The sequence below is a fragment of the Pseudomonas sp. WS 5410 genome, assembly GCF_012985645.1.
GTDB classification, from domain to species: domain Bacteria; phylum Pseudomonadota; class Gammaproteobacteria; order Pseudomonadales; family Pseudomonadaceae; genus Aquipseudomonas; species Aquipseudomonas shahriarae.
Genome location: NZ_JAAQWS010000002.1, coordinates 111,258 through 529,517 on the forward strand (window position 1 = coordinate 111,258; position 418,260 = coordinate 529,517).

Annotated in this window: 381 protein-coding genes, 5 tRNA genes, 1 other RNA gene, 2 pseudogenes and 1 riboswitch (1 of these 390 cut by a window edge); of the genes and pseudogenes, 217 read left to right on the forward strand and 172 right to left on the reverse strand. The window is 61.1% G+C overall.

The window, feature by feature from the left end; genetic code table 11:
- The 4 genes from HBO24_RS03940 to HBO24_RS03955 all read left to right on the forward strand — a co-directional run.
- A protein-coding gene (locus HBO24_RS03940) for a CidA/LrgA family protein (protein WP_057438999.1) crosses the window boundary here: on the forward strand, positions 1-105 show its 3' portion. 258 nt of this gene lie to the left of the window's left edge; only the last 105 of its 363 coding nucleotides appear in the window; the start codon falls outside the window, past its left edge; the stop codon is at positions 103-105.
- Positions 102-818, forward strand: coding sequence for an LrgB family protein (locus tag HBO24_RS03945; RefSeq protein WP_169959814.1), 717 nt, complete (start codon positions 102-104; stop codon positions 816-818). Before HBO24_RS03940 ends, HBO24_RS03945 begins: the two co-directional genes overlap by 4 nt.
- Before the next feature lie 21 nt (positions 819-839).
- Entirely contained in the window at positions 840-1,430 is a 591-nt protein-coding gene (locus HBO24_RS03950) for an LON peptidase substrate-binding domain-containing protein (RefSeq protein WP_170059332.1), read from the forward strand.
- Positions 1,431-1,537: 107 nt separating this feature from the next.
- Positions 1,538-1,744, forward strand: coding sequence for a hypothetical protein (locus tag HBO24_RS03955; protein ID WP_057439037.1), 207 nt, complete (start codon positions 1,538-1,540; stop codon positions 1,742-1,744).
- A gap of 1 nt (position 1,745) precedes the next feature.
- Here the strand turns inward: HBO24_RS03955 and HBO24_RS03960 are convergent, their stop codons facing one another.
- Together HBO24_RS03960 and HBO24_RS03965 are read right to left on the reverse strand one after the other, a co-directional pair.
- Entirely contained in the window at positions 1,746-3,062 is a 1,317-nt protein-coding gene (locus tag HBO24_RS03960) for a bifunctional DedA family/phosphatase PAP2 family protein (RefSeq protein ID WP_057960708.1), read from the reverse strand.
- A gap of 159 nt (positions 3,063-3,221) precedes the next feature.
- Positions 3,222-3,905, reverse strand: coding sequence for a DNA-3-methyladenine glycosylase (locus HBO24_RS03965; RefSeq protein WP_057444875.1), 684 nt, complete (start codon positions 3,903-3,905; stop codon positions 3,222-3,224).
- 177 nt (positions 3,906-4,082) lie between these two features.
- Here HBO24_RS03965 and HBO24_RS03970 point away from each other — a divergent pair, with 177 nt between their 5' ends.
- From HBO24_RS03970 to HBO24_RS04030, 13 genes are all read left to right on the forward strand, one after another.
- Positions 4,083-5,348, forward strand: a complete 1,266-nt coding sequence (locus HBO24_RS03970; protein WP_057960706.1) for a glutamate-5-semialdehyde dehydrogenase — start codon at positions 4,083-4,085, stop codon at positions 5,346-5,348.
- Positions 5,348-5,992 carry a nicotinate-nucleotide adenylyltransferase gene (gene nadD, locus HBO24_RS03975; protein ID WP_057439003.1) on the forward strand — a complete coding sequence of 215 codons (645 nt, stop codon included), beginning with the start codon at positions 5,348-5,350 and terminating at the stop codon, positions 5,990-5,992. Before HBO24_RS03970 ends, nadD begins: the two co-directional genes overlap by 1 nt.
- Before the next feature lie 70 nt (positions 5,993-6,062).
- Entirely contained in the window at positions 6,063-6,557 is a 495-nt protein-coding gene (gene rsfS, locus HBO24_RS03980) for a ribosome silencing factor (RefSeq protein ID WP_032861691.1), read from the forward strand.
- 9 nt (positions 6,558-6,566) lie between these two features.
- Positions 6,567-7,034 (forward strand): 23S rRNA (pseudouridine(1915)-N(3))-methyltransferase RlmH, encoded by a 468-nt coding sequence (rlmH, locus tag HBO24_RS03985; protein WP_029292262.1) that lies wholly within the window; start codon positions 6,567-6,569, stop codon positions 7,032-7,034.
- A gap of 15 nt (positions 7,035-7,049) precedes the next feature.
- Positions 7,050-8,945: a penicillin-binding protein 2 gene (mrdA, locus tag HBO24_RS03990; RefSeq protein WP_115129078.1), complete on the forward strand. Its 1,896-nt coding sequence runs from the start codon at positions 7,050-7,052 to the stop codon at positions 8,943-8,945.
- A 31-nt stretch (positions 8,946-8,976) separates the two neighbouring features.
- A complete protein-coding gene (rodA, locus tag HBO24_RS03995) occupies positions 8,977-10,080 on the forward strand; it encodes a rod shape-determining protein RodA (RefSeq protein ID WP_050492738.1) in 1,104 nt (367 codons plus the stop codon).
- Positions 10,081-10,097: 17 nt separating this feature from the next.
- Positions 10,098-11,108, forward strand: a complete 1,011-nt coding sequence (mltB, locus tag HBO24_RS04000; RefSeq protein WP_115129077.1) for a lytic murein transglycosylase B — start codon at positions 10,098-10,100, stop codon at positions 11,106-11,108.
- Positions 11,108-12,103 (forward strand): septal ring lytic transglycosylase RlpA family protein, encoded by a 996-nt coding sequence (locus HBO24_RS04005; RefSeq protein ID WP_115129076.1) that lies wholly within the window; start codon positions 11,108-11,110, stop codon positions 12,101-12,103. The genes mltB and HBO24_RS04005 overlap by 1 nt, the downstream gene beginning before the upstream one ends.
- A gap of 182 nt (positions 12,104-12,285) precedes the next feature.
- Entirely contained in the window at positions 12,286-13,443 is a 1,158-nt protein-coding gene (locus HBO24_RS04010) for a D-alanyl-D-alanine carboxypeptidase family protein (RefSeq protein WP_029292257.1), read from the forward strand.
- 85 nt (positions 13,444-13,528) lie between these two features.
- A complete protein-coding gene (locus HBO24_RS04015) occupies positions 13,529-13,804 on the forward strand; it encodes a DUF493 domain-containing protein (RefSeq protein ID WP_029292256.1) in 276 nt (91 codons plus the stop codon).
- Positions 13,804-14,451 (forward strand): lipoyl(octanoyl) transferase LipB, encoded by a 648-nt coding sequence (gene lipB, locus HBO24_RS04020; protein WP_115129075.1) that lies wholly within the window; start codon positions 13,804-13,806, stop codon positions 14,449-14,451. Before HBO24_RS04015 ends, lipB begins: the two co-directional genes overlap by 1 nt.
- Positions 14,452-14,476: 25 nt before the next feature.
- Positions 14,477-15,478, forward strand: coding sequence for a lipoyl synthase (gene lipA / locus HBO24_RS04025; protein ID WP_057444888.1), 1,002 nt, complete (start codon positions 14,477-14,479; stop codon positions 15,476-15,478).
- Positions 15,479-15,651: 173 nt separating this feature from the next.
- Positions 15,652-16,584: an LD-carboxypeptidase gene (locus HBO24_RS04030; protein WP_170059333.1), complete on the forward strand. Its 933-nt coding sequence runs from the start codon at positions 15,652-15,654 to the stop codon at positions 16,582-16,584.
- 95 nt (positions 16,585-16,679) lie between these two features.
- On the opposite strand, the gene HBO24_RS04035 is transcribed toward HBO24_RS04030, so the two are convergent.
- The 5 genes from HBO24_RS04035 to leuS form a co-directional block, all read right to left on the reverse strand.
- On the reverse strand, positions 16,680-18,005 hold the full coding sequence (locus HBO24_RS04035) for a lytic murein transglycosylase (protein WP_170059334.1): 1,326 nt from the start codon (positions 18,003-18,005) through the stop codon (positions 16,680-16,682).
- A gap of 61 nt (positions 18,006-18,066) precedes the next feature.
- Positions 18,067-18,231 (reverse strand): alternative ribosome rescue factor ArfA, encoded by a 165-nt coding sequence (gene arfA / locus HBO24_RS04040; RefSeq protein WP_003176285.1) that lies wholly within the window; start codon positions 18,229-18,231, stop codon positions 18,067-18,069.
- A 235-nt stretch (positions 18,232-18,466) separates the two neighbouring features.
- Positions 18,467-19,504 carry a DNA polymerase III subunit delta gene (gene holA, locus HBO24_RS04045; RefSeq protein WP_057960696.1) on the reverse strand — a complete coding sequence of 346 codons (1,038 nt, stop codon included), beginning with the start codon at positions 19,502-19,504 and terminating at the stop codon, positions 18,467-18,469.
- A 39-nt stretch (positions 19,505-19,543) separates the two neighbouring features.
- A complete protein-coding gene (lptE, locus tag HBO24_RS04050) occupies positions 19,544-20,149 on the reverse strand; it encodes an LPS assembly lipoprotein LptE (protein WP_057439009.1) in 606 nt (201 codons plus the stop codon).
- Positions 20,150-20,239: 90 nt separating this feature from the next.
- Complete coding sequence (leuS, locus tag HBO24_RS04055; protein ID WP_170059335.1) at positions 20,240-22,846, reverse strand: leucine--tRNA ligase; 2,607 nt, start codon at positions 22,844-22,846, stop codon at positions 20,240-20,242.
- A gap of 262 nt (positions 22,847-23,108) precedes the next feature.
- Between leuS and HBO24_RS04060 the strand changes: the two genes are divergently transcribed.
- Together HBO24_RS04060 and HBO24_RS04065 are read left to right on the forward strand one after the other, a co-directional pair.
- Positions 23,109-23,426 carry a hypothetical protein gene (locus HBO24_RS04060; RefSeq protein WP_057439011.1) on the forward strand — a complete coding sequence of 106 codons (318 nt, stop codon included), beginning with the start codon at positions 23,109-23,111 and terminating at the stop codon, positions 23,424-23,426.
- Positions 23,427-23,510: 84 nt separating this feature from the next.
- Positions 23,511-24,272 carry a YdcF family protein gene (locus HBO24_RS04065; RefSeq protein ID WP_057439012.1) on the forward strand — a complete coding sequence of 254 codons (762 nt, stop codon included), beginning with the start codon at positions 23,511-23,513 and terminating at the stop codon, positions 24,270-24,272.
- 151 nt (positions 24,273-24,423) lie between these two features.
- On the opposite strand, the gene lnt is transcribed toward HBO24_RS04065, so the two are convergent.
- The 5 genes from lnt to miaB form a co-directional block, all read right to left on the reverse strand.
- The gene (gene lnt, locus HBO24_RS04070) at positions 24,424-25,947 is read right to left on the reverse strand and encodes an apolipoprotein N-acyltransferase (protein WP_057960692.1); all 1,524 of its coding nucleotides are present in this window, start codon (positions 25,945-25,947) and stop codon (positions 24,424-24,426) included.
- A gap of 8 nt (positions 25,948-25,955) precedes the next feature.
- Complete coding sequence (locus HBO24_RS04075; protein WP_005791724.1) at positions 25,956-26,795, reverse strand: HlyC/CorC family transporter; 840 nt, start codon at positions 26,793-26,795, stop codon at positions 25,956-25,958.
- Positions 26,796-26,837: 42 nt separating this feature from the next.
- The gene (gene ybeY / locus HBO24_RS04080) at positions 26,838-27,296 is read right to left on the reverse strand and encodes an rRNA maturation RNase YbeY (protein ID WP_057960691.1); all 459 of its coding nucleotides are present in this window, start codon (positions 27,294-27,296) and stop codon (positions 26,838-26,840) included.
- Positions 27,289-28,293 carry a PhoH family protein gene (locus HBO24_RS04085; RefSeq protein ID WP_029292238.1) on the reverse strand — a complete coding sequence of 335 codons (1,005 nt, stop codon included), beginning with the start codon at positions 28,291-28,293 and terminating at the stop codon, positions 27,289-27,291. Before HBO24_RS04085 ends, ybeY begins: the two co-directional genes overlap by 8 nt.
- A 225-nt stretch (positions 28,294-28,518) precedes the next feature.
- Positions 28,519-29,847 (reverse strand): tRNA (N6-isopentenyl adenosine(37)-C2)-methylthiotransferase MiaB, encoded by a 1,329-nt coding sequence (miaB, locus tag HBO24_RS04090; RefSeq protein WP_057439015.1) that lies wholly within the window; start codon positions 29,845-29,847, stop codon positions 28,519-28,521.
- 132 nt (positions 29,848-29,979) lie between these two features.
- Between miaB and HBO24_RS04095 the strand changes: the two genes are divergently transcribed.
- Positions 29,980-30,306: a DUF1820 family protein gene (locus tag HBO24_RS04095; protein WP_003236992.1), complete on the forward strand. Its 327-nt coding sequence runs from the start codon at positions 29,980-29,982 to the stop codon at positions 30,304-30,306.
- 118 nt (positions 30,307-30,424) lie between these two features.
- Here the strand turns inward: HBO24_RS04095 and HBO24_RS04100 are convergent, their stop codons facing one another.
- The 4 genes from HBO24_RS04100 to HBO24_RS04115 form a co-directional block, all read right to left on the reverse strand.
- The gene (locus tag HBO24_RS04100; protein ID WP_057439017.1) at positions 30,425-30,979 is read right to left on the reverse strand and encodes a tetratricopeptide repeat protein; all 555 of its coding nucleotides are present in this window, start codon (positions 30,977-30,979) and stop codon (positions 30,425-30,427) included.
- 225 nt (positions 30,980-31,204) lie between these two features.
- The gene (gene hemL, locus HBO24_RS04105) at positions 31,205-32,488 is read right to left on the reverse strand and encodes a glutamate-1-semialdehyde 2,1-aminomutase (RefSeq protein ID WP_170059336.1); all 1,284 of its coding nucleotides are present in this window, start codon (positions 32,486-32,488) and stop codon (positions 31,205-31,207) included.
- Between the two features lie 17 nt (positions 32,489-32,505).
- Positions 32,506-33,129 (reverse strand): thiamine phosphate synthase, encoded by a 624-nt coding sequence (gene thiE, locus HBO24_RS04110; RefSeq protein WP_057439019.1) that lies wholly within the window; start codon positions 33,127-33,129, stop codon positions 32,506-32,508.
- 18 nt (positions 33,130-33,147) lie between these two features.
- A complete protein-coding gene (locus HBO24_RS04115) occupies positions 33,148-33,945 on the reverse strand; it encodes a hydroxymethylpyrimidine/phosphomethylpyrimidine kinase (protein WP_120734190.1) in 798 nt (265 codons plus the stop codon).
- Between the two features lie 287 nt (positions 33,946-34,232).
- On the opposite strand from HBO24_RS04115, the gene HBO24_RS04120 reads away from it, so the two are divergent.
- The 4 genes from HBO24_RS04120 to HBO24_RS04135 all read left to right on the forward strand — a co-directional run bounded on the left by HBO24_RS04120 (position 34,233) and on the right by HBO24_RS04135 (position 40,718).
- Positions 34,233-36,602, forward strand: coding sequence for a 7TM diverse intracellular signaling domain-containing protein (locus HBO24_RS04120; RefSeq protein ID WP_120734189.1), 2,370 nt, complete (start codon positions 34,233-34,235; stop codon positions 36,600-36,602).
- Positions 36,603-36,690: 88 nt separating this feature from the next.
- Complete coding sequence (locus HBO24_RS04125) at positions 36,691-38,340, forward strand: acyl-CoA dehydrogenase family protein (protein WP_169959807.1); 1,650 nt, start codon at positions 36,691-36,693, stop codon at positions 38,338-38,340.
- Positions 38,341-38,548: 208 nt separating this feature from the next.
- The gene (gene amn / locus HBO24_RS04130) at positions 38,549-40,012 is read left to right on the forward strand and encodes an AMP nucleosidase (protein ID WP_057960680.1); all 1,464 of its coding nucleotides are present in this window, start codon (positions 38,549-38,551) and stop codon (positions 40,010-40,012) included.
- 70 nt (positions 40,013-40,082) lie between these two features.
- Positions 40,083-40,718 carry a pseudouridine synthase gene (locus HBO24_RS04135; RefSeq protein WP_233092011.1) on the forward strand — a complete coding sequence of 212 codons (636 nt, stop codon included), beginning with the start codon at positions 40,083-40,085 and terminating at the stop codon, positions 40,716-40,718.
- Here HBO24_RS04135 and HBO24_RS04140 read toward each other — a convergent pair.
- Positions 40,713-40,922: a DUF2788 domain-containing protein gene (locus HBO24_RS04140; RefSeq protein ID WP_057439039.1), complete on the reverse strand. Its 210-nt coding sequence runs from the start codon at positions 40,920-40,922 to the stop codon at positions 40,713-40,715. The two genes, HBO24_RS04135 and HBO24_RS04140, sit on opposite strands and share 6 nt — an antisense overlap.
- 209 nt (positions 40,923-41,131) lie before the next feature.
- Positions 41,132-41,611 carry an Lrp/AsnC family transcriptional regulator gene (locus tag HBO24_RS04145; RefSeq protein WP_003176264.1) on the reverse strand — a complete coding sequence of 160 codons (480 nt, stop codon included), beginning with the start codon at positions 41,609-41,611 and terminating at the stop codon, positions 41,132-41,134.
- A 417-nt stretch (positions 41,612-42,028) separates the two neighbouring features.
- On the opposite strand from HBO24_RS04145, the gene HBO24_RS04150 reads away from it, so the two are divergent.
- Positions 42,029-43,012, forward strand: coding sequence for a DUF6515 family protein (locus HBO24_RS04150; RefSeq protein WP_169959806.1), 984 nt, complete (start codon positions 42,029-42,031; stop codon positions 43,010-43,012).
- Here the strand turns inward: HBO24_RS04150 and HBO24_RS04155 are convergent.
- Positions 43,009-43,902, reverse strand: coding sequence for a cation diffusion facilitator family transporter (locus HBO24_RS04155; protein ID WP_170059337.1), 894 nt, complete (start codon positions 43,900-43,902; stop codon positions 43,009-43,011). The genes HBO24_RS04150 and HBO24_RS04155 overlap by 4 nt on opposite strands.
- Positions 43,903-43,917: 15 nt before the next feature.
- Entirely contained in the window at positions 43,918-44,337 is a 420-nt protein-coding gene (locus HBO24_RS04160; protein ID WP_057439025.1) for a hypothetical protein, read from the reverse strand.
- Between the two features lie 160 nt (positions 44,338-44,497).
- Here HBO24_RS04160 and hrpB point away from each other — a divergent pair, with 160 nt between their 5' ends.
- Positions 44,498-47,005: an ATP-dependent helicase HrpB gene (gene hrpB, locus HBO24_RS04165; RefSeq protein ID WP_170059338.1), complete on the forward strand. Its 2,508-nt coding sequence runs from the start codon at positions 44,498-44,500 to the stop codon at positions 47,003-47,005.
- Between the two features lie 81 nt (positions 47,006-47,086).
- Here the strand turns inward: hrpB and HBO24_RS04170 are convergent, their stop codons facing one another.
- Complete coding sequence (locus HBO24_RS04170; RefSeq protein ID WP_115129061.1) at positions 47,087-48,175, reverse strand: endonuclease/exonuclease/phosphatase family protein; 1,089 nt, start codon at positions 48,173-48,175, stop codon at positions 47,087-47,089.
- Positions 48,176-48,247: 72 nt separating this feature from the next.
- A complete protein-coding gene (locus HBO24_RS04175) occupies positions 48,248-48,910 on the reverse strand; it encodes a YciC family protein (RefSeq protein ID WP_057441178.1) in 663 nt (220 codons plus the stop codon).
- Positions 48,911-49,079: 169 nt separating this feature from the next.
- Between HBO24_RS04175 and HBO24_RS04180 the strand changes: the two genes are divergently transcribed.
- The 3 genes from HBO24_RS04180 (at position 49,080) to HBO24_RS04190 (ending at position 51,036) form a co-directional block, all read left to right on the forward strand.
- Positions 49,080-49,802, forward strand: a complete 723-nt coding sequence (locus HBO24_RS04180) for a DUF2076 domain-containing protein (RefSeq protein WP_128592781.1) — start codon at positions 49,080-49,082, stop codon at positions 49,800-49,802.
- A gap of 120 nt (positions 49,803-49,922) precedes the next feature.
- Positions 49,923-50,399 (forward strand): NYN domain-containing protein, encoded by a 477-nt coding sequence (locus HBO24_RS04185; RefSeq protein ID WP_032861784.1) that lies wholly within the window; start codon positions 49,923-49,925, stop codon positions 50,397-50,399.
- A 25-nt stretch (positions 50,400-50,424) separates the two neighbouring features.
- Positions 50,425-51,036, forward strand: coding sequence for a 3'-5' exonuclease (locus HBO24_RS04190; RefSeq protein WP_057441176.1), 612 nt, complete (start codon positions 50,425-50,427; stop codon positions 51,034-51,036).
- 547 nt (positions 51,037-51,583) lie between these two features.
- On the opposite strand, the gene HBO24_RS04195 is transcribed toward HBO24_RS04190, so the two are convergent.
- Positions 51,584-52,042, reverse strand: a complete 459-nt coding sequence (locus HBO24_RS04195) for an Lrp/AsnC family transcriptional regulator (protein WP_057958359.1) — start codon at positions 52,040-52,042, stop codon at positions 51,584-51,586.
- 160 nt (positions 52,043-52,202) lie between these two features.
- On the opposite strand from HBO24_RS04195, the gene yedA reads away from it, so the two are divergent.
- Complete coding sequence (yedA, locus tag HBO24_RS04200) at positions 52,203-53,099, forward strand: drug/metabolite exporter YedA (RefSeq protein ID WP_057958360.1); 897 nt, start codon at positions 52,203-52,205, stop codon at positions 53,097-53,099.
- A 48-nt stretch (positions 53,100-53,147) separates the two neighbouring features.
- On the forward strand, positions 53,148-54,479 hold the full coding sequence (locus HBO24_RS04205) for a DEAD/DEAH box helicase (protein WP_115129057.1): 1,332 nt from the start codon (positions 53,148-53,150) through the stop codon (positions 54,477-54,479).
- A 118-nt stretch (positions 54,480-54,597) separates the two neighbouring features.
- Here the strand turns inward: HBO24_RS04205 and HBO24_RS04210 are convergent, their stop codons facing one another.
- Positions 54,598-55,833, reverse strand: coding sequence for a TIGR03862 family flavoprotein (locus HBO24_RS04210; protein WP_170059339.1), 1,236 nt, complete (start codon positions 55,831-55,833; stop codon positions 54,598-54,600).
- Positions 55,834-56,005: 172 nt separating this feature from the next.
- Complete coding sequence (locus HBO24_RS04215) at positions 56,006-56,926, reverse strand: histone deacetylase (RefSeq protein ID WP_170059340.1); 921 nt, start codon at positions 56,924-56,926, stop codon at positions 56,006-56,008.
- A gap of 75 nt (positions 56,927-57,001) precedes the next feature.
- Here HBO24_RS04215 and HBO24_RS04220 point away from each other — a divergent pair, with 75 nt between their 5' ends.
- The 3 genes from HBO24_RS04220 (at position 57,002) to HBO24_RS04230 (ending at position 59,096) form a co-directional block, all read left to right on the forward strand.
- Positions 57,002-57,571: a GNAT family N-acetyltransferase gene (locus HBO24_RS04220; protein ID WP_169959803.1), complete on the forward strand. Its 570-nt coding sequence runs from the start codon at positions 57,002-57,004 to the stop codon at positions 57,569-57,571.
- Positions 57,572-57,642: 71 nt separating this feature from the next.
- On the forward strand, positions 57,643-58,512 hold the full coding sequence (tesB, locus tag HBO24_RS04225; RefSeq protein ID WP_057441166.1) for an acyl-CoA thioesterase II: 870 nt from the start codon (positions 57,643-57,645) through the stop codon (positions 58,510-58,512).
- On the forward strand, positions 58,509-59,096 hold the full coding sequence (locus HBO24_RS04230) for an HAD family hydrolase (RefSeq protein WP_057958364.1): 588 nt from the start codon (positions 58,509-58,511) through the stop codon (positions 59,094-59,096). The genes tesB and HBO24_RS04230 overlap by 4 nt, the downstream gene beginning before the upstream one ends.
- 52 nt (positions 59,097-59,148) lie before the next feature.
- Here HBO24_RS04230 and HBO24_RS04235 read toward each other — a convergent pair whose 3' ends face one another.
- From HBO24_RS04235 to HBO24_RS04245, 3 genes are read right to left on the reverse strand one after another with little or no spacing between them, the layout of a single operon-like run.
- On the reverse strand, positions 59,149-60,126 hold the full coding sequence (locus HBO24_RS04235; RefSeq protein ID WP_170059341.1) for an alpha/beta hydrolase: 978 nt from the start codon (positions 60,124-60,126) through the stop codon (positions 59,149-59,151).
- Positions 60,127-61,014 (reverse strand): neutral zinc metallopeptidase, encoded by an 888-nt coding sequence (locus tag HBO24_RS04240; protein ID WP_170059342.1) that lies wholly within the window; start codon positions 61,012-61,014, stop codon positions 60,127-60,129.
- A gap of 52 nt (positions 61,015-61,066) precedes the next feature.
- On the reverse strand, positions 61,067-61,480 hold the full coding sequence (locus tag HBO24_RS04245; protein ID WP_057441161.1) for a hypothetical protein: 414 nt from the start codon (positions 61,478-61,480) through the stop codon (positions 61,067-61,069).
- Between the two features lie 195 nt (positions 61,481-61,675).
- Between HBO24_RS04245 and HBO24_RS04250 the strand changes: the two genes are divergently transcribed.
- A complete protein-coding gene (locus HBO24_RS04250) occupies positions 61,676-62,554 on the forward strand; it encodes a DMT family transporter (protein WP_170059343.1) in 879 nt (292 codons plus the stop codon).
- Position 62,555: 1 nt separating this feature from the next.
- Here the strand turns inward: HBO24_RS04250 and HBO24_RS04255 are convergent, their stop codons facing one another.
- The gene (locus tag HBO24_RS04255) at positions 62,556-63,890 is read right to left on the reverse strand and encodes an MFS transporter (RefSeq protein ID WP_057441156.1); all 1,335 of its coding nucleotides are present in this window, start codon (positions 63,888-63,890) and stop codon (positions 62,556-62,558) included.
- 255 nt (positions 63,891-64,145) lie between these two features.
- Between HBO24_RS04255 and quiC the strand changes: the two genes are divergently transcribed.
- Both quiC and HBO24_RS04265 read left to right on the forward strand, forming a co-directional pair.
- A complete protein-coding gene (gene quiC, locus HBO24_RS04260) occupies positions 64,146-66,041 on the forward strand; it encodes a 3-dehydroshikimate dehydratase QuiC (protein WP_170059344.1) in 1,896 nt (631 codons plus the stop codon).
- A gap of 71 nt (positions 66,042-66,112) precedes the next feature.
- A complete protein-coding gene (locus HBO24_RS04265; RefSeq protein ID WP_057444392.1) occupies positions 66,113-66,778 on the forward strand; it encodes a TetR/AcrR family transcriptional regulator in 666 nt (221 codons plus the stop codon).
- Positions 66,779-66,840: 62 nt separating this feature from the next.
- On the opposite strand, the gene HBO24_RS04270 is transcribed toward HBO24_RS04265, so the two are convergent.
- Together HBO24_RS04270 and aroQ are read right to left on the reverse strand one after the other, a co-directional pair.
- Positions 66,841-67,695 carry a shikimate dehydrogenase gene (locus HBO24_RS04270; protein WP_057441152.1) on the reverse strand — a complete coding sequence of 285 codons (855 nt, stop codon included), beginning with the start codon at positions 67,693-67,695 and terminating at the stop codon, positions 66,841-66,843.
- Positions 67,692-68,129, reverse strand: coding sequence for a type II 3-dehydroquinate dehydratase (aroQ, locus tag HBO24_RS04275; RefSeq protein ID WP_032861827.1), 438 nt, complete (start codon positions 68,127-68,129; stop codon positions 67,692-67,694). The genes HBO24_RS04270 and aroQ overlap by 4 nt, the downstream gene beginning before the upstream one ends.
- A gap of 279 nt (positions 68,130-68,408) precedes the next feature.
- Between aroQ and HBO24_RS04280 the strand changes: the two genes are divergently transcribed.
- The 3 genes from HBO24_RS04280 (at position 68,409) to HBO24_RS04290 (ending at position 69,516) form a co-directional block, all read left to right on the forward strand.
- Positions 68,409-68,564 carry a hypothetical protein gene (locus HBO24_RS04280; protein WP_169959800.1) on the forward strand — a complete coding sequence of 52 codons (156 nt, stop codon included), beginning with the start codon at positions 68,409-68,411 and terminating at the stop codon, positions 68,562-68,564.
- An 89-nt stretch (positions 68,565-68,653) separates the two neighbouring features.
- Positions 68,654-69,082 carry a DUF4160 domain-containing protein gene (locus HBO24_RS04285; protein WP_170059345.1) on the forward strand — a complete coding sequence of 143 codons (429 nt, stop codon included), beginning with the start codon at positions 68,654-68,656 and terminating at the stop codon, positions 69,080-69,082.
- Positions 69,079-69,516, forward strand: a complete 438-nt coding sequence (locus HBO24_RS04290; RefSeq protein WP_115129050.1) for a DUF2442 domain-containing protein — start codon at positions 69,079-69,081, stop codon at positions 69,514-69,516. Before HBO24_RS04285 ends, HBO24_RS04290 begins: the two co-directional genes overlap by 4 nt.
- Positions 69,517-69,595: 79 nt before the next feature.
- Here HBO24_RS04290 and trmA read toward each other — a convergent pair whose 3' ends face one another.
- Together trmA and HBO24_RS04300 are read right to left on the reverse strand one after the other, a co-directional pair.
- The gene (trmA, locus tag HBO24_RS04295; protein ID WP_128592783.1) at positions 69,596-70,675 is read right to left on the reverse strand and encodes a tRNA (uridine(54)-C5)-methyltransferase TrmA; all 1,080 of its coding nucleotides are present in this window, start codon (positions 70,673-70,675) and stop codon (positions 69,596-69,598) included.
- Positions 70,672-71,967, reverse strand: coding sequence for an NCS2 family permease (locus HBO24_RS04300; RefSeq protein ID WP_032861840.1), 1,296 nt, complete (start codon positions 71,965-71,967; stop codon positions 70,672-70,674). Before HBO24_RS04300 ends, trmA begins: the two co-directional genes overlap by 4 nt.
- Before the next feature lie 211 nt (positions 71,968-72,178).
- On the opposite strand from HBO24_RS04300, the gene HBO24_RS04305 reads away from it, so the two are divergent.
- On the forward strand, positions 72,179-72,625 hold the full coding sequence (locus HBO24_RS04305) for a DUF4879 domain-containing protein (RefSeq protein ID WP_057441146.1): 447 nt from the start codon (positions 72,179-72,181) through the stop codon (positions 72,623-72,625).
- A 14-nt stretch (positions 72,626-72,639) separates the two neighbouring features.
- On the opposite strand, the gene HBO24_RS04310 is transcribed toward HBO24_RS04305, so the two are convergent.
- The gene (locus HBO24_RS04310; protein WP_170044028.1) at positions 72,640-73,872 is read right to left on the reverse strand and encodes an MFS transporter; all 1,233 of its coding nucleotides are present in this window, start codon (positions 73,870-73,872) and stop codon (positions 72,640-72,642) included.
- Between the two features lie 342 nt (positions 73,873-74,214).
- On the opposite strand from HBO24_RS04310, the gene HBO24_RS04315 reads away from it, so the two are divergent.
- Genes HBO24_RS04315 through HBO24_RS04325 form a run of 3 tightly spaced genes read left to right on the forward strand, consistent with a single transcriptional unit; the run spans position 74,215 to position 76,845 of the window.
- Positions 74,215-75,654, forward strand: a complete 1,440-nt coding sequence (locus HBO24_RS04315; RefSeq protein ID WP_057444394.1) for a cytochrome ubiquinol oxidase subunit I — start codon at positions 74,215-74,217, stop codon at positions 75,652-75,654.
- A 3-nt stretch (positions 75,655-75,657) separates the two neighbouring features.
- A complete protein-coding gene (gene cydB, locus HBO24_RS04320; protein ID WP_170059346.1) occupies positions 75,658-76,665 on the forward strand; it encodes a cytochrome d ubiquinol oxidase subunit II in 1,008 nt (335 codons plus the stop codon).
- Between the two features lie 12 nt (positions 76,666-76,677).
- Complete coding sequence (locus HBO24_RS04325) at positions 76,678-76,845, forward strand: DUF2474 domain-containing protein (protein WP_081044180.1); 168 nt, start codon at positions 76,678-76,680, stop codon at positions 76,843-76,845.
- 50 nt (positions 76,846-76,895) lie between these two features.
- Here the strand turns inward: HBO24_RS04325 and HBO24_RS04330 are convergent, their stop codons facing one another.
- Positions 76,896-78,020 (reverse strand): class I SAM-dependent methyltransferase, encoded by a 1,125-nt coding sequence (locus HBO24_RS04330; protein WP_057958377.1) that lies wholly within the window; start codon positions 78,018-78,020, stop codon positions 76,896-76,898.
- Positions 78,021-78,196: 176 nt separating this feature from the next.
- A pseudogene (locus tag HBO24_RS04335) lies at positions 78,197-78,885 on the reverse strand (autoinducer binding domain-containing protein).
- Between the two features lie 456 nt (positions 78,886-79,341).
- Here HBO24_RS04335 and HBO24_RS04340 point away from each other — a divergent pair.
- A complete protein-coding gene (locus HBO24_RS04340; RefSeq protein ID WP_057441142.1) occupies positions 79,342-80,118 on the forward strand; it encodes a ferredoxin--NADP reductase in 777 nt (258 codons plus the stop codon).
- Between the two features lie 56 nt (positions 80,119-80,174).
- Here HBO24_RS04340 and mscL read toward each other — a convergent pair whose 3' ends face one another.
- The gene (gene mscL / locus HBO24_RS04345) at positions 80,175-80,591 is read right to left on the reverse strand and encodes a large-conductance mechanosensitive channel protein MscL (protein WP_057441140.1); all 417 of its coding nucleotides are present in this window, start codon (positions 80,589-80,591) and stop codon (positions 80,175-80,177) included.
- 287 nt (positions 80,592-80,878) lie between these two features.
- Between mscL and HBO24_RS04350 the strand changes: the two genes are divergently transcribed.
- The 3 genes from HBO24_RS04350 (at position 80,879) to radA (ending at position 84,431) form a co-directional block, all read left to right on the forward strand.
- Complete coding sequence (locus tag HBO24_RS04350) at positions 80,879-82,420, forward strand: catalase (protein WP_170059347.1); 1,542 nt, start codon at positions 80,879-80,881, stop codon at positions 82,418-82,420.
- Positions 82,421-82,497: 77 nt separating this feature from the next.
- Positions 82,498-83,028: an ankyrin repeat domain-containing protein gene (locus HBO24_RS04355; RefSeq protein ID WP_169959797.1), complete on the forward strand. Its 531-nt coding sequence runs from the start codon at positions 82,498-82,500 to the stop codon at positions 83,026-83,028.
- A gap of 35 nt (positions 83,029-83,063) precedes the next feature.
- The gene (gene radA / locus HBO24_RS04360) at positions 83,064-84,431 is read left to right on the forward strand and encodes a DNA repair protein RadA (protein ID WP_057441136.1); all 1,368 of its coding nucleotides are present in this window, start codon (positions 83,064-83,066) and stop codon (positions 84,429-84,431) included.
- 126 nt (positions 84,432-84,557) lie between these two features.
- Here the strand turns inward: radA and HBO24_RS04365 are convergent, their stop codons facing one another.
- A complete protein-coding gene (locus HBO24_RS04365) occupies positions 84,558-84,926 on the reverse strand; it encodes a PilZ domain-containing protein (RefSeq protein WP_057441134.1) in 369 nt (122 codons plus the stop codon).
- 173 nt (positions 84,927-85,099) lie between these two features.
- Here HBO24_RS04365 and HBO24_RS04370 point away from each other — a divergent pair, with 173 nt between their 5' ends.
- From HBO24_RS04370 to yjiA, 3 genes are all read left to right on the forward strand, one after another.
- A complete protein-coding gene (locus HBO24_RS04370; protein WP_115129043.1) occupies positions 85,100-87,166 on the forward strand; it encodes a carbon starvation CstA family protein in 2,067 nt (688 codons plus the stop codon).
- A gap of 15 nt (positions 87,167-87,181) precedes the next feature.
- Positions 87,182-87,379 carry a YbdD/YjiX family protein gene (locus HBO24_RS04375; protein WP_057441132.1) on the forward strand — a complete coding sequence of 66 codons (198 nt, stop codon included), beginning with the start codon at positions 87,182-87,184 and terminating at the stop codon, positions 87,377-87,379.
- Between the two features lie 178 nt (positions 87,380-87,557).
- Complete coding sequence (yjiA, locus tag HBO24_RS04380) at positions 87,558-88,517, forward strand: GTPase (RefSeq protein WP_170059348.1); 960 nt, start codon at positions 87,558-87,560, stop codon at positions 88,515-88,517.
- Between the two features lie 70 nt (positions 88,518-88,587).
- Here the strand turns inward: yjiA and glyA are convergent, their stop codons facing one another.
- The 3 genes from glyA to HBO24_RS04395 form a co-directional block, all read right to left on the reverse strand.
- On the reverse strand, positions 88,588-89,841 hold the full coding sequence (glyA, locus tag HBO24_RS04385; RefSeq protein WP_057441128.1) for a serine hydroxymethyltransferase: 1,254 nt from the start codon (positions 89,839-89,841) through the stop codon (positions 88,588-88,590).
- Positions 89,842-90,053: 212 nt separating this feature from the next.
- A complete protein-coding gene (locus HBO24_RS04390; protein WP_115129041.1) occupies positions 90,054-93,905 on the reverse strand; it encodes a bifunctional diguanylate cyclase/phosphodiesterase in 3,852 nt (1,283 codons plus the stop codon).
- Between the two features lie 115 nt (positions 93,906-94,020).
- Positions 94,021-94,632 carry a LysE family transporter gene (locus HBO24_RS04395; protein ID WP_169959794.1) on the reverse strand — a complete coding sequence of 204 codons (612 nt, stop codon included), beginning with the start codon at positions 94,630-94,632 and terminating at the stop codon, positions 94,021-94,023.
- 253 nt (positions 94,633-94,885) lie between these two features.
- On the opposite strand from HBO24_RS04395, the gene ettA reads away from it, so the two are divergent.
- Positions 94,886-96,550 (forward strand): energy-dependent translational throttle protein EttA, encoded by a 1,665-nt coding sequence (ettA, locus tag HBO24_RS04400; RefSeq protein ID WP_029292090.1) that lies wholly within the window; start codon positions 94,886-94,888, stop codon positions 96,548-96,550.
- A gap of 268 nt (positions 96,551-96,818) precedes the next feature.
- Positions 96,819-98,156, forward strand: coding sequence for an NADP-specific glutamate dehydrogenase (gdhA, locus tag HBO24_RS04405; protein WP_170044032.1), 1,338 nt, complete (start codon positions 96,819-96,821; stop codon positions 98,154-98,156).
- Positions 98,157-98,225: 69 nt separating this feature from the next.
- On the opposite strand, the gene HBO24_RS04410 is transcribed toward gdhA, so the two are convergent.
- The 4 genes from HBO24_RS04410 to HBO24_RS04425 all read right to left on the reverse strand — a co-directional run bounded on the left by HBO24_RS04410 (position 98,226) and on the right by HBO24_RS04425 (position 101,595).
- The gene (locus HBO24_RS04410) at positions 98,226-98,582 is read right to left on the reverse strand and encodes a hypothetical protein (RefSeq protein ID WP_057441124.1); all 357 of its coding nucleotides are present in this window, start codon (positions 98,580-98,582) and stop codon (positions 98,226-98,228) included.
- Between the two features lie 114 nt (positions 98,583-98,696).
- Positions 98,697-98,999, reverse strand: coding sequence for a chorismate mutase (locus tag HBO24_RS04415; RefSeq protein WP_057441122.1), 303 nt, complete (start codon positions 98,997-98,999; stop codon positions 98,697-98,699).
- 159 nt (positions 99,000-99,158) lie between these two features.
- Positions 99,159-101,012 (reverse strand): DUF4105 domain-containing protein, encoded by a 1,854-nt coding sequence (locus HBO24_RS04420; RefSeq protein WP_170059349.1) that lies wholly within the window; start codon positions 101,010-101,012, stop codon positions 99,159-99,161.
- Positions 101,013-101,106: 94 nt separating this feature from the next.
- Positions 101,107-101,595: a DUF3015 domain-containing protein gene (locus HBO24_RS04425; protein ID WP_057441118.1), complete on the reverse strand. Its 489-nt coding sequence runs from the start codon at positions 101,593-101,595 to the stop codon at positions 101,107-101,109.
- 265 nt (positions 101,596-101,860) lie between these two features.
- On the opposite strand from HBO24_RS04425, the gene HBO24_RS04430 reads away from it, so the two are divergent.
- Positions 101,861-104,299 (forward strand): ATP-binding protein, encoded by a 2,439-nt coding sequence (locus HBO24_RS04430; protein ID WP_115129040.1) that lies wholly within the window; start codon positions 101,861-101,863, stop codon positions 104,297-104,299.
- A 215-nt stretch (positions 104,300-104,514) separates the two neighbouring features.
- On the forward strand, positions 104,515-104,835 hold the full coding sequence (locus tag HBO24_RS04435; protein ID WP_057441113.1) for a hypothetical protein: 321 nt from the start codon (positions 104,515-104,517) through the stop codon (positions 104,833-104,835).
- 8 nt (positions 104,836-104,843) lie between these two features.
- Here the strand turns inward: HBO24_RS04435 and HBO24_RS04440 are convergent, their stop codons facing one another.
- Entirely contained in the window at positions 104,844-106,664 is a 1,821-nt protein-coding gene (locus HBO24_RS04440) for a hypothetical protein (RefSeq protein WP_170059350.1), read from the reverse strand.
- A gap of 164 nt (positions 106,665-106,828) precedes the next feature.
- Between HBO24_RS04440 and HBO24_RS04445 the strand changes: the two genes are divergently transcribed.
- Complete coding sequence (locus HBO24_RS04445; RefSeq protein WP_057441112.1) at positions 106,829-107,317, forward strand: TIGR00645 family protein; 489 nt, start codon at positions 106,829-106,831, stop codon at positions 107,315-107,317.
- 147 nt (positions 107,318-107,464) lie between these two features.
- On the forward strand, positions 107,465-108,082 hold the full coding sequence (locus HBO24_RS04450) for an FKBP-type peptidyl-prolyl cis-trans isomerase (protein ID WP_038443496.1): 618 nt from the start codon (positions 107,465-107,467) through the stop codon (positions 108,080-108,082).
- 105 nt (positions 108,083-108,187) lie between these two features.
- On the opposite strand, the gene HBO24_RS04455 is transcribed toward HBO24_RS04450, so the two are convergent.
- The 3 genes from HBO24_RS04455 to HBO24_RS04465 form a co-directional block, all read right to left on the reverse strand.
- A complete protein-coding gene (locus HBO24_RS04455; RefSeq protein WP_038443494.1) occupies positions 108,188-108,445 on the reverse strand; it encodes a hypothetical protein in 258 nt (85 codons plus the stop codon).
- A 194-nt stretch (positions 108,446-108,639) separates the two neighbouring features.
- Entirely contained in the window at positions 108,640-108,981 is a 342-nt protein-coding gene (locus HBO24_RS04460) for a zinc ribbon domain-containing protein YjdM (RefSeq protein WP_115129038.1), read from the reverse strand.
- Positions 108,982-109,154: 173 nt separating this feature from the next.
- Positions 109,155-110,123: a polyprenyl synthetase family protein gene (locus HBO24_RS04465; protein ID WP_032861875.1), complete on the reverse strand. Its 969-nt coding sequence runs from the start codon at positions 110,121-110,123 to the stop codon at positions 109,155-109,157.
- A gap of 239 nt (positions 110,124-110,362) precedes the next feature.
- Here HBO24_RS04465 and rplU point away from each other — a divergent pair, with 239 nt between their 5' ends.
- From rplU to HBO24_RS04490, 5 genes are all read left to right on the forward strand, one after another.
- Complete coding sequence (rplU, locus tag HBO24_RS04470; RefSeq protein ID WP_003176051.1) at positions 110,363-110,677, forward strand: 50S ribosomal protein L21; 315 nt, start codon at positions 110,363-110,365, stop codon at positions 110,675-110,677.
- A 34-nt stretch (positions 110,678-110,711) separates the two neighbouring features.
- Complete coding sequence (gene rpmA / locus HBO24_RS04475) at positions 110,712-110,969, forward strand: 50S ribosomal protein L27 (RefSeq protein ID WP_029292052.1); 258 nt, start codon at positions 110,712-110,714, stop codon at positions 110,967-110,969.
- A 194-nt stretch (positions 110,970-111,163) separates the two neighbouring features.
- The gene (gene cgtA, locus HBO24_RS04480; protein WP_170059351.1) at positions 111,164-112,387 is read left to right on the forward strand and encodes an Obg family GTPase CgtA; all 1,224 of its coding nucleotides are present in this window, start codon (positions 111,164-111,166) and stop codon (positions 112,385-112,387) included.
- A 123-nt stretch (positions 112,388-112,510) separates the two neighbouring features.
- A complete protein-coding gene (proB, locus tag HBO24_RS04485; RefSeq protein ID WP_057441105.1) occupies positions 112,511-113,629 on the forward strand; it encodes a glutamate 5-kinase in 1,119 nt (372 codons plus the stop codon).
- Positions 113,630-113,642: 13 nt separating this feature from the next.
- On the forward strand, positions 113,643-114,107 hold the full coding sequence (locus HBO24_RS04490; RefSeq protein ID WP_038443485.1) for a CreA family protein: 465 nt from the start codon (positions 113,643-113,645) through the stop codon (positions 114,105-114,107).
- Between the two features lie 190 nt (positions 114,108-114,297).
- On the opposite strand, the gene rpsT is transcribed toward HBO24_RS04490, so the two are convergent.
- The gene (gene rpsT / locus HBO24_RS04495) at positions 114,298-114,576 is read right to left on the reverse strand and encodes a 30S ribosomal protein S20 (protein ID WP_003215870.1); all 279 of its coding nucleotides are present in this window, start codon (positions 114,574-114,576) and stop codon (positions 114,298-114,300) included.
- Between the two features lie 253 nt (positions 114,577-114,829).
- Between rpsT and murJ the strand changes: the two genes are divergently transcribed.
- The 6 genes from murJ to ispH all read left to right on the forward strand — a co-directional run bounded on the left by murJ (position 114,830) and on the right by ispH (position 122,286).
- Positions 114,830-116,368, forward strand: coding sequence for a murein biosynthesis integral membrane protein MurJ (murJ, locus tag HBO24_RS04500; protein WP_115129037.1), 1,539 nt, complete (start codon positions 114,830-114,832; stop codon positions 116,366-116,368).
- A 118-nt stretch (positions 116,369-116,486) separates the two neighbouring features.
- Positions 116,487-117,425: a bifunctional riboflavin kinase/FAD synthetase gene (ribF, locus tag HBO24_RS04505; RefSeq protein WP_057441100.1), complete on the forward strand. Its 939-nt coding sequence runs from the start codon at positions 116,487-116,489 to the stop codon at positions 117,423-117,425.
- Between the two features lie 13 nt (positions 117,426-117,438).
- A complete protein-coding gene (gene ileS, locus HBO24_RS04510) occupies positions 117,439-120,270 on the forward strand; it encodes an isoleucine--tRNA ligase (RefSeq protein WP_115129035.1) in 2,832 nt (943 codons plus the stop codon).
- Positions 120,263-120,772: a signal peptidase II gene (lspA, locus tag HBO24_RS04515; RefSeq protein WP_057958393.1), complete on the forward strand. Its 510-nt coding sequence runs from the start codon at positions 120,263-120,265 to the stop codon at positions 120,770-120,772. The genes ileS and lspA overlap by 8 nt, the downstream gene beginning before the upstream one ends.
- Before the next feature lie 7 nt (positions 120,773-120,779).
- Positions 120,780-121,217 (forward strand): FKBP-type peptidyl-prolyl cis-trans isomerase, encoded by a 438-nt coding sequence (gene fkpB / locus HBO24_RS04520; protein WP_169959852.1) that lies wholly within the window; start codon positions 120,780-120,782, stop codon positions 121,215-121,217.
- 121 nt (positions 121,218-121,338) lie between these two features.
- Positions 121,339-122,286, forward strand: a complete 948-nt coding sequence (gene ispH / locus HBO24_RS04525; RefSeq protein WP_057441092.1) for a 4-hydroxy-3-methylbut-2-enyl diphosphate reductase — start codon at positions 121,339-121,341, stop codon at positions 122,284-122,286.
- Here ispH and HBO24_RS04530 read toward each other — a convergent pair.
- Positions 122,240-122,818 carry a GspH/FimT family pseudopilin gene (locus HBO24_RS04530; protein ID WP_057444403.1) on the reverse strand — a complete coding sequence of 193 codons (579 nt, stop codon included), beginning with the start codon at positions 122,816-122,818 and terminating at the stop codon, positions 122,240-122,242. The two genes, ispH and HBO24_RS04530, sit on opposite strands and share 47 nt — an antisense overlap.
- 187 nt (positions 122,819-123,005) lie before the next feature.
- Here HBO24_RS04530 and pilV point away from each other — a divergent pair, with 187 nt between their 5' ends.
- From pilV to thiO, 5 genes are read left to right on the forward strand one after another with little or no spacing between them, the layout of a single operon-like run.
- Positions 123,006-123,497, forward strand: a complete 492-nt coding sequence (pilV, locus tag HBO24_RS04535) for a type IV pilus modification protein PilV (protein ID WP_170059352.1) — start codon at positions 123,006-123,008, stop codon at positions 123,495-123,497.
- The gene (locus HBO24_RS04540) at positions 123,494-124,201 is read left to right on the forward strand and encodes a hypothetical protein (protein WP_057441088.1); all 708 of its coding nucleotides are present in this window, start codon (positions 123,494-123,496) and stop codon (positions 124,199-124,201) included. The genes pilV and HBO24_RS04540 overlap by 4 nt, the downstream gene beginning before the upstream one ends.
- 34 nt (positions 124,202-124,235) lie before the next feature.
- The gene (locus HBO24_RS04545) at positions 124,236-124,733 is read left to right on the forward strand and encodes a PilX N-terminal domain-containing pilus assembly protein (protein WP_169959851.1); all 498 of its coding nucleotides are present in this window, start codon (positions 124,236-124,238) and stop codon (positions 124,731-124,733) included.
- Positions 124,734-124,745: 12 nt separating this feature from the next.
- Positions 124,746-125,144, forward strand: a complete 399-nt coding sequence (locus tag HBO24_RS04550; RefSeq protein WP_170059353.1) for a type IV pilin protein — start codon at positions 124,746-124,748, stop codon at positions 125,142-125,144.
- A gap of 59 nt (positions 125,145-125,203) precedes the next feature.
- Positions 125,204-126,304 carry a glycine oxidase ThiO gene (thiO, locus tag HBO24_RS04555; RefSeq protein ID WP_115129029.1) on the forward strand — a complete coding sequence of 367 codons (1,101 nt, stop codon included), beginning with the start codon at positions 125,204-125,206 and terminating at the stop codon, positions 126,302-126,304.
- A gap of 27 nt (positions 126,305-126,331) precedes the next feature.
- Here thiO and HBO24_RS04560 read toward each other — a convergent pair whose 3' ends face one another.
- Both HBO24_RS04560 and HBO24_RS04565 read right to left on the reverse strand, forming a co-directional pair.
- Positions 126,332-126,565 carry a PP0621 family protein gene (locus HBO24_RS04560; protein ID WP_057441079.1) on the reverse strand — a complete coding sequence of 78 codons (234 nt, stop codon included), beginning with the start codon at positions 126,563-126,565 and terminating at the stop codon, positions 126,332-126,334.
- 127 nt (positions 126,566-126,692) lie between these two features.
- Positions 126,693-127,718, reverse strand: coding sequence for an outer membrane protein assembly factor BamD (locus tag HBO24_RS04565; RefSeq protein WP_057441077.1), 1,026 nt, complete (start codon positions 127,716-127,718; stop codon positions 126,693-126,695).
- 149 nt (positions 127,719-127,867) lie between these two features.
- On the opposite strand from HBO24_RS04565, the gene rluD reads away from it, so the two are divergent.
- The 7 genes from rluD to HBO24_RS04600 all read left to right on the forward strand — a co-directional run bounded on the left by rluD (position 127,868) and on the right by HBO24_RS04600 (position 132,987).
- Complete coding sequence (rluD, locus tag HBO24_RS04570; protein ID WP_029292014.1) at positions 127,868-128,830, forward strand: 23S rRNA pseudouridine(1911/1915/1917) synthase RluD; 963 nt, start codon at positions 127,868-127,870, stop codon at positions 128,828-128,830.
- Positions 128,827-129,552, forward strand: a complete 726-nt coding sequence (pgeF, locus tag HBO24_RS04575; protein WP_170059354.1) for a peptidoglycan editing factor PgeF — start codon at positions 128,827-128,829, stop codon at positions 129,550-129,552. The genes rluD and pgeF overlap by 4 nt, the downstream gene beginning before the upstream one ends.
- A gap of 154 nt (positions 129,553-129,706) precedes the next feature.
- The gene (clpB, locus tag HBO24_RS04580; RefSeq protein WP_057441075.1) at positions 129,707-132,271 is read left to right on the forward strand and encodes an ATP-dependent chaperone ClpB; all 2,565 of its coding nucleotides are present in this window, start codon (positions 129,707-129,709) and stop codon (positions 132,269-132,271) included.
- 300 nt (positions 132,272-132,571) lie between these two features.
- Positions 132,572-132,647: transfer RNA gene (locus HBO24_RS04585), tRNA-Asn, on the forward strand.
- 9 nt (positions 132,648-132,656) lie between these two features.
- Positions 132,657-132,733: transfer RNA gene (locus HBO24_RS04590), tRNA-Pro, on the forward strand.
- 5 nt (positions 132,734-132,738) lie between these two features.
- Positions 132,739-132,814: transfer RNA gene (locus HBO24_RS04595), tRNA-Lys, on the forward strand.
- 96 nt (positions 132,815-132,910) lie between these two features.
- A tRNA-Pro gene (locus HBO24_RS04600) sits at positions 132,911-132,987 on the forward strand.
- Between the two features lie 239 nt (positions 132,988-133,226).
- On the opposite strand, the gene HBO24_RS04605 is transcribed toward HBO24_RS04600, so the two are convergent.
- From HBO24_RS04605 to HBO24_RS04615, 3 genes are read right to left on the reverse strand one after another with little or no spacing between them, the layout of a single operon-like run.
- Positions 133,227-134,525, reverse strand: coding sequence for an NAD(P)/FAD-dependent oxidoreductase (locus HBO24_RS04605; RefSeq protein ID WP_057441073.1), 1,299 nt, complete (start codon positions 134,523-134,525; stop codon positions 133,227-133,229).
- 60 nt (positions 134,526-134,585) lie between these two features.
- Positions 134,586-134,759, reverse strand: coding sequence for a DUF3094 family protein (locus HBO24_RS04610; protein ID WP_057441071.1), 174 nt, complete (start codon positions 134,757-134,759; stop codon positions 134,586-134,588).
- 39 nt (positions 134,760-134,798) lie between these two features.
- On the reverse strand, positions 134,799-135,428 hold the full coding sequence (locus HBO24_RS04615; RefSeq protein ID WP_057441069.1) for a DUF1780 domain-containing protein: 630 nt from the start codon (positions 135,426-135,428) through the stop codon (positions 134,799-134,801).
- A 102-nt stretch (positions 135,429-135,530) separates the two neighbouring features.
- Between HBO24_RS04615 and HBO24_RS04620 the strand changes: the two genes are divergently transcribed.
- From HBO24_RS04620 to HBO24_RS04630, 3 genes are all read left to right on the forward strand, one after another.
- Complete coding sequence (locus HBO24_RS04620) at positions 135,531-135,998, forward strand: hypothetical protein (protein ID WP_057441067.1); 468 nt, start codon at positions 135,531-135,533, stop codon at positions 135,996-135,998.
- Positions 135,995-136,684 (forward strand): energy-coupling factor ABC transporter permease, encoded by a 690-nt coding sequence (locus HBO24_RS04625; RefSeq protein ID WP_057441064.1) that lies wholly within the window; start codon positions 135,995-135,997, stop codon positions 136,682-136,684. The genes HBO24_RS04620 and HBO24_RS04625 overlap by 4 nt, the downstream gene beginning before the upstream one ends.
- A gap of 63 nt (positions 136,685-136,747) precedes the next feature.
- The gene (locus tag HBO24_RS04630; protein WP_057441062.1) at positions 136,748-136,963 is read left to right on the forward strand and encodes a hypothetical protein; all 216 of its coding nucleotides are present in this window, start codon (positions 136,748-136,750) and stop codon (positions 136,961-136,963) included.
- Here the strand turns inward: HBO24_RS04630 and yacG are convergent.
- Genes yacG through HBO24_RS04650 form a run of 4 tightly spaced genes read right to left on the reverse strand, consistent with a single transcriptional unit; the run spans position 136,960 to position 139,881 of the window.
- Positions 136,960-137,163 (reverse strand): DNA gyrase inhibitor YacG, encoded by a 204-nt coding sequence (gene yacG, locus HBO24_RS04635; RefSeq protein ID WP_032861907.1) that lies wholly within the window; start codon positions 137,161-137,163, stop codon positions 136,960-136,962. The two genes, HBO24_RS04630 and yacG, sit on opposite strands and share 4 nt — an antisense overlap.
- Complete coding sequence (gene coaE / locus HBO24_RS04640; protein WP_057441061.1) at positions 137,160-137,783, reverse strand: dephospho-CoA kinase; 624 nt, start codon at positions 137,781-137,783, stop codon at positions 137,160-137,162. Before coaE ends, yacG begins: the two co-directional genes overlap by 4 nt.
- Positions 137,780-138,646: an A24 family peptidase gene (locus tag HBO24_RS04645; RefSeq protein WP_057441189.1), complete on the reverse strand. Its 867-nt coding sequence runs from the start codon at positions 138,644-138,646 to the stop codon at positions 137,780-137,782. The genes coaE and HBO24_RS04645 overlap by 4 nt, the downstream gene beginning before the upstream one ends.
- Before the next feature lie 8 nt (positions 138,647-138,654).
- Positions 138,655-139,881 (reverse strand): type II secretion system F family protein, encoded by a 1,227-nt coding sequence (locus HBO24_RS04650; protein WP_170044037.1) that lies wholly within the window; start codon positions 139,879-139,881, stop codon positions 138,655-138,657.
- A gap of 202 nt (positions 139,882-140,083) precedes the next feature.
- Between HBO24_RS04650 and HBO24_RS04655 the strand changes: the two genes are divergently transcribed.
- The 4 genes from HBO24_RS04655 to HBO24_RS04670 all read left to right on the forward strand — a co-directional run bounded on the left by HBO24_RS04655 (position 140,084) and on the right by HBO24_RS04670 (position 142,534).
- Positions 140,084-140,494, forward strand: a complete 411-nt coding sequence (locus HBO24_RS04655) for a pilin (RefSeq protein WP_170044120.1) — start codon at positions 140,084-140,086, stop codon at positions 140,492-140,494.
- Positions 140,495-140,572: 78 nt separating this feature from the next.
- Positions 140,573-141,979, forward strand: coding sequence for an O-antigen ligase family protein (locus HBO24_RS04660; protein ID WP_170044038.1), 1,407 nt, complete (start codon positions 140,573-140,575; stop codon positions 141,977-141,979).
- 39 nt (positions 141,980-142,018) lie between these two features.
- Positions 142,019-142,091 (forward strand) — tRNA-Thr (locus HBO24_RS04665).
- Between the two features lie 137 nt (positions 142,092-142,228).
- Complete coding sequence (locus HBO24_RS04670; RefSeq protein ID WP_057444407.1) at positions 142,229-142,534, forward strand: DUF6388 family protein; 306 nt, start codon at positions 142,229-142,231, stop codon at positions 142,532-142,534.
- 66 nt (positions 142,535-142,600) lie between these two features.
- On the opposite strand, the gene nadC is transcribed toward HBO24_RS04670, so the two are convergent.
- Positions 142,601-143,449 (reverse strand): carboxylating nicotinate-nucleotide diphosphorylase, encoded by an 849-nt coding sequence (nadC, locus tag HBO24_RS04675; RefSeq protein WP_057958406.1) that lies wholly within the window; start codon positions 143,447-143,449, stop codon positions 142,601-142,603.
- A 268-nt stretch (positions 143,450-143,717) separates the two neighbouring features.
- Between nadC and HBO24_RS04680 the strand changes: the two genes are divergently transcribed.
- The 5 genes from HBO24_RS04680 (at position 143,718) to HBO24_RS04700 (ending at position 150,220) form a co-directional block, all read left to right on the forward strand.
- Positions 143,718-145,877: a DUF1631 domain-containing protein gene (locus tag HBO24_RS04680; RefSeq protein ID WP_169989531.1), complete on the forward strand. Its 2,160-nt coding sequence runs from the start codon at positions 143,718-143,720 to the stop codon at positions 145,875-145,877.
- A 62-nt stretch (positions 145,878-145,939) separates the two neighbouring features.
- Positions 145,940-146,503 carry a 1,6-anhydro-N-acetylmuramyl-L-alanine amidase AmpD gene (ampD, locus tag HBO24_RS04685; RefSeq protein WP_128592790.1) on the forward strand — a complete coding sequence of 188 codons (564 nt, stop codon included), beginning with the start codon at positions 145,940-145,942 and terminating at the stop codon, positions 146,501-146,503.
- Positions 146,500-147,336, forward strand: a complete 837-nt coding sequence (gene ampE, locus HBO24_RS04690) for a regulatory signaling modulator protein AmpE (protein ID WP_057441051.1) — start codon at positions 146,500-146,502, stop codon at positions 147,334-147,336. The genes ampD and ampE overlap by 4 nt, the downstream gene beginning before the upstream one ends.
- Before the next feature lie 285 nt (positions 147,337-147,621).
- On the forward strand, positions 147,622-149,652 hold the full coding sequence (locus HBO24_RS04695) for a methyl-accepting chemotaxis protein (protein ID WP_057441048.1): 2,031 nt from the start codon (positions 147,622-147,624) through the stop codon (positions 149,650-149,652).
- A gap of 127 nt (positions 149,653-149,779) precedes the next feature.
- Complete coding sequence (locus HBO24_RS04700) at positions 149,780-150,220, forward strand: hypothetical protein (RefSeq protein ID WP_057958408.1); 441 nt, start codon at positions 149,780-149,782, stop codon at positions 150,218-150,220.
- On the opposite strand, the gene HBO24_RS04705 is transcribed toward HBO24_RS04700, so the two are convergent.
- The gene (locus tag HBO24_RS04705; protein ID WP_170044040.1) at positions 150,140-150,943 is read right to left on the reverse strand and encodes a TatD family hydrolase; all 804 of its coding nucleotides are present in this window, start codon (positions 150,941-150,943) and stop codon (positions 150,140-150,142) included. The two genes, HBO24_RS04700 and HBO24_RS04705, sit on opposite strands and share 81 nt — an antisense overlap.
- Positions 150,944-150,945: 2 nt before the next feature.
- A complete protein-coding gene (cra, locus tag HBO24_RS04710; RefSeq protein ID WP_057444409.1) occupies positions 150,946-151,941 on the reverse strand; it encodes a catabolite repressor/activator in 996 nt (331 codons plus the stop codon).
- A gap of 283 nt (positions 151,942-152,224) precedes the next feature.
- On the opposite strand from cra, the gene ptsP reads away from it, so the two are divergent.
- The 4 genes from ptsP (at position 152,225) to HBO24_RS04730 (ending at position 159,351) form a co-directional block, all read left to right on the forward strand.
- Positions 152,225-155,083: a phosphoenolpyruvate--protein phosphotransferase gene (gene ptsP, locus HBO24_RS04715; protein WP_170044041.1), complete on the forward strand. Its 2,859-nt coding sequence runs from the start codon at positions 152,225-152,227 to the stop codon at positions 155,081-155,083.
- Complete coding sequence (pfkB, locus tag HBO24_RS04720; protein WP_057958412.1) at positions 155,084-156,025, forward strand: 1-phosphofructokinase; 942 nt, start codon at positions 155,084-155,086, stop codon at positions 156,023-156,025.
- Positions 156,026-156,036: 11 nt separating this feature from the next.
- Positions 156,037-157,737 (forward strand): PTS fructose-like transporter subunit IIB, encoded by a 1,701-nt coding sequence (locus tag HBO24_RS04725; RefSeq protein WP_170044042.1) that lies wholly within the window; start codon positions 156,037-156,039, stop codon positions 157,735-157,737.
- A 72-nt stretch (positions 157,738-157,809) separates the two neighbouring features.
- On the forward strand, positions 157,810-159,351 hold the full coding sequence (locus tag HBO24_RS04730) for an alkaline phosphatase D family protein (protein WP_170044043.1): 1,542 nt from the start codon (positions 157,810-157,812) through the stop codon (positions 159,349-159,351).
- 124 nt (positions 159,352-159,475) lie between these two features.
- Here HBO24_RS04730 and HBO24_RS04735 read toward each other — a convergent pair whose 3' ends face one another.
- Together HBO24_RS04735 and HBO24_RS04740 are read right to left on the reverse strand one after the other, a co-directional pair.
- On the reverse strand, positions 159,476-161,998 hold the full coding sequence (locus HBO24_RS04735) for a sulfite reductase flavoprotein subunit alpha (RefSeq protein ID WP_170059355.1): 2,523 nt from the start codon (positions 161,996-161,998) through the stop codon (positions 159,476-159,478).
- 136 nt (positions 161,999-162,134) lie between these two features.
- Positions 162,135-164,420 (reverse strand): TonB-dependent siderophore receptor, encoded by a 2,286-nt coding sequence (locus HBO24_RS04740; protein ID WP_057441035.1) that lies wholly within the window; start codon positions 164,418-164,420, stop codon positions 162,135-162,137.
- Between the two features lie 216 nt (positions 164,421-164,636).
- On the opposite strand from HBO24_RS04740, the gene HBO24_RS04745 reads away from it, so the two are divergent.
- On the forward strand, positions 164,637-165,317 hold the full coding sequence (locus HBO24_RS04745; protein WP_057441033.1) for a Fe2+-dependent dioxygenase: 681 nt from the start codon (positions 164,637-164,639) through the stop codon (positions 165,315-165,317).
- A gap of 2 nt (positions 165,318-165,319) precedes the next feature.
- Entirely contained in the window at positions 165,320-166,102 is a 783-nt protein-coding gene (locus tag HBO24_RS04750) for a tetratricopeptide repeat protein (protein WP_170044045.1), read from the forward strand.
- Here HBO24_RS04750 and HBO24_RS04755 read toward each other — a convergent pair.
- The 5 genes from HBO24_RS04755 to HBO24_RS04775 all read right to left on the reverse strand — a co-directional run bounded on the left by HBO24_RS04755 (position 166,093) and on the right by HBO24_RS04775 (position 171,175).
- Positions 166,093-167,256 carry a type III PLP-dependent enzyme gene (locus HBO24_RS04755; RefSeq protein ID WP_032861941.1) on the reverse strand — a complete coding sequence of 388 codons (1,164 nt, stop codon included), beginning with the start codon at positions 167,254-167,256 and terminating at the stop codon, positions 166,093-166,095. The genes HBO24_RS04750 and HBO24_RS04755 overlap by 10 nt on opposite strands.
- Positions 167,257-167,723: 467 nt before the next feature.
- Entirely contained in the window at positions 167,724-168,881 is a 1,158-nt protein-coding gene (locus tag HBO24_RS04760; RefSeq protein ID WP_104910916.1) for an ABC transporter ATP-binding protein, read from the reverse strand.
- Positions 168,878-169,531 (reverse strand): ABC transporter permease, encoded by a 654-nt coding sequence (locus tag HBO24_RS04765; protein WP_027604864.1) that lies wholly within the window; start codon positions 169,529-169,531, stop codon positions 168,878-168,880. The genes HBO24_RS04760 and HBO24_RS04765 overlap by 4 nt, the downstream gene beginning before the upstream one ends.
- 13 nt (positions 169,532-169,544) lie before the next feature.
- Complete coding sequence (locus tag HBO24_RS04770) at positions 169,545-170,438, reverse strand: glycine betaine ABC transporter substrate-binding protein (RefSeq protein ID WP_170059356.1); 894 nt, start codon at positions 170,436-170,438, stop codon at positions 169,545-169,547.
- 20 nt (positions 170,439-170,458) lie between these two features.
- The gene (locus tag HBO24_RS04775) at positions 170,459-171,175 is read right to left on the reverse strand and encodes an ABC transporter permease (protein WP_003215977.1); all 717 of its coding nucleotides are present in this window, start codon (positions 171,173-171,175) and stop codon (positions 170,459-170,461) included.
- A gap of 331 nt (positions 171,176-171,506) precedes the next feature.
- On the opposite strand from HBO24_RS04775, the gene HBO24_RS04780 reads away from it, so the two are divergent.
- The gene (locus tag HBO24_RS04780; RefSeq protein ID WP_057438046.1) at positions 171,507-173,090 is read left to right on the forward strand and encodes a peptide chain release factor 3; all 1,584 of its coding nucleotides are present in this window, start codon (positions 171,507-171,509) and stop codon (positions 173,088-173,090) included.
- A gap of 58 nt (positions 173,091-173,148) precedes the next feature.
- Here the strand turns inward: HBO24_RS04780 and HBO24_RS04785 are convergent, their stop codons facing one another.
- From HBO24_RS04785 to HBO24_RS04840, 12 genes are all read right to left on the reverse strand, one after another.
- The gene (locus tag HBO24_RS04785) at positions 173,149-173,490 is read right to left on the reverse strand and encodes a hypothetical protein (protein WP_057958422.1); all 342 of its coding nucleotides are present in this window, start codon (positions 173,488-173,490) and stop codon (positions 173,149-173,151) included.
- Between the two features lie 288 nt (positions 173,491-173,778).
- Positions 173,779-176,037 (reverse strand): TonB-dependent siderophore receptor, encoded by a 2,259-nt coding sequence (locus tag HBO24_RS04790; protein ID WP_170059357.1) that lies wholly within the window; start codon positions 176,035-176,037, stop codon positions 173,779-173,781.
- 322 nt (positions 176,038-176,359) lie between these two features.
- Entirely contained in the window at positions 176,360-177,331 is a 972-nt protein-coding gene (locus HBO24_RS04795; protein ID WP_057958423.1) for a peptide ABC transporter ATP-binding protein, read from the reverse strand.
- On the reverse strand, positions 177,331-178,299 hold the full coding sequence (locus HBO24_RS04800; RefSeq protein ID WP_057438051.1) for an ABC transporter ATP-binding protein: 969 nt from the start codon (positions 178,297-178,299) through the stop codon (positions 177,331-177,333). The genes HBO24_RS04795 and HBO24_RS04800 overlap by 1 nt, the downstream gene beginning before the upstream one ends.
- Positions 178,300-178,309: 10 nt before the next feature.
- Complete coding sequence (locus HBO24_RS04805) at positions 178,310-179,221, reverse strand: ABC transporter permease subunit (RefSeq protein WP_029291943.1); 912 nt, start codon at positions 179,219-179,221, stop codon at positions 178,310-178,312.
- Between the two features lie 10 nt (positions 179,222-179,231).
- On the reverse strand, positions 179,232-180,242 hold the full coding sequence (locus tag HBO24_RS04810) for an ABC transporter permease subunit (protein ID WP_032860135.1): 1,011 nt from the start codon (positions 180,240-180,242) through the stop codon (positions 179,232-179,234).
- A gap of 73 nt (positions 180,243-180,315) precedes the next feature.
- The gene (locus HBO24_RS04815) at positions 180,316-181,911 is read right to left on the reverse strand and encodes an ABC transporter substrate-binding protein (RefSeq protein ID WP_115129010.1); all 1,596 of its coding nucleotides are present in this window, start codon (positions 181,909-181,911) and stop codon (positions 180,316-180,318) included.
- An 81-nt stretch (positions 181,912-181,992) separates the two neighbouring features.
- Complete coding sequence (locus HBO24_RS04820) at positions 181,993-183,396, reverse strand: OprD family porin (protein WP_057438053.1); 1,404 nt, start codon at positions 183,394-183,396, stop codon at positions 181,993-181,995.
- A 170-nt stretch (positions 183,397-183,566) separates the two neighbouring features.
- Positions 183,567-185,171: an ABC transporter substrate-binding protein gene (locus HBO24_RS04825; protein ID WP_115129008.1), complete on the reverse strand. Its 1,605-nt coding sequence runs from the start codon at positions 185,169-185,171 to the stop codon at positions 183,567-183,569.
- 305 nt (positions 185,172-185,476) lie between these two features.
- Positions 185,477-187,102: an ABC transporter substrate-binding protein gene (locus tag HBO24_RS04830; protein WP_170044046.1), complete on the reverse strand. Its 1,626-nt coding sequence runs from the start codon at positions 187,100-187,102 to the stop codon at positions 185,477-185,479.
- A gap of 258 nt (positions 187,103-187,360) precedes the next feature.
- A complete protein-coding gene (locus HBO24_RS04835; protein ID WP_170059358.1) occupies positions 187,361-188,962 on the reverse strand; it encodes an ABC transporter substrate-binding protein in 1,602 nt (533 codons plus the stop codon).
- Between the two features lie 85 nt (positions 188,963-189,047).
- Positions 189,048-189,764 carry an SIMPL domain-containing protein gene (locus HBO24_RS04840; RefSeq protein ID WP_169959770.1) on the reverse strand — a complete coding sequence of 239 codons (717 nt, stop codon included), beginning with the start codon at positions 189,762-189,764 and terminating at the stop codon, positions 189,048-189,050.
- Positions 189,765-189,971: 207 nt separating this feature from the next.
- On the opposite strand from HBO24_RS04840, the gene HBO24_RS04845 reads away from it, so the two are divergent.
- Both HBO24_RS04845 and HBO24_RS04850 read left to right on the forward strand, forming a co-directional pair.
- Positions 189,972-191,234 carry an ATP-binding protein gene (locus tag HBO24_RS04845; RefSeq protein ID WP_170059359.1) on the forward strand — a complete coding sequence of 421 codons (1,263 nt, stop codon included), beginning with the start codon at positions 189,972-189,974 and terminating at the stop codon, positions 191,232-191,234.
- Entirely contained in the window at positions 191,227-191,787 is a 561-nt protein-coding gene (locus HBO24_RS04850; RefSeq protein ID WP_057958431.1) for a response regulator transcription factor, read from the forward strand. Before HBO24_RS04845 ends, HBO24_RS04850 begins: the two co-directional genes overlap by 8 nt.
- 133 nt (positions 191,788-191,920) lie before the next feature.
- Here the strand turns inward: HBO24_RS04850 and HBO24_RS04855 are convergent, their stop codons facing one another.
- The gene (locus HBO24_RS04855) at positions 191,921-192,358 is read right to left on the reverse strand and encodes a DUF1043 family protein (protein WP_029291922.1); all 438 of its coding nucleotides are present in this window, start codon (positions 192,356-192,358) and stop codon (positions 191,921-191,923) included.
- A gap of 147 nt (positions 192,359-192,505) precedes the next feature.
- Between HBO24_RS04855 and HBO24_RS04860 the strand changes: the two genes are divergently transcribed.
- The 3 genes from HBO24_RS04860 (at position 192,506) to zapE (ending at position 195,689) form a co-directional block, all read left to right on the forward strand.
- Entirely contained in the window at positions 192,506-193,135 is a 630-nt protein-coding gene (locus tag HBO24_RS04860; protein WP_057438061.1) for an alpha/beta fold hydrolase, read from the forward strand.
- Positions 193,136-193,159: 24 nt separating this feature from the next.
- Positions 193,160-194,515, forward strand: a complete 1,356-nt coding sequence (locus HBO24_RS04865) for a tryptophan--tRNA ligase (RefSeq protein WP_170044048.1) — start codon at positions 193,160-193,162, stop codon at positions 194,513-194,515.
- A 79-nt stretch (positions 194,516-194,594) separates the two neighbouring features.
- Positions 194,595-195,689, forward strand: coding sequence for a cell division protein ZapE (gene zapE, locus HBO24_RS04870; protein ID WP_057438065.1), 1,095 nt, complete (start codon positions 194,595-194,597; stop codon positions 195,687-195,689).
- 129 nt (positions 195,690-195,818) lie between these two features.
- Here zapE and HBO24_RS04875 read toward each other — a convergent pair whose 3' ends face one another.
- Positions 195,819-196,739 carry a GlxA family transcriptional regulator gene (locus HBO24_RS04875; RefSeq protein WP_169866093.1) on the reverse strand — a complete coding sequence of 307 codons (921 nt, stop codon included), beginning with the start codon at positions 196,737-196,739 and terminating at the stop codon, positions 195,819-195,821.
- Positions 196,740-196,959: 220 nt separating this feature from the next.
- Here HBO24_RS04875 and HBO24_RS04880 point away from each other — a divergent pair, with 220 nt between their 5' ends.
- Positions 196,960-198,096 carry an acyl-CoA dehydrogenase family protein gene (locus HBO24_RS04880; RefSeq protein ID WP_057958436.1) on the forward strand — a complete coding sequence of 379 codons (1,137 nt, stop codon included), beginning with the start codon at positions 196,960-196,962 and terminating at the stop codon, positions 198,094-198,096.
- A gap of 101 nt (positions 198,097-198,197) precedes the next feature.
- Here HBO24_RS04880 and HBO24_RS04885 read toward each other — a convergent pair whose 3' ends face one another.
- Positions 198,198-199,238, reverse strand: a complete 1,041-nt coding sequence (locus tag HBO24_RS04885) for an NADP(H)-dependent aldo-keto reductase (protein ID WP_170059360.1) — start codon at positions 199,236-199,238, stop codon at positions 198,198-198,200.
- 248 nt (positions 199,239-199,486) lie between these two features.
- Between HBO24_RS04885 and rplM the strand changes: the two genes are divergently transcribed.
- From rplM to HBO24_RS04925, 8 genes are all read left to right on the forward strand, one after another.
- Positions 199,487-199,915: a 50S ribosomal protein L13 gene (gene rplM / locus HBO24_RS04890; RefSeq protein ID WP_029291908.1), complete on the forward strand. Its 429-nt coding sequence runs from the start codon at positions 199,487-199,489 to the stop codon at positions 199,913-199,915.
- Between the two features lie 14 nt (positions 199,916-199,929).
- On the forward strand, positions 199,930-200,322 hold the full coding sequence (gene rpsI / locus HBO24_RS04895) for a 30S ribosomal protein S9 (RefSeq protein WP_003171743.1): 393 nt from the start codon (positions 199,930-199,932) through the stop codon (positions 200,320-200,322).
- Between the two features lie 267 nt (positions 200,323-200,589).
- Positions 200,590-201,183, forward strand: coding sequence for a ubiquinol-cytochrome c reductase iron-sulfur subunit (petA, locus tag HBO24_RS04900; RefSeq protein WP_032860120.1), 594 nt, complete (start codon positions 200,590-200,592; stop codon positions 201,181-201,183).
- Positions 201,183-202,394 (forward strand): cytochrome bc complex cytochrome b subunit, encoded by a 1,212-nt coding sequence (locus HBO24_RS04905; RefSeq protein WP_003188526.1) that lies wholly within the window; start codon positions 201,183-201,185, stop codon positions 202,392-202,394. The genes petA and HBO24_RS04905 overlap by 1 nt, the downstream gene beginning before the upstream one ends.
- Positions 202,394-203,173: a cytochrome c1 gene (locus HBO24_RS04910; protein WP_057438069.1), complete on the forward strand. Its 780-nt coding sequence runs from the start codon at positions 202,394-202,396 to the stop codon at positions 203,171-203,173. Before HBO24_RS04905 ends, HBO24_RS04910 begins: the two co-directional genes overlap by 1 nt.
- A 150-nt stretch (positions 203,174-203,323) precedes the next feature.
- Positions 203,324-203,941 (forward strand): glutathione S-transferase N-terminal domain-containing protein, encoded by a 618-nt coding sequence (locus tag HBO24_RS04915; RefSeq protein WP_027604841.1) that lies wholly within the window; start codon positions 203,324-203,326, stop codon positions 203,939-203,941.
- A 17-nt stretch (positions 203,942-203,958) separates the two neighbouring features.
- Positions 203,959-204,372 (forward strand): ClpXP protease specificity-enhancing factor, encoded by a 414-nt coding sequence (locus tag HBO24_RS04920; protein ID WP_057438071.1) that lies wholly within the window; start codon positions 203,959-203,961, stop codon positions 204,370-204,372.
- A gap of 158 nt (positions 204,373-204,530) precedes the next feature.
- The gene (locus HBO24_RS04925; RefSeq protein WP_057958438.1) at positions 204,531-205,280 is read left to right on the forward strand and encodes a FadR/GntR family transcriptional regulator; all 750 of its coding nucleotides are present in this window, start codon (positions 204,531-204,533) and stop codon (positions 205,278-205,280) included.
- Between the two features lie 23 nt (positions 205,281-205,303).
- Here HBO24_RS04925 and HBO24_RS04930 read toward each other — a convergent pair whose 3' ends face one another.
- Together HBO24_RS04930 and HBO24_RS04935 are read right to left on the reverse strand one after the other, a co-directional pair.
- Positions 205,304-205,498: a hypothetical protein gene (locus tag HBO24_RS04930; RefSeq protein ID WP_170044049.1), complete on the reverse strand. Its 195-nt coding sequence runs from the start codon at positions 205,496-205,498 to the stop codon at positions 205,304-205,306.
- A 189-nt stretch (positions 205,499-205,687) separates the two neighbouring features.
- Positions 205,688-206,845 carry a hypothetical protein gene (locus HBO24_RS04935; protein WP_057958439.1) on the reverse strand — a complete coding sequence of 386 codons (1,158 nt, stop codon included), beginning with the start codon at positions 206,843-206,845 and terminating at the stop codon, positions 205,688-205,690.
- Between the two features lie 227 nt (positions 206,846-207,072).
- Here HBO24_RS04935 and kdgD point away from each other — a divergent pair, with 227 nt between their 5' ends.
- The 5 genes from kdgD to HBO24_RS04960 all read left to right on the forward strand — a co-directional run bounded on the left by kdgD (position 207,073) and on the right by HBO24_RS04960 (position 213,571).
- Positions 207,073-207,984, forward strand: a complete 912-nt coding sequence (kdgD, locus tag HBO24_RS04940; RefSeq protein WP_057438078.1) for a 5-dehydro-4-deoxyglucarate dehydratase — start codon at positions 207,073-207,075, stop codon at positions 207,982-207,984.
- A 54-nt stretch (positions 207,985-208,038) separates the two neighbouring features.
- Entirely contained in the window at positions 208,039-209,484 is a 1,446-nt protein-coding gene (locus tag HBO24_RS04945) for an aldehyde dehydrogenase family protein (RefSeq protein ID WP_170059361.1), read from the forward strand.
- Between the two features lie 103 nt (positions 209,485-209,587).
- Positions 209,588-210,952: an MFS transporter gene (locus tag HBO24_RS04950; RefSeq protein ID WP_029291889.1), complete on the forward strand. Its 1,365-nt coding sequence runs from the start codon at positions 209,588-209,590 to the stop codon at positions 210,950-210,952.
- A 12-nt stretch (positions 210,953-210,964) separates the two neighbouring features.
- Positions 210,965-212,518 (forward strand): galactarate dehydratase, encoded by a 1,554-nt coding sequence (gene garD / locus HBO24_RS04955; protein WP_170059362.1) that lies wholly within the window; start codon positions 210,965-210,967, stop codon positions 212,516-212,518.
- 111 nt (positions 212,519-212,629) lie between these two features.
- Positions 212,630-213,571, forward strand: a complete 942-nt coding sequence (locus HBO24_RS04960; protein WP_057438376.1) for an AEC family transporter — start codon at positions 212,630-212,632, stop codon at positions 213,569-213,571.
- Between the two features lie 69 nt (positions 213,572-213,640).
- Here HBO24_RS04960 and HBO24_RS04965 read toward each other — a convergent pair whose 3' ends face one another.
- The 6 genes from HBO24_RS04965 to gatC form a co-directional block, all read right to left on the reverse strand.
- Positions 213,641-214,024 (reverse strand): carboxymuconolactone decarboxylase family protein, encoded by a 384-nt coding sequence (locus tag HBO24_RS04965; protein WP_057438084.1) that lies wholly within the window; start codon positions 214,022-214,024, stop codon positions 213,641-213,643.
- Entirely contained in the window at positions 214,021-215,079 is a 1,059-nt protein-coding gene (locus HBO24_RS04970; RefSeq protein ID WP_115128998.1) for a calcium/sodium antiporter, read from the reverse strand. The genes HBO24_RS04965 and HBO24_RS04970 overlap by 4 nt, the downstream gene beginning before the upstream one ends.
- A gap of 50 nt (positions 215,080-215,129) precedes the next feature.
- Positions 215,130-215,501 (reverse strand): septal ring lytic transglycosylase RlpA family protein, encoded by a 372-nt coding sequence (locus tag HBO24_RS04975; protein ID WP_057958448.1) that lies wholly within the window; start codon positions 215,499-215,501, stop codon positions 215,130-215,132.
- A gap of 120 nt (positions 215,502-215,621) precedes the next feature.
- On the reverse strand, positions 215,622-217,067 hold the full coding sequence (gatB, locus tag HBO24_RS04980) for an Asp-tRNA(Asn)/Glu-tRNA(Gln) amidotransferase subunit GatB (RefSeq protein WP_057438093.1): 1,446 nt from the start codon (positions 217,065-217,067) through the stop codon (positions 215,622-215,624).
- A 10-nt stretch (positions 217,068-217,077) separates the two neighbouring features.
- On the reverse strand, positions 217,078-218,529 hold the full coding sequence (gene gatA / locus HBO24_RS04985; RefSeq protein ID WP_057438095.1) for an Asp-tRNA(Asn)/Glu-tRNA(Gln) amidotransferase subunit GatA: 1,452 nt from the start codon (positions 218,527-218,529) through the stop codon (positions 217,078-217,080).
- A 16-nt stretch (positions 218,530-218,545) separates the two neighbouring features.
- Complete coding sequence (gene gatC, locus HBO24_RS04990; RefSeq protein ID WP_003216077.1) at positions 218,546-218,833, reverse strand: Asp-tRNA(Asn)/Glu-tRNA(Gln) amidotransferase subunit GatC; 288 nt, start codon at positions 218,831-218,833, stop codon at positions 218,546-218,548.
- A gap of 210 nt (positions 218,834-219,043) precedes the next feature.
- Between gatC and mreB the strand changes: the two genes are divergently transcribed.
- From mreB to tldD, 8 genes are all read left to right on the forward strand, one after another.
- On the forward strand, positions 219,044-220,081 hold the full coding sequence (gene mreB, locus HBO24_RS04995; protein WP_002555108.1) for a rod shape-determining protein MreB: 1,038 nt from the start codon (positions 219,044-219,046) through the stop codon (positions 220,079-220,081).
- A 138-nt stretch (positions 220,082-220,219) separates the two neighbouring features.
- On the forward strand, positions 220,220-221,287 hold the full coding sequence (gene mreC, locus HBO24_RS05000) for a rod shape-determining protein MreC (protein ID WP_170059401.1): 1,068 nt from the start codon (positions 220,220-220,222) through the stop codon (positions 221,285-221,287).
- A complete protein-coding gene (mreD, locus tag HBO24_RS05005; RefSeq protein ID WP_057438103.1) occupies positions 221,287-221,775 on the forward strand; it encodes a rod shape-determining protein MreD in 489 nt (162 codons plus the stop codon). The genes mreC and mreD overlap by 1 nt, the downstream gene beginning before the upstream one ends.
- A 50-nt stretch (positions 221,776-221,825) precedes the next feature.
- A complete protein-coding gene (locus HBO24_RS05010; RefSeq protein WP_115128996.1) occupies positions 221,826-222,422 on the forward strand; it encodes a nucleoside triphosphate pyrophosphatase in 597 nt (198 codons plus the stop codon).
- A gap of 69 nt (positions 222,423-222,491) precedes the next feature.
- On the forward strand, positions 222,492-223,949 hold the full coding sequence (gene rng, locus HBO24_RS05015) for a ribonuclease G (RefSeq protein ID WP_115128995.1): 1,458 nt from the start codon (positions 222,492-222,494) through the stop codon (positions 223,947-223,949).
- 75 nt (positions 223,950-224,024) lie between these two features.
- A complete protein-coding gene (locus tag HBO24_RS05020) occupies positions 224,025-227,840 on the forward strand; it encodes a YhdP family protein (RefSeq protein WP_170059363.1) in 3,816 nt (1,271 codons plus the stop codon).
- A 48-nt stretch (positions 227,841-227,888) separates the two neighbouring features.
- Entirely contained in the window at positions 227,889-228,737 is an 849-nt protein-coding gene (locus HBO24_RS05025; protein ID WP_057958455.1) for a carbon-nitrogen hydrolase family protein, read from the forward strand.
- Between the two features lie 16 nt (positions 228,738-228,753).
- Positions 228,754-230,196 (forward strand): metalloprotease TldD, encoded by a 1,443-nt coding sequence (gene tldD / locus HBO24_RS05030; RefSeq protein WP_057438378.1) that lies wholly within the window; start codon positions 228,754-228,756, stop codon positions 230,194-230,196.
- Between the two features lie 45 nt (positions 230,197-230,241).
- Here tldD and yjgA read toward each other — a convergent pair whose 3' ends face one another.
- Complete coding sequence (yjgA, locus tag HBO24_RS05035) at positions 230,242-230,763, reverse strand: ribosome biogenesis factor YjgA (RefSeq protein ID WP_029291815.1); 522 nt, start codon at positions 230,761-230,763, stop codon at positions 230,242-230,244.
- Positions 230,764-230,871: 108 nt separating this feature from the next.
- Between yjgA and pmbA the strand changes: the two genes are divergently transcribed.
- The 6 genes from pmbA to HBO24_RS05065 all read left to right on the forward strand — a co-directional run bounded on the left by pmbA (position 230,872) and on the right by HBO24_RS05065 (position 236,143).
- The gene (pmbA, locus tag HBO24_RS05040) at positions 230,872-232,218 is read left to right on the forward strand and encodes a metalloprotease PmbA (RefSeq protein ID WP_057958457.1); all 1,347 of its coding nucleotides are present in this window, start codon (positions 230,872-230,874) and stop codon (positions 232,216-232,218) included.
- A 151-nt stretch (positions 232,219-232,369) separates the two neighbouring features.
- Positions 232,370-232,765: a hypothetical protein gene (locus HBO24_RS05045; RefSeq protein WP_057438105.1), complete on the forward strand. Its 396-nt coding sequence runs from the start codon at positions 232,370-232,372 to the stop codon at positions 232,763-232,765.
- Positions 232,758-234,134 (forward strand): class II fumarate hydratase, encoded by a 1,377-nt coding sequence (locus HBO24_RS05050; protein WP_120734140.1) that lies wholly within the window; start codon positions 232,758-232,760, stop codon positions 234,132-234,134. Before HBO24_RS05045 ends, HBO24_RS05050 begins: the two co-directional genes overlap by 8 nt.
- 27 nt (positions 234,135-234,161) lie before the next feature.
- On the forward strand, positions 234,162-234,605 hold the full coding sequence (locus HBO24_RS05055; protein WP_057958459.1) for a hypothetical protein: 444 nt from the start codon (positions 234,162-234,164) through the stop codon (positions 234,603-234,605).
- A gap of 1 nt (position 234,606) precedes the next feature.
- A complete protein-coding gene (locus HBO24_RS05060) occupies positions 234,607-235,218 on the forward strand; it encodes a superoxide dismutase (RefSeq protein WP_057958460.1) in 612 nt (203 codons plus the stop codon).
- A 31-nt stretch (positions 235,219-235,249) separates the two neighbouring features.
- Entirely contained in the window at positions 235,250-236,143 is an 894-nt protein-coding gene (locus tag HBO24_RS05065) for a ZIP family metal transporter (protein ID WP_115128989.1), read from the forward strand.
- 200 nt (positions 236,144-236,343) lie between these two features.
- Here the strand turns inward: HBO24_RS05065 and HBO24_RS05070 are convergent, their stop codons facing one another.
- The 10 genes from HBO24_RS05070 to HBO24_RS05115 all read right to left on the reverse strand — a co-directional run bounded on the left by HBO24_RS05070 (position 236,344) and on the right by HBO24_RS05115 (position 243,354).
- On the reverse strand, positions 236,344-236,616 hold the full coding sequence (locus HBO24_RS05070) for an HPr family phosphocarrier protein (RefSeq protein ID WP_057438107.1): 273 nt from the start codon (positions 236,614-236,616) through the stop codon (positions 236,344-236,346).
- Positions 236,617-236,632: 16 nt separating this feature from the next.
- Positions 236,633-237,490 carry an RNase adapter RapZ gene (gene rapZ / locus HBO24_RS05075; protein ID WP_057438109.1) on the reverse strand — a complete coding sequence of 286 codons (858 nt, stop codon included), beginning with the start codon at positions 237,488-237,490 and terminating at the stop codon, positions 236,633-236,635.
- A 2-nt stretch (positions 237,491-237,492) separates the two neighbouring features.
- Entirely contained in the window at positions 237,493-237,957 is a 465-nt protein-coding gene (gene ptsN / locus HBO24_RS05080; protein ID WP_029291796.1) for a PTS IIA-like nitrogen regulatory protein PtsN, read from the reverse strand.
- 12 nt (positions 237,958-237,969) lie between these two features.
- On the reverse strand, positions 237,970-238,275 hold the full coding sequence (gene raiA / locus HBO24_RS05085) for a ribosome-associated translation inhibitor RaiA (RefSeq protein WP_032860085.1): 306 nt from the start codon (positions 238,273-238,275) through the stop codon (positions 237,970-237,972).
- 75 nt (positions 238,276-238,350) lie between these two features.
- The gene (locus HBO24_RS05090; RefSeq protein ID WP_057445159.1) at positions 238,351-239,844 is read right to left on the reverse strand and encodes an RNA polymerase factor sigma-54; all 1,494 of its coding nucleotides are present in this window, start codon (positions 239,842-239,844) and stop codon (positions 238,351-238,353) included.
- Positions 239,845-240,028: 184 nt separating this feature from the next.
- Entirely contained in the window at positions 240,029-240,754 is a 726-nt protein-coding gene (lptB, locus tag HBO24_RS05095; protein WP_029291791.1) for an LPS export ABC transporter ATP-binding protein, read from the reverse strand.
- On the reverse strand, positions 240,754-241,287 hold the full coding sequence (gene lptA / locus HBO24_RS05100) for a lipopolysaccharide transport periplasmic protein LptA (RefSeq protein WP_057438111.1): 534 nt from the start codon (positions 241,285-241,287) through the stop codon (positions 240,754-240,756). The genes lptB and lptA overlap by 1 nt, the downstream gene beginning before the upstream one ends.
- The gene (gene lptC, locus HBO24_RS05105; RefSeq protein ID WP_057438113.1) at positions 241,274-241,846 is read right to left on the reverse strand and encodes an LPS export ABC transporter periplasmic protein LptC; all 573 of its coding nucleotides are present in this window, start codon (positions 241,844-241,846) and stop codon (positions 241,274-241,276) included. The genes lptA and lptC overlap by 14 nt, the downstream gene beginning before the upstream one ends.
- A gap of 8 nt (positions 241,847-241,854) precedes the next feature.
- Positions 241,855-242,379, reverse strand: coding sequence for an HAD family hydrolase (locus HBO24_RS05110; protein WP_029291786.1), 525 nt, complete (start codon positions 242,377-242,379; stop codon positions 241,855-241,857).
- Entirely contained in the window at positions 242,380-243,354 is a 975-nt protein-coding gene (locus HBO24_RS05115) for a KpsF/GutQ family sugar-phosphate isomerase (protein ID WP_115128986.1), read from the reverse strand.
- Between the two features lie 287 nt (positions 243,355-243,641).
- Here HBO24_RS05115 and HBO24_RS05120 point away from each other — a divergent pair, with 287 nt between their 5' ends.
- The 10 genes from HBO24_RS05120 (at position 243,642) to hisC (ending at position 251,617) form a co-directional block, all read left to right on the forward strand.
- Entirely contained in the window at positions 243,642-244,451 is an 810-nt protein-coding gene (locus HBO24_RS05120) for an ATP-binding cassette domain-containing protein (RefSeq protein WP_038443322.1), read from the forward strand.
- Positions 244,451-245,248, forward strand: coding sequence for a lipid asymmetry maintenance ABC transporter permease subunit MlaE (gene mlaE / locus HBO24_RS05125; RefSeq protein ID WP_029291779.1), 798 nt, complete (start codon positions 244,451-244,453; stop codon positions 245,246-245,248). The genes HBO24_RS05120 and mlaE overlap by 1 nt, the downstream gene beginning before the upstream one ends.
- Positions 245,248-245,715, forward strand: coding sequence for an outer membrane lipid asymmetry maintenance protein MlaD (gene mlaD / locus HBO24_RS05130; RefSeq protein WP_057438115.1), 468 nt, complete (start codon positions 245,248-245,250; stop codon positions 245,713-245,715). The genes mlaE and mlaD overlap by 1 nt, the downstream gene beginning before the upstream one ends.
- Positions 245,716-245,726: 11 nt before the next feature.
- Positions 245,727-246,380, forward strand: coding sequence for an ABC transporter substrate-binding protein (locus tag HBO24_RS05135; protein ID WP_057438117.1), 654 nt, complete (start codon positions 245,727-245,729; stop codon positions 246,378-246,380).
- Entirely contained in the window at positions 246,377-246,682 is a 306-nt protein-coding gene (locus HBO24_RS05140) for an STAS domain-containing protein (protein WP_057958465.1), read from the forward strand. Before HBO24_RS05135 ends, HBO24_RS05140 begins: the two co-directional genes overlap by 4 nt.
- 114 nt (positions 246,683-246,796) lie before the next feature.
- Entirely contained in the window at positions 246,797-247,036 is a 240-nt protein-coding gene (locus HBO24_RS05145) for a BolA family protein (RefSeq protein ID WP_170059364.1), read from the forward strand.
- A 23-nt stretch (positions 247,037-247,059) separates the two neighbouring features.
- A complete protein-coding gene (murA, locus tag HBO24_RS05150) occupies positions 247,060-248,325 on the forward strand; it encodes a UDP-N-acetylglucosamine 1-carboxyvinyltransferase (protein ID WP_057438121.1) in 1,266 nt (421 codons plus the stop codon).
- Between the two features lie 156 nt (positions 248,326-248,481).
- Positions 248,482-249,117, forward strand: coding sequence for an ATP phosphoribosyltransferase (gene hisG / locus HBO24_RS05155; RefSeq protein WP_003188599.1), 636 nt, complete (start codon positions 248,482-248,484; stop codon positions 249,115-249,117).
- Positions 249,118-249,244: 127 nt separating this feature from the next.
- Complete coding sequence (hisD, locus tag HBO24_RS05160; RefSeq protein ID WP_003188601.1) at positions 249,245-250,561, forward strand: histidinol dehydrogenase; 1,317 nt, start codon at positions 249,245-249,247, stop codon at positions 250,559-250,561.
- A gap of 3 nt (positions 250,562-250,564) precedes the next feature.
- Positions 250,565-251,617 carry a histidinol-phosphate transaminase gene (gene hisC / locus HBO24_RS05165; RefSeq protein WP_057438123.1) on the forward strand — a complete coding sequence of 351 codons (1,053 nt, stop codon included), beginning with the start codon at positions 250,565-250,567 and terminating at the stop codon, positions 251,615-251,617.
- A 130-nt stretch (positions 251,618-251,747) separates the two neighbouring features.
- Here hisC and HBO24_RS05170 read toward each other — a convergent pair whose 3' ends face one another.
- A complete protein-coding gene (locus tag HBO24_RS05170) occupies positions 251,748-253,022 on the reverse strand; it encodes a uracil-xanthine permease family protein (protein WP_057958466.1) in 1,275 nt (424 codons plus the stop codon).
- 2 nt (positions 253,023-253,024) lie between these two features.
- Complete coding sequence (upp, locus tag HBO24_RS05175; protein WP_029291751.1) at positions 253,025-253,663, reverse strand: uracil phosphoribosyltransferase; 639 nt, start codon at positions 253,661-253,663, stop codon at positions 253,025-253,027.
- A 163-nt stretch (positions 253,664-253,826) separates the two neighbouring features.
- On the opposite strand from upp, the gene HBO24_RS05180 reads away from it, so the two are divergent.
- From HBO24_RS05180 to HBO24_RS05190, 3 genes are all read left to right on the forward strand, one after another.
- Positions 253,827-254,384: a hypoxanthine-guanine phosphoribosyltransferase gene (locus tag HBO24_RS05180; protein ID WP_057438125.1), complete on the forward strand. Its 558-nt coding sequence runs from the start codon at positions 253,827-253,829 to the stop codon at positions 254,382-254,384.
- A 3-nt stretch (positions 254,385-254,387) separates the two neighbouring features.
- Entirely contained in the window at positions 254,388-254,855 is a 468-nt protein-coding gene (locus HBO24_RS05185; protein WP_057438127.1) for a WbuC family cupin fold metalloprotein, read from the forward strand.
- A 204-nt stretch (positions 254,856-255,059) separates the two neighbouring features.
- Positions 255,060-255,347, forward strand: a complete 288-nt coding sequence (locus HBO24_RS05190; protein WP_057438129.1) for a PA4642 family protein — start codon at positions 255,060-255,062, stop codon at positions 255,345-255,347.
- 103 nt (positions 255,348-255,450) lie between these two features.
- Here the strand turns inward: HBO24_RS05190 and mqo are convergent, their stop codons facing one another.
- Positions 255,451-256,959 (reverse strand): malate dehydrogenase (quinone), encoded by a 1,509-nt coding sequence (gene mqo / locus HBO24_RS05195; protein ID WP_170044057.1) that lies wholly within the window; start codon positions 256,957-256,959, stop codon positions 255,451-255,453.
- A 733-nt stretch (positions 256,960-257,692) separates the two neighbouring features.
- Complete coding sequence (locus tag HBO24_RS05200; RefSeq protein WP_057438133.1) at positions 257,693-257,929, reverse strand: hypothetical protein; 237 nt, start codon at positions 257,927-257,929, stop codon at positions 257,693-257,695.
- A 170-nt stretch (positions 257,930-258,099) separates the two neighbouring features.
- On the opposite strand from HBO24_RS05200, the gene HBO24_RS05205 reads away from it, so the two are divergent.
- The gene (locus HBO24_RS05205; protein WP_029291738.1) at positions 258,100-258,687 is read left to right on the forward strand and encodes a YajG family lipoprotein; all 588 of its coding nucleotides are present in this window, start codon (positions 258,100-258,102) and stop codon (positions 258,685-258,687) included.
- Positions 258,688-258,744: 57 nt separating this feature from the next.
- Here HBO24_RS05205 and HBO24_RS05210 read toward each other — a convergent pair whose 3' ends face one another.
- On the reverse strand, positions 258,745-258,954 hold the full coding sequence (locus HBO24_RS05210; RefSeq protein ID WP_170044058.1) for a hypothetical protein: 210 nt from the start codon (positions 258,952-258,954) through the stop codon (positions 258,745-258,747).
- Between the two features lie 183 nt (positions 258,955-259,137).
- On the opposite strand from HBO24_RS05210, the gene HBO24_RS05215 reads away from it, so the two are divergent.
- Positions 259,138-259,395: a hypothetical protein gene (locus HBO24_RS05215; protein ID WP_170059365.1), complete on the forward strand. Its 258-nt coding sequence runs from the start codon at positions 259,138-259,140 to the stop codon at positions 259,393-259,395.
- Positions 259,396-259,523: 128 nt separating this feature from the next.
- Here the strand turns inward: HBO24_RS05215 and HBO24_RS05220 are convergent, their stop codons facing one another.
- Positions 259,524-260,687: a 1-acyl-sn-glycerol-3-phosphate acyltransferase gene (locus HBO24_RS05220; RefSeq protein WP_170059366.1), complete on the reverse strand. Its 1,164-nt coding sequence runs from the start codon at positions 260,685-260,687 to the stop codon at positions 259,524-259,526.
- A gap of 144 nt (positions 260,688-260,831) precedes the next feature.
- Between HBO24_RS05220 and HBO24_RS05225 the strand changes: the two genes are divergently transcribed.
- Genes HBO24_RS05225 through HBO24_RS05235 form a run of 3 tightly spaced genes read left to right on the forward strand, consistent with a single transcriptional unit; the run spans position 260,832 to position 261,945 of the window.
- The gene (locus HBO24_RS05225; RefSeq protein ID WP_057438139.1) at positions 260,832-261,014 is read left to right on the forward strand and encodes a CPXCG motif-containing cysteine-rich protein; all 183 of its coding nucleotides are present in this window, start codon (positions 260,832-260,834) and stop codon (positions 261,012-261,014) included.
- Positions 261,015-261,027: 13 nt separating this feature from the next.
- Positions 261,028-261,288, forward strand: a complete 261-nt coding sequence (locus HBO24_RS05230) for a DUF2007 domain-containing protein (RefSeq protein ID WP_057444473.1) — start codon at positions 261,028-261,030, stop codon at positions 261,286-261,288.
- A gap of 36 nt (positions 261,289-261,324) precedes the next feature.
- Positions 261,325-261,945 (forward strand): SOS response-associated peptidase, encoded by a 621-nt coding sequence (locus HBO24_RS05235; RefSeq protein WP_057438144.1) that lies wholly within the window; start codon positions 261,325-261,327, stop codon positions 261,943-261,945.
- Between the two features lie 130 nt (positions 261,946-262,075).
- On the opposite strand, the gene HBO24_RS05240 is transcribed toward HBO24_RS05235, so the two are convergent.
- Positions 262,076-264,217 carry a methyl-accepting chemotaxis protein gene (locus HBO24_RS05240; protein WP_170059367.1) on the reverse strand — a complete coding sequence of 714 codons (2,142 nt, stop codon included), beginning with the start codon at positions 264,215-264,217 and terminating at the stop codon, positions 262,076-262,078.
- Between the two features lie 217 nt (positions 264,218-264,434).
- Between HBO24_RS05240 and HBO24_RS05245 the strand changes: the two genes are divergently transcribed.
- Positions 264,435-265,253 carry a M48 family metallopeptidase gene (locus HBO24_RS05245; RefSeq protein WP_057438149.1) on the forward strand — a complete coding sequence of 273 codons (819 nt, stop codon included), beginning with the start codon at positions 264,435-264,437 and terminating at the stop codon, positions 265,251-265,253.
- Positions 265,254-265,379: 126 nt separating this feature from the next.
- Here the strand turns inward: HBO24_RS05245 and HBO24_RS05250 are convergent, their stop codons facing one another.
- The 3 genes from HBO24_RS05250 to HBO24_RS05260 all read right to left on the reverse strand — a co-directional run bounded on the left by HBO24_RS05250 (position 265,380) and on the right by HBO24_RS05260 (position 268,220).
- The gene (locus tag HBO24_RS05250; protein WP_057438151.1) at positions 265,380-265,964 is read right to left on the reverse strand and encodes a TMEM165/GDT1 family protein; all 585 of its coding nucleotides are present in this window, start codon (positions 265,962-265,964) and stop codon (positions 265,380-265,382) included.
- Positions 265,965-266,053: 89 nt separating this feature from the next.
- Positions 266,054-266,173: riboswitch (yybP-ykoY riboswitch) on the reverse strand.
- 51 nt (positions 266,174-266,224) lie between these two features.
- Positions 266,225-267,223 carry a class I SAM-dependent methyltransferase gene (locus HBO24_RS05255; RefSeq protein WP_115128982.1) on the reverse strand — a complete coding sequence of 333 codons (999 nt, stop codon included), beginning with the start codon at positions 267,221-267,223 and terminating at the stop codon, positions 266,225-266,227.
- Between the two features lie 31 nt (positions 267,224-267,254).
- Positions 267,255-268,220 (reverse strand): 2-hydroxyacid dehydrogenase, encoded by a 966-nt coding sequence (locus HBO24_RS05260; RefSeq protein WP_169959753.1) that lies wholly within the window; start codon positions 268,218-268,220, stop codon positions 267,255-267,257.
- A gap of 84 nt (positions 268,221-268,304) precedes the next feature.
- Here HBO24_RS05260 and HBO24_RS05265 point away from each other — a divergent pair, with 84 nt between their 5' ends.
- The 8 genes from HBO24_RS05265 (at position 268,305) to HBO24_RS05300 (ending at position 281,184) form a co-directional block, all read left to right on the forward strand.
- Entirely contained in the window at positions 268,305-268,934 is a 630-nt protein-coding gene (locus tag HBO24_RS05265; protein WP_170059368.1) for a LysE family transporter, read from the forward strand.
- Positions 268,935-269,081: 147 nt separating this feature from the next.
- The gene (locus HBO24_RS05270; protein ID WP_170059369.1) at positions 269,082-270,764 is read left to right on the forward strand and encodes a fatty acid--CoA ligase; all 1,683 of its coding nucleotides are present in this window, start codon (positions 269,082-269,084) and stop codon (positions 270,762-270,764) included.
- Positions 270,765-271,099: 335 nt separating this feature from the next.
- Positions 271,100-272,974 (forward strand): DUF1302 domain-containing protein, encoded by a 1,875-nt coding sequence (locus HBO24_RS05275; protein WP_169959752.1) that lies wholly within the window; start codon positions 271,100-271,102, stop codon positions 272,972-272,974.
- A gap of 28 nt (positions 272,975-273,002) precedes the next feature.
- Positions 273,003-274,367, forward strand: a complete 1,365-nt coding sequence (locus tag HBO24_RS05280; protein WP_170059370.1) for a DUF1329 domain-containing protein — start codon at positions 273,003-273,005, stop codon at positions 274,365-274,367.
- 231 nt (positions 274,368-274,598) lie between these two features.
- Positions 274,599-277,337 carry a LuxR C-terminal-related transcriptional regulator gene (locus tag HBO24_RS05285; protein ID WP_170059371.1) on the forward strand — a complete coding sequence of 913 codons (2,739 nt, stop codon included), beginning with the start codon at positions 274,599-274,601 and terminating at the stop codon, positions 277,335-277,337.
- A gap of 72 nt (positions 277,338-277,409) precedes the next feature.
- Positions 277,410-279,599 (forward strand): OsmC domain/YcaO domain-containing protein, encoded by a 2,190-nt coding sequence (locus tag HBO24_RS05290; protein WP_170059372.1) that lies wholly within the window; start codon positions 277,410-277,412, stop codon positions 279,597-279,599.
- Positions 279,600-279,611: 12 nt separating this feature from the next.
- Positions 279,612-280,256, forward strand: a complete 645-nt coding sequence (locus tag HBO24_RS05295; protein WP_115128977.1) for an MBL fold metallo-hydrolase — start codon at positions 279,612-279,614, stop codon at positions 280,254-280,256.
- Positions 280,257-280,422: 166 nt separating this feature from the next.
- A complete protein-coding gene (locus tag HBO24_RS05300; protein ID WP_029297808.1) occupies positions 280,423-281,184 on the forward strand; it encodes an OmpA family protein in 762 nt (253 codons plus the stop codon).
- Positions 281,185-281,252: 68 nt separating this feature from the next.
- On the opposite strand, the gene HBO24_RS05305 is transcribed toward HBO24_RS05300, so the two are convergent.
- The 4 genes from HBO24_RS05305 to HBO24_RS05320 form a co-directional block, all read right to left on the reverse strand.
- On the reverse strand, positions 281,253-281,834 hold the full coding sequence (locus HBO24_RS05305) for a BON domain-containing protein (protein ID WP_057958495.1): 582 nt from the start codon (positions 281,832-281,834) through the stop codon (positions 281,253-281,255).
- The gene (locus HBO24_RS05310) at positions 281,831-282,424 is read right to left on the reverse strand and encodes a phosphoheptose isomerase (RefSeq protein ID WP_057438165.1); all 594 of its coding nucleotides are present in this window, start codon (positions 282,422-282,424) and stop codon (positions 281,831-281,833) included. Before HBO24_RS05310 ends, HBO24_RS05305 begins: the two co-directional genes overlap by 4 nt.
- Positions 282,425-282,528: 104 nt before the next feature.
- The gene (locus HBO24_RS05315) at positions 282,529-282,900 is read right to left on the reverse strand and encodes a YraN family protein (RefSeq protein WP_057438167.1); all 372 of its coding nucleotides are present in this window, start codon (positions 282,898-282,900) and stop codon (positions 282,529-282,531) included.
- Entirely contained in the window at positions 282,900-284,711 is a 1,812-nt protein-coding gene (locus HBO24_RS05320; RefSeq protein WP_169959749.1) for a penicillin-binding protein activator, read from the reverse strand. Before HBO24_RS05320 ends, HBO24_RS05315 begins: the two co-directional genes overlap by 1 nt.
- A gap of 219 nt (positions 284,712-284,930) precedes the next feature.
- Between HBO24_RS05320 and rsmI the strand changes: the two genes are divergently transcribed.
- The 18 genes from rsmI (at position 284,931) to lpxC (ending at position 304,430) form a co-directional block, all read left to right on the forward strand.
- On the forward strand, positions 284,931-285,803 hold the full coding sequence (rsmI, locus tag HBO24_RS05325) for a 16S rRNA (cytidine(1402)-2'-O)-methyltransferase (RefSeq protein WP_115128973.1): 873 nt from the start codon (positions 284,931-284,933) through the stop codon (positions 285,801-285,803).
- Positions 285,804-285,898: 95 nt separating this feature from the next.
- Positions 285,899-286,252, forward strand: an RNA gene (gene rnpB, locus HBO24_RS05330) — RNase P RNA component class A.
- A gap of 354 nt (positions 286,253-286,606) precedes the next feature.
- Entirely contained in the window at positions 286,607-287,062 is a 456-nt protein-coding gene (gene mraZ / locus HBO24_RS05335) for a division/cell wall cluster transcriptional repressor MraZ (RefSeq protein ID WP_003171868.1), read from the forward strand.
- A 2-nt stretch (positions 287,063-287,064) separates the two neighbouring features.
- Positions 287,065-288,006, forward strand: a complete 942-nt coding sequence (gene rsmH, locus HBO24_RS05340; RefSeq protein ID WP_092238453.1) for a 16S rRNA (cytosine(1402)-N(4))-methyltransferase RsmH — start codon at positions 287,065-287,067, stop codon at positions 288,004-288,006.
- Complete coding sequence (gene ftsL / locus HBO24_RS05345) at positions 288,003-288,296, forward strand: cell division protein FtsL (protein WP_057438173.1); 294 nt, start codon at positions 288,003-288,005, stop codon at positions 288,294-288,296. Before rsmH ends, ftsL begins: the two co-directional genes overlap by 4 nt.
- Positions 288,296-290,038 (forward strand): penicillin-binding protein 2, encoded by a 1,743-nt coding sequence (locus tag HBO24_RS05350; protein ID WP_169959848.1) that lies wholly within the window; start codon positions 288,296-288,298, stop codon positions 290,036-290,038. The genes ftsL and HBO24_RS05350 overlap by 1 nt, the downstream gene beginning before the upstream one ends.
- Complete coding sequence (locus HBO24_RS05355) at positions 290,038-291,501, forward strand: UDP-N-acetylmuramoyl-L-alanyl-D-glutamate--2,6-diaminopimelate ligase (RefSeq protein ID WP_170059373.1); 1,464 nt, start codon at positions 290,038-290,040, stop codon at positions 291,499-291,501. The genes HBO24_RS05350 and HBO24_RS05355 overlap by 1 nt, the downstream gene beginning before the upstream one ends.
- Positions 291,494-292,864, forward strand: coding sequence for a UDP-N-acetylmuramoyl-tripeptide--D-alanyl-D-alanine ligase (murF, locus tag HBO24_RS05360; protein ID WP_170059374.1), 1,371 nt, complete (start codon positions 291,494-291,496; stop codon positions 292,862-292,864). The genes HBO24_RS05355 and murF overlap by 8 nt, the downstream gene beginning before the upstream one ends.
- Positions 292,864-293,946, forward strand: a complete 1,083-nt coding sequence (mraY, locus tag HBO24_RS05365) for a phospho-N-acetylmuramoyl-pentapeptide-transferase (RefSeq protein WP_029297824.1) — start codon at positions 292,864-292,866, stop codon at positions 293,944-293,946. The genes murF and mraY overlap by 1 nt, the downstream gene beginning before the upstream one ends.
- Positions 293,947-293,952: 6 nt before the next feature.
- Positions 293,953-295,299 (forward strand): UDP-N-acetylmuramoyl-L-alanine--D-glutamate ligase, encoded by a 1,347-nt coding sequence (murD, locus tag HBO24_RS05370; RefSeq protein WP_076963501.1) that lies wholly within the window; start codon positions 293,953-293,955, stop codon positions 295,297-295,299.
- Between the two features lie 8 nt (positions 295,300-295,307).
- Positions 295,308-296,519 carry a putative lipid II flippase FtsW gene (ftsW, locus tag HBO24_RS05375; RefSeq protein WP_162493911.1) on the forward strand — a complete coding sequence of 404 codons (1,212 nt, stop codon included), beginning with the start codon at positions 295,308-295,310 and terminating at the stop codon, positions 296,517-296,519.
- Complete coding sequence (murG, locus tag HBO24_RS05380) at positions 296,509-297,579, forward strand: undecaprenyldiphospho-muramoylpentapeptide beta-N-acetylglucosaminyltransferase (RefSeq protein WP_169959745.1); 1,071 nt, start codon at positions 296,509-296,511, stop codon at positions 297,577-297,579. Before ftsW ends, murG begins: the two co-directional genes overlap by 11 nt.
- On the forward strand, positions 297,572-299,023 hold the full coding sequence (gene murC, locus HBO24_RS05385) for a UDP-N-acetylmuramate--L-alanine ligase (RefSeq protein ID WP_115128968.1): 1,452 nt from the start codon (positions 297,572-297,574) through the stop codon (positions 299,021-299,023). Before murG ends, murC begins: the two co-directional genes overlap by 8 nt.
- A complete protein-coding gene (locus tag HBO24_RS05390) occupies positions 299,020-300,003 on the forward strand; it encodes a D-alanine--D-alanine ligase (protein ID WP_057958506.1) in 984 nt (327 codons plus the stop codon). Before murC ends, HBO24_RS05390 begins: the two co-directional genes overlap by 4 nt.
- A gap of 4 nt (positions 300,004-300,007) precedes the next feature.
- Positions 300,008-300,874, forward strand: a complete 867-nt coding sequence (locus tag HBO24_RS05395) for a cell division protein FtsQ/DivIB (protein ID WP_115128967.1) — start codon at positions 300,008-300,010, stop codon at positions 300,872-300,874.
- A gap of 15 nt (positions 300,875-300,889) precedes the next feature.
- Positions 300,890-302,149 (forward strand): cell division protein FtsA, encoded by a 1,260-nt coding sequence (gene ftsA / locus HBO24_RS05400; protein ID WP_029297837.1) that lies wholly within the window; start codon positions 300,890-300,892, stop codon positions 302,147-302,149.
- A 66-nt stretch (positions 302,150-302,215) separates the two neighbouring features.
- Positions 302,216-303,406 (forward strand): cell division protein FtsZ, encoded by a 1,191-nt coding sequence (ftsZ, locus tag HBO24_RS05405; protein WP_057444456.1) that lies wholly within the window; start codon positions 302,216-302,218, stop codon positions 303,404-303,406.
- Between the two features lie 112 nt (positions 303,407-303,518).
- Positions 303,519-304,430: a UDP-3-O-acyl-N-acetylglucosamine deacetylase gene (lpxC, locus tag HBO24_RS05410; protein ID WP_029297841.1), complete on the forward strand. Its 912-nt coding sequence runs from the start codon at positions 303,519-303,521 to the stop codon at positions 304,428-304,430.
- Positions 304,431-304,576: 146 nt separating this feature from the next.
- Here lpxC and HBO24_RS05415 read toward each other — a convergent pair whose 3' ends face one another.
- The 6 genes from HBO24_RS05415 to HBO24_RS05440 form a co-directional block, all read right to left on the reverse strand.
- Positions 304,577-306,070: a sensor domain-containing diguanylate cyclase gene (locus tag HBO24_RS05415; protein WP_170059375.1), complete on the reverse strand. Its 1,494-nt coding sequence runs from the start codon at positions 306,068-306,070 to the stop codon at positions 304,577-304,579.
- An 84-nt stretch (positions 306,071-306,154) separates the two neighbouring features.
- Positions 306,155-307,477 carry an OprD family porin gene (locus HBO24_RS05420; RefSeq protein WP_170059376.1) on the reverse strand — a complete coding sequence of 441 codons (1,323 nt, stop codon included), beginning with the start codon at positions 307,475-307,477 and terminating at the stop codon, positions 306,155-306,157.
- Between the two features lie 313 nt (positions 307,478-307,790).
- Complete coding sequence (locus tag HBO24_RS05425) at positions 307,791-309,155, reverse strand: heavy metal sensor histidine kinase (protein ID WP_170059377.1); 1,365 nt, start codon at positions 309,153-309,155, stop codon at positions 307,791-307,793.
- A complete protein-coding gene (locus HBO24_RS05430) occupies positions 309,145-309,822 on the reverse strand; it encodes a heavy metal response regulator transcription factor (RefSeq protein ID WP_057958510.1) in 678 nt (225 codons plus the stop codon). The genes HBO24_RS05425 and HBO24_RS05430 overlap by 11 nt, the downstream gene beginning before the upstream one ends.
- A 9-nt stretch (positions 309,823-309,831) precedes the next feature.
- The gene (locus HBO24_RS05435) at positions 309,832-312,927 is read right to left on the reverse strand and encodes a multidrug efflux RND transporter permease subunit (RefSeq protein ID WP_170059378.1); all 3,096 of its coding nucleotides are present in this window, start codon (positions 312,925-312,927) and stop codon (positions 309,832-309,834) included.
- Positions 312,924-314,090: an efflux RND transporter periplasmic adaptor subunit gene (locus tag HBO24_RS05440; RefSeq protein WP_170059379.1), complete on the reverse strand. Its 1,167-nt coding sequence runs from the start codon at positions 314,088-314,090 to the stop codon at positions 312,924-312,926. The genes HBO24_RS05435 and HBO24_RS05440 overlap by 4 nt, the downstream gene beginning before the upstream one ends.
- A gap of 215 nt (positions 314,091-314,305) precedes the next feature.
- On the opposite strand from HBO24_RS05440, the gene HBO24_RS05445 reads away from it, so the two are divergent.
- From HBO24_RS05445 to HBO24_RS05455, 3 genes are all read left to right on the forward strand, one after another.
- Positions 314,306-314,539, forward strand: a complete 234-nt coding sequence (locus HBO24_RS05445; RefSeq protein WP_170059380.1) for a hypothetical protein — start codon at positions 314,306-314,308, stop codon at positions 314,537-314,539.
- Between the two features lie 135 nt (positions 314,540-314,674).
- The gene (locus HBO24_RS05450; protein ID WP_170044070.1) at positions 314,675-315,886 is read left to right on the forward strand and encodes a transporter substrate-binding domain-containing protein; all 1,212 of its coding nucleotides are present in this window, start codon (positions 314,675-314,677) and stop codon (positions 315,884-315,886) included.
- A gap of 97 nt (positions 315,887-315,983) precedes the next feature.
- Entirely contained in the window at positions 315,984-317,558 is a 1,575-nt protein-coding gene (locus HBO24_RS05455; RefSeq protein ID WP_170059381.1) for a PAS domain-containing methyl-accepting chemotaxis protein, read from the forward strand.
- 181 nt (positions 317,559-317,739) lie between these two features.
- Here HBO24_RS05455 and HBO24_RS05460 read toward each other — a convergent pair whose 3' ends face one another.
- The 5 genes from HBO24_RS05460 to HBO24_RS05480 form a co-directional block, all read right to left on the reverse strand.
- Positions 317,740-318,483 (reverse strand): YkgJ family cysteine cluster protein, encoded by a 744-nt coding sequence (locus tag HBO24_RS05460; protein ID WP_057958515.1) that lies wholly within the window; start codon positions 318,481-318,483, stop codon positions 317,740-317,742.
- A gap of 108 nt (positions 318,484-318,591) precedes the next feature.
- On the reverse strand, positions 318,592-319,074 hold the full coding sequence (locus HBO24_RS05465; RefSeq protein ID WP_170044072.1) for a GNAT family N-acetyltransferase: 483 nt from the start codon (positions 319,072-319,074) through the stop codon (positions 318,592-318,594).
- Positions 319,075-319,077: 3 nt separating this feature from the next.
- Positions 319,078-319,980 (reverse strand): chemotaxis protein, encoded by a 903-nt coding sequence (locus tag HBO24_RS05470; protein WP_057438202.1) that lies wholly within the window; start codon positions 319,978-319,980, stop codon positions 319,078-319,080.
- Between the two features lie 98 nt (positions 319,981-320,078).
- Positions 320,079-321,053, reverse strand: a complete 975-nt coding sequence (locus HBO24_RS05475; RefSeq protein ID WP_170059382.1) for a D-glycerate dehydrogenase — start codon at positions 321,051-321,053, stop codon at positions 320,079-320,081.
- A 133-nt stretch (positions 321,054-321,186) separates the two neighbouring features.
- Positions 321,187-322,155 carry a LysR family transcriptional regulator gene (locus tag HBO24_RS05480; protein ID WP_057958518.1) on the reverse strand — a complete coding sequence of 323 codons (969 nt, stop codon included), beginning with the start codon at positions 322,153-322,155 and terminating at the stop codon, positions 321,187-321,189.
- A gap of 181 nt (positions 322,156-322,336) precedes the next feature.
- Here HBO24_RS05480 and HBO24_RS05485 point away from each other — a divergent pair, with 181 nt between their 5' ends.
- From HBO24_RS05485 to HBO24_RS05500, 4 genes are read left to right on the forward strand one after another with little or no spacing between them, the layout of a single operon-like run.
- Positions 322,337-323,848 carry an efflux transporter outer membrane subunit gene (locus tag HBO24_RS05485; RefSeq protein WP_170044074.1) on the forward strand — a complete coding sequence of 504 codons (1,512 nt, stop codon included), beginning with the start codon at positions 322,337-322,339 and terminating at the stop codon, positions 323,846-323,848.
- A gap of 11 nt (positions 323,849-323,859) precedes the next feature.
- Positions 323,860-326,043 carry an FUSC family protein gene (locus HBO24_RS05490; RefSeq protein WP_057958520.1) on the forward strand — a complete coding sequence of 728 codons (2,184 nt, stop codon included), beginning with the start codon at positions 323,860-323,862 and terminating at the stop codon, positions 326,041-326,043.
- Positions 326,033-326,233 carry a DUF1656 domain-containing protein gene (locus tag HBO24_RS05495; protein WP_057438206.1) on the forward strand — a complete coding sequence of 67 codons (201 nt, stop codon included), beginning with the start codon at positions 326,033-326,035 and terminating at the stop codon, positions 326,231-326,233. Before HBO24_RS05490 ends, HBO24_RS05495 begins: the two co-directional genes overlap by 11 nt.
- A gap of 10 nt (positions 326,234-326,243) precedes the next feature.
- Positions 326,244-327,104: an HlyD family secretion protein gene (locus HBO24_RS05500; RefSeq protein ID WP_057438208.1), complete on the forward strand. Its 861-nt coding sequence runs from the start codon at positions 326,244-326,246 to the stop codon at positions 327,102-327,104.
- Between the two features lie 46 nt (positions 327,105-327,150).
- On the opposite strand, the gene HBO24_RS05505 is transcribed toward HBO24_RS05500, so the two are convergent.
- Positions 327,151-327,555, reverse strand: coding sequence for a hypothetical protein (locus HBO24_RS05505; RefSeq protein ID WP_057438390.1), 405 nt, complete (start codon positions 327,553-327,555; stop codon positions 327,151-327,153).
- Positions 327,555-328,742 (reverse strand): MFS transporter, encoded by a 1,188-nt coding sequence (locus HBO24_RS05510; RefSeq protein ID WP_170059383.1) that lies wholly within the window; start codon positions 328,740-328,742, stop codon positions 327,555-327,557. The genes HBO24_RS05505 and HBO24_RS05510 overlap by 1 nt, the downstream gene beginning before the upstream one ends.
- Positions 328,743-328,853: 111 nt before the next feature.
- Here HBO24_RS05510 and HBO24_RS05515 point away from each other — a divergent pair, with 111 nt between their 5' ends.
- Positions 328,854-329,708, forward strand: coding sequence for a LysR family transcriptional regulator (locus HBO24_RS05515; RefSeq protein WP_170059384.1), 855 nt, complete (start codon positions 328,854-328,856; stop codon positions 329,706-329,708).
- Between the two features lie 41 nt (positions 329,709-329,749).
- On the opposite strand, the gene HBO24_RS05520 is transcribed toward HBO24_RS05515, so the two are convergent.
- Both HBO24_RS05520 and HBO24_RS05525 read right to left on the reverse strand, forming a co-directional pair.
- Positions 329,750-330,562 (reverse strand): SDR family oxidoreductase, encoded by an 813-nt coding sequence (locus HBO24_RS05520; RefSeq protein WP_057438210.1) that lies wholly within the window; start codon positions 330,560-330,562, stop codon positions 329,750-329,752.
- A gap of 20 nt (positions 330,563-330,582) precedes the next feature.
- Complete coding sequence (locus HBO24_RS05525) at positions 330,583-331,047, reverse strand: hypothetical protein (RefSeq protein ID WP_057438212.1); 465 nt, start codon at positions 331,045-331,047, stop codon at positions 330,583-330,585.
- Positions 331,048-331,250: 203 nt separating this feature from the next.
- Here HBO24_RS05525 and HBO24_RS05530 point away from each other — a divergent pair, with 203 nt between their 5' ends.
- Positions 331,251-334,031, forward strand: a complete 2,781-nt coding sequence (locus tag HBO24_RS05530; RefSeq protein ID WP_170059385.1) for a DUF6543 domain-containing protein — start codon at positions 331,251-331,253, stop codon at positions 334,029-334,031.
- Positions 334,032-334,157: 126 nt separating this feature from the next.
- Here HBO24_RS05530 and HBO24_RS05535 read toward each other — a convergent pair whose 3' ends face one another.
- From HBO24_RS05535 to yaaA, 13 genes are all read right to left on the reverse strand, one after another.
- A complete protein-coding gene (locus HBO24_RS05535; RefSeq protein ID WP_057438216.1) occupies positions 334,158-335,609 on the reverse strand; it encodes a mannose-1-phosphate guanylyltransferase/mannose-6-phosphate isomerase in 1,452 nt (483 codons plus the stop codon).
- A 147-nt stretch (positions 335,610-335,756) separates the two neighbouring features.
- Positions 335,757-336,410: an alginate O-acetyltransferase AlgF gene (locus HBO24_RS05540; RefSeq protein WP_057438217.1), complete on the reverse strand. Its 654-nt coding sequence runs from the start codon at positions 336,408-336,410 to the stop codon at positions 335,757-335,759.
- A 16-nt stretch (positions 336,411-336,426) separates the two neighbouring features.
- Complete coding sequence (locus HBO24_RS05545; RefSeq protein WP_057958524.1) at positions 336,427-337,617, reverse strand: alginate O-acetyltransferase; 1,191 nt, start codon at positions 337,615-337,617, stop codon at positions 336,427-336,429.
- An 11-nt stretch (positions 337,618-337,628) separates the two neighbouring features.
- On the reverse strand, positions 337,629-339,161 hold the full coding sequence (locus HBO24_RS05550; protein ID WP_170059386.1) for an MBOAT family protein: 1,533 nt from the start codon (positions 339,159-339,161) through the stop codon (positions 337,629-337,631).
- A gap of 214 nt (positions 339,162-339,375) precedes the next feature.
- Positions 339,376-340,485, reverse strand: a complete 1,110-nt coding sequence (locus HBO24_RS05555; protein ID WP_170059387.1) for a mannuronate-specific alginate lyase — start codon at positions 340,483-340,485, stop codon at positions 339,376-339,378.
- Between the two features lie 8 nt (positions 340,486-340,493).
- Positions 340,494-341,942 carry an alginate O-acetyltransferase gene (locus tag HBO24_RS05560; protein WP_170059388.1) on the reverse strand — a complete coding sequence of 483 codons (1,449 nt, stop codon included), beginning with the start codon at positions 341,940-341,942 and terminating at the stop codon, positions 340,494-340,496.
- An 11-nt stretch (positions 341,943-341,953) separates the two neighbouring features.
- Positions 341,954-343,543 (reverse strand): mannuronan 5-epimerase AlgG, encoded by a 1,590-nt coding sequence (gene algG, locus HBO24_RS05565; protein ID WP_115128949.1) that lies wholly within the window; start codon positions 343,541-343,543, stop codon positions 341,954-341,956.
- Positions 343,543-345,030, reverse strand: a complete 1,488-nt coding sequence (locus HBO24_RS05570; RefSeq protein WP_057438224.1) for an alginate export family protein — start codon at positions 345,028-345,030, stop codon at positions 343,543-343,545. Before HBO24_RS05570 ends, algG begins: the two co-directional genes overlap by 1 nt.
- Positions 345,027-346,463 carry an alginate biosynthesis TPR repeat lipoprotein AlgK gene (algK, locus tag HBO24_RS05575; RefSeq protein WP_170059402.1) on the reverse strand — a complete coding sequence of 479 codons (1,437 nt, stop codon included), beginning with the start codon at positions 346,461-346,463 and terminating at the stop codon, positions 345,027-345,029. The genes HBO24_RS05570 and algK overlap by 4 nt, the downstream gene beginning before the upstream one ends.
- Before the next feature lie 107 nt (positions 346,464-346,570).
- Positions 346,571-347,740 carry an alginate biosynthesis protein Alg44 gene (locus HBO24_RS05580; RefSeq protein WP_170059389.1) on the reverse strand — a complete coding sequence of 390 codons (1,170 nt, stop codon included), beginning with the start codon at positions 347,738-347,740 and terminating at the stop codon, positions 346,571-346,573.
- A gap of 37 nt (positions 347,741-347,777) precedes the next feature.
- Complete coding sequence (gene alg8, locus HBO24_RS05585) at positions 347,778-349,259, reverse strand: mannuronan synthase (protein ID WP_162947770.1); 1,482 nt, start codon at positions 349,257-349,259, stop codon at positions 347,778-347,780.
- 83 nt (positions 349,260-349,342) lie between these two features.
- The gene (locus HBO24_RS05590) at positions 349,343-350,659 is read right to left on the reverse strand and encodes a nucleotide sugar dehydrogenase (protein ID WP_057438225.1); all 1,317 of its coding nucleotides are present in this window, start codon (positions 350,657-350,659) and stop codon (positions 349,343-349,345) included.
- An 812-nt stretch (positions 350,660-351,471) separates the two neighbouring features.
- Complete coding sequence (gene yaaA / locus HBO24_RS05595) at positions 351,472-352,251, reverse strand: peroxide stress protein YaaA (RefSeq protein WP_057438227.1); 780 nt, start codon at positions 352,249-352,251, stop codon at positions 351,472-351,474.
- 147 nt (positions 352,252-352,398) lie between these two features.
- Between yaaA and HBO24_RS05600 the strand changes: the two genes are divergently transcribed.
- From HBO24_RS05600 to HBO24_RS05630, 7 genes are all read left to right on the forward strand, one after another.
- Positions 352,399-353,523 (forward strand): polysaccharide deacetylase family protein, encoded by a 1,125-nt coding sequence (locus tag HBO24_RS05600; protein ID WP_170059390.1) that lies wholly within the window; start codon positions 352,399-352,401, stop codon positions 353,521-353,523.
- Between the two features lie 323 nt (positions 353,524-353,846).
- Entirely contained in the window at positions 353,847-355,241 is a 1,395-nt protein-coding gene (locus HBO24_RS05605; RefSeq protein WP_057438231.1) for a PhoH family protein, read from the forward strand.
- A 169-nt stretch (positions 355,242-355,410) separates the two neighbouring features.
- Entirely contained in the window at positions 355,411-355,884 is a 474-nt protein-coding gene (gene moaC / locus HBO24_RS05610) for a cyclic pyranopterin monophosphate synthase MoaC (protein ID WP_057438233.1), read from the forward strand.
- Complete coding sequence (gene moaD, locus HBO24_RS05615) at positions 355,881-356,123, forward strand: molybdopterin converting factor subunit 1 (RefSeq protein WP_057438235.1); 243 nt, start codon at positions 355,881-355,883, stop codon at positions 356,121-356,123. Before moaC ends, moaD begins: the two co-directional genes overlap by 4 nt.
- 2 nt (positions 356,124-356,125) lie before the next feature.
- Complete coding sequence (gene moaE, locus HBO24_RS05620; protein WP_057958531.1) at positions 356,126-356,578, forward strand: molybdopterin synthase catalytic subunit MoaE; 453 nt, start codon at positions 356,126-356,128, stop codon at positions 356,576-356,578.
- A gap of 242 nt (positions 356,579-356,820) precedes the next feature.
- Positions 356,821-358,794 (forward strand): hypothetical protein, encoded by a 1,974-nt coding sequence (locus tag HBO24_RS05625; RefSeq protein WP_170059391.1) that lies wholly within the window; start codon positions 356,821-356,823, stop codon positions 358,792-358,794.
- A 39-nt stretch (positions 358,795-358,833) separates the two neighbouring features.
- The gene (locus HBO24_RS05630; RefSeq protein WP_170059392.1) at positions 358,834-363,636 is read left to right on the forward strand and encodes an RHS repeat-associated core domain-containing protein; all 4,803 of its coding nucleotides are present in this window, start codon (positions 358,834-358,836) and stop codon (positions 363,634-363,636) included.
- 24 nt (positions 363,637-363,660) lie between these two features.
- Here the strand turns inward: HBO24_RS05630 and HBO24_RS05635 are convergent, their stop codons facing one another.
- The 3 genes from HBO24_RS05635 to HBO24_RS05645 all read right to left on the reverse strand — a co-directional run bounded on the left by HBO24_RS05635 (position 363,661) and on the right by HBO24_RS05645 (position 367,159).
- Positions 363,661-364,788, reverse strand: coding sequence for an FAD-binding oxidoreductase (locus HBO24_RS05635; protein ID WP_057958534.1), 1,128 nt, complete (start codon positions 364,786-364,788; stop codon positions 363,661-363,663).
- Positions 364,789-364,933: 145 nt separating this feature from the next.
- Positions 364,934-366,406, reverse strand: a complete 1,473-nt coding sequence (rhlB, locus tag HBO24_RS05640; RefSeq protein ID WP_057958535.1) for an ATP-dependent RNA helicase RhlB — start codon at positions 366,404-366,406, stop codon at positions 364,934-364,936.
- 96 nt (positions 366,407-366,502) lie between these two features.
- Complete coding sequence (locus HBO24_RS05645) at positions 366,503-367,159, reverse strand: alpha/beta hydrolase (RefSeq protein ID WP_170059393.1); 657 nt, start codon at positions 367,157-367,159, stop codon at positions 366,503-366,505.
- A 345-nt stretch (positions 367,160-367,504) separates the two neighbouring features.
- Between HBO24_RS05645 and HBO24_RS05650 the strand changes: the two genes are divergently transcribed.
- The 5 genes from HBO24_RS05650 (at position 367,505) to HBO24_RS29470 (ending at position 371,930) form a co-directional block, all read left to right on the forward strand.
- Positions 367,505-368,536, forward strand: a complete 1,032-nt coding sequence (locus HBO24_RS05650) for an amino acid ABC transporter substrate-binding protein (protein ID WP_057438245.1) — start codon at positions 367,505-367,507, stop codon at positions 368,534-368,536.
- A gap of 72 nt (positions 368,537-368,608) precedes the next feature.
- Positions 368,609-369,790: an amino acid ABC transporter permease gene (locus HBO24_RS05655; RefSeq protein WP_115128941.1), complete on the forward strand. Its 1,182-nt coding sequence runs from the start codon at positions 368,609-368,611 to the stop codon at positions 369,788-369,790.
- A gap of 10 nt (positions 369,791-369,800) precedes the next feature.
- Positions 369,801-370,898, forward strand: a complete 1,098-nt coding sequence (locus HBO24_RS05660) for an amino acid ABC transporter permease (protein ID WP_115128940.1) — start codon at positions 369,801-369,803, stop codon at positions 370,896-370,898.
- Between the two features lie 10 nt (positions 370,899-370,908).
- Positions 370,909-371,673 (forward strand): amino acid ABC transporter ATP-binding protein, encoded by a 765-nt coding sequence (locus tag HBO24_RS05665; protein WP_045062117.1) that lies wholly within the window; start codon positions 370,909-370,911, stop codon positions 371,671-371,673.
- Positions 371,674-371,741: 68 nt separating this feature from the next.
- Entirely contained in the window at positions 371,742-371,930 is a 189-nt protein-coding gene (locus tag HBO24_RS29470; protein ID WP_057444441.1) for a hypothetical protein, read from the forward strand.
- A gap of 44 nt (positions 371,931-371,974) precedes the next feature.
- On the opposite strand, the pseudogene HBO24_RS29475 reads toward HBO24_RS29470, so the two are convergent.
- Positions 371,975-372,046: pseudogene (locus tag HBO24_RS29475) on the reverse strand (type II toxin-antitoxin system MqsR family toxin); the annotation flags it as partial.
- 159 nt (positions 372,047-372,205) lie between these two features.
- On the opposite strand from HBO24_RS29475, the gene HBO24_RS05675 reads away from it, so the two are divergent.
- Both HBO24_RS05675 and HBO24_RS05680 read left to right on the forward strand, forming a co-directional pair.
- On the forward strand, positions 372,206-372,865 hold the full coding sequence (locus tag HBO24_RS05675; protein ID WP_057438247.1) for a FadR/GntR family transcriptional regulator: 660 nt from the start codon (positions 372,206-372,208) through the stop codon (positions 372,863-372,865).
- A complete protein-coding gene (locus tag HBO24_RS05680) occupies positions 372,855-374,135 on the forward strand; it encodes a CynX/NimT family MFS transporter (RefSeq protein ID WP_057438249.1) in 1,281 nt (426 codons plus the stop codon). The genes HBO24_RS05675 and HBO24_RS05680 overlap by 11 nt, the downstream gene beginning before the upstream one ends.
- Here the strand turns inward: HBO24_RS05680 and HBO24_RS05685 are convergent.
- From HBO24_RS05685 to HBO24_RS05720, 8 genes are all read right to left on the reverse strand, one after another.
- Positions 374,132-374,782 (reverse strand): DUF1120 domain-containing protein, encoded by a 651-nt coding sequence (locus HBO24_RS05685; protein ID WP_169959725.1) that lies wholly within the window; start codon positions 374,780-374,782, stop codon positions 374,132-374,134. The two genes, HBO24_RS05680 and HBO24_RS05685, sit on opposite strands and share 4 nt — an antisense overlap.
- A 17-nt stretch (positions 374,783-374,799) precedes the next feature.
- Positions 374,800-375,942: a DUF1120 domain-containing protein gene (locus HBO24_RS05690; RefSeq protein ID WP_170059394.1), complete on the reverse strand. Its 1,143-nt coding sequence runs from the start codon at positions 375,940-375,942 to the stop codon at positions 374,800-374,802.
- Positions 375,943-375,953: 11 nt separating this feature from the next.
- On the reverse strand, positions 375,954-378,386 hold the full coding sequence (locus tag HBO24_RS05695) for a fimbria/pilus outer membrane usher protein (RefSeq protein WP_262152916.1): 2,433 nt from the start codon (positions 378,384-378,386) through the stop codon (positions 375,954-375,956).
- A gap of 55 nt (positions 378,387-378,441) precedes the next feature.
- Positions 378,442-379,143 (reverse strand): fimbria/pilus chaperone family protein, encoded by a 702-nt coding sequence (locus HBO24_RS05700; protein ID WP_057958542.1) that lies wholly within the window; start codon positions 379,141-379,143, stop codon positions 378,442-378,444.
- A gap of 33 nt (positions 379,144-379,176) precedes the next feature.
- Complete coding sequence (locus tag HBO24_RS05705) at positions 379,177-379,803, reverse strand: DUF1120 domain-containing protein (protein WP_057438253.1); 627 nt, start codon at positions 379,801-379,803, stop codon at positions 379,177-379,179.
- Between the two features lie 89 nt (positions 379,804-379,892).
- Positions 379,893-380,513: a DUF1120 domain-containing protein gene (locus HBO24_RS05710; RefSeq protein ID WP_170044086.1), complete on the reverse strand. Its 621-nt coding sequence runs from the start codon at positions 380,511-380,513 to the stop codon at positions 379,893-379,895.
- A 37-nt stretch (positions 380,514-380,550) separates the two neighbouring features.
- Complete coding sequence (locus HBO24_RS05715; RefSeq protein WP_115128931.1) at positions 380,551-381,165, reverse strand: DUF1120 domain-containing protein; 615 nt, start codon at positions 381,163-381,165, stop codon at positions 380,551-380,553.
- A 47-nt stretch (positions 381,166-381,212) separates the two neighbouring features.
- Positions 381,213-381,839 (reverse strand): DUF1120 domain-containing protein, encoded by a 627-nt coding sequence (locus tag HBO24_RS05720; protein WP_170059395.1) that lies wholly within the window; start codon positions 381,837-381,839, stop codon positions 381,213-381,215.
- A 428-nt stretch (positions 381,840-382,267) separates the two neighbouring features.
- Here HBO24_RS05720 and HBO24_RS05725 point away from each other — a divergent pair, with 428 nt between their 5' ends.
- The 5 genes from HBO24_RS05725 (at position 382,268) to HBO24_RS05745 (ending at position 385,800) form a co-directional block, all read left to right on the forward strand.
- The gene (locus HBO24_RS05725) at positions 382,268-383,077 is read left to right on the forward strand and encodes a response regulator (RefSeq protein WP_057958546.1); all 810 of its coding nucleotides are present in this window, start codon (positions 382,268-382,270) and stop codon (positions 383,075-383,077) included.
- A 200-nt stretch (positions 383,078-383,277) separates the two neighbouring features.
- Positions 383,278-383,913, forward strand: a complete 636-nt coding sequence (locus HBO24_RS05730) for a response regulator transcription factor (RefSeq protein ID WP_057438263.1) — start codon at positions 383,278-383,280, stop codon at positions 383,911-383,913.
- A gap of 84 nt (positions 383,914-383,997) precedes the next feature.
- A complete protein-coding gene (locus tag HBO24_RS05735) occupies positions 383,998-384,468 on the forward strand; it encodes a nuclear transport factor 2 family protein (protein WP_120734108.1) in 471 nt (156 codons plus the stop codon).
- Between the two features lie 36 nt (positions 384,469-384,504).
- Positions 384,505-384,789 carry a GIY-YIG nuclease family protein gene (locus tag HBO24_RS05740; RefSeq protein WP_057444436.1) on the forward strand — a complete coding sequence of 95 codons (285 nt, stop codon included), beginning with the start codon at positions 384,505-384,507 and terminating at the stop codon, positions 384,787-384,789.
- Positions 384,790-384,870: 81 nt separating this feature from the next.
- A complete protein-coding gene (locus HBO24_RS05745; RefSeq protein WP_170059396.1) occupies positions 384,871-385,800 on the forward strand; it encodes a glutathione S-transferase family protein in 930 nt (309 codons plus the stop codon).
- A 198-nt stretch (positions 385,801-385,998) separates the two neighbouring features.
- Here HBO24_RS05745 and HBO24_RS05750 read toward each other — a convergent pair whose 3' ends face one another.
- Both HBO24_RS05750 and yejK read right to left on the reverse strand, forming a co-directional pair.
- The gene (locus HBO24_RS05750) at positions 385,999-386,352 is read right to left on the reverse strand and encodes a glutaredoxin family protein (RefSeq protein WP_057438267.1); all 354 of its coding nucleotides are present in this window, start codon (positions 386,350-386,352) and stop codon (positions 385,999-386,001) included.
- The gene (yejK, locus tag HBO24_RS05755; RefSeq protein WP_038443112.1) at positions 386,352-387,356 is read right to left on the reverse strand and encodes a nucleoid-associated protein YejK; all 1,005 of its coding nucleotides are present in this window, start codon (positions 387,354-387,356) and stop codon (positions 386,352-386,354) included. The genes HBO24_RS05750 and yejK overlap by 1 nt, the downstream gene beginning before the upstream one ends.
- Positions 387,357-387,752: 396 nt before the next feature.
- On the opposite strand from yejK, the gene HBO24_RS05760 reads away from it, so the two are divergent.
- The gene (locus HBO24_RS05760) at positions 387,753-388,034 is read left to right on the forward strand and encodes an HU family DNA-binding protein (protein WP_038443110.1); all 282 of its coding nucleotides are present in this window, start codon (positions 387,753-387,755) and stop codon (positions 388,032-388,034) included.
- Between the two features lie 67 nt (positions 388,035-388,101).
- Here HBO24_RS05760 and rlmF read toward each other — a convergent pair whose 3' ends face one another.
- The 5 genes from rlmF to HBO24_RS05785 form a co-directional block, all read right to left on the reverse strand.
- Complete coding sequence (gene rlmF, locus HBO24_RS05765) at positions 388,102-389,118, reverse strand: 23S rRNA (adenine(1618)-N(6))-methyltransferase RlmF (RefSeq protein WP_057958549.1); 1,017 nt, start codon at positions 389,116-389,118, stop codon at positions 388,102-388,104.
- Positions 389,119-389,256: 138 nt separating this feature from the next.
- Positions 389,257-392,103, reverse strand: coding sequence for a valine--tRNA ligase (locus HBO24_RS05770; protein ID WP_170044089.1), 2,847 nt, complete (start codon positions 392,101-392,103; stop codon positions 389,257-389,259).
- 213 nt (positions 392,104-392,316) lie between these two features.
- A complete protein-coding gene (locus HBO24_RS05775; RefSeq protein ID WP_170044090.1) occupies positions 392,317-392,700 on the reverse strand; it encodes a DNA polymerase III subunit chi in 384 nt (127 codons plus the stop codon).
- A 7-nt stretch (positions 392,701-392,707) separates the two neighbouring features.
- Positions 392,708-393,136, reverse strand: a complete 429-nt coding sequence (locus tag HBO24_RS05780; RefSeq protein WP_057438270.1) for a DNA polymerase III subunit chi — start codon at positions 393,134-393,136, stop codon at positions 392,708-392,710.
- 65 nt (positions 393,137-393,201) lie between these two features.
- Positions 393,202-394,692: a leucyl aminopeptidase gene (locus HBO24_RS05785; protein WP_057438272.1), complete on the reverse strand. Its 1,491-nt coding sequence runs from the start codon at positions 394,690-394,692 to the stop codon at positions 393,202-393,204.
- 282 nt (positions 394,693-394,974) lie between these two features.
- On the opposite strand from HBO24_RS05785, the gene lptF reads away from it, so the two are divergent.
- The 10 genes from lptF (at position 394,975) to tadA (ending at position 405,468) form a co-directional block, all read left to right on the forward strand.
- Positions 394,975-396,093, forward strand: a complete 1,119-nt coding sequence (gene lptF, locus HBO24_RS05790; RefSeq protein WP_057438274.1) for an LPS export ABC transporter permease LptF — start codon at positions 394,975-394,977, stop codon at positions 396,091-396,093.
- Positions 396,086-397,165, forward strand: a complete 1,080-nt coding sequence (gene lptG / locus HBO24_RS05795; protein WP_115128928.1) for an LPS export ABC transporter permease LptG — start codon at positions 396,086-396,088, stop codon at positions 397,163-397,165. The genes lptF and lptG overlap by 8 nt, the downstream gene beginning before the upstream one ends.
- 152 nt (positions 397,166-397,317) lie before the next feature.
- Positions 397,318-399,117, forward strand: coding sequence for a translation elongation factor 4 (gene lepA, locus HBO24_RS05800; RefSeq protein WP_003210439.1), 1,800 nt, complete (start codon positions 397,318-397,320; stop codon positions 399,115-399,117).
- Positions 399,118-399,122: 5 nt separating this feature from the next.
- Positions 399,123-399,977: a signal peptidase I gene (gene lepB, locus HBO24_RS05805; RefSeq protein WP_057438278.1), complete on the forward strand. Its 855-nt coding sequence runs from the start codon at positions 399,123-399,125 to the stop codon at positions 399,975-399,977.
- A 154-nt stretch (positions 399,978-400,131) separates the two neighbouring features.
- The gene (rnc, locus tag HBO24_RS05810; protein ID WP_029297476.1) at positions 400,132-400,821 is read left to right on the forward strand and encodes a ribonuclease III; all 690 of its coding nucleotides are present in this window, start codon (positions 400,132-400,134) and stop codon (positions 400,819-400,821) included.
- Positions 400,814-401,716 carry a GTPase Era gene (era, locus tag HBO24_RS05815; protein WP_029297473.1) on the forward strand — a complete coding sequence of 301 codons (903 nt, stop codon included), beginning with the start codon at positions 400,814-400,816 and terminating at the stop codon, positions 401,714-401,716. Before rnc ends, era begins: the two co-directional genes overlap by 8 nt.
- A gap of 166 nt (positions 401,717-401,882) precedes the next feature.
- The gene (gene recO, locus HBO24_RS05820) at positions 401,883-402,572 is read left to right on the forward strand and encodes a DNA repair protein RecO (RefSeq protein ID WP_170059397.1); all 690 of its coding nucleotides are present in this window, start codon (positions 401,883-401,885) and stop codon (positions 402,570-402,572) included.
- Between the two features lie 51 nt (positions 402,573-402,623).
- Positions 402,624-403,367 (forward strand): pyridoxine 5'-phosphate synthase, encoded by a 744-nt coding sequence (gene pdxJ / locus HBO24_RS05825; protein WP_057438282.1) that lies wholly within the window; start codon positions 402,624-402,626, stop codon positions 403,365-403,367.
- Positions 403,368-403,597: 230 nt separating this feature from the next.
- Entirely contained in the window at positions 403,598-404,977 is a 1,380-nt protein-coding gene (locus tag HBO24_RS05830; protein WP_057438284.1) for a multicopper oxidase family protein, read from the forward strand.
- Positions 404,977-405,468: a tRNA adenosine(34) deaminase TadA gene (gene tadA / locus HBO24_RS05835; RefSeq protein ID WP_057958555.1), complete on the forward strand. Its 492-nt coding sequence runs from the start codon at positions 404,977-404,979 to the stop codon at positions 405,466-405,468. Before HBO24_RS05830 ends, tadA begins: the two co-directional genes overlap by 1 nt.
- Positions 405,469-405,553: 85 nt before the next feature.
- Here tadA and cmoB read toward each other — a convergent pair whose 3' ends face one another.
- The 5 genes from cmoB to lon form a co-directional block, all read right to left on the reverse strand.
- Positions 405,554-406,510: a tRNA 5-methoxyuridine(34)/uridine 5-oxyacetic acid(34) synthase CmoB gene (gene cmoB / locus HBO24_RS05840; protein WP_057438288.1), complete on the reverse strand. Its 957-nt coding sequence runs from the start codon at positions 406,508-406,510 to the stop codon at positions 405,554-405,556.
- Positions 406,507-407,250 (reverse strand): carboxy-S-adenosyl-L-methionine synthase CmoA, encoded by a 744-nt coding sequence (gene cmoA, locus HBO24_RS05845; protein ID WP_170044094.1) that lies wholly within the window; start codon positions 407,248-407,250, stop codon positions 406,507-406,509. Before cmoA ends, cmoB begins: the two co-directional genes overlap by 4 nt.
- Positions 407,251-407,442: 192 nt before the next feature.
- Positions 407,443-408,090 (reverse strand): lysoplasmalogenase, encoded by a 648-nt coding sequence (locus HBO24_RS05850; RefSeq protein WP_057958557.1) that lies wholly within the window; start codon positions 408,088-408,090, stop codon positions 407,443-407,445.
- A 1-nt stretch (position 408,091) separates the two neighbouring features.
- Positions 408,092-408,484 carry a protease inhibitor I42 family protein gene (locus tag HBO24_RS05855; protein ID WP_057438294.1) on the reverse strand — a complete coding sequence of 131 codons (393 nt, stop codon included), beginning with the start codon at positions 408,482-408,484 and terminating at the stop codon, positions 408,092-408,094.
- Positions 408,485-408,674: 190 nt separating this feature from the next.
- Entirely contained in the window at positions 408,675-411,095 is a 2,421-nt protein-coding gene (gene lon / locus HBO24_RS05860) for an endopeptidase La (protein WP_057438296.1), read from the reverse strand.
- Positions 411,096-411,482: 387 nt separating this feature from the next.
- Between lon and HBO24_RS05865 the strand changes: the two genes are divergently transcribed.
- Positions 411,483-413,819: a bifunctional diguanylate cyclase/phosphodiesterase gene (locus tag HBO24_RS05865; protein WP_170059398.1), complete on the forward strand. Its 2,337-nt coding sequence runs from the start codon at positions 411,483-411,485 to the stop codon at positions 413,817-413,819.
- A gap of 187 nt (positions 413,820-414,006) precedes the next feature.
- Here the strand turns inward: HBO24_RS05865 and HBO24_RS05870 are convergent, their stop codons facing one another.
- Together HBO24_RS05870 and HBO24_RS05875 are read right to left on the reverse strand one after the other, a co-directional pair.
- Positions 414,007-416,418, reverse strand: coding sequence for a glucose/quinate/shikimate family membrane-bound PQQ-dependent dehydrogenase (locus HBO24_RS05870; RefSeq protein WP_169959719.1), 2,412 nt, complete (start codon positions 416,416-416,418; stop codon positions 414,007-414,009).
- A 100-nt stretch (positions 416,419-416,518) separates the two neighbouring features.
- Complete coding sequence (locus tag HBO24_RS05875; RefSeq protein ID WP_170059399.1) at positions 416,519-417,856, reverse strand: carbohydrate porin; 1,338 nt, start codon at positions 417,854-417,856, stop codon at positions 416,519-416,521.
- Between the last annotated feature and the right edge of the window lie 404 nt (positions 417,857-418,260).

Sequence of the window (418,260 nt, forward strand, 5' to 3'; positions counted from 1 at the left end):
ATCGTCGGGGCGCTGGTGTTGTCGCTGGTGATTGCCATGGCCTTTGTCGGCGTGCTCATGCAAAAGCTGGTCAAGCGCCAGGCACAGCGGGAGGAGGGGCAATGACCTTCGATTGGCAGGGCGCGTGGGCTGCGGTGATCCACCATCCCTTGTTTGGCATCGGCATTACCCTGGGCGCCTATCAACTGGTGCTGGCGGGGTTCGAGAAAACTCGCTGGATCTTCCTGCAACCGGTGCTGGTCTCGATGTTGCTGGTGATCGGCGTGCTCCTGGGGTGCGGCCTGACCTATGTCGAATACCGCAAAAGTACCGAGATCATGAGCATCCTGCTGGGCCCGGCCACCGTGGCACTGGCGGTGCCGCTGTACCTGAACCTGCGACGGATTCGCCAGTTGTTCTGGCCGATTTTTACTACGCTGGTGGTGGGGGGCGTGTTTGCCACTGGCCTGTGCGTGTGGCTGGGTTGGTGGTTTGGCGCCGAACACATGGTGCTGATGACCATGGCGCCCAAGTCGGTGACCTCGCCCATCGCCATGCTGGTGGCCGAGCAGATCGGCGGCGTCGCGGCACTGGCCGCGGTGTTCGTGCTGATCACCGGGGTCATCGGGGCGATGATCGGGCCGGCCTTTCTGTCGTACCTGGGCGTGCACACCCCGGAGGCGCGGGGCATGGCCCTGGGCATGACCGCCCACGCGGTCGGCACCTCGGTGGCCTTGCAGGAAAGCGAGGAGTGCGGCGCCTTTGCGGCATTGGCGATGAGTTTGATGGGCGTGGCCACGGCAGTATTCCTGCCATTGGCCGTGTCTTTGGCGATTTAAGTCGGGTTTAAGGAACGCTTTATGAGTCTGGCGCTGTTCCCTCTCAATACTGTGCTGTTTCCAGGCTGCACCCTCGACCTGCAGCTGTTCGAGGCGCGCTACCTGGACATGATCAGTCGCTGTATGAAAAAGGGCGAAGGCTTTGGTGTGGTGTGCATCCTCGATGGCCAGGAAGTCGGCCTCGCGCCGGACGGCTATGCATTGATGGGGTGCGAAGCGCTGATTCGGGATTTCAAGCAGCAGGACAATGGCCTGCTGGGGATCCGTGTCGAGGGTGGGCGCAGGTTTCTGGTGCGGGAGGCGCAGGTCCAGCGCGATCAACTACTGGTCGCCGATGTCGAGTGGCTGCAAGAGCAGCCCGAGCGCCCGTTGGATGAGGAAGACGCCGACCTGTTGGCCCTGCTGCAGGCATTGGCCGAGCATCCGATGGTCGCCTCACTGGATATGGGGGCCGACGTGCACGGGCAGCAGGAACTGGGCAACCGCCTGGCCTACCTGTTGCCGTTTACCGACGCCGACAAGATCGAGCTGTTGCAGCTCGACGATCCGGTGCTGCGCCTGGATGCGATTCAGGTGCTGCTAGATGAATTGCAGGGCGAGCTGTTCGCTTGAGTGTCGTTATCTCGGAATAATCCATGACCGCTTCGGATTTTTCATCGTTGCCGCGTGCCCATCGCCTGAAATAGTGGAGGCTCCGCCACCACTATCAGGGAATGAACATGATTCGATTATCGCCATCGGAGCAACTGGTCTGGGACGCATTTTTTGTCAGCGTAACCGCGCAAGTGATTCAGCAGGCCCGCGATCGCGGCCCCGAATACATTGCCGAGCGGGCTGCCGAAATTGCCGATGAAATGTTGCTGGAGCGCCGGGAGCGCTGCGCCGAACGGCGTCACGCTCCCGTGGACTGGGTCGGCCCGGCCTAGCTCAGTAAGCGTAGCGCAGCAGGGCATGGGAGGTGCCGGTCAGGGCAAAGAACCCCAGGACCGCCACGCAACCCGGCACGATCAACCACCACACCTTCGGCGCCATGGGCGGCAGCAGGCTGTGGCGCTGGCTCAAGGTCAGGCTGAAGGCGCAGACCGTCATGGCCAGCAAGGTGCCGGCGAGGATATCGCTCGGCCAGTGGGCCCCCAGATACACCCGTGACAACGCAATGGCAGCGGCCGGAATGGCGCCCAGCAGCAGCCACGCCAGGCGCATGCGGGTCGGTTGGCCGCGCCCGGCCAGCACCGCCAGCGCGAGGAAGAACGCAAACGAGCCAGAGGCGTGACCGCTGGGCATGCTGAAGCTGGTCAGCGGGTCGACGAGGATTTCTGGCCGGCCGCGGGCAAAGAACAGCTTGCTCCCGGTGTTGATCAGCGCGGCCCCGAGCAGGGTGGCACCGACGAAAATCGCCTGGCGCCATTGTCGCGCCAGCAGCAGCAGGCCGGTCAGCACCGCGCTGGCGACGAACATCTTCTTGAACTCGCCCAACTGGGTGGTCATCACCATGATCCGGTCCATCGCCGGGCCTCGGTGTTCCTGGACCAGGGCCATCAAACCCTGGTCAAAATGGTTCAGGTACGGATAACCGATAAACATCGCGATCAACAACGCCAGGCTGGCGCAGCCCATCCACAACGTGGCCCGGCGATGGCCGCGCAGGGTGCTGTTGAGGGCGATGCCGAACAACACGGCCAGGCACGCGGCAACCACCCCGGCCTCGGGCCAGAACCCTTCGGGCAGCGGCAACCGAAACGCCGCGCCGGCGGCCCAGCCCGGCAACAGATAGGCGATTGACCAGCCGGTGGCGGCCAGCACGCTGACGGCGGCAAAGCGCGGGAACGGCATATCACACATCCCGGCGACCATGGGCAGCATGGGGCGCAATGGGCCGATGAAGCGTCCTACCAGCAGGCTGACGATGCCGTACTTCTGGAAGTAGGCCTCGGCCCCGTCCATCCACTCGGGATGATGGCGCAAGCCGGGCAGGCGCCGGATGTTCTGGTGGAAATGCCGGCCCAGGTAGTAGGAAATCCCGTCGCCCAAAAGCCCGCCGAGTAAGCCCAGCAGCAGGGTTTCACTCAGGGACAGCGCGCCGCTGCCGGCCAGTGCGGCAATCGCAAACAGCAGCACCGTGCCTGGCACGATAATCCCGGCGATGGCCAGGCATTCCACAAAGGCGACGATAAACACCGCCGCGGCCAGCCATTGCGGGTTAAGGGTCAGCCAGCCAGTAATGCCATCGAGCCATGGGCCCATACAATCCTCTCCATCAGTGGTGATGTCCCTCTATAGGGGCGAGCTTGTGTGGGAGCGGGCTTGCTCGCGATGCAGGCGACTCGGTATGACTGACAGACCGAGGTGATGCTATCGCGAGCAAGCCCGCTCCCCCATAAGCCCATTCCTGCAGGGCATATTTCAAATCAAAACGTAATCGCGGCCTTCGACCTGGCCGCGTCGCAACGGGTTCCGTGTGCAATAGGGCGCATAGCCGCCATCGACAAAGCGATACATCAGGTGTTCATCGCGCCCGCCGGGAATGCCCAGGCGGGTGGTCTGGATAATCTGCGTGGGGGCCAGGCCCACATCCTCGACGTACAGCCGCTCCTGGTCGAAGCGCTTGGCGTCCCACATTGGCACCTTTAAACCCAGGGCCTTGCACAGCAGGGTTTGCCCGGCGCAAAGCTTCTGGGCCGGGCGTGGACGGCCGCTGGCGTCGGGGTTGTTGAGGAGCATTTGCGCCAGGCTGGCAGGCCCTGATACCTCATCCACCCAGGGGTAGGCCGACTTGATCAGCACGGCATTGCCTGGCCCCTGGGCACTGAAGTTCAGGGAGTCACCGCCACGGGCGTAGTACATATAGATGTGGCCGCCATCCAGAAACAAAGCCTTACGCTTTTCTGTGTAGCCGAGGGACGCATGGCTGCCTTTTTCGGCCAAATAATAGGCTTCGGTTTCAATAATTCGCGCCGACAGCCACAACTCGCCGACCCGATGGCGGATGACTTTGCCCAGCAAATCTTTCGCGAGCGTTTGCGCGTCGCGGTCGAAAAAGCCATCAGGCAGGGGGTTGGCGGGGAGCTTTGGGTGAGAACTGGACATGACGATGGACGGTTGCGCAGGCCAAATGTGACAGGATGATATCAACTTCAGCCTTAATCACCGCTGAACGTCGAGTTTTTACAGTTCATTTCGACCATCCGCCCCTCACCGCTGTCCGTAGGACGGCGCGACAGCTATAATCTGCCGCTTTCCTCTTTGCCAAGATCCCACCAGACCATGACTGAGTCCGTTCTTGACTACATGACCCGCCTGGGTCGCGCTGCCCGTCAGGCCTCGCGGTTGATCGCCCGTGCGAGCACCGCGCAGAAGAACCGTGCCCTGCTGGCAGCCGCCGATGCTCTGGATGCCTCGCGCTCCGAGTTGACCGCTGCCAACGAGCTGGACCTGGCCAACGGCCGGGCCAATGGTCTGGAGCCGGCATTGCTGGATCGCCTGGCGCTGACGCCGGCCCGTATCGACGACATGATCGAAGGCTTGCGCCAGGTGGCCAAGCTGCCGGACCCCATCGGTGAGATCCGCGACATGCGCTACCTGCCGTCAGGTATCCAGGTCGGCAAGATGCGCGTGCCCCTGGGCGTGATCGGCATCATCTATGAGTCGCGGCCCAACGTGACCATCGACGCCGCGAGCCTGTGCCTGAAGTCCGGCAACGCCACCATCCTGCGCGGCGGCTCCGAAGCGATCCATTCCAACCGCGCCATCGCCGCCTGCATCCAGCAAGGCCTGGCCGTGGCCGAGTTGCCGGCTGAAGTGGTGCAAGTGGTGGAAACCACCGACCGCGCCGCCGTCGGGGCGCTGATCACCATGCCGGAGTTTGTCGACGTAATTGTTCCACGCGGCGGCAAGGGCCTGATCGAACGTGTCAGCCGCGATGCCAAGGTGCCAGTTATCAAACACCTGGATGGCGTCTGCCATGTGTTTATCGACGTGGCGGCCGATCTCGACAAGGCGATCCGCATTGCCGATAACGCCAAGACCCACCGCTACGCGCCGTGCAACACCATGGAAACCCTGTTGGTCCACGCCGGCATTGCCGAGCGCGTGTTGCCGCCGCTGGCTGCAATCTACCGTGACAAAGGCGTGGAGTTGCGGGGTTGCGAGCGTACCCGGGCATTGCTGGGCAGCGACGTGATCGAAGCCACCGAGCAGGACTGGTACACCGAATACACGGCGCCGATCCTGTCGATTCGTATCGTCGATGACCTGGACCAGGCCATCGAGCACATCAATACCTACGGCTCCAAGCATACCGACGCCATTGTTTCCGAGCATTTCAGCGATGCCCGGCGTTTCCTCACCGAAGTAGACTCTGCTTCGGTGATGATCAACGCCTCGACGCGTTTTGCCGACGGCTTCGAGTACGGCCTGGGGGCGGAGATCGGGATTTCCACGGACAAGCTGCATGCCCGTGGCCCGGTGGGCCTGGAAGGCCTGACCAGCGAGAAGTACGTGGTCTTTGGCGATGGTCATGTGCGCACTTGATGGGTAAACGCATCGGGCTGCTCGGCGGTACCTTCGACCCCGTGCACATCGGCCATTTGCGCAGTGCCCTGGAAGTGGCGGATACCCTCGGGCTGCAAGAGCTGCGGCTGATCCCCAATGCCAGGCCGCCGCACCGGGACACACCGCAGGTCAGCGCGCAGGAGCGCCTGGCGATGGTGCAGTGTGCGGTGGCCGGGATTGCCCCGTTGGTGGTGGACGACCGCGAGCTCAAACGCGATAAACCGTCCTACACTATCGACACCCTGGAACAGACGCGGGCCGAGTTGGCCGCCGATGACCAGTTGTTTCTGCTTTTGGGCTGGGACGCATTTTGCGGACTGCCCACTTGGCATCGCTGGGAAGAGTTGCTCCAGCATTGCCACATCCTGGTTTTGCAACGCCCGGATGCCGACAGCGAACCGCCGGATGCCTTGCGCAACCTGCTGGCAGCGCGGTCGGTAAGTGACCCACAGGCCCTGACCGGGCCGAGCGGGAATATTGCATTCGTCTGGCAGACCCCGCTTGCGGTGTCCGCCACCCAGATCCGTCAACTGCTGGCCAGCGGTAAGTCGGTACGTTTCCTGGTGCCTGACGCGGTCCTGGCCTACATCGATGCGCACGGGCTTTACCGTGCGTCGAACTGAAAAGGCGCGCTTGAAGGCACGAATAGTCGTGTATTGAAGCGCCCGAACTAATGAGCAAAACGAGTTTTATATGACGAACAAAGACGTAAGCAAAGTTAAGCGCAAAGGCACGTTCAAGAGCGCACCGTTGCCAGTGGAAGCCCTGCTGGTCCCGGCCCCTGAAGGCGAAGCGCTGGTCGCGCTGGCCGTAGCCGCCCTGGAAGACGTGAAGGCCCAGGACATCCAGGTCCTGGACGTGCGCGACAAGCAAAGCATCACCGACTTCATGATCATCGCCACCGGTACCTCCAACCGCCAGATCGGCGCGATGCTGGACAAGGTTCGCGAAGCCGTCAAAGCCCAGGGCGTCAAGCCACTGGGTGAAGAAGGCAAGGGCGATAGCGACTGGGTGCTGGCTGACCTGGACACCGTGATCGTACACATGATGACCAGCAACGCTCGCCAGTTCTACGACCTGGAGCGTCTGTGGAAAGGCGCCGAGCAGAGCCGTGCTGCCGATGGCAAGCACCACAGCCCTGAAGTCGGTCACGCGCACTTCGACAAGCTCAACAAAGACCAGGAATAAGGAACGGCTGTGCGCCTGCGTCTGATCGCTGTCGGTTCACGCATGCCCAAGTGGGTGGAAGAAGGCTGGCATGAATATGCCAAGCGTCTGCCATCCGAATTGGCGCTGGAACTGGTGGAAATACCCCTCAACACCCGGGGCAAGAACGCCGATGTGGCGCGCTTTATCCGTCAGGAAGGCGAGGCGATGCTGGCCAAGGTCGGTGCCAACGAGCGCATCGTCACCCTTGAGGTGCACGGCAAACCCTGGAGCACCGAGCAGTTGGCGGTGGAACTGGATCGCTGGCGCCTGGATTCGCGCACGGTCAACTTCATGGTCGGCGGCCCCGAGGGGCTGGCGCCGGAAGTCTGTGCACGGGCCGATCAGCGCTGGTCGCTGTCGCCCCTGACGTTGCCCCATCCGCTGGTGCGGATTCTGATTGGTGAACAGCTGTATCGCGCCTGGACAGTCCTGTCCGGGCACCCTTACCACAAATAGTCTGCGCCCTGCCTGATGACCCAGCCGATCCGCATCAAGGACCACGAGAAAGACGCACGTCTTGTACGCGCGCGCGTGATCTTTGGCGCGATCGCGGTGGTGGCGTTGATGTGCGTGTTGATCGCCCGCCTGTATTACCTGCAGGTGATCCAGTACGAGTATCACTCCACGTTGTCGGAAAACAACCGGGTGCATGTGCAGCCGATCCCGCCAACCCGTGGCCTGATTTTCGACCGCAATGGCGTGGTGATTGCCGATAACCGGCCCAGTTTCAGCCTGAGCATGACCCGCGAACGGTCCGGTGACTGGCAGCAGATCCTTGATGTGATTGTCGAGGTGCTGCAACTGACGCCGGAAGACCGGGCGATCTTCGAGAAGCGCATGAAGCAGGGGCGGCGCCCGTTTGAACCGGTGCCGATCCTGTTTGAGCTGACTGAAGAGCAGATCGCCAGGATCGCCGTGAACCAGTTCCGCCTGCCGGGGGTGGAGGTGGTGGCGCAACTGGTGCGGCATTACCCGCAGGGGGCGCACTTTGCCCACTCGGTCGGTTATATGGGGCGGATCAACGAAAAAGAGCTGAAAACCCTCGATCCGGTCAATTACAGCGGCACCCACCATATCGGCAAGACCGGTATCGAGCGCTTCTACGAGCCGGAGCTGCACGGCCAGGTGGGTTACGAGGAAGTCGAGACCAACGCACGTGGCCGGGTGCTGCGGGTGCTCAAGCGCACCGACCCGATTCCCGGCAAGGACATTGTCCTGAGCCTGGATATCAAGCTGCAGGAGGCCGCGGAAATGGCCCTCGGCGGGCGTCGTGGTGCGGTGGTCGCGCTGGACCCGAACACCGGCGAGGTCCTGGCCATGGTCAGCCAGCCGAGTTTCGACCCCAACCTGTTTGTCACCGGGATCAGCTTCAAGGCCTATGCCGAGTTGCGTGATTCCATCGACCGGCCGTTGTTCAACCGGGTGCTGCGCGGTCTGTATCCACCGGGTTCGACCATCAAGCCGGCGGTGGCGATTGCCGGCCTGGATGCCGGTGTCGTGACTGCTTCCAGCCGGGTCTACGATCCGGGTTACTACATGTTGCCCAACTACGATCACAAATACCGTAACTGGAACCGTACCGGCGACGGCTATGTGGACCTGGATACGGCGATCATGCGTTCCAACGACACCTACTTCTATGACCTGGCCCACAAGCTGGGGATTGATCGTTTATCGACCTACATGGGCAAGTTCGGCCTCGGTCAGAAAGTGTCCCTGGATATGTTTGAAGAATCCCCAGGCCTGATGCCGTCCCGCGAGTGGAAGCGCGCCACCCGGCGCCAGGCCTGGTTCCCCGGTGAGACGCTGATCCTGGGGATCGGCCAGGGCTATATGCAGGCCACGCCCTTGCAACTGGCCCAGGCCACGGCGCTGGTGGCCAGCAAAGGCAAGTGGATTCGTCCGCACCTGGCCAAGACCATCGAGGGTGAACAGCCGGTGGATGAAAACCCGATCCCGGACATCGTCCTGCGCGACCCGTCCGACTGGGCCAAGGTCAACCACGGCATGCAACAAGTGATGCACGGCGCGCGAGGCACGGCGCGCAAGGCGGCCATTGGCGCGCAGTATCGGATTGCCGGCAAGAGCGGGACCGCCCAGGTGGTCGCAATCAAGCAGGGCGAGAAATACGACCGCTCCAAAGTCCAGGAACGCCATCGCGACCACGCCTTGTTCGTCGGTTTCGCCCCGGCCGACAACCCGAAAATCACCGTGGCGGTGATGGTCGAGAACGGCGAGTCCGGTTCCGGCGTGGCCGCCCCGGTGGTGCGCCAGATCATGGACGCCTGGTTGCTGGACCAGGACGGCAAGCTCAAGCCTGAGTTTGCCAACCCTTCAAGCGCGGAGGCTACGGCCCGTGAAGAGTAATTTCGACCGCATTCTCTCCAGTGAGGATGTGATGCGCCGCCGCGCCACCTTGTTGCAGCGCATGCACATTGATGGCCCGTTGCTGATCCTGCTGCTGACCCTGGCAGCCGGTAGCCTGTTCGTGCTGTATTCGGCCAGTGGCAAGAACTGGGACCTGCTGATCAAGCAGGCGTCCTCGTTTGGCCTGGGCCTGTTGTCGATGGTGGTTATCGCCCAGCTGGAGCCGCGCTTCATGGCGCGCTGGGTGCCGCTGGGGTATGTCGCCGGGGTGCTGCTGCTGGTGGTGGTGGACGTCATGGGTCACAACGCCATGGGCGCCACCCGTTGGATCAATATCCCGGGGGTGATTCGCTTCCAACCGTCGGAATTCATGAAGATCCTCATGCCGGCCACCATCGCCTGGTACCTGGCCAAGCGCACCTTGCCGCCGCAGCTCAAGCATGTGGGGATCAGCCTGATCCTGATCGGCATTCCATTCATTCTGATCGTGCGCCAGCCGGACCTCGGCACCGGCCTGCTGATTCTTGCTGGCGGTGCATTCGTGTTGTTCATGGGCGGTCTGCGCTGGCGCTGGATCGTCAGTGTGCTGGTGGCGGCTGTGCCGGTGGCTGTCGCCATGTGGTTCTTCTTCATGCACGATTATCAGAAGCAGCGAGTCCTGACCTTCCTCGACCCCGAGAGCGATCCGCTGGGCACCGGCTGGAACATCATCCAGTCCAAGGCGGCCATCGGTTCCGGCGGCGTGTTTGGCAAGGGTTGGTTGCTGGGCACCCAGTCGCACCTGGACTTCCTGCCGGAAAGCCACACTGACTTTATTATCGCGGTGATGGGCGAGGAGTTCGGCCTGGTGGGCATCTGCGCACTGTTGCTGATCTACTTGCTGTTGATCGGGCGTGGCCTGGTGATTACCGCGCAAGCGCAGACGTTGTTCGGCAAATTGCTTGCCGGCGCGCTGACAATGACTTTTTTTGTTTACGTTTTCGTCAACATCGGTATGGTCAGTGGCCTGCTGCCGGTGGTTGGGGTGCCGTTGCCGTTCATTAGCTACGGCGGAACTTCGTTGGTGACATTACTGTCAGCGTTTGGGGTCTTGATGTCGATCCATACCCATCGCAAGTGGATCGCACAGGTTTGAATAAGGTGAAGATGTCAATGCAAGCAATGCGCGGCTGGGCTGCTCGGTATGCGTCCTGTCTGGGCTTGGTGGGCGCCTTTGGCGCTGCACAGCCAGCCCTGGCCGGCGATTACGACGGCTCGCCCCAGGTCGCCGAGTTTGTCGGTGAGATGACGCGTGACTATGGTTTCGCCGGCGAACAACTGATGGGCGTGTTCCGCGAGGCCCAGCGCAAGCAGTCGATCCTCGATGCGATCTCTCGCCCCGCCGAGCGCGTCAAACAGTGGAAGGACTATCGCCCGATGTTCCTCACCGACGCCCGGGTGGCGCGGGGTGTGGACTTCTGGCGCCAGCACGAGGCCGTACTGGCCCGTGCCGAGCAGGAATATGGCGTGCCGGCCCAGGTGATCGTGTCGATTATCGGCGTTGAAACCTTTTACGGGCGCAATACCGGCAGCTACCGGGTGATCGACGCCTTGTCGACCCTGGGCTTCGATTACCCGCCCCGTGCCGAATTCTTCCGCAAGGAACTGCGCGAGTTCCTGCTGCTGGCCCGTGAAGAGCAGGTCGACCCATTGACCCTCAAAGGCTCCTACGCCGGGGCCATGGGCCTGCCACAGTTCATGCCGAGCAGCTTTCGCGCCTACGCCGTGGATTTTGACGGTGATGGCCATATCAACATCTGGAGCAACCCCGATGATGCCATCGGCAGCGTTGCCAGCTACTTCAAGCGTCACGGCTGGGTGGCTGGCGAGCCGGTGGTGATTCGCGCCGATGTCACGGGCGATCGCGCCGATGAAGGCCTGACCCAGGGCATCGAACCGGTGAAAACCGTCGGGGAGTTGCGGGCGCTGGGCTGGTCAAGTCATGATGCGCTGCGCGATGATATGCCGGTTACCGCCTTCCGCCTGGAGGGCGCAGACGGCCCGGAATACTGGATGGGCCTGAAGAATTTTTACGCAATCACGCGTTATAACCGCAGTGTGATGTACGCCATGGCCGTACATCAGCTGTCAGACATGCTGGTTCAAGCACGGGGCGTCAAGTAATGCGGGTATCGCCGATCAATAAACCGCTCAAGCTGGTGGCGCTTGCCGCATTGTCCTTGCTGGTTGTCAGTTGCTCCACCAGCCGTGCGCCGGTGCAGAAGGCCGGTGGCCCGGTAGTTCGCGCGCAGCCGGGGCTGGATATCAACCGGGCTCACAAGGACGGCGCGCCGTGGTGGGACGTCGACGTCTCGCGCATCCCGGATGCCACGCCGACCCTGCATACCGGCAACTATAAAGCCAACCCCTACACGGTACTGGGCAAGACCTACTTCCCGCTGCAGGAATCCAAGAACTATGTGCAGTCGGGCACCGCGTCCTGGTACGGCACCAAGTTCCACGGGCAGAACACCGCCAACGGCGAAGTGTATGACCTGTACGGCATGAGCGCGGCCCACAAGACCTTGCCGCTGCCGGCCTATGTACGGGTGACCAACCTGGACAACAACCGCGTGGTAATCCTGCGGGTCAACGACCGTGGGCCGTTCTACTCCGACCGAATCATCGACTTGTCCTACGCAGCCGCGAAAAAACTCGGCTATGCCGAATCCGGCACGGCGCGGGTCAAGGTCGAAGGCATCGATCCGGCCCAGTACTGGGCCCAGCGCGGCAAGCCAGCGCCATTGATGCTCAATGAACCACAAAGCGCCCAACCGCAGATCACCGCTTCGGCGGGCAAGGTCGAGCAGTGGACGCCGCCGCCCCAGCAGCACGCCGCGCCAGTCGTGGCGGTGCCACAGGCGGCGCCGGGCAATGCAGCGGGCGGGCAGTACCTGCAAGTCGGCGCTTTCGCCAACCCGGATGCGGCAGAACTGTTAAGGTCCAAGCTCAGCGGGATGGTCAGCGCGCCAGTCTTTATCAGCTCCATTGTGCGTAACCAGCAGACCCTGCACCGGGTACGCCTGGGCCCCATCGGCTCGGCGGGCGAGATTGCCCAGGTACAGAACAGCGTGCGATTGGCCAACCTGGGTCAGCCCAGCGTGGTCGGCGCCGAATAAGCAGTAGCGGATCGAGGGTGCTGGCACGCTTGCGCGCCGGGGCCCTGGTTGCAGGCTCTTCGAATAATAAAAACCCGAAGGCAAGGGTTGAGCTGGCAACTGAATACGCGACAGCCTGGTGACGGGCTGTCTGAATGTTTTGCCCGCGAGGGCAAGTTTCCATAAGCAATTTCGAGAGACGGATGAACATCACCACCTTAGCCAAACGCCTGTGCCTGCTTGTCCCGCTGATCATTGCGCCCGCTGCCTGGGCCGTCGAAATGATGCCAGCGCCACCGCAACTGGCTGCCAAGTCCTACGTGCTCATGGATGCCGCCAGCGGCAACGTGCTGGTCGAAAACAACGGTGACCAGCGCCTGCCGCCGGCCAGCCTGACCAAGCTGATGACCGCCTATATCGCGACCCTGGAAATCCGTCGCGGCCAGATCGGTGAAAACGATCCGGTGACCGTCAGCGAAAACGCCTGGCGCACCGGCGGTTCGCGGATGTTCATCAAGGTTGGCTCCCAGGTCACTGTCAGCGACCTGCTGCACGGCATCATCATCCAGTCCGGTAACGACGCCAGCGTCGCCCTGGCCGAACACATTGCCGGCAGCGAAGATGCATTTGCCGACATGATGAACAAAACCGTGACTGACCTGGGCATGACCAACAGTCACTTCATGAACCCGACCGGCCTGCCAAACCCAGACCACTACTCGTCGGCCCATGACATGGCGATCCTGGCGCGCGCGATCATTCGTGTCGACCCGGTGCACTACGCCATCTACTCCCAGAAAGAATTCTTCTGGAACAACATCAAGCAGCCTAACCGCAACCTGTTGCTGTGGCGCGACAAGACCGTCGACGGCCTGAAAACCGGGCATACCGACGAAGCCGGCTACTGCATGGTGTCCTCGGCTGTGCGTGACGGCCAACGTCTGATCGCCGTGGTGTTCGGCACCAACAGCGAACAGGCCCGTGCGGCGGAAACCCAGAAGCTGCTGACCTATGGCTTCCGTTTCTTCGAAACCCAGACCTTCTACCAGAAGGGTGCCGAACTGGCCCAGGCTCCTGTGTGGAAAGGCACCGAGCGTCAAGTCAAGGCCGGCCTGGCTGACGACCTGACCCTGACCATGCCTAAAGGCCAGCTGAAGAAGCTGGCTGCCAGCATGACCATGAACCCACAACTGACCGCGCCAATCGCCAAGGGCGATGTGATCGGTAAAGTCGAAGTGAAGCTGGACGACAAAGTCGTACACAGCGCCGATCTGATCGCACTCGACGCCGTTGAGGAAGGTGGTATCTTCCGCCGCGTGTGGGATAGCATCCGTCTATTCTTCTACGGCTTGTTCAACTGATTGTGTGCACCCGCAAGGCCCCGCGTTGATCCGACGCGGGGCTTTGCCCGTCGCCACGGCTTACCGCTTACGAGGCCGTTTCGCCATGACCGATAAAGAAGTAAAGGCGCCAAAGATCGAATTCCCGGTGACGGACTATCCCGTCAAGGTGATCAGCGATACCGGTGTGGGCAACAAAGACAAGATCCTCGAGATCATGCGTAAACACGCAACGATCAACGACAACCGTGTGGATGAGCGCTTGAGCACCAACGGTAAGTACACCACGATTCAGTTGCACATCGTTGCGACCGGTCAAGACCAGCTTTACGACATCAACAGCGAACTGCGAGCCACCGGTTTCGTACATATGGTGTTGTGATGTCGCAGGTCCTGGGCTTTCGCGAGCTCGGCCAGATGGCGTACGAGCCGGTCTGGCACGCCATGCAGCGCTTTACCAATGAGCGCGGCAGCTCGGCTCCCGACGAAATATGGCTGGTGGAACACCCGCCGGTATTCACCCAGGGCCAGGCTGGCAAGGCTGAGCATCTACTACTTCCGGGTGATATTCCGGTGGTGCAGGTCGACCGAGGTGGTCAAGTGACTTACCATGGGCCCGGACAACTGGTGGCTTATTTGCTGCTGGATGTGCGCAAGCTGGGTTACGGCGTGCGTGAGCTGGTCAGTCGCATGGAAAACTGCCTGATCGAGCTGCTGGCCAGTTATGGTGTGACTGCCGCGGCCAAGCCCGATGCTCCAGGTGTGTATGTCGACGGCGCGAAAATCGCCTCCCTGGGCCTGCGCATCCGCCATGGCTGTTCCTTTCATGGCCTGGCCCTGAACGTGGACATGGACCTGGCGCCGTTTCGCCGGATCAATCCCTGTGGTTACGCCGGTTTGGCCATGACCCAGTTGAGCGATCACGCAACACCCCTAGAATTTGCCGAGGTAAGTGCCCGGCTGCGCGCGCAGCTCGTCAAACACCTCGACTATGCTGAGCAGACGACCCTGACGGGCGGAATCGACTGATATGACTACTGATGTTGTGCAAACCATGATCCCGACGCTGGACATTACCGAGCGTCCGGCCCCGGCTCCGCGTGCCAAGGTGGAAGCCGGCGTCAAGCTGCGCGGCGCCGAGAAGGTTGCACGCATCCCGGTGAAGATCATTCCGACCACCGAGCTGCCGAAAAAGCCCGACTGGATCCGCGTGCGCATCCCGGTCTCGCCGGAAGTCGACCGTATCAAGGCGCTGCTGCGTAAGCACAAGCTGCACAGTGTGTGCGAAGAGGCCTCGTGCCCGAACCTGGGCGAGTGCTTCTCCGGCGGCACCGCGACCTTCATGATCATGGGTGACATCTGCACCCGTCGTTGCCCGTTCTGCGACGTTGGCCATGGCCGGCCGAAGCCACTGGACGTCAACGAGCCGGAAAGCCTGGCCATCGCCATCGCCGACTTGAAACTCAAGTACGTGGTGATCACCTCGGTAGACCGCGATGACCTGCGCGACGGCGGTGCTCAGCACTTTGCCGACTGCATCCGCGAAATCCGCAAACTGTCGCCGAACGTGATGCTCGAGACCCTGGTCCCGGACTACCGTGGCCGTATGGACGTCGCCCTGGAAATTACCGCCGCCGAGCCGCCAGATGTGTTCAACCACAACCTGGAAACCGTTCCGCGCCTGTACAAGGCTGCGCGTCCGGGTTCGGACTACCAGTGGTCGCTGACCCTGCTGCAGAAATTCAAGCAGATGATGCCGCACATCCCGACCAAGTCCGGGCTGATGCTGGGCCTGGGCGAAACCGACGAAGAAGTCATCGAAGTCATGAAGCGCATGCGCGAACACGACATCGACATGCTGACCCTCGGCCAGTACCTGCAACCGTCGCGCAGCCACTTGCCGGTGCAGCGTTTCGTGCACCCGGACACCTTTGCCTGGTTTGCCGAAGAAGGCTACAAGATGGGCTTCAAGAACGTCGCGTCGGGCCCGCTGGTACGTTCGTCGTACCACGCCGACGAACAGGCCAAGCTGGTCAAGGCTAGCCTGGTTTCCTAAACCTTGGCGCCGATCCATTTGTGTGGATGGGCGTGTAGGGGGGCTGGTTTGTGTGGGAGCGGGCTTGCCCGCGATAGCATCGCCTCGGTGCAACTGATACACCGAGGCGTGTGCATCGCGGGCAAGCCCGCTCCCACAGTTCGTTGCGCTGCACAGAATAGGGAGAACCAAGGATGACTAACCCGCTTGCCACCGTCGTACCCGCCCTGCGCGCCGAAGGTGTGATCGGCCTCATTGCCCCCGCTGGCCCCGCCGCGCTGGATGTTGAAAAGGCCGGGCAATGGATGCGCGCCCGTGGCTACGAGCTGCGGATTTTCTCGGGGGTGTATGAGCGCGATGGCTATCTGGCCGGCAGCGATAAAGTACGCCTGCGCGACCTGCACGCGGCCTTCGCCGACCCCGAGATCGACGCCATCTTCTGTCTGCGCGGTGGCTACGGCACCCCACGCTTGCTCGATAGCGTGGATTTCGAGCTGCTGGCAGCCAATCCCAAGCCCTTCGTCGGCTACAGCGATATCACCGCGCTGCACTTGGCGATCAGCCGCTACGCCGGCTTCGTGACCTTCCACGGCCCGATGCTCAATGCCGACCTGCTCGGTGACAAGCAACAGCCCACTGAGTCATCACTGTTCAGCCTGCTGCGCGGCCAGCTGGGCGCTGGCAGTGTGCTGGCGCACCCAGTGGCGTACCCGCTGACCACCATTGAGCCTGGCATCGCCTGTGGGCGCTTGCTGGGGGGCAACCTGTCGATGATCGCGGCGGTGATGGGCACGCCCTTCGAGCTTGATGCCGAGGGCATCATCCTGTTTATCGAGGACGTCAACGAGCCAATCTATCGCATCGACCGCCTGCTGACGCACTTGCGCCTGGCGGGCAAGCTGGCGCAGGTGCGCGGTGTGCTGGTGGGGGATGTGGCGGGAGTGGATAACGTCGCGCTGGAGCGGCTGCTGAAACAGACCTTCCAACCGTTCTGCGTTCCGGTCCTGTCCGGCTGGCGCAGCGGCCATTGCGACCCCAATCTGACCTTGCCGATGGGCGCCTTGGTGCGCCTGGATGCGGGGGAACAGCGGCTGGTGCTGGAGCAGGATGTGGTGTCTAGGCTCTGAGTGTTTTGCCGCCTGTCGGCACGCTATCGCGAGCAAGCTGGCTCCCACAGGGAATTGCATTCCAAATGTGGGAGCGGCAGTCGCCCTACACCGATCTAGCGGCTACGCAACGACTCCAACAATTTCACCGTCGGATATCCATCCGCCGGCCAGCCCAACGACTGCTGCGCCGCACGAATCGCCTTGCGCGTATTGGCGCCGATAATCCCGTCCGGGTTGCCGGCCTCATAGCCATTGGCGCTCAACACCGTCTGCAACTCGATGCGCTGGGAGCGGGTCAGTGGCAGTTCATCCGTTGGCCAATCGCCGCGAATCACCCCACCGCCGCCAAAACGCTCGGACAACAGGCCGACCGCCAGGGCGTAGGACGACGAGTTGTTGTACTTGAGGATTGCGCGGAAGTTATCCAGCACCAGGAACGCCGGGCCACGATGGCCGGCCGGCAGCAGCAGGGCGGCCGACAGCGTTTCTACGTTGGGCGGCACGCTGGCACCGGCCGGCACCCGCAGGCCCAGCTTCAACCATTCGCCGACCGGCTTGCGCACCACGCCATCAGCCAGGGCGTAATCGAAGTTTGTCGGCAATTGCTGCACCTCAAAGCCCCACGGCTGGCCTTTCTGCCAGCCCGAGCTTTGCAGGTAGTGCGCAGTGGAGGCGAGGGCGTCGGCCGAGCTGTTCCAGATGTCGCGGCGACCGTCGCCGTCGAAGTCCACGGCGTGGGTGTTGTAGGTGGTCGGTATGAACTGGGTCTGGCCCATGGCGCCGGCCCACGAACCGCGCATCTGTTCGGCTGGAATGTCACCGTGCTGGATGATTTGCAGCGCGGCCAGCAACTGCGCCTGGGCGAATGCCGGCCGGCGGCCTTCATAGGCCAGGGTCGCCAGGGAGCGGATCACCGAGTTATTGCCCTGGAACGAACCGAAGTTACTTTCCATGCCCCACACCGAGACCAGCACCTGGCGATCAACGCCGTAGCGCTGTTCGATGCTTTGCAGGATATCGGCGTGCTTGATCAGCAAGGCCTGGCCATTGCGTACGCGCAGCGCCGACAAGGCACCGTTGAGGTATTCCCACACCGGGCGGGAAAACTCCGGCTGGCTGCGGTCGGCGCGGATGACCGCCATGTCGGGGGTGACGTTGGCGAAGGCGGTGTCGAATACCGTCGGGGTGATACCGGCCTTCAGGGCCTCGACGCGAAAACCTGCCTGCCATTCGGCAAAGGTCTGGGTCGGTTGGATATCGAGATTGGTCACCGCCAGGGGCGCAACTACGGCGGGGGCGGCAACCGGTGCGGTCTGGAGCGTGGGCAGGGGCTGAGCGTCGGCGGCGGTGGGTTTTTCGGCGCAGGCGACTAACAGGATCAGGCTGGAGGCAGCAATCAATTGGCGAAGGTGCCAACGACGGGAAAGACTAGAGGGCATGCACAGGTCCAGGAAATACGAATCAGGTGCAGACCTTATCATGCCAGAGGGGCGCTTGCCTTCAGGCAGCCAGAAAGTAAGAAGCCTCCCAGCTATTAGACTGGAAGGCTTCGCGGCGGTAGCTGCCTTTGCCTTTGCCGGCGCGTTCCTGGCGACTGCGGAACAACGGCTGGGCGATGATGGATTTGGCCTTGTTGGGGCCATGCTTGGATGGCTTTTTGCTCATGATCGGGACTCTCCGATGGGGTGGGTGATGCGGTGCAAATCATCTGCCGAAGTCTGCCGGCTGTCCAGCCCGGCGCGATGTAGGAAATATCAAAAACCTGAATACGGCGACGATCAAAACTGTAGGAGCTGGCTTGCCTGCGATGGCATCACCACCGCATGACTGACACACCGAGGCGCCTGCATCGCAGGCAAGCCAGCTCCTACATTGGTTTTGTGGTGGTTGGGCGAGCGTGCTATTCGGCGGGCAGTGCCAGGCGCTGGCCGGACATCAGCAGCGACAAACGGCTCAAGCTCATCCACGGCGACCCTGCGGCCTGGCCCTTGATCTGCGCGTCGATGCGTTGGGCTTCGAGCAACAATTGCGCCCAGCGTTGCGCCGAGTGCCGTTGCAGGGCCTTGCTCATCAGGGGCTTGCGCTTGTCCCACACCGGCGGGCGGGCCTGGCTGAAGGCCTTGTCCAGAGGGGTGCCCTGGCTGTACTGCAGGGCGATATTGGCCAGCAAGCGCAGTTCCCGGGCCAGCGCCCAGAGAATCACCGGCGGCTCGACCCCTTCACCGCGCAGCCCTTCGAGCATGCGCAAGGCGTGGGCCGCATCACCGTTGAGGATTGCGTCCACCAGCCCGAATACGTCAAAGCGTGCGCTGTCGGCCACCGCGCCCTGCACGGTCTCGACGGTGATCTGGCCACCTTCGGCCATCAGCTTGAGCTTTTCGATTTCCTGGGCCGCCGCCAGTAGGTTGCCTTCAACCCGGGCCGCGATCAGTTCGACTGCGTCCTGGCTGGCAGACAATCCGGCTTGCGACAGGCGTTGGCGAATCCATTGCGGCAACTGACTGCTGTCCACCGGCCAGATCTGGATGAACTGGGTCTGTGCCCCTTCCACCAGCGCCTTGCCCCATTTGGTTTTCTGCGCGCTGCCATCGAGCTTGGGCAGGCTGATCAGCAACAGCGTGTCCTCGGCGGGGCGGGCGCAGTACTCCATCAGGGCTGCCGCGCCTTTGTCGCCGGGCTTGCCCGAGGGCAGGCGCAGTTCCAGCAGGCGTTTTTCGGCAAACAGCGACATGCTGGCCCCGGCCTGGAGCAGGGTGCCCCAGTCAAAGCTGGCGTCGGCGCTGAACACCTGGCGTTCATCAAAGCCTTGCTGGCGCGCAGCCTGGCGAATGGTGTCGGCGGCTTCCTGGCACAACAGCGGATCATCGCCACTGACGATGTACACGGGCGCGAGGTTGCCTTGCAGGTGTTTGGCGAGTTGGGCGGGGGCGAGTTTCATAGGCTGGATGGACGGGGCGCATGACGCGCCCCGTCTGGTTTACTCGGCAGGGACTTCAACAGGCGATTGCTTGGGAATGCTGTTTTCATAGTCCTGCGCGGCTTTCAGCGCCTCGGCATCCGCCTTGGCCTTGGCGTCGGCAGTCTGCTGCAGGGCATCGAGCTGGGCCGGGCTGATCATCTGCAGGCGCAGGACCATACGCTGGACCAGGTCACGGCGCATTTCATTGCGCACCTGATTGACCTCAGTGTCGGAACCGACCAGGTTGTTGCCGTCGTGCGTCACGACTTTCTGCACTTGCAGTTTGTCGCTGATCAGCGGCAACTGGTCGTGGCCCTGGATCTGGAACATGAGCACGCTGCTCAACTCGATGTCCGAAGACCGGCCGGCACTGGCGTAGCTGAGGTTACGCTGGGTCTCTTTCTCGTCGATCAGCACCAGCTTGTAAGCTGCGCCGTTATAGACTTTGACGCCGCTGTTTTCCAGAGTTTGGCGCAGCTGGGTCACGGTTTCACCATAGGAGTTGCGCGCGCTGACATCCAATTCCTTGATCGCCAGTTCCGTGGTGCCGGTGCCGCGCAGCTGGAAGCCGCATGCGCTCAGCAGTACGGCAAGGCCCATAACCAGCAAGTTGCGTTTGATCATTTTATTGCTCCCCTTGAAACCATGTGGGCCTTATCGAGGCCCTGGAGGTTTTGTTCGGCGCCAGGGCTCTTGCCCTGGCGCCCGATCCGATTAGCTAGCGACGATATTGACCAGTTTACCGGGCACTACGATCACTTTGCGGATCGTCAGGCCTTCGGTGAAGCGCAGCACGTTCTCATTGCAGCGCGCAGCGGCTTCGACTTCTTCGCGGCTGGCGCTGGCAGGCATGTCGATCTGGCCGCGCAGTTTACCGTTGACCTGAATCACCAGTTGCAGCGTGTCCTGGACCAGGGCGCTGTCATCCGCGACCGGCCATGCAGCATCGATCACCGCGCCGCTGTGGCCCAACTGGCTCCACAGGTCGTGGCTGATGTGCGGGGTGATCGGCGCCAGCAGCAGGACGACTGCTTCCAGGCCTTCCTGCACCAGTGCACGGTCTTGTTCGGTAGCCTGCGGGGCTTTTTCCAGCACGTTCATCAGCGTCATCACCTGGGCGATGGCGGTGTTGAATTTATGGTGCTGGCCCACGTCCTGGCTGGCTTGCTTGATGGCCAGGTGGGTGCTGCGGCGAATGAGTTTCTGCTCGTCGCTCAACGACGCCACGTCCAGTTTGCCCGGCAAGCCCTGGCTGATATGGCCATGGGCCAGGCGCCAGACGCGCTTGAGGAAGCGGTGCGAACCTTCGACGCCAGAGTCCGACCATTCGGCGCTCATATCGGGCGGCGAGGCGAACATCATGAACAGGCGGCAGGTGTCGGCGCCGAACTGGTCGATCATCGACTGCGGGTCGACGCCGTTGTTCTTCGACTTGGCCATCTTCTCGGTACCGCCGATTTCCACCGGCAGGCCGTCGGATTTCAACTTGGCACTGATCACCTTGGCTTTGCTGTCACGCTCCAACTCGACGTCCGCCGGGTTGAACCAGGTGTAGGCGCCATTGGCTTCGCGGCGATAGTAAGTCTCGGCGATCACCATGCCCTGGGTCAGCAGGTTCTTGAACGGCTCGTCGGAGCTGACCAGGCCTTCGTCACGCATCAGCTTGTGGAAGAAGCGCGCGTACAGCAGGTGCAGGATCGCGTGTTCGATACCACCGATGTACTGATCCACCGGCAACCAGTGGTCGGCTGCGGATTTTTCCACCAGGCCGCCTTCATAGTGCGGCGAGGCGTAGCGGGCGTAGTACCACGAGGACTCGACGAAGGTGTCCATGGTGTCGGTTTCACGCTTGGCAGGCTGGCCGCATTTCGGGCAGCTGCACTCGTAGAACTCGGGCATGCGCGCCAGTGGCGAACCGGCGCCGTCCGGCACCACGTCTTCGGGCAGGACGACCGGCAGTTGGTCTTCCGGTACCGGCACGTCACCGCAGGTTTCGCAGTGGATGATCGGGATCGGGCAGCCCCAGTAGCGCTGGCGGCTGATGCCCCAGTCGCGCAGGCGGAACTGGGTACGCGAGGCGCCGAGTTTTTTCTTGATCAGGGCGACTTCAATGGCGTCGAAAGCGCCTACGAAGTCCCGGCCGTCGAACTCGCCGGAGTTGATCAGGGTACCGTGTTCGCCGTAGGCGTCTTGCCATGGGGCCGGGTTGGTATCACCGGAACTGGTACGCACCACAGACTTGATCGGCAGGTTGTACTTGGTGGCGAATTCGAAATCGCGCTCGTCGTGAGCGGGCACTGCCATTACTGCACCATCGCCGTAGTGCATCAGCACATAGTTGGCGACCCAAACCGGCAGTTTTTCACCGGTCAGTGGGTGCTCGACGAACAGCCCGGTCGGCAGGCCTTTTTTCTCCTGGGTGGCGACGTCGGCTTCAGCCACGCTGCCGCCTTTGCATTCGGCGATAAAGGCCTGCAGCTCAGGGTTGTTCTGTGCGGCTTGGGTGGCCAGCGGGTGTTCGGCGGCCACGGCGACGTAGGTCGCGCCCATCAGGGTGTCCGGACGGGTGGTGAAAACTTTCAGAGCGCCCGTTTCACCGATGGAATCGACGTTGTACGGGAACTGCACTTCCATGCCCTTGGACTTGCCGATCCAGTTGCGCTGCATGGTCTTGACCTGTTCAGGCCAGCCCGGCAGGTCGTCGAGGCTCGACAAGAGTTCATCGGCGTAGGCGGTGATCTTGAAGTAGTACATCGGGATTTCGCGCTTTTCGATCAGCGCGCCGGAACGCCAGCCACGGCCGTCGATCACTTGCTCGTTGGCGAGGACGGTCTGGTCGATCGGGTCCCAGTTCACGGTGCCGCTTTTTTTGTAGATCACGCCTTTTTCGAACAGGCGGGTGAACAGCCATTGTTCCCAGCGGTAGTAGTCCGGCTTGCAGGTGGTCACTTCGCGGGACCAGTCCACGGCCAGGCCCAGGCTGCGCAGCTGGGTCTTCATGTAGGCGATGTTCTCGTAGGTCCACTTGGCGGGCGCTACGTTGTTTTTCATCGCGGCGTTTTCCGCAGGCATGCCGAAGGCGTCCCAACCCATAGGTTGCAGGACGTTTTTGCCGAGCATGCGCTGGTAGCGGGAAATCACGTCGCCGATGGTGTAGTTACGCACGTGCCCCATGTGTAGTTTGCCGCTGGGGTAAGGGAACATGGATAGGCAGTAGTAAGTCTCCTTGCCTGGCTGTTCACTGACTTCAAAGGACTTTTGCTCGTCCCAGAAAGTTTGGGCGGCATTTTCTATTTCACGGGGCTGATATTGTTCGTGCATGGCTACTTTTGAACTGAATAGGGGTGGCCTAATCCTCTTCGGTGCATTGTCCGGGTTGAGCGACACCAAAAAGCGGCGCGTCCGTGCCCAAACCCTGCGGGAAGTGGAGTTACAGGAAGCGCCGTAGCATACATGACCCCACTCTATCGAGGGAAACCCTGATTGCGCCGCGCAGGCCGTTGGTCGCGGCGCGCGGTTGGTTGCGTCAGCGCAGCTACGCTGTTTATTGGGGAGTGAGACTTATCTTTAATGAGGTGAGGGGATGGTTGATTCGCAGCGAATGAGAACGAAACCGGAAGTGTATGAAGGACTGATCGACCGCTTGGGTCGAGCACTGGACGCAGCAAGAACCGCAGGCCGATTGCGTGACGAACGGCCTGATGAGCTGGAACTGCGAGGCTTGAGCCCTGCAGAGTTTGAAGTGATCAAGGCCTACCTGGACTTGAACGCGCGCCCGATCCCGCAATGGGTGGCTCCTGTGCCAGCCAGGGAAGCGGTGCGATCGTCCAAGGTGGTATGGCTCAAGGACTTGTCCGCCGGCCGCAGCCCGGAAAAGCTGCGGTCAGTGCGATTCAAGTAACCTGATCAGCGTTATCCACCGCTGGTAAAGATTGTCGCTAAACCCCGTTACACCTTAGGCTTCGGGCATCTTTGGAGATGCTCGATGCCTATTCGTTATTTCATCAAACAATTATTGCTGCCGCCCGGCATTCTCTTGCTGCTGCTGGCCCTTGCCTGGTGGTTTCGCCGCACCCGTCCACGCTTGGCCGGCGTGTGCTTTGCCCTGGGGTTTGGCGGGATGTGGCTGATCAGCTTGCCGGTGATGGTGGAGTGGGGCGCACGCGCCTTGGAAACCGAGCCGCCATTGGCCGTGGAAGACTGGGCCAGCCTGGCAGAACGGGCCGATGCCATTGTGGTGCTGGGCTCGGGCCGCGAGCGCGGTGATCCGGCCTGGGGCGCCGATCAGCCGACCGGTATCGGCCTGGAGCGCCAGCGCTACGCGGCGCGATTGGCCAAGGCGTCCGGGCTGCCGGTGCTGACCAGCGGCGGCCTGCACTACGGCACGCCGCCCAGCGAGGCGCAGTTGATGGCAGTGTCGATGCAGCAAGACTTTGGCGTGGCCGTGCGCTGGAAGGAAGAGCGCAGCCGCACCACCTGGGAAAATGCGCAAATGAGTGCCGAGATCCTGTTGCCCCAGGGCGTCAAGCGCGTGGTAGTCGTGACCCAGGCCTGGCATATGCCGCGTTCAGTGTGGAGCTTCGAGAAGGCCGGCTTTACCGTGGTGCCGGCACCGGTCGGCTTCCTGGGGGTGGACAATGCCCGGCCACTGGGTGGCTGGATGCCGGAATTCAAGTCGATCTGGCAGAGCGGGCAGTTGATCAATGAGGCGGTGGGGCAGGTAGGTTACCGCCTGTTCTATCGTTAACGCCGCAAATCAACATGTGGGGCTTGTGTGGGAGCGGGCTTGCCCGCGATGGCGGTGGGTCAGTCACTAAAAATGCTGACTGATACACCTCCATCGCGGGCAAGCCCGCTCCCACAAAAAGCCCGCTGCCACATTGGGGCTTGGGTGTCTGTCAGACGGTCTTGGCCATGCGCCCGGCCAGCAGGGCCCAGCCAAACAGCCCCAGGCACAGGATGATCAGCGGCCACGAACGCCATTGCAGGTACGGCGTCAGGTTGTGCATCGGTACGACCTCGCCGTAGAGAATGCCGCGCTCGAACTGCGGGATCTGCTCGGTAATCTGCCCGAATGGGTTGATCAGGCCGGTCACGCCGTTGTTGGTGGCACGGATCATCCAGCGGCCGGCTTCCAGGGCGCGCATCTGGGCCATTTGCAGGTGCTGCAAGGGGCCGATGGAGGTGCCGAACCAGGTGTCATTGCTGATGGTCAGCAGTAAGTCGCTGCGGGCGGCGAGGCCGGCGGCGAACTCCGGATAGACCACTTCGTAGCAGATATACGGCGCGATCTGATAACCCTTGGCTTGCAGCATGGCCTGGTCCTCAGGCCCGCGGGCGAAGTCCGACATCGGCAGGTCGAAGAACGCGATCAGCCCGCGCAATACATCCTGCAGCGGTACGTACTCGCCAAAGGGCACCAGCTTCTGCTTCAAATAGGTGCCATCGCCTTGACCGACCACGGTGATGCCATTGAAGTAGCGCTTCTCATGGCGTACTTCCTGGCGGATCGGCACGCCGGTGATCATCGCCGCGTTCCGGTCGGCAGCGAATTTGCCCATCATCCCCAGGTAGCCCTCGACGGACTCCTTGAGCACCGGCACGGCGGTTTCCGGCCAGATCAGCAGGTCCACGCGCTTGGAGGCAAAACTCATGTCGCGGTACAGCGCCAGTTGCGCGTTGAGCTGGGCCGGGTCCCACTTCATGCTCTGCTCGACATTGCCCTGGATCGCCGCGACGGTCAGCGGTTCACCGGCGGGGCTGGTCCAGGCGTAGTGCTTGAGCCCCAGGCCAATGGCCCAGGGCGCAACCAGCAGCACCAGGCCTGCGCCGATAAACGCGTTGCGCCTGGCTGCCAGCAAACGCGGCAGGTTGACGAGCAGTGCCGCGCTCAAGGCCAGGGCAAACGAAATCAGCCACACCCCGCCCAGCGGCGCGAGCCCGGCCAGCGGGCCGTCGAGTTGACTGTAACCGGAGTACAACCAAGGGAAACCGGTGAGGAACCAGCCGCGAAACGCTTCCTGGCCCACCCATAGCGCGGCAAACGCCAGGGCATCGGCCAGCGGCGCTTCGTTACGGCGCAGCCAGCGCGCCCAGAGCCAGGCGGGCAGGGCAAAGAACAGCGCAATCGCGGCGGTGAACGCGAGCATCAACAGCCCGGCCAGCAACACCGACGCGCCGCCAAAGTGATGGATGCTGTAGTAGATCCAACTGGTGCCCGCGCCAAACAGGCCAAAGCCGAAACACCAGCCACGCCCGAAGGCCTGGCGGGGTGTCAGTTGGCGCATCCCGGCATAGAACACCCCGACCGCCACCAGCGCCAGCGGCCATATATCGAACGGCGCCAGCGCCAGGGTGGTGATAGCACCGGCCACCACGGCCAGCAGGTTACCGGGCCAGCCGGGTGCGGTGAGACGGCGCATATCAGTCCTTAGCGGGCAATAGGTGTCAGGCGGATCAGGTGGATGCGACGGCTATCGGCATTCAGGATGCGGAAGCGATAGGCGCCGATCTCGGTGGTTTCGTTACGCTTGGGCAAGTGACCAAACGCACTCATCACCAGGCCACCGACAGTGTCGAACTCATCGTCGGAGAATTCGCTGTCGAAGAACTCGTTGAAGTTCTCGATCGGCGTCAGCGCCTTGACCAGGAAGTCACCGCTGGGCAGCGGCTTGATGTAGCTGTCTTCTTCAACGTCGTGTTCGTCTTCGATATCGCCGACGATCTGTTCCAGCACGTCTTCGATGGTCACCAGGCCGGCGACACCGCCGTATTCGTCAATGACGATGGCCATGTGATTGTGGTTGGCGCGGAACTCGCGCAGCAGCACATTCAGGCGCTTGGATTCAGGCACGAAGGTCGCAGGACGCAGCAGGTCCTTGATGTTGAAGCTGTCGCCGTTCTCCTTGAGGATCAGCGGCAGCAGGTCCTTGGCCAGCAGGACACCCATGACGTCGTCATGGCTTTCGCCGATCACCGGGTAGCGCGAGTGCGCCGAGTCGATCACGGCCGGGAGGAATTCCCGTGGGGTCTGAGTCGCCTTGATGCTGATCATCTGCGAGCGCGGGACCATGATGTCCCGAACCTGCAGGTCAGCCACCTGGATGGCGCCTTCGACGATGGCCAGCGCTTCGCTGTCCAGCAACTTGTTCTGATGGGCCTCGCGCAGCAGCTCCAGCAGCTCCTGGCGGTTTTTCGGCTCGTGGGCAAAAGCCTGGGTCAGTTTACCCAGCCATGACTTTTGCCCGTTGCTCGATCGGTCTTCGCTCATAGCGATTACTCTAAATCCTTGATTGTTTCAGTTGAGTGTCGATTAGTGTTCGTCGTCTGCATAGGGGTCAGGATGACCCAACTCTGCAAGCAACGTTCGTTCCAGTGCTTCCATTTCTTCGGCTTCTTCATCATCTATATGGTCGTAACCCAACAGATGCAAGCAGCCGTGCATGACCAAGTGGGCCCAGTGGGCCTCCAGGGCCTTGCCTTGCTCCTTTGCCTCGCGCTCCACCACCGCGACGCAGATCACCAGGTCACCCAGCAGCGGGATATCCAGCAGTTCATCCGGCACATCGGCGGGGAACGACAGCACATTGGTCGCGTAGTCTTTCTGGCGCCAGGTGTGATTCAGCTCGCGGCCTTCAGGTTCGTCCACCAGACGGATGGTCAGTTCCGAGTCGGCGCTGCGCTGGCGCAGGGCCAGTGTGCACCATTGGCGGAACTGTTCTTCGCTGGGGGCTGGCGCTTCAGTGGCCAGTTGCAGATCAAGCTCAAGCATCGCGGCGGTTGTCCTTCGACAGCCCGTCGTCGCGGTGTTCGAAGCGCTCGTAGGCCTCGACAATGCGCTGCACCAGCGGGTGACGCACCACATCCTTGGGCATGAAGTGGGTAAAGCTGATCCCCGGCACGTCCTTGAGCACCTCGATCACCTGGCCCAGGCCCGACTTGGTGCCCTTGGGCAGGTCGACCTGGGTGATATCGCCAGTGATCACGGCGGTGGAGCCGAAACCGATACGGGTCAGGAACATCTTCATCTGCTCGACCGTGGTGTTCTGGCTTTCGTCGAGGATGATGAAGCTGTTGTTCAACGTGCGACCGCGCATATAAGCCAGCGGGGCGATCTCGATCACCTGGCGCTCGATCAGCTTGGCCACGTATTCGAAGCCAAGCATTTCATACAGTGCGTCGTACAGCGGGCGCAGGTACGGGTCGATCTTCTGGGCCAGGTCGCCGGGCAGAAAGCCCAGTTTCTCGCCAGCTTCCACCGCCGGGCGCACCAACAGGATGCGTCGCACCTGTTCGCGCTCCAGGGCGTCTACCGCACAGGCCACGGCCAGGTAGGTCTTGCCGGTACCGGCCGGGCCGATGCCGAAGTTGATGTCGTTGCCGAGGATTTCTTTGACATAGCGCTGCTGATTCAAGCCGCGCGGGCGAATCATGCCTTTTTTGGTACGCAGCGCCACGCTGGCTTCGGCCACCGGGTTATTGGCCAGGTCTTCCACGGCGGATTCCTGCAGGTACAGGTGCACGGTTTCCGGCGACAGCTCGCTACCCTTGGTTTCGCGGTAGAGGCGACGCAGCAGGTTTTCTGCAGACGTGGTGTGCTGGGGTTCGCCAATCAGCTCGAATTGATTGCCGCGGTTGCGGATCTCGATGCTCAGGCGTTGTTCGATCAGGCGCAGGTGCTCGTCGAACTGTCCGCACAGATTGGCGAAACGACGAGCCTCAAACGGCTCGAGGAGGAAACGATGGGGTTCTGCTATGGGTGCGTTCAAGGTTGCTTTTAGCCGCCCTTTGGCTGTTTAGGTGAAATAGAGGATAACGCCAGCCGCCGGTGTGCGAAAGCACTTAAGTTATCGGAATGCTGCGCGGTTCCCATGTGGGGGCGGGCTTGCTCGCGAAGGCGGTGTGTCAGTCAATGCATCTGTCACTGATCCACTGCCATCGCGAGCAAGCCCGCTCCCACATTTTGATCTCCACCAGTCAGGAGTATTGATGGGTTACTGGATCAGTGAGCCGCGCAGCGAGTGCGGTTGCGCCGCGTCGATGTGCACGTCGGCGAACTGGCCGATCAGCGTCGGGTTGTCGCAACGGAAATTGACGATCCGGTTGTTCTCGGTACGTCCCTGCAACTCGCCCGGGTCTTTCTTCGAGTAATCGGTGACCAGGATGCGCTGGGTCGAGCCGACCATTTGTCGGCTGATCTCGAAACCTTGCTGGTTGAGGCGATGCTGCAAGGCGTTGAGGCGCTCCTTTTTCAGCTCCTCCGGGGTTTCGTCGACCAGGTCGGCAGCCGGTGTGCCGGGGCGCTGGCTGTAGACGAAGGAGTAGGAGAAGTCGAAACCGACGTCTTCAATCAGCTTCATGGTCTGCTGGAAGTCCTTCTCGGTCTCGCCAGGGAAACCAACGATAAAGTCCGAACTGATGCAGATGCCCGGCACGGCGGCGCGCAGTTTGCGCAGCTTGGACTTGTACTCCAGGGCCGTGTGGTTGCGCTTCATCGCCGAGAGGATGCGGTCCGAGCCCGATTGCACCGGCAAATGCAGGTGCTTGACCAGCTCCGGCACTTCGGCGTGGGCCTGGATCAGGCTGTCGGAGAACTCCAGCGGGTGCGAGGTGGTGTAGCGAATCCGCTCGATACCGTCTACCGCCGCGACCACGCGAATCAGCTCGGCCAGGTCCGCCAGGCGCCCATCGTGGGTCTGGCCGCGATAGCCGTTGACGTTCTGCCCCAGCAGGGTCACTTCACGCACGCCGTTTTCGGCCAGGTGGATGATTTCCGCCAGCACATCGTCGAACGGTCGGCTGACTTCTTCGCCCCGGGTATAAGGCACCACGCAGAAGGTGCAGTACTTGCTGCAACCTTCCATCACTGACACATAGGCGCTCGGGCCGTCGATGCGTGGCTCGGGCAGGTGGTCGAACTTTTCGATTTCCGGAAACGAGACGTCCACCTGCGGCAACTTGGTGATACGCGCAGCGTCGATCATTTCCGGCAGGCGGTGCAGGGTCTGCGGGCCGAAGACCACGTCGACATAGGGCGCGCGGTCGCGAATGGCCGCGCCTTCCTGGCTGGCCACGCAACCACCGACGGCGATCACCATGTCCGGGTTGGCCAGTTTCAGTTCACGCCAGCGGCCCAGCTGCGAGTAGACCCGATCCTGGGCCCGTTCGCGGATCGAGCAGGTATTGAGCAGGATCACGTCGGCATCTTCGGCGCGAGCCGTGACTTCCAGGGCCTGATGTTCACCCAGCAGATCGACCATGCGCGAGCTGTCGTACTCGTTCATCTGGCAACCGTGGGTTTCGATGTAAAGCTTCTTGGCCATGGGAATCGTCAACTGGTGGTAAAGAACCGCGCATTATAGGGGGCATGCCCATTGGTTCCTAGCACTGTGCATCGGGTGCCATGCTATAGTTCGCGCCCTCATTTATATCCGCCGATGTGCTGCCCGCCCCCCATGACCAAACGTGAAGCTCCAATCTACAAGGTGATTTTCCTTAACCAGGGCCAGGTGTTCGAAATGTACGCCAAACAGATCTATCAAAGTGATCTGTGGGGCTTCCTGGAAGTGGAAGAGTTCGTCTTTGGCGAGCGCACGCAGCTGGTCGTCGATCCGGGCGAGGAAAAGCTCAAGGCCCAGTTCGAAGGCGTGGTGCGCAGTTTTGTGCCGATGCATTCGATTGTGCGCATCGACGAAGTCGAGCGCCTGGGCACGCCCAAGATCAGCGAGGCGCGGGGTGTGAGCAATGTCATGCCGTTTCCGATGCCGATGCCTGAGAAGTAGGCTTTTAGACCGCGTCACGCCCATCGCAGGCAAGCCAGCTCCCACATTTGAATGTGTTCACAAATCAAAATGTGGGAGCTGGCTTGCCTGCGATGACGTCAGAAGGGTTTAGATAACCTCAAGGCAGCGGCGAAAAGGGCGAGCGCCCATCCGCACTCTGCAATTCCTGCAGGTAATTGCGGAAAATCTGCCCCAGCACCTGGGTCGCCACTTCCAGCTCGTCGCGCTGCATGTGCTCGGCCACTTCGTCAGCGGTGTCGAGCGCATCTTCGGCGCCGTTGACCGCCGCCATCTTCAGCACGATATATGCCTGCACGTTGTTGGCCGGCACGCCTTCGCCATGGAAGAACATGCTGCCCAGCTTGAATTGCGCCTGGGCATGGCCTTGCAGAGAGGCTTTTTCGAAGAAGCTCAAGGCTTTGTTCAGGTCGCGGGCAGGGTTTTTGTCGTCGTAGAAGAATTCGCCCAACTCGTATTGCGCCTGCGCATCCCCGCCATCGGCCAGGGTTTGGCAGGCGCTCAGCGCCTCGGCCTGGCTGTCGGACTGAGTATTGAGGGTGCAACGACCCATCGCTGGGATCAACAACGAGTTGCCGCCCGCTTGTGCATGTGCAAGCAGCGGTTGAAGGAGCAACAGGCAGCCCAGAACCAGGGTGCGGCCGGTGCGTTTCATGGGAATCGACTTACCTCTGACGGGGCGCGTGGAGCCACGTGGGGATCCAATAAGCGCGCATTATGAAATAAGCAGGCCTCTGCTTACAAAGTCTTTACTCGTTTTTCTGCTGCGTGGGCAAGTTATCTGCCGGATTGCAGGTGTTTTCTCGAAAAAACGAGGAAATTTCTGTAAGCAAGGTAACAAATCTGACGCCGCCAGGGGCGACGTCAGGTTATGGCTGTCTTATTTCAGTGCGGCGAAGGCGCGCTCGGCAGCATCCAGGGTCAGTTTCAGCTCGGCGTCGCCATGGGCGATGGAGGTGAAGCCGGCTTCAAAGGCACTTGGTGCCAGGTACACGCCACCTTCGAGCATCAGGTGGAAGAAACGCTTGAATAGGTTGGCATTGCTGCCCATCACATCGTCAAAGGTCACGATGTCGTCGGCACCGCTGAAATACAGGCCGAACATGCCACCGGCCTGGGTCGTGACGAACGGGATACCCGCTGCATCGGCGCGTTGTTGCAGGCCGTCCAGCAAACGCGTGGTGTAGTCGCTCAGCTCGGCATGGAAGCCAGGGCGGCTGATCAGGCGCAGGGTGGTCAGGCCGGCGGCCATGGCCAGCGGGTTACCGGACAGGGTGCCGGCCTGGTAGACCGGGCCCAGCGGCGCGATGTGCTGCATGATCTCGCGCTTGCCGCCGAAGCAGCCTACCGGCATGCCGCCGCCGATGATTTTGCCGAAGGTGCTCAGGTCCGGCGTTACGCCGTAGTGAGCCTGGGCGCCGCCGAGGGCAACGCGAAAGCCGGTCATCACTTCGTCGAAGATCAATACCACACCGTGTTTATCGCACTGCTCACGCAAGCCTTCGAGGAACCCCGGGGCCGGCGGTACACAGTTCATGTTGCCCGCCACCGGCTCGACGATGATGCACGCCACCTCCTGACCGACTTCGCTGAGCATTTGCTCGACGGCGCCGATGTCGTTGAACGGCAAGGTCAGGGTGTGCTTGGCAAACGCAGCTGGCACACCAGCCGAACTCGGAACGCCCTGGGTCAGCAGGCCGGAGCCGGCCTTGACCAGCAGGCTGTCGGAGTGGCCGTGGTAGCAGCCTTCGAACTTGATGATGCTGTCGCGGCCGGTGAACCCACGGGCCAGGCGAATCGCGCTCATGGTCGCTTCGGTGCCGGAGCTGACCATGCGCACCATCTCCATCGACGGCACGATCGAGCACACCAGGTCGGCCATTTCGGTTTCCATGGCAGTGGGCGCGCCGTAGGACAGGCCGTGTTCCAACTGCTTGCGTACTGCGTCCAGCACGTCGGGGTGGCTGTGGCCGAGGATCATCGGGCCCCAGGAACCCACGTAGTCCACATAGCGCTTGTCATCTTCGTCGGTGACGTAGGCGCCTTCGGCGTGCTTGAAGAACAACGGCGTGCCGCCGACGCTCTTGAACGCACGCACGGGGGAGTTCACACCGCCGGGGATGTGTTTCTGGGCATTGGCAAACAACGTTTCGGAACGAGACATGGGCAGGCTCTCTGAATTCAGGATTTGAGGAGTTCGTTGAAGGCGCGGGCGCGGCGCGTCACGTCCTGGGGGCTGTCGGCACCGAACAGGCCGTGGACCACTGCCAGCAGGTCGGCACCGTGCTCCACCAGGGGCGCGGCGTTTTCCAGGGTGATGCCGCCGATCACGCAGATCGGCACCTGCAGGCGCGCGCGGGCCTGGGCCAGCATTTCAACGGTGGCTGCGGGTGCACCGGGTTTGGTCGTGGAGTTGAAGAAGCGGCCAAAGGCAACATAGCTGGCACCTTCGCGCGCAGCCTGTTCGGCCAGTTCGATCTGACTGTGGCAGGTGGAGCCGATAATGGCATTGCGCCCGAGTAACGCCCGGGCCGGGGTCAGCGGGCCGTCGGTCTGCCCCAGGTGAACGCCGACGCCCAGGCGCGCGGCCAGTTCGGCATCGTCATTGATGATCAGGTGGGTCTTGTAGCGCGAGCACAGTTCACGCAGAGCCTCGGCTTCGCGCAGGCGACGGGCCTCGTCGCTGCTCTTGTCGCGGTATTGCAGCAAGGTCACGCCGCCTTCCAGCGCGGCCTCGACGTAGGACAGGAACTTACCGGCCAATAGTTGGCTGTCGGTAATGGCGTACAGGCCACGTAGTTTCATCGAGCAGGCCCCTTGATATTACGAACAGAAATCCAATGGCAGGCGACGCGGCACAAATTGCCCCTGGCCCAGTTGTTCGGCGTCCCGCAGGGTGCGCCAGGTGTAATTGAGTGCCGACTCCACGGCGCTGGCCAGGCTTTGACCCTGGGCCAGGCGGCCGGCCAGGGCGCTGGCCAGAGTGCAACCGGAGCCGTGATAGCTGCCGGGCAGGCGCTGGCAGGTAAACGTGTGGCGTGTGCCGTCGCGGCTGTAGAGGCGATTGTGCACCTCATGCTCGTCGCCATGGCCGCCGGTGATCAACAGGTGCTTGATAAACGGCAGCAGTTTCTCGGCGCATTCATCCGCCGTGCCGTTGGGCAGTTCGGCGAGGATGCGCGCCTCAGGCAGGTTGGGCGTGGCAATCAGCGACAAGGGCAACAGCCGCTCGCGCATCGCATAGCCGACCTCGTCCTTGCCCAGGCTACCGCCGCCGCCGGCGCGCAGCACCGGGTCGCAGACCACCGGCAGGTGCGGGTGCTGCTGGAGCAGTTCGACCACGGTATCGACCATCACCGTGGACCCGAGCATGCCCAGCTTGACCGCCGCGACTTCGGAGTCACCGAGCACGGCGTTGGCCTGGGCCAATACCCACTCGCGGTCGAGCACGCGGAAATCGCTGACATTCACGGTGTTCTGCACGGTCAGCGCGGTCACGGCCGGGGCCGCATGACAGCCTTGGGCGAGCAGGGCTTCGATATCTGCCTGCAAGCCGGCGCCACCACTGGGATCATGGCCGGAGAGACAGAGGACAACGGGGCGAGAGCTGTAGATATTCATGGTGCGCGAGCTTACCACCAAACGCTTTTTGCGTGGCTGTCGGGCAGTGCTGGTATTTGACGCCGAAACACACTGGTAAATGGCTATAAGCCATCATTCATTTCCAGCAATTAGTGCGCTGAAAGGCCCGGTCTAGAGCCTTTCAAAAAATTATTTCAATGGTGTCTTTTGGCCTTTACCGGCTATGCTAGAGTGGATCCAAACAACTTAAATGTATCGCCGGTGTACGTCATCTCAAAAGGAATGGGGGGCTTTTGACATAACCGGACAGGCCACGCTGGGGCTCTATGCGCTATTTGCTGATGTTTCTCTTGTGCGGGCTGCCGATGCTGGCCGGCGCCGTCGAGTTCAATGAAACCACCCGAAGTCTTCCCCTGGGCCGGGTCATGCAAGTACTCGAAGATCCAAGCGGCAATCTCACCATCGCCGAGGCCCGTTCAGCGGCACTCGCCAGTCGCTACACCCCGCACGATAAAGACACCCTGAATGCCGGCTACTCGCGCTCCGCGTTCTGGCTCAAGGTCGACCTGCATTACCTGCCCAAGGATCCCGACGCCCTGCGCACCTGGCTGCTGGAGCTGGCCTATCCGCCCCTTGATCATCTTGAGTTGTACCTGCCCGAGGGTGACGGCGACTATCGCCTGGCCGGGCGCACCGGGGATGCATTGCCCTTTGCCAGCCGTGAGATTCGCCAGAACAATTACCTGTTCACCGTCGACTTCAGTGCGGGCGAGCAGAAAACCCTCTATCTGCGCCTGCAAAGCGAGGGTTCGATCCAGGCGCCGCTGACCCTGTGGTCGAGCACCGCCTACCTGGAAGATCAGCCGCTGCGCCTGTATGTGCTGGGCCTGATCTACGGTGTGCTGCTGGGCATGCTGGTGTACAACCTGTTTATCTACCTCAGCGTGCGCGATACCAGCTACCTCTATTACATCCTCTATATCGCCTCGTTCGGCATGTACCAGCTCTCGGTGAATGGCGCGGCCGTGGAGTATTTCTGGCCCGACAACCCCTGGTGGGCGAATGCGGCGACGCCGTTCCTGATCGGCGCCTCCGCGTTGTTCGGCAGCCTGTTTGCCCGCAGCTTCCTGCACACTGCCCTCTACAGCCGCTGGCTGGACCGGGTGCTGCTGGTGCTGGTGGGGACGGGGGCGGTGGTGATGGTGTTGTCGCTGATGACCAGCTACGCCCTGGCCCTGCGCCTGGCGACCGCGCTGGCCCTGGTTTTCACCGTGACCATCTTTGTCGCCGGGATCAAGGCCTGGTGCTGTGGCCAGCGTGTGGCGCGGTATTTCATCATCGCCTGGTCGGCGTTCCTGATCGGCGGGGTGATCAACACGCTGATGGTGCTGGGCTACCTGCCCAATGTGTTTCTCACCATGTACTCCAGTCAGATTGGCTCGGCCATTGAAGTCGCCTTGTTGTCCCTGGCCCTGGCCGACCGGATCAACGCGATGCGCGAACAGCAGGCGCAAATCCTGTTTGATGCCAGCCAGAAACTGGAAGTGCTCAACCAGCAACTGGCCCACAGCAATCAGTTGAAAGACGAATTCCTCGCGACCCTGACCCATGAACTGCGCACCCCGATGAACGGGGTGATTGGGTCGTTGGAACTGATGCAGACCGAGCCTCTGGCCGGCGACCTGGCGCAGTACCAGCAAACCGCCGCCGGCTCTGCGCGGGACATGATGCGCATGGTCAATGGCATCCTCACCCTCACCGAGCTGCAAGCCGGTCGCCTCAGTGTGCAACCGCAGGTGTTCAGCCTGCGCGGGGTACTTGATACCTTGCGTCAGCAGTTCCTGGGCAATGCCCAGAGCAAGGGGTTGGCGTTCTCCATCGACGTGGCGAGTGAGTTGCCGGATCGCCTGGACGGCGATGCAGGCAAACTGATGCAGTGCCTGGAATGCCTGCTGGATAACGCCTTCAAGTTCACCCACGACGGTGCGGTGCGCGTGCGCGTAGTGGGCCTGCCCCAGGCGGATGGCCATTTGCATCTGACGTTTATTGTTAGCGACTCCGGGATTGGCTTTGCGCAACTGGATGAGGCGACCCTGTATCAGCGCTTCTTCCAGGTGGACGGCTCGACCACCCGCGAATATGGCGGCCTGGGCATTGGCCTGGCGATCTGCCGGCAGTTGATCGAGTTGCTCGGCGGGCGCCTGACCCATCATTCCGAACCGCGCAAGGGCAGCCGATTCCAGCTGGAGGTGGCCGTTATCGCGGTGCCGCCGGAGCCGGCCCGGGCCGTGGACCTGCACCGCGCGCCACAAGACTGCACGGTATTGCTGGTGGAGGACAACTGCGTCACCCAGTTGGTCTTGCGTGGCATGTTGCTCAAGCTCGGTTACCGGGTGAAAGTCGCGGACAGTGGCCCCACGGCCCTGGCGATGCTGCAGGAGGGGGCGTTTGATGCGGTGTTGCTGGATGTGCCCGAAGATGGCTTCTCCCTGTGCTGCCAGATCCGGGCCTTGCCAGGGTGCGGCGAGCTGCCGGTGATCGCCCTGAGCGACGCCCTGCAAGGCAGCGCCCGCCAGCATTGTCACGGCGTCGGCCCGACCGAGCAGTTGCTCAAGCCGGTGCGTTTCGAGCTGTTGCAAGCCGTGTTGCAGCGCCGCCTGCTGTGCCCGCTAGAGGGTGAAAGCGCCGGCAGTTAGGCGCTTATGCCACTTTTTTAAGCGCAGTGACGATGCTTAACTGAATTCAAGGCCTCAATCAACGCGGCCTTTTATCAGGAGGCCCGTCATGAATCTGCACCAGTTCGCCGAAACCCACGACGTTACCAACCAGCCACCGTCACTCGATGGCGCCAATTTGTATCGCCTCGACCTGCCCTTGCAGGAGTGGTCGCGGCGCTTTGGGGCAGGCTGGGCAGAGGCTCGCATCGACGCCTACGGCGCCTTGGCGGGTGGACCGCTGATGGCGGCGGGGTTCCTGGCGAATCAGAACAAGCCGGTGTTCAACAGCCATGATCGCTATGGTCACCGCATTGATCTGGTGGAGTTTCATCCGGCCTATCACGAACTGATGCGCACCGCCGTCGAGCATGGCCTGCCTTCGCTGCCCTGGGCCCATCCCCAGGCGGGTGCCCATGTCGCCCGCGCGGCCATGACCTACCTGCATAGCCAGGCCGAAGCTGGCACGGGGTGCCCGCTGACCATGACCTTCGCCTGCGTGCCGGCCCTGCGCCTGCAGCCGGATCTGGCTGACACCTGGCTGCCGAAAATCCTCAACACTGAATACGACCCGCGCAATGTCGGCATCGCCCATAAAACCGGCGCAACCATCGGCATGGCCATGACCGAGAAACAGGGCGGCACCGATGTCCGGGCCAATACCACCCGCGCCTGCCCCTTGGGCGCCGGCGGCCCAGGCCAACCCTATGAGCTGGTGGGCCATAAGTGGTTCTGTTCGGCGCCGATGTGCGACGCCTTCCTGACCCTGGCCCAGACTGACAAGGGTTTGACCTGTTTCCTACTGCCCCGGCAGCGCCCGGACGATACGCGTAACCAGTTCTATATCCAGCGCCTGAAAAACAAGCTCGGCAACTGCTCCAACGCCTCCAGCGAAGTCGAATTCCGCGGCGCCCTGGCGTGGATGGTCGGCGAAGAAGGCCGTGGCGTACCGACCATTATCGAGATGGTGGCCATGACCCGTTTCGACTGCATGGTTGGCTCCAGTTCCTTGATGCGTCAGGCGCTGACCCAGGCCAGCCATCATTGCGCCCATCGTTTGGTTGGTGGCCGCGTGCTCAGTGAACAGCCGTTGATGCAGAACGTGCTGGCGGACCTGGCCCTGGAAAGCGAAGCGGCCCTGGCCTTGAGCCTGCGCATGGGCCGGGCGCTGGACCATCTGGCCGATGAGCAGGAAGCCAAGTTCGCGCGGCTGGTGACGGCGGTGGGCAAGTATTGGATCTGCAAGCGTGCGCCGGCGATGATCAACGAAGCCGCCGAATGCATGGGCGGCGCCGGCTATGTCGAGGACAGCATCCTGCCGCGCCTGTACCGTGAGGCGCCGGTCAATTCGACGTGGGAAGGTTCCGGCAACGTGCAATGCCTGGACGTGCTGCGGGCCTTGTCGAAAGAGCCCGGTGTGCTGGAGACATTGTTTGTCGAACTGGGCGATGGGCATGGCGATAAACGCCTGGCCCGACATATCGAGCAATTGAAGTCGGCGTTTATGGACACCCAGGATATCCAGTACCGGGCGCGGCAGTTGACCGAGGATATTGCTGTGGCCCTGCAGGCAAAATTGCTGCTGGAGGCGGGCAATGCCAGTGTCAGCGATGGGTTTATAGCCAGCCGCTTGGGCGAATCGTCGGGGCGGGTATATGGCACCTTGCCACGAGGTGTGGATGTGCAGGCCATCGTCGCCCGCTCAACTCCGTCTCTCTGAATAAACCCGGTAAAAAATGTGGGAGCTGGCTTGCCTGCGATAGCGGTGGGTCAGCTACCTCTATATTGGCTGATCCGCCGCCATCGCAGGCAAGTCAGCTCCCACAGCGGTTGCATTGATCTTCAGTGGGCATTCCAATTCAGAGTTTGCGTCTGGCAGCGATGCAGGCAAGATGACCTCCTGCATGTAAGAAAACAGGAAGCCTACCGTGACCGAAGCTTTTGTTGTCGTTCAAACCGCCGAAGAGGCCGTGGACCGGCTGGCGGCTCTGCATGAGCGTGCTACCGGAGCGCTCAACCAGGCCCTCAAGCAATACCTCAAGGATCGCGTCGAGCCCGACGCCGCACAGCGTGCTTTGTTTCGCTATCCGGAACTGCGCCTGACCTACCACTGCCACGGCGAAGTCCCACAGACCACCCGCGCGTATGCCAAGGTGCAGTTGCCGGGCACTTACAGCGTCACCGTCACCCATCCGTCAGCGTTTCGCAAATACCTGCTGGAACAACTGGTGCCGCTGATGCACGACTTCACCGTGACGGTGGAAGTGGGCGTCAGCCAGCAGAACATCCCTTATCCGTACGTGGTCGAGCAGGGTGATGAACTGGCCGGCTCCGGTGTAACGGCCGCGACCCTGGCACGGGTGTTCCCCAGCACCGACCTGTCTGCCGCCACCGATGGCATCGCCGATGGCCTGTATGACTGGGAAAACACCGACCCACTGCCCCTGGCACTGTTCGATGCGGCCCGCGTGGACTTTTCCCTGCGCCGCCTGGTGCACTACACCGGCAGCGACTGGCGCCATGTGCAGCCGTGGATTCTGCTGACCAACTACCACCGCTATGTCGACCAGTTCATCGTCCATGGCCTGGAACAGTTGCGCAGCGACCCACGCTTTATCCGCATGGTGTTGCCGGGCAATGTGATCATCGAAAAAGGCATGGACCATGGCGAAGCGTCTGCCATTGCCGCAGGCGTGGTCTGGCACCGTTATCAGATGCCGGCCTACCACTTGCAGGCCAGTGACGGCCACGGCGTGACCCTGGTCAACATCGGTGTCGGCCCGTCCAACGCCAAGAACATCACCGACCACCTGGCGGTGCTGCGTCCCCATTGCTGGCTGATGATTGGCCACTGTGGTGGCCTGCGCCAATCCCAGACCATCGGCGACTACGTGCTGGCCCACGCTTATATGCGGCGCGACGGCATTCTCGACCGCGTGGTGCCGCCGAACATTCCGATCCCGGCCCTGGCCGAAGTGCAGATGGCATTGCAACAAGCGGCGGCTAACGTCACGGGCGAGAAGGGCGAGCAACTGAAAAAGCGCCTGCGCACCGGTACCGTGTTGACCTACGACGATCGCAACTGGGAACTGCGCTGGGCCCAGGAGCGACCGCTGATCAACCTGTCCCGCGCCGTGGCCGTGGATATGGAGAGCGGCACCATCGCCGCGCAAGGCTACCGTTTGCGGGTGCCTTACGGCACATTGCTGTGCGTGTCGGATAAGCCGTTGCACAGTGAAATCAAGTTGCCAGGTTCGGCCAACGCGTTCTATGAACGGGCTGTGAGCCAGCACTTGAAGATCGGTATCGAGGCGGTGGACTTGTTGCGCACCGAGCTCAACTCGTTGCACTCGCGCAAACTGCGCAGCTTTGACGAGCCGCCGTTCCGCTAAATAGCGGGGTGGTTATTTAACGGTCAGGCCACTAGCATGGTCGGTCCTGACCGTTAGATGTTCCATTGCCATGTCCCGTCCTGCCCGCCCTGACTCGCGCCGCCCTGGCGTGAAACCTCCCCATGCCGCTGCTCGCCGTGTCGCCAAGGCACCGCCGGCCGAGCCGAAGCTGATCCTGTTCAATAAACCTTTTGATGTGCTGACCCAGTTCAGTGACGAAGGCGGTCGCGCCACGCTCAAGGATTTTATTGATATCCCGGGCATCTACCCGGCTGGGCGCCTGGACCGGGACAGTGAAGGCCTGCTGCTGCTGACCAACGATGGCCAGTTACAGGCGCGGATTGCCGACCCCAAGCACAAACTGGCGAAAACCTATTGGGTGCAGGTAGAGGGCGAGCCCACCGAGGAGCATCTGCAACGTCTGCGCACCGGTGTGGAGTTGAACGATGGCATGACCTTGCCGGCTGAAGCCCGGCGACTGGACGAGCCGGCACTCTGGCCCCGCAACCCGCCGGTACGTTTTCGTAAAAACATCCCGACCTATTGGCTGGAGCTGGTGATTCGCGAGGGGCGCAACCGTCAGGTACGGCGCATGACCGCCGCCGTAGGCTTGCCGACCTTGCGTCTGGTGCGGGTGAAAATCGGCGACTGGTCGATTGAAGGCCTGGGCCAAGGCCAGTACCGCGAAGTGCCGGCGCGCTTATAAAGCCCCGGACTCGATCAGGCCGATCACCACGCTCTTGATGATAAACGCGGCCACGCCCAGGCCCAGCACGAAGAACAGAATCAGCGAGCCAAAGCGCCCGGCCTTGGATTTCTTCGCCAGGTCCCAGACGATAAAGCCCATGAAAATGATCAGGATGGTGACCAGGCCGGTCATCATCCATTCTTCAAACAGCACGGGGTCAATCGAATTCATTGGGCAGTTTCCGACAAAGGCAGGCGCGGAGTATAAGGCAAGGGGGCAGGTTCAAAGTTGACCTGCGTCGGTGCGTCGCACCCTGATGTCATTGCCTGAACATGGGCAAAAAGTGGCAGCTGGCTTGCCTGCGATAGCGGTGTGCCTGCAAGACCGCTATCGCGGGCAAGCCCGCTCCCACATGGGATGGGTGGGGCGTCTTAGGTCCGCAGGTGAGTCAACGGCAACTCCGTGCTGTTGAGCACCTGGTTCAGCACAAAGCTGGAGCGCACGCTGGTCACGCCCTCAATCCGGGTCAGGTGCCCCAGCAGCAGTTTTTGATAGTGATCCATATCCGGCACCACCACCTTCAGCTGATAGTCGGCATCCATCCCGGTGACCAGGCTGCATTCCAGCACTTGCGGCAAGGTGCGGATCGCCGCTTCAAAGTTCTCGAAACGTTCGGGCGTGTGTCGGTCCATGCCGATCAACACGTAGGCCGTGAGGCTCAGGCCAAGCATCTTGCGGTCGAGCAGGGCGACCTGGCGTGAGATGTAGCCGTCGTCCTCCAATTGCTTGACCCGGCGTGAGCAGGGTGACGGTGACAGGCCGATCCGCTCGGCCAGCTCCTGGTTGGAGATCCTCGCGTCGCGCTGTAATTCCGCCAAAATACTCAGGTCGTATCGGTCAAGTTTGCTCATGGGGCTGGCCTTTGTCGTAACTATTGCTGCGAATTATCTATCCAGGGTTAAAAATTGCGCAAGCACTGTTTATTGACGCAATCTTCGCAATCATCTGTCGGGCCCTCACGCCTATGATTACCAACAGAATCACTGCCCGGACATAGAGTCCACAGCAGCCCGCCCAATCAGGCCGGCTGCGGCCCGCCAACCCCACCGGGTTGTGCCGGCCCCCGGGCTGCACACTGTCCACAAGACGGCGTGAGGTGAGCCAACGTCATAAGCGTTGAGCCAGGACGAAGTTCTCAAGGGGCGACCGACGGGTCGCCCCTTTTCTTTTGCCGGCGAAAATTGTGCTGGTGACTGATAACCTGTCGCAGAACCGGGCCCGGCTTTTCCAGTCTCATGCACAGGCCCTAATCCGCAGTGAGGAATAGCATGAAGCGCATCTGGCGTTTGGCAGGTGTAGGTGTGTTGATGGTCACCTTGGGCACGCAGGTGATGGCCGACGAACGAGACAACGCACCCCGCCAGGGGCAAGGCCCGCAGGGCGGTGGTGGACCGCGTGAGCGGGGGCCGGAACACAGCCAGCCGCGCCCGCAAAACCAACCGGTAGAGCGCGCCGGCCAGAACGGCCAGTGGCAGGCTCGCCCTCAAGGTAATGAAGCGCCGCGCCCGGCACCGCAGGCGGGGAGCAATCTGCCGATCCAGGGCCGGCCCGATTCCGTGGGCCAGACCCAGGAGCCGCGCCAGGGCAACTACCGTGACATTCCCCGGCGCAATGATGGCAACCAGCATTGGCAAACCGGTGGCCCTGGCTCGCGGCCTGGCTACAACGGCCACCCCAATGATAACCGCTGGCCAGGCCGCCCCGACGGCCATGGCAACGGCTGGGGCCCCGGCCCGCAGTATCGGCCCGGCTACACGGTGGACCGCTTCCCCGACCGCAATTACCGTGTGCCCTATCGCGGCCAGGATTACTTTTTCTCGGGCGGCTATTGGTACCGGCCCCAGGGCCCGCGCTATGTTGTGGTCACGCCGCCCTATGGGATCCGCGTGCATTACCTGCCGGACTATGCGCGTGAAGTGTGGGTCGGCAGTGCGCTGTTTTTTCTCGCCGCTGGCGCCTATTACAGCTACGAGACCAGCACCCAGCAGTACGTGGTGGTGCAACCGCCGGTGGCCATGCCGCCGCAGCCGACGCCCCAGGGCAACGGGTATGACGTAGTGGCCTATCCCGCCAATGGCCAATCTCCCGCCCAGGTGCAGCAGGACGGTTACGATTGCTATCGCTGGGCGGTGCAGCAAAGTGGCTTCGACCCCCAGACCGTCACCTACGCGCCTGCGCCGGCGGTGGTGCAAACCTACCGCCAGGCCCAGGGCAACTGCCTGAGCAGTCGCGGGTACCAGGTGACCTACTAGGCCTTGCTGCCCGTGACCACTTCCTGCGGGTCGGCGTGCACCAGCACCTCGGCCCGTGGGTAGGCCTGATGGATGGCATCGGCGGCCTGGTCGCTGATGCCATGGGCTACCGACAAGCTCAACTCCCCCGGCAACTCCAGATGCAACTGCACAAACCAGTGGTTGCCGGAAATCCGCGTGCGCAAATCATGGGCACCCAGTACGCCGGGCACGCTACAGGCCAGTTCCAGCATGTGCTGGCTGACGTCTGCCGGCAGTTCTTCGTCCATCAGCACGGCAAAGCTTTCCCGGGCGATCTGGATCGCGCTCCACAAGATGTACAGGGCGATCGCCAGGCCAAACCAGGCATCGACATGATGCCAGCCGAAGGCCGCCAGCACCAGCGCCAATAGAATGCTGCCATTGAGCAGCAAGTCGGAACGGTAGTGCAGCGAGTCGGCGCGCACCGCGTTCGAGCCGGTTTCGCGGATCACCCGGTGTTGCACGGCCAGCAGCGCCACGGTCAGCACCAGCGACATCACAATCACTGCAATACTCAGCCAGGGCGCGCCCACGGGTTCCGGGTGCAGCAGGCGTTGGTACGCCTGGAAGGCGATCAATACCGCGCTGCCGGCGATAAACAGCGCCTGGGCCATGCCCGCCAGGGATTCCGCCTTGCCATGGCCGTAGCGGTGATCATCATCCGCCGGGCGCAGCGCGTAGTGCACCGCCAGCAGGTTGAGCAGTGACGTCACGCCGTCGAGCAGCGAATCGGTCAGCCCGGCCAACATGCTCACCGAACCACTGAACCACCAGGCGATGGCTTTGCCGATAATCAGAATGCTGGCCACGCCGACCGAGGCGCGGGTGGCCAGGCGCAATAGCCGGGCGTGTTCGGTGCTGGTGTTCATGGGGCAATCAGGTCCTTACGCAGCAGGTTGCAGGCCGAGGGACGCGAGTTGTTGCACGCTGCCCTTGAACTGGATCAGGCGCGGGTCGTCCAGCGGCAGGTTGCGGCCGGTTTCGTGCTCGATGATGGTTTGCAGCTTGGTGTTATCCACCTTGCCGTCGGCGCCGATGGCTTCTTGCAGTTTTTCGGGGGCCACTTGTGCGGTTTTGCCGGGCTCGAAGTAAATCGCGCCGGTGGCGAAGTCCACGCCAAAGGCGATCAGGCCGGGGATCACATAAAACAGCAGGCCGACCGCGTCGAGCACGGCAATTGCCGGGTCGATCTTGCCGTCGATCTGGCCACGGCGATCAGGATAGAAAATCGAACCGCAGGCCGTCAGTTGGCTCAACAGGGTGACGGCCAGAACACCGCCGATGACACGGGAAGCAATACGCATGAGACTCTCCTGAACACTTGTAGGGTGTGACTATAAAGCAGATCTACCAGGTGCCACCCCTCTAATGTGGGAGCCTTTCCAAAGGGACATGGCCGCGCCTGAGAGAGCACCGATATCCAGCCGTTCGCCGTTATACTCGCCGCTCTGCTTTGGAGCCAGTATGAATTCGTTGCCAATCGATGATGTTTTACCCGCCTTGCGTGAAGCCTTGGCGACGCGCCATGAAGCCGTGCTCGAAGCACCGCCCGGCGCCGGTAAGACCACGCGGGTGCCGTTGGCGCTGTTGCACGAAACCTGGCTGGCCGGGCAAACCATCCTGATGCTTGAACCCCGCCGGCTCGCCGCCCGCGCCGCAGCCGAACGCCTGGCCAGTGAGTTGGGGGAAAAGGTCGGGGAAACCGTCGGCTACCGGATCCGCCTGGACAGCAAGGTCGGCCCCAACACCCGTATTGAAGTGGTCACCGAAGGCATCCTCACCCGGCGCCTGCAGGATGACCCGGCGCTGGATGGCGTGGGCCTGCTGATCTTCGACGAATTCCACGAGCGTAGCCTCGACGCCGACCTGGCGCTGGCCCTGAGCCTCAACGGCCGCGAGCTGTTTCGCGATGAACAACCGCTGAAAATTCTGCTGATGTCCGCCACCCTTGAAGGCGAACGCCTGTCAGGGCTGCTCGACGACGCGCCGATTCTGCGCAGTGAAGGGCGCATGTACCCGGTGCAGATGCGCTGGGGGCGGCCGTTCCAGCCCGGGGAATTTATCGAGCCGCGGTTGGTGCAGACCATTCTTGAAGCCCTGCACGACGAAACCGGCAGCGTGCTGGTGTTTCTGCCGGGGCAGGCGGAGATTCGCCGGGTTCATCAACAGTTGGCGGATGCCCTCGGTGAGCGCGGCGATGTGCTGCTGTGCCCGCTGCATGGCGAGCTTGACCTGGCAGCGCAGCGAGCGGCCATCGACCCGGCGCCGGCGGGCAAGCGCAAGGTGGTACTGGCCACTAACATTGCCGAGACCAGCCTGACCATTAATGGCGTGCGGGTGGTGATCGACGCCGGGCTGGCGCGGGTTCCGCGTTTCGACCCCGGCAGCGGCATGAGCCGTCTCGACACCCAGCGCATCTCCCGCGCCAGCGCCACCCAGCGTGCCGGCCGGGCCGGGCGGCTGGAGCCGGGCGTGTGCTATCGGTTGTGGTCCGAGGACCAGCATGAAGGGCTGGCGGCCTATGGCAGCGCGGAAATTCTCTCGGTAGACCTGGCCGGCCTGGCCCTGCAACTGGCGCGCTGGGGCGTGACGCCAACACAATTGGTGTGGCTCGATGTGCCACCCACTGCCGCTTATGCCCAGGCCCAGGACTTGCTCGAACGCCTGGGGGCGCTCAAGGACGCGACCTTGACCCCCCACGGACAGAAAATGGCCAGCCTGCCGGCGCACCCGCGTATAGCCCATTTGTTGTTGCGCGGCCAGGACCTGGGGCTGGCGAACATGGCGTGTGATGTCGCCGCGCTGCTGGGCGAGCGCGACATCTTGCGCGGTGCCGGTGCGGATGTGCACAGTCGCCTGGCCTTGTTGTCCGGAGAGGAACGCGCCCGTGGCACTCAAGGCGGCGTACAGCGGGCCCGGCAATTGGCCCGGCAATATCGCGGCTATCTAAGAGGCAAGGCCGAACAGCCGGTGGCTGATCCCGATCACCCGCGTTGGCTGGGGGCGCTGCTGGCGCTGGCCTACCCGGACCGGGTGGCCCAACAACGCCGTGCGGGCGGTGCCGAATATCGTCTGGCCAACGGGCGCGCCGCGCTGTTTGCCGAAGCCGACAGCCTGATGAAGCAGCCGTGGCTGGTCATCGCCGACCTGGGCAGCCGCCAGGGCCAGCGTGAAGAGCGGATTTACCTGGCTGCAGACTTCGACCCGACGCTGTTCGACTCGGTATTGGCCGAACAGGTGCGCTGTTTCGACCAGCTGGATTGGGACGAGCGCGAAGGCGTGTTGCGTGCCGAACGCCAGCGCAAGGTCGGTGAACTGGTACTCAGTCGCGAGCCGCTGACCGGCCTGGACGAGTCCGCCCGCAGCCAGGCGCTGGTCAACCTGGTGCGGCGCAAAGGCCTGGAACTGCTGCCCTGGACCCCGGAGCTGCGCCAGTGGCAGGCCCGTGTCATGCTGCTGCGCCAACTGGACTCCGGCAAGCCCGGCGAATGGCCCGACGTCAGCGACAGCGCGTTGCTCGCCAGCCTGGAACATTGGTTGATGCCGTACCTGGGCAAGGTCTCGCGCTTGAGCCATTTCGCCAACCTGGATCTTTTCAGCTTCCTGCATAACCTGCTGCCCTGGCCGCTGCCCCAGCGCCTGGATGAACTGGCGCCCCATCATTTGAAGGTGCCTTCGGGCTCATCGGTACGCCTGGACTATAGCGAGCATCCGCCGATTCTCGCGGTGCGCCTGCAGGAACTGTTTGGCCTGGCCGATACCCCGCGCATCGCCGGTGGACGGCAGGTGGTGAAGTTGCACTTGTTATCGCCAGCGCGGCGTCCGGTGCAGGTGACCCAGGATCTGGCGAACTTCTGGCGCAGTACCTACGCCGAGGTGAAGAAGGATCTGAAGGGGCGGTATCCCAAGCATTACTGGCCCGATGACCCGTTGGTGGCAGAAGCGACCGCGCGGATCAAGCCGCGCAAGTAATCATGCTTAATATCTGAATGTGGGAGCTGGCTTGCCAGCTCCTACACCAACCCTATTCCACATCGGGTTGTGTCCTGTGGGCTATTGCGCGGCGGGCAGCAGGAACCGTGCAATCACCGGCAAATGATTGGAAATACGCAATGTATCGTCCTGCCGCACCCGCGCTTCAACCTTCTTCAGCCTCGGGCTATAGAATAGATAATCCACCGTACGGTCCGGCCCATCGAGGCCCGGGTCATTGGGGAAGTGGGTCAGCCACTGGGCGCGGTCGATCCCGCTGGATTGACTGTTGCTGGGGACCATCGGGTATTTATCCCACAACAGATGCAGCTCACTGTCCGGCGAATACTGCCCGCGTCTGTCGGCGTCCAGGCGCAGGAACTGCCCCAGGGGCAACAGATTGAAATCCCCGCCAATCAGCCACGGCGTGCCCCGGCTTTCGAATTTATCCAGCAGCTTGATGGTCGCCTCGACCTGCTCGCGCACCGCGCTGTGGCCGGGTGCGGCGTTGTCCAGGCGGGTGTTGAGCACCGCCAGTTGGCCGCCGTCGCTCAACGGCAGGTAACTGAGCAGCAGCGCGGGCTTGGGTTGGAACTGACGGCTGATCAGGTTGGCCGGGGCCACCGGCAGTTGCAGGCGTTCGGCATGTTCGATCTGGTAGCGGCTGAGGGTCACCAGCTTGCGGCCGACACTGCCGAAGATATGCCGGTCGGGCACAAAGTCGGCTTTCCAGTCGAAGGCCTCGACGCTGCACGGGTAGAGGTCCACCAGCCGCTCCTGAAGCAGCGCCAGTTGGTCCTGGTAGTGGGATGGCTTGGCGCCTTCGTCCAGTTCCTGCAGCAACAGCACGTCCGGTTGTTCGTCACGGATCACCCGCGCCACTTCGTCCAGGCTGGAGGCCATGTCTTCAGGGGTGGGGCGCTCGTCCGGGCCACTGCCGTCGGGGGTGTCGTACCAGAACACATAGTTCTTGCCCGCCAGGTATTGCACGTTCCAGGTCATCACCTTGAGTGCCTGGCCGGGCAGCAGCGTCGGCGCACGCGGGGCCACGCAGCTGACGGGTAGGGTCTGTTTGTCGGCGGGGCGCCAGGTCAGGCTGTAGATCAGGGCCGTCAGCAAGCCTGCGAGGATCAGCAGGCCTACCAGGGTTTTACGCAGTAAACGGGTCATCGGCTCGCCTTATGGCGCTGCGGGACAGGCCCCGAGCATACCCGACCGGTGGCCGGGAGCCCAGGGAGCACGTTAGCGAGCGTCGGCATCACCGGCGATCAGCATGAACAGGCGGAACAGCACTACGCTGGTAAACAGCTGCAAGAAGCTATGGGCACTGTCGATCAGCACCGCCAGCAGCGGGTTCTGCGGGTCGGGCCAGGCTGCGACGCTGGCACCCTTGAGCAGCCACAGTGGGGTCATCACGCACAACAGGCAGACCAGGATGCGCAGAAAATGCCCACGGGTCAGACGGAAACTTTCCTTCATCGCCGCCAGCGCGGGCATCCCGCGCAGCACCAGCAAGTACTCGGCGAAGGCCAGGGTGACCATCAGCCACAGCCCCGGCAGGAAATACAACGACAGCCCCAGCAGAATCAGCAGGGTGCTCATGGCCGTCAGCAACGCGTAGCGTGGCCACAAGGTCAGCGCCATGGCCAGCACGGCGGCGGTGCGCGGCGACTCGCCACGGCTGCGGGCGTCGAGAAACAGGATCAGGGCGGCGGTGTACAGCGGATACACCAGCAAACCCACGATCATGCTGTAGCCGGTAAACGCCTCCGGGCCCAGGGTGCGATCGAGCACTTGTTGCAGCACGGCCTCCAGGATCACCAAGGGCAGGCACAACTGCACGATGGCGCCCAGGTTGCGCTGGAAAAAGTAGAAAGAGTCGCGCAGAACGGTCAACGGATTCATCAAAGTCATCACAGGCGGAAAAAGCAGCGGACACTTTAACCGATCACCGACAAACGTAAACCTTGGGTAAAGATCATTGAAACGCCGCAGGCCAGCCCCATTACTGGTGGCGTACCTTGCCCATTGCGGGCGGGACGCAGATTTTTACCGGCAATCTAACGAGGTCGCCATGAACAGCGAAGAGCAAACCCTGATCGACGGACTGTTTTCACGGTTGCAGCAAGCCGAAACGGACTCAGCCCCCCGCGACGCCCAGGCAGAAGCGCGGATCAAGGAGCACATCACTCGCCAACCGGCCGCCGGGTATTTCATGACCCAGGCGATTCTGGTGCAGGAAGCCGCGATCAAAAGCCTGGATGCGCAGAACAAGCAGCAGGCGCAACAGATCCAGCAATTGCAGGATGAACTGCAACGGGCCAAGACAACGCAGCCGGCCACCAGCGGTGGTGGGTTCCTGTCGAGCATCTTTGGCGGCAGCTCCCGCGAGCCGCAGCCTGCGCCGAGCGCGCCGGCCTCTGGCGCGGGTGGTTGGCGCGAGCCGACTCGGCCCGGCTTCAGCGCGCCGACGCCGCAACAGAGCTTTGGCACCCCACAACAGAACTATCAGCAACCCCAGCAGGCGGCGCCCGCAGGTGGTGGTTTTCTTGGTGGCGCCCTGAAAACCGCCGCCGGGGTGGCCGGGGGTGTGATGCTGGCCCAAGGTATCAGCAGCCTGTTCAGCCACAACCAGCAGCCGCAGGTGGTGGAAGAGATCGTTCGCGAAGAGCCGGCGCCTGCCAGTGACAACGGCGGCTGGGGCAATGACGAGCAGCGTTTCGCTGACAATGACAGCGCCGACAGCGGTTATGCCGACGATTCTTCCTTCTTTGGCGACGACGACTCCTTCGTCTGACACCCACTGAACCGGGGCGCGCTGTCGCCCCGGTCTGATTTTTCTCGGAAACCTCCTCTTGGCTGGCATACTGGCGACCTTTGCGGGCCATCACGTCCGCCAGTGCGATGAGGATATACGGTGAAAAAAATTGCAGTGTTCGCCGATGTGCAGAACCTCTATTACACCGTGCGCCAGGCCTATGGCTGCCACTTCAACTACGCCGCCCTGTGGGCCGATATCAGCCAGCGCGGGCAGATCGTCGAGGCGTACGCCTATGCCATCGACCGTGGCGACAGCAAGCAGCAGCAATTCCAGCAGATCCTGCGCAACCTGGGCTTTACCGTGAAGCTCAAGCCGTACATCCAGCGCAGCGATGGCTCGGCCAAGGGCGACTGGGACGTGGGCATCACCATCGACATCATGGACGCCGCCGCCCATGTCGACGAAGTGGTGCTGGCCTCGGGTGATGGAGATTTCGATATGTTGCTCGACCGCATCATCCATAAACATGGCGTCGAAGCCGTGGCCTACGGCGTGCCGGGGCTGACGGCCAATTCGTTGATCCGCGCGGCCAGTCGCTACGTGCCTATCGAAGGCGCGTTGTTGCTCAAATAGATTTTCAGATGGGGTTGGAACAGGTTTGGAACGTATAGCGGTCATCGACTTTGAAACCACCGGCATCTCGCCGAGCAGCAGTTGCCGGGCCACGGAAATCGCCGTGGTCATCCTGGAGCAGGGCCAGATCGTGGACCGCTACCAGAGCCTGATGAACGCCGGTGTGCGCGTGCCGGGGTTTATCGAGCAACTGACCGGCATCAGCAATGCCATGCTGCGCAGCGCGCCGCCGGCCGAGCGGGTGATGAACGAGGTCAATGAATTTGTCGGCACCACGCCGCTACTGGCGCACAACGCCGCGTTCGACCAGAAGTTCTGGGACTTCGAACTGGGCCTGATCCGCCGCACCCGCCTGCAAAAATTCGCCTGCTCGCTGCTCCTGGCCCGCCGGCTGATGCCCACTGCGCCCAACCACAAACTCGGCACCCTGACGTCTTATGCGCAATTGCCCCACACCGGCAAGGCTCACCGGGCGATGGCGGATGCGGAAATGGCGGCCAACCTCACCGCCCACCTGGCCCAGGAACTGCGCCGCACCCACGGCTTGCGCGAGTTGACCCATGATCTGCTGTGCAGCCTGCAAAAAGTGCCGGCAGCGAAGATCAATGACCATCTGAAGAAACATCGCGGGTTCTGATCCCGATTCTCAGAACGATAAAGAGCAAAATGTGGGCGTCGGGTGTGGGTAGGCCAGTTGGTGCATTCGTGGCTGATACACCGCTATCGCAGGCAAGCCAGCTCCCACATGGGATCGCATCCAGCCCAAGCAATCGGGTTAGCTGTGGGGCCGGGTGTGCTTGCGATGGTGGTATGTCAGTTGAGATATTTTGGCCTGATACACCGCTATCGCAGGCAAGCCAGCTCCCACATGGGATCGCATCCAGTCCGGGCAATCGGGTCAACTGTGGGGGCCGGGTGTGCTCGCGATGGTGGTGTGTCAGTTGAGATATTTTGGCCTGATACACCGCTATCGCAGGCAAGCCAGCTCCCACATGGGATCGCATCCAGCCCGGGCAATCGGGTTAGCTGTGGGGCCGGGTGTGCTCGCGATGGTGGTGTGTCAGTTGAGATGTTTTGGCCTGATACACCGCTATCGCAGGCAAGCCAGCTCCCACATGGGATCGCATCCAGTCCGGGCAATCGGGTCAACTGTGGGAGCCGGGCTTGCCCGCGATAGCGCTCGCTCAGGCGCCGCCATTCTTTCCCTCCAAATACCCCAACGGCAACCGCCGCTCTACGGCGCTCGACAAGATGATCGAGGTTTTGCTGAACCCGAATTTCGCCACCCGGTTGATCAGGCTTTCCAGTTCCGGCATTGAACCCACCGCCGCCTGCATGATCACGCAGGGGTCGCCGGTGACCCGGTGGCATTCGGTCAGTTCGGGGATTTCTGCCAGCGCGTCGTAGACTTTCTGGCTGCCGTTTTTGGTCAAGCGCAGTTCAATCGTGCACTGGATCGGCAGGCCGATCTTGGACAGGTCGACCTTGGCCTGGTAACCGGTGATCACTCCGCTGGCCTCCAGCTTGGCCACGCGTTCAGCCACGGCGGGGGCGGAGAGGTTTACGGTGCGGGCCAGTTGCGCGTAAGTGGCGCGCCCATCCTTGAGCAGGGCGCTGAGGAGCATGCGATCGTATTTGTCCATGAATAAGGCTCTGGCAATGGCGGGCTTTCGAATACAAGGCTTATAGCCCTGATAACCATGATTTGAAAAGTGTATGGGCGCTTTAAACAGGTTTTGTAACTTATGTTTACTGGTGTGGATTTCTAAAATAACGATTCCTTGTCCTGCTGCAGAGCTGCCCATGCCTGGCCCACGTCGTTTTCCCTTACCGTTGATCGCAGCTTTTTTTGCGCTGTATGTGATTTGGGGGTCTACCTACCTGGTGATCCGTATTGGCGTGGAGTACTGGCCGCCGCTGATGTTGGCGGGGATTCGCTTCTGTACTGCGGGGGCGCTGATGTATGGCTACCTGCGCTGGCGCGGGGTGCCGGCACCGACCTGGGCGCAGTGGAAAGCCGCGGGCATGATCGGCATCTTGCTGCTGACCTTCGGTAATGGCGCAGTGAGTGTGGCTGAACACAGCGGCGTGACTTCAGGTGTCGCTGCGCTGGCCGTGGCGACGGTGCCGTTGTTTACCTTGCTCTGTGGATATTTTTGGGGCGCGCGTAATACCCGTCTGGAGTGGGCCGGGGTGATTCTGGGGATGATCGGCATTGCCATGCTCAATATGGGCTCCAACCTGCAATCGAGCCCGTTGGGCGCTGGGCTGCTGTTGTTTGCCGCCGCTTCCTGGGCTTTTGGTTCGGTATGGAGCCGGCACTTGCCGTTGCCCCAGGGCGCCATGGCCAGCGCCGCCGAAATGCTGATCGCCGGGGTGGTGCTGTTGATCGGCAGTGCACTCAAGGGCGAGCACCTGCAAGCGATGCCCCCGGTGGAAGGCTGGCTGGCCCTGGCTTACCTGACCGTCTTTGGCTCGATCATCGCCTTCAACGCTTATATGTACCTGCTCAAACACGTGCGTCCGGCAGCGGCCACCAGCTATGCCTACGTCAACCCGGCGGTGGCGGTGCTGCTGGGCATCGTGTTTGTCGGCGAGACCATTGGCCTGGAAGAAGCCCTGGCGATGTTGGTGATTATCAGCGCCGTGCTGTTGATCAGCCTGCCCCAGTGGCGCAAGCCGAAGCCGGAAATAAGGTAAACTGCCGCGCATTACGCCCTTGCGCTGAATTTTTCCTACGGTAAACACATGACTTTCGCCACACTTGGCCTGATCGAACCCTTGCTGCGCGCCCTTGAGGCGCTTGGCTACCAGACCCCAACGCCGGTGCAGGCGCAAGCCATTCCGGCGGTGCTGGCCGGTCGCGACCTGATGGCTGCGGCCCAGACCGGCACCGGCAAGACCGCCGGCTTCGCCGTGCCGCTCCTGCAACTGTTGACCATGGAAGGGCCAAAAGTCACCGCCAACTCGGTGCGTGCGCTGATCCTGTGCCCGACCCGCGAGCTGGCCGAGCAGGTTCACGCCAGCGTCGCCCAGTACGCCGAGCACCTGCCGTTGACCACCTACGCGGTGTATGGCGGCGTCAGCATCAACCCGCAAATGATGAAGCTGCGCAAGGGGGTCGACGTGCTGGTGGCCACCCCTGGCCGCCTGATCGACCTGTTCCGCCAGAACGCGCTGAAGCTCAATCAGCTGCAAACCCTGGTGCTGGATGAAGCCGACCGCATGCTCGACCTGGGTTTTTCCGAAGAGCTGGCGAACATTTACCGCATGCTGCCGAAAAAGCGTCAGACCCTGCTGTTTTCCGCGACCTTCTCCGATGACATCCGCCTGCTGGCCGGGCAGATGCTTATTGACCCGCTGAGCATCGAAGTCAGCCCGCGCAACGTCGCTGCCAACACCGTCAAGCAATGGGTGGTGCCGGTGGACAAGAAGCGCAAGGCGGAGCTGTTTGTGCATCTGATGCGCAAGGGCAAGTGGAAGCAGGTGCTGGTGTTCGCCAAGACCCGCAACGGTGTGGATGCATTGGTAGACAAGCTACAAGGCCTGGGGATCAATGCCGACGGCATCCACGGCGACAAGCCACAAGCCACGCGCCAGCGGGCACTGGACCGTTTCAAGGCCAGCGAGGTGCAGATCCTGGTGGCCACTGATGTGGCGGCCCGTGGCCTGGATATCGAAGATTTGCCGATGGTGGTCAACTTTGACCTGCCCATCGTTGCCGAGGACTACATCCACCGTATCGGCCGTACCGGCCGGGCCGGCAACACCGGCGAGGCGATTTCCCTGGTCTGTGCCGACGAAGTGAACATGCTCTCGGCCATCGAGATGCTGACCCGCCAGACCCTGACCCGCAAAATGGAACAGGACTTCGAACCGGAGCACCGCGTGCCCGACACCGATGCCAGCGGGCAGGTGGTGAAGAAGCCGAAGAAACCGAAGAAGCCTAAGACGTCTGGTGGTGGCGGTAAGCGCAACCTGGGCAAGTGGGTGGAAAGCGGGGAAGTGGCGGCGGAGCCGTCGATCAAGCCGGTGCGCAAAGTGCCTGTGTTTAATACCGGGCCGCGTAAGAAGAAGTAACTTCTTTGGCGTCTGTCAGGGCCTCATCGCAGGCAAGCCAGCTCCCACATTTGAATGTGTTCACAGATCAAAATGTGGGAGCTGGCTTGCCTGCGATGAGGCCCTGAGCTGCCCGCAACTATTGGTGCTGGAGCCACTCCAGCATGCCACGCCCCGCCATCCGCCCACTGGCAAAACACCCCGTCAGTAAATACCCACCCGTCGGTGCTTCCCAGTCCAGCATCTCCCCGGCACAAAATACCCCCGGTAGCTGCGTGAGCATCAAGCGCTCATCCAGCGCTTCAAACGGTACGCCGCCGGCGGTACTGATGGCTTCATCCATCGGCCGGGTTTTTACCAGCGTCAGTGGCAGTGCCTTGATATCCACAGCCAACTGCGCCGGATCATTGAAGTGACCTGTGGGCGCCAACTCGCGTAACAGCGCAGCCTTTACCCCATCCAGGCCCAACTGACTGTGCAAATGCTTGCTCATCGAGCGTGAGCCACGGGGCTTGGCCAATGCGGCCTGCACCTTGTCCAGCGGCTTGCCCGGCAGCAGGTCGATGTGCACGGTGGCTGAACCGTCGCGGTTGATCGCTTCGCGAATCGGCGCCGACAGCGCGTAGATCAGACTGCCCTCGATACCGGTTGCGGTGATCACGCATTCGCCCAGGCGGGGTTTGTCATCCGCCAACCCTATGGCGACGTTTTTCAGCGGCGCGCCGGCGAATTTGCTCACCATTAATTCGCTCCAGGCTGACACCTCGAAGCCGCAGTTGCTGGGCTGCAGCGGGGTGCAGGGCACGCCTTGGTCTTCCAGCAACTTGAGCCAGGCGCCGTCCGAGCCCAGGCGCGACCAACTGCCACCACCGAGGGCCAGCAGTACGGCATCGCTGTGGACAGTCTTCTCGCCCTCCGGGCTGTGGATAATTAAGCCGCCGTCGGCATTCCAGCCCTGCCAGCGATGCCGGGTGTGGATAACTACCCCCTGGTCGCGCAGGCGCTTGAGCCAGGCGCGCAGCAGGGGGGCGGCTTTCATGTCGGTAGGAAACACACGGCCGGAGCTGCCGACAAAGGTTTCGATGCCCAGGCCATGAATCCATTCGCACAACGCCTCGGCACCAAACTGGCGCAGCAAGGGGGCAATGTCCGACGCGCGTTCGGCGTAGCGTGAAAGAAATGCCGGGTAGGCTTCGGAGTGGGTGATATTCATGCCGCCCACGCCCGCCAGCAGGAACTTGCGCCCCACCGATGGCATGCCGTCATACAGGTCCACCCGGACCCCGGCCTGGCTCAGGACTTCGGCAGCCATCAGCCCGGTGGGGCCGCCGCCGATGATCGTGACGTGAAAAGGCTGGGCTGGGATCTGAGGCATGGGGGTGACTGCGGTTCGGCGAAGTAGGGCGAGCATTCTACCCGAGGACCGCGAAACTGCCTGATCAAAAAACGTACACCTTCCTACATGCTATGTGGTGCCTGCCTTACAGGCGGTTACGCTCAAGTTATCCACAGGCCGTTCCACAGGCATTGTGGGTAACGCCCAGGTTTCAATGACAACCTGATGACGTCCACACCCGCTGCGCACTGTGGTGCAGGATGCCGTGGCGCCGGGCCAGGGCGTGGCGGTCCTTGCTGTAGCCGCCACCGATCACGCCCACCACCGGGATATCGCGGCCCAGGCAATGGCGCATCACGCTTTCGTCACGGGCGGCGACGCCTGCATCTGTCAGCTTGAGATAGCCGAGGGCGTCGTCCTTATGCACATCGACGCCCGCGTCATACAGCACCAGGTCGGGCTGATACAGCGGCAGCAGGTAGTTGAGGGCATCGTCCACCACCGTGAGGTAGTCGGCGTCGCCCATGCCCATGGGCAGCGGGATATCCCAGTCGCTGGCGGCCTTGCGCGCCGGGAAGTTCTTTTCGCAGTGCAGGGACACGGTAATGGCGTCCGGTGTGTCATGGAGGATGCGCGCGGTACCGTCGCCTTGGTGCACGTCACAGTCGAAGATCAGCACCCGATTGACTCGCCCACTGGCCAGTAGGAAATGGCTGATCACCGCCAGGTCATTGAAGATGCAAAAGCCCGCCGGGTAATCGTAATGGGCGTGGTGGGTGCCACCCGCCAGGTGGCAGGCCAGGCCATGTTCCAGGGCCTGCTCGGCCGCCAGCAACGAGCCACCGACCGCGCGCACGGTGCGTCGGGCCAGGGCTTCGCTCCAGGGCAGGCCCAGGCGCCGCTGGTCTTCGCGGGACAACTCACCGCTCATATAGCGTTCGATATAGTCAGGGTCATGGGCCAGGGCGAGCACTTGGGCCGGGCACAATTCGGGGCGCAGCAGTTGGCTGTCCTGGGTCAGGCCGCTGTCGACCAGGTGATCGCGCAGCAGCCGGAATTTATCCATGGGGAAGCGATGATCCGCCGGGAACTCGGGGCTGTAGTCGTCGTGGTAGATCAATGGCAAAGGCATGGCAATTTCTGACAGGAACCAGCGACGGATCTTAACAGCGCTGTACACTCACGCACATGGCAAGGGAGGGGAACGATGGAGCCGATACTGCAGTTGGAAAGCGCGCGCCTGGTGTTGCGCCAATGGCGCGACAGCGATTTGCCGGAGTTTGCCCGGATGTGCGCCGACCCGCAGGTGATGCGCTATTTCCCGGCACCCCTGGACCGCTTGGAAAGCGCGGCATTGATCGGGCGAATACGTGGGCATTTTGCCGAGTATGGGTTTGGTGCGTGGGCCCTGGAGCGTAAGGACAGCGGCGAATTTATCGGCCTGACGGGGTTGATGAATGTCGGCTTTGAAGCCGACTTCACCCCGGCGGTGGAGATTGGCTGGCGCCTGGCCCGCGAGCACTGGGGCCTGGGTTTTGCCAGTGAAGCGGCCTGGACTGCATTGCGTTGTGGTTTTGACCGTTTGCAGTTGGAAGAGATAGTGGCCTTCACCACCGAGGCCAACCTGCCGTCGCAGAAAGTCATGCAGGCCATCGGTATGCATTACGATCCGGCGGCAGATTTTCAGCACCCCAGGCTCGCGGCGGACGATCCGCTGCGCCATCATGTGTTGTACCGCATCACCCGCGCCCAATGGTTGGATACGCTGCACGGATAGGCAGGCCGCCCGATGTTTTTACCCGCCGCAGCCAAGACTGCGCGGTTTTGCTTTGTGTGAGGAGAGTTTGAATGAGCCAAGTGTTGGAAGATCTGGTCGACTTGCTGACCCTGGAACCGATTGAAGAAAACCTCTTCCGCGGCCGCAGCCAGGACTTGGGTTTTCGCCAACTGTTCGGCGGCCAGGTCTTGGGCCAGTCGCTGTCGGCAGCCAGCCAGACCGTCGAAGAAGCGCGGCATGTGCATTCGTTGCACGGCTATTTCCTGCGCCCTGGCGACGCTGGGCTGCCAGTGGTCTATCAAGTGGACCGGGTGCGCGATGGCGGCAGCTTCAGCACGCGCCGGGTGACGGCGATCCAGAAGGGCAACCCGATCTTCACCTGCAGCGCCTCGTTCCAGTACGACGAAGAAGGCTTCGAGCACCAGACCACCATGCCGGTGGTGGTGGGCCCGGAGAACCTGCCGTCGGAGCTGGAACTGACCCGGCAGCGTGCGCACCTGATCCCCGAGACCATGCGCGAAAAACTGCTGTGCCCCAAGCCGATTGAAGTGCGCCCGGTGACCGAAAAAGATCCGTACAACCCGCAGCCGTCCGACCCGGTCAAGTATGTGTGGTTTCGCGCCGATGGCGCCCTGGCCGATTTGCCGGCGCTGCATAAATATCTGCTGGCCTACGCCTCGGACTTCGGCCTGCTGACCACCTCGTTGCTGCCCCATGGCAAGACCGTGTGGCAGAAGGACATGCAAGTGGCCAGTCTTGACCATGCGCTGTGGTTCCACGCTGACCTGCGGGCCGATGACTGGTTGCTGTACGCCATGGACAGCCCATGGGCCGGCAATTCCCGCGGGTTCTCCCGTGGCAGCGTGTATAACCGCGCGGGCCAACTGGTGGCCTCGGTGACCCAGGAAGGCCTGATTCGCCATCGCAAGGATTGGGCATGAGCCTCACGGACGTAAAACACTGGGTGTTCGACATGGACGGCACCCTCACGGTGGCCGTGCATGATTTTGCGGCGATCCGCGTGGCCCTGGATATTCCACCTGCCGATGACATCCTCACCCACCTGGCTGCGTTGCCAGCAGCGGAGGCGGCGGCCAAGCATGCCTGGTTGCTGGAGCATGAGCGCGAACTGGCGCTGGGCTCGGTAGCGGCCACGGGCGCGGTGGAGTTGGTGCGCGACCTGGCAGCACGGGGCTGTCGCCTGGGGATCCTGACGCGCAACGCCCAGGAGCTGGCGCACATCACCTTGAAAGCCATCGGCCTGGCGGACTGTTTTGCCGTGGAAGATGTGCTGGGCCGCGACGACGCCCCGCCCAAGCCTGATCCCGGTGGCCTGTTGAAACTGGCCCAGGCCTGGGATGTGGCGCCGGCCGAGATGGTCATGGTGGGCGACTATCGCTTCGACCTGGATTGCGGCCGGGCGGCGGGGACGCGGACGGTGCTGGTCAACCTGCCCGAAAACCCATGGCCGGAACTGGCAGATTGGCATGCGCAAGACTGCGCGGCATTGCGCCAGATGATCTAGCCCCGACACCACACATCACCGGTAGGAGCTGGCTTGGGTTTTCCCTGGGGGATTAGTGGAACAAGGCCTTCTGCCCCAGCGGCGAGGTAAACATCTTGTCGCCGTCATGCCCAACCCCAGGCACTTCAACCAACCTCTGGCTCAACTGCGGATGCCGCTGCTTGAGGTAGTCAAAGTAGTTGTGCCCGCGAATCAGCCGATATGCGCCCTGGGTCTCGGCCGCGCAGCTCTTGTCCAGGGCCGGGTGGTTGGGGTCGGTGTCCTGCTGGCCCAGCAGGTAGGTGATATCCCGCGCGGCGTAGGCCTTTTCCAGTTGCTGGGGGCTTTGGCCGTTGGCGTAGGCCGGCAGTTTTTGCATGCCGTACTTCCAGTCATTGAACTGCGGGCAACTGCCCGGCGCTAACTGCACCGGGCGCTGCGGGCTGAAGTAGGCGTAGGACGATGGGTTGGCGATCACATAGCGCAGGCTGATGCCGGCGGCTTGCAGGGCCGGGTGATCATGGCCGGTCAGGGCAAAGCGCTGTACCACCTGGCCGCCACCGGAATGCCCGGCGACCACTATTTCCTTGAGGGCCGGGAACAGTTGGCGGTTGCCCAGGTGCTTGATGATCTGGTCCAGGGCGCCGTAGGAACTGATCTGGCCATGACCGATTGACGAATCGCCCGCCATCCATCCATTGCCGTGCCAGCGCAGTACGCTGTCACCCAGGTGATGGCGCTGGATATCGGCATCGTTGAGAAACTGCGGTGCGATCACCAGGGTGTTGGCGCCTTGCCCTGCGTGGGCGGCGGCATCTTCGGCGCTTTTGAGGTAGGTCTGGGCGTTGCGCAGGCGCCCATGCACGATGATCAGCGCCCGAGTGATCTGCGGCAGCGGCTGGCGCCAGTCCTGGCTAAGGCCCAGGCTCAGGTCGCCGGCTTGCAGGGAGAAACGCTCGGGGCTGACGACCTTGACCGCCTGCCCGGCGGCGAAGGGGGTGGTGGCGCAACCGATCATCAACCCCAGCAGCCATCCGGCTCGTTTACTCATTTACAGACTCTTGGCCGAGAAGGTGTCGCATTGGCTGATCTGGCCCTGGGCAAACCCGGTCTTGAACCAGCGAACCCGCTGTTGCGACGTGCCGTGGGTGAACGAGTCGGGAACCACACGGCCCTGGCCCTGTTGCTGCAATCGGTCGTCGCCGATGGCGTTGGCGGCGTTCAGCGCTTCTTCGATATCGCCCGGTTCCAGCCAGTTCAGGCGCTTTTGCGCGCGGTTGGCCCAGACCCCGGCGAAACAGTCGGCTTGCAGTTCCTGGCGGACCAGCAGGCCACCATCGCCCTGCATCTGCCGGCCTTGCTGGCGTGCGACCTGGATTTTCGAGGAAATGCCCAGCAGGGTTTGCACGTGGTGGCCGACTTCGTGGGCGATCACATAGGCCTGGGCAAAGTCGCCGGCCGCCTGGAAGCGCTGGGACATTTCGCGGAAGAAATCCAGGTCCAGGTAGACCTGCTGGTCGGCCGGGCAATAGAACGGGCCGCTGGCGGAGGTCGCGCCGCCGCAGGCGGAATTCACCCGGCCACGGAACAGGATCAGCTTGGGGTTCTTGTAAGTCAGGCCGTTTTCCTGGAACACCTGGCCAAAGGTGTCTTCGGTGTCGCCCAGCACGGCGCGCACGAAATCCGCCTGCTCATCATTGGCGGGCGGCGCCTGGCGCGTTTGCGGGCTGACCGAAGGGGCCTGTTCGGTCATCTGGCCGCTCAGTTGCCCGAGGATCTGCATCGGGTCCTGGCCGGTGAGCAGGCCGATGCCGACGATCAGCACAATGGCGGTCAGGCTCAGGCCCTTGCCACCCCCAAAACGCATGCCGCCGCCACCGCCGCCGTCATTGCGCGCGTCGACCACGTTGTCGCTGCGTCGACCCTTTTTCCATAGCATGGGGCAATCCTCTTGATGATCGTGTTGTTAGCGCCGTGATTGAGTATGGCCGTTATTCGCGGCAATACCCTTCGCCCGTATTGACCACCAGGCAATCTTTTTTATCAGCCAGCCATTTCAAACCGGTGGCGGCGCCGTCGCCGGCACGCAGCATTTGCGGGCCGTCCGGGCGGTTGAAGGTGATGCCGTCTTCGCTGGCCTGGCCCTTGAAGGTGCCGGAGGCGTCGGCATCGAGGCCGTACTGCATGCTCAGCAGGTAATGCCCGCGGCCGATGCTGTCGTCCTTGCTGACGGTCAGGTGCAGGCCTTCGACGCCGATCCACTTGCCGACCCATTTGTCGGTGGGCAGGGTCTCCGGGACCAGGGTCGCTTGTACGGAAGGCGGCGCCGGCTTGGGCGGCTCGGGCGTTTTATCGCAGGCACTGAGCAGGGCAAGGGTCGAGAGAATAAACAGTGTTTTTTTCATAATGGATTGGCCTTGATTAAAAAAAGCGCAATGGCTGGCTGGCGTGCAGCGTTGGACTGGGTTTAGGCGATTTAGTGCGCTGATCGCCCGCTGTTTGGTTATGCTCTTGAGACCGATGCACCACCCGCTCTAGATTAGCGCGTTGAGTGCCACTGCTTGCGGCGGTCATTTCAGCCTGTCACGCACGAGAATTCAATGACCCTCAGCACTCCTCTTTCCGGCGTCAACCATCCCTTCAAGGGCATCGTGCTGATTGTGCTGGCGACGTTTCTGTTTTCCAGCCATGTCGCGTTGTCCAAGTACCTCGCCGGCTTTTACCCCATCGTGATGGTGGTATGGGCCCGGTACATGGTGCATACGCTGCTGATGGCGGGGATTTTCCTGCCGCAATCGGGCTTGCGTGTACTGCGCAGCAAGCGCCCGTTGTTGCAGGTGGCCAGGGCGTTGTGCCTGCTGGGCACCAGCCTGTTCTTTACCGCTGCCCTGCATTACATCCCGCTGGCCGAAGCCACCGCAGTGAACTTCCTCGCGCCGATTCTGGTGACGGCCCTGTCGGTGCCGCTGCTGGGCGAGCATGTGACGCGGGGCCAGTGGCTGGCGGTGATCTGCGGGTTTGTCGGGGTGATCATTATTGTGCACCCGGGCGGTGAGTTGTTCACCCCGGCGGTGTTGTTGCCATTGGTCTCGGCGTTGTTCTTCTGTTTCTACCAACTGCTGACCCGCATCCTCAGCCAGTACGACAGCCCGACCACCAGCAACTTCTTCGCCGGCCTGTGCAACACCCTGGTGATGAGCGCGCTGGTGCCGTTCTTCTGGCAGGTACCGACCCTGGGCCATGGCCTGTTGATGCTGGCACTGGGCACCTGTGGGATGACCGCGCACTTGATGCTGACCCAGGCCTTCCGCTTCGCCGCGCCGGCGTTACTCGCACCGTTCGGCTATTGCCAGATCGTGTTTGCGGGGCTGTTGGGCTGGCTGGTGTTCAATCACACCCCGGACCTGACCACGGTGGTCGGGATCGGGGTGATCTGCCTGAGTGGCTTGGCCGCTGCCTGGCAGCAGCGGCGGCGTTGAGTCACACCGCGACGGTGGGGATCTTGCGCGGCGCCATGAAGTACATCCAGGTCAGGGCGATGAAGTACATCGCCGGGATCAGGGTGAACAGCACGGTGTAGTTGTTATTGGTCACGGTCAGGATATGGCCGACGATCTGCGTCATAAACATCCCGCCGATCGCCGCGCACATCCCGCCAAAGCCAAATACCGTGCTCATCATGTGCTTGGGGGTGTAGTCCATCACCAGGCTCCAGATATTGGCGGTCCAGGCCTGGTGCGCGCCGATGGCCAGGGAGATGGCAAACACTGCGACCCACAGTTGGCTGGAGCCGGCGGCCATGATCACGCCGACGATGCAGCAGGCAAACAGCAGCATCGACAGCAGGCGCGCCTTGATCGGCTGCATGCCGCGTCCGATCAGGAACGAGGACAGAATCCCGCCGCCCACACTGCCGAAGTCTGCCGTCAGGTAAATGATGATCAGCGGGATGCCCATCTGGGTCACGTTGATCCCCAGGCTGTATTGCTGGTTGAGAAACGGCGGCAGCCAGTAGAGGTAGAACCAGAACACCGGGGCGGTCAGGGCGTAGGCAATGGCGAAGGCCCAGGTGCCACGCATGCGCAGGATACGGCTGAAGGGCACGCGGGGTTGTTCGGGCTCGACTTCCTGTTGCACGTAGTCCAGTTCCGACTGTTTTACGCTCGGATGGTCTTCGGGGTTGTAGTACTTCAGGCCCCAGAACACCAGCCAGATCCCACCCAGGGCAGCCATGCATAAAAATGCAGCCTGCCAGCCCCACACATGCAGCACCAGTGGCAACAGCATTGGCGTGAGCATGGCGCCGACGTTGGTGCCGGCGTTGAAGATCCCGGTAGCCACCGCGCGCTCGCCGGCGGGGAACCACAGGCGGGTGGTCTTGACGCAGGCGGGGTAGTTGGCCGCTTCGGTGAGGCCGAGGATAAAGCGGCAGACCATAAAGCCCACCGCCGAAGTCGCCAGGCCGTGGGCGCCGGTGGCGATGCTCCACAGCAGCACCGCGCAGAAGAACACACGCTTGACGCCGACGCGGTCGATCAGCCGGCCTTGCAGCACAAAACCAATGGCATAACCGACCTGGAACCAGAAGTTGATGTTGGCGTAGTCCATCGCCGTCCAGCTCATCTCTTTGGCCAGGATCGGTTGCATCACGCCCAGAGCGGCGCGGTCGATGTAGTTCAAGGTGGTGGCGAAAAACACCAGGGCCAACATGCCCCAGCGGGTTTTGCCGACGGCGAGGGCGCCGCGAATCTTGTCGCCAATGGCCGCTTGCGGGTTGCCGGGGCGCGGGGCCACGGCGGAATTTTGCGAAGGCATGAGAGGTACCCGTTTTTTGAAATTTTTATGGTGTGTTCTGGGTCTTGATCACAGGTTTGCGCCTTAAAAAAAGCGGCCCTGGATGCGCATTCGATGGTGCGCAGTGGCTAAAAAATCGTCAATTCGCCAATCGCCATTGTGTTCGATAATCGCCCGAAAAACTAACTGATTGGTACATTTTGAATTGCTGCTTTATCGCGCGCGGCCAATAATTTGCCGCAAACAAGACCACCCTTCATTGCCGGGAGTCACCCCATGCAACGTTCCATCGCCACTGTTTCCCTGAGCGGCACCCTGCCGGAAAAGCTCGAAGCCATTGCTGCGGCCGGGTTCGATGGGGTGGAAATCTTCGAGAACGACTTGCTGTATTACGACGGCAGCCCGCGTGAAGTGCGGCAGATGTGTGCCGATCTGGGCATTGCCATCACGTTGTTCCAGCCGTTTCGTGATTTTGAAGGATGTCGCCGCGACCGCCTGGCGCGCAACCTGGAACGGGCCGAACGCAAATTCGACCTGATGCAGGAACTGGGCACCGACCTGGTGCTGGTGTGCAGCAATGCTTCTGCCGACTCCACGGGCGAACATTCGATCCTGCGCGATGACCTCAGCCTGTTGGCCGAACACGCCGGGCGCCGTGGCTTGCGCATTGGTTATGAAGCCCTGGCCTGGGGCCGGCACGTCAACACCTGGCAACAGGTCTGGCAACTGGTGCGCGAGATTGACCACCCCAGCCTCGGGGTGTTGCTAGACAGTTTTCATACATTGTCGCTCAAGGGCGATCCGACGGCTATCGCCCAGATCCCTGGCGACAAGATCTTCTTTGTGCAAATGGCCGACGCGCCGCTGCTGGCCATGGACGTGCTGGAGTGGAGCCGGCACTTTCGCTGCTTCCCCGGCCAGGGCGAGTTCGACCTGCCGGGTTTTCTCGCGCCGATCATCCAGAGTGGCTACACCGGGCCGCTGTCCCTGGAGATTTTCAACGATGGCTTTCGCGCCGCGCCCACCCGGGCCAACGCGGCGGATGGTTTGCGCTCGTTGCTGTACCTGGAAGAGAAGACCCGCCAACGCCTGCAGCAACAGGCCACGCCGCTGGATATCCTGTTTGAGACCCCGGCTGCCAGCGAGTACGACGGCATCGAATTCCTCGAGTTTGCGGTGGATGAAAACCTCGGCGCCCGCCTGACCCAATGGCTGCAACGCCTGGGCTTCGTCAAGGCCGGGCAGCACCGTTCCAAGAGCGTGAGCCTGCTGCGCCAGGGCGATATCAACCTGATCCTCAACTGCGAGCCGTACTCCTTTGCCCACAACTTTTTCGAGGCCCATGGCCCGTCGTTGTGCGCCACGGCGATTCGCGTCAAGGACAGTGCCAAGGCCCTGGAACGGGCGGTGGCCTACAAGGGCCAACCCTATCGCGGGCTGGTCGGGCCCAATGAGCTGGAGCTGGCGGCTGTACGCGCGCCGGATGGCAGCCTGATCTACCTGGTGGACCAGCACGCCGGCGGGATCTACCACACTGATTTCAACCTGCAGGCCGCCAGCACCGGCGGCGGCGGGCTGCTGCGCATCGACCATATGGCCATGGCCCTGCCGGCCGACAGCCTCGACAGTTGGGTGCTGTTCTACAAGAGCCTGCTGGATTTCGAGGCCGACGATGAGGTGGTGTTGCCGGACCCCTACGGCCTGGTCAAGAGCCGGGCGCTGCGCAGCCGTTGCAGTTCGATCCGCTTGCCGCTGAATATTTCCGAGAACCGCAACACGGCGATTTCCCACGCGTTATCCAGCTACCGTGGCTCCGGCGTGCATCACATTGCCTTTGATTGCGCGGATATTTTCGCCGAGGTCAGCCGGGCCAAGGAGGCGGGCGTGCCGCTGCTGGATATCCCACTCAATTACTACGATGACCTGGCGGCGCGTTTTGATTTCGACGATCAGTTCCTCAGCGAGCTGGCGTACTACAACGTGTTGTACGACCGTGATGCCCAGGGCGGTGAGCTGTTTCACGTGTACACCGAACCCTTTGAAGGGCGGTTTTTCTTCGAGATTATCCAGCGCAAGAACGGTTACGCCGGCTATGGCGCCGCGAATGTGGCGGTACGCCTGGCGGCGATGGCCAAGTCGCGCAGTGGGGCAGTGCGCCAGGCCAGGCTGTAGGGCGTTGACGCTTCCTTCGTACGGCGTGGCAGCCCATAATCACGGCCTGCATAAATGGCCGTGAGCGCACCATGACCCCGACCTCCGAACTGCCCGACGTCTCCCTGGCGCCGCGCAAGAGCCGCAAGAACAACCCGGAAAAGACCCGCGAGAACATTCTGCAAGAAGCCATTGTCGAGTTCGTGCAGCAGGGGCTTTCGGGGGCGCGGGTGGATGCCATCGCTGAGCGCATCCACACCTCCAAGCGCATGATCTATTACTACTTCGGCAGTAAGGAACAGCTGTACGTCGAGGTCCTGGAAAAGCTCTACGGGGATATCCGCAACACCGAAACCCGGATGAACCTCACTGAACTGGAACCCCGTGAAGCAATCCGGCGCCTGGTGGAATTCACCTTCGATCACCACGACCAGAATGTGGATTTTGTGCGGATTGTCAGCATCGAGAACATTCACAACGCCGAGTATGTGAAACAGTCGGACGCGATCAAGGCGATGAACAGCAATATCCTTGAAGCACTGGGCGCGACCTTGCGCCGGGGCGCGGAGCTGGGGGTGTTCCGCGCTGGGCTGGAGCCGCTGGATGTGCATTTGCTGATCAACTCGTTCAGCTTTTACCGGGTATCCAACCGGCATACCTTCAGTGAGATTTTTCAGATCGAATTGTCGGATGAAGCAATCAAGCAGCGGCATCGGGCGATGATCTGCGAGTCGGTGCTGCGTTACCTGCAGGCCTGATCCACCGCCGAATTCAATTGTGTGGGAGCAGGCAAGCCAGCTCCCACATTAGGATCCGGTTTCTACAGTGAAGTATTCATGCTCTGGAAATGAGCGAGCATCCTTTGTGCATCTGCTTTCTCACCACTGAACAACTCGAACGCCTTCACCGCCTGGAACACCGCCATATTCCCCCCATCCAGGGTGCGGCAACCCAGCGCCCGGGCGTTGCGTAGCAGCTCGGTTTCCAGCGGGAAATAGACGATTTCCGCGACCCACAAATCCGCGCGCAACAATGCTGCTGGCACGGGCATGCCCGGTAGCTTGGCCATGCCCATGGGCGTGGTGTTGACCAGGCCATCAGCCGCCGCCATCGCGTGACCCAGGTCGCTGCCGGCACACGCCCGGTCGGGGCCAAAGTGTTGGTTGAGGTTGGCGGCCAGGCTTTGGGCGCGGTCGTGATCCACATCGAAAATACTCAACTGGCCGACACCTTCGGCCAACAGCGCGTGGGCCACCGCCGCGCCTGCGCCACCGGCGCCCATCTGCACCACGCGCTGGCGCGCAGCGTCATGCAGGCCACGGCGAAACCCTTCGGCAAAACCCAGGCAGTCAGTGTTGTGACCGATGCGCTTGCCATCGCGCCAGACCACAGTGTTGACCGCGCCGATGCCCCGGGCTTCGGGCGACAGCTCATCGAGCAACGGCAGGATCGCTTGCTTGCATGGGTAGGTGATGTTCAATCCGGTGAAGTTCATCTGTTCGGCGGCCTTGAGCAGATCGGGCAGGGCGCTGCTGTCCAGTTGCAGCGGGTCCAGGTCGATCAGGCGATACAAGTAGCGCAGACCCTGGGCATCGCCTTCCTGCTCATGCAGGGCTGGCGTGCGGGACGCCTGGATGCCGGCGCCGATCAGCCCGGCAAGAATGCGCGGCTTCATTTGAGCTCCCGGCTGAAATGCTCGAGGGCCAGGTGATAACCGTGGCTGCCAAACCCGGCGAGCACGGCCTTGGCAATGGGCGAGACGAAAGAGTGATGACGGAACGGTTCGCGGGCATGCACGTTGGACAAATGCACTTCGATCACCGGCAACTCACTGGCCACCAGGGCGTCGCGAATGGCCACCGAGGTGTGGGTCCAGGCCGCCGGGTTGATCACAATGCCCGCACAACGAGCGCGGGCGCCATGGATCCAGTCCAGCAACTCGCCTTCGTGGTTGGTCTGGCGAAATTCCAGTTTCAGCCCGAACTGTTCGGCGCTACGCCCGCATAGGGCGGCGACGTCAGCCAGGGTCTCGTGGCCATAGGTGGCCGGTTCGCGGGTGCCGAGCAGGTTCAGGTTGGGGCCGTTGAGGACCAGCACAATAGGCGGCATGGGGGTGTCTCCACTGTTGTTTTTATGGATGGAGACAAAATGTACTGAATGGTTAATTTGGTCAATTGGCCAAGCGCTGTGCTGCAGATAACCGTTCGATTATCGAACGGTGAATGCAGTCTGTCGGGACTGTCCAAGAGTTGATGTCAATTGGAAACCATTCTCGACAAAACTTAAGATGCCCGCCTGTTTGCTTTACATCCCCCGGGATCCGCAGCACCGCGCTCAAGGGCCAGGTCACTGACCGGTCGCCCCCATGGCGGCAACTCGGCAGAGCGGGTGTTTCCCAGCCCGTATCCCAAGGCTGAAGAGTCGCGGGATTGGGAGATGGGCGTCAATGTGTTCAAGGAGGGGCTGTTTTTCAACGACGACCGCCTGGGCATCTGCGGTTACAACCCGGCATTTGAAGCGGTGCCAGTCGTTACTAGCCTGTGAGGCAGCTCTGGCAATTTGAAGAGGCCGGCTGTCGGCTGGGGCTGGATAAAGCGTTGGTCGGCGACAAATAACCTAACGGATGGGTTACGATGAAAGTAGGCACTTACAAGGGATATGTGATTGCAGTGTTGCTCAGGGATGAGCATTGCCCGCCGCACGTACATGTCATGGGCAAGGACTGGGATGCGCGTTTTCGCTTCAGTTTCCTGGATGGGGACGTGGCGTTGTGGGATGTGGATCCCGAGCGGCGGCGACCACCCACTCGCATTCTGGAAGGCATTCGCCAGACCTTGATGCAGCCGCATTATCTGGCGCGGGCACAAAGGATCTGGTGGGAGAAGCTGCAAACGGTCTGCCTGGAGAACCGTTCCTGGGATTGGGAGGCCGACGAGGTCGTGCCGGGGTTGGTCATCCGGCGAGGTGTCTACGTGATCGCCAGGGCCCGGCACGATGTGGCGGGGCGGCGAACCATCTTGAACCTGGTGAGGGCGCCAGGATCCGTGGAGATTGAGTTATGAAAACTGTAAAAGCCAAAGTCCGGCCTGATGCACCGATCACTGAGGCCGATGTTGATAAGGCCGTGGCCCGTGGGCGCAAGCTCAAGCGGGTGTACGCCAATGCCAGCTCCGTGCACTACCAGGACGACTGCATTTCCATCGGCTTCGGCGACGGCAGCCGCATCCTGTTGCCGGTGGCCGGTCTCTCTGAATTCGAAGGTTTTTCTGCGCAGGACTTCCAGGCGCTGGAGGTCGGTTTTGGCGGCAAGGCACTGTGCTGTGAAGCTCGTGATCTGCATGTTTCCATCACTGGCCTGGTCGCTACGAGTCAGCCCCTGATGGACCTGGCGGCGAGCATGGTGGCATCGCGCAACGGCCGTAAAACCAGCGCCGCCAAGTCCGCAGCCGCCCGTGCCAATGGCAAGAAGGGCGGGCGGCCACGCAAGGAGGAATGATGCACAGCCGGGGGAGTGGGCTTATGTGGGAGCGGGCAAGCCCACTCCCACATTTTTCTAGGTGTGCCGGGGCCGAGGGTTAGCGCCGGGTCAGCAGCACGCCTGATTCCATATGGTGGGTCCACGGGAACTGGTCAAACATTGCACACTGGGTAATGCGGTGCGTGTCGTGCAGTTGCGCGATGTTCGCCGCCAGCGTCTCCGGGTTGCAGGAGATGTACAGGATGTTCTCGAAGCGCCGGGTCAATTCGCAGGTGTCCGGGTCCATGCCTGCGCGGGGCGGGTCGACGAAGACGCTGCCGAACGCGTAGCTCTTGAGGTCGATACCGTGCAGGCGTCGGAACGGCCGCACTTCGTTCAGGGCTTGGGTCAGTTCTTCAGCGGACAGGCGCACCAGGGTGACGTTATCCACCGCGTTTTCATCGAGGTTGCTCAGGGCGGCGTTGACCGAGGTCTTGCTGATCTCGGTGGCCAGCACTTTGCGCACGCGGGTGGCCAGGGGCAGGGTGAAGTTGCCGTTGCCGCAATACAGCTCCAGCAGGTCATCGCTGCGATCGCCGAGGGCCCCATAGGCCCAGTTGAGCATCTTCTGGTTCACCGTGCCGTTGGGCTGGGTGAAGGCACCTTCGGGCTGGCGATAGCTGAAGGTGCGACCGCCGACATCGAGTTTCTCGACCACGTAGTCGTGGCCGATCACATCGCGCTTGCCCTTGGAGCGGCCGATGATGCTGACGTTCAGGTCGGCAGCCAGTTTGTTGGCCGCCGTGTGCCAATGCTCGTCCAGCGGGCGGTGATAGCACAGCGTGATCATCGCGTCGCCGGCCAGGGTGGTGAGGAACTCCACCTGGAACAGTTTGTGGCTCAGGGCAGCGCTGGCTTGCCAGGCGGCCTTGAGTTGCGGCATCAACTGGTTGATGCGCAGGCTGGCGATGGGGAATTCTTCGATCAGGATCGGCGTGCGCTTGTCATCCTGGGAGAACATCGCGTAATGGCGCTGACCCCCTTCGCGCCACAGGCGAAACTCGGCGCGCAGGCGGAAGTTCTGCAGGGGCGAATCGAACACCTGCGGCTCGGGCGCGTCGAACGGCGCGAGCAGGTCACGCAAGCGCGTGACCTTTTCTTGCAGTTGCAGGGCGTAACTTGCTGCGTCAAAAGTCATGCGGGGAACCAGCCTAGCTTGATCACGAACAGAATCGACAGGATCACCAGCGCTGGGTTGAGTTCACGGTAGCGGCCCGTAAGCAGCTTGATACCGGTCCAGGCGATGAAGCCGAAGGCGATGCCGTTGGCGATGGAGTAAGTGAAGGGCATCGCCAGGGCGGTGATTACCACGGGCGCTGCAACGGTGATGTCGTCCCAGTCGATTTCCGCCAGGCCCGAGGTCATCAGCACCGCGACAAACAGCAGCGCGGGGGCGGTGGCAAACGCCGGGACGCTGGCCGCCAGCGGCGAGAAGAACAGTGCCAGCAGGAACAGGATTGCCACGACGATGGCGGTCAGCCCGGTGCGGCCACCTGCACTCACGCCAGCAGCCGACTCGATGTAGCTGGTGGTGGTCGAGGTACCCAGCAGCGAGCCGGCCATGGCCGCGGTACTGTCGGCGATCAGGGCGCGGCCCATTTTCGGCATGTGACCGTCCTTGCCCATCAGGCCGGCGCGCTTGGCAACGCCGATCAGGGTGCCGGAGTTGTCGAACAGGTCCACGAACAGGAAGGCGAAGATCACGCTGATCAAGCCCACGTCCAGGGCGCCGGCGATATCCAGTTGCAGGAAGGTCGGGGCCAGGGAAGGTGGCATTGATACCACGCCGCCAAAGGGGGTGACGCCCAGCGCGATGGCGGCGATGGTCACCGCGAGGATGCCGATCAGCACTGCACCGCGCACTTTTAGCGCTTCCAGGGCCACGATCAGGAAGAAACCCAGGGTGGCGAGGATCGGTGCGGGCTTCGCCAGGTCGCCCATGCCCAGCATGGTCGCTGGGTTGCTGACCACGATCCCGGCGTTATGCAGGGCGATCAGCGCCAGGAACAGGCCGATACCGGCAGCAATCGCCGAACGCAGGGGCAGGGGGATGGCATTGATGATCCATTCGCGGATGCGGAAGATCGACAGCAGGAAAAACAGCACGGCAGAGATAAATACCGCACCCAGCGCCACTTGCCAGGTATGGCCCAGGTGCAGGACCACGGTGTAGGTAAAGAAGGCGTTCAGGCCCATGCCCGGTGCCAGGGCAATCGGGTAGTTGGCGATCAGACCCATGATCGTCGAGCCGATGGCCGCTGCCAGACAGGTGGCGACAAACAGCGCGCCCTTGTCCATGCCGGTCTCGCCGAGAATGCTCGGGTTGACGAACAGGATGTAGGCCATGGCCAGGAATGTCGTGATACCGGCCAGAATCTCGGTACGCACGTTAGTGTTGTGTGCCTTGAGTTGAAACAGCTTTTCCAGCATGCCTGCTCCCTGTGGCGCATTCGGCGCCGTGATTTGTTGACCTCAAAGTCAAAGCACAAACTGCGCCAAGCGCCGCGTGTTTTCTACAGAGGATCGGAAAAAGCGGCGCATCATACCAGCAGGTCGACGACCTGTGGCGCCCGGCCTCGGTTTTGTTGAGTGTGGCCTTGAGGCATACTCCGTCGACGTTCAGTCCAGGGTCATCCAGAGCATGAAAAAAGCCATCGCGTGGAGTCTAGCTCCGTTCGCCTGTCTCGGCCTGTGGCTGGCGGCGGCACCGGCGTGGGGCGCGCCTGCACCGGCCTTGAGCGAAGTGCGGGTGTTCCAGGTGCAGTCCCAGGGCTGCAGCGAGTCCATCGCCGAGGGCGCCGACCGTACCCGGCAGTGCCAGCACCGGGGGGCGACGCGGGTCTCGGTGATGGAAGTGGGGCTGGGCAATAATTCCATCGCGACCTTTGATGGGGCGCGGCTTGCGGGACAAAAGACGGCGATTTGCCAGGTCGGCTCCGTCAGCCAGGCCTGCAATGGCGCTGGTACATTGATGGGCTACATCTATGTATTTGACGTGGATATCCGCGCCGCAGGCTGGTTCGAGTACAGCAACACGTCGATCAACGCGCCCCGCAATACCCTGGTGACTCAGTTACGCATCCAGTGATGGCTCCTGCAGGTTCAGGGCGCTTCGGCCGGCACATGCATGCGGTCCCGATTGGCCAGGGTCGGGAACAGCTTGATCCACACCCCGGTCACCACCAGCGTCCCGACCCCGCCCAGCACCACGGCGGGTACCGTGCCCAGCCAGTGGGCCGTGACGCCGGACTCAAATTCGCCCAACTGATTGGACGCGCCAATAAACAGCCCATTGACCGCGCTGACCCGCCCGCGCATTTCATCGGGGGTTTCCAGCTGTACGAATGAGGCACGGATCACCATGCTGATCATGTCCGCCGCCCCCAGCACCACCAGCACCGCCAGGGAGAACCAGAACGAGGTGGACAGGCCAAAGGCAATGGTCGCCACGCCAAACACGCCGACCGCGGTAAACATCACCCGGCCCACACGCCGGTCCACGGCAAACCGTGCCAGCCACAATGACATCAACAGCGCGCCGACTGCCGGAGCCGAGCGCAGCAGCCCCAGGCCCCAGGGGCCGGTCAACAGGATGTCCTTGGCAAACACCGGCAGCAACGCCGTGGCGCCGCCCAACAACACGGCAAACAGGTCCAGGGAAATTGCCCCGAGGATGTCCGGCCGGCTGCGGATAAAACGAATCCCGGCGAGCAGCGAGTCGAGGGTGGCCTTGCCCTTGTTCAGCGGGGTCTGCCGCGCGGGGAGGTTGAGGGTCAGCATGCAGGCAATCAGGTACAGCAGCACCGTCGGGCCATACACCCAGGCGCTGCCGAAGGCATAAAGCAGGCCGCCCAGGGCCGGCGCGACGATGGTTGCCGATTGCTGGGCCGACTGCGCCGCCGCCACTGCCCGAGGGAACAGGGCGCTGGGCACGATGCTCGGCAGCAGGGCCTGGGTAGTGGGCATTTCGAAGGAGCGGGCTGAGCCCAGCAGGAAGGCGAGGATAAAAATCATCTCGCGGGTGACATTGTCCGTCAGGCTGCCAATCACCAGCGCCAGAGCAATCAATGCTTGCAACGTCTGGCAAATGGCAGCGACTTTGCGCCGTTCATAACGGTCCGCCACATGCCCGGTGTGCAGCATAAACAGCACCCGCGGCACAAATTCCACCAGACCCACCAGCCCCAGGTCCAGCACATTGCCAGTCAGTTGGTAGAGGTTCCAGCCGATGGCCACGGTGAGCATCTGGAAGCCGCTGGCGGTAAAAATCCGCGCCAGCCAGAACGCGATGAAAGGGCGGTGATGACGTAACAGCAGCGGGGTTTCACTGGGCATCGGCAAGGACTGGACTGAACCTGGGAAGCGCCGAGATTAGCATCAAGCTGTAACAAATAGTTGCTGGAAAAGAAATATCCTTAGCAAGACATCTATTTCGCTGAGTCAACCTGTCACGCGGCAAAAGACCACACAGTCCAACCTGGAAAATGGGACTACTCTTTCATCGATGCTTGATCCAGATCAATGCTGATTGCAGCGCTGGTGTGGCGGCCAACAGGCCAGAATCCCTACGTGGTTGGTAAAAAAGAACGAATTGCAATTCGCCACACTCCATATCCGTGGGGGCAGTGGGTGCAGGCCCCCAGCCAGCAGCCGGTATTACCTGACAGAGGAAGACTTATGTTCGGTTTGGAGGCGCTAGATCTCGCCCGAATTCAATTCGCATTCACCATCTCGTTCCATATCCTGTTCCCGGCCATCACCATTGGCCTGGCCAGTTACCTTGCGGTGCTGGAAGGTCTGTGGCTCAAGACCCACAACGATACCTACCGTGACCTCTACCATTTCTGGTCGAAGATCTTTGCCGTCAACTTCGGCATGGGGGTGGTCTCGGGCCTGGTCATGGCCTATCAGTTCGGTACCAACTGGAGTCGTTTCTCGGACTTCGCCGGCTCCGTCACGGGGCCCTTGCTGACCTATGAAGTACTCACCGCGTTCTTCCTCGAAGCCGGCTTTCTTGGGGTGATGCTGTTCGGCTGGAATAAGGTCGGGCGCAAGCTGCACTTCTTTGCCACGGTGATGGTGGCCGTCGGTACGTTGATCTCGACCTTCTGGATCCTGGCCTCCAACAGTTGGATGCAGACCCCCCAAGGTTTTGAAATCGTCAATGGTCAGGTGATTCCAACCGACTGGATGGCGGTGATTTTCAACCCTTCGTTCCCCTATCGCCTGGCCCACATGGCCACGGCAGCGTTTGTCGCCACCGCGTTCTTCGTCGGCTCCTCGGCGGCCTGGCACCTGCTGCGGGGCAAGGACAACCCGGCGATCCGCACCATGTTGTCGATGGCGATGTGGATGGCCTTGATCGTTGCGCCGATCCAGGCGGTGATCGGTGATTTCCACGGCCTCAACACCCTCAAGCACCAGCCGGCGAAAATTGCGGCGATTGAAGGGCACTGGGAAAACGTCGGTAACGAGCCGACCCCGCTGATCCTGTTCGGCTGGCCGGACATGAAGGAAGAGCGCACCAAGTACAAAGTGGAAATCCCCTACCTGGGCAGCCTGATCCTTACCCACTCCCTGGACAAGCAAGTGCCGGCCCTCAAGGAGTTCCCGCCTGAGGATCGCGCCAACTCGACCATCGTGTTCTGGTCGTTCCGCATCATGGTCGGCCTGGGCCTGTTGATGATCTTCACCGGCCTGTTCAGCCTCTGGCTGCGCAAGGGCGATAGGCTGTACACCAACAAACCGTTCCTGTACCTGGCGCTGTGGATGGGCCCGTCGGGGTTGATTGCGATCCTGGCCGGCTGGTTCACCACCGAAATCGGGCGCCAGCCCTGGGTGGTCTACGGCTTGATGCGCACGGCGGACGCCTCTTCCAACCACAGCTTTGTGCAGATGAGCATCACCCTGGCCCTGTTTGTGGTGGTGTATTTCGCTCTGTTCGGTGCCGGCCTGGGCTACATGATGCGCCTGGTGCGCAAAGGCCCGGTCACCCACGAAAGCACCGAACCTGCCCACGGCGGCCCCGGGCAGCAACGCACCCCGGCGCGCCCATTGTCGGCGGCCGATGACAGCGGCGACGCCGATCACGGCGACACTCTGAACAAGGGGAATTGAGTCATGGGTATTGATCTTCCGCTGATCTGGGCCGTGATCATCATCTTCGGCATCATGATGTACGTGGTCATGGACGGTTTTGACCTGGGGATCGGCATTCTCTTCCCGTTTATCCCGGGCAAGACCGACCGTGACGTAATGATGAACACCGTCGCCCCGGTGTGGGACGGCAACGAGACCTGGCTGGTGCTGGGGGGCGCGGCGTTGTTCGGCGCGTTCCCGCTGGCCTACTCGGTGGTGCTCTCGGCGCTGTACCTGCCGCTGATCCTGATGCTGATCGGGCTGATCTTCCGTGGTGTGGCTTTTGAGTTCCGTTTCAAGGCCAAGGATGACAAACGCCACCTATGGGACAAGGCGTTTATCGGCGGCTCGCTGGCGGCGACTTTCTTTCAGGGCGTGGCGCTGGGGGCATTCATTGAAGGCATTCCGGTGGTTGACCGCCAGTTCGCCGGCGGCTCATTGGACTGGCTCTCGCCGTTTGCCCTGTTCTGCGGCGTGGCCCTGATCGTGGCGTATGCGCTGCTGGGCTGCACTTGGCTGATCATGAAGACCGAAGGCATGTTGCAGGAGCAGATGCACAACCTGGCGCGGCCCCTGGCGTTCGTGGTGTTGGCGGTGATTGGCATTGTCAGCATCTGGACGCCCCTGGCCCACCCGGACATCGCCTCGCGCTGGTTCACCCTGCCGAACCTGTTCTGGTTCCTGCCGGTGCCGATCCTGGTGTTGGTGACCATGTATGCGCTGGTGCGTGCCGTGGCCCGCAACGCCCATTACGCGCCGTTCCTGTTGACGCTGGTGTTGATCTTCCTGGGCTACAGCGGCCTGGGCATCAGCCTGTGGCCGAACATCATCCCGCCGTCGGTCTCGATCTGGGAGGCTGCCGCGCCGCCACAGAGCCAGGGCTTTATGCTGGTGGGCACGCTGTTCATCATCCCGTTCATCCTGGGTTACACCTTCTGGAGCTACTACGTGTTCCGCGGCAAGGTGACCCATGAAGACGGCTATCACTAGGAGGCTTGGACCATGACCGGTAAACCTTCACTGGACGAGATCGAACAGGCCGAGAAAAAGCCGCTGTGGCAGCGCCTGGGCTGGCTGGCGATGATCTGGACCGGCAGCGTCCTGGCCCTGTTCGTGGTGGCCAGCCTGATGCGCATGTTCATGAACGCCGCGGGCCTGAGCACCCACTGACATCCCGCACCTTTATGACCCTCCTCACGGAGGGTTTTTTTTGCCTGGGTTTACTTGCGTGCCTTGAGGATCACGAACTTGGGCGTCGCCGCGACCTGCTCCACACCACGGAACAGCCGCGCCAGCTTGCTGTGATAACCCAGGTGACGGTTGCCGACGATATACAAGGCGCCGCCCACCACCAGTGCCTCGCGGGCCTGCTGGAACATGCGCCAGGCGAGGAAGTCCCCCACCACCTGTTGCTGGTGGAACGGTGGGTTGCACAGCACCACGTCCAACGATTGCGGCTCCTGGTCCGCCAGGCCGTCGCCGGGGCGAATCGTCACTGGCCGCTCACCCAGAGCCGCGCGCCAGTTCTCGGCGGCCGATTGCACAGCCATATAGGATTCGTCCACCAAGGTGTACTGCGCCTCGGGGTTTTGCAGGGCACTGGCGATGGCCAGGACCCCATTGCCGCAACCCAGGTCCGCCACGCGGGCGCTGCCCAGGTTGGAGGGCAGGTGCGGCAGAAAGGCGCGGGTGCCGATGTCCAGGCCTTCACGGCAGAACACATTGGCGTGGTTGAGCAGCTCGATGGCCGGCGCGTCCAGGCGATAACGCGTGGGGTAGGGCGAGACCACCCGGGGCCGATCAGCCAGGGTGGCAATCAGCAACCGGGCCTTTTTCACTGCCAGCGACGCGTGCATCGGCCCGATGTAGCGCTCCAGCAGTTCACCGGCGGCGCGGGGCAGATGCTTGACCATGGCGCCTGCGATCACTTCGGCACCGGGCGCCAGTTGGCCTTGCAGGCGGATCAGTTGTTCTTCCAGCAGCGCCAGGGTTTTCGGCACCCGGATCAGCACGCGGTCGAAGGGCCCGCTCGGCACTTGGCTGGCAGGCACGAACGACACGGCATCGAAGGTCTTGTGGTTGCGCACCAGGTTTTTTTGCAACGCCTGGGTGCCTAGAAACGAATCACCACTGGTGGTGACACGCATCTGCCCTTCAAGGCTGGCCGCCAGCGCGCCAAAGCTGTCATTGAGCACCAGCACGCGCGTGCTGCTGGCCGGTTGCTGCTCGGCCAGGTAGGCGAGCAGATACTCGTCAGCCGCATCGAAGGCTTGCAGCGGTTCGTTTGGCTGCTCGGGCTGGCGGATCAGGTCGAGTTGGGCGAAGGGGCTATCGAGCAGGGGCATGGCGGGGGAAACTCTGGATAATCGACGGGTGTTCCAGGCTATGCGAGGAACCTTCTGAGTGGACTGCGACGCGGGCTTTGACGAGCGGCGTCATCACTCAGAACTGGCCGTAAATGTTACGTTTTTTTCTCCGGGATTACATTCGGTGTTTTCAAGAGGATTTGAGCCGGTTGCGCTTAAAAAAGACCGTTTCTCACGGCGCTGATCACGGCGGCGATTTTATTGCTGACCCCCAGCTTCCTCATCGCACTGCTGATGTGAAAACCGACGGTACGTTCCGATAGGCAGAGAATTGTGGCGATATCAGCCGCAGTTTTGCCCAGTGCCGACCATTGCAGGATCTCTGTCTCGCGGCTGGTGAGTTTGGTGGGGCACTGGAAAGTCGGCCCCAGGCTGTAGGTTTGCGCCGCCACGGCAGAACCTGGCCCGCTTTTTCATAGAGCTCATGGGCCTGCACCGGCCCCTTGCGTCGTCCCAGGTTGATCATACTGAAGAAGCCCCGGAAATCGTGCACCGACTGGGCCCAGCCGAAATTCAGGCCTTGGGCTTGTACGTGAGCCCACATGTCAGGTACTGCGGAAAAGGTTTTCTCTTCCCATACAAGCGGCAGCACATCGCGCTTACAGTGAACAACCAAAGGGTCGATTTCAAAGTAGTTTTCTGTTTTGTAGATTTTGTTCCATTCATCCGGATAGTTGTTGAGATGGATACTTCTGTTAGGGCGGTAGAGAGCATTGGAGCCCATGATAAAACCGCAATATTCAAAACCTAGCTCATAGGTAATGTTCAGAGCGGCTTCAAACATCGTCGTTACCTCATCTTCACCTTCAAGTTTGGGTAATCGTGTGTTTCGCCAGTTGACCATCGGTAACACTCCCTGAGTTTCACGCTGATTGTTTGCGACGCACGTCCTCATAGCGTCACCGAATCGAGTGTAGGACAGCATGCAAAACTGGGGTGGGAATTTTCGCACTTAGCAGGGCGTTTCTTATTGTTAATAATCTTCCTCGCGCCTTGTAAGACGTGGCGGGTGGTGGCCGTGATTCAGATTTAATACTTATTTTTCATTGGCTTGCCGAAAAGCCTGGTGGCGTGGCACCGATGATTGTTAGTGGGAAGCAGCGCCTGTGGGGAGAAGGTAATAGCTAAATGTTTTTAGTTGAAATCATATTGCTATTGCTCTGTTTTTTCATATTCAAGCGTAGGGCGTTCGGCTTTTCTGCGCGGATAAATCACCTGGATGGATGTCACTACAAACCAGCGGTGTTTCCAGGCTCCGCTTTGGGCCACACTAGGGGTTACCTGTAGACCGGAGCCCCCCATGACGGCCAGTGCGGAAAAATTCACACGCCAGACCTTGCTTGATGTGCAGTCGTTGACCCCCAGCCTGTTTACCCTGCGGACCACTCGCGACGCGGGTTTTCGCTTTGTCGCCGGGCAGTTTGTGCGCCTGGGTGTGACCAAGCCCGATGGAAGCCTGGTGTGGCGTGCGTATTCGGTGGTGTCGTCGCCCTTCGACGAGTTCCTCGAGTTTTTCTCGATTGTGGTGCCGGGCGGTGAGTTCACCAGTGAGTTGAGCCGCCTGCGGGTGGGTGATGAGCTGCTGGTGGAGCGACAGGCCACGGGTTTCTTGACCCTGAACCGCTTTGTCGATGGCCGCGACTTGTGGCTGCTGGGCACGGGCACCGGGATTGCGCCGTTTCTGTCGATCCTGCAGGACTTTGAAGTCTGGGAAAAATTCGAGCGCATTATCCTGGTCTATAGCGCCAGGGAAGCCAGGGAGCTGGCTTACCAGACCCTTATCAAGGAACTGGCTGAGCGTGAGTACCTGAGCGAACACGCCCATAAACTCACCTACCTGCCCATCGTCACCCGGGAGCAGCACCCAGGGGCATTGAATGGGCGTATCACCACCCTGATCGAAAATGGCGAATTGGAACGCGCGGCGGGCGTGGCGCTGACACCGGAACATTCGCGGGTGATGATTTGCGGCAACCCGCAGATGATTGATGACACCCGGCAATTGCTCAAGCAACGCGATATGCAGTTAAGCCTGACGCGTCGGCCAGGGCAGGTGGCGGTAGAAAACTACTGGTAAAAAAAGGCGCCCGGTGAGAGGCGCCTTTTTAGTAGCTGACAGGTATTGCGGATCGGCTACAGCGGCTTGTTGTTCTGGGCCTTGAGCAGATCGCGGATCTCCCCCAGCAATTCCTCTTCCTTGGTGGGCACCGGTGGCAGGCTTGGCGCAGCCGCTTCTTCACGCTTGAGGCGGTTGATGGCCTTGACGCCCATGAAGATCGCGAACGCGACGATCACGAAGTCGATGATGCTCTGGATGAATTTGCCGTAGGCCAGGACCACCGCCGGAATATCGCCCTGGGCCGCCTTGAGCGTTACTGCCAGATCACCGAAGTCCACACCGCCGATCAGCAGACCGATAGGCGGCATCACCACGTCGCCTACAAAGGACGAAACAATTTTGCCGAAGGCGGCGCCGATGATAATACCGACCGCCATGTCGACCACATTACCTTTGACCGCGAAGGCCTTGAACTCACTGATCACGCCCATAGGTTATTCCTTGTTACAGTTGAGAGGAGAGGAACTCAGTGTAAATCAGTCTGCAAGAGCTTGCTCGACACAACGGTTAACACTGTTCGTTGTAATCGACACATTAAAACGCAAATAGTTTGCAAAGTGCCATCAGTCGCGCGCGAAATACCCGTTATTTCAGGGCCTTACCACACTATTTTTTTAATCGTGATGGTGTGGGTTTTCTATTTATCTTCTGGCGTCAGCATCACTAGCCTCTGGCAAGCACCCATAAAAGTGCATTAAAAAAACCAGAGGATTGCATGATGAAAAACCTTATTAGTCGCAGGTCTATTGCTGCGCGCAATGTGCTTTTGATTGCCAGTACCAGCCTGTTGTCGTTAGCCGTCAGTGCAGCCAACCTGACCCGCGATAATGGTGCAGCGGTGGGCGATAACCAGAACTCGCAGACCGCCGGCGCAAACGGCCCGGTCTTGCTGCAGGATGTGCAACTGATCCAGAAACTGCAGCGTTTTGATCGTGAGCGTATCCCCGAGCGCGTGGTGCATGCCCGTGGCACCGGCGCCCACGGCACCTTCACCGTCACCGACAACCTCAGCGACCTGACCAAGGCCAAAGTGTTTGCCGCCGGTGAGGCCACGCCGGTGTTTGTGCGTTTCTCTGCCGTCGTCCACGGCAACCACTCCCCGGAAACCCTGCGCGACCCGCGCGGCTTCGCCACCAAGTTCTATACCGCCGAAGGTAACTGGGACCTGGTCGGCAACAACTTCCCGACGTTCTTTATCCGCGATGCCATCAAGTTCCCGGACATGGTGCATGCCTTCAAGCCCGACCCGCGCACTAACCTGGATGACGACTCCCGTCGTTTCGACTTCTTCTCCCATGTTCCAGAGTCCACCCGCACGCTCACCGAGTTGTACTCGGACTCCGGTACACCGGCCAGTTACCGGGAGATGGACGGCAATGGCGTACATGCCTACAAGTTGATCAATGCCAAGGGTGAAGTGCACTACGTCAAGTTTCACTGGAAGAGCCTGCAAGGCATCAAGAACCTGGACCCCAAGGAGGTCGTGCAAGTGCAAGGGCGTGATTACAGCCATATGACCAACGACTTGGTTACTCACATCAACAAGGGCGACTTCCCCAAGTGGGACTTGTATGTGCAAGTGCTCAAGCCTGAAGAACTGGCCAAGTTTGATTTCGATCCCCTGGATGCCACCAAGATCTGGCCCGATGTTCCCGAGCGCAAAGTCGGGCAAATGGTGCTGAACCGCAATCCGGCCAATGTCTTCCAGGAAACCGAGCAAGTGGCCATGGCCCCGGCCAACCTGGTACCAGGTATCGAACCGTCGGAGGACCGCTTGTTACAAGGTCGGGTGTTCTCCTATGCCGATACGCAAATGTACCGTCTGGGCGCCAATGCCCTGCAACTGCCGATCAACGCTCCACGGGTCAGCGTCAATAACGGCAACCAGGATGGTGCGATGAACTCTGGCAAGACCAGCACGGGCGTGAACTACCAGCCAAGCCGCCTGATGCCGCGGGAAGAGCCGCAAAGTGCGCGTTACAGCCAGATGCCCCTGGCCGGCAGCACCCAGCAGGTGAAAATCCAGCGCGAGCAGAACTTCAAGCAGGCGGGCGACTTGTATCGTTCCTACAGCAAGAAAGAGCGCCAGGACTTGATCGAAAACTTCGGTGGCTCCCTGGCAACCACGGATGACGTCAGCAAGCACATCATCCTGTCATTCCTCTACAAGGCCGACCCGGAGTACGGCACGGGCGTGGCCAAAGTGGCCAAGGGCGATCTGGCGCGGGTCAAGGCACTGGCTGAAAAGCTGACTGACTAATCCACCCCTCCTGTAGGAACGAGCTTGTCGCCGCCAGTTCAAGCTCGCTCCTACGGGACCTGCAGAGGATGTTGATGATGCGTAGCTTTATAGGGGCACTACTGGCCTGCTGGTCCTTGAGTGTGTTCGCCGACCCGCTGGCCCTCAAGGCGCAGTTACAGGATTACTACTTCGACGCTGCCCGACGTGGCGACGTGGAAATGCTCAAGACTTTTATCGAATCCGGCTATTCCCTGAATACCGTCGATGACAAGGGCTACACCGCGCTGATCCTCAGCGCCTATCACGGGCACGAACCGGCCGTGGAGCAACTGCTGGCAGCCGGTGCCGATGCCTGTGTGCAGGATAAACGCGGCAATACGGCGCTGATGGGCGCGATCTTCAAGGGCGAGTTGCGCATTGCCCGGCGTTTGCTGGGCACCGCCTGCAACCCCGACCAACGCAACGGCGCCGGACAGACGGCGGCCATGTATGCCGGGCTGTTCAAGCGCGTCGAACTGCTCGATGCGCTCAAGGCCCAGGGCGCCGACCTGAATGCCGAAGACCCGCTGGGCAACAGCGCTACACGATTGGCCAACGGTGAAATCCGTACCGCAGCGCCACGCTGAGCTATCATCGCGGTTTTTCGGTTGGAGGTTCTCAGATGGCAAAGGCCAAGCGCATGTACGGCTGCACAGAGTGCGGCGCGACCTTTCCCAAATGGGCGGGCCAGTGTGGCGAGTGTGGGGCGTGGAACACCCTCACGGAAACCATGATTGAAAGCGGTGGCGCCGCAGCTCCCAGCGGGCGCTCCGGCTGGACCGGGCAACAAGCCCAGATCAAGACCCTGGCGGAAGTCAGCGTCGAGGAAATCCCGCGCTTTTCCACGGCGTCCGGCGAGCTCGACCGGGTACTCGGTGGTGGCCTGGTGGACGGCTCGGTGGTGCTGATCGGCGGCGATCCGGGCATCGGCAAGTCGACCATCCTCTTGCAGACCCTGTGCAGCATCGCCAGCCGCATGCCAGCCCTGTACGTCACCGGCGAAGAATCCCAGCAACAGGTGGCCATGCGCGCCCGCCGCCTGGGCTTGCCCCAGGACCAATTGCGGGTCATGACCGAGACCTGTATCGAAAGCATTATCGCCACCGCCCGCGTGGAAAAACCCAAGGTGATGGTGATCGACTCGATCCAGACGATCTTCACCGAGCAACTGCAATCGGCGCCGGGAGGGGTGTCCCAGGTGCGGGAAAGTGCGGCGTTGCTGGTGCGCTACGCGAAACAGAGCGGCACGGCGATTTTCCTGGTGGGCCATGTCACCAAGGAAGGCGCACTGGCCGGCCCGCGCGTGCTGGAGCATATGGTGGATACGGTGCTGTATTTCGAGGGCGAGTCCGATGGGCGCCTGCGCCTGTTGCGGGCGGTGAAAAACCGTTTTGGCGCGGTCAACGAGCTGGGGGTGTTTGCCATGACGGACCGGGGGCTGAAAGAAGTCTCCAACCCTTCGGCGATCTTTCTGACCCGCGCCCAGGAAGAAGTACCGGGCAGCGTGGTAATGGCAACGTGGGAAGGTACCCGGCCGATGCTGGTGGAAGTCCAGGCCCTGGTGGACGACAGCCACCTGGCCAACCCGCGCCGCGTGACCCTGGGCCTGGATCAGAACCGCCTGGCGATGTTGCTGGCGGTATTGCATCGCCATGGCGGGATTCCGACCCATGACCAGGACGTGTTCCTCAACGTGGTCGGCGGCGTCAAGGTGCTGGAAACCGCGTCGGACCTGGCCTTGATGGCGGCGGTCATGTCGAGCCTGCGCAATCGGCCGTTGCCCCATGACCTGTTGGTATTTGGTGAAGTAGGCCTGTCGGGCGAGGTACGCCCGGTGCCCAGCGGCCAGGAGCGCCTCAAGGAAGCCGCCAAGCATGGTTTCAAGCGTGCCATCGTGCCCAAGGGCAACGCGCCGAAGGAGGCGCCGCCCGGGTTGCAGGTGATTGCGGTGACGCGGCTGGAACAGGCACTGGATGCCTTGTTCGAATAACCCGATATACCACAGAACCCTGTAGGAGATGGCTTGCTTGCAATGGTGTCGAATCAGTCGCTGCGTCCCTGACTGACACGCCGCCATCGCAGGCAAGCCAGCTCCTACATTGATGTGTGCACATCGTCAGATGTTCAGCAGCTCGCCCAGCTCCCGATGCAGCTCCTCTTCATCCCCCAGGTTCAGCTCGATCAGCCTGCGCAAATGGCTGATCGAGTCCAGGTCGATATATTCGCAGACGAACCCCAGTTGCCCCTTTTCGTCATGGCTCAGCCGCACTTGCATGCTCACGTCGGTGTCGGCGTCCAGGTGAATGTCCACATCAAAGGGCTCGTCACCCTTGCCCAGCCATGGCGCAGGCTTTTGCACCAGCAACCCTTTGAGCGATAAATCCACCAGTTGCACCGGCCATTGCTGGCCGTTTTGCTTAAGTTCGGTCTTGGCATTGAAGGCAATCCGCCGAAAACGGCGTCGATCTGACGGCTGGTCGCTCATGGTGAAACCCTCTGTTAGTCCAGGGATTGTAGCCTTGCGCCATTATCGGGCGTTTATTTCTGTTTTTTTCGCCCCGGCAAGGCTCTAGACCAACGTAGGGGGCTGGTCTTTAGGGCACAGCGCGCTAAACTCGGACTGGCTGTCTTTCTGTCCACCCTGGCTGGAATATAAAAATGAAAAATAATAATAGCCTGCTCCGCCATCTACCCTGGCTGTTGCTGGCAATCGTAGGAGCGTGCGCCCTGGGCGTAGTGGCTTTGCGGCGCGGCGAGGCAATCAACGCCTTGTGGATTGTAGTCGCGGCAGTCGCCATTTATCTGGTGGCTTATCGTTACTACAGCCTGTTCATCGCAAATAACGTGATGCAACTCGATCCACGGCGGGCCACCCCCGCAGTGATCAACAACGACGGTCTGGACTATGTGCCGACCAACAAACATATTCTCTTCGGTCACCACTTTGCCGCCATTGCCGGCGCGGGGCCTCTGGTCGGCCCGGTACTGGCTGCACAGATGGGCTACCTGCCCGGTACCCTGTGGCTGATTGCCGGCGTGGTGCTGGCGGGTGCGGTGCAGGACTTCATGATTCTGTTCCTGTCCACCCGTCGCAACGGCCGCTCCCTGGGGGACATGGTTCGCGAAGAAATGGGCCGCATTCCCGGGACTATCGCGCTGTTTGGCTGCTTCCTGATCATGATCATCATCCTCGCGGTGCTGTCGCTGATCGTGGTCAAGGCCCTGGCCGAAAGCCCGTGGGGCATCTTCACGGTGATGGCGACCATCCCGATCGCGATGTTCATGGGCGTGTACATGCGCTACATCCGTCCGGGCCGCATCGGCGAAATTTCGATCATTGGCGTGCTGTTGCTGCTGGGTTCGATCTGGCTCGGCGGGCAGATTGCCGCTGATCCGGTATGGGCCAAGGCCTTCACCTTCACCGGGATCCAGATCACCTGGATGCTGGTTGGCTACGGATTCGTGGCCGCGGTACTGCCGGTGTGGCTGATCCTGGCCCCGCGCGACTACCTGTCTACCTTCCTGAAAATCGGCACCATTATCGCCCTGGCGATTGGCATCCTGGTCACCATGCCTGACCTGAAAATGCCGGCGCTGACCCAGTTTATCGACGGCACTGGCCCGGTGTGGAAGGGCGGCCTGTTCCCGTTCCTGTTCATCACCATCGCCTGTGGCGCGGTATCGGGTTTCCACGCGCTGATTTCCTCGGGCACCACGCCCAAGCTGTTGGCCAATGAAGCCCACTCGCGCTACATCGGTTATGGCGGCATGTTGATGGAGTCGTTCGTCGCCATCATGGCCATGGTTGCCGCTTCGGTGATCGAGCCAGGCGTGTACTTCGCCATGAACAGCCCTGCGGCGATTGTCGGCACTGATGTGGTGACAGTTGCGCAAACCGTCAGCAGCTGGGGCTTTGCGATTACCCCGGAAGCGCTGCAAGCGGTGGCCAATGACATCGGTGAAACCACCATCCTGGCCCGTGCCGGCGGTGCGCCGACCCTGGCGGTCGGTATCGCGCAAATCCTGCACAGTGTGTTGCCGGGTGAAAACACCATGGCGTTCTGGTACCACTTTGCAATCCTGTTCGAAGCGCTGTTCATCCTGACTGCTGTGGACGCCGGTACCCGTGCCGGGCGCTTCATGCTCCAGGATCTGCTCGGTTCCTTCGTGCCGGCGCTCAAGCGTACCGAGTCCTGGACGGCCAACCTGATCGCCACTGCAGGCTGTGTGGCGATGTGGGGCTACTTGCTGTACCAGGGCGTGATCGACCCGCTGGGTGGTATCAACACCTTGTGGCCGCTGTTCGGCATCTCCAACCAGATGCTGGCCGGTATCGCGCTGATGCTCGCCACCGTTGTGCTGATCAAAATGAAGCGCCAGCGCTACATCTGGGTGACCCTGCTGCCGGCTGTCTGGCTGCTGATCTGCACCACCACCGCAGGCTTCATCAAGCTGTTCGACGCCAACCCGGCGATCGGCTTCCTGTCGCTGGCCAAGAAGTACAGCGATGCGCTGGCCAATGGGCAGATCCTGGCCCCGGCCAAGAGTATCGACCAGATGCAGCACGTGATCTGGAACGCCTACACCAACGCGACGTTGACGGTGTTGTTCCTGTTCGTGGTCTTCAGCATCCTGTTCTATGCCATCAAGGTCGGCGTTGCCGCCTGGGGCACCAAGGAACGTACGGATAAAGAAGCACCATTCCAAGCCATGCCGGACGCGTGATAGAGGGTTGCAGACATGTTCAATGACATCGGTCGCCTCGGTAAATACCTCGGTCAGGCTGCACGCCTGATGGTCGGCATGCCCGACTACGACACCTACGTCGAGCATATGCAAACCAAGCACCCGGACAAGCCGTTGATGGACTACAAGGCGTTCTTCCGGGAGCGCCAGGAAGCCCGTTACGGCGGCAAGGGCGGGCCCAAGTGCTGTTGATCCAATAGGGTTGGGCCTATGTGATCCCCTGTGGGAGCGGGCTTGTGTGGGAGCGGGCTTGCTCGCGATAGCATCACCTCGGTATACCAGATAGACCGAGTTGCCTGCATCGCGAGCAAGCCCGTTCCCACACAAGCCCGCTCCCACATTTGTTTTGTGTTTCCTCAAGGAGAATATTTTGTCCTCTCCCATCCCCGTCACCGTCCTCAGCGGCTTCCTCGGCGCTGGCAAGACCACCTTGTTGCGCCATCTGCTCAAGGCCGAGCACGGCTTGAAAATCGCCGTGATCGAAAACGAATTCAGTGACGCCGGCATCGACACCCAGCTACTGGGCGATGAGCCGGTCCAGGTCATGACCCTGTCCAACGGTTGCGTGTGCTGCACCATCCACACCGACCTGACCAAAGCCCTGTACCTGCTGCTCGAACGCCTGGACAGCGGCGAGATCGCCTTCGACCGCCTGGTGATCGAGTGCACCGGTCTGGCTGACCCGGCGCCGGTGGCCCAGACCTTTTTTATCGACGAGGAATTGCGCGAGCGCTATCTCCTCGACGGCATCATCACCCTGGTGGACGCGGCCCACGCCGAGCACCACCTGACCCAGACCATCGCCCAGGCGCAGATCGGCTTTGCCGACCGCCTGCTGGTAAGCAAGCGCGACCTGGTGGACGACGCCAGCTTCGAGGCGCTCAGTCAGCGCCTGACCCGCATCAACCGTCGTGCGCCGATTCGTGTGGTGGAACATGGCAAGATCGACCTGGCTGAACTGCTGGACGTGCGCGGCTTTAACCTCAACGCCGGCATGACCCTGCGCCCGGTCAGCCAGGCGCCGTCCATCGACCGTATCTCCAGCCTGGTGCTGCGCACCGACCAGCCGCTGGATATCGACCGGCTCAGTGAGTTCATGAACGAACTGTTGGAAGGGCACGGCAAACAACTGCTGCGCTACAAGGGCGTGCTGAACATCGCCGGGGAAGATCGGCGCATGGTGTTCCAGGGCGTGCTCAAGCTCTACGGGTTCGATTGGGACGCCGAATGGGCCGAGGGTGAGGCGCGGGAGAGTGTGATTGTGTTTATTGCCGATGAGTTGCCGGAAGACAAGATCCGCCAAGGCTTCCAGCGGGTCTACCAACCCTGACTTGAAACGCGGTCAACAGGCATAAAAAAGCCCGGCTCAAGAGCCGGGCTTCTTATTCAAGCAACTGCAATCAAGCGCCGTATACCGGCAGCTTCTTGCAGATGGCCTTGACCTTCTCACGTACCGCGTCAATCACGGCTTCGTTGGAAAGGTCAGCCAGGATGTCGCAGATCCAGCCAGCCAGTTCCTTGCACTCTGCTTCCTTGAAGCCACGAGTGGTCACGGCCGGGGTGCCGAAGCGCAGGCCCGAGGTGACGAACGGCGAACGTGGGTCGTTCGGTACCGAGTTCTTGTTCACGGTGATGAAGGCTTTGCCCAGGGCAGCGTCAGCATCTTTACCGGAGATGTCCTGCTTGATCAGCGACAGCAGGAACAGGTGGTTTTCAGTACCGCCGGACACCACGTCAAAACCGCGCTCGATGAACACAGTGGCCATGGCCTGGGCGTTTTTCACCACTTGTTGCTGGTAAGTCTTGAACTCAGGCTGCAAGGCTTCCTTGAAGCAGATCGCTTTAGCGGCGATCACGTGCTCCAGCGGGCCACCTTGGGCGCCTGGGAATACGGCGGAGTTCAGCTTTTTCTCGATATCGGCGTTGGCGCGCGCCAGGATCAGGCCGCCACGTGGACCGCGCAGGGTCTTGTGGGTCGTGGTGGTCACGACGTCAGCGTAAGGCACCGGGTTCGGGTAGACGCCAGCGGCGACCAGACCGGCCACGTGGGCCATGTCGACGAACAGGTAGGCGCCCACTTTGTCAGCGATTTCACGGAAGCGTGGGAAGTCGAGGATCTGCGAGTAGGCAGAGAAACCGGCCACGATCATTTTTGGCTTGTGCTCGACGGCCAGGCGCTCGACTTCGTCGTAGTCGATCAGACCGTTGCCGTCGATGCCGTACTGGACAGCGTTGTACAGCTTGCCGGAGGAGGAAACGCTGGCGCCGTGGGTCAGGTGACCGCCGTGGGCCAGGCTCATGCCCAGGATGGTGTCGCCGCCTTGCAGCAGGGCCAGGTACACGGCCGCGTTGGCTTGGGAGCCGGCGTGTGGCTGGACGTTGGCGTAATCGGCGCCGAACAGTTCCTTGGCGCGGTCGATAGCCAGTTGCTCGACGATATCGACGAATTCGCAACCGCCGTAGTAACGCTTGCCCGGATAACCTTCGGCGTACTTGTTGGTCAGAACCGAACCTTGAGCCTCCATCACGGCAGGGCTGGTGTAGTTTTCCGAAGCGATCAGCTCAATGTGCTCTTCCTGGCGCTGAGCTTCTTGCTCCATGGCGGCAAAGAGATCGGCGTCGTACTTGGCAATAGTCAAATCACGGCTGAACATGGCGGTCCTCAAGGATCGGGGGCAGAAAAGAGGGGCATTCTAACCCAATGGGTTTTAGATGGCATATGAAAGGACATCATGTCGCGGACAAGTGGCGTTCATCCAGAGATGGATGGCGTATTTGATGGCCCCTTCGCGAGCAAGCCCGCTCCCACATTCAACTGTGGGAGCGGGCTTGCCCGCGATGAGGCCATCAGCCCCACCGCAAAACCTCAGTCAAACATGAAAAGGGCGTCGTTACTGAACTGCGCCTCAAACCGATTGGCCGGCATCGGCCGCCCGAACAGGTAGCCCTGCACCTCGTCGCAGCCATGCTCGCGCAGGAAGTCCAGTTGCTCATGGGTTTCCACGCCTTCGGCGATCACCGCCAGGTTCAGGCTGTGGGCCATGGCGATGATTGCCCGGGCGATCTGCGCATCCTGTTCGCCGGACGGCAGGCCGTCGACGAAAGTGCGGTCGATCTTCAGCACGTCGATGGGGAATTGCTTGAGGTAATTGAGCGATGAGTAGCCGGTGCCGAAGTCGTCCACAGCGATGCTCAGGCCGAGGTTTTTCAGGCTGGCAAGGATCTGCAGGGCCTCGTTGACCTCGCGCATCAGGATGCTTTCGGTCAATTCCAGCTCCAGGCACGCCGGCGGCAGGCCGGTTTCCTTGAGGATGGTGGCGATCCGCGTGCCCAACTGCCCGTCGGAGAACTGCCGCGCCGAAATATTCACCGAGACCTTGGGCACTCGCACCTTGTTCTGGTGCCAGGTCTTGAGTTGACGGCACGCCTCGTCGATCACCCAGTCGCCCACGTCCACCACCAGGCCCAGCTCTTCCAGGACAGGGATGAAATCCCCCGGCGGCACCAGGCCACGGCGTGGGTGACGCCAGCGCAGCAGGGCTTCGGCGCCAGTCAAACGTTTGCCATCGCCACTGAACTGCGGCTGGTAATAGAGCACGAATTCGTTCTGGTCCAAGGCATGGCGCAGGTCGCTTTCCAGTTCCAGGCGCTCCAGGGCGCTGGCGTTCATGTCGGCCTGGTAGAACTGGAAGTTGTTCTTGCCGCGTTCCTTGGCGTGGTACATCGCCGTGTCGGCGTTTTTCATCAACTGGCTCAGTTCGTTGCCGTCCTGAGGGCTCAGGGCGATACCGATACTGGCGGTGACAAAAAACTCGCGGCCTTCCAGCACAAATGGCTTCACCAGGCTGGCGAGGATCTGTTCGGCCACATGAATCGCCCGGTTCAGCGCCATTTCGCGGCTGACCCGGGGTTGCAGGAGCAAGGTGAACTCGTCACCGCCCATACGCGCCACCGTGTCGTCCTCGGCCACACAGCCAAGCAGGCGGGTCGCCATTTCCTTGAGCATGCGATCGCCGGCGGCGTGGCCCAGGGAGTCATTGATCGGTTTGAAGCGGTCGAGGTCGAGGAACATCAGCACCACCCACGACTTTTGTCGTTCGGCCGACTGCAACGCGGTGTGCAGGCGGTCCTGGAACAGCGTGCGGTTGGGCAGGTGGGTCAGGGCGTCGTAGTAGGCCAGGCGGTGGATGCGTTGTTCGCTCGCCTTGCGCTCGCTGATGTCGCTGAAGAAGCACACATAGCTGGCCAGGTCGCCCTCGTCATCGAGCACAGCGGTAATGCCGACCCAGGCCGGGTAGTGCTCGCCGCTGCGGCGCTTGAGCCACACTTCGCCTTCCCAGGTGCTGTGCTGGTGCAGTTGCTTGAGCACATAGCGCAGGTGGGCTTCCTGCTGTTCGTCGACGGTGAGCATGTTCGGCAGTTGGTCGAGCACATCGGCCACGGCATAACCGCTGACCCGACTGAAGGCTTCGTTGGCCTGCACGATATAACCGGCCGGGTCGGTGATCAGGATCGCCGAGGTGGAGTGCTCGAATACCGTGGCCGCCATGCGCAGGTCTTTCTCGGCGCGGCGTTGCTGGCTGATATCGCGGCCCACGCCGAGAATGCCTTCGAACGCACCGTGCTCGTCCCACACCAGTACCAGGCGCAGTTCGATCGGCACCTTGCGCCCGTCGGCCCGCAGGCAATCGAACAGGAACAGTTGGGTCTGCACATCGTCGCGCAACAGGGCCAGGGCTTCGGGCTGGTCGAGGGCGCGGCTGACCCGCTCCACCAGGGTGTAGATGCCGGTCAGTTGCTGCGGGTTGGCGATGGTCGATTGCCAGCCGTTCTTGAAGATCCAGTCGACTTCATAGCCCAGCACCGCATTTACCGACGGGCTGACGTAGTTGAGGGCCAGCTTGCTGTCGGTGGAGAAAATCACGTCGCTGATGCTTTCGGCCAGCATGCGGTAGCGCTGCTCGCTGTCGCGCAGGGATTCGCTGGCCTCGATCTGGTCGGTAATGTCTTTGGCCACCCCGATAATCCGCGTGACCTGGTCGGTCTTGTCCCGTGCCAGGGCCTGTTCGCGGATCTCGAAGCGCCGCCATTGGTTGTTGCGGTGGCGAAAGCGCAACTGGCATTGCAACTGCGCCAGGTACCCGGCGGCGCGTTGTTGCTGGCGCAGGTCGTGATAGCTCTCGGCGTCTTCGGGGTGCAGCAGGATCTCCCAGAAGTACTCGCCCATCTGCTGCAGTTCGTGTTTGTTGTAGCCCAGGGTGTGGCCCAGGTGGTGGTTGCTGAAGATCATGCGCTGGCTGATCACATCCTGCACATACAGGTGGTCCGGCACGGTACGCACCACGTCCGACCAGAACGCTTCGCGCTCCACCAGCGACAGTTCCACCAGTTTGCGGCTGGTGATATCACTGATGCTGAGGATCACCGCCTTATAGTCGTGCTGTTCTTCCGGCAGGCGCATGACCAGCCACAGGTACTGGTCGTTGCCCTCGATGTCGCTAAGTTGAATCTCCAGCTCCAGCTGTTTGTGCTGGATCAGCACCGCTTCAAGCACTGCGTAGCCGATGGCGCTGGTGTTCAGCGGGCAACCGTCGATCAAGCGTTCCCAGGCCTGTTCGCAGGACGCCACGTTCAGCAGGCGCACGGCGACCTGGTTGACCTCGGTGATGCGCAGTTCCTTGAGCAGTTGCTGGCGTTGCTCGGGGCTGTTGTGCAGCCACTCCTGCAATTGCTCGCGGGTGTGCAACTGGGCTTTGTCGAAGAAACCGCGCAGGCCCGACAGGTCGAGCACGCACAAGGCCACACCGGTGCCGTCGAAAATATCCTGATAGCGGCGCCGGCCTTCATTGACCTGGCGCTGGCGCCGCCGCATGTTCAGCAGCACCAGCACCGGGATCAGCGAAAAGGCCAGGCCCAGCAGGCACTTGCCGATAAACGCCGGCAGCAGTTGCTCCAGCACAGCGGCGCGATCAAACAGCCCGCGCAGTTGCCAGTCGCTTTTGCTCAAAGGGGTGACCAGTACGGTTTTATTCAGCTCTTCGGGGGTCAGCCCGGCCGACCACTGGCTGGGCATGCCGCTGTCACGGCTGACAACCCGGTGGTTCACCTGGTTTTCAATCGCCCACATCGGGCGTGAGCCCTGGCCGTCCTGGCGCGTCAGGTTGGCCAGGTAATTGGGAGCCAGGCGCAACACCCAGTACATCTTGGCGCCGCCGCTGGGCTGGTGCAGCAGCAGGTAGATGATGGAGCCGTCGCCGTTATTGCTCAAATAATAGGACTGCGCATGGCTGCGCTTGACCAGTTCTTCGAGCCAGGCACTGTCCTGGCTGTTATCGGCGGAGTCACTGAGGATCGCGCCGCTGGGGGCGAGCAGGGCAACGCTGCGCAGTTCCGGCAACGAGCGTTGCAAGCTGCGCATCAGGGCCTGGTGTTGTTCTTCATTGCGTGGCGGTTCGACGATCGGCAGCAGGTTGAGGGCGATTTGCGCGCTCAGGGCCATGTTTAGGCTGATCTGTTCGGCCAGGTCGGCGCTGTAGTTGATGGTGTATTGCTGTTGGTCCTTCTGGTTCTGCTGCAATTGATCCAGCAGTTGCCAGAACAATAGTGCGAGCAGCAACAGGACCAGCGTCGCCAATGCGCCCTTGAGGGGGCCGTGCAGGGGGGCGCCCGGCGCAATATGGGCTGCGCGCAACGGGCTCGGCTTTGTTACGTTGGTCAAGCTGTGATCCTGCGGTTTGGCTGGATTGGCGCGCGACGTGCACTATAAGCCGGACGCCCGAAGGGCGGCTAGCATGCCTTGAGTTGTGGCAAAGTGCCAGCCCCGCCTGGCAGGACTACAGCGCCGGGCCAGTACTGATCAAGCCATCCGCCAGTTTGAATAGAATGGCCAGTGCAAAGCAACTAATAACCACAGAAGCGGTGCGGTTTATGTTCTGCGGCGTCAGCCAGGCATGCCCGCTGCGTTTGATGCGTGCGCCGAACAGCACCCAGGCGCAGCCCACTGGGATCACCACTGCGGTGAATTGCATGACGAACTGCCCATATAAGGCCAGATCGGCAAAGGTCTGCACCGGCACGATGAACGAAACCACCAGCAAACCCTTGGGGTTGATCAGCGTCAGTAAAAAGAAGTGCCACCTCGACACCCGCGCTCCGGGCAGCAGGGACAGGTCGACGGCGGGCTCGCGCCACAGGTCGTACGAGGTCTTGACCAGGTAACAAATAGAGACGAACTGCATCACCTTCAGGCACCAGGGCGCATTGGCGCCAATATGGCTGAGGGCGTAGCCCCAAAAAGAGATCTGCAGCAGGTAGGCCAGGCACTCCAGCAGGCTCAGGGTCCAGGCCCGCCTGAAACCCGAGAGCACGCCCGAGCGCAATAGCAGGGTATTGGTCGGCCCCGGCATCAAGAGCAATAGCCCAAGTGCAGACATGACGTTAAGCATCGAAGCTGTCTCCCGGGACAGTCAGGGGGTAAGGCGTGGTCCAGAATGCAGGTGGCATGTGTCTTCTTCATTAGGGGGATGTTGCCGGGTATTGTGTTCCATCTGGCCCACAGCAGGAAAAAGCGCGGCTCAAAAGCGCCTGTCAATCTGCCCGCCGTCGCTGACTTAGGTTAACCTTGATCATTCGATGTGCTACGTACAGCGCCATGACGCTACGCAGGCCCTGTTCTCATCTTTTTACGAGGTCCACATTTTGGCTCAATACGTTTTCACCATGCATCGGTTGGGCAAAGTTGTTCCACCGAAGCGGGAAATCCTGAAAAACATTTCGCTGTCCTTCTTCCCGGGCGCCAAGATCGGCGTACTCGGCCTTAACGGTTCGGGTAAGTCCACGCTGCTGAAAATCATGGCCGGCGTCGACACCGAGTTCGAAGGCGAAGCCCGCCCAATGCCCGAACTGAACATCGGTTACCTGCCGCAAGAGCCGATCCTGGACCCGTCCAAGACCGTGCGTGAAGTGGTCGAGGAAGCCGTCAGCGTGATCAAGGACGCCCAGGCCCGCCTGGACGAAGTCTACGCGGCCTACGCCGAGCCGGATGCCGACTTCGACAAACTGGCCGCCGAACAGGCCAAGCTCGAAGCCATCCTGCAGGCTGGCGACGGTCACAACCTGGAGCGCCAACTGGAAGTCGCCGCCGATGCGCTGCGCCTGCCGGCCTGGGACGCCAAGGTCGAGCACCTGTCCGGTGGTGAAAAGCGCCGCGTGGCCCTGTGCCGCCTGCTGCTGTCGGCCCCCGACATGCTGCTGCTCGACGAACCAACCAACCACCTGGACGCTGACTCCGTGGCCTGGCTGGAACACTTCCTCCATGACTTCCCGGGCACCGTGGTCGCGATCACGCACGACCGGTACTTCCTGGACAACGTCGCGGGCTGGATCCTGGAGCTCGACCGTGGCGCCGGTATCCCTTACGAGGGTAACTACTCTGGCTGGCTGGAAGCCAAGTCCGACCGTCTGGCGGCCGAATCCAAGCAGCAGTCGGCCCATGAAAAGGCCATGAAGGACGAACTGGAGTGGGTGCGCAAAGGCGCCAAGGCTCGTCAGTCGAAATCCAAGGCCCGTCTGCAACGCTTCGAGGAAATGCAGTCCCAGGAGTTCCAGAAGCGCAGCGAGACCAACGAAATCTACATCCCGGCCGGTCCGCGCCTGGGTGACAAGGTCATCGAATTCAAGAACGTCTGCAAAGGCTATGGCGATCGCGTGCTGATCGACAACCTGTCGTTCTCCATGCCTAAAGGCGCCATTGTCGGCGTGATCGGGGGTAACGGTGCGGGTAAATCCACGCTGTTCCGCATGCTGATGGGCAAGGAACAACCGGATTCGGGCACCATCGAAGTCGGCGAAACCGTGCAGTTGGCCTGCGTGGACCAGAGCCGTGAAGACCTCGACGGCAGCAAAACGGTGTTCCAGCAGATTTCCGACGGTTCCGACCAGATCCGTATCGGCAACTATGAAATCCCGTCGCGCACCTACGTTGGCCGTTTCAACTTCAAGGGTGGCGACCAGCAGAAGTTCGTCAAGGACCTGTCCGGTGGTGAGCGCGGGCGCTTGCACCTGGCCCTGACCCTGAAGGAGGGCGGCAACGTCCTGCTGCTCGACGAACCGTCCAACGACCTCGACGTTGAAACCCTGCGTTCCCTGGAAGAAGCCCTGCTGGACTTCCCGGGCGCCGCGATTGTGATCTCTCACGATCGGTGGTTCCTGGACCGCGTGGCAACACACATCCTGGCGTACGAAGACGACTCGCAAGCGGTGTTCTTCGAAGGCAACTACACCGAGTACGAAGCCGATCGCAAGAAGCGCCTGGGCGAAGCGGCTGCCCAGCCGCATCGTGTACGGCACAAAAAACTGGCCTGATTCGGGTTGGTTTGAACAAAACGGAGCCTTCGGGCTCCGTTTTTTTTTGCACAATTGAGGTGGCCCGAGGTGCCTGCATTAGCGGTTTAACTATTGGTGCATAGCTCGCGTTGAAATCCCTGTTAAGGGGCAGAAAATCAGGGTTATTTATATCCATTGCACCATTTAAATTCACAAAGGCGACATTTTGCCCTGTCACGGTGCGGCGTGAATTGATAAAGTCCTGGGCAAATCGCCATTAATGACAATAAATCTGCCGAGACTTTTCATGATCGAATCCGTCGAATCCTTCCTTGCCCGCCTCAAAAAACGCGACCCGGACCAGCCGGAATTCCACCAGGCTGTGGAAGAAGTCCTACGCAGCCTGTGGCCGTTTCTTGAGGCCAATCCCCACTACCTGACTTCGGGCATCCTGGAGCGCATCTGCGAGCCGGAACGCGCGATTACCTTCCGGGTCTCGTGGGTTGATGACCAGGGCAAGGTCCAGGTCAATCGCGGCTTCCGTATCCAGATGAACAGCGCCATCGGCCCTTACAAAGGTGGCCTGCGCTTCCACCCCTCGGTCAACCTGGGGGTGCTGAAATTCCTCGCCTTCGAGCAGACCTTCAAGAACTCCCTGACCTCGCTGCCCATGGGCGGCGGCAAGGGCGGCTCGGACTTTGACCCCAAGGGCAAGAGCGACGCCGAAGTCATGCGGTTCTGCCAGTCGTTCATGAGTGAGCTGTACCGTCATATCGGTGCAGACGTGGACGTCCCGGCCGGCGATATCGGCGTGGGCGCTCGGGAAATCGGTTTTCTGTTTGGCCAGTACAAGCGCCTGAGCAACCAATTCACCTCGGTATTCACCGGCAAGGGCATGAGCTACGGCGGCAGCCTGATCCGCCCGGAAGCCACCGGCTTTGGTTGCGTGTACTTCGCCGAAGAGATGCTCAAGCGCCAGGGCCAGCGGGTTGAAGGCAAGCGCGTGGCAGTCTCTGGCTCCGGCAACGTGGCACAATACGCGGCACGCAAAGTCATGGACCTGGGCGGCAAGGTGATCTCCCTGTCCGACTCCGAAGGCACCCTGTACTGCGAGACTGGTTTGACCGAGGAACAATGGTCGGCGCTGCTGGAGCTGAAAAACGTGCAGCGCGGGCGCATCAGCGAGTTGGCCCCGCGTTTTGGCCTGGAATTCCGCGCCGGCAAGACCCCATGGGAACTGGCATGCGACATCGCCCTGCCCTGTGCGACCCAGAACGAACTGGACGCCGAAGCCGCCAGCGCTCTGCTGCGCAACGGCTGCATCTGCGTGGCCGAAGGCGCCAATATGCCGACGACCCTGGAGGCTGTGGATATCTTTATCGACGCCGGTATCCTGTTCGCGCCGGGCAAGGCATCGAATGCCGGCGGCGTGGCAGTGAGTGGCCTGGAAATGTCCCAAAATGCCATGCGTCTGCTGTGGACCGCCGGTGAAGTGGACAGCAAGCTGCATAACATCATGCAGTCGATCCACCATGCCTGTGTGCACTACGGCGAAGAAAACGGCCGGATCAACTACGTGAAAGGCGCGAACATCGCCGGTTTTGTGAAAGTGGCGGATGCAATGCTGGCGCAGGGCATCGTCTAGGCTGCGACCTGAGCGCCACCGAGAATCAATTGTGGGGGCTTGCAGCTCCCACATTCGTTCTGGGTGGTGTTACTGGCTGCGATACGCCCGTGCGGCGTCGCGGTCCTTCTCCTGCTGCCAGGCGCGCTCGCGCTCGTCCCAATGGCGTTCCCTATACTCATCGCGGTCTTCGCTCTCACGCATGGCCTTGCACTGGCGAAAGCCATCTTCCCAACCTTCGGCGTAGGCGCGGTCTTTCAAATAACGCGGGACGTCCTTGCGAAACGTCCCGGTGATCACCCCGGCCGCCTGGCGCCCACTGCTACAGCCATCGTCAAACCCGTCGGCGAAGGGCGGTGGATAACCCTTGGCCAGCAACTCATCGCGGGTGGACTGGCAGCCTGAAAGCGCCATCACCACCCCCAGCATTACGGCGAACCGCCACATCTCATACTCCCAGGCCGTTAAGCGGCTGATAAGGGAAGTCTAGAAGGGGATTCGTCGGGGAGATGTGAAAAGCGGGTGAGTAATGTGTTTGGGCGGCTTACTCGCCACAGGGGCTTATGTGGTGGGTTGCGAGAGAGCGGCGTGTTCGGCCAGTTCCTGCTGGATGAATGCGCCAATCATCGCGCGGTACACCTGCTCCGTGACGTCGGGGTTGGCGCCCAGGGTCTGCGCTAAATCGCGAACCTTGCTGATGACCTGTTCGACGCGCTGAGGGGCCTTGACCCCATCGCTGTCTTTTTTGAAACCGGCGGCCTGGGACACGAAGCTGCCGCGTTCGGCCAGCAGGGCGACGATCTGTCGATCAAGACGGTCGATGTTTTCCCGGACTTGTTCAAGGGTGGTGCAGGTAACGGCCATGTCGTAAAAACTCCTTAAGGTGCGGGATAAACGCGGGCCCAATGTGGGAGCGGGCTTGCCCGCGATGGCGGTGGATCAGTCATATCCACAGCGACTGACACACCCCTATCGCGGGCAAGCCCGCTCCCACATTGGATCTTCAATAGGCGTTGGGGCCGGTCAGTAGTGATACCACTTCACTTCAAGCATCACTTCGTTCACCGGCGTTGCCAAGTGGCTGAACTCCCGTTGTGCACTCAGGCGCACACCCAGGTTGCGTGATACTTCCCACTGCTGATTCAGGCTGATACTACGCCTTACCTCGCCATTGGTGAAAAAGTCGCCCTTGGCCTCCAGGCTCAGGTTGCCCAGTGGGTTTTTCCACAGCAGGCCGGTATTAAAGCCGGCCGCAGGGGAGATGAATTCGCTGAAGTCGTTGTTATGTTCCACACGTACGGTGCCGAGGGCGAAGCCGAGCATGTCGTCGTGCAGTTGCCAGGTGCCGCCGGCGCCGCCGTTGACATGGCTGACCAGGGTTTCGTCGTCATGTTTGCCCGGTACCCGTTCCAGGCCGCCGGTGACCTGCCAGGACAACGGCTGCAGCAGCTCATTGCGCGGAGTCAGGGAGCGGATGGTCGCCAGGTCCAATTGCTGCAATTGCCAGTTGTTGCCTTCGTACTGGCGCAGTTTCATTTGCAGGATCTCGATCTGCGCGCCCAGGGGGAAGCCTTCGGCGTTGTCGTTGAGGTCGTGGTAGGCCATGCGCAGGCCGTACTCAGCAAAGGCCTTGTCGCCACGGGTGCCGATACCGGCCTGCCAGGTACGTGACTCATGGCCGTTCTCCGGCAGGCCGGGGCGCTCGATCTGCAGGTCGGGCGCCGGGTTCTGGTTGATCGCCCGCAACAACTCGAAGCTGCGCTGGGAGCGTTCGCTGTCGCGCTCCAGGCCGTTGGCGCGGTAGCGGCCCAGGCGGTAGGCGGCGTCGATGATCAGGGCCTGGCGGTCTTTGCCGAGGGCTTTGAATGTCGGGTCTTGCAGCTGCTTCTGGTCATCGCTGATCTTTAGCACCCATTGCTGCTCGTCACTGTCCAGGGGCTTGGCGCGCTCCAGCAATTCGCGTTCGCGGGACGGACGGTAGTCGATCTTTTCCACCAGGCCCGCGTCCTTCACCGCTTTCACGGTGTCGGTGGGGATGGCGGTCAGCGGGAACTGTTCGGTCAGGCGCAGGCCGGGGCGGGCCACTTGCAGCAATTCCAGCAGGCGGTACGAGCAGTTTTCATCGAAGAAGAAGTAGTCGAACTGGATCTGCTTGAGTTCCCACACATGCTCGACCATGCGCTCGGTCTCGACCTGGGTCAGGTTCAGGCGGTATTCCCACAGGTCGCGGTTCTCCAGGCTACGGTATTCCGAGAGTTTTTCCTGGTAGGGCACCAGGGCGAACAGGCCGGGATAACCACCCATCAGGCCTTTCCAGGCGTAGAGGATGCTGTTGTCCGAACCTTCAATGTAGGCGCCGAAGTTGATCGCGTAGCTGAGCAATGCGGTCTTGTTGCTTTGCACGTCAGACTGGTCGATACGCAGCAAGGTATGGCCGAACATCGACGACGGGCTGTTGAGGTAGGCCGCGGGGAAGATCATCACCGCGCTGTGGGGCGCGACATCCTTGAACCATTGCTTGAATTCGACGCAGTCCACGGCGGGCAGGTCGGTCAGGTGCAACTGGTCCTTGAGCCAGCGGGTGCGGGCCGGGTACACGCATTGAGCATGTTTTTCGCCGAGGCTGGCCGGTGCGTAGAGCGCGTCGACGGTGGCCTTGAGTTCGGCGTCCGGGTGGTGCGCGCCGTCTTTGGCGAGGAAGAATTTCGCGTCGCTGACATAGCTGCGCCAGCCTTTGAGCTTGCCGGCTTCGTAGTGCCCCAGCGAGAGCCAGAACGGATCATTGGCCAGGTGCTGCAAACGTTGATCATCAAGGTGCGGCGCCGCATATAGCGGGGCGCAGGCGAAGAGTGCCAGGCTGGCAAGGCGTTTGAGCATAGGGGCAACTTAAGTCGGAATAAATAAAGACCCAAGAAAGGGGCAGGTCCAAAAAATAAAACCCGCGCCGGGTAAGGGCGCGGGCAGGTCGAGCTTAAGCCTGGGTGGCGTATTTCGCCAGGCGGGCATCGCCTTTGAGGATTGCCAGGGTGTTGGAATGCACGTCTTCTGCGGTCACGTCAGCCTTGCTGAAGATCTGCTGGAAGTGCTCGTGAGTCACAGCGGCGAAGTGATCACGATCTTCTGGAGCAACGCCCAGGACCACGGCATAGGTGGTCAGAGCTTCGCCATTGCCTTTGGCCATGTCTTCGGACAGCTCGTTCATCATGCCATTCATGGCAATCCACGATTTGCCGCCGTAAGTCAGCGCGCTGTTGGTGCTGCAACCGTTGGTGCCCGAGGTCATGCCGAAGGTGGCGTTACCGGAGGTGCCGTTGGTGGTGGAAGCGAGGAAGTGAGCCGGCGTGCCGCGCTGGCCTTCGAACAACATGTTGCCCCAACCACAGTTCGGGCCACCTGGCGCTTCGGCCATTGCATTGAGGGAGACAACGGTGAAGAGAGTACCGAGAAGGATCCGTTTCATAGCTTTGTTCTCTTAGTGTGCAAACCAATGGACAAGGGTTCAGGCGCCGCAAAGCACCCTAGGGGCCAGTTATTAGTCCAACCCGCGCAGTTTGGAGTTTAGGCATGTTCCAAGGGTTCCGTGGTTTTTTGTAAAACAATCAATGCAGACTGGTTTTTTTGCAGGCGGCATCCCGTGTCTATGCTTTACCTCAGTCGTGCCTTGCCAGCCGGCTACGCACGGCGCCAGAATGCCGCCATTGCCCCGCCTGATGTAAGGAAGCCCGATGCCTGATCCTGTTGCTGCCAGCTTGCGTCTAGCGCCCGAAGCGCTGACCCGTCCTTTCTCCGCTGAACAGTTCAGCTTCTCGACCACCAATGATTTGGAGCCCTTTCGCGGTGTGCTTGGCCAGGAACGCGCGGTTGAAGCCTTGCAGTTCGGTGTGGCCATGCCGCGCCCCGGTTACAACGTATTTGTCATGGGCGAGCCCGGTACCGGCCGTTTCTCGTTCGTCAAACGCTACCTCAAGGCCGAAGGCAAGCGCCTGCAGACCCCGGCAGACTGGGTCTACGTCAATAACTTCGACGAGCCTCGCGAGCCCCGCGCCCTGGAGTTGCCTGCGGGCGGTGCGGCGCCCTTTATCGCCGATATCAGTGGCCTGATCGACAACCTCGTCGCCACCTTTCCGGCAGTGTTCGAGCACCCAACGTATCAACAGCGCAAAAGTGCTATCGACCGTGCCTTCAACCAGCGCTACGACCGTGCCCTGGATGTGATCGAGCGCCTGGCCCTGGAAAAGGACGTGGCGCTGTACCGTGACAGCACCAACATCGCGTTTACCCCGATGCTCGATGGCAAGGCCCTGGACGAGGCCGAGTTCTCGCAGTTGCCGGAAGCCGACCGCGAGCGTTTCCACACGGATATTTCCGCGTTGGAAGAGCGCCTCAACGAAGAACTCGCCAGCTTGCCGCAGTGGAAGCGCGAGTCCAACAACCAGATGCGCCATTTCAACGAAGAGACCATCACCCTGGCCTTGCAGCCGTTGCTGGCGCCGTTGTCGGAAAAGTACGCCGAGAACGCCGGGGTGTGCGGCTACCTGCAAGCCATGCAGGTCTATCTGCTCAAGACCGTGGTCGAGCTGCTGGTGGATGACGCGAAAACCGACGCCCAGGCGCGCAAGTTGCTCGAAGAGCAGTACTGCCCGAGCCTGGTGGTAGGCCATCCGCTCAATGGTGGGGCGCCGGTGGTGTTCGAGCCGCACCCGACCTACGACAACCTGTTTGGCCGTATCGAATACAGCACTGACCAGGGCGCGCTTTACACCACCTATCGCCAGCTGCGCCCGGGGGCGTTGCACCGCGCCAACGGTGGTTTCCTGATCCTCGAAGCCGAGAAGATGCTCAGCGAGCCATTTGTCTGGGATGCGCTCAAGCGAGCCCTGCAATCGCGCAAGCTGAAGATGGAGTCGCCCCTGGGCGAGTTGGGCCGCCTGGCCACTGTGACCCTCAACCCGCAAGTGATCCCGTTGCAGGTCAAGGTCATCATCATCGGCGCCCGTTCGCTGTACTACACCCTGCAAGACCTGGATCCGGACTTCCAGGAGATGTTCCGGGTGCTGGTGGATTTCGATGAAGATATCCCGATGGTCGATGAGAGCCTGGAGCAATTCGCCCAGTTGCTCAAAACCCGCACCTCGGAAGAAGGCATGGCGCCGCTGACCTCGGATGCCGTGGCGCGGCTGGCGACCTACAGCGCCCGCCTGGCGGAGCACCAGGCGCGCCTGTCGGCGCGGATCGGCGACCTGTTCCAACTGGTCAGCGAGGCGGACTTCATCCGTCATCTGGCGGGCGACGAACGCACCGACGCCGGGCATATCGAGCGTGCACTGAAAGCCAAGGCCACGCGCACCGGGCGGGTCTCGGCGCGGATTCTCGACGACATGCTCGCCGGGGTAATCCTCATCGACACGGCGGGTGCCGCAGTGGGCAAATGCAACGGGCTGACCGTGCTGGAGGTCGGTGATTCGGCGTTCGGTGTGCCTGCGCGGATTTCCGCCACGGTGTACCCCGGCGGCAGCGGCATCGTCGATATCGAGCGCGAGGTCAACCTCGGCCAGCCGATCCACTCCAAGGGCGTGATGATCCTCACCGGTTACCTGGGCAGCCGTTATGCCCAGGAATTCCCCCTGGCGATCTCCGCAAGTATCGCCCTGGAGCAATCCTATGGTTATGTCGATGGCGACAGCGCCTCGTTGGGCGAGGCCTGCACGCTGATTTCGGCACTGTCGAAGACGCCGCTCAAGCAGTGCTTTGCCATCACCGGGTCGATCAACCAGTTCGGCGAAGTGCAGGCGGTGGGTGGGGTCAACGAGAAGATCGAAGGTTTCTTCCGCCTGTGCGAGGCCCGTGGTTTGACCGGGGAGCAGGGTGCGATCATTCCCCAGGCCAACGTCGCGACGTTGATGCTCGACGAGAAGGTCTTGCAGGCGGTAAGGCAAGGGCAGTTCCACGTGTATGCCGTGCGCCAGGCCGACGAAGCCTTGAGCCTGTTGGTGGGCGAGCCTGCCGGTGAGCCGGATGCCGAAGGGCAATTCCCCGAGGGCAGCGTCAATGCCCGCGTGGTTGAGCGTCTGCGGGCCATTGCCGAGATGATCAGCGAAGAAGACCTCAAGGAGGCGGAAAAGGAGCTGGCGCAGCAGGCGTTGGCCGCAGCCAAGCCAAGCTGAGGTTTCCACTGTAGGTGCGCGAGCTTGCTCGCCCCTACAGACAGCGTGTCATGATTTTGACTGGGTTTTGCGGGACCAACCGCCGTTGGTCCCTACGGCCTTGGTTTGTACCGGTTTTCTTCTATTCTCAGCTCTAGGGATAGCTACAGGGGTCATGGGATAGAGACAGCCTTGTGTCTGGAGGCTGAACACCGGATCTACCGAGGGTCGCCGCCATGCCGCGCAGCCTTTGCCTCACTCGCCAGTGCCTGGGCCTGGTCACCCGAATTGAATGTTCCATTCGCCCTCTTGCGGGGGATACCGGGATGTGGACGTTGCTGTTTGCCGCCGGAATGACCGGCGAGCAGCCCTCGACCATCAAGTCCCAGGGGCCCTTCCCGGGGCCGTTCGTCGCAGAAAATATGCTGGATTCCATCGTGCAAAGCCTGACCCTGCACGGCTATGAACTGGCCGACGATCCGCAGATATGGTGCCTGCACCTGCAGGCACACCTGCGCCAGCTCAATGGCGGGCGGGTTCATGCGGTTCACCTCTAGCCCACGGCTTATTTGGTCTCGGGCTTGTCCAGCTTGACCTCAAAGCCGTATTGCAGCGTGTTCAGCGCAGTGCGCTGGTAGGTTTCAAGCACGGTCGGCTGGCCATAAAAGTAATGCACGTCAAACAGTGCGGTGCCGTATTCCTCGGCGCGGTGGCTGACGCCTAGGATTTCCTTCAGGTAGTTGCCGCTGGCATCCTTGGCAAAGAACCGCCAGCTATCGGAAGGGAACAGCGCCTGGTCGACGATCAGGGCGTTATCTTTCAGCAACAGGCCCTTGGGCAAGTGCGTGGTGTCGAGGGTGTTTTTTTCGATCGTGGCCAGGAACAGCGGGATGGATCCCACCGCATAGGCCGGGGTTTCCGGGAATAAATTGAGATCGTAGGTGATGGCGCCGCGCCATGGGTCGACTTCAAAGGCTTCGGTGGGCAACTCGATGGGTTCCCCGCGGTTGCCTTCATCATCTGCGGTAAAGAACGTCAGCGGGGCGTCGCTGCTGGTGCGTGTCGAGCCGACCAGGTCGTCATTGAAGGTGAAAGGATGGTCGAAGGTGATGTGGGCGGCGCTGGCGTCCTCTACTGACTGGCTGATGGTGATGCTGCTTTTGAGCTGGTCTTCGGAGAGCGTGGCACTTTTGAGCCAGTCCGCAGCTTGGTCGTCATACACGGTGACCGGCATGGGCAGGCCCTGGACGGTCTTTTCCAGGCTGTTCTTGTCGAAGCGCCGTACAGGCAGCTCCAGATCCTTATGGGTGACTGTCGCGTCGGAGAAATCCAGCACGTTGACCTGCAGCGTATCGATCACCCCATTGAAGTAGACCTTGGCGTAGTGGCTGGCCTGCTTTTGTTCAAAGGCTTTTTGCGCGTCCTCCAACTGTTTCTCAAAGGCCTCGGACCAGGTGTTCTGCTTGCGCATCTGTGCCAGTTGCTGCTCGTAGAAGGCGACCTGGGCGGCACTTTCGTTGATCGAGCCGGAGCGGGAAAGAAACTGCCCCGTGGTGTCCCGGGCCTGGACCAGCAGCGGGTTGGGTGATTCATCTGCCACTTGTGGCGCCAGGGGGCTGGTGTTGCTCAGCTCGATCTCTGCGTAGTTGTTTTCCAGGGCCAGCAGGGTCAGCGTGATGTTTTCCTGAGTGCGTTTCTGGCCCACGTCCTGGCGGGTCAGGTCGAAGGCCAGGACTTTACTCGGGGCAATCACCTCGACCTGGCCTTTGAGCATGACAGGCTGCGGCTGGCTCTTGTTGTCCGTCTCGATACCTTCGATGAACGGATAGGTCACGGTCAGGTCGTCCGGATTGGTCAGGTTGGAGCTGCTGGGGCTCAACTGAATGCCGGGGTCGGTTTCCGACCATTCCGGCTGGAACGGGATGACCTTGTTGTTGCTCAGGGTCACCGACTGCCATTCCAGGCCATGGGGGAAGGGGAATTGGTCCGGCATATTGAAACTGAACGGGAACACCGGTTGCAGATCGGTCAGGTAGTCCGAGTGCGAGTTCTTGCGCAGGACAAACAGCCCATTGATGTAGGTATCTACCAGGGCTTGCGGGGTAGGGTAGTGGGCAAGCACGGCCAGGGCGTTTTCCCCGTACTCGGTCTCGACAGGCTTGGTGTCGAGCTTGATGCGCGCCCGCTCCAGTAGCAGCAGCGAGCCGCCCAGTTCGCCTACGGCCTCTTTGAGGCGGGGATCCTGGATGGTGTCCAGGGACTGTTCGAACTGGGCGGTTTTTTCTTCGAGAGTGGCTTGCTTGTGCTCGTCGCTGGGGGAGCAGCCGCTGGCCGCCAGCAATGCCACACACAGGCCAAGACTGGCCAAGGGAGATCGCACATCCATTATTTGAGATTCCTGTCCGGCAGCATCGAGCCACGTTGATGGGGCCGACACTAGCAGAAAAATTGTCTTACAGAAGCGCTACAGGTCAGTTTCCGGGTGGTTATGGCGCGATGTGCGCGGCTGATATACTCGCCGCCATTTCTAGCCAAGCTGTGTGAGATTCCATGGAACGCTTTATCGAAAATGCAATGTACGCCTCCCGCTGGCTGCTGGCGCCGATCTATTTCGGCTTGTCCCTCGGGCTGCTGGCGTTGGCGCTGAAATTCTTCCAGGAAGTGATCCATCTGCTGCCCAATGTCTTTGCGATGGCCGAGTCGGAGCTGATCCTGGTGCTGCTGTCGTTGATCGACATGGCCCTGGTGGGTGGCTTGCTGGTGATGGTGATGATCTCCGGCTACGAGAATTTCGTCTCGCAACTGGATATCGACGACAACAAGGAAAAGCTCAACTGGCTGGGCACCATGGACTCTTCGTCGCTGAAGATGAAAGTGGCGGCCTCCATCGTGGCGATTTCCTCGATCCACCTGCTGCGTATCTTCATGGATGCCAAGAATGTCGATCCACAGCACCTGATGTGGTACGTGATCATTCACATGACCTTCGTGATCTCGGCGTTTGCCATGGGCTACCTGGATAAACTCACCAAGCATTGATCCGCGCCGGGCGCCTGTTTGCCTGGGATTTTGGGCTGATCAAGCGTAGGGCGAGTGTGCTAGTCTGCTCGCCCTTTTAGTTTGGATGACACGCAAGAAACTGCGCTTTTGCAGGATCTTGGGGTTGTCCTACAGCGGAGCCTTTCCATGTCCGAAGTCAATCTGTCCACCGACGAAACCCGCGTCAGCTACGGCATTGGCCGTCAGTTGGGTGACCAACTGCGCGACAACCCGCCACCGGGCGTCAGCCTGGACGCGATCCTGGCCGGCCTGACCGACGCGTTCGGCGGTAAGCCAAGCCGTGTTGACCAGGAACAAATGGCTGCCAGCTTCAAAGTGATCCGCGACATCATGCAAGCCGAAGCAGCCGCCAAGGCTGAAGCGGCCGCGGGTGCTGGCCTGGCTTTCCTGGCTGAAAACGCCAAGCGTGACGGCATCACCACCCTGGCTTCCGGCCTGCAATTTGAAGTGCTGACTGCTGGTGACGGCGCCAAGCCGACCCGTGAAGACCAGGTACGTACCCACTACCATGGCACCCTGATCGACGGCACTGTGTTCGACAGTTCCTACGAGCGTGGTCAGCCGGCAGAATTCCCGGTCGGCGGCGTGATCGCTGGCTGGACCGAAGCCCTGCAACTGATGAATGCCGGCAGCAAATGGCGCCTGTACGTGCCGAGCGAACTGGCTTACGGCGCACAAGGCGTTGGCAGCATCCCGCCGCACAGCGTTCTGGTATTTGACGTCGAGCTGCTCGACGTTCTGTAAGACCCGCTGCAGGTTACGCCTGGCTCTCTATAGGGCCGGGCTTGTGTGGGGGCTGGCTTGCCTGCATCGCGAGCAAGCCAGTTCCCACATAAAGCGGGTGGTGGCTCATGGGTGAAACTTGCCATTGAGCTCCGTCACCGGGCGCAACGCTCGGGCATAGCAGAACAGAAACAGATTCCTCACCACCTCCTTCAGCACTCCAGGCTCACTGGAACTCAGGCCGTTGACGTCCAGGTCGCCCTGGTCCTGCAGTTCATTCAGCGCTTCTTCTTCCAGCACCGCACACACTTCGCCGGTTTCCCGATGAAGGATCCGCAGGTAAGGGTGCGGACGGTCCAGCCAGGCATCAATCAAATAAGTCATGGGTCGCATCTCCTTGAAGGATTTCAATGAGAATAATTCTTATTCGTAGAATAGCAAGTGCCTATTGGCAATTTCCTGGTTTTTCGGAGTGGACATTGTGCAAGGTCAACAGGGCTGGCCTTTTGCTACTGGGGAGGTCTGGGGGGAGGGCGAAACGCCATCCCGCGTCAGGCGCGGGATGGGGGGCAGGCCGGTCAGACCTTGCGGACGAACTCGGACTTGAGCTTCATCGGGCCGATACCGTCGATCTTGCAGTCGATATCGTGGTCGCCATCGCACAGGCGGATGTTCTTGACCTTGGTGCCGACCTTGACCACCAGCGAGGTGCCCTTGACCTTGAGGTCCTTGATCACGGTGATGGTGTCGCCGTCTTGCAGGACGTTACCAACAGAGTCTTTTTTTACGGTTTCATCGCTGGTTGTTTCGGCTTCACCACCGGCGGACCACTCATGGGCGCATTCCGGGCAGATCAGCTGGGCGCCGTCTTCGTAGGTGTATTCGGAATTGCATTTTGGGCAGGGTGGCAACGTGCTCACTAAAGCTCCTTGAAAGTCAGGATGGCTAAAAGTCGCACATTATATAGGGTTTTGTCGGGGGGAGGGGCGATGCGGTCTAAATGTGGAAGCTGGCTTGCCTGCGATGCAGACACCTCGGTCTATCAGCTGTAGCGAGGTGATGCTATCGCAGGCAAGCCAGCTCCCACAGAGCGTTAGTGAGTACGGGCTACCGCAAACTCACTCAGCTCCACCAGGGCATCCCGGTATTCGCTGGCTGGAAGGGCTTCCAGGCATTTGATGGCGCGGGCCACGTAGTCACGGGCCAGTTGTGCGGTGTAGTCGAGCGAGCCCGAGGCTTCCACGGCGGCGCGGATGCTTTCCAGGTCTTCGATGCCGCCTTTCTGGATCGCCTTGCGCACCAGTGCCGCTTGTTCCGGGGTGCCTTCGCGCATGGTGTAGATCAGCGGCAGGGTCGGCTTGCCTTCGGCCAGGTCGTCACCGACGTTCTTGCCCAGGGTTTCGGCGTCGCCGCGATAATCGAGCAGGTCATCCACCAACTGGAAGGCCACGCCCAGGTGATCGCCAAAGGTGCGCAGGGCTTCGGCCTGTTCGGCGGTCGCCTCGCACAGGGCGGCGGCGCTGTGGGTCGAGGCTTCGAAGAGCATCGCGGTCTTGCCGCGAATCACTTCCATGTAGGTTTCTTCGGTGGTGCTGGCGTCGCGTACCTTGGACAGTTGCAGCACTTCGCCTTCGGCGATGATGCGCGTGGCCTGGGACAGGATCTTCATCACCGGCATCGAGCCCAGCTCGACCATCATTTCGAACGAGCGCGAATACAGGAAGTCACCCACCAGCACGCTGGGCGCGTTGCCCCACATGGCATTGGCGGTCTCGCGACCCCGGCGCATGCCAGACATGTCGACCACGTCGTCGTGCAGCAGGGTGGCGGTGTGCAGGAACTCGATAGTGGCGGCCAGCAGGCGCAGGTCATCGCCTTCGCGGCCCAGGGCCTTGCCACACAGCAGCACTAATAAAGGACGCAGGCGTTTACCGCCGGCCGAAGTAATGTAGTCGCCAATTTTGGAGACCAGCGGCACTTTAGAAGTCAGCTGCTTCTTGATGATGCCGTCGACGGCGCTAAAATCGTCCGCCACCGCGCGGTAGAAAGCTTGGGGTTGCATCAGCGACAGTCGCTCCAGAAGGGTTGCGCGGCATGCTAGGACCCGCGCCCCTGGGTGTCAAGGCGCGATAGACGGCTACTTGCAAGCCTTCCACAGCTTGCGTACAATCGCGCACCCTGAACTTCCTGGGCAGCACCTGCCTTACGCAATTGCATTCGGGACGTCCATCCCATGCAGCCATGCCAGCCAATACCTCTTCTTATAAAGCGCTGGGTGAGCAGGATTATCGGAGAAATACCATGTCGTACGCAGTAATTGTTACTGGTGGCAAGCAATACAAGGTCGCCCCAGGTGAATACCTGAAGATCGAAAAACTGGAAATCGCTACCGGCGAATCCGTTACTTTTGATCGCGTTCTGTTGGTCGCCAATGGCGATGACGTGAACATCGGCGCTCCAGTTGTTGCTGGCGCTACCGTTGTGGCTGAAGTGATCTCCCAAGGTCGTCACGATAAAGTCCGCATCATCAAGTTCCGTCGTCGTAAGCACCACATGAAGCGTATGGGCCACCGCCAGTGGTACACCGAGATCAAAATCACCGGTATTCAGGCTTAATTTCAGCCTAATTCCTCACTAGGAGAATTGACTCATGGCACACAAAAAAGCTGGTGGTAGTACCCGTAACGGTCGCGACTCAGAAGCCAAACGCCTTGGCGTTAAGATGTATGGCGGCCAGAAAATCATTCCGGGCAACATCATCGTGCGTCAGCGCGGCACCCAATTCCACGCCGGTTACGGTGTAGGCATGGGTAAAGATCACACCCTCTTCGCGAAAATCGAAGGCGTGATCAAGTTTGAAGTAAAAGGCGCGTTCAACCGCCGTTACGTGAGCGTTGTCTCGGCTTAATTGCGAGCTCGCTGGAAAAGCCCTGTCTTGCGACGGGGCTTTTTCGTTTGTGGGGTGAGTCTCTTGCAAAGCTGTTTGTGGTGGGCGAAGGCAGCGGGATTTGCGGTCGCTGATTGAGGTTGCTGCGCTCATTTTTGCAAGAGTCTTATGTCTTGGTTTCTTAAGCTCGTCCGTGCGGCGAGAGGCGTTTTGTTATGAAGTTCGTTGATGAAGTTTCGATCCGAGTAAAAGCTGGCGACGGCGGCAATGGTTGCATGAGTTTCCGTCGCGAAAAGTTCATCGAAAACGGTGGCCCGAACGGCGGCGACGGTGGTGATGGCGGTTCCATCTACATGATGGCCGACGAAAACCTCAATACCCTGGTGGACTACCGTTACACCCGGCACTTCGATGCCGAACGCGGCTCCAACGGCGGCAGCACTGACTGCACCGGTAAAAAGGGTGAGGATCTGGTGCTGCGTGTACCGGTCGGCACCACGATCATCGACTCTGCCACCCAGGAAGTGATTGGCGACCTGACCAAGGCCGGCCAGAAACTGATGGTTGTGCAGGGTGGCTGGCACGGTCTGGGTAACACCCGATTCAAGTCCAGTACCAACCGTGCGCCGCGCCAGACCACGCCGGGCAAGCCGGGCGAGCAGCGTGACCTGAAGCTGGAAATGAAAGTGCTGGCGGATGTGGGCCTGCTGGGTCTGCCAAACGCGGGCAAAAGTACTTTCATTCGCTCGGTGTCGGCCGCTAAGCCGAAAGTTGCGGATTACCCGTTCACCACCCTGGTGCCAAACCTGGGTGTGGTCAGCGTCGATCGCTGGAAGAGCTTCGTGGTCGCGGACATTCCGGGCCTGATCGAAGGTGCTTCCGATGGCGCGGGCCTGGGGATTCGCTTCCTCAAGCACTTGTCCCGTACCCGTCTGTTGCTGCACCTCGTCGACATGGCGCCGCTGGATGAAACCAGTGCGCCGGACGCGGCTGAAGTGATCGTCAACGAATTGACCAAGTTCAGTCCGTCCCTGGCTGAGCGTGATCGTTGGCTGGTGCTGAACAAGTGCGACCAGATCCTCGAGGAAGAGCACGAAGAGCGGGTCAAGGAAATTGTTGACCGCCTGCAGTGGGAAGGTCCGGTCTACGTGATCTCCGCCATTGCCAAAGAAGGCACTGAGCGTTTGACTCGCGACATCATGCGTTACCTGGAAGATCGTGCTGATCGCCTGGCTGCCGACCCGGCCTACAAGGCTGAATTGGCTGACCTCGACCAGCGTATCGAAGACGAGGCGCGTGCCCAGTTGCAGGCGCTGGATGACCAGCGTGCCCTGCGTCGCAGTGGCGTCAAGTCGGTCCATGACATCGGTGACGATGATTGGGACGAGGAAGATGTGGATGATGAAGATGGTCCAGAAATCATTTACGTGCGTGACTGATCTGTTGCGATAAACTTAAGCGCCGCTCAATCGAGCGGCGTTTTAGTATCTGGAAATCGGTAGTCACGAATAACGTTATGGGCGGCGCTGGGTCGCGTGGCCCTCAATCTAAGGTTGAAGATGATGCGGAGCAAAGTGACGGGTGCGCAACGCTGGGTCGTAAAGATCGGGAGTGCGCTGCTGACGGCGGATGGCAAGGGGCTGGATCGTGCAGCCATGAGCGTCTGGGTTGAACAGATGGTGGCCTTGCATGAGGCGGGTGTCGAGTTGGTGTTGGTGTCGTCCGGGGCGGTTGCCGCCGGGATGAGCCGCCTTGGCTGGACCGCGCGACCCAGCGCGATGCATGAGTTGCAGGCCGCTGCTGCGATTGGTCAGATGGGGTTGGTGCAGGCCTGGGAATCCAGTTTTGCCGAGCACGGCCGCCATACCGCGCAGATTCTGCTGACCCATGACGATCTGTCCGACCGCAAGCGCTACCTCAATGCCCGTAGCACCTTGCGTGCCCTGGTCGAGCTCAAGGTGATCCCGGTGATCAACGAGAACGACACCGTGGTGACCGACGAAATCCGCTTTGGCGATAACGACACCCTGGCGGCCCTGGTGGCCAACCTGGTGGAGGCTGACCTGCTGGTGATCCTCACGGATCGCGATGGCATGTTTGACGCCGATCCGCGCAACAATCCTGACGCTCAGCTGATTTACGAAGCGCGGGCCGATGATCCGGCGCTCGATGCGGTAGCGGGCAGTGTCGGTGGTGCGTTGGGGCGTGGTGGCATGCAGACCAAGCTGCGCGCGGCGCGCCTGGCGGCCCGTTCAGGTGCCCATACCATCATCGTCGGCGGGCGCCTGGAGCGCGTGCTGGATCGCCTCAAGGCAGGCGAGCGCATCGGCACATTGCTGTCGCCCGAGCGTGGCATGCTGGCGGCGCGTAAGCAGTGGCTGGCTGGCCATCTGCAGACCCGTGGCACCCTGGTGCTGGATGCGGGTGCGGTGTCGGCGCTGTCCCAGGGCAACAAGAGCTTGTTGCCGGTAGGCGTCAAGCTGGTCCAGGGTAGCTTCCGTCGCGGTGAAATGGTGGTGTGTGTCGCGCCGGACGGTCGTGAGATTGCCCGTGGGCTGGCCAACTACAGTGCCCTTGAGGCGCAGAAAATCATTGGGCAGTCGTCTGAGTCGATTGTCGGTCTGTTGGGTTACATGGCTGAGCCGGAACTGGTTCACCGCGATAACCTGATTCTGGTCTAAAGGGAAAATTGCGATGCGCGTAATGAAGGGGTTGCTGGGGCTGCTGATGGCGATGCCGCTGCTGGCTTCGGCCGAAGAGATTGGCCAGGTGTCGACCGTGTTCAAGTTTGTCGGCCCCAATGATCGGATCGTGGTTGAGGCTTTTGATGATCCCAAGGTAGATGGCGTGACTTGCTACCTGTCTCGCGCCAAGACGGGTGGGGTGAAGGGTGGTCTGGGCTTGGCCGAGGATCGCGCCGAGGCATCCATTGCCTGTCGTCAGGTGGGGCCGATTCGCTTCAAGGGCGAGCTCAAGGATGGTGATGAGGTGTTCAAGGAGCGCACCTCGCTGGTGTTCAAGACCATGCAGGTGGTGCGTTTCCTCGACAAGAAGCGCAATACCCTGGTGTACCTGGTCTACAGCGACCGTCTGATCGAAGGCAGCCCGCAAAATGCGGTGACGGCGATTCCGATCCTGCCGTGGCCTGGCGCGCAATAAGCCTGGCAGCTCCGCTCTGCTTTATGTGGGGGCTGGTTTGCCTGCGATAGCGGTTTAACAGTCGACTTCAATGTTGGATGTTATGTAACTGTCGCAGGCAAGCCAGCTCCCACATTTGTTTTGGGAGAGGGCATAAATCGTAGGCAATAAAAAACCGACCCTGGGGTCGGTTTTTTAACAAGCTTATCGCTTAGGCTGCAGCAGCAAGGTTCAGAGCCTTGATGTGGCCATTCAGACGACCTTTATGGCGAGCAGCTTTGTTCTTGTGGATGATGCCTTTATCGGCCATACGGTCGATAACTGGCACGGCCAGAACGTAAGCAGCTTGAGCTTTTTCAGCGTCTTTTGCGTCAATGGCCTTAACTACATTCTTGATGTAGGTACGAACCATGGAACGCAGGCTGGCGTTGTGGCTGCGACGCTTCTCAGCCTGTTTTGCACGTTTTTTGGCGGAAGGTGTGTTGGCCACCGTCGAGCTCCTCGAAAGACTTTTTAGGAAATAGCAAACAAAATAGGCCGCGAATCATGCCGATGAGTTGAAGTCTTGTCAAGGGCGGCTGATGCGAACTGCTGAGTGGTCGATCTGAAGAGGCGGGTGATTTATTTCCGGCGCTTGACCTGTAAACTCGCGAGCTTTGGCTCTGTGCTGTTGCAGGCGCGCAGTATCGCATAAGTAGGCGCTTTGTTCGCCTGCTCTTTATCTATAGGCAAAAACTCTTTCAATGAATCTGCTCAAGTCGTTGGCCGCCGTCAGCTCGATCACCATGATTTCCCGGGTTCTGGGGTTTGTGCGTGACACCCTCATCGCACGTATTTTTGGCGCGAGCATGGCCACGGATGCCTTCTTTATCGCGTTCAAACTGCCCAACCTGCTGCGGCGGATCTTCGCCGAGGGCGCGTTTTCCCAGGCGTTCGTGCCGATCCTGGCGGAATACAAGACCCAGCAGGGCGAGGAGGCCACCCGCACCTTTATCGCCTATGTCTCGGGCCTGCTGACCCTGGTGCTGATGCTGGTGACCGTCGCCGGGATGCTCGCTGCGCCCTGGATTATCTGGGCCACGGCGCCCGGGTTTGCCAACACTCCGGAAAAATTCGCCCTGACCAGTGATCTGTTGCGGGTGACCTTTCCTTATATATTGCTGATTTCCCTGTCTTCCCTGGCGGGCGCGATCCTCAATACCTGGAACCGGTTCTCGGTGCCGGCGTTTGTGCCGACCCTGCTTAACGTCAGCATGATCATCTTTGCCCTGTTCCTCACGCCGTACTTCGATCCGCCGGTGATGGCGCTCGGCTGGGCGGTGCTGGCCGGTGGCCTGGCGCAACTGTTGTATCAACTGCCGCACCTGAAAAAGATTGGCATGCTTGTGCTGCCGCGCCTGAACCTCAAGGACACGGGCGTGTGGCGGGTGATGAAAAACATGCTGCCGGCGATTCTCGGGGTATCGGTCAGCCAGATTTCCCTGATTATCAACACCGCATTCGCTTCGCTGCTGGTATCCGGTTCCGTGTCGTGGATGTATTACGCCGATCGCCTGATGGAATTGCCCTCCGGTGTGCTGGGCGTGGCGCTGGGCACCATTTTGCTGCCGACCCTGGCCCGCACCTATGCCAGCAAGGACCGCCACGAATACTCGCGTATTCTCGATTGGGGCCTGCGCCTGTGCTTTGTGCTGGTGCTGCCATGCTCCCTGGCCCTGGGGATCCTGGCCGAACCGCTGACCGTTTCGCTGTTCCAGTACGGCCAGTTCAGCGCGTTCGACGCCTTGATGACCCAGCGTGCATTGGTCGCCTATTCGGTGGGGTTGCTGGGGATTATCGTGATCAAGGTCCTCGCGCCGGGCTTTTACGCCCAGCAAAACATCCGGACCCCGGTGAAAATTGCGATTTTCACCCTGGTGGTCACCCAACTGTTCAACCTGATCTTCATCGGGCCGCTGGCTCACGCGGGCCTGGCCCTGGCGATCAGTGCCGGGGCGTGCATCAATGCCGGCCTGTTGTTCTATCAATTGCGCAAACAAAAAATGTACCAGCCGCAGCCAGGCTGGGGCATGTTCGCCCTCAAATTGCTGGTAGCGGTGGCGGTGATGTCAGCGGTATTGCTGGGGTTGATGCACTGGATGCCGGCGTGGGGCGAGGGGCAGATGCTTGAGCGATTCCTGCGCCTGGGCCTGCTGGTGGTGGCCGGGGTGATCGCCTACTTTGGCATGTTGCTGCTGCTGGGCTTCCGCCTGCGGGATTTCAATCGCAAGGCGCTGAATTGATCGCAATCAACAATAAGCCGGCTGTTTTTTCGATTCGGATCATTTGGCCTGTGCTGTTGCCTGTCGTCCGGGGCCGGGTGTGGTTATAATCGACCACTTTATGAGCAAGAAGCGCGTTATGCAGCTGGTTCGAGGTCTCCACAACCTGCGCCCCGAGCATCGGGGCTGCGTCGCCACTATTGGCAACTTTGACGGTGTTCACCGTGGCCACCAGGCGATCCTGGCGCGGCTGCGCGAGCGCGCAGTCGAGTTGGGCGTGCCCAGCTGCGTGGTGATTTTCGAGCCGCAGCCCCGTGAGTTCTTCACTCCCGAGACGGCTCCAGCCCGTTTGGCCCGCCTGCGGGACAAACTGCAACTGCTGGCCGAAGAGGGCGTGGACCGGGTTCTGTGCCTGGCCTTCAACCAGCGTTTGCGCAGTCTCAGCGCCACCGAGTTCGTCGACCGTATCCTCGTCGATGGCTTGGGCGTGCAGCATCTGGAGGTCGGCGACGACTTCCGCTTCGGTTGCGACCGGGTAGGGGATTTCGATTTCCTGCAGCAGGCCGGCGTGACCCAGGGGTTTACCGTCGAAGCCGCGCAAACCGTCGAACTGGACGGCCTGCGCGTGAGCAGCACCCAGGTGCGAAATGCCTTGGCCGCTGCCGACTTCGCCTTGGCCGAGCGTTTGCTCGGTCGCCCGTTCCGGATTGCCGGGCGGGTCCTGCACGGCCAGAAGCTGGCGCGCCAACTGGGCACGCCAACCGCCAACGTGCAACTCAAGCGCCGTCGCGTGCCACTGACCGGGGTGTACCTGGTGAGTGTCGATATTGACGGTCAACCCTGGCCCGGAGTCGCCAATATAGGCGTCAGGCCAACGGTTGCAGGTGATGGCAAGGCCCACCTGGAAGTTCACCTTTTGGATTTTGCCGGGGATTTGTATGACCGGCGTTTGACGGTGGTTTTCCACCAAAAGCTGCGTGAAGAGCAGCGATTCGCCTCCCTGGAGGCGCTGAAAACGGCGATCAATGCGGATGTCGCCGCCGCCCGTGCACTAGCCGCACCTAGCGCCCATCGCTAATGAAGAGCCTTAAATGACCGACTATAAAGCCACGCTAAACCTTCCGGACACCGCCTTCCCAATGAAGGCCGGCCTGCCACAGCGCGAACCGCAGATCCTGCAGCGCTGGGACAGTATTGGCCTGTACGGAAAGTTGCGCGAGATTGGCAAGGATCGTCCGAAATTCGTCCTGCACGACGGCCCTCCTTATGCCAACGGCACGATTCACATCGGTCATGCGCTGAACAAGATTCTCAAGGACATGATCATCCGCTCGAAAACCCTTTCGGGCTTCGACGCGCCTTATGTCCCGGGTTGGGACTGCCACGGCCTGCCGATTGAACACAAAGTCGAAGTGACCCACGGCAAGAACCTGGGCGCCGACAAGACCCGCGAGCTGTGCCGCGCCTACGCCACCGAGCAGATCGAAGGGCAGAAGTCCGAATTCATCCGCCTGGGTGTGCTGGGTGACTGGGACAACCCGTACAAGACCATGAACTTCAAGAACGAGGCCGGGGAAATCCGTGCCTTGGCCGAGATCGTCAAGGGCGGCTTCGTGTTCAAGGGCCTCAAGCCCGTGAACTGGTGCTTTGACTGCGGCTCGGCCCTGGCCGAAGCGGAAGTCGAGTACGAAGACAAGAAGTCCTCGACCATCGACGTCGCGTTCCCGATCGCTGACGACGCCAAGCTGGCCGAGGCCTTTGGCCTGGCAAGCCTGGCCAAGCCCGCCGCCATCGTGATCTGGACCACCACCCCGTGGACCATCCCGGCCAACCAGGCGCTGAACGTGCACCCGGAATTCACCTACGCCCTGGTGGACGTCGGTGACCGCCTGCTGGTGCTGGCCGAGGAAATGGTCGAGGCCTGCCTGACTCGCTACGAGTTGCAAGGCTCGGTGATCGCCACGACCACGGGCTCCGCGCTGGAGCTGATCAACTTCCGTCACCCGTTCTACGACCGTCTGTCGCCGGTGTACCTGGCTGACTACGTCGAACTGGGCTCGGGTACCGGGGTGGTTCACTCCGCGCCGGCCTACGGTGTGGACGACTTCGTGACCTGCAAAGCCTATGGCATGGTCAACGATGACATCCTCAACCCTGTGCAGAGCAATGGCGTATACGTGCCGTCGCTGGAGTTCTTCGGTGGCCAGTTCATCTTCAAGGCCAACCAGCCGATCATCGACAAATTGTCGGAAGTCGGTGCGCTGCTGCACACCGAAACCATCAAGCACAGTTACATGCACTGCTGGCGCCACAAGACCCCGCTGATCTACCGCGCCACCGCGCAGTGGTTCATCGGCATGGACAAAGAGCCTGTCGCCGGCGAAACCCTGCGCAAGCGTGCGATCAAAGCCATCGAAGACACCAAGTTCGTCCCGGCCTGGGGCCAGGCGCGCCTGCACTCGATGATCGCCAACCGTCCCGACTGGTGCATCTCCCGCCAGCGTAACTGGGGCGTGCCGATCCCGTTCTTCCTCAACAAGGAAAGCGGCGAACTGCACCCACGCACCGTCGAACTGATGGAAGTGGTCGCCCAGCGTGTGGAGCAGGAAGGCATCGAAGCCTGGTTCAAGCTGGACGCTGCCGAGTTGCTCGGTGACGAAGCGCCGCTGTACGACAAGATCAGCGACACCCTCGACGTGTGGTTCGATTCGGGTACCACCCACTGGCACGTGCTGCGCGGCTCGCACCTGATGGGTCACGAGACCGGCCCGCGCGCCGACCTGTACCTGGAAGGCTCGGACCAACACCGTGGCTGGTTCCACTCGTCCCTGCTGACCGGTTGCGCCATCGACGATCACGCCCCGTACCGCGAGCTGCTGACCCACGGGTTCACCGTCGACGAGAACGGTCGCAAGATGTCCAAGTCCCTGGGCAACGTGATTGCGCCGCAGAAGGTCAACGACACCCTGGGCGCCGACATCATGCGTCTGTGGGTGGCTTCCACCGACTATTCCGGTGAAATGGCCGTTTCGGAGCAGATCCTGCAACGCAGCGCCGATGCCTACCGCCGTATCCGCAATACCGCACGCTTCATGCTGTCGAACCTGACCGGCTTCAACCCGGCCACCGACATCCTGCCGGCCGAGGAAATGCTCGCCCTGGACCGTTGGGCTGTGGACCGTACCCTGTTGCTGCAACGCGAGCTGCAGGAACACTACGGCGAATACCGCTTCTGGAACGTCTACTCGAAGATCCACAACTTCTGCGTGCAGGAGCTGGGTGGTTTCTACCTCGACATCATCAAGGACCGCCAGTACACCACCGGCGCCAACAGCAAGGCCCGCCGCTCGGCGCAGACCGCGCTGTACCACATCTCCGAAGCGCTGGTGCGCTGGATCGCGCCGATCCTGGCCTTCACTGCCGACGAGCTGTGGGAATACCTGCCGGGCGAGCGTAACGAGTCCGTAATGCTCAACACCTGGTACGAAGGCCTGACCGAATTGCCGGCTGACTTCGAACTGGGCCGCGAGTATTGGGAAGGTGTGATGGCCGTCAAGGTTGCGGTGAACAAGGAACTGGAAGTCCAGCGTGCGGCCAAGGCCGTCGGTGGCAACCTGCAGGCCGAAGTCACCCTGTTTGCCGAGGAAGGCCTGACCGCCGACCTGGACAAGCTGAGCAACGAGCTGCGCTTCGTACTGATCACCTCGACAGCCAGCCTGGCACCCTTCGCCCAGGCCCCGGCTGATGCGGTCGCGACCGAAGTCCCGGGCCTCAAGCTCAAGGTCGTCAAGTCCGCCTTCGCCAAGTGCGCCCGTTGCTGGCACTGCCGTGAAGACGTTGGCGTGAACCCGGAGCATCCGGAAATCTGCGGTCGTTGCGTCGACAACATCAGCGGTGCCGGTGAGGTTCGCCACTATGCCTAAATCCAGCCGTTTCGGACGTCTGGGTTGGCTCGTACTGAGCTTGCTGGTCCTGGTCATCGACCAGGTCAGCAAGGCTCACTTCGAGGGCACCCTGGAAATGTTCCAGCAGATCGTGGTGATTCCTGACTACTTCAGCTGGACCCTGGCCTATAACACCGGTGCCGCTTTCAGCTTCCTCGCTGACGGTGGTGGCTGGCAGCGTTGGCTGTTCGCCCTGATCGCTGTGGTGGTCAGTGCGGTGCTGGTGGTCTGGCTCAAGCGCCTGGGCCGCAATGACACCTGGCTGGCTATCGCCTTGGCACTGGTGCTGGGCGGTGCGCTGGGCAATCTGTACGACCGCATCGCCTTGGGCCATGTGATCGACTTCATTCTGGTGCATTGGCAGAACCGCCATTACTTCCCGGCGTTCAACTTTGCCGACAGCGCCATCTGCGTTGGCGCAATCATGCTGGCGCTGGATATGTTCAAGGGCAACAAGCCCGGAGAAGCCGTAAATGACTGAACAAGTATTGGCCGAACAACGCATTGGCCAGAACACGGAAGTCACCTTGCATTTCGCACTGCGCCTGGAGAATGGCGACACGGTCGACAGCACGTTCGATAAAGCCCCGGCGACCTTCAAGGTCGGCGATGGCAACCTGCTGCCGGGTTTTGAGACGGCACTGTTCGGCTTCAAGGCCGGTGACAAGCGCAATCTGCAGATCCCGCCGGAAAACGCCTTTGGCCAGCCCAACCCGCAGAACGTACAAATCATCCCGCGTTCGCAGTTCCAGGACATGGAGCTGTCGGAAGGCTTGCTGGTGATCTTCAACGATGCGGCGAATACCGAACTGCCCGGTGTGGTCAAAACCTTCGATGACACTCAGGTGACCATCGACTTCAATCACCCGTTGGCCGGCAAGACCTTGACCTTTGATGTTGAAATCATCGACGTTAAAGCGCTCTAACTGACGAAACCGGTTCCTGTAGGCGCTGGCTGGCCTGCGATAGCAACGCCTCGGTGTACCAGTTGCACCGAGGCGTTGCTATCGCAGGCAGACCAGCTCCCACAAAGACACGAGGCCCAGCATGCAAATCAAACTCGCCAACCCCCGTGGCTTCTGCGCCGGGGTGGACCGGGCGATCGAAATCGTCAATCGCGCCCTGGAAGTCTTCGGCCCGCCGATCTACGTGCGCCATGAAGTGGTCCATAACAAGTTCGTGGTCGAAGACCTGCGCGCCCGTGGCGCCATTTTTGTCGAAGAACTGGATCAGGTGCCGGACGACGTCATCGTTATCTTCAGTGCCCATGGCGTTTCCCAGGCAGTGCGCACCGAAGCCGCAGGCCGTGGCCTGAAAGTCTTCGATGCGACCTGCCCGCTGGTGACCAAGGTGCATATCGAAGTGGCGCGCTATAGCCGCGACGGCCGTGAGTGCATCCTGATCGGCCACGCCGGTCACCCCGAAGTCGAAGGCACCATGGGTCAGTACGACGCCCGCAATGGCGGCGCGATCTACCTGGTGGAAGACGAAAAAGACGTCGCCGAGTTGCAAGTGCATAACCCTGAGAAGTTGGCATTCGTGACCCAGACCACCTTGTCGATGGATGACACCAGCCGGGTCATCGACGCCCTGCGTACCCGTTTCCCTGCCATCGGTGGGCCGCGCAAGGACGACATCTGCTATGCCACGCAAAACCGCCAGGACGCCGTCAAGCAACTGGCCGACGAGTGTGACGTGGTGCTGGTCGTCGGTAGCCCTAACAGCTCCAACTCCAATCGTCTGCGTGAACTGGCCGAACGCATGGCTACCCCGGCGTACCTGATTGACGGTGCCGAAGACCTGCAGCGCAGTTGGTTCGACGGTGTCGAGCGCATTGGCATCACTGCGGGCGCCTCGGCGCCGGAAGTCCTGGTACGTGGCGTGATCCAGCAGTTGCAGGCGTGGGGCGCGACAGGTGCCGACGAGTTGTCAGGGCGCGAAGAGAACATCACTTTCTCCATGCCCAAGGAGCTGCGGGTTCGTTCGCTGCTCTGAGCCCCAGATCATCGTAGCCCCGGCACAAGGCCTGCTCGGCCTTGTCGCTGCGCAGGCTGATGCGGCCGGTGGGCGCCAGCACCACTTGATGCAGGCTCAGCGGCTGGTCCGTTGAGCACACATGCACGGTGCCGGCGCGAAACCCACCCGCAGACAGCAGGGGTTCGCCCAAACCGCTGAAGCGAATCTGCGTGCGCACCGGGGTATTGCCCACAATGGGGATCCGCCCATTGTCCTGGCGTTCCAGCAGTACGGGGTTGTCGTCGTCCAGATGACCGCGGCCATTCATGTCCACCACCACCCTCCAGCCCCGACTCCAGTCATCATCCAGCGCGTGGATGATCACCGTTCGATTGCGCGCAATGGCCTGGGTGCGGGCATAGCGCAAGCCAGACGCCAGTGTCTGCGCGGCGCTCAGTCGCGTTTGTGAGTCCAGCAGGCTCTTGAAGCCGGGTACCGCCAATTGCGCCAGGATGCCGCTGACGATCAAGCCGAGCAGCAATTCGATCAATGTGAAACCGCGTTGTTTCATACCTCGTCCCTCCGTGGACCGTGTGCCTGAACTAGTTATAGCGGCACTGCGTGGGGGGGCAGTGATGGCCTTCCTGTCCAAAGTATTTCCCTTTATTCCGAGGGGCAGCGCGACGACAACAGCGGCGCTAGTCTTGGGCAACGCACGGCTATCTCGGCCGTCTGGATGACCCTCGACAAGGATGACGATGGCTATGCGAGCTTGCCTGGTAACGTCTTGTACACCCCCGACCGACGCGCAACAGATCGGTATGAGCCTGATCGAAGTGCTGGTTTCGCTATTGATTCTCGGCGTTGGCCTGCTGGGGGCCGGGCTGATCCAGCTGAATGCGCTCAAGTACACCGACAGTTCCAGGATGATCAGCCAGGCAAGCTTTGTTGCCTACGACATGCTCGACCGGATTCGCGCCAATGCCGCCGCCGACTATTCCTGGGGAGGCGACGATATCTCGCTCGCCAACACCTTGGCCGCGAGTGTCCGGGACCTGGACTTGCACGACTTCGAGGCCAATATCCGCCACTTGGCCGGCGATACCGGCAAAGGTTCGATTGCGATCAGCCAGCGCGAAGTCACCATCAGCATCAGTTGGGACGACTCACGCGCAGCCCATGCCGGCGGCGCCCGGGAAACATTCACCCTGACGAGTCGCGTCGCGGTCGATCCGAGGCCTGCGCGATGAGGCGCTCCAATACGGGTTTTGGCCTGGTCGAGGTATTGCTGGCGGCGACCCTGGGGTTGGTGGTGGTCCTGGCGGCCGTCCAGGTAGCGCTGGCCGCCCGAAGCACCGCAGCCAGCCAGCATGCCTCGGCGTTGTTGCAGGATGATGGGCGATTTGTCCTGGGCAAGATGATTCAGGAGATTCGCCTGGCGGGGATGTTCGGTTGCCTGTCCCTTCCCGCGATTGTTCAGGCGCCGGCTGACTTTTCCACGCCGATCAGTGTGGCGGTCAGCGGTGCCTCAACCAGCCTGACCCTGGTCACTGGCGATGTCGGCGGTCAGGGCAGTCGGCCCGACTGGACCGTGCTCAGTAATTGTGTCGACAGCGCCCAGGCCTACTCGGGGGTACCGCCCAAGCCTGGTCCTGGGCAGATTGCTTTCCCGGTTCGCAAACTGACCTACACCTTTGAGTCAGGGCAGTTGAAGCTCAGCACTCCGACAACGCCGGCCAAGGCGGTGCTGGTGGATAACGTGGGGGCGTTTGAGTTGAGTTTCGGGGTGGCCAGCCGGCCAGGGTCCAGTGTCGTGAGCCGCTATGACAGCCATCCCGGCGACGAGTCGCTGATCCGCAGTGTGCGGGTGATGTTGACGCTGCGCGATCCGCTTGGTCGCGTGCGGGACCAGGTCTACAGCGTCGTCGCTGCCGTGCGTAATCGTCTTGAATAGCGAGTGCCGGGTACCGGCCCCTGGGCAGCGCGGCATGGTGCTGTTGATCAGCCTGGTATTGCTGCTGTTGTTGACGGTTATCGGCCTGGCTTCGATGCAGGGCGCGACGTCGCAGGAACAGCTCGCCGGCAGCCTCAGGCATCGCAACCAATCGTTCCAGGCGGCCGAAAGCGGGCTCAGGCGCGGTGAGTCGGCTGTACAGGCGCGCGGGTTCGGTTTGCCGGCCTGTCAGTCGCTGGTGACCTGTGCCCCGCCGAACGAGGCGTATGCCATCAGCCAGCCAGGCGTCGATCCAGTCTCGGCTATCACCTGGGTCGGCATGAAAGCGGGTGTGTACGGTATTCAGAACCTTGGCCCCGCTAGCGGGTTGGCACATTTGCCGCCCGACACCCCGGCGACGTTGTATCGGGTTACGGCAGTGGGGATCAGTGGCCAATCGCGCACCGTTCTGGAAAGCGTCTATGCGCGGGTAGCCGCGGATGCTGATGCCAGTGAGCGATTCCGGCGAATTCTATGGCGACAACTCCAGTAGGTAATCATGACGATGAGCGGCAATTGCAAGGGGTTCACTTTGATCGAGTTATTGATCGCGCTGGCGATCATTGCCACCTTGGCGGCGGTGATTTATCCGGGGTACGCCGCCCACGTGAAAAAGGCTTACCGCACAGAAATCGTCGGGCTGCTCACGGAGCAAGCCCAGCATCTGGAGCGCTATTACGTGAGAAATGGCACTTTTATTGATGCTAGCGGCGTCAGCACCGGCAATGATCGCTATAGAATCACGGTGATGCTGAACCCCCAGGATTTCACCCTGACTGCGACGCCTTTTGCTGACGCGATGCGGGGTGATCCTTGTGGTGAGTTCAGTTTGACCAGCACTGGCACGCGGGCCAATCCCGGCGCCGCACCCGGCACCACGCGTCAGGAGTGCTGGGGGCGATGACGCTGGTGGGCGACGGGGTGCCTGGAGCACTCCTTTCTTTTTATGAGCTGGATCGAACAATGACCAAGCAACAGCAAGTCGTGGTTGTGGGTGGTGGTGTTATCGGGCTGTTGACGGCGTTCAACCTGGCAACCCAGGGGCTGACGGTGGTGGTGCTTGACCGTTCGTCGGTTGGGCAGGAGTCTTCCTGGGCCGGTGGCGGGATTGTTTCGCCGTTATATCCCTGGCGCTACAGCCCGGCCGTCACGGCGCTGGCCCATTGGTCCCAGGATTTTTACCCGCAATTGGCCCAGCGCCTGTTTGCGGCCACCGGCGTGGATCCCGAGGTTCATACCACGGGCCTGTATTGGCTGGACCTCGATGACGAGGCCGACGCCCTGGCCTGGGCTGCGCGGGAAGGTCGGCCCTTGAGCAAGGTGGATGTGTCGGCCGCCCGTGACGCGGTGCCGGTATTGGGCGCGGGGTTCGCCGAGGCTATCTATATGGCGAACGTGGCCAATGTACGCAATCCACGCTTGATCAAGTCCCTGAAGGCGGCGTTGCTGGCATTGCCGGGTGTGACCCTGCATGAGCAGTGCGCGGTACAGGGCTTTATCCAGGAGGGCGGCAGCATTGTCGGGGTCAATACTGCGCAGGGCGAGGTGCGAGGCGACCAGGTAGTGCTCGCGGCCGGTGCCTGGAGTGGTGAGCTGCTCGCCAGCCTGGGGCTGACGCTGCCGGTGGAGCCGGTCAAGGGCCAGATGATTTTGTACAAGTGTGCTTCGGACTTTCTGTCCTGCATGGTCCTGGCGAAGGGGCGCTATGCGATTCCCCGCCGGGACGGACATATCCTGATTGGCAGCACGCTGGAGCATGAAGGTTTCGACAAGACACCGACCGAATCGGCTCTGGACAGCCTCAAAGCCTCGGCTGTGGAACTGATTCCGGCCCTGGCGGATGCCAAGGTGGTGGGGCATTGGGCCGGTTTGCGGCCTGGTTCGCCGGAGGGCATTCCCTATATCGGCAAGGTGCCAGGGTTTGAAGGGCTGTGGCTCAACTGCGGGCATTACCGCAATGGCCTGGTATTGGCGCCTGCGTCTTGCCAGTTGTTTGCTGACTTGCTGCTGGGGCATAAGCCGGTGATCGACCCGGCCCCTTACGCGCCCACTGGTCGGATATAAACCGGGGCGCCTACCGTTCCAGAGGACTCAGCGCTCGATAGACTTCGGACCCTGCTCCAGATGCGCCTGGGTGCAATACCAGTCCTGGCGCTGGCTCAGTGCCCGGTCCTGCGGCAGATGCACGCCACAGTGTGCACAGCGAACCATCGGCGCGGCGCCTTGTTCGCCGGGCTGTTGCTGCGTCGAAGCGGGGCGCTTGAACTTGCGCCAGAACCATACCGCAGCAGCAATCAGGGCAATCCAGAACAGTAAACGAACCATGGCAGGCAGCTTCTCAACAGGGAATCCGGCAGTTTAGCCAAGGATGTTAGCGGCGCACAGGGTAATAAAGTCGCGCCATGAAAAAAGGAGCCCCGAGGGGCTCCTTCTTGCGCTGCCAAGACGGGTTTCAGTCAAAGACACCGAACGTCATGTAGCTGAACCACGAGCGATCCTGGTTGTTGCCCAGGGCTTCTGGTGCTTCTTCCTCGATCACGTCGCCGTTCTCGTCATGGGGCTTGAGCTCCGACGGAATGGCGTCCTTGGCATCCTGGTACTGCTTGAGGATGTCCTGGTTGGCGCGGGTTTCGCCCGGCGGCAGCGGTGGACGGGACTCGATCATGCCCAGGGTGTACTTGCTCAACCACGAGCGGTTGTCCGCTTCGGCAACCTGCGGCACAAACTGGCCGTCTTGCAGGCTAGGGTGGTCCGGGTAGTTGAGTTTCAGGGTCTCCAGGCTGGTAGCGGCCAGGGTATCGAGGTGCAGGCGCTGGTAAGCCTCGGTCATCACTGCCAGGCCGTCACCCACGGAAGGGGTTTCCTGGAAGTTCTCCACCACATAGCGACCACGGTTGGCGGCGGCGACATAGGCCTGGCGCGTCAAGTAGTAGTGGGCTACGTGGATTTCGTAGGAAGCCAGCAGGTTGCGCAGGTAGATCATGCGCTGCTTGGCGTCCGGCGCGTAGCGGCTGTTGGGGAAGCGGCTGGTCAGCTGGGCGAACTCGTTATAGGAGTCGCGCGCGGCACCTGGGTCACGCTTGGTCATGTCCAGCGGCAGGAAGCGCGCCAGCAGGCCAACGTCCTGGTCAAACGAGGTCAGGCCCTTGAGGTAGTAGGCGTAGTCCACGTTCGGATGCTGCGGGTGCAGGCGGATAAAACGCTCGGCAGCGGACTTGGCAGCTTCCGGCTCGGCGTTCTTGTAGTTCGCATAGATCAGTTCGAGCTGGGCCTGGTCGGCATAGCGTCCAAACGGATAACGCGACTCCAGGGCCTTGAGTTTGGCCGTGGCGCTTGTGTAGCTATTGTTGTCCAGGTCGGCCTGAGCCTGCTGGTACAGCTCGACTTCACTGAGGTTTTCGTCGACGACGTCCTTTGTTGACGAGCAAGCAGCAGTCATGGCGAGGATGGCGATCAGCAGCAGGTGTTTCACTTGCATGGCGGCTTGCGTCCCTATGACGGCCGCTGTCTTGGGCGGGGCCGTCCTGTTATGATGAGCGCCCCGATGAAAGCCTCGGGGCAAAAGACGCCGTATTTAACCACAAGCGCGCAGCCGAAACCAAAGGCTGTGCCACGCCTAGTCTGAGCATGTCCGATAAAATTGAACTTCGCGCAGAGGTGCCGTCCGAATTGGGCGGCCAACGCCTCGATCAAGTCGCCGCACAACTATTCGCTGAGCACTCGCGCTCGCGCCTTTCCGCCTGGATCAAAGACGGCCGCCTGACTGTGGATGGAGCGGTTATCCGCCCGCGAGACATAGTGCATGGCGGTTCGGTTCTTGAGCTGACTGCCGAGCAGGAAGCCCAGGGAGAATGGATCGCCCAGGACATCGAGCTGGATATCGTCTATGAAGACGACGACATCCTGGTGATCAACAAACCCGCAGGCCTGGTGGTTCACCCGGCGGCCGGGCACGCTGATGGCACCTTGCTCAATGCCTTGTTGCACCATGTGCCGGACATCATCAACGTCCCGCGCTGCGGCATCGTCCACCGCCTGGACAAGGACACCACTGGTCTGATGGTCGTGGCCAAGACCATTCAGGCGCAGACGCAGTTGGTCACACAATTGCAGAGCCGCAGTGTCAGTCGCATCTATGAGTGCATCGTGATTGGTGTGGTCGTAGCCGGTGGCAAGATCAACGCGCCTATCGGTCGTCACGGCCAGCAGCGCCAGCGCATGGCGGTGATGGAGGGCGGCAAGCAGGCCGTCAGCCACTACCGCGTGCTGGAGCGTTTCCGTTCCCACACCCATGTGCGGGTCAAGCTGGAAACCGGCCGTACCCACCAGATTCGGGTACATATGGCGCATATCAACTTCCCGTTGGTCGGCGATCCGGCCTACGGTGGTCGCTTCCGTATTCCGCCGGCCGCCAGTGTGACCATGGTCGAGTCGCTGAAGTCGTTCCCGCGCCAGGCGCTGCATGCACGCTTCCTGGAACTGGATCATCCGACGAGCGGTGAGCGGATGAGCTGGGAATCGCCTCTGCCCGACGATTTTGTCTGGTTGCTGTCGTTGCTCAAGCAGGACCGCGAGGCCTTTGTCGGATGAATGACTGGCTGATTCCTGACTGGCCTGCGCCGGCCGGGGTCAAAGCCTGCGTCACCACCCGTACGGGCGGCGTCAGTCTGGCGCCGTTCGACAGCCTCAACTTAGGCGATCATGTCGAGGACAGCCCCGAAGCTGTGCTTGAGAATCGCCGTCGTCTCACCGCCGCATTTGCTATCCAGCCCGCCTGGTTGCGCCAGGTTCATGGTGTGGTCGTGGTCGAGGCCGATCCGGGACGGATTGCCGAGGCCGACGGCAGTTGGACCGGTACGCCCGGCATCGCCTGCACGGCGATGACCGCCGATTGCCTGCCGGCCTTGTTTTGCAATAAGTCCGGAACTCGTGTTGCTGCCGCCCATGCCGGTTGGCGTGGCCTGGCGGCGGGTGTGCTGGAAGCGGCCGCCGACAGCCTGGATGCTGCGCCTGCCGACGTACTGGTGTGGTTGGGCCCGGCGATTGGCCCAAAGGTCTTTGAAGTCGGCCCGGAAGTGCGTGAAGCCTTTATGCAGCAACACCCGCAAACCGCGCAGGCTTTCGTTCCCAGCCACAACCCTGGCAAGTTCCTGGCTGATATCTACCAGCTGGCGCGCCTGCGCCTGGCTGCGCGTGGTATCACCGCTGTCTACGGTGGCGGTTTGTGCACTGTGACCGACCCGCGCTTCTTTTCTTACCGGCGCAGCCCGCGTACCGGTCGATTTGCCTCCCTGATCTGGCTCGAACGCTAGACTCTCCTGATCCATATCAAGCATTGCCGGCTTGAATGTTCCAGAATCCCCCCCATCTATAGGGGTATCTGGCAGGTTTCTTCATTCAGGATGCGTTTCTCGCGAGCAAGCTCGCTCGCACATAGCTCCGGCCTGCTCAAAAGGAAGGTGACTAATGCGTATTGATCGTTTAACCAGCAAATTACAATTGGCGTTATCGGATTCCCAATCCCTGGCCGTTGGCCTCGACCATCCGGCCATCGAGCCCGCGCACTTGATGCAGGCACTCCTCGAACAGCAGGGTGGTTCTATCAAGCCCCTGTTGATGCAGGTGGGCTTCGACGTCAACAGCCTGCGCAAGGAGTTGAGCAAAGAGCTCGACCAACTGCCGAAAATCCAGAATCCGACGGGTGACGTGAATATGTCCCAGGATCTGGCGCGCCTGCTTAACCAGGCCGATCGCCTGGCCCAGCAGAAAGGCGACCAGTTCATCTCCAGCGAACTGGTGCTGCTCGCCGCCATGGATGAAAACAGCAAGCTCGGCAAGTTGTTGCTGGGCCAGGGCGTGAGCAAAAAGGCCCTGGAAAATGCCATCAACAACCTGCGCGGCGGCGACGCGGTGAATGACCCCAATCATGAGGAGTCGCGCCAGGCCCTGGACAAATACACCGTCGACCTGACCAAGCGCGCCGAAGACGGGAAGCTGGACCCGGTAATCGGGCGTGACGACGAGATTCGTCGCACCATCCAGGTCCTGCAGCGCCGCACCAAGAACAACCCGGTGCTGATCGGTGAGCCTGGGGTGGGTAAAACCGCCATCGCCGAGGGCCTGGCCCAGCGCATCATTAATGGTGAAGTGCCGGACGGCCTCAAGGGCAAGCGTTTGCTGTCCCTGGACATGGGGGCTTTGATTGCCGGTGCCAAGTTCCGTGGTGAGTTTGAAGAGCGCCTGAAATCCCTGCTTAACGAGCTGTCGAAGCAGGAAGGGCAGATCATTCTGTTTATCGACGAACTGCACACCATGGTCGGCGCCGGTAAAGGTGAAGGCTCGATGGACGCAGGCAACATGCTCAAGCCTGCACTGGCTCGGGGTGAGTTGCATTGCGTGGGTGCTACCACGCTCAACGAGTATCGCCAGTACATTGAAAAGGATGCGGCCCTTGAGCGTCGTTTCCAGAAAGTCCTGGTGGAAGAACCGAGCGAAGAAGACACCATCGCGATCCTGCGTGGCCTGAAAGAGCGTTATGAGGTCCACCACCGCGTGGCAATCACTGATGGCGCGATCATTGCGGCGGCCAAGTTGAGCCATCGCTATATCACTGATCGTCAGTTGCCGGACAAGGCCATCGACTTGATCGACGAAGCGGCCAGCCGGATTCGCATGGAGATCGACTCCAAGCCTGAAGTGCTGGATCGCCTGGAGCGCCGCCTGATTCAACTGAAAGTCGAATCCCAGGCGCTGAAAAAAGAAGACGATGACGCGGCGAAGAAACGCCTGGAAAAACTCCAGGAGGAAATCGGCCGTCTGGAGCGTGAGTATTCGGACCTGGAAGAAATCTGGACCTCGGAAAAAGCCGAAGTGCAGGGTTCCGCACAGATCCAGCAGAAGATCGAGCAATCGCGCCAGGAACTGGAAGCTGCCCGCCGTAAAGGCGACCTGAACCGCATGGCCGAGTTGCAGTACGGGGTGATCCCGGACCTAGAACGCAGCCTGCAAATGGTCGACCAGCATGGCCACAGCGAAAACCAGTTGCTGCGCAGCAAGGTGACCGAGGAAGAAATTGCCGAGGTTGTGTCCAAGTGGACCGGCATTCCTGTGTCGAAAATGCTGGAAGGCGAGCGTGACAAACTGTTGCGTATGGAAAGCCTGTTGCACCAGCGCGTGATTGGCCAGGAAGAGGCCGTGGTGGCAGTGTCCAACGCGGTGCGGCGTTCCCGCGCCGGCTTGTCCGACCCGAACCGTCCGAGCGGCTCGTTCATGTTCCTCGGCCCGACCGGTGTGGGTAAGACCGAGCTGTGCAAAGCCCTGGCCGAGTTCCTCTTTGATACAGAAGAGGCGATGGTGCGCATTGATATGTCCGAGTTCATGGAGAAACATTCCGTGGCTCGTTTGATCGGGGCGCCACCAGGCTATGTGGGCTACGAGGAAGGCGGCTACCTGACCGAAGCGGTACGGCGCAAGCCTTACTCGGTAATCCTCCTGGATGAGGTCGAGAAGGCCCACCCGGATGTGTTCAACGTGTTGCTGCAGGTGTTGGAAGATGGCCGGCTGACGGACAGTCACGGACGTACCGTGGACTTCCGTAATACGGTGATCGTGATGACCTCCAACCTGGGCTCGGTACAGATCCAGGAGATGGTCGGTGATCGTGAAGGCCAGCGTGCTGCGGTAATGGATGCGCTGACCAGCCACTTCCGCCCGGAATTTATCAATCGGGTCGATGAGGTAGTGATCTTCGAGCCTTTGGCGCGGGATCAGATCGCCGGTATCACCGAGATCCAACTGGGCCGCCTGCGCAGCCGTCTGGCAGAGCGCGAGCTGATGCTGGAACTGAGCAGCGAGGCTTTGGACAAGTTGATCGCCGTCGGTTACGACCCGGTGTATGGCGCGCGGCCGTTGAAGCGTGCGATCCAGCGCTGGATCGAGAACCCGTTGGCCCAACTGATCCTGTCGGGCAGCTTTATCCCGGGGACCAGCGTCAAGGCCACCGTGGAAAACGACGAAATCGTCTTCCACTAAGCCCGAATTGGGTGGTTATGAGCAAAGGCCCCGCATTGCGGGGCCTTTTTTTTCGATAGGGCGTTGAACTGTAAGGCAAAGGCTTGTAAAGTGCGCCCCGCAGCAACGTCAGCCCACGGGTTTCTTCTCCCCAAGGAGAAATCAGAAAGAAGCGCAAATCATTGTCTTAAAAGCAATTTAAAGGGTTGACAGGGGTTTTTAAGATTGTAGAATAGCGCGCCTCAGAGACACGAACGTAGCGATACGGACAAGTCGAAGAGAAGGTAACAAGCAGCACCGTAGTACTTTGAAATATGTAGTTCCGTGATAGCTCAGTCGGTAGAGCAAATGACTGTTAATCATTGGGTCCCAGGTTCGAGTCCTGGTCACGGAGCCAATTTCAAACCGGGGTATAGCGCAGTCCGGTAGCGCGCCTGCTTTGGGAGCAGGATGTCAGGAGTTCGAATCCCCTTACCCCGACCATATTTGGGTCGTTAGCTCAGTTGGTAGAGCAGTTGGCTTTTAACCAATTGGTCGTAGGTTCGAATCCCACACGACCCACCATTTTTGAGACCAGTTAACGCTGGAATCGAATCTTAAGATCAGAGGCCAAAAGTCCTGATCGAAGAAGGCGACTTGAAAAGGTCGCCTTTTTTTTACCGGGGTATAGCGCAGTCCGGTAGCGCGCCTGCTTTGGGAGCAGGATGTCAGGAGTTCGAATCCCCTTACCCCGACCATATTAAAAATCCTCGTATCGAAAGATACGGGGATTTTTTTTGTCTGCGCAAAACCTGAAGGTGCATGGTGATCAAAGGTGGGAGCTGTCTCGCCCTGCGAGGGCGGCGTCACTGCCAGCCTTTATGTCGCCTGGCACACCGCTATCGCAGCCTCGCAGGGCGAGACAGCTCCCACAGAGGGGGCAGGGCGCGCATGCTTACAAAATCGCCTCGCTTGCGCCCCGTCCGGAACCGTATTGTCAGTGAAGTTTGAGCCGCGGCTCGGTGCCCCGTCCGATTTTGCTGCCCAGCATCAACATCATCGTGCGGAAGAACCCGTACAACGCCATCTGGTGCATGCGGTACAGCGACACATAGAACATCCGCGCCAGCCAGCCTTCGAGCATCACACTGCCGGTCAGGTTGCCCATCAAGTTACCCACAGCCGAAAAACGCGACAGCGAGATCAGGGAGCCGTAATCGGTGTACTTGTAGCTGGGCAGCGCCTTGCCGTCGATGCGCAACTTCAGCGATTTAGCCAGCAGCGACGCCTGCTGGTGCGCCGCTTGCGCCCGTGGCGGAACGTTGCGGTCGGTGCCCGGTTGCGGGCAGGCCGCGCAGTCACCGAAGGCGAAGATATTCTCGTCACGGGTAGTCTGCAGGGTTGGCAGCACCTGCAGTTGGTTGATGCGGTTGGTCTCCAGGCCGTCGATGTCCTTGAGGAAACCTGGCGCGCGAATCCCCGCCGCCCAGACCTTGAGGCTGGCAGGGATCACCTGGCCACTGCTGGTAATCAGGCTGTCGGCGGTGACTTCACTCACGGCCGAGTTAGTCATGACCGTCACCCCAAGCTTTTCCAGGGTTTTATGCACAGGCCCGCTGATTCGCTCTGGCAGGGCCGGCAATACCCGGGGCCCGGCTTCGATCAGGGTGATGTACATGTTTTCCGGCTTGATCCGGTCCAGGCCATAGGCCGCCAGTTCGTGGGCCGCATTGTGCAGCTCGGCGGCCAGTTCGACGCCGGTGGCGCCAGCGCCAACGATTGCCACGCTGATCTGTTCCACCACATCGGTTTGCCCGGCATGGGCGCGCAGGTAGTGGTTGAGCAATTGCTGGTGGAAACGTTCGGCCTGCTTGCGGGTATCGAGGAACAGGCAGTGCTGCGCCGCGCCTTCGGTACCGAAGTCATTGGTGGTGCTGCCGACGGCAATCACCAGGGTGTCGTAACCCAGCACGCGCGCAGGCACCAGTTCCCGGCCTTCTTCATCGAGGGTCGCGGCCAGCTGGATTTTCTTCTGTTCACGATCGAGCCCGCTCATGCGCCCCAGCTGGAACTCGAAGTGGTTCCATTTTGCCTGGGCAACATAATTGAGTTCGTCTTCAGAGGAGTTCAGCGAGCCGGCGGCCACCTCGTGCAGCAGGGGCTTCCAGATATGGGTCAGGTTGGTATCCACCAGCGTGACACTGGCGGTACCGCGCTTGCCCAGAGTCTTACCCAGGCGGGTAGCCAACTCCAGGCCGCCGGCGCCGCCGCCGACGATAATAATACGATGGGTCATGGGGGTATCTCGCAAGGCTAAAAGAAATCGGTGCAGTTACCCGAGCGAGCGCCAGGCAGCTCATAGCGTCAGGTAACTCAAAAGGCGGCTCAGGACGCCCAGGCCAATCACCACAACCAGTACCACCCCAAGGAGCAGCCACGGCCGGAAAGGCTTGCGCTCAACCTGGTGCTGGGACAGTTGCAGGTACTCTTCGACATGTTGTTGGTCGTCAGGGTTCAGGCGGCTGGTCATAAAGGCCTCGTCAGGGAGACGTTGCAAAAGGGCATCACGTTACAGGCTGATACCCACATCGAACACTATGCTGCGCCCCAGGTTGTTGCGCAAGAAATCCGGTGCGTCGGGATGGGCGAACAGCACCCGCGCAAAGGTCGGGCCGACCAACGACAGCGAGCGCCAGCCCTGGCGCAGGTATTCGGTGGGCGGCGGGAAATGGCTGTTGAGGTCCAGTACTTCGCGCTTGAGGCTGGCGAAGGCGATGATATCCAGCTCCCCGAGGTCCATGCCGCGTTCTTTGTAGTTATGGGCTTTCTTGCGCAGGGTCGGGGCCAGGCGCAGCAGGAATTCATGAGCGGGAATGCGCCTGGGCTTGGCCTCGCGCCGCACCAGTTGGCTCAGGGAAAAAGCGCTGCGCCGACGCACCAGTTCGTCGCGCCACTCGTCATTCAGGCGCCGGCCTTCATCGAGGACAAAAAACACTTCGAAGCTGGCATCGCGAAACAGTACGTCCGGCGGCTCCTGACCGGCGGCATGAAACTCTTCGGCGCGGTAGGGCACATTCAGGCCTTGTAGCAGGCGCTGGCAGACCCAACGCTCACGCTCCCATTTGCGGGCATTGGACAGGAACGCGTTGGCTTGTTCGGCCGCTATGGTGAGCAGGCGCAAATAATCTGAGTCATCCATGCTTGCAGCTTAGCGTTCAAATGATGACTGCAGGAAGTCCCGTGTGAAAAGGCTCGGTGTAGACTGGCGGTTCTGTCGACGGTTTTGCACAAGGAGTTCGCGGTGAAGTTTTTGCTTACGGTGTTGCTCAGCCTTTTGCCCCTGTGGGCCCAGGCGGTTGAACTCGGGGAGCGGCTGGCGCCGTGGACCCTGCTCGATCAATTCGACCAGGCCTATACCCTGGATAACCAGGCGCAGGTCTTGCTGGTGGCGCGCAGCATGGATGCCGCCAAGTTGGTGGATGCGGCCTTGCAGGGCCAGCCCAAGGGGTATCTGGAGGCGCGCCATGTGGTGTTTGTCGCCGATATCCAGCGTATGCCGAGGCTGATCGCCAAGCTCTTTGCCGTCCCGGCGATGCAAGCCTACAACTACCGGGTGATGCTTGACCGTGATGCGCGGATCGCTCCGCGTTATCCGGCGCCTGTGGATAAAGTGCTGTGGTTGCAACTCGAAGACGGCAAGCTGGTTGCGCGCCATGAATACGCGACTGCCGCCGAGCTGCGCCAGGCCCTGGAGCAGGTGCAGCCGTGATCAGTGCCGCCGTGCTGGCGCCGCAAACCCTGTGGCTGGGCTGGCTGCTGTATGCGCCGGTAATTGTCTGGGCGATCCTGCGCTCGTCCTGGGTCGAACTGTTTGCCGACCGGCGCCGCCAGCACCTGTTGTTTGGCACGGTGTTCGCGCTGTTCATGCTGTGGCTGGTGCGTCGGGACTTCGATACCGGGGTGTCCTACCACTTTATCGGCATGACCGCCGTGACCCTGCTGCTCGACTGGCCCTTGGCGATTGTCGGTGGGCTGGCGGCACAGTTGGGCCTGGTGCTGCTCGGGCGCCAGGACTTGGCGGCGGTCGGGGTCAATGGCGCGCTGCTGGTCCTGCTACCGGTGTTGGTGACAGAGACGTGCGCGCTGCTGGTGGAGCGGGCGCAGCCGCGCAATCCTTTTGTGTATATCTTTTGTTCGGGTTTTTTTGCCGCTGCTCTGTCGGCGTTGTTGTGCCTATTGGCGGGCCTGGGCCTGCTGTGGCTGGACGGCCGCTTCGCCATGCCGGAGTGGATCGAGGATTTTATCGGTTACCTGTGGCTGATCATCTTTCCCGAAGCCTTTATCAACGGCACCGTGATCAGTGCGCTGGTGGTGTTTTGCCCGGAGTGGCTTGAGACGTTCAACCGCACGCGCTACCTCTCGGCGCCCTGGAAAGACGACAATTCGCGCCCTTGATCCAAATCAAGGGTGCCACGCAAAAGTGGTCGCATGCTCTGCGAAACTTCCAGGAGCACGATCATGAGTGTGTACGAGTGGGCACGGCAGGAGTTGCGCAGAAGCCAGGACGCAGCACAGGAAATCGGTTTTGACCCGGGTCTGAGCCTGCGCGCCTTGCTCAGCGCGGTGGTGCAGCAGAGCAAAGGCGTGCGCAGTGCCGAAGACCTGGCCGACGAGTTGCAATTTCTCGCGGAAAACCTCGACGACCAGCAGGATTACGGCTTTATGCGGCCTTAGTGGGCGCGCGGTGGCAGGTCTTCGGAGAACAATTCGTCTTCGGCGTCCGGGCTGACCGGAATCTTGTGTTCTTCCGCAGCCCAGGCGCCCAGGTCGATCAGTTTGCAGCGATCCGAGCAGAATGGCCGGTTGAGGTTGGTCGCTTTCCATTCCACGGGGGCGCCGCAGGTTGGGCATTCGACGGTCAAGGGTTGGCTCATGTTCGGCCTCCACGCAAAGTAAGGTAAAAGTGGTGCAGTCGCTCGACCTCGGCCTTTAGCCAGGCCAGGTCCTGATCATTGACCAGTACATCGTCGGCTTGGCGCAAACGGTCTTCCCGTGAGGCCTGGGCCTTGAGAATCGCCTGCACCTGTTCTTCGCTGATGCCATCGCGCAGCAGGGTACGCTGAATCTGCGTTGCTTGCGGCACATCGATCACCAGGATGCGCTGGGTCATGGTGTGCTGGCCCGACTCGATCAACAACGGCGACACCAGGATCGCATAGGGTGAGCGGGCGCGGGCCAGATGGCTACGGATCTCGTCGGCAATCAACGGATGCAGCAGGGCCTCAAGCCACAGGCGTTCTTGCGGCGCCTCGAAAATGCGCTTGCGCAAGGCCGCGCGATCCAGTTGGCCATCGGGCAGCAGGATCTCGCCGCCGAAGTGCTCGGCAATCCTCGCCAGCGCCGGGCGGCCGGGTTCCACCACCCAGCGCGAGGCATGGTCGGCGTCGATAAGGTCCACGCCAAGGTCGATAAAGTGCTGGGCCGCAGCGCTTTTACCGCTGCCGATGCCGCCCGTCAGGCCAAGAATCCAGGGTGTTGCGACAGAAGTGGTCATCTGAAACCGACAGACTGCAAATAGAAGTCGGTTATTTGACCACCCCAGAGCAATGCAATCCAGCCGGCAATCGCCAGATAGGGACCAAAAGGCAAGGGCACTGACGTCTGCGCGTTGCGTATGCGCAAGACAATCACCCCTGCGATCGCACCCACCAGCGATGCCAGCAACAGCGTCAGCGGCAGGATCTGCCAACCGCCCCAGGCACCGAGCAGGGCCAGCAGCTTGAAGTCGCCATAGCCCATGCCGTCCTTGCCGGTGCACAACTTGAACAGCCAGAACACCGACCACAGGCTCAGGTAACCGGCAACCGCGCCCAGCAGGGCATCGGGCAGGGTCGTGTACAACTCGAAATAATTGAGGATCAACCCCAGCCACAGCAGTGGCAGCACCAGCACATCCGGCAGCAGTTGGTGATCGGCGTCGATCAGGCTCATGGCCAGCAAGCCCCAGCTCAAGAACAGCACGCCAGCGGCTGGCCAGCCGAAGCCGTAATGCCAGGCAATAAATGCCGAAAGCAGCCCGCACGCCAGTTCGGTCAGCGGGTAGCGTGGGCTGATGGAACCGTGGCACTGCGCGCAGCGCCCCCTCAGCAGCAAGTAGCTGAGCACCGGGATGTTTTGCCACGGGCGAATCGGCTGTGAGCAGTGCGGGCAGCAGGAGTTGGGGTGCAACAGGTTATAGGTCGGGCCGCCGGATTCCGGGGGCAGGCCGAGTATTTCATGGGCCTGGGCGCGCCAGTCGCGCTCGAGCATTTTTGGCAGGCGCCAGACCAGCACGTTGAGGAAGCTGCCGACGATCAGCCCCAGCACCAGTGAAGCCCAGACGAACAGCCAGGGATGGAGGGTCAGGAGGAGGTCCAGGGTCATGTTCAAAACGCCGTGCCGAGCTGGAAGATCGGCAGGTACATGGCGATCACCAGCGCCCCGACAATGCTGCCGAGCACCACCATGATCAGCGGTTCCATCAGGCTGGTCAGGTTGTCCACCAGGTTGTCGACGTCCGTTTCATAATGGTCGGCGACCTTCTCCAGCATGCTGTCCAGTGCGCCCGATTCTTCGCCGATGGCTGTCATCTGGATCGCCATGCCAGGGAACAGGCCGCTGGCGGTCATAGTTCGATTCAATTGCATTCCTATTGCTACGTCCTGGCGCATACGCGTGACTGCTTGTTTGAAGCGTTCGTTGCCGGCGGCTCCCGCCACTGAATCCAACGCCTGTGCCAGCGGTACGCCGGCGGCAAAGGTGGTGGCGAGGGTGCGAGCGTAGCGGGCGACAGCGGTTTTTTTCAGCAGTGTGCCTGCCAATGGCACTTTCAACAAACCAGCGTCCAGCCACAGACGAAAACCACTGTGTCGACGATAGCTGCGACGTATGCCCCAAGTAGTCGCCACCACGGCCAGCAACAGCATCCACCACGCGCTTTGCATGAATTCGGACAGCACAATAACCAGCAGGGTAAAGCGCGGCAGCGGCGTGTCGATGCCGGCGAACAGGCTTTCGAACTGGGGCACGACGTGGATCAGCAAGATACTGCTGACCAAGGTGGCCACGAGCAGGACCACCAGTGGATAGGTCATGGCTTTCTTGATCCGGGCCTTGAGGCGTTGGCTTTTTTCCAGGTGGGTGGCGACCCGCTCCAGCAGGGTTTCCAGGGTGCCGGCCTGTTCGCCGGCCGCGATCAGGCTGCAATACAGGGCGTTGAAGCACTGCGGTTGTTTCAATAACGCGCCGGTCAGGCTGTTGCCGGCGGCAATCTCCTGCTTCAATCCCTGGACCATTGTGCGCATGGCCCGGTTTTCAAAGCCTTCGCCGATCATGTCGAAGGCTTGCAGCAGGGGGATTCCCGCCTTCAGCAGGGTCGCCAGTTGGCGGGTGAACAGCGCAACATCGGCTGGGGTGATGGGGTTGCGCAGGCCAGACAGGAGGCTGGAGCGCATCTGGACCCGAACCGGGTTGATCCCTTGCCGGCGCAATTGGGCCTTGATCACGGCCGGGCTATGCCCGCGGGTTTCGCCGGACACCTTGCGGCCATTGCGCAGGGTGCCTTCCCAGGCGTAGGTGGCGGTGGGGGCCGGGTTTACGGTGACATCATTCATGGGGTGCTACGGCTCATCGACAGGTGACGATTTACAGCTTAGTCAGGGCTGTGTGTCCGTCAGGCGATTGGGCAAGGGAAAAATGTCAGATTGTGCGTCTTGTGAGGGCCTGGCCCGGCGCGGATGAGTACACTGGCGCGGTTGTTGAGGGCAGGGCGCAGGAGGTGCCTTGCGATGGGTTTTATTCTGGAGAGTGAATGTGATGCGTCAGAACGGCTTTACTTTGATCGAGTTGTTGATCGTCGTGGCGATCATCGGCATCTTGGCCACGATTGGCCTGCCCATGTATACCAAGCACCAGGCCAAGGCCAAGTTCACTGCGGGGTTGGCGGAAGTCTCGGCGTTGAAGGCGGGCTTCGAAGACACCTTCAACCAGGGCACGGCACCCACGCTGGCGCTGATCGGCGGCACCAGCCCGACCGCCAATTGCGTGATCAGCGTGGCGGGCGATGTGGTTGCGGGGACGGGTTCGATTGCCTGTGAGATCCTCGATGCGCCTGCGCCTGTCCAGGGCAAGCTCATTACCCTGGCGCGCAGTGCCAGTGACGGTTGGAAGTGCACCACCAACGCTGACGAGCAGTACGTTGCAAAGGGTTGCACGGCTGGCAACTGAGCCCGGGCCACCTAAATCAGTGATGGGGGCCTGGCGTGACGGGCTCCCAGGCACTTCACAGGGAAGTAAGGGGTGCCCATGACGTTATCCGTGCAACAGCGAGGAAGCGTGTTTTTGGTGATGGCGCTGAGCCTTTTGCTGTTGGGCATCACCCTGTCCTTCAGTGGTCATGACTGGCAGCGTGTGCTGCAGGTCGGCGTGGCTGTGTGTGCGTTGCTCTATGGCCTGGCGACTCCCGCCGGGCGCCTGGTCGATAGACCCACCGCTATCGGCCTGGGGCTGGTGTTCGGCCTGGGCCTGATCTCTTCGTTGTTGGCCCACCAGCCTCTCTGGGCGTTGACCGAATGGGCGCTGATGATCACCTGCGGGGTGATTGCCGCAGCTTTTGCCCGCTTGCGACGCAATGGCGATCAAACCCTGGATCAGGTGCTGATCCTGTTTGTGTTGCTGCTGTGCCTGATCAAGAGCCTGCAATATGGGTACGCGGGCGTCCTGGCGTTTACCAGTGGCGAACCGACACTGGACACCGACCTGCTGCTTTCCGGGTTCTCCAACAAGCGCTTCTACGGCCAGTTCCAGACGTTTACCTTGCCCTTGCTGGCGTTGCCGCTGCTGCTCACGGGCACCTCGCGGTTGGCGCGTGGGCTGGTGTTCGCCCTGTTGTGTGCATGGTGGTTGATTGCAATCAGTGGCGGCACCCGTGGCACCTGGCTGGGCTTCGGCGTTGCGGCACTGGTCCTGGCTTTTCTGGGGGCGGCGGGGCGTCGCTGGTTGACCTGGCAGCTGGCTGCGCTGTGTGGCGGGCTGGTTTTATACGGGTTGTTGTTCACGGTGTTGGCGCCTTACCTGGGGCTGGAAATTGCCAGTCTTTCCAAGGACCGCCTTACCACCAGCCTTTCGGGTCGTGAAGTGATCTGGTGGCAAGCCTGGGACATGATCCGCGAACGGCCGTGGCTCGGTTTCGGGCCGATGCACTTTGCCGATATCCCCAACCCGATTGCTGCCCATCCGCACCAGGCAATCCTGCAGTGGGCCAGTGAATGGGGTGTGCCCTCGGCCCTGTGCGTCGCGTTGCTGGCGCTGCGCGGCGGCTGGGCCACACTGAGGGTCATTCATCGGCAAGGGCCGTCAGGGGCACCGCAAGACCTGCTGCGCCTGTGTCTATTCGCCGCGCTGCTGGGCGCGACGGTGCAGGCGATGGTCGACGGGATTATCGTGATGCCCTATTCGCAACTGTGGTTGGCGCTGGTGGTGGGTTGGTTGATGGCATTGCATCCGTGGCGCACGCCGGTTGTCGAGCCGATGCCGCTGTTGCGCGGGGCGTGGCAGGTGTCGGCTGTGCTGTCGGTGGCGTTGCTGGTATTTGTCGTGTACCGCGACCTGCCAGGCGCCACCGAGCGTAGCCAGCACTATATCGACATTGCCAAAAGCCATCTGCAGCCGCGCTTCTGGGTCCAGGGAGTCATTGCGCCGCACATTCGGTAAGTTGCCGGGCGCCCATTGCAGTGCTAGCTTTAGCCCACAGCCCGTGTAGCTCAGTTGGTAGAGCAGCGCACTCGTAACGCGAAGGTCGCAGGTTCGATTCCTGTCTCGGGCAAAAAGGCACCACAGTTTTCAGATGATCCCAGAATGGTTCTGAAGGCCAGACGAACCGGTATTCGTGCCCGTTCTTTTGTATCTGCGCAACCTTGATGACCCAGATGCATCCCCATTCCTTCGATCTAAGAGAACGACATGACCACGACAGAAATGACCCAGGAAGTGCGGCACGCAGAAGCCCTCAAGAAATACCTCGAGGAGTCGGCGCAGCTTAAGGAAGAGATCAAGGACCTGAGCGCTGATGATCAGCGCGACCAGATCCAGTGGGCATTCGAGGACGAGGCCGAGAGCCAGGGCTTCCAGCCTTGGGAACTGACCCTCAAGTACACCTGCACAGCGGAAGAATTCGAAGCTGCGCGCCTGGCCCTGCACAAAGAGGCGGCCGAGGTGCTGGGTGTCGAGTGGGAAGAGTATTGCGAGATGAACAATCTGGTGGTTTAGAAGCTACGGCAGGTTTCAAGCTGCAAGTGTCGCCAGGCGCCCTTGCAGCTTGAAGTTTGCAGCGACTCAGATACTGAGCCGCATCGACAGATCCACCGCCTTCACATCCTTGGTCATCGCGCCGATAGAGATGTAGTCCACGCCGGTCTCGGCAATGGGCAGCAAAGTGCTTTCGTTGATCCCGCCACTGGCTTCCAGCTTGGCCTTGCCGCCGTTCAAGCGCACGGCTTCGCGCATGTCGTCCAGGCTCAACTCATCCAGCATGATGATGTCGGCACCTGCCGCCAGGGCCTCGCGTAACTCCTCCAGGCTTTCCACTTCGACTTCCACCGGCTTGCCCGGGGCGATCTTGTGGGCGGCAGTAATGGCCTGTGCAATCCCCCCGCAGGCGGCGATATGGTTTTCCTTGATCAGGAACGCGTCATACAGACCGATGCGGTGATTGTGGCAACCGCCGCAGGTCACCGCGTACTTTTGCGCCAGGCGCAGCCCCGGCAGAGTCTTGCGGGTGTCCAGCAGCTTGACCTGGGTGGTGGCGACAAAGTCCGCCAGGTACTGCGCGCGGGTGGCCACGCCTGACAACAGTTGCAGGAAATTCAGCGCGCTGCGTTCGCCGGTCAGCAATGAGCGGGCAGGGCCTTCGAGGTGGAACAGCGCCTGGTTGGGGCTGACGCGTTCACCGTCGCGTACCTGCCAATGCACGGCAACCCGTGGGTCCAACTGGCGGAACACGGCATCGACCCAGGCGGTGCCACTGATAACCGCAGCATCACGGGTGATGATCGTGGCCTTGGCCAGGCGTTCGGCCGGGATCAGTTGCGCGGTGATATCGCCGCTGCCGATATCTTCCAGCAGTGCGCGGCGCACGTTGGCTTCGATTTCGGCGGTGAGGTCGGCGAGGCGTAGATTCGGCATAGCGGGCTCCACATACAAAGTGCCTCGATTATAGGGGCATGGCAGCGCCGAACCCAAGGTATGCCGGCATAACCTGGCTGATTACAAAGCCCGTACAGAGTTTGCTGGCGCTACAGGGTCTATTTGCAAGATAATCTCGCGCCTTGCAATTGGCGTCATAGCTTTGACGTCTCGGTGATCTACAAATAATCGTGGTAGCCCCCGGTATTCCATCGGTGGTTGTGGCGATCGTTCACAAAACCGAACCCCGTCGCTCCAGGAGGCCAGCATGCACAATGACGCAAAGGTGGTGCCGATCAACAGGATCGCCGCACAAGCGATGCCGTCGCCGCTCGCCCGCCTGCCTGTGATTGTGCTGCAGGTGCGTGACAAGGCCACGCAGCAACTCGACCGGGGGCTGCAGGAGTTGTTCGATAACGCCGACGACACTCTGTTCGAGATGGCCGACAAAGCCCGCAGCAGCGCCGACCACAATATTTTTTTTGAAGCCATGCGCGACCTGCGCCTCAAGCGCAAGAACTTCGAGCGCATGTTCATGGAACAGCTCTTCGACGCATTTGCCAACCTGGGGCAGGCCGGGCAAGGCGAGTTGCTGCTGCCGACGGTCTCCTACGAAGCAGCGCCCGGCGCGTGCGCCGATGACCTGGAAAAAGCCGTGGCCCTGGAGGCCATGCTCGACAAGGTCATGCACCGTGACGGCCTGGCCCTGGGGCAACTGACCGCCCGCCTCGGTGCGCTGCTGGGCAAGCACCTCGACGATCGGGAAAACCCCCTGGGCCCGGCGATGCTCTGCGAGTACTTCCTGCGGGCCGGGCGCAGCCTGGGGGTGGAGATCCGGGTCAAGCTGATCATTTTGAAACTGTTTGAAAAATACGTGCTCAGCGATGCCGACCTGCTGTACGGCGAGGCCAATCAGTTACTGGTGGCCACGGGTGTGCTGCCCGAGCTCAAGGCCGTACCCTCACGACGTCCCGGCGAACGTGCCAGCCGGGTCCGCCCGCCGGCGGAGGTAGCTCCGGCTGCCGACGCCCAGGCCGACGAGGGTGAGCAGCAAGTGTTCGCGGCCCTGCAGGAACTGTTGCTGACAGTGCGCGGCAGCGTCGCCCCGACCCTGGAGGCCAGCGCCCAGGCCCAGCCTATTTCCACCCGCGACCTGCTGCGTCTGCTCTCCCACTTACAGCAATATGTGCCAGACCCTGCGGTCGAGGACGATTTTGACCTGCGCCGCCAGTTGGAAGAACTGCTGACCCGGGTCAGCGTCAAGAGTGGCAAGTCGCGGGTGGTGGAGGATGCCGACGAGGACGTGATCAACCTGATCGCCATGTTGTTCGAGTTCATTCTCGACGACCGTACCTTGCCCGACTCCCTCAAGGCGTTGATTGCGCGCCTGCAGATTCCCATGTTGAAAGTGGCCGTGCTGGACAAAAGTTTTTTCAGCCGTGGCAGCCACCCGGCGCGGCGCCTGCTCAATGAAATCGGCACGGCCGCCTTGGGCTGGGGCAAGCGTGATGACTATCAGCGTGACAGTCTTTATGTGCGCATCGAGCAGGTGGTGCAGCGCCTGTTGAACGACTTTGTCGATGACCCGGCGATTTTCGCCGTACTTCTGCAGGAGTTCACCGCGTTTACCCAGGACGAGCGCCGCCGCAGTGAGCTGCTCGAACAGCGTACCCGCGACGCCGAAGAAGGGCGCGCCCGCACCGAACAGGCGCGGCAGCGGGTCGCCGATGCGGTGAATCAACGGTTGCGGGGCAAGGTCTTGCCGCACTTCGTGGTGCAGTTCCTGCAGCAGGCCTGGAGCCAGGTGTTGTTGCTCGAATGCCTCAAGCACGAGCAACCCTCGCCGCAGTGGCAGGCGCGGCTGCGGGTCATGGACGAATTGATCTGGAGTGTCGGCCTGAGTGAAGACACCGAAGCCGGCCGCCGCCTGCTGGAACAATTGCCCGCGTTGCTCAAGGCCCTGCGTGAGGGGCTGAGCGAGGCGGCGTTTGATTCCTTTGTGACCCGTGAGTTTTTTATCCAGTTGCAGGCCCTGCATACCCAGGCGTTCCAGGGGGCGGCGCTTCCCAATGTGACGCTGATCGAAGTGCGCGAAAACTCAGGCGCTGCGCCGCCGGTGGAGGCGGTCAGGCTGGCAGAGGACGATCCCGATCTGCTCAAGGTCCGGCAATTGCGCATCGGCAGTTGGGTCGAGTTCCGTGAAGATGAGGAAAACACCCTGCGCTGCAAGCTGACGGCGATCATTGCCCCGGCCAACAGCTATATATTTGTCAATCGCACTGGCCTCAAGGTCCTGGAAAAAACCTGCACGGAGCTGGCCCTGGAGTTCAAGCGTGGCGGGGTCCGCACCCTGGATGATGCACTGCTGTTCGACCGCGCGCTGGCGTCGGTGATTGGCAGCTTGCGCCAACTCAATCGCGCCAAGTGATCGCAACCACCCTGCGGATCACGGCATACTGAGCGCTCCCAAGTCGTGCGCAAGGAACCTGTATGCAGTTGGACCCCGCCAGCGGTTGGTGCCAGGGCATTGCCCATTGCCCGTCGCCCAACTTCAATGAACGCCCAGGCGGCGAGATTTCCCTGTTGGTGGTGCACAACATCAGCTTGCCACCGGCCCAGTTCGCCACGGGCAAAGTGCAGGCGTTTTTCCAGAATCGTCTGGATGTCACGGAACATCCCTACTTTGCAGGCATCGCTGACCTACGGGTATCCGCGCATTTTCTGATTGAGCGTGATGGTACGGTGACGCAATTTGTCTCCTGCCGGGACCGTGCCTGGCATGCTGGCGTCTCCTGTTTCGAGGGGCGCGAGACCTGCAATGACTTTTCCCTGGGGATCGAGCTTGAAGGGACCGACGACCAACCCTTTACCGACGCCCAGTACCATTCCCTGATCGAACTGAGTCGCCAATTGCTGGCCGCCTACCCGGGCATCACGCACCAGCGCATTTGCGGTCATAGTGACATCGCCCCAGGACGCAAGACCGATCCTGGACCGGCTTTTGATTGGGCGCGTTTTCGCGGCGCCTTGCAGGATGGAGGACATGCACAATGAGTTTCCTGGTGTTGGTGCTGGCAGTGTGGATCGAGAAGTTCTCGGCCTTGCGTCAGCGGGTACAGCGTGATGGCCGTTGGCTGCGCCAACTGGCGCGGCTTGAGTCGAGCGCGCGGCTGGGCAAACAACCCTGGCTGATCCTGGCGCTGCTGGTGTTGCTGCCGGTGGCATTGCTTGGGCTGTTACTGCTGGTCCTGGAGCCGCTGGCCTATGGTTTGCTAGCGCTGCCGGTGCACCTGTTGGTGGTGATCTACAGCCTGGGCCGCGGCGATTTGCTGGGCCAGTTGGGGCCGTTTCGCGATGCCTGGCGCCGGGGTGACTTGCAAGCCGCTGAACACGTTGCCGAACGTGACCTGGGCATTGGCGCCGACAGCGGCGAGCAACTGCTGGAGCGGGTCCAGGGCCATTTGCTGTGGCAGGCCTATCAGAGTTTTTTTGCGGTGATTTTCTGGTACTTCCTCCTCGGCCCGGTGGTGGCCCTGGCCTACCGCCTGTTGGCCCTGGCCAGTGAACACGGGCAGAACCCGCTGGTGGTCGAGCGCGCCGGGCAATTGCGCCATGCGTTCGACTGGTTGCCGGTGCGGTTGCTGGCGGCGAGCTTTGCCTTGGTCGGCAATTTTGTCGCGGTCAGCCGGGTAATGCTGCATGAACTGTTGAACTGGGATATCAGTGCGGCGCAGTTGGTGGAAAAGGTTGGCCTGGTGGCCGGCGAAATTCCTGCGCCGGTGGTCGGTGCCGAAGGGATCAACAGCCTGGATCGGTTGTGGGAACTGCTGCTGCGAGCGGCCGTGTTGTGGTACGCCGGGTTTGCGATCTGGACCGTCCTGCCCTGAAAAACACCTCTTGTGGGAGCGGGCTTGTGTGGGAGCGGGCTTGCCCGCGATGCGGTGTAGCAGTCAAAAAATCCGGTACTGACACACCGCTCCCACACAAGCCCGCTCCCACAAAGAGCCCGTAATGGCTTCAAAAATCGGTCGGCCGCCAGGCCCCGCCGATCGCGTTAACCTTAAGTTACAAAACTTCCCGCCGATTTAAGCTATACAGACAGCGCGCCCAATAGTGGCTTTCTGCCGCTGCCCTGCGCCTTCAATAAAAATAAAAGAAAAGGGAGTTCATCTGTGAAGAGCTTGCTCTATCCCGCCATCGCGCTGATGAATCGCCTGAGCTTCGGCATGAAGTTCAGCCTGATCAGTGTGTTGTTTTTCCTGCCCATGCTGGTGACCAACTATTACCTGGTCCGCGATTCCTGGCGTGAGTTCCAGGGCACGCAGGTTGAGTTGCAGAGCCTGGACCTGTTGGGCAGCAGCCTGATCCTGCGGCGCGACCTGGAAACCCTGAACAATCAGGTGCAGATCAACGCCACCCTTGGGCAGGCGGGCAAGGCGGGGGATATCGAAAGTCAAATCAGCGCTTTGGAGCAGCGCGTACTGGAGCGTCTGCAAGGTTTCCAGGCGATGACGACCGATCCCGAGCAGGTCGCGGTGTTCGAGGGCAAGCGCGATGAGATGATTGCGGCCTTCAAGGCCCAGCAAAGCGAGTCTTCACTGCTGAGCAAAAGTGCCTTGATCGGCAAGTTGCTGAACAAGGCGCAGATGTTCAGCCAGATCATTGCCAGCCAGTCGGGGTTGAGTCGTGATGTCCAGGGCGACGTGCGCCAACTCAGCGAACTGATTACCAGCGTCACTCCGCAAGTCACCCAGACCCTGGGCGAAGGCCGGGCCATGGGCGCATATTCCCTGGGCCAGGGTTTTCTCAACTCATCGTCCAGCACGCGTTTTGACGAACTGCTGCAGCAACTGGAAAAACTCCAGGCGGAATACGGTTTGAAAGTGCAGGACGCCCTGGGCTCCAGCAAGGCCGCCCATGGTTCACTGGATGCCTTGGCCCAAGCCAGCCAGGCCAGCCTCAAGCAGGGCAGCGAGCTGTTTGAAGAGCAGGTGGTGATGGCCGAAACCCTGGAGGCGCCGTGGCAGACCTTCTATGACGAAGTGACGGCCTTGATGGCCAAGACCTATCAACTGGACGACGCGACCCTGTCCTTCCTCGACCAGCAACTGCAGCAGCGCCTGGCCCAGAACCGTACGCACATGGTGCTGCTGGTCACAGCGCTGGCGGCGGTGTTCTTGTTGATTTTCTATCTGTACGGCGGCTTCTACGCCTCGACCCGCACCACCCTGCGCCACCTGGGGGCAATGATGGATAAGGTCGCTGCCGGGGACATGACTGTCAGCTTCAAGTCCCAGAGTCGCGATGAGCTGGGTGAATTGGGCGAAGTGTTCAATGGCACCGTGGCGAAAATCCACGACCTGATCGAGCGGGTAGGGCAGACCGTCCAGGAGGTCGAGCATCAGGCCGGACAAGTGGAGTCGGTGTCGGCGCGCAGCAATCAGGCGGTGTCGGGCCAGCGCAGCCAGATCGAGCAGGTGGCGACGGCCATGAACCAGATGTCGGCGACTGCCCATGAAGTGGCGCGCAGTGCCGCGGCGGCTGTCAGCAGTGCCCATAGCGTCAACGATGAAACCCTTAACGGGCGTGGCCTGGTGCAATCCCAGCAGGGCAGCATCGCGCTACTGGCATCGGAGATCGACCAGTCAGTGCTGGTGATCAACCAACTGGCCATCGACAGTCAATCCATCAGCAGCGTGCTGGAAGTGATCAAGAGCATCGCCGAACAAACCAACCTGCTGGCCCTGAACGCGGCCATCGAGGCGGCGCGGGCGGGGGAGCAGGGGCGTGGGTTTGCCGTGGTGGCCGATGAGGTGCGCACCCTGGCCCGGCGCACCCAGCACTCCACCGAAGAAATCGAGCAGATGATCGCCAAGTTGCACCAAGGCGTCGGCGCGGCCGTGAAGGCCATGGGCAGCAGCCATAAAATGGCCAGCGGCACGGTCGGGCAGTCGGAACAGGTCCAGTTGGCCCTGGAAAATATCCTCGGTGCGGTGGGCATGATCGTCGATCAGAACCAGCAAATCGCGGCGGCGGTGGAGCAGCAGACGGCGGTGGCCCACGACATCGACCAGAATATCGTCGAGATCAATCGGGCTGGCGAGCACGCGGCCCAGGGCGCGCACCAGACCGAAGAGGCCAGCCGGCAATTGTCTTTGCAGGTGATTGAGTTGAAAAAGCTGATCGGTGCCTTCCGCGTGTAAGACTTGGTTGTAGGCTTTATCCCTTTGCTATGTGGTGCATGTCCTGTTTTCCCGCGTGAGCTTTTTTTGCGCTGGGATTGGGTGAGAATTTGTTTCACCCCATCCAGCGCTTCCGGGAGGCAGGGCCATGACCGCGACAACTCCAGGCGTGAAAGGGCATTGCGCCCATTGCGATATCACCTTTGTGCTCAAGCCCTGGCAGCTCAATGCCATTGCACTCAACGAGCCCTTTGATTGCCCGTATTGCCACAAAGTCCTGCTGCTCAATTGCCCCAGGCAACTGCGTCAGTTGAAGTCCCTGGACAACCTGGCCCTGCTGCGCCCGAGCATGCTGGTGCTGACCTGCGTGGCCTTGTTGGTGGCCCTGGTGGTCGAGTGGGTCGGCTTGATCAGCAAGATCGGGCAATTGAATGTGTCGCTGGTGGCGATCCTGATTCACTTCCTGACCCTGCGCCACGCCCGCCACCGGCATCGCATGACCCTGACGCTAGAGGCGGTCAACCCCGTTATCGACGGGCCAGTGGAACACTTCGCAGGCGTTGCGGGTGCTCGCTTCGGCCAGCGCTGAAGGGCTGATGCCCATCAGTTCGGCCAGGGCGCTGCAGATGGCCGGCAGGTGTTGCGGGCTATTGCGTTGGCCGGGGTACATGGCGGGCGCCATGTCCGGCGAGTCGGTTTCCAGCACCACTGATTCCAGCGGCAGTTGGGCGATGACCTTGTGCATGCGCAGGGCCTGAGGCCAGGTTGGCGCGCCGCCCAGGCCCAGCTTGAACCCCAGCTTGATGTATTCGCGGGCTTCTTCGCGGCTGCCGGCGAAGGCATGGATGATCCCGCCCCGGGGCAGGCGAATGCGCTTGAGGGTGGCGATAACGGCCGCATGGCTGCGCCGCACATGCAGCAGCGCCGGCAACTGGAAGTCCACGGCCAACTGCAACTGGGCTTCAAACAGGGATTGCTGGCGTTCGCGGTCCAGGTGCGCCAGGAAGTAGTCCAGGCCGATTTCACCCACGGCGCAGAGCTGGCGATGGCCCTTGAGGCGGGTCAGCCAGTCGCCCAACTCGATCAGGTCTGCGGGGCGATGCTCATCCAGGTACACCGGGTGCAGGCCGAAGGCCCCGTGCAGGTCCGGGTCCTGTTGTGCCAGGTCCCATAGCCGCTGCCAATTGCGCTGGTACACCCCCAGCACCACCATGCGTCGTACGCCGAGCTGGCGACTGTGCCTGAGCACCTCGTCGCGATCAGCGTCGAAGTCCTCGAAGTCGAGGTGGGTGTGGCTGTCGATCAGCTCCACGCCTACGCCTCGTGAATCCGCTGCTTGAAGGTCCGGCCAATGGCATGCACACCCGGCTGGTAGTGTTGCTCTTCAATCGCCGCGAGTGCCAGGCGCAGGGCCGTCTCGGCGATCAGCGCGTGCTGCTGGGCCATGGCGTTGACCGGCAGCGGCAGGAAGTCCAGCAACTGGGTGTCACCAAAAGTGCCCAGGCGCAGCGGCCGGGATTTGAGCGGGAAGTCATGCAGCGCGTCAAACACCCCTTGCAGCAGGACGTAGGAAGTCGTCACCAATGCATCGGGTAAATGCCCCAGGCGTTGCAGGAGTTCTTCCATCAACTGGCGACCGCAGTCGCGGCTGAAGGCTTCGCCGTGCTCGACCAGCACATCACCTTTGAAGTCTTCAAGTGCTTGCTGGAAACCCGCCGCGCGCTCCTGGCTGATGCTCAGCTCGGGGCGGGCACCGATCAGGACGATCTGCCGGGGCAGGGGTTGCAGCAGGCTGCTGGTCAATTGCTGGCAGGCCTGGCGGTCATCGCTGACCACCGAGCAGAACTGCTCGGCGTCCATCACCCGGTCGATGGCAATCACCGGCAGGCCCTTGGCTTGCAGCTCGCGATAGCTGTCATCGCTGGCGGGCAGGCAACTGGCGACGAACAGTGCATCGCAACGCCGCGCGCGGAACAGTTGCAGCAACTGGCGCTCGCTGTTGGCATCGTCGTCGGAACTGGCGATCAGCAACTGATAGCCACGGGCCCGTGCGCCTTGTTCCAACAGCTTGGCGATCCGTGCATAACTGGGGTTTTCCAGGTCCGGCAGGATAAAGCCCAAGGTACGCGTGTGCCGGCTGCGCAATCCGGCGGCCTGGGGGTTGGGGGTAAAGCCGTGCTCCTCGACCACCGCCCGCACCCGTTCCACGGTGGCGCTGCTGATCCGTTGCTGTGCGGCCTTGCCATTGATGACGTAGCTGGCGGTGGTCACGGACACACCGGCTAAGCGTGCAATATCACTGAGTTTCAAACCGGGATTTCCTTGTTTTTTAGAGCTTGCCCCGACATTTTGTCCAATCGTAACCGATTCCTGCACGCGACCATTGTCGCAACTCAAGCGCCGAGCGGTGCTTCAAGGATGCAGAATTACCCAGTAATCTGCCATAAATTCTAGATTAAACGTTTCAGCAGGCGTATTTTTACGATGATCGCTGCTGAGTGCCTACTGCCAATTGACCACTCAGTCAGTTATTTTTGCACGGTTTAATCAAAACAATACCTAGTGCGCACCCCGCACTAACTAGGAGAAAGGCATGCTTGAGCTCACCGTAGAGCAGATATCCATGGGCCAGATGGCTGTGGATAAGTCTGCTGCCTTGCAACTGCTCGCCGAAAAACTGGTGGCCGATGGCCTGGTCGCCGAGGGTTACCTGAGCGGCCTGCAAGCCCGTGAAGCGCAAGGCTCGACCTTCCTTGGCCAAGGTATTGCGATCCCCCACGGCACTCCCGAAACCCGCGACCAGGTATTCGCCACCGGCGTGCGCCTGCTGCAATTTCCCCAAGGCGTGGATTGGGGCGATGGCCAGATCGTCTACCTGGCGATTGGCATCGCGGCCAAATCCGATGAACACCTGCGCCTGCTGCAACTGCTGACCCGCGCCCTCGGTGAAACCGACCTGGGCCAGGCGCTGTGCCGCGCCACCTCGGCCGACGCCTTGCTCAAACTGCTGCAGGGTGCGCCCCAGGAGCTGGCGCTGGATGCACAGATGATCGGCCTGGGCGTGTCCGCCGACGATTTTGAAGAACTGGTGTGGCGCGGCGCGCGCCTGTTGCGCCAGGCCGATTGCGTGAGCAATGGCTTTGCTGCCGTGTTGCAGCAAGTCGATGCATTACCCCTGGGTGATGGCCTGTGGTGGCTGCACAGTGAACAAACGGTCAAGCGCCCGGGCCTGGCCTTTGTCACCCCGGACAAACCCATGCGCTACTTGGGCCAGCCATTGAGCGGCCTGTTCTGCCTGGCCAGCCTCGGTGAGGCCCACCAGGCCCTGCTTGAGCGCCTGTGCGCCTTGCTGATTGAAGGGCGCGGCCAGGAACTGGGGCGTGCCACCAGCAGCCGGGCGGTCCTCGAAGTACTGGGTGGCGAACTGCCCGCCGATTGGCCCAGCGCACGCATTGCCCTGGCCAATGCCCACGGCCTGCATGCGCGGCCGGCCAAGGCACTGGCGCAACTGGCGAAGGGCTTCGACGGCGAGATCCGCGTGCGAATCGTCGACGGGCAGGGCGGCGCAGTGTCGGTCAAGAGCTTGAGTAAGCTGCTCAGCCTCGGCGCCCGCCGTGGTCAGGTGCTGGAGTTTGTCGCCGAGCCGGCGATTGCCGACGATGCGCTGCCGGCGTTGTTGGCGGCTGTGCAAGCGGGGCTTGGTGAAGACGTCGAGCCGCTGCCGGCCGTCAGCGCACGGGTTGAAGTCATCGAGGCCGAACCACCGCTCAGTGCGCCACTCTCCGGCAGCCTGATTCAGGCAATCCCTGCGGCACCGGGGATCGCCATCGGTCCGGCCCATATCCAAGTGTTGCAGCCTTTCGATTATCCACTGCGGGGCGAGTCGGCCAGCGCCGAGCGCGAGCGCCTATCCGCTGCGCTGCGTGATGTGCGCCACGATATCCAGGGCTTGATCGAGCGCAGCACGTCCAAGGCGATCCGCGAGATTTTCATCACCCACCAGGAAATGCTCGACGACCCGGAACTGACCGACGAAGTCGACACCCGCCTCAAGCAAGGCGAAAGCGCCGAAGCGGCGTGGATGAGCGTGATCGAAGCGGCCGCCAAACAGCAGGAGTCCTTGCAGGACGCGTTGCTCGCCGAACGCGCCGCCGACCTTCGGGATATCGGCCGGCGGGTGCTGGCGCAACTATGTGGCATCGACACCCCGCAGGAGCCCGACGAACCTTACATTCTGGTGATGGATGAGGTCGGCCCGTCGGATGTGGCGCGCCTCGACCCGACGCGCGTGGCGGGGATCCTCACCGCACGCGGGGGGGCCACCGCCCACAGTGCCATCGTCGCCCGCGCCCTGGGGATTCCCGCATTGGTTGGCGCGGGGCCGGCGGTCTTGCTGCTGGCCTCGGGCACGCCACTGTTGCTCGACGGCCAGCGTGGGCGCCTGCATGTGGATGCCGATGCCGGCACCTTGCAGCGCGCCACGCAGGAGCGCGACACCCGCGAACAACGCCTGCAGGCCGCCGCCGCCCAGCGCCATGAACCGGCCATAACCCGTGATGGGCATGCCGTGGAAGTGTTCGCCAATATCGGCGAAAGCGCAGGAGTGGCCGCGGCGGTCGAGCAGGGCGCCGAAGGCATTGGCCTGCTGCGTACCGAACTGATTTTCATGGCCCATTCCCAGGCCCCCGACGAAGCCACCCAGGAAGCCGAATACCGCCGGGTGCTCGACGGCCTGGCTGGGCGACCGCTGGTGGTGCGCACCCTGGATGTGGGCGGTGATAAACCCCTGCCTTACTGGCCGATTGCCAAAGAAGAAAACCCGTTCCTGGGTGTGCGCGGCATCCGCCTGACCCTGCAACGCCCGCAGATCATGGAAACCCAACTGCGTGCGCTGTTGCGTTCGGCGGACGGTCGCCCGCTGCGCATCATGTTTCCCATGGTCGGCAGCGTCGATGAGTGGCGCCAGGCCCGGGACATGACCGAGCGCCTGCGCGAGCAGATCCCGGTAGCGGACCTGCAACTGGGGATCATGATCGAAGTGCCTTCGGCGGCCTTGCTGGCGCCAGTACTGGCCAAGGAAGTGGACTTCTTCAGCATTGGCACCAATGACCTGACCCAGTACACCCTGGCCATCGACCGTGGGCATCCCACCCTGTCGGCCCAGGCTGACGGGCTGCACCCGGCGGTGCTGCAACTGATCGACATCACCGTGCGCGCCGCCCATGCCCATGGCAAATGGGTCGGGGTGTGCGGTGAACTGGCGGCCGACCCGCTGGCCGTGCCGGTGTTGGTCGGCCTTGGCGTCGACGAGTTGAGCGTGTCGGCCCGCAGCATTCCCGAGGTCAAGGCCCGGGTCCGTGAATTCACCCTGAGCGAGGCCCAGACCCTCGCACAAAACGCCTTGGCCGTGGGCTCTCCCGCGCAAGTGCGCGCCCTTGTGGAGGCTGTGTAAATGGCAAGGATTCTAAGCCTGACGCTGAACCCGGCGTTGGACCTGACCGTACAACTGGCGCGCCTGGAGCCCGGGGCGGTCAATCGTAGCCAGGCCATGCTGACCCATGCGGCGGGCAAGGGCGTGAATGTCGCCCAGGTGTTGGCGGACCTTGGCCATCAAGTGACGGTTGGCGGATTCCTGGGGGCAGACAATCCCCAGGCGTTCGACGCGTTGATTGCCCGTCGGGGTTTTGTCGATGCGTTTATTCGTGTGCCGGGGGAAACCCGCAGCAATATCAAAATCGCTGAGCACGACGGCCGGGTGACCGATATCAACGCCCCGGGGCCACAGGTCAGCGCGCAGGCGCAAGAGGCGATGCTTGAGCAGTTGACGCGGATTGCCCCCGGCCATGATGTGGTGGTGGTCGCTGGCAGTCTGCCCCGTGGGGTCAGCCCGCAGTGGCTGTACGCCTTGTTGCAGCACCTGAAAACCCTGGGTCTCAAAGTCGCCCTGGACACCAGCGGCGAGGCTTTGCGTGCCGGGTTGCAGGCCGCTCCCTGGTTGATCAAGCCCAACACCGAAGAACTGGCCGATGCGCTGGATTGCCCAGCCGACACGCCTGCGCAACAGGCCCAGGCGGCCAAGCGCCTGCATGCGCAAGGTGTGGAGCATGTGGTGGTGTCCCAGGGTGCCGAGGGGGTCAATTGGTTCACTGCAAACGGCGCGTTCCATGCCACGCCGCCCCGCGTCACCGTCGCCAGTACGGTGGGCGCGGGTGACTCGTTGCTGGCCGGCATGCTCCACGGTCTGCTGGTACAGGACAGCGCACATACGACCCTGGCGCGGGCCACGGCCATCGCCGCCATGGCCGTCACACAGATCGGTTTCGGCATCAGCGATGACGCGCACCTGGCGCGCCTCGAAAGCGGCGTGCAAGTACGCCCGCTGACAGAACAATAAGAGGGTTTGTCATGAAGTTAGCCATTGTTACCGCCTGCCCCAACGGCATGGTCACCAGTGTGCTGTGCGCCCGCTTGCTGGACGCCGCCGCACAACGCCAGGGCTGGAGCACCAGCGTGGAAGTGGTGGACGTGAACCACCCCGAGCGCGCCCTTTCCCAGGCCACCCTCGACGCGGCCGAATGGGTGTTGCTGGTCGCCAGCACGCCCGTGGACATGCAGCGCTTTGTCGGCAAGCGCGTGTACCAGAGCACTCCGGCCCAGGCGTTACAGGACGTTGAAGCGGTGCTGCAACGGGGCGCGCAAGAGGCCCAGTTGTACGTTGCCAGCACCACAGTGCCGACGGTAAAAAACGTGCCGCGCATTGTCGCCATCACCGCCTGCCCCACCGGCGTGGCCCACACTTTTATGGCCGCCGAAGCGTTGCAGCAGGCCGCCAAGGCCAAGGGTTACGACCTGCAGGTGGAAACCCAGGGCTCGGTAGGCGCACGTACGCCCCTGACCGAGCAAGCCATTCGCGATGCCGACGTGGTGCTGCTGGCCGCCGATATCGAAGTGGCCACCGAGCGCTTTGCCGGCAAGAAAATCTACCGCTGTGGCACTGGCATTGCGCTCAAGCAGTCCGCCGCGATCCTCGATAAAGCCCTGGCCGAAGGCCAGCAGGAAAGCGCCGCCAGCGGTACGGCGGCCAAACCAGAGAAAACCGGGGTCTACAAACACCTGCTGACCGGCGTGTCATTCATGTTGCCGATGGTCGTGGCCGGGGGCTTGTTGATTGCCCTGTCCTTCGTCTTCGGTATTCACGCCTACGAAGAGCCCGGCACCCTGGCGGCGGCCCTCAAAGCGGTCGGCGACCATGCCTTCACCCTGATGGTGCCGCTGCTCGCCGGCTACATCGCCTATTCGATTGCCGACCGTCCGGGCCTCGCGCCGGGGATGATCGGCGGCCTGTTGGCCAGCACCCTGGGCGCAGGTTTTATCGGCGGGATCTTTGCCGGTTTCCTCGCCGGCTACAGCGTCAAGCTGATTACCCGCGCGGTGCCATTGCCGCAGAGCCTGGAGTCGCTCAAGCCGATCCTGATCATCCCGTTGCTGGCGAGCCTGATCACCGGCCTGGCGATGATCTACCTGATCGGCCCGCCGGTGGCGCAGATGCTAGTGGGCCTGACGGACTTCCTCAGCACCATGGGCACCACCAATGCGGTGCTGCTGGGCATCCTGCTGGGCGGGATGATGTGCGCCGACCTTGGCGGGCCGATCAACAAGGCGGCCTACGCGTTCTCCGTCGGCCTGCTGGCCTCCCAGAGCGGCGCACCGATGGCCGCCACCATGGCCGCGGGCATGGTGCCGCCGATTGGCATGGCAATCGCCACGTTCCTGGCCCGGCGCAAGTTCGCCCAGACCGAGCGCGAGGCCGGCAAGGCTGCGTTGATCCTGGGCATGTGCTTTATCTCCGAAGGCGCCATCCCGTTTGCCGCCAAGGACCCGCTACGGGTGATCCCGGCTAGCATCGCCGGCGGCGCATTGACCGGTGCCTTGTCGATGTACTTCGGCTGCAAGCTGATGGCCCCCCACGGCGGGCTGTTTGTGATGCTGATCCCGAACACCATCAACCATGCGCTGTTGTACCTGTTGGCGATCGTCGCTGGCAGCGTGCTCACCGGCTTGGTGTATGCCGTGATCAAGCGCCCCGAGGCCGTCGCCTCAATGTAGGTGTCGGCGCCTGTCATCTGTGCTTCATCCGCCCATGCTTTAGTTTTCCTTTTGCTGTGCAGAGGGAAAGCCATGAGCCACTTCAACCCCGGCCGTCGCCGGGTGATTCAGGGTGTCGGCGCCGGCCTGCTGTTGCCGGGGCTGGCACCGGCGGTGATCGCGTCGGTCAAGGACCGGCCGCAGTTGACCGATGGCGTGCAGTCCGGCGACTTGCTGGGCGACCGCGCCATGATCTGGAGTCGCTGCGACCGCCCGGCACGGATGGTGGTCGAGTGGGATACCCGCAGCCTGTTCAGCAACCCGCGCCGATTCATCTCGTCTTTGGCCGACAGCCGCAGCGACTTCACCGCCCGCGTCGAGTTGACCGGGCTGCCCGCCGACCAGGCGATTTTCTACCGTGTGCAATTTGAGGACGCGCAGACCGGCGTGGCTAGCGAGCCCTGGTTCGGCCACTTGCGCAGCGTGCCGCAACAGCGCCGCGATATCCGCTTTGTGTGGAGCGGCGACACCGTCGGCCAGGGCTTCGGCATCAACCCGGACATCGGCGGCATGCGCATCTACGAAGCCATGCGTCTGCGCCTGCCGGATTTTTTTATCCACAGCGGCGACACCATCTACGCCGACGGCCCGGTGCCGGCGCAACTGACCACCGAAAGCGGGCGTATCTGGCGCAACCTCACCACCGAGGCCAAGAGCAAAGTCGCCGAAACCCTGGATGAATACCGTGGTAACTATCGCTACAACCTGATGGACGAGAACGTGCGCCGCTTCAATGCCCAGGTGCCGCAGATCTGGCAATGGGACGATCACGAAGTGGTCAACAACTGGTCGCCTGGCAAGCAACTGGACGAGCGTTACCAGACCAAGGACATCACCACCCTGGTGGGCCGCGCACGCCAGGCCTGGCTGGAATATGCGCCGATGCGCTTGCAGAGCGCCGATCAGGGCGGGCGCATCTACCGCAAGCTCAGCTACGGGCCGTTGCTCGATGTGTTTGTACTGGACATGCGCAGCTATCGTGAGGCCAACGATGGCAACCTGGGCGCTGCCAAACCGTTTCTGGGGCGGGCGCAATTGGACTGGCTCAAGGGCGGACTCAAGGCATCGAAGGCGCAGTGGAAGGTGATTGCCGCCGACATGCCTATCGGCCTCGGCGTGCCCGACGGCGAAGTCAGCCCCGGTGTGCCGCGCTGGGAAGCGGTGGCCAACGGCGACCCTGGCGCGGCCCAGGGCCGTGAGCTGGAAATTGCCGAGTTACTCGGTTTTCTGCGCGCGCAACAGGTGCGCAACCATGTGTGGCTGACCGCCGATGTGCACTACTGCGCGGCGCACCACTACCACCCGGACCGGGCGGCGTTCCAGGATTTCGAGCCGTTCTGGGAGTTTGTCGCGGGGCCCTTGAATGCAGGGAGCTTCGGGCCCAATCCGCTGGATAAAACCTTTGGCCCGCAGGTGGTGTTTGAAAAAGCCCCACCGGCGCAAAACACGTCGCCGTTTGCCGGGTTCCAGTTTTTTGGCGAGGTGCAGATTGATGGGCAAACGGCGGAGCTGACGGTCACGTTGCGCGACCTGGATGGCGTGTCGGTATTCGAACAAAAACTCCAACCCACCTGACCTGAAATGCGCCCAAACCTGTGGGAGCAGGCTTGCCCGCGATTGCGATAGATCAGCCAGCCAATCGGTTACTGACAGACCGCCATCGCGGGCAAGCCCGCTCCCACATTTTGATAGGTGTAGGTCAGTAGACATCCCGGCGGTAGCGGCCCTGTTCGATAAGGCGTTGCACCGCCTCGCTTCCCAGAACATCCACCAACACCTGATCCACCCCGGCCGCCATGCCCTGCAAACTCCCGCAGACATAAATCGCTGCGCCCTCGGCGAGCCATTTACGCAGTACATCGGCGGATTCGCGCAGGCGGTCCTGGACGTAGATTTTCTCGTCTTGATCCCGCGAAAACGCCAGGTCCAGCAACGCCAGGTCGCCACTGGCCAACCAGCCTTGCAGCTCCTCCTGGCAGTGGTAGTCATGGGCGATGTTGCGTTCGCCGAACAGCAACCAGTTGCGCTGCTGGCCATCGGCGATGCGCGCCTTGAGCAGGCTGCGCAAGCCGGCCAGGCCAGTGCCGTTGCCCAGCAGAATCATTGGCACAGGCTCCGTTGGCAGATGGAAGCCGCTGTTGCGCCGCAACCGCAGGCTGATCGCGGCACCCAGCGGCGCGTGCTCGGTCAGCCAGCCCGACCCCAGGCCCAGGCTGCCGTCAGGGTGGCGTTCCTGGCGCACGATCAGCTCCAGCACGCCGTCGCTGGCAATCGAGGCGATGGAGTATTCGCGCACGCCCACTGGCACCAGTGCCTCCACCAGCGCCTGGGCGTGCAGGCCGACCAGATGGGAGCGGTTGTCCGGCAATTGGCGGCTGGCCAGCACCTGTTCCAGGGGCCGCGCCAGGCCATCGACAAGCACTTCGTCCGTGCCGGCGATGCCCAGGCCATCGAGGAAATGCTCGACGGCCCACGGGCAATGGCGTGGCAGAATTTCCACCAGGTCGCCGGCCAGCCAGTCGCGCGGGGCGGGCGGGTTGAGGCCCAGCAGGTAGACACCCGTGCCGCTGCTGTCTGGGTTGAGCAAGGTACGCCGGCTCAGGGTCCAGCTTTCATAGTGGGCGCTGGCCCAGGCGGCCGGTGCATGGCCGGTGATCTGCCCCAGTTGGTGTTGCCAGTGCAGCAGGGCCTCCTGGTCGCCGCTGTCGACTTCGACCGGGGCGAACAATGCGTTGCCGCCCTGGTGGGTCAGCCAGAAGTGCAGGCGCCGGGCAAAGCCGCAGAAGTGCTGGTATTGGCGATCGCCCAGGGCCAGCACCGAGTAGTTCAGGCCCTGGAGGGAAAGGTCGCGCCCCAGCACGCTGCGTTCGAAGCCGCGCGCGCTGTCCGGTGCTTCGCCATCGCCGAAGGTACTGACCACAAACAGTGCGTGTTCCGACTGGCGCAAGTCCTCTTCGCTGACGCTGCCCAGGGGCTTGACCTTCACCGGCAACCCGTCGGCCTGCAACTGGCCGGCGGTCTGCCAGGCCAGTTGCTCGGCAAACCCGCTCTGGCTGGCGAAACCGATCAGCCAGGCCGGTGCATCGCTGTGGTTCTCGCCCAGGCCTTTACGGGCATCGCGCACCTGGCGTTTTTTGCGGCGGCGGTCCAGGTACAGCAACCAGCCGGTAATAAAGAACAGCGGCATGCACAGCGCGGTGACGGTAAGAATGATCCGCCCCACCAGGCCGAAATAACTGCCCACATGCAGGGCATAGATGCTGGTCAGCAACTGCGCCTTGAGGCTTTTGTCGCCATAGCGCTCGACGCTTTTGACGACGCCTGTGGCCGGGTCGAGGTTGATCTGGTTCAGCGCGCGGTCATGGGGCGAGCTCTGCAACAGGTAGTAGACCGTGGCCGGTTGCCCGGCGACAGGTGGCATACGGATGTTGTAGGCGCTCAAGCCCGGGCCGGCAGAGCTGTAGATGCTGCTCCAGATCGCCTCGTAATTGGCGATGGGCGCCGGGCCCGCAGGCGCCGGGCCGCGATTGCGCACCCGCTCGTTCTGCGGTGCATCGGACAGCAGCCGGGTCAGGCCTTTGTTGTACCACTCGTAGGACCAGGACAGCCCGGTAAGCGCGGCCAACAGATAGAACAGCAGGCACCAGGTGCCGAACACCGAGTGCAGGTCCCAGTTGAAGCTGCGGCCTTTCTTGCGCCAGTCCAGGGTCAGCCAGGCACGCCAGCTCGCCACCTGGCGCGGCCAGCGCAGGTACAGGCCGGAAAGGCAGAAGAAAATCAGAATCAGCGTACAGGCGCCGGTGATTTGCCGGCCGGTGTCACCCATGGCGAGGAAGCGGTGCAGTTGCAGCATCAGGCCGAAAAAGTCCTGGCCGACGGCGTCGCCCAGGTAGTCGCCGGTGTACGGGTCGAAGTAGCGCATCTGCCCCCGGCGCTCGCCCGGTGGCGGGGTGAAGAACACGCGGGCAGCGTTGCCGCTTTCGCTTTCTACCCACAGCATGGACACGGCCTTGCCTTCGGTGGCTTCGAGCTTGCGTACCAGTTCAGTGGGCGGCAGCACCCCGGCGGGTTGTTTTTGCACGGTCAGTACCGTGGGGTTGAGCGCCCGCAGGATTTCATCCTGGAACGAGTACGCGGCCCCGGTAATCCCCATCAATGCCAACACCAGCCCGGCGGTAATGCCGAAAAACCAGTGCAACTGGAACAGGGTTTTCTTCAACACGTCGGACGGCCTCGCTGAGCTGGATATGATTTTTACGGCGCGCATTATGCCGTGGGTGGTCGAGAAACTTTCTTTTTTACAGACGAAAGCCCCGGGCAGCCAATGCGCGGGGCTTTTGCATGAAACGTCTAGCGCCTTAGAAGTGGAAGCTGGTGGTCAACAGCGCGGTACGACCGGCTGCCTGGTTGGCGAAGTGCGCGCCATAGGCCTTGTCGTAGTAGGTCTTGTCGGTCAGGTTTTGCACGTTCAATTGCAGGTCGACGTTTTTGGTCAGCTTGTAACTGGCCATGGCGTCGTAGCGGGTGTAGGACGGCACGTAGACGGTGTTGGCCGGGTCGCCGTAGACGTCGTCCACATAGAACGCGCCGCCACCGACGGTCAGTTTCGAGGTGATGTCATAGGTGGTCCACAGGCTGAAGGAGTGCTTCGGCGTGTTGGGCATTTCGTTGCCTTTGTTGGAGCCCGCAGTCACCACGCCTTGGCGGTTGCCGTTTTTGCCTGGGTCCACCAGCTCGCTTTTCAGGTAGCTGTAGCCGGCGAATACCTGCCACTGCTCGGTGAGTTTGCCGCTGGCGGAAAGCTCCAGGCCATCGACCCGGGATTCGCCGGCATTTTCATAGGTGTTGGAGTTCACCAGGATGCGCGCGTTTTTCTTCTCGGTGCGGAACACGGCAGCGGTCAGGGACAGGCGGTCGTGGAACAGATCCCACTTGGTGCCCAGCTCGTAGTTGACGGTTTCTTCCGGCTTCATGTCGCTGGTGTTGATGCCGGTTGGGATGGCGTTGGAGTCGACACCTTCACCCACCAGGCCGCCAGCGGGCGAGGCCGAAGTGGCATAGGAGGTGTAGATGCTGCCGTTTTCCATCGGCTTCCAGACCAGGCCGGCCTGCCAGTTGAAGAACTGGCTGTCGTCTTTGAGCTTGGTACGGCCGGTGGCTGCGTTGGTGTTGGCGACGGTGTCGAAGGTGTCATAACGCAGGCCAACGTTCAGCAGCCACTGTGGATCGAGCTCGATGGTGTCGAACACGTACGCGGCGCGGCTGGTGGCCTTGGTGTTGGTGCCCATGTAGTTGCGGGCGACGCTGCCGGTCCAGGCATCGTTTGGGTTCGGGTCGCTCAATGACGTGCACTGACCACCCTTGCCACCCCCGGCCACAGTGCAGACAGGGTTAGTGTTTGGGCTGACGGTGTAACCGCTGACACGGGTTTCTTCCCCGGTAAATTCCAGGCCGGTGGAGTAGCTGTGCTTGAAGCCCAGGGCCTGGAAGCTGCCAAACAGATCGGTCTGGTTGGTGGTGGTCGTGGTGGTCGACACACGGCTATTGGCCCGGCGCCAGACGGTGCCGAACTGGTTGACGTTGAGTTTGCTGTCGTCCGGCTGAGTGAGGACGTAATCCTGACCCGTACTGCCATGACGCAGGGTGTTCTTGATCGTCATGTTGTCGTTCAGATCGTGCTCGATGGAGAACGTACTGATATCGGCGCGGGTCTTGCGGAAGTCGCGATCCTTGAGGCCGTAGAAGTTGCTGCTGTCGCCGCCGTCGGTAGGCTTGTCGTGACCATGGTTGGTGGCTGCGGCGGAGCTATAGCCATAAGGAATGCCCGAATCCGGCAGGTCGTTGCTTTCCATATGGTAGTAGCTGAGGTTGACGCGGGTCGGGGTGCCCAGGCCAAAGGTCAGCGACGGTGCCACGCCCCAACGGTCGTAGTTGACTGCGTCGCGGCCGGCCACGTTCTGTTCGTGGCTCATCAGGTTCAGGCGAAACGCGGCACTGTCGAGGAACTGGCGGTTGACGTCGAGGGCATAGCGACGGGTCTGGTCGGAGCCGTAGGTAAAACCGCCGTTGAGGAAGTCCCGTGCTTGTGGGGTTTTGCTCACCAGGTTAAGGCTGCCACCGGCCGAGCCACGGCCCCCAAACGAGGAGTTGGGGCCCTTGCTGACTTCGATGGACTCGATATCGAAAATTTCCCGGCTCTGGCCGCCGGTGTCACGCACGCCGTCCAGGTAGGTGTCGCCCTGGGCATCGAAGCCGCGGATGAACGGGCGGTCGCCCTGGGGGTTGCCGCCTTCGCCAGCACCAAAGGTAATGCCCGGCACGGTACGCAGAGCGTCCTGCAGCGAGGTGGCGGCAGTGTCCTTGAGTACCTGCGCCGGTACCACGGTGACGGAGCGCGGGGTGTCGACCAGCGGCGCGGTGTATTTCTGCGAAGAGGCGTTTTCGGTCTGGTAGGAGGTCGCGTCCTGTTCCTGGCCGGTGATGCTGGTGGCTCCCAGGGAAATGCTGTTGCGCTCGCCTTTTTGTTCGGTCTCTTCGGCCGCTTGCGCCATGTGGGCCACGGAGCTGGCGCTGATGGCCACGCCAATGGCCGAGGCCAGCAAGCGCGGTGAACTGTTTGGTGTTTTTGTAATGTGGCGCGACATGAAATTCCCTACCCCAAGGATGTTAGGGCGCGAAATATATTGTAAACAATTATGCATAGCAATTGAGAGGCATTGCTATTTGCATCCTATTTACAAAATTTACACTTCGGGAGTTACGGTTTTTGCGGGCTCATACGTCTGCCCGTCGGATCAGGGTTTTACAGCGCCAATAGTAATCAATACCATTGGCGCCCCTCTGCTCTCAGGTAACGCCCCATGCTGCTGCATATTCCCGGCCTGTTCTCCCGCGACGAGGTATTGCGCATCCGCGAAGCCCTGGAGCAGGCGGACTGGGCTGACGGCAAGATCACCGCCGGTCATCAGTCGGCCAAGGCCAAGCACAATCTGCAATTGCCGGAGGGCCATCCACTGGCCAAGGAAATCGGCGCGGCCATGCTCGAGCGCCTGTGGCAAAACCCGCAGTTCATGTCGGCGGCGCTGCCGCATAAAGTCTTCCCGCCCCTGCTCAATTGCTACACCGCCGGCGGCAGCTTCGACTTCCATATTGATAACGCCGTACGCCAGCCCAAGGGCAGCCACGAGCGGGTACGCACTGACCTGTCCTCTACGCTGTTTTTCAGCGACCCGGATGAATACGACGGCGGCGAACTGGAGATCCAGGACACCTTCGGCCTGCAGCGGGTCAAGTTGCCGGCCGGTGACATGGTGTTGTACCCAGGCTCCAGCCTGCACAAGGTCAATGCCGTGACCCGGGGTGCGCGCTATGCCGCGTTTTTCTGGACCCAAAGCCTGGTGCGCGAAGACAGCCAGCGTACGTTGCTGTTCGAAATGGACGGTGCGATCCAGCAACTGAGCCGTGACGTACCGGACCACCCGGCGCTGATCCAGCTCACCGGCACCTATCACAACCTGTTGCGTCGCTGGGTCGAGGTCTGAGCATGGCTTTTCACTTGCGCCGCGAAGAACGCCTCGACGGCGAACAACTGCGGGCCATGCTCGACGAATCACCGGCCCGCGCGGCCCAGGCGATCCTGATGGCGGCGAAGGAGGGCGTGCTCGATGCCCAGGCGCTGCTGGGGCAAATCCTCCTGGAAGGGCGCGGGATCGAGCGCGATGAAGCGCTGGCCCTGCGCTGGTTCCGGATTGCCGCCCAGGGCGGCCACTTGATGGCCCGCAATATGGTGGGGCGCTGCCTGGAGCATGGTTGGGGTTGCGCCGCCAATGAGCGGGCGGCTGCCGGGGAGTACCGCCAGGCGGCAGAAGCCGGGTTGGATTGGGGGCTGTACAACTACGCCAACCTGCTGGCCACCGGGCGCGGGGTGACGCAAGACCAGCAGCAGGCACTGGCCTGTTATCGCCAGGCTGCCGAACGGGGGCATGCCAAGTCGATGAACCTGTTGGGGCGTTACCTGGAAGAAGGGCAGTTCTGTGCGCAAGACGTGCCCGCAGCGCTTGAGTGGTATCGCCGCTCGGCGCAAGGTGGGGATTTTCGCGGGCAGTTCAGTTATGCGGCCATGCTGGCTGAGCACGAGCAGATCGAAGCGGCGCTTGAGTGGTTGCACAAGGCGCTGGAGGGCGGGAATCTGAAGTTCTTGCGGGTGGCCCATAAAGCGCTGGCAGCGGCCAATGATCCGCAGATTCGCGCCATGGCCGATGCCTACCAACAACGCGCAGAGGAATTGCAGGAGCCGGCAAGCCGGCTCCTACGGGATCAGACGTAGAAGGATTTCAGCGGCGGGAAACCGTTGAATTCAACTGCGCTATAGCTGGTGGTGTACGCACCCGTGGACAGCCAGTACAGGCGGTCACCAATGGCCAGGTTCAGCGGCAGGCCGTACTTGTAGTTTTCGTACATGATATCGGCGCTGTCGCAGGTAGGACCGGCGATCACCACTTCTTCCATCTCGCCCTTTTTCTCGGTCCAGATCGGGAACTTGATGGCTTCGTCCATGGTTTCGATCAGGCCGGAGAACTTGCCCACATCCGTGTACACCCAACGCTCGACGGCGGTGCGGGATTTACGGGCGACCAACACCACTTCACTGACCAGGATCCCGGCGTTGGCGATCAACGAACGGCCTGGTTCCAGGATGATTTCCGGCAGCTCGTCACCGAAGTCTTCCTTGAGGAAGCGGATGATTTCCTCGGCGTAGGTTTCCAGGCTGTTGGTGCGGGTGATGTAGTTGGCCGGGAAGCCACCGCCCATGTTGATCAGCTTGAGGTGGATGCCGTCTTCTTCTTTCAAACGCTCGAAGATCACCTTGACCTTGGCAATGGCGGCGTCCCACACGCTGATATCACGCTGCTGCGAACCCACGTGGAACGAGATGCCGTAAGGCACCAGGCCCAAATCGCGGGCGAGGATCAGCAGGTCCATGGCCATGTCGGTCTGGCAGCCGAATTTGCGCGACAGAGGCCAGTCAGCCGTGGTCGAGCCTTCGGTGAGGATGCGCACATAGACTTTCGAGCCCGGCGCGGCCTTGGCGATGTTGCGCAGGTCGGCTTCGGAGTCGGTGGAGAACAGGCGCACGCCCTTCTCGTAGAAGTAGCGGATGTCCTTGGATTTCTTGATGGTGTTGCCGTAGCTGATACGGTCGGCGCTGACGCCGCGGTCCATGACCTTGTCCAGCTCGTAGATCGAGGCGATGTCGAAGCTCGAACCCTTGTCTTTCAACAGGTCGATGATCTCGACAGCCGGGTTGGCCTTGACGGCGTAGTACACCTTGGCGAATTCGAAACCGGCGCGCAGGTCATCGTAGGCCTGGCTGATCATCGCGGTGTCGATCACCACGAACGGGGTTTCTTGCTTGTCGGCGAACGCCTTCATTTTGTCAAAAGTGGCGCGCGCGAAATAATCTTCGACGTTGATCGACATGCTGGGAACTCCTAAGGGCAAACTGAAATTAACAATGGGTGCAAATGAACGTCCTCCGTATCCCCACTTTGGTTCGCCTACTTCCCAAGGCATGTCGCCGAAAGCAAAAAGGCCACGGGATAAGCTTCCCTTGGCCTTGCTGTCTCGTCGTCAGTACTTGAGCCGGATGGATCGTTTCCAGCATGGACGTTCGGCGCGAACTTTAGGGCGTGAGGGGCTTGAGATCAACTAAAAATGTCGCGTTTTTGCACGCGTTCGTCGCGTGACCCAGTTCAGCTACTTATGTAACCGACCGGTGTGACGGATTGATGTTCCCCAATGAGGAGGAATCAGGCTATTTCCTGACACCCAGCAGAACTAAATGCGGGAGCGGGCTTGCTCGCGAAGGCGGTGGGTCAGCACCCATTCAGTGACTGACACACCGCTTTCGCGAGCAAGCCCGCTCCCACAATTTTGACCGAGTGGTGTCAGGCCAGTGCAGTCTCGGCAGGCGACACAATACTGGTCTTGCCCCCACGGGACTTACCAGAGCTCAGGTACTCGGCAATCGACTCCTGGGTCACCTCACCCAAAAACACCCGCTCGGCATCCATCACCGGCAGCCACGAGCGGTTGAACTCGTACATGCGCGACAACAGGATGCGCAAGTGCTCGTCAAACGCCGCCGTGGCGTTGAACTCGCGCAGGTATTGGGCGCAGGTACCCGTCTGACGATGCAGGTCGCGACGTCGTACATAACCCAGCGCCTTGTTCTCGGCGCAGGTGACCACCACATAGCGGCGGTCATGCTCGTCCATCAGCTCCAGGGCATCGGCCACCGGGGTTTCCGGGCTGACCGACGGGGCGTTGTCCGCCGCGTCTTCGGCCTTGACCAGCAGCAGGCGCTTGAGGGTGCTGTCCTGGCCGACAAAGTTGCTGACAAACTCGTCGGCAGGATGGGCCAGCAGAGTGTCCGGGTGGTCGATCTGCAACAGTTTGCCGGCGCGGAAGATGGCGATTTTGTCGCCCAGTTTGATTGCCTCGTCGATGTCATGGCTGACCATGATTACTGTCTTGTTCAGCGCGCGTTGCATCTCGAAGAACTCGTTCTGGATCATCTCGCGGTTGATCGGGTCGACCGCGCCGAACGGCTCATCCATCAGCAGCAACGGCGCGTCGGCCGCCAGGGCGCGGATCACGCCGATGCGCTGTTGCTGGCCACCGGACAGCTCGCGCGGGTAGCGGTGCAGATACTGCTTGGGTTCGAGCTTGATCATGCTCATCAACTCGCGGGCGCGGTCGTGGCATTTCTGCTTGTCCCAGCCCAGCAGCTTGGGCACGACCACGATGTTTTCCTCGATGGTCATGTTGGGAAACAGGCCGATCTGCTGGATCACGTAGCCGATATTGCGGCGCAGGGTCACTTCATCGAGGTCGGTGGTGTCTTCGCCGTTGATCAGGATCTTGCCCGAGGAGGGCTTGATCAGGCGGTTGATCATCTTCAGCGTGGTGCTCTTGCCGCAGCCCGAGGGACCGAGGAACACGCAAATCTCGCCTTCATTGACAGTCAGGCTCACGTCGTTAACGGCGGTGACAGTTTTGCCGTTGCTTTGGAAGGTCTTGGACAGGTTTTGAAGTTCGATCATTTGAGCAATCCTTTTGGAGTCAGCGAGCGTTGCAGCCATTGCAGAAGCAGGTCGGCGAAGATGGCCAGGAGACTGACCAGCACGGCGCCAACGATCAGCATCGACATGTCGCTGCGGCTGATGGAAGCCAGAATAAGTACACCCAGGCCACCGGCGCCGATGGTGGCGGCAATGGTCATTACACCGATGTTCATCACCACGGCGGTGCGCACCCCGGCGAGGATCACCGGCACTGCAATCGGCAGCTCGACCATGCGCAGGCGCTGGCCGAAGGTCATGCCGATGCCTTTGGCGGCTTCGCGGATGCCCGGCTCGACGCCGGTCAGGGCCAGGTAGGTGTTACGCATGATCGGCAGCAGGGAGTAGAGGAATACGGCGGTGATCGCCGGCATCGGCCCCAGGCCCTGGCCAAACTTGGAGTAGAACGGCAGCAGCAGGCCGAACAGGGCAATCGATGGCACCGTCAGCAGCACCGTGGCACTGGCTTGCAACGGGCCGGCCAGGGTCGGGAAGCGGGTCATCAGTACGCCCAGGGGCACGCCTACGACGATCGCGAGGATCACGGCGATCCCGACCAGGGTGATGTGCTGCCAGGTCAGGTGCAGGACTTGGGCCCAATCAAGATGGGAAAAGGCGTTCAGAAATTCCATGTCTTCTCCTCTTTTAGTTGAGTGGGTGCTGGCGCAGGAAATCAGCGGCTACAGCCGATGGGCTTTCATGGTCGACGTCGACCCGCGCGTTCAGCTGGCGCATGGTTTCATCGTCGAACAGCGCTGCCAGTGGCTTGAGGTCGGCGGCCAATTGCGGGTGGGCATCCAGATAAACCTGACGCACCACGGGGGCTGCGGTGTAGTCCGGGAAGTAGTGCAGGTCATCTTCCAGCAGCTTCAATTTGAAGGCATTGAGGCGACCGTCGGTGGTGTACACCAGGCCGGCAAATACCTGGCCATTGCGCAAGGCGGTGTAGACCAGACCGGCGTCCATCTGCCGGGTGTTCTTGCGGGTGAGGTTCATGCCGTACAGCTTGACCATGCCGGCCATGCCGTCGGAACGGTTGGCGAACTCGGTGTCCAGGGCCACCAGGCGGTTTTCACGGGTTGTCTCGGCCAGCGCCTGGGTCAGGTCGCTGATGGTGTTGATCTGCGGATACTCCTTGGCCACGTTTTCCGGCAGGGACAGGGCGTAGGTATTGCTGAATTTCGACGGCGACAGCCAGACCAGGCCTTTTTTTGCGTCGAGTTCTTTAACCCGTGCGTAGGACTGTTCGCTGTCGAGCTTCTCGTCCACATGGTTGTAGGCCACCAGGGACACGCCGGTGTATTCCCAGATCAGGTCCAGTTGCCCGCTTTCCTGGGCACTGCGCGCCAGGTTGCTGCCCAGGCCGCCGGTCACGCGGGTGTCGTACCCCTTGGTGCGCAGGTACTGGGAGGTGATTTCGGCGAGCAGGGTCTGTTCGGTGAAGACCCGGGCGCCGATGCGGATCACCGGTTTTTCAGCAGCTTGCGCAATGCCTGCAAACAGCAGGACGCAGCTCAGTATCAAAGTCAGTTTTTTCATGTGAATTCCTTTGCCAAGCCTTAAGACGGACGCAACCCGCGTTCCAGCCAGAGGCGGCTGGCCATGGTCACCAGACCGTCAAGCAGCAATGCCAGCAGCGCGGTGCACGCGGCGCCGAGCAGCAATTGCGGCTGGTTGTTCAGGGCGATGCCGGGGAAGATCAGGCTGCCCAGGCTATTGGCGCCAATCAGGAACGCCAGCGGTGCGGTGCCGACGTTGATTGCCAGGGCCACACGTACGCCACCGATAATGATCGGCACGGCGTTGGGCAATTCGACGCGAAACAGCACCTGGCGTGGGGTCATGCCGATGCCGACGGCGGCTTCCTTCAAGGAACCCTGCACGTTTTTCAGGCCTTCGTAGGTATTGCGCACGATGGGCAGCAAGGAGGCGAGGAACAGGGCGAAGATGGCCGGGCCACTGCCGATGCCGAGGACGCCGAGGGCGATGGCCAGTACGGCCAGGGGAGGGACGGTGTTGCCGATGTTGAAGATCTGCATGAAGCGTTCTGCGCGCCCGACCATATTCGGTCGGCTGAGCAGGATGCCGGCGGGGATCCCTACGATCAGGGCAGCCAGCATGGAGACAAGTACAAGAATCAGGTGAGCTTGCAGGTAAAACAACAAATCGTCGCGGTACAGTTCGATCGTGTTGATGCCGATCCAGTGGACCAGCAGGGCCAGGAGAGCGACGACAACCGCTCCTCCTATCAGCCCTTTGCCATAGCGAATAGCCACAGGCGGACTCCTTTTTTCTTTTGTCGGCGAACACATTTCCGAGCGGCAATGCCATTCCTGGCTGTCGGCGAATATGTTCGCGAAAAGCAGCTCGCCGATACCGGCAACGCGGTATGCGATCAAGCCATGAGCGCAGCCTCGTCAGGCTAACTTGCTGATTTTTCAGCCCCTGTTACGAGTGCGGTAGCAGGGGAGTGGACGTCTCTACCTTTTAAAAGGTTCCATACTTGGCAGCATTTAGCCACCCCCAATCGGGTGAACGGTGGTCTGGCTCCCCGGGTTTGCGCTATACTCGCCGCCCTTTTTTGACTCACCTGCCAGGCGATTTCCCATGACCCACCAGGCCGCCGAAGTCGCGAAACGCCGCACTTTCGCCATTATTTCCCACCCCGATGCCGGTAAAACCACCATCACCGAAAAGCTCCTGCTGATGGGCAAGGCGATCGCAGTGGCCGGCACGGTGAAATCCCGCAAATCCGATCGCCATGCCACCTCTGACTGGATGGAGATGGAGAAACAACGGGGTATTTCCATTACCACGTCGGTCATGCAGTTCCCCTATCGCGACCACATGGTCAACCTGCTCGACACCCCGGGCCACGAAGACTTCTCCGAAGATACCTACCGCACCCTGACTGCGGTGGACTCGGCCTTGATGGTCCTCGACGGCGGTAAGGGCGTCGAGCCACGCACCATCGCGCTGATGGACGTGTGCCGCCTGCGTGATACGCCGATCGTCAGCTTTATCAACAAACTCGACCGTGACATCCGCGACCCGATCGAACTGCTGGATGAAATCGAAGCCGTCCTGAAGATCAAGGCCGCGCCGATCACCTGGCCGATTGGCTGCTACCGCGACTTCAAGGGCGTGTACCACCTGGCCGACGACTACATCATTGTCTACACCGCCGGCCACGGTCACGAACGCACCGATGTGAAGATCATCGAGAAACTCGACTCCGATGAGGCCCGCGCCCACCTGGGTGACGAGTACGACCGCTTCGTCGACCAACTGGAACTGGTGCAGGGCGCCTGCCATGAGTTCAACCAGCAGGAATTCCTCGACGGGCAACTGACCCCGGTGTTCTTCGGTACCGCCCTGGGCAACTTCGGCGTCGACCACGTACTGGATGCGGTGGTCAATTGGGCACCGAAACCACTGGCGCGGGTTGCCAACGAGCGTACCGTGGAGCCGGTTGAAGAGAAATTCAGCGGCTTCGTGTTCAAGATCCAGGCGAACATGGACCCCAAGCACCGCGACCGTATCGCCTTTATGCGTATCTGCTCCGGCAAGTACGAAAAAGGCATGAAGATGCGCCACGTACGCACCGGCAAGGATGTACGCATCGGCGACGCCCTGACGTTCTTCTCCTCGGAGCGTGAGCAACTGGAAGAAGCGTTTGCCGGCGATATCATCGGTTTGCACAACCACGGCACCATCCAGATCGGCGACACCTTCACCGAAGGCGAAGCCCTGAGCTTCACCGGTATCCCGCACTTCGCCCCGGAACTGTTCCGCCGCGTACGCCTGCGCGACCCGCTGAAATCCAAGCAGCTGCGCCAAGGTCTGCAGCAATTGGCGGAAGAGGGCGCCACCCAGGTGTTCTTCCCCGAGCGCAGCAACGACATCATCCTCGGCGCCGTGGGTGTGCTGCAGTTCGATGTGGTGGCCAGCCGCTTGAAAGAGGAATACAAGGTCGAATGCTCCTACGAGCCGATCACCGTGTACTCGGCACGCTGGATTGATTGCAGTGACAAGAAGAAGTTGGAGGAGTTCTCCAACAAGGCCGTGGAAAACCTCGCCATCGACGGCGGTGGCCACCTGACCTACCTGGCGCCTACCCGGGTGAACCTGGCGTTGATGGAAGAGCGCTGGCCGGATGTGAAATTCCGTGCGACCCGCGAACACCACTAAGGGTTAGCGGTATAAAAAAAGGCGAAGCTGTGATGGCTTCGCCTTTTTTTGCGGTAGATTACCGGGTGTTGGGGCCAACTTTAAGTTGTTTAAGGGACAGTTCAGCACCGGCCATTAGCGTTTCAACTTGTGCGGCTATTGCATCCTTGACAATGGCTTCGCCCACATCAGTGATTTCCTGGTCCTTTATGTAGTTCAGGCTCAAAAACAATAAGTGCATGGCAACATCCATCGAACTTTGAAATGCCAGCAATGTATTGTTTTTCCCCAGTTCATCGACCACCCTTCCCCAACGCAGGTCGGATTCAACCTGCAAGGCCTTGAACTCCATCAGCGACACGTCGCCGTCCTCGTAGATATCAGACAGCAGCTTTTTCAGAGATTTTGAAATTTCTCTCATGACAGTTCTCGCAAAGAATATAGGAAGTTGTAGCTGGCGGACTTTATTCTTCTGAGATTGCGTTGCGCAATTGCGGAAACATGGTAGTTACAAGTTGCAGAAAGTTTGCCTTGGTGGTGGGCGGCAGTACTGTTTTTAATGTCGGACTTGTCGTTGGTTTGCTCGCGAATAAACGGTAATTGCTAGTACTTAATTAAAGGTAACACCCACTGGTGGCGAGGGGATTTGTCCCCTCGCCAAAGTGTCCAGACACAGCTGACTATTCAAAAACCTTCAACGGCATGGCCCTTAGAACGAAGCCGTCACCGACGCAAAGTAAGCCCGACCCGGTTCGTTATACGTCTGGGCACCGGCATCGTCAGCATTGCCTTTGCGATACAGGCGCTTGTCCAGCAGGTTCTCGATACCTACGCGCACACTCAGGTTCTTGGTGAACTCGTAGCCGCTGCTCAACCCCATCAAACCGTACGGGTCCACATCCTGTTGGGCGCTGCGATCATAGCGGTTGGCGCTGCGGGAGTTGAGGGTCGGCGCCTCCTGCTTGCCGTAGTAGGTGCCGCTGACCTGGAACGACAGCTTGTCGGTGGCCTGCCAGTCCAGGGTGGTGTTGACCGTGTACTTGGGAATGACACTCAGCGGTTCGCCGGTGTCCTTGTCCTTGGAGTCGATCATGTAGGTCAGGTTGGTGTTCCAGTCCAGGTCGTCGCGCAGGGTCATGAACAGGTTGCCCTCGACCCCCTGCACCAGTGCCGCCCCGCTGTTTTCCCACTCCAGCACGCGGCGCCCGCCGTCCAGGCGGTAGGCGGCGGTGTTGCTGGCGTTGATTTTGTTCTTGTAGTCATTACGGAAGTAGGTCGCGCTGGTGCGCCAAGTGCCTTTGTCATAGGCCAGGCCGATTTCCTTGTTGACGCTGATTTCCGGTTTCAGGTCCGGGTTACCCACCAGGTAGCAGCCGCCGGAGTTGGCTTCGCTGGCGTTGCAACCGTTGCCACGGCTGTACAGCAAGTAGTTGGGGTTGGACTGGTACAGGTTGGGCGTCTTGTAGGCGCGGGCAATACCGCCCTTGAGGCTTAGCTCATCGGTCAGTTGGTGCGAGGCGTTGAGGCTCGGGCTCCAGTTGCCGCCGTACTCTTCATGATCGTCGTAGCGCAGGCCGGGGGTGATGATGGTCTTGCTGCCGACTTCGATGTTGTCCTCGGCGAACAGCGCATAGCTGGAGGCCGTGGTCTTGGTGCTGCTGCGGCTCATCCCCGGAATGCTCGGTACGCCACCTGTGCCAGGGTCGTAGCTTTGTGGGCGCAGCGACCCCGGATCGTTCATCGACTCGTAGAGGTATTCGCTGCCCAGGGTCAGCACCTGCTCGGTGCCGAAACTCAGGGGCAGGTTGACCTCGGCCGTGGCCCGGGTGTTGCGCAGCCGCGATTCGAAACGGCCAGCGGTGGCGGAGGGCGCGCCCTCGCCGGAACCCGCCAGGCCTTCGTTGAGGCGTGCGTTGCGGGTCAGGTCGTGGCTCAGCGATGCCATGGTCGAGCCCCAGTCGAACTCGCCACGGTGGGTGGCGGAGAAACTGCTGCGCTGGATCACGCTGGTTTCCTTGCCGACCAGGCTGTTCACGAATACACCGCCGCCGTTGAGCATGGTGTCGCCGGCGAAGATATTGCCCTGACGGCTGTAGCTGGCTTCCACGTCCAGGGTCTGCTCGGGGGTGAATTGCCAACTGAGCAAACCGTTGACGTCCTTGTTGCGCACACCCTCGCGGCCGGCGACAAGCGAGTCTGCGCTAGCCTGCTCGGCCTGGTTGATGGTGGAGTCATCGGCATCGGTCTTGTTCAGGCCGCCATACACCCGGAACGCCAAGGTGTCGCTCAACGGGCCGCTGAGGTTGAAGTTGGTGCGTTTGCTCATGCCTTCGGCATCGTCTTCGGGCAGTGACACGTAGGTGGTCAGCGAGCCGTGCAACTGGTCGGTGGGGCGCTTGGTGATGATGTTGATCACCCCGCCCATGGCCCCGGAGCCGTAGCGAGCAGCCGCCGGGCCACGCAGGATTTCAATGCGTTCGACTTCTTCGGCCGGCACCCAGTTGGTTTCGCCACGGGTATCACGGTCGCCGCTCCAGCCGTAGCGCACGGCGTTGCGCGAGGTCGAGGGCTTGCCATCGATCAGGATCAGGGTGTTTTCCGGGCCCATGCCGCGCAGGTCGATCTGGCGGTTGTTGCCTCGGCTGCCGCTGGAGCTGTTGCCACTGAGGTTGACGCCCGGTTCACGGCGGATGATGTCCGACAGGTCGTTGGTCGGCGGGCGTTTCTTGATGTCTTCGGCGGTGATGATCGACACGCCGGGGGCTTGTTTGAGTTCTTCGGCAGCGGTGCCCAGGATTCGTGTTTCGCTCAACTCCAGGGCTTGGGAGGTGCCGTCGACGGGCAGGTCGGTAGCGGCTACCGGCACTTTGCCGTGTTCTCTTTCCAAGGTATCCGCCAGCAGTGCGGGAGACGAAAGGGCGGCGATAAACGCCAGGGAGAAATGGCTGAGCCTGAATCGAGGTGACATGTCCGCAGAATCCTTTAGGGAAGGTGGCAACTGAGCGAGATGCACCAGAACTGCCTTCCAGCAGGATTCGGCGCCCTCTGTGCGCCGGAATGCTAGTCATTATCAAATACAAGTAAATGTCATTTACAACTTTTACACTTTGCTAAAAACAAAAAAGCCCCTCCCGCCAGACTGATGCGCAATCTGGCGGGAGAGGCTGTACAACGCTGTATCGCCCTGTGGGAGAGGGCTTGTGTGGGATAGGGCTTCGCACTGTCAGTTAAACCGCGCTGATGCTATCGCGGGCAAGCCCGCTCCCACACAAGCCCACCCCTACAGGGGGTTAGGCCACGAACTGCTCCGCGTGATGGCAAGCCACTTGGCGGTTGTCCAGTTCGCGCAGCAGCGGCTCTTCACTGCTGCAGCGCTCGGTGGCATACGGGCAGCGCTTATGGAACGCGCAGCCGGAGGGCGGGTTAAGCGGGTTGGGCAGCTCGCCGACGATCTTGATCTTCGGCTTGTTCGGGTCCGGGTGAATGGTCGGAGTGGCCGACAGCAGCGCCTGGGTGTAAGGGTGCAGCGGGCGCTCGTAGATGTCGTTCTTCGCGCCCATTTCCACCGGGCGACCGAGGTACATCACCATCACGTGGTCGGCAACGTGTTGCACCACCGCCAGGTTGTGGGAAATGAACACGTAGGCCGTGTTGTACTGCTGCTGCAGGTCCATAAACAGGTTGAGCACCTGGGCCTGGATCGACACGTCGAGGGCCGAGGTCGGTTCATCCGCCACCAGCACCTTGGGTTGCAGCATCATGGCGCGGGCCAGGGCAATGCGCTGGCGCTGGCCACCGGAGAACATGTGCGGGTAACGCTGATAATGCTCAGGGCGCAGGCCCACTTGCTTCATCATCGCCTGCACTTTTTCGCGGCGTTCGGCGGCGGACAGGTTGGTGTTGATCAACAGCGGCTCGCCCAGTTGATCACCGACTTTCTGCCGCGGATTCAACGAGGCATAGGGGCTCTGGAACACCATCTGCACGTCTTTGCGCAGTTGTTTGCGCTGGGCCTTGTCGGCGCCAGCGACTTCCTGGCCGGCGATTTTCAACGAGCCGGACGACGGCTCTTCAATCAGCGTCAGCGCGCGGGCCAGGGTGGATTTGCCACACCCCGACTCACCCACGACGGCGAGGGTCTTGCCGGCTTCCAGCTCGAACGACACGCCATTGAGGGCGCGCACGGTGGCGTGGCCCTTGAACAGGCCACGGGACACTTCGTAGTGACGGGTCAGGTCGCGGGCGGTAAGAACGACGGCCATTACGCCACCTCCTGGTTCAAGGGGTAGAAGCAGCGCACAAGGCTGTGGGCTTGCGGGTCCAGGGTCGGACGGGTCTGGCGGCAGCTGTCCTGCACATACGGGCAGCGTGGCGACAACAGGCAGCCTTGCGGGCGGTCATACCGACCGGGGACGATGCCCGGCAAGGTCGACAGACGGGCGGCGCCCATGCTGTGTTCCGGGATCGCCGCCAGCAACGCTTCGCTGTACGGGTGCGCCGGCACGTCGAACAAGCCGGGCACCTGGCCGACTTCCACCGCTTGGCCGGCGTACATCACGCACACGCGCTGGGCAGTTTCCGCGACGACTGCGAGGTCGTGGGTGATCAGCACCAGGCCCATGTTCTGTTCTTTTTGCAGAGCCAGCAGCAGTTCCATGATCTGCGCCTGGATGGTCACGTCCAGGGCGGTGGTGGGTTCGTCGGCGATCAGCAGCTTTGGTTCGCCGGCAATCGCCATGGCAATTGCCACACGCTGGCTCATGCCGCCGGACAGTTGGTGCGGGTAGGCATCCATACGGCTGGAGGCGCCAGGGATTTCGACCTTTTCCAGCAGTTCAATGGCCCGCTTGCGCGCTTGCTTGCCGGACATTTTCAGGTGCAGGCGCAGTACTTCTTCAATCTGGAAGCCCACGGTGTAGCTGGGGTTCAGCGCGGTCATCGGGTCCTGGAACACCATCGCCAGGTCTTTGCCGACGATCTGCCGGCGCTGGCGATTGCTCAGCTTGAGCATGTCCTTGCCGTCGAAGGTCAGCGAGTCGGCGGTGACGATGCCGGGATGCTCGATCAGGCCCATCAGCGCCATCATGGTCACGGACTTACCCGAACCCGACTCGCCAACGATGGCCAACACTTCGCCTTTGTCCACGGACAGGTCGAGGCCATCGACCACCGGCACAGCGGTTTTGTCGCCGAAGCGCACATTGAGATTCTTGATTTCTAGCAGTGACATGGGAATCTCCTCACGCGGCATTCTTGAGTTTCGGGTCCAGCGCATCGCGCAGGCCGTCGCCCATCAGGTTGATTGCCAGCACGCTGAGCAAAATGGTCAAACCAGGCAGGCTCACGACCCACCAGGCACGTTCGATGTAGTCACGGGCCGAAGCCAGCATGGTGCCCCACTCAGGTGTCGGCGGTTGCACGCCAAGGCCGAGGAAGCCCAGGGCGGCGGCATCGAGAATCGCCGAGGAGAAGCTCAAGGTGGCCTGCACGATCAACGGCGCCATGCAGTTGGGCAGTACGGTCACGAACATCAGGCGCGGCAGGCCGGCACCGGCCAGGCGTGCGGCGGTCACGTAGTCACGGTTGAGCTCGCCCATCACCGCCGCGCGGGTCAGGCGCACATAGGACGGCAGCGACACAATGGCAATCGCGATCACGGTGTTGATCAGGCCAGGGCCGAGGATGGCGACAATCGCCACGGCCAGCAGCAGCGACGGCAGGGCCAGCATGATGTCCATCAAACGCATGATGGTTGGGCCGAGCAAGCGCGGGAAGAACCCGGCGAACAGGCCTAGCAGGATCCCCGGGATCAGCGACATCACCACCGACGACAAACCGATCAGCAACGATAGGCGTGAGCCCTGGATCAGGCGCGACAGCAGGTCGCGGCCCAGTTCGTCGGTGCCCAGCAAAAACTGGATCTGCCCACCTTCCAGCCACGACGGCGGGGTCAGCAGGAAGTCGCGGTATTGCTCGCTCGGGTTATGGGGCGCCACCCAGGGGGCGAAGATCGCGCAGAACACGATCAGCAACATAAACAGCAGGCCGGCAACCGCGCCCTTGTTCTTGGAGAAGGCTTGCCAGAATTCTTTGTAAGGCGACGGGTACAGCAGGCTTTGATCGACTGCTGACACTTGAGTAGGTGTGGTCATGGTCATGATCTCAGCGCTGGTGACGGATGCGTGGGTTGGCGAAGCCGTAGAGGATATCCACCACGAAGTTCACCAGGATCACCAGACAGGCGATCAGCAGGATGCCGTTTTGCACCACCGGGTAGTCCCGCGCGCCAATGGCTTCGATCAGCCATTTGCCGATGCCGGGCCAGGAGAAGATGGTTTCGGTCAAAACCGCACCGGCCAGCAGTGTGCCGACTTGCAGGCCCACCACTGTCAGCACCGGGATCAGCGCGTTACGCAGGCCGTGCACGAACACCACGCGCGCCGGCGACAGGCCCTTGGCCTTGGCGGTACGGATGTAGTCTTCGCGCAGCACTTCAAGCATCGAGGAACGGGTCATCCGCGCAATCACTGCCAGCGGGATGGTGCCCAGTACGATGGCCGGCAGGATCAGGTGGTGCAGGGCATCCCAGAATGCGTCCGGCTCGTCGGCCAGCAGGGTGTCGATCAGCATGAAACCGGTGCGCGGCTCGATGTCGTAGAGCAGGTCGATACGCCCGGAAACCGGGGTCCAGCCCAGGCTCACCGAGAAGAACATGATCAGGATCAGGCCCCACCAGAAGATCGGCATCGAATATCCCGCCAGGGAGATGCCCATCACCCCATGGTCGAACAGGGATCCTCGCTTGAGTGCCGCGATCACCCCGGCCAATAGCCCGAGGATGCCGGCGAACAACAGGGCGGCCATGGACAGTTCCAGGGTCGCGGGGAACAGGGCGCTGAACTCGGTCCAGACGCTGGTGCGGGTGCGCAGGGATTCGCCGAGGTCGCCCTGGGCGAGCTTGCCGACGTAGTCCAGGTATTGCGCATACAAGGGTTTGTTCAAGCCAAGGCGTTCCATTGCCTGGGCGTGCATCTCGGGGTCAACCCGCCTTTCGCCCATCATGACTTCTACGGGGTCGCCAGGGATCATGCGAATCAACGCAAAAGTCAGCAACGTGATGCCGAAGAACGTGGGGATCAATAACCCCAATCGGCGGGCAATAAAACTAAACATCGTGTTGTCTACCTCAATCAGCCGGTTAGGCAGGTCCGGCTCCGTCAACGTCGACGGAACCGGGCGTCTCTTATTACTTCACCTGGGTGGTGGCGAAGTTATTGTTGGTCAGGGGGCTTTGGGTATAACCCTCGACGTTCTTGCGCATGGCGGTGAACATTTTCGGGTAGGCCATGGGGATCCATGGTTGGTCCTTGTCGAAAACGACCAGCGCTTGTTCATAGAGTGCGGCGCGTTCGGCGGGTTCAGCCACGGCGCGGGCCTTGTCGATCAAGCCCTGAAACTCTTGGTTACACCAGCGGGCGTAGTTTTCGCCGTTTTTAGCGGCATCGCAACTCAGGTTGGGCGTGAGGAAGTTGTCTGGGTCGCCGTTGTCTCCGGCCCAGCCGGCGGAAACCATGTCGTGTTCGCCGGCTTTGGCGCGCTTGAGCATTTCGCCCCACTCCATGACCCTGATATTGACCTTCAGGCCAATCTTCGCCAGATCCGCCTGCATGCGCTGGGCGCCGAGCATCGGGTTGGGGTTGGTCGGGCCGCCGCCGTTGCGGGTGAACAGGGTGAATTCGGTGCCTTCCGGCACGCCGGCTTCCTTGAGCAGGGCACGGGCCTTGTCCAGGTCACGGGGCGGGTTTTTCAGCTGGTCGTTGAAGCCCAGCAGGGTCGGCGGGTACGGGCCGGTGGCGTCGATGGCATTGCCTTTGCCGTACAGGGATTCGTTATAGCCCTGTTTGTCGAACGCGATGTTGATCGCGTGGCGCACCCGCGCGTCGCTCATGTACTTGTGGGTGGTGTTCATGGCGGTGTAGGCGGTGGTCATCGCCGCCAGTTCCGCGACCTTCAGGTTTGGATCGGCCTTGATACTCGGCAGGTCGTCAGGCTTTGGATACAGCGCGATCTGGCACTCATTGGCCTTGAGCTTTTGCAGGCGCACGTTGTTATCCACCGCGATGGCCAGGATCAGCGGGTCGGCGGGCGGCTTGCCACGGAAGTATTCCGGGTTGGCCTTGAAGCGCACCTGGGCATCTTTCTGGTAGCGGGTAAAAATAAACGGGCCGGTGCCGATCGGCTTGCTGTTGAGCTCGCCGGTCTTGTTGGCGGCCAGCAGTTTGTCGGCGTATTCGGCGGAGTGGATGGCGGTGAAGGGCATCGCGACATCGGCCAGGAACGGGGCTTCGGGGCGGGTCAGGGTGAAGACCACGGTGTGGTCATCGGTCTTCTCGACGCTTTTGAGCAGTTCCTTGAAACCCATGCTTTCGAAATAGGGGAAACCGGTGGTGGACTTGTTGTGCCACGGATGTTTCGGGTCCAGTTGACGCTGGAAGCTCCAGAGCACGTCGTCGGCATTCAGGTTGCGCGTGGGCTTGAAGTAGTCGGTGGTGTGGAACTTGATGTCATCACGCAGGTGGAAGGTATAGGTCAGGCCGTCTTCACTGATGTCCCACGATTTGGCGAGTGCGGGCCTGATTTCAGTAGTGCCGGGCTTGAAGTCCACCAGGCGGTTGAACATGGTTTCGGCCGCAGCATCGGCGGTGACGGCCGTGGTGTACAGGACCGGGTCGAAGCCTTCCGGACTGGCTTCGGTGCAGACCACCAGCGGCTTGGCCGAAATGCCCAGGGCCACACTCAGCAGTGCAGCGGTCATGGCGGCTTGTAACGGGAGCATTTTCATTGAAGAGCCCTCTGCAAACGATTCAACCACACAAATGTAGACGGCAGGCTCGTCCTGAGCCTGCCGCTTACCTGGCGCTAATTAAAGGATGTTGAATGGGATGGTGGTGACCAGGCGGAATTCCTTGACGCTGCCGTCAGATTGGAACTCGCTGCCACGGTGTTCGACGTAGGTCGCACGGATAGCAGTGGCCTTGAGCGGGCCGCTCTGGATCGCATAACCGGCGCCTACACCGTATTCCTGGTGTTTCTCGCCGTCTTGAGTCTCGATACCGGTGTAGGCGTAAGCACCATTGCGGTTACCCGTGTAATGGGTACCGTCGATGCCCCAGCCACGTGCCGAGTAGATGTTGAACTTCAGGCCCGGCACGCCGTATTCGGCCATGTTGATACCGTAGGCAATCTGGAAAGACTTCTCGTTCGGACCGTTGAAGTCCGAGGTGAGGGAGTTGGCCAGGTAGATGCCGTTGGTTTCGTGCAGGTAGTCGAAGTACTCGTTACCGTTAACTTCCTGGTAGGAGAAGGTCAGGCTGTGAGCCTGGTGCGCCAGGCCCAACGACAGCGAGTAAGTATCGTTGTCGATTTCGCCCATCAGCTTCTTGCCTTCGTCCACGGTCTTGTAATAGTTCAGGCCGGTGGTCAGGGACAGTACCTGGCTATCGCCCAGCTCGTGGGTCGCGCCGAAGTAGTACTGGTTCCAGAAGTCCTTGACGTTGGCGCCGAAGAAGCTGGTTTTCAGGCTTTTGAACGGCTGGTAGTTGGCACCCAGGGTGTAGACCTTGTCGGTGGTCGCGCTGCGGGCGCCTTGTTGGCTGTACTCGCTACGGAACTTCGACAGGCTCTGTTCGGTACGTGGGGAAACGCGGTCGAACACGCCACCCTGGAACGACAGGTTGCTGAATTCTTCGCTGTTGAAACTCACACCTTGAAAGCTCGACGGCAGTGCGCGGTTGCCGATGGTGTCGACAATCGGCGTGCTGAAGTTCTGACGGCCAGCGGTCAGGGTCGTGTTGGATACACGAAATTGCACGTTGGCCAGGCCCAGCTTGCTCCACTGATCAACAGGGTCACCGTTGGAGTGGCCCAGGGTCCGGTTGGAACTCCCCTTTACATCGCGTCGGCTGCGATCGAGGGCCACGACGTTGTAGAGCGCGACTTCGGCCTTGACGCCCACGGTACCTTCGGTGAAGCCCGAGCTGGCGTTGAGGATAGTGCCCTGTACCCAGTTGGTACGGTTACGGTCGGTCAGGGTTTTGCCATGCTTCTGGTATTTCCATGAGCCGCCCCGGTACAGGCTTTCGTGGGAGTACCAGTTACGCGTCTGACCACCCAGGCTGAAGTCTTCGATAAAGCCCTTGGCTTCGCTTTGGGCGCTGGCGCCGGCCAGTGTGGTCGGCACGAATTCCTGGCTTGCAGGTTCGGCGTAAGCGGTCGCGGTGATGCTGCTGATGGCCATGGCCAGTAGCACTTTGCTGCTTAGTTTCATGGGTGGAGCTCCTTTGGTTCTCTTTTTTTTATGCCGGCCTTATTAGGTGAACCGGCTATTGGGTGTGTAACTCTTCAAGCATCTGCAAACGTTTGCTGTAGGACATTTCGCGAATTACAGCTGCACGTTTGCGGCAGAGCCAACTTCGCTCTGCGCATCCGGTTATTTTCTTATGGGGTGATACTGACGCCCGAGAACACGTTGCGGCCGAAGGGGCTGACTTTGAAACCTTCGACCTTGGTGCTTAACGGCTGGTTGACCGTCGAGTGGGCGACAGGCGTGATCGGCACCTGTGTTTTAAGCAGTTGCTGCGCCTGTTTGTACAGAACAGTCCGTTGTTCACGGTCGGTGACGACCTTGGCTTGCTTGATCAGCTTGTCGTACGCCGGGTCACACCACATTGAGTAGTTGTTCCCGCCGATGGCGTCGCAGCTGTAGAGGGTGCCCAGCCAGTTGTCCGGGTCACCGTTGTCGCCGGTCCAACCAATCAGGCTGACATCGTGCTCGCCGTTTTTGGTGCGCTTGATGTACTCGCCCCACTCATAGCTGACGATCTTGACCTTGAGGCCAATCTTGGCCCAGTCGCTTTGCAGCATCTCGGCCATCAGCTTGGCGTTGGGGTTGTACGGGCGCTGGACCGGCATGGCCCACAGGGTGATCTCGGTGCCCTCCTTGACGCCGGCCGCCTTGAGCAATTCCTTGGCTTTTTCCGGGTTGTAGGCGGCGTCCTTGATGCTGTCGTCATAGGACCACTGGGTCGGCGGCATGGCGTTGACCGCCAGTTGCCCCGCGCCCTGGTACACGGCATTGAGGATGCTCTGCTTGTTCACCGCCATGTCCAGGGCCTGGCGCACTTCGAGCTGATCGAAGGGTTTGTGCCGCACGTTATAGGCGATGTAGCCGAGGTTGAAGCCGGGTTTGGTCAGCAGTTGCAGGTTCGGGTCGGCCTTGAGCGCGTCGACATCGGCGGGGCGGGGATGCAGGGTGACCTGGCATTCATTGGCCTTGAGCTTCTGCACGCGTACCGAGGCGTCGGTGTTGATGGCGAAAATCAGTTGGTCGAGCTTGACCTTGCTCGGGTCCCAGTAGTTTTTATTGCCGGCGAAACGGATCTGCGAATCCTTCTGGTAACGCTGGAACACGAACGGCCCGGTGCCGATCGGCTTCTGGTTGATATCGCTGGGTTTGCCGGTCTTGAGCAGTTGCTCGGCGTATTCGGCCGAGAGGATCGCGGCGAAGCTCATGGCGATGTTCTGGATAAACGCGGCATCCACCGTGTTCAGGGTCATTACCACGGTATGCGGGTCGGTTTTCTCGACCTTGGCGATGTTCTTGTTCAGGCTCATCCCGTTGAAGTACGGAAACTCGGTGGGGTAGGCCTTGCGAAACGGGTGGTTGGCGTCAAGCATGCGGTTGAAGGTGAACAGCACGTCATCGGCGTTGAAATCCCGTGTCGGCTTGAATTCCTTGTTGCTGTGGAACTTCACCCCTTCGCGCAAGTGGAAGGTGTAGGTCAGGCCGTCTGGCGAGATATCCCACTTGGTAGCCAGCCCTGGTACGACGCCGGTTTCACCCTTTTCGAACTCAACCAGGCGGTTGTAGATCGGCTCGGCCGCATCGTTGTCGGTGGCGGTGGTGTACTGCGCAGTATCGAACCCGGCCGGGCTGCCTTCGGAGCAGAACACCAGGCTTTTCTTTTCGGCAGCCTGGCCCATCGAAGCGACGGCCAACAGGCTGGTACCCAATATCGCGGATAGAACGGTGGTATGGCGCATGACGGTCCCCAATCCATGTTTATCGTTTTCGTCAGTGAACAATCACCACGCCTTACCTGGCATGGAGAAAGCACTGCTCCCATCCACAGCAAATGCCGTATCGGAACTGCGCGTTTGCCTACCTCGACGTTAGGGAACGAGGGCAGGGCGGTAAATGCGCCGAACCGGACAGACCTTGTAGGTATCGGACGTAACCTGCGCAGTTAGCTGCTGTAGGACGGCAGCCCATGCGGGGGTAGTTCGATTCCTAGGATCTGGGCGGATGCAATAACGGCGACGTTATGAAACGTCGCCGCTAGAGATCACTACTTGCTGACGCTCACCCCGTAGAAGGAATTCAAGCCAAATGGGCTGATCTTGAAGTCCTGCACGTTGTTGCGCATGGGTTGATACACCGTCGAGTGCGCGATAGGTGTCATGGGCACTGCATCTTTGAGGACGTGTTGCGCCTGTTTGTACAGTTCGGTGCGCTTGGCGACGTCCGATGTGGCCTTGGCTTCTTTCACGATGCCGTCGAATTTCTTGTCACACCATTTGGAGAAGTTGTTGCCGGCCAGGGAGTCGCAGCCAAACAGCACGTTCAGCCAGTTGTCCGGGTCACCATTGTCACCGCTCCAGCCGATGATCATGGCCTGGTTCTCGCCGCCCTTGGAACGCTTGATGTACTCGCCCCACTCGTAGCTGACGATGTTGACCTTCAAGCCGATCTGCTTCCAGTCGTTCTGCAGCATCTCGGCCATCAGCTTGGCGTTGGGGTTGTACGGACGCTGGACCGGCATGGCCCACAAGGTGATCTCGGTGCCTTCCTTGACGCCGGCCTCCTTGAGCAGTTCCTTGGCCTTGGCCACATCGTGCGGGACGTCCTTGATGGTGTCGTCATAGGACCATTGGGTCGGCGGCATGGCGTTGACCGCCAGTTGGCCTGCGCCCTGGTACACCGAGTCGATGATCTGCTGCTTGTTGACCGACATGTCCAGCGCCTGGCGTACGCGCAGGTCGGCCAGGGGGTTGGCGGCCGTCTGGCCCTTGAGCACTGGCATGACGTTGTAGGCGATATAACCCAGGTTGAAACCGGCCTGGTGCGGCAGTTTAAGGGTTTTGTCCTCGCCCAGGGCCTTGAGGTCGGCCGGACGCGGGAAGAGGGTGACCTGGCATTCATTCTTCTTGAGTTTCTGCACACGCACCGACGGGTCGGTGGTGATGGCGAAGATCAGGTTGTCGATCTTCACGTCTTCAGGCTTCCAGTAATCCTTGTTGCCGGTGAAGCGGATGTTGGAGTCTTTCTGGTAGCTCTTGAACACGAACGGACCAGTGCCGACCGGCTTCTGGTTGATGTCCTGGGGCTTGCCGTCCTTCAACAGTTGGGCGGCGTATTCGGCCGACTGTACCGAGGCGAAGCTCATGGCCAGGTTCTGGATAAACGCGGCGTCCACGGTGCCAAGGGTGAACTTGACGGTGTGGTCGTCGATTTTCTCGATGTTCTTGATGTTGGTGTCCATCCCCATGTCCGTGAAGTACGGGAACTCGGTGGGGTAGGCCTTACGGAATGGATCGTCTTTATTGATCATCCGGTTGAAGGTGAAGAGCACGTCGTCGGCGTTGAATTCACGAGTCGGCTTGAAATACGGCGTGGTGTGGAACTTGACCCCTTCGCGCAGGTGGAAGGTGTAGGTCAGGCCGTCTTCGGATACATCCCACTTGGTGGCCAGGCCAGGAATCACGGCGGTGCCGCCGCGCTCGAACTGGCTGAGCCGGTTGAACATGGTTTCGGCCGAAGCATCGAAGTCTGTTCCGGTAGTGTACTGGCCTGGGTCGAAACCGGCCGGGCTCCCTTCGGAGCAGAACACCAGATTAGTCGCCGCCTGGGCGAAAGGTGCAGCGGCCATTAAACTGGCGCTGACTAAAAACGGAATGACTGCGTGTTTAAGCATGTTGGCCTCATGATTTGTTGTCATTTTTGGAATTGAGGGCGACCTCGTGAGTCGGCCTGCGGATACTTATGCAGGCCCCATACCCAATGCAAGACGTTGAGAGGCAACAAGCGGCAAAGAGTGGTACGAACGTACAGGAATGTCGCATTCATATAATTTTCGACACGAAACTGTACTTTTGAGGGCTTTTTTCGGTGCGTGGAGTGCACCGAATAAGTCCAACCGAGGTGTCTGGCGCACCCGGTTGGGGCATAGTTGTTACTTATTCAGACTTACGCCGTAGAACGGTGTCAGGCCAAACGGGCTGATCTTGAAGTCCTGGACCTCCTTGCGCAGTGGCTGGAAAACCGTCGAGTTCGCAATAGGCGTTATAGGTACTTGATCCTTAAGTATTTTTTGCGCCTGTTGATACCACTTTATGCGTTCGTCACGGTCACTGCTGAGCTTGGCCTTCTGCACCAGTTGGTCGTACTGCGGGTTACACCATTTTGCATAGTTGCTGCCCTTGACCGCGGCACAACTGTAGAGCACGCCCAGCCAGTTATCCGGGTCGCCGTTGTCGCCGGTCCAGCCGTAGATCATCACATCGTGCTCGCCGTTTTTTGCGCGCTTGATGTATTCGCCCCACTCATAGCTGACGATATTGGCGGTGATCCCGACTTTGGCCCAATCCTGCTGGATCATCTGCGCCGACATTCGCGCGTTGGGATTGGAGGCGCGCTGCACGGTCATCGCCCACAAATTGATGGTGGTACCTGGTGCAACCCCTGCTTCTTTTAGTAGCGCCCGGGCCTTGGCAGGGTCGTGCGGTGCGTCCTTGATGCTGGGGTCATAAGACCACTGGGCAGGCGGCAGTGCGTTCTGCGCCAATTGCCCGGCACTTTGGTACACCGCCTGGATAATCGCCGGCTTATCGATGGCCATGTCCAGGGCCTGGCGCACCTTGAGCTGGTCCAGCGGCGGATGGGTCACGTTATAGGCCAGAAAGCCCAGGTTGAAGCCCGCCTGCTGCTGCACGCGCAGGTTTGGATCCTGCTTCATCACCTCGATATCCGAGGGGCGCGGATAGCCGCTGACCTGGCATTCGCCGGCCTTGAGCTTTTGTAGGCGCGACGCGGCGTCCGGGGTGATCGCAAACACCAGGCTGTCGAGTTTCACATCCTCAGGCTTCCAATAGTTTTTATTGGCGACGTAGCGAATCTGCGAGTCCTTCTGGTAGCGCTTGAACACAAACGGCCCGGTGCCGATCGGTTTCTGGTTGAGATCGGCGGCCTTGCCGTCTTTAAGCAACTGCGCCGCGTACTCGGCCGATTGCACGGACGCAAAGCTCATGGCCAGGTTCTGCACGAAAGCGGCATCGACGTTATTGAGGTTGAAGCGCACGCTGTGCTCGTCGAGCTTTTCCACACTTTTGATCGTGGTATTCAGGCCCATATCGGTGAAGTACGGCGACTCGGACGGGTAGGCCTGACGGAATGGATGGTTGGCGTCCAGCAGGCGCTGGAAAGTGAACAGCACATCGTCGGCATTGAAGTCGCGGCTCGGGGTGAAGTACTCGGTGCTGTGGAACTTGACCCCGTCGCGCAGGTGAAAGGTGTAGGCCAGGCCGTCCTTGGACACCTCCCAACGGGTCGCCAGGCCCGGCTCGACTTCGGTCCCGCCGCGCTTGAACTGGGTCAGGCGGTTGAACACGGTTTCGGCCGAGGCATCAAAATCGGTGCCGCTGGTGTACTGGCTCGGATCGAACCCGGCGGGGCTGGCTTCGGAGCAGTAGACCAGGGTGCTTGCCGCCTGGGCCGTGGGCATGCACGCCAGCAGGCTGGCAACGAGGAGGAGCGGCTTGAAGACAGTTCTATCCATGGTGACCCCTGAAATGGCAGGTAAACAACGGCCAAAAAAACGGCGGTCACCGAGGTTACCGCCGTTGTGGGTCATCAGGTAAGGCTTATGGCATCTGTACTTCAATCACCCCGTCGGCGCTCATGCTGACCTGGCTGGTGCCGGCCTCGACCTCAGGTGTCGGCGCCGAATCCATTGCTGCTGCCTTCATCATCATCCCGCCATTTCGCGCGTACGGCATTGGGTAGCCGTTGGTATTGAAGTTCAGGTTGACGATCTTGTAGCCCTTGCCGCCGAGTGCATCGGTGGCCAGTTGGGCGCGGGCCTTGAACGCGGCGACCGCATCCTTGAGCAACGCGTCTTCGCTGGACTTGCGCGTGGCGTCGGCGATGGCGAAGTCCATATTGTCCATTTTCAGGGTGTTGAGCAGCTCGCCGGTGAGCTTGGACAGCGCCGGGAAGTCCGCGCTTTCCAGACGCAGTTCGGCGCGCTCGCGCCAGCCGGTGATCTTCTGGTTCTTGTTGTCGTAGATCGGATAGCTGTTGCGGCTGCCCTGGCGCAGGGTCACGCCTTTTACTTCGCGAGCTTCGCCCAGCGCCTTGTTCATGATGGTTGTGACTTCGGCGGCGAGCTTGGCCGGGTCAGTATTTTGCGACTCGGTGTAGAGGGTGACGATCATCTTGTCACGGGCCACTTCCTGGCTGACTTCGGCCCGCAGGGAAATCTGGTTGTAGTGCAGTTGATCGGCGGCCAGCGCGGGCAGGCTGGCAATGCTGCCAACGCTGAGGGCAATAAGGGCGGCACTGCGAGTGAAACGTGACATGGAAGCTCCTTGAGGGTGATCGTGTTCGGTAAGACTGTAGACGGGGGATTCGGGTTCGGCGGGTTACAAAATCTCTACATCTGGCGACGATGCCGACGAACGGTCATAAAGCCATGACCTGCGTCAAAGGGCCACAGACTCGCAGACTGTACCGTCGCTTCGTTTATACTTGCTGCGATCCGCCTGGAGCGCTCATCAGGAGAGCTCATGCTCGCCCCCGTAAAACTGACTTCCGCCACTCGCCAGAACCTCTGGCGCCTGACGTTTATCCGCACCCTGGTGCTGGCCGCCCAGGCCGGTTCCGTGGGGCTCGCCTATTGGTTTGAACTGCTGCCGCTGCCTTGGCTGCAACTGTGGGTGACCCTGGCCTTTTCCACGGTGCTGTGTGTGTTCACGGCCATCCGCCTGCGCACCACCTGGCCGGTGACGGAGCTGGAGTACGCGCTGCAACTGGCCTGCGACCTGTTTATCCACAGCGTGTTGCTGTATTTCTCCGGTGGCTCTACCAACCCCTTCGTTTCCTATTACCTGGTACCGCTGACCATCGCTGCCGTGACCTTGCCGTGGCGCTATTCGGTGATCCTGTCGGGGATCGCCCTGGCGCTTTACACCTTGTTGCTGGCGCAGTTCTATCCCCTGGAAACCTTCCCGATTGCCCGGGAAAACCTGCAGATCTACGGCATGTGGCTGAGCTTCGCGCTGTCGGCGGCGGTGATCACCTTTTTTGCCGCGCGCATGGCCGAAGAGCTGCGGCGCCAGGAAGAACTGCGCGCAATCCGCCGTGAAGAGGGCTTGCGTGACCAGCAACTGCTGGCCGTGGCGACCCAGGCCGCCGGTGCGGCCCATGAACTGGGCACGCCGCTGGCAACCATGAGCGTGCTGATCAAGGAAATGCGCCAGGACCATCACGACCCGGCCTTGCAAGACGACTTCGGCGTGTTGCAGGAGCAGGTCAAGCAATGCAAGCAGACCTTGCAGCAACTGGTGCGTGCCGCTGAAGCCAACCGGCGCCTGGCGGTGGATATGCAAGACGTCACCCAGTGGCTGGACGAAGCCCTGAACCGCTGGCACTTGATGCGTCCCGAAGCCAGTTACCGTTTCCACCTGCTGGGGCAGGGCGCAGTGCCGCGTATGGCACCACCGCCGGACCTGACCCAGGCGTTGCTGAACCTGTTGAACAATGCAGCCGACGCCTGCCCGGAAGGGTTGGAAGTGCAGTTGGACTGGGATTGGGAAAACCTCACCATCAGTATTCGCGACCACGGCGCTGGCGTGCCGCTGGCGATTGCCGAGCAGATCGGCAAGCCATTCTTTACCACCAAGGGCAAAGGCTTCGGCCTGGGCCTGTTCTTGAGCAAGGCCAGCGTGACCCGCGCTGGCGGCTCGGTGAAACTTTACCCCCATGAGGAAGGCGGCACGCTCACCGAGCTGCGCCTGCCCCGTGCTGCACGAGGAGACATCGATGAGTGACGAGATCCAAGTCGAAGGCGAAGAACTGCCGCACCTGTTGCTGGTAGATGACGATGCCACCTTTACCCGCGTAATGGCGCGAGCCATGAGCCGTCGCGGGTTTCGCGTCAGCACTGCAGGTTCCGCCGAAGAAGGCCTGGCCATCGCCCAGGCCGACCTGCCGGACTACGCGGCACTGGACCTGAAAATGGACGGTGACTCGGGCCTGGTGCTGCTGCCCAAGCTGCTGGAGCTGGACCCGGAAATGCGCGTGCTGATCCTCACCGGGTATTCGAGCATTGCCACCGCTGTCGAGGCGATCAAGCGCGGTGCCTGCAACTACCTGTGCAAGCCGGCGGACGCCGATGATGTGCTGGCCGCCTTGCTCTCCGAGCATGCCGACCTCGACACCCTGGTGCCGGAAAACCCGATGTCGGTGGACCGCCTACAGTGGGAGCACATCCAGCGCGTGTTGACCGAGCACGAAGGCAATATCTCAGCCACGGCCCGTGCCCTGGGCATGCACCGCCGGACCTTGCAGCGCAAGCTGCAGAAGCGCCCGGTACGGCGCTGAACTACGGTGAGTGGGCTTGTGTGGGAGCGAGCCCGCTCCCACATTGGATCTCCATTGTTCTGCCGATCCAGTTCCAACAAAAAGCCCGGCTGATCATGGATCAGCCGGGCTTTTTGTATTGCTTGAAAACGACTTACTTTTTCAAGCCGTAATGCTCATCCAGCATGCCGGGGGCGTTCGGCGTCTTTGGCGCGTAGTCCCGCGGCGGCTCCTGGTTTTCCCGTGGCGGGGTCAGGCGCTCCCGTGGGGCTTGCGTGGCATCGGAATGCAGCGCGGCCAGCAGACGCTGACGGGTAATATCGTCCAGAGCCAGGCGGTTGGCGCCATCGGCGAGGTGATCCTGTACTTCCTGGTAGCTCTGGGTGAGCTTCTTGACCAGGGTCGCGGTGCTGTTGAAGTGGGTAACAACCTCGTTCTGATAACTGTCAAAACGTTCCTGGATGTCATCCAACTGACGCTGCGTGCGGTTAGGCGCGGCATTCGGCAGGAGGCGAGCAACCAGGAATCCAATGGCGACACCGGCAACCAGGGCAAGAGTCGGCAACAACCAAACTAAGAGCGAGTGTTCCACGAGTCCTTCCTCTATAAACGGCTTTGCTTTACGTTAACGGCTCGGACCTGCGCTGTATACCGCGATTAAGCTCGCAATGATGCCATGCACAGACTTTTAGCTAGACGAGTCGACCCCTTGAGAGGTCACGGAGTTCATTCCTTGCTCATGCGTGAAACCCCTGTTTTGATTGATGGCCCGGTAGGCCAATTGGAAGCCTTGTACCTCGATCACCCCGAGCCACGTGGCCTGGCGCTGATCTGCCACCCCAACCCGGTGCAGGGTGGGACCATGCTCAATAAAGTCGTCTCGACCCTGCAACGTACCGCCCGCGATGCCGGTTTGATTACTTTGCGTTTCAATTACCGTGGCGTCGGTGCCAGCGCGGGTAGCCATGATATGGCCACAGGTGAAGTGGACGATGCCGAAGCCGCCGTAAGCTGGCTGCGTGAAAAACACCCGGACCTGCCCATCACCTTGCTGGGTTTCTCGTTCGGTGGATTTGTTGCCGCCAGTCTCGGCGGGCGCCTGGAAGCCAAGGGCGAAAAACTCGCGCACCTGTTTATGGTGGCTGCGGCCGTCATGCGTTTGCGTGACGAGGACCCGCTTCCACAGGGCTGCCCGCTGACCGTGATCCAGCCGGAAACCGACGAAGTGGTCGACCCGCAGCAGGTCTACGACTGGTCTGCCGCCCTCAAACGCCCCCATGAGCTGCTGAAAGTGGCAGAATGCGGGCACTTTTTTCATGGCAAGCTCACCGATCTCAAGGATCTGGTGCTGCCGCGCCTTTCGAATTGATAGCAGTCTGATAAGCGATTACCCATGACGACTCGTACCCGTATCCTCACCGGCATCACCACCACCGGCACCCCGCACCTGGGCAACTACGCCGGTGCCATCCGCCCGGCGATCCTCGCCAGCCAGGATGCCAATGCCGATTCGTTCTACTTCCTGGCTGACTACCACGCGCTGATCAAGTGCGATGACCCGCAGCGCATCCAGCGCTCGCGTATGGAAATCGCCGCGACCTGGCTGGCCGGTGGCCTGGATGTGAACCGGGTGACCTTCTACCGTCAGTCCGATATCCCGGAAATTCCCGAGCTGACCTGGCTGCTGACTTGCGTCGCGGCCAAGGGCCTGCTCAACCGCGCCCACGCCTACAAGGCCTCGGTGGACAAGAACCTGGAAAACGGCGAAGACCCGGATGCCGGGATCAGCATGGGCCTGTACAGCTATCCGGTGCTGATGGCGGCGGACATCCTGATGTTCAATGCCCATAAGGTGCCGGTCGGCCGCGACCAGATCCAGCACGTGGAAATGGCCCGTGATATCGGCCAGCGCTTCAACCACCTGTTCGGCAAGGGCAAAGAGTTCTTCACCATGCCCGAGGCAGTGATCGAAGAAGGTGTCGCCACCTTGCCGGGCCTGGATGGGCGCAAGATGTCGAAGAGCTACGACAACACCATTCCGTTGTTCACCACCGCCAAGGACATGAAGGACGCGATCTCGCGAATCGTCACCGACTCCCGCGCGCCGGGTGAGGCCAAGGATCCGGATAACTCGCACCTGTTCACCTTGTACCAGGCGTTCGCCACCCCTGAACAGGAACAGCAACTGCGCAGCGAACTGCTCGACGGCCTGGGCTGGGGCGAGGCGAAAAACCGCCTGTTCCAACTGCTGGACGGCCAGTTGGGCGAAGCCCGCGAGCGCTACCATCAATTGATGGCGCGCCCTTCGGACATGGAAGATCTGCTGCTGGTCGGCGCCAAGAAGGCCCGTGCCGTCGCCGGTCCATTCCTGCAGGAGCTGCGGGAAGCCGTGGGCCTGCGCTCGTTCGTCAACCAGGCCACCGAGGCTGCCAGCACCAAGAAGAAGGCAGTCAAGGCCGCGCGGTTTGTCAGCTTCCGTGAAGACGACGGCAGCTTCCGCTTCCGCCTGCTGGCGGCTGACGGCGAGCAACTGTTGTTGTCGCGCAACTTTGCCGATGGCAAGGCGGCGGGCGCTGTCACCAAGCAGTTGCAGTCCGGCCAGGCGCTGGATGTGCGCAGTGAGGCCTTGGGCTTTACGGTGTGGCTCGACGGCGCGTGTATCGCCGACAGCCCGGCCTTCGCCGACAGCGCTGCGCGGGATGCCGCCATCGAAGCCGTGCGCGTAGCATTGACGCCAATCGAAGACTGACCCGACCAAGGGTTGATTGCCATTATCCGGGGCCGTCGTTACAGTGACGGCCCGTTTTTGTTGCCTTGCTAACGAAATTATGACGCCCCTAGAACGATATCAAGCTGATCTGAAGCGCCCCGACTTCTTCCATGATGCTGCCCAGGAAACGGCGGTGCGTCACTTGCAGCGCCTGTACGAAGACCTGGTCGCCTCTTCCCAGAGCAAGCCGGGGATGCTCAGCAAGCTGTTTGGCAAGAAAGACCAGACGCCGGTCAAGGGCTTGTACTTCTGGGGCGGTGTGGGTCGCGGCAAGACGTACCTGGTCGACACCTTCTTCGAAGCGCTGCCGTTCAAGGAGAAGTCGCGCACTCACTTCCACCGCTTCATGAAGCGTGTGCACGAAGAGATGAAGACCCTGCACGGCGAGAAAAACCCGCTGACCATCATCGCCAAGCGTTTCTCCCAGGAAGCGCGGGTGATCTGTTTCGATGAGTTCTTCGTGTCCGATATCACCGATGCGATGATTCTCGGCACCCTGATGGAAGAGTTGTTCAAGAACGGCGTGACCCTGGTCGCCACCTCGAACATCGTGCCTGACGGTCTGTACAAGGACGGCCTGCAGCGTGCGCGTTTCCTGCCGGCCATCGCTCTGATCAAGCAGCACACCGATATCGTCAACGTCGACAGCGGCGTCGATTACCGCCTGCGGCACCTCGAGCAAGCCGAGTTGTTCCACTTCCCCCTCGACGAAGCGGCCCACGAAAGCCTGCGCAAGAGCTTCCGTGCGTTGACGCCGGAATGCACCCAGGCGGTGGAAAACGATAAGTTGATGATCGAGAATCGCCAGATCATTGCCCTGCGCACCTGTGACGACGTGGCCTGGTTCGACTTCCGCGAGCTGTGCGACGGCCCCCGCAGCCAGAACGACTACATCGAACTGGGCAAGATTTTCCATGCGGTGATCTTGAGCGGTGTCGAGCAAATGAGCGTCACTACCGACGACATCGCCCGGCGCTTTATCAACATGGTCGATGAATTCTACGACCGTAACGTCAAGCTGATCATCTCGGCTGAAGTCGAACTCAAGGACCTCTACACCGGCGGTCGCTTGAACTTCGAATTCCAACGGACCCTGAGCCGCTTGCTGGAAATGCAGTCCCACGAGTTCCTGGCGCGGGCGCACAAGCCTTAGGCAAACACCGAACCAAAATGTGGGAGCGGGCTTGCTCGCGAATGCGGTGTATCAGTCGACTTATTCGTTAACTGACACACCGCATTCGCGAGCAAGCCCGCTCCCACATTTGATTGTGCCCGCCTTTAGTTAGGCGGCCTGCTGGAACTGCTGGCGATACTGGTTCGGCGACAGTTCCGTGTGCTGCCTGAACAGTCGCGCAAAAAAGCTCGCATCGTCGTAGCCCACCTCATAGCTGATGGTCTTGATGCTCTTGCGGCTGCCCGACAACAACCCCTTGGCTGTCTCGATGCGCAGGCGTTGCAGGTAGTGCAGCGGCTTGTCGCCGGTAGCGGTCTGGAAGCGCCGCATAAAGTTGCGGATGCTCATGCCGTGTTCACGGGCCACGTCTTCAAAGCGGAACTTGTCGGCGAAGTGCTCTTCGAGCCAATGCTGGATCTGCAGGATGATCACATCCTGGTGCAGCTTCTGCCCACCAAAACCGATGCGTCCCGGCGCGTAGCTGCGCTGCACTTCGTAAAGGATGTCGCGGGCCACGGCCTGGGCGATGTTGGCGCCGCAGAAGCGCTCGATCAGATAAATGTAGAGATCGCAGGCTGACGTGGTGCCCCCGGCGCAGTACAGGTTATCGGCGTCGGTCAGGTGCTTGTCCTGATTGAGCTGGACCTTGGGGAAGCGTTCGCTGAAGGCGTTGAAGAAGCGCCAGTAGGTGGTCGCTTCCTTGCCATCGAGCAGGCCGGCTTCGGCGAGCCAGAACACTCCGGTGGCCTCACCGCATAACACCGCCCCGCGCGCATGTTGCTCGCGCAGCCAGGGCAGGATCTGTGGGTAGCGTTTGCTCAGGGCGTCGAAGTCATCCCAGAAGGCCGGCAGCACAATGATATCGGCGTTTTCCAGGCCGCCGTCGACCGGCATGATCACATCGCTGAAGCTGCACACCGATTGCCCATCGGGGCTTACCAGGCGGGTTTCAAAGGCCGGCGTGAGGCCCAGGCCCTGCTGTTTGCCGTAACGCAGGCTGGCGAGGTGGAAGAAATCCTTGGCTTGCATGAGGGTGGAAGCAAACACCCGGTCAATGGCCAAAATGCTGACGCGCCGCAAGGGCGTGGAGACGAGGTTAGACATAATTTCGATTATTCTTATAGGGGAAAGTGGTCAACTAACGGCTGGATCGTCTTATTTTTTGTCGCATGTGTCCAGTGTCCTGTGACGTCCGTGCAGCTTAGGCTCTGTGATCTTGTTTTTGTCCGACAATCGACGCAGGTGACTCATGATTCCCAGAACCTTGTTCAGCTCCGAGCACGAACTCTTCCGCCAGAGCGTGCGCACCTTCCTCGAAAAAGACGCGGTGCCGTACCATGCGCAATGGGAAAAGCAGGGCCATATTGATCGCGCCCTGTGGAGCAAGGCGGGGGAGGCGGGGATGCTGTGCTCGCACCTGCCGGAAGAATATGGCGGCCTGGGCGCGGACTTTCTCTACAGCACCGTGGTGATCGAAGAGATCGGCCGCCTGGGGCTGACCGGGATTGGCTTCTCCCTGCATTCGGACATTGTTGCGCCGTATATCCTGCATTACGGCAGCGAGGCGCTGAAGCACAAGTACCTGCCCAAGCTCGTTTCCGGGGAGATGGTCACGGCCATTGCCATGACCGAGCCGGGTGCCGGGTCGGACCTGCAGGGGGTCAAGACCACTGCCGTGCTGGACGGCGATGAGTATGTAATCAACGGCTCCAAGACGTTTATTACCAATGGCTTCCTGGCGGACCTGGTGATTGTGGTGGCCAAGACCGATCCCAAGGCCGGCGCCAAGGGCACCAGTCTGTTTCTGGTCGAGGCCAATACGCCGGGCTTCGACAAGGGCAAGCGCCTGGAAAAGGTCGGGATGAAGGCTCAGGACACCTCCGAGCTGTTCTTCCAGGACGTGCGGGTGCCCAAGGAGAACCTGCTGGGCCAGGCGGGGATGGGCTTTGCCTACCTGATGCAGGAGCTGCCCCAGGAGCGCCTGACCGTGGCGATCGGCGCCCTGGCGTCGGCCGAGGCGGCGCTGCAATGGACCCTGGACTACACCCGCGAGCGCAAGGCGTTCGGCAAGGCGATTGCCGACTTCCAGAACACCCGCTTCAAGCTGGCGGAGATTGCGACCGAGGTGCAGATTGGTCGGGTGTTTGTCGACAAGTGCCTGGAACAGCACCTGCAAGGCAAGCTGGATGTGCCGACGGCGGCGATGGCCAAATACTGGACCACTGACCTGCAATGCAAGGTGCTCGATGAGTGTGTGCAGTTGCACGGCGGCTACGGTTACATGTGGGAATACCCGATAGCCCGGGCCTGGGCGGATGCGCGGGTACAGCGCATTTATGCGGGGACCAATGAGATCATGAAGGAGATTATTGCGCGGGCGCTTTGAATCTCTGGTGCTGTTGAGGGCCCCATCGCAGGCAAGCCAGCGCCCACATTACCGATCAAATGTGGGCGCTGGCTTGCCTGCGATGGCGGCCTGAAGGTCAATCAAGGCGCAGGATTTGGGTGATCCTTCTGAATCGCCTCGATCCCGTCCAACACCTCTTTCGACAGTTTCAGATCAGCACTGGCGATATTGCTGTCCAACTGCGCAAGCGTCGTCGCGCCAATGATATTGCTGGTCACAAACGGCTGCTGCGTGACAAACGCCAGGGCCATCTGCGCCGGGTCCAGGCCGTGCTCGCGGGCCAGGGCCACATAGCGGCTGCACGCGGCTTCCGATTGCGGGTTGAAGTAGCGGCTAAAGCGGCTGTAGAGGCTCAAACGACCCTTGGCCGGCCGTGCGCCGCCTTCGTACTTGCCGCTGAGCATGCCGAATGCCAGTGGCGAATATGCCAGCAAGCCACATTGCTCACGGATGGCGACTTCTGCCAGGCCCACTTCAAAGCTGCGGTTGAGCAGGTTGTAGGGGTTCTGAATCGACACCGCGCGGGTCCAGCCACGGGCCTCGGCCAGGGCCAGGAACTTCATGGTGCCCCACGGCGTTTCATTGGACAGGCCGATATGGCGGATCTTGCCGGCCTTGACCTGCTCGTCGAGGGCTTCGAGGGTTTCTTCCAGCGGTGTGAGGTCGGGCTCTTCCTGATGCTTGTAGCTCAGTTGGCCGAAGAAGTTGGTGCTGCGTTCCGGCCAGTGCAGTTGGTACAGGTCGATCCAGTCGGTCTGCAGGCGCTTGAGGCTGGCGTCCAGGGCGTCGACGATGTGCTTGCGGTTGTGCTTGAGCTGGCCGTCGCGGATGTAGTCGATGGTGTTGCCGGGGCCGGCGATCTTGCTGGCGAGGATCCAGTCGGCGCGGTCGCCCCGACTCTTGAAGTAGTTGCCGATGTAGCGTTCGGTGGTGGCGTAGGTGTCAGCCTTGGGGGGGACCGGGTACATTTCTGCGGTATCGAGGAAGTTGATCCCCGCACCTTTGGCTCTTTCAATCTGGGCGAAGGCCTCTGCCTCGGTGTTTTGCTCGCCCCAGGTCATGGTCCCGAGGCAGATCGCGCTCACGTTCAGATCGGTCCGGCCCAGCTGTCGATAATCCATCGGGTGCTCCTTCGGGGAAAACAATCATAAAAGCAGGTTGAATTTTTTTTCGCAATCTGCATAATTGCCCACCTCTTTCTGCAGTGGAAGTGATGCGCCGCCTGCCGAAGAATCTTGCCGTTGAACGGACGCGCTGACCCGAGCCCCCGATAGCGTCTGTATCCGGCTGCCTTTGACTTGTCAAAGTACGCACTATTCAGTAAGATCCGCCGTCTAATTTACAGGGCGGCCCCTGAGGCTATTAAAGAATGACAACTTTTACTGCAAAACCGGAAACAGTTCAGCGCGACTGGTTTGTCGTCGACGCCGCTGGTCAGACCCTGGGTCGTCTGGCCACTGAAGTCGCCAGCCGTCTGCGTGGCAAGCACAAGCCTGAGTACACCCCTCACGTTGATACCGGTGACTACATCGTAATCATCAACGCTGAGCAGGTTCGTGTAACCGGCAACAAAGCAAGCGACAAAATGTACTACCGTCACTCCGGTTTCCCAGGCGGTATCAAGTCTTCGAACTTCGAAGGCCTGATTGCCAAGAAGCCTGAAGCCCCGATCGAGATCGCGGTTAAAGGTATGCTGCCGAAGGGCCCACTGGGTCGCGACATGTATCGCAAGCTGAAAGTCTATGCGGGCGCTGCTCACCCTCATGCTGCTCAGCAGCCCCAAGAACTGAAGTTTTAACGGAATAGTTCATTATGTCGGCGACTCAAAATTACGGCACTGGCCGTCGCAAAACCGCAACCGCACGCGTTTTCCTGCGTCCGGGCACTGGTAACATCTCGATCAACAACCGCACTCTGGACAACTTCTTCGGCCGCGAAACTGCCCGCATGGTAGTTCGTCAGCCGCTGGAACTGACCGAGACCGTTGAAAAGTTCGACATCTACGTCACCGTTATCGGTGGCGGTGTAAGTGGTCAAGCTGGCGCAATCCGCCACGGTATCACTCGCGCTCTGATGCAGTACGACGAAACCCTGCGCGGCGCTCTGCGCAAAGCTGGCTTCGTGACTCGCGATGCCCGTGAAGTTGAACGTAAGAAAGTCGGTCTGCGTAAAGCGCGTAAGCGTCCGCAGTACTCGAAGCGTTAATTCGCTTTACGTTCCACAAAAACGCCCAGCCTCCTCGCGGAGCTGGGCGTTTTTTATTGCCCGCTTTTTATGCAGGTTTTTTCTGTGTGACAACTTGCCACATCCGTAGACCCCCTATACTACAAGGCTTGGGGCTTAGGCTCCGGGTAATTACCTTGTCAGAGGTGGGGCTTTTCATTACCATTCGGCAAAATTTTTATAAGTTCAGATTTAATACTTAGTAGACGCCTGATTTAACAGGCCAAAAAGCTGATGGGAGAGGACTGAATGAGCAATGACGGCGTGAATGCAGGCCGGCGTCGCTTCTTGGTAGCAGCCACATCCGTTGTGGGTGCTGCAGGAGCGGTGGGGGCTGCGGTCCCGTTCGTGGGGTCATGGTTTCCCAGTGCCAAGGCGAAAGCCGCAGGTGCACCGGTGAAGGTGAATGTCAGCAAGATCGAGCCAGGCCAGCAGATGATTGCTGAGTGGCGCGGCCAGCCAGTATTCATCGTTCGTCGTACCGAGGAAATCCTGGGGAATCTGAAGAAAATCGAGGGCCAGTTGTCTGACCCCGAATCCAAGAATTCCGAACAACCCGCCTACGCCCAAAACGAAGCGCGTTCGATCAAGCCAGAGATTCTGCTGCTGGTTGGTCTTTGCACGCACCTGGGCTGCTCGCCGACCTTCCGCCCGGAAGTCGCGCCTGTGGATCTGGGCAAGGACTGGGTTGGCGGCTATTTCTGCCCTTGCCACGGTTCCCACTACGACCTGGCCGGTCGCGTCTACAAATCCCAGCCTGCTCCGTTGAACCTGCCGGTTCCGCCGCACAACTACGAATCTGACGACGTTATTGTCATTGGTGTCGATAAGGAGAGCGCGTAATGAGCAAGTTCATGGATTGGGTGGATGCGCGCTTCCCCGCCACCAAAATGTGGGAAGACCATCTCAGCAAGTATTACGCGCCGAAGAACTTCAACTTCTTCTATTTCTTTGGCTCCCTGGCATTGCTGGTACTGGTCAATCAGATCGTGACCGGTGTCTGGCTGACCATGAGCTACACCCCGTCGGCGGAAGAAGCGTTTGCCTCCGTCGAATACATCATGCGCGACGTCGAGTACGGCTCGATCCTGCGTCTGTTGCACTCCACTGGCGCTTCGGCGTTCTTCATCGTGGTCTATCTGCACATGTTCCGTGGCTTGCTCTACGGCTCGTACCAGAAGCCGCGTGAGCTGGTGTGGGTGTTTGGCATGCTGATCTACCTGGCACTGATGGCAGAGGCCTTCATGGGCTACCTGCTGCCTTGGGGCCAGATGTCCTACTGGGGTGCCCAGGTGATCATCTCGCTGTTTGGCGCGATCCCGGTCATCGGCAACGACCTGACCCAGTGGATCCGTGGTGACTACCTGATTTCGGGCATCACCCTGAACCGCTTCTTTGCCTTGCATGTGGTGGCCTTGCCGATCGTGATTCTCGGTCTGGTGGTGCTGCACATCCTGGCGCTGCACGAAGTGGGTTCGAACAACCCGGACGGCGTGGACATCAAGAAGCACAAGGACGAGAACGGCATTCCGCTGGACGGCATTCCTTTCCACCCTTACTACACCGTGAAAGATATCGTCGGCGTGGTGGTGTTCCTGTTCGTCTTCTGCTCGATTGTGTTCTTCTTCCCGGAAATGGGCGGCTATTTCCTCGAAAAGCCTAACTTCGAACAGGCGAACGCATTCAAGACCCCGGAACACATTGCCCCGGTCTGGTACTTCACGCCGTTCTACGCCATTTTGCGGGCGATCCCCGACAAGCTCATGGGCGTTATCGCCATGGGTGCGGCCATTGCGGTGCTGTTCGTGTTGCCTTGGCTCGACCGTAGCCCGGTCAAGTCCATGCGCTACAAGGGCTGGCTGAGCAAAATCTGGCTGTGGGTGTTCTGCATCTCGTTCGTGATCCTGGGCGTGCTGGGCGTACTGGCGCCGACCCCTGAGCGGACGTTGTTGTCGCAGGTCTGCACCTTCCTGTACTTCGCCTACTTCATTCTGATGCCGTTCTACACCCGGCTCGAGAAGACAAAACCGGTTCCGGAAAGGGTGACTGGCTGATGAAAAAATTATTCGCTGCATTGATTCTTGCTGCCCTGCCGGCACTGTCCTTCGCGGCCGGGTCTGGCGTGGCACTGGAAAAAGTCGACATTGACGTTTCTGACAAGGCTGCCATGCAAGACGGCGCCCGTACGTTCGCCAACTACTGCATGGGCTGCCACAGCGCCAAGTTCCAGCGTTACGAGCGCGTGGCCGATGACCTGGGCATCCCTCATGAGCTGATGCTCAAGAACCTGGTGTTCACCGGTGCCAAGATTGGCGACCACATGAACATCGGCATGCAACCGGCCGACGCCAAGGCCTGGTTCGGGGCTGCACCGCCCGACCTGACCCTGGTAGCACGCGTACGTGGCACCGACTGGCTGTATGGCTACCTGAAATCGTTCTACGAAGACCCTACGCGCCCATGGGGCGTGAACAACAAGGTCTTCCCGAACGTGGGTATGCCTAACGTGCTGGTCGGCCTGCAAGGCCGTCAGGTGGTCGGATGCAAGCAGGTTCAAGTCGTGGAAAACGGCAAGAAGCAATATGACCCGCTGACCGGCACGCCGTTGACCCACGAAGCCTGTGACCAACTGACCATCGTGCCCAAGAGCGGCGCGCTGAACGAGGAGCAGTTCGACGAGAAGGTCAAGAACCTGGTGACCTTCCTGGCTTACTCCGCCAACCCGGTCAAACTGGAGCATCAACGCATCGGTACCTATGTGTTGCTGTACCTGGCTTTCTTCTTCGTATTCGCTTATTTGCTCAAGCGTGAATACTGGAAGGATGTGCATTGATCCAACCTTAGGCAATTGCTGTTAATCTTGCGCGCCCAGCGACGTCTCTGAACGGGTAACGCTCTGGTTGATCCAGGTGTTACAGGAGATGCTTTCTGGGCGCGCTCGTTTTTGAGCTTTCGATAATTTCAACAAGCGAGGAGGACCGCCATGGGCGTGACCAACCGGTTGGCCTGTTACTCCGACCCCGCCGACCACTATTCCCACCGAGTACGCATCGTGCTCGCAGAGAAGGGTGTCAGCGCCGAGATCATCAGTGTGGAGGTGGGACGTCACCCGCCGAAACTGATCGAAGTGAACCCTTACGGCAGCTTGCCCACCCTGGTCGATCGTGACCTGGCGTTGTGGGAGTCAACCGTGGTGATGGAATATCTGGATGAGCGTTACCCCCATCCACCTTTGCTGCCGGTGTATCCGGTGGCGCGTGCCAACAGCCGCCTGCTGATCCATCGGATCCAGCGTGACTGGTGTGGGCTGGTGGATCTGATTCTGGATACACGCAGCAAAGAAGCGGCCCGTGTGCAGGCGCGTAAGGAATTGCGCGAGAGCCTGACCGGCGTTTCTCCATTGTTCGCCGACAAACCTTTTTTCCTCAGTGAGGAACAAAGCCTGGTGGATTGCTGCCTATTACCCATACTCTGGCGTTTGCCGATTCTGGGCATTGAACTGCCGCGGCCTGCCAAGCCGCTGCTTGATTACATGGAGCGCCAGTTTGCGCGTGAGGCTTTCCAGGCAAGTCTGTCTGGCGTCGAACGTGATATGCGCTAAGGCTTAAGGAGCCGTTGATGAACTCCAGTCGACCTTACCTGGTCCGCGCGCTCTACGAGTGGATTGTGGACAACGATTGCACCCCGCATATGCTGGTCAATTCCGAGTTTCCTGCGGTGCAGGTGCCACAAGGTTTTGCCAGTGACGGACAGATTGTCCTGAACGTTTCACCCAGTGCCGTGCGTCAACTGCACATGGACAATGAAGCGGTCAGCTTTGAAGGGCGTTTTGGTGGGGTACCCCATACGCTCTATGTGCCCATCGGCGCGATCCTGGGCATTTATGCCCGGGAGAATGGCCAGGGCATGGTGTTTGATCTGGAGTCGTCCCTTGAAGACGACGAAGCGATTGAAATTGAAGATGATCTGCCGCCACCTGATTCCGAGCCACCGCGCCCTAGCGGCCGGCCGAGCTTGAAAGTGGTGAAGTGACAAAACATGCGCCTTCGGGCATGTGTTGAAAATGCCCCGGCTTAGGCTGGGGCATTTTTTTGCGCGCGATAAACCTTGGGCAAATCATGCAGGGCGGTGATCGTACAACTCGCTTGGGCTATGATGCCCTTTTGAATCATCGAGATAGTTGCCTGCCCATGGAAAACCTCAGCACAGCCCCGCGTCTTCCCCGCAAGCGCCGTAGCCTTGCCCAGGAACTGGTCACGGTGTTGTCCGAACAGATCCGCGATGGCCAGCTCAAGCGTGGCGACAAACTGCCCACCGAGTCAGCCATCATGGAAGCCCATGGGGTCAGCCGCACGGTGGTGCGCGAGGCAATCTCGCGGCTGCAGGCAGCCGGGCAGGTGGAAACCCGGCATGGCATCGGCACCTTTGTGCTGGATACGCCGAGCCCCAGCGGGTTCCGCATTGATCCGGCGACCGTGGTCACGCTGCGTGATGTACTGGCGATCCTCGAATTGCGCATCAGCCTGGAAGTGGAGTCTGCTGGTCTCGCGGCCCAGCGTCGCAGTGACGAGCAGTTGGCAGCGATGCGCGCGGCCCTCGATGCCCTGAATGAAAGTGCAGCGCACGCCAGTGATGCGGTAGCGTCGGACTTCCAGTTCCACTTGCAGATTGCCCTTTCCACCGGCAACCGTTACTTCACCGATATCATGACCCACCTGGGCACCAGCATTATTCCACGGACCCGCCTGAATTCTGCGCGCCTGGCCCATGACGACCAGCAGCACTACATGAGCCGCCTGAGCCGTGAGCACGAAGAGATTTATGAGGCGATTGCCCGTCAGGATTCAGATGCGGCGCGGGCGGCGATGAGATTGCATTTGACCAATAGTCGAGAGCGGCTGCGCCAGGCTCATGAAGAAGCGCAGGCGCAGCGGGGGTAATTCGGTGATTGCTAGGGAGGCATTTACGCCAGGAAAAAGTCGATTTGCTTAACGTCGCCATCTTTGATTTGGAAGTTTTTGCCTATGATCAATTCAGGCGGATCACCATCAAGTTGAACGGTATCTCCGATATTGGGTAGCTGCACAGCATCGATATTCTGCGTCGCTGCTTTGAATTTATTGGATTTGGATGTAAATGTGCATTTTCTAGTAGCCATGGCATGCCTCACTATTTCTCGATTACTGAAGGGCCTCCAGGGTGACTGCACCTCTTGCGGCTGAGGTCGCCCGGTGGTGGCGTTCAATCTAGGGGCGACGGGTACATCGCTGATACTGTCAGAATTCACAGTGACGACGAACGGTCCCCTGTATACGAGTCATCCGTACACAGGGGCGCTGTGGCTACATCAAGGCAGCGGGTTATTTGGCTTGTAGTCCTTAAGCAACAGATACGTACTCCACCCCCACCAATCATTGGTCCACTGCTTGTCATTCAAGTTGTTGACGTCCTTGCGCCGCAACACCTTGTCGCCCTCGGCCTTGAACAGCGGCGAAAAGTTATTCGCTGGATTGTTCGCCGCGTTCAAGTCCGGCACATGCAGTGGTGCCTTGAATGTGGCCGGGGAGGGCGCGATACCGCTGATGTACGCGTCGAAGATCTCATCGGCCGAAGCCTGTACCGCACGCTTCACCTGAGTGCGGTTGGCGGCGTCATTGCTATCGAAGTAGCGTTTGTCGCCATAGGCATGCCACTCATCGCCCAGGGCATTGCGCACATTGAGCCCGAACTTGCTGTCTTCATCGTGCATAAAGCGGCTGATCAACGACCCCAGTTCACCCGGTGTCACCACGGCCGCCAGTTGTTTGCGTGGGACGCGCAGGTGCCCTGCGGAAAACAGGTCGGTCAAGAAGTGATCAGCAAAGCTGTTCATGGCGTAAGCCAGTTCCAATTGCTGGCCACTGCCGCTTTGGTGAGCCACCACCGCTTGTTGCAGGGCGGCAGAATGCCCGGCCAGGTAGGCAGACAGCGCCCACTCGCCGAAATGGTCGGCATTATCGGCCGCCAGCTTCAAGTAGCGCCCCAGGGGAACCATGGCTGAAACCACGCTGCCGCCGCCGGTGATACGGTTCCACTCTTCAGACAACGTATCTCCTAGTGCGTCGTAGGCCTCATGGGGTTGCTTGCCATCCTGAATGGCCTGCTTCACTGCGTTGATCTCTTTTTGCATGACCGCGAGGATTTTGCCCGCTTCCTCCCGTGACGCCGGCAAAGTCGCCAGCGAGTTAAACGCGGCGGTGAAGCGCTGCACACGCTCGGTGGGTGACGCACCGTCACTGATGGGCTGGCCGGGAATTCCGTAGAAGTCACCGCCCAGGGAGATGATCTGACCATAGGTCAGGGCCAGGCCGTTGGGTAGGTGAAGCTTGACTTGCGCGCCCGGAATAGAGGGCGCGCCCTGCACGAAGCGCAGCTGGGTGTCATCGCCAATTGCGGTGTGCTCGCCGCCTTCAAAGCGCAGGGAGGGGAGGGTTTTGCGGGTAATGACCGATTCAAGTTCTGACATGTTAGCTCCTTGCTATGTCGTAGGAATCTTCCTTGATAACTGTATGTATATACAGTCATTGCGAGAATAGAGGAATAATTCCCTACGTCAAGGCGCTCGCTACTAATGACCTCGAAATACCGGCAAGCCGACAAAAGAAGGTTGACGAACATTTTTATAGTTGTGCGATGACGTACCACATAAATAATAACGTTCCAGTCTTCGTCTTTGCCCAGGGTGTTCAAATAATGAATCCACAAGAACTGAAGTCCATCCTCTCCCACGGTCTGCTGTCTTTCCCGGTCACCGATTTCAATGCCCAGGGTGAGTTCCACCCGGCGGGCTATATCAAGCGCTTGGAGTGGCTGGCCCCGTATGGCGCCTCTGCGTTGTTTGCGGCGGGCGGCACCGGTGAGTTTTTCTCCCTGGCAGCCAGTGAATACGCCCAAGTGGTGAAAACCGCAGTCGATACCTGCGCTACCAGCGTGCCGATCCTCGCCGGTGTCGGCGGCTCCACCCGCCAGGCCATCGAGTACGCCCAGGAAGCCGAGCGCCTGGGGGCCAAAGGCCTGCTGCTGTTGCCGCACTACCTGACCGAAGCCAGCCAGGATGGCGTCGCCGCCCATGTCGAGGCGGTGTGCAAGTCGGTAAAAATCGGTGTGGTGGTCTACAACCGCAACGTCTGCCGCCTGACCGCGCCGCTGCTGGAGCGCCTGGCCGAACGTTGCCCGAACCTGATCGGCTACAAGGATGGCCTGGGTGATATCGAGCTGATGGTGTCGATCCGCCGTCGTCTCGGTGATCGTTTCAGCTACCTGGGCGGCTTGCCGACTGCAGAGGTTTACGCCGCTGCCTACAAGGCCCTGGGCGTGCCGGTGTACTCCTCGGCAGTCTTCAACTTTATTCCCAAGACCGCGATGGACTTCTACCACGCGATTGCCCGGGAAGATCACGCCACCGTCAACAAGATCATCGACGACTTCTTCCTGCCTTACCTGGACCTGCGTAACCGCAAGGCCGGCTATGCCGTGAGCATCGTCAAGGCGGGCGCAAAAATCGCCGGCTATGACGCAGGCCCGGTACGTACCCCGCTGACCGATCTGCTGCCAGAAGAATACGAAGCCCTGGCCGCGCTGATCGACAAGCAAGGTGCGCAGTAACCCATTAATAAAGCCGCTGAGTGATCAGCGGCTTTTTGCGTAAGGAGAAGAGGCGTGTCCCAAGCCAAGCGTTTTGACAACTACATCGGCGGCCAATGGGTGGCCGGTGCGGACTACTCAAGCAATATCAACCCGTCGGATCTGTCGGATGTCATCGGCGATTTCGCCACGGCCGACCTGGCCCAGGTCAACGCCGCCATCGACGCGGCCCGCGCAGCGTTCCCGGCGTGGTCGACCTCCGGCATCCAGGCCCGGCATGACGCCCTGGATAAAGTCGGCAGCGAGATCCTCGCCCGCCGTGAAGAACTCGGTACGCTGCTGGCCCGCGAAGAGGGCAAGACCCTGCCGGAAGCCATCGGCGAAGTGACCCGTGCCGGTAATATCTTCAAGTTTTTTGCCGGCGAGTGCCTGCGCCTGTCCGGTGATTACCTGCCGTCGGTGCGCCCTGGGGTCAATGTCGAAGTCACCCGCGAAGCCTTGGGCGTGGTGGGCCTGATTACCCCGTGGAACTTCCCGATTGCCATCCCCGCCTGGAAAATCGCCCCGGCCCTGGCCTACGGCAACTGCGTGGTGCTCAAACCGGCAGACCTGGTGCCCGGCTGTGCCTGGGCCCTGGCCGAAATCATCTCCCGCGCCGGCTTCCCCAGTGGCGTGTTCAACCTGGTGATGGGCAGCGGCCGCGTCGTCGGCGATGCGCTGGTCAACAGCCGGCAGGTCGATGGCATCAGCTTTACCGGCTCCGTGGGCGTGGGCCGACAGATCGCAGTCAGTTGCGTGTCGCGCCAGGCCAAGGTGCAGTTGGAAATGGGCGGCAAAAACCCGCAGATCATTCTCGACGATGCCGACCTCAAGCAGGCCGTCGAGTTGTCGGTGCAGAGCGCGTTCTACTCCACCGGCCAGCGTTGCACGGCGTCCAGTCGCTTTATCGTCACGGCGGGGATCCACGAGCGATTCGTCGCGGCCATGGCCGAGCGCATGCAGTCGATCAAGGTCGGCCATGCCCTGCACGCTGGCACCGATATCGGTCCGGTGGTGTCCCAGGCCCAACTGGACCAGGACCTGAAATACATCGACATCGGCCAGGGCGAGGGTGCGCGGCTGGTCAGCGGTGGTGGCTTGGTGACGTGTGACACCGAAGGTTACTTCCTGGCGCCGACTCTGTTCGCCGACAGCCAGGCCGCCATGCGCATCAGCCGTGAAGAAATCTTCGGCCCGGTGGCCAATGTAGTGCGCGTGGCGGACTACGAAGCGGCACTGGCCATGGCCAACGACACCGAGTTCGGTTTGTCGGCAGGCATTGCCACCACCTCGCTCAAGTATGCCAACCACTTCAAGCGCCACTCCCAGGCAGGGATGGTGATGGTCAACCTGCCGACGGCGGGTGTGGATTATCACGTTCCCTTTGGTGGGCGTAAGGGCTCATCCTACGGTTCGCGTGAGCAAGGTCGCTATGCGCAAGAGTTCTACACCGTGGTGAAAACCAGCTACATCGGCTCGTAAACGCAATACGTGTGGGAGCCGGCGAGCCAGCTCCCACAAAAAAGCAGTGCGCAGCACCAAAACCATTACCCGCAAAAAAAATAATTAGTGGGAGTACATCTACATGCAAGCGACCAAGCCGACGCACGTCCGTTATTTGATCTTGCTCATGCTGTTCCTGGTGACCACGATCAACTATGCCGACCGCGCCACCATCGCCATCGCAGGTTCCAGCCTGCAAAAAGACCTCGGCATCGACGCGGTCACCCTCGGTTATATCTTCTCTGCGTTCGGTTGGGCCTATGTGGCCGGGCAAATCCCCGGCGGCTGGCTGCTCGACCGTTTCGGCTCGAAAAAAGTCTATGCCCTGAGCATCTTCACCTGGTCGCTATTCACCGTGCTGCAAGGCTATGTCGGTGAGTTCGGGGTTTCCACCGCCGTGGTGGCGCTGTTTATGCTGCGATTTTTGGTGGGCCTGGCAGAGGCGCCATCCTTCCCCGGTAACGCACGGATCGTCGCGGCCTGGTTCCCCACTGCCGAACGCGGTACGGCTTCGGCGATCTTCAACTCGGCGCAGTACTTCGCCACCGTGTTGTTTGCACCGCTGATGGGCTGGATCGTCTACAGCTTCGGCTGGCAGCACGTGTTTATCGTGATGGGGGTGATCGGCATCGTGTTTTCGCTGATCTGGCTGAAAGTAATCTACAGCCCGCGCCAGCACCCGCTGATCAACGAAGCCGAGTTCAACCACATCGCTGCCAACGGGGCGATGGTCGATATGGATCAGGACAAGGCCAAGGGTAAGAAAACCGACGGGCCGAAGTGGGATTACATCCGCCAGTTGCTGACCAACCGCATGATGCTCGGGGTCTACCTGGGCCAGTACTGCATCAACGGTATTACCTACTTCTTTCTCACCTGGTTCCCCGTGTACCTGGTGCAGGACCGTGGCATGACCATCCTCAAGGCCGGTTTTATCGCCTCGTTGCCGGCGATCTGCGGTTTTATCGGCGGCGTGCTGGGCGGGGTGATTTCCGATTACCTGCTGCGCAAGGGCCACTCCCTGACCTTCGCTCGCAAGGCGCCGATCATTGCCGGTTTGTTGGTCTCCAGCAGCATCATTGCCTGCAATTACGTGGATGTGGAATGGATGGTGGTCGGCTTTATGGCCCTGGCCTTCTTCGGTAAAGGCGTTGGCGCACTGGGTTGGGCGGTGGTGTCTGACACCTCGCCGAAACAAATCGCCGGCCTCAGCGGCGGCTTATTCAACACCTTCGGCAACCTGGCTTCCATCACCACGCCCATCGTGATTGGCTACATCATCAGCACCACCGGTTCGTTCAAGTGGGCCCTGGTATTTGTCGGCGCCAATGCGCTGGTGGCGGTATTCAGCTACCTGGTGATCGTCGGCCCGATCAAGCGCGTGGTGCTCAACGAGCCACCGAGCAAAGGCCCCGAGTTGACTAACCTTTCCCAAGCGCAATCCTGAAGGGGCCGTGTGATGCAGTTGATTGAACATGCCGACTCGCCGCGCTCCATTCGTCTGCACGAGCGCGACAACGTAGTAATCGTGGTCAATGACCAGGGCGTGCCGGCGGGCACCGAGTTCCCGGACGGCCTGGTGACCGTGGAGTTCATCCCCCAGAGCCACAAGGTGACCCTGGAAGATATCCCGCAAGGTGGTCAGATCATTCGCTATGGCCAAACCATCGGTTACGCCTTGCAGCCGATACCGCGCGGCAGTTGGGTCCAGGAAGATCAACTGCGCATGCCTACCGCACCGCCGCTGGACAGCCTGCCGCTGTCCACCGAGGTCCCCGAGGCCCAGGCGCCATTGGAAGGCTTTACTTTCGAAGGCTATCGCAATGCCGACGGCACCGTCGGTACGCGCAATATCCTTGGCATCACCACCACTGTGCAGTGCGTGACCGGCGTGCTGGACCATGCGGTCAAGCGCATCAAGGACGAGTTGTTGCCCAAGTACCCGAATGTCGATGACGTAGTGGCACTGACCCACAGCTACGGCTGTGGCGTGGCCATTACCGCCACCGATGCCTATATCCCGATCCGCACTGTGCGCAACCTGGCACGCAACCCGAACCTGGGGGGCGAAGCGCTGGTGATCAGCCTGGGCTGCGAGAAATTGCAGGCCGGGCAAGTGATGCACGACAACGACAGCTCGGTGGACCTCAGCGAGCCGTGGCTGTACCGCCTGCAGGACGCCAGCCACGGCTTCAGTGAAATGATCGAGCAGATCATGGCGCTGGCCGAAGTCCGCCTGAAGAAACTCGACCTGCGCCGGCGGGAAACCGTACCGGTCTCGGAGCTGATCCTCGGCATGCAATGCGGCGGCAGCGACGCGTTTTCCGGGATCACCGCCAACCCGGCGCTGGGTTACGCCTCGGACTTATTGCTGCGGGCCGGGGCGACGGTGATGTTTTCCGAAGTCACTGAAGTGCGCGATGCCATTTACCTGCTGACCTCCCGTGCCGAGAACCAAGACGTTGCCCGGGAACTGGTACGGGAAATGGACTGGTACGACCGCTATCTGGCCAAGGGCGAGGCCGACCGCAGCGCCAACACCACGCCGGGCAACAAGAAGGGCGGGTTGTCGAACATCGTCGAGAAGTCCCTGGGCTCCATCGTCAAATCCGGCAGCAGCGCGATCAACGGCGTACTGGGGCCGGGCGAGCGCTTCAAGGGCAAAGGCCTGATCTTTTGCGCGACACCGGCCAGCGATTTTGTCTGCGGCACCTTGCAACTGGCGGCGGGGATGAACCTGCACGTCTTCACCACCGGTCGCGGCACGCCTTACGGGCTGGCGATGGCGCCGGTGGTGAAGGTCTCGACCCGCACGGAACTGGCCCAGCGCTGGCCAGACCTGATCGATATCGACGCCGGACGCATCGCCACCGGCCGTGCGACCATCGAGGAGCTGGGCTGGGAGTTGTTCCACTTCTACCTGGATGTAGCCAGTGGCAAGAAGCAGACCTGGGCCGAGCGGCATAAATTGCACAATGACATTACGTTGTTCAATCCGGCGCCGATCACCTGAGACCGTGTCGCATCATCGCGGGCTTGCTCGCGATGGCGACCTGCCGGGCGCAATGGTGCTGGATGTTTTATGATTAGCCACCTACTGACCCTCACCAAGGTTCTCCCTGGCATGCTGGCTATCTTCCTGCAAACCCTGACCATCACCGCGCCGGTGTTTGCCATGCTGTTCCTGGGCGTCCTGCTCAAGCGCATCAACTGGATCAACGACGACTTTATCCACACTGCGTCGGCCTTGGTGTTTAACGTCACCATGCCGGCGTTGCTGTTTCTGGGGATTCTGCATGCCGACCTGCATTCGGCGCTCAAGCCAGAACTGCTGATCTATTTCTCGGTTGCGACGTTGGTCGGCTTCGCCCTGGCCTGGGGTTGGGCGATTTTCCGTTGCCCGCGTGAGGACCGGGGTATTTATGCCCAAGGTGCATTTCGTGGTAACAACGGGGTGATTGGCCTGGCACTGGCGGCCAGTATGTACGGCGACTACGGGATTTCCCTTGGCGCGATCCTCGCCGCCCTGGTGATCCTGTTCTACAACACCCTGTCGACCATCGTGCTGGCGGTCTACAGTCCGGTGATCAAGTCCGATCCGTGGAGCATCTGCAAAAGCGTGTTGGCCAATCCATTGATTATCAGCGTGATTGCGGCCACACCCTTCGCGTATTTCCAGATTGGCTTGCCCGGCTGGCTGGAAAAGTCCGGGCAATACCTGGCAGATACCACATTGCCATTGGCGTTGATCTGTATCGGCGGCACGTTGTCCATGGCGGCCCTGCGGAAAAGCGGCAGCATTGCTCTGAGCGCCAGCCTGATGAAGATGATCTGGCTGCCCCTGGTGGCGACTGCCGGCGCGTGGCTGTACGGGTTCCGCGGGCCGGAACTGGGGATCCTGTTCTTGTATTTCGGCGCGCCGACGGCCGCCGCCAGTTTTGTCATGGCTCGCGCGGCCCAGGGCAACCATGAGTTGGCGGCAGCGATCATTGTGATCACCACCTTGATGGCGGCGGTGACCACTAATATCGGGATCTTCGTGTTGCAGGCGGGTGGCTGGATCTGAAATGTTCTGGTGAAGGTGTGCACAATCAAAATTGTGGGAGCGGGCTTGCCCGCGATAGCGATCTAACAGTCACTGCGGGTCTGACTGATACGCCTCAATCACTTCCTGCGCCGCCCGAAACGCATCAATCGCCGCCGGCACGCCGGCATACACCGCGCAATGCAGCAGCGCCTCGCGAATTTCTTCAACAGTACAGCCATTATTCAGTGCGCCGCGCACATGGCCCTTGAGTTCCTGCGGGCACTTCAAGGCGGTCAATGCCGCGAGTGTAATCAGGCTGCGGGTCTTCAGTGGCAGGCCTTCACGGTTCCACACCCCGCCCCAGGCATGTTCGTTGACGAAGTCCTGCAGTGGCTGGGTGAATTCGGTGGCATTGCCCAGCGCGCGGTCGACAAACACATCACCCATGACCTGGCGACGCATTTGCTCGCCGGATTTCGGTTGATCGGTCATTGCGATTCCCTCTTGTGGTGTTGGCGGCGCCAGGCTCGCAGCGAGGTGAACAACAGGAAAGCCACCAGCGCTGGCAGGACGTAGTACAGCATCAGTTGTTCGAGTTTATTGGCCAGCGGCATGCCGGTGGTGAACGACAGCACATGCAGCCCATACGCCAGATACAACCCCAGCAGCAGCAAGCCTTCGGCGCGGGTAATGCGGTAGCCGGTGTAAAACACCGGCAAGCACAACACCACGACGCCGAGCATTACCGGCAGGTCGAAATCCAGGGCATTGGGCGATACCGACAAGGGCGACGGCGCCACCAGCGCGGTAAAGCCCAGTACCCCCAGCAGGTTGAACAGGTTGCTGCCGATCACGTTGCCTACCGCAATCTCCCGCTCGCCGCGTACGGCGGCGATCAGGGATGTGGCGAGGCACGGCAGGGAGGTACTGACGGCAACAATGGTCAGGCCGATTACCCGCTCGGACAGGCCCAGGTCGCCGGCCACTTCCACAGCCGCCCCCAGCACCAGATGCCCGGCGAACACCAGCAGCACGAGCCCACCGATCATCCACAGCAAACTGCTCAACCACGGCGCCTGCACCACGGTGTCGCGGGTCCGTGGGCGGCGCGAATGGCGGGTCTGGTACAGCAACAGGGCGAGGTAGGCGAGTAGGGCGACCAGCAAGGTCAGGCCGTCAAGCGGGGTCAGGGCTTCATCGCTGGCGAGAATAAACAGCAGCAGGCTGGCGCCGATCATCACCGGGATATCCAGGCGCACCAGTTGGCGCGACACGCGCAAGGGAATGATCAGCGCCGACAGGCCCAGGGTGACGAGGATATTGAAGATGCTGCTGCCGATCACACTGCCCACGGCAATATCGGTATTACCGGCCAGGGTGGCCTGCAAACTGACGGCGATTTGCGGCGCGCTGCTGCCAAAGGCCACGATGCTCAAGCCAATGATCAGCGGCCTGACCTTGAGGCTGGCGGCCAGGCGCACGGCGGCGCGTACCAGCATTTCGGCGCCGGCAATCAGCAGCAGCAGGCCGCTGATCAGTTCAATCAGGCTGATGGGCGAGAGGGCGCTTAATCCGAAAATGGTCAGGGCTCCGACAGTCAGTTGCTCAGGGCTTGTACGCGCACGCGCGCGGTTCCGCTGCGCAGCATACCCAACTGTTCGGCGGCCTGGCGTGAAAGATCAATCAGTCGGCCACGGGTGTGTGGGCCGCGATCATTGATGCGTACCACCACGGATCTATCGTTGGACAGGTTGGTGACCTGCACCCGCGTGCCGAATGGCAGGCGTCGGTGGGCGGCGGTCATTGCGTGTTGGTTGAAGGGTTCACCGCTGGCGGTTTTCTTGCCGTGGTGCTTGGCGCCGTAGTAGGACGCGGTGCCGGTTTCGTCGTAACCGTTGGGGTCGATCAGGCCACTGGCGCAGCCGGTGAGCAGGGAGAACAGGGCGCAGAGGCCGAGTAGACGCTTCATTATCAAAATATCCCCATCACAAATGTGGGAGCGGCGGTGCGACGATTCGAATCGTCGCACCGCCGCTCCCACATGGGGTCCGAGTCGCAAGTAAAATCCCGCTCGGACCATTCATTGCTATCAGCCTTCGAGCTTGCTCTTGAGCAATTCGTTCACCTGTTGCGGGTTGGCCTTGCCTTTGGAGGCTTTCATCGCCTGGCCCACAAAGAAGCCGAACATCTTGCCGCGCTTGGCTTCATCCGCCGCACGGTATTGCTCGACCTGCTCGGCGTTGGCCGCCAGCATTTCATCCAGCACGGCCGAGATGGCGCCGCTGTCGGTGACTTGCTTGAGGCCGCGCTTCTCGATGATCTCGTCGGCGTTTCCTTCACCGCTGGCCATGGCCTCGAATACGGTCTTGGCGATTTTGCCGGAGATGGTGTTGTCCTTGATGCGCAGCAACATGCCGCCCAGTTGTTCGGCCGAGACCGGGGCTTCGTCGATTTCCAGGCCCTGTTTGTTCAACAGGCTGCCCAGTTCGACCATGACCCAGTTAGCGGCCAGCTTGGCGTCACCGGCAATGCTCACGACTTTTTCGAAGTAGTCGGCTTGCTCGCGGCTCGAAGCCAGCACGCTGGCGTCATACACCGACAGACCGAACTGCGCCTGGAAACGCTCGCGTTTTTGCGGTGGCAATTCCGGCAGGGTGGCGCGCACGTCATTGAGGAACGAATCCTCGAGCACCACTGGCAACAGGTCCGGATCGGGGAAGTAACGGTAGTCGTTGGCTTCCTCTTTGCTGCGCATGGCACGGGTTTCGTCTTTGTTCGGGTCGTACAGGCGGGTCTGCTGGATCACTTTGCCGCCGTCTTCGATCAGCTCGATCTGGCGACGGACTTCGGTGTTGATCGCCTTCTCGATGAAACGGAACGAGTTGACGTTCTTGATCTCGCAGCGGGTGCCATACTCGACCTGGCCTTTTGGCCGCACCGACACGTTGCAGTCGCAACGCAGGGAGCCTTCGGCCATGTTGCCGTCGCAGATGCCCAGGTAGCGCACCAGCGCGTGGATGGTCTTGACGTAGGCCACGGCTTCCTTGGCACTGCGCATGTCCGGCTCGGACACGATCTCCAGCAGCGGCGTGCCGGCGCGGTTCAGGTCGATGCCGGTGGCGCCATTGAATTCTTCATGCAGGCTCTTGCCGGCATCTTCTTCCAGGTGCGCACGGGTCACGCCGACGCGTTTGATCGTGCCGTCTTCCAGGGGGATATCCAGGTAGCCCTTGCCGACGATCGGCAATTCCATCTGGCTGATCTGGTAGCCCTTGGGCAGGTCCGGGTAGAAGTAGTTCTTGCGCGCAAACACGTTGTGCTGGCCGATCTCGGCGTCAATCGCCAGGCCGAACATCACCGCCATGCGCACCGCTTCCTGGTTCAGTACTGGCAGTACGCCAGGCATGCCCAGGTCTACCAGGCTGGCCTGGGTGTTGGGCTCGGAGCCGAACGTAGTGGCACTACCGGAGAAAATCTTCGATTGGGTGGCGAGCTGGGTATGAATCTCCAGCCCGATCACAACTTCCCATTGCATAGTGTTCTCCTCAGAAGCCGGTTGGGGTGCGAGTGTGCCAGTCAGTGTGCAACTGGTACTGGTGCGCCACATTGAGCAAGCGGCTTTCCTGGAAATACGGGGCGAGTAGTTGCACGCCCACTGGCAAACCGTCGACAAAACCAGCAGGCATGGACAAGCCCGGCAGGCCGGCGAGGTTGGCGGTGATGGTGTACAGGTCTTCCAGGTATTCGGCGATCGGGTCGCCGGTCTTGGCGCCGATCTTCCAGGCCGGGTTTGGCGTGGTTGGGCCGAGGATCACGTCGACTTCATTAAAGGCTGCCATGAAGTCGTTCTTGATCAGGCGACGGATCTTTTGCGCCTTGAGGTAGTACGCGTCGTAGTAACCCGCCGACAGGGCGTAGGCACCGACCATGATCCGGCGTTGTACTTCCACGCCGAAACCTTCGCCACGGGAGCGCTTGTACAGGTCGGTAAGGTCTTTCGGGTCTTCACAGCGGTAGCCGAAACGCACGCCGTCGAAGCGCGACAGGTTCGACGAGGCCTCTGCCGGGGCGATCACGTAGTACGCCGGAATCGCGTGCTGGTTGTTCGGCAGGCTGATTTCCTTGATCACCGCGCCGAGCTTTTCCAGCTCCTTGACGCTGTTGTGCACCAGCTCGGCGATACGCGGGTCGAGACCGGCGCTGAAATACTCTTTCGGCACGCCGATGCGCAGGCCTTGGATCGAGGTATTGAGGCTGGCGCTGTAGTCCGGCACCGGCTCATCAATGCTGGTGGAGTCCTTCGCATCGAACCCGGCCATGCCTTGTAACAATATTGCGCAGTCTTCTGCAGTGCGAGCCAAAGGGCCGCCCTGGTCGAGGCTGGACGCGTAGGCAATCATGCCCCAGCGGGAAACACGACCGTAGGTCGGTTTCAGGCCGGTGAGGTTGGTGAACGCGGCAGGCTGGCGGATCGAGCCGCCGGTATCGGTGGCTGTGGCGGCCGGAAGCAGGCGGGCGGCCACGGCTGCAGCCGAACCACCGGACGAACCTCCGGGCACGTGCTCCAGGTTCCACGGGTTTTTCACCGCGCCGTAGTAGCTCGATTCGTTGGCCGAGCCCATGGCGAATTCGTCCATGTTGGTCTTGCCCAGGGTCACGGCCCCGGCTTCGGCCAGCTTGGCGACCACGGTCGCATCGTAGGGCGCCTTGAAGTTGTCGAGCATCTTCGAGCCGCAGCTGGTGCGGATGCCCTGGGTGCAGAACAGGTCCTTGTGACCGATTGGCGCACCCAGCAGCGCGCCGCCTTCACCGTTGGCGCGACGGGCGTCAGCGGCCTTGGCCTGGCTAAGGGCCAGCTCTTCGGTGAGGCTGATGAAGCTGTTGACCTTCGGGTCCAGCGCGGTGATACGCGCCAGCAGGGCCTTGGTCAGCTCTTCGGAAGAAAACTTTTTGTCGGCGAGACCGCGGGCGATCTCGGCCAGAGTCAATTGATGCATTGCAGGCTCTTTCCCTTTAGTCGATGACTTTCGGAACCAGGTACAGGCCGTTTTCGACCGCTGGTGCGATGGACTGGTAGGCCTCGCGATTATTGCGTTCGGTCACGACGTCTGCGCGCAGGCGCTGGCTGGCTTCCAGTGGGTGGGCCAGGGGTTCGATGCCATCGGTATTCACCGCTTGCATCTGGTCGACCAGCCCGAGAATGCTGTTCAGGGCTGCGGTGGTCTGTGGAAGATCGGCTTCATTGAGGCCCAGGCAGGCCAAATGAGCGATTTTTTCCACGTCGGAGCGTTCAAGCGCCATGGGATTCTCCAGTGGAAAACAGAACGGAAGCTATCCGTGTGTTAGATTGTCGGAACACTACCGCATTTCTACGGTCATAAGGCCGCGATTGTGGGGTTAGGTGCACAGAAAGTCGGCCAATTTAGCACATTGGCGCCTTGCCCAAAATCCCTGTCGTTGTTAGAGTTTGCCGCACTTTTTTACCCACGCGTTGCCTAGGGTCCCTTTCCCATGTTCAAGAAACTGCGTGGCATGTTTTCCAGCGATCTTTCCATCGACCTGGGCACTGCCAACACCCTTATTTACGTGCGCGAGCGCGGTATCGTCCTGAATGAGCCATCGGTTGTGGCCATTCGGACCCATGGTAATCAGAAAAGTGTCGTTGCCGTGGGCACCGAGGCCAAGCGCATGCTCGGCCGTACACCTGGCAACATTGCCGCCATTCGTCCGATGAAAGACGGCGTGATCGCCGACTTCAGTGTCTGCGAGAAGATGCTGCAGTACTTCATCAACAAGGTTCATGAAAACAGTTTCCTGCAGCCCAGCCCTCGTGTGCTGATCTGCGTACCATGCAAATCCACCCAGGTGGAGCGTCGTGCCATCCGTGAATCGGCCCTTGGTGCCGGTGCCCGCGAAGTGTTCCTGATCGAAGAGCCAATGGCCGCTGCCATCGGTGCCGGCCTGCCGGTTGAAGAAGCGCGCGGTTCGATGGTGGTGGATATCGGTGGCGGTACCACTGAAATCGCCCTGATCTCCCTCAATGGCGTGGTGTATGCCGAATCCGTACGGGTTGGCGGCGACCGCTTCGACGAAGCGATCATCACGTATGTGCGTCGTAACTACGGCAGCCTGATCGGCGAATCCACCGCCGAGCGCATCAAGCAGGAAATCGGTACCGCCTACCCGGGTGGCGAAGTGCGCGAAGTCGATGTTCGCGGTCGCAACCTGGCCGAGGGCGTGCCACGTGCCTTTACCCTGAACTCCAATGAAGTGCTGGAAGCTCTGCAAGAGTCCCTGGCCACCATCGTTCAGGCGGTCAAGAGCGCGCTAGAGCAGTCGCCACCGGAACTGGCTTCCGATATCGCCGAGCGTGGCCTGGTGCTGACCGGTGGTGGCGCCTTGCTGCGTGACCTCGACAAGCTGCTGGCCCAGGAAACCGGCCTGCCGGTGATCGTCGCCGAAGACCCGCTGACCTGCGTTGCCCGTGGCGGTGGTCGTGCACTGGAAATGATGGATAAACACACCATGGACCTGCTCTCCAGCGAATAAGATCGTTGGTTGCGCCATGTTTCACTAACAGGCAGCACTTTGCAGTGCTGCCTGTTGGCGTTTATCTTCTTCAATCTGCATCCAGGCCGGTTTGATGCCGTATGAATAAAGAGAATATCTGCCCGGGAGTAGCGGCCTATTAAACCGCTCTTCACTAAAGGCCCCTCATTGGGCGTGCGCTTGTTGGTGCTGGTCGTGCTATCGGTCGCGCTGATGGTGGTCGATGCCCGCTTCACACTGCTCAAGCCAGTGCGTAGCCAGATGTCGCTGGTATTGATGCAGTCCTACTGGATCACCGACCTGCCGCAACGGCTATGGCAAGGTGTGGCCAGCCAGTTTGGCAGCCGCACAGAACTGGTGGCCGAGAACGAAAAGCTCAAGACCGAAAACCTGCTGCTGCAGGGGCGCATGCAAAAGCTGGCGGCCCTGACCGAGCAGAACGTCCGGCTGCGCGAGTTGCTCAATTCTTCCGCGTTGGTCAACGAAAAGGTCGAAGTGGCCGAGTTGATCGGCATGGACCCCAACCCCTTCACCCATCGCATCATCATCAACAAGGGCGAGCGCGATGGCGTGGTCCTTGGCCAGCCGGTGCTCGATGCCCGTGGCCTGATGGGCCAGGTGGTGGAGTTGATGCCCTATACCTCCCGCGTGCTGCTGCTCACCGACACCACCCACAGCATTCCGGTGCAGGTCAATCGCAATGGCCTGCGGGCGATTGCCAGCGGTACCGGCAACCCGGAACGCCTGGAATTGCGGCATGTGGCCGACACCGCTGACATCAAGGAAGGCGACCTGCTGGTCAGCTCCGGCCTCGGCCAGCGATTCCCGGCGGGCTATCCGGTGGCGACGGTCAAGGAAGTGATCCACGATTCCGGCCAGCCATTCGCGATTGTCCGTGCCGTGCCGACGGCCGCGCTGAACCGTAGCCGCTACCTGTTGCTGGTGTTCAGTGACACGCGCACGCCGGAAGAGCGCGCCAACGAGGCTGCCCAGGCCCAGGAAGCGCAGGACCGGCAGGACGGCACCACCACGCCGATCATCCCGGCCACCGTAGTACCCAAGCCTGCGACACCGGCAGCGCCAGTGGCGACACCGGCTGCACCCGCGGCGCCCGCTTCGGCAACACCTGCCCGGCCGGTCAGGCCTGCGGCGTCCACGCCTGCTGCTGCACCTGCGCCGGCAACCACTCGACAGGGGGCGCAATAATGGCCGGTACACATTCACGCAATGGCTGGATGGTCTGGTTGACCTTCGCCATCGGTATGTTGCTCAGCGTTTCGCCGATGCCGCAATTCATGGAAATCCTGCGCCCGCTGTGGCTGGCCTTGCTGCTGGCCTTCTGGGCCCTGGCCTTGCCGCACAAGGTCGGCATGGTCACCGCGATGTGCCTGGGGCTGGCTGAAGACGTGATGTATGGCACCTTGCTCGGCCAGAACGCCTTGATTCTCACGCTGATCACCTTCCTGGTGCTGTCGCTGCAGCAACGCCTGCGCATGTTTCCGATGTGGCAGCAATGCCTGGTGATCCTGGTGATCTTCGGTCTGGCCCAGTTGGTGCAACTGTGGCTTAGCGCCTTGACCGGTAACCGCCAGCCGACCCTCGCGCTGGTCTTGCCGGCGCTGGTCAGCGCGTTGTTGTGGCCATGGGTCAGCTTCGGTCTGCGTGGTTTGTGTCGCCGCTATAAAATCAATTGAGTGGGGCGCGAAGCTCTGCCTGGTTATCGAACCCGCAGGGAGAGTTTGCAATGCAATCGCTTTATCTGGCCTCCGGCTCTCCTCGGCGGCGTGAACTGCTGACCCAGATTGGCGTGCCGTTCACCGTGGTCAACGCCGCTATTGATGAAACACCCCTGGGCGACGAGTCGCCTGCGTCCTACGTCGAGCGCCTGGCCCGTGGCAAAGCCGCTGCAGGCCTGGCGACATTAGCCGATACCGCAAATGCCTGCGTGCTAGGGGCCGATACTGCCGTCATCCTGGATGGCCGGATCCTCGGCAAGCCGGTGGACCAGGCCGATGCCCTGGCCATGCTGCTGGCCCTTTCTGATCGTGAGCACGAAGTCCTCACCGCCATTGCGCTGCTTGATGGCCAGCGTTGCGAAACGCGCCTGGTCAGCAGTCGCGTGCGTTTTCGCCAGGTTTCCACACAAGAAGCAACGACTTACTGGCACAGCGGTGAACCCCAGGACAAGGCGGGCGGCTATGCTATCCAAGGGTTGGCGGCGGTATTTGTCGCCGGGCTCAATGGCAGCTACTCGGCAGTCGTTGGCCTGCCGGTCTGCGAAACAGCAGAACTGCTGGGCCATTTCGGCATACCCTGTTGGCAACACCTTTCCGTGCGCTGAACGCTCTACTCCAGCGCCACCTTTAAGCGATCGGCCACTATTGTGAAAACGCCTGAACGAGACCCAGCCATGAGTGAAGAGATTCTGATCAATATCACGCCGATGGAATCGCGCGTGGCGGTGGTAGAAAACGGTGTTTTGCAGGAAGTGCACGTCGAGCGCACCCAGAAGCGCGGGATCGTTGGCAATATCTATAAAGGTAAGGTTGTGCGGGTGTTGCCGGGCATGCAGGCAGCCTTTGTCGATATCGGCCTGGACCGTGCCGCATTTATCCATGCCTCGGAAATCTCCCTGCGCGAAGGCCCAGCGGTCGAGAGCATCAGCGCCCTGGTGCACGAAGGGCAGAGCCTGGTGGTGCAAGTCACCAAAGACCCGATTGGTTCCAAGGGCGCGCGCCTGACCACGCAATTGTCGATTCCTTCGCGTTACCTGGTGTACATGCCGCGCACCGCCCACGTCGGTATTTCCCTGAAAATCGAAGACGAAGGTGAGCGTGAGCGCCTGAAAAAGGTGGTCAGCGATTGCGTGGCGGCCGAAGGTATCAAAGAGGCGGGCGGCTTTATCCTGCGCACCGCCGCCGAAGGTGCCGGTGCCGATGAAATTCTCATGGACATCCGCTACCTGCGGCGCCTGTGGGACCAGATCGCGGCCCAGATCAAGACCGTCGGCGCGCCGAGTGTCATCTACGAAGACCTGGGCCTAGCCCTGCGAACCCTGCGTGATCTGGTCAGCCCGAAGATCGAGAAAATCCGCATCGACTCGCGGGAAACCTTCCAGCGCACCACGCAATTTGTCGCCGAACTGATGCCGGAAATCGCCGATCGCCTGGAACACTACCCCGGCGAACGGCCGATTTTCGACCTGTATGGCGTCGAGGACGAAATCCAGAAGGCCCTGGAGCGCAAGGTGCCGCTCAAGTCCGGTGGCTACCTGGTGGTCGACCCGGCCGAAGCCATGAGCACCATTGACGTCAACACCGGCGCCTTCGTCGGCCATCGCAACCTTGAAGAAACCATCTTCAAGACCAACCTCGAAGCCGCCACCGCCATTGCCCGTCAACTGCGCCTGCGCAACCTGGGCGGGATCATCATCATCGACTTCATCGACATGGAAGATGAAGAACACCAGCGCCAGGTGTTGCGCACCCTTGAAAAGCAGCTGGAGCGCGATCACGCCAAGACCAACATCATCGGGATCACCGAGTTGGGCCTGGTACAGATGACCCGCAAGCGTACCCGTGAAAGCCTTGAGCAAGTGCTGTGCGAACCGTGCAGCAGTTGCCAGGGCCGCGGCAAGTTGAAGACCCCGGAAACGGTTTGCTACGAGATTTTCCGGGAAATTCTACGAGAGGCACGCGCTTACCAGGCCGAGGGTTATAGAGTCCTGGCCAATCAGAAGGTGGTTGATCGCTTGCTCGACGAAGAGTCGGGCAACGTTGCGGAACTGGAGGGCTTTATTGGCCGTACCATCCGTTTCCAGGTCGAAACCATGTATTCACAGGAACAATACGACGTGGTGCTGCTCTGATTCGCATCCGTCCTGTTCAACGAGACCGCCAGACCTTGATCTGCCGTCCGACTATTACCTTGAGGGTCGCCTGACATGGAGCGTCTACAACGCTTTTTTGCCGCACTGACCCGTTGGGGCCTTGGCCTGTGTGCATTGCTGTTGGTACTGGCGGCGGTCTACGTCAGCCTGGGCCGTGAATTGACGCCATTGGTGGCGGAGTACCGTGCCGAAGTCGAGGCCAAGGCGCAGGCGGCGGTCGACATGCCCCTGAGCATTGGCAGCCTGGAAGGGCGCTGGAGCGGCTTTGCCCCGGTCTTGCTCGCCCATGACGTGATGGTCGGCGAGGGCAGCAGTGCCTTGCGCCTGGACCAGGTGCAAGTGGTGCCCGATCTCTGGGCCAGCCTGCTGGCGTGGGATGTGCGCATTGCCCACTTGGAAGTCAGCGGGTTGCAGCTCAGTGTCAAGGAGGACCAGGACGGTCGTTGGGCGCTGCAAGGCCTGCCGGTGCAGGACGACCAGCCCCTGGACCCGGAACAACTGCTCACGCGCATGCAAGCGGTGGCGAAGATCTCGCTGCTCGACAGCCAGGTCACTTTGCAACCGTTTGAACAAGCGCCGCTGACCCTGACCTATGTGGGCCTGAGCCTGCAAACCGGCGCCACCCGCCAGCGCCTGGATGCACGCCTGACCTTGCCCGATGGGCAGCCGCTGGCCCTCAGCCTGCGCACGCGGATCCGCGCTAGCCAGTGGCGCGATGGTGAAGTCCAGGCCTACCTGAGCCTGCCCCAGAGCAATTGGGCGCAATGGATTCCGGCGAAGTTGACCCAGGACTGGAAACTCAATGAGCTGAAAGCCGGCGGCGAACTCTGGCTGACCTGGGCCGGCGGAACGCTGCAAAGCGCCGCCGCGCGGCTCAATGCGCCGCAAGTGAAGGTGCGGTATGCCCAGCGCAAACCTGTGAGCATCCACAACCTGGGCCTGACGGCCTACCTGCAACGCAGTGACCGCGGCCTTAAGGTGGTCTTCGACTCGCTGGCCATGAACCTGGGCGACACCCGTTGGGAGTCGCACCTGCAATTGCAGCAAACCCTGGCCACCGACAAGGCCCAGGAGACCTGGAACCTGCAGGCCGACCGCCTGGACCTGACGCCGATCACCCCCTTGCTCAACGCCCTGGCGCCATTGCCCGAGGGTTTTGCCAAGACCGTCGAAGCGTTGAAAGCCACGGGCGTGCTGCGCAATGTCCTGGTGGATTATCGTCCCCAGGAGACGGGCGATCAGCGCGTCAGCTTTGCCGCCAACCTCGAGCGGGTGGGCTTTGATGCGTATTTCGGCGCACCGGCGGCCCGCAATGTCTCCGGCAGCATCAGCGGCGACCTGGGCCAGGGCGAGCTGCGCATGGACAGCAAGGACTTTGCCTTGCACCTGTACCCGATTTTCGCCAAGCCCTGGCAGTACATCCAGGCCAACGCGCGCCTGACGTGGAAGCTGGATAAACAAGGTTTCACGCTGATCGCTCCGTATATCAAGGTGCTGGGGGAAGAGGGCAAGGTCGCGGCGGACTTCCTGATTCGTCTGCATTTCGATCATAGCCAGGAAGACTACATGGACCTGCGGGTCGGCATGGTCGAGGGCGATGGACGCTTTACCCCCAAATACCTGCCGGCGGTGTTGAGCCCGGCCCTGGATGAATGGCTGCGTACGGCCATTCTCAAGGGCGCGGTCGATGAAGGCTTCTTCCAGTATCAAGGTTCGTTGAACCACGATGCGGTGACGGCGGCGCGCAATATCAGCCTGTTCTTCAAGGTGCATGACGCCGAGCTGGCGTTCCAGCCTGGCTGGCCCCATGTGAGCAAGGTGACCGGTGAAGTGTTTGTCGAAGAAACCGGTGTGCGCATCCTGGCCAGCAAGGGGCAATTGCTCGACACCAAGGTCAAGGATATCTACGTCAACATTCCCCATGCGCTTCCTGGCCATGACAGTCATCTGTTGCTGACGGGCGGGTTTGCCGGTGGGCTGGGTGACGGCCTGAAGATCCTGCAGGAAGCCCCCATCGGCACGGCGTCGACGTTTGCCGGCTGGAAAGGCGAGGGCGACCTGCAAGGTTCACTCGACCTGGACATCCCCCTGGCCAAAGGCACCGAGCCGAAAATCGTGGTGGACTTCAAGACTGACAAGGCGCACCTGCAACTGGCCGAGCCGACCCTGGACCTGAATCAGCTCAAGGGCGAATTCCGCTTCGACAGCACCAAGGGTCTGAGTGGCCAGAACATCAGTGCCCAGGCCTTTGACCGGCCGATCACGGCGCAGATTGCTGCTGGTGGCAAGCCGGGCAATCTCAGCACGCGGGTCACCGCCAAGGGCCAGGTGACGGTCAAGCGCCTCACCGACTGGCTGAAAGTCGGCCAGCCACTGCCGGTGTCCGGGGATATCCCGTATCAACTGCAACTGGACCTGGACGGTGCCGACAGCCAGTTGCGGGTCAGTTCCAACCTCAAGGGCGTGGCGGTGGATTTGCCTGCGCCGTTTGGCATGTCCGCCAGTCAGGGCCGCGACAGTGTGTTCCGCATGACCCTGCAGGGCGCAGAGCGACGCTACTGGTTTGATTACGGCGAGCTGGCGAACTTTACTTTTGCAGCCCCGGCGAACAACTTTGCCCAGGGCCGTGGCGAACTGTTCCTCGGGGATGGCGATGCCTTGCTGCCCGGTGGCAAGGGCCTGCGGATTCGCGGGGTTCTGTCGGAGCTGGATATAGATCCGTGGAAGAAACTGGTGGACCGCTACGCCGGCAATGATCCGGGTGGCAATGCCAAGCAGCTGTTGAGCAGTGCCGATTTCAAGATCGGCAAGCTGACAGGCTTTGGTACTCAATTCGACCAGGTCAGCCTGCAACTGGAGCGCAAGCCCGCCGCCTGGGGCCTGCAGCTCGACAGCCAGCAAGCCAAGGGGACTGTTGGCCTGCCGGATGCCAAGGGCGCGCCTATCGCCATCAATCTGCAATACGTGAAGCTGCCGGCGGTTGACCCTACGGTACAGGCTGACGAGAACGCACCTGATCCCCTGGCGAACATTGATCCCAAGGACATTCCGGCGCTGGACATTTCCATTGGCCAGTTGTTGCAGGGGCCCGACTTGATCGGCGCCTGGTCCTTGAAGGTGCGCCCGACGGCCAAGGGCATGGCCTTCAACAACCTCGACCTGGGCCTCAAGGGCATGCGGCTCAAGGGGGCCGGTGGCTGGGAAGGGGCGCCGGGCGCCAGCAGCAGTTGGTACAAGGGGCGCCTGGACGGCAAGAATATCGCCGATGTGCTCAAAGGCTGGGGCTTCGCGCCCACCGTGACCAGCCAGGACTTCCATCTGGACGTTGACGGGCGCTGGCCGGGTTCGCCTGCGTGGGTTGGGCCCAAGCGGTTTTCCGGGAGCCTGGATGCATCGTTCCGCAAGGGCCAGTTTGTCGAGGTCGAGGGCGGTGCCCAGGCGTTGCGGGTGTTTGGCCTGCTGAACTTCAACTCGATTGGCCGGCGTTTGCGCCTGGACTTCTCGGACTTGCTCGGCAAGGGCCTGAGCTACGACCGGGTCAAGGGCCTGCTGGCCGCCAGCAATGGTGTGTTTGTGACCCGTGAGCCGATTGTTCTCACCGGGCCGTCGAGCAACCTGGAGCTTAACGGTACCCTGGACCTGGTGGCTGACCGTGTCGATGCCAAGTTGCTGGTGACCCTGCCGGTGACCAACAACCTGCCGATTGCCGCGTTGATCGTGGGGGCGCCGGCCATTGGCGGCGCACTGTTCCTGATCGACAAACTGATTGGCGATCGGGTCTCGCGTTTCGCCAGCGTCCAGTACAAGGTGGAAGGGCCATGGAAAGATCCAAAAATCACCTTCGACAAGCCATTTGAAAAACCGCAGTAAGCCCCTGTGGAGTAGCATGGCCCCATGCTTTTTATGGAGTGTCGGCCCATGTCCTTTGCGGTAATCCAGATGGTCAGCCAGAGCGATGTTCTGGCTAACCTGGCCCAGGCCCGGCGGTTGCTGGAGCAGGCGGCGGCAGGGGGCGCGCAACTGGCAGTGCTGCCGGAAAACTTCGCCGCCATGGGCCGCCGCGACGTGGCCGCTATCGGCCACGCCGAAGCTGTGGGCGAGGGGCCGATCCTGCCGTGGTTGAAACTGGCCGCCCGTGACCTCAACTTATGGATAGTGGCCGGTACCTTGCCGTTGCCCCCGCTCGGGCAGCCCGACGCCAAGTCCAACGCGTGCTCGCTGTTGATCGACGCGCAGGGGCAGATTGTGGCGCGCTACGACAAGCTGCATCTGTTCGACGTGGACGTGGCGGATGCGCGCGGTCGTTATCGCGAATCTGACGACTATGCTTACGGTAACCAGGTAGTGGTGGCCGATACGCCGGTTGGACGCCTGGGGCTGACGGTCTGTTATGACCTGCGCTTCCCCGAGCTGTACAGCGAATTGCGTGCGGCGGGCGCCGAGTTGATTACTGCGCCTTCGGCCTTTACGGCGGTAACGGGGGCTGCGCACTGGGATGTGCTGATCCGGGCCCGAGCCATAGAAACCCAGTGCTATCTGCTGGCGGCCGCCCAGGGCGGGGTGCATCCGGGGCCACGGGAAACATTCGGCCATGGGGCAATTATCGACCCATGGGGGCGCGTACTGGCGCAACAAGATCAAGGCGAAGCGGTGTTGTTGGCCGAACGCGATAGCAGCGAACAAGCGTCGATACGGGCGCGCATGCCGGTGGCAGGCCACCGGCGCTTTTTCTCGCAGGGCGCACAGCGACCTGCTTCAGAACGATGAATTTAAGGCCGAACCTATGAGCGAGTTGTTGTCCTCAGTCAGTGAACACCTCCTGGCGCCCGGTGGCGTGACCATCGAAAGTCTGCAAACCGTACTGGGTGACCTGGCCGGGCCGGGTATTGATGCTGCAGACCTGTATTTCCAGGGGCAGATTTCCGAGTCATGGTCCCTGGAAGACGGGATCGTCAAGGACGGCAGCTTCAACCTTGACCAAGGGGTTGGGGTGCGCGCGCAGTCCGGTGAGAAGACCGGCTTTGCCTATAGCAATGCCATCACCCTCGAAGCCTTGGGCCTGGCGGCCCGCGCGGCGCGTTCGATTTCCCGCGCTGGGCAGAACGGCACCGTGCAGGCGTTCAGTACCCAGGACGTGGCCCAGTTGTACGGCCCGGATAATCCACTGGAAGTAATGACCCGTGCCGAAAAGGTCGAGTTGCTCAAGCGTGTGGATGCTGCAACCCGGGCCCTCGACCCGCGTATCCAGCAAGTGAGCGTGAGCATGGCCGGGGTCTGGGAGCGCATCCTGGTGGCGTCCACCGATGGCAGCCTGGCGGCGGATGTGCGCCCGCTGGTGCGCTTTAATGTCAGTGTGATCGTCGAGCAGAACGGGCGTCGCGAGCGCGGCGGCCACGGTGGCGGTGGGCGTACGGATTATCGCTATTTCCTAACCGACGACCGCGCCATGGGCTACGCCCGCGAGGCGTTGCGCCAGGCGCTGGTCAACCTGGAAGCCATTCCGGCGCCAGCGGGTACGCTGCCGGTGGTCCTGGGTTCGGGCTGGTCCGGGGTTTTGCTGCATGAAGCGGTGGGGCATGGCCTGGAAGGTGACTTCAACCGCAAGGGCAGTTCCGCCTACAGCGGGCGCATGGGCGAAATGGTCGCCTCCAAGCTCTGCACCATTGTCGACGACGGCACATTGGCCGGTCGCCGTGGTTCCCTGAGCGTCGACGACGAAGGTACGCCGACCGAGTGCACCACGTTGATCGAAAATGGCGTGCTCAAGGGCTATATGCAAGACAAGCTCAACGCGCGCCTGATGGGCGTGGCGCGTACCGGCAACGGCCGTCGCGAGTCCTACGCGCATTTGCCGATGCCGCGCATGACCAACACCTACATGCTCGCGGGCGAAAGCGACCCGGCAGAGATCATTGCCTCGGTGAAGCGTGGGATCTATTGCGCCAATCTTGGTGGCGGCCAGGTGGATATCACCAGCGGCAAGTTCGTGTTCTCTACCAGCGAAGCCTATCTGATCGAAGACGGCAAGATCACCGCGCCGGTCAAGGGTGCAACCCTGATTGGCAACGGCCCGGAAGCCATGAGCAAGGTGTCGATGGTCGGTAACGACCTGGCGCTGGACAGCGGTGTGGGGATGTGTGGCAAGGATGGGCAGTCGGTGCCGGTGGGTGTCGGCCAGCCAACCCTGAAAATTGACGCGATCACCGTGGGTGGCACGGGGTCGTAAGGCGTGGAGCTTCGGGTGGCGAAGATCGCCACCCGGGGAAGAGGATCAGCGCAGGCCGCGTTGAGTCTCGTCCAGCTCACGGATGTACTTGAAGATTTTACGGCTGGTGGCCGGCGCCTTGTTCTGTGCCAGTTCGTGCTGGGCCTGACGGATCAGGGAGCGCAGTTGCTGGCGGTCGGCGTCCGGATAGTCCAGGACGAACTTCTCCAATACAGCGTCGTCACCGCCGATCAGGCGGTCACGCCAACGTTCCAGGTTATGGAAACGTTCGTTGTATTGGCGGGTGGAAGCATCGAGTTGATCGAGCAAAGTCAGAATGGCGTCAGTGTCCTGGTCGCGCATCAGCTTGCCGATAAACATGATGTGCCGTTTACGCGCGATATTCGCGGTGTGCTTGGGTGCATCCGCCAAGGCCCGGCGCATTTCGTCGGTCAGTGGCAGTTTGGCAATCAAGTCCGGCTTGAGTGTTGTAAGGCGCTCGCCGAGATCAACCAGAGCATGCAGCTCGCGTTTGACCTGGGTTTTGCTTTTCTCCCCATCGAGGGAGTCGTCGTAAGAATCAACCATGGTGGCAGTCCGCAAAGAAACGCCGCCATGATAACCAGTCGGGGGCCGCTTGTCCGGCCCGGTCGCTCGATGGCCTTAACCGAAAGCAGAATTTGAGTGGAGAGAACCATGAGTGCAGCCCAAAGCGTCGGTCCACAAGCGTTACCGGCACTGCAGGAACAAGTTGAGCAGATCATCGCCGAGGCCAAGCGCCAGGGCGCCAGTGCCTGTGAAGTGGCGGTGTCGCTGGAGCAGGGCCTGTCGACTTCGGTACGCCAGCGGGAAGTGGAAACCGTTGAGTTCAACCGCGACCAGGGTTTTGGCATCACCTTGTATGTGGGGCAGCGCAAAGGCTCGGCCAGCACTTCGGCCAGCGGCCCGGAAGCGATTCGCGAAACGGTTGCCGCCGCACTGGCGATTGCCAAGCACACCTCCGAAGACGAGGCCTCGGGTTTGGCGGATGCGGCCTTGATGGCGCGGGATCTCAAGGATTTCGACCTGTTTCACGCCTGGGATATCACTCCCGAGCAGGCCATCGAAAAGGCCCTGGCCTGCGAAGCCGCGGCGTTTGATGCCGACAGCCGGATCAAGAATGCCGATGGCACCACCCTGAGCACCCACCAGGGTTGCCGGGTGTATGGCAACAGCCACGGGTTTATCGGCGGCTATGCGTCGACGCGCCATAGCTTGAGCTGCGTGATGATCGCCGAGGCCGACGGCCAGATGCAGCGTGACTACTGGTATGACGTGAGTCGCCAGGGTGAGCTGTTGGCGGACCCGGTGAGCATCGGCCAGCGCGCCGCGCAACGGGCGGCGAGCCGCCTGGGTGCGCGCCCGGTGCCGACGTGCGAAGTGCCGGTGTTGTTTTCGGCGGAACTGGCGGGTGGTCTGTTCGGCAGCTTTCTCGGGGCGATTTCCGGGGGCAATCTGTACCGCAAATCGTCGTTCCTTGAAGGCGCGCTGGGGCAGAAGCTGTTTCCTGAGTGGCTGACCCTGGACGAACGCCCGCACCTGATGCGCGCCATGGGCAGCTCGGCCTTTGATGGCGACGGCCTGGCAACCTACGCCAAGCCGTTTGTCGAGAATGGTGAGCTGGTGTCCTACGTGCTTGGCACCTACGCCGGGCGCAAGCTCGGTCTGCCGAGTACCGCCAACTCCGGTGGGGTTCACAACCTGTTCGTGACCCATGGTGACGAAGACCAGGCGGCTCTCTTGCGGCGCATGGGCCGTGGTTTACTGGTGACCGAGCTGATGGGGCATGGCTTGAACATGGTGACGGGCGATTATTCCCGAGGCGCGGCGGGGTTCTGGGTGGAGAATGGCGAAATCCAGTTCGCGGTCCAGGAAGTGACCATCGCCGGCAATATGCGCGACATGTTCAAGCAGATCGTCGCTGTGGGTAACGATCTGGAATTGCGCAGCAATATCCGCACCGGCTCGGTGCTGATCGAACGCATGACCGTCGCCGGCAGCTAAGCCGCAACCCGTTACACAATAGCGCCACCCCCAGGGTGGCGCTTTTTTTTGCCTGGAATATCACAAGGCCGACAAAGGTATCGGTTCAATAGCTTGTTTTGATTCTCAATATCATTTAATAATAAATATCATTATCGAGTGAGCATGGGTCATGAGTTCTGTCCTGCACGAAGATCCTTACCTGGAAAGCTGGCGCTGGATGAGTCGTCAGATTCGCTGCGGGCTCAACCCTGACGAGCCGCGCCTGATCGAACACTACCTCAGCGAAGGCCGCTATCTGGCCTGTTGCACGGCCACGCACCCGTGGACCATCGCCGAAACCTCGTTCCGCCTGCTGCTCGACACTGCCACCGATATCGCCTTGCCCTGGCATTGGCGCTCCACATGCCTGGACCAGGCCTGGCGCCCGCTGCGCGACCTGGAAAACCTGTCTCACTGTGCCTGCCGCCTCAAGCGCTGGCAGACCTTTGCCTGGCAATTGGCGACTTGCGAACTGCAACCTTCGATTTCTCACTCCGACTTGGTGCAAGGATCTTCCGATGAGTAACACCCGTATCGAACGCGACAGCATGGGCGAACTACAGGTACCGGCCGACGCGTTGTATGGCGCGCAAACCCAACGTGCGGTGGATAACTTCCCGATCAGCCGCCAGCGCATGCCGACCCAGTTCATCCGCGCCCTGATCCTGGCCAAGGCCGCCGCCGCCAAGGCCAACGTCGATCTCAAGCAGATCAGCGCAAGCCAGGGCAAAGCCATCGTCGACGCCGCCCAAGGCTTGCTGGAAGGCGACTTCATGCAGCACTTCCCGGTGGATATTTTCCAGACCGGCTCCGGCACCAGCTCCAACATGAACGCCAACGAAGTGATTGCGACCCTGGCCAGCCGCCTGCTGGGCGAACCGGTCAACCCCAATGACCACGTCAATTGCGGGCAAAGCAGCAACGACATCATCCCGACCACCATTCACGTCAGCGCCGCGCTGGTGCTGCATGAACAGACGTTGCCGGCGTTGCTGCATCTGGTTGCAGTGATCGAGCGCAAGGCGGTGGAAGTTCATCCGTTCATCAAGACCGGGCGTACTCACCTGATGGACGCCATGCCGGTGCGCATGAGCCAGGTGCTTGAAGGATGGGCGCAGCAACTCAAGGCCAATATCGCGCACTTGCAGGGCTTGCTGCCAAGCCTGCAGGCCCTGGCTCAGGGCGGTACGGCCGTTGGCACTGGGATCAACGCGCATCCTGAGTTTGCTGCGCGTTTCAGTCAGCAGTTGAGCAGCCTGACCCAGGTGCAGTTCACTCCGGGCAAGAACCTGTTTGCTCTGATCGGCTCCCAGGACACCGCCGTTGCCGTCTCCGGCCAACTCAAAGCGATTGCCGTGTCGCTGATGAAAATCGCCAACGACTTGCGCTGGATGAACTCCGGCCCCCTTGCCGGTCTCGGTGAAATCGAACTCGAAGGTCTGCAGCCGGGCTCGTCGATCATGCCGGGCAAGGTCAACCCGGTGATTCCAGAGGCTACGGCCATGGTCGCGGCCCAGGTGATCGGCAATGACAGCGTAATCACCATCGCCGGTCAGTCCGGCAACTTCGAACTCAACGTGATGCTGCCGATCATCGCCCAGAACCTGCTCAGCAGCCTGGAACTGTTGGCCAACTCCAGCCGTCTGCTGGCAGACAAGGCCATCGCCAGCTTCAAGGTCAACGAACCCAAGCTCAAGGAAGCGCTGTCGCGTAACCCGATCCTGGTTACCGCACTCAACCCGATCATTGGTTACCAAAAGGCCGCTGAAATCGCCAAGAAAGCCTATCAACAAGGCCGGCCGGTGATTGATGTGGCGCTTGAGCACACCGACTTGCCCCGCAGCCAACTGGAAATCCTCCTGGATCCGGAAAAGCTCACGGCGGGTGGCGTGTAATCACCGACCCTGCTTTGGAGGCTCACCATGGAGCATTGGAAACGCACGATCGAACGGGCCAATCACTGCTTTATGCAGGGCGAACTGGTGGATGCCCGCGAGCATTACCTGCAAGCCCTGGCCCTGGCCCAAGTGTTGTTCGAGCGCTGGGGTGATGCCGACGAAGCCGTAGCCGCTTGCGTCATTTCCCATCACAACCTGGCGGACCTGCACCTGCGCCTGAACCAGCCGGAAGAAAGCGCGGAATACCTCTGCGCCATTCACCAGCGCTTGCTGCAGACCATGCAGGACACCCGGCTGCCTCAGCCACTGCGCGAGGCGGCCTTGCGCCAGAGCAGCAAGACCTACGTCGAACTGTTGAATTTCATCAGCGATCACGGTGAATACCCCCGTACCCATCGCTTGCTAGGCAGCCATACGGCGTCGACGGATGCGCCGACCCGCAACAGCCCTTTTTATGGAGCACATTGATATGTCCTACACCCTGCCTGCCTTGCCTTACGCCTACGATGCCCTGGAGCCGCATATTGATGCGCAAACCATGGAAATCCACTACACCAAGCACCACCAGACCTACATCAATAACCTCAATGCGGCGGTCGAAGGTACTGAGTTTGCTGGCTGGCCCATCGAGAAACTGGTCTCCAGCGTCCAGCAACTGCCGGAAAAGCTGCGCGCAGCGGTGATTAACCAGGGGGGCGGGCATGCCAACCACTCATTGTTCTGGGCAGTCATGTCGCCCAAGGGCGGCGGCAAGCCCGAAGGTGCCCTGGGCCAGGCGATTGATGAGCAGCTGGGTGGCTTTGACGCCTTCAAGGAGGCCTTTACCAAAGCTGCGCTGACCCGCTTCGGCAGTGGCTGGGCCTGGTTGAGCGTGACCCCGCAAAAGACCCTGGTAGTCGAGAGCAGTGGCAACCAGGACAGCCCGTTGATGAATGGCAATACGCCGATCCTCGGTCTGGACGTGTGGGAACACGCCTACTACCTGCTTTATCAGAACCGCCGTCCTGAATACATCAACGCCTTCTACAGTGTTATCAACTGGCCGGAAGTCGCTGAGCGCTACCAGGCGGCCCTCGCTTAATGACCTTTCATAACAAGACTTAAGGCCGACTATGGGCACTGAAACACTGGCGATCAGCAGCGTACGAATGTTTCGTTATGCGTTTGGCTCGCTGCTGCTGTTGGCGGGAACGGCATTGCTGGTGGCCCACGGGCTGGCCTGGCTGAACCTGGAGCCGCGGATCCTGCGCGCACTGCAAGGTGGCGCAATCTGCGCCCTGGGTACGGCGTTGGGTGCGGTGCCGGTGCTGGTGATCCGGCGGATGCCGTTGGCGGTCAGCGATACGTTGCTGGGCTTCGGTGCTGGAGTGATGCTGGCGGCGACCGCGTTTTCGCTGGTCGTGCCAGGGATTGCCGCCGCCGAAAACCTGGGGCTCACTCCCTGGGCGTCCAGCGGCCTGGTCAGCTTCGGCATCATGCTCGGTGCCTTCGGCCTGTTTCTGGTGGACCGCAAGGTCTCCGGTGCCAGCCCGGAGATGCTGGTCGGTACGCCCGATAAACCGGTAATCCCGCCGCGTATCTGGCTGTTTGTGTTCGCGATCATTGCCCACAATATTCCCGAAGGCATGGCGGTAGGCGTTTCGGCGGGTGGCGGTATGCCCGATGCCGACAGCCTGGCCATGGGCATCGCCTTACAGGATGTGCCGGAAGGCCTGGTGATTGCGCTGGTGCTGGCTGGGGCGGGGATGTCGCGGGTCAAGGCATTCCTGATTGGGGCAGCATCCGGCCTGGTAGAGCCGGTGTTTGCCGTGCTCTGCGCCTGGCTGGTCAGTCTGGCCGAGATGCTGCTGCCTCTGGGTTTGGCCCTTGCGGCCGGGGCGATGTTATTGGTGGTGACTCACGAAGTAATCCCCGAGTCGCGACGCAATGGCCATGACAAACTTGCCAGCCTGGGGTTGTGCATCGGGTTTTGCCTGATGATGGCCATGGATACAGCGCTGGGCTGATGCCTAACGCAAAAAGCAATGTGGCAGCTGGCTAGTGTGGGAGCTGGCTTGCTTGCGATGCAGACACCTCGGCATAAAAAATGTGGGAGCGGGCTTGCCCGCGATAGCGGTGTATCAGTCAAGTATGTATCGACTGACTCCCAGCTATCGCGGGCAAGCCCACTCCCACATTGATTTGTGCTGCATTCAGGAAAGAAGGGCTATTCGCCTTCATCGAAGTAGTTGTTGATCAACTTCACCAGCGCATCCAGCGCTTCCTGTTCCTGCTCACCCTCGGTCTTCAGATGAATCGTCGTGCCCTTGCCTGCGGCGAGCATCATCATGGCCATGATGCTTTTGCCATCGACCATGGATTCTGGCGTACGCCCGGCACGCACCTGGCAAGGAAACTGGCCCGCAACTCCGACGAACTTGGCCGACGCGCGGGCATGCAAGCCCAGTTTGTTGATGATTTCAATTTCCAGAGCGGGCATCGCGAAGGTGTTCCTTTCAGCTGAGGTCGCGGTGGCGAACCTGGACATTCTTGAGGGTTTGCTGCAAGACCTGGCCCAGGCGCTCGGTCAGGTAGACGGAGCGGTGATGCCCGCCAGTGCAGCCGATAGCGATGGTGACATAGGCCCGGTTGCTGGCGGCAAAGCGCGGTAGCCACTTGAGCAGGTAGCTGGAGATATCCTGGAACATCTCCTCGACATCCGGTTGCGCCGCCAGGTAATCGGCAACCGGTTGGTCCAGCCCGGACTGATCGCGCAGCTCCGGCTTCCAGTAAGGATTGGGCAGACAACGCACGTCAAATACCAGGTCGGCGTCTACCGGCATGCCCCGCTTGAAGCCAAAGGACTCAACAAGGAACGCGGTGCCGGGTTCCGGCTGGTTCAGCAGGCGCAGCTTGATGGCGTCACGCAGTTGGTAAAGGTTCAGGCTGGTGGTGTTGATCTTGAGGTCGGCCAGGTCAATGATCGGCCCCAGCAGCTTGGTCTCGTCCTCGATGGCTTCGGCCAACGAGCGGTGCGGGCTGCTCAGCGGGTGGCGGCGACGGGTTTCCGAAAAGCGCTTGAGCAGCGTTTCTTCGTCGGCATCCAGGTACAGCACGTCGCAATGGATATGCTTGGCGCGTACCTCTTCGAGCAATTCCGGGAAGCGCGTGAGGTGGCTGGGCAGGTTGCGTGCGTCAATGGACACCGCCACCAGCGGTTGTGCCAGCTCGGTATGGATCAAGGCGCGTTCTGCCAGCTCGGGCAGCAGGCCGGCCGGCAAGTTGTCGATGCAATAGAAGCCGCTGTCCTCAAGCACGTTGAGGGCCGTACTTTTACCTGAGCCGGAACGCCCGCTGACGATGATCAAACGCATGATTACTGCCCGCTTTGCTCATCCAGGACAACCTGATACAGCGCTTCATTGGTGCTGGCGCTACGCAGTTTCTTACGTACTTCTTCACGATCGAGCATGCTGGCGATCTGCCGGAGCAGCTCCAGATGCGCATCGGTGGCCGCTTCCGGGACCAGCAGGACGAACAGCAGGTCAACCGGGGCGCCGTCGATGGCGTCGAAATCAGTGGGGGCGTCCAGGTGCAACAGGGCGCTCACCGGTGTTTCACAGCCTTTTAGGCGGCAATGAGGAATAGCGATGCCGTTGCCAAAACCGGTCGAGCCGAGTTTTTCACGGGCAATCAGAGCCTCGTATACATCTTGCATCACCAGCTCAGGCACTTCGCGGCTGATCAGGTTGGCAATCTGTTCGAGGGCTTTCTTTTTACTGCCACCCGGCGCGTTCACGAGTGAACGGCCGGGGGTCAGGATGGTTTCAAGTCGAATCATGGGTGGGGAGTGTTAGCGGCCTGTGCCTTGAAGAAGGCTCTGCTGCTTTTCCTTATGCTTTTTGATTTGGCGATCCAGCTTGTCGGTCAGGTCGTCAATGGCGGCATACATGTCTGAATGCTCTGCATTGGCGACTACTTCCCCGCCGGGTATACGCAAGGTGGCTTCGATTTTCTGCTTCAGCTTTTCGACAGACATGATGACTTGCACATTGGTGATCTTGTCGAAATGCCCCTCAATTCGTTTGAGTTTCTCGCTGATGTAGGCGCGCAGCGGTTCGGTCACTTCCAGTTGGTGTCCACTGATGTTGACTTGCATACAGCTTCTCCTTCGTTGCCAGTGCATAAAGCGGCGGGTAGGAGTACCCGCCACTGGAACGCTATGGCCCGCCCGTCACATCAATCGCTTACGCTCGCTGGAAGGCGCGATCCCAAGGGACTCGCGGTACTTGGCGACGGTTCGACGGGCGACCTGAATGCCTTGTGCCTCCAGTAAACCAGCGATCTTGCTGTCACTCAACGGCTTTTTCTGATTTTCCGCCGCAACCAGTTTTTTGATGATCGCGCGGATCGCCGTGGACGAGCATTCACCGCCTTCGGAGGTGCTGACGTGGCTGGAGAAAAAGTATTTCAGCTCATATATACCCCGTGGGGTATGCATGAATTTTTGGGTGGTGACCCGGGAAATGGTCGATTCGTGCATGCCCACTGCTTCGGCAATGTCATGCAGCACCAACGGTTTCATCGCCTCGTCGCCATATTCCAGGAAGCCGCGCTGATGCTCGACGATCTGGGTGGCCACTTTCATCAGGGTCTCGTTGCGGCTTTGCAGGCTCTTGATGAACCAGCGAGCCTCCTGCAACTGATTGCGCATGAAGGTGTTGTCGGCGCTGGTGTCGGCCCGGCGTACGAAACCTGCGTATTGCGGGTTGACCCGCAGGCGCGGCACTGATTCCTGGTTCAGCTCCACCAGCCAGCGCTCGTTGTCCTTGCGCACGATCACGTCGGGGACGACATACTCGGCTTCGCTGGACTCGATCTGCGAGCCGGGACGCGGGTTGAGGCTCTGTACCAGTTCGATGATCTGGCGCAGGTCATCTTCCTTGAGCTTCATCCGACGCATCAGCTGGCTGTAGTCGCGGCTGCCCAGCAGGTCGATATAGTCGGTGACCAGGCGTTGGGCTTCGGCCAGCCACGGTGTCTTGGCGGGCAGTTGGCGCAGTTGCAGCAACAGGCACTCGCTGAGGTTGCGCGCGCCGATGCCGGCGGGCTCGAACTGCTGGATGCGGTGCAGGACCGCCTCGATTTCGTCCAGCTCGATGTCCAGTTCCGGGTCGAAAGCCTCGAGGATTTCTTCGAGGGTCTCGTCCAGGTAGCCCTGATTGTTGATGCAGTCGATCAGGGTCACTGCGATCAAGCGATCGGTGTCGGACATCGGGGCAAGGTTCAGTTGCCACAGCAAGTGGCTCTGCAGGCTTTCGCCGACGGAGGTGCGGGTGGTGAAGTCCCACTCGTCATCGTCGTTGCTGGGCAGGCTGCTGGCGCTGGTCTGGTAGACATCTTCCCAGGCCGTATCCACCGGCAGTTCATTGGGAATGCGTTCGTTCCATTCGCCTTCTTCCAGGTTATCCACCGTGGGTGCGGTTTCCTGGTAGGAGGGTTCCTGGACGTCGGGATTGGGTTTTTGCTCTATGTTGTCGGCCAGTGGGTCGGCATTATCGAAGTCGTCGCCTTCTTCCTGGCGTTCGAGCATCGGGTTGGACTCCAGGGCCTCCTGGATTTCCTGTTGCAGGTCCAGGGTCGACAATTGGAGCAGGCGGATGGCCTGTTGCAGCTGCGGTGTCATCGTCAGCTGCTGGCCCATTCTCAGGACTAGCGATGGTTTCATGGCAGGGGCTTAACACCTTATTCGCCGGCGCAATGCGCCATCCACGACAGGGCGCGTGAGCGCCAAACATAAGCAAATTATATGCCTGATATCGGGGGCTTTGCCTAGAGCGCGGTAACAATAAAAACAATAAGGTTTTTATTGACTCCCGCGCCTGATGGCGAATGTCCTGACACCCCAGTGTTTACAGGCGGAACTCGTGCCCCAGATACACTTCCTTGACCAGTTCGTTGGCCAGGATGGTGGCGGAGTCGCCTTCGGCAATCAGTTGGCCGTCGTTGACGATATACGCGGTTTCGCAGATATCCAGGGTCTCACGCACGTTGTGGTCGGTGATCAGCACGCCGATCCCCTTGGCCTTGAGGTGATGGATGATCTGCTTGATGTCGCCTACCGAAATCGGGTCGACACCGGCGAAGGGTTCGTCCAGCAGGATGAACTTCGGTGCGGTGGCCAGGGCGCGGGCGATTTCCACGCGGCGCCGCTCGCCGCCGGACAGGCTCATGCCGAGGTTGTCGCGAATATGGTTGATGTGGAACTCCTGCAGCAGGCTTTCCAGCTCCTGGCGGCGTCCGTCGCGATCCAGTTCCTTGCGGGTTTCCAGGATCGCCATGATGTTGTCGGACACTGACAGTTTGCGGAAGATCGACGCCTCCTGGGGGAGATAGCCGATACCGGCCCGCGCACGGCCGTGCATGGGCTGGTGGCTGACGTCCAGGTCGTCGATCAATACACGGCCCTGGTCCGCCTGGACCAGGCCGACGATCATGTAGAAGCAGGTGGTCTTGCCGGCACCATTGGGGCCAAGCAGGCCGACGATCTGGCCGCTGTCGATCGACAGGCTGACGTCGCGCACGACCTGACGGCTTTTATAGGCCTTGGCCAGATGCTGGGCTTTCAGGGTTGCCATTACTGGGCCTTCTTCTTCGGCTGGATAACCATGTCGATGCGCGGACGTGGCGCAGTGACCTTGGTGCCATTGGCGCGGCCGGCAGTGGCGACTTGCTTGACGGTGTCATAGACGATTTTCTCGCCTTCGGTCGAGTTGCCGTCGCTGCTGATCACTTTGGCGCGGTCAGTCAGTACGATGCGGTTCTGCGGCGCGTGGTACTGGATGGTCACGCCGTAGCCTTTGATCGGACCTGGATCGGCGGCGTTTTGCTTCTGTTCGAAGTAGGCAAGGTTGCCCACCGAAGTTACGACGTCGATGTCGCCCGCCGGGGTACGGGTCAGGGTCACGGTGTTACCGGTAATCTTCATCGAACCTTGGGTGATGATGACGTCGCCCTTGTAGGTCGCGACACCTTGCTTGTCATCCAGTTGCGCATCGTCAGCCTGAATGTGGATCGGTTGCTGGCTATCGTTCGGCAGAGCCCAGGCGCTCACGCTTCCCAGTGCTGCGCCCAGACCGAGCAAAATAGGGAGGGTTTTAACGAGCCTCATACTGTCCTCTTACGTTCGATAGCAGGTGTATCCTGCTTTCTTTCAAATACGCTTTCATTCCCTTGCCAGTCGATACACCGCCAGCGCCGTCGATTCTAACGTCTTGCTCGGTCTGCGCATATTGCTTCTGTGGGAATACGGTCATGCGACTGCTGGTAATGATGGTGTCGCGCTTCTGGGCGTCGGTGCGCGCAACGCGCACCGAGTCGATCAGTTCCACTTCGGTGCCGTCCGGGTTGACCTCGCCACGCTTGCTGGTGACGTGCCACGGGAACTCGGTGCCGCGATACAGGTTCAGGTCCGGATTGGTCAGCAATGTGACCTCGGAAGCCTTCAGGTGTTCGACCTTGTCCGACGTCATTTCGTATTGCACCTTGCCGTCAGGCAGGAACTGCACGCTGTAGGCGTTGGTGGCGTAATAGTCGATGGCGCCCTGGTCGACCTGCGCAACAGGCTGGTCGAGGAAGCGCTCCGGGCTGATATTCCAGTAGCCCACCGCGAGGAACAGCGCGGCGATGGCTCCGAATATCAGGAAGTTGCGAATCTTTTTACTCAGCATAGAGGGCTCTATAGGTAGGCGGCGTGGGCCGCTTCAAGGCTGCCCTGGGCACGCAGGATCAGTTCGCAGAACTCGCGGGCGGCGCCTTCGCCGCCGCGGGCCTGGGTAATGCCGTGGGCGTGTTCGCGAACAAACGACGCGGCATTGGCTACAGCCATGCCCAGGCCGACGCGGCGAATCACCGGCAAGTCAGGCAAATCATCGCCCAGATAGGCGACCTGCTCATAGCTTAGGTTGAGTTTGCCAAGAAGCTCGTCCAGAACCACGAGTTTATCCTCACGGCCCTGGTAGAGGTAAGGAATCCCCAGGTTTTGTGCGCGGCGCTCCACGACCGGGGTCTTGCGACCACTGATGATCGCGGTTTGTACGCCAGAGGCCATCAGCATCTTGATGCCCTGGCCGTCCAGGGTATTGAACGTCTTGAATTCGCTGCCGTCTTCGAGGAAGTACAGACGACCGTCGGTCAGCACGCCATCCACGTCGAAAATCGCCAGTTTGATGGCCTTGCCCCGTTGCAACAGGTCGGTGTTCATTTACATCACTCCCGCGCGCAGCAAATCGTGCATGTTCAGGGCGCCAATCGGGTGATCGGCATCATCGACCACCACCAGGGCGCCGATTTTGTGGTCTTCCATGATCTTCAGGGCTTCAGCCGCGAGCATTTCGGCGCGGGCGGTCTTGCCGTGAGGGGTCATGACTTGATCAATGGTCGCGGTATGGATATCAATGGTGCGGTCCAGGGTGCGACGCAGGTCACCGTCGGTGAAGACTCCGGCCAGGCGCCCGTCGGCCTCGAGGATCACGGTCATGCCCAGGCCCTTGCGGGTCATCTCCATCAAGGCATCCTTGAGCAGGGTGCCACGTTGTACCTGTGGCAGCTCGTCACCCGCATGCATCACGTTTTCCACTTTCAGCAGCAGGCGACGGCCGAGGGCGCCACCGGGGTGGGAAAAGGCGAAGTCTTCGGCGGTAAAACCACGGGCTTCCAGCAGGGCCACAGCCAGCGCGTCGCCCATGACCAGGGCGGCGGTGGTGGAGGAGGTGGGCGCCAGGTTAAGCGGGCAGGCCTCATGGGCCACATGCACGTTCAGGTTCACTTCGGCGGCCTTGGCCAGCGTCGAGTCCGGGTTGCCGGTCATGCTGATCAGCTTGATGCCCAGGCGCTTGATCAGGGGCAGCAGGGTCACGATTTCGTTGGTGGTGCCGGAGTTGGACAGGGCGAGGATCACGTCATCGCGGGTGATCATGCCCATGTCACCATGGCTGGCTTCGGCCGGGTGCACGAAAAACGCCGTGGTGCCGGTACTGGCCAGGGTGGCGGCAATCTTGTTGCCGACATGGCCTGACTTGCCCATGCCGACCACGACAACCCGGCCTTTACTGGCCAGGATCATCTCGCAGGCGCGTACGAAATCTGCGTCGATATGGGCCAGTAAGCCTTCTACGGCTTCAAGCTCGAGGCGGATGGTGCGTTGTGCGGATTGAATAAGGTCGCTGGATTGGCTCATGTCTGAAATCGTATAGCCTGACGAAAAGTCGGCGATTATAGCGGTAATGATCAATTCCCTCACGCAAGTTCGTCAGGCGTTGTTCTACTTAAGAGTGAGATCGCTCTCAAATGCGCAATTACCTGTCCTCTTTCTGAACAAGCACAGCTCCGGCCTTGGGCGCTTTATGTCAGCAGTGATATAGTTCGCCGCCAGTTCGGTCCGCGCAGCGCACATGTGTCTAACTGTCGCAAGCAGTTGTCCCAAGCATGGTGTCTGAGTGAGAAGCTGCATCCCAAGGAGTTTAGATGAGTGCCGATAACGCCTACGCGGTCGAGCTGAAGGGTCTTTCCTTCAAGCGCGGTACGCGCAGCATCTTCAATAATGTCGATATTCGCATTCCCCGCGGCAAGGTGACGGGCATCATGGGCCCTTCCGGCTGCGGCAAGACGACCCTGCTGCGCCTGATGGGCATGCAACTGCGGCCTACCGCCGGGGAAGTCTGGGTCAATGGCCAGAACCTGCCGACCCTGTCGCGCAGCGATCTGTTCGATGCGCGCAAGCACATGGGTGTGCTGTTCCAGAGCGGTGCACTGTTCACCGACCTCGACGTTTTCGAAAACGTCGCGTTCCCGTTGCGGGTGCATACCCAACTGTCGGAAGAAATGATCCGTGACATTGTGTTGTTGAAGCTGCAGGCCGTAGGGCTTCGCGGTGCCATCGACCTGATGCCGGATGAGCTTTCTGGTGGTATGAAGCGGCGCGTGGCTCTGGCGCGGGCGATTGCCCTCGACCCGCAGATCCTCATGTATGACGAGCCGTTCGTCGGCCAGGACCCTATCGCCATGGGCGTATTGGTGCGCCTGATCCGCCTGCTCAATGACGCGCTGGGTATCACCAGCATCGTGGTTTCCCATGACTTGGCCGAAACCGCGAGCATTGCCGACTACCTCTATGTCGTCGGCGATGGCCAGGTATTGGGGCAGGGCACGCCTGAAGAACTGATGAACGCCGATAACCCGCGAATTCGCCAATTCATGACCGGCGACCCTGATGGCCCGGTGCCTTTTCATTTTCCGGCAGCGGATTACCGCGCAGATCTTCTGGGGAAGCGCTGATGCGCAAGACATCTTTAATCGAGAAGGTGCGCCTTTTCGGTCGTTCCGGCATCGACATTGTCGAAGTGCTCGGGCGTTCGACGATTTTCCTGTTTCACGCCTTGCTTGGCCGCGGTGGTATCGGCGGTGGTTTTGGTTTGCTGCTCAAGCAACTGCACTCGGTGGGCGTGATGTCCCTGGTGATCATCGTGGTTTCCGGGGTGTTCATCGGCATGGTGCTGGCGTTGCAGGGCTTCAATATCCTGTCCAGCTACGGTTCCGAGCAGGCGGTGGGGCAGATGGTTGCACTGACGCTGCTGCGTGAGCTGGGGCCGGTGGTCACCGCCTTGCTGTTTGCCGGTCGCGCCGGCTCTGCGTTGACCGCCGAGATCGGCAACATGAAGGCCACCGAGCAACTGTCCAGCCTGGAAATGATCGGCGTGGACCCGCTCAAGTACATTGTTGCCCCGCGCCTGTGGGCCGGCTTCATCTCCCTGCCACTGCTGGCAATGATTTTCAGCGTGGTCGGGATCTGGGGCGGTTCGTGGGTGGCGGTGGACTGGCTGGGGGTCTACGACGGCTCCTACTGGGCCAACATGCAAAACAGCGTGACCTTCAGCGGTGACGTGCTCAATGGCATTATCAAGAGCATCGTCTTCGCCTTCGTTGTGACTTGGATCGCCGTATTCCAGGGCTATGACTGTGAACCCACGTCAGAAGGGATCAGTCGAGCCACTACCAAGACCGTTGTGTACGCCTCGCTGGCGGTACTGGGCCTTGACTTCATTTTGACCGCCTTGATGTTTGGAGATTTCTGATGCAAAACCGCACTGTGGAAATCGGTGTAGGCCTTTTCTTGTTGGCTGGCATCCTGGCTTTGCTGTTGCTCGCCCTGCGAGTCAGCGGCTTGTCGGCCAGCTCGGGCGCCGATACCTATAAACTTTACGCCTACTTCGACAATATCGCCGGTTTGACGGTCAGATCCAAAGTGACCATGGCCGGTGTGACCATCGGCAAGGTCACAGCAATCGATCTGGACCGCGACAGCTTCACCGGCCGCGTGACCCTGCAACTGGACAAGAAGGTAGATAACCTGCCGACTGACTCCACAGCGTCCATCCTCACGGCCGGTCTGCTGGGCGAGAAGTACATCGGTATCAGCGTGGGCGGGGAAGAAGCCTTGCTCAAGGATGGTTCGACCATTCATGACACACAGTCGTCGTTGGTATTAGAGGACCTGATCGGTAAATTCCTGCTTAATACGGTTAGTAAAGACGCCAAATGAGGAGTTTGTTCATGATCTCAACCTTGCGACGTGGCCTGTTGGTGCTGTTGGCAGCCTTGCCATTGATGGCTAACGCCGTGGCGGCACCTTCGGCGCACGACATTATTGATAGAACCACCAAAGAGCTGCTGGCTGACCTTGCCGCGAACAAGGAGCAGTACAAGCAGAGCCCGAGCGCGTTCTACGATGCCCTCAACGGTATCGTGGGCCCGGTGGTCGACGCTGACGGCATCTCGCGCAGCATCATGACCGTCAAGTATTCGCGTAAAGCTACGCCTGCGCAGATGCAGCGCTTCCAGGAAAACTTCAAGCGCAGCCTGATGCAGTTCTACGGCAACGCCCTGCTGGAATACAACAACCAGGGTATCGTCGTTTCCCCGGCCAAGGATGAGTCTGGCAACCGCACCAGCGTGGATATGCAGGTCAAGGGCAACAATGGCTCGATCTATCCGGTTTCCTACACCCTTGAGAAAATCAACGGCGAATGGAAAGTGCGCAACGTGATCATCAACGGCATCAACATCGGCAAGCTGTTCCGTGATCAGTTCGCCGATGCCATGCAGCGCAATGGCAACAACCTGGACAAGACCATTGATGGCTGGGCTGGCGAAGTGGCCAAGGCCAAGGAAGTGACCGAAGAAGCTGCAGAGAAGCAGGCCCCATGACTGAGTCGGCTGTTCGTCAAGGCCAGGCCGGCGAGCTGCTCCTCAGTGGCGTGCTCGACTACAGCACCGGGCCGGCCCTGCGTAAGCAGGGCCAGGCACTGATCAATGCCAGCACTGCGCCGGCATTGGTCCTCGATTGCTCGGCGGTGGTGAAGTCCAGCAGTGTTGGCTTGTCATTGCTCTTGTGTTTCCTACGTGACGCCGCGGCGGTCAACAAACCTGTCAGTATTCGCGCATTACCCGAGGATATGCGTGAAATTGCCCAGGTTTGCGGTCTGGCCGAGCTGTTGGCGCATCCTTAATACACATTATTGAAGAAGCCCCCCGTCAGAGTCCTGCTATGCGGGGTTCGCAGGCGCGGGGCTTTTTTGTATGATGTGCGACCCGCGCGCACTGGGCGCCGATAGAGGTTGAGCATGCAGGCCCTAGAAGTTAAAAGCTTCCTTGAAGGAAAGCTGCCGAATACTGAGGTTGCAGTTGAAGGCGAAGGCTGCAATTTCCAGCTGAACGTGATTAGCGATGAACTGGCGGCATTGAGCCCGATCAAGCGTCAGCAGCAGATCTATGCCCATTTGAACCCGTGGATCACCGATGGCAGCATCCATGCGGTCACTATGAAATTTTTCAGCCGCGCGGCCTGGGCCGAGCGCACCTGAGCCCCCAAGGCGTCGAGATTCTTATGGATAAATTGATTATTACCGGCGGTGCCCGTCTTGATGGCGAAATCCGTATCTCCGGGGCTAAAAACTCGGCCTTGCCGATCCTGGCCGCCACCTTGCTGTGCGATGGCCCGGTTACCGTAGCCAACCTGCCGCACCTGCACGACATCACCACCATGATCGAGCTGTTCGGTCGCATGGGCATTGAGCCGGTGATCGACGAGAAGCTGTCGGTCGAAATCGACCCGCGCACCATCAAGACCCTGATCGCACCGTACGAACTGGTGAAAACCATGCGTGCCTCGATCCTGGTACTGGGCCCGATGGTTGCCCGTTTCGGCGAAGCCGAAGTGGCTCTGCCTGGCGGTTGCGCCATTGGTTCGCGTCCGGTGGACCTGCACATCCGTGGTCTTGAAGCCATGGGTGCGACCATCGACGTCGAAGGTGGCTACATCAAGGCCAAGGCGCCGGAAGGCGGCCTGCGTGGTGCAAACTTCTTCTTTGATACCGTCAGCGTGACCGGTACCGAGAACATCATGATGGCCGCTGCCCTGGCCAATGGCCGCAGCGTCCTGCAAAACGCCGCGCGCGAGCCGGAAGTGGTCGACCTGGCCAACTTCCTGATCGCCATGGGTGCCAACATCACTGGCGCCGGCACCGACACCATCACCATCGACGGTGTGAAACGCCTGCACTCGGCCACCTACAAAGTGATGCCGGACCGTATCGAGACCGGTACCTACCTGGTTGCGGCTGCCGTGACCGGTGGTCGCGTCAAGGTCAAGGACACCGATCCGACCATCCTCGAAGCGGTCCTGGAAAAGCTGCGCGAAGCCGGTGCCGAAATCACCACCGGCGAAGACTGGATCGAGCTGGACATGCACGGCAAGCGGCCAAAAGCCGTCAACGTGCGTACTGCTCCGTACCCGGCGTTCCCGACCGACATGCAGGCGCAGTTCATTTCCCTGAACGCGATTGCCGAGGGCACTGGTGCGGTCATCGAGACCATCTTCGAAAACCGCTTCATGCACGTGTACGAACTGCACCGCATGGGCGCCAAGATCCAGGTCGAAGGCAACACTGCCATCGTCACCGGTATCGAGCAGCTCAAGGGCGCGCCAGTGATGGCCACCGACCTGCGGGCTTCGGCCAGCCTGGTGATCTCGGCGTTGTGCGCTGACGGCGACACCCTGATCGATCGCATCTACCACATAGACCGTGGCTACGAGTGCATCGAAGAAAAACTGCAGATGCTCGGCGCGAAAATCCGCCGCGTACCGGGCTAACCCCCACTGCTCGGGCGCAGGGAAGCGCCCGCCCGAGGTGTGCACAGGCACGCCTCGGCTGAATTTGTTTCAAATCGAGGCTGTAATGGCCTCGATCTGTGTCTGGCGCCATTTGCGACCGGACAGCAATAGCCTGATGAAGGATTGACGTTTCCCATGTTGACCATCGCACTGTCCAAGGGCCGCATCCTTGACGATACTTTGCCGCTTCTGGCTGAAGCGGGCATCGTGCCGACCGAGAATCCGGACAAGAGCCGCAAGCTGATCATCCCCACGACCCAGGACGACGTTCGCCTGTTGATCGTGCGTGCTACCGACGTGCCAACCTACGTTGAACATGGCGCCGCCGACCTCGGTGTCGCCGGCAAAGACGTGCTGATGGAATACGGCGGCCAGGGCCTGTACGAGCCGCTGGACCTGCGTATCGCCCTGTGCAAGCTGATGACCGCCGGCCGTGTCGGTGACGTCGAGCCAAAAGGCCGCCTGCGGGTAGCCACCAAGTTCGTCAACGTCGCCAAGCGTTATTACGCCGAGCAAGGCCGTCAGGTCGATATCATCAAGCTCTACGGCTCGATGGAGCTGGCGCCGCTGATCGGCCTGGCCGACAAGATCATCGACGTGGTCGACACCGGCAACACCCTGCGCGCCAATGGCCTGGAACCCCAGGACTTTATCGCTGACATCAGCTCTCGCCTGATCGTCAACAAAGCTTCGATGAAAATGCAACACGCCCGGATCCAGGCGTTGATCGACACCCTGCGCAAGGCAGTGGAGTCTCGACACCGCGGTTGACTCACCTGCGCGGCCCTAGGTCGCGCCCGTCTATCCGCCTCATAGCCAGAATTCTCAGGTGCCCAAGCGGAAACGACTGCTAGTTTAGGGCGCCTGAGTTTTTGCCAATTCTATTGAGGCCCTCGCTATGACCACGTCCACTGCAATTGCCCGACTCAACGCTGCCGACCCGGATTTCGCCCATCATCTGGATCATCTGCTGAGCTGGGAAAGTGTGTCTGACGACTCGGTCAACCAGCGGGTGCTCGACATCATCAAGGCCGTGCGCGAGCGCGGCGATGCGGCGCTGGTGGACTTTACCCGCCAGTTCGACGGCCTGGACGTCAAGTCCATGGCCGACCTGATCCTGCCCCGCGAACGCCTGGAACTGGCCCTGACGCGCATCACCGCGCCGCAGCGCGAAGCCCTGGAAGTCGCAGCGGCGCGGGTGCGCAGCTACCACGAAAAACAGAAACAGGACTCCTGGAGCTACACCGAAGCCGATGGCACGGTGCTGGGCCAGAAAGTCACACCGCTGGACCGCGCCGGCCTGTACGTGCCGGGCGGCAAGGCTTCATACCCGTCGTCGGTGCTGATGAATGCCATTCCCGCCAAAGTGGCGGGCGTGACCGAGGTGGTCATGGTGGTCCCGACCCCGCGCGGTGAAATCAACGAACTGGTGCTGGCCGCTGCCTGCATCGCCGGCGTTGACCGCGTGTTCACCATCGGGGGGGCCCAGGCCGTCGCCGCGTTGGCCTATGGCACCGAAAGCGTGCCGAAAGTCGACAAGGTGGTCGGCCCCGGCAACATCTACGTTGCCACTGCCAAGCGCCATGTGTTTGGCCAGGTCGGTATCGACATGATCGCTGGCCCCTCGGAAATCCTCGTGGTGTGTGACGGCCAGACCGATCCTGACTGGATTGCCATGGACCTGTTCTCCCAGGCCGAGCACGACGAAGACGCCCAGGCGATCCTGGTCAGCCCCGACGCCGAGTTCCTCGACAAGGTGGCGGCGAGCATCAATAAGCTGCTGCCGACCATGGAGCGTGCCGAGATTATCGAGAAGTCGATCAATGGCCGGGGTGCGTTGATCCTGGTGCGTGACATGGAGCAGGCCATCGAAGTGGCCAACCGCATCGCCCCCGAGCATTTGGAACTGTCGGTGGCCGACCCACAGGCCTGGCTGCCGTCGATTCGTCACGCCGGTGCGATCTTCATGGGCCGCCACACCAGCGAAGCCCTGGGCGACTACTGCGCGGGCCCCAACCACGTGTTGCCGACCTCCGGCACTGCGCGATTCTCGTCGCCGCTGGGGGTGTATGACTTCCAGAAGCGCTCATCGATCATCTTTTGCTCGCCACAAGGTGCTTCCGAGCTGGGCAAGACCGCCTCGGTGCTGGCCCGTGGTGAATCGTTGAGCGCGCACGCCCGCAGCGCCGAATACCGCATCGTCAAGGGAGAGTAAGACATGAGCAAATTCTGGAGCCCTTTCGTCAAGGACCTCGTGCCTTACGTGCCCGGCGAGCAGCCGAAGCTGACCAAGCTGGTCAAGCTCAACACCAATGAAAACCCCTACGGCCCGTCGCCCAAGGCGCTGGCAGCGATGCAGGCCGAGTTGAACGACAACCTGCGTTTGTACCCCGACCCCAACAGCGACCTGCTCAAGCAGGCCGTGGCCAAGTACTACGGGGTGGATGGGAGCAAGGTATTCCTCGGTAACGGTTCCGACGAAGTCCTGGCGCATATCTTCCACGGTCTGTTCCAGCACGACCTGCCACTGCTGTTCCCGGACATCAGCTACAGCTTCTACCCGGTGTACTGCGGGCTGTATGGCATCACCTCGGCCCCGGTGCCGCTGGATGAGCAGTTCCAGATCCGCGTGGCGGACTACGCCAAGCCTAACGGCGGGATCATCTTCCCCAACCCGAACGCGCCGACCGGCTGCGTGATGGCGCTGGACGCGGTGGAGCAGCTCCTCAAGGCCAGCCCGGATTCGGTGGTGGTGGTCGATGAAGCCTATATCGACTTCGGCGGCGAAACGGCCATCAGCCTGGTGGATCGCTACCCCAACCTGCTGGTGACCCAGACCCTCTCCAAATCGCGCTCACTGGCCGGTTTGCGGGTAGGCCTGGCGGTGGGCCACCCGGACCTGATCGAGGCGCTGGAGCGGGTCAAGAACAGCTTCAACTCCTATCCACTGGATCGCCTGGCGATTGTCGGCGCGGCGGCGGCCTTCGAAGACCGTGAATACTTCGAGAAGACCTGCCAACTGGTGATCGATAGCCGCGAGACGCTTGTGGCGCAGTTGCGAGAGAAGGGCTTTGAGGTGTTGCCGTCAGCGGCCAACTTCATCTTTGCCCGCCACCCACGGCACGACGCGGCCGGCCTGGCGGCCAAGTTGCGGGAGCAAGGGGTGATTGTGCGGCACTTCAAGCAGGAGCGGATTGCCCAGTTCCTGCGGATCAGCATCGGGACACCTGAGCAGAACCAGGCGTTGATTGATGGTTTGGGTGATCTTTAAGGCTTGAATCTATATGGGCTGGACGGGCCGCATCGCGGGCAAGCCCGGCTCCCACATGGAAATGCATTCCAATGTGGGAGCCGGGCTTGCCCGCGATGAGGCCATCAGCTACACCGACACTCCGTAGCCTTTAGAGCAACGGCTCGTCCGGCTTCTTGTGCTTCCAGCCATCATTGCCCGGCAGCAGCAGGTTCAAACCAATCGCTACCACGGCGCACAGGGCGATGCCCTTCAGGCCGAAATCATCGGGACCGGTACCGGTGCCGATCAGCACACCGCCAATCCCGAACACCAGGGTCACCGACACAATCACTAGATTGCGCGCCTCCCCCAGGTCGATCTTGTGACGGATCAGGGTGTTCATCCCCACCGCGGCAATCGAGCCGAACAACAGGCACAGAATCCCGCCCATCACCGGCACCGGAATGCTCTGCAGCAGCGCGCCGAACTTACCGACAAAGGCCAGGGTGATGGCAAATACCGCCGCCCAGGTCATGATCTTCGGGTTGTAGTTCTTGGTCAGCATCACCGCGCCGGTCACTTCGGCGTAAGTGGTGTTGGGCGGGCCGCCGAACAGGCCAGCCGTGGTAGTGGCGATACCGTCGCCCAACAGCGTGCGATGCAGGCCGGGCTTTTTCAGGTAGTCACGACCGGTCACGCTACCCACGGCAATCACGCCGCCGATGTGTTCAATGGCTGGGGCCAGGGCCACCGGGACGATGAACAGAATCGCCTGCCAGTTGAATTCCGGCGCGGTGAAGTGGGGCAGGGCAAACCACGGTGCGGCGGCGATCTTCGCGGTGTCGACCACGCCGAAGTAGAACGACATGCCAAAACCCACCAGCACCCCGGCAATGATCGGCACCAGGCGGAAAATGCCCTTGCCGAACACGGCCACGATCAGCGTGGTCAGCAGCGCCGGCATCGAGATCAGCATTGCCGTCTGGTAAGGGATCAACTCGGCACCGTCGCCCGACTTGCCCATTGCCATGTTCGCGGCAATCGGCGCCATGGCCAGGCCGATGGAGATGATCACCGGCCCGATCACCACGGGCGGCAGCAGCCGGTCGATGAAACCGGTGCCCTTGATCTTCACGGCGAGGCCGAGGAAGGTGTAGACGAAGCCCGCCGCCATCACCCCGCCCATGGTCGCCGCGAGGCCGAACTGGCCCTTGGCGAGAATGATTGGGGTGATAAACGCAAAGCTCGATGCCAGGAACACCGGCACTTGGCGCCCGGTGACAATCTGGAACAACAACGTGCCAAGGCCTGCGGTAAACAGTGCAACGTTTGGATCAAGACCTGTGATCAGCGGCATCAACACCAGCGCGCCAAATGCTACGAAGAGCATTTGTGCGCCAGACAGGATCTGGCGCCAAAGCGGGTCGTTGAATTCATCCTGCATGTTCACGCGTCCTTCTGCTTGGTGCCGAAGATCTTGTCGCCAGCATCGCCCAGGCCCGGAATGATGTAGCCGTGCTCGTTCAGGCGCTCATCAATGGACGCGGTGTAGATCACTACATCCGGGTGAGCTTTTTCTACGGCGGCGATACCTTCGGGTGCCGCTACCAGCACCATGGCGCGGATATCCTTGCAACCGGCTTTCTTCAGCAGGTCGATGGTAGCGACCATGGAGCTACCGGTGGCCAGCATCGGGTCGATGATCATCGCCAGGCGCTCGTCGATCTCGGGGACGAGTTTTTCCAGGTAGGTGTGGGCCTGCAGGGTTTCTTCGTTGCGGGCTACGCCCACAGCGCTGACCTTGGCGCCCGGGATCAGGCTCAGCACGCCTTCAAGCATGCCGATACCGGCGCGCAGGATCGGCACCACGGTAATTTTCTTGCCAGCGATTTTCTCGACCTGGACGGGACCGCACCAACCGGGGATCTCGTAGTTTTCCAGGGGTAAATCTTTGGTGGCTTCGTAGGTGAGCAACGCTCCGACTTCCTGAGCAAGCTCACGGAAGTTCTTCGTGCTAATGTCGGCGCGGCGCATAAGGCCGAGCTTGTGTCGGATCAGCGGGTGGCGGATCTCACGGATGGGCATGGGGAAAGGCTCCGGCGGCGGGCAAAAAAACCGGCCTAGATTAATCTATCCGAGGGTGTTGTCCTATAGACAACCAGTACGTTAGTCCATAAAGGCTTGAACGTTGCGTCCCAGAGGCGTACCTTCGCCCGCTTTTCTTGCCACAGTACCCCTGGAGAGCGCCATGTCCGCTGATCTCGAGCATATCCGTCAAATCATGCGCGAGGCTGACTGCCTGTACACCGAAGCACAAGTCGAAGAGGCTATCGCCAAGGTCGGCGCGCACATCACCCGTGAAATGGCTGAAACCAACCCGGTGGTGTTCTGTGTGATGAACGGCGGTCTTATTTTCGCCGGCAAATTGCTGACGCATCTGCAATTCCCGCTGGAAGCGTCCTACCTACACGCCACGCGCTATCGCAATGAAACCAGTGGCGGCGACCTGTTCTGGAAAGCCAAGCCGGAAGTGTCGTTCATCGACCGCGACGTCTTGATCATCGACGACATCCTCGACGAAGGTCACACCCTGGGCGCGATTGTCGACTTCTGCAAACACGCCGGCGCGCGCAACGTGCACACCGCCGTGCTGATCGACAAAGACCACGACCGCAAGGCCCGCCCGGACCTGAAGGCCAATTACGTCGGCCTGCCGTGCATCGACCGCTACATCTTCGGTTACGGCATGGATTACAAAGGCTACTGGCGCAATGCCAATGGCATCTTTGCTGTGAAGGGGATGTAAGTCGTGGCGCGTTTTCTTGATCAGTCGCTGTTTGCCGAATTGGCCGAGAAAGCCGCCGCCAACCCCCGTGGCCGGCAGAACGTCAACTTCCACCAGATGGAAGAGCCGTGCCATCGCATGGCTGTCGGTTTGCAGCCACACACCTATGTGCAGCCCCATCGTCATCTCACCGCTGACAAGGCCGAGACCCTGCTGGTACTCAAGGGGCGCCTGGGTATTTTGATTTTCAGCGAGTCTGGCGCGGTTCTGGAGCGGCGCATCTTGCAGGCCGGTGGCGATTGCCAGGGCGTTGATCTGTCGCCAGGGGTTTTCCACGGTCTGGTGGTGCTTGAGCCAGACACGGTGATGTTCGAGTGCAAGGCAGGCCCTTATCGCCCGGTGGGCGAGGGCGAACTGGCGACCTGGGCACCCCGGGAAGGCGAAGCCGGCATGGCTGAGTATCATCGCTGGATGCTTGCCCAGTTCGATTGAACCTGGCAGCGGAAAAAAGGTGGGTGGGGTTTGTGTGGGAGCGGGCTTGCCCGCGATAGCGGAGTGGCAGGTTAGATATGTTCGACTGACCCACCGCCATCGCGGGCAAGCCCGCTCCCACATTAGAGCTTCGTGGCTTCCGAACCTTGTGTCCCGCAGGTAGACTTCTACCCCCGTGTACATGTCTGCAGGCTGGAGTCGGCAATGCGTAAAGATAAGAAACAAGTGATTGGTGACGAGATCGGCGACGATCAGATCAAGCTGTTCCTGGATTTTGAACCGGTCGACGCCACTTCACCGTCCCTGCACAAGCTGATCAAAGCCTATCGCGGCCTGCGCATCGACGATTTCGAGCGGTTCCTGAGCTTTTTCAAGGAAGCCGGGCTGGACCTCGACGGCAAGGACGAGCATGGCCAGACCTTCGTCGATCTGATCAAGGACCAGCGCAACGCGGACGAGTACATCGAGCTGATCAAAATCGCTCGCGGCTGAATAGCCAGGACATAAAAAAACGCCCCGTTCTCAGCACGAGAGCGGGGCGATCGTTCCCACGCTCTGCGTGGGAATGCATCCGGTGACGCTACGCGTCACGACCTCAAGCGTAGCTTTCGGCCTCGCTATCTTGCTCAACCAACTCCAGGCTGATGTTGTTCTGCACGCTGATCTTGCGATACAGCTCGGCATCGGTTTCCAGGACTTTTTCCCGGGCCGGGAAAATTTCCTGCAACTTGGCCGCCCACTCGCCGGCCGCCTGGGCCGGGAAGCAGCGTTCGATCAGTTCCAGCATGATCGAAACAGTCACCGAAGCCCCTGGGGACGCACCTAGTAGTGCCGCCAGCGAACCGTCTTTGGCCGCGACCAACTCGGTACCGAACTGCAGCACGCCGCCTTTCTTCGGGTCTTTCTTGATGATCTGCACCCGTTGACCAGCCACTTCCAGGCGCCAGTCCTCGGCTTTGGCTTCGGGATAGAAGCGGCGCAGGGATTCCAGGCGCTGCTCCATGGACTGCATCACTTCGCTGACCAGGTACTTGGTCAGGTCCATGTTGTCTCGGGCCACGGCCAGCATCGGGCCGATATTGCCGAGGCGAATCGACATGGGCAGGTCAAGGAACGAGCCGAACTTGAGGAACTTGGTGGTGAAGCCAGCGTATGGCCCGAACAGCAGGGATTTCTTGCCATCCACCACGCGGGTGTCCAGGTGCGGCACCGACATCGGCGGCGAACCCACGGCGGCCTGGCTGTAGACCTTGGCCTGGTGCAGCTTGACCACTTCCGGGTTGTCGCAACGCAGCCACTGGCCGCTGACCGGGAAGCCGCCGAAACCTTTGCTTTCTTCAATACCCGAGGCTTGCAGCAGCGGCAGGGCCGCGCCGCCGGCGCCGAGGAACACGAACTTGGCGTCGACATTGCGCGTGTTGCCGCTGTTGACGTCCTTGATGCTCACGGTCCAGCCGGCGCCATTGCGCTTGAGGCCGGTAACGCGCTTGCTGTACTTGACGTGGGCATCTGCCGAGCTGCTCAGGTGCGCGAGCAATTGGTTGGTCAGGGCGCCGAAGTTGACGTCGGTACCGTTCATTACGCGGGTCGCGGCGATTTTCTCGTCGGCCGGGCGGCCCGGCATCATCAGCGGCATCCACTCGGCCATTTCTGCACGGTCTTCGGTGTAGTGCATGTCCGAGAACGCGTGGTGCTGGCTGAGGGTTTCAAAGCGTTTCTTGAGGAACGACACGCCTTTTTCGCCCTGCACGAAGCTCAGGTGCGGCACTGGGCTGATAAAGGACTTGGACGAGCCAAAGGTGCCTTTTTTGGTCAGATACGCCCAGAACTGCTTCGACACTTCAAACTGGGTGTTGATGTGCACGGCTTTCTTGATGTCGATGGAGCCGTCACCCGCCTGCGGGGTGTAGTTCAGCTCGCACAGCCCGGCGTGACCGGTACCGGCATTGTTCCACGGGTTGGAACTCTCCGCGGCACCCGAATCCATCAGCTCAACGACTTCCAGCTTGAGGCCGGGGTCGAGCTCCTTGAGCAGTACGGCGAGGGTGGCACTCATGATGCCCGCACCTACCAGTACTACGTCGACTGCTTCGTTATGCGCCATTTAACGCGTCTCCAAAATCTGCAGCACCAAATTGACGGCATGGCTGCCAGGAGTGACGGGGCGGTTCACGTAATGCCCCAGGTTACCCATGGCCAGGATCGCCATGTCCGATTCTTCGCAATTTTTTTGCAACTTCAGCGGACGCTGCCGACCAGGCCTTATCTGCATATGAACGCATTTAAGGGCCCCTGTGGCAATTCGACTTATGGTCAAGTACGTCCGATCGTGCAACCAAATCCGTAGCGGACAGGCTTCAAGCTCCGGTTTTTGAGGAGTACTCGGTCCTGTGTGGTTGGGCAGTGCCAGACGTTGATGGTGCTTGTACAAACGCAAAACTATTCATTTGCTCGCCACACTCTTGTGAAGTTGTGAAAACCCGTTTTTTTCACGCTCTTTTGAAGACGTGAACCTCAAAAAAGGGCTGCCCCAGCCTGGCACCTGGCCCGAAATCACTGCCGACACGCGGCATAACGGGCAAACAACTCAAGTGGCCGAGCGCAATGGCAGCTCTGGCAGATTCGGTAAAGGCGCAGGTTTGCAGACAAAACAGCCAGCTCGCCAGCTTCACTCGATCTGTGTGGGCGGCTCTCTGTGGGCGGTGCGGGGGAGCTAATACCGGAGCATTAGCGATGCTGCGAGGCCCGATCAGGAGACGTCCTTATAATCGGGGGGAGATTGTAGCGAAGAACTGCAGGGAAATGGACGTGTTTTATGACTTTTATTAGCGCTTCGGTCAGGCGGTCAACGGCAGGCGGTGTGATGACCGTGCGCGGCGCGGGCTGATGCGGGCGCGGGCGGGCAGTGGCTGGTGCATCCAGCTCAAGCGGATCTCCTCGACTTCGACCCAGCCTTCACCCACCGGTGGCTGGCTGCAGTGCTTGAATGCCTGGCAACGACCTTGCGCGTCGAGCAGGGCAAAGTGTCGAAAGGCGGGCTTGCGTGCGAATAAGCGCCAGAGAAAGTCGAACATGGTGGGCCTCCTGATAATGGGGCCAAGCATGCCAGCCCAGCATGACATATCGGTGACACTGAACCGCCGCCGGCGGGCCTGTGTCTGAGGTTGTAACTGACGCTAGTTCCCGGCAGCGGCGCACCGCTATACTGCTCGGCTGTCGGTACCTGATTTCTGGAGAGAAAAGCATGTTGCAACGCCTGTTGTTCGGTTTGATCACTGTGACCAGCTTGACCCTGGTTGGCTGCGCCCACAGCCCGCAGCAACTCAGCCCGCAACCCAAGCTCACCACCCAGCTGGCGCCTGTAGGCCATGGCCAGCCGGTCTCGGTGCGGGTGGTTGACGGTCGTCCGTCGCCGACCCTGGGCACCCGCGGTGGCCTGTACCCGGAAACCAGCGCCATCACGGTGACCGGCGCCGACGTGCTGCCCAAGCTGCAAGCCCAGGCCGAAGCGGCTGTGCGCCTGCTGGGCTTCACCCCGACCAGCAACTCGCCTGGCGCGCCGCAACTGACCGTGACCCTGGCCGAGCTGAAGTATCAGTCGCCCAAGGAAGGCCTGTACGTGACCGAAGCCACCATCGGTGCGACCTTCCGCTCTGATGTGTCGGCCGGCAACCGTCGCTACAGTGGCCGTTACGGTGCGTCCCTGGACCAGCGCTTCGGCATGGCGCCGAACCAGGAAACCAACACCAAGCTGGTCAGCGACGTGTTGAGTGACGCCCTGACGCGTCTGTTCAAGGATCCAAGCATCGGCCAGATCCTCAGCTCGCAATAATCAGCTGTAAAAAAGCCGGGCCCCGTCACGGGCCCGGCTTTTTTGTGTCTGCGCTCTTCATGCCGCCGTTTCGACATAAAAGTCCAGCACACTCACGCCTGTCAGCAGGTCCATCTCCGGCAGGTCGGCATGTTGGTGCCCGCCGAGGGCGCAATACACCAGCCAGTGCCGGTCCTGGACATTGAACGCCAGGCCGCCGACCAGCGCCTCTTGCTCATCGCTGGGGGCGATCAGATACAGCCGATCCTGGTTCTGCGCGTGCAACATGACAAGCTCCCTTGTGTGCGAAGGGCAACAGAGTGGCTTGTTAAGGTGACGTTCAGGTGACGCTGTAAATTACTCGATACATTAGTCGTCAATGGGGGAGGGAGCTGTGATGCGCAGGAGGGCGCAGTTCGTTCAGGTTTGTATCTGGATGGATACCCGGTCACTGTTACACCGAGGTTTTTGATGTCGCTGCCGGCATTACTGCTAAATACCGCTGCATTGTTGATTGCCTGCCCCGGCGCCGGGCTGCTGTTTGTGACCCGCCTGCGGGAGCAGCGGGCGATGGCCCAACTTGCCGCGCAAAGTGAAGAGCGGGCGATCGACCAGCCGATGCTGTTTCTGGATGTGCGTACCGAGCGCCGTCATCGCCTGGGCTACCGCCTCGGGTTTGCCTGTGTCGGGCTGGCGCTAGTGATCTCCTGGCTCAGCACTCAATTGTAAAAATACCCCAAAACCACTGTGGGAGCGGGCTTGCTCGCGATAGCGGTGTGTCAGTCAAATAGTTATCAACTGACCCACCACTATCGCGGGCAAGCCCGCTCCCACATTGTGTTGTTCACGCTATTGGGTTACAGGACAATCCCTGCTTTAACCCGATACTGATTACGCACCGGCATCGCATATTGCAGCACCAGATACGGTCGGTGCTCCACCGGGCAGGCATTCAAGCGTCGCTCCCACTCTGCTTTCGCCTTGGCCAACTCGTCCGCCGGGAACACCTCGGCAGCCGTCGGCACCTGCAATTGCGGGTCGGCGTCGCTCCATTGTGCGTAGGCCAGGTAATGCACGGGAAATAACCGGTAGCCCCCCAGAATCTGTCGGTCCATCTCGATGGCCAACTGTTTGGTGTCTTCAAAACGCTCGACAATCGGCGGCGCGAAGTTGACGTGGACCCGGCCCTTGTAGCCCGTGATGCCCAGGGCAATGCTCACGTCATCTTCACCTGGCGCCTTGGCGTAGGTGCCGGTGGTGGCGCGGATATACAGCTCGCGCGCCTTGGCCGCGTCGCACGGGTCGTATTCGTAGCTGATGGACACCGGCGTCAGGTTCAGCGACAGGATGACGTCAGCAAACGGCTCATCCTTGCGGCTCATATGGAACATCTTGAGGATCGCCGACTCAGTGCGATCATCCCCATCCTTGGCGCGGCCTTCGGCCTGGGCAATCCAGATCGACTGGCAGTCGTTGCGGATCGAATGGTTGATGTAGGCCGACAGCAGTTGGTACGCCGCCATCTTCTCGCGTCTCCCGGTAATGGAACGATGTACGATAAAACTCTTGTTCAGGCGCATCAGATCGCTGACGAACGGCTTCTGCAGCAGGTTGTCACCGATGGCAATGCGTGGTGTTGGCAGGCCGGCGTGGTACACCGCATAGTTGACGAAGGCCGGGTCCATCACGATATCGCGGTGGTTGGCCAGGAAAACATAGGCCGTACCGGACTTGAGCTGTTCGACCCCGGTATAGGTGACGCCGTCGGTCGCCCGGTCGATGGTGTGGTCGACGTAAAACTCGACTTTGTCCTGCAAGGTGGCGACGGTGGTCACACCGGCGAACTCACGGCGCAGCTTCTGGGCGATCAGCGGCTTGAGCAGCCAGCCGAAGGCGCCGGCAAAGCGCGGGAAGCGAAAGTGGGTCAGGATGTCCAGAAAGGCCTTGTCACTGAACAGCCGGGCCAGCACTGCCGGGACTTCGCTGTCGTTGTAAGGTCGGATGGTATCGAATTCGCCCATCATGCTCTCTTGTTAGAAACGGCTAGGGTAAGTAAAGGTTTGGATCGATAAGTGACAGGGCAGGTCTGAACAAATGGCATCAAACGAAAAAGCCCTGCAAATAGACCGGCGATTATACGCACAAGTCACCTGGGAGAGACCGCGATGCTAGAACCTGCGCTGTACGATTGTCCTTATTGTGGTGAAGAGGTCGAGACATCTGTGGATTTGTCCGGCGGTGACCAGAACTATATAGAGGACTGCCAGGTGTGCTGTCGGCCGATCAATTTCTACCTGCAGGTCCACGGCGAGGAATGGATGCTCGAAGTGCGCAGCGAGAATGAATAAGGGGGGGGCGGCCATGCAACGAATCTACGAACCGGAAAACCTGATGGAGGGCGAGTTGCTGCAGCAAATGCTCGCCAGCGAAGGTATCGACGCCCATCTAGTGGGGCGCCATCTGCTGGGTGGTACGGGTGAACTGCCGATCTTCGGTCTGTTGGGCCTGGAAGTGGAGAACGACCAGGCTGGCGAAGCCCGCGAGTTGATTACCGCCTATATCGGCGCCCAACCGCTACCCGGCGATGAACCCGACAGCTACCCCGACGTGCTGGTCTGTTAGGCTGTCGTTCGGTTTACCCAAGAGTCGTGTTGCCCAATGTGTGGACGTTATGCCCTGTTTCGCTGGAACCCCGCCTTCGCTGCCTTGCCGGGGTTCCCGGCGGATCAACAGGCCCAGTGGAATATTTCTCCCAATGATTCGGTGCTGATCCAGCGCGCTACCGACGGCCAGCGCACCCTGGCGCGGGCCCGCTGGGGGCTGACACCACCCTGGTTGACTGACCTGTCCCGCACCCCGGCCCATGCCCGCGCTGAAACCCTGGCCGAACAACCGATGTTTCGCGAGGCCTTTCGCCTGCGCCGTTGCCTGCTGCCAGCCAATGGCTTTTATGAATGGCGTGGCACCCAGCGCAAGCGGCCGTACTGGCTTACGCCGGGGGAGGGCTCGACGCTGTTCTTTGCGGCGATCTGGGAGGCTTATCCGGTGCAGGAGCAGGTGTGGTTGAGCGCGGCAGTGGTGACCCAGGCCGCGCAGAGCCAGCGCCGGCCGCTGATTCTGGATGCGGCGGGGCAGGAAGCCTGGCTCGACCCCGAGACGCCGTTGCATGTGTTGCAGGGGTTGCTGGCCGGTGAGCCGGCGGCGTTGCGTGAGCGGGTGCTGGCTAACATGGTCAATGATCCGAAGCTCAATGGGCCGGAGTGTTTGACCCCGGGTTGAGGCTGGGGGCTGTGTGGGGGATTCGCTGGCGTCATCGCAGGCAAGCCAGCTCCCACATTTTGATGTGTGAATACCTTCAAATGTGGGCGCTGGCTTGCCTGCGATACGGCCCTGAAGGCCACTGAAACCTTTATACCTTGAACTGATTGATCAGCCGCCGCTGCTGCTCCGCCAACTGGGTCAGCCCCGCACTGGCAGCACTGGACTCATCGGCACCGCCCGCCACCTCATTGGCCACCTGGCCGATATTGATCACATTGCGGTTGATGTCCTCGGCCACCGCACTCTGTTCCTCTGCCGCACTGGCAATCTGCGTGTTCATGTCATTGATCACCGACACGGCCTGAGTGATGGTCTCCAGGGCCTGGGCCGCCTTGGCGGCGTGCTGCACGCTTTCATCGGTACGCTGCTGGCTGTCTTCCATGACCCGTACCACGTCCCGCGTGCCTTGCTGCAATTGCTGGATCATGGCCTGGATTTCTTCGGTGGCCTTCTGGGTTTTCTGCGCCAGGTTGCGCACTTCGTCGGCCACTACCGCAAAGCCCCGGCCCTGTTCGCCCGCGCGCGCGGCTTCGATGGCGGCGTTGAGGGCCAGCAGGTTGGTCTGCTCGGCAATGCCGCGGATGGCAATCAGGATGGCATTGATGTTCTCGCTGTCCTTGGCCAGGGTCTGGACCACGCCCACTGCCTTGCCGATCTCCAGGGCCAGGGCGCCGATGGATGTGGAGGTGTCGCGCACAATCTGCATGCCCTGGCTCGCAGCCTGGTCGGCATGGGTGGCGGCTTGTGCGGCCTGGGTGGCATTGCGGGCCACGTCCTGGGCGGTGGCGGTCATCTCGTGCACGGCGGTGGCGACCTGGTCGATCTCGACCATTTGCTTGTGCACCCCGAGGTTGGTGCGGATGGCTATGTCGGCGGTGTGTTCCGACGAATCGCTGACTTTCTGCACCGAACTGACCACCTGGGTAATCATGCCCTGCAGCTTGATCAGAAAGGTATTGAAGCCGGCGGCAATCGCGCCCAGTTCGTCGGCGCGGTCACTGGTCAAGCGGCGTGTCAGATCGCCTTCGCCCTGGGCGATGTCATTGAGCATCGCCACCATCTGCTTGAGCGGCCGGGCAATGCCATGCCCCACCAGCCAGATCACCAGCAGGCCAATGCCGGCAATCACCAGACCAACCATGGTCATGCCGAAGATATCGGTTTTGCGCTGGACGTCCAGGTCGCCCTGCAGTGCTTGCAAGTCGGCCATCACCGTGCCCAACGGCAGTTGCAGCATCAAGGTCCAGCGCGCATCGGTCTGGCCGATGTTGAAGGGCAGGAACAACTCGATCAGCCCCTGGGCCTGGTCGACGTCGTAGCGGACTTCGCCGACGTTCGGTTGGTTGAGGTGATCGAGGGTATTTTTGTCGAACAGGTCGCTGGCTTTTTCTCCCAGCTTGCTGGCGTCCTTGGTATAGGCGACCAGGCGGCCGTTGTTGGAAATCAGTGCCATTTCGCCGGCACCGTTGTAAAGCTTCTGGTCGGCAGCGGTCAGCATTTCCTGGATGAAGTTAACCGACAGATCGGCGCCGACGATGCCCTGGAACTTTGCGTCGATCATGATCGGCTCGATAAACGAGGCCAGCATCACCGTGGTATTGCCTACGCGATAGGGCGCGGGGTCGATGACACAGGGTTTTTGGGTTTCCTTGGAGCAGAGGTAGTACTCACTGGCGCGGATGCCGGTGGAGAGAATTTTCTGGTCGGTCAGGTCGGCGAGTTTTTCCAGGCCCAGGCTGCCGTCCTGGTTGCGGAACCACCAGGGCATAAAGCGCCCGTTTGTGGGCTCTATGCCAACCACGGCGGTGTTCAGGTAGTTGGCATCGTTGTGGTCGATGGCATTGGGTTCCCAGGCGATATAGGAGCCGAGTACTTTCGGGTTGCGCACCACGGTTTCGTGCAGCAGGTTGATCAGTTGTTCGCGGCTGACCTGCAATGGGGCGCCGCCGTTTGCGTCTTTCATGCCCATCAGTGCGTTGGTGGTGGCCAGGCCTTTGGCGGTCACCAGTGGCGCTTCCAGTTCGCGCTGGATCAGTGTGGCTTGGGTGTGGGCGAGTGCCGTGAGCCGTTGCTCGATGATCTGCTCGAATTGCGCCTGGGTGCGTGCCTGCACCATGTCCTGGGTCCGTGCACCGGCGAACAGCGCGTACAGCACTAAGGCCGCCACGACGCTCAGCACAATGGCCCCGGCCAATGCCGCAACAGAAAACTGAATCGACTTGAATTTCATGGAAGCTCCGGGCGCTTAGGGCATCATCTGTTTTCTTATATCGGCCACAGGCGCTGCAGGCATGAGGTGCTGCCCTGCAAAAGAATCAGGCGTGTCGTTTATAGAATGGTGATGGGCGTGGTGGGGGGTCTGAAATCAGCGGTTAAGCGTCAGGTGTATCTGGCGCAGATACAAGGGAGGGCCTAGGATATGCGCCATAATTTCAGGGAGAAGGCGCATGAAAAAATATTTGGCGGTAACGGCATTGAGCGCAGCCTTGCTGCTCGCCGGTTGCCAGTCGGTCAACACCACCAGTGGCGGCGCCGTGGGTGTGGAGCGCAAGCAGTACATGTTCAGCATGCTGTCGAGCCAGGAAGTCGACCAGATGTACGCGCAGTCGTACCAGCAGACCCTCGGCGAAGCCAGTGGCAAGGGCCTGCTGGACAAGACCAGCACCAACGCCAAGCGCGTGCAGGCTATCGCCCAGCGCCTGATCGCCCAGGCTCCCACCTTCCGTCCGGATGCGGCGCAGTGGAAGTGGGAAGTGAACCTGATCAAAAGCGACGAGATGAACGCCAACTGCGGGCCTGGCGGCAAGATTTTTGTCTACAGCGGGCTGATCGACACGCTCAAGTTGACCGATGACGAGCTGGCGGCGGTCATGGGCCATGAAATTGCCCACGCCCTGCGTGAACATGGCCGCGAAGCCATGTCCAAGGCCTACGGCATCGAGATGGCCAAGCAGGGCGCCGGCGCACTGTTGGGCCTGGGCCAGGACAGCATGGCGCTGGCCGATACCGTAGCCAACTACGGCATGACTTTGCCCAACAGCCGCAGCAACGAGAACGAAGCCGACCTGATCGGCCTGGAACTCTCGGCCCGCGCCGGTTACAACCCGAACGCGGCCATCACGCTCTGGAACAAAATGGCCAAGGCCTCCGAAGGCGCACCGCCTGAGTTCATGAGCACTCACCCGGCCTCCAGCAGCCGGATCGCCTCGTTGCAGGCGGCGATTCCCAAGGTGATGCCGTTGTACCAGCAGGCCAAGAAGTCCTGATAATCCAGGCCTTGTGATGATCCAAAGGTGGGAGCGGGCTTGCTCGCGATAGCGGTGGTTCAGTTAATTAATCCGTGACTGATACAGCGCTATCGCAGGTAAGCCAGCTCCCACATTTGCAAAGGGTTACAACCAGCCGCTGCTTTGCATGGCCTTGTACACCGCCACCAGCGCCAGGATAAAGAACGCCGAGGCCGCCAGGCGCCGAATCAGGGTCAGCGGTAGTTTTTCCGCGGCGAAATTCCCCGCCAGAACCACCGGCACGTTGGCAATCAGCATGCCCAGGGTGGTACCGATAATCACCAGCCACAACTCCGGGTATTGCGCCGCCAGCATCACCGTGGCGATCTGCGTCTTGTCCCCGATTTCTGCGATGAAGAACGCAATCAGCGTGGTCAGGAACGGCCCGAACTTGCGTGAAGTACTGGCCTCGTCATCGTCGAGCTTGTCCGGCACCAGGGTCCACAGGGCCGTGGCGCAGAAGCTCGCAGCGAGTATCCAGTGCAACACCGCATCCGAGAAGAAACTGCCAAACCAGGCACCCACGGCACCGGCGGCGGCGTGGTTGGCCAGGGTCGCGGCGATGATGCCGGCGATGATCGGCCAGGGTTTGCGAAAGCGTGCGGCGAGGATGAGCGCGAGCAATTGCGTCTTGTCGCCGATTTCGGCCAAGGCAACGATTGCGGTAGGAACGAGAAGTGAATCCAGCATCAGGTAGGTTTCCAGGGGCGGGTCGACACGGCTATGACACGTACAGCCTTCCCGCCCCGGGTAAGGTGTGCGTGTCATAGGTCTTGTCAAACCCCGGTCCGTCTGTGCGGACTCCTGGGTCGCATACGCCATGGTCTGCTGACCAAGTATGTTGACGTATGCCGGACGAGCATGTTGCTCGTGGGAGACTACTCCCCTAGGACGGAGCGGATTCTGCCTTGGCAAAATCCATTCGGCAAGCGTTCTTTTTCAAACGCCCGTCAGCCGCGCTTGGCGCGGTAGATGCGAAAACCCTGGCCCTCGGCCTTGACTGCGCACACACCCAGATGCTCTTCGATCAGTGGTTGGTACTTCAGGAAGCTGTTGGCAACTAGCCGAAGTTCGCCACCGTTTTTCAGATGTTGGCGTGCTTTTCGCAGCAGGTTTTCCGTAGCGAAATAATCCGTATGCACCCCGACATGGAACGGCGGGTTGCTCAGAATCGCATCCAGGCCCATGGGCGCGGCGTCGATGCCATCACCGGTCAGCACTTCGCCTTCCAGGCCATTGGCCTCCAGGGTCAGGCGACTGCTGGCGGTGGCGAAGGCGTCCACGTCGAGCAGCGTCACGGTGTTGTGCGGATAGCGCCGCTTGACCGCCGCGCCGAGCACGCCGGCGCCACAGCCGAAGTCCAGCAGATGACCGCTGGGCAGCTTGTCCAGGTGTTCGAGCAAAAGCGCGGTGCCGCGATCCAGGCGGCCATGGCTGAACACGCCGGGCAAGCTGACGACCTTGAGCGGCCCGTCGGCCAGTGGCACTTCAAAGACCTCGGCCAGGCTTGCCAGGTCGGGGGCTGCCGGGGCGTCGGCCACGGTGGCCAGCCACAGCTGGCAGTGCCGCGCATTGTCGAGCTTGCGTGGCTTGCCGAAGGCGTTCAGTTGTTTGGCGGCGCTTTCGATGCCGCCGCGTTTTTCGCCCACTAGGTACAACTCGGCGCCCGGCAGCCGTGCCGCCACAGCCTTGAGGATGTAGTCGGCGAGGTCCTTGGACTTGGGCAGAAACACCACGGCTGTGTCGAATGCACGCTGCGGTACATTCACCCCGAAATGGCTGCGCTCGGCAAACCGCGCATCCAGCGCCGCCTGATCGCCCGCATGCCAGCACCAGCCATGGGCATTGGGCAGGCGGCCCAGCAGGTCGTCGGCGGGCAGGCCGGCCAGTAACACATTGCCTTGAAAAAGTTCGGCCTGACGAAGCAGTACTTCACTGCGCGGATCCATGGTCTGCTCCCTGAAAAAGGAGCGCAGTTTATCAACTGACGACGCGCTGCGGTGCGCCGCTGAAAAAGCCCCGGGCGTTTTCGGTCAATTGGCCGACGATCCGTTGCCGCGCTTCGCGACTGCCCCACGCACTGTGTGGGGTGATGATCAGCCGTGGGATGTCGCTCGCCAGCAGCGGGTTGCCGGCGGTCGGCGGTTCGACGCTCAGCACATCGGTGGCCGCGCCTCCCAGATGACCGCCACGCAGGGCGTCTGCCAAGGCCTGTTCATCAATCAGGCCACCGCGTGCGGTGTTGACCACGAACGCGCCCGGCTTGAGCAGCGCCAGTTCGCGGGCGCCGATAAAGTGCCGCGTATGTTCGTTGAGCGGGCAATGCAGGGTCAGGGCGTCGACCTGCGGCAGCAGTTCGTCCAGTGGCACCCGATCTGCGCGGGGCGGGCGACCGGGAATGGCGCCCAGCACTACGCGCATGCCAAAGGCTTCGGCCAGACGCGCGACGGCGCCGCCCAGTTCGCCATGGCCCAGCAAACCCAGGGTTTTGCCTTCCAGCTCGACAATCGGGTAGTCCAGCAGGCAGAACTGCTTGGCTTGCTGCCACAGCCCGGCATCGACGTCTTTTTGATAGTCCTTCAGGCGCGTGGCAAGGTTGAGCAGCAGCATGATCGTGTGTTGCGCCACTGACGGCGTGCCGTAACCCTGGCAGTTACTCACGGTAATGCCCTGGGCGCGGGCGGCGGCCAGGTCGACGTTGTTGGTGCCGGTGGCGGCGATCAGGATCAGTTTCAGGTCAGGGCAGGCGGCCATCGTCTGGGCGTTGATCAGGATCTTGTTACTGATCGCTACCTGGGCGCCTTGCAGGCGCTCGACCACTTGATCGGCCGAGGTCTGCTCGCACAGCTGCAAGTCGCTGAAGGTCTCCCGCAACCCGCTGAGGTCAAGGTCCCCCTGGTCCAGGGAAGGGTGATCAAGGAAGACGGCGCGGCGATTGTTCGTCATCAACTGTACCTTTTGCGACAGGGTTCGAAGGCGTAATCTGCCGAGCCTACCAGATGAAATAATCAGTTACTTCTTGGAGTGTGCATGTACCTCACCGAGTTTTTGACCGTGGCGTTGATTCACCTGCTGGCCGTGGCCAGCCCCGGGCCGGACTTTGCCGTGGTGGTACGCGAGAGCGTGACCCATGGCCGGCGTGCCGGCACTTGGACGGCGTTGGGCGTCGGTTCGGCGATTTTCCTTCACGTTGGCTACTCGTTGCTCGGTATCGGTTTGATCGTGTCCCAGTCCATCGTGCTGTTCAACGCCTTGAAATGGGCGGCGGCGGCCTACCTGTTGTATATCGGCTTCAAAGCCCTGCGGGCGCAGCCGGCCAAGCCTGCCAGTGAAGAAAACTTGCACCGCGAAGTGGGCGAGCGCAGTGCCCGCGGCGCCTTTACCTCGGGCTTTGTGACCAATGGCCTGAACCCCAAGGCCACGCTGTTTTTCCTGTCGCTGTTCACCGTGGTGATCAACCCCCACACGCCGCTGGCAATCCAGGCCGGTTATGGCCTGTACCTGGCCGTGGCTACCGCCCTGTGGTTCTGCATGGTGGCCATGTTGTTCAGCCAACAGCGCGTGCGTGCCGGGTTTGCGCGCATGGGCCATTGGTTTGATCGGAGCATGGGCGCGGTGCTGATTGCCATTGGTGTGAAAGTGGCCCTCACCGAGCGCTAAAGGCGCCGCTGGCTGAATGAATGCTGGCGTAAAGCTAGCATTCATCCGGCTCTGCAAATCATTCCTTCGGCTGATTTGGCCGGCGTGCAAGGTCTCTACAGTGCAAATCCTTTAGCCAAGACCGTGCAGTCATAAAAAGGGATTCGTATGTTGCAGACTCGTGTTATCCCGCCCGCCGAAGGCGCCTACCAATACCCGTTGTTGATCAAGCGCCTGTTGATGTCGGGTGCGCGCTACGAGAAAACCCGGGAAATCGTCTACCGCGACAAGCTGCGCTACACCTACCCCACCCTGATCGAACGCGTCGCCCGCCTGGCCAATGTGCTGACCGCAGCCGGGGTCAAGGCCGGTGATACCGTGGCCGTGATGGACTGGGACAGCCACCGTTACCTGGAATGCATGTTCGCCATTCCGATGATTGGTGCGGTGATTCACACCATCAACGTGCGCCTGTCGCCAGAGCAGATCCTCTACACGATGAACCACGCCGAGGACCGCTTTGTGCTGGTCAACAGCGAGTTCGTCGGCCTGTACCAGGCCATTGCCGGCCAATTGACCACCGTCGACAAGACCCTGCTGTTGACCGATGGCGACGAGAGAACCGCCGATCTGCCCAACCTGGTAGGCGAGTACGAAACGCTATTGGCCGCTGCCAGCACGCACTACACCTTCGAGGACTTCGACGAGCATTCGGTGGCCACCACCTTCTACACCACCGGTACCACCGGTAACCCCAAGGGTGTGTATTTCACCCACCGCCAACTGGTGCTGCACACCATCGGCGTGGCGACCATCATGGGCAGCGTCGACAGCGTGCGTCTGCTGGGCACCAACGATGTGTACATGCCCATCACGCCGATGTTCCATGTCCACGCCTGGGGCTTGCCGTATGTGGCGACCATGCTCGGTCTCAAGCAGGTCTACCCCGGCCGCTACGACCCGGAATACCTGGTGGAGTTGTGGCGCAAAGAGAAGGTCACGTTCTCCCACTGTGTACCGACCATCCTGCAGATGCTGCTCAACGCCAAGGCCGCCCAGGGCGTGGATTTTGGCGGGTGGAAAATCGTGATTGGCGGCAGTGCCCTCAACCGCTCGCTGTATGAAGCAGCCAAGGCCCGTGGCATCCAGCTGACAGCGGCCTATGGGATGTCCGAGACCGGCCCGCTGGTGTCCTGTGCCCACCTCAACGAAGAACTGATGGCCGGCAGCGAAGACGAGCGCACCACCTACCGGATCAAGGCCGGTGTGCCGGGGCCGTTGGTGGAAGCCGCGATCATCGACGGGGACGGCAACTTCCTCCCGGCCGATGGCGAGTCCCAGGGCGAACTGGTGCTGCGCGCGCCATGGCTCAGCGAGGGGTATTTCAACGAGCCGCAGAAGGGCGCCGAACTCTGGGAAGGCGGCTGGATGCACACCGGCGACGTGGCCACCCTCGATGCCTTCGGTGTGATCGACATTCGCGACCGTATCAAGGACGTGATCAAGACCGGCGGCGAGTGGATTTCATCCCTTGCCCTTGAAGACCTGGTCAGCCGTCACCCGGCGGTACGCGAAGTAGCGGTGGTCGGGATTGCCGACCCGCAGTGGGGCGAGCGCCCGTTTGCCCTGTTGGTGGTCCGTGAAGGCCACGGGATTGGCGCCCGCGAACTCAAGGAACACCTCAAGCCGTATGTCGAGCAGGGCCACCTGAGCAAGTGGGCAATTCCAAGTCAGATTGCCATTGTTACGGAAATTCCCAAGACCAGCGTCGGCAAGCTGGACAAGAAACGTATCCGTATCGACATCATTGAATGGCAGGCCAATAACAGCACCTTCCTGTCCACGCTCTGACCCCTCGTGCCGTGCCCGTTCGGGCACGGCAATGCTCTATTACAAGCCTTCGCCTTGTCATTTGCCGAATTTCAGCCATCCTCTTTTGCGTCAGCCCTCGCTGACATGGCGAAAGGGCTGTCGCAGACGGGTTGGTGATGCAAATCACACTTTAGAGGGATCAAGCGATACCCCCTGCTGGCTATAGTCCCTCCCAGAGTTTTTCAAGGATGTGGCGCTGCGGTCCTGGGTGGTCCGGTGGCTGTCTGGCATTGGAATCGTTGTATTCCGGCCGTTACAAGCGTGTTTGAAAAGGCTCACTGCCATAACAATAAAATGCACATGGAGTAGCGTCGATGACCTCAGTAAATCAGTTCTGGCGCCGGGCGAGATTACCCCTGGCGGTCAGTCTTGCCTCGACCCTCGCCGGGCCCGCATTCGGCGTCAGTTTCAACATTGGTGAGGTCGAAGGCAGCTTCGACTCGTCCCTGTCGGTGGGGGCCAGCTGGAGCACGGCCAAGCCCGATCGCGACCTGATTGGTGTCAACAACGGTGGCAAGGGGCTGTCGCAAACCTCCGATGACGGTCACTTGAACTTCAAGCGTGGGGAGACGTTCTCGAAGATCTTCAAGGGCATCCATGACCTGGAACTGAAATACGGCGACACCGGCGTATTCGTGCGTGGCAAATACTGGTACGACTTCGAACTCAAGGATGAAGGCCGCGAGTTCAAGGACATCAGCGACCACAATCGCAAAGAGGGCGCCAAGTCTTCCGGCGGGCAGATTCTCGATGCGTTCATCTACCACAACTACTCCATTGCCGATGCGCCGGGTTCGGTGCGTTTTGGTAAGCAAGTAGTAAGCTGGGGTGAAAGTACTTTCATTGGCGGTGGTATCAACTCCGTCAACCCGATCGACGTGTCTGCGTTCCGTCGTCCGGGTGCCGAGATCAAGGAAGGCCTGATCCCGGTCAACATGTTCTACGTGTCGCAATCCTTGACCGATAACCTGTCGGCAGAAGCGTTCTACCAGTTGGAGTGGGATCAGACGATCACCGACAACTGCGGGACATTCTTCTCGCAGCCTGATGTGATTGCTGACGGCTGCAGCGATAACTTGCGCTTGCTCAGCAAGCGTTCAGTGATCGCGGCGGGCGGTGGTTTACCGTTGATGAACGCGTTTGGCGTGAACATCAATGAGGAGGGTGTGCTGGTCAAGCGTGGCCCTGATCGCGACGCACGCGATAGCGGTCAGTTTGGCGTGGCGATGCACTACAACTTTGAGCCGTTGGACACTGAGTTCGGCGCTTATTTCATGAACTATCACAGCCGTGCGCCTATTTTCAGCGCCAGGGGCGCCTCCGCTGCGACCTACGCAGCAGCTAACGCATTGACGTTTACACCCGGCGCCAGCCAGTTGCGTCCTCTCATTGTGGCCGGTAACTCCAGCTACTTTGTCGAGTACCCGGAGGATATTCGGCTGTATGGCTTGAGCTTCTCCACCACGCTGGCGACAGGGACCGCATGGAGTGGTGAATTGAGCTATCGGCCGAATGCGCCAGTGCAACTCAATACCACCGATATTTTGTATGCGGGTGTAACGCCGCTGTTGGGCCTGGGGGCGGCTTCGCCACTTAAAGGCTCTGCTGACCAGGATCTGAACGGCTACCGGCGTAAGGAAGTTACCCAGTTCCAGACGACGTTTACGCACTTCTTCGATCAAGTGATGGGAGCAAGTCGCTTGACGTTGGTCGGTGAAGTGGGCGTGACCCACGTTGGTGGCCTGGAAAGCAGTAACAAAGCACGTTACGGGCGTGATCCGGTGTATGGCCCTGGGCGAGGCGCTCTTTGTGCAACGCTTAACGGCGGCACAATTGCCGGTGCCGGACCTGGCACCGATGCCAGCAACCTTACTGCCAATTGCAACAATGATGGCTTCACTACCGCCACTTCCTGGGGCTACCGTGGCCGGGCAATCTGGGAGTACCCGGATGTCTTCGCCGGCGTGAACCTCAAGCCTAACGTGGCGTGGTCCCATGATGTGAACGGTTACTCGCCAGGTCCTGGCGGCAACTTCGAAGAAGGTCGCAAAGCGGTGAGCCTGGGGCTGGACGCGGAATACCAGAACACCTACACGGCGAGCCTGGCCTACACCAACTTCTTTGGTGGCGACTACAACACCTCGGTTGACCGCGATTTCGTGGCCCTGAGTTTCGGCGCGAACTTCTAAGCACACTGCATTTCAGGAAGACCAGAACATGAAAATAACCAAAAGTCTGTTGCACGTGGGTGTGCTGGGACTGTCGATCATGGCCAGCAGCGTCATGGCGGCGGTCTCGGCGGATGAAGCTGCCAAGCTGGGCACCACGTTGACTCCGATGGGCGCGGAAATGGCCGGCAACGCTGCCGGCACCATTCCGGCCTGGAAAGCCCTGCCAACCAACGCTGGCGCCGTGGATGCCAAGGGCTTCCTGGCCAACCCGTATGCCAGCGAGCAGCCGCAGTTCACCATCACTGCGCAGAACGTCGAGCAGTACAAAGACAAGCTGGCGCCGGGGCAGTACGCGATGTTCAAGCGCTACCCGGAAACCTTCAAGATGCCGGTGTACACCACCCATCGCGGTGCCACCGTGCCGGCGCAAGTGTTCGCCTCCATCAAGAAAAACGCCACCAGCACCAACCTGGTAGGCGGTGGTAACGGCCTGGAAAACTTCGAAACCGCGATTCCGTTCCCAATCCCGAAAAGCGGGGTCGAGGTGATCTGGAACCACATCACCCGCTATCGCGGCGGCAGCGTGACACGCCTGGTGACCCAGGCCACGCCACAGGCCAACGGCTCGTACAGCCTGGTGTACTTCCAGGACCAGTTCGTGTTCCGCGACAAGATGAAGGATTACGATCCGGCAAATCCGGGCAATATCCTGTTCTACTTCAAGCAGAAAGTGACTGCACCTGCGCGTCTGGCCGGTGGTGTGTTGCTGGTGCACGAGACCCTGGACCAGGTAAAGGAACCGCGCGCCGCGTGGGTCTACAACGCCGGCCAGCGCCGTGTGCGCCGTGCGCCGCAAGTGTCCTATGACGGGCCGGGGACTGCCGCCGATGGCCTGCGGACTTCCGACAACCTCGACATGTACAACGGCGCCCCGGATCGCTACGACTGGAAGCTGGAAGGCAAGAAGGAAATGTACATCGCCTCCAACAGCTACAAGCTCGACGATCCGAAGCTCAAGTACGCCGACATCATCAAGGCCGGCCACATCAACCAGGACCTGGCGCGTTATGAACTGCGCCGCGTCTGGCACGTGGTCGCCACCTTGAAGGAAGGCCAGCGCCATATCTATGCCAAGCGTGACTTCTACATCGACGAAGACACCTGGCAAGCAGCGGTGATCGACCATTACGACGGTCGTGGCCAACTGTGGCGCGTAGCCGAAGCCCATGGCGAGAACTACTACGACAAGCAAGTGCCGTGGTACGCCCTCGAAACCCTCTACGACCTGCAGTCCGGCCGTTACCTGGCCCTGGGCATGAAGAACGAAGAGAAACAGGCCTATGACTTCGGCTTCACTGCCACCACCAACGACTTCACCCCGGCGGCTCTGCGTCAGGATGGTGTTCGCTAAACCGCGGTAAACAAGTCCGCACCTGTGGGGGTGGGCTTGTGTGGGGGCGGGCAAGTCCGCTCCCACACAAGCCCATCCCCACATTTGTTTTGGGCATCCGGAAAATAGTTGGTTATTTCTTGTTGTAGTCTTTTTCAGACAAATGTTGCAAAGATCTACAAAGCGACGGCTTTTAACGCTAGTCTGCGGACATCTGCAATGCCGACCACAGCCTACTACAAGAGCCCGGCGATGACTGATCTGTCCCCAATCCAAGGGCCTGCCAGTGCGATAATCCCCACGCTGGAAGGGCGCTTCTACCGACCCCCGCTGCCCGATGGCTATGTGCTGCGCCCGCGTTTGTGCGAGCGCTTGAGCGCCGGCCTGGACGGGCGTCTATTACTGGTCAGCGCGCCGGCCGGGTTTGGCAAGAGCTCGCTGGCGGTGGAGTTCTGCCAAAGCCTGCCTGATCACTGGCAAAGCCTTTGGCTGGGTCTCAGTTCGCGCGACAGTGATCCGGGGCGCTTCCTTGAGCGCCTGCTGGAAGGTTTGCAGCAGTATTTCCCGCAAGTCGGCGCCCAGGCCCTGGGTTTGTTGAAAATGCGCCAGCGCCATCAGCCGTTTGCCTTTGAAGAGTGGCTCGATGGCCTGCTCGACGAATTGACCGTCCACCTGTCCACACGCACCCCGTTATTACTGGTACTGGATGACTACCACCTGGCCCAGGGCCCGGTGCTGGATCGTTGCCTGCAATTTTTTCTCAACCATTTGCCCGATGGCCTGTTGGTGCTGGTCACCAGCCGCCAGCGTCCCGACTGGCATTTGGCACGGTTGCGCTTGTCCCGGCATCTGCTGGAGTTGCATGAACAGGACCTGCGCCTGACCAACGACGAATCCCTGGCCTTGCTCGACCGGCATAGCAGTTCGTTACGCGGTGAAGCCCTGGACAACCTGATCCGTCGCAGCGAAGGCTGGGTGGCCGGCCTGCGCTTCTGGTTGCTGGCGGCCGCCGAAGCCGGCAACGAGGCCGACTTGCCCCAAGGCCTGCATGGTGGGGAAGGGCTGATCCGTGACTATCTGCTGGAAGAGGTGATCGACTGCCTGCCGCCGGAAGTCCAGGCCTTCCTTTACGACACGGCCTCCCAGGAGCGTTTTTGCAGCGAGTTGTGCGACGCCGTGCGCGAGGCCCATGACAGCGCGGAAATTCTGCGCTACCTGCAAGCCCATCAGGTGTTCCTGGTGCCGCTGGACGAGCAGGGCCACTGGTACCGTTATCACCACCTGTTTTCCGATCTGCTGCGCACCCGGCGTTCGCCAAATGCGATGTTGCCGGCCGCCAGCCTGCACCTGCGCGCCTGCCGCTGGTTCAACGCCCAAGGCTTGCTCGATGAGGCCGTGGAGCAGGCCCTGCGTGCCGGGCATCCGGATGTGGCGGCGAATCTGGTGCAGAACCTGTCCGAAGAACAACTGTTGGCCGAGCAGAACGTCGGCATGCTCCTGCGCTGGAAGATGGACTTGCCCGACAGCCTGTTGATCAGCACGCCGCGCTTGATCGTGCTCTATAGCTGGGCGCTGGGGCTGGCCTGCCAGTTGGATGCGGCGGAAGAATTGTCCAGCCATCTCAGCCGCTTCCTGCCGGCACCGTCGGCCACTGCGCAGAAGTCGATGCTCGCCCAGTGGCTGGCCCTCAGCGGCATCATCGCCCGTGGGCGCGGCGACCGGGAACTGACCCACTTGTATTGCACAGAAGCCCTGGAAAGCTTGCCGCACAAGCGTTACGGCCAGCGCTTGATGTGCCTGTCGACCTTGTCGAACCTGGCCATCGTCGACGCCGACCTGTGGCGTGCGCGGGGCTTGAATCGAGAATCCCTGGAACTGGCGCAACGCGTCGGCAACCCGCTGTTCGAGGCCCTGGCCCATTACGACCGGGCACGGGTGCTGCAGGCGCGTGGGGAAATCCTGCGCTCCCTGGACGAGGTGCGCGAGGGCCTGCAACGCTTGCAGGGCCTGGCATCCCAGCGCCTGTATGCGGTGCGCGCACGCCTGTCGTTGTATGAAGGGTTCCTGCTGCTGATGCGTTGCCAGCCGGAGGCCGGCCTGTTGCGTTTGCGTACAGGGCTTGCCGAAGCCCGCGCCTGCCGGGATATCAGCGTATTGATCGGCCACTGTGTCATCGCCAACCTTGAGGGGCGCCGTGGCGACTTTCCCAAGGCCTTTGCCGAGCTGGCCGAGGCCGAGCGGTTGATGCATATCTGGGACGTGCCGCCGATCTACTACCTGGCCATGATCACCCTGATCAAATGCGAGTTGTGGCTGGCCCAGGGCCGTACCGACCTGGCCGATGCCTGGCTGGTGCGCCTGGGGCAAACCTATAACGGCGAGCAGGCCGCCGCCGCCCCGGAGTTTCATCCACACCTGGCGCAACATATCGAACTGCAACAGGCGGCCCTGGACGCCATTCGCGGCCAGTGTGAAAGTGCCCGGCGGCGACTCGATGGGCTGGCGCGACAAGCCGAAGGCAAAGGCCAGCAGATGATTGCGGTGATGGCCCTGAACCAGCACGTGCTGTTGTTGCTGGATGACGGTCAGGCAGTGTCAGCCCGGCCTCTGTTTGCCCGCGCCTTGCAAATGGCCAGCGGTGGCGCGTTGCAACCCTTCCAGCGCCTGTTGGAGCGTTATCCCGACTGGGTACGCGAGCAACTGGGCCAGGCGCCGAACGATTTGATGCGGCAAAGCCTCTGGGCCCTGCTGCCGGCGGTTGCCCCGCGCGAGCCGGTCGAAACCAGCCATTCCAGCGAAACCTTGAGCGCCCGTGAGCTGGCAGTGCTGCAGTTGATCGCCCAAGGGTGCTCCAACCAGGAAATCAGCAACCAGTTGTTTATCTCGCTGCACACCGTCAAGACCCACGCCAGTCATATCAACAGCAAACTGGGGGTCGAGCGCCGCACCCAGGCAGTCGCGCGGGCGCAGGAGATGGGGTTATTGGGGTAAGGGGGAGACTTGCGCCGCAAAAGCCGGATAATGGCGGCCAATTCGTTTGCTCCGCTATTCTGGTAATCCCGCATGGAAATCAAGGTCAATTTTCTCGACAACCTCCGGCTTGAAGCCAAGTTCGATGACTTCACCGTGGTGGCCGACCAGCCGATTCGCTACAAGGGCGATGGCTCGGCCCCCGGTCCGTTCGACTACTTCCTGGCTTCGTCGGCGTTGTGTGCGGCTTACTTTGTGAAGTTGTACTGCAGCACGCGCAATATCCCCACGGACAATATCCGCCTGTCGCAGAACAATATTGTCGACCCGGAAAACCGCTACAACCAGATTTTCAAGATTCAGGTCGAGTTGCCGGCGGATATTTCCGACAAGGATCGCCAGGGCATCCTGCGCTCCATTGACCGCTGCACGGTAAAGAAAGTGGTACAGGCCGGGCCCGAGTTTGTTATCGAAGAGGTGGAAAACCTCGACGCCGACGCCCAGGCGTTGCTGATGCCGGCGGCTGCGGCAGACGCGGGCACCTTCATCGCGGGCAAGGACCTGCCGCTGGAGCAGACCATCGCCAACATGTCGGCCATTCTCGCGGGCCTGGGCATGAAGATTGAAATCGCCTCGTGGCGCAATATCGTGCCCAATGTCTGGTCGTTGCATATCCGCGATGCCCATTCGCCGATGTGCTTTACCAACGGCAAGGGCGCGACCAAGGAAGGCGCACTGGCGTCGGCCCTGGGCGAGTTTATCGAGCGCCTGAACTGCAACTTCTTCTACAACGACCAGTTCTGGGGCGAAGACATCGCCAACGCGGCGTTTGTGCATTACCCGGAGGAGCGCTGGTTCAAGCCCGGCCGTAAAGACGCGCTGCCGACGGAAATCCTCGACGAGTACTGCCTGAAGATCTACAACCGCGATGGCGAGTTGCGCGGCTCACACCTGATCGATACCAACTCCGGCAATGAAGAGCGTGGCATCGTCTCACTGCCGTTTGTGCGTCAGTCTGACGGCGAGGTGGTGTATTTCCCCTCCAACCTCATCGAGAACCTCTACCTGAGCAACGGCATGAGTGCCGGTAACACCTTGGCTGAGGCCCAGGTGCAGTGCCTGTCGGAGATTTTCGAGCGTGCGGTGAAGCGCGAAATCATCGAAGGTGAATTCGCCTTGCCGGATGTCCCGGCTGAAGTGCTGGCCAAATACCCAAGCATCCTCGCCGGTATCCAGGCCCTGGAAGAGCAGGGTTTCCCGGTGCTGGTCAAGGATGCGTCCCTGGGCGGCGAGTTCCCGGTGATGTGCGTGACCCTGATGAACCCGCGCACCGGCGGCGTATTTGCCTCGTTTGGCGCCCACCCAAGCCTGGAAGTGGCGCTGGAGCGCAGCCTTACCGAGTTGCTTCAGGGCCGTAGCTTCGAAGGCCTGAACGACTTGCCGCAGCCGACCTTTGAAGGGCATGCGGTGACCGAGCCGAACAACTTTGTCGAGCACTTCATCGACTCCAGCGGCGTGGTGTCGTGGCGCTTCTTCAGTGCCAAGTCCGATTACGCGTTCGTGGAGTGGGACTTTTCCGGCCAGGGTGAGGATTCCAACGCCGAAGAGGCCGCGACTTTGTTCGGCATTCTCGAAGGCATGGGCAAGCAGGTCTACATGGCGGTGTACGAGCATATCGGCGCCAAGGCCTGCCGCATCCTGGTGCCGGACTATTCGGAAATCTATCCGGTCGACGACCTGATCTGGGATAACACCAACAAGGCGCTGTTCTTCCGCGCCGATATCCTCAACTTGCACAGACTGGATGAAGACGGCCTGCAAGCGCTGGTCGAGCGCCTGGTGGAAAGTGAACTGGATGACTACACCGATATCACCACCCTGATCGGCATTGAATTTGACGACAACACGGCCTGGGGCCAGTTGACGATCCTTGAGTTGAAGCTGCTGATCTATCTCGCCTTGCAGCAGTATGAAGAGGCGAAGGAAGCGGTGGAGATGTTCCTGCAATACAACGACAACACCGTCGAACGCGGCCTGTTCTACCAGGCAGTGAATGCGGTGCTGGAGATGCAGTTGGACGAGGATTTGGAGCTGGAAGACTACGAGGCCAACTTCCGCCGGATGTTTGGCAACGAGCGCATGGACGCCGCCATCGGTTCGGTGGAGGGCAGCGTGCGGTTCCATGGTTTGACCCCGACCAGCATGAAGCTCGAAGGCCTGGATCGACACCTGCGGCTGATCGACAGCTACAAAAAACTGCACGCCGCACGGGCCAACAGCTAGAAGGGAGTCCTTATGCACGCCACAACCCCCCGACTGATCCGCGAAACCTTCCCCGTCGGCCCGTTGCAGTGCAACTGCACAATCATCGGCGACCCGGTCAGCAAGAAGGCCATCGTGGTCGATCCAGGTGGCAACCATGAGCTGATCCTGGCGCGGCTCGATGCGCTGGGCCTGAAGGTGGTGAGCATCATCCACACCCATGCGCACCTGGACCACTTCCTGGCTTCCGGCCAGTTGAAAGAGAAGACCGGCGCCACGCTGCACCTGCACAAGGAAGATCAGTTCCTGTGGGATAACCTGGAAATGCAGTGCCAGATGTTCGGTGTGCCCTACACCCCGGTGCCGTCGCCGGATCGCTGGTTGGCCGATGATGAAGAGCTGGCCTGTGGCTGCGGGGTGGCCCTGCATACCCCTGGGCATACGCCGGGGTCGATGAGTTTCTGGTTTGCCGATGCCAAGTTGCTGATCGCCGGCGATACCTTGTTCCGGCGTGGGGTAGGGCGCACGGATTTGTGGGGTGGCGACCAGGCGACCATCGTGCGCTCGATCCAGCAGCGTCTGTACACCCTGGACGAAGAGGCGACCGTGGTGACAGGGCATGGCCCGGATACGCGCCTGGGGGATGAAATGCGCGAAAATCCGTTTGTCAGGGCCTGACAGGGCGAGGCTCTGCTAGGGTTGAGGTGAGCGTGCCGGTGTTTATCTTTTGTCACAGGTGCGCGGCGGAGCACGGAATTTTTGCCGTTTGTCGCGTTCCAAACTCGGCACAGGTCCATTGCCAATGTCCTCTGCATCACAGAATGCAAAAGTAGGAGCTTCCCTCATGTTCACTTCGCGTCGTCTGCTTGTTGTTGCTACCGCGGTAGCCCTATTGTCGGGCTGTGCTTCCCCTAACCCTTACGATGGCAGCCAGGGACAGGCGGACAACGGTTCACAAGGCATGAGCAAAACCGCCAAGTACGGCGGCCTCGGCGCGCTGGCGGGGGCCTTGGCCGGTGCAGCCATTGACCACAACAACCGTGGCAAGGGCGCGCTGATCGGCGCTGCCGTGGCCGGTATCGGCGCTGCCGGTTACGGCTATTACGCTGACCAGCAGGAAAAGAAACTGCGGGAAAGCATGGCCAACACCGGCGTCGAGGTGCAGCGCCAGGGTGACCAGATCAAGTTGATCATGCCGGGTAACATCACGTTTGCCACCAACTCCGATGCTATCGCCAGCAGCTTCTACACCCCCTTGAACAACCTGGCCGGGTCGCTCAAGCAGTTCAACCAGAACACCATCCAGATTGTCGGCTATACCGACAGCACCGGCAGCCGCCAGCTCAACATGGACCTGTCCCAGCGGCGTGCGCAAAGCGTGGCCAACTACCTGACCTCCCAAGGTGTGAGCCCGACCAACTTGACCACCCGTGGTGCCGGCCCGGATAACCCGATTGCCAGCAACGCTGATGTCAACGGTCGTGCGCAGAACCGTCGTGTCGAGGTTAACCTCGGCCCGATCCCGGGTCAGCAGTACGGCCAGCCTGCGCAGCAACAGCAGCAGAACAACCAGTTCCAGGGCAATCCGTACCAGCAGTACCAGTAACCGCCAGCCAATAAAAAGGGCGCCGTGCAGTCAATGCACGGCGCCCTTTTTTGTGGCTGGCGATTACATCAGTCGATGTATTCGAACAGCTTCACAATTTTCTGTACCCCGGACACACCCTGTACCAGGTTGGTGGCGCGGGTGGCTTCCTGCTGGGTCAGCAGGCCCATCAGGTAGACGATGCCGTTGTCAGTCACCACCTTGATCCGCGAGCCGGGGATCGCGCTGTCGGTGAGCATCTGCGCCTTGATCTTGGTGGTCAGCACAGCATCATTGCTGATTGCCAGCAGGGTGATGGGTTGTGCGACCTGCAATTCGTTATGGACTTTCTTGACCCGTTGTACGGTCGAAGCGGCTTGTTCGGCCTGGGTCTTGAGGTCGGCGCGCGGGGTTTGCCCGGCGAGGAGCACGATGCCGTTGAAGCTGGTCACGACGATACGCGATGCGCCGTTGCCCAGGTCGGTGGCGGCCTTGGCGACGTTGACGCCGACCTTGGTCTCGATCAGCGAGTCATCGATCTTGCTGCCAAAGGTGCGCGTGCCGCGGTCGTCCTGGATAGGGGAGTCGCGGGTCGCGGTGATGGCCGAGGTGCAGCCGCTGATAGCGAGGCACAGCGTGATGGCCATAAGGCTGAGGCGGTTAACGGTCATTCTTCACTCCCGAACAGTTGGCTGTCGATCAGATCGCACAGGCAGTGGATCGTCAGCAGATGGACTTCCTGAATACGTGCAGTGACATGGGCCGGGACACGGATCTCCACGTCTTCGGGCAGCAGCAGTGAGGCCATGCCGCCACCGTCGCGCCCGGTCAATGCTACGACAATCATTTCGCGATCATGTGCGGCCTGGATCGCTTGAATAATGTTTGCCGAGTTGCCGCTGGTGGAAATCGCCAGCAGCACATCGCCCGGTTGGCCGAGGGCACGGATTTGTTTGGAAAAGATTTCGTTGTAGCTGTAGTCGTTGGCGATCGAGGTAATCGTCGACGAATCGGTGGTCAAGGCGATAGCCGGCAGGCTCGGCCGCTCGCGCTCAAAGCGGTTGAGCAGCTCGGAGGAAAAGTGCTGGGCGTCGCCGGCCGAACCGCCGTTGCCGCACGAAAGCATTTTGCCTTCGTTGAGCAGGGCGTTGACCATGACCTGGCTGGCTTGCTCGATGTGCGGTGCAAGTACGTCCATCGCCTGTTGCTTGGTATCGATACTGGCCTGGAAAAGCTGGCGAATTCGGGATTGCATGTCCATCTGTGTGACCTTAAGTAGCGCGGCTGTATGGCACACGAATGTGCAGCCCGCAAAGCAAAGAGCAAAAGTGTGCGGTGAAGATGTCCGATCTGTGCCGGTGGCGCTCAGCCGTCGAAGGCGTTGCGCAGCCAGTTCAGACCAGCGGTTCCGTGGGGGCTGCTTTCTATGGCAACCACATCGAAACGGCAGGGGGAGTCAGCCCAGCGATGTTCACTGAGCAGGAAAAACTGCGCGGCGAGTATCAGCTTTTGACGTTTGCGCTCGTCGATACTGGCGAGCGCACCACCCCATTGTGCGTATTTTCTGTAGCGGACTTCGACAAATACTACTGTATCGCCGTCAAGCATGACCAGATCAAGCTCGCCGCGTTTACACAACCAGTTCTGCGCCAGCAGGCGCAGACCTTGTCGCTGCAAGTGTTCAAGTGCTTGTTGTTCGGCATCCTTGCCGGTTTCTGCGCTGGAGCGTGGGGGCATCAGCGCGGGGTATCGGGCAAACGTTCGATCTGACCACTGACAAACTTGGCCCACGGCATCTGGCGTTCGATCCGTTGGCTCGGGCTCATGCCCAGGTTGCCGGAAAGGCCGTCGATGCGGGTGTCGGGCAGCGCCTTGAGTTGACCCAGGCGTGGCGCCAGGCGGTAGGCGTCCACACCCATCGCATAGAGGCGGCCCAAGCTGCCATTGGCTTGTGGCCATTGTGTAGCAACCTGATTGCGCAGCGGGTCGGTGGTGTTGAGCAGCCACGGCGTTTCGCAGAACATAATGCCGTTCATGTCGTTGTACTGGTTCTTGTCGCCACTGGCACTGAACACGTGGGAGGTGGCATATACCGGCACATCGCCCGCGTATTGGAAGTTCAGCGTCGGCTTGATCTGTTGAGCCTGTTGCGGCGTCACGGCGAGGAAGATGAACTCGATATCCTGGCGACGCGATGGCTGTGCCGCGATGTCAGTGCCGACTGTGCTTTGCAGGCTCTTGGCGCGGCCTTCGCTCTGGCGCAGCTTGAACAGATCGGCGATCTGCTGGGCCAGGGCCACAGGCTGGTCGACATGTTCGACACCGATCAGGGTGCCGCCGTTGGCTTCCCAGTCCTGGCGGAAGGCCTTGAGTACACGGTCGCCCCACTCGCCTTTCGGCACCATGGCGGCTGCGCGATGCAGGCCGTCGGCGCGGGCACGGCGCGACACTTCACGGGCTTCGTCCTCGGCAGCCAGGCCGAACTGGAACAGTTGCGCAGGGGCTTGGTCGCCCTCGCTGTAGTTCAGGGCCAGGGTGGTGATGGGCAGTTGCGGGCGGGCACTGAGTTGTTTGACCAGCGGCTTTTCCAGCGGGCCGATCACCAGTTGCACGCCATCAGCCTGGGCTTTTTTGTAGAACTCATCGATGGAGCTGACGCGCGAGCTGTCATAGAACTCGATGACAGGTGGCTTCTGCCCGGCCTGTTGCGCCTGGTAGTGCGCGGCCATGAAGCCTTCGCGCAGGGCCTTGGCTACGCTGGCCAGCGGGCCTTGCTGCGGCAATAGCAGGGCGATTTTATTCAGCGGTTGGCTGGCCAGTTCCTTGAGTTTGGTCAGCGGCGTCGGCAGTTGCACTGCCGCCGGGTGCGCAGGGTTCTGCACGCGCCAGGTATCGATGGCGGCTTGCTGCTGCTCCAGGGTGCCGGCGTTTTTCACGGCCTGGGCCAGGCTGATCCAGCCGTCGAGGACCGGATTGCCGCTGGCCTGCAACTGCTCGCCAGGTACGGCGGCAATCAGGCTCCAGATGGCTTCGTGGTTGCTGGCGGCAGCATCGCCTGTCAGCAACGGAGCCATGGCCACGCGTTCGCGGGCGGCGGCCAGGGTCTGACCGTCGGCTTCATAGGCGCGGGCATGCACGCTGCCAGTGCGGATCTGTTGTTCCGGCGGCAACTCCTTGAGGTTTTGCAAGCTCGGATGGCTCAGCGCGGTCAACGCAGCCTTGGGCTGGTTGCGGCCCATGGCCAGTTCTGCCGTCAAGGTGCTGGCGAAGACCTGGGCGGCCGGCTTGAGGCTGTCCAGCGGCACTTGCGCGAGGATCTGCGCGGAGCGCCCAGGGTTGTTCTGGTGGAAGGCCATGTCCGCCGCGCTCAGGCGCAGCAGTGCAGCTTTTTCTGGAGTCTTGGCCGAAGTCGCCTGTTCGAGCAGTTGCTCGATGGTGGCATCCGGGGTCCGTGGGAGTTCGCCAAGGCTTGACGAGGGCGAGCTTGCGCAAGCCGCCAACAGGGCAGCCAGGCAAAGGGCAGAGAACAGCCGCAGGCAAGCGATCATGTAAGTGTTCCTGATACCGATCAAATTAGCGTGGAATTGTACCCAAGCACTGGCCCGGGCGCGATGTTAGTGGCGTGAAACCGTCTATTTAGATCGTTTAAATGTTGCAGGGCGTCAGTAACCGCCGCAAACAGACCCGATGGACACGACCCCGTTGGCGCATTTTCTTGACGTCTACGCGCTACAATATGGCTTTTGCCAATCTTTGAGGTGTGCGCTTTGACTGCTCCAGGTCCTTTGAATTCCACTGCTGGCTCGCTTTTTGTGGTGGCGACGCCCATTGGCAACCTGGACGACATCAGCGCGCGGGCGCTGAAAGTGTTGCGCGAAGCCAAGTTGATTGCGGCGGAAGACACCCGGCACTCGCTGCGCCTGATGCAGCACTTTGGTATCACCACGCCCCTGGCGGCCTGTCATGAGCATAATGAGCGTGACGAGGGCAGTCGTTTTATTACCCGTCTGCTTGCGGGCGATGACGTGGCGTTGATTTCCGATGCCGGTACGCCATTGATCTCCGACCCCGGTTACCACCTGGTCCGTCAGGCGCGGGCGGCGGGCATCAATGTAGTTCCGGTTCCCGGGGCGTGTGCGTTGATTGCCGCCTTGTCGGCGGCGGGCTTGCCGTCCGACCGCTTTATCTTCGAAGGTTTCCTGCCGGCCAAGGCCGTGGGGCGCCGGGCGCGCCTGGAACTGTTGAAGGAAGAGCCGCGCACCCTGATTTTCTACGAGGCGCCGCACCGTATCCTCGAGTGCCTGCAAGATATGGAGCTGGTCTTCGGTGGCGAACGCCTGGCCTTGCTGGCACGGGAGCTGACCAAGACTTTTGAAACCCTCAAGGGCCTGCCGCTGGAAGAGCTGCGCGCGTTTGTCGAGGGTGACAGCAATCAGCAGCGTGGCGAATGCGTCGTGCTGGTCGCGGGCTGGGCCGCGCCAGAAACTGAAGATGCCGTGGGCAGCGAAGCCATGCGCGTGCTGGACCTGCTGCTCAAGGAAATGCCACTCAAGCGCGCCGCAGCCCTGGCAGCCGAAATCACCGGTGTGCGCAAGAACGTGCTGTATCAGGCCGCGCTCGATAAGCAAAAGAGCGAATAGTTCCAGGGTTTAACGTGCACGGCGTCGGAACGTGATGGCAATGCTGTCTTTTAATACTTGTTCTAAGGCCGCCGTGCCGTTAACCTTCGCGGCGGAGAGTCGATTGGACAGTCGCTGCCCTCTATGAAAATTAGGGGGGGGAGGAAAGTCCGGGCTCCATAGGGCGAAGTGCCAGGTAATGCCTGGGGGGCGTGAGCCTACGGAAAGTGCCACAGAAAATAACCGCCTAAGCACTTCGGTGCCGGTAAGGGTGAAAAGGTGCGGTAAGAGCGCACCGCGCGACTGGCAACAGTTCGTGGCTAGGTAAACCCCACTTGGAGCAAGACCAAATAGGGTTCCAAGGCGTGGCCCGCGCTGGAACCGGGTAGGTTGCTAAAGATGTCCAGTGATGGCCATCGTAGACGAATGACTGTTCAAGACAGAACCCGGCTTATAGATCGACTCTCCACCTTTTTCCTTCTGCACGAGTCTCGGGCAGAAACCAGGTAGTAACGCAAGAATCCCTCCCTGCCAAATCATTGGCAGATGCGTCTTCGTAATACCGAAAAAATCTTACTCTTAATAAATTACTTTAAGTTCAAGCTCTAGCTCTTTGAGCTATTTGCGTTTGTTGAGTCAAAAACATCGCCGAACTCTCGTTTCTCCTCCTTTTACGCTCCTAAATCTCCGTTCTGTAAGGCTTTTCCTTTAATCCGCGCCTTGACGGTGTGGTGGGCGCATTCCTATAGTGTGCGCAAGTGGCGGAAAGTGGCACAAAGTGGGTTTTTTGAACGTAAAACGCTAAAATTTGGAGAAACGCACCTGTGTTTCGCGGAGCTAACGCTATCAGTCTCGATGCAAAAGGCCGTCTCGCCATGCCGAGCCGGTATCGTGACGAGCTCATTTCGCGAAGTTCCGGGCAGTTAATCATCACGATTGATGCCGTTGATCCTTGTTTGTGCGTTTACCCCCTCGATGAGTGGGAGTTGATTGAAACCAAGTTGCGCGCTCTGCCTTCGTTGCGTGAAGAAAACCGCCGTTTGCAACGCCTGCTGATTGGTAATGCCGTCGACCTCGAACTCGATGGCAGTGGTCGTTTCCTGGTTCCACCGCGTCTGCGCGAATACGCCAAGCTTGATAAGCGCGCGATGCTGGTAGGCCAACTGAACAAGTTCCAATTGTGGGACGAAGATGCCTGGGATGCTGTGTCTGCAGCTGACCTGGCTGCTATTCAACAACCGGGCGCCATGCCTGATGAACTGCGTGATTTGATCCTGTGACTATTGATAGCGGCTTTAACCACATCACCGTGCTGCTTGACGAAGCCGTCGAGGCTCTCGCCGTGCGCCCTGATGGCTGCTATCTGGATGGCACGTTCGGGCGCGGCGGGCATAGCCGTTTGATCCTCAGCCAGCTCGGCCCGGAGGGCAAACTCCTCGGATTCGACAAGGATCCCCAGGCGATTGCCACCGGGCAAGCGCTAGCGGCCGAAGACGGCCGCTTTGTCGTTGTGCAGCGCAGCTTTGCCGAGCTGGGCGCGGAAGTCGCCGAGCGGGGCATGGCGGGCAAGGTGGCCGGGGTTTTGCTGGACCTGGGCGTGTCGTCGCCGCAGTTGGACGACCCTGAGCGCGGTTTCAGTTTCATGAATGATGGTCCGCTGGACATGCGCATGGACCCGAGCCGTGGCATCAGCGCCGCGCAGTTCATCGCCACCGCGCCCCACGAAGAAATCACCCGCGTATTCAAGGAATACGGCGAAGAGCGTTTCGCCGGCCGCATGGCCCGTGCCGTGGTCGAGCGCCGGGAAATCCAGCCGTTCGAACGTACCGCCGACCTGGCCGAAGTACTGAAAGTCGCCAACCCGGCATGGGAAAAGGGCAAGAACCCGGCGACCCGTGCATTCCAGGGCCTGCGCATTCACGTTAACAACGAACTGGGCGACCTGGAGGCTGGCCTTGAGGCTGCCCTGGAGTCCCTGGAAGTGGGCGGTCGCCTGGTGGTGATCAGCTTCCACTCCCTGGAAGATCGCATCGTCAAATTGTTCATGCGTCGCCTGGTCAAGGGCGAAACCGACAACCTGCCGCGCAACCTGCCGGTGCGTTTCGAAGCCTTTGTGCCGAAAATCAAAATCCATGGCAAAGCGCAGTTCGCTTCCGAAGCCGAACTCAAGGCCAACCCACGTGCTCGCAGCGCCGTCATGCGTGTTGCGGAGAAGTTGCGGTGAGCAAGCTTTTCGCCAAGCCCCTGCCGGGCGGCAGCTTCTTTATGATGCTGCTGTACGTCGGCGTACTGGTGTCTGCAATTGCGGTGTCCTACAGCGCCCACTGGAACCGTCAACTGCTCAATAGCCTGTACGGCGAATTGAGTGTGCGCGACAAGGCCCAGGCGGAGTGGGGCCGGCTGATTCTTGAACAAAGCACCTGGACGGCCCATAGCCGCATCGAAGTGCTGGCCTCCGAACAGCTGAAGATGCACATTCCTGGCGCGGCGGAAGTCCGCATGGTGGCGCCATGATGAAACTCGAAGGCGCACTCTACCCGTGGCGCTTCCGCGTCGTGCTGGGCTTGCTCGCGTTGATGGTGGGCGCGATTGCCTGGCGCATCGTCGACCTGCAAGTGGTGGATCGCGACTTCCTGATCGGCCAGGGCGATGCCCGCAGCCTGCGTCATATCCCGATTCCTGCGCACCGCGGGCTGATCACCGACCGTAACGGTGAACCCCTGGCTGTCAGTACCCCGGTGACCACGCTGTGGGCCAACGCCAAGGAACTGCAAGCGGTCAAGGACAAATGGACCGAGCTGGCCCACGCCCTCGGTCAGGATCCCAAGGCCCTTAAAGAGCGTCTTGAAGCCCAGGCCAACAAAGAATTCATCTATCTGGTTCGCGGCCTGACCCCGGAACAGGGCCAAGGCGTGCTCGACCTGAAAATCCCCGGTGTCTACGGCATCGAGGAATTCCGGCGTTTCTACCCGGCCGGCGAGACCACTGCCCACATGGTCGGCTTCACCGACATTGATGACCATGGCCGCGAAGGGGTGGAACTGGCCTACGACGAGTGGCTGGCCGGGGTTCCCGGCAAGCGGCAGGTCATCAAGGATCGGCGCGGCAGACTGATCAAGGATGTCCAAGTCACCAAAAACGCCAAGGCCGGTAAGCCCTTGGCGTTGTCGATTGACTTGCGCCTGCAGTACCTGGCCAACCGCGAGCTGCGCAACGCGATCATCGAGAACGGCGCAAAAGCCGGCAGCCTGGTGATCATGGACGTGAAGACCGGCGAGATCCTCGCCATGGTCAACCAGCCGACCTACAACCCGAACAACCGTCGCAACCTGCAACCGGCGATGATGCGCAACCGCGCGATGATCGACGTGTTCGAGCCGGGTTCGACCATGAAAGCCATCTCCATGAGTGCGGCCCTGGAATCCGGGCGCTGGAAGCCGACCGACAAAGTCGAGGTCTATCCGGGCACCCTGCAACTGGGCAAGTACACCATTCGCGACGTGTCCCGCAGCGAAGGCCCGGTGCTGGACCTGACCGGCATCCTGATCAACTCCAGTAACGTCGGCATGAGTAAAGTCGCCTTCGATATCGGCGGCGAAAACATCTACCACCTGGCGCAGAGGATCGGCCTGGGCCAGCCTACCGGCCTGGACTTCCCGGGCGAGCGCGTCGGCAACCTGCCCAACTACCGTGAGTGGCGCAAGGCCGAGACCGCGACCCTGTCCTATGGCTATGGCCTGTCGGTGACCGCGATCCAACTGGCCCACGCCTTTTCCGTGCTGGCCAACAATGGCCGCATGACGCCGTTGAGCCTGATCCACCTGGACGAAGCGCCGAAATCCGAACAGGTCATCCCGGAAAACGTCGCCAAGACCATGCAGACCATGCTGCAACAAGTGATCGAGGCGCCACGCGGCGTGTTCCGTGCCCAGGTCCCGGCCTATCACGTGGCCGGCAAGTCCGGTACCGCACGGAAGACGTCGGTGGGCACCAAAGGCTATGCCGAAAACTCCTACCGCTCGCTGTTCGCTGGCTTCGGCCCGATGAGCGATCCGCGTTACGCCATCGTCGTGGTCATTGATGAACCGAGCAAGGCCGGCTACTTCGGTGGCCTGGTCTCGGCACCCGTATTCAGCAAAGTCATGTCCGGCACCCTGCGTTTGATGAACATCACGCCGGACAACCTGCCGCCGACCCAACAAGCCAACGCCGGACCACCGGCCGCTGCTGTAAAAGCCAATGGAGGGCGCGGCTGATGTCTCTTAGCCTGAACAAGATTTTCGCCCACGCTGGCCGCGATCTGTTGATTCGCGAACTGAGTCTGGACAGCCGTAACGTACGTGCTGGCGACCTGTTCCTGGCTGTGCCAGGCGGCAAGTTCGACGGTCGTGCCCATATCGCCGACGCCCTGCAGCGCGGCGCGGCGGCGGTGGCCTACGAAGTCGAAGGTGCCACTGTATTACCGATTACCGATGTGCCTTTGATTCCGGTCAAGGGCCTGGCGGCGCAGTTGTCGGATATCGCCGGGCGTTTTTATGGCGACCCGAGCCGCCAGCTCAACCTGATTGGCGTCACCGGCACCAACGGCAAGACCAGTGTCACCCAGCTGGTGGCCCAGGCGCTGGACCTGCTGGGCCAGCACTGCGGCATCGTTGGCACCCTGGGCACTGGTTTTTATGGGGCGCTGCAAAGCGGCCTGCATACCACGCCGAACCCGATTGCCGTGCAGGCGACCCTGGCCGACTTGAAAAAGGCCGGGGCCAAGGCCGTGGCCATGGAAGTGTCGTCCCATGGCCTGGACCAGGGCCGGGTCACCGCCCTGGCATTCGACGTGGCAGTGATGACCAACCTGTCCCGCGACCACCTGGACTACCACGGCAGCATGGAGGCGTACGCCGCTGCCAAGGCCAAGCTGTTCGGCTGGACCGATCTGAAGTGCCGCGTCGTGAACCTCGATGATGCATTCGGGCGCCAACTGGCCGCAGAAAAAAGCGAAGCGCGCCTGATCAGCTACAGCCTGGAAGACTCCAGCGCCTACCTGTATTGCCGCGAAGCCCAGTTCAATGACGAAGGTGTACTCGCGACGCTGGTCACGCCCCAGGGCGAGCACCACTTGCGCAGTGCCTTGCTCGGTCGCTTTAACCTGAGCAACGTCCTTGCGGCCATCGGCGCCTTGCTGGGCCTGGATTACGCCCTGGACGAAATCCTGCGTGTATTGCCCAAGCTTGAAGGCCCGGCCGGGCGTATGCAGCGCCTGGGTGGCGGGACGCAGCCGCTGGTGGTGGTCGATTATGCCCACACCCCGGATGCCCTGGAAAAGGTTCTCGAAGCCCTGCGCCCTCACGCCAAGGGCAAGTTGCTGTGCCTGTTCGGCTGCGGCGGCGACCGCGATCGCGGCAAACGCCCGCTGATGGCCGAGATCGTCGAGCGCCTGGCCGATGGTGTACTGGTGACTGACGACAACCCGCGCAGCGAAGCGCCAAGGCAGATTTTCGATGATATCCGCGCGGGCTTCCAGGACGCCTCTCGGGTGAGCTTCGTCGCCGGTCGCGGCGCAGCCATTGCCCAATTGATCGCCAGCGCCAGCGCTGACGATGTGGTGGTCCTGGCCGGTAAAGGCCATGAGGACTACCAGGAAATCAACGGCGAACGCCATGCCTTCTCCGATCTGGTCGAGGCCGATCGCGCCTTGACCGCGTGGGAGGTGGCCCATGCTTAAGGCCATGCAGTTCAGCGAACTGACCCAGGCCTTGTCGGCCCGTGTGTTGTCGAGCGATTGCAGCTTCGACGGCGTCAGTATCGACAGTCGCAACATCAAGCCGGGGCAACTGTTTGTCGCCCTGGCCGGCCCGCGCTTCGACGGGCATGACTATTTGAATGAGGTGGCCGCCAAAGGCGCGGTCGGTGCCTTGGTGCAGCGTGAAGTCACTGACTCGACACTGCCGCAGCTGCTGGTGGCCGACACCCGTCTGGCCCTGGGTCAATTGGGCGCGCTGAACCGCGCGGCGTTCACCAATCCGGTGGCGGCGATCACCGGCTCCAGTGGCAAAACCACGGTCAAGGAACTGCTTGCCGGTATCCTGCGCACGCGCGGGCCGGTGCTGGCGACCCGTGGCAACCTGAACAACGACTTCGGCGCACCGCTGACCCTGCTTGAACTGGCGCCGGAACACACCGCCGCCGTGATCGAGCTGGGCGCGTCGCGCATTGGCGAAATTGCCTACACCGTGGCCATGACCCGGCCGCACGTCGCCATTATCAATAACGCGGGCACTGCCCACGTTGGCGAGTTTGGTGGCCCCGAGAAGATCGTCCAGGCCAAGGGTGAAATCCTTGAGGGGCTGGACGCTTCCGGTACCGCAGTCCTGAACCTCGATGACAAGGCCTTCGAAACCTGGCGTGTACGTGCCGCCGGGCGCAAGGTCTTGAGCTTCGCCGTGCACAACGCCGCGGCGGACTTCCATGCCTCGAACATCACGCTCGATGCCCGTGGCTGCCCGGCTTTCACCCTGCACAGTCCGCAAGGTGATGAGCACGTGCAACTGAACCTGCTGGGCAACCACAACGTTGCCAACGCCCTGGCCGCCGCCGCCGCTGCCTACGCCCTGGGCGTGTCGCTGTTCGGCATTGCCACCGGCCTGGGCGCAGTGCAACCGGTCAAGGGTCGCACCGTGGCGCAACTGGCGAGCAACGGTATGCGCGTGATTGATGACACTTACAACGCCAACCAGTCCTCGATCTGCGCGGCCATTGACCTGCTCAAAGGCTTTGACGGTCGCAAGGTGCTGGTGCTGGGTGATATCGCCGAACTGGGCGACTGGGCCGAACAGTCCCACCGCGAAGTGGGTGCCTACGCCAGTGGCAAAGTCGACGCCTTCTATGCCGTCGGCCCGAACATGGCCCACGCCGTCGCCTCGTTTGGTTTGGGCGCGCGGCACTTCGCGAGCCAGGCCGAGTTGATCCAGGCGCTGGGCGTAGCCGAACAAGACAAACACACAACCATTTTGATCAAGGGATCGCGCAGCGCGGTGATGGAAAACGTCGTCGCGGCCTTGTGTGGCTCAAGTACGGAGAAACATTAATGCTGCTGCTGCTGGCTGAGTATCTGCAACAGTTCCACAAAGGCTTCGCGGTCTTTCAGTACCTGACCCTGCGCGGGATCCTGGGTGTGCTGACCGCGCTGTGTTTGTCGCTGTTTCTGGGGCCATGGATGATCCGTACTCTGCAAAACCTGCAGATCGGCCAGTCCGTGCGCAATGACGGCCCGCAGTCGCACTTGTCCAAGTCCGGCACACCGACCATGGGCGGCGCGTTGATCCTGTCGTCCATCGGCATCAGCACCTTGCTCTGGGCCGACCTGGCCAACCGCTATGTCTGGGTGGTGTTGCTGGTGACCCTGCTGTTCGGCGCCATTGGCTGGGTCGATGACTACCGTAAGGTGATCGAGAAGAATTCCAAGGGGCTGCCAAGCCGCTGGAAGTACTTCTGGCAATCAGTGTTCGGCCTGGGCGCGGCGATCTTCCTTTATATGACTGCGCCGAGCGCGGTGGAAACCACGCTGATTTTCCCGATGCTCAAGGATGCCAGCATCCCGTTGGGCATTGGCTTCGTGGTGTTGACCTATTTCGTGATCGTCGGCTCCAGCAACGCGGTCAACCTGACCGATGGCCTCGACGGCCTGGCGATCATGCCGACGGTGATGGTGGGCGGCGCCCTGGGCATCTTCTGCTATCTGTCGGGTAACGTGAAATTCGCTGAATACCTGCTGATCCCGTATGTACCGGGCGCGGGTGAATTGATTGTGTTCTGCGGTGCGCTGATCGGTGCCGGACTGGGCTTCCTGTGGTTCAACACCTATCCGGCCCAAGTGTTCATGGGCGACGTCGGCGCCCTGGCGCTGGGCGCGGCCCTGGGCACCATTGCCGTGATCGTGCGCCAGGAAATCGTCCTGTTCATCATGGGCGGCGTGTTCGTGATGGAGACCCTGTCGGTGGTGATCCAGGTTGCATCTTTCAAGTTGACCGGTCGCCGCGTGTTTCGCATGGCGCCGATTCATCACCACTTTGAACTCAAGGGCTGGCCGGAGCCACGGGTGATTGTCCGTTTCTGGATCATCACCGTGATTCTTGTGCTGGTTGGCCTTGCCACCCTGAAACTGAGGTAGAAACGAGTGTCCCTGATCGCTTCAGACCACTTCCGCATCGTTGTCGGCCTCGGCAAGAGCGGCATGTCCCTGGTTCGCTTCCTGGCGAACCGGGGCACGTCGTTTGCCGTGGCCGATACGCGGGAAAATCCACCGGAGCTGGTCACGCTGCGCCGTGACTACCCGCACGTGGAAGTGCGTTGTGGCGAGTTGGATGTCGAGTTTCTGTGCCGTGCCGACGAGCTCTATGTGAGCCCTGGCCTGGCCCTGGCGACTCCGGCCCTGCAAGCGGCGGCGGCGCGTGGCGTGAAGTTGTCCGGCGATATCGAGCTGTTTGCGCGTAACGCCAAGGCGCCCATCGTTGCGATCAGCGGTTCCAACGCCAAGAGCACCGTCACCACCCTGGTCGGCGAAATGGCGGCTGCGGCCGGCAAGCGCGTGGCCGTGGGCGGTAACCTCGGTACGCCGGCGCTGGATTTGCTCAGCGACGATATCGAGCTGTATGTCATGGAGCTGTCGAGCTTCCAGCTGGAGACCACCGATCAACTCGGCGCTGAAGTGGCCACTGTGTTGAACGTCAGCGAAGACCATATGGACCGCTACAGCGGCCTGCCGGCTTATCACCTGGCCAAGCACCGGATCTTCCGTGGTGCGCGGCAAGTGGTGGTCAATCGGCAGGATGCCCTGAGCCGTCCGCTGATGGGTGAGGGCCTGCCATGCTGGACCTTCGGCCTGAGCAAACCCGATTTCAAGGCCTTTGGTATCCGTGAAGAGAATGGCGAGAAATACCTGGCCTTCGAATTCCAGAACCTGATGCCGGTTCGTGAACTGAAAATCCGTGGCGCCCACAACCAGTCCAATGCCCTGGCGGCCCTGGCGTTGGGGCATGCGGTCGGCTTGCCGTTCGACGCGATGCTGTCGAGCCTGCGCACCTTTGCCGGCCTGGAGCACCGCTGCCAGTGGGTGCGCGACCTGGATGGCGTGAGCTACTACAACGATTCCAAGGCCACCAATGTCGGCGCCGCGCTGGCCGCCATCGAAGGCCTGGGAGCCGATATCGACGGCAAACTCCTGCTGATCGCCGGTGGCGATGGCAAGGGTGCCGACTTCAAGGACCTCAAGGGCCCGGTGGCTGCTCATTGCCGTGCCGTGGTGCTGATGGGCCGTGACAGCGACTTGATCGCCGCCGCCCTGGGCGACGCGGTGCCGCAAGTGCGCGCCACCTCCCTGGACGATGCCATCGCCCAATGCCGCGCCCTGGCCCAGCCCGGCGATGCCGTGCTGCTGTCGCCGGCGTGCGCCAGTTTTGACATGTTCAAGAACTACGAAGAGCGCGGCCAGTTGTTCGCCCGTGCCGTGGAGGGCTTGGCATGAGTCTGGACCTGAAGAACATTATCAAGCCGTACCCGTCGCCGATCATTACCGGGCGCGGGATCGACCTCGACTTCCCGATGCTCGCCGGTTGCCTGGCGCTGCTGGGCCTGGGCCTGGTAATGATCACCTCGGCCTCCTCGGAAGTGGCCGCCGTACAGTCGGGTAACACCCTGTACCACATGATCCGCCACCTGATTTACCTGGTGATCGGCCTCGGTGCGTGCATCGTCACCATGATGATTCCTATCGCCACCTGGCAGCGCCTGGGTTGGCTGATGCTGCTCGGTGCCTTCGGCCTGCTGGTGATGGTAATCGTCCCCGGCATCGGCCGTGAGGTGAACGGTTCGATGCGCTGGATTGGCTTCGGTGCCTTCAACGTGCAGCCTTCGGAAATCGCCAAGGTGTTCGTGGTGATTTACCTCGCGGGCTACCTGGTGCGTCGTCAGAAAGAAGTGCGGGAAAGCTGGATGGGCTTCTTCAAGCCATTCATCGTGTTGCTGCCCATGGCCGGTCTGTTGCTGATGGAGCCGGACTTCGGCGCCACCGTGGTGATGATGGGCGCCGCCGCCGCGATGCTGTTCCTCGGCGGGGTGGGCTTGTTCCGCTTTGCCCTGATGGTCGGGCTCGCCGTGGCGGCCGTGACGATCCTAGTGCAGGCGCAACCCTATCGGATGGCGCGCCTGATCACCTTTACCGACCCCTGGTCCGACCAGTTCGGCTCCGGCTACCAGCTGACCCAGGCGCTGATCGCCTTCGGTCGCGGCGAGTGGCTGGGCGTGGGCCTGGGCAACAGCGTGCAGAAGCAGTTCTACCTGCCGGAAGCCCATACCGACTTCGTGTTCTCGGTACTCGCCGAAGAGCTGGGCGTGGTCGGCTCCCTGGCCACCGTCGGGCTGTTCGTGTTCGTCTGCGTGCGGGCTATGTACATCGGCTTGTGGGCCGAGAAAGCCAAACAATTCTTTGCCGCCTATGTGGCTTACGGCCTGGCCTTCCTGTGGATCGGCCAGTTCCTGATCAACATCGGTGTGAACGTCGGCCTGCTGCCGACCAAGGGCCTGACCCTGCCGTTCCTCAGTTACGGCGGCAGCTCGTTGGTGATCTGCTGTGCCTGTCTCGGCTTGTTGCTGCGTATCGAGTGGGAGAGTCGAACCCATTTGGGCAGCGAAGAGATGGAATTCAGCGAGAGCGATTTTGCCGAGGAGCCGACCCATGGGCGCTAACGTGCTGATCATGGCGGGCGGCACCGGCGGCCACGTGTTCCCGGCGCTGGCCTGTGCCCGTGAGTTCCAGGCCCGCGGCTACACCGTGCATTGGCTGGGTACGCCCCGTGGCATCGAAAATGAACTGGTTCCGGCTGCCGGCTTGCCCCTGCACCTGATCAACGTCAGCGGCCTGCGCGGCAAAAGCAAATTGTCCCTGCTCAAGGCGCCGTTCGTGTTGCTCAAGGCGGTGTGGCAGGCGCGCAAGGTTATCCGTGAGTTGAAGCCGGTGTGTGTACTGGGCTTTGGTGGCTATGTCACCGGTCCTGGCGGTGTGGCCGCGCGATTGGCCGGTGTGCCGGTGATCGTCCACGAGCAAAACGCTGTGGCCGGTACTGCCAACCGCCTGTTGGCGCCATTGGCGGCGCGGGTCTGCGAGGCATTCCCGAATACGTTTGCAGCCATGGACAAGCGCCGCACCACCGGTAACCCGGTGCGTACCGAACTGTTTATGGACATTGCCCGCCAGGCCCTGACCGGGCGCAAGGCGCACCTGCTGATCCTCGGCGGAAGCCTGGGCGCCGAACCGCTGAACAAGCTGCTGCCGGAGGCGCTGGCGCAACTGCCTGTGGAACTGCGTCCCGAGATTTTCCATCAGGCAGGCAAGAACCACGATGAAGTGACTGCCGCCCGCTATCGCGAGGCCGGTGTCGAGGCGACTGTAGAGCCTTTTATCAAAGACATGGCCCATGCCTATGGCTGGGCCGACCTGGTGGTCTGTCGCGCAGGTGCGTTGACCGTCAGTGAACTGGCTGCTGCCGGTCTGCCGTCCTTGCTGGTGCCTTTGCCCCATGCGATCGACGATCACCAGACCCGCAACGCCGAATATTTGGCCGGGGAGGGCGCTGCCTTCCTGCTGCCGCAAAGAACGACTGGCGCCGCCGATCTGGCCGCATGCCTGACTGAGGTTTTGATGCAACCCGAACGACTGAACAGCATGGCGAGCACCGCAAGCCGCCTGGCCAAACCCGACGCCACCCGTAGCGTGGTCGATATCTGCCTGGAGGTGGCCCATGGTTGAGAATCAAAAAGCCATGCCGCAACCGGAAATGCGCCGCATCCGTCGCATCCACTTCGTCGGTATCGGCGGCGTGGGCATGTGCGGGATCGCCGAGGTGTTGCTGAACCTGGGTTACCAGGTCTCCGGCTCCGACCTCAAGACCTCGCCGGTCACCGAGCGCCTGGAATCGTTTGGCGCGCAGATCTTTATCGGCCACCGTGCCGAGAACGCCGCGCAGGCCGATGTACTGGTGGTCTCCAGTGCCGTGAACACCTCCAACCCGGAAGTGGCCACCGCCCTTGAGCGCCGTATTCCCGTGGTGCCCCGCGCCGAGATGCTGGCCGAGCTGATGCGTTACCGCCATGGCATCGCCGTCGCCGGTACCCACGGCAAGACCACCACCACCAGCCTGATCGCCTCGGTATTTGCCGCCGGCGGCCTGGACCCGACCTTCGTGATCGGTGGCCGGCTGAATGCAGCAGGTACCAATGCACAACTGGGTACCAGCCGTTATCTGATTGCCGAAGCCGATGAAAGCGATGCCAGCTTCCTGCACCTGCAGCCGCTGGTGGCCGTGGTCACCAACATCGACGCCGACCATATGGCGACCTACGACGGCGACTTCAACAAGTTGAAGAAAACCTTCGTCGAGTTCCTGCATAACCTGCCGTTCTACGGTTTGGCTGTGGTGTGCCTGGACGATCCGGTGGTGCGTGAAATCCTGCCGCTGGTCAAGCGTCCGACCGTGACCTATGGCTTCAGCGAAGACGCCGACGTGCGCGCGATCAATGTACGTCAGCAGGGCATGCAGACCTTCTTTACCGTGTTGCGCCCGGATCGCGAGCCGCTGGACGTCTCGGTGAACATGCCGGGCAACCACAATGTGCTCAATTCCCTGGCGACCATCTGCATCGCCACCGATGAGGGCGTCAGCGATGAAGCCATCGTCGAAGGCCTGTCGGGTTTTGCCGGTGTGGGCCGGCGCTTCCAGGTCTACGGCCACCTGCCGGTAGACGGCGGCGACGTGATGCTGGTGGATGACTACGGTCACCACCCGACCGAAGTCGCGGCCGTGATCAAGGCCGTGCGTGGTGGCTGGCCGGAGCGTCGCCTGGTGATGGTCTACCAGCCGCACCGCTACAGCCGCACCCGTGACCTGTACGACGATTTCGTAAATGTATTGGCCGATGCCAACGTGCTGCTGTTGATGGAAGTCTACCCGGCCGGTGAAGAACCGATCCCCGGCGCCGACAGCCGCAAGCTGTGCAACAGCATCCGTCAGCGCGGGCAACTGGACCCGATCTATATCGAGCGTGGTGTGGACCTGGCGCCGATCGTCAAGCCGCTGCTGCGTGCCGGCGACATCCTGCTGTGCCAGGGTGCCGGTGATATCGGCGGCCTTGCCCCTAAATTGCTCGCGAGCCCGCTGTTTGCTGCCGCGCCTGCCCAGGGGAAGTCGAAATGACCACCAACTACGGCTCCCTGTTCTCCACCATCGCGCCTGCCGACTTCGGCCGCGTGGCGGTACTGTTCGGCGGCAAGAGCGCTGAGCGCGAAGTGTCGCTCAAGTCCGGCAATGCTGTGCTCCAAGCGCTGCAAAGTGCCGGTGTGAACGCCTTTGGTATCGACGTGGGCGATGACTTCCTCGCTCGCCTGCAGGCCGAGAAGATCGACCGCGCCTTCATCATTCTTCACGGCCGTGGCGGTGAAGACGGCAGCATGCAGGGCCTGCTGGAGTGCGCCGGGATCCCTTACACCGGCAGCGGCATCCTTGCCTCGGCGCTGGCCATGGACAAGTTGCGCACCAAGCAGGTGTGGCACAGCCTGGGCATTCCGACGCCGCGTCACAGCGTTTTGTGCAGCGAAGACGATTGTATTTCTGCGGCCAAGGAACTGGGCCTGCCTTTGATCGTCAAACCAGCCCATGAAGGCTCCAGTATCGGCATGGCTAAAGTGAACTCGGCCGCCGAATTGATCGACGCATGGAAAGCGGCAAGTACCTACGATTCGCAAGTGTTGGTGGAACAGTGGATCTCCGGTCCCGAATTCACCATCGCGACCCTCCGTGACCAGGTATTGCCGCCTATCGCGCTGGGCACCCCCCATACCTTTTACGACTACGACGCCAAGTACCTGGCCTCCGATACCCAGTACCGGATCCCATGCGGCCTCGATGCAACCAAAGAGCAGGAATTGATGGACCTCACGGCGAAAGCCTGTGAGGCGTTGGGTATCGCCGGTTGGGCGCGGGCAGACGTGATGCAGGATGACCAGGGGAACTTCTGGTTCCTTGAAGTCAACACCGCACCGGGCATGACCGACCACAGCCTGGTCCCCATGGCTGCACGCGCAGCCGGCCTGGACTTCCAGCAGTTGGTGCTGGCGATCCTGGCCGCCAGTTATGTGGCCGGTAATGTGGCCGGTAATGAAGAGGCACGAGGTTAAGACCATGCAAGGCGCATCGCTTCGCCATCAGCCACCCGCTCCCGGCCGCAAGCCGGTGCCGCGTGGTGCCAGTCGAATGGTGGCTAAAGAGCCGATGTCGGCGCGCCTGCCGAAAGCCAACTTTGGTTTTCTCAAGGCCCTGTTCTGGCCGGTGCTGTTGGTGGCGTTGGGCTTTGGCACCTATGAAGGTGCGCAGCGCCTGTTGCCGTATGCCGACCGCCCGATCACCAAGATCAGCGTGCAGGGCGACTTGAGCTACATCAGCCAGCAAGCGGTGCAGCAGCGGATCGCGCCTTTTGTCGCGGCGAGCTTCTTCACCATCGACTTGGCAGGCATGCGTGCCGAACTGGAGCAGATGCCGTGGATTGCCCACGCCGAAGTACGGCGCGTGTGGCCGGATCAAGTGACGATCCGCCTGGAAGAACAACTGCCCGTGGCCCGTTGGGGTGACGAAGCGCTGTTGAACAACCAGGGCCAGGCATTCAACCCGCGTGAGCTGGCCAACTACGAGCATTTGCCGCAGTTGTTCGGGCCGCAACGGGCGCAACAACAAGTGATGCAGCAGTACCAGGCGTTGAGCCAGATGCTGCGGCCACTGGGCTTCTCCATTGCGCGCCTGGAATTGCGCGAGCGGGGCAGCTGGTTCCTGACCACCGGGGCAGGCAGTTCCGGCCCGGGCATCGAGTTGTTGCTGGGACGCGACCACTTGGTGGAGAAGATGCGCCGCTTTATCGCCATCTACGACAAAACCCTGAAAGAACAGATTACGAACATTGCGAGCATCGACCTGCGTTACGCCAACGGCCTGGCCGTTAGCTGGCGCGAACCGGCTGCGCCCACGGCAGCGCAACCCGCTGTCGCGAAGAATTAAGAAGAGGCAGGACCCATGGCAAACGTGCAAAGCGGCAAAATGATCGTCGGTCTCGATATCGGCACCTCCAAGGTGGTGGCGCTGGTAGGCGAGGTCGCGGACGACGGCACGCTGGAAATCGTCGGAATCGGCACGCATCCGTCCCGGGGCCTGAAGAAGGGCGTGGTGGTCAATATCGAGTCCACCGTGCAGTCGATCCAGCGCGCTATCGAAGAAGCGCAACTGATGGCGGGCTGCCGGATTCACTCGGCGTTCGTCGGCGTGGCGGGCAATCACATCCGCAGCCTGAACTCCCACGGCATCGTGGCGATCCGCGACCGTGAAGTCAGCTCGGCCGACCTTGAGCGCGTCCTCGACGCTGCCCAGGCCGTGGCGATCCCGGCTGACCAGCGTGTGCTGCACACCCTGCCGCAGGACTACGTGATTGATAACCAGGAAGGCGTACGTGAGCCCCTGGGCATGTCGGGCGTCCGCCTGGAAGCCAAGGTCCACGTGGTGACCTGCGCCGTGAATGCCGCACAGAACATTGAAAAATGCGTGCGTCGTTGCGGCCTGGAAATCGACGACATCATTCTTGAGCAGTTGGCCTCGGCCTACTCGGTCCTGACCGACGACGAAAAAGAACTGGGCGTGTGCCTGGTGGACATCGGCGGCGGCACCACCGATATCGCGATCTTTACCGAAGGTGCGATCCGTCACACCGCGGTGATCCCGATTGCCGGCGACCAGGTGACCAACGACATCGCCATGGCCCTGCGGACACCGACCCAGTACGCCGAAGAAATCAAGATCCGTTACGCCTGCGCCCTGGCCAAGCTGGCCGGTGCCGGCGAGACCATCAAGGTGCCGAGCGTGGGCGACCGTCCACCGCGTGAACTGTCGCGCCAGGCCCTGGCCGAAGTGGTCGAGCCGCGCTACGACGAACTGTTCACCCTGATCCAGGCTGAACTGCGTCGCAGCGGCTACGAAGATTTGATCCCGGCCGGCATCGTGCTGACCGGTGGCACCTCGAAGATGGAAGGCGCGGTCGAACTGGCCGAGGAAATCTTCCACATGCCGGTCCGCCTGGGCGTGCCCCATGGCGTCAAGGGCCTGGGCGACGTGGTGCGCAACCCGATTTATTCCACCGGTGTGGGCTTGCTGTTGTACGGCCTGCAAAAGCAGACCGACGGCATTTCCCTGTCGGGCATTGGCAGCCGCGAAAGCTATAGCAGTGACGAGCCCAAAGCGCCGTTGCTGGAGCGCCTGCAGGCTTGGGTGAAAGGCAATTTCTAAAGATTTACCGCAACACCGTTTCAAAGTAGTAGGCGAAAAAACTAGAGAAATGAAAGGAGAGGGAAAATGTTCGAACTCGTAGACAACATCCCCGCAAGCCCGGTTATTAAAGTAATCGGTGTCGGCGGTGGCGGCGGCAACGCTGTCAATCATATGGTCAAGAGCAACATTGAAGGCGTTGAATTCATCTGCGCCAACACTGATGCCCAGGCGCTGAAGAGCATCGGCGCGCGGACCATCCTGCAATTGGGCACAGCCGTGACCAAGGGCCTGGGCGCTGGCGCCAATCCGGAAGTCGGCCGTCAAGCCGCCCTGGAAGACCGCGAGCGTATTGCCGAAGTGCTGCAAGGCACCAACATGGTGTTCATCACCACTGGCATGGGCGGCGGTACCGGTACCGGTGCGGCGCCAATCATTGCTGAAGTAGCCAAGGAAATGGGGATCCTGACGGTCGCTGTCGTGACCCGTCCGTTCCCGTTCGAAGGCCGCAAGCGCATGCAGATCGCTGACGAAGGTATCCGTCTGCTGTCTGAAAGCGTTGACTCGTTGATCACCATCCCCAACGAGAAACTGCTGACCATCCTCGGTAAAGACGCCAGCCTGCTGTCGGCTTTCGCCAAGGCCGATGACGTACTGGCCGGTGCCGTTCGCGGTATCTCCGACATCATCAAGCGTCCGGGCATGATCAACGTCGACTTTGCCGACGTACGCACGGTCATGAGCGAAATGGGCATGGCGATGATGGGCACTGGCTGCGCCAGCGGTCCTAACCGTGCACGTGAAGCGACCGAAGCGGCCATCCGCAACCCGTTGCTCGAAGACGTGAACCTGCAAGGTGCACGCGGCATCCTGGTGAACATCACCGCCGGTCCTGACCTGTCCCTGGGTGAGTACTCCGACGTGGGTAGCATCATCGAAGCCTTCGCTTCCGAGCACGCGATGGTCAAGGTCGGTACCGTTATCGATCCAGACATGCGCGACGAGCTGCATGTGACCGTGGTTGCCACGGGGCTGGGCGCTAAAATCGAGAAACCGGTGAAGGTTATCGACAATACCGTGCACACCAGCCAGGCCTCGGCCGCCGCTCCAGCACCTGCTCGTCAGGAACTGCCGTCGGTGAACTACCGTGATCTGGATCGTCCGACCGTGATGCGCAACCAGGCCCAGGCCGGTGCTGCGGCGTCCCGTAGCCCGAATCCGCAAGATGATCTGGACTATCTGGACATCCCGGCTTTCCTGCGTCGTCAGGCCGATTAATGGAATGTATCAGGGCTATGAAGGTGATTGGTGTTCAGCAAAGGTCTGGTCTGCTATTATCGCCAGCCTTTGTTGATACCAGTTCGCAATTTGCGCTGAAGCGGTCCAAGCCATGATTAAACAACGCACCCTGAAGAATATTATCCGTGCCACAGGTGTAGGTCTGCACTCCGGGGAGAAGGTATACCTGACTCTCAAGCCCGCACCTGTCGACACCGGCATCGTGTTTGTTCGTGCCGACCTGGACCCTGTGGTGCAGATTCCTGCTCGCGCGGAAAACGTTGGCGAAACCACCATGTCGACCACATTGGTCAACGGTGACGTCAAAGTGGACACGGTGGAGCACTTGCTCTCGGCCATGGCTGGCCTGGGCATCGATAACGCCTACGTCGAGCTCTCCGCGTCTGAAGTCCCGATCATGGATGGTAGCGCTGGACCTTTCGTATTCCTGATTCAATCTGCCGGCCTGGAAGAACAGGACGCAGCCAAGAAGTTCATTCGCATTCTGCGGGAAGTGACAGTAGAAGACGGCGACAAGCGCGCCACCTTCGTCCCGTTCGAAGGCTTTAAAGTGAGCTTTGAGATCGATTTCGATCACCCGGTATTCCGTGACCGCACCCAAAGTGCAAGCGTGGATTTTTCCAGCACTTCGTTCGTAAAAGAAGTCAGCCGCGCCCGTACCTTTGGTTTCATGAGTGACATCGAGTACCTGCGCAAGCACAACCTCGCACTCGGCGGCAGCGTTGAAAACGCCATCGTGGTCGACGCGGATGGTGTACTGAACGAAGACGGCCTTCGCTATGAAGACGAATTCGTGAAGCACAAGATCCTCGATGCAATTGGTGACCTCTACCTGCTGGGCAATAGCCTGATAGGCGAGTTCAAAGGCTTCAAGTCGGGCCATGCACTGAACAACCAGCTCCTGCGCAAGTTGATTGAGCAGAAAGATGCTTGGGAAGTCGTGACCTTCGAAGATGCCAGCACCGCACCGATCTCTTACATGCGTCCCGTTGCGGCGGTGTAAGTAACAACTCTCTTTCTTTAGTTTTTAAAGGCTGCCTTCGGGTGGCCTTTTTTTATGGCGGCGGTTTGTGGCTCCGCCAATGTTCAATCAAGGCGCGAGGCAGATCTGTGGTGACAAGCTCCCTCGCCACAATAGGTACGCAACCACTACCTCAACAGGGCCGCATCGACGACGCGGTTACGCCCGCTATTTTTCGCCTCATACAACGCCCGGTCAGCGCTGAGCAGCAACTCCTCCAATGACGCGCTGCTGCGTTTGTCCCAGGTGCTCAGGCCGATACTCACCGTAATAGGCTCGCTATCACCGGCAACCGGCGGCAAGTGCTGGATCCCCTGGCGGATATGCTCGGCAATCCTCCTGGCACCGTTGGCATCGGTATGCGGCAGGATCACCGCAAACTCTTCGCCGCCGTAACGTGCCGCGAGATCGGCTGGGCGGCGGATTTGGCGGCCGATCACCTGCGCCACGCTGCGCAAGGCTTCATCACCCCCTTGATGGCCATGGCGGTCGTTGAAGGCCTTGAAGTGGTCGACGTCGATCATCAGCACAGACAAGGGCTCGGTCGAGCGGCGGGCGCGCTCCCATTCCAGGGTCAAGCGCTGGTCGAGGGTCCGGCGGTTGGCCAGGCCGGTCAGGCCGTCCGTGGCTGCCAGTTCTGACAGCACCTTCTCGGCGCGATAGCGGCGCCGCAGTTCCAGGCGCAACATCCAGCTCAGCCACAGCAGGCCCACACACAACACCCCGGTGGCCCCTGCCGTCAGCCACGCGGCGCGCTGCCAGGCGGCGAACACATCGTCGCTGGCCAACGCCACCACCACGATCAATGGCAACCGCCCCACATTGGTAAAGGTATACAGCCGGGGCGTACCGCTGATCGCAGAGATGGCCCGGAAGCTGCCGCTGCCTTCTTGCAGCATGCGCTTGAAGTTGGGGAGTGAACTCAGGTCCTTGTCGATCATGTCCTGTTCGAGCACGGGGTGCTGGGCCAGCAGGATGCCCTGGTTGTTCAGCAGGTTGATGGTGTTACCGTTGCCGATGGTCAGGCTGCTGAACAGTTGGTCGAAATACGCCAGGCGCATGGTCGCCACGGCCACCCCGGCAAACTCGCCGTCGGGCCCGGTCACGCGGCGGCTGAAGGCGATACGCCAGACCTGCTCGCACTGACAATGGATCTTGAACGGGCGGCTGATAAACAGTCCGGCCTCGGGGTTCTGTTGATGGACCTGGAAGTAGTCGCGGTTGGCGAAGTTACGTCGGGTTGGGGTCAGCGTCGACGAGTCGGCAAGCACCGCGCCCTGGGCGTCCAGCAGCAGGACTTCACCTTTATAGGGGGCTGCGCTGGACTGGTCGAATTGCAGTTGATGCCGCACATCCGCCGGCAGTCCCGACAAGTCCTTGCTGGCCGCCTCAATCAAGCCTTGCAGTGCCAAGTCATAGAGCTCGACGTTGCGCAGCACATCGGCATTGATCAGTTGGGTGATATTGCTGGTAGACCGTTGGGCGGTCTGCAGCGTGCTGGCATGTTCGCGGATCAGCAGCACGGCGACGATGATCAGGATCAGGGTGACGGTGAGGCCACTGCCCAGAATCAGCAAAAGCTCCGGGCGTGCAGGCAGGTTAAGGGCGCGGCGTTGACTCATCGGACGGACTTCGGCGGTGACGATGAGGGCAGTTTAGTTCCGCGCGCCTGAAATTAGCTCATCGGCAAAAAAGATAATTGGCCGTCAGAACACATTGATCGGGTAGTCGACGATCACCCGGTACTCATCCACATCGCGGTCCACCGCCGAGTAGCCATTGCTGCCCCGGTTGGTCGCCCATTGCAGGCGCACCGCCAGGTCCTTGGCCTTGCCGCCCTGCACCACGTACTTGAGGTCGATATCCCGCTCCCAGTGCTTGGCGTTCTTGCCGTCGGCGCTGTACCAGGCCGAGTAGCCGCGGCTGTTGGGGTCGACTTTGGTCAGGTCGGTCTTGCCGCTGATGTACGACACCGCTGACGTCAGGCCAGGGACGCCGAGCCCGGCGAAGTCATAGGCGTACTTGAGCTTCCACGAGCGCTCGTTGGGGCCGTTGAAGTCCGAGTATTGCTGGGAGTTGTCCAGGTACACGCTGTCGCCCTGGGCGATGTAGTCGAACGGCGTGTTGCCGTTGACCCGCTGGTAGGCGGCCATGACGCTGTGATTGCCCACGCCCACGGTGAAATGCAGGCTGTAGGTGTTGTTGTCGATATCCCCCAGCAAGGCATTGCCGGTGTCCTGGGTATGGTAGAAGTGCAGGCCCGGGTTGAGGCTGACCAGGTCATTGACCGCGTAGGTGTAGTCCAGGTCGTAGTAGTACTGGTTCCACACGTCCTTGAGTTCGGAGGCGTACAGGTTGCTGGTCAGCCCTGGCAGACCGCTCCAGGCCACGCCTGCCCAGTTCATATGCTGGCTGTCCTGGCCCTTGGGCAGCGCGCCATAGCTGGTGCCGATGCGCCCGTGGCCGCTCTGGTTGTAGATCTTGGCAAAGCTGGCCTGGCCGCCTTCGAACATCCAGCCGTCGAGGCTGTGGTTGGTCAGGCTGACGCCACGGAAGGTCTCGGGCAGCATGCGGGTCATGCCGCCGGCAATTACCGGGTTGTTGAGGAACAGATCGCCGGCTTTGAATTCGGTATCCAGGCCGCGGATTTTCAGGGTGCCGCCACCGGTGGAAAACGAGCCCGGCGCTTTGCCGTTGCCGCTGCCGTACGGCAGGATGCTGGAGCCGTCGGTACCGCCGCCGCCGTCCAGTTTCAGGCCGAGCATGCCATGCACATCCAGGCCGAAACCCACGGTGCCCTGGGTGTAACCGGACTCGAAGACCCCGAGGAAGCCTTGGCCCCACTCTTTGCTGTCGTCGGTGTGAATGTCGCGGCGGTCGCGATTCATGTAGTAGTTGCGGGTGTTGATATTGAGGCTGGAGCCTTCGACGAATCCGTCGGTGGGAGGTGTGTCTGCGGCATGGGCGATAGGGGAGATAGTTGCTGCAATCGCGAGGAATAACGGGGTGAATGTCAGCGCGGTTTTCACCGGGGTAGCTCCTTTGGGTCAGTCTGAACGGCCAATGTTGTGGGGTGTTCCTGGCCTTTTTTATGGCAAAAAAAAGCCGCTGAAGTCAGCGGCTTTAAGACAGATTCCCAGTGTAGAGCCCTGGAAATAAGTCGAGGGAAATGGCAGGGCGGGTCGGCTGTCTTTGCCGTCTCGCTCGTCGATGCGACATATTGGCGCAGGCGAGCGGTACGGTACAGAGTGTAACAAGATAATGACTGTTGCCCAAATCGTAACAGTCAAGACGATGAAGACCCTCTATGGGAATGGGCTTATGTCGGAGTGGTTTTGAAAATCAGATCGGCAGGGTGATACCAAAGGTGTTGCCACCGTGTTCACTGCGCACAAACACGTCCCCACCATGCATCAAGGCAATCGCCTTGACGATGGCCAACCCCAACCCATGATTGGCCCCGCTGTTGCTGCGTGAGGCGTCGACGCGGTAGAAACGCTCGAACAACCGTGGCAAATACTCGCTGGCGATCCGTTCTCCAGGGTTGGTCACGCCAATCAGCACCTGCTGCTCGTGCGTTTCAATCCGCACCTCGATCACTTGCCCCGGCGAGGTGTGCTGCACGGCATTGTTCAGCAGGTTGATCAGGGCCCGGCGCAAATGGGCCTTTTCGATCTTCACCTGGGCATCGCCGACCACCGTGACCTGCACCTGGGCGTCTTCAAGGATAAAGTCCAGATAGTCGAGGGTGGTCGCCACCTCATCGGCCAGGGAGCTTTCAACCAGCTTGGTGGCTTTGCTGCCCTGGTCGGCGCTGGCCAGGAACAGCATGTCATTGATGATCGAACGCAGGCGCTCCAACTCCTCCAGGTTCGATTGCAGCACTTCAAAGTAGTGCTCAGCCGAGCGGCCACGGGTCAGCGCCACCTGGGTCTGGCCGATCAGGTTGGTCAGTGGCGAGCGCAGTTCGTGGGCCACGTCGGCGTTGAACGACTCCAGGCGCGAGTAGGCGGTTTCCACCCGCTCCAGGGTGGAGTTGAAGGCATTGGCGAATTGCTTGAGTTCCGGGGGCAATGGCGACAATTGCAAGCGCCCGGACAGTTTCGGCGGGGCCAGTTTTTGCGCTTCATCCGAGAGCCTGATCAGCGGCTTGAGGCCGATGCGCGCGACCCAGAAGCCCAGCAGCGAAGCCAGCACCACGCCGATAAACGCCAGGCTGATCAACGCCATCAGCAAATGGTGCTGGGTGGCGCGGAAGTTGGCGGTGTCGATGGCGATCATAAAGCGCAGCGGCGGGCGCAGGTCCTTGGCCGGGAACTGGCTGACCAGCACCTTGAACGGATACGCATGCCCCGGCAGGTATAAATCACGCTTGCCCGTGGGGCCGGCGGCGAACTCGCGAAGGTGCGCGTCCGGGTTGCCGTACTCATAGGCCGGGTTGCTGCTCACTACCCAGAAGCGAATACGTGCATCCTCTTCGCCCAGCAGCTTGAGCTTGTTGGTCATTTTCACCCAGTGATCCGGCGTGCCGAAACGCGTGATCGACGACTCCAGCACACTGTAGCGCGCATCCAGTTCGGCCTCCGGCAACAGGCCCAGGCCACGGTCCACCTGCTGGTAGAGCGCGCCGCCGATCAGCAGGAAAATCACCAGTGCGACCAGGGTGAACATGCCGCTCAGGCGCAGGGCAATCGAGTTACTCGACACTGCGGTTCTCCAATACATAGCCCATGCCACGGATGGTGTGCAGCAGCTTGTGCTCGAAGGGCCCGTCGAGCTTGGCCCGCAGGCGCTTGATCGCCACTTCGACCACATTGGCGTCGCTGTCGAAATTGATGTCCCAGACCATTTCCGCAATCGCCGTCTTGGACAGGATCTCGCCCTGGCGCCGCGCCAGGACGCTGAGCAGCGAGAACTCCTTGGCCGTCAGGTCCAGGCGCAGGCCGGCGCGGCTGGCCTTGCGGCTGATCAGGTCGATCCACAGGTCGGCAACGGTCACCTGCACCGGTTCATGCCCGCCGCTACGGCGGGTCAGGGCTTGCAGGCGGGCGACCAGTTCGAGAAAGGAAAACGGCTTGCCCAGGTAATCGTCGGCGCCTTCGCGCAGGCCGCGAATGCGGTCTTCCACGCGCTCGCGGGCAGTCAGCATGATCACCGGGGTTTGTTTACGCGCCCGCAGTGCGCGCAGCACGCCAAACCCGTCGAGGCCGGGCAGCATCACATCGAGCACGATTACTGCATAGTCGCTTTCCAGGGCCAGGTGCAGGCCCTCGATGCCGTCGCGGGCGACGTCCACCGTGTAGCCTTGTTCCGTCAGCCCGCGATGCAGGTAGTCGGCGGTTTTCTCTTCGTCTTCAATAATCAGGACACGCATGACCCCGCCTCAATGTGTGGTCGCCAGCCCGGGGGCCGGAGTGGGTCTGTGGAACAGCTTCTCAAGGTACAAGTATATGACCGGCGTGGTGAACAGCGTCAGCGCCTGGCTCACCAGCAACCCGCCGACCACCGCGATGCCCAGGGGCTGGCGCAGCTCCGCGCCGGGGCCTGCGCCGAGCATCAGCGGTACTGCGCCCAGCAGCGCGGCGAGGGTGGTCATGATGATCGGTCGAAAACGCGTGACACAGGCTTCATAAATCGCATCCGCCGGTGCCAGCCCACGAACCCGTTGCGCTTCGAGGGCAAAGTCGATCATCAGGATGCCGTTTTTCTTGACGATGCCGATCAACAGCACCAGGCCGATCAAGGCCATGATGGAAAAGTCCTGGCCCAGCAGCCACAGCATGATCAACGCACCCAGGCCGGCCGAGGGCAGGGTCGAGATGATGGTCAGCGGATGCACGAAGCTCTCATACAGCACGCCGAGGATGATATAGACCGCCACCAGCGCCGCGAGGATCAGCCACGGCTGGCTGGCCAATGAACTCTGGAACGCCTGGGCCGCACCCTGGAAATTGCCAATGAGGGTGCTCGGCATGCCGATCTCGTTCTTGGCCTGGTCGAGCATGATCACGGCGTCGCCCAGGGCCACGCCCGGCGCCAGGTTGAACGACAGGTTGGCCGCCGGGAACATGCCGTCGTGGCTGATGGACAACGGCCCGACCGTCGGCGGGTCGACCTTGGCCAGTGCCGACAATGGCACCATTTCACCGCTGAGGGGCGAGCGCAGGTAGAAGTAGTTCAGGCTCTCGGCCTTGCCCCGTTGCTGGCTGTCCAGTTCCAGCACCACCTGGTACTGGTTGGTCTCGGTCTGGAATTCATTGACCTGGCGCTGGCCGAACGCATCGTACAGCGCCTGGTCGACATCGGTGGCGGTCAGGCCGAAACGCGCGGCGGCCTGGCGGTCGATGCTGATGTGGGTGATGCTGCCGCCCAGTTGCAGGTCGTTGGACAGATCGCGGAAGGCCGGGTTGGTGCGCAGTTTTTCGGTCAGGCGCTGGGTCCAGGTGTTCAGGGTCGCGCCGTCGTTGCTCTTGAGCACGTACTGGTACTGGCTGCGGCTGGGCCCGGAGCTGAGATTGATGTCCTGGCCGGCGCGCAGGTACAGCACGATCCCCGGTACCCGGGCCAGTTTGGCGCGGATCCGGTCGATAAACTGGCTGGCCGACACATCGCGATCACCGCGATCTTTCAGGGCAATCCAGAAGCGGCCGTTGGCGATGGTCTGGTTACTGCCGGTCACACCCACCGAGTGGGAGAAGTTTTCCACCGCCGGGTCGGCCTTGATGATTTCGGCCAGGGCCTGGTGCTTGGCCACCATGTCCGGGTAGGACACATCGGCCGCTGCCTCGCTGGTGCCAAGAATAAAACCGGTGTCTTGTACCGGGAAAAAGCCCTTGGGGATAAACACGTAGCCGGCCACGGCCAGGCCCAGGGTCACGGTGAAGATGCCGAGCATCGTGCGCGGATGGGCCAGGGCCCGGCGCAGGTTCCTCGCGTAACCGGCCAGCAGGCGTTCGCCAAAGCCCGGTTTGTCGTGGGGAGGGTGGGTGGGGGCGCGCATAAACTGCCCGGCCAGCATCGGCGCCAGGGTCAGGGACACCACCACCGAAATCAGGATGGTCGAGGTCGCGGTCAGGGCAAATTCCTTGAACAGGCGCCCGACCACGCCGCCCATGAACAGCAGCGGGATAAACGCGGCCACCAGCGAAAAGCTGATCGACACCACGGTAAAACCTATCTCGCCGGCGCCCTTGATCGCCGCTTCGCGCTTGTCCAGGCCCGCCTCAAGGTGACGGTGGATGTTCTCCACCACCACAATCGCATCGTCCACCACAAAACCCACGGCAATCACGATGGCCACCAGGGTCAGGTTGTTCAAACTGAAGCCCATCACATACATCAGGGCAAAAGTGGCCACCAGCGACACCCCCAGCACACTGGAGACAATCAGGGTTGCCGACCACTGGCGCAGGAACAGCGCCATCACCGCCACCACCAGCAACACCGCGATCAACAGGGTGATTTCCACTTCATGCAGCGAGGCACGAATGGTCTTGGTGCGATCCGACAGCGAGCTGACTTCCACCGACGCCGGCAGCATCGCCTGCAAGCGCGGCAGCTCGGCCTGGATGCGGTCCACGGTGTCGACGATATTGGCCCCCGGCTGGCGGAAAATCACCAGGTTGACCCCCGGTGTATCACCGGACCAGGCCTGCACGTAGGCGTTTTCCGAACCGTTGATCACCCGTGCCACGTCGCGCAACTGCACCGGCGCGCCGTCCTTGTAGGAAACAATCAGCTCGCCGTATTCCTCAGGATGAAACAGCTGATCGTTGGTCGACAGCGTCGATACGCTGTCGCGCCCATACAGCGCGCCCTTGGCCAGGTTCAGGCTCGACTGCTGCAGCACCAGGCGGATATCGGCCAGGGTCAGGCCGATGGCGGCGAGTTTGTCCGGCGAGGCCTGTACCCGGATTGCCGGGCGTTGCTGGCCGGTGATGCTGATCTGGCCGACGCCGTCGATCTGGCTGATCTGCCGGGCCAGCAGGGTCTCCACGTAGTCGCTCAGTTCGGTGCCGGGCATATTGTTGGAGCTGATGCTGAGGATCAGCACCGGGCTGTCCGCCGGGTTGACCTTACGCCAGGTCGGCAGGTTGGGCATATCGCTGGGCAATTTGCCGGCCGCCGTATTGATCGCCGCCTGCACTTCCTGGGCGGCGGTGTCGATGCTCTTGTCGAGGGTGAATTGCAGGGTCAACAGGCTGGAGCCCAGGGCGCTGCTGGAGGTCATCTGGGTCATGCCGGGGATGGCACTGAATTGCACTTCCAGGGGCGTGGCCACCGACGAGGCCATGGTGTCGGGGCTGGCGCCGGGCAGTTGGGCGGTGACCTGGATCGTCGGGAACTCCGCCTCCGGCAGTGGCGCGACGGGCAGGCGCGGGAAGGCGATCAAGCCCAGCAGCACCAGGGCAAAGGTCAGCAGCAGGGTGGCGACCGGATGGTCGACGCACCAGGCCGATACTGAGCCACGACCCTTCATGGCCGGGCCTGCGCTTGGGCGGTCTGGACCACTTGCGGCGGCTCCTTGAGCACCTCCACCTGGGCACCGGCCTTGAGGCGCGACTGGCCGTCGCTGACCAGCACATCACCGGCCTGCACACCGGTGACAATCGTCAGGTCGCTGTTCTGGTAGGTCACGTGCACCGGCACCACGTCCACCTTGTCGCCATTGACGCGGTACACGAAGTGCGAGTCCAGGCCGCGCTGGACCACGGTCGGCGGCACCACCAGGGCCGCCTTGTCGAGGGCGGTCTGGATCTTCACCGTGACCAGTTGCCCCGGCCACAGTTTTTGCGTGGCATTGCTGAATTCGGCCTTGGCGCGGATGGTGCCGGTGGTGGCGCTGATCTGGTTATCAATCAGGCTCAGGCGGCCTTCGCCGAGCAGGATGGCGGCCGGGCTGTCGGTGTCGGCGCCGAGGAACGCATCGACACTGGCCGGGTGTTGCGCGGCGATCAGGCCCTGCAGGGTCGGCAGCATCTGTTGCGGCAGGGAAAATTCCACGGCGATCGGGTCGATCTGCGTCACCGAGAACAGGCCCTGGGCATCGCTGGTACGCAGGAAGTTGCCTTCATCCACATTGCGAATCCCCACCCGACCGCTGACGGGGGAGCGAATCTGTGTGTAGGAAAGCTGAACCTGGGCCGCATCAATTGCCGCCTGGTTGCCCAGGGCCGTGGCCTTGAGCTGGTTGACCAGGGCTTGCTGCTGGTCGTAAGTCTGCTTCGACACGCCGTCGTCGATGCTCAGTTCTTTGTAGCGCTTGAGATTGACCTGTGCCACCTGCAACTGCGCCTGGCTTTCGCCCAACTGGGCCTTGGCCTGGTCAAGGCTGGCGCGGATCGCCCGGTCATCAATGCTCGCCAGCAGGTCGCCGGCCTTGACCCGTTGCCCCTCCTTGACCATCAACTGGGTGAGAATGCCGTCGACCTGCGGGCGGATCACCACGCTATGCAGCGACAGTACCGAGCCGATACCGCTGACAAACCGTGGGATATCCTGCTGCGCGACACTGACCACCCGTACCGGGATTGCGCTGGAAGCCGACAGCTTGGTCTTGGCCGGCCGGGTCGCCACCCAGGCCATGACCGCCAGGGCCACGACGGCGAGCACAATCACGGTGGTTTTGCGTTGAATGGGCATGGTCTCGCGGCGTCCGGACAGGGAAAGGGAGGAGCGTAGGCTCTTTATAGCCTGCAAACCCGGTCAGCAAAGTGACCGGTAACTGACAGCGCTGTCAGCAAAGGTCGACCATTCGTACGGGCAGTGGTTAAAGAACCAGGGCGCGCAGGTATACTGCGCGCCAGTGTGGCCCGCAAGTCGGGCCCGCGTCATTTTTTGCACGCTCCGGAGCTTCCATGAATTCCCCGACACAACCGCCTGTTGAAAGCGCCGAACTCGCTGATCCAGACAGCCTCGACAGTGAAGCCAAGCCGGTGATCCCGGCGTTCAAATTCCCCTTCAAGCCGGGTGAGCTGGCCGGGGTGAAAGACAGCAATCAGCCGTGGTACAAAAACGGCGCGAAGAACGGCCACACCAAGACCCCCGGCATGGCGCCGCCAGGCACCCGTCGTTCGATGGGCAAGCGCTGACTGCCTACAGCCATTGCTGACTTTTCGCCTTGTCGGCTAATGACCTTTTCTTGAAAGCTTGCTCGATACCCCTTCGCCGCGCCTGGTTGGCAGCACGGGGTGAAGGAGTGGGGTTTTCAAGAAAGGGATGTCTTCATGGCTTGGGCAAAGATCTTTGTTTTATCCATTGGGGCGCTACTGTCGGGCGCCTTTCTGATAGGGCCGGTGGCCGCGGCGGCGCCGCGCAGCGAGATCCGCTTCGCGATTTCCCCTCTGTTTCCTCCCTATGAAAGCCGCAACGCCCAAGGGCAGTTGGTCGGCTTGAACATCGAACTGGGCAATGCCTTGTGCGCGCAACTCGATGTTCGCTGCATCTGGGTCGATCAAGTCTTCACCCATAGCATCGCAGCCCTTGAAAGCCGGCGTTTCGACGCAATCATGGGCATGGCTTCTACCCCGCAACGCCGGCAGTTGATCGACTTCACCGACGATTTGTACCCCCTGACCACGCACTTGGTGGCGCGCCGTTATTCCGGGCTGATGCCCACGGTACGCGCCCTCAAGGGCAAGCGCGTGGGGGTGTTGACCGGCAGCAATCGCGAAGCGTTCGCCCTGGCGCAATGGGCGCCGGCCGGGGTGATCATCAAGAGCTTCTGGCTCAACGACCAGTTGATCCGCAGCCTGGTGGCCGGTGATATCGACGCGACCCTGCAAGGTACAGCCGAAATTCGCCAGGAGCTGCTCGACACCGAGCAGGGGCAACCTTTCGATTTCGTCGGCCCGCCGGTCACCGGCCAACAGATGGGCACTGCCGTGGCCATCGGCGTGCGCAAGTCCGATCGCGAATTGCGCAGTGACCTTAACCGGGCGCTGGAGCAGCTCAAGCAGAGCGGCGAGCACCAGCGCATTCTGCGAGGGTATCTGCAGGAGGAGCTCGACATTGCAGCGGCGCAACCGGGCGATGGGCCGCGCTTTTACCCCAGCGAGCTGACGCTGCCTTTTTCCGAGGCGGTGCGGGTCGGCGACACGTTGTACATCTCCAGTATCTCGGGGTTGGATATTCGCGGTAATCCAGTGAAAGGCGGGACGGGCGCGCAGATGAAGCAGGTGATGAAGAACCTGCACGACCTGTTGGAGCGTCATCATTCGTCGTTGGATCGGGTGGTCAAGTGCACCTTGATGCTGGCCGACCTGGATGACCTGGCCCTGGTCAATGAGGTGTACCTGGGCTACTTCGCCCGTAGCCGCTTGCCCGCCCGCAGCGTACTGGCCGTGCGCAGGTTGCCGCGCAGCGCACGGGTGGCGCTGGACTGTGTCGCCCTGATTGAGGAGTACCACGAGCCGCAGGCGCTGGCGCCGGGCAACTAAATGCGTGGAACATGAGCTGGATCAGTATTTGCTCAACCGGTGCGCTTAGAGTCGGTGCCCCTGCCGACTCCCCCAATAACCCCCGAGCGCGCTTTCCATGAAGATCAATCTCCCGGTCACGGGTCGAAATGTGGACATTGCCCAAGATGCCAACATTCTCTCGACCACCGACCTCGGCAGTTCGATTACCTACGCCAACCAGGACTTTATCGACGTCAGCGGCTACAGCCGCGAGGAGCTGCTGGGTGCGCCACATAATCTGCTGCGCCATCCGGACATGCCGTCGGCGGCCTTTGCCCATATGTGGCAGACCCTCAAAAGCGGTCGCTCGTGGATGGGCATGGTGAAGAATCGCTGCAAGAACGGCGATCACTACTGGGTCAGTGCCTATGCCTCGCCGGTCACCCGCGACGGCGTGGCGGTGGAGTACCAGTCGGTGCGGACCCGGCCCGATGCGCGGCGGGTGATGGCAGCTGAGCGCGTGTATGCCCGTCTGCGCACGGGCACTCGGCGCATACGGCCGGTGCTGGAGATGCCCTTGAAGTTGTCGCTGGTCACCGGCGCGACATGCGCCTTGACCTGGGGGGCTGGGGTCGGCTTGGCGAGCTATCCGTGGGCGGTGCAAGTACTGGGCCTGGCGGCGGTGGGCGCGGTGGGGATATTAGGCGTCAACCTGTTGTTGCGCCCCCTGCGGCAACTGAGCGAGCGGGCGCGGCGGATCGCCGATAACCCCGTCAGCCAGGCGATCTATACCGGGCGTGCGGATGAGCTGGGGCAAATCGAATTTGCCATGCAGATGCTTGAAGCCCAGGTGGGCGCGGTGGTCGGCCGGATTGGCGATGCATCGCAGCGTTTGTCCGGGCACGCCGCCGCCCTGGTCGAGCAACTGGACAGCAGCCACAGCAGCACCCTGGGCCAGCAGAGCCAGACCGACCAGGTGGCCACCGCCATCCATGAGATGGCGGCCAGCGTGGCGCAAGTCGCCAACCATGCCCAGCAAGCTTCGAAAGCCGCCGACCAGGCCGGCAGCGAGACCCGCGAAGGTCATCAGCGAGTGGACGAAAGCCGCGATGCGGTGCTGCGTCTGTCCCAGGAACTGGCCAGGGCCACCACGGTGATCCATCAACTGGAAAGCCATAGCGGTGATATTTCCGGTGTGCTGGAGGTGATCCGGGCGATTGCCGAGCAGACCAACCTGCTGGCCCTCAACGCGGCCATCGAGGCAGCGCGAGCGGGCGAACAGGGCCGTGGTTTTGCGGTGGTGGCCGACGAAGTGCGTGGCCTGGCGCAACGTACCCAGCAATCGACCAATGAAATCCAGCGCATGATCAGCACCCTGCAGGGCGGCGCCCGGGATGCGGTGATGGCCATGGAGCAGAGCAGCCAGCATGTCGAAGCCAGCGTCGATCACGCCCAGCGCGCCGCATCGGCCCTGGATGGCATCAGCCAGCGGGTCAACCAGATCACCGCCATGAGTGTGCAGATTGCCACTGCTGTGGAAGAACAGAGCGCGGTCAGCGAAGACATCAATCGCAATATTGTCGGCATCCGCAATGCCGGCGAAGCCACCGTCACTGCCGGCCAGCAGAGCCAGCTCAGCTCGGGCGACGTGGCGGCCCTGGCGGAAGATCTGCGGCGGCTGGCAGAAGAGTTCTGGGGCAAACGCCACTAGGTTGTGGCTGTGGCAAGCCCTGATGCCCTTCAGTTCAGAGAGGGTGCAGGGCAATCAATAACCTGTGGCGAGGGAGCTTGCTCCCGTTGGGGCGCGAAGCGGCCCTAAAATGGGACTGCTACGCAGTCCAACGGGAGCAAGCTCCCTCGCCACAGTACAGCCCCAACCCATTTGACGCGCCTCAGGCAGCGCGCAAGGAGATAAACGCATAGTTGGCCGGCACCTCGGTGGCGATCTGTGCCCCGGCATCCAGTAACTGTTCGGCGATGTCCATGCCGGACACATGAAACACCCACTCATTAGCCATGGCCGGTTGTTCCACCGCCAATTCAATGGCCTGGGCAAACGCGCCCATATCCGGCAGATACGCGGTAAAGCCATCGCCCTTGAGCGCCGTGGTGCGAATCCCCAGCAGGGCGCACACCGCTTCCTTGGTCTGCACGTCGTCACGGTCGGCCTGGCGTGAGCGGCGGATCAGCTCCGCCAGTTCAGGGTCCACCAGTTCACCCCCGACGATCAGCGCCGGGCCCTGTTCCCAGGAGTGCGGCGGGCAATCCTTGGCGGCCGGGTTCAGTGGGATATGCGGGTTGATCTCCATCGGGTAGATACGACAGACCAGTGGCCGCCGCTCATAGATGCCGCAGCGGTTGTCTTCGTCAAGATTCCGGCAGGGCCCCGCGTTGTAGGCGGCAAAAGTAATGGCCACAAACGCCTCGGTCGTGCCGCTGGGCACCACCACCGAACGCCGTTCGGCATGCTCGCGTTGTTGCAGCGGCAGGCCCAGGCCATTGCCCAGGAAGCCTTCCACCAGGACGATGACATTGCCGCCGTCCGCCGCCCACTGGCGGGCTTCGTCGAGTGTCAGGGGGACATGATGGTCGGTGCAGCATTTGCCGCAACCAACGCAGGAAAAATGGGTATTCATGGAAGATCTGCTACCAGGCCAGGTCAGAGGGCGCTCTTGGACGGTGACGGGTTTTTACCTCTATCCGCCGTTCAGAGACTCTGGAAGCAAGTTATGCGCCAGTGCCGGTCAGTCGTCGCTGACCACGTCGCGCAGCACAAACACCATGCCCGCACTTTCATACAGCTGGCGTGCGCGCAGATTGCTCTCCAGCACCTTGAGGTCCACATAGGGCTCGCCGCGTTGCTTGAACACCTGGAAGCTGTGCAGCAACAAGGCGCGACCCAGCCCCTGGCCCTGGGTACAGGGGTGGATGGCGAGATTCTTGATAAAGGCACTGGTCCAGCATTGGGCCACGCCAAGTATGCCTTCGGCGTTGCTGACCACCAGGCAGAGCCTGGGGTCGAACTCTGCGTTGCTGATGAACTGCTGCTGCCAGGTGTCCAGGTTGGCGACATGGCCGCCGCCCTGTTCCTGGGTCATGCGTAACACCGCATGAATCGCCGGGGCCAGTTCGTCGCGGTAATGGTCCAGGCGGATGCCGCCCGGCCATTGCGGCGCGGGCAGGCTGGTGGTGAGGTCGCGGCGCAGCAGTTGGTAATACGCTGTCAATGTTTACAGGCCTTTTTGCGCCACGGTCTGGGCCGCGACCACCAGGCATTTGGTCAGCTCGGGTGACGAAAACTTGGTCAGCACCGAGTCGGCACCGGCCAGGCGGGCTTTTTCGCTGTTCATCGCGCTGTCCAGGGAGGTGTGCAGCAGCACGTACAAATCCTGGAAATCCGGGGTTTCGCGCAGGGTGCGGGTGAGGGCGTAGCCGTCCATTTCCGACATTTCGATGTCAGACACCACCACATTGATCTGCCCGGCGCTGCCTTGCAGTTCCAGCAGCACGTCGATGGCCTCTTTGGCACTGCGAGCGGTGTGGCAGGTCAGGCCGAGGTTGCGCAGGGTGTGCACCGATTGCTGCAGGGCCACCTGGCTGTCGTCCACCACCAGGATGCGCGCATGGCCGAGCACTTCGGCTTCTTCCATGGTCAGGTCGGTCGGTGCCACTTCGATCTGCGCGGGGGCGATGGCGTGGATGACTTTTTCGATGTCCAGCACCTGCACCAGCACCCCGTCGACCTGGGTCACGCCGGTGATAAACGAGCGTGTGCCGCCGGAACCAAAGGGCGGCGGACGGATATCGGTGGTCAGGCAATGCACGATCCGGCTCACCGCCTGCACATGCAGGCCCTGCTTGGAGCGGCTGACATCAGTGACGATCAGGCAACCGCCGTCGGGGTCTTGCAGGGGCATTTCGCCCAGCGCCCGGCTGAGGTCGATCACTGACAAGGCCGCGCCACGCAGGGTGGCGATGCCTTTGACGTGCGGGTGGGACTCCGGCAGCTTGGTCAGCGGCGGGCAGGGAATGATTTCGCTGACTTTCAGCAGGTTGATGGCCATCAGCTTGCCGCTGCGCAAGGTAAAGAGCAGAAGCGAGAGTGAATCTGCGCGGGCTTTGGTGGTGGACATAAAAACCTTCTGTGGATCAGCGATAACAATCTATAGCGGGTTATCGACGTTCGCGCCAAAAACTGTAGGGGCTGGCTTGCCAGCTCCTACAATGCCGATCAGCCTTTCCACACCTGCGGGTTCACCAGATCCTGCGGGCACTGGCCCAGCAGGGCGCTGCGCAGGTTGTCCAGGGCACGGTTGGCCATGGCTTCACGGGTTTCATGGGTGGCCGACCCGATATGCGGCAAGGTCACTGCATTGCTCAGTTGGAACAGCGGCGACTCGGCCAGGGGCTCGCGCTCATACACATCCAGCCCGGCGCCGCGAATGCGCTGGGTTTGCAGGGCTTCGATCAGTGCAGGCTCGTCCACCACCGGGCCTCGGGAAATATTCACCAGGATTGCGCTGGATTTCATCAGGCCCAACTCGCGATGGCTGATCAGGTGCTGGGTCTTTTCACTCAACGGCACCACCAGGCATACAAAATCCGCCTCGGCCAGCAACTGGTCCAGGCTGCGCATCTGCGCGCCCAGTTCCTGTTCCAGCGTGGTCTTGCGGCTGTTGCCGCTGTAGATAATCGGCATATTGAAGCCCAGGCGCCCACGGCGGGCGATGGCCGCGCCGATATTGCCCATGCCGACGATACCCAGGGTCTTGCCGTGTACATCGCAGCCAAACAACGGCGCGCCGACGCTGGCTTTCCACTGCCCGGCCTTGGTCCAGGCGTCCAGCTCGGCCACGCGGCGGGCGCTGCTCATCAGCAGGGCGAAGGCCAGGTCGGCGGTGCTTTCGGTCAGCACATCGGGGGTGTTGGTGAGCATGATCCCGCGTTCGTTGAAGTAGTCCACGTCGTAGTTGTCGTAACCCACGGAGACACTGGACACCACTTCCAGCTTGCTCGCCCCTTCGAGCTGCGCCCGCCCGAGCTTGCGGCCGACGCCGATCAGGCCGTGGGCGTGGGGCAGGGCTTCAGTGAACTGCGCGTTGATATCACCCTGCTTGGGGTTGGGGACGATGACCTCGAAGTCCTGTTGCAGGCGTTCGATCATCGCGGGGGTGACACGGCTGAAGGCGAGGACAGTCTTTTTCATCGCAAGTGAGGCTCATCGACAGGGAAGAATGCCAAGCACGCTAACATTCCTCGCTGCGAATGTCAGGACACCGCTAGACCTCTATGGGCACAGGGCAAAATGTGGGCGCTGGCTTGCCTGCGATGACGGCAGGTCAGCTACCCAGCCGCACCCCACCCAAACTGCCACTCAGTTCATACGCAACCAGTTCCGCCTGGTGCGCCGCGAGGATCTCCGGCAGCGAGCCGCGCAGGTATTCCACCCAGGTCTTGATCTTCGCATCCAGGTACTGGCGCGACGGGTAGATGGCGTACAGGTTCAGTTCCTGAGAGCGGTAATTCGGCATCATCCGTACCAGGGTGCCGTTACGCAGGCCTTCGATGGCCGCGTACACCGGCAGCAGGCCGACGCCCATGCCGCTGATGATCGCGGTCTTCATCGCGTCGGCGGAGTTCACCAGGAACGGCGAGCTGTTGATGCTCACGCTTTCCTGGCCGTCCGGGCCGTTGAAGGCCCATTTGTCCAACTGGATCACCGGGCTGACCAGGCGCAGGCAGGCATGGTTGAGCAGGTCACTGGGCCGCTGCGCGCAGCCGTTGGCTTTGACGTAGGCCGGCGAGGCACAGACGATGCTGTAGGTGATCCCCAGGCGTTGGGAGACAAACCCCGAGTCCGGCAGCTCGCTGGCGAGCACGATGGACACGTCGTAGCCCTCGTCCAGCAGGTCGGGCACGCGGTTGGCCAGGGTCAGGTCGAAGGTCACGTCGGGGTGGGTGCGGCGGTAGCGGGCAATCGCGTCGATCACGAAATGCTGGCCGATGCCGGTCATGGTGTGCACTTTGAGCTGCCCGGCGGGGCGTGCATGGGCGTCGCTGGCTTCGGCCTCGGCCTCCTCGACATAGGCGAGAATTTGCTCACAGCGCAATAAATAGCGCTTGCCGGCTTCGGTCAGGGCGATGCGGCGGGTGGTGCGATTGAGCAAGCGGGTTTGCAGATGGGCCTCCAGATTGGAGACCGCGCGCGAGACGTTGGCCGTGGTGGTGTCCAGTTGTACGGCGGCGGCGGTGAAGCTGCCGGCCTCGGCGACACAACTGAAGGCGCGCATGTTTTGCAAAGTGTCCATGGGGTGCTCTCAAGGGAGATGGCAAATTGTGACACGAAGTTACGGGGGCGAGTGAGCCCGACCAATGGATTATCGCCTGAACGGTAATAAAGATTCACAGGAATCCCACCTTATCGCCATTCCCCGTGCCCCCTAGAATTGCCGCACCGTCCCCGCAACACCACCTCAGGAATTCGCAGCAGTGCCGCGTCGCATCAGCAGAGAGCTGAAGACTCTCAGTGTTTGGGCTTTATCGTTAGCAATCAGCGGCTGCATCGGAACCGGAGGAATTGCCCCCCAAGGCAAGCACCTCGCCGCCAATACCCTGGCCACCGACGACGCGATCCAGAGCGCCGCCCGGGATGCCCACTGGCCGACCAGCCAGTGGTGGCAGGCCTATGGCGACCCGCAACTCAATCGGTGGATCGACCTCGCCGTACAAGGCAGCCCGAGCATGGCCGAAGCCGCCGCCCGGGTGCGTGAAGCACGGGCCATGGCCGGGTTGGCCGAGTCGGCCGAGGCCGTGCAGATCAACGGGGATGCCACCCTCAAGCGCCACAACTGGCCCAGCGATCAGTTCTACGGCCCCGGCAAGCTGGACAATTCCACCACCTGGGACAACAACGCTGCCCTGGGCCTGAGCTACGCCCTCGACCTGTGGGGCCGCGAGCGCAATGCCAGCGAGCGCGCCGTCGACCTGGCGCATAGGCGTGTCGCCCAGGCACGCCAGGCCCAGTTGGAATTGCAGAACAATGTGGTGCGCGCCTATATCCAGCTGTCGCTGCATTACGCCCAGCGCGATATCGTCGCCGCCACCCTGGCCCAGCAACAGCAGATCCTCGACCTGGCGCAAAAGCGCCTGGATGGCGGGATCGGCACGCACTTTGAAGTCAGCCAGGCCCAGACGCCGTTGCCGGAAACCCATCGGCAACTGGACGCCCTCGACGAAGAGATCGCCCTGACCCGCAACCAGCTGGCGGCTTTGGCCGGCAAGGGGCCGGGGGAGGGTGCAACCTTGCAGCGGCCGACCCTGGCGCTCGGTGCGCCGCTGAAATTGCCCTCGGCACTGCCCGCGCAATTGCTCGGCCAGCGCCCTGACGTGGTCGCCAGCCGCTGGCAAGTCGCGGCCCAGGCCCGGGGGATTGACGTGGCCCATGCCGGTTTCTACCCCAACGTCGACCTGGTGGGCAGCCTCGGCTACGTCGCCACCGGCGGCGGCATGCTGGAGTTCCTCACCGGCAAGAAACTCAACTACAGCGTCGGCCCGGCGATCACCCTGCCGATCTTCGACGGTGGCCGCCTGCGTGCGCAATTGGGCGAGGCCAGCGCCGGCTACGACATTGCCGTGGCCCGCTACAACCAGACCCTGGTCAATGCACTCAAGGGCATCAGCGACCAACTGATCCGCCGCGAATCCATGGCCAAGCAGCAAACCTTCGCCGCCGAATCGGTGGCCTCGGCGCAGAAAACCTATGACCTCGCGATGATCGCCTATCAGCGCGGGCTGACCGATTACCTCAATGTACTCAATGCCCAGACCCTGCTGTTTCGCCAGCAGCAGGTCGAGCAACAGGTCCAGGCCGCGCGCTTGAGCGCCCATGCCGAACTGGTGACAGCCCTGGGCGGTGGCCTGGGTGCTGGCAGCGATGCTCCGGCACCCGATAAGACACTCCCGAGCAAGACCCCGGCGGCTTTGGCCGTGTTCGATCACTGATCAGGTTCCCCATGACTCCCTTGCCTGCACCGCTGCGTTGGCTGCATTCCCTGGAATGGCGCCGTGGCTTTTTCGACTGGGCACGCAGTGATGGCGTGACCTGGGTGTATATCTTCAAAGTACTGATCGCCGCGTTTCTCACCCTGTGGCTGGCCATGCGCCTGGAACTGCCGCAACCGCGTACCGCGATGATCACCGTGTTTATCGTGATGCAACCGCAAAGCGGCCAGGTGTTTGCCAAGAGCTTCTACCGCTTCCTCGGCACCCTGGCGGGGTCGGCGGTGATGGTGTTGTTGATCGCCTTGTTTGCGCAAAACACCGAGCTGTTTCTTGGCGCGCTGGCGATCTGGGTCGGCGTGTGCACGGCCGGTGCCACCCGTAACCGTAACTTTCGCGCCTATGGTTTTGTGCTGGCCGGGTATACGGCGGCGATGGTCGGCCTGCCGGCGCTCGCCCACCCGGACGGCGCCTTTATGGCGGCGGTCTGGCGGGTGCTGGAAATCTCCCTGGGGATTTTGTGTGCGACCCTGGTCAGTGCCGCGATCCTGCCGCAAACCAGCAGCGCGGCCATGCGCAACGCCTTGTACCAGCGTTTCGGCACCTTCGCGCTGTTCGTCACCGATGGCCTGCGCGGGCGCAGCCAGCGTGAAGGTTTTGAAAGCAGCAACGTGCGCTTTATCGCCGAAGCCGTGGGCCTGGAAGGGCTGCGCAGCGTCACCGTATTCGAAGACCCCCATATGCGCCGGCGCAATGGTCGCTTGAGTCGCTTGAACAGTGAGTTCATGGGCATCACCACGCGCTTCAACGCCCTGCACCAGTTGCTCGAACGCCTGCGCAGCGATGCCGCCGACCATGTGGTGGCCGCGATCAAGCCTGGCCTGCAGGACTTGGCCGAACTGCTCGATGGCTTCAGTGGGCGCGCCCTGACCAGCCCCGATGCTGCGCGCCTGGTGAGCCAACTGACGGCCTACAAGGAGAGCCTGCCGGCCAAGGTCCGCAGCCTGCGGGCGATGTTCCAGGAGAGCAGCCCGAGCGATGCCGAGCAGTTGGATTTCCACACTGCCTATGAGCTGCTGTACCGCTTTGTCGATGACCTGCACAACTATGCGCAGACCCATGCTTCCCTGGCCGAGCACAGCCACGCACGGGAGCACTGGGACGAGTCCTACACGCCGAAAACCAACTGGCTGGCCTGTGCCGCGTCGGGAATTCGCGCGTCATTCATTCTGCTGGTGCTGGGCAGTTACTGGGTGGCCACCGCCTGGCCCAGCGGCGCGACCATGACCCTGATCGCGGCAGCTACCGTGGGCCTGTCGGCCGCCACACCGAACCCCAAGCGCATGGCTTTCCAAATGGCCTGCGGGACGCTGATCGGCGCCGTGGTGGGCTTTGTCGAAATGTTTTTCGTGTTTCCCTGGATCGACGGCTTTCCCTTGCTCTGCGTGATGCTCGCCCCGGTGATCGTGCTCGGTGCGTTCCTCTCGTCGCGCCCGCAATACGCCGGGGTCGGCCTGGGCCTGCTGATCTTTTTCAGTACCGGTTCGGTGCCGGACAACTTGACGATCTACAACCCCTACACCTTTATCAACGACTACATCGCCATGATCATCGGCATGCTGGTGTGCGCCGCGGCGGGGGCGATTATCCTGCCGCCCAACAGCCCTTGGCTGTGGCGCCGCCTGGAGCGCGACCTGCGTGAGCAAGTGGTATATGCCATCAGCGGCAAGCTCAAGGGCCTGGCCTCGGGTTTTGAAAGCCGCACCCGCGACCTGCTGCACCAGGCCTATGGCCTGGCCGCCGGCCAGCCACAGGTGCAACGCAACCTGTTGCGCTGGATGTTTGTGGTGCTTGAAGTCGGTCACGCGATCATTGAGTTGCGCAAGGAGCAGGCGATTCTGCCGGTGCACCCGGCGTACGCTCAATCCCAGCCCTGGCGCCAGGCCATCCGGGTCATGGGGCGTTCGCTGGTGCGGCTGTTTTTGCAACCGAGCCAGAGCAACCTGGAGCGCGCCCTGGTGGCGGTCGATCACGCCATCAGCCGCGTGCAGGCCACCGACGAACCCTTCGCCCCGCACTTCGACACCTCGGCCCTGCGCCGGGTGAAAAGCTACCTGCACTTTATCCGCACCTCCCTGCTGGACCCGCAATCGCCACTGGCTGCCTTCAAGCCTTCCGGAGTCGCCCATGCCTCGTGAAATAGCGTTCCACGGCATCTACATGCCGACCATGACCCTGATGTTTTTTATCGCCGCCGCACTGGCCTGGGCCCTGGATCGCTTCCTGGCGGGCTTTGACTTGTACCGTTTTTTCTGGCACCCGGCGCTGCTGCGCCTGAGCCTGTTCACCTGTCTTTTCGGCGCCATGGCGCTGACTGTCTACCGTTGAGAATGCCCCGATGAAAAAGTTTTTCAGCCTGCTCGCAACCCTGCTGGTTCTGGCCCTGGCGATCTGGATTGGCCGCACCTTGTGGGTCCATTACATGCAGACCCCATGGACTCGCGATGGCCGGGTGCGCGCCGACATCATCAACGTGGCCGCCGACGTCACCGGCGAAGTGGTGGATGTGCCGGTGCGTGACAACCAGTTGGTGAAAAAGGGCGACCTGCTGATGCAGATCGACCCCGAGCACTACCGCATCGCGGTCAAGCAGGCGCAATCTTTGGTCGCCTCACGCAAAGCCACCTGGGAGATGCGCAAGGTCAACGCCCACCGCCGCGCCGACCTCGACGCCCTGGTGATCTCCAAAGAGAACCGCGACGACGCCAGCAACATCGCCGACTCGGCCCTGGCCGACTACCAACATGCCCTGGCGCAACTGGAGGCCGCCGAACTGAACTTGAAACGCACGCAAGTCGTGTCAGCGGTCGACGGCTATGTCACCAACCTCAACGTGCATCGCGGCGACTATGCGCGCATTGGCGAAGCCAAGATGGCCGTAGTCGATATGAACTCGTTCTGGGTCTACGGCTTCTTCGAAGAAACCAAGCTGCCCCATGTGAAAGTCGGTGATAAAGCCGATATGCAACTGATGAGCGGCGAGACCCTCAAGGGCCATGTGGAAAGCATCTCCCGCGGCATCTACGACCGCGACAACCCCGAGAGCCGCGAACTGATCGCCGACGTGAACCCGACCTTCAACTGGGTACGCCTGGCCCAGCGGGTACCGGTGCGGATTCATATTGATGAAGTGCCGGAGGGGGTGTTGCTGGCGGCGGGGATTACTTGCACGGTGATCGTCAACCAGGCACAAAACTAAACAGAGGGCATCAGGCACGTCGCCTGCCGGCTCCTGCAGGGGAGGGTTATTGGCCCTGGATATAGGTCTCATGCAGGTGCCGCCACAGCAGTGCGCCGCTGGCCTGTTTCTCGAACACCACGGTGGCCCGGCGATCCGTCTGGCTGGCGCTGTGATCAACCTGGTGCTCACGGTAAGTCACCGTGGCACCCCGCGCATGGCGGTCGATGCCGGTCAGTTCACTCAAGGTGATTTTCAATCCGGGCCGCATGCCGCCCAGGCGAGTGAACAGGGCCTGGACCCCGGCGGCATTCACCCGTGCGCCGGTGGCGGGGGCGATCATGCTGAACTCGGGGGAGAAGCGCGCCAGCAGGTTCTGCAGGGTGCCTTCGGGGGCTGTGCCGGCAAACCATTGCTCGATCTCGATGTGGGTCTGGATCACTTCTTCAAAAAAGTCGCTGTAATCAATCATCATTGAGGCTCGCTGGCTGGGTGAAGCAGTGCGCGAACCCTGGAGGTATCCAGGCTCAGCGCTGCGAAGAGCGGCAGCAGTGTCAGGGCTGCCGCGATCAAGAAGGTCATGGTGAAGGAATCCGAGGCCGATAGCACGGCGCTGAGTGCCGCTGCGCCGAGGCAAAAGCTCACTTGCCTATTGATATTCCACAGCGCGCTGGCGTGGCCCATGCGTTCGGCAGGAATATCCAGAAAGGCCAGGGTCTGCGCGGTGCTGCTGCACAGGCTGCCACCCAGGCCCATCAGGGCATAGGCGCCCACCAGCAGGGCGGGCTGGGCAGCATTGAGCAGCAGGATGCCGGCGCATTGCAAGGCCATGCCGGCCAGCAGCAATGGCTTGGGCCCGCACCGGCTGAACAACTGCTTGCTCAGGTAGATGGCCAGGGCCGAGGCCAGTGCCCACGGCAGCATCAAGGCCCCGGTGCGTGTCGCGTCGTATCCAAGGCCTCGCAGGTAGAGGATGGCGACCAGGCTGGTGCCGATAAAGACGCCGGGGATAAACAGATACACCAGCATCGCCACTCGCAGCATCGGGTGGCGGATCTGCTTGAACAGACTCCCCAAGGCCAGGGCCGGTCGCGAGGTTGCGGGCACATCGGGTTTTATCCACAGCAGTGCCAGCAGCAGGGTCAGGAGGGCCAATGGCAGGTTGGCATAGAAGATCCAGCGCCACGACACCGTGTCCACCAGCAAGCCGCCCAGCGCCGGGGAGAGTGCTGGCACCAACAGCGCCACCGACATCACTCGGGCCGTCAGCTGGTGACGCTGCCCAGGGGCAAAGTGTCGGTACGCCAAGGCCTGGCCCACCGGTATCAGCAATCCACCCCCCAAGCCTTGCAACAGCCGCCAGCCGATCAGGGCCTGAATCGACTCGGCCTGGCCCACCAGCACCGATGCCATGCCAAACAGCCCCAGGCTCGCGGCGATCAAACGCCGCTCGCCCCACACTGCGGCGAGCCAGACGCTCAGCGGAATAATCAGGGTCAGGCCGAGCAGGTATGCGTTGCTGATCCACGCCAATTGCGTGACCGAAGCCTGCAGTTCATGGGCGATATCCGGGTAGGCGACGGTGGCGACAAACATGTTCACCAGGTCCAGGGCGAAGCCCAGTAAAAAGATCCAGGCGACTTTCGAGCGGTAGGTCATAGGGGCGATCCAGCGTTTGAGGCTGGCAGGGTAGGCCGGTTGCAGAGCTTGGGATACACGGGTTTGCCTGTTAGTTTGTCAAAAATATTTTGACAAATGGGGGCTGTGGCCATGGTCAGTCTGGACCGATTCGACACTTTCAAAGCCGTGGTCGAGGCCGGCTCGCTGACGGCCGCCGCCGATCTGCTGGGTCAGACCCGCGCGGTGGTCAGCTTCAATCTCAAACGTCTGGAAGCCGAACTGGGCGTCACCCTGCTCACCCGCAGTACCCGCCAACTGGCGCTCACCGATGCCGGCGAACGTTTCTACCTGCGCTGTACACGCATGCTCGAAGAAGCACGGCTGGCAGTGGAAGAGGCCCGTTCTGAACACGCCCAGCTCAAGGGCACCCTGCGCATCACCACGACTGTTGAATATGCGTTGGCAGTGGTCGCGCCGGCCGTGGAGGGTTTTCGCCGCCTGCACCCGGACCTCAACATCCACTTATCCACATCCTCGACCCATGCCGACCTGATCTCCGAGCGGTTTGACGTGGCGATCCGGCTGGGGCGCCTGGTGGACTCCAATCATCGTGCGGTGCAGTTATCCACCTATCAGGTATTGGCCGTTGCGGCGCCTGGTTTGGGTAGTGCCCATACGTTGGATGAACTAGAACGACTGCCCAAGCTGGGGCATGGCCGCCTGACTGAGTTGAGCGTGACCGACCCGGCAGGTGGCGAACATCAGTATCGCTCTGGCCCCAGTGCGCTGGTGGTCGACAGTGCCGCCGTGCTGCAAGCATTTGCCGTGCGCGGGCATGGCGTGGCGGTCCTGCCGCAGTGGCTGGTGCAGGAGGACCTGGACGCGGGGCGGCTGGTACGCCTGTTGCCGGATCATCGTTTCGCGCCTCAGGGGGTGTATGCGCTGTATCCGGACACGCGGCATTTACCGCTGAAGGTGCGGGCGTTTATTGACTTCATGAAATAGCGAAGACCCCGTGCAGAGGGCAAGTCCGCTTGCCACGGTGATCAAAGTGCTCCACCCAGCCCAAATCGCTTCTTCAACACAGTCTCCAACAACCCCTTGGGCAGCAGCGCCGCCATCAACGGCAAGGCCCGGCTGCCATTCCCCGAACGCAGCAGGCGCGGTGGTTCACTCTGTTGCACGGCCTTGAGCACATCCGCCGCAAAGGTGCTGGCCGGGGTCGGTTTGTCCTGGGAGGCCTGGGAGCGGGCACGGATGCTTTCGCGCAGTGGCCACCACGGCGATTGTTCATTGATCAGCAATTCGGCCTGGGTGCCGGCGTTCTTGGCAAAGTGGGTGTTGATCGCCCCCGGCTGCACTTCCATGACTCGCACGCCAAACGGTGCGAGTTCCATGCGCAACGCGTCGCTCAAGGCATGCACGGCGGCCTTGGAGGCGCAGTAGGCGCCGGCAAACGGCGTGACCAGCACTCCGGAAACGCTGCCGATATTCACCACCAGCCCTTTGCGCGCGCGCAGGGCGGGGAACAGCGCCTGGGTCACGCCGACGATCGCGAACACGTTGGTCTCGAACTGGCGCTGCAGGGCCTCGGTGCCACCATCGAGCAGCGGGCCCATGGCGCCGTAGCCGGCGTTGTTGATCAACACATCCAGCTCGCCCACCTGTCCGGCCAATTGCGCCAGGGCCGCGCCATCGTTGACGTCCAGTTGCACGGCCTTGAAACCGGCAGATGCGAGGGCCGCGACGTCTTCGGGACGGCGGGCGCTGGCCCATACGTCATAGCCGGCGACTTTGAAGGCATCGGCCAGGGCACGGCCGATGCCGCTGGAGCAACCGGTGATAAGCACGTTAGGCATGGGGCAATCCTTGGTAGTGGTTAGTCGGAGAAGCTGCCTTGCAGGTGTTCGGCGCGAAACTCCAGGGTTTGCGGGCGGTAGCCGGGGCGTAGGGGCGGCACCGGCAGACAGTCTTCCCAGGTGGCGCCGGCCTGCAGTTCGCCGGGGCCGCGATAACGCGGGGCAGCATAGACGTTGTCCGCCAGGTTCACCGTATCGCCTGGTGCGTAGGCGGCGACGCGCCAGCGCAGTTCGGTCAGGGGGACGTCGTTGCCGTTGTTGAGCTTGAGCTGCAAGGGGCGGTCGGCGGGGCACTGATCGGGGGCATAGTGGATGCGCAGCTCCAGGCGCGCCAGTTGCGAGGCCTCGCGGTTGTCCAGCCAGACCACCCATATCGCCACGAAGCCCAAACCCACTGCTGCGGCGAGGGAAACCGGCAATGCCTTGGCCGGGTAGCGCAGGAGTAGGACCAGCCAGGTGATGATGAGCAGAACGCCGAAGAACATGGGGACAGCCTCGTGGGTGGATGAACCATCGTACCGTTGACAGCATGCGGTTGCCTATCGGGTTGCGGTCACCCCCAAACGGACACTCCACGTAACCTTCGCGCTGGAATCAAGGGGGGTGTTCGCTTCACACACCTATATACAGCCACAGACTGACGGTCGTTGTTCTGTGAGCTTTTTTTATACGTGCCGAGAACAACGCCATGACCTTATCCGTACAAAATTTTGCTGTTCCAGCCTACCGCTCCTTCGCTTCTGACGATGAGAGCAGCCCAATGAAGTCGGCCTCCAATCCCCAAGCCACCACCGTCGCCGGCAACAGTGCCCTGGACAACCGTAACGCGCTGATACTGACCCTGGCAGGCCTGGAGCAAGGCCTTGCAACGGGCCGTATATCCAATGAGCATATTCTTCCGGCCTTGCAAGCCGCCAAAATACAATTGGCTCCCGATGCGCAACACCCAGGCCCGACCATGGAAGTCAGCCTTGCGCAATACATCACCGCCAATGGCTGGAGCATTCCGCAAAACCGAGAGGGGCTCATCCAACTCAGGCAGACCGTGTCTGCCCTGGCACCGACAAGTCCCTCGAATGCCTACGCAGTCATTACCGAGCGAGCCGCCAAGGCCAATGTCGAAAAAACCAAATTCAAAAAGATTGTGTTGGACACGGCCGTCGCGTTTCCAGATGTGCGCAAAGAAGCCAAAAAGCGTGCAGAAGAAATTGTGTTCGGGTTGACCGGAATCCATGTAGACGCCGACAAGACTTATTTGAATCGGTTTAACAGTTCGCAATCAGGGCAAACCGCTACCGGTTGGGAACACATGAAGGAAGAACCCTCGTCATCCATCAGTTTGACTGACGCCGTGTTGAAGAACTTTTCCGAGTACGACGGGATTCCCGGCACGCTGGACTCGGAAGCGGGCTTGTATAAAGACGGCCCCGGACAAAGCGCCAAAGCAGGCTATGGCGCCCACAACGAAATCCCCCTGGCGCCTTCGGCCTTTATGAAGGCCCTTTGGAAATCCGATTTCCAGACAACCATGTCGGCAAAAATCGACAGCTTCTGGAAAGACCACGCCGATGGCTACCGCACAGTCCAGAAAGGCATATTCATCTATAGGGCAGGCGAGCAACTCAAGGCCCAGGAGGCGAAGTTACCGGCCGAACGAGCGCTGCAGCCGCCCGAGCACCAGCTCACCAGGAGTGACTATAAACGGCTGATGAAGGCGGTTACCGGTGCAGAAATAGCCGAAGACCAGCCCATGACCGTGGAGAAACTGCAGGCAACCTCCCCGGTAACCGGCGATGTCCAGGTTCATGCATTTGATATCAATGGCTTTCAGTCCAGTGATATTTTGCGTTTTACCCTGCCCGCAGAGGGGCTCCAGAAGGATGCCAGCGGGCGCCTGGACGGCGTGCAAATTCTCTATATTCCTGACGCCAAGCCAGCCTTTCTGAAATTCGCCTCACTGGAAAAAATGGATCAATGGGTCAGCGATCAAGGCAAGACGCCCCAGACGCGCAAAGCCCTGGAGTCGCACTTCTCGTTGGCTGATCGGCAGAACAGTGAGTCCGGTGGTTTTGGGACCGCATTCTTTAATGCAATCGTGCCGCTGGGTTCCCTGATCTCTGAGATACGGCCAAAAAACGGCGTCGATTCATCCCTGGAATACCTCAGTACGGATAGCGTCAGCAACCAGGAGGGCAACGTCATTGACCGCAGCAATATCGCGATCAAGGGCGATGTGTTCAGTCACATGGCGGACAGTGGCCAGCAGCGTATGAGGAACGACGCAGACACCGCGATCAAATCCAACAGCGAGGTCACCCGTGACACCTGGCTCAACGACATTTCGGTCGGCGCAGAACTGCTGGTCAAACTGGCCCCGCTGGCTGCTCCGGTCGCCGCCGCTGCCGTCATCACAAGTCTCACGGAAGTGGTATTGGGCACCGAAAAAGAGATTTCGGGCGACACCCAGGCTGAACGTCATGACGGGGCGTCGAAGACATTCGATGGCATGATCAACACCTTGTTCTCCTCTGCCGGTCTCAGCTCAAATGCCGCGGACCCCTTTGCCCTGCCCAAAGAAGAACCGCTAGCCCCTGAACCCTCCGTGGAGTCCGCGTCCGAACCGGCGCCTGACTCTCCAGGCGTTGATGCCGATGTGCCCAATCGCCTGCAACCGTCACAAACGGACAACATCAGCGCCTACGCCATTGCCGATGGCGAATCGTTACTGGCCAAGAGCACAGTCAATGCTAGAGGGATTTATCAGTACAAGAACGAGGCGGGGGTAGATCGTTGGTTTATCCGTTACACCGATCAGTCCGGTATCGCCAAGACGTATGAGATTAAAGGTGATTTCAAACTCAGTGACGGCTATGTCCAGATTATTGATCCCCAGACCGGTAAACCCGTACTGACCGTTGAAACAGGTGCCGATAACCAATGGCGCGCGAGCAAGATGCTGGGGGGCAATAGAAAAGGCAAGGGGGTCAACGCTGCCCGCGAGCAGCCTGCCGGGCAGGGCCCGCTGGCATCAAGCTCAGCAACCAATCAACCCTTGGCCAATCATCAGGATTGGCAGTCGATAGTGGATTCGGGCACTTACAACGGCAAGCCGGTTTACATTCACTACACCAGCAAGGCCGGCGCAGAAGCGATCGCTCGCGAGCGAAGCATCAATGATCTGGCGCGTGGTGAAAGGCGTGCGGGTTCAAAGGGCGGTGTGTACGTTAACCCCCCAGGCCAGCAATTTAACAGCGAGAACGTTGAGAACCTGTTGTTTTTAGGGAATGAACGCTATGTGGGCAGTGGCGACTATATGGTGATCTTCAGCTCTGACCAGGTGCCCAAGGATTTAGGCCCGGTCACGGCCGGCAGCCAGTTCGTCGAGCTCAAGATGGCCAAAGAAATCAAGCTGACGCCGTCGAACTTTCTGTATTTGGGGCCGAACAATTTCAAGGACTATTTCGAGTGAAGGGAACAACGCTGTGTGGGTGATCGCTGCCAATCTGCAAAGTGGCCCGATCAGAAAAAGCCCCCGCCCAGCCCACTGCGGATAGGGGACGCAACGGGCTGGGCGAGGGCTTTTTGTTTTGCGGTGTTACTGCGCGATGGTTTTCACTGACACACCACGCTCGACGGGAGTCGAGCGCCCGTAGATGTCTTCAAACCGCTCGATATCGTCTTCGCCCAGGTAGCTGCCCGATTGCACTTCGATGATCTCCAACGGGATCTTGCCCGGGTTGCGCAGGCGGTGCACCGAGGCAATCGGGATGTAGGTGGACTGGTTCTCGCAGAGCAGGAACACATTCTCGTCGCACGTCACTTCGGCGGTGCCGCTGACCACGATCCAGTGTTCGGCGCGGTGGTGGTGCATCTGCAGCGACAGGCACGCGCCCGGCTTGACCGAGATGTGCTTGACCTGGAAACGCCCGCCCATGTCCACCGAGTCGTATGAGCCCCACGGACGGTAGACCTCGCAGTGGTTCTGGGTCTCGCTGCGCCCCTGTTCATTCAGGGTGTTGACCATCTGCTTGACGCCCTGGACCTTGTCCTTGTGGGCAATCATCATCGCGTCCTTGGTTTCCACGACCACGATGTTTTCCAGGCCGATCACCGACACCAGCTTGCCGTTGCCGTGGATCATGCAGTTCTTGCTGTCCTGGATCACCACGTCACCCTTGGTCACGTTGCCGTTGGCGTCTTTGTCATTGACCGCCCACAACGAGGCCCAGCAACCCACGTCGCTCCAGCCGGCACTCAGCGGCACCACGCAGGCGCGCTGGGTTTTTTCCATCACCGCGTAGTCGATGGAGTTGTCCGGGCAGCAGGCGAAGGTGGCTTCGTCGAAGGTCACGGTGTCGGCGGTGTGTTCGCTGCGTTCCAGGGTCAGCACGCAGGTGTCGTAGATGTCCGGATCGTGCTTTTTCAGCTCTTCGAGGAAGCGGCTGGCGCGGAACAGGAACATCCCGCTGTTCCAGAAATAGCCGCCGCTTTTGACGAACTCGACGGCGCGTTTTTCATCCGGCTTCTCGACGAACTGCTGCACCCGGCTGACACCTTCGGGCAGCAGCGAATCATTGGTGGACTTGATATAGCCGTAGCCGGTTTCCGGACGGGTAGCCGGTACACCGAACAGCACCATCTCGCCACGCTCGGCCGCCACGGTGGCCAGGGCCAGGGCGCGTTGCAGGGCTTTCTGGTCATCCAGCACATGGTCGGCTGGCAAGACCAGCATCAGTTCATCGCGGCCTTCATTGACCAGCATCATCGCGGTCAAGGCCACGGCCGGCGCGGTGTTGCGGCCAAACGGTTCCATCAGGATGCGCTGACTGTCGAGCTTGCGAGTGCTCAGTTGCTCATTGACGATAAAACGGTGGTCTTTGTTGCAGACGATGATCGGTGCGTCCATGCCTTCGAACACCAGGCGCTCCAGGGTTTGCTGGAACAGCGTGTGCTCGCCGGTCAGGGCCAGGAACTGTTTAGGAAACTGTTTACGGGAAAGCGGCCAAAGACGTGAGCCGCTACCACCGGAAAGGATTACTGGGATCATGTGTTTCTCCTTGAATCGATTTGGGTCAGAGCTACGAAGGTTTGTCGTTTCACTCTTGTTTTTGTCTCGGTCCTGAGTCGACACGCGGACAGTGTGGGAGCAGGCAAACCAGCTCCCACAAGGGGGCGTCTCAACTCAGGGAAATCATCAACGGGTCGACACGGGGCGCTTGACCCACACTGGCGACAGGTTGCTGCCGGAGCCGGTGACATACAGCACCGCCGCCTCACCACGTTCCAGGGCCACCGGCTTCACATCGCCAACCTTCTTGTCGCCGTCGTACAGCGCCAGGCTGACCTTCACCGGGTTGATCTCGCGCTCGCCACGGCCCTTGGCGGCCACGGCCTTGACCACATCGGTCTTGCCGTCGGCGGTTTTCAGGGTCAGGGCCTTGTCGCTGAGGTTCTGCACGCGCACCAGGGATTTCTGCTTGTTCTTGAACGGCGGTTCTTCGATCAGTTGCGGCTGGCCGCTGGCGCTGTTGACCAGGGTGTAATAGTGATCGGCGGCCAGTTTGACCGTGACGTTCTGGCTACCGACCTTGGCGCTGTAGTCGCCGCCCGGCAGGAAGCTGAAGTCACTGCTGGCCAGCGGTGCCACATCGCTCAACGCCGTGTTGCCGACGCTGGCGCTGACTTCCTGGTTGCTGGCGTTGAACAGGCGCACGAAGCTCGAGCCTTTCGGTGCGACGGGGCCATAGAGGGCGGCGTCGCCTGCGAACGCGGACATGGATACGAAGCTCATGCCGGCGGCGAGGGCCAGAGTCTTGGCGAGACGACGCGGAGTAGTAGTGAAAGTCATGTGAGTTACCTCTCTTTCAGTTTTGCGCCCGGTCGGGCGTCTCGGATTTTTCGGTTTTAACTGGGGTGTTGCTTGCCATGTTCTGTTGGCGCGTACCGGCTTGTTTGAGCTGCGCGACCCACTCGGGGTCGGCTTCGCCGATTTCGTTGTTCACCGGCAGATAGCGTTCCGGAAACTCCCAGATCAGCACTTGCGGCGGGCTGTTCTTGAAGTCATCGCTTTTCAGGTAGCTGAGCATCGGCAGGATCGGGCCGTGGCCGTCTTCGGAGTAGTTCACCACTTCGCTGCCCAGGGCTTGCTTCAGGGCGCCGACGAAGTTCCAGTTGGGGTTGGCGCTGTAGCTGGTGCCCACCAGGGCCACCGGCATCTCGCTGTCGGCAAACAGCGCGTCGTCGCCTGCGGCCTGGGCCTGCACTGCGTGGGTCACGCGTTTTTGCAGGGGCTCCTTGGGCGGCATCAGGTTTTCGAACAATGGGTCCAGGGGCAGGAACAGGCGCAAGTCACCGCTGTGGGGGGCGATGCCCTCGGCGTCGGTGACAAAGCGCTGGGGCTCGCCGCTGAGCAGGGTCTTGGCGTTGATGGTCCTGGCCAGCTGCTTGGCGGCGACTTCGGCGCCATCCGGGGTCCAGTGGGTGTCGGTGCGCAGGAACACCTGCTGGCCGTGGAGCTTGGCCTGTTGCAGCGGGCCCAGCAGGTCGGGGGCGAGGATCTTGTCGGCGGCAACCCGCGCATGGAAGTCCTGATAAAGCCCGGCATGAATGCTCGCCGGTTGCACTTCACCCAGATGCTCCGGGTACAGGCGCACCTTGGCCGGGACAATCGCCATCACCAACTGCACGCCCTTGGCCTTGAGGGTCTGGCGCACGCCTTCGACCAGGGCGTAGTTGTCTTGCAGGTTCTGCTCTTCGTTGACGGCGGGGTTGAACTCCTCGTCGCTGTACAACCAGTGATCGCGACCCAGCACCACGCCGGGACGGCCTTCGTTGAACAGCTTGTAGTCCAGGGCGGCCCAGAGGTTGGTGCCCAGGCGCTTGATCGGGAACTCGTCGTCGTAATGGGTCTCGACGGCCTTGGCCCAGCGCCCGTTGAGCACGGTGGCTTCGGCGTTGGTATTGAAACCGAAGAAACTGCGCACCGACCACGCGCCCAGGGCCATAAGCAGGGCCATGAACAGCGCGGCGTAGAGGATGCGGAATGAACGGGTCATGGTCGGCTCCCTCAGAACTGGAAGTAAAGGAACGGCGAGAAGCTTTGCGCCGAGAGTTTCAGAATCGAAGCCACAAACAGCAGCAGGATCACCGCGCGCATGGCATAGCGGGGCCAGTCGGCGGTCCAGTAGGCCGGTTGCACGGCGGCGTTGCTGCCGACGCTGAAACCGGGCTCCTGGATGCTGCCGGGGGGGTCGCCAGGCACTGCCTTGATCAGGCTCGGATCAGCCGGCTTGGCCTTGTCGGCCGGGCGATTGTTGTAGAAGTCGCGCAGGCCGAAGAACGCCAGCGTGGCGTAGGCCACCACCATGGTTGCCACTTGCAGGCCCGTCAGGTTGGCGCGGTTGAGTTCCGACAGCGACCACTCGCCAAAGCTGAACATCGCGCCGTACATGCGCCCGGCGACGTGCAGGTTTTCGGCACGGAAGATCACCCAGCCCATCACCACCAGTAGGAAGGTGAAGGCCCAGCGCACCGGGTTGAAGCTGCGTGGCGAGGTGTTGAGGCCGATGGCTTTTTCAATCGCCAGCCACATGCCGTGCCAGGCGCCCCAGACGATGTAGGTGATGTTCGCGCCGTGCCACAGGCCACCGAGGAGCATGGTCAGGAACAGGTTGCGATAAGTGGTCAGCGTGCCTTTGCGGTTGCCGCCCAGGGTGATGTACAGGTAGTCACGCAGCCAGGTGGACAGGCTGATATGCCAGCGCCGCCAGAACTCGGTGATCGACTGGCTGATATACGGCTGCTTGAAGTTTTCCATAAAGCGGAAGCCCATCATCAAGCCCAGGCCGATCGCCATGTCGCTGTAGCCGGAGAAGTCGAAATACAGCTGCGCGGTATACGCCAGCGCGCCGAGCCAGGCGTCGCCGGTGGTGGGGTTTTGCAGGGCAAAGCAATGGTCGGCCACCACCGCCAGGGTGTCGGCGATAAACACCTTCTTGATAAAACCCTGCATGAACCGCGTGCAGCCCTCGGAGAATTTATCCAGGGTGTGGGTGCGGTTGTTGAACTGGTCGGCCAGGTCGCGAAAACGCAGCACCGGGCCGGCAATCAAGTGCGGGAAGATCGCCACGAACGCCGCAAAGTCGATGAGGTTACGGGTGGCCGGGGTGTCGCCGCGGTACACGTCGATGATGTAGCTGATGGACTCGAAGATGTAGAACGAGATCCCGATCGGCAACAGCACGTGGGTCAGGATAAACGGCTCCAGGCCCGCCGATTTCATCATCAGGTTGATGCTGTCGACGCCGAAGTTGGCGTATTTGAAGTAGCCGAGGATGCACAGGTCGACCGCCACGCCGAGCAGCAGCCAGCGCTGGGCCGGCTTGGTGCGCACGCCTGCGGCACCGACCTTGAGGCCGATCCAGTAGTTCCACAGGGTCACGGCGGCGAACAGCGCCAGGAAGTCCACTCGCCACCAGGCGTAGAACACATAACTGGCAATCAGCAGCAGCAGATTGCGATAGCGTTGCCCGCTCAAATAGTACAAGCCGAGAAAGATCGGCAAGAACAGAAACAGGAACACATTGGACGAGAAAACCATCCCGATCTCTCCATGTTTAACCAACAGTCAAGGGCCAACGGCCCCCCCAAACCCCCCACGAAAACCGGGGAGGGCTGTATTGCAATTTTCTTGAAGGAACCGGGTCAGTGTGGGAGCGGGCTTGCTCGCGATTGCGGTCTGACATTCAGCATTGATGTCGTCTGACACTGCGCTTTCGCGAGCAAGCCCGCTCCCACATTTGGACCGAGTACGGTCAGGAACCTTTGTTGCCTTTTTCATGCGCCGGGTCGTAGACCTTGGTCAGGTCGCCACCCAGGCGGAAGGTCTTGAACGGCTGCATCTCGTGCTTGCGCTCCAGTACCTCCGGGGCGCAGGTGTAGAGGGTGCAGAAGGGCTCCAGCCAGGCGAATTTCGAGTCCTGCTCCAGATCCTGCATGTCCTGCTCTTTGCCGTTCTTCTGCTCGAAGAGTTCCGGATCCTTGACCCCGGCCAGCACCTTGTCGCCCAGGCGCTTGAGTGCGCCGTTGTTTTCCGGGCGTACATCCACGCCGTTGACCAGGGCGAAACTGGCGATCATCGCCAGCGGTGGCAGCGCATAGTTGTGGTAGGCCAAGGCCCGTTGCTGGCGCTTGAGTTCGTTGGGCAGGTAGCCCTGGGCGTCGACCTGATTGGCGCCGACCTTGTATTCCTTCACCGCCCAATCGAACAGGTCGCGACGGTTGGTGGCGACGGATGTGGCCATCACCGACCAGGCGGCCCAGTACGAATGGTTGTTGGTTTTTTCCAGGGGCAGGTTGTCCCAGTCGCTGACCACTTGCTCGGCCAGTTTGTTGAACCAGGCTTCGATCAACTGCGATTCCTGTGGGTGCCTGGCCAGCGGTTGCGACTCGGAGAACTTCAGGCGCACATAGGCCGACGCCATGCTGCCCAACGCCCATTTGCGCATCGACTTGCCGGTGTGGTTGAAGTCCTTGGACATCAACGCATCGGCCTTGGCCCAGCTCACCAGCCAGTTCAGCGTGCACTGCAATTGCTCCGGGCGACCGTCGCGCATGAACTGCATCACCCGCTTGCTGGTGTCTTTTTCCAGTTTGGTGATGTCGGCGGTGCTGTCGCGAAAGGCTTTTTCCGACTGCACATTCAGGGTCGAGCGGGCTTTGTCGGAGCCTTCGTATTTGCTGCGAAACTGCAGCGAGCCGGTGTAGGGCGTCGGCATGGCGTCGCAGTCATTCTTGAAGTCGCCGGTCTTGAACGCTTCAATCGGCGCGAAGTAGCCCTGGGGCGGACGCAGCGGCGCGGCGGCGTTGGCGTGGCCGGCAAATATCGCCAGGCCGAGCAACGTTGGAATCAATAACTTCTGCATAGGTAACCTCATTGCCCGGCGGAAGCAGTCTGCTGACCACCCGCGGGGAATACGTTGCGTGTGCAAATTTTCGCTTCGACTTTCTGCGCCGCAGCGCCCGCTTCGGGGCCCTGCACTTCCACGGCCAGCAGGTTCTGCGAGGCCCAGTCTTCATCGGTGCGCAGTTCAAAGGCGAAACGCCCGTCTGTCTCGGATGTTTCGGGTTTGTCGATCTTGATGTCCTCGTGGCGCCCGTTCATGTACCAGAGGGTGGCTTGCAGGGTTTTCACCGAGGGATCGGCGAAGCGAATGTCGACCTGATGACGGCTGTTGCGCAGGTCCATGTTCTTGCTGTTAACCATCAACTCGTTCTTGCCCGGCTTGAGGGTGGCGCTGGCGCTCATCTGCGCCGGCTTGCCCTCACAGCCGTTGTCGAGCAGGGCCATCATCTGGCGGTAGGTGGTTTCCTGGTCGAGGCGATACAGCGGTGAGAATTCCCAGATCAGAATCTTCGGTGGGCTCTTCTGGAATTCTTCGCTGCCCAGGTACTGGATCATCGAGCCTTCCAGGCCACCGCCGGGGAAGGCGACGTTAAGGATGTCGGCGCCGATTTCCTGTTCCAGGAAGCCGGCGAAGTTGTAGTTCTTGCCACTGTGGCTGGTGCCCACCAGGGTGATCTGCGGGTTGCCGGAGTCGCCGAACAGGTCGCCGTCCGCCGCTTCGCCCTTGGGCTCGGTGCTGAACTGGTCCATGTACTGGATCGCGTAGCTGGTGCCGCACAGTTGCCCGGCCATGTTGTGCAGGGTGCCGGTCTTGCCCATGCGCCCGGACTTCTTGGTCTCGAATTCACGCTGGGGGATCCCGGCGAACTCGGGCATGGCGCGCACCTTGGCACCGACGATCTTTGCGGTGCGCTGGGCGCCATACGGGGTCCAGTGCTGGTCGCCACGGAAGTAGAAGTCGTGGGCCGGCTGTTCGTCCGGCAATTGCTCGTTGGTCAGGGGCGACAGGTCCGGCACCACATAGCCCATCTTGGCAAAACGCCCGAGCATGCTCTTGTAGTTGCCCAGGGCCTTGTCGAAATCGAAGCTGGCTTTCTCCTGCGGGTTGAGCTTGTTGCGGTTCACCAGGCCACGGGTCGGCTGGTAGACCACCACCAGTTCCACGCCCTTGCTCTTGAACGCATCGCGCAGTTGCTGCATGCGCTTGTAGCCGGCCGGGGTGGTGTCGAATTCGGTGCGCAGGTCTTCCTGGGTACGGAACAGCCAGTCGCCCTGGGCCTGTACCAGGGTGGTGAAGTTCTGCTGGTAACGGGTGGTGTAGTTCTTTGCGTCGTGGGCCTCGGGGCACAGGTTGCAGCACGGCTCGGCGGTAAAGCTCGGCGCCTGGGCTTCATCGGCGCGCACGCCGCTGCTGGCGGCCAGGATGCCGAGGGTCAAACCCGAGAGGCTGAGTAGCTTGATCATGTGTGGGTGCATAAAGGTCATCCTCAGTCCTGCAATGGGGTCTGGCGTTCGACAGGGTCGATCAGCACGGCTTTTTTCTGGCGTACCAGCAAGTCGAGAATCTCTTCCTGGCGCTCACCTAGAACGCCGGAGAAGCTGATGCCACTGGATTTGGTCGGCGCGAGCATCGACACGCGGTACAGCTCGATGCTCAACGGCGAGTCGATGGACAGCGGCCCGCTGCCATTGGCCGCCAGCTCGCCGCCAACCACGATCAGCGAGACCTTGGTGTCGAACGGGTCGAGCGCGATGTCGCGGTCGGTGTCGGTCAGGTCCTTGATATGGCCGTAGACCCCGGTCAGGCCGTTGGCCATGGCGAGGTTCTCGTACAGTCGGATGTTCACGCTGTTACGGATACGGATGCCGTGGCGACGGTTGCTGATCACCTTGTTGCCCCACAACAGGTTATCGCCGCTCTCATAGAGGGTGATGCCGTCGGTGTGGTTGCGGTAGATCTCGTTGTCGGCGATCAGGTTGTTCACGCTGTTACGGTCGATCACCAGGCCCGACAGCTTGTTGTCGTAGCTGCGGTTGTTGAAGATGAAGCTGTCGTTGACCTCACGGGAAATAATGATGCCGTGCTTCTTCTTGGTGCCGTACACGGTGTTGTCGGCAATGATCAGGCCGTGGGAGCGGTCGTGGGGGTCGATGCCGTAGACGATGTTGTCTTTGTAGGTGCTGCCCTTGATCACAAAACCGGTGGTTTCGTAGCAGTAGAAGCCGTACCACATGTCCGAGAATTCGGAATCGACAATCCAGCCGGTCGGCTCCGGGCGCTTGAGGACCTTGGCCATGTTCGGCGTGTACTGGGAAATACTCACGCCGTAGGACTTACTGTTGGCATAGCCGAAGCTGGCCATCTTGCTGTTGACGATATAGGTCTGGGTACCGCCCCAGGCCAGCAGGAACGGGCGGAATTCCGTGGGCGAGCGGAAGGTCGCCGGGCCGTTGGTTTTCTCGCGCCAGCCGGTGATCCTGGTGTCGCGCACAAACAGCTGGCCGTCGTTGACCAGAAACGAGCCGGCTTCCTGGGACAGGCGCAATTCCTGGGTCTGCCCGTCGATTTCGAGGATGCCTTTTTCGCCGACCACAATCGGCAGCCTGGCCAGGAACACGCCGGGCGAGGTTTCGCTCAGGTATTGCTTGGGCACCTTCTTGAGCAGGTCCTTGAGGTTCATGTAGCCGTCGTCGATAAAGATCGCCTGGGGAATGCCGTGCTGGCGCACCACCCATTCGGCCATCTTGTTGTCGCCGCCGATAAAGTCCTTGAGGGCGTTTTCCTGCATCATCCGGCGCACGCTGACCTTGCCGGCCTTGCTGCGCACGATTTTTTTCGCCACGGCTTCGGCGGTGTAGCCCGAGAGGTCCGGCAGCGGCGGCTTGGCCATCTCCAGCGGCGCCGTAGGCGGGCTGGTGATGGTGTAGGTCTTGGCCTGTTGCAGTTCCTTGGCGAGGGTGGGCGCCTTGACCTGCGGCTCGACATTGGCAAAGGCCGGGGCGCACGCCAGCAGCATTGCCGCAGCGAGCAGGGCCGAGCCTTTGAGGGCGTGAGGATTCATTGCGCAGGCTCCCATCAGAAACGCCAGATCACATCGACAAAGGCGCGGTGCATGTACGAGTCGACTTGCTTGCCATAGGCGTCGCCCGGTTTGAACACACCGCCACGAAAGCGCACCAGGGCCGACGGTTCGTCGATCGACTGGCTGAGGGCGGCGGGCAGCAGGCCCTTCTTGAAGTACTTGGTGACCACCAGGTCCATCTCCTGGCCAAGGTCTTTCTTACCGTCTTCCAGGGGCAGGGAGGCGCTGGACAGCACGGCGCCGGTGACGTCGTCGTAGTTGTTCTGCACCGCGTCGATGCCATTGCTGCCCACCGGCTTGTTGCCGTCCACACGCCAGAACTTGTGGTAGACCAGGCTGGCGTCGTAGTCATCGCGCAACTGCCAGGAACCGAACAGGCTCATGGACTGCATATTGTTCATCTCGCCGCGAAACGCCTCGCCAAAACGATGCATCCGCGATTGGGTGCCGGTGAAGTTCGAGCGGTTGCTTTGCAGGCCGTTCTGCTCGTAGTCGGCACTGGCGCGGGCATAGGCCGCACCCACTTGCCACTGCGGGTCGAGGCGCAGGCGCACACCCAGGTCGGTGGCCCAGCCATCCACATCGGTATTGCGCTTGGCGTTGGCCGGGCGGCTACCGTCGGCGTTCAGCGCGTTGACGTTGCTACGGTCGCCCTGCATGCCGGTGACGCTGGCCCAGTAGTTGACGGTGTTGGTGTTGCGCCAGTTATAAGCGTCGCTGTTGGCCTCAATGCCGAGCCAGGTCAGGTCGCCGTTCTGGCGCTTGTCCAGCGAATCGGCGGCCACGCCCGGTTGCGGGTAGTCGAGCTTGCCGTCGTCATGGCTGTGATGACCGCGCACGCCAACCCAATGGCCCGGGGTCCACTGGTAGGCCGCGTCGGCGTAGAAGTGCTGGCGGTCCTTGTCTTCGGGGGACAGTTCCTTGAGGTCGGTGCGGTACTCGCTGAAGCGTTCGGCGGCGCCGACATTGGCCTTGAGCAGGGTGGTGTCGAAGGTCCAGTTCAGCGCTTCGATGTTGGTGTCGCGCCATTGCCCGTCATCATTGCGCAGGCGCTGGCGGCCCAGCTTGAGGATCTCGCCGGGGTAGGGGGTGAAGCCGCTGTAGCCGACCCAGAACTCACGCAGGGCCAGGTAGTTTTTCTTGGTCTTGCGGTCGTTGTTGCTCGATTGCTCGGTGGTGTCGCCATCGGACTGTTGCAGGGTGTCGGTTTCGATGATGTCGCTGGACGCCACCGCCTGGCCCATGGCGTAGGCGCTCCAGGCGCCGCTTTCACCGTAGATCCACGGGCGCACATCCAGGCCGATGCCGTTGACGTCGCCGCCTTTTTGCGTGCCCAGGTCGCGGTCATCTTCGGACTGGCCGGTGACTTTCACGTCCAGGCCGAAGTTCTTGTCTTCGGTCAGCGCGGCCAGGGTCGGGCACGACCACAGCAGGGCGAAGGTCAGGCCAATACCGGCCTTGACGAATGGATTGAGTTTCATAGGGATTCCTCGCCGTCTTCTTCTTGCAGGGCGTGCAGTTGCAGCGTGCTTTGGCTCAAGGCACCACGGGCGGCCAGCTCTTGTTGCAGCAGGCGCTGGCCCTCGGCGCGCTGGGCGGGCGGCAGTTGTTGTTCGAGTTGCGCGGCCAGTTCATTGGCCTGCGGCGTGTCCTGGCGCTTCGCCAATTGGCTGAACACATAGGCGTTGAGCGGGTCGGGCTGGGTGCCCTTGCCTTGGGAAAACAGCTGGGCGATAGCGAAGTCGGCGCTGTTCTGGCCGTTGCGCGCGGCCGTCAGCAAGTGATCCAGGGCTTTTTGCGGGTAGACCTGGCCCAGGTAGCCACGGCGATAGATCTGGCCGAGGTAGTAATCGGCGGCCACTTCCCGGCCCTGGGCATTCTGGAAGTGGGCTTCGGCGGCCTTGGCATCGGCCGGCACCCACTTGCCTTCGTAGTAGAGCTTGCCCAGCAGCAACTCGGCGCGGGGCTGGTCGGCGGCGCGACCGTTGTCGAGGTACTTCATCATCTGCTCGACGTCGCCCAGTTCCGGGAAGTCGTAGAGCAGTTGCGCGAGGCTGACCCAGGACGCCGGGTAGCCAGGGGCGATTTTTTCCAGCAGGGCCTGGGCGCTTTTTTCATCGGTCTTGCCCAATGAGGCATCGCCCAGCACACGGGCCACACTGTCGACCCGCTGGGCGCTGACGGTGCCACGGCTGTAGCCGGCTTCCATCTGCTTGAGCAGTTCGGCCTGTTGCTCCGGTTGCTCGCGCTTCTGGTAGACAGTGGCCAGTTCGACGTAGCAGATATCGGTGCTGTTCAGCGCGGCCTTGCAGATTTTTTCGATGTCATCCAGGTGCTGATCGTAGGTGCCCTGGGTACGGTACAGCAGCACCTGCGCCAGGCCGGCTTCCGGGTAGCCGGCGGAGCGCCAGGTATCAATCTGCTGCTGCGCGTTGACGCTGGGGAAATCGTGGGGGTATTGCAGGTACAGCATGGCCAGCGGGATCAGGGTGTTGCCTTCGCCATTGGCAAAGGTTTTTTTCAGCAGGCCTTCGGCTTCGCGGTGCTCGGCTTCGGTGGCGCCGGGCTTGGCCACCAGCAGACGACCGAGACGGGCCTGGGCGCGGGGCGAAATATCGGCGGCCGCACGGTAGGTGGCTTCGGCTTGCTTGATCTGCGCCGGGTCACGGCTGCCGACCTGGATATCGGCCAGGCCGACCTGGGCTTCGCTGTAGCCCAGCTCTGCCAGTTGCTGGTAGTTCTGCGCGGCGGTGGTTGTGTCGCCACGCTTGAGGGCTTCATTGGCCAGGCGCTGGTCGGGCAGGCCGGCGCAACCGGCCAGTGTGACGGCCAATGCCAGCAGCGCTACAGGTCGCAAGGGGGAGCGAGCTTTTGTGGGAGCTGGCTTGCCTGCGATGGCATCGCCGCGGTGCATCTGCTGCACCGAGTCGATGCTATCGCGGGCAAGCCCGGCTCCCACAGGAGTGGGCTCCCACAAGGATTGTGTTGTTCTTGAAATAGGGTTCACAGGCAAATCCTCGCTTACAAACCAGCAGCCATGGCTTTATCAATCAGCCAGTTCAGGGACGGACCACGGTCGCTGGTCACTTCCACGGGGCGGCCGGCATAGGCGCTGTCCAGCGGGGCATCGGGCTTGATCTGCACGCGGATATCCGAGGACAGGTCGGCGCTGTTGAGGCTGGTGCTGCTGACGATGGTGCCGGTGCGGGTCTGTTCTTCATCGGCGACCTGGAAGCTCACCGGGGTGCCTGGGCGCACGTCGCCGAACTGGCGATAGGAGAAGCGCGCCTCGACATTCGCCTGACTGCCGCGCGGCACCAGTTGGAAGATCACATCACCCTTGCTCGCGTATTGACCATCAGCCACCAGTTGCTGGGCGACGATGCAGTCGCAAGGGGAGGTCAGGGTGCCGGTCATTTGCTTGCCGAACAGCTCTTCGACCTTGGCCGGTTGCAGCTGGTCTTCGTCCAGGTGGCCCTTGAGCACATCCAGCATGCTGGTGCTGAAGGTCGCCAGTGGCACGCCTTTGGCGGCAACGCCGTTGTCTTTGATCAGGCTTTGCACGGTGCCGTCGCGGGGCATCGTGACGTTCATCCCCGGCACGCTGACCAGGCCGGCCTGGGCATGACTGACGAAGTACATCCCATACACCGACTTGAACACAAACCCGAATGCCGCCAGGCCCACCAGGAAGATCGCCAGGCTGAACGTCACGGCGCGCAGGCGACCAAAGGCGCTCATGCCTCTGCCGCTGTCCTTGACCTTGCGTGCCTTGGTGAAGTTGTCGCGCTGCAGGGTCGCCAGTACATCGCCCATGGTCACGATATCGCCGGACAGGTGCGAAGTGATCAGGTGCCGCAGGGTGGAAATATCCTGGGCATCCAGGTTCTGGAACTGGCAGCCGGTGCGGCCGGTCTGGCGGTCGTGGGAGCGGATCAACAGCTCCACGTCCATCGCCAGGCCGAGGTTGTCGATGACAAACTGCAGGCGCGCTTTATGCACATCGCCGACCTTCAGCGGTTGCTGGGCGGCATTGAAGGCCAGGCCGCCGGCGGACAGGTCGATGACCCGCACTTCCATGGGCGTGCGGTCGGCACCGAAGAAGCGCAGCTTGGCCGGGATTTTCACCCGGGCGTGTTGGCGCTGGGCTTCGGATTCGTGGACAACGTTGGCGTTTACTTGACTGTTCATCAGGGCATTTCCTTAAGTTAATTCAGGCTTGGCAGGGTCAGACCATCATCAGCAACACGGCGACGAAAATGCTGCCGGCGGAGAAGGTCATGGTCCGAGACGACCAGGTGTTGAACCAACGTTGAAAGCTGGCCAAATCGCGGGTCAGTTTGGTGTCCTGGCGGGTCCAGGACTGTTGATCGAGGCGGAAGAACACGTAGATCTTCACCAGCGCGCCCATGATCTGGTTGTAATAGAGAATCACCGGGTAGGCGGGGCCGATCTTGTGTCCCGAGCACGACAGCAACAGGGTCAGGATCAGGCGGGTGATGCCGATCCACAAAAGGTAAGCGAGGATGAACGCACCGCCGTACTTGAAGGTGGCGATGATCGCCACGGTCAGGCCGAGCAGAGAGGTCCACATCGACACGCGCTGGTCGAACAGCACCACGCTGGTGAACAGACCCAGGCGGCCCATGCCCAGGCCCAGGGCCCGGGAGTTCTGGCGCAGGTTGTTGCCGTACCAGCGGAACATCAGCTTGCGGCTGGCCTTGATAAAGCTCTTTTCCGGCGGGTGTTCCACGGTGTTGATCGCCGCATCGGGCACGTAGAAGGTGTCGTAACCCAGGCGCATCAGGCTGAACCAGCTGGACTTGTCATCGCCGGTCAGGAATTTGAAACGGCCCAGGCGCCAGTGTTGCAGCGAGTCGCTTTCCACGTCGGCGATAAAACCGGGGTCGGTGACGACGCTGGCACGGAACACCGACATGCGTCCGGTCATGGTCAGCACGCGCTTGGACAGGGCCATGGAGCACATGTTGATGTGGCGTTGGGCGAAGCGCAGTTTGTGCCACTCGCTCATGATGTAGCCGCCGCGCACTTCGCAGAACTCGTTGGTGGTCAGGCCGCCGACATTGCCGAACAGCTGGAACCACGGCACGGTCTTGCGCACTACGCCTTCGGCGAGCACGGTGTCGCCGTCGATCACCGCCACCACGGCGCGGTCGTCCGGCAGGTGGCGGGAGATCGCCCGAAAACCGAAGGCCAGGCCGTCGCGCTTGCCGGTACCGGCGATACGTACGAAGTCGAGCTTGACGTGAGCCGGTGGGTTCATCTTTTCCCAGAGGCTCTTGACCAGCAGCTCATCGGACATTTCCACCAGGGAGCAGACCACGGTGGTGGGGAAACCGCACTCGATGGCCTCGCGGATCACCGAGCTGTAGACCTGGGCCGTGGTCAATGCGTCGATACGAAAGCTGGTAACCATCAGGAACACATGGGACGGGTCCGCCGCCTTGCCCAGCTTGCGCACTTTGCGCCGCAGGTGCGGGTAGACCACGTACAGGAACAGCATGCCGCGAAAGAAATGCGTAGCACCCATCGAGTAGCGCCAGATACCCACGGCGCCAATCAGGAAAATAAAATTCTTCGACTCGGAGTCGAACGTACTCGCCGGCAGCAGCAGGGCGAGTCCCATCAGCAGGCTCAGAAAGACCAGCCAGCCGGCGGATTGGAGCAGTACGTGTTTTAACTTGGACATAAGCGTCATCCGAAGGTGAAGAAGGCTTCAAGCTGCAAGCGCTGGGGATCAGGACACTTGCAGCTTGAAACTTGCCGTTGCTGTTACCAGCAAATGCCTTCGGTACGGCCACTGACGCTGGTGGCCTGGGACATAAAGCCCACCAGGTCGACCACTTGCTTGCCGTGCGGGGCTTGCTGGGCCAGGGCGCGGAATTTCTCGTCGCGGTTGCCGAGGATGATCACGTCGCTGTTGTTGATCACATCGTCGAAGTCCGAGTTGAGCAGGGACGACACGTGGGGAATCTTGCCTTCGATGTAGTCCTTGTTGGCCCCATGCACACGGGCGTATTCGACGTTGCTGTCGTAGATGCTCAGGTCGAAGCCCTTGCCGATAAGCATTTCCGCCAGTTCCACCAGTGGGCTTTCACGCAGGTCATCGGTGCCGGCCTTGAAGCTCAGGCCCAGTAGGGCGACCTTGCGCTTGTCGTGGCTGGAGACGATGTCGAAAGCGTTCTGCACCTGGGATTCGTTGCTGCGCATCAGCGAGTTGAGCAGCGGCGCCTCCACGTCCAGGGTGCTGGCGCGGTAGGTCAGGGCGCGCACATCTTTTGGCAGGCACGAGCCGCCGAAGGCAAAGCCGGGGCGCATGTAGTACTGGGACAGGTTGAGGGTCTTGTCCTGGCAGACCACTTCCATCACTTCGCGACCATCGACGCCTACGGCCTTGGCGATGTTGCCGATTTCGTTGGCGAAGGTGACTTTGGTGGCGTGCCACACGTTGCAGGTGTACTTGATCATCTCGGCAACGGCGATGTCCTTGCGGATGATCGGCGCATCGAGTTCTTCGTACAGCGATTGCAGGACATCACCGGAGGCTTTGTCCAGTTCACCGATCACGGTCATCGGTGGCAGGTCGTAGTCGGCGATGGCCGTGGATTCGCGCAGGAACTCCGGGTTGACCGCGACACCGAAGTCGACGCCGGCTTTTTTGCCGGAGCAGTCTTCGAGGATCGGGATCACCACGTTGGCCACGGTGCCGGGCAACACGGTGCTGCGCACCACGATGGTGTGGCGGGTGGTCTTGTCACGCAGGACAAAACCGATCTCGCGGCATACCGCCTCGATGTAGTTGAGTTCCAGGTCGCCGTTTTTCTTGCTCGGCGTGCCGACACAGATCATCGACAGGTCGGTATCGCGGATGGCGTCGGCGAAGTTGGTGGTACCGCGCAAGCGGCCGGTGGCAATGCCCTGGCTCAACAGTTCGCCCAGGCCGGGTTCAACGATGGGGGATTTGCCCGCGTTGATCAGGTCGATCTTATCCTTGGAAATGTCTACGCCGACCACTTCGTGGCCCCGTGCAGACAGGCAACCGGCACATACTGCGCCCACGTAACCCAAACCAAATATGCTGATGCGCATCGCATTTACCTCTATCTTTATCACGCCATTAGATGGCTGGAGTTCATGTTTTCAAGCGTCACTCATGCACTAGGTAATGCGGTGAATAGACACAGCATTGCCATGTACAGGCATGTTAAAAGTCGAGTGACTAACTAATGCACTCAAGTTGTGCGCAACTTGGCCTTATTGTTGGGGCTTGCCCTGAAATGCAGCCAGCCTTCGGTGAGAAGGGTCTGGCGTCAGTGCCGCAACGCCTTGATATGGACATAAAGCCCTTATCTATCAACGCATTGGGTTGTCTCACTGACCCATTTGGGTAGGCTCAGCCTTGGCCTTGTAGGGGATGGTCATGCAACCTTATCGCCCGCCCTCAACTAAACAGTTGTTAATTAGACCGAAGGGTCAAAGTTGAATATGACAACTTTGCTACTTCCGTTGGTCGCTGTGTAAGTCATATCGCACAAGAACAGAGATAATCGTTACCGGTGGTATGAGCGGCACTGAAGGACATAGTTCCTGGCCGCTCATCCTGTTTCTGGAAATTTCTTGAAATATTAGGAAAGATGGCACTAGTACTATATTGATAGCACTTGCGGATTGGGCTAGTGGTTATAGGGAGTTGACGCGGGGATATAGTTTTGTGCCACTACTGTTTGAAAAAAGTGGTGCCACTACGAAAAATTCTGACGAATGTCGAGTGAAAGAAACGTTAGGAAATCTGAAGAAATATTTTTGACGTCAAAGTAATGACGATTCCGCATTTGAAATACGGAAAAAATGTGGGAGCAGGCTTGCCAGCTCCCACATCGGATTTGCGCTGTACTGGCGACCTACTCCGGTGCGTGATCGCGCAAAAATACCAGGTTATCCGGCTTGGACTGCTCGGCACTGAAGCGATAACCCTGGACATCAAACTGCTTGAGCTGCGCCGGGTCGTTGATGCGCTCTTCGATGACAAAGCGGCTCATCATGCCCCGGGCCTTCTTGGCGTAGAAGCTGATGATCTTGTATTGGCCGTTCTTCAGGTCCTTGAACTCGGTATTGATGATCCGCGCGTTCAAGGCTGGGCGCTTGACCGCCGAGAAGTATTCGTTGGAGGCCAGGTTCAGCAGCACATCATCGCCCTGCTCAGCCAGGGCCTCGTTGAGCCATTCGCTGATCCGCGTGCCCCAGAAGGCGTACAGGTCCTTGCCACGGGCGTTGCCCAGCTTGGTGCCCATCTCCAGGCGGTACGGCATCATCAGGTCCAGGGGACGCAGCAGGCCGTACAGGCCCGAGAGCATGCGCAGGTGGTCCTGGGCGTAAGCGAAGTCGGCGTCGTTGAAGGTCTGGGCATTGAGGCCGGTGTAGACGTCGCCCTTGAAGGCCAGCAGCGCCTGCTTGGCATTGGCCGGGGTGAAGGCCGGGGTCCAGCTGCCGAAACGTGCGGCGTTGAGGCCGCCGATCTTGTCGGAAACATGCATCAGTTCGCTGATCTGCGCCGGGCTCAGCTCGCGCAACTGCTCGATCAACTCCTGGGAGTGGTCGAGGTATTGCGGCTGGGTAAAGCGCTGGGTTACCGGCGGGGTCTCGAAATCGAGGGTTTTGGCGGGGGAAATCACCGTCAGCATGAAGTCGTCTCCTGTAATCGTCGGGGGATTCTAGGGGGTTGGGGCGTTGGACTCCACCTATCACGCCAATAGCTGCCATACGGTTATCCCTGTGGGAGGATGGTGATCGGCTATAGTGGCCGACGAATCAGGAGGGGGAGACCTGTTGTGCGAATTGCGCTTTTAGTGTGCGCCTGGCTGACGTGCCTGGGCGCCCAGGCGGCCAGTGTGGATGTCGCGACCCTGGACCGTGGCACCTGGCCGGAAAAACTCAGCAGCCCGGCGCTGTTTGATGTGGCATCACGCGCCGAAATCCTCATGTTCGCCAACGCGCTGCTGGCCAGCGAGGCCCTGGATGAACCGGCCCTCAAGCAGCGCCTGGGGCTGAAGATCGTCAACCAGGGCGCTATCGACGACCTGCGCCGCCACCTCTGGCAGCGGTTGCTGGAGAACTACATGTTCGCCCAGCAAAGCTGCGAACAGGACGCCTCATTCTGCTATCTGGTGGACAACCTCGACGACCTGCGCGATCAAGCCGGCAAGTTCGAGGTGAGCGAGCAATCTTTCTATATAGGCTGGGCCGGTCCCAGCCGCGCGTTTCACCAACGCTACCTGGATGAACTGCTGCGCAAGGCCGCGCTGTTCCCGCAGATCGGCAGCGAAGTGGCGCGTTTTGGGGATTTCGAGCGCAATGGCGATGAACTCAACGACCGCCTGTTTTTACTGACCTTCGATGGCGGCCCGTCACCGCTGGGCGGTCAGACCGACTGGCTGGCCGACTACCTGCGCAAGCAGAAAATGACAGCCACCTTCTTTGTCCTGGGCAACAGCCTGCAAACCCGCCTGGAAAAGACCTCGGCCGTCGATGTGCAGGGTTTGTACCAGGGTCAGTGCGTGGGCATCCAGGGCTGGCAATACCGTTCCCACAGCCATTGGGTTGACTGGCAAGGCTCGATCACCCGCAGTGCGTCGCTGACCCAGAACCTGCTGCCGGAAAACTACGTGCCGCTGTTCCGCCCACCCTATGGCCAGCGCCGGGCTGACAGCCAGGGCTTTTTCCGGGCCCAGGGCCTGCAAGTGGCATTGTGGGATATCGACTCCCAGGATGAACCGGGCCTGCTCAAGGCCGACGAGTCGGCCCAGCGGGTGCTGACGCTGATGTTGTTGTGGCGTAAAGGGGTGATTGTGTTCCACGACACCCAGGACAAGGCGCGGGTCGCATTGCCGCTGTTGCTACAGGCAACGGCGCAAAGTGGGCTGGGTTGGCAGGATTGTCGGGAAGCGTTTCGCTGAAAAGGGCAAAAGCCCGGCCCTGTTGGGGATGAGGGTTTTTTGGGGTGATTTGCTGCGACATTTCGATGCAGGCGGACTTCCGACTTTAGCGGGGTGCGTGGCGGCCCGCCAGTGCTATTCGTCATCCTGAAAAATAAACTTCAAAAAAGCGTCAAAGTGCTTTTTCCTGTCATGGGTTTTGCGGTATTACGAAGTCAGATCGCCGAAACCTGCACCACAGGTGGCGTCTTCCCAGACTCCCTTTGCGGTGTATTCGGCGCTCGAATCGAGGCGCAGCACTGTTGTGGTATTGCGTCGACTGGCTCCCACAAAGGTGACCGAGTATGGATGATCATGGACGTAACCCTTCTTCCGACCAGCCAATCCTTTATGTGCTTGATACCAATGTATTGATTCACGATCCAAACGCGTTGCTCAATTTCGAAGAACACCACGTCGCCATCCCGATGATCGTGCTTGAAGAGCTCGATAAACTCAAAAGCGGGCACCACAGCGTTGCCGCCGAATGCCGCCAGGCGATCCGCCTGATTGACAAGACCCTGGGCGAGGCCTCGCCCGATGATGTGGAAGTCGGCGTCCCGATCCAGCGTGGCAAGAGCGGGCCCAAGGGCTTGCTGTCGATCCTGATGAGCAAGCGCAGCGAGCCCAACAGCCTGCTGCCGGAAAACCTCAACGACAACAAGATCATCAACCAACTGATCGACCTGCACGCGCGCGACAAGGACCTGCGCCTGGTGCTGGTGACCAAAGACATCAACATGCGCCTCAAGGCACGAGCGTGTGGGATCGCTGCCGAGGACTACAGTACCGATCAACTGGTCGACGATGTGTCGATGCTGTCCCGTGGTTATCACACCATGACCGGCTCGTTCTGGGACCGCGTGAGCAAGGTTGAGACCCGCCAGGACCATGGCCGCACCTGGCACCAGGTGCAACTGACCGACAACCTGCCGGCGGTGCATATCAATGAGTTCATCATCGACGAACAGGGCTTCGTGGGCTGGATCAAAGAGATCCAGGTCGACAAGCTGCTGATCCTCGATCTGCATCAGGAGCCCCTGTTGCACCAGGAAGCCTGGGGCCTGAAACCGCGTGATATCTACCAGAGCCTGGCGCTGTACGCGCTGCTCGACCCGGACATCCACCTGGTCAACCTGACCGGCGCGGCGGGTTCGGGCAAGACCATCCTCGCCCTGGCGGCTGCCATCGAGCAGACCATGGTCACCAAGCGTTATCGGCGCATCATCGCCACCCGTAGCGTGCAGGGCCTGGACCAGGAGATCGGCTTTTTGCCCGGCACCGAGGCAGAAAAAATGGAGCCGTGGCTGGGGGCGATCACCGACAACCTCGAAGCCTTGCACATGGATGACGAAAACACCCATGGCAGCGTCGACTACATCCTCAGCAAAGTGCCGTTGCAGTTCAAATCCCTCAACTACATTCGAGGTCGCAGCTTCCAGCAGAGCCTGATTCTGATTGACGAATGCCAGAACCTCACGCCGCACCAGATGAAAACCATCATCACCCGTGCCGGCGCCGGTTCCAAAGTGGTGTGCCTGGGCAACCTGGCACAGATCGACACTCCCTACCTGTCCGCGACCAGCTCCGGGCTGACCTACCTGACGGAACGCTTCAAGGATTTCCCGAACGGCGTGCACATCGCCTTGCAGGGTGTCCCTCGCTCGATTCTGGCCGAATACGCCGAATCCCACCTGTAATCCGAAACCGGGCGATACCTCCATCGCCCGGTTCACCTCAATTCCTGTGGGAGCCGGGCTTACCCGCGATGGCGTTGGTGACTGACACTGCGCTATCGCAGGCAAGCCTGCTCCCACCTTTTGATCTGCGTTGGGTTTACAATCGGGGCTTCTGATCAGGAGTATCCCCGTGCTGACTCATCTCGATTCCCAGGGCCGTGCCCACATGGTCGACGTCACCGATAAAACCGTGACGTTCCGCGAAGCCGTGGCCGAGGCGCGGGTGCGCATGCTGCCCCAGACCCTGCAAATGATTGTCGACGGCGCCCATCCCAAGGGCGACGTGTTCGCCGTGGCGCGCATCGCCGGGATCCAGGCGGCGAAAAAGACCAGCGACCTGATCCCCCTGTGCCATCCGCTGATGTTGACGGGCGTCAAGGTTGAGCTGGCAGCCGAAGGGGAAAATACCGTGCACATCATCGCCCGCTGCAAGCTGTCCGGGCAGACCGGCGTGGAAATGGAAGCCCTGACCGCCGCCAGTGTTGCCGCGTTGACGATCTACGACATGTGCAAGGCGGTGGACCGTGGCATGACCATCGAGAACATCCGCCTGCTGGAAAAGCTCGGCGGCAAAAGCGGGCATTTCAAGGCGGACCAGGCATGAGCATCAACGTACTGTTTTTTGCACGCTACAGCGAGGCGATAGGCCTGGACTCCCTGGAGGTCGAAGGCGACTTCGCCACGGTCGATGCCGTGCGCCTGGCACTGGCGGCTGATGCGGGCTTCGAGGTGCTCAACGAGGCCAGCCTGATGTGTGCGCGCAACCAGGAACTGTGCTCCCTCGACGAGCCTTTGCAGGCCGGTGACGAAGTCGCCTTCTTCCCGCCCGTGACCGGAGGCTGACCATGGCCATTCGTGTGCAAGCCCAGCCCTTTGACCCCGGAGCCGAAGTCAACGCCATGCACGCGGCCAACGTGGGTGTGGGTGCGGTGGTGAGCTTTGTCGGCTATGTACGCGATTTCAACGATGGCCTCGATGTGGCGGGGATGTTCCTTGAACACTACCCCGGCATGACCGAAAAAGCCCTGGCCAAGATCGCCGTCGAAGCCGAGCAGCGCTGGCCGCTGCTCAAGCTCGAAGTGCTGCACCGCATCGGCGCCCTGGAGCCCGGCGAACCCATCGTGTTCGTCGCGGCTGCCAGTGCCCACCGCCAGGCGGCGTTTGATGCCTGTGCGTTTGTGATGGACTACCTCAAGACCCGGGCGCCGTTCTGGAAGAAGGAGAACACCAGTGAGGGGGCGCGGTGGGTTGAGGGGCGAGAGAGTGATCATGCGGCGGCGGGTCGCTGGAAAGCCTGATTGTTTATCATTGGGTGGCGCTTGCAAGAACACGCAGTCATGGCTGTGGTTTATAGTTATAAAGGTTCATTAAGTTATTTCTATTTCAGCTAATTAACTGTCAATTTTAACAGTTACTTTCTCTTTTTTCCTGGTCTCTAATCTCCCTAAGTGTTCGATATCTAAGTTCGTGGAATTTCAGATCGAATTTGGTTTCGAGAAAGTTCGCGCTACGGCGATGGATGCGGTTTTTGGAGAACGAGATGATCAGGCAATCACATAATATGCGGCTTGTGCATTTTAAGGTCAGGTTTGCTGATGGCACTGACTATACGGATGCACTTTATGCCAATGGGTATCATCAAGTTGAAGTTGTAGTTGAGGTTTTAAAGCAGGTTTTGGGGAAAAAAGGTGTCTGGAGTCAAGCCTCCTTAACCGATAGTGAGCGAGCGAGTGTAAAAATCGTACCTGTTTCTATCGCGGATAATGCCAGTGTAGGCAGCGGGTGGAGTTGCGATACGCAGAAGAACGAATATGATCCAGGACTCTGGAATCGTACTGGGGAAGAACTCGGCGAGAGTCTGCCAAACAATACGGTTGTTGACGCGGGGGTAGAGATTGTCAGGCGTTATATGCGCCTTGAGGAAAATGTCTCTCTCAAGGCTGTACAGTTCATGGCGACTATTGTGTTGGACGGAGAGACGGTTACTAACAGCTATTCCGAATATCCGACTGATTTTAAGTCGTCGGTATTTATCAAGCCCACGGTGCCCCCAGTATTGCTTTCTACAGAGCTTGATTTGATTGTTGATTATGATGCTTTAAATATTACAGGGCTTCTTGATATTGATATGTACTATTGGGAAGGTGTTAATGGTTTGTGGTTTGTTCATAATTATGGGTTGAATGAGTCAGTGGAGGTGCCAAATGAAGGGACCTCCTTTCAGACGTCTTATGGACTTTCGGGTAATTATAAAGGAGGAGTTTTCTCTGGGTCTTCGAGCAGTACTTTACGGTTGAGTATGGTTCACCAGTATCTTCCAGTTGTAAATCCAGGTGAGGATCCAGTGATTCATCGGATAAGTAATCGTGTTATGTGCGCGGTTAAACTTACTACACAGATTCCGGACCTTCCGCATGAGGTTTTGAATAGCAAGTGGCGGTTGCGGGATAACTATGGGAATCTTCATGTATTTAAAATAGTTCCCTATGAAAGTGGCAATCGTCTGACGGTGGAGCCCGTTAAGTTAGCAAGGCGACCTCAGCACTTCCACATCGTCCTTGCTAATGGTCAGGATTCTACTGACGCGCTGTATGCCAATGGCCGGCATCAGTGCAAAGTTCTTATTGAAGTCACTATGGTGCAGGAAGGGATTAATGGTAATTGGGAGAGCACGCTCCTGCGGGAGGATGAAAAAGCCAGTGTAGCGGTCACATTATATTCTCCAAATGTGAACCAGCCTCTACCGGGGGGGTGGTCCTGCGATACCGTGAAAAATATATATGATACCGGACTTTGGATTCGAGAGATACAAGACGCAGAGGAGGGCGGAATTGGGGAGAACACTACGCAACAAAAGAGTGGGGCGCTGGATACTATAGAGATAGTTGAGCGATTTATGCGTTTGGAAACCGGCGCTTCAATGGAGAGTCGGAGGCTTATGGCTAAGATAATTATAGATGGTAAAGTTTATACCACGAATTTTAACGAAGGGGATTCAAAGTTTAATGCTTGGGTGAATATCTCGCCTCGGCAGCCTTATCGAGTGAGAGTTCGTGATCTTATACTTACTGTGGATCACGCTTATTGGAATCACAATACGAAGACCGATATTGATGTTTGGTATTGGTTGCCCCCGCCTGGGGTGAGGTTTATCTCCCAAATGGGGTTAGACGCACCCATGTGGGTCCCTTGGGAGGGGCGTTACTTTCAGACGTCTTTTGTTAATGGGTCCGGTGGAGTTGATAGAAAAGGCGGAGTTGTAGTGGGCCACGATAAGCCTGGGTCAAGCCCCTCTCTTGATGAGATACATGAAAACTTGTCAGATAATTATCATATTCTGAGATTTAATCGAGTAAATACGATTATGCGTGCGTTATGGGTTTCCATTGAGCTCCCCATGTTTGAAGGGGAGGGCAACACACCTTGGCGACTAGTCGATAATTATGGCTGCATGCATGTATATACTATGCGTGGAAGTAGGCAAAATATTGAGTTGTTGGATTATGAGAGCTGATTAGATTTGTGCGTCTCGTCTTCAGAACAGGTGCTTACCATGAATGTCTATTCCAACGCATTTAATTTTTCCTCGTACTTGAACGGTTCCGTCGATCCACGAACAGGTCAGTATGGTGCCCAAATCAATTTGGCTCAATTATCTCCTGAGGGGCCTCTCGAGGTCAGTCGCAGTATTGTTTTGTTATTTTCAATGTTTGAGCCTGGCCGTGTACCTTATGGGTTGGGGTGGCGCCTGAGTAATACGGAATTTGACCTTTCCAGTGCGCAACTCACGTTGATTAGCGGCGAGCGATTTAAGACGCAAGGTATGCCTTCTGTTGGCGGAATGATGGTTTTCAAGGATCGAAAACTTAAAGATCTAGTGGTAAGGCGAACGAATGAAACCACGCTGCATGTGATTTATCGGGATGGCACGATTGAAGTTTTGGAGCGTACCAGTAGTACGCTCCCTTATCGAATTACTTCCATAAGATTTGAAAATGGTGAGGTCTTCAGATTCGGCTATGCCCCAGGTGGTTCTCTTGAGCGTATCCTCAATCACAAACAGGAAGAGTTGCTGCTACTGACCTACGCGAGTGGGCGCCTGCAAACGGCTGATAGACGTGTCGAGGGGGGGCGTTATGCGCGTACGCGATTTACACAGATCAATGATCGCCTTACAGGTGTCACTGCGCCTTACGATCGTAGTGGTGCGCCGGGGGTTGCTGCCTATACGTTTGTATACAGGACGCCGTTTCGTAATGGCTTGGTTGCGATTGAGCGGGTGCAAACGCCGATGGGCGGAACTGAGCAGATCAACTATACCGAGAACGGTCATCAATATGGCAACAACCAATTCATCCCCCGTGTGTCCAGTTGGACGCAGACTCCAGGTGCCAATCAACCTCCAATGATCCGGACTTATGATTACAGTCCAGGGCAGAACTTCACGGGGTTCCCTTATGCGGGTGGTTTCAAAGAGGGTGAGGACAACCTGTATCTGATTAGCGGCGCCTATGACTATTGGACTGAGGAGAAAAGCATTGACGCGGCCAATAACAATACGGTCTTGAGCGTCACTCGTACCACCTACAATAAGTTTCACCTGTTGACCGAAAAGCAGGTCCTACGCGAGGGAACGCGCAGTAAAGTAAATATCACCTATAACACGCTCCCCGGTCTATTTCCCAGCCAGCCCGCGAACTTCCAACTGCCCAAAACCGTTACCAATCGCTATGAACTCGTAGCTGGTGGCACCTCGAGGGAAGAGATCCAGCAGATCGAAACCGATGATTATGGCAACGAACTCAGCCGCACCGAACCCTCTGGCATTCGCACCGAATACAGTTATTACCCGATTGCCGGCGAAAGAGGCAAATGCCCGGCGGACCCCCACAAATTGTTCCAGCGCTACCTCAAACAAGAGCGACTCGTACCTGTAGGAGGCACGCCTACCGCGCGACTCACGGAATATACCCATACGCGCGTCCCCCAGACGGGCAGTAGTTATTTTGTGCTACAGCAATCGAGCAGCCAGGCTGGTGTGCTAGTGATGCAGCAGACTTACTACGAAACCCCTGTGGCGCTGGCTGGCCGGTTGAAGAGCAGCACCAGTACGGTCGGCGGGCAGCTGTTGACCAGTGATTTCAGTTACGTCATTGAAGGCGATAACCTGATCGAAACCCGACGGTTGAAAGGGCGCGAAGAACAAGGAAGTCAATGGCTTGAGGCAAAACGCACGCTTTCGATGGTCAGTCGACGCCTGTTGTCGTTAACGCGAGATGGCGGCAGCACGATGGGCCTAGCGTACGACGTCAATGGCCGGCTGACCGCAGAAACCGTAGCTCTTGGAGCGCCGCAGAAAGCGACGCGGCAATACGCTTACCATTTTGCCGAAGAGAATAAGCGTGCCCATCTGATTACCGCGGACGCGCAAGGTAACAAGACGATTACCTACTACGACGGTGCCGGACGCCAGGTGTCCGAAGCACAATTGATCGGCTCGAGCCAGGAGCGAGTCGCCTGCACTTGGCGTTATGACGCGCTTGGGCAAACTGTGGAAGTGGTCAAGAGCGACTACGTGACCAACGGGCAACGCTCGTTGCGCAGCGTCCACTCCTACAGTAAGTGGGGCAACGCCAGCCGCGTCACCCACGCCGACGGCCGTGTTGTCATCAACGAGTATGACCCGCGGCTCAATCTTACGGAGGAGGGCGTGGTTGGAGGTGAACGGCTGTTGACCTATTTCAATACGCATAACCAACCAATGAAGGTGGAGCGCCTGGATGCCAACAATAATAAAGTGGAGCTGGCGTCGTATACCTACGATGGCTTGGGGCGCTGCGTGACGGCAGTGGATGTCAATAAAACGTCCACTGAGCTGACCTATGACGTGTTCGACCGGGTGCTGACGACCCTTCAAAAACCAATAGATGGCACTCCTCATCGGCTGCGTAAAACGGATTACGCCCCCGGCACCAGCAGTGAATTGGCCAGTGCTTTTACGGTCGACAATAAACGGCTGGGGGCCCGTACCTACGATAGCCTCGGCAGAATGACCAGCCAGACGCGTGGGGCATCGGGGCAGGCCACGACCTGGGAGTACAAGGCCGGAGAGATGGAACCGTTCACCATGGTTTCCTCCCGTGGGGTTCGCCAGACCCTGGCTTATGACACAGAGTTGGATGTGCCGACTCGGATTGAGATGTCGGGCCATCCGGCGAGCACCTACCGGCATGACCCGGTTACCGGTGCGATGACACGTTCCGAGACCAATGGCTTGATCCATGAGTTCGTTATGGATGCCAACGGCCGTCCTGAAAAGGATATCCAAACCGCCAACGGCAACGTCCTGACCTCGCAGTATGGCTATTCCCCTGGCGGGCGCCTGCTGCAGCAAACTTCCGCCGACGGCCAGTCCAGCCAGCTTGAGTACGATGTGTTCGGGCGGTTCTCCAAGATGACCACTGGCGCCATAGTCATTGAGCAAACCTACGATACATTGGGCCGGCCGCATGTCCTGAGCACCGCCTATGAAAGCACGCGAGTCGTTACCAAGCTGTCCTATGACTCGCTGGGTCGGGAAGCCGAGCGCCGCTTCGAGCAGAACGGTGCGCTGTTCCAGGTCATGACCAGCACGTATCACCTCAACAGTATGTTGGCGACACGGGAACTCAAGGACGCCGGCTCACGCCTGGTGATCGGCGAAACCTTCACCTACGATGCCTTTCTGCGGCTCAAGACCTATCGCTGCACGGGGCCCGAACACCCCAAGGATCATCTGGGGCGTGGCATTGTCGGGCAGGATTTCAGCTTTGACAGCCTCAATAACATTACTCGGGTTGTCACGACGTTTGCCGACAGCACGCAAGACACCTGCGAGCGTTATTTTACCGGTGCCGATCCCACTCAACTGACCCGGCTGACCCACACACGCCCGGCGCAGGATGTCACCCTGACGTATGACGCGGCGGGCAACTTGCAGGCACACCCGGCGGGCCAGGCCTATACCTACAATGGTTTTGAGCAGTTGACCACAGTGCAGGCCGGTCCCCTCAAGTACAGCTACCAATACGATGCCGAGGCCCGTCAGGTACTGGCGTCCCGGGGCAGTGAGCCGCCGGTGATGCTGGCATACGCCGGCGACCGGCTGGAGACTCTGGTTGAAGGCAATAAAAAGATCCGCTACGCCGACGGCGGGGATGAGGTGATGGCACGCAGCGGGGGCGTCGACGGGCTGCAACTGCATATGAACGATGCCAGCGGTAGCGTGCGCGGCGTATCGGCCCCAGGCCAGGCCCATGTGCGGCGACACTACACGCCCTACGGCGATACGAAAATCCCGCTGGATGACGGCAAGGTCCGTAGCATGGCTGATCTGCAACTGCCGGCGTTGAATGGTCAACGGCTGGATGCGGCGATCAACCTCTACTTTCTCGGCAACGGTCAACGGGTCTACGATCCTCACCTGATGATGTTCTTGCAGCCTGATCCGCTGAGCCCTTTTGACGAGGGGGGGATCAACAGCTATGCCTACTGTGCTGGTAATCCGGTCAACCTAATGGACCCCAGCGGGTTGTTGCCGAACTGGTTGAAGTGGGTATTGACCGGAGTTGCGCTGGTGTTGTCGATAGTGACGGTAGGTTTTGCGGCTCCCGGATTTGTTACCGCGGTAGCGGCATATGCGGCGGCAGCTGGAACGGCGGCGGCATCTGCGGCGGGGATGGTTGTTGCTTCCAAGGCGGCGCTGCTGGGGGCTGCATCGTTGGGGGTGGTTGGGGGAACGCTTAGTGTCGCAGCCTTGAGTATCGCTGAGGTCGACAGGGCGATGGGTTGGGACCGTTCGCACCACATCCAAAACCTGGGGTGGGCATCTTTCGGGTTCTCTGTGGCGTCATGGGTAGTTAGCTTTGCGGGGGCCTACACGTCGGCAAGTATGGCCTACACTGCGGCTCTCAAGGCCAGCACGGCCAAGGACTTTGTCAAGTACAGCAGCTTTTTTGACGCCCCACTGGGGGCCAGCTTTCTGGCGGCTGGCAAGCGGATGCTGGGCTTGAGCTATAAGTTCACCGATAAACAGGGAATCACTAGCTTCAGCAAGATTTACGGGGTCACCCGTTTCGTATTGAGAAGTACCAACTTTGGTCGCTCGGTAGAGGCCAGAACCACATCGGCAGGCTCGGGTGGTGGCGATCCTGCCCAACCCGTGCCAGGTGCTCCCGGTTCGGCCCATCCCCAGCCGCAAGCCACGGGCAGTCGCCTGGTGGATATGCCGGCCAGCAGTGCAGGCTATTACCAGGCATTCAGAGACGAGGCGTCGCGCATTCGCCAGCCCATCATTGCGCAGTTGTATCAAGGATGATCCAGCAGGGTACCGTGCCTGCAATCAACCCAGGCGCCGGGGCGATAACATCGCCTCCGTCAGGCCGGCACGCTGCAACGCCTCGGGTAACGCCAGGTGGCGAACCAATGCCGCACTGGCCTGGCCCATCGCCGGTGAGGTCTGGATGCCATAACCGCCCTGGGCCGCGACCCAGAATAAACCCTCGACCTGTGGATCGAACCCGCACACCAGGTCGCCATCGCTGACAAAGCTGCGCAACCCTGCCCAGGTGCGGGTCGGGCGGCGGATGCTCAGGGTGGTGGCTTGTTCGATGTGATAGATGCCCGTGGCAATGTCCAGCTCTTCGGGTTGCACGTCGTGGGGCGCCACCGGGTCGGCATTGGCCGGTGAGCCGAGGAACATGCCGGCGTCGGGCTTCATGTAGAACGAGCCGTCGAGGGCCGCCAGTTCCGGCCAGGTGTGGCTATTCACCTCGGCGGGTGGCGCGAAGATAAAGGCGCTGCGCCGCTTGGGTTGCAGGCCGATCTTCCGCGCTCCGGCCAGCTCGCCAATGGTGTCGGCCCAGGCGCCGGCGGCATTGAGGATCACCGGGGCGCTGAAGCGTTGTTGCGAAGTGCGCACGTGCCACTGGCCCTCGCCGTCGCGGGTCAGTTTCTGCACTTCATTGTCGGTGTGGATTTCTCCGCCATTGCGCCGGATACCACGTAGATAGCCTTGGTACAGCGCGTCGGTGTCGATGTCGCAGACCGTCGGGTCGTAGATCGCCCCGTGGACTTTTTCCGGGCGCAGGATCGGCAGCCTGTGCAGCGCCTCCTCGGCACTCAGCAGCTGCGTCTCGGGTACCAGGGCCTTGGCACTCAGGTATTGGCGCTGCAGTTCGTCAGGATCGCCCAGCAGGTCCACCAGCAGTTCGCCACGGGGCGTGAGCAACGGATGCTCGCTGAAACCTGCGGGCGGGTGATCGAAGAAGTCGCGGCTGCCCAGGGTCAGGGCGCGCACTTGCGGGGTACCGTAGGCGGCGATATACAGCGCGGCCGAGCGGCCAGTGGAGTGATAGCCCGGCATGGACTCACGCTCCAGCACGATGACGCGGGCGTGTCGGGACAGCCAGTAACCGGCGGAGGCACCGGCAATACCGCCGCCGATGATGATGTAGTCGGCCTGGTTCATGTGTTCCTCCTTGAATGTGAAAGCGCTGAAAGCAAATGTGGGAGCGGGCTTGCTCGCGAATGCGGTGTGTCAGTCTCTGGACATATTGACTGATTCACTGCGTTCGCGAGCAATCCCGCTCCCACATCTTTTACCGCATTCCAGCTTAAGGGCGTTTACGCTCTACGGGACGCAGCAAATGCGTCGGCGGCGTTTCGCAGCTGATCTTGCGGCCCAGCAAGGTTTCGATCGACGGCAATTGATACGAATCGTCTTCCCCGGCAAAGCTGATCGACACACCGGCAGCGCCTGCACGCCCGGTACGGCCGATACGGTGTACGTAGTCGTCCGGCACTTCCGGCAGGGTGAAGTTGATCACGTGGCTGATGCCGTCGATATGAATCCCGCGGCCTGCCACATCGGTGGCCACCAGCACGCGGATCTTGCCTTCGCGAAAGCCTTCCAGGGTCTTGATGCGTTTGTGCTGCGGCACGTCGCCGGACAGTTGCGCGGCATTGACGCCGTCGCGAACCAGGCGTTCTTCAATGCGCCGCACTTCGTCCTTGCGGTTGGCAAATACCATGACCCGCTCCCAACCGTTGTCGTTGACCAGGTTGTAGAGCAGCTTGTATTTGTCGGCACCGGCCACCGCATAGATATGCTGTTCGACGTTTTCGCTGGCGACGTTCAGCGCCTCGATCTCGACGATGGACGGGTCGGTGGTCCACTGCTTGGCGAGGTTCATCACGTCTTCGGTGAAGGTCGCGGAGAACAGCAGGGTCTGGCGTTCGTTTTTCGGTGGGGTCTGGCGAATGATCTGACGCACTTGTGGGATAAACCCCATGTCGAGCATCCGGTCGGCTTCGTCCAGCACCATCACTTCAACCATGTCCAGGTGTACGTCACCACGCTGGTTGAAGTCCAGCAAACGGCCCGGGGTGGCGACCAGGATGTCGCAGTGCCGCGCTTCCAGGTGCTTGAGCTGTTTGTCGAAGTCCATGCCGCCCACGAACGTCATGACGTTGAGGCCGGTGTATTTGGTCAGGTCGGCGGCATCCTTGGCGATCTGCACCACCAGCTCCCGGGTCGGGGCGATGATCAGTGCCCGTGGCTCGCCCATGTAGCGCTCTTTGGGCGGCGGGGTTTGCAGCAGCTGGGTAATGATCGAGATCAGGAACGCTGCGGTCTTGCCGGTACCGGTCTGGGCGCGGCCAATGGCGTCTTTGCCGGCCAGGGTGAAGCCCAGTACCTGGGCCTGGATCGGCGTGCAGTATGGAAAGCCCAGGTCCTGGATGGCATGCATCAATTCCGGGGCCAGCTTGAAGTCGTGAAAGCGGGTCTTGCCCTCTTGGGGCTCAACCACGAAGTCTTCCAGTTTCCACGGCTTTACCACCGGTTTTGGCGCACGTTCGCGGCGCGGTTTTTCTACGCGCGGTGGTTCTTCTACGGGCTGGGCGGCTGGAGCCGGGACGGCAGGCGTGGCAGGCGCTGGTTTTGGCGAGGCAACGGGCGCGGTTCGGCCAGGCTGTTTACCGTCATTGCGGCTGCCGGAAGTTTGGGCCGGGGCGCTGGGAACAGGGGCGAGTGGTTCAGCCTCGCTTTTACCGAACATCTTCTTGAGTGCTTTGAGCACGGTCATCTCATCAATTGGTTAAGGAATGTACGCCGGCCAGTGTAATGCAAGAATCGGGCGCGGCGTAGTGCGTTGGACACGCGGCTACACAATGGCGGTTTTTTAGCCAAGGCGTTGGCTTAGCCATTGACCGATATCGCGGATCTCTTCGGGTAACACTTCGTGACCCATTGGGTATTCTTGCCATGTCACGGTGACACCCTGCTGCTTTAAATGCTCATAGGCGCTGCGGCCCATGGCGTTCTGCACCACTTCATCGTACTGGCCGTGCAGGCACAGGGCCGGAATGCGCTGCTGGCTGGCGGACAGTTCCAGTTCATCGCTGAACGTCGGTGCATAAGTGGAGAGGGCAAGCACGCCACCCAAGGCTCCCTGCCATTTCATAAAGGCGGCGTGCAGGACCACCGCGCCTCCTTGGGAAAAGCCGGCAAGGAAAATGCGCGAGGCGTCTATTCCGCTGGCTTTTTGTTGGTCGATCAAATCAATGACCATTTTTGCCGACTCATCCAGCTGTTCACGGCTGATGGCCCGTGCCGGGGTCATGGCCAATATGTCGTACCAGCTTGGCATCTCGTAGCCGCCATTGATGCTCACCGCACGGGTCGGAGCCTGGGGCAATGCAAAGCGCGTGGACAGCAAGGTTTCCTGCAACGCCTCCGCCACTGGCAAGAAGTCGTAGCGATCGGCACCCAGGCCATGCAACCAGATTACGCAGGCGTCTGCGGGCTTGGCGGGCTGAAGAATCAAGGGGTCGGTCATGTTTGCTCCATAAATGTGCGTGCGCGCCGAAGAGATGCGACAAGGCAGTTCGTGCAAGGCGGCTCAGTTAACAAGATGTCGCATGGTTGACTGTTTTGCGATTGATCCTGGGCTGAAACGACTCAGCTGACACTCTGGTACGGCGCTTGCTATGTGTAGGTCGATGTCAGAACTATCCGGGGACGGTAACACTATCAGTGACTACCGCCTCTGGGATAGCCGCTGCAATGACAGCGACAGCCTCTTGCTGCTTGACCCCAAAAAAAGCCAACACGGGTCGATATCGCCTCATAAGGGTGCGCAGAGGTTCGAGCTCCGACACAACAAGAGCAACTGGAGGTTTGAATGAAGGTATTGAAGTCCACCCTGGCCATCGTGACTGCGGCAACCGTATTGGGGATCAGTGGTCTGGCCCAGGCCGGTGCCACCCTGGATGCAGTGCAGAAGAAAGGGTTTGTGCAATGTGGCGTCAGCGACGGCCTGCCGGGTTTCTCGGTGCCGGATGCCAGCGGCAAGATCCTCGGGATTGACGCTGACTACTGCCGCGCTGTGGCCGCTGCGGTGTTCGGCGACGCGACCAAGGTCAAGTTCAGCCAATTGAATGCCAAGGAGCGTTTCACCGCGCTGCAGTCTGGCGAAGTCGACATCCTCTCGCGCAATACCACCATGACCAGCTCCCGCGATGCGGGCATGGGCCTGAAATTCCCGGGGTTCATCACCTACTACGACGGCATCGGCTTTTTGGTCAACAACAAGCTGGGCGTGAAAAGTGCCAAGGAACTGGACGGTGCAACCATCTGCATCCAGGCCGGTACCACCACCGAGCTGAACGTTTCCGACTACTTCCGTGGCAACAACCTCAAGTACACCCCGATCACCTTCGACACCTCCGATGAAAGCGCCAAGTCCCTGGAGTCCGGGCGCTGCGACGTGCTGACCTCCGACAAGTCGCAACTGTTCGCCCAGCGCAGCAAGCTGGCCGCGCCGAAAGACTACGTGGTCCTCCCGGAAACCATTTCCAAGGAGCCCCTGGGCCCGGTCGTGCGTAATGGCGACGACGAGTGGCTGGCCATCGTGCGCTGGGTGGGCTACGCCATGCTCAACGCTGAAGAAGCCGGTATCACCTCGAAAAACGTCGAGGCTGAAGCCAAGGCCACCAAGAACCCGGACGTTGCTCGTCTGCTGGGCGCTGACGGCGAATACGGCAAAGACTTGAAAGTGAAGAAGGATTGGGTGGTCCAGATCGTCAAGCAGGTCGGTAACTACGGTGAAGTGTTCGAGCGCAACCTGGGCAAGAGCACCCCGCTGGAAATCGACCGTGGCCTGAACGCGCTGTGGAACAACGGTGGCATTCAATACGCACCTCCTGTGCGCTGATCGCTGATGGTTCTATCACCCGGTGGGCCAACCGCCGGGTGATGTTCTGTTCCATTTTTTGCGGGGCACTTAATGCAAACTCAAATCGGCGCACCAAAACAGAAGCTCAGCTTCAGTGATCCAAAAGTGCGTGCGTGGCTGTTCCAGATCATCACCATCGTGGCGGTGGTCGCGTTGGGCTGGTACCTGTTCAACAACACGCAAACCAATCTTCAGCACCGGGGCATTACCTCCGGCTTCGACTTCCTCGAGCGCAGCGCCGGTTTCGGCATCGCTCAACATTTGATCGACTACACCGAATCGGACAGCTATGCCCGGGTCTTTGTGATCGGTCTGCTCAACACCTTGCTGGTCACCGTGATCGGTGTGGTCCTAGCCACCATCCTCGGGTTTATCATCGGCGTGGCCCGGCTGTCACCGAACTGGATCATCAGCAAACTGGCGACGGTGTATGTGGAGGTGTTTCGCAACATTCCGCCGCTGCTGCAAATCCTGTTCTGGTATTTCGCGGTGTTCCTGACCATGCCGGGGCCGCGCAACAGCCATAACTTCGGCGACACCTTCTTTGTCAGCAGCCGTGGCCTGAACATGCCGGCGGCCGTCGCGGCCGACGGGTTCTGGCCGTTTGTCGTCAGCGTGGTGGTGGCGATCATCGCCATTGTGTTGATGAGCCGTTGGGCCAATAAACGCTTTGAAGCCACCGGCGTACCGTTCCATAAATTCTGGGCAGGCCTGGCGCTGTTCCTGGTGATCCCGGCGTTGTGCACGTTGCTGTTTGGCGCGCCCGTACATTGGCAAATGCCGGAACTCAAGGGCTTCAACTTCGTCGGCGGTTGGGTTCTGATCCCCGAGCTGCTGGCGCTGACCCTGGCGCTCACGGTTTACACAGCAGCGTTTATTGCCGAGATCGTACGTTCGGGCATCAAGTCGGTCAGCCACGGCCAGACCGAAGCCGCGCGCTCCCTGGGCCTGCGCCCCGGGCCCACGCTGCGCAAGGTCATCATCCCGCAAGCCCTGCGGGTGATCATCCCGCCGCTGACCAGCCAATACCTGAACCTGGCGAAAAACTCGTCCCTGGCCGCCGGTATCGGCTATCCGGAAATGGTTTCGCTGTTTGCCGGCACGGTGCTCAACCAGACCGGCCAGGCCATCGAGGTCATAGCCATCACCATGAGCGTGTACCTGGCAATCAGCATCAGCATTTCCCTGCTGATGAACGGGTACAACAAGCGCATTGCGCTGATCGAACGGTGAGGACACCCGCATGACTTCCCATACTTTCAAACCTGATATGCCGCCGCCGAACAAAGTCTTTGGCCCGATGGCATGGATGCGCGCCAACCTGTTTTCCAGTTGGCTCAATACCCTGCTGACCTTGCTGGCGTTCTACCTGGTGTACCTGGTGGTGCCACCGATCCTGCAGTGGGCGATCCTCGACGCCAACTGGGTCGGCACCACCCGCGCCGACTGCACCAAGGAAGGCGCCTGCTGGGTGTTTATCCAACAGCGCTTCGGGCAGTTCATGTACGGCTACTACCCCGGCGACCTGCGCTGGCGCGTGGACCTCACCGTGTGGCTGGCCGTGATTGGCGTGGCACCGCTGTTTATCTCGCGGTTTCAGCGCAAGGCGGTCTATGGCCTGGGCTTTCTGGTGCTGTACCCGATCATCGCCTACTTCCTGCTGCACGGCGGGATCTTCGGCCTGACCAACGTCGCCACCAGCCAATGGGGCGGCCTGATGCTGACCCTGGTCATCGCCACCGTTGGCATCGCCGGGGCCTTGCCCCTGGGGATTGTGCTGGCGCTGGGGCGACGCTCGAACATGCCGGCGATTCGTGTGGTGTGTGTGACCTTCATCGAGTTCTGGCGCGGCGTGCCGTTGATTACCGTGCTGTTCATGTCGTCGGTGATGCTGCCGCTGTTCCTGCCTGAAGGCATGGGCATCGACAAGCTGCTGCGGGCCCTGATCGGCGTGATCCTGTTCCAGTCGGCCTATGTGGCTGAAGTGGTGCGCGGTGGCTTGCAGGCGATTCCCAAGGGGCAGTACGAAGCGGCCGCCGCGATGGGCCTGGGCTACTGGCGCAGCATGGGCCTGGTGATCCTGCCGCAAGCCCTGAAGCTGGTGATCCCCGGCATCGTCAACACGTTTATTGCGCTGTTCAAGGACACCAGCCTGGTGATCATCATCGGCTTGTTCGACCTGCTCAACAGCGTCAAGCAAGCCGCCGCCGACCCGAAATGGCTGGGCATGGCCACTGAAGGCTATGTGTTCGCGGCCCTGGTGTTCTGGATTTTCTGTTTTGGTATGTCGCGCTATTCCATTCATTTGGAACACAAGCTCGACACTGGCCACAAGCGTTAGGAGTTTTTTGATGAGCGAAGCAATCAAACAGCCGGTGAGCCCTGAAGGCATTATCCAGATGCAGGGCGTCAACAAGTGGTACGGCCAGTTCCATGTGTTGAAAGACATCAACCTCAACGTCAAGCAGGGCGAGCGCATCGTGCTGTGCGGGCCGTCGGGCTCGGGCAAATCCACCACCATCCGCTGCCTCAACCGCCTGGAAGAGCACCAGCAGGGGCGCATCGTGGTCGATGGCGTGGAACTGACCAATGACCTCAAGCAGATCGAAAGCGTGCGCCGGGAAGTGGGTATGGTGTTCCAGCACTTCAACCTGTTCCCGCACCTGACCATCCTGCAGAACTGCACGCTGGCGCCGATGTGGGTGCGCAAGATGCCCAAGCGCAAGGCCGAGGAAATCGCCATGCACTACCTGGAGCGCGTGCGCATTCCGGAGCAGGCCCACAAGTTCCCGGGGCAATTGTCGGGCGGCCAGCAACAGCGCGTGGCGATTGCCCGTGCCCTGTGCATGAAGCCGAAAATCATGCTGTTCGACGAGCCGACCTCGGCCCTCGACCCGGAGATGGTCAAGGAGGTGCTGGACACCATGATCGGCCTGGCCGAAGACGGCATGACCATGTTGTGCGTGACTCACGAAATGGGCTTTGCGCGCACCGTGGCCAACCGCGTGATCTTTATGGACAAGGGCGAGATCGTGGAACAGGCGGCGCCCAATGACTTCTTCGACAACCCGCAGAATGAGCGGACCAAGTTGTTCTTGAGTCAGATTTTGCATTGATGGATGTTTGAGACCAACCCGGCCTGGCGCCGGGTTTTTTTTGCGGCTAGGAAGCGTTGAGTACTTCAGTGTCGCTGTTCACGGTAGAGGTGAAGGCACCGAACAAATCAGCACCCTCGGCGGATGCGTTTTATCTCGGCGCCGATCATTTTTCGCGCGGCGAGAACCAACTCATCACCCGCTTCTGCATAGTGATCCGCACTATCGGTATCGGGGTCCCAAAAGCCGTCACCACAGGCTTCGCATTCCCAGCCTGAAAGAGTGTCGACCCGACGCTCCATGCCCTGGACACTGATGGTTTTGCGTTCCTTCCAAGCCGCCTGACATCCGCCTTTATCACCGCCAAATCGTAATGAGGTGTGTACTTTTCCATAAGACACCTGAGGCCAATAGTTACCCTTGAAGGGTAATTTTACTGATCGAAAATTCGCTTCCTTTGCCCGCCTGAAAACCCTGGTGCGTTGCTTCTGTAGGCAACTCCGAATAGGCTGTACGAAAATTCATCCTATGATTGGACGAAAGTACAAAACCCATGCCGGACATCGCCCCTCTGATCAAACGCTCCCTGGTCGACCAGGCCCTGGACCAGCTGCGCCAGCGCATCACCCAAGGCAAATGGGCGATTGGCGAGCGCCTGCCCACCGAGCCGGAGCTGTCGGCCGAGCTGGGCATCAGCCGCAATACCGTGCGCGAGGCCATGCGGGTGCTGGCGTTCTCCGGGCTGATCGAGGTTCGCCAGGGAGACGGTAGCTACCTGCGTTCCATGACCGATCCGTTGGGGGTGATGAATGCCATGTCCCAGTGCACCCTGGAGCAGGCGCAGGAGACGCGGCAGATTCTTGAGGTCGAGGCCGTCGGCCTGGCGGCCTTGCGCCGCACCCCTGAGGATCTGCAACGCCTGCACCAAGCGCTGCGGGCCAGTGGCGAGCACTACCACGGCGACCTGGAGCACTACATCCAGTGCGACCTGGTGTTCCACAAGCGCCTGGTGGACGCGGCCCACAACCCGGCCTTGAGCGAGCTGTACCAGTACTTTTCCAGCATCGTCGGCGCCCAGTTGCGCCAGACCCTGAATATCAAGCCGCGTCGCCAGGCAGTGTTCGACCTGCATGTCGAACTGCTCAATGCCGTGGAGCAGCAGGCCCCGGAGCGCGCCAAAGCCCTGTCCCGGCAGTTGATCAATGAACCTTGAACCCGAGAACGCCATGCCCCGCCCAGAAAATGCCCTTGAAGAATTGCTGATCGACGCCGAGGCCGACGACGAGGTGGTCCAGCACAGTCCGCCGCAGGTGCATCGTCCGTGGCTGTTGTTACTGGGCCTGATTCTGGTGGCGTTGAACCTGCGCCCGGCGTTGTCGAGCATGGCACCGCTGCTCAGTGAAGTGTCCGCCAGCCTGGGGTTGTCGGCGGCCCAGGCCGGCCTGCTGACCACCTTGCCGGTGCTGTGCCTGGGTCTGTTTGCGCCCATGGCGCCGATCCTCGCCCGACGGTTTGGCGCCGAGCGGGTGGTGCTGGGGATTTTATTGACCCTGGCCGCCGGGATCATTCTGCGCAGCTCGTTCGGTGAGGTCGGGCTGTTCGCCGGCAGTCTGTTGGCCGGGGCCAGTATCGGCATTATCGGGGTGTTGTTGCCGGGGATCGTCAAGCGTGACTTCGCCAGGCAGGCCGGGGCCATGACGGGGGTCTACACCATGGCCCTGTGCCTGGGCGCGGCGTTGGCAGCAGGGGCCACGGTGCCGTTGAGTCATTACTTCGCAGACAGCTGGAACATCGGCCTGGGCTTCTGGATGCTGCCGGCACTGCTGGCGGCGCTGTTCTGGTTACCGCAAGTCGGGCAGAAACACGGCGCCCACCAGGTGGCGTATCGGGTCAAAGGCTTGCTGCGCGACCCGCTAGCCTGGCAGGTGACGTTGTATATGGGCCTGCAATCGTCCCTGGCCTATATCGTGTTCGGCTGGTTGCCGTCGATCCTCATCGGCCGTGGCCTGAGTGCCACTGAAGCCGGGTTGGCCCTGTCCGGCTCGATCATCGTGCAACTGGCCAGCTCCCTGGCCGCACCCTGGCTGGCTACCCGTGGCAAGGATCAACGCCTGGCCATTGTGGTGGTGATGCTGCTGACCCTCGGCGGCCTGTTCGGGTGCCTGTATGCACCGTTGGACGGTCTGTGGGGCTGGGCGATTCTGTTGGGCCTGGGCCAGGGCGGCACGTTCAGCCTGGCGCTGACCTTGATCGTGCTGCGCTCGCGCGATTCCCATGTGGCCGCCAACCTGTCGAGCATGGCCCAGGGCATCGGCTACACCCTGGCGTCCCTTGGCCCGTTCGCGGTCGGCCTGGTGCATGACTGGACCGGCGGCTGGACGGCCATTGGCTGGATTTTCGCGGTAATCGGCCTGGGTGCAATCGTCGCCGGGCTGGGCGCAGGACGTGCGCAGTATGTGCAGGTCACCAGCGAGAAACTCTAGAGATACAGGACTTCCAGGGTTGCCGAGCCATCCAGCGGGGTATCGGTGCTCAGGTCCAGGTTCTGCCGGGCATTGATCACCGCCTCGACTTTGACCGTGCTGATCAGAACCTGAATCGCCGACGGTCCGGCGACACTGTCTTTGGTTTCGGTGAACCCCAGGTAACTGTTGGCGCCAATCTCGATGGTGTTGAGGTTGGCGGTACGCCAGGCCAGGCCGCCGGTGGTGGACTCGGTGCCGTAGATCAGCGAAGTACTGTCGACCAGCGTTTTTCTGGGATCAAACGTCATGGAATACAGCCCGATGCGATTACCACTGTTGTCGAACCCCAGCCCGTAATAGATCTCGCTGTTGACCGTGGCCGAACCGTTGCGATTGTCGCGCATGCGCAGGGCAAAGCGGGCTGGGGCATTGCAGCCGATTCTGACTTGCAACTGCTTGATCGGCAGGCGTGTGCCCTTGTCGAGGTTCAGGTCATGCTGGGAAATCTTGCCGTAGTCGATCATCCCGCCGCTGGACAGCAGCGGGGTACAGGCTGTCGGCGTGACCTGGCCTTTGACGCTCAGGTCCACGGTCGAGGCGGCCAGCGCAGGTTGCGCCGAGACCAGTAACAGCAGGGCGGGCAAAGCCAGGCAGTGCTTGTGCATAAAGAAGGTTCCAGAGGTCAGAGGTAGATGATTTCCAGGGTGCCGGAGCCGTTGATACGCACCACGTTGCGCAGGTCCATGGATTGGGTGGGGGCCAGGTAGGGCTTGATGCGCACCGTGCCGACCAGGTGTTGAGCGGCAATCGGCCCCAGGGTGCTGCCGATGCTGTCGGTAAACCCCATCAGGCTATTGGCGGCGATCGGGATCTGCCGGGCGGTGGCGCTGCTCCAGGCCTGGCCGTTGCTGGTGGAGTCGGTGCGATAGAGGGTGCCCAGGTTATCGGCGCTGAAGTCCGCCGGGTCGATGTTCAGATAGTAGCGACCGATTTTGTTGTGACTGGCATCCACGCCCAGGCCGTAGGCGGTCTCATCGGTGCCGCCGGTGGCCGAGCCGAATCGGTTGTCGTGCATCACCAGGGCGAAGCGTGCGGGGGCATCGCAACTCACGGAAAACTGCAACGTACGGGTGGGCAGCGGGGTTTCTGCAGTGGCGCTCAGGTCCTTGGCCAGCAAGGTGCCGTAATCCACCAGGCCGCCGTTGGATAACTGCGGTGTGCAAGCGACGGGGGCGAAGTGGGCGCGCAGGGTCAGTTCCCGGTAGCGCCCGCTTTGGGGGGCGTCGAAGGTGCCCGACACTTCCCAGGTGGTCGCATCGCGCACGTGGGTCGCGGCCACGTCGGCCCAGGCACTGAGGCTTACTTGCAGGGAAAAGTGCTGGCCTTGCACCGGAGTGCCGCGGACCATCGGCACCACCCCATGGCCTGGACGCCAGTTCAACGCTGTGGCGACGGTGGCGGGAGGCTGGCCGGCGCCCGGTAGTAACCCCAGCTCCACTGCCTGGCCATCCAGCACGCCATCGCTGACTTGCAGGGCGTAGTGTCCATGTTCGGTAAATTGCAGGTATTGCGCATTCGCCGCCAGAGCCCGATAGAACACACCCATATCCGCCGGTTGCGGACAACTCAGGTTCAGGCTCAGGCGGCGCTCGCCGAGCAGGCGCTGGGGGGTACTGTCGTTTTGTGCAAGACGGCTCATCAGGCCCAAATCCAGCAAGGATTCACTGAGGGTCAACTGGCACTCGTCATCGGCCAGGGCATTGCCGGCAAGGCCGACGGTAAGCACGACCGCCATCAGTCGCTTTGGGGCGCGGAAAAGGCGCATGGTGATCGTCCTCATAAGGCGTTGCAGCTCGCTGGCGCGGTTTCGAAGTACACCTGGGGATCGCCCTTGGCCGGCAGTTCAAACTGCAGCCGGCAGCGCTCCATCTCTGGTGCGCTGACCCACAATTCGGACTGCTCCAGCACGTTGGGCAGGAACACCTGGCCACCGTCCTGCACCAGGGTCACGAACTCGCCGCTGGCGGTACTGACAGAGGCGCCACGGGGCAGCAACGCCCCCTGTGCGGTGCGCGCGGTGAGCAACACTCGACGGGTCAAGGTCACGCCGAATTCGACCCGTTGCACGGCGCCGCGCCCGGCCGAGATCATGGTCAGGCCGTTGTTGATATCGGCGTTGCGCGGCAGCGAGCGGGTCTGCACTTCTACCGGGCTGCGGCCATAGGCGCTCACCTGGGGCACCACGGCCTGGCCTTGCCAGTCGGTCCACACCGGGCCGCTGGGCGTGCTCAGCTTGATACCGCCCATGTCGCCCAGCGCCACCACGGCAAAGGTGTCGCGCACCGCATACGGCGACAACGTGACACCGCCACCATGCAGCACCACGCCCCCCCGGGCGCTGCCCTGATAGCTCGAACGCTCGGCATCGGCGCGGCTGTAGCTGAAATCGAGTTGGCTGTAGCGGGGCAGGGCCGAGAGGCCGAGGGTGGTTTCGACCTGCTGGTCGCGGGTGTCGTGTTCGGCGCTGACGCGGTAACTCAATTGATCGTCGATCTGTTCGTTCAGCCCCAGCCCCGTGCGATGTTCGCCACCCGAGTTGCGGACCCAGGCCCGCACGCGGCGGCTCTCGCCCAGAGGCAGGCTGACGTTCAGGTACACCGCGTTGTCCTGCTGCTGGCGCCCGCCCATCTGCCACTCGGCACTGGCCGACAATGACACCCCGCCGACGCTGGTGCCCCAGGACGCCAGGCCGCGACTGCTGCTCTCGCCGTCAGCGCTGCTCGAGCGCGAAACCCCGGCACTGAAAGCCCCCAGCCACGGGTGGGACCAGCCCAGCGTGGCGCTTTGTTGATCGCGATAACGGGAGCGCGGTTGCTGGGTGGTGTCGGGCGCGTAGGTGGCTTCTTCCAGTTCCCGATAGCCCGGTGTCCTCCAGGAATTGGCCACGCTGAACGACCATTGATCATTCAGGCGCTGGGCCCAGGACAGGTCGGTTTGCAGGCCACGGACCTTATCCCGCGCCTGGGTATCGGCGAGCTGTGTGGACAGCTGGATCTGACTGTCCAGCCACGGCAGCCAACCCAGGCTCAGCCCCGCAGCCCGGTATTCACTGGACATCAGCACGCCGCTGCCCAGGGACAGTTGCGAGTGCACGGCACCGGTCCAGCCCGCGCTGGCGACCCACGGATCGTCGCCCTGGGCATCGCCGATATTGCGCACACGGCCCACCGCCACCGAGTACCCCGGTGCTGGCAACCCGAGGCCGAGCATGGCGGCGGGGACGGTGAAGCGTCGCTCGCCGCCGCTGCTTTCCTTGACCGTGACTTCGACGTCCGAACGCGAGTTCAGGCGCCGTACGTCCGTCAGGGAGAACGGTCCGGCGGGCACCACCGTGGAGTGAATCAACGCGCCGTTCTGCCGCACCTCGACTTGCGCCGGGCTGTTGGCAATACCGTCGATGGTCGCGCTTTGCCCCTGTTCCAGTAGAGCCTGTTCGGTCAGGACCTGGACCCCGGTGATCTGCGCACCGGATAACACCGGGTTGTAGAGGCTGATCTGCCCGGCTTGCAGCACGGCTTGATGGCTGGCAAAAGTGCGCTGGGCATAGGCCTCCAGATGGGTGCTGCGCGACAGCCCATCCTGCCAGGTCTGTACTTGGCGGCTGCGCACGATCCAGTCGCCGGCGTTGAAACCCACCTCGGTATTGGCCGAGCCAAACCGGCTGTTGCCGTCGCCGAAGCGGTTATAGAACCCTGTGAGATCGTAATTGAGCAAGCCGGCGACGCCGCCGGTTTCATAGCCCGAGACGTCCTGTTGCACCGGGCGCAATGCATCGGTCGGCACCACCAGGGACACGCTGAGGCTGGCGGGGTCCGGCTCCACCAGGCTTTGTGGGTACTGCGCGAGAAAATCATGGCAGGGCCCTTCGTCGCCGGGGATCGTCAGGTTGGCGGCGTCCAGCAAGGATCGGTCAAAACACAGTACGCCCTGTTGATCAAAACCCACCTCCAGGCGCCCACGAGGCTGGCCGTTGACCCGCAGGCTCACCGCCTGCCTGCCGGCGGCAAAGCGCGGGGCGTCCAGCAGCAGGTTGGCCAACTGTGGGTCAATGCCGCGCTGGTGCAGGGTGGTGGCGTCGAAGCCGGGCCGTGCTTCGGCCCAGGCTTTGCCCGGCAATAAGGCACAGGCCAGCAGCATCGCGGGGAAGGCAAGGCGAGCGGGGGTGTCGGGCACTGCTTCGCCGTCACGGGAGCTCAATATTGTTTTCACGAAAGGCACTCGATTGAAGGGCGTCTGTTGCGGGTCGGGGACCTCTTGTTGCTCGTCAGATGATCGGGGCTTCGTAGGCGGCAGCCGCAAAGCCGTAGACGGTGGCCGGTTGCAGTCGCACTTTAGTGGCGGGGCCGCCGCTGGCCTGCACACTCAGGGTCTCCCCGGGCAACACGTAGGTGCGAGGCAGCATGGCTTTGCCGTCACCGGGCAGCAGGCGCAGGTCCTGGGCCAGGCGCACCACATACGGGCTGTCGTTGCGCACGTGCAAGGTACTGCCCTGTTGCGACCAGGTCAGGCTGGTCCAGGGCGTGCGATTGAGGGCCAGGCCCTTGGGGTGGATGATCACCGGCAGGTTCTGGCGCACCGTCACGCCGACCTGTGCGTGCCCGGCTTTGGCCGCGGAACGGCCCTGGGGCATGCCTTCGAAGATCGCCCGTTTGAGTCGCTGGGTACGCAGCGGTTGTTGGCTTTGCAGGATGAAACGGACCAATTGCGACTTGTCCGGCTCCACCCGTGACAGTGGCGGCGTGACTACCAGCAGGGGTTCGGTGTCTTCGGGAATGTCTTCCAGGGTGACGTGCAACAAGGCGAGCTGGCCGTCGGTGTTGGTCACTGAAACGGCGGCCTCGCCCTCGGCTTCGTAAATAATCACCACGGAGGTGTCCGGCACCATGCCGTCGGCCTGGGCCTGTGCGCCAAGCAGCAGCGACAGGGCAAGCCAGCAGGTTGCTGTTTTGAGTAAGGTTGTGGTCATGCCGGGGTCTTCCATTGGGGCAGCGTGAAGAGGTCAGAGGTAACGCAGGTCCAGCACGATGGAACCATCGAGCGGCACCTCCTGATTCAGGGTCAGGTACTGGGTGAAGTTGATCGACGTGTCGATGCGCAATTGAGTCGTCAACTGGCCGATGAAGTCCGGCTGGCGATCTCCGGGCAGGGCAAAGCCGACATAGGATTTGGGGTACGCATTGGGTTCCGGGCGCCAGGTTTCGCCACTGTCGGTGGAGGCCAGGACCTGCATGGGCTGTGAGTCGCCCTGGGGGTTGCGGTAGGACAGGGCGATGGACCCCAGACGCTCGGCCGGGACGTGGATGTTTCGGCCCAAGCCATAGAAGAACCCAGGGGCCAGTGAGGATTGCGCGCGGTTATCGAGCCCCACCAGGGCAAACAACATCGGCCTGGTGCATTGCACCTTCAGTTCCAGCAACTGGCCCGGTAGTACGGTGAACTCGTTGGCGTTGAGGGTGTGTGCGGGAATTTTCCCATGATTAACCGTGCCGTCCTCTGACAGCGTCACGTGGCAGGCATCCGGCGTCAGCCGCCCCGTTACCGTGATATCGACAGAAGACGCGGCGAAGGCCGCTGCGGCATTCGTCAGCAAAAGCCAGATCGCCAGAAGGCGAGGGTAGGTGTTCATCGGTGGGCGCCACTGGCCGAAGTAGACACGGCCGATACGAAAGAAATACCCATGCCCGCAAGTCTCAGCCAGGCATGGGCGTCCAAGGGTTACAGGTACTTGACTTCAAGGGTGGCGGAACCATCGAGGGTGACCTCGTTGCTCAGGTCCAGGCCGTCGGTACGGGCAATGCTGGTTTCCACCACCAGTTCCGCCACCAGCTCCTGGATGGAGGCCGGTTGGGTGGCGTCATCCATGGTGGCTGCGGCCATGTACAAACCTGGATTCCAGAACTTTTCGCTGTACCAGGTATTGCCGCCGTCTGCGGATGCAATCGGCTGCATCGGTATTCCGTTGGCGACCGCGTTGCGCAGCGTCAACCCGAACCAGCCCAGTTTTTGCGTGCCGTTGATCAAGCCCAGGCCGAACTGGGCCGCAGTGGGGGACGAGCCGGCGCGGTTGTCGATGGCGTGCAGGGCAAATTGAATCGGGGCATCGCACGTGACCCCCAGGATCAGGACGTGGGTGCCGATTTGTGTGGGGCTGTCTGCATGCAAGTCTTTCGCGGAAATCTTGCCATGGTCGACGATTCCGCCATGGTCCATGTTAGGCGTACAGGCGCTGGGTACGATCAGACCCTTGACGGTCAGGTCGACGGTGGAGGCCGCGTAACTGGTGGCAGAGCCAAGCAGCAGCAGGCTGGTGGCGATGGCGGTGAACACGGGTTTCATGGGAGCGAGTTCCTTTCGATTGGGGCTGTGTGTGGCGTTACAGATAGTTGACCTGGACCGTGGCGTGCCCATCGACGGGGACTTCGTCGGTCAGGGTCAGGCCATCGGCAGGCGCAATGTGGGTGTACAGGCGGATCTCCGCGTCCAAGGCGCGGACGGCGATAGGTACCAGGTCATTGCCCCTCGCAACTGCCGTCACCAGGGTGTGGTTGAGCATATTGGTCAGTTCCCACGTCACGCCGCCGTCTCGCGAGGTAATGGTCCGTACCGGGGCACCGTCAGCTATGGGGGTGTAGAGATGAAAGGCGGACCCTCCCAGTTTCTCGCCCTCGGGCGTCATGCCCAGGCCATGCCAGTTGTCGTGGTTGGCCGAGGAGCCGGCACGGTTGTCGACAGTGTTCAGGGTGAAAAGCGTCGGTGCTTCACAGCGCACGCTCAGTAGCATGGATTGATTGGGCAGTTTGGTGTGCTGGTCGGCGTTGAGGTCCTTGGCCGACATTTTCCCGAAGTCGATGGTGCCGTCGCCTGAGATCAACGGTGCGCAGGCGCTGGGCGTAATGGTGCCTTTGACGGCGAGGTCGGTGGTGCTGGCGGCGAATGCCGCCGGTGTGAACAGCAATGTCAGTAGGAGTCTGGAGGCAAAAGCGTTCATAGACATAGGGCCCTTTATCTGGAGTGGTCCAAGCAGCGTCGACCGGTTTAGAGGTACTTCACTTCCAGGGTTGCCGAACCGTCCAGCGCCACCTCATCGGTCAGGGTCAGCGTGTTTGCCGGGGCAATCCAGGTATTGAGCACGATCTCCACGGATGCGGTTTCGAGGGGGTGCGGCAAGTAACCGACATCCGGGACAAAGCTGCCGAATGCAATCAACCGGTTGGGCGCGACATAGTCGTCGTCCCACTGCATGCGCCATGTGCCATCGCGAAATTGCAGCATTTGCGATGGGATGTCGGCGACGGGGTTACGCACGATCACTACATACATCCCGAGTTTTTCCGTGCCATTGATCAGCCCCAGGCCATAGCCTGAGGCATTGGTGCCGTGCGATGTACCTGCCCGATTATCGACAGGGTTAATCGCAAACAGCGTCATGGCCTCGCAATTCACAGTCAGTTGCAGGGTCTTGTCTTCAATTCGTGTTTGTGTGTCCGGGTTCAGGTCTTTGGCCGAGATTTTCCCGAAGTCGATAGCGCCCGGCACGGTGAGGGTGCAGGCGCTTGGGGTGATAAGCCCTTTGACCGTAAGGTCCACGGTGCTGGCGGCAAAGGCCGACGAGGCACTGGAGAGCAACAGGGCGGTGCCCACCAGGTTTAACGACTTGTTCATGTTCAGGTTGTTCCAGTGCAGGTTCGGCTGATAAGGCGCACACGGCAATACCTGCCCTTTGTGAAGGGTGGCTTACAAGGCGGCTTGGGCTTATGGGTTTCAGGGCTGCTGCGGGGCGGCGCCTGAGCTCCCTCTTCTCGGGGTAGGCGCAATTTAGCGGGGAGGCTGGGCAGGGGAAATACAACTATTACGACAATCGGCGGGAGAGGGAAATCAGTTTGGAACGTGTCGGAATAAGTTAATTTGTTTTGTAGGAAAGTTGGTTTTTTCGTAGTTTTTGCATCGTCATGACCGCCTTCATAAGGCTACTTTTGTAGTGCGATAGCAGTCGTGTGAAGTGTTCGCACGTCCCCTGGCTGTTGCGTCAGCGTTGCCGGCCTACTACGAGCGCTGGGCGTTGCAGGACCCATCGCAATCATGAGGTGACCATGGAGACTGGCGTATTTTCCAACGCAGTGCTTTCCCGTGAACCGACACCTTCGCCTACACCGCCTGTGCACTGGCAGCACCTCAAGGTACTGGTGGTGGAAGACCACTCCGCCTACCGCATCTTAATGGGGTGGTTCCTCAAACAGCTCGGGCTGGGCCATCAATTGGTCGGCGACGGGCAGCACGGGCTGGCAGCCCTTACCGAACGACGATTCGACCTGGTGATCAGTGATTGTCAGATGCCGCATATGGACGGCTACACCATGAGCCGTGCAATCCGTCTGCGTGAACACGCTAACGCCCAGAGGCGGGTACCGATCATTGCCTTGACCGGTAACCTAGTACATGACGACCCCCAGCGTTGCCGCGATGCAGGCATGGATGCCTGGTTGCTCAAGCCGTTGTCCCTGGGGCAATTGCATAGCGTGTTGGCACTGTGGCTGCCAGGCCCGGCCGATGTGCAGGCGCCGGTGCCCGTTTCGGCACTCTGGCCGACCCGTGCCGGCCTGATTGAAACCTTTGGCGATGCTCTTGTAGTGGACCAGATGCTCGCCAGCCTGCTTTGCGAAGCCCGCGAGGACAGTGTCGGCCTGGCTCATGCGTGCCGGACTCTGAATGCGCCGTTGACCGCCGAGCGCTTGCATCGCCTGGTGGGGAGCCTGGCCTTCCTCGGGGTGGCGGACCTGGAGTTGCGAGGCATGCGCCTGATCGAGCGCGTCCATGCCCAGGGCATAGCATTGAGCGCGTCGCAGCTGGAAGCGTTCCAGGCTGACTTGCATACCTACCTCACTTACTTGGGCTCGCTTTGATGCCTTTGTCGATTTGTAGGTAAATGGAAGTCTGTGTTGAAAGTTTTTGGTGTAGGCGTTTTCTTTTTATTTTGTAGGTGTTGCCGGGCTGGCTACCAAACATTGATCGTGATGAAAAAACCGGGAGCTCAGGCAGTTGTTGAAGGGGACCGGCGCAGGTATTTTGCGCGGATTCAAGTTGCCATCATCCGTGGGTATTTATGCTTCGCGTAATTATTGCTGACGATCATCCCATTGTGCGTATCGGGCAGAGAGTGGTAATCGAGGCGAATGGTCGGTGCAAAGTCGTGGGGGAGGCCGATGGCCCCGATGAACTGCTGCGGTTGCTGGAAACCACGCCCTGCGACGTACTGGTGACCGACTTCGCTATGCCGGGCGGCCAGCAGGCTGACGGCTATGGCCTGCTGAGCCTGTTGCACCGCCAGTACCCGAGGTTGCCGGTGATTTTGGTGACCATGTTTGCCAATGTCGCCACCTTGCGCGCCTCCTTTGCCCATGGCGCACAGGCGATCGTCGCCAAAAGTGCCTCGGCCAAGGAGTTGCCCCTGGCTATCAAGACGGTGCACGCCGGCCAGACCTTTGTCAGCGAATGCCTGCGGGTGCAGTTGGTGGAGGCGGGTACGGGCGACCAGTCGCAACAGCCGCAGTTGTCCGGCAAGGAGCGCGAAGTGGTGCGCATGCTCGCCAGTGGCATGACGGTCAGTCAGATCGCCGCGCGGGTCAATCGCAGCATTTCTACCATCAGCAAACAGAAAAGCACGGCCATGAACCGCCTGTGTATTTCCACCGACGTGGATCTGTTCGCCTATGCTCGCAGCTGCGGGATGGTGCCCTAGGTATTCCGCAGATCAATGCCGATGGTGTTGCAGGCCCATGCACACTATCGTAAGTGACTTTCAACCCTTTGCCGGATGCTGCCCATGAGCGACGCCCATAACGCCCTGATCAACGAATTCTATGGCGCCTTCCAGCGCCTGGATGCCGAGGCCATGAGTGCCTGCTACACCGAGGATGTGCTGTTCAGCGACCCGGCGTTCGGCGAATTGCGCGGGCGCGATGCTGGCGACATGTGGCGCATGCTCACCACCCGGGCCAAGGACTTTTCCCTGACCTTCGACCAGGTACACAGTGACGACAACAAAGGCAGTGCTCACTGGGTGGCGACCTACCTGTTCAGCCAGACCGGCCGCACGGTGGTCAACGATATCCAGGCGCGCTTTGTGTTTCGCGACGGCAAGATCTGCGAGCACCACGACCATTTCGACCTGTGGCGCTGGTCGCGTCAGGCCCTTGGCGCCAAGGGCCTGCTGCTGGGCTGGACGCCGCTGGTGCGCAACGCGGTGCGCGGCCAGGCGTTGAAAGGGTTGAAGGCGTTCCAGGCCAGTCGTTGATAAGATTGGCGCTCTTTTCGTTTGCCAGAACCTTTTGTGAACAGCCCACCTGAACCTGTCGCGCCCAAACCCTGGTTTGTCTACCTGGTCCGGGCGGCCAATGGCGCGCTCTATTGCGGGATCAGCAACGATCCGCTGCGCCGCTTTGCGATGCACCAGAGCGGCAAGGGCGCGCGGTTTTTTCTGTCCAGCCCGGCGGTGGCGCTGGTGTATACCGAGGCTTGCGCGAGCAAGGGCGAAGCCCTGCGCCAGGAACGCCTGATAAAGAAGCTCAAGAAAAGCGCCAAGGAGTGTCTGGCCCGGGCTTATCAATCTGACTGATCAGTTCCCATCAGGCCAATGGCTAGGCCGCCGGGGTTTTGCGCGATAATCTGGCCGCTCCTTCATCTGGCGGAGTCCGGCATGTCTGAGTTGATCCTGCACCACTACCCCCAATCCCCTTTCGCGGAAAAAGCCCGCCTGCTCCTGGGCTTCAAAGGGCTGTCCTGGCATTCGGTGATCATTCCCCCGGTGATGCCCAAGCCGGACCTGACGGCCCTGACCGGCGGTTACCGCAAAACCCCGGTGCTGCAGGTGGGCGCGGATATTTATTGCGACACCGCGCTGATCGCCCGTCGCCTGGAACAGGAAAAGGCCACGCCGCCGCTGTTTCCCGAAGGCCAGGAACTGCTCAGCCAAAGTTTTGCCGCCTGGGCCGATTCAGTGGTGTTTTCCCATGCCGTGGCCCTGGTGTTCCAACCCGAATCCCTGGCCGTGAAATTTGCCAAGGTGCCACCGCAGTTGCTGCAGGTGCTGGTCGCCGACCGTAGCAAGATGTTCGGCGACGGTAGCGCCGCCCGCATGCCGCTGGAGGTGGTGCGGCACCAGTGGCCGGCAATCATTGCGCGGCTTGAGCAACAGTTGCAGCGTCAGTCAGGGGATTTCCTGTTTGGCGAACCGTCGATTGCCGACTTCGCCATGGCCCATCCGTTGTGGTTCCTCAAAGGCTCATCAGTGACCTCGCCGCTTGTGGATAACTATCCGGCTGCCAGCGCCTGGCTTGCTCGGGTGCTGGGCTTCGGGCATGGCACCGCCAGCGAGATGAATGCCGGGCAGGCCCTGGAAATCGCCCGCGATAGCGCGCCTGCGGCGTTGCCGGATGAAGTGTTTGAAGATCCCAACGGGTTCAAGGTCGGCCAGCAAGTGACCATCGCCGCGACCGACTATGGCGTCGACCCGGTGGCGGGGGAGTTGGTGTTTGCCGGTCGCGAAGAGTTGATCCTGCGCCGCGAGGATGAGCGTGGCGGCACCGTGCATGTGCACTTTCCGCGCCTGGGCTTCTTAATCCGTTAATCAAACCGCTGTAGGCGCGGGTTTGCTCGAATGCCGTTCAGTCAGGTGCAGATCCCCTGTGGGAGCGGGCTTGCTGGTCAGTCAACATCAATGTTTGCTGGGCCGACGTCTTCGCGAGCAAGCCCGCTCCCACATTTGGTCTTCGCTGCGTTGAGCATTGCGTTCGCTTAACGGGTCGGCATTAGGGCTTGCTCGCGCCTACAGGTTCAGGGCGGACAGGATGGCATCCGGGTTGTAGTCGCGGATCTGCGTGCCATTCACGTCCACAAATGGAATCCCGCCGCCTCCCAGGGCCTCATAAGCCTTGCGTCCCTGGGCATCCTTCTCGATGTCCACGGTCTTGTAGGGGATACCCTTCTGATCGAGGAACCGCTGGGTCTGCTTGCAGTACCCGCACCACTCGGTGCTGTACAGCGTGACCCGGGCAGTGGCGCGTACCTGCTCCGGGACGACCTGCGACGGATTGAACAGTCGCTCGATCTTGCCCCAGTTCTGGATCGCCACCACCACCAGCAACACCAGCAGGACTTTCTTCAGTACCCCGCCGAGCATCAGTTACGGCGCTTGAGCTGGTCGGTCAGTTGGGTCGGCAAGCCCTTGATGATCAGGGTGCCGGCGGCTTCGTCATACTCGATCTTGTCGCCCAGCAGGTGCGCTTCAAAGCTGATCGACAGGCCCTCGGCGCGCCCGGTGAAGCGGCGGAACTGGTTGAGGGTGCGTTTATCCGCCGGGATTTCCGGCGACAGGCCGTAATCCTTGTTGCGGATATGGTCGTAGAAGGCCTTTGGCCGATCTTCATCAATCAGGCCCGACAGTTCTTCCAGGCCCATCGGCTCGCCGAGCTTGGCCTGGCTGCTGGCGTAATCCACAAGGGTCTTGGTTTTCTCGCGGGCGGACTCGTCCGGCAGGTCTTCGCTTTCGACGAAGTCACTGAAGGCCTTGAGCAGGGTGCGAGTCTCGCCCGGACCGTCGACGCCTTCCTGGCAGCCGATAAAGTCGCGGAAGTACTCCGAGACCTTCTTGCCGTTCTTGCCCTTGATAAACGAGATGTACTGTTTGGACTGCTTGTTGTTCTGCCATTCGGACACGTTGATGCGTGCCGCCAGGTGCAACTGGCCCAGGTCCAGGTGGCGCGAGGGCGTCACGTCCAGCTCGTCGGTCACCGCCACGCCTTCGCTGTGGTGCAGCAGGGCGATGGCCAGGTAGTCGGTCATGCCCTGTTGATAGTGGGCAAACAACACGTGGCCGCCGACGGAGAGGTTGGACTCCTCCATCAGTTTTTGCAGATGCTCCACGGCAATCCGGCTGAAGGCGGTGAAATCCTTGCCGCCTTCGAAGTATTCCTTCAACCAGCCACTGAACGGGTGCGCGCCGGACTCGGCATGGAAGAAACCCCAGGCCTTGCCTTGTTTGGCGTTATAGCTCTCGTTGAGGTCGGCGAGCATGTTCTCGATGGCGGCGGACTCGGCCAATTCGGAGTCACGGGCGTGGAGAACTGCGGGCGTGCCGTCGGGTTTTTTGTCGATCAGGTGGACGATGCAATGACGGATCGGCATGGGCTTCTCGGCTGGTTGAGCGGGAGCGGTTGGCCTCCCGGAAAAAGTCGCCAGTGTACCGCACCCGTTGGTCGCGGCGTCGTTTGAAGCGGTTTCGGGAGGCCTCTGACGGGTCATATGCCTTTTTTTCACGGTTTAGAGCGATAAAGCTGACCAAATGGGTAGGTAGAAGCGGATATTTCCCCGTCTCTGTGCTAGTTTTGCCCGGTCTTACGCGATGTATCGGCGTTAAGCGTGCATTCAGCATTTGTCAGGTCGAACCAAACCCCGTTTCAGGCATCTATAACCCCGATCTCTCGCGGTTATGGCCAGGGGTGCCAGGCCATGACGGTCGGGCTCGATGGCTGACACTGCACTCTGCAATCCAAATGAATTTGATAGGGAAGGAACACCACAATGGCTTTGACTAAAGACCAACTGATCGCTGATATCGCCGAATCCACTGATACCACCAAGGTTCAAGTACGTGCCGTACTGGAGCAACTGGCTCAGATCGTTGGTGACCAGCTGGACAACGGCGGCGAAATCACTCTGCCAGGTGTTGGCAAGCTGAAAGTGACCGAGCGTCCAGCCCGTACCGGCCGTAACCCTTCGACTGGCGCTGCCATCGAAATCGCTGCGAAGAAAGTGATCAAGCTGGTTGTGGCCAAAGGCCTGACCGACTCGATCAACAAGTAAGACGCAGCAAAAAAAACCGTGCACCGGAGCGATCCGGGCACGGTTTTTTGTTGCCTGCGATTTACCTCTAGCGCACCCAGCGCTGGCGCCAGATCTGCTGCTCGTTCTTGGTCTGGAAGGTCCAGGCCACAAAACGGCTCTGTTTCTGGCCCTGGGACATCTCCACTACCTGGCTTTCCAGGGCACCGGCTTTTTTCAGCGCGGTCTCGATGGCAGGCAGGTTGGAGGCTTTTGACACCAGGGTGCTGAACCACAGCACTTTATGGGCGAAATGCGCGCTTTCGGCGATCAATTGCGTGACAAACCGCGCTTCGCCGCCCTCACACCATAGCTCTGCCGACTGGCCGCCGAAGTTCAGTACCGGCAACTTGCGCTTGGGGTCGGCCTTGCCCAGGGCGCGCCACTTACGCTCGCTGCCTTTGGTCGCTTCGTCCATGGAGGCATGGAACGGCGGGTTGCACATGGTCAGGTCAAAACGCTCACCCGGCTCCAGCAGCCCCAGCAGAATATGTTTCGGGTTGGTTTGCAGGCGCAGTTGGATGACCTTGCTCAGGTCGTTGGACTGCACGATGGCCTTGGCGGCCGCCACGGCGGTAGGGTCAATCTCGGAACCGAGGAAATTCCAGCGGTAATCCATGTAGCCGATCAGCGGGTAGACGCAGTTGGCGCCCATGCCGATGTCCAGCACCTTGACGATCGAGCCACGGGGGATCTTGCCGTCGTTGACACTGGCCAGCAGGTCGGCGAGGAAGTGCACGTAGTCGGCACGCCCTGGCACCGGTGGGCACAGGTAGTCAGCCGGGATATCCCAGTGCTGCACGCCATAGAACGCCTTGAGCAGCGCCCGGTTGAACACCCGCACCGCGTCCGGGCTGGCGAAGTCGATGCTTTCCTTGCCGTAGGGGTTGAGGATCACGTACTGGGCCAGTTCCGGCGTAGTCTTGATCAGCGCCGGGAAGTCGTAACGGCCCTGGTGGCGGTTGCGCGGATGCAGAGTGGCCTCTTTGCGTGGCACCACGGGCTTGGCTGTGGCGGCGGTTTTCGGCTTCTTGCGGGGCGGTTTGGGTGTGCTGGGGGCGGTCATGATGATTCTGGTGTTGGCTCAAAGTGGCGGCCATTGTCACACATCCTGAGCCCGCCCCGGGCAAATGTGGGAAGCGGGGTGTTTTCCAGGGCCAAAAAAAAGAGACCCGAAGGTCTCTTTTTTTACGCGGGTTGCCTCTTACAGGCTGGAAATCCGCGCATGTTGCTCCGCCAGCTTGCCCAACGCCTGTTCGGCCTCGGCCAGCTTGGCGCGTTCCTTGTCGATGACTTCGGCCGGGGCCTTGTCCACGAAGGCTGCATTGGACAACTTGCCGCCCACGCGCTGCACTTCGCCCTGCAGGCGCAGGATTTCCTTATCCAGGCGCGCCAGCTCGGCACCTTTGTCGATCAGGCCGGCCATCGGCACCAGCACTTCCATCTCGCCGACCAGTGCGGTGGCAGACAGCGGTGCTTCGGCGCCGTCAGCCAATACGGTGATCGACTCCAGCTTCGCCAGCTTCTTGAGCAGGGCGTCATTCTCGGTGAGACGGCGCAGGTCCTCGGCACTGGCGTTCTTCACGAACACCGCCAAAGGCTTGCCGGGGCCGATGTTCATCTCGGCGCGGATATTGCGCGTGCCGAGCATCAGGGTCTTGAGCCATTCGATATCGCTTTCGGCAGCCTCGTCGATGCGTGCTTCATTGGCCACTGGCCAAGGTTGCAGCATGATGGTCTTGCCTTCGATACCGGCCAGCGGCGCCAGGCGCTGCCAGATTTCTTCGGTGATGAACGGCATGAACGGATGCGCCAGGCGCAATGCCACTTCCAGCACGCGCACCAGGGTGCGACGGGTACCGCGCTGGCGCTCGACCGGCGCGTTCTCGTCCCACAGCACCGGCTTGGAGAGTTCCAGGTACCAGTCGCAATACTGGTTCCAGATGAACTCGTACAAGGCCTGGGCGGCCAGGTCGAAACGGAACTGGTCGAGTTGGCGGGTCACTTCGGCTTCGGTGCGCTGCAGCTGCGAGATGATCCAGCGATCAGCCAGGGACAGCTCAAAGGCTTCGCCGTTCTGGCCGCAGTCTTCGCCCTTGTCCAGCACGTAGCGCGCTGCGTTCCAGATCTTGTTGCAGAAGTTGCGATAGCCTTCGACGCGACCCATGTCGAACTTGATGTCGCGACCGGTGGATGCCAGCGAGCAGAAGGTGAAACGCAGGGCGTCGGTGCCGTAGCTGGCGATGCCGTCGGCGAACTCGTCGCGGGTCTGCTTCTCGATCTTTTTCGCCAGTTTTGGCTGCATCATGCCCGAAGTGCGTTTCTGCACCAGGGTTTCCAGGTCGATACCGTCGATGATATCTAGCGGGTCCAGGACGTTGCCCTTGGACTTGGACATCTTCTGGCCCTGGCCATCACGTACCAGGCCGTGTACGTACACGGTCTTGAACGGTACCTGCGGGGTGCCGTCTTCATTCTTCACCAAGTGCATGGTGAGCATGATCATCCGGGCAACCCAGAAGAAAATGATATCGAAGCCGGTCACCAGCACGTCGGTGGAGTGGAACTTCTTCAGGAACTCGGTCTGCTGCGGCCAGCCCAGGGTCGAGAAGGTCCACAGGCCGGCACTGAACCAGGTGTCCAGTACGTCGTTGTCCTGCTGCAGCGCCACGTCCGGGCCGAGGTTGTGCTTGGCGCGCACTTCGGCTTCATCACGGCCGACATAGACTTTGCCAGACTCGTCGTACCAGGCCGGAATGCGGTGGCCCCACCACAATTGACGGCTGATGCACCAATCCTGGATGTCACGCATCCACGAGAAGTACATGTTTTCGTACTGTTTGGGCACGAACTGGATACGGCCATCTTCCACGGCAGCAATCGCCGGCTCGGCCAACGGTTTGGTCGACACATACCACTGGTCGGTCAGCCACGGCTCGATCACGGTGCCGGAGCGGTCGCCTTTTGGCACTTTCAGGGCGTGGTCGTCCACGCTGACCAACAGGCCGGCGGCATCAAATGCGGCAACGATCTGCTTACGTGCTTCGAAACGATCGAGACCGGCGAACTCAGCCGGGATCCTGCCGTCGATGCTGTCGTTCAGCGTGCCGTCGAGGTTGAACACCTGGCAGGCGGGCAGTACGGCAGCGTTCTTGTCGAAGATATTCAGCAGCGGCAGGTTATGGCGCTTGCCGACTTCATAGTCGTTGAAATCGTGGGCCGGGGTGATTTTCACGCAGCCGGTGCCGAATTCAGGGTCGCAGTAGTCGTCCGCGATGATCGGGATGCGGCGGCCTACCAGCGGCAGCTCGACGAACTTGCCGATCAGTGCCTGGTAACGCTCGTCGTTCGGGTTAACCGCTACGGCAGCGTCGCCGAGCATGGTTTCCGGACGGGTGGTAGCGACGATCAGGTAGTCGTTGCCTTCGGCGGTCTTGGCGCCGTCGGCCAGCGGGTACTTGAGGTTCCACAGGAAACCCTTCTCGTCGTGGTTTTCCACTTCAAGGTCGGAAATCGCTGTGTGCAGCTTGGTGTCCCAGTTGACCAGGCGCTTGCCACGGTAGATCAGGCCATCTTCATGCAGGCGCACGAAGGCTTCCTTGACCGATTCCGACAGGCCATCGTCCATGGTGAAGCGCTCGCGGCTCCAATCCACCGACGAGCCGAGACGACGGATCTGACGGCTGATATTGCCGCCGGAATGGTCTTTCCATTCCCAGATCTTCTCCAGGAACTTCTCGCGCCCCAGGTCGTGACGGTTTTGGCCAGTGGCTTCCAGTTGGCGCTCCACCAGCATCTGGGTGGCGATACCCGCGTGGTCGGTGCCTGGCTGCCACAGGGTGTTGCGGCCCTGCATACGGCGGAAACGGATCAACGCATCCATGATCGCATTGTTGAAGCCATGGCCCATGTGCAGGCTGCCAGTGACGTTCGGCGGCGGAATCATGATGGTGTAGGACTCGCCCGCACCTTGCGGAGCGAAATAGTTCTCGGACTCCCAGGTCTGGTACCAGGAAGTTTCAATAGCGTGCGGCTGGTAGGTCTTATCCATGCGCGGCGGGACCCTAGTTGGCATTTATTCAGGAAAGCCGGCAAGTATAACGAGGGATAGGGGAGAGGGCGAGACGAAGAGAGGGGCTAAGGCTGGCGCGGGTCAAATGTGGGAACGGGCTTGCCCGCGATAGCGGTGTGTCAGTCATCGACAAATCGACTGATCCACCGCCATCGCGGGCAAACCCGCTCCTACAGGGGATATCTATGTGGCTTAGGACTGGTACTGGCTAAGCAACCGCTCCATCCGCGCATCCATCCGGCGCTTGATCTCGGTTTCGATATGCGGGGCAAAGTCGTCGATCACGTCCTGCATGATCAATTGCGCAGCGGCGCGCAGTTCGTTGTCCAGGTGCAACAACAGGGCATCGGGGGCTTTTTCGGCGGCGGGTGCTGCCTGGACGACGGGCGGCTCGACCGGCGCGGCGACGGCTGGCTTGGCGCCGACCGTATCGAACAGCAGGGGGATCTGTACCTCTTCTGCGACAGTATCGGTCAGCAGCGGCGGTTGCAGGTTGTCATCACCCAGCAACTGGCGGATCGACTCGAGGTCGTCCAGCAGGTGGTCAGACGGTTTTAGCGGGTTTGAAGTGTCCATCATGTGCTCAGAGTCGCTGTAATCGGTGATCTTGCAGAGAATAGCCCTGTTCGCGGTAGAAACGGAAACTCTCACGCGCGGCCTGACGAATAGCCGGATCTTCCACCACCACTTCCGCGACCCGGGCAAACCCCTTGGCGAAGGCTGGCACTTTCAGATCCAGGTTGACCAGCAGGTCATGGTGATCGCCACAACTGTCGCCCACACCCAGCACCACCTGGCTGTCCGGCTCCGATTCTGCGGGGCCGTGGGGCACGAAGCTCTCGCCCTTGAAGCGCCACAGGCGGGCATCGAGGTCGTCACGCTGGGCGGCATCGCTGCAGTGCAGGTAGATGCGGTGGCCCATGCGCCAGGCCTTTTCCGTGAGTTTGCAGGCAAAGTCCAGGCGAGCCGACGGATCGGCGCTGGGCAATATATAGAAGTCGACTTGGGTCATTACATTTCCAGGCAGGCACGCAAAAACCTGTAGGAGCCTGTAAATCGGCTCCTACAGAGTTGCGTTTAGGCTTTGGCGCGATCCAGCAGGTACTGGGTCAGCAACGGCACCGGACGGCCGGTAGCGCCTTTGTCCTTGCCACCGCTGGTCCAGGCGGTGCCGGCGATATCCAGGTGGGCCCAGTTGAAGTTCTTGGCAAAACGCGACAGGAAGCACGCCGCCGTGATGGTGCCGGCCTTTGGCCCGCCAATGTTGGCGATGTCGGCGAACGGGCTGTCCAGTTGCTCCTGGTACTCATCGAACAGGGGCAACTGCCAGGCGCGGTCGTCGGCCGCCTTGCCGGCGCTGAGCAATTGCTCGACCAGCTCGTCGTTGTTGCCCAGCAGGCCCGAGGTGTGGGAGCCGAGAGCGACGATGCAGGCGCCGGTCAGGGTGGCGATATCAATCACTGCCTGGGGCTTGAAGCGCTCGGCGTAGGTCAGGGCATCGCACAGCACCAGGCGGCCTTCGGCGTCGGTGTTGAGGATTTCCACGGTCTGGCCGCTCATGGTGGTCACGATATCGCCTGGGCGGGCAGCACCGCCGCTCGGCATGTTTTCGGCACAGGCCAGGATGCACACCAGGTTGATCGGCAGCTTGAGCTCCAGCACGGCGCGCAGGGTACCGAACACACTGGCGGCGCCGCCCATGTCGTACTTCATCTCGTCCATGCCGGCACCCGGCTTGAGGCTGATGCCGCCGGTGTCGAAGGTGATGCCTTTACCGACCAGGGCGAACGGTTTGTCGGCCTTCTTGCCGCCGTTGTATTGCATGACGATCAGGCGGGGCGGCTGGTCGCTGCCCTGGCCCACGGCATAGAACGAGCCCATGCCCAGTTCTTTGATCTTCTTCTCGTCGAGGACTTCGACTTTCAGGCCCTTGAATTCTTTGCCCAAGGCCTTGGCCTGTTCACCGAGGTAGGTCGGGTGGCAGATGTTTGGTGGCATATTGCCCAGGTCGCGGGTGAACGCCATGCCCGCAGCGATGGCCTGGGCGTGGGTGGTGGCGCGCTGTACTTCAGCCTGGGCGGCCTTGATGGTCAGCAGGGTGATTTTCTTCAGGGCGCGGGGTTCGGCTTTCTGGCTCTTGAACTGTTCGAACGTGTAACCACCGTCCAGCAGGGTTTCGGCCAACAGGCGGGTCTTGCCGTAGCTGTCGCGGCCCTTGACCACGATTTCGTCCAGCGCCAGTGCCGCATCGCTGCCGCCCAGGCCCTTGAGGGTGTTGAGGATGGCGCTGATGATCTTGCGGAACGGGCGGTCGCCCAGTTCGGCATCCTTGCCCACACCCACCAGTAACACGCGGTCGGCTTTGAGGTTCGGCAGGCCTTGCAACAGCAGGCTTTGCCCGACTTTGCCGGCCAGGTCGCCACGCTTGAGCACCGCGCTGATGGCGCCACCGCTCAGTTCATCGACTTGTTTGGCGGCCGCGCCGAGCTTGCGGCCTTCGCCGATGGCGACCACGAGGGTGGCGGTCTTCAACGTTTCGGGGCTAACGCTTTTTACAACCAATTCCATGTTCGGGTCCCTTATATAAGGTCAAAGAGCCTGGAGTCTGTACTCCGGCCTGTGGGCTGGGCCGCCTGTAGACGGCCGCGACAAAGCCCGCAGTTTGTACCGCGTCGCCCGAGCCTGACAACCCTTGACGCCAGCTTTGTGCATGGGTGTGAGCAAGCTCCGTGACAGGCGCGGACAATCACAGGATAATGCGCCATCTTTTTCGCCGGCCCGTGTCAACGGGGCGACTTGATATGCTTGCTTGTTTGGCCGCCTTAGCCTGACAACCCTGGAGTGTCTGGTTTGATCGTCTTCCGTTATCTGTCCCGCGAAGTTCTGCTGACCCTGAGTGCCGTGAGTGCGGTACTGCTGGTCATCATCATGAGTGGTCGTTTCGTCAAATACCTGGCCCAGGCCGCCTCGGGTGCCCTGGATCCGGGCTCGTTGTTCCTGATCATGGGGTTCCGCCTGCCTGGCTTCTTGCAGCTGATCCTGCCCCTGGGCCTGTTTCTCGGGATCCTGCTGGCCTATGGCCGGCTCTACCTCGAAAGCGAGATGACCGTGCTGTCGGCCACCGGCATGAGCCAGCAGCGTCTGCTGGCCATGACCATGGTCCCGGCCACCGGCGTAGCGCTGGTGGTGGCCTGGCTGAGCCTGAGCCTGGCGCCCCAGGGCGCCATGCAATTTCAACTGGTGCTCAACAAACAGGACGCGATGACCGAGTTCGACACCCTCGAACCGGGGCGCTTCCAGGCGCTCAACGACGGCACCCGCGTAACCTACACCGAGCGCATGACCGACGATCGGGCCAACCTCGGCGGTGTGTTCATCTCCGAGAAGCGCCTGGGCCAGGACAAGAAAGACCGAGGCATTTCGGTACTGGTGGCCGATAGCGGGCGCCAGGAAGTGCGTCCGGACGGCAGCCGCTACCTGATCCTGGAAAACGGCTATCGCTACGACGGCAGCCCCGGCCAGGCCGACTACCGCGCCATCAAGTACGAGACCTACGGGGTCATGCTGGCCCGGCCGGATGTGAGCAACGAGGTCACTGACCGCGATGCCATCCCGACCTCAGCCCTGATCGGCAGCAAGGAACTGCGCTCGATTGCCGAGCTGCAATGGCGTATTTCCCTGCCACTGCTGGTGTTTATCGTCACCTTGATGGCGGTGCCGCTGTCCCGGGTCAACCCGCGCCAGGGCCGCTTCCTCAAGCTGCTGCCGGCGATCCTGCTGTACATGGCCTACCTGACCATCCTGATTTCCGCTCGTGGCTCCCTGGAGAAGGGCAAGCTGTCGCCGACCCTGGGGCTGTGGTGGGTCCACGGCATCTTCCTGGTGATTGGCCTGGGCCTGCTGTATTGGGAACCGATTCGTTTGAAAATGCAGAGCCGTCGCGGCATGAAGGAGATGGCTCGTGGGTAAGTTGGATCGCTACATCGGTAGCAGCGTACTGGTCGCCATCCTGGCGGTATTGGGCATCATCCTCGGCCTGGCGTCGTTGTTTGCCTTCATTGATGAAGTGGGCAACGTCACCGATACCTACACGGTCACTGACGTACTGAGCTACGTGGCGCTGACCGCCCCGCGCCGGCTCTACGACATGATGCCGATGGCCGCACTGATCGGCTGCCTGATCGGCCTGGGCAGCCTGGCCAGCAACAGCGAGCTGACCATCATGCGCGCCGCCGGGGTGTCCATTGCCCGTATCGTCTGGGCGGTGATGAAACCCATGCTGCTGCTGATGGCCGCCAGCGTGCTGATCGGCGAATACGTGGCGCCACCGGCGGAAACCACCGCCCAGGCCAACCGTGCGCTGGCCCAGGGCTCGGGCGATGCGCAGAGCTCCAAGCGGGGCCTGTGGCACCGCCAGGGCGATGAATTTATCCACATCAACGCCGTGCAACCCGGTGGCCTGCTGGTGGGGGTGACCCGCTATCGCTTTGATGAAGAGCGCCACATGCTGTCGTCGAGCTTTGCCAAACGGGCACAGTTCAATGACAACCAGTGGGTGCTGAGCGATGTCACCACCACCCATTTCCGCAACCCCGGTAAAGGCACCGAGGCCAGCACCGAGGTGATCAACGAGCCGACACAGACCTGGGACATCGCCCTCAAGCCGGAACTGCTCAATACCGTGGTGATGATCCCGGAAAGCCTGCCGATCTCCGGTTTGTGGAGCTACATCCACTACCTCAAGGACCAGGGCCTGAACAACGGCCGCTACTGGCTGGCATTTTGGGTCAAGGTGTTGCAGCCGGTGGTGACCGCTGCCCTGGTGCTGATGGCGATTTCGTTTATTTTCGGCCCGTTGCGCTCGGTAACCCTGGGCCAGCGGGTATTTACCGGGGTATTGGTCGGTTTCACCTTCCGCATTGCCCAGGACCTGCTGGGGCCGTCGAGCCTGGTATTCGGCTTCTCGCCGCTGTTTGCGGTGCTGGTGCCGACCGGCATCTGTGCCCTGGCCGGGTTCTGGCTGCTGCGGCGGGCCGGTTGATCCGCGGTTGTTGAACAAAAAATGCCCCATTCGCAAGAACGGGGCATTTTTGTTATTGGTCGTCAAAGATGACGTCTGGCCTGAGCATCAGGTACAATTCCCGGCTATTTTTCAGCGGGCAATCTGCCTGCAGCCTTTTTGAGTGTTGATCCGTGAGTGATTTGAGTCATATCCGCAATTTCTCCATCATCGCCCACATTGACCATGGTAAGTCGACGCTGGCCGATCGATTCATCCAGATGTGCGGCGGCCTTGCCGAGCGTGAAATGGAAGCCCAGGTCCTGGACTCCATGGACCTCGAACGCGAGCGCGGGATCACCATCAAGGCCCACAGCGTTACCCTGTACTACACCGCCAAAGACGGTATCAAGTACCAGCTGAACTTCATTGACACCCCGGGCCACGTCGACTTCACCTACGAAGTCAGCCGTTCCCTGGCCGCCTGCGAAGGCGCGCTGTTGGTGGTGGACGCGGGGCAGGGCGTTGAAGCCCAGTCCGTGGCCAACTGCTACACCGCGATCGAGCAGGGCCTGGAAGTCATGCCGGTGCTGAACAAGATCGACCTGCCACAGGCCGATCCGGACCGTGTGAAGGAAGAAATCGAAAAAATCATCGGCATTGACGCCACCGACGCCGTCGAGTGCAGCGCCAAGACCGGCCTGGGTGTCGACGAAGTGCTCGAGCGCCTGGTCAAGACCATTCCTGCGCCAACTGGTAACTACGAAGATCCGCTGCAAGCGTTGATCATCGATTCCTGGTTCGACAACTACCTGGGCGTTGTGTCCCTGGTACGCGTGCGCCATGGCCGGGTGAAGAAGGGCGACAAGATTCTGGTCAAGTCCACCGGCAAGATCCACCTGGTGGACAGCGTCGGTGTATTCAACCCCAAGCACACCGCTACCACTGATCTGAAAGCCGGTGAAGTAGGCTTCATCATCGCCGGTATCAAGGACATCCACGGTGCGCCGGTCGGTGACACCCTGACCTTGAGCTCGACGCCAGATGTCGACGTGCTGCCAGGCTTCAAGCGCATCCAGCCCCAGGTCTACGCCGGCCTGTTCCCGGTCAGCTCCGATGACTTCGAGGATTTCCGCGAAGCCCTGCAAAAGCTGACCCTCAACGACTCGTCGTTGCAGTACACCCCGGAAAGCTCCGACGCCCTGGGCTTCGGCTTCCGCTGCGGGTTCCTGGGCATGCTGCACATGGAAATCATCCAGGAGCGCCTGGAGCGCGAGTACGACCTGGACCTGATCACCACCGCGCCAACCGTTATTTTTGAGCTGGCGCTGAAAACCGGTGAAACGATTTACGTCGACAACCCGTCCAAGCTGCCGGATCTGTCGTCGATCGAAGACATGCGCGAACCGATCGTGCGCGCCAATATTCTTGTGCCGCAGGAACACCTGGGCAACGTCATTACCCTGTGTATCGAAAAGCGTGGCGTGCAGCACGACATGCTGTTCCTCGGTACCCAGGTCCAAGTGACCTACGATTTGCCGATGAACGAAGTGGTCCTGGACTTCTTTGACCGTCTCAAATCCACCAGTCGCGGCTATGCTTCGCTGGATTACCATTTCGACCGTTATCAATCGGCCAATCTGGTGAAGCTCGATGTGCTGATCAACGGCGACAAGGTCGATGCCCTGGCGCTGATCGTGCACAAGGATAATGCGCACTACAAAGGTCGCCAGTTGACCGAGAAGATGAAGGAACTGATTCCGCGCCAGATGTTCGACGTTGCGATCCAGGCCGCCATTGGCGGGCAGATCATTGCGCGGACCTCCGTCAAGGCTCTCAGAAAGAACGTACTGGCCAAATGCTATGGCGGCGACGTCAGCCGTAAGCGCAAGCTGCTTGAGAAGCAAAAGGCCGGTAAAAAACGCATGAAGCAAGTGGGTAACGTGGAAATTCCACAAGAAGCCTTCCTTGCGGTGCTCAGGTTGGATAGTTAGGTCCTATGTCACTAAATTTCCCGCTGTTGCTGGTCATCGCCGTTGCCGTCTGTGGCTTCCTGGCGCTGCTCGATCTGCTGTTCTTCGCCCCGCGTCGCCGGGCGGCCATCGCGTCCTATCAGGGCAGCGTCAGCCAGCCCGATGGCGTGGTGATCGAGAAGCTGAACAAAGAGCCCCTGCTGGTTGAATACGGCAAGTCGTTCTTCCCGGTGTTGTTCATCGTGCTGGTGCTGCGCTCGTTTCTGGTAGAGCCGTTCCAGATTCCTTCGGGTTCGATGAAGCCAACCCTGGATGTGGGCGACTTTATCCTGGTGAACAAGTTTTCCTACGGGATCCGCTTGCCGGTGATCGACAAGAAAATCATCGAGGTGGGTGATCCGCAGCGCGGCGATGTGATGGTGTTCCGCTACCCAAGCGACCCGAACGTCAACTACATCAAGCGTGTGGTCGGCCTGCCGGGTGACGTGATTCGCTACACCAGCGACAAACGCCTGTTCGTCAATGGCGAGTCGGTGGCTGAGAAACTCATCGGTGCCGAGCCGAATACCCTGGGCAGCGCCGAGCTGTACGAGGAAAAACTCGGGGCGGTAGAGCACCAGATCCGCAAGGAAATGAGCCGCTACCGTTCGCCGCCCGACAACCAGTGGACCGTGCCTGCCGGGCACTACTTCATGATGGGCGACAACCGCGACAACTCCAACGACAGCCGCTACTGGGATGATCCAAGTATTCCCAAGGAGCTGCTGGGCATGGTTCCGGACCAGAATATCGTCGGCAAGGCCTTCGCGGTCTGGATGAGCTGGCCCGAACCCAAACTCAGCCACCTGCCGAACTTCTCGCGGGTGGGGCTGATCAAGTAATCCATGCGGCGCTGTGAACACAGCGCCGAATGCTTTTCTGGGGCTTGGACATTGGTCCGGCCTCGAGCGATACGCAGCATTGCCAGGATTTGAATTTGAACACAGCGTTAATCGTCGATGGCCTTTGCCGCCACGTACTGAAAGTAGGTAAACCGTGAGCGTTTCTTTGAGTCGTCTTGAGCGTCAGCTCGGCTACACCTTCAAGGACCAGGAATTGATGGTCCTTGCCCTCACACATCGCAGTTTTGCCGGGCGCAACAATGAACGCCTGGAATTCCTCGGTGATGCCATTCTCAACTTCGCCGCTGGCGAAGCCTTGTTCAACCGCTTCCCTCTGGCCCGTGAAGGCCAGCTGTCGCGCCTGCGCGCGCGCCTGGTGAAAGGCGAGACCCTGGCCGTACTGGCCCGTGGTTTTGACCTGGGCGAGTACCTGCGCCTGGGGTCCGGCGAGTTGAAAAGCGGCGGTTTCCGTCGCGAGTCGATCCTGGCCGATGCCCTGGAAGCCCTGATCGGCGCGATCTATCTCGATGCCGGGATGGAAGTGGCCAAGGAGCGGGTCATGGCCTGGCTGGCGTCGGAAATCGACAGCCTGACCCTGGTGGATACCAACAAGGATCCCAAGACCCGCCTGCAGGAATTTTTGCAGTCGCGCGGCTGCGAACTGCCACGCTACGAAGTGGTGGATATCCAGGGTGAGCCGCATTGCCGTGTGTTCTTCGTCGAATGCGAAGTCACCTTATTGAACGAAAAAAGCCGAGGTCAGGGTGTGAGCCGTCGTATTGCCGAACAGGTAGCGGCCGCTGCAGCACTGATTGCCCTGGGCGTGGAGAATGGCCATGACTGATTCAACCGCAACACGCTGTGGCTATGTTGCCATCGTCGGCCGTCCCAACGTGGGCAAGTCCACGCTGCTCAACCACATCCTCGGGCAGAAGCTGGCGATCACCTCGCGCAAGCCGCAGACCACCCGCCACAACATGCTAGGCATCAAGACCGAAGGCAACGTGCAAGCGGTCTATGTCGATACCCCAGGCATGCACAAAGGTGGCGAGAAAGCCCTGAACCGCTACATGAACAAGACCGCTTCGGCGGCGTTGAAAGACGTCGACGTGGTGATCTTCGTGGTTGACCGCACCAAGTGGACCGATGAAGACCAGATGGTCCTCGAGCGTGTGCAGTACGTCACCGGCCCTTTGATCGTCGCGCTGAACAAGACCGACCGCATCGAAGACAAAGCCGAGCTGATGCCGCACCTGAGCTGGTTGCAGGAACAACTGCCGAACGCCCAGATTATGCCGATCTCGGCCCAGCACGGGCACAACCTCGAAGCCCTGGAGCGGGTGATCGCCGGCTACCTGCCGGAGAACGAGCACTTCTTCCCGGAAGACCAGATTACCGACCGCAGCAGCCGCTTCCTCGCCGCTGAACTGGTACGCGAGAAAATCATGCGCCAGATGGGCGCCGAGCTGCCGTACCAGATCACCGTGGAAATCGAAGAGTTCAAGCAGCAGGGCAAGACCCTGCATATCCATGCGCTGATCCTCGTCGAACGTGACGGCCAGAAGAAAATCATCATTGGCGACAAGGGCGAGCGCATCAAGCGCATCGGCACCGAGGCGCGCAAGGACATGGAATTGCTGTTCGATTCCAAGATCATGCTTAACCTGTGGGTGAAGGTTAAGGGTGGCTGGTCCGATGATGAGCGTGCACTGCGCTCCCTGGGCTACGGCGACCTGTAATCAGCCTTTAGTAACACCGCAGGACAAAATGTGGGAGCGGGCTTGCTCGCGAATGCAATGGATCAGTCACCAGATGCTTTGGCTGACCCACCGCATTCGCGAGCAAGCCCGCTCCCACATTGGATAGTCGTTGTTTTCCAGACCGTGTTCCCGCAGCGAGAACCCCATGTCCCCAACCCCACCCCCCAGCCAACCCGCCTACGTCCTGCACAGCCGCGCCTACCGCGAGACCAGCGCCCTGGTGGACTTCCTCACGCCCCAGGGCCGGCTGCGCGCGGTGTTGCGCAGTGCGCGGGGCAAGGCGGGCACGCTGGCGCGGCCATTCGTGGCCCTGGATGTGGAGTTTCGCGGCAGGGGCGAGCTGAAAAACGTCGGCCGCCTGGAAAGCATCGGCACCTCGGCCTGGCTCAATGGCGAGGCGCTGTTCAGCGGCCTCTACCTCAATGAACTGCTGATCCGCCTGCTGCCCGCCGAAGACCCGCACCCCGCAGTGTTCGATCACTACGCTGCGACCCTGCTGGCCCTGGCCGAAGGCCGCCCCCTGGAGCCGCTGTTGCGTGCTTTCGAGTGGCGTCTGCTCGACGACCTGGGCTACGGTTTTGAACTGAGCAACGACCTGCACGGCGAGCCCATCGCCAGCGACGGCATGTACCGCCTGCAGGTGGATGCCGGCCTGGAGCGCGTCTACCTGCTGCAACCCGGCCTGTTCCAGGGCACCGAGTTGCTGGCCATGGCCGACGCCGACTGGAGCGCCCCCGGTGCCTTGTCTGCGGCCAAGCGCCTGATGCGCCAGGCCCTGGCCGTGCATCTGGGCGGTCGGCCGCTGGTCAGTCGCGAGTTGTTTCGAAAGCCCTGACATCCCCGTGTATGCTGTGCGCCGATTCTTTCCCTTTTCAGGAGCGCTTCCGTGACCACCAGCAATCGCATTCTTCTTGGCGTCAACATCGACCACGTCGCCACCCTGCGCCAGGCCCGGGGCACTCGCTACCCTGATCCGGTCAAGGCCGCGCTGGATGCCGAAGAAGCCGGCGCCGACGGGATCACCGTGCACCTGCGCGAAGACCGCCGGCACATCCAGGAGCGCGACGTACTGGTGCTCAAGGACGTGCTGCAAACGCGCATGAACTTCGAAATGGGCATCACCGAAGAAATGATGGCCTTCGCCGAGCGCATCCGTCCGGCGCATATCTGCCTGGTCCCGGAAACCCGCCAGGAACTCACCACCGAAGGCGGCCTGGATGTCGCCGGCCAGGAAGCGCGGATCAAGGCCGCGGTCGAGCGCCTGTCGCAGATCGGCAGTGAAGTCTCGCTGTTTATCGACGCCGACGAACGGCAGATCGAAGCCTCGCGCCGCGTGGGCGCCCCGGCCATCGAGTTGCACACCGGCCGCTACGCCGATGCCACCACCCCCACCGAAGTGGCCGAAGAACTGCAGCGCATCATCGACGGCGTGGCCTGTGGCCTGCGCGAGGGCCTGATCGTCAACGCCGGCCATGGCCTGCACTACCACAACGTCGAAGCCGTGGCGGCGATCAAGGGCATCAACGAACTGAACATCGGCCACGCGCTGGTGGCGCACGCGCTGTTCGTCGGTTTCAAAGGAGCGGTTGCCGAAATGAAAGCGCTGATCCTGGCTGCCGCCAAGCCCTAATCAACGCTGGGCTTGTGTGGGAGCGGGCTTGCCCGCGATAAGGGCGTTTCAGTCGATACCTCTATTGACTGACACAGCGCTATCGCGGGCAAACCCGCTCCCACACAAGCTTGCTCCCACATAAGGCCTTTCCCACATGCGGCAATGCGAAGCCTTACTGTTTAGCCGGCAGGGGTGTATCGTATTTGCCCTTTGCGGGCCTTGGGCCTGCGCAGATTTGTGAGGTTGTTGTGTCCCGATCCTTTTCCCGTCGACAAATCCTTGGTGGCCTCGTCGGCCTGGCAGTCGTGGGTGTCGGTGCCGGTGGCGCCTATCGCTACTGGCTGGGGAAAGTCGCGGACGCCAGCGCCGGGCGCGATTACGAGTTGATCGCCGCACCGTTGGACGTGGAACTGGTGCCGGGACACAAGACCGAGGCTTGGGCCTTTGGCCCTTCGGCGCCGGGCACCGAGTTGCGCGTACGCCAGGGCGAATGGCTGCGGGTGCGCTTTATCAACCATCTGCCGGTTGCCACCACCATCCACTGGCACGGCATCCGCCTGCCCCTGGAAATGGACGGCGTGCCCTACGTCTCGCAACTGCCGGTATTGCCCGGTGAGTATTTCGACTACCAGTTCCGCGTGCCGGATGCCGGCAGCTACTGGTATCACCCCCATGTCAGCAGCAGCGAAGAGCTGGGTCGTGGCCTGGTCGGCCCGTTGATTGTCGAAGAGCGCGAGCCCACCGGCTTCCAGCACGAACGCACCCTGAGCCTGAAAAACTGGCATATCGACGAGCAGGGTGAATTTGTCGAGTTCAGCATCCCCCGCGAAGCGGCCCGTGGCGGTACGGCCGGGCGCCTGTCGACCATCAACGGTGTGCCGCAGGCGGTCATCGACCTGCCTGCCGGGCAAATCACCCGGGTGCGCCTGCTCAACCTCGACAACACCCTGACCTATCGCCTGAATATCCCCAACGTCGAGGCGCAGATCTACGCGCTGGACGGCAACCCTATCGAGCCACGGCCCCTGGGCAAGGAATACTGGCTGGGCCCGGGCATGCGCATCTGCCTGGCAATCAAAGCCCCGCCGGCCGGCGAAGAGCTGTCGATCCGCAATGGCCCGGTGCGCCTGGGCACCTTCCGCTCGGTGGCCAACACCGACGCCCCCGGCGAGTGGCCACCGGCGTTGCCGGCCAACCCGATTGCCGAGCCCGACCTGGCGAATGCCGAGAAGCTCAACTTCAATTTCGAATGGGTCGGCTCGGTCTCGGTCGATGTCGAAAACAGGCCGCCGAGCCTGTGGCAGATCAACGGCCAGGCCTGGGATATCACCGACAAGACCTGCGCCGACCGCCCGATTGCCAAGCTCGAGTTGGGCAAGAGCTATATTTTCGAACTGAAGAACATGACCCAGTACCAGCACCCGATCCACCTGCATGGCATGAGTTTCAAGGTCATCGCCTCGAACCGCCACAAAGTCACGCCGTACTTCACCGACACCTACCTGCTGGGCAAGAACGAACGCGCTCGCGTGGCGTTGGTGGCGGATAACCCTGGGGTGTGGATGTTCCACTGCCATGTGATCGACCATATGGAAACCGGCCTGATGGCCGCCATCGAGGTGGCGTGATGCGCCAGATACGCCCGACGGCGATTATCGACCGCAGCCGCGACCAGGACTTTATGCGCGAAGCCCTGGCCCTCGCCGCCCAGGGCGCGGCCCTCGGCGAAGTGCCGGTGGGCGCGGTGCTGGTGCAGGACGGCGAAATCATCGGGCGCGGCTTCAATTGCCCGATCAGCGGCAGCGACCCCAGCGCCCACGCCGAGATGGTCGCCATCCGCGCGGCGGCCCAGGCCGTCAGCAACTACCGCCTGCCGGGCAGCACCCTGTATGTGACCCTGGAACCGTGCAGCATGTGCGCCGGGCTGATCGTCCACTCGCGCATCGCGCGGGTGGTGTACGGCGCGCTGGAGCCCAAGGCGGGGATTGTGCAAAGCCAGGGGCAGTTCTTTACCCAGGGCTTTCTCAATCATCGAGTGATGTATGAAGGCGGGGTGTTGGCCGAGGAGTGCGGAGCGGTGTTGAGTGAGTTCTTCAAGGCGCGCCGGGCTAAACCCTGACCTCAATGTGAGAACCAGATCAATGTGGGAGCAGGCAAGCCAGCTCCCACATTTTTGATCTGTATTTTCTCAGGGCGATTGGGGGTTACTTCTTGGCGATGATCACCGCACGCATCGGTGCCGGCAGCCCTTCAATCGTCTTGCTGTGATCCTCAGGGTCGAGGAAGTCACTCAGGGACTGATACTTCATCCACTCTGTCCCGCGCTGTTCCTCGACCGTGGTCACGCTCACATCCACGCAGCGCACCTCAGTGAAGCCGGCACGCCGCAGCCATAGCATCAGCGCCGGCACCGAGGGCAGGAACCACACATTGCGCATCTGCGCGTAACGGTCTTCCGGCACCAGTACCTGTTGTTGATCGCCCTCGATCACCAACGTTTCCAGCACCAGCTCGCCGCCCTTGACCAGGCAATCCTTGAGCGCCAGCAAATGCTCGATCGGCGAGCGGCGGTGGTAAAACACGCCCATGGAGAACACCGTGTCAAAACCTTCCATGTTCGGCGGCAGGTCTTCGAACGGGAAGGGCAGGTGCCAGGCGTTGGGCGCCGACAGGTAGCGCTGCACCGCCTGGAACTGGCAGAAGAACAACCAGTTGGGGTCCACGCCAATCACACTGTCGGCGCCGGCGCCGAGCATGCGCCACATGTAGTAGCCGTTGCCACAGCCCACATCGAGGATGCGCTTGCCCGCAAGGTTCAGGTGCGGCGCGACCCGCGACCATTTCCAGTCCGAGCGCCATTCGGTGTCCACATGCACCCCGAACAGGTTGAACGGACCTTTGCGCCATGGGCTCAGGCCCATCAGCGCGGCATGCATCTGCTCACGGGTTGCGTCATCGCAATCGGTGTCGAGGGTCAGGCCGTTCAGCAGGTCGACTTCGCTTGGCAGGATCTTGGGCAATGCGTCCAGCGCACTTTGCCAGCGCGCCAGGTCGCCATGGCCCTTTTCCATTTTTGCATCGAGTTGTGCTTGCAGGCCCTGGGCCCACACGGCCAGGGGAGTGCCGACCAGATGGCGGGCGAGGGGGGACAGATCAATCATGGCAAGGCAATCAACGAGGCAAAGTTAAGACACTGGAACCACGGCACGACTTTCGAGAACCCGGCCGCCAGCAGGCGTTCGCGGTGTTCTTCGAGGCTGTCGGGCTTCATGACGTTTTCGATGGCGCTGCGCTTCTGGGCGATTTCCAGTTCGCTGTAGCCGTTGGCGCGTTTGAACGCTACGTGCAGATCGGTGAGCAACGTATGTTCTTCGGGATCATTGAAGCGCAGTTTTTCCGAGAGAATCAGCGCGCCACCGGGCAGCAGCGATTGGCGAATCCGCCCGAGCAAGGCCAGGCGCTCCTCGGGGGCGATAAATTGCAGGGTGAAATTCAGCGCCACCACCGAGGCCGGCTGGAATTCTAGGGCGAGGATATCGCCTTCGATCACCTCCACCGGCAGCAGTTCCTGGAACATCGAGTCCTGGCCGTTGAGGTATTCGCGGCAGCGCTCGACCATCGCCGCCGAGTTATCCACAGCGATCACCCGGCAACCGTCGGTGCGCACGTGGCGACGCAGGGCCTGGGTCACCGCGCCCAGGGACGAACCCAGGTCATACAGCACGCTGCCCGGCTGGGCAAACTGCGCCGCCAGCACGCCGAGGTTCTCGACAATCGTCGGGTAACCGGGCACCGAGCGCTTGATCATGTCCGGGAACACCCGCACCACGTCCTCGTTAAAGGCGAAGTCCGGCACCTGGGGCAAGGGCTGGGCGAATAGGCGATCGGGTTCTTTGCTCACGGCTGTTCCGGCGACGAAGTGGAAAAGGCCGGCATTTTAGCCAACTTGGCCGAGCGATGCGCGCCTTCTCTGATCTGTGGCGAGCGGGCTTGTTGTGGCGAGCGGGCTTGCCCGCGCTGGACTGCGCAGCAGTCCCATCTAGGGGGCCGCTGCGCGCCCCAACGCGGGCAAGCCCGCTCGCCACAGGGGGAGTCAGGTCAGGGGCGTGCGGCGCGGCTGGGAAAAGGCCGAGGCGGTGATGCCCCACTGGCCCAACCAGTAGGTGATGATCAACAGGTACGGTGCGGCATCGAAGGTCACCACAAAGCGGTTGATGCCGATCAGCGTGTCGGAAAACACAAACAACGCCGCGCCGACGGCCGCCAGCTGCGCCGAGCGCTTGGGCACGTCGCTGCCCAGGCGCGCGAGTGCACGCCAGAGCATGGCGCTGATCACCAGCGCATACACCACCACCGGAATCAGCAAGTCGCCCAGGCCGTGGGAAATCAGGATGCTCAACAGGATCGCCCCAACCCCCAGGGCCAAGGCCAACGGCAACAGGGCCGGGCGCCGGCAGTCGCTGAAGTAGGCCTTGAGATACGCCAGGTGCGCGAACAAAAACGCGCCCAGGCCGAAGATAAACAGGTCGCCGGGCCAGGCCAGCAACACATCGCCCACCACGGAGAAAATCAAGCCCAGGCTGATCCAGCGTCGATAGTCACTGGGCGGCGCATCATGCAGCCAACCCAACAGCGCCAGTACCGGCAGCGGCTTGACCAACAGGCACAGCAAGGTGGCATGCGTGCTCAGGCCGTAGATAAAGGTACCCGCACCCATCAACGCAAGAATCATCCATGGCATATCAGTTCACCGTAATGGCGCAGTCAAAGGTGTCCACCGGATTCACTTCCGGGGCCCAGGGTTGTTGGGAGGTCAGGCGCAGGCGGCCAGTGCCTGCGGTAAAGGCCTGGAAGCGCCAGGTGGATTGCCCGGCGGCACCCACTACGCCGGCGTCCTCGGGGTTGCTGTAGACCTCGGGGCCGAGGCTGCGCAGCACGCCGCCGGCCGAATCCTGGATCGCCCAGCGATAACCGGTGGTGGGGTTGCTCGGCAAGGTCAGGGTCAGGTTTTGCCCGGCCTTGAGCTTGAGCGGGCAGGCGCTCTGTTTTTCGACGGTGACGTTTTGCTTCGGTGCACTGGCGCAAGCCGCGAGCAGGGCGAGGCTTAGCGGAAGAAGCAGGCGGGCAGCGGTCATGAAGGCTCCGTTTATTGGCGACGAAGGGCGAGCATAACCGAAGATGAGACAAGGTGTTACAGCAGGGTTTTGTGTTGAGGCGGCTGACGCCATCGCGGGCAAGCCCGCTCCCACATTTTGATATGTGAACACATTCAAGTATGGGAGCGGGCTTGCCCGCGATGAGGCCAGTACCGACGCTACAGATCTATCAGAACAACACCTTCGCCACATCCGCAAAGCGCTTGGCAAAGTGCACCGTCATGCCTTCCTTGAGGTACTCCGGCAATTCTTCAAAGCTGCCCCGGTTGGGCTCCGGCAGGATCAGTTCATGGATCTTCTGGCGCCGCGCCGCAATCACCTTCTCGCGCACGCCACCAATCGGCAGTACGTGCCCGGTCAGGGTCAGTTCGCCGGTCATGGCCACGCCTTTTTTCGGTGGCTGGTTGCGCGCCAGCGACAGCAATGCACTGGCCATGGTCACCCCGGCACTCGGGCCGTCCTTGGGCGTGGCGCCTTCCGGCACGTGCAGGTGCACGAAGGCTTCGTCGAAGAACTTCGGGTCACCGCCAAACGACTTCAGGTTGGAGCTGATGTAGCTATAGGCGATTTCGGCGGACTCCTTCATCACTTCACCCAACTGCCCGGTGAGCTTGAACCCACGATTGAGCGTGTGGATACGCGTCGCCTCGATCGGCAAGGTCGCGCCGCCCATGCTGGTCCAGGCCAGGCCGGTGATGACACCCGTGCCCGACAGTACCTGCTCGTTGCGGAACACCGGCATGCCCAGGGAGCTTTCCAGGTCCTTGTTGCCGATCTTGATCACCGAGTCCGGCTCATCCAGCAGCTTGACCACCGCCTTGCGCACCAGCTTGCCCAGTTGCTTCTCCAACTGGCGCACCCCGGCTTCACGGGCATAGCCGTCGATCAGCGCGCGCAGGGCGCCATCGGTGATGCTCAGGCTGTTCTTGGCCACGCCGGCTTTTTCCAACTGCTTTGGCCACAGGTGACGCTTGGCAATGGCGACTTTTTCTTCGGTGATATAGCCCGACAGGCGAATCACTTCCATACGGTCCAGCAATGGGCCGGGGATCGAGTCCAGGGTGTTGGCGGTGCACACGAACAGCACTTTGGACAGGTCCAGGCGCAGGTCCAGGTAGTGATCGAGGAATTCGACGTTCTGTTCCGGGTCGAGGGTCTCCAGCAGGGCCGACGCCGGGTCGCCCTGGTAGCTCTGGCCCATCTTGTCGATCTCGTCGAGCATGATCACCGGGTTCATCACCTCCACATCCTTGAGCGCCTGCACCAGCTTGCCCGGCAGGGCGCCGATGTAGGTGCGGCGATGGCCCTTGATTTCGGCCTCGTCGCGCATGCCGCCGACGCTGAAACGGTAGAACGGCCGCCCCAGAGACTCGGCGATGGATTTGCCGACGCTGGTCTTGCCCACACCCGGCGGGCCTACCAACAGCACGATGGAACCGGCGACTTCGCCTTTATAGGCGCCGACCGCGAGGAACTCGAGGATGCGACTCTTGATGTCGTCCAGCCCCGCATGGTGTTTATCCAGGACTTTGCGTGCGTGTTTGAGGTCGAGTTTGTCCTCGCCATACACGCCCCACGGCACCGAGGTCGCCCAGTCCAGATAGTTACGCGTGACCGCGTATTCCGGCGAGCCGGTTTCGAGGATCGACAGCTTGTTCAGCTCTTCATCAATGCGTTTCTGCGCCTGGGCCGGCAGCACCTTGCCTTCCAGGCGCTGCTCGAACTGTTCGACGTCGGCGCTGCGATCGTCCTTGGTCAGCCCCAGCTCCTGCTGGATCACCTTGAGCTGTTCCTTGAGGAAAAACTCGCGCTGGTGCTCGCCGATCTTGCGGTTCACCTCGGCGGAGATTTCCTTTTGCAGGCGCGCGACTTCCACCTCTTTGCGCAGCATCGGCAACACTTTTTCCATGCGCTTGAGCATTGGCACGCAGTCCAGCACTTCCTGCAACTCGTTACCGGTGGCCGAGGTCAGCGCGGCGGCGAAGTCGGTCAGGGGCGACGGGTCGTTGGGGCTGAAGCGGTTGAGGTAGTTCTTCAGCTCTTCGCTGTACAGCGGGTTGAGCGGCAGCAGTTCCTTGATCGCATTGATCAGGGCCATGCCGTAGGCCTTGACCTCATCGGTCGGCTCGCTGGGCTGGTGCGGGTATTCGACTTCCACCAGATACGGTGGGCGGTGGTGCTTGAGCCAGGTCTTGATGCGCACGCGGGTCAGGCCCTGGGCAACGAACTGCAGCTTGCCGTTTTCGCGGCTGGCGTGATGCACCTTGACCAGGGTGCCGTACAACGGCAGGGCAGAGGTATCGAAATGCCGCGGGTCTTCGGGCGGCGTGTCCATGAAGAACAGCGCCAGGGAGTGGTGGTCGGATTTGCTCACCAGCTCCAGGGTCTCGGCCCAGGGTTCTTCATTGACGATCACCGGCAACACTTGCGCCGGGAAGAACGGCCGGTTGTGGATCGGGATGATATAGACCTTGTCCGGCAGATTTTGCCCAGGCAGGGCCAGGCCGGTGTTGGACGATGGAGTTTCAGCGTTTTCGGGGTCGGCGTAGTCGTTGAGGTCGATATCGGGGAATTCTTGCTGGTCGCTCATGGGGCACCTGCACAGTGAAGTATGGGGGTTAGATGGGGCAGGTGAGCGGTGGTTTCAATGGCCCGGCGTGGTTAGCAACAAATTGCATGACATTTTCGAAGACCCCTGTGGCACTGGCTGTTTGTGCGGCACCCAGAAACCTTCAGCAAATCAGGGGCGATTTTATGCCTGCGTGCGCCGTTTAGACGGTGATCTGTCGTCAAAATAATGTCAGCCAACCTCCCGTATTTATTAGGTTTACTTCTGCTCGGCGAAGACTAATCTGGGTTTTCCAAATGTTCGGCATCGACGGGCATTTATTTGACACCGGGCCGCCAGTCGCGAGGGAAGCGTATGACAAAAGGGCGCTTGAGCTGGGGCGTGGGCACGCTGCCAGGAGGCAAGCGGATGAAATGGCGCCACGCCTTCCAGGCGCGGCTGGCCGGGGTGTTGGCGTTGCTGCTGCTGGTCGTGGTGGGCGCGGTGTATTTTGCCGTGAAAGTGGCCACTACCCGGGCCGTGGAAAATCAGGCCCTGGTGCAACTGGAGACCGGCAGCCGAGTGTTCGAGCGCCTGCTGGACCTGCGCGGGCGACGCCTGCAATACGGCCTCGACTGGCTGACGGTGGACGAACAGTTGCGCCGTGCCGTCGCTGAGGGCCAGCCGGCGGCGATCCTTGCGGCCCTGCACCGACAGGGCAGCGGCATCCGTTCCAGCGAGGTGTTTGTGCTGGGGCTGGATGGGCAGGTCATCGTCAGCACCCTGGCTGGCGTGCCGGCGCAGCAAGTCTTTCCCTACGCCGAGGCGCTGCGTCAGGCTCGGCGCAATTCCCTGCATATGCTCGTCGTCTCCCTGGCCGGCCGGCCGTTTTTGCTGGTCCAGGAAGATGTGCTGGACCCACTGCCCATTGCGCGGGTGGTCATGGGCTTTTCCATGGATGAGGTGTTTGCCGCCGAGTTGCGCTCCCTGAGCAACCTGGAGGTGTCGTTCATGAGCGTGGACAAGGGCCAGCCGGGCGCCTTGTTCAGCACCCAGCCCGTGACTGATCACCCGGCCATTATCGAGGCGCTACAGGCTTCGCACCCCAGGGCGCTGGCAAAAATGAGCGAGTTTCACGGCCAGCGTTTTCTCAGCCAGGTGCTGCCCCTGGCCAACACCGGCGATGGCGGGCAAGTCATGGCCTTGCTGCAAAGCCCGCTGGACCAGGCCCTGCAATCCTTTGCACCGCTGGACCGGCAATTTCTCGGCATCGCCCTCGCGGCACTGCTGGTCTCACTGGTGGGCGCGCTGTTGATGGCGCGCCGCGTGTCGCGCCCGCTCGATGCCCTGGTGCAGGCAGCCGAGCGCATTGGTGGCGGGGATTACCGCACGCCAGTGGCGGTGCGCGGCAAGGATGAATTCGGCCTGCTGGCCCGTGCCTTCAATGCCATGCAAAGCGGCATCGCCGTGCGCGAGCGGCAATTGGCGCACAATGCCCTGCACGATGCGCTGACCGGCCTGCCCAACCGCGCCCTGGCCATGGAGCGCCTGGGCAGTGCGATCAGTGCGCGGCGGCCGGTGGTGTTGCTGTACCTGGGGATTGAAAACTACCGGGTGATCAACGAAGGCTTTGGCCCCCAAGGGGTCGAGGAAATGTTGCGCGAAGCCAGCCGCTGTCTGCTGTCGAGCCTGGCGGCCGGGGATTCGGCGGCGCGCATTACCGGCAGCGAATTTCTGGTGCTGTTGGAAAACACCAAGCTCGACAGCGCCGTGGCTCGCGCCGACCGCCTGTACAGCCTGTTGACCGAGCCGCAGCGGGTGGGTGTCGATGAACTGCGCCACGAAGTGAGCATGGGCATTGCCGCCTACCCCGAAGATGGCCAGCAGGTCGAAGAACTGATCAGCCGCGCGGCCATTGCGCGCCACGATGCGGCCGCGTTGCCCGGCTATCTGCAGATCTATCAACAAGACCGCGACCTTGCCCATCAACGCCAGATCAGCCTGATTCGCGACCTGCGCCGCGCCGCCATCGAAGACGAATTGTTCCTGTGCTATCAACCCAAGCTCGACCTGCGCCACGGCTACGTGCGCCAGGCCGAGGCACTGTTGCGCTGGCAGCACCCGACCCTGGGCCTGGTGTCCCCCGTCGAATTCATCCCCCTGGCCGAACGCTCCGGCAGCATGGCCAGCCTGACCCATTGGGTGATCGAAGAGGCGATCCGTCAGTTGGCAGAGTGGAGCGTGCGCGGGCTGGAGGTGCAGCTGTCGCTGAACATTTCGGTGGACGACCTCGGCGACGAAGGGCTGGCGCCGCGGGTGACCGAACTGCTGGAACTGCATGGGGTGCTGGCCGGGCAGTTGATTTTCGAGATCACCGAAAGCGCGATCATGCACAACCCGGAACAGGCCTTGCGCATCCTCGAGCAACTGCGCGGCTGTGGCATCAGCCTGTCGGTGGACGACTTCGGCACGGGCTACTCGTCCCTGGCCCAGTTGCAGCGCCTGCCGGTGCAGGAGCTGAAGATCGACCAGTCCTTTGTGCGCAACCTCGACAGTACCAGCGGTGACGCGGTGATCGTGCGTTCGACCATCGAGATGAGCCACAACCTGGGGCTCAAGGTGGTGGCCGAAGGGGTGGAGTTCGAACCCAGCCTGAGGCTGCTCAAACAATGGAATTGCGACACCGCCCAGGGCTACCTGATCAGCCGGCCGTTGAATGCCATGGCCTTTGAGATGTGGATGCGCCGGGATCGCAGTACGGTGTGACGGGTCCGGCGCGGTCAAAATATGGGAGAGGGCTTGTGTGGGAGCTGGCTTGCCTGCGATAGCGGTGGGTCAGTGCAACATATGCCAACGGATCCACCGCTATCGCAGGCAAGCCAGCTCCCACATTTGAGTTGTATTTCAAATAAAAAACCCCGGAATTCCGGGGTTTTTTTGTTGCAGCTGTCGCTTAATCCGCCAGCTTGAACGCCATCACATAGTCACCCTGCTTGGTCCCCAGGGAACCATGACCGCCCGCCACGACCAGCACGTACTGCTTGCCGTCCTTGCCGGTGTAGGTCATCGGGGTGGTTTGCGCGCCTGCAGGCAGGCGGCCTTCCCACAGTTGCTTGCCGTTTTTCACGTCATAGGCACGCAGGTACTGGTCGAGGGTACCGCTGAGGAAGGACACGCCACCGGCGGTGGTGAAGGTCCCGCCCAGACTTGGCACACCCATGCTCAGGGGGATGGGCACTGGCGAGCTGTCACGCACGGTGCCGTTCTTGTGCATCCAGATGGTCTTGTTGTTGGTCAAGTCCACGGCGGCCACATAACCCCAGGCCGGTGCCTGGCATGGCAGGCCCATTGGCGAGAGCATGGCTTCCAGGACCACGCCATAAGGCGTGCCTTTGTTTGGCTGCACACCTTCGGTCTCGCTGACACGCGGGCCCATGGCGGCGATTTTTTCTGCCGGGATCATGGTCGACTTGAACGCCATGTAGCTTGGGTTGACGAAGGCAATCTGGCGCACCGGATCAACCGAGATGCCGCCCCAGTCGAACACGCCGAAGTTGCCGGGGTAAACGATCGAACCTTGCAGCGATGGCGGGGTGAACGGGCCATCGTAGCGCAGGGATTTGAAGTCGATCCGGCAGAGCATTTGGTCGAACGGGGTCACGCCCCACATGTCACGCTCCTTGAGGGGCGGTGGCATGAAGTTGAGGTCGGACTTGGGCTGGGTCGGCGAGGTGTGATCGCCTGCCACTGCGCCTTGCGGTACCGGGATTTCGTTGATCGGCACCACCGGCTCGCCCGTTGCACGGTCCAGCACGTAGATGCTGCCTTGCTTGGTCGAGGCCATCACGGCTTGCTTCACGCCGGCCGCTGTCTTGATGTCGATCAGGCTTGGCTGGCCGCCCACGTCCATGTCCCACAGGTCATGGTGGGTGAACTGGTAGTGCCAGCGCACTTTACCGGTGTCGATATCCAGGGCGGTCAGGCCGGCAGCGTGCAGCTCGGAAGCCGGGGTGCGGTAGCCACCGAACTGGTCCGGGGTCTGGTTGCCCATCGGCAGGTAGAGCATGCCGAGTTTTTCATCGACGGCGAACATCGACCACATGTTGGGCGAGTTGCGGGTGTAGGTCTTGCCTTCGGCAATCGGCGTGGTGTCGTCCGGGTTGCCGCTGTCCCAGTTCCACACCAGCTTGCCGGTGTGCACGTCGAACGCGCGGATTACGCCGCTTGGTTCGTCGGTGGAGACGTTATCGGTGACGTGACCGCCAATGACCACGAGGTTCTTGGTGATGGCGGGCGGCGAGGTGGAGTAGTAACCACCGGGGGCGAAGGTGCCGATGTTGGCGCCCAGGTCGACCTGGCCTTTGTCGCCGAAGTCTTCACACATTTTGCCGGTGTCGGCGTTCAGTGCGATCAGACGGGTGTCGGCGGTCGGCAGGAAAATGCGGCGCGGGCAGGCATTGGCGGCTGGCGCGGCGGCGCCGGTGGCCGGGCTTTGCTCGGTGGCGGCGTAGGCCGCGTCATCGTGATACGACACGCCACGGCAGGTCATATGCGCCCAACCCTTGAAGTTCTCGGCTTTCTGCGTCGAGAGCTTAGGGTCGAAACGCCAGATTTCCTTGCCGGTGTCCGGATCAAGGGCAATCACCTGGCTGTGCGGGGTGCACACGTAGAGCATGCCGTTGACTTTCAGCGGGGTGTTTTCCGCGGTGGTTTCACCGGGGTCGCCCGGGCCAGGCAGGTCGCCGGTGCGATAAGTCCAGGCCGGTACCAGCTTGTGGGCGTTTTCCGGGGTGATCTGCGCCAGCGGCGAGTAACGATCACCGAAACCCGAACGGCCATAGGAATTCCAGTCGCCATCGGCCTGGGCCGGCGCGGCGTTGGTCATGCCCGGTACCGCGTCGCGGTCCAGTTGGCCCTTGATTTCACCGGGGTTGGTGAACTGGCTGGCCACGGCGGTTGCGCCGGCCAGCACCACGGCTACGCTCAGCGCGCCGGTGCCCAGCGGGGCGGGTTGGCCGCGCAGCAGGGGACGGCGGAACCACGGCAGCAGCATGACGATGCCCAGGCCGAACAACAGGGCCAGGCGCGGCACCAGTTGCCACCAGTCCAGGCCGACTTCCCACAGAGCCCACACCGTACTGGCGAACAGCACCACAGCGTACAGGCCCAGCGCCGCGCGGCGCGTAGCCAGCAGCAGGACGCCGGTCAGAGTGATGCCGATACCGGCCAGCAGGTAGTACAGCGACCCGCCGAGCATGCTCAGCTTGATGCCCCCGGCCAACAAGGCCAGGCCCATGATCAGCAGCAAGATCCCCAGCAGCCTGGGCAGCAGGCGGCTTGGGCTTGAAGCACCATCAGTGCTCATAGTGTGATTCTCCGTGACGTTTAAAGTAGTCCCGCGCTTGTTCACTGTAGATGACGTTTGTGCGCGGGCTTGGTTCAGGTCTCATTGCGTTTATTGCGATTCAGAAGGACGCTTGCAGCTTGATCCCGCCGACCAGCGCGTCATCCACCTGGGCAACGGCCCCCGGATGCCGGATGTATTGCAGGTTCGGGCGCACCGTCAGCCAGTTGCTGACATGCACGCCGTAATAGAACTCGGCGCTGTATTCGGTGTCTTGCACCGGCAGGTAGGCGGCGGCGTCGAAGTCGTAGACCGCACGGGCCTGGTTGCTGGCCTGGGCGTTCTTGCGATAGGCCGGGTTGACGTGCACGCGGGCCACGGCAAAGCCGATATCGTCCTGGGCGCGGGCATCGAACGGGCCTTTGTAGACCACCCCGGCCTGCACATAGTTATCCACAGCGTTGGTCTTCTTATCGTGCATCGTCGCGTTGGCGAACACGCTCAAGCCACGGCTGTTGTCGCTGGCGAGGCGGGTGACCTGCTGCTGCACACCCAGCCACACACCGTGCTTGCTGGAGGCACTGCGATAGGCCTCGCCACTGACGGCGGCGGGCTGGTCGTGGCGGTCCTTGTAGACATCGCTGGCCTTGGCGCTGCTGTAGTAGTAACCGGCGCGGTATTCGCCCGGCAGGCCATGGAACGTTGGCGTCCACACCAGCTCCACCGGCAGCAGGGCGCCCTGGGTGCCGCTGCCACTGAGCTTGAAGCCATTGCCGCGATCGAGGTTGGACGGGTTCTGCTCATAGGCGCCGACCTGCGCGTACAACTCGGGCGTCAGGTGGTATTTGACCCGCAGCGCCCATTGGCTCACGGGCCAGTTGTACCAGATGCCACCGACCCAGTTGCCCACCTGGGAGCCGCAGAACGCCAGGTTCTGGAAGTCACAGGGGAAGCTGTTGAAGTCTTCGCCTTCGCCAAAACGCCCAGCTTTGATATCCAGTTTTTGGTCGAAGAATTTCTGCTGGTACCACATCTGCGTCAGGCGCCAGGTCTGGCCACGGCCCCAGACTTCCTGGGATGAGGTAAAACCGCCGACCCGTGGGTCGTTGATGCGGTCATTGCTGATGTTATTGCCACTGCGCTCGGTGATCGTCAGTTGGAACTCGGCGTCGTGCCAGCCGAGGATCTTCTGCAGGTCCAGGTGGCTGCCGAAGGCCCATTGGTCGCTGTAGCGGGCGGTGCGGTCATGGTCCGAGCCGCCATGCAGGTTGCTGCCCATCTCGCCGGTGTAGTCGATCTTGAAGTCGTAGCCTTGTTGAGACAGCGCTGTCCGGGAGCCGCCGAAATCACCCAGCATCCACGGTGACTCGCGGTCAAAGGCAGGGGCGGCCTGGGCACAGGTGATCAGGCACAAAGGCAGCAGCGCAGCGCACAGGCGCAGTGTTGGGAAAGCAGGCATAGGCAAGGGCAGGTCTTAATAGTTTTTGGTTTTAGTACGCAAACGGCGACCGGCGGGGCGGGCGCGCATCAGGTTTTTGGGTGGCAGATGAAACGTTTCAGGTTGTTGCCGACAAGGATAAAGCGCCGGCACGGGGAGAGAAAGGGCTAATCGCAAGATGGATTATTTCGGATTTGGTAACAGTCGGCGCAGAGACCGCAAAGCAGTGAGGGAGCTGGCTTGCCCACTCCCACAGGGGATCTCGTTTACAGCACGGGTTTGGCTAGACAACACAATTTAATGTGGGAGATTCTATGGTTTTGGGGAAGCCCCCCAAACCGCTTTTGACTGGTATTCGCTCAGGTTTTTCATGAGCGAAAAGGCGATGCGCGCCAGCTTGCGGCCAATGATGACCAGGGCTTGAG

What these genes read in the sequence shown, in the direction of transcription:
- alg8 (WP_162947770.1), bottom strand. Translation starts at nt 349,259, where the DNA reads ATGTCCAAGTTAAAACACGTACTGCTCCAATCCGCCGGCTGGCTGGTC.
- murC (WP_115128968.1), top strand. Translation starts at nt 297,572, where the DNA reads ATGGTTGAGAATCAAAAAGCCATGCCGCAACCGGAAATGCGCCGCATC.
- HBO24_RS04785 (WP_057958422.1), bottom strand. Translation starts at nt 173,490, where the DNA reads ATGAGAGAAATTTCAAAATCTCTGAAAAAGCTGCTGTCTGATATCTAC.
- yjgA (WP_029291815.1), bottom strand. Translation starts at nt 230,763, where the DNA reads ATGGTTGATTCTTACGACGACTCCCTCGATGGGGAGAAAAGCAAAACC.
- HBO24_RS04830 (WP_170044046.1), bottom strand. Translation starts at nt 187,102, where the DNA reads ATGCTTAAACACGCAGTCATTCCGTTTTTAGTCAGCGCCAGTTTAATG.
- HBO24_RS04960 (WP_057438376.1), top strand. Translation starts at nt 212,630, where the DNA reads ATGCTGGCTATCTTCCTGCAAACCCTGACCATCACCGCGCCGGTGTTT.
- HBO24_RS05675 (WP_057438247.1), top strand. Translation starts at nt 372,206, where the DNA reads ATGCCGGACATCGCCCCTCTGATCAAACGCTCCCTGGTCGACCAGGCC.
- HBO24_RS04395 (WP_169959794.1), bottom strand. Translation starts at nt 94,632, where the DNA reads ATGCTTAACGTCATGTCTGCACTTGGGCTATTGCTCTTGATGCCGGGG.
- mraY (WP_029297824.1), top strand. Translation starts at nt 292,864, where the DNA reads ATGCTGCTGCTGCTGGCTGAGTATCTGCAACAGTTCCACAAAGGCTTC.
- mlaD (WP_057438115.1), top strand. Translation starts at nt 245,248, where the DNA reads ATGCAAAACCGCACTGTGGAAATCGGTGTAGGCCTTTTCTTGTTGGCT.
- HBO24_RS04680 (WP_169989531.1), top strand. Translation starts at nt 143,718, where the DNA reads ATGCACAATGACGCAAAGGTGGTGCCGATCAACAGGATCGCCGCACAA.
- HBO24_RS04800 (WP_057438051.1), bottom strand. Translation starts at nt 178,299, where the DNA reads ATGTCACTGCTAGAAATCAAGAATCTCAATGTGCGCTTCGGCGACAAA.
- mreB (WP_002555108.1), top strand. Translation starts at nt 219,044, where the DNA reads ATGTTCAAGAAACTGCGTGGCATGTTTTCCAGCGATCTTTCCATCGAC.
- HBO24_RS04835 (WP_170059358.1), bottom strand. Translation starts at nt 188,962, where the DNA reads ATGGATAGAACTGTCTTCAAGCCGCTCCTCCTCGTTGCCAGCCTGCTG.
- HBO24_RS04565 (WP_057441077.1), bottom strand. Translation starts at nt 127,718, where the DNA reads ATGCAAGTGAAACACCTGCTGCTGATCGCCATCCTCGCCATGACTGCT.
- rng (WP_115128995.1), top strand. Translation starts at nt 222,492, where the DNA reads ATGAGTGAAGAGATTCTGATCAATATCACGCCGATGGAATCGCGCGTG.
- HBO24_RS03960 (WP_057960708.1), bottom strand. Translation starts at nt 3,062, where the DNA reads ATGGGCCCATGGCTCGATGGCATTACTGGCTGGCTGACCCTTAACCCG.
- HBO24_RS04810 (WP_032860135.1), bottom strand. Translation starts at nt 180,242, where the DNA reads ATGTTTAGTTTTATTGCCCGCCGATTGGGGTTATTGATCCCCACGTTC.
- HBO24_RS04660 (WP_170044038.1), top strand. Translation starts at nt 140,573, where the DNA reads ATGACGTTATCCGTGCAACAGCGAGGAAGCGTGTTTTTGGTGATGGCG.
- lon (WP_057438296.1), bottom strand. Translation starts at nt 411,095, where the DNA reads ATGAGCGACCAGCAAGAATTCCCCGATATCGACCTCAACGACTACGCC.
- rplM (WP_029291908.1), top strand. Translation starts at nt 199,487, where the DNA reads ATGACAACTTTTACTGCAAAACCGGAAACAGTTCAGCGCGACTGGTTT.
- HBO24_RS05470 (WP_057438202.1), bottom strand. Translation starts at nt 319,980, where the DNA reads ATGTCCACCACCAAAGCCCGCGCAGATTCACTCTCGCTTCTGCTCTTT.
- HBO24_RS04780 (WP_057438046.1), top strand. Translation starts at nt 171,507, where the DNA reads ATGACCCACCAGGCCGCCGAAGTCGCGAAACGCCGCACTTTCGCCATT.
- HBO24_RS04885 (WP_170059360.1), bottom strand. Translation starts at nt 199,238, where the DNA reads ATGGATTATCGACAGCTGGGCCGGACCGATCTGAACGTGAGCGCGATC.
- HBO24_RS03955 (WP_057439037.1), top strand. Translation starts at nt 1,538, where the DNA reads ATGATTCGATTATCGCCATCGGAGCAACTGGTCTGGGACGCATTTTTT.
- HBO24_RS04790 (WP_170059357.1), bottom strand. Translation starts at nt 176,037, where the DNA reads ATGTCACCTCGATTCAGGCTCAGCCATTTCTCCCTGGCGTTTATCGCC.
- HBO24_RS05285 (WP_170059371.1), top strand. Translation starts at nt 274,599, where the DNA reads ATGACTGATCTGTCCCCAATCCAAGGGCCTGCCAGTGCGATAATCCCC.
- HBO24_RS04935 (WP_057958439.1), bottom strand. Translation starts at nt 206,845, where the DNA reads ATGTCAGAACTTGAATCGGTCATTACCCGCAAAACCCTCCCCTCCCTG.
- HBO24_RS05520 (WP_057438210.1), bottom strand. Translation starts at nt 330,562, where the DNA reads ATGCCTAACGTGCTTATCACCGGTTGCTCCAGCGGCATCGGCCGTGCC.
- HBO24_RS05870 (WP_169959719.1), bottom strand. Translation starts at nt 416,418, where the DNA reads ATGAGCACTGATGGTGCTTCAAGCCCAAGCCGCCTGCTGCCCAGGCTG.
- HBO24_RS05180 (WP_057438125.1), top strand. Translation starts at nt 253,827, where the DNA reads ATGTCCGCTGATCTCGAGCATATCCGTCAAATCATGCGCGAGGCTGAC.
- HBO24_RS04545 (WP_169959851.1), top strand. Translation starts at nt 124,236, where the DNA reads ATGGTGCTGTTGATCAGCCTGGTATTGCTGCTGTTGTTGACGGTTATC.
- HBO24_RS04730 (WP_170044043.1), top strand. Translation starts at nt 157,810, where the DNA reads ATGAGCCACTTCAACCCCGGCCGTCGCCGGGTGATTCAGGGTGTCGGC.
- nadC (WP_057958406.1), bottom strand. Translation starts at nt 143,449, where the DNA reads ATGCCGAATCTACGCCTCGCCGACCTCACCGCCGAAATCGAAGCCAAC.
- algG (WP_115128949.1), bottom strand. Translation starts at nt 343,543, where the DNA reads ATGGGAGCCTGCGCAATGAATCCTCACGCCCTCAAAGGCTCGGCCCTG.
- HBO24_RS05655 (WP_115128941.1), top strand. Translation starts at nt 368,609, where the DNA reads ATGCAAACTCAAATCGGCGCACCAAAACAGAAGCTCAGCTTCAGTGAT.
- thiE (WP_057439019.1), bottom strand. Translation starts at nt 33,129, where the DNA reads ATGAAACTACGTGGCCTGTACGCCATTACCGACAGCCAACTATTGGCC.
- murG (WP_169959745.1), top strand. Translation starts at nt 296,509, where the DNA reads ATGGGCGCTAACGTGCTGATCATGGCGGGCGGCACCGGCGGCCACGTG.
- leuS (WP_170059335.1), bottom strand. Translation starts at nt 22,846, where the DNA reads ATGCACGAACAATATCAGCCCCGTGAAATAGAAAATGCCGCCCAAACT.
- hisG (WP_003188599.1), top strand. Translation starts at nt 248,482, where the DNA reads ATGTTGACCATCGCACTGTCCAAGGGCCGCATCCTTGACGATACTTTG.
- HBO24_RS05460 (WP_057958515.1), bottom strand. Translation starts at nt 318,483, where the DNA reads ATGAATACCCATTTTTCCTGCGTTGGTTGCGGCAAATGCTGCACCGAC.
- HBO24_RS04725 (WP_170044042.1), top strand. Translation starts at nt 156,037, where the DNA reads ATGAAGTTAGCCATTGTTACCGCCTGCCCCAACGGCATGGTCACCAGT.
- lepB (WP_057438278.1), top strand. Translation starts at nt 399,123, where the DNA reads ATGTCACTAAATTTCCCGCTGTTGCTGGTCATCGCCGTTGCCGTCTGT.
- HBO24_RS04075 (WP_005791724.1), bottom strand. Translation starts at nt 26,795, where the DNA reads ATGAGCGAAGACCGATCGAGCAACGGGCAAAAGTCATGGCTGGGTAAA.
- HBO24_RS04610 (WP_057441071.1), bottom strand. Translation starts at nt 134,759, where the DNA reads ATGACCAGCCGCCTGAACCCTGACGACCAACAACATGTCGAAGAGTAC.
- HBO24_RS05020 (WP_170059363.1), top strand. Translation starts at nt 224,025, where the DNA reads ATGGAGCGTCTACAACGCTTTTTTGCCGCACTGACCCGTTGGGGCCTT.
- cydB (WP_170059346.1), top strand. Translation starts at nt 75,658, where the DNA reads ATGGGTATTGATCTTCCGCTGATCTGGGCCGTGATCATCATCTTCGGC.
- HBO24_RS05395 (WP_115128967.1), top strand. Translation starts at nt 300,008, where the DNA reads ATGCAAGGCGCATCGCTTCGCCATCAGCCACCCGCTCCCGGCCGCAAG.
- mrdA (WP_115129078.1), top strand. Translation starts at nt 7,050, where the DNA reads ATGACCCAGCCGATCCGCATCAAGGACCACGAGAAAGACGCACGTCTT.
- gatA (WP_057438095.1), bottom strand. Translation starts at nt 218,529, where the DNA reads ATGCATCAATTGACTCTGGCCGAGATCGCCCGCGGTCTCGCCGACAAA.
- HBO24_RS05255 (WP_115128982.1), bottom strand. Translation starts at nt 267,223, where the DNA reads ATGGATCCGCGCAGTGAAGTACTGCTTCGTCAGGCCGAACTTTTTCAA.
- HBO24_RS05525 (WP_057438212.1), bottom strand. Translation starts at nt 331,047, where the DNA reads ATGTTCTTCGGCGTTCTGCTCATCATCACCTGGCTGGTCCTACTCCTG.
- ftsA (WP_029297837.1), top strand. Translation starts at nt 300,890, where the DNA reads ATGGCAAACGTGCAAAGCGGCAAAATGATCGTCGGTCTCGATATCGGC.
- HBO24_RS05545 (WP_057958524.1), bottom strand. Translation starts at nt 337,617, where the DNA reads ATGACCCGTTCATTCCGCATCCTCTACGCCGCGCTGTTCATGGCCCTG.
- HBO24_RS05500 (WP_057438208.1), top strand. Translation starts at nt 326,244, where the DNA reads ATGAAAAAGTTTTTCAGCCTGCTCGCAACCCTGCTGGTTCTGGCCCTG.
- proB (WP_057441105.1), top strand. Translation starts at nt 112,511, where the DNA reads ATGCGGAGCAAAGTGACGGGTGCGCAACGCTGGGTCGTAAAGATCGGG.
- HBO24_RS04540 (WP_057441088.1), top strand. Translation starts at nt 123,494, where the DNA reads ATGAGGCGCTCCAATACGGGTTTTGGCCTGGTCGAGGTATTGCTGGCG.
- lptB (WP_029291791.1), bottom strand. Translation starts at nt 240,754, where the DNA reads ATGGCAACCCTGAAAGCCCAGCATCTGGCCAAGGCCTATAAAAGCCGT.
- HBO24_RS04095 (WP_003236992.1), top strand. Translation starts at nt 29,980, where the DNA reads ATGACCAAACGTGAAGCTCCAATCTACAAGGTGATTTTCCTTAACCAG.
- HBO24_RS04120 (WP_120734189.1), top strand. Translation starts at nt 34,233, where the DNA reads ATGCGCTATTTGCTGATGTTTCTCTTGTGCGGGCTGCCGATGCTGGCC.
- HBO24_RS05455 (WP_170059381.1), top strand. Translation starts at nt 315,984, where the DNA reads ATGAAGATCAATCTCCCGGTCACGGGTCGAAATGTGGACATTGCCCAA.
- pilV (WP_170059352.1), top strand. Translation starts at nt 123,006, where the DNA reads ATGGCTATGCGAGCTTGCCTGGTAACGTCTTGTACACCCCCGACCGAC.
- HBO24_RS04315 (WP_057444394.1), top strand. Translation starts at nt 74,215, where the DNA reads ATGTTCGGTTTGGAGGCGCTAGATCTCGCCCGAATTCAATTCGCATTC.
- HBO24_RS05070 (WP_057438107.1), bottom strand. Translation starts at nt 236,616, where the DNA reads ATGCCCGCTCTGGAAATTGAAATCATCAACAAACTGGGCTTGCATGCC.
- HBO24_RS05230 (WP_057444473.1), top strand. Translation starts at nt 261,028, where the DNA reads ATGCAACGAATCTACGAACCGGAAAACCTGATGGAGGGCGAGTTGCTG.
- HBO24_RS04670 (WP_057444407.1), top strand. Translation starts at nt 142,229, where the DNA reads ATGACCACGACAGAAATGACCCAGGAAGTGCGGCACGCAGAAGCCCTC.
- HBO24_RS04265 (WP_057444392.1), top strand. Translation starts at nt 66,113, where the DNA reads ATGACCCCGACCTCCGAACTGCCCGACGTCTCCCTGGCGCCGCGCAAG.
- HBO24_RS05875 (WP_170059399.1), bottom strand. Translation starts at nt 417,856, where the DNA reads ATGCCTGCTTTCCCAACACTGCGCCTGTGCGCTGCGCTGCTGCCTTTG.
- HBO24_RS05060 (WP_057958460.1), top strand. Translation starts at nt 234,607, where the DNA reads ATGTCCTACACCCTGCCTGCCTTGCCTTACGCCTACGATGCCCTGGAG.
- HBO24_RS04305 (WP_057441146.1), top strand. Translation starts at nt 72,179, where the DNA reads ATGAAAAAAGCCATCGCGTGGAGTCTAGCTCCGTTCGCCTGTCTCGGC.
- ileS (WP_115129035.1), top strand. Translation starts at nt 117,439, where the DNA reads ATGACCGACTATAAAGCCACGCTAAACCTTCCGGACACCGCCTTCCCA.
- nadD (WP_057439003.1), top strand. Translation starts at nt 5,348, where the DNA reads ATGGGTAAACGCATCGGGCTGCTCGGCGGTACCTTCGACCCCGTGCAC.
- mreD (WP_057438103.1), top strand. Translation starts at nt 221,287, where the DNA reads ATGGCCGGTACACATTCACGCAATGGCTGGATGGTCTGGTTGACCTTC.
- yacG (WP_032861907.1), bottom strand. Translation starts at nt 137,163, where the DNA reads ATGAGCCAACCCTTGACCGTCGAATGCCCAACCTGCGGCGCCCCCGTG.
- yaaA (WP_057438227.1), bottom strand. Translation starts at nt 352,251, where the DNA reads ATGCTGACGGTGATTTCCCCCGCCAAAACCCTCGATTTCGAGACCCCG.
- HBO24_RS04255 (WP_057441156.1), bottom strand. Translation starts at nt 63,890, where the DNA reads ATGCCTTCGCAAAATTCCGCCGTGGCCCCGCGCCCCGGCAACCCGCAA.
- HBO24_RS05855 (WP_057438294.1), bottom strand. Translation starts at nt 408,484, where the DNA reads ATGACCGCTGCCCGCCTGCTTCTTCCGCTAAGCCTCGCCCTGCTCGCG.
- HBO24_RS04195 (WP_057958359.1), bottom strand. Translation starts at nt 52,042, where the DNA reads ATGGACAAATACGATCGCATGCTCCTCAGCGCCCTGCTCAAGGATGGG.
- HBO24_RS04375 (WP_057441132.1), top strand. Translation starts at nt 87,182, where the DNA reads ATGTTCAATGACATCGGTCGCCTCGGTAAATACCTCGGTCAGGCTGCA.
- ispH (WP_057441092.1), top strand. Translation starts at nt 121,339, where the DNA reads ATGCAAATCAAACTCGCCAACCCCCGTGGCTTCTGCGCCGGGGTGGAC.
- HBO24_RS03965 (WP_057444875.1), bottom strand. Translation starts at nt 3,905, where the DNA reads ATGTCCAGTTCTCACCCAAAGCTCCCCGCCAACCCCCTGCCTGATGGC.
- murF (WP_170059374.1), top strand. Translation starts at nt 291,494, where the DNA reads ATGCTTAAGGCCATGCAGTTCAGCGAACTGACCCAGGCCTTGTCGGCC.
- HBO24_RS04755 (WP_032861941.1), bottom strand. Translation starts at nt 167,256, where the DNA reads ATGTCGATCAACGTCGAAGATTATTTCGCGCGCGCCACTTTTGACAAA.
- HBO24_RS04060 (WP_057439011.1), top strand. Translation starts at nt 23,109, where the DNA reads ATGGTTGATTCGCAGCGAATGAGAACGAAACCGGAAGTGTATGAAGGA.
- ptsN (WP_029291796.1), bottom strand. Translation starts at nt 237,957, where the DNA reads ATGATTCGACTTGAAACCATCCTGACCCCCGGCCGTTCACTCGTGAAC.
- HBO24_RS04325 (WP_081044180.1), top strand. Translation starts at nt 76,678, where the DNA reads ATGACCGGTAAACCTTCACTGGACGAGATCGAACAGGCCGAGAAAAAG.
- HBO24_RS05450 (WP_170044070.1), top strand. Translation starts at nt 314,675, where the DNA reads ATGGCTTGGGCAAAGATCTTTGTTTTATCCATTGGGGCGCTACTGTCG.
- yejK (WP_038443112.1), bottom strand. Translation starts at nt 387,356, where the DNA reads ATGCCGATCCGTCATTGCATCGTCCACCTGATCGACAAAAAACCCGAC.
- rsfS (WP_032861691.1), top strand. Translation starts at nt 6,063, where the DNA reads ATGACGAACAAAGACGTAAGCAAAGTTAAGCGCAAAGGCACGTTCAAG.
- HBO24_RS05170 (WP_057958466.1), bottom strand. Translation starts at nt 253,022, where the DNA reads ATGCAGGATGAATTCAACGACCCGCTTTGGCGCCAGATCCTGTCTGGC.
- HBO24_RS04805 (WP_029291943.1), bottom strand. Translation starts at nt 179,221, where the DNA reads ATGACCACACCTACTCAAGTGTCAGCAGTCGATCAAAGCCTGCTGTAC.
- HBO24_RS04010 (WP_029292257.1), top strand. Translation starts at nt 12,286, where the DNA reads ATGAACATCACCACCTTAGCCAAACGCCTGTGCCTGCTTGTCCCGCTG.
- HBO24_RS05490 (WP_057958520.1), top strand. Translation starts at nt 323,860, where the DNA reads ATGACTCCCTTGCCTGCACCGCTGCGTTGGCTGCATTCCCTGGAATGG.
- HBO24_RS05700 (WP_057958542.1), bottom strand. Translation starts at nt 379,143, where the DNA reads ATGACCACAACCTTACTCAAAACAGCAACCTGCTGGCTTGCCCTGTCG.
- HBO24_RS05730 (WP_057438263.1), top strand. Translation starts at nt 383,278, where the DNA reads ATGCTTCGCGTAATTATTGCTGACGATCATCCCATTGTGCGTATCGGG.
- HBO24_RS05310 (WP_057438165.1), bottom strand. Translation starts at nt 282,424, where the DNA reads ATGGACATGCAATCCCGAATTCGCCAGCTTTTCCAGGCCAGTATCGAT.
- HBO24_RS04290 (WP_115129050.1), top strand. Translation starts at nt 69,079, where the DNA reads ATGAAAACTGTAAAAGCCAAAGTCCGGCCTGATGCACCGATCACTGAG.
- HBO24_RS04745 (WP_057441033.1), top strand. Translation starts at nt 164,637, where the DNA reads ATGCTGCTGCATATTCCCGGCCTGTTCTCCCGCGACGAGGTATTGCGC.
- HBO24_RS05220 (WP_170059366.1), bottom strand. Translation starts at nt 260,687, where the DNA reads ATGGGCGAATTCGATACCATCCGACCTTACAACGACAGCGAAGTCCCG.
- HBO24_RS05435 (WP_170059378.1), bottom strand. Translation starts at nt 312,927, where the DNA reads ATGAAGGGTCGTGGCTCAGTATCGGCCTGGTGCGTCGACCATCCGGTC.
- radA (WP_057441136.1), top strand. Translation starts at nt 83,064, where the DNA reads ATGGCAAAGGCCAAGCGCATGTACGGCTGCACAGAGTGCGGCGCGACC.
- HBO24_RS04975 (WP_057958448.1), bottom strand. Translation starts at nt 215,501, where the DNA reads ATGAAGCGTCTACTCGGCCTCTGCGCCCTGTTCTCCCTGCTCACCGGC.
- HBO24_RS05580 (WP_170059389.1), bottom strand. Translation starts at nt 347,740, where the DNA reads ATGAACAGTCAAGTAAACGCCAACGTTGTCCACGAATCCGAAGCCCAG.
- HBO24_RS05065 (WP_115128989.1), top strand. Translation starts at nt 235,250, where the DNA reads ATGGGCACTGAAACACTGGCGATCAGCAGCGTACGAATGTTTCGTTAT.
- HBO24_RS05475 (WP_170059382.1), bottom strand. Translation starts at nt 321,053, where the DNA reads ATGAAAAAGACTGTCCTCGCCTTCAGCCGTGTCACCCCCGCGATGATC.
- HBO24_RS04035 (WP_170059334.1), bottom strand. Translation starts at nt 18,005, where the DNA reads ATGCCCTCTAGTCTTTCCCGTCGTTGGCACCTTCGCCAATTGATTGCT.
- HBO24_RS04005 (WP_115129076.1), top strand. Translation starts at nt 11,108, where the DNA reads ATGCGGGTATCGCCGATCAATAAACCGCTCAAGCTGGTGGCGCTTGCC.
- HBO24_RS05415 (WP_170059375.1), bottom strand. Translation starts at nt 306,070, where the DNA reads ATGAGTCAACGCCGCGCCCTTAACCTGCCTGCACGCCCGGAGCTTTTG.
- HBO24_RS05290 (WP_170059372.1), top strand. Translation starts at nt 277,410, where the DNA reads ATGGAAATCAAGGTCAATTTTCTCGACAACCTCCGGCTTGAAGCCAAG.
- lpxC (WP_029297841.1), top strand. Translation starts at nt 303,519, where the DNA reads ATGATTAAACAACGCACCCTGAAGAATATTATCCGTGCCACAGGTGTA.
- hisC (WP_057438123.1), top strand. Translation starts at nt 250,565, where the DNA reads ATGAGCAAATTCTGGAGCCCTTTCGTCAAGGACCTCGTGCCTTACGTG.
- ampE (WP_057441051.1), top strand. Translation starts at nt 146,500, where the DNA reads ATGAGTTTCCTGGTGTTGGTGCTGGCAGTGTGGATCGAGAAGTTCTCG.
- trmA (WP_128592783.1), bottom strand. Translation starts at nt 70,675, where the DNA reads ATGACTTTTGACGCAGCAAGTTACGCCCTGCAACTGCAAGAAAAGGTC.
- HBO24_RS04440 (WP_170059350.1), bottom strand. Translation starts at nt 106,664, where the DNA reads ATGGATGTGCGATCTCCCTTGGCCAGTCTTGGCCTGTGTGTGGCATTG.
- HBO24_RS05775 (WP_170044090.1), bottom strand. Translation starts at nt 392,700, where the DNA reads ATGGACACTTCAAACCCGCTAAAACCGTCTGACCACCTGCTGGACGAC.
- HBO24_RS05630 (WP_170059392.1), top strand. Translation starts at nt 358,834, where the DNA reads ATGAATGTCTATTCCAACGCATTTAATTTTTCCTCGTACTTGAACGGT.
- HBO24_RS05355 (WP_170059373.1), top strand. Translation starts at nt 290,038, where the DNA reads ATGTCTCTTAGCCTGAACAAGATTTTCGCCCACGCTGGCCGCGATCTG.
- HBO24_RS05625 (WP_170059391.1), top strand. Translation starts at nt 356,821, where the DNA reads ATGATCAGGCAATCACATAATATGCGGCTTGTGCATTTTAAGGTCAGG.
- HBO24_RS04920 (WP_057438071.1), top strand. Translation starts at nt 203,959, where the DNA reads ATGAACTCCAGTCGACCTTACCTGGTCCGCGCGCTCTACGAGTGGATT.
- HBO24_RS04875 (WP_169866093.1), bottom strand. Translation starts at nt 196,739, where the DNA reads ATGCAAGCCAAGGATTTCTTCCACCTCGCCAGCCTGCGTTACGGCAAA.
- HBO24_RS05750 (WP_057438267.1), bottom strand. Translation starts at nt 386,352, where the DNA reads ATGCTCGGCGGGGTACTGAAGAAAGTCCTGCTGGTGTTGCTGGTGGTG.
- HBO24_RS05270 (WP_170059369.1), top strand. Translation starts at nt 269,082, where the DNA reads ATGTTGCAGACTCGTGTTATCCCGCCCGCCGAAGGCGCCTACCAATAC.
- HBO24_RS05120 (WP_038443322.1), top strand. Translation starts at nt 243,642, where the DNA reads ATGAGTGCCGATAACGCCTACGCGGTCGAGCTGAAGGGTCTTTCCTTC.
- hemL (WP_170059336.1), bottom strand. Translation starts at nt 32,488, where the DNA reads ATGTCTCGTTCCGAAACGTTGTTTGCCAATGCCCAGAAACACATCCCC.
- HBO24_RS05430 (WP_057958510.1), bottom strand. Translation starts at nt 309,822, where the DNA reads ATGCGTGTCCTGATTATTGAAGACGAAGAGAAAACCGCCGACTACCTG.
- pgeF (WP_170059354.1), top strand. Translation starts at nt 128,827, where the DNA reads ATGAATGACTGGCTGATTCCTGACTGGCCTGCGCCGGCCGGGGTCAAA.
- HBO24_RS05745 (WP_170059396.1), top strand. Translation starts at nt 384,871, where the DNA reads ATGTCTGAGTTGATCCTGCACCACTACCCCCAATCCCCTTTCGCGGAA.
- HBO24_RS05505 (WP_057438390.1), bottom strand. Translation starts at nt 327,555, where the DNA reads ATGATTGATTACAGCGACTTTTTTGAAGAAGTGATCCAGACCCACATC.
- HBO24_RS05090 (WP_057445159.1), bottom strand. Translation starts at nt 239,844, where the DNA reads ATGAAACCATCGCTAGTCCTGAGAATGGGCCAGCAGCTGACGATGACA.
- kdgD (WP_057438078.1), top strand. Translation starts at nt 207,073, where the DNA reads ATGAATCCACAAGAACTGAAGTCCATCCTCTCCCACGGTCTGCTGTCT.
- moaE (WP_057958531.1), top strand. Translation starts at nt 356,126, where the DNA reads ATGGCCATTCGTGTGCAAGCCCAGCCCTTTGACCCCGGAGCCGAAGTC.
- HBO24_RS04065 (WP_057439012.1), top strand. Translation starts at nt 23,511, where the DNA reads ATGCCTATTCGTTATTTCATCAAACAATTATTGCTGCCGCCCGGCATT.
- miaB (WP_057439015.1), bottom strand. Translation starts at nt 29,847, where the DNA reads ATGGCCAAGAAGCTTTACATCGAAACCCACGGTTGCCAGATGAACGAG.
- moaD (WP_057438235.1), top strand. Translation starts at nt 355,881, where the DNA reads ATGAGCATCAACGTACTGTTTTTTGCACGCTACAGCGAGGCGATAGGC.
- gatB (WP_057438093.1), bottom strand. Translation starts at nt 217,067, where the DNA reads ATGCAATGGGAAGTTGTGATCGGGCTGGAGATTCATACCCAGCTCGCC.
- HBO24_RS04310 (WP_170044028.1), bottom strand. Translation starts at nt 73,872, where the DNA reads ATGCCCAGTGAAACCCCGCTGCTGTTACGTCATCACCGCCCTTTCATC.
- lipB (WP_115129075.1), top strand. Translation starts at nt 13,804, where the DNA reads ATGTCGCAGGTCCTGGGCTTTCGCGAGCTCGGCCAGATGGCGTACGAG.
- HBO24_RS05495 (WP_057438206.1), top strand. Translation starts at nt 326,033, where the DNA reads ATGCCTCGTGAAATAGCGTTCCACGGCATCTACATGCCGACCATGACC.
- HBO24_RS04530 (WP_057444403.1), bottom strand. Translation starts at nt 122,818, where the DNA reads ATGAAACAACGCGGTTTCACATTGATCGAATTGCTGCTCGGCTTGATC.
- HBO24_RS04445 (WP_057441112.1), top strand. Translation starts at nt 106,829, where the DNA reads ATGGAACGCTTTATCGAAAATGCAATGTACGCCTCCCGCTGGCTGCTG.
- HBO24_RS04905 (WP_003188526.1), top strand. Translation starts at nt 201,183, where the DNA reads ATGAGCAAGTTCATGGATTGGGTGGATGCGCGCTTCCCCGCCACCAAA.
- rplU (WP_003176051.1), top strand. Translation starts at nt 110,363, where the DNA reads ATGTCGTACGCAGTAATTGTTACTGGTGGCAAGCAATACAAGGTCGCC.
- HBO24_RS04365 (WP_057441134.1), bottom strand. Translation starts at nt 84,926, where the DNA reads ATGAGCGACCAGCCGTCAGATCGACGCCGTTTTCGGCGGATTGCCTTC.
- HBO24_RS05605 (WP_057438231.1), top strand. Translation starts at nt 353,847, where the DNA reads ATGGATGATCATGGACGTAACCCTTCTTCCGACCAGCCAATCCTTTAT.
- HBO24_RS05650 (WP_057438245.1), top strand. Translation starts at nt 367,505, where the DNA reads ATGAAGGTATTGAAGTCCACCCTGGCCATCGTGACTGCGGCAACCGTA.
- HBO24_RS05390 (WP_057958506.1), top strand. Translation starts at nt 299,020, where the DNA reads ATGACCACCAACTACGGCTCCCTGTTCTCCACCATCGCGCCTGCCGAC.
- HBO24_RS05590 (WP_057438225.1), bottom strand. Translation starts at nt 350,659, where the DNA reads ATGCGCATCAGCATATTTGGTTTGGGTTACGTGGGCGCAGTATGTGCC.
- ribF (WP_057441100.1), top strand. Translation starts at nt 116,487, where the DNA reads ATGCAGCTGGTTCGAGGTCTCCACAACCTGCGCCCCGAGCATCGGGGC.
- rlmF (WP_057958549.1), bottom strand. Translation starts at nt 389,118, where the DNA reads ATGACCGCCCCCAGCACACCCAAACCGCCCCGCAAGAAGCCGAAAACC.
- HBO24_RS05240 (WP_170059367.1), bottom strand. Translation starts at nt 264,217, where the DNA reads ATGAAATTCAAGTCGATTCAGTTTTCTGTTGCGGCATTGGCCGGGGCC.
- HBO24_RS05025 (WP_057958455.1), top strand. Translation starts at nt 227,889, where the DNA reads ATGTCCTTTGCGGTAATCCAGATGGTCAGCCAGAGCGATGTTCTGGCT.
- HBO24_RS05245 (WP_057438149.1), top strand. Translation starts at nt 264,435, where the DNA reads ATGAAAAAATATTTGGCGGTAACGGCATTGAGCGCAGCCTTGCTGCTC.
- HBO24_RS05865 (WP_170059398.1), top strand. Translation starts at nt 411,483, where the DNA reads ATGAAATGGCGCCACGCCTTCCAGGCGCGGCTGGCCGGGGTGTTGGCG.
- HBO24_RS04235 (WP_170059341.1), bottom strand. Translation starts at nt 60,126, where the DNA reads ATGAGTAAACGAGCCGGATGGCTGCTGGGGTTGATGATCGGTTGCGCC.
- HBO24_RS05250 (WP_057438151.1), bottom strand. Translation starts at nt 265,964, where the DNA reads ATGCTGGATTCACTTCTCGTTCCTACCGCAATCGTTGCCTTGGCCGAA.
- HBO24_RS04210 (WP_170059339.1), bottom strand. Translation starts at nt 55,833, where the DNA reads ATGCCTCAGATCCCAGCCCAGCCTTTTCACGTCACGATCATCGGCGGC.
- HBO24_RS05210 (WP_170044058.1), bottom strand. Translation starts at nt 258,954, where the DNA reads ATGTTGCACGCGCAGAACCAGGATCGGCTGTATCTGATCGCCCCCAGC.
- HBO24_RS05300 (WP_029297808.1), top strand. Translation starts at nt 280,423, where the DNA reads ATGTTCACTTCGCGTCGTCTGCTTGTTGTTGCTACCGCGGTAGCCCTA.
- HBO24_RS04765 (WP_027604864.1), bottom strand. Translation starts at nt 169,531, where the DNA reads ATGGAATTTCTGAACGCCTTTTCCCATCTTGATTGGGCCCAAGTCCTG.
- pmbA (WP_057958457.1), top strand. Translation starts at nt 230,872, where the DNA reads ATGAGTGCAGCCCAAAGCGTCGGTCCACAAGCGTTACCGGCACTGCAG.
- HBO24_RS05510 (WP_170059383.1), bottom strand. Translation starts at nt 328,742, where the DNA reads ATGACCTACCGCTCGAAAGTCGCCTGGATCTTTTTACTGGGCTTCGCC.
- HBO24_RS05135 (WP_057438117.1), top strand. Translation starts at nt 245,727, where the DNA reads ATGATCTCAACCTTGCGACGTGGCCTGTTGGTGCTGTTGGCAGCCTTG.
- ftsZ (WP_057444456.1), top strand. Translation starts at nt 302,216, where the DNA reads ATGTTCGAACTCGTAGACAACATCCCCGCAAGCCCGGTTATTAAAGTA.
- HBO24_RS05770 (WP_170044089.1), bottom strand. Translation starts at nt 392,103, where the DNA reads ATGGATAAGACCTACCAGCCGCACGCTATTGAAACTTCCTGGTACCAG.
- HBO24_RS05050 (WP_120734140.1), top strand. Translation starts at nt 232,758, where the DNA reads ATGAGTAACACCCGTATCGAACGCGACAGCATGGGCGAACTACAGGTA.
- glyA (WP_057441128.1), bottom strand. Translation starts at nt 89,841, where the DNA reads ATGTTCAGCCGTGATTTGACTATTGCCAAGTACGACGCCGATCTCTTT.
- HBO24_RS04740 (WP_057441035.1), bottom strand. Translation starts at nt 164,420, where the DNA reads ATGTCGCGCCACATTACAAAAACACCAAACAGTTCACCGCGCTTGCTG.
- rodA (WP_050492738.1), top strand. Translation starts at nt 8,977, where the DNA reads ATGCGCCGCCGCGCCACCTTGTTGCAGCGCATGCACATTGATGGCCCG.
- HBO24_RS05145 (WP_170059364.1), top strand. Translation starts at nt 246,797, where the DNA reads ATGCAGGCCCTAGAAGTTAAAAGCTTCCTTGAAGGAAAGCTGCCGAAT.
- HBO24_RS04965 (WP_057438084.1), bottom strand. Translation starts at nt 214,024, where the DNA reads ATGACCGATCAACCGAAATCCGGCGAGCAAATGCGTCGCCAGGTCATG.
- mscL (WP_057441140.1), bottom strand. Translation starts at nt 80,591, where the DNA reads ATGGGCGTGATCAGTGAGTTCAAGGCCTTCGCGGTCAAAGGTAATGTG.
- quiC (WP_170059344.1), top strand. Translation starts at nt 64,146, where the DNA reads ATGCAACGTTCCATCGCCACTGTTTCCCTGAGCGGCACCCTGCCGGAA.
- lspA (WP_057958393.1), top strand. Translation starts at nt 120,263, where the DNA reads ATGCCTAAATCCAGCCGTTTCGGACGTCTGGGTTGGCTCGTACTGAGC.
- HBO24_RS04370 (WP_115129043.1), top strand. Translation starts at nt 85,100, where the DNA reads ATGAAAAATAATAATAGCCTGCTCCGCCATCTACCCTGGCTGTTGCTG.
- HBO24_RS03970 (WP_057960706.1), top strand. Translation starts at nt 4,083, where the DNA reads ATGACTGAGTCCGTTCTTGACTACATGACCCGCCTGGGTCGCGCTGCC.
- HBO24_RS05550 (WP_170059386.1), bottom strand. Translation starts at nt 339,161, where the DNA reads ATGGTTTTCTCGTCCAATGTGTTCCTGTTTCTGTTCTTGCCGATCTTT.
- HBO24_RS05265 (WP_170059368.1), top strand. Translation starts at nt 268,305, where the DNA reads ATGTACCTCACCGAGTTTTTGACCGTGGCGTTGATTCACCTGCTGGCC.
- HBO24_RS05660 (WP_115128940.1), top strand. Translation starts at nt 369,801, where the DNA reads ATGACTTCCCATACTTTCAAACCTGATATGCCGCCGCCGAACAAAGTC.
- mltB (WP_115129077.1), top strand. Translation starts at nt 10,098, where the DNA reads ATGCAAGCAATGCGCGGCTGGGCTGCTCGGTATGCGTCCTGTCTGGGC.
- HBO24_RS05215 (WP_170059365.1), top strand. Translation starts at nt 259,138, where the DNA reads ATGTCGCTGCCGGCATTACTGCTAAATACCGCTGCATTGTTGATTGCC.
- HBO24_RS04100 (WP_057439017.1), bottom strand. Translation starts at nt 30,979, where the DNA reads ATGAAACGCACCGGCCGCACCCTGGTTCTGGGCTGCCTGTTGCTCCTT.
- HBO24_RS04650 (WP_170044037.1), bottom strand. Translation starts at nt 139,881, where the DNA reads ATGAATGATGTCACCGTAAACCCGGCCCCCACCGCCACCTACGCCTGG.
- HBO24_RS04145 (WP_003176264.1), bottom strand. Translation starts at nt 41,611, where the DNA reads ATGAGCAAACTTGACCGATACGACCTGAGTATTTTGGCGGAATTACAG.
- HBO24_RS05715 (WP_115128931.1), bottom strand. Translation starts at nt 381,165, where the DNA reads ATGAACGCTTTTGCCTCCAGACTCCTACTGACATTGCTGTTCACACCG.
- cmoB (WP_057438288.1), bottom strand. Translation starts at nt 406,510, where the DNA reads ATGATTGATCTGTCCCCCCTCGCCCGCCATCTGGTCGGCACTCCCCTG.
- murA (WP_057438121.1), top strand. Translation starts at nt 247,060, where the DNA reads ATGGATAAATTGATTATTACCGGCGGTGCCCGTCTTGATGGCGAAATC.
- HBO24_RS04430 (WP_115129040.1), top strand. Translation starts at nt 101,861, where the DNA reads ATGCCTGATCCTGTTGCTGCCAGCTTGCGTCTAGCGCCCGAAGCGCTG.
- HBO24_RS04930 (WP_170044049.1), bottom strand. Translation starts at nt 205,498, where the DNA reads ATGGCTACTAGAAAATGCACATTTACATCCAAATCCAATAAATTCAAA.
- hisD (WP_003188601.1), top strand. Translation starts at nt 249,245, where the DNA reads ATGACCACGTCCACTGCAATTGCCCGACTCAACGCTGCCGACCCGGAT.
- HBO24_RS05055 (WP_057958459.1), top strand. Translation starts at nt 234,162, where the DNA reads ATGGAGCATTGGAAACGCACGATCGAACGGGCCAATCACTGCTTTATG.
- HBO24_RS04170 (WP_115129061.1), bottom strand. Translation starts at nt 48,175, where the DNA reads ATGACCCGTTTACTGCGTAAAACCCTGGTAGGCCTGCTGATCCTCGCA.
- rapZ (WP_057438109.1), bottom strand. Translation starts at nt 237,490, where the DNA reads ATGCGTTTGATCATCGTCAGCGGGCGTTCCGGCTCAGGTAAAAGTACG.
- HBO24_RS04205 (WP_115129057.1), top strand. Translation starts at nt 53,148, where the DNA reads ATGACTTTCGCCACACTTGGCCTGATCGAACCCTTGCTGCGCGCCCTT.
- arfA (WP_003176285.1), bottom strand. Translation starts at nt 18,231, where the DNA reads ATGAGCAAAAAGCCATCCAAGCATGGCCCCAACAAGGCCAAATCCATC.
- HBO24_RS05295 (WP_115128977.1), top strand. Translation starts at nt 279,612, where the DNA reads ATGCACGCCACAACCCCCCGACTGATCCGCGAAACCTTCCCCGTCGGC.
- HBO24_RS05225 (WP_057438139.1), top strand. Translation starts at nt 260,832, where the DNA reads ATGCTAGAACCTGCGCTGTACGATTGTCCTTATTGTGGTGAAGAGGTC.
- algK (WP_170059402.1), bottom strand. Translation starts at nt 346,463, where the DNA reads ATGCACCGCGGCGATGCCATCGCAGGCAAGCCAGCTCCCACAAAAGCT.
- HBO24_RS05260 (WP_169959753.1), bottom strand. Translation starts at nt 268,220, where the DNA reads ATGACGAACAATCGCCGCGCCGTCTTCCTTGATCACCCTTCCCTGGAC.
- HBO24_RS05760 (WP_038443110.1), top strand. Translation starts at nt 387,753, where the DNA reads ATGGCTTTGACTAAAGACCAACTGATCGCTGATATCGCCGAATCCACT.
- lnt (WP_057960692.1), bottom strand. Translation starts at nt 25,947, where the DNA reads ATGCGCCGTCTCACCGCACCCGGCTGGCCCGGTAACCTGCTGGCCGTG.
- HBO24_RS04750 (WP_170044045.1), top strand. Translation starts at nt 165,320, where the DNA reads ATGGCTTTTCACTTGCGCCGCGAAGAACGCCTCGACGGCGAACAACTG.
- HBO24_RS05645 (WP_170059393.1), bottom strand. Translation starts at nt 367,159, where the DNA reads ATGACCGACCCCTTGATTCTTCAGCCCGCCAAGCCCGCAGACGCCTGC.
- HBO24_RS04630 (WP_057441062.1), top strand. Translation starts at nt 136,748, where the DNA reads ATGAGTGTGTACGAGTGGGCACGGCAGGAGTTGCGCAGAAGCCAGGAC.
- HBO24_RS04655 (WP_170044120.1), top strand. Translation starts at nt 140,084, where the DNA reads ATGCGTCAGAACGGCTTTACTTTGATCGAGTTGTTGATCGTCGTGGCG.
- HBO24_RS04560 (WP_057441079.1), bottom strand. Translation starts at nt 126,565, where the DNA reads ATGGTTCGTTTACTGTTCTGGATTGCCCTGATTGCTGCTGCGGTATGG.
- HBO24_RS04880 (WP_057958436.1), top strand. Translation starts at nt 196,960, where the DNA reads ATGATTCCCAGAACCTTGTTCAGCTCCGAGCACGAACTCTTCCGCCAG.
- murJ (WP_115129037.1), top strand. Translation starts at nt 114,830, where the DNA reads ATGAATCTGCTCAAGTCGTTGGCCGCCGTCAGCTCGATCACCATGATT.
- HBO24_RS04270 (WP_057441152.1), bottom strand. Translation starts at nt 67,695, where the DNA reads ATGAAGCCGCGCATTCTTGCCGGGCTGATCGGCGCCGGCATCCAGGCG.
- HBO24_RS05720 (WP_170059395.1), bottom strand. Translation starts at nt 381,839, where the DNA reads ATGAACAAGTCGTTAAACCTGGTGGGCACCGCCCTGTTGCTCTCCAGT.
- HBO24_RS04770 (WP_170059356.1), bottom strand. Translation starts at nt 170,438, where the DNA reads ATGAAAAAACTGACTTTGATACTGAGCTGCGTCCTGCTGTTTGCAGGC.
- holA (WP_057960696.1), bottom strand. Translation starts at nt 19,504, where the DNA reads ATGAAACTCGCCCCCGCCCAACTCGCCAAACACCTGCAAGGCAACCTC.
- era (WP_029297473.1), top strand. Translation starts at nt 400,814, where the DNA reads ATGACTGATTCAACCGCAACACGCTGTGGCTATGTTGCCATCGTCGGC.
- HBO24_RS05200 (WP_057438133.1), bottom strand. Translation starts at nt 257,929, where the DNA reads ATGTTCGACTTTCTCTGGCGCTTATTCGCACGCAAGCCCGCCTTTCGA.
- HBO24_RS04465 (WP_032861875.1), bottom strand. Translation starts at nt 110,123, where the DNA reads ATGCAACCCCAAGCTTTCTACCGCGCGGTGGCGGACGATTTTAGCGCC.
- HBO24_RS05710 (WP_170044086.1), bottom strand. Translation starts at nt 380,513, where the DNA reads ATGAAACCCGTGTTCACCGCCATCGCCACCAGCCTGCTGCTGCTTGGC.
- HBO24_RS05665 (WP_045062117.1), top strand. Translation starts at nt 370,909, where the DNA reads ATGAGCGAAGCAATCAAACAGCCGGTGAGCCCTGAAGGCATTATCCAG.
- HBO24_RS05560 (WP_170059388.1), bottom strand. Translation starts at nt 341,942, where the DNA reads ATGCACCCACACATGATCAAGCTACTCAGCCTCTCGGGTTTGACCCTC.
- HBO24_RS04490 (WP_038443485.1), top strand. Translation starts at nt 113,643, where the DNA reads ATGCGCGTAATGAAGGGGTTGCTGGGGCTGCTGATGGCGATGCCGCTG.
- HBO24_RS03945 (WP_169959814.1), top strand. Translation starts at nt 102, where the DNA reads ATGACCTTCGATTGGCAGGGCGCGTGGGCTGCGGTGATCCACCATCCC.
- HBO24_RS04760 (WP_104910916.1), bottom strand. Translation starts at nt 168,881, where the DNA reads ATGATCGAACTTCAAAACCTGTCCAAGACCTTCCAAAGCAACGGCAAA.
- tadA (WP_057958555.1), top strand. Translation starts at nt 404,977, where the DNA reads ATGCGCCAGATACGCCCGACGGCGATTATCGACCGCAGCCGCGACCAG.
- HBO24_RS04220 (WP_169959803.1), top strand. Translation starts at nt 57,002, where the DNA reads ATGGAGCCGATACTGCAGTTGGAAAGCGCGCGCCTGGTGTTGCGCCAA.
- HBO24_RS04410 (WP_057441124.1), bottom strand. Translation starts at nt 98,582, where the DNA reads ATGTGGCGGTTCGCCGTAATGCTGGGGGTGGTGATGGCGCTTTCAGGC.
- HBO24_RS05205 (WP_029291738.1), top strand. Translation starts at nt 258,100, where the DNA reads ATGTTGCAACGCCTGTTGTTCGGTTTGATCACTGTGACCAGCTTGACC.
- rluD (WP_029292014.1), top strand. Translation starts at nt 127,868, where the DNA reads ATGTCCGATAAAATTGAACTTCGCGCAGAGGTGCCGTCCGAATTGGGC.
- HBO24_RS05315 (WP_057438167.1), bottom strand. Translation starts at nt 282,900, where the DNA reads ATGCCCCCACGCTCCAGCGCAGAAACCGGCAAGGATGCCGAACAACAA.
- HBO24_RS04230 (WP_057958364.1), top strand. Translation starts at nt 58,509, where the DNA reads ATGAGCCTCACGGACGTAAAACACTGGGTGTTCGACATGGACGGCACC.
- HBO24_RS04795 (WP_057958423.1), bottom strand. Translation starts at nt 177,331, where the DNA reads ATGGCCGTCGTTCTTACCGCCCGCGACCTGACCCGTCACTACGAAGTG.
- HBO24_RS04850 (WP_057958431.1), top strand. Translation starts at nt 191,227, where the DNA reads ATGAGTGACGAGATCCAAGTCGAAGGCGAAGAACTGCCGCACCTGTTG.
- HBO24_RS04840 (WP_169959770.1), bottom strand. Translation starts at nt 189,764, where the DNA reads ATGTCACGTTTCACTCGCAGTGCCGCCCTTATTGCCCTCAGCGTTGGC.
- HBO24_RS04115 (WP_120734190.1), bottom strand. Translation starts at nt 33,945, where the DNA reads ATGAATATCTACAGCTCTCGCCCCGTTGTCCTCTGTCTCTCCGGCCAT.
- HBO24_RS05115 (WP_115128986.1), bottom strand. Translation starts at nt 243,354, where the DNA reads ATGAGCCAATCCAGCGACCTTATTCAATCCGCACAACGCACCATCCGC.
- petA (WP_032860120.1), top strand. Translation starts at nt 200,590, where the DNA reads ATGAGCAATGACGGCGTGAATGCAGGCCGGCGTCGCTTCTTGGTAGCA.
- HBO24_RS04285 (WP_170059345.1), top strand. Translation starts at nt 68,654, where the DNA reads ATGAAAGTAGGCACTTACAAGGGATATGTGATTGCAGTGTTGCTCAGG.
- garD (WP_170059362.1), top strand. Translation starts at nt 210,965, where the DNA reads ATGCAGTTGATTGAACATGCCGACTCGCCGCGCTCCATTCGTCTGCAC.
- lptA (WP_057438111.1), bottom strand. Translation starts at nt 241,287, where the DNA reads ATGAGGCTCGTTAAAACCCTCCCTATTTTGCTCGGTCTGGGCGCAGCA.
- HBO24_RS05350 (WP_169959848.1), top strand. Translation starts at nt 288,296, where the DNA reads ATGAAACTCGAAGGCGCACTCTACCCGTGGCGCTTCCGCGTCGTGCTG.
- HBO24_RS04455 (WP_038443494.1), bottom strand. Translation starts at nt 108,445, where the DNA reads ATGACTTATTTGATTGATGCCTGGCTGGACCGTCCGCACCCTTACCTG.
- HBO24_RS04700 (WP_057958408.1), top strand. Translation starts at nt 149,780, where the DNA reads ATGACCGCGACAACTCCAGGCGTGAAAGGGCATTGCGCCCATTGCGAT.
- gatC (WP_003216077.1), bottom strand. Translation starts at nt 218,833, where the DNA reads ATGGCGCTTGAACGCTCCGACGTGGAAAAAATCGCTCATTTGGCCTGC.
- HBO24_RS04820 (WP_057438053.1), bottom strand. Translation starts at nt 183,396, where the DNA reads ATGAAACTAAGCAGCAAAGTGCTACTGGCCATGGCCATCAGCAGCATC.
- lptE (WP_057439009.1), bottom strand. Translation starts at nt 20,149, where the DNA reads ATGATCAAACGCAACTTGCTGGTTATGGGCCTTGCCGTACTGCTGAGC.
- zapE (WP_057438065.1), top strand. Translation starts at nt 194,595, where the DNA reads ATGACGCCCCTAGAACGATATCAAGCTGATCTGAAGCGCCCCGACTTC.
- HBO24_RS05480 (WP_057958518.1), bottom strand. Translation starts at nt 322,155, where the DNA reads ATGGACACTTTGCAAAACATGCGCGCCTTCAGTTGTGTCGCCGAGGCC.
- HBO24_RS04615 (WP_057441069.1), bottom strand. Translation starts at nt 135,428, where the DNA reads ATGGATGACTCAGATTATTTGCGCCTGCTCACCATAGCGGCCGAACAA.
- HBO24_RS04240 (WP_170059342.1), bottom strand. Translation starts at nt 61,014, where the DNA reads ATGCTATGGAAAAAGGGTCGACGCAGCGACAACGTGGTCGACGCGCGC.
- rpmA (WP_029292052.1), top strand. Translation starts at nt 110,712, where the DNA reads ATGGCACACAAAAAAGCTGGTGGTAGTACCCGTAACGGTCGCGACTCA.
- HBO24_RS05305 (WP_057958495.1), bottom strand. Translation starts at nt 281,834, where the DNA reads ATGACCGTTAACCGCCTCAGCCTTATGGCCATCACGCTGTGCCTCGCT.
- HBO24_RS05235 (WP_057438144.1), top strand. Translation starts at nt 261,325, where the DNA reads ATGTGTGGACGTTATGCCCTGTTTCGCTGGAACCCCGCCTTCGCTGCC.
- HBO24_RS04125 (WP_169959807.1), top strand. Translation starts at nt 36,691, where the DNA reads ATGAATCTGCACCAGTTCGCCGAAACCCACGACGTTACCAACCAGCCA.
- HBO24_RS05785 (WP_057438272.1), bottom strand. Translation starts at nt 394,692, where the DNA reads ATGGAATTGGTTGTAAAAAGCGTTAGCCCCGAAACGTTGAAGACCGCC.
- HBO24_RS05780 (WP_057438270.1), bottom strand. Translation starts at nt 393,136, where the DNA reads ATGACCCAAGTCGACTTCTATATATTGCCCAGCGCCGATCCGTCGGCT.
- upp (WP_029291751.1), bottom strand. Translation starts at nt 253,663, where the DNA reads ATGCCCATCCGTGAGATCCGCCACCCGCTGATCCGACACAAGCTCGGC.
- lipA (WP_057444888.1), top strand. Translation starts at nt 14,477, where the DNA reads ATGATCCCGACGCTGGACATTACCGAGCGTCCGGCCCCGGCTCCGCGT.
- aroQ (WP_032861827.1), bottom strand. Translation starts at nt 68,129, where the DNA reads ATGCCGCCTATTGTGCTGGTCCTCAACGGCCCCAACCTGAACCTGCTC.
- HBO24_RS04420 (WP_170059349.1), bottom strand. Translation starts at nt 101,012, where the DNA reads ATGCTCAAACGCCTTGCCAGCCTGGCACTCTTCGCCTGCGCCCCGCTA.
- HBO24_RS04450 (WP_038443496.1), top strand. Translation starts at nt 107,465, where the DNA reads ATGTCCGAAGTCAATCTGTCCACCGACGAAACCCGCGTCAGCTACGGC.
- raiA (WP_032860085.1), bottom strand. Translation starts at nt 238,275, where the DNA reads ATGCAAGTCAACATCAGTGGACACCAACTGGAAGTGACCGAACCGCTG.
- HBO24_RS05140 (WP_057958465.1), top strand. Translation starts at nt 246,377, where the DNA reads ATGACTGAGTCGGCTGTTCGTCAAGGCCAGGCCGGCGAGCTGCTCCTC.
- ampD (WP_128592790.1), top strand. Translation starts at nt 145,940, where the DNA reads ATGCAGTTGGACCCCGCCAGCGGTTGGTGCCAGGGCATTGCCCATTGC.
- HBO24_RS03950 (WP_170059332.1), top strand. Translation starts at nt 840, where the DNA reads ATGAGTCTGGCGCTGTTCCCTCTCAATACTGTGCTGTTTCCAGGCTGC.
- HBO24_RS04355 (WP_169959797.1), top strand. Translation starts at nt 82,498, where the DNA reads ATGCGTAGCTTTATAGGGGCACTACTGGCCTGCTGGTCCTTGAGTGTG.
- yedA (WP_057958360.1), top strand. Translation starts at nt 52,203, where the DNA reads ATGCCTGGCCCACGTCGTTTTCCCTTACCGTTGATCGCAGCTTTTTTT.
- HBO24_RS04350 (WP_170059347.1), top strand. Translation starts at nt 80,879, where the DNA reads ATGAAAAACCTTATTAGTCGCAGGTCTATTGCTGCGCGCAATGTGCTT.
- HBO24_RS04155 (WP_170059337.1), bottom strand. Translation starts at nt 43,902, where the DNA reads ATGAACACCAGCACCGAACACGCCCGGCTATTGCGCCTGGCCACCCGC.
- HBO24_RS05515 (WP_170059384.1), top strand. Translation starts at nt 328,854, where the DNA reads ATGGTCAGTCTGGACCGATTCGACACTTTCAAAGCCGTGGTCGAGGCC.
- HBO24_RS04245 (WP_057441161.1), bottom strand. Translation starts at nt 61,480, where the DNA reads ATGAAAAAAACACTGTTTATTCTCTCGACCCTTGCCCTGCTCAGTGCC.
- HBO24_RS05725 (WP_057958546.1), top strand. Translation starts at nt 382,268, where the DNA reads ATGGAGACTGGCGTATTTTCCAACGCAGTGCTTTCCCGTGAACCGACA.
- coaE (WP_057441061.1), bottom strand. Translation starts at nt 137,783, where the DNA reads ATGACCACTTCTGTCGCAACACCCTGGATTCTTGGCCTGACGGGCGGC.
- clpB (WP_057441075.1), top strand. Translation starts at nt 129,707, where the DNA reads ATGCGTATTGATCGTTTAACCAGCAAATTACAATTGGCGTTATCGGAT.
- HBO24_RS04845 (WP_170059359.1), top strand. Translation starts at nt 189,972, where the DNA reads ATGCTCGCCCCCGTAAAACTGACTTCCGCCACTCGCCAGAACCTCTGG.
- HBO24_RS05680 (WP_057438249.1), top strand. Translation starts at nt 372,855, where the DNA reads ATGAACCTTGAACCCGAGAACGCCATGCCCCGCCCAGAAAATGCCCTT.
- HBO24_RS04340 (WP_057441142.1), top strand. Translation starts at nt 79,342, where the DNA reads ATGACGGCCAGTGCGGAAAAATTCACACGCCAGACCTTGCTTGATGTG.
- HBO24_RS04135 (WP_233092011.1), top strand. Translation starts at nt 40,083, where the DNA reads ATGTCCCGTCCTGCCCGCCCTGACTCGCGCCGCCCTGGCGTGAAACCT.
- HBO24_RS05190 (WP_057438129.1), top strand. Translation starts at nt 255,060, where the DNA reads ATGCGTAAAGATAAGAAACAAGTGATTGGTGACGAGATCGGCGACGAT.
- hrpB (WP_170059338.1), top strand. Translation starts at nt 44,498, where the DNA reads ATGAATTCGTTGCCAATCGATGATGTTTTACCCGCCTTGCGTGAAGCC.
- HBO24_RS04915 (WP_027604841.1), top strand. Translation starts at nt 203,324, where the DNA reads ATGGGCGTGACCAACCGGTTGGCCTGTTACTCCGACCCCGCCGACCAC.
- HBO24_RS05685 (WP_169959725.1), bottom strand. Translation starts at nt 374,782, where the DNA reads ATGCACAAGCACTGCCTGGCTTTGCCCGCCCTGCTGTTACTGGTCTCG.
- rhlB (WP_057958535.1), bottom strand. Translation starts at nt 366,406, where the DNA reads ATGACCGTGCTCAAAGCACTCAAGAAGATGTTCGGTAAAAGCGAGGCT.
- HBO24_RS04860 (WP_057438061.1), top strand. Translation starts at nt 192,506, where the DNA reads ATGCGTGAAACCCCTGTTTTGATTGATGGCCCGGTAGGCCAATTGGAA.
- HBO24_RS04550 (WP_170059353.1), top strand. Translation starts at nt 124,746, where the DNA reads ATGAGCGGCAATTGCAAGGGGTTCACTTTGATCGAGTTATTGATCGCG.
- HBO24_RS04950 (WP_029291889.1), top strand. Translation starts at nt 209,588, where the DNA reads ATGCAAGCGACCAAGCCGACGCACGTCCGTTATTTGATCTTGCTCATG.
- HBO24_RS04865 (WP_170044048.1), top strand. Translation starts at nt 193,160, where the DNA reads ATGACGACTCGTACCCGTATCCTCACCGGCATCACCACCACCGGCACC.
- HBO24_RS04030 (WP_170059333.1), top strand. Translation starts at nt 15,652, where the DNA reads ATGACTAACCCGCTTGCCACCGTCGTACCCGCCCTGCGCGCCGAAGGT.
- HBO24_RS04160 (WP_057439025.1), bottom strand. Translation starts at nt 44,337, where the DNA reads ATGCGTATTGCTTCCCGTGTCATCGGCGGTGTTCTGGCCGTCACCCTG.
- tldD (WP_057438378.1), top strand. Translation starts at nt 228,754, where the DNA reads ATGAGCGAGTTGTTGTCCTCAGTCAGTGAACACCTCCTGGCGCCCGGT.
- HBO24_RS04180 (WP_128592781.1), top strand. Translation starts at nt 49,080, where the DNA reads ATGAACAGCGAAGAGCAAACCCTGATCGACGGACTGTTTTCACGGTTG.
- HBO24_RS04015 (WP_029292256.1), top strand. Translation starts at nt 13,529, where the DNA reads ATGACCGATAAAGAAGTAAAGGCGCCAAAGATCGAATTCCCGGTGACG.
- HBO24_RS05280 (WP_170059370.1), top strand. Translation starts at nt 273,003, where the DNA reads ATGAAAATAACCAAAAGTCTGTTGCACGTGGGTGTGCTGGGACTGTCG.
- HBO24_RS05440 (WP_170059379.1), bottom strand. Translation starts at nt 314,090, where the DNA reads ATGCCCATTCAACGCAAAACCACCGTGATTGTGCTCGCCGTCGTGGCC.
- HBO24_RS05110 (WP_029291786.1), bottom strand. Translation starts at nt 242,379, where the DNA reads ATGAACACCGACCTGTTGCAACGGGGCAAGGCCATCAAACTGGCGATT.
- lptC (WP_057438113.1), bottom strand. Translation starts at nt 241,846, where the DNA reads ATGCTGAGTAAAAAGATTCGCAACTTCCTGATATTCGGAGCCATCGCC.
- HBO24_RS05570 (WP_057438224.1), bottom strand. Translation starts at nt 345,030, where the DNA reads ATGAAACTCAATCCATTCGTCAAGGCCGGTATTGGCCTGACCTTCGCC.
- HBO24_RS04150 (WP_169959806.1), top strand. Translation starts at nt 42,029, where the DNA reads ATGAAGCGCATCTGGCGTTTGGCAGGTGTAGGTGTGTTGATGGTCACC.
- ybeY (WP_057960691.1), bottom strand. Translation starts at nt 27,296, where the DNA reads ATGCTTGAGCTTGATCTGCAACTGGCCACTGAAGCGCCAGCCCCCAGC.
- HBO24_RS05445 (WP_170059380.1), top strand. Translation starts at nt 314,306, where the DNA reads ATGAATTCCCCGACACAACCGCCTGTTGAAAGCGCCGAACTCGCTGAT.
- HBO24_RS05045 (WP_057438105.1), top strand. Translation starts at nt 232,370, where the DNA reads ATGAGTTCTGTCCTGCACGAAGATCCTTACCTGGAAAGCTGGCGCTGG.
- HBO24_RS04925 (WP_057958438.1), top strand. Translation starts at nt 204,531, where the DNA reads ATGGAAAACCTCAGCACAGCCCCGCGTCTTCCCCGCAAGCGCCGTAGC.
- HBO24_RS05320 (WP_169959749.1), bottom strand. Translation starts at nt 284,711, where the DNA reads ATGATCGCTTGCCTGCGGCTGTTCTCTGCCCTTTGCCTGGCTGCCCTG.
- HBO24_RS04250 (WP_170059343.1), top strand. Translation starts at nt 61,676, where the DNA reads ATGACCCTCAGCACTCCTCTTTCCGGCGTCAACCATCCCTTCAAGGGC.
- HBO24_RS04910 (WP_057438069.1), top strand. Translation starts at nt 202,394, where the DNA reads ATGAAAAAATTATTCGCTGCATTGATTCTTGCTGCCCTGCCGGCACTG.
- HBO24_RS05555 (WP_170059387.1), bottom strand. Translation starts at nt 340,485, where the DNA reads ATGCAGAAGTTATTGATTCCAACGTTGCTCGGCCTGGCGATATTTGCC.
- gdhA (WP_170044032.1), top strand. Translation starts at nt 96,819, where the DNA reads ATGATCGAATCCGTCGAATCCTTCCTTGCCCGCCTCAAAAAACGCGAC.
- mlaE (WP_029291779.1), top strand. Translation starts at nt 244,451, where the DNA reads ATGCGCAAGACATCTTTAATCGAGAAGGTGCGCCTTTTCGGTCGTTCC.
- HBO24_RS05635 (WP_057958534.1), bottom strand. Translation starts at nt 364,788, where the DNA reads ATGAACCAGGCCGACTACATCATCATCGGCGGCGGTATTGCCGGTGCC.
- HBO24_RS05735 (WP_120734108.1), top strand. Translation starts at nt 383,998, where the DNA reads ATGAGCGACGCCCATAACGCCCTGATCAACGAATTCTATGGCGCCTTC.
- HBO24_RS04175 (WP_057441178.1), bottom strand. Translation starts at nt 48,910, where the DNA reads ATGAATCCGTTGACCGTTCTGCGCGACTCTTTCTACTTTTTCCAGCGC.
- HBO24_RS05540 (WP_057438217.1), bottom strand. Translation starts at nt 336,410, where the DNA reads ATGACTTTCACTACTACTCCGCGTCGTCTCGCCAAGACTCTGGCCCTC.
- HBO24_RS04330 (WP_057958377.1), bottom strand. Translation starts at nt 78,020, where the DNA reads ATGCCCCTGCTCGATAGCCCCTTCGCCCAACTCGACCTGATCCGCCAG.
- tesB (WP_057441166.1), top strand. Translation starts at nt 57,643, where the DNA reads ATGAGCCAAGTGTTGGAAGATCTGGTCGACTTGCTGACCCTGGAACCG.
- HBO24_RS05705 (WP_057438253.1), bottom strand. Translation starts at nt 379,803, where the DNA reads ATGAACACCTACCCTCGCCTTCTGGCGATCTGGCTTTTGCTGACGAAT.
- cgtA (WP_170059351.1), top strand. Translation starts at nt 111,164, where the DNA reads ATGAAGTTCGTTGATGAAGTTTCGATCCGAGTAAAAGCTGGCGACGGC.
- HBO24_RS04435 (WP_057441113.1), top strand. Translation starts at nt 104,515, where the DNA reads ATGCCGCGCAGCCTTTGCCTCACTCGCCAGTGCCTGGGCCTGGTCACC.
- HBO24_RS04215 (WP_170059340.1), bottom strand. Translation starts at nt 56,926, where the DNA reads ATGCCTTTGCCATTGATCTACCACGACGACTACAGCCCCGAGTTCCCG.
- pfkB (WP_057958412.1), top strand. Translation starts at nt 155,084, where the DNA reads ATGGCAAGGATTCTAAGCCTGACGCTGAACCCGGCGTTGGACCTGACC.
- recO (WP_170059397.1), top strand. Translation starts at nt 401,883, where the DNA reads ATGTCCCCAACCCCACCCCCCAGCCAACCCGCCTACGTCCTGCACAGC.
- HBO24_RS05690 (WP_170059394.1), bottom strand. Translation starts at nt 375,942, where the DNA reads ATGCGCCTTTTCCGCGCCCCAAAGCGACTGATGGCGGTCGTGCTTACC.
- mqo (WP_170044057.1), bottom strand. Translation starts at nt 256,959, where the DNA reads ATGGCGCATAACGAAGCAGTCGACGTAGTACTGGTAGGTGCGGGCATC.
- HBO24_RS05010 (WP_115128996.1), top strand. Translation starts at nt 221,826, where the DNA reads ATGCAATCGCTTTATCTGGCCTCCGGCTCTCCTCGGCGGCGTGAACTG.
- HBO24_RS04825 (WP_115129008.1), bottom strand. Translation starts at nt 185,171, where the DNA reads ATGCGCCATACCACCGTTCTATCCGCGATATTGGGTACCAGCCTGTTG.
- HBO24_RS04415 (WP_057441122.1), bottom strand. Translation starts at nt 98,999, where the DNA reads ATGGCCGTTACCTGCACCACCCTTGAACAAGTCCGGGAAAACATCGAC.
- HBO24_RS04300 (WP_032861840.1), bottom strand. Translation starts at nt 71,967, where the DNA reads ATGCTGGAAAAGCTGTTTCAACTCAAGGCACACAACACTAACGTGCGT.
- HBO24_RS05275 (WP_169959752.1), top strand. Translation starts at nt 271,100, where the DNA reads ATGACCTCAGTAAATCAGTTCTGGCGCCGGGCGAGATTACCCCTGGCG.
- HBO24_RS05850 (WP_057958557.1), bottom strand. Translation starts at nt 408,090, where the DNA reads ATGCCATGGATGATTCTTGCGTTGATGGGTGCGGGTACCTTTATCTAC.
- HBO24_RS05530 (WP_170059385.1), top strand. Translation starts at nt 331,251, where the DNA reads ATGACCTTATCCGTACAAAATTTTGCTGTTCCAGCCTACCGCTCCTTC.
- thiO (WP_115129029.1), top strand. Translation starts at nt 125,204, where the DNA reads ATGACCAAGCAACAGCAAGTCGTGGTTGTGGGTGGTGGTGTTATCGGG.
- HBO24_RS05535 (WP_057438216.1), bottom strand. Translation starts at nt 335,609, where the DNA reads ATGATCCCAGTAATCCTTTCCGGTGGTAGCGGCTCACGTCTTTGGCCG.
- HBO24_RS04815 (WP_115129010.1), bottom strand. Translation starts at nt 181,911, where the DNA reads ATGAAAATGCTCCCGTTACAAGCCGCCATGACCGCTGCACTGCTGAGT.
- HBO24_RS04605 (WP_057441073.1), bottom strand. Translation starts at nt 134,525, where the DNA reads ATGACCCATCGTATTATTATCGTCGGCGGCGGCGCCGGCGGCCTGGAG.
- HBO24_RS04425 (WP_057441118.1), bottom strand. Translation starts at nt 101,595, where the DNA reads ATGAAACGGATCCTTCTCGGTACTCTCTTCACCGTTGTCTCCCTCAAT.
- ptsP (WP_170044041.1), top strand. Translation starts at nt 152,225, where the DNA reads ATGCTTGAGCTCACCGTAGAGCAGATATCCATGGGCCAGATGGCTGTG.
- rpsI (WP_003171743.1), top strand. Translation starts at nt 199,930, where the DNA reads ATGTCGGCGACTCAAAATTACGGCACTGGCCGTCGCAAAACCGCAACC.